Source organism: Zhihengliuella sp., assembly GCF_031178195.1.
Taxonomy (GTDB): domain Bacteria; phylum Actinomycetota; class Actinomycetes; order Actinomycetales; family Micrococcaceae; genus Zhihengliuella.
In genome coordinates, this window is the sequence record NZ_JAPSJL010000003.1 from 1 (window position 1) to 450,742 (window position 450,742).

Below are 450,742 nucleotides of genomic sequence, written 5' to 3' on the forward strand. Positions count from 1 at the left end.
CCGCCCGAAGTCCGTGCCCCGGCCCACGCCCTCGAGCAGGTGCACCAGCCGGGCCGCCGGCCCCGGATCCCACGGACCTTCGCAGACCGCCTCGGCCGTCTCCGCGAGAAGCTCCCGGACCACCACACCCAAGGCCTCCCACCGCTCCACCAGGCCAGAGCGCCCGAGCGTCGAGCCCACGGCCACCGCTGAGGCCCCGGTGGCAGACCCGTCAGGGGAGTCCGAGGCGAGACCAGTCGAAGCCGCCGCCGTGCCGGTTGACGCGGTAGAAACAGGCGCGGCGTCTGCTGCAGCCGCTGCTGCCGCAGACGCTCCGCCCGCCCCATCCGCTCCGGTGAAATCCATGTATTCATCCTCGCCCGCCATCAGGTTGGACGCCCGGACAGCCGGCACCACTGTGCACGGCAACGCCCGGCAACGGACCTGTGGAGGACGAGTCGCTGGGCCCGAGGTTGACGCGCAAGGTCGTCGGCCCGACTCCGGCCGTGTGGTGTTGACCACTCGGCCACCGTCCGCATATCCTGAACGAACGGTCAGTAAATAATCCGACCGCCATCGAACGTACGACGAGTGAGGTCACCATGGCTGAGCACACCAGCACGCAGGCCGGCGACGGCGGGCGCCTGCAGGCGGTCCTGTCGCCCGAGGACGAGGCAGGTCAGGCTCGCTTCGACGAGATCATCGCGCAGGACTCCCGCATCGAACCGCGCGACTGGATGCCGGAGGGCTACCGCAAGACGCTGACCCGCCAGGTGTCCCAGCACGCGCACTCCGAGATCATCGGCATGCAGCCGGAGGCCAACTGGATCACGCGCGCCCCCAGCCTGAAGCGCAAGGCAATTCTCATGGCGAAGGTCCAGGACGAGGCCGGGCACGGGCTCTACCTCTACTCGGCCGCCGAGACCCTCGGCACCCCTCGCCACGTGCTCAACGAGCAGCTGCTGACCGGCCGTGCCAAGTACTCCTCGATCTTCAACTACCCGGCGCGCACCTGGGCCGACATGGGCGCGATCGGCTGGCTGGTCGACGGCGCCGCCATCGCCAACCAGGTGCCCCTCTGCCGTGCCTCCTACGGTCCCTACGGCCGCGCCATGGTGCGCATCTGCAAGGAGGAGTCCTTCCACCAGCGCCAGGGCTTCGAGATCCTCCTCGAGCTCTCCCGTGGCACGGCGGAGCAGAAGAAGATGGCGCAGGACGCCGTGAACCGCTTCTACGAGCCGTCCCTGATGATGTTCGGCCCGCCGGACGCCGACTCCCCGAATTCGAAGCAGTCCATGGCGTGGAACATCAAGCGCTTCTCCAACGACGACCTGCGCCAGCGGTTCGTCGGCATGATCGTGGAGCAGGCGAAGGTCCTCGGCCTCACCCTGCCGGATCCGGACCTGCGCTTCGACGAGGAGTCCGGCAAGTGGATCCACAAGGACTTGAACTGGGACGAGTTCAAGGCGGTCCTCGCCGGCAACGGCCCCTGCAACGCCCAGCGTCTGCAGCGCCGCCGCGAGGCCCACGAGGACGGCGCCTGGGTGCGCGAAGCAGCAGCCGCCTACGCGGCCAAGACCAACGAGAAGGCGGCCTGATCCGATGACCGACACCACTGTCTGGCCCCTCTGGGAGGTCTTCGTCCGCTCCTCGCGCGGGCTGTCCCATGTCCACGCCGGCTCCCTGCACGCCCCGGACCAGGAGATGGCCCTGCGCAACGCGCGCGACCTCTACACGCGCCGCAACGAGGGCGTCTCCATCTGGGTGGTCCGCTCCGAGGACATCGTCGCGTCCGACCCGGGCGCCAAGGACCAGTTCTTCGAGTCGCCCAAGGGCAAGGACTACCGCCACGCCACGTACTACACCAAGAGCGAAGGGGTGAAGCACCTGTGAGCGGCCACGAGACCGCCGATCTGGACGAGTTCCAGAGCTTCGGCGACGTCACCGCCTCGGCCACGCGCGTCACCCCGGGCAACGCCCTGCGCCCGGAGGACATCGCCGTGCAGGGCGAACCGCCGTCGTCCGAGGCCGTCGCCGAGTACGCGCTCTGGCTGGGCGACGACGCACTCATCCTGGCCCAGCGCCTCTCCTGGTGGATCTCCCGCGCGCCGGAGATCGAGGAGGACATCGCGCTCGGCAACATCGCGCTGGACCAGCTCGGCCACGCCCGCTCCTTCCTCACCTACGCCGGCAAGTTCTGGGGCAAGACGGAGGACGACCTGGCCTACTGGCGCGAGGAGGAGGAGTTCCGTTCCTGCCACCTGATGGAGCAGCCCAACGGCGACTTCGGCGTGACCATCGCCCGCCAGCTCTTCGTCTCCGTCTACCAGTATCTGCTCTACACGCGGCTGGCCGAGTCCGCGGACTCGACGATCGCCGCCATCGCGGCCAAGGCCGTCAAGGAGGTCGACTACCACCGCGACCACGCCGCGCAGTGGACGCTGCGCCTCGGCCGCGGCACCGAGGAGTCGGCCGCCCGCATCCGCCGTGCCGTCGAGGACCTGTGGCCGTACGTCGGCGAGCTCTTCGAGGACCAGCCGTACGCGGACCAGAGGATGCACGACGACGTCGTGGCCGCCGGCGTGGGCGTCGCGCCGTCGACGCTGCGCGCCGAGTGGGACGAGCAGATCGCCGCGATTCTGGCCGAGGCCGGACTCGAGGTCCCGCAGGTGCCGTTCGCCATGGGCGGCGGGCGCCGCGGCGAGCACTCCGAGCACCTGGGCTACCTGCTGGCCGAGATGCAGGTGCTGGCCCGCAAGCATCCCGGCGCCAGCTGGTAGCCCGCAGCAGCCGACCGAGAACAGACCAGAGACCACGCAGGAACAGGACGCCAGAGACGAGGTGAACAGGGTGACCACCACCGCGCACCAGATGGACGTGGCGGAGCTGCGGCGCATCGCGGCCCAGGTGACGGATCCGGAGATCCCGGTGCTGAGCATCGAGGACCTGGGCATCCTCCGCGACGTCGCGGTGGACCCGGACGGGACCGTGGCCGTGACCATCACCCCCACGTACTCCGGCTGCCCCGCGATGGAGACCATCCGCGTGGACCTGGAGCAGGTGTTCGCGGCCCACGGGCTCGCGTCGCGGGTCGAGCTGGTGCTCTCCCCGGCCTGGAGCACGGACTGGATGACGGAGGAAGGCAAGGCGAAGCTGGCCGAGTACGGCATCGCCCCGCCCACCGGGACGGGCCACCGCGGCCGCGTCACCGTGGGCCTGACCGTCAAGTGCCCGCGCTGCCACTCGCTGAAGACCAAGGAACTCTCCCGCTTCGGCTCCACCTCCTGCAAGGCGCTCTACCAGTGCCTGGACTGCCTGGAGCCATTCGACTATTTCAAGGTGCTCTCATGACTGAAACCACTGCGGCCGCAGGCGCCGCCACGCCCGCGCCGGACGGCGGGGAACCGGGTCCGACGCCGTCCGGGCAGCCCGGGACGACGCCTCGGCGTCGTGCGGCCTTTCACACGCTGGAGGTCGCCGGCGTACGGCGGCTGACCGCCGACGCCATCGAGGTGACGTTCGCAGTGCCGGCCGAGCTCGAGGGGGAGTTCGACTACCTGCCCGGCCAGTACGTCGCCCTGCGCAAGGAGCTGCCCGACGCCGAGGGGAACGTGCACGAGGTGCGGCGCAGCTACTCGATCTGCGCCGAACCGACGCCGGGGGAGATCCGCGTGGCCATCAAGCGCGACCTCGGCGGCCTCTTCTCCACCTGGGCCAACGAGGAGCTCGCCGCCGGTGACCGGATCGACGTGATGAGCCCGGCGGGTGCTTTCGTCTCCAAGCGGATCACCGGCCTGAACGACCCGGCGTCGATCGACACGGACGCCGAGCACAACTTCGTCGCCGTCGCGGCCGGCTCCGGCATCACGCCCGTCATCGCGATCGCCCGGACCGTGCTGGCCGCCAACGAGAGCACCCGGTTCGACCTGGTCTACGCCAACCGCGCCGCCGCGGACGTCATGTTCCTCGAGGAGCTGGCGGACCTCAAGGACCGGTACCCGTCCCGCTTCGCCCTGCACCACGTGCTCTCCCGGGAGCAGCGCATCTCGCCGCTGCTCTCTGGCCGGATCGATTCCGAGAAGCTGACGCGGCTGCTGGAGAGCGTCATCCGCACCGAGGAGGTGGACGAGTGGTTCCTCTGCGGGCCGTTCGAGCTGGTGCAGCTCGCCCGCGACACCCTCGCGCGCCGAGGCGTGGACGCGGACCGCATCCGGTTCGAGCTGTTCACCACGGGTCAGCCGCAGAAGCCCGAGGGGCACGTCGGCCGGGCGGTCCAGGCGGACGACGACGGCGAGAACTACAGGATCGAGTTCCGCCTCGACGGGCTCGCCGGAGAGATCCAGTCGCCGGTGGCCGCCGGCGAGACGATCCTCAACGCGGCCCTGCGCGCCCGCCCGGACGTCCCGTTCGCGTGCGCCGGCGGCGTGTGCGGCACCTGCCGCGCCAAGCTGACCTCGGGCACCGTGAAGATGGCGGAGAACTACGCGCTGGAGCCGGACGAGATCGACGCCGGCTACGTGCTGACCTGCCAGTCCCGCCCGACCAGCGACGCCGTCGCCGTCGACTTCGACGCCTGACGCGCACCCCGACGCCCGAACCCGCGCACCCGAGGAGCATCATGATCGAACTGAACATCGCCGACGGCGTCGCCGAGGTCCTCCTCGACGCCCCCGAGAAGATGAACGCGCTGGACGAGGCTGCGCTCGCGGAGCTGGCCGACGCCTATGCCGAGGCCGCCACGGCGGTCGAGTCCGGCCGCGTGCGCGCGCTCGTGCTGCGCGGCGAGGGCCGCGGTTTCTGCGCGGGCCGGGACATCTCCGGCGTCGTCCCGGCGGATGACGACGTCATCGGCTACCTCGGCGGCCGTGTCCAGCCGCTGCTGCAGCAGATGAGCGCGTTCCCCGCGCCGACCTTCGCGGCCGTGCAGGGGGCCTGCCTCGGCGTCGGGCTCGGCCTGGCGATCGCCACCGACGTCGTCTACGTCGCGGAGAACGCCAAGATCGGCTCGCCGTTCGCGAACCTCGGGGCCACGCTGGACTCCGGAGGGCACTACCTCTTCACCGAGCGGCTCGGCGCGCACCGCACGCTGGACCTGATCTACACGGCCGAGCTGATCTCCGGCGCGGAGGCCGTCCGCTCCGGGCTGTTCAGCCGTGCCCTGCCCGCCGAGGAGGTCCTGGAGTTCACCCGGACGACGGCGGCCCGGGTCGCCCTGGGCGCCACCGGCGCCTTCCGTGCCTCGAAGGGGCTCGTCGCCCAGATCCGCGACCAGCGGCTCGGGCTCTGGGACTCCATGGCGCGCGAGAACCAGGCGCAGGCGGACCTGTGCGCCTCCGACGACTACGCCGAGGGGTTCCGCGCCTTCCAGGAGAAGCGGAAGCCGGAGTTTCGGGGCGGCTAGCGCTCTCCGCCGGGTCGGGGGGGTCCGCATCGCCCGGGGTCCGCATCGCCCGGGCGCTCAGCCTGGTCTTGGGCGCCCAGGATGGCCCGGGGCGCCCAGGATGGCCCGGGCGCCCCGCACTCCCCGCACCGCCCCGATGGCGCCGGCCGACGGGGCCGACTAGGCGGCCGGCGTGTCCTGCGCGCCCCTCCGCTTCTGCCACGGCCAGCGCCCGGTGATCTCCAGCTCCAGCGAGAAGCTGAGGAACGTGCGGACCAGGACGATGATCGCCAGCACGCCGACGGATTCGTAGGTCGGCTCGATCGCGACGGTGCGGATGATGTCCGCGGCCACCAGCAGCTCCAGCCCGAGCAGGATCGAGCGGCCGAGCCGCCGCCGGTACGCGTGGTAGACGCCGTCGCGCTCGTCCCGACGCAGCAGCGCCCCGACGGCGATCGCCGTGGCGACGACGATGCCGACGATGATCGCGGCGACCCCGGCCGCGTCGACGGCCTTGCCGACGAACTCCATCGTTGCTTGGAACTCCATGGCTTCTCCCTTCCGGGCCGGCCGCGGCGTTGCGTCGCGGCTGGTGCCCGGCTCGGCGGGCGGCGTAGATTCGACGGCGGCAGGCCGGTACGCCGGCGCATCGGATCGTTGAGGTGGTTCTGTGGGCGAGACTAGCCAACGCACCCGGGTCGGCGATACGGCCGAGGACGAGCTCACCGTCGGCCAACTGGCCGAGCGTAGCGGGCTGACGGTCTCCGCACTGCACTTCTACGAGCGCAAGGGCCTCATCCACAGCCGTCGGACGTCGGGGAACCAGCGCCGCTACCCGCGCTCGGTGCTGCGGCGCGTCGCCGTCGTCCGGGCCGCGCACCGGGCCGGCATCCCGCTCGCGACCGTCGCGGCGGCGCTCGAGCACCTGCCCCGCGACGGTGTGCCCAGCCAGGAGGACTGGCAGCGGATGTCCAGCGCCTGGCGGGACGAGATCGAGGACCGGATCGTGCGGCTGACGCATCTGCGCGACCGGCTGGACACGTGCATCGGCTGCGGCTGCCTCTCCCTGACCGCCTGTCGCATGGTCAATCCCGATGACGTCCTCGGCACCGAGGGCCCCGGCGCTCCCGCGCTCGACATCTGATGGTCCACTCGGCGGGCGTCCGGCAGGGCGCCACCGTGCGGGGCGCCACCGTGCAGTGCACTCCTGTGCAGTGCGTCACAGATGCTCCTTCTCCCTTGACCTCAACTAAAGTTGAGGTTCTAGCGTGAGTGGTGTCCGGAAGGATCCGGGCGTACCCCGAGGCATACGCGAAGGCGAGGGCATGACAGTCACCCATCACGAGACGGAAGCGCAGCGCGCGGCGACCGGCGAGCTGTTCCGCCGCGCGTTCCGCTCCCACCCGGCCGGCATCTCCATCGTCACGGCCATGGTGCCCGCGTCCGACGACGGCGCACCCGCCGGTCCCGTCGGGATCACGGCGTCGTCGGTCGCGTCCGTGGCTGTCGATCCGGCCGTGCTCTCGTTCTCCGTCTCGGGCGGACGGTCGGCGCGCCGCCTCCTCGAGGCGGACCACGTCGTCGTGCACCTGGTGGCCGCCGAGCAACTGGACGCGGTCCAGGCCTTCGCGACCCCCGGTGCCGAGCGGTTCGCCGAGGGCGAGTGGTACCGCACGGCCGACGGCGACCCGGTTCTCGCGGGCGTCCCGTGGGCACTACGCTGCCGGATCCTCGAGCGGCTACCGATCGGCGGATCGGTGCTGGTCGCGGCAGAGGTGCTCGAGGTCCTCGAGGGGGCGGGGGAGGGGACCCCGCTCGTCTACCGGGACGGTGCGTTCCACACCGCAACACCACTGTGACTTGCAGTGACAATGTGGCAGTCTGGGACATGGCTACGCGGTCGACGGCGCCTCGATGGCGGCTGGACGATTCCGCAGAGCACGGTCTGAAGTGAAGCCGAGTGCCGGAGTCCTGTTGACGCACCCGTCGCGGTGCGCGCACTGTGGGGCCGAGGCGCGTGAGACGTCACGAGCGTGCATCCTGCACGCGAACCAACGAAAGGAAGTGGCATGACTGCCAAGTACACCCTGCCGGAGTTGAACTACGACTACGCCGCCCTCGAGCCGCACATCTCGGCGCGGATCATGGAGCTGCACCACTCCAAGCACCACAACGCCTACGTCACCGGTGCCAACACCGCGCTGGAGAAGATGGCCGAGGCCCGCAGCAACGGCGATGCAGCCGCGGCCGCGAAGCTCTCCAAGGACCTGCAGTTCAACCTGGGTGGCCACATCAACCACTCGATCTTCTGGAACAACCTGTCCCCGGAGGGCGGCGACAAGCCGACCGGCGAGCTGGCGGCCGCCATCGACGAGTACTTCGGCTCCTTCGACGGCTTCGTCGGCCACTTCACCGGCGCGGCGACCACCATCCAGGGCTCCGGCTGGGCGATCCTCGCCTACGAGCCCATCGGCGGCAACCTGGTGATCGAGCAGATGTACGACCAGCAGAACGGCGTCCCGGTGGCGACCACCCCGCTGCTGATGCTGGACATGTGGGAGCACGCCTTCTACCTCGACTACCAGAACGTCAAGGCCGACTACGTCAAGGCCTTCTGGAACATCGTGAACTGGGCCGACGTCTCGGCCCGCTTCGAGGCCGCCCGCGCGGGTGCCCCGAAGCTCATCACCCCCGGCTCCTAGCCGGGTCGCCCGCCTCGTAGGCTCAAGGCGGGCTCAAACAACACGACGACGCCGCCCGGTTTCCCCGGGCGGCGTCGTCGTGTGCGGCTGACCGCCGGCGAGTGCACAGGTAGAATCCGTCCACGGCCCAGCTCCCGCCGAGGTCCGCTGCCTAGAGTCGGGGCCAGACGCCTCGAGGGCAGCGTCGCCCCGCAGCCGAGCCGCCTCAACGAGGAGGAGTACAGATGAACTCGAACCCGGCCAGTACCGAGCTCACCGCCGAGACGGCTCCGGACGGTGTGCCGCTGCGGCGCGGCGAGGACGCCGACGAGGCCCTGGGCGACCTCGCCGATGGCCCGGCCGTCCCGGCCTACGGGGCGCGCGTCTTCGCCGGGCGGCGGCTGCCCCGCCAGGGCGAGGTCATCGAGGAGCAGGGCCTCGCGTTCGACGTCGACACCCTCCTCCAGCGGCGTGGCCTCCTGAAGACGCTGGGGTTCAGCGCGCTCGCCGTCGGGCTCGCGGCGTGCTCGCCGACCCGGCCGGCGGTCGACGACGGCGTCACCGCCGAGCGGGCCGGCGGCGGCGCCGTGCCGGAGATCCCCGACGAGACGGCCGGCCCGTACCCGGGCAACGGCACCAATGGGCCCGATGCGCTGCACCAGAGCGGCGTGATCCGCTCGGACATCCGCAGCAGCTACGGCGAGGCCTCGGGCACGGCCGAGGGTGTCCTGCTGGACGTCGAGCTGCAGATCGTGGACATCGCCGCCGGGGACGCGCCCTTCGCCGGGGCGGCCGTCTACGTCTGGCAGGCGGACCGGGCAGGGCACTACTCCATGTACTCGGCCGAGGCCGCCGAGCAGAACTACCTGCGCGGGGTGCAGATCGCCGGACCGGACGGCCGCGTCCGCTTCCGGACCATCTTCCCGGGCTGCTACCACGGCCGTTGGCCGCACATCCACTTCGAGGTCTACCCCGATCAGGCCGCGATCGTCTCCGCCGACAACGCGATCGCCGTCAGTCAGATCGCGTTCCCCGAGGACGCCTGCGACGAGGCCTACGCGGTGCCCGGCTACGAGGCGTCGGTGGAGAATCTCGGCCGGCTGCGCCTAGGCACGGACCTCGTCTTCGGCGACGACGGCGGCGAACGCCAGCTCGCCGACGTCGTCCGGCAGGACGGGGGCTTCCAGGCGCGCCTGACCGTGGGCGTGGACACTCGCACCGAGTCGCACGCGGGTTGGGTCATGGGCTCCGGTCCGGGCACCAGCGGGGCGATGCCCGGCCGGCCCGGTCACCCCTGAGGCCCCGCCGTTCCGCGCCCCGGCCCTACTCCGGTACGCGGGTGGCGCGGACGACGACGTCGTGCAGCACCCGCGTCTGCCCGTCCGGCCGCGGGATCTGGCGTGTGTTTTGCCGGGCCGTCTCCACGGTCCAGAGGGCCGGGTCGAGGACCGCGACCATGTCCGCGAGGGTCACCGTGGCCGCCTCGGGCGGCTCGAACCCGTCGTCGTCCCGCGCCGGGATGGCGGACGCCGCCGGCGAGGCGGAGTCCGCAGGCGCGTGCGGGGGATGGTGCGGGTCATGCGGTCCGTGCGCGTCGCCGGGGGACGGGGAGCCCGCGTGCGGCTCGGTGTGCAAGTGGCCGACGATCAGCAGCGTGCCGCCCGGGGAGACCCACCGGGAGAGGCGTCGGTAGAACTCGAGCTGCGGCATGGCCGGATGGGCGTAGTGGGTCGTGACCAGATCCCACCGCTGCTCCGGCTGCCAGGTGCTCAGGTCGGCCTCCAGCCAGCGCACCCGCTCGGCGACCCCGGCCCCCGCGGCCCGCTCGGCGGCCGCCGCCAGCGCCGTGGCGGAGATGTCGGCCCCGGTGACGTCCCACCCGGCGGTGGCGAGGTACACGGCCTCCGCGCCCGTGCCGCAGCCCGCGTCCAGGGCGGTCCCGGGCCGGAGTCCTCGGGTCTCCTCCGCCAGGTACGGGTTGGGCGGGGTGGCGTGCTCGTCGCCGCGGGCACCGGCCTGCTCCCAGTGCTCCTCCCAGTACGCCTGGTCGAAGGCGTGCTCGCCGGTGTGCTCGCCGGTGTGCTCGCCGGTGTGCCCGCCGTGGGGCGCGGCGGTGGGCTCGGTCGCCGGCACACCGTGGGGCGCGGCGGTGGGCTCGGTCGCCGGCCCGTCGAGGTGCCGGTCGGCGCCGGCTGCGTGCTGATGCTCTCGGTTCTCCACGGCTCCAGTCTGCTCCTCGGCGGGCCGCCGCGGAAGCAGGCCGCGCCGGGGGTCCTCAGCGCGTATCGACGTCCTCGAAGATCAGGAAGGTCTGCGTGTCCAGCACGCCCGGCATGGACTGCAGCTGGTCGAAGATGACGTGCCGGAGCTCCGCGTTGTTCTGCGCGCGCACCAGCAGGATGACGTCGAAGTTCCCGCCCACGAGCCCGATGTGGTGGACCTGCTTGATGGCGGTGAGCCGCTCGCGCATCTCCCGCCAGGAGTGCTGGCGGAGCTTCAGGGTCACGTAGGCCGAGGCCTGCAGGCCGGCCTTCACCGGGTCGATCAGCGCGGTGTAGCGGAGGATGACGCCCTCGTCCTGCAGCCGGTTGATCCGCGAGTAGGCGTGCGCGCGGGAGATGTGGCACTTCTGGGCGATCGCGGTGACGGACTGGCGGGCATCGCGCCGGAGCTCGGCCATGATCCTCTCGTCGGTCGCGTCCAGCTGCACGGGCGGATTCTGCACAGCCCATCTCCTCTCCGGGGCGGGCCCGTCCACTCCGCACCCTGTAGTCCACGTCACGGCGACGATTCGTCTTCTAGGATAGGCGATTCGTTCTCACTTTTCTCTCACCTACCGAGAATCGGGATACGGACCGTCGCGCTGCGGCCATACTTGTTCACAACACTGCGAAAACTGTGAGCTGAACCATAAGGGGGCACGATGAGCACGTCGACTGACGGCGAGAGCGCGGTGGCGCTCGACGAGACCGCCCGCCGCTTCGGGATCACGCTGGAGGACTACCTCCTGCCGACGCACGGGTCCATCCGCATCCTCGCCGAGAACGGCGAGATCCGGCCCGTGGAGGAGCAGGGGACCGCCCCCGGACACGAGTACCCGATGCCGGAGCTGGAGGACCTGAAGGACGCGTACGAGGCCCTCGTGGTGGGCCGACGCGTCAACGACCAGAACTCGGCGCTGGTGCGCCAGGGCCGGATGGCGGTCTACCCGTCCAGCCACGGACAGGAGGCCTGCCAGGTCGCCGCGGCCCTGTGCCTGGGCGAGGGCGACTGGATGTTCCCCACCTACCGGGACTCCGTGGCCGTCATGACCAAGGGCGTGGATCCCGTGGAGACCATGACGCTCTTCCGGGGCGACTGGCACGGCGGGTACGACCCCACCGAGTACCGGGTCGGCATCCAGTGCACCCCGCTGACCACGCAGCTGCTGCACGCCGTGGGCGTGGCGCACGCGGCCAAGCTCCGCGGCGAGGACACCGTGGTCCTGGCCATGTGCGGCGACGGCGCCACCAGCGAGGGCGACTTCCACGAGGCCCTGAACTTCGCGGCCGTGTTCAAGCTGCCCGTGGTCTTCTTCGTGCAGAACAACCAGTACGCCATCTCCGTCCCGCTGGCGCACCAGACCGCGGCGCCGTCGCTCGCCCACAAGGCCGTGGGCTACGGCATGGCCGGCGAGCGCGTGGACGGCAACGACCTGGTGGCGCTGCTGGCCGTGCTCCGCCGTGCCGTGCGCCTGGCCCGTGACGGCTCCGGTCCGCTGCTCGTGGAGGCGCACACCTACCGCATGCAGGCGCACACCAACGCCGACGACGCGACCCGCTACCGCCAGGACGCCGAGGTCCAGGAGTGGATGGCCAAGGACCCGGTGACCCGGATGCGCGCCTACCTCGCCGGGCAGGGCGCCCTCGACGACGGCGAGGAGGAGCGCATCGCGGCCTCCGCCGAGGCCGTGGCCGCCGCCCTGCGCGACGGCCTCAACGCGGAGGTCGCCCCGGATCCGCAGGACCTCTTCCGCTACGTCTTCACCGAACCCACCCCGCAACTGCGCGAGCAGTCCGCGCTCCTGGCCGACGAGCTGGCGCGGACCGCCGCCGATTCCTCCGAGGAGGCAGCCCGATGACCGTCACGACCTCCTCGGACGCCAACGGCAACGTCAGCACCGCGACGGCCCAGGCGGTGCGCGAGACCGCCCGGGAGAGCGAGCGCCAGTCGCGCCCCGCCGCGCCCGTCACGCTCGCCAAGGCCCTCAACACGGCCCTCGCCGACGCCATGGAGGCGAGCGGCGACGTCGTGCTCTTCGGCGAGGACATCGGCACACTCGGCGGCGTCTTCCGCATCACCGACGGGCTGACGGCGCGCTTCGGCGAGCACCGCTGCTTCGACACGCCGCTGGCGGAGTCGGGCATCGTGGGCATGGCGGTCGGCATGGCGATGAACGGCATGCGTCCGGTGGTGGAGATGCAGTTCGACGCCTTCGCCTACCCGGCGCTGGAGCAGATCTTCAGCCACGTGGCGAAGATGCACAACCGCACCCGCGGGGCCGTCCGGCTGCCGATGGTCATCCGCATTCCCTACGCCGGCGGCATCGGCGGCGTCGAGCACCACTGCGACTCCTCGGAGAGCTACTACGCGCACACGCCGGGTCTGAAGGTCTACGCGCCGTCGACGGTCGCGGACGCCTACCGGATGCTGCGCGAGGCGATCGACTCCGACGACCCCGTGGTCTTCCTGGAGCCCAAGAAGCTGTACTGGTCCAAGGACGCCGTGGACCTGGACGCGCTGCGCGCGGCGTACGACGGCGGTTCCCGCTCGGGTGCCCCGGGGACGCCCCACGGCGCGGCGCAGCGGGCGGCGCAGCGGACCGAGGGCCGCGCCGTCGTCGCCCGCGAGGGGACCGACGCGACGCTGATCGCCTACGGACCGTCCGTGCCGACGGCACTGGCCGCCGCCGAGGCCGCCGCGGCCGAGGGGCGCAGCCTGGAGGTGGTGGACGTGCGCACCATCGTCCCCCTGGACGACGAGACCCTCTGCGCCTCCGTGCGCAAGACCGGCCGCGCCGTGGTGATCGCCGAGACGCCGGGCTTCGCCTCGGTGGCCAGCGAGATCACCGCCCGCGTGCAGGAGCGCTGCTTCCACTCGCTCGCCGCGCCGGTGCTGCGGGTGACCGGGTTCGACGTCCCCTATCCGGCGCCGAAGCTGGAGGAGTACTTCCTCCCCAGCGTGGACCGCATCCTCGACGCCGTCGACGACCTGCAGTGGGAGGCATAACCGTGGCCGTGAAGACCTTTCTGCTCCCCGACCTGGGGGAGGGCCTGACCGAGGCCGACCTGCTCAGCTGGCACGTCGCGGTCGGCGACACCGTGGTGGTGGACCAGCCGATCGTCGAGGTGGAGACCGCCAAGTCCTCCGTGGAGGTGCCCTGCCCGTTCGCCGGCGTGGTGCGCGAGCTCCACGGCGAGCCCGGCCAGACGCTCGACGTCGGGAAGCCGCTGATCAGCGTGGAGCTCGCCGGCTCCGAGCCGGGCGGCGACGCGGCCGCCGGCTCCGGCGCGCCCCGCGGCGGGTCCGGCACCGCGGACGACGGCGGGGCCAGCGAGGGCGCCCAGCCGTACCTCGAGGAGGAGCTCGCCGGGGTCTCGGCCTCGGCACCCGCGGCGCGGGATGCCGGCGCCGCGGGTGCCGAGGCGGAGGAGTCCGGTTCCGGCAACGTGCTCATCGGCTACGGAACGCCCGGCGGCCAGGGCGCGCGCCGGCGGACCCGGATGCCCAAGGCGTACCGCGGCGGGGACCCCCGGCCGCTGCCGACGGGGCCGGGTCGCCAGTCCACCACTGCGGATCTCCCCGCGGGCGGGCTGGAGGTCCGGGCCGAGATCCAGCCGGTCCCCGAGGCCGGGGCCGACGGCGCCGAGCCCGGACTCGCGCCGCGCGTCGTCAACCCGATCGTGCGCCGGCTCGCCCGCGAGCACGGCCTCGACGTCGCCACGCTCGCCGGGTCCGGGCCCGACGGCCTCATCCTCCGCTCCGATGTGGAGGCGGCCGTCGCGGGACGGGGCCCCGGGGGCGAGTCGTCATCCGGTGCCGGTGCCGCGGATGCCCTGAACCGAACTGAGATGCCCGCAACAGGGATGACCGCACCAGGGATGACCGGAGCCGCGGCGGCTGGAGGGACCCCGGCGGGCACGGCGGCGACGGCCGGCGGGGAGCCGGGGGGCGGCGTCGTCCGCGATGCCCGGACCGGACTGCCGATCGCCGCGCGGACCCCGATCAAGGGCGTGCGCAGGACGATCGCGCAGGCCATGACCCGCTCGCGCACCGAGATCCCCGAGGCGACCGTCTGGGTGGACGTGGACGCGACGGCGCTGGTGGAGCTGCGCGCCTCGCTGAAGTCGACCCCGGGCGGGGCACCCGGACTCCTGGCGCTGATCGCCCGGTTCGCGCTCGCCGGCCTGGCGCGGTTCCCCGAGCTGAACGCCCGCGTGGAACGCACCCAGGACGAGCGCGGTCAGGAGGCCCAGGAGCTCGTCCAGTTCGACGGCGTCAACCTGGGCTTCGCCGCGCAGACGGACCGCGGGCTGGTGGTCCCGAGCATCGAGAGTGCGCACACGCTCAGCGCCCGCCAGCTCGACGCCGAGCTGCGCCGGCTGACCGAGGTGGCGCGCGAGGGGAAGTGTACCCCGGCCGAGCTGACGCGCGGCACGTTCACCCTGAACAACTACGGGGTCTTCGGGGTGGACGGCTCGGCCGCCATCATCAACTACCCGGAGGCCGCGATCCTCGGCGTCGGGCGGATCGTGGACAAGCCGTGGGTGGTGGGCGGCCAGCTCGCCGTCCGCAAGGTCACGGAGCTGACGCTGGCGTTCGACCACCGGGTCTGCGACGGCGGTGTGGCCGGCGGCTTCCTCCGCTACGTCGCGGACGCGATCGAGAACCCGGGCACGGTCCTGGCCGACCTGTAGGGGCCGCCGGCACAGCGCGCTGCGACGGGAGGGAACGGCCCGCGCGCCATGGCAGGTGGCGGGCCGTCACCTGGCCCGCGACCCGTCGGGGCGGGCGGCCCGGGGCCGATGCGCCGATGTTGCATAATGGGGTGTGCGCCGGTTTCTCAAGGCCGCGGCTCTACGGGTGCTGGGAATGCCTCTGCCCCTTGAGATACGCGTCCGTGGAAAGCCGGCCGTTCCTGGACCGGCCCCGACGTTTGGAAGAGACGCATGCCTGAACGCATCACCCCCTTCGCGGTCCTCTCGCCCGAGAGGCCCGGGGAGAAGGCGAAGAAGCGCCGCACCGTGGGCCGCCCGGCGGTCATCGACGCCGAGGCCACGGCCGCCTGCGCGCTGCGTCTCTTCGACGAGCGGGGGTACGACCTCGTGACCATGGACCAGATCTCCAAGGAGGCGGGCATCGGGCGCAAGAGCCTGTACCGCTACTTCACCTCCAAGGCCGACCTGGTGTGGGGCGGCGGCCAGCCGATCGCGGTCGCGAACGACGACAAGCTCGATGCCCGCGGCGTCGAGACCGAGGCGCAGGCGCTGGAGCGGCTCCGCGACTACGCGCGCACCAACGTGGCCGCCGAGGACCGGGACGTCATGCGGATCCGCATGCGCCTGACCGCCAACCACCCCGAGCTCGCCGGCCACGCCTACAAGTACCTGATGGAGCGCAGCTCCGATGTCTCCCGGTTCCTGATGGAGGCCGGGGTGCCGCAGAACCGCGCCGTCTACCTGGCCTCCGCCTTCGTGGCCACTCTGCAGGCGGCCTGGACCACGTGGGCACTCTCCGGCGAGGAGTCCCCCGAGCCCTTCATCGAGGACGCACTCGCCGTCGTCATGAAGTAGCGCTCCGGCGATGCCGCAGGCCGCGCACGCCTCCGCCCCGCTCCCATTCGACCTCGGCCGCATCGGGGCCGGGCTCACCTTCGCCGAGGCGCTGCCCGCCCTCGAGTCGACCATCGCGGTCCCGGGCGCCGCCGCCGTCGTGCAGGCCCCGCCCGGGACGGGCAAGACCACCCTGGTGCCGCCGGCCGTCGCGAACGCAGTGGCCCGTGCCGCCGTCGCGGAGGCGGGCCCGAGGCGCGTCGTCGTCACGCAGCCGCGCCGCGTGGCGGCCCGCGCCGCCGCCCGCCGGCTGGCCCAGCTGACCGGCACGCGCCTGGGCGACCTCGTCGGCTACGCCGTCCGCGGCGAGCGCCGGGCCGGCCCGGACACGCGGGTGGAGTTCGTGACCCCCGGCCTGCTGCTGCGCCGGCTCCTGAAGGACCCCGGACTGGACGCCGTCGCAGCCGTGGTGGTGGACGAGGTCCATGAGCGCGCCCTGGACACGGACCTCCTGCTCGGCCTCCTCGGCGAGGTCCGGATGCTGCGCGAGGACCTCACCCTGGTGGCGATGTCGGCGACCGTCGACGCGCCCCGGTTCGCGGCGCTCCTCGGCGACGGAGGGGCGGACGACGACGGCCCGGCGGGGCCCGGGGGAGTCCCGGCCCCGGTCGTGGACTGCCCGTCCGCGCTCCACCCGCGGCAGACCCGCTGGGCCCCGCCGCCGGGGCCGCGTACCGACGAGCGCGGCGTGACCCGCGAGTTCCTGGAGCACGTGGCCCGCACCGCGGTCGAGGAGCACACCCGGGCGCTCGCGACGGACCCCGGCGTGGACGCCCTGGTCTTCGTGCCCGGCGCACGCGAGGTCGACGCCGTCGTGCGCCGGGCGCGCGAGCTCGTCGCGGGCGCCGGCGCGGCCGTCGAGGTGATGCCGCTGCACGGCCGGATCCCCGCCGAGGAGCAGGACCGTGCGGTCTCCGGGCGGGACCCCGGCGGGCCGGCGCGGATCGTGGTCTCCACGTCGCTGGCCGAGTCCTCGCTGACGGTCCCGGGCGTGCGGCTCGTCGTGGACTCCGGCCTCGCCCGGGAGCCCCGGCGCGATGCCGCCCGCGGCATGACCGGCCTGGTCACAGTGCAGGCCTCCCGAGCCTCCTGCGAGCAGCGCGCCGGCCGCTCCGCCCGCCAGGGCCCCGGCACCGTGGTGCGCTGCTTCGACGAGAAGTCCTTCGCGGCCGCCTCCGCGCACGTGACACCGGAGATCGCCTCCAGCGACCTGACCGGCGCGGCCCTGGTGCTCGCCTGCTGGGGCTCGCCCGGCGGGGAGGGGCTGCGCCTGCCGGACGCCCCGCCCCCGGCGGCGATGACGGACGCGGTGCGCGTGCTCCGCGGCCTCGGCGCGGTCGACGACGCCGGCCACGCCACCCCGCTGGGGCGCCGGCTGGCCGAGGTCCCCGCGGACCCGCGCCTGGCCCGGGCCCTGTACGACGGCGCCGCCGTCCTGGGGGCACGCGCCGCGGCGGAGATCGTGGCCCTGCTCGCCGGGGACACCCGGGCCCCCGGTGCCGACCTGCCGCGGCTGCTGGACCGGATGGAGCGGGACGGCCGCACCGCCGAGGCCCAGCGGTGGCGGCAGGAGACCCGGCGGCTGGAGACGCTGACGGGCACGGGCACGGGCGCCGACGACTCGGGCGCGGCGGCCGACCTCCCGGCCGGATGGCGGGTGGACCGCCACGACCGGGCGGGCTTCGTCGTCGCACTGGCCCACCCGGAATGGGTGGCCCGGCGCGTGGGGCAGACGGGGACCTACCAGTTCGCCTCCGGCACCCGGGCGGCGCTGCCCGGGGATAGTGCCCTCGCGGGCCACGAGTGGCTCGCCGTCGCGGAGGTCTCGCGGGCCGAGGGCCGGGCGGCCGCGGGGACCGGTGCGGTCATCCGGTCCGCGGCGCCGTCGGGCCTCGAGGTCGCCGAGGCCGCGGCGGGCCACCTGCTGACCGACCGGATCGAGGCGGAGTTTCACGCCGACGGGCGGATCCGCGCCCGGCGGCAGCGACGGCTGGGCGCGATCGTCCTGTCCTCCACGCCGGTGGCGCCGCAGCCGGCGGAGGCGCGGGCCGCGGTCGAGCGCGCCCTGGAGGCGCAGGGGCTGGGCGTGATCGGGTTCTCCGCGTCGGCGGAGGCGCTGCGGCGGCGGCTGGCCCTGCTGCACCGGGAGCTCGGCGCCCCGTGGCCGGACGTCTCGGAGACCGCGCTGCTGGGCCGGCTGGAGGAATGGCTCGCCCCGGAGATCGACCGGCTCGCCTCCGGCACCCCGGCCGGACGGGTCGACCTGACGGACCCGCTGCGCCGCCTGCTGCCCTGGCCGGCCGCCGCGCGGTTCGACGAGCTGGCCCCGGAGCGGCTGGAGGTGCCGAGCGGATCGCGCATCCGCATCGAGTACCCGGATCCGGGCGACGGGTCCGGGCGGCCGGTGGTCGCGGTCAAGCTGCAGGAGTGCTTCGGGTGGGCGGAGACGCCGCGGCTGGCGGACGGCCGCGTGCCCGTGCTCTTCCATCTGCTCTCGCCGGCCGGCCGGCCGTTGGCGGTGACGGACGACCTCGCCTCCTTCTGGGCGGGCCCCTACGCCCAGGTCCGGGCCGAGATGCGCGGCCGCTATCCCAAGCACCCCTGGCCCGAGGACCCGTGGACGGCGCCCGCGACGGCCCGGACCAAACACCGGAGGTAGGCGCCGCCGAGGGCGTCATCGACCGCAGCGTTGACACATCTGAGAACGCTCTCATACTCTTTTCCTCAGAACAGGCTTCAGCGGGACGCCCGGCGGGCACCTCCCAGGGACAGGCGGGCGGCATGGCATCGATCATCGGCATGGGCGACAACGTCGTCGACTGCTACGCGGCGCTGGACCAGTACTTCCCCGGCGGGAACTGCGTCAACGTCGCCGTCTTCGCCGCGCGGGCCGGGGCCCGGGCGGCCTATCGGGGGAACGTCGGCCGCGACGCGGCGGGAGCGCGGATCCGCTCGGCGCTGCTCGCCGAGGGCGTCGACGTCGCACCGCTGCGGATGCTGCCCGGGCGGACCGCCAGCTGCCGGATCGCCCTGGTCGACGGCGAGCGGGTCTTCGTGGAGCAGGACCTGGGCGTCTCCCGGTTCACGGTCGGGGCGTACGAGCTACACCTGGCCCGCACCAACGACGCCGTGCACGTCGGCCAGTCCAGCGGTCTGGACGCCGCCCTGCCCACCCTCGCCGCCGCGGGCCGCCTCTCCTACGACTTCTCGCTGCGCTACGACGACGCTCGCATCCGCGGGATCGCACCCCTCTGCTTCCTGGCGACCTTCTCCGGCCGCACCGGTGACGCCGGGGCCGGCCGGGAGCTGGCGCGCCGGGCCGTGGCCGCCGGGGCCGAGTGGGCGCTCGTCACCCTCGGATCCGGCGGCGCCGTGCTGGCGGGGGATCCCGGCCGGGTCGGCGGGGACGGCGCGGTGCATCGGCCGAGCCACCCGGTCGACGTCGTCGACACCCTCGGCGCCGGGGACACGCTGACGGCCAACGTCCTCGTGGGGCTGCTCGACGGCGAGGCGCCGGCGGCGGCGCTCGAGCGCGCCGCGCGGCGGGCCGCCGAGACCTGTGCCCGGCTCGGAGCCTTCGGCCATCCCGCCCACGGGCCCGCCGGCCTCCCTCCGACCAACGACCAGTCGACATCCACACCGAGAACATCATGAGAACGTTCTCTCACACGAAGGAGCAGCAATGACCGACGGAACTTTCGTAGGCCTCCAGCCGGTAGCGGACTTCCCCGCGGACGTCGTCTCGTCCCAGGAGGCGGCGCTCGCCCTCTGGCCGCGCATCCGGGACTGGACGCGCGCCGTCGCCCCGGAGCGGATCTACCTGGTGGGCGCCGGCGGCTCGCGCATGGCGATGGGCCCGGTGAAGTTCCTCCTGGACCGCCACGCCTCGGCGCCGGCCCTCGTGCTCAACTCCGACGAGTTCAACCACCGCGCCCCCGCCGGCGTGGGACCCGGCGCGCTCGTCGTCGTCCTCTCCGGGGCCGGCAGCACCCGCGAGACCGTCCGCGCCGCGGAGTGGGCGCACTCGCGCGGAGCCGCGGTCGCGGCCGTGACGCTGGACGGCTCCAGCCCGCTGGGCCGGTCCGTCCCGGACGTGTTCGTCGCCTCGTCCGGCCACGGCTCCCAGCTGGTGCTGCAGCTCCTCGGCCTCGCCGTCCTCGCGGCCGAGGGCACCGACATCGCGGGCCACCTGGCCGCCTTCACCGCGCTGCCGGCCGCGCTGCTGCACGCGCTGCGGGGCTACGAGGACCGCACCCGCGCCATCGCCGAGCGCCTGCACGGCGAGCCGGTGGTCTACGTGATCGCGTCCGGCTCCCTCGAGGGCGCCGCGGAGACGTTCACCGCCTGCTACCTGCAGGAGATGCAGTGGCGGCAGGCGGCCACGCTCAACGCCAACGAGTTCTTCCAGGGCCCGTTCGAGATCTTCGACCGCTCGACGGCGGCGCTCGTCTACGTGCCGGAGGACGCCACGCGCCCCCTGGCCGACCGGGCGCGGTCCTTCCTGGACGAGCACGGCGGGACCACGCTCTACGTGGACAGCCGCGACTTCGAGCTGCCCGGGATCGCCGCCGAGCAGCGCCCCTACGTCATGGCGCTCGTCTTCCACGGCCTCGCCGCCCGGCTGGCGGCCCACTGGTCCGCGCTCAGCGGCTACGCGCTCGAGGGACGGCGCTACATGTGGCAGTTCGACTACTGAGCCAGACGGCCCGCGGCGCACCGGCGTATAGAGTGCTGGGCGTGACGAACAAGCCAGCCAAGCGCAGCACCATCGCCGATGTGGCGGCGGAGGCCGGCGTCAGCACCGCGACCGCCGGGCGCGTGCTCGGCGGCTACGGGTACGCGAGCCAGGACATCCGCACGCGGGTCCAGCGCGCGGCCCGGAAAGTCGGCTACCGGCCCAACCGGCTGGCCCGGGGTCTCATCACCGGGCGCACGCAGACGCTCGGCGTCGTCGCGGCGGACATCGGCTCCCCGTACTACGCCGCCGCCATGCGCGGCATCTCCGACGTCGCCGAGCGGGCCGGCTTCGGCGCCATCATCACCAACAGCGACGAGGACGCGGACCAGGAGATCGCGGCGGTCGAGCTCCTGCTGGAGAAGCAGGTGGACGGGCTGATCGTCTCCACCGCGGATCCGTCCCGCGACGCGCACCTGCGGGCCGCGATCGACTCCGGCCGCCCGGTGGTCCAGCTCGACCGCGCCGCGGACGCCCTGGCGGCGGACGCCGTCGTGGTCGACGGCGTCGCCGCGGCCCGCTCGGCCGTCGAGCTCCTGCTCGACGCCGGGCACCGGCGGATCGCGTTCGTCGGCGAGCTCGAGCACGGCCGGCATCGCGACGTCGCCGCGTTCGCGGCCGAGGCCCGCGACCGGCGGCTGGACGGCCGGCGGCTCTACCCCAGCTGGCAGCGCCTGCTCGGGTATCTCGAGGCCCACTGGGCCGCCGGCGCGCCGGTGGACCCGCGGCGCGTGCTGCGCGTGGGCGCCTACAGCGCCGCGGCGGCTGCCGCGGCCGTGGGCGCGCTGCTCGCCGAGCCGCCGGCCCGCGGCGGGCGCGAGGACGACGGGGGCCGCGGGGACGACGACGGCGGCGTCACCGCGCTGTTCGCGGCCGACGGCGTGATGTCCACAGGGACGGTCGCGGCGGTCGCCGGTCGCGGACTGGCGATCCCGGGGGACGTCTCGGTGGTCTGCTTCGACGACCTGGACTGGATGGAGTTCACCGGGCCCGGGCTGACCACAGTGGCCCAGCCGGTGCGGCACATGGGCGAGCTCGCCGCGACCACCCTCCTGGCGCGGATCGGCGGCGACGACGGGCCGCCGCGGCGGCAGATCGTGGACACCGAGCTGGTGCTCCGCGGCTCCGTCGGGCCTCCCGCGGCGTAGCTGACCGCCGGACTCAGCGGATCGCCGGGCTCAGCGGACCGCCGGACTCAGCGCACCGCGGTGCCGCCGACCATCGAGGGGGCCTCGTCGACGGCCGCGCGGGCCGGGGCCACCGAGGCCCGGCGGATCATCTCGCCCTCGAGCACGCGCCGGCACGGGGGAGTGCTGGACCCGCGCAGCCGCTCGAGCAGCGCCGTCGCCGCGGCGACGCCCATGTCGTAGGCGGGCTGGGACAGCACCGTGATCGGCGGGTCGACCAGCGGCGACCAGGCCATGTCGTCGAACATCAGGAAGGACACGTCCTCCGGCACGCGCAGCGACCGCTCGCGCAGGACCTTGAGCACCTCGAGCCCCACCATGCTGTCGGAGGCGATGATCGCCGTCGGCGCGTCGTCGAGGTCCAGGAGCGCCTGCGTCGCGGCGCGGATGGTCTCGGGCGCCTTGGCGTTGAGGCGCATCCAGCGCGGGTCCGGCTCGATCCCCGCGCGGGCGTAGGCGTCGAGGATCCCGCCGAGGCGGTCCGCCACGGACGAGTTCGGTAGCGTCATGCCCGGCTCGTAGACGTCGGACGGCGCCTGCACAGCGGAGATGAAGCCGATGCCCCGGTGGCCCAGCTCCAGCAGCTCGGCGGTGGCCTGCCCGGCCAGTCGGCGCAGGTCCACCTCCACCGAGTCGACCTCCATCCCGGGCACGTGGCGGTCCAGGAACACCATGGGGCTGCCGGCGGCCATCGCGGCCGAGAGGTGAGCGGTCGCGTCGGCGTCCGCCGGGGAGGCGATGATCCCGTCCACGCGCTTGTCCAGCATGACCCGGATGGCGTCCTCCTCGGCGTCCGTGCGCTCGTCCGTGTTGGCCAGGACGACGTCGTAGCCGTGCCGGCGCAGCACGTCCGACGCGCCGCGGATGGCCAGGCCGAAGAACGGGTTCTCGACCTCCGCGATCACCACGCCGATGGTCTGCGAGCGGCCCGTGTTCATGCTCCGGGCGAGCGCGTTCGGGCGGTAGTTCAGCTCCTCCGCCGCGTCGAGGACGCGCCGGCGGACCGGCTCGCTGACCGCGCCGTAGCCGCCGAGGGCGCGCGCGGCCTGGGCCTTGGAGACGTTCGCCGCCCTGGCGACGTCCGCGACGGTCGCCGGGCGGGGCGCTGGTGATTCGTTCATGAAGATTCCGTTCCGAGCCCTTGACTGCGTTCTAGATGAGACTGTAGCGTACTTCACACCCCAATGAGACCGGACTCACTCCAGTTCTCGCAAGGGTGAGACCGGACTCAACTCTATCGCTCGGCCCGTGGGCCATCCCTCTCGAAAGATCGGATCGCATCGTGAAGAAGAACCTCATCACCCGCACGCTCGGCGCCGTCGGCGCCGCGGCCCTCGCCGCGTCGTTCCTCGCCGGCTGCTCGTCCTCCGGCGACGCCGAGGCGCAGGAGAACCCGTACGGGCTCATCGAGCCCGGCACCATCCGCGTCGCCAGCGTCGGCGACATCAAGCCCTACGCCTACACCGACTCCAACGGCGAGTTCACCGGCTTCGACGTCGAGCTGTTCACCGACGTGGCGGAGCGGGCCGGCATCGACAACGTCGTCTTCACCGGCCAGGACTTCGCCGCCGTCCTCCCGGGCGTGGCCAACGGCCAGTTCGACGTCGGCGTGGCCGCCATCGGCATCACCGAGGAGCGCGAGCAGACCGTCGACTTCACGGACGGCTACCTGGCCGGGTACCTCACGGTCCTGACCACCGCGGACTCCGGCATCACCACGGTCGAGGAGCTCGCGGGCAAGCGCCTCGGCGTGGTCCAGGGCAGCCTCCAGGAGGCCTACGCGGTGAAGAACTTCACCGAGGCGGACATCGTCCGCTTCCCGGACAACAACACCGGCGTCAGCGGCATGAACAGCGGCGCCATCGACGCGCACTTCCTCGACTACGAGGCCGCGCAGGACTACATCGAGCAGTACGGCCACGTCTCCGCCGGCGACATCCCCTCCTTCGACGCCCCGGCCGGCTTCGCCGTCGCCAAGGGCAACGACGAGCTGCGCGAGGCGCTCAACGAGGGCCTGCACGCGGCCATGGAGGACGGCACCTGGAAGGAGCTCTACCAGAAGTGGTTCCCGGGCTCGCCGATGCCGGAGCAGTACCTGCCGAGCGACGAGCAGACCGGCGCCCCCGCCGAGGGCTCCGAGGCCCCGGCCGAAGAGTCCGCCGACAGCCAGTAGCGACCGCGCGCCCCACCGGCGCCGCGCACCCACAGGGAGCAACCCATGGAATTCCTAGACAATCTGGGCCGGACGTTCTTCGACGTCGAGGCGATGGCCGAGGTCCTGCCGCACCTGCTGCAGACCGGCCTGGTCAACACGCTGGTCCTGTCCATCTCGGCGACCATCATCGGCGTCGTGGTCGGCATGGTCCTGGCCGTGCTCGGCATCTCGCCGGTGCGGTGGGTGCGGGCCCCGGCCCGCATCTACACGGACATCTTCCGCGGCCTGCCGGAGATCCTGACCATCCTGCTGATCGGCCAGGGCTTCTACTGGCTCAGCCAGGACCTGTTCGGCCCGTCGCCGTACCCGCTGGGCATCATCGCGCTGAGCCTGATCTCCAGCGCGTACATCGGCGAGATCTTCCGCTCCGGCATCCAGAGCGTGGAGAAGGGCCAGATGGAGGCCTGCCGCGCGCTCGGCATGAGCTACGGCCGCGCCATGGCCCTGGTGGTGGTGCCGCAGGGCGTCCGCCGCGTGCTGCCGGCGCTGGTCAACCAGTTCATCTCGATCGTCAAGGCCTCCTCGCTGGTCTACTTCCTGGGCCTCATGGTGGGCGAGCGCGAGCTGTTCCGCGTCGGCCAGGACGCCGCCGTGCTGACCGGCAACCTCTCGCCGCTGGTCCTGGCCGGCATCTTCTACCTGATCATCACGGTGCCGCTGACGCACCTGGTCAACTTCATCGACCAGCGCTTCCGCACGGGCCGCCGCAAGCCGACCGGCCCCACCAGCGGACTGAAGGAAGTCACGGAACTCGAGGACAAGAAAGCTGTGGGTACCGCCTCATGAGCACCATCGACAACAAGACGACGACGGCGGCCGACGAGGTCGTGTACGAGGGCTCCAGCCTCGAGCTGGAGGGCGTGACGCTCGCCTACGGCGACGTCGAGGTGGTGCGCAACGTGTCACTGAAGGTCGCCCCGGGCACCACCACCTGCGTGATCGGCCCGTCCGGCTCCGGCAAGTCCACGCTGCTGCGCGGCATCAACCGGCTGCACGAGCCGAAGTCCGGCGACGTCCGGGTGGCCGGGCGCTCGGTGCTCAAGGACAAGCCGGACGAGCTGCGCCGCAGGATCGGCATGGTCTTCCAGCACTTCAATCTGTTCCCGGACCACACGGCCCTGGAGAACGTGGCGCTGGCGCCGTGGAAGGTCAAGGGCCAGTCCAAGGCGCAGGCCCGGCAGGTCGCCGAGGACCGGCTGCGCGAGGTCGGCCTGGGCGAGCGCATGGACCACCGTCCCCGGGACCTCTCCGGCGGGCAGCAGCAGCGCGTGGCGATCGCCCGGGCGCTGGCCATGCACCCGGAGGTCATGCTGTTCGACGAGGCCACGTCCGCCCTGGACCCCGAGCTCGTCAAGGGCGTCCTGCGGCTCATGGCCGACCTGTGCCAGCGGGGGATGACCATGGTGGTCGTGACCCACGAGATGGGCTTCGCCCGCAAGGTGGCGGATCAGGTGGTCTTCATGGACGAGGGCGAGGTGGTGGAGGCCGGCACGCCGGACGACATCTTCGACAACCCGCAGTCCGACCGCCTGCGCACCTTCCTCTCGGAGGTCCTGTGACGGCCGCCGGCGCGGCCGCGCCGATCCGCACCGCGATCCTCGGCTTCGGCGTCTCCGGCCGGATCTTCCACGCCCCGTTCCTCGCCGCGGACCCCCGCTTCGAGGTCTCGGTGATCGCGACGTCGAACGACGAGCGGGCGGCCCAGGCGCGCCAGGAGTACCCGGACGCCCGGATCGTCGGCTCCCCGGGCGAGGCGCTCGGGCTCGTGCCCGACGCCGTCGACCTGGTGGTCATCGGCACCCCGCCGGCCACGCACTTCGACCTCGCGGCCCGCGCGATCGACGCCGGTGCGCACGTGGTGGTGGACAAGCCGTTCGTCACCCGCTCCGCGGAGGGCGAGCAGCTCGTCCGCCGGGCCGACGCCGCGGGCGTGTCCCTGACGGTCTTCCAGAACCGCCGCTGGGACGCGGACCTCCTGACGCTCAAGGGCCTGCTCGACGCCGGCGCGCTCGGGGACCCGCTGGTCTTCGAGTCCCGCTTCGAGTGGTGGAAGCCCGGCGGCATGCGGGACTGGAAGGCCCGCACCGACATCGCCGACGGCGGCGGGATCCTCTACGATCTCGGCCCGCACCTGATCGACCAGGCGCTGCACCTGTTCGGCCCGGTCGAGTCGGCCCACGGGGAGGTCGTCCGGCACCTGCCGACCGCCGACGCGGACGCCGACGACGACGCCTTCGTGCTCCTGCGCCATGCCTCCGGGGTGAGCTCCCGCCTGAGCATGAACTCGATCTCGGCGGCCCCGGCGCCCCGGTTCCACGTGCTCGGCCGCCGCGGGACCTACACCAAGCGCGGTCTCGACCAGCAGGAGCCGCAGCTCCTGGCCGGGCTGCGTCCCGGCGACGACGGGCTCGGGGTGGAGCCCGAGGCCAACTGGGGCGTCCTGACCATCCCGGACGACGCCGCCGCGACCGGCCCCGTGGAGCCCGAGCGCGGCGCCTACGGGGAGTTCTACCGGATCCTGGGCGACCACCTGACCACTGGCGGGCCCGTGCCCGTCGACCCGCGCGACGCGATCGACGCGCTGCAGATTATCGAAAGCATCCACGGCCTGTGAGGGCCGGGGCGAAAGGAAGAAGCATGTCCTCCAAGGTGAACACGGCCGTCGTTCTGGGCGGCGGGATCATCGGCGTCTCCGCCGCGACCCACCTGACCCGCCGCGGCGTGAGCGTGCAGCTGGTCACCGACGCCGAGCCGGCGTCCGGAGCGTCCGGCCGCTCGCTGTCCTGGCTCAACTCCGCGGGCGAGCGGTCCAAGCCGTACCACGAGCTGCGCATGGCCGGCATCGACCGCTACCGCACGCTCTTCGCCGCGGATCCCTCGCGGGAGTGGCTGAGGTTCGACGGCGCCCTGTACTGGCCGACGGCCGACGAGGCGGACGCCGCCGTCGCACGGCACGAGTACGAGGCCCGCCACGGCTACGACTCCCACCTGGTCACGGGCGAGACCGTGAAGGCCCACACGGACGACGTGGACCCGGCCGCGATGGTCGCCGACGGCGTCTTCAACCCGGGCGAGGGCTGGGTGTCCCTGCCGCACCTGATCGACCACCTGCTCGAGGAGTTCGCCGCCGCCGGCGGGACCCTGATCACCGGGGCCGGCAGGTCGGAGGTCGTCGTGGAGGGCGGCCGCGCCGTGGGCGTGCGCACCGCCGACGGGCGCACGGTGACGGGCGACGCCGTCGTCGTGGCCTGCGGCCCGCAGACGCCGAAGGTGGTCGAGCCGCTCGGGGTGACCATCGGCGACGCCTCGCCGGTGTCCATGGTGGTGATCTCGGAGCCGCTGGAGAAGGACGTGACCACGGTGATGAACACGCCGCGCGCGGCGATCCGCCCGAACCCCGGCCGGACGCTGGCGGTGGACCACGACTGGTACGAGGAGTCGATCACGGGCGACGAGTCCGGGTACGACATCCCGGAGGAGGTCATCGACGAGCTCATGGACGAGGCCGCCAAGCTGCTCGACGGCGTCGATTCGCTGCCGAAGGCGTCGTGGAAGATCGGCCGGAAGCCGATCCCGGGCGATGGCGAGCCGGTCTTCGGCGAGCTCGAGCAGGTCCCCGGCTGCTACGCGGCCTTCACGCACTCGGGCGCCACGCTCGGCCTGCTCTCCGGCGAGCTCATCGCCTACGAGCTGACGACCGGCGAGAAGCACCCGATGCTGGAGACGTTCCGCCCGGAGCGTTTCGCCGGGAGCGCCGAGAACGCCGCCTGAGACACGTCCCTGAGGGGACGCGAAGGGGCCCGCCCTGCAGCCGCTGCATCGCCCACCCGGTGCAGCGGCTGCAGGGCGGCCTATTTACACCCCTCCCGTCCCGGCCGTACGCTCGAAGCACACCTCACGCGAGTGAGAGGAGCGATCGATGCCGGTCAGAAGCGTCATGACCGATGTAGAGGACCTGGAGCTCATCATCAGGGCCCAGTTCGATGCTCCTCCTGCGCGCGTCTGGAAGGTCTGGTCCGATCCCCGGCTCCTCGAGCGCTGGTGGGGGCCCCGTGAGTGGCCGGCCACCGTCACCCGCCACGAGTTCCACGCCGGCGGGCGCGTGGGCTACTACATGACTGGGCCCGACGGCGAGCGGGTCCACGGCTGGTGGCAGTTCGAGGACATCGTGGAGCCGCGGCGCCTGGAGTTCAAGGACGGATTCGCGGACGACGACGGCGAGCCCACCGGCGAGCACGGCGTCACCCACAACGTGGTCACCCTGGTCGACGCCCCGGGGGAGAGCACCAGTCACGGGACCCTCATGACCCTCCGGGTCGTCTTCTCGTCCCTGTCCCAGCTCAAGGAGCTCCTGGACATGGAGATGGAGGACGGGCTGCGCGACTCGGTCAACCAGATCGACGCCCTCCTGGGCAGCCGCGGCTGAGGACCAGCGGACCCTACCGTGCGCCGATCCGTTCGGCTTCCCGCTCCCAGAGGGCACGGTCGACCACGCGCCGGTCACGCGCATTGACCAGGGCCCGCAGCGCGGTGGCGAGGAAGGCCCCGATATACCCGCCGGTCGTGTTCGCCACGACGTCGCGCACGCTCGGGTCGCGCAGTTCCAGGAAGGCCGCCTGGCTGAGCTCGATGAACACGGAGTAGCCGGGCAGCAGCGCGATGGCGAGCCACCAGACGCGCCGCGGCAGGATCAGGCCCAGCAGGAACCCGAGCGGGACGAACATCCCGATGTTCGCCGTGAACTCCAGCGCGTCCACGTCGAAGGCCTGCGGGATGCCGACGCGGTGCAGCACGCCGAGGACTCGGTCCGCCGCGCTGCCGAACTGCAGCTCGTCCGGCTTCGGCCACAGCGTCACGACGGCGACGAAGCCCGTGTATCCGGCGAGCAGGACCGAGGCGAGCCACAGTCGCGCACGGCTCCGGGGCGGACGTGGTCCGAGCATCTCTCTCACGCGGACGCTCCTCTCGGGTGGTTGCTCTGGTCATGCTTTGCGGGTCGCTGGCCCTGTCGTCCGGCGGCCTTCGCGCCCTCGGATCTGTCCCGACGATAGCGGTCGATCCTGGAATTTCGGCCCCGATGCGTGGAGCCTCACACCTCCCGGCCGACCTCCGTAGAGTGGACCGCGGGAACCGACGAGCGGAAACACCGTGGTCAGCGGGGAGAGGGGACGAGCCTTTGGGTGCCAGGGATGTATGGGTCTGGCCAGCCTTCATGGGCGTGCTGTTCGGGGTGATCGCCTTCGCGGTCTTCCTGATCCCGATCTTCGCAGTCCAGTACCGGTTGTACGGCCGGTTCACGCCGCTCCGTCTGCTGGGTGCCGCCGCGGTCAGTATCTACGGGGCCGCCCTCCTGGCCTATACGCTGCTGCCCCTGCCGAGCCCCTCCGACCTGCACTGCAGCCCTGGCGTCTCCCTCTGGGAGGGCGTCCAGACCACGCCGCTCCAGTTCGTCTCGGACATCGCCCGCGAAACCGCCGGCCTCGGCGTTCTGACGACCCTGAAGAGCACCGTCGTCCTGCAGGTCGTCTTCAACGTCGTGCTCTTCCTGCCCTGGGGCATGATCGCCAGGAGATTCCTCGGCCGGAACGTCCTCACCGCGACGCTGACCGGCTTCGCCGCGTCGCTCCTCATCGAGACCACGCAGGCGACGGGCGCCTTCGGGGTCTACCCGTGCGCGTACCGCCTCGGCGACGTCGACGACCTCATCGCCAACACCGCCGGCGCGCTCCTCGGTGCCTTGCTCGCCCCGGCGGTTCTCTGGTTCTTCCCCAGACGCCGTGAGTTCGAGGCCACCAGGTCCCAGCCACGGCCCGTCACTGCCCCGCGCCGCTGGCTGGGCATGCTGATCGACCTCACCGCGTTCCACGCGATCGGATTCGTTCTGATCGTGCTCTACCGGGTCGCGGCCACGTACGTGCTCGGGGTCGGCACCTGGTTGCCGCTGGAACTCGTGCTCGCCTACGCGATTCCCGGGTTGCTGGTCTTCTACCTGCCGGCGTTCCAATCCTCGGGCTCCTCGCTCGGTCAGCGCGCCGTGTGGCTGGAGGTCTCCAGCACGCCGCCCGCCGGGGTCTGCTCGGGGAAGGCGGGGTCGAGGAAGGCAGAGCACGACGCCGCCGCGACCGACCGCTCCGAGGTCGCCGAACCGTCGGGACGCCGCGGCGCGGTGCCGCTGGGACGTCGCCTGCTGCGCGCCACCGTGGTGGGCGGGCTTTACGTACTGCTGCAGGCGCTCGCCGAGGCGGGGCGCCATCAGGACTGGGCCGGACTGCCGTCGGCGCTGAGCACGCTGCTGCTCGTCGTCGCCTTCGTCTCGGTCCTGGCGACGCGCACCCGTCGCGGCCTCTCGGGGAAGGCCGCGGGGACGTACTTCGTGGATAGTCGTTCCTGACCCCACGGGATATGACCGACGGGACTGGAGATGTCCTGATCGTCGCCATGATGGCGTGGTGAAAGACTGGGCGAACTACTGGAGGGCGGTGCTCGACATCCCGTCGGGCCCGTGTTGGGAGAAGGCAGGCCTTGAATGTGGTCACTCGACGATGAGTTGGCTCTGCGGCAGTCCGCCATTGAATGGCTGAAGTTCCGAAGCGACGATGGTGCTGAACCGTTGACGCGAGATGAGATTCTCGACTTCGAGTATCGCGGCCAGAAGATCCGTCTGCAGTCGACGCAGACTGGGATCTGGAAGCCTCGATTCCTCCGTGGAGCCTTGTCCTTTCAAACGGTGTTCCGCGCTCCCGGACAGCCGCGTCCGTACGAGGACGAAGTCGGCAAGGACAGCCTCATCCGGTACATGTGGCGCGGAGACAATCCGGATCATCCCGAGAATGCGGGGTTGAGGTTCGCCTTCGCCAATCAACTGCCTCTGATCTGGTTCATCGGGGTGGGCGGTTCACCGAAGAAGTACCAGCCGATCTGCCCCGTGTTCATCGTCGACGAGGAACCGGACCTCAAGCGGTTCGTCGTCGCACCCATGGACGAGGAAGCGTTCTTCCTCCGTGACCGGACACAAGACACGATGATGCAGGCGACGATCAAACGCTACATCTCACGCGAGACGAAAGTTCGCCTGCATCAGCCGGTGTTCAGATCGACGGTTCTGCGCGCCTATGAAGACCGCTGTGCCGTCTGCAATCTGGGGCACCGGCAGCTGCTCGACGCCGCGCATATCGTTCCCGATTCGGATGAGCGTGGCGTCGCATCGGTCGTCAACGGCCTCGCGCTCTGCAAGATCCACCATGCCGCATTCGACTCGTTCATCATGGGCATCAGCCCGGATTACGTCGTGCACATCCGCCCGGATCTGCTCGAGGAGATCGACGGCCCGATGCTTCAGCATGGCCTCAAAGGACTCCACGGCAGCAATCTCATGAAATTGCCGCGGGCACGCGGGGAGCGCCCGCGGCGCGACCTCCTGGAGGTCTCCTTCGACAGATTCCTGAAGGCAGAGGCCTCGTAGGCCCCTGGGGGAGCCACGAACGATGTGGGCTAACCCTCGTAGTTCTTCACGGCTGCACGCAGGTGGTCGGCGTGCCGGTAGATCTCGTGGAGGTTCGCGATGGGATGCCTCGTCTCGACCTTGTTCTCGTCGAAGAGACCGATCTGCTTGTTCCTCCGATTGAAGTGCAGGCGCGCTAGAGGTTTGCGGTTGTTGTCGTCCAGGATGACCGCGAAGTAGGACTTCGCGTCGCGATGGACCACGCGCTCGATCGACACTTCGCTACAGAGGATCGCTCTGATGATATGAAAGCCCTCGAGTTCCTCGATCGTCGTCTCGATCGTGTCTTCAGGGGGCTCGGCGGCGTCCTCTACAGGGACGATCTCTGTGCTCGGCATGGCCGGCAGATGGGAGGCCGACGTGATGGCCCCTTTGAGGCGGTCGTTGACCCGCTCATTGAGGAACTGAGCGCTGGCCTTCTGAACCAACACGGCGAATTGATCCCGTACCTTCTGCGTGATCGGTCGTTCGTAGACCTTGGAGGTCAGGAACTTGACCCATTCGTCAGTCGGTTCGCGGAAGAGCGACCCGAGGAGTCGCTTCAGCATGCCGATGTACTTGAGCTCCTCAGCGGAGTTGATGATCGAGTCGAGGTCGAACTCCGTTTTGGTGAGCTTCTGAAGCTCGGGTACCACTGTGTCGTCCACGTCGTTGAGATCCAGAACGAGGAACGGCTTCGAGTCCATTTTGTTGGGTGCATCGAGATCCGTATAGAACTGGTAGACCTCGCCGTTGGTCAGGATCGCAATGCGAGCGTTGGTGACGGCGAAATAGCGGTAGAGCTGGGAAGCGTGCTCGATGCGCAGCTCGCCGAGGGATTTTTTGCACTCGATCAGGATCTGGATCTCGCCGCCGTGATAGATCGCGTAGTCGACCTTCTCACCCTTCTTCATCCCCACATCGGCCGTGAATTCCGGAACGACTTCTCGAGGATTGAACACGTCGTAGCCCAGGACCTGTGAGATGAACGGCATGATGAGCGCGTTCTTGGTCGCTTCCTCTGTCACCAGGTGCTGCCGCTGCTCGATGGCTTTCGTCGACAGGGCCGCCAATTGCTCAGAGATTTCCATGTTCCCCTCCAACACTCGACATTGAAACGAATGTAACGGATCGGAACCACTATAGGACCGCGAGGAGGGGATCGTTATGGACTTGGGATCGGCAGACGTCGCGACGCTTATGCAGGCCCGTCGCACCCCTGCGAGGAGGGATGTAGCTGTCCGGCGGCTACATCGCGCCGAACAGGCCCATCGCCAGGAGCGGCAGCAGGAAGAGGATCAACAGGATCCAGCCGAGGATCATGATGCTGTTCAACACCAGGCCGGCGATGGCCATGCCGCGGCCGGCTGGCTCCTTGCGCAGGCCCACGATGCCGAAGATGATGCCCGCGATCGGCACCACGAACGTGAAGCCGAACAGAATCGAGCACAGGCCCAGCACCAGCGAGGTGATGCTCGCGCCCTTGGGCTCGGCGGGCGGGGCGTAGTAGGCGTTCGGCATCTGCGACATGTTCAACATGGTAGTCGGGCCATACGATGGACGACGAGGGCATACCTACCCGAGGAGAAGCCGTATGGACAGCATCCAGGGCAAGCAGTCGGCGCTGGTCGCCGTGGGCCTGCAGAACGACGTCGTCGGGCCGGCCTCCATCTTCGGCGACGGCCTGGTCCGGGAGACCGAGCGTCGCGAGACGATTCGGCAGGTCAACCAGCTCGCGGACCGCGTCCGGTCCGCCGGCGGCAAGGTGGTCTGGCTGCGCCTCCTCCTGGATACCGAGGACCCCGAGCCCTACGCCCGCATCCCGCTGCTGACGCGCGCACTTCAGTCGGGTGCACTCGTCGACGGGCAGGAGGGTGCGGAGCTCGCATCGGCTGTGGAAGTGCGGAAGGACGACGTCGTCCTGGACCACTACCGCCCGGATCCGTTCGTGGAGTCCTCCTTGGCCCACGAGCTCGGGGGCGCGGAGAGCGTGATCGTGGCCGGCGTGGCGACGAACGCCACCGTCGAGACGGCCTTCCGGCACCTCTCCGCGTACGACTTCCACGTCATCCTCGCCGAGGACGCCTGCGCCGCGAGCACGCCGCAGGCCCATGACGCGGCCGTGGAGAGCATGAGACTCTTCGGTCAGGTGGAAACCGTCGGAGACCTCACGACGGCGCTTGGCTGACCACAGAGACAGCCCACGACAGATTCAGCGGGACAGAACGGGAGAAACAGTGGAACTGATCGGCAACGTATTCGTAGTGTTCGGCGGCGGCAGCGGGATCGGCCGCGAAGTGGTGCTCCAGCTGCTCCACCGGCGGGCGCGCGTCGCCGCCGTGGACGAGAGCCCCGAGGCGCTCTCCGAGACGTCCCGTCTGGCGCACGCCAACGACCGGCTCTTCATCCACCCCGTGGCCCGCGGCGACCGCGCCGCGCTGCAGGCGCTGCCGCAGAAGGTCCTCGAGGCCCACGGTCGGCTCGACGGCGTCGTCAACCTGTCCGCCGTCGCGCAGGATGTCCGTCCGGCGGCGGAGACGGATTCGACCATGGTGGACGGGGCCATGGACGGCAACCTCCGCGGCGCCGTGGACATCGCCAATGCATTCCTGCCACATCTCCAGTCGCTCCCGACGGCCTCCCTGGTCAACGTGGTGAGCATCGCCGGCGTGGTCCCGTTCCCGGGCCGCTCCGCCTACAGCACGTCGCAGGCAGCGGTGAAGGCCTTCACGGAGGGGCTGATCGCCGAGCACCAGAAGGCGCGGCTGAAGGTCTCGCTGGTCATCGCCGGCGCCGTGGTCCCGGACAGCGACGGCAACGTCAACGGCCAGCTCCGCCCGGAGCCGCTGCCGGTGCGCATCGGCAAGAAGGACGTGGCCCCGGAGTTCACCAGCACCTATGCGGCCGCCGACGAGATCGTCCGCACGCTCGAGACCGGCAAGCCGCGCGTGGTCATCGGCAAGGACGCCAAGAAGATCGACCTGGTGGCGCGGTTGCTCCCGGGCAAGGTCGCGGGCATGGTGGCGACGCAGAGGGCGCCGCTGGTCCGCTAGCCGCTACTGCCCGGCGTCGTCGTCCGCGGGCGTTACTGCTCGTTCTGCGGGGTCGGGTACTGGACCAGGTTGGAGAAGACCACCGGGCCCGACCCCTCGTTGCGGTAGCCGTGGGGCACGTCGGCCGGGTGGGTCGCGGCGTCGCCGGGCCCCAGCACCAGGGTCCGGTCCACCACGTTCAGCGTCAGCTCGCCAGAGCTGACGTGCACCAGTTCCTTGGTCCCGCCCGGGTGCGGGCTGCCCAGGTACTCCTCGCCGGGGGACATCCGGAACTCCCACAGCTCCGTCGTCCCGGGGAGCGAGCCGGCCAGGCGTGCGCTCCCGCCGTCGTTCCCCTCCCAGAGCCGGGCGCCCTCGCCGGCGCGGACCACCTGGACCTGCTCGCGGGCGCCGAGCTCCACGAGGGAGACGAACGCGACCCCCAACGCATCGGCGATGGAGGACAGCACGGCGATCGAGGGATTCGCCTGCCCCTGCTCGATCATCACCAGGGTGCGGCGGCTGACGCCCGAGCGCGCGGCCAGATCGTCCAGCGTCCAGGCACGGGAGGCGCGCAGCCCGCGCACTCGTTGGGCGATGAGCGCGGCGATTTCCTGGTTGTCCGGCACGGTTGTCCTCAGTGATCGGGGCATGGGCTGGATTCAGTGTAGTGGGCTGGCCCCGAGACCTTCCCGACGTGTCGGCCCGCGGCTAGGTTGAGCTCATGACCTTCGCGAACATGGGCCTGCTCGAGGCCACTCCCGGAAACCGCGACGCACTCGTGGAGATCCTGACGCGTCCCTCCGACGAGCTCGCCGCCGCTGGGTGCCTGCTCTACGAGGTGGGCGTGAACGACGACGATCCGGAGGCCGTCTTCGTCGCCGAGCTCTGGACCAGTGCCGACGCCCACGCCGCCTCCCTGCAGCTGCCGGGCGTGCAGGCCGCCATCGGCGAGGCCCGCCCCATCCTCTCGGGCCGGATGGAGGGCATGCGGTTCAACGTGCTGGGATCGCCGCTCCGCACGTAGCCCTGCTCCGTGGCCGCACTCGACCCCGGAGCGGTGTGCCGGCGGGCACTGCGCCGGGTGTTGCACGACATAGTGCATTATACTGCCCGGAGTGGGAGAATGGTTGCTGTGACGACCTATCGCGAACTCTTCCGTGCCTCAGGTGTGTTCCGCATCGTGGTTTCGCAGCTGATCGCGAGATTCCCGGCGGGCATGCTCTCCCTCGCTGTGCTGATCCATGTGGAGGCGCAGCACGACGCCTACACCGCCGCCGGCCTGGTCCTCGCCGCGCTGGCGATCGGGCAGGCGGTCGCCGGCCCGCTGACCAGCCGCATGTTCAACCGGTTCGGTATGTTCCGCGTCCTCGGCATCACGCTGAGCATCGCCGCGGTCGCGACGTTCTCGCTGGCCCTGCCCGACCTCTCGGTGCCGATGTACGCCCTCATCGCGTTCATCGCCGGCGTGGCGACCCCGCCCATCCAGCCCGCCGCCCGGTCGCTCTACCCGTCGCTGGTCGCCCCGGCCCTGCGCACGCGACTGTTCGCCTTCGACGCCTCCGTCCAGGAGGTCATCTGGATCATCGGGCCGGTCATCGTCACCTTCGCCTCGCTGACCATCCACAGCGCGCTCGGCATCCTCATCGCCGGCCTCTTCCTGCTCGCCGGCGGCATCTGGTTCCTCACCACGCCGCAGGTCTGCCGCGCCGTTTCCGAGCCCCCGGCGGGCCGGCTCGGCCAGGTCCTCGCCTCGCACGCCCTGCTGATGGTCTGCGCCGTCGGTTTCGTCATCGCCGCAGCCACCGCCATGCTCGAGGCCGCCCTCGTCGCGATCTTCGGCCACGGCGGAGCCCAGGCCGGCATCATCCTCGCGCTGCTGTGCATCTCCTCGCTCGTCGCCGGCTTCGCCGTCGGCCATGCTGAGCTGACCCGCTGGTCGCTCACGCGCCGGCTCGCGATCCTCGCCGTCGGACTCGGCCTCGCCGCGATGAGCACCAGCTTCTGGTGGATCCTCCTCATGGGTGTCATCGCCGGTGCGGGCGTCGCCCCGGTCATCGCCGCCATCACCCACATGACGTCCACGGCCGTCGCCCCGGGCGACGTCGCCGAGGCCTTCGGCTGGAGCACGACGGCGCAGCTCGTCGGCGTCGCCGTCGGCAGCTCCGGCGCGGGCCTGCTGATCGACGAGTTCGGCGGCCAGATGGCCCTCGCCGGGGCCGCCAGCGTGGCCATCGCCGGCGTCGCGCTCGCGGCTCTGGTCAGCCAGGGCCAGCCGGAGCGGGACAGGCACGACGGCGAATCCGGCCGCCCCCGCCGCGTCTGGCGGGTCCAGCGCCTCAAGGTCTAGCGGTCCGTCCGCGGAGCGCCCTGTTCAGCCCCTGCGCTCCGGCGTAGCGTGAGCCTATGGATGTCATTCTGGTTCCCGGATTCTGGCTTGACGCCGACTCGTGGGGCGAGTCGCTCCGCCCGCTGAAGGACGCGGGGCACCGAGTCCTGCCGCTGACGCTGCCCGGCAAGGAGTCGCCTGCGGCCAGCCGCTCCGGCATCGGCCTGCGCGATCACGTGGACGCCGTCGTCGACGTCGTGGAGTCCGCCGAGGAGCCCGTGGTGCTCGTCGGACACTCCGGCGGCGGGGCGATCATCCACGCCGTGGCCGACGCGCGGCCCGACCGGGTGGCCCACTGCATCTGCGTGGATGCGCTGCCGCTCGGCGACGGCGGCATCATCAACGACGAGTTCCCGTCCGACGGCGACTCGATCCCGCTCCCGGGCTGGGACGCCTTCGAGGAGGGCGATCTCCGCGATCTCACGGACGAGCTGCGGGAGCGTTTCCGCAGCGTCGCCGTGCCGGAACCTGTAGGCGTCGCGACCGAGCAGCAGCAGCTCCAGGACGAGGCGCGCTTCGATGTTCCTGCCACCGTGATCGCCTGCGAGTTCACCGAGAACGAGGTCCAGGAGTTCATTCGGCGCGAGAGCCCCTTCACCGCCGAGCTCGCGCGGGTCAAGACCATGCGCATCCTGGAGCTTCCCACGGGGCACTGGCCGCAGTTCACGCGGCCGGCCGAACTGGGGGAGTTGCTCGCGCGGATCGTCTCCGCGGTGGACGGGGCGGACAGCCCCGCGGAGGCGGACCGGGACATCACCGAGCTGCAGCGCGAGACCTGGGCCGACGAATCGGACACCGCCTACCTGCGCGAGGAGCGGGACTAGACCCCCGCGCCTGCGGCCAGCCAGTCGGCGATGGCCGGAGCAAGGTCTGCCCCGACCTCGTTGGGTTCACGCTTGGTGCCCTTGACCGCGAAGGAGTGGTCGCCGCCGTCGATCCAGACGAGACGGCCCCTGCCGGGCTGCCGCTCCTCGAGCCGGCCGACCACACTCTCCAGCAGGTCGGTCCGGGCGAACGTGTCCCGCGTCCCCTGCAGGAAGAGCTGCGGCACTTCGAGGCCGTACAGGTGCTCGTCGCGCAGCTTCTCCGGCTTCCCGGGCGCGTGCAGCGGATACCCCAGATAGATCAGGCCGGCGGCGTCCATGCCTTCGGCCACGGCCATCGAGGCCATGCGGCCGCCGAAGGATTTCCCGGCCGCCCACAGCGGGCCGTCGGCGTGGTCGGCGGCGAACTCCATCACCGACCGCCAGGTCCCGACGGCGAGCGGCGGGCGATCGGGGAATTTCTTCCCGGCGTCCATGTAGGGGAAGTTGAAGCGCAGGACCCGGACGCCCAGCCGGGCGAGGCCCTCGGCGGCGCCGCGCATGAACGGGTGCTCCATCCCCGCACCGGCGCCGTGGGCCAGGACCACGGTGGGCCGACCGGGGGAGCCCTCCGACGGCGTCGTCCGCGTCTCCTCACCGGAGCCCGGCGGCAGGGTCCAGAGGCCGCTCACCTCCGTCTCGACAGCGCCCTTCGGCGTCTCGGCGCGGACGGGAATGCTGACCGGGGAGTGGGTGAACAATCGACTGCTTTCGAAGGTGGTGTCGTTTCCGGAAGGGCAGGCCAGGGTGAGCCCCCTGCCTCGGTGAATCTACCGGATGTCGTGACCGGGATGGGCGGCATCGTAGGTCGCACGGGCCCTCGCGATCGAGGTCCTGTGCTCGAGCGACCACGATGCCAGCGCCTGCACCAGATGAGTGAGGCTCGCCCCGGTCTCGGTCAGCCGGTAATCGACCTGGGCTGGCACCGTCGGATACACGGTCCGTTCCACCAGGCCGTCGCGCTCGAGCCTGCGGACGGTCAGCGTGAGCATGCGCTGGGATATCCCGGCGACGGCTCGTTGCAGTTCGCGGAACCGGCGCGGGCCGTTGGATAGTTCGACGATCACCAGCACCGTCCATTTGTCGCCGACGCGGTCCAGCACGTCGCGGATGCCGCAGTCGGGGTGTGTCGGCAGCCCGCAGGGTTCCATTTGGGCAGCCTCCACGGCGGATCCCGCCGCAGGTGGGTTGGTTAACTCAGTGTGCGTCGGTGCCATCGAAGTGCCTCCTTGTGGGCCGCTCTGGCCGGGTACAGGATCACGAGTGTAGTTACTGAAGAGAACCGCACGATGGACATGAGGAGACGACGACGGATGATTATGGTGACCGGAGCGAGTGGACAGCTGGGTTCGCAGATTCTGAAGCAGCTGAGCGATCGCGGGGTCGACGCGTTCGGAGGGAGCCGGACTCCGGCTGCCGGCATGCGGTACCTCGATCTCGACCTGACGGAGTCCATCGACTTCTCGGGCGTGCGGACCCTTGTGCTCGTCTCGGCGGGTTACGCCGAGGACGATCAGGTCGTCGATCGGCATGAAGCAGCCGTGCGCGCGGCAGTGCGCGACGGCGTCGAGCACGTCGTCTACACGAGCGTGACGACAGGAGGAGATCACCTCGGCTTCGCTCTGGCGCACCGGGCGACAGAGCGCATGATCCAGACGAGCGGCATGGGGTGGACCATCCTGCGCAACGGTCTCTACGCGGAGCTCTTCGGGGCTTTGATGAGCTGGCGAGGAGAGGGTCTCGAATCACCATTCGGCGCGGGAGCGCTTGCAGCGGTCGCGCGCGATGATCTCGCCGAGGCAGCGGCCATTGTGGCCTCCGCTCCAGAACGGCATGGGGCGAAGATCTACGATCTGGTCGGTCCGTTGATCGACGCCGTGGCGGTGGCCGAGCATCTAGGGGTGAGGCACCGGAGCATCGACCTCGCCGAGTACAGGCGGCGTCTGTTGGGCGATACGGCACTGTTGCCCTTCCAACCATCGCTCCTGGCATCGATCGCAACTGCTGTTCGTCACGGCTTCCTGAACGGCGCCAGTTCCGATCTGCGGAATCTCCTCGGCAGGCCCCTCACGGACGCTGTCGTCATTGCCGGGCGAGCTGCGGCGGTGTCTGTGCCCACACGGTAGCCTTCGTCCTGTGGGCGAGCACGACTGGCACTACCCGGCACCGACTTGTGGCGACGCCACGTGGACGCGGCTGGCCGAACTGGTGGCCGGCGGTGAGTACCTGCTGCACGGGTCGCAGACCCCGGGGCTCGATGTCCTTGAGCCGAACGCGCCGCTGGACTTCAGCCCCGACGCGTTCTCGAAGGCGACGGCCGTCTTCGCGACCGAGGATCCGACGTGGGCGATGGCCTATGCCCTGCGCTCGCCGGCCCGCCGGCGGTTCCTCAATGCGTGCTTCTATCGCGGGGGCTCCGCTGGAGACTGGTCCGAGCGCCGGATCTTCCTCTCCTATGCTGTCGGCGATGACGGACACCCGACGCTCTCGCCCGGCGTGGTGTACGTCCTCGGACGGGACGCCTTCACCCGGATGCCGAGCTATACCGACCCGGCGCTCGGGCTCATCACGGAGTGTCAGTTCGTGAGCACAGCGCCGGTTCGGGTGGTCACCGAGATATCGGTCGGTCCAGCGAACCTGCCCATTGAGCCGCACTTCCACGACGACGACGTCGTCAGCGAGCGATCCGCACGTCGGCCGGACGGCTTCCCCTGGCTGGACTGAGGAGGCGACGCTACTTCGGAGTGACCGAGGTCAGCCAGGCACTCTTCAGCCCGAGCTTGCTGCGCATCTGCGTCCCGGTCATGCTCGCCTTCGCGCCGGAGCTCGAGGTCGCGGTGATCGTGACGACAGCGAGGTCCACACTGCTCTTCGTGTAGGCCACCTTCGCCACGTCCTTGAGGCCGAACGCCGACGCGATCTTCGCCTGGGAGACCGGCTGGGTCCACGCCCTGTTGGGATTGGCAGCTGCGGTGCTCAGGGACCAGGGGTCCTTGTGCGAGCGCAGGTAGGGGACGGCTCCACCGCTGAAGACGGACTCCGAGTTGCGCGTCGCGCCGCCGGAGGAGGAGAAGTACAGGGCCTCGATCAGGCTGCTGCCGTACTTCACCACGGTGCCGGACGTCGGCGTCCCGCTCGAGTTCCGGCTGAGCGTCCGATTCACGGCGTCCTTCCAACGGGCGCCGTAGGTCGCCTCGCCTTCCTTCTTCCAGCCGGTGAACTTCTGCGAGCGCACCTCGTCGTAGACGTTGCACGCGCAGTCGGCCTTCAGCGCGGACATCGCCCGCATCGCGAAAGTGCGCCCGGCGATCGCCTGCGCCTTCAACGCCTCCCGATGCCACGACGACGGCATCTCCGCCAGCCCGTAGAGGTACTCGTCGTTCAGCCGCAGCTCGTTGACCACGTTCAGCTTGGCGTTTAGCGGCTTCACGGTGATCTGCCCGTGCCGGTACACACCGGCCGAGGTTCCGCCGTCGGCCCCCGAGACGGAGACCACCGTGTTCGCCGTGCCGTCCGTCCAGAACCGGGTGTTCTCCCACCGGACGGTCACGGCCGGCGCGGTGGTCACCACGCCGCCGCTGAGCACCACGTTGGAGCCGGAGACCTTCATGGTCACCGCGGAGCGCGTGGTGGAGTAGCTTCCGTTGGCGTAGATGCGCATGCGCCCGTTGGTGGGTGTGATGGTGGTGCTGCCGGCGTGCAGCAGCTGCACCCTGATGTTGCTCGACGCGTAGGACGTGGTGCCCGTGGTGACGGCCGGCGCGTAGTAGTAGTTGAGGATCTGCGCCGCGGTGCGGCCCTCGGCCGCCTGCCCGCGGGCGCCGTACTGGCTCATGCCCACGCCGTGGCCCCACCCGGAGCCGGCGAACGTGAAGCTGGACGGGACTGCGGGCGGCGGGGGCGTCGTCGTGCTGGGCCGGTAGGAGCCGGCCTTGAGGACCGTCCCGTGGATCCACCCGGTGTAGGCGCCGTACTTCACCTGCCACCACGTGCGCGTGGTCTGCAGGACCGTCACCCACGAGTTCGCCGGCACCGCGACGACGATGTTCGCCGACGAGTCCCAGTTCGGCGACGAGCGCAGGTAGGTGTCCTTGATGGTCATCGCCTGCCGCGTGGGGTTCAGGGCGGTGTGCCCGGCGGGGAGCGCGGCCGGGGCGGGCGCAGCGGCCTCTGCCGGCACGACGACGCCGGGCGCCAGTCCCAGACCCACGGCGAGCAGGAGCGCGGCGACCGCCGCGACGAGGCGAGGGGCACGGAGCCCGGACCGTGACGTGCGGTCTGACATGGCGGTTCCTAGCAAGCGATGACAGCGCGGAAGGCGGCCCGCGCCGATGCTCAATTGTACGTCCGGTGCGCTGGAAAGGATCCGGCGCGGGAGGGGATTTCCCCGCCAGCACGCGACGGGCCGGGGCGCTGCCCGCTGCCCCCGGTCGCTGTGCGCCCCACGCTACTCCGCGGCCGCCCGCCGGAGCGCCTGCAGGAACGCGTCGGCCAGCGGGTTGTCGTCGCCCTGCCTCGTCGCGGAGACGATCCTGCGGCGCGGCATGCTCCGGCTGAGCCGGAGGGCTACGATGCCCTCCCCGCCGTGCTGGAGGGAGATCTCCGGGACCATCGCCAGCGCCAGTCCGGCGGCCACGATGCCCTTGACGGTGCCGAGATTGTTGCTGCGGAACGCGATGTCGGGGACGAAGTCATGCTGTCCACAGAGCGCCAGCAGGCACTGGTGCGAGGGCGTCTCCGGCCGGTGGGCGACCCACCGCTCGTCCCTCAGCTCATCGAACCCGACCGAGCCCTTTCCGGCCAGGCGGTGGTTCCTCGGCGCCACGATGTAGAGGTCCTCGATCATCACCTCGTTCAGCTGCAGGTTCGGCGGGAAGTTGGACGCGACGAGGTCGTACTCGAAGCCCAGGGCGATGTCGAGGCTGCCGTCGGAGACACGGGGGAACAGCTCGTACGGCTCGCCCTCGTCCAACGTGATCTTCACATCGCGGCGCCGGACCAGGAATCGGGCGATCGCCCGTCCCAGGATCGGTCCGCCCGCCGAATCGAAGGTGCCCGCCCGCAGCGTCCCGGTCTGGCCGGCGCCGAGGCGGGCCATGTCGATCTCGACCTGATGCAGGAGGTCCACGACCTCCGTGACGCGATGCTGCAGGTAGAGCGCGGCCTCCGTCGGCACGACGCTCCGCGCCTCGCGCTCGAACAGGCGGATGCCGAGGGTCCGCTCGAGCGAGGCCATCTGCTGGGAGACCGCGGACGGGGTGTAGCCCAGCTCCCGGCCGGCGGCGGCGAACGAGCCGCTGGAGACGACCGCGTGGAGGGTCTTGAGGGTTCGGATGTCGACGGCCACCGGGTGAACCTACCCCAGAACCGCCGCGAGCATAAGCATTTCTGTGGGACAGCTCACAGATCTCTGGCCCAACCCCACTGGTCGGGCTGTCCCTGGGTCGGCGAGAGTTGATGCCCAGATCACATCGCCACACCACATGACGGAGTCAGGGAGTTCTGGATGTCCACCTCAGCGGATCCATCAACAGTTATCGTCTTCATCGCCTATCTGATCGCCGTGCTCCTGATCGGTCTCTGGGCCTACCGGAAGAACGCCGGCATGAGTGACTTCGCGATCGGCGGCCGCCGGCTCGGCACGTTCGTCACGGCGGTCAGCGCCAAGGCGACCGACTCGAGCCAGTGGGTCTTCTTCGGCCTGCCGGGCGCGTTCTACGTCTCTGGCATGAGCAACATCTGGCTCATCGTCGGTCTCACGCTCGGCTTCTACCTCAGCTGGCGGATCCTCGCCGGCCGCCTGCGCGAGTACTCGGCCAAGTACAGCGACTGGCGCCGCACCGAGGCGGGCGAGTCGGTGACCCTGCCGGGTTTCTTCGCGAATCGCTTCCACCACAACTCGCTGCGCTGGGTCTCGGCCATCGCGATCATCTTCTTCTACGTGATCTACCTCGGTTCGGCCTTCATCGCCACGGGCGTGATCTTCTCCCAGATCTTCGGCACGTCCACCACCACGGGCACGCTCGTCGGCGCCGCCGTCGTCATGGTGTACTCCTCGCTCGGCGGCTACCTGGCGAGCAGCTATACGGACGTGATCCAGGGCTGCATCATGTTCTTCAGCCTGATGATCCTCTCGGTCGCGGCCATCGCGAAGGTCGGCGGCGTCGGCGGATTCGTCAGCGCCATCCAGGCCCAGAACCCGGACCTGGGATCCGCCTTCGCCGGCGTCGAGCTGGTCGACGGCACCTGGACGACGGCAAGCTCCGTCTCGTTCGTCGCCATCGTCTCGGGTCTCGCCTGGGCCGCCGGCTACTTCGGCTCGCCGCACATCCTCGCCCGGTTCATGGGCATGCGGAGCGCCTCCTCGGCCCGCAACGGCGCACGCCTCGGGGTCTTCCTCTCGATCACGCTGCTCGGCTCCGCCGCCGTCCTCGGATTCTCCGCGATCGCCATCTTCGGCAACGAGCTCGCCAACCCGGAGGACGCCTACATCTCGCTGGTCGCCGAGCTCATGCCCACGTGGATGGCGGGGATCTTCCTGGCCGGCGTCCTCTCGGCGGTGATGAGCACGGCCGACTCGCAGCTGGTGGTCGCCTCCGCGACGCTGACCGAGGACTTCTACCGCACCTTCATCAACCGCGAGGCCCCGGAGAAGCAGCTCATCTGGCTCAGCCGGGTCGCCGTCCTCGTCTGCACCGTCATCGGCGTGATCGTGGCGCTGCAGGGCGGCAAGGTGCTCGACCTGGTCGGGTACGCCTGGGCCGGGTTCGGCGCCAGCTTCGGACCGGCCCTGCTCGCGGCCCTGTACTCCCGGCGGACCACGTGGTTCGGGGCCCTGCTGAGCATCATCGCCGGCGGCGCCACCGTCGCCATCTACCGCCAGGTCGACACGATCGGCCTCTACGAGCTCATCCCGGGCTTCATCGCCGGCCTGCTGGGCCTCTGGATCGGCAACCGGTTCGGACCCAAGCAGACCGACGCCGTCACCGGACGCTTCGACGTCGTGACCCAGAGCCAGCCCGTGACGACGAAGTCCTGACCGGGAACCAGCCCAGACAACCACCATCGGACCCGCGGCGGGACGCCCCGCCGAGAAGGAGAGACACCATGCCCAGCCTCGACGTGACCATCACCGACCGGATCGCGACCCTCACCCTGAACAACCCGGCGGCGCTCAACGCCTGGACCCAGGACATGCAGCGGCAGATGGCCGCCTCGCTGACCGAGCTCGACGCCGACCCGGACGTGGACGCCGTCATCCTCACCGGCCAGGGCGACCGCGCCTTCTGCGCCGGCCAGGACCTCAAGGAGGTGGCCGGTTTCACCGAGGACAGCGTCGAGGAGTGGCTGGACATCTTCCGTCGCGTGTACGACGCGGTGCTCTCCTGCTCGAAGCCGGTGATCGCCGCCCTCAACGGAGTGACGGCCGGTTCCGGCTATCAACTGGCGCTCCTCTGCGATCTGAGGATCGCCCATCCCGGCGTGCGGATCGGCCAGCCCGAGGTGAAGTCCGGGATCCCGAGCATCACCGGGCTCTACCTGACCTGGCAGTCGCTGGGTCACAGCAAGACCACCGAGATGATGCTCACCGGGCGCCTGCTCGACGCCGACGAGGCGCAGCGGCTCGGCCTCATCGCGGAGCTGCACCCCGCCGAGGACGTGCTCCCGCGCAGCATCGAACTGGCGAAGGAGCTCGCCGCGCTACCGAAGCACGCGTTCTCCTCCACGAAGAAGCGCATCCGGGCCACCCTCATGCCGGGGCTCGAGGAGGCCTTCGCCGCCGCACTGGAGATCGATCAGGAGGCCTACGGCGACGGCGAGCCGCAGCGCACCGCCGGAGACTTCGTGTCCAGGAAGGGGGCCTAGCCGCAGTGGAAGGACACCGGACCACCGTCGAGCAGGCCGAGGAGTTCATCCACGGCCCCGGGTTCTCGGAGGCGCTGGGGCGGCTCGCCCGCACCGAGCCGGACCGGGTCTACCTGCGCGACCGGGAACGCTCCCTGACCGCCGCGGAGCTGAACCTCAGAGTCGACGACGCCGCCGCTCGGCTGCGCGAGCTCGGGGTCGGCCCCACGTCCCGGGTCGGGCTGGCCCTGCCGGTAGGAATCGACCACGTGGTGCTCATCTTCGCGTTACTGCGCCTGAGAGCGCTGTGGCTCCCGCTGAACACCCAGCTGAAGGGCGAGCCGCTGCTCCACCAGCTGCGCGACTCGGGTGCGACCGACGTCGTCGCCGAGTCCGCGGGCCCCTTCCTGGAGCAGCTGGCGCGGTCCCGGCCGGCGCAGGAGCCCCGGGCGGCCGCCGACCTGCGGCTGCACGGCACGGGGGGCGGCGTGACGGACGACGCGGCAGGAGACGCTGCGGGCGGCCGCCTGAGCCTGGTCTCCCTGGCCGCTCCGGCCGCTGATCAGGGCGACCGCGGCGACGCTGCCCTCCTGATATACACCTCGGGAACCACGGGCCCGCCGAAGGGCGTGCTGGTCAGCGAGACGATGCTCCGCGCGGCCGTGCTGGGCGCCCTCGAGGTGACCGAGCCCGAGAAGGGAGACGTGTTCTATGTCTGGGAGCCCCTCTTCCACATCGGCGGGGCGCAGGTCGTCTTCATCCCGCTGTATCGCGAGGTCGCGCTCGCACTGGCCCCGAAGTTCAGCGCCTCCCGGTTCTGGCGGGACGTCGTGGACTTCTCCGTCACCCACATCCACTACCTCGGGGGCGTGCTGCAGATCCTCCTCCAACTGCCCGCGACCGACGCCGAACGGGCGAACCGGGTCCGCGTCGCCTGGGGCGCCGGGGCCACCCCGGAGGTCCGCGCGGCCTGCGCCCAGCGCTACGGTTTCGCGCTGCACGAGTGCTACGGCATGACGGAGACCTCCAGCATCGTCACGTTCAACCGGCACGAATCCGACGGCGGCATCGGCCGCCCGTTGCCGTGGGTCGAGATCGCGGTCGAGCCGGATCCGGAGCGAGACTCCGGCGGTCCGGGGGAGGACGCGGACGACGACGGGGCGCGGCCCGGCGAGATCCTCGTCCGGGGCCGCGTCGCCGGGCTGCTGACGGCCGGCTACCTCGGCAATCCTGAGGCGAGCGTGAAAGCCCGCCGGGGGGACTGGTTCCGCACGGGTGACCACGGGCGCTTCGACGCGGACGGCCGGTTGCACTTCCTCGGCCGCGGCAGCGACAGCATCCGCGTCCGCGGCGAGAACGTCTCGGCCTGGCAGGTGGAGAACGTGTTCGCGCTGCACCCGGACGTGGACCGCTGCGCCGTCGTCGGGGTAGACGCGGCGGTGGGCGAGCAGGAGATGCTGCTCGTCGTCACCGCCGCGGAGGGCCGACGCGTTGATCCCGCAGGGTTGCTCCAGTGGGGCGGTGAGCGGCTCGCCAGGTTCCAGCTGCCGCGGTACATCAAGCTCGTGGAGGAGATGCCGCTGACGCCGAGCCAGCGCATCGCCAAGCACCGCCTCCCGGCGGATCTGGAGGGAGCGTTCCACGCCCCCGGGCGATGAGTCTGTGCCGCGGGGTCTTGAGCACTTGGTGGGGCGGGCCTACGCTGGCCCTACCCGGGCCGTCTGGACCCGCGGAGAGGTACCAGCTCAGGCGCCCGCACCCGGGCGCCCCGAGGCGAGGAGATCACCATGGGCACCGATTTCGCCGAGAAGGACTTCGGCTCAAAGGAACTGGAGGAGGAGCACCTGCGGGAGATGGAGCAGGCGCAGGCACTCCAGGAGAAGCGCCACGAGACCGCCGCCGAGACGGGCTTCGACCACCTCGCCGCGGACGACGGCGACTAGCCCGAACCGTCCCTGCCGGCCTGGTCTGCGCGTCTGACCTGACTAGGCTGGTGCGGTGACACAGACCCCCGCGGACCCCGCCACCCTGCCGCCCGTCGATCGCGAGGCCGCGCGCCGGATGTGGCGCGCCTACACGGCTGCGTCCGCCGTCGTGCCCCGAGCCTGCGACGGCGGCTCCCGGGAGGGCGCCGCCGGCGGGGGCCGCGTGGACGACTACACGGTCGAGTACTTCGGCGACTCGCCCGCGCTCGCCGACGCGCTCCTGCGCGAGGTCACCCATGGCGCCAAGCGGGCCACGGCGACGCTCGAACTCGAATTCGCCGAGGAGGGTGAGCCGATGCCCCGCATCGGCTCGCACTGGATCGCTTGCCACGGCACCGGCGCGCCCGCCGTGATCCTGCGGACCACGGAGCTCCGCCTGGCCGCCTTCGACGACGTCGACGCCGCCTTCGCGTTCGACGAGGGCGAGGACGACCGCACGCTCGAGTCCTGGCGACGCGAGCACGAGCGCTACTGGAGGCGCACGCGGGGCGCGGCCGGACACGAGTGGAGCCCCGAGGAGACGGCCCGGCCGGGCCGGGGAATCGTGCTGGAGCGCTTCGCCGTCGTCTGGCCTCCCGACCTGGCGGACTGAACCGCGCTCCGGCGCCGTCGGGGGACCGGCCGTCCCCTGGCGGACTGCAGGAGGGAGCTGCGTGAAGACTCGCTGGATGCCACCTGAGAGTTGGCTCGAACGCCCGTGCATCCATTGCCGAACGTCCCGCCCGGGCATAGCTTGGATTCGGGTGACGGGACGGAAAGTAGGCCGTCACCTCGCCGTTCGCAACGGCGGCAGCCCACGGTGAAGGGAGCCATCATGAGTCACAGGAACGAGCAGTTCGAGCCGGACGAGAACCAGACCGCGGGCGAGCCGGATCAATTCTCCAGCTCCGCCGACTTCCGGCAGGCCGGAGACGCCGAGCCCGGGACCGCTCAGGCCGAGGCCACCCCGGTGGAGGGGGAGCAGTCGGGCCCGGACCAGACGGAGACGGCGCAGTCCCAGTACGGCTCGCCGAAGAGCTCCGCGTCGGAGCAGTTCGAGGGCGAGTCGCAGCCGATCGGCCGGGACGAGCCCCTCTCCGGCGAGGATGCCGGCCAGACCGGCTTCGACGCCTCCGACCCGCGCGGCGACGCCAACGGCGACGTGACCCAGACGGACGGAGGCGGCGGCTCCTACGGGGCCGAGCAGCCGGAGCGTTCGCGTACCGACAGCTCCGAGCGAGGCGGAACGGGCGCCCTCGGCACCTCGACGATCGAGGACCCGATCGCGGGCGAGGGCGGGTCCTACGGCGCGGAGCAGCCCGAGGGGTCGCGTACCGCGAGCTTCGGCGCCGCGGCCGGCGACGAGGTCAGCGGCCAGGAGGCCGCGAAGGGATCCGATACTTCCGACTTTTACAGCAGCGGATCCTACGGAGACGGTGGGCAGCGGCCCGTCCAGAGCTTCGCGCACGATGAGCCGGACACGGCCGAGGAAGGACCGGAACCGCAGCAGGGGCCGGGCGGCGAGGACGACTACGGCATCGGGGACGGCAGCCAGCAGGGCAAGTAGGGGGTGAGCGAGAGTGAAACGCCCCGTACGCGCCGCCGCAGCAGTCCTGATCGCCACCCTCGTGGTGGCGCTGTCGGGGTGCAGCCTGCACGTTCCCACCGATCCCGAGGGGACCCTGGACGCCGTGCAGGGCGGGACCCTCCGCATCGGCGCGACCCCGCACGCTGGCTTCGTCGACGTCGCCGGCCAGGTCGGCCCGGACGGAGCCGTCTCGGACGATCAGGTCTCGGGGAGCGAGATCGATCTGGTGCGCGGCTTCGCCCGCGAGCTCGGGGCCGAGGTCGAGTTCGTCGTCTCCAGCGAGGGCGAACTGGTGCGCCGGCTCGAGGAGGGTTCCCTCGACCTCGCGGTCGGCGGCATCACCAGCAAGTCGCCATGGTCTTCCAAGGTCGGGGTGACCCGCCCCTACACGGAGATCGTCCTGAGCGACGGCAAGAAGCACCGACTGGTCATGCTGGCTCCCATGGGCGAGAACGCGTTCATCAGCGAGCTGGAGCGACACCTCGACCGCGTGACCGGCAAGACGCAGGCGGGGGAGGGGCGATGAGCGCGCTCACCGGACAGCAGCACCAGCTGCCCGAGGAGGTCCGCCACCAGCTCCACCGCGCCGTGAGGCTCGAATGGATCACGCTGGCCTACCTGGTGTTCACGCTGACGTTGGTGGCGTCCGTGATGGGCAACTCCCAGGCGATGAAGACGGCCTGGGTGGAGGACATGCTCTCCGCAGTCCCGCAGATCGCCTTCCTCGTGGCGCTGGTCTACACGCGGCACAAGCGCAAGCCGAAGCACCCGTACGGCTACCACCGCGCCATGGGGGCCGGGCACCTCGTCAGCGGCGTCACGCTCGCGTGCGTCGGCTCGCTGCTGGCCTACGAGTCGGTGGCCGGCCTGGTCAAGGGCGAGCACCCCACCATCGGGACCATCGCCATCCTCGGGCACACCGTCTGGCTCGGCTGGCTGATGATCGGTGCCATGAGCCTGATCGTGGTTCCCGCCGTCATCCTCGGCCGGCTCAAGACCAAAGCGGCCGCGCCCCTGCACAACAAGCTGCTCTACGCCGACGCGGACATGGCGAAGGCGGACTGGACCACCAACGTCGCCTCGATCGTCGGCGTGCTCGGCGTCGGGGTGGGGCTCTGGTGGATGGACTACGCCGCGGCGCTCCTGATCTCCGTGGGCATCCTCCGAGACGGCGTCCGGAACACCAGGAACGCGCTGCTGGGCCTGCTGGACGCCCGCGCCACCACCTACGACGACAAGAAGCCCGACCCGCTGATCGAGGAGGTGACCACGACCGTGAAGGACCTCGCCTGGGTGTCCGACGCGGCCACGCGCATTCGCGACATGGGCATGGTCTTCCACGTGGAGATCTTCGTGGTCCCGCGCGGCGACGAGATCCACCTGGATGAGGTCGAGGAGGTCCTGGGTCGCGTGGAGGAGCTGGACTGGAAGTCGTACGACGTCGTCGTGGCCCCCGTGCGCGAGCTGCCCGAGCATCTGCTGTCTGAGTCTCGACGGGCGACGGGCTGAGAGTCGCCTGCAAGTCTCCAAGGCACCGTTGACCCGGCGGACCCGGGCCTGATTAGGCTGGCCGTACACCACGATCCGGAGGTTCGAATGGCTGAGAAGAAGAAGGACGACACCCCGCAGATCAAGGACGACGAGCTCTACGAGAAGCTGCGCGACGAGGGCAACTCCAAGGAGAAGGCCGCCCGCATCGCGAATGCCGCCGCCCGCGACGGTCGCTCCGAGGTGGGCGAGCGCGGAGGCGAGTCCGGCAGCTACGAGGACTGGACCGTCGACGAGCTCCAGGACCGCGCCAAGGAGCTGGACATCACCGGCTACTCGGACATGAAGAAGGACGAGCTGATCAAGGCTCTCCGCAACCACTGACTCCGCGGCGGCGCCGCCGCCGGCGGGATCACCGATGCCCCGCCCCCTGCACCCGCGGGGCGGCATCCCAGCGGGCACCTGACTTCGAAGGAGGAGCCATGCCAGTCGAACAACCCATGAACGAGGAGCCGGTCCACGGGGACCCGCTCGGCGACGAAGCGCTGAATCAGGACATCGCGCCGGACCGTGCCATCGGCGAGGACGTCGCCGACGCGGACCTGGACACCGACGCGATCGGCACCGAGCCCGTGGACGGCGACCCGGTGGCGGACGAGTCACTGGAGGCCGGGGCCCTCGAAGCGGACAGCGAGGGGGTGACCCCGGTGTCGACGTACGACGCGGCGGGGGAGTTCACCGAACTCGACTCGGAGCATCCGGACGAGAGGCCCATCGGCGACGACCCCGTGATCCCCGATCCGGTGGACGGGCGCGACGCCAGCCCGGTGGAAGAGGGGGACCAGGACCTGCCGTCCACGCTCGACGCCGAGGATCCGCTGCGCGACGCGACGGACCCCATCGACGACCAGACCCTGCCGCCACCGCCGCTGCCCGACGGCGAGCGGTTCACTGCCGAGACGGTGGACCGTCAGGACAACCCGTACGGCGAGCCGGACAGCGCGACCGTCACCCGCGACCCGGACGACCTGCCGGACGGCACCAAGGAAGAGCCCGTGACCGAGGGCGAAGGACCCAACGACGAGGAGAACCGTTTCGATGCAGGATAACCACCACCAGGGAAGCGCCCTGGAGAACCCCGTTACCAAGTACCCCAAGATCTCCCCGCCTAAGCAGGACCAGCCGGAGCCGGGGCTCGACGCGAAGCTCGAGCCGCAGGCGGACCACGGGGAGAAGACCTATCAGGGCAGCGGCCGATTGGAGGGCCGGAAGGCGCTCATCACCGGAGGCGACTCCGGCATCGGCGCGGCCGTGGCGATCGCCTTCGCTCGAGAGGGAGCCGACGTCGCCATCGCCTACCTGCCGGACGAGGCGGAGGACGCCCGCCACGTCATCACGCAGATCGAGGCGACCGGCAAGGTCGGCATCGGACTGCCGGGCGATTTGATGGACGTCAACTATCGCAAGCAGGTAGTCCACGATGCTGCGGAGGCGCTCGGCGGCCTCGACATCCTGGTGAACAACGCCGGCAAGCAGATCGCGATCGAGAAGCTCGAGGAGCTGACGGACGAGCAGGTCCTGGAGACGTTCCAGGTGAACATCCTCGCGATGTTCACGATCACCCGCGAGGCGTTGAAGTACCTGCCGGACGGGGCCAGCGTCATCAACACCACGTCCATCCAGGCGTACGAGCCGTCGCCGGTCCTGCTGGACTACGCGGCGACCAAGGCGGCGATCAACAACTTCACCAAGGGCCTGGCCGAGCAGCTCGGCCCGCGGGGCATCCGTGTCAACGCGGTGGCCCCGGGGCCCATCTGGACGCCGCTCCAGGTCTCCGACGGGCAGCCCAAGGAGAAGCTGCCGAAGTTCGGCCACGACGTGCCTCTCGGGCGCGCCGGACAGCCTGCGGAGCTCGCATCGGCCTACGTGTTCCTGGCGTCCGAGGAGTCCAGCTACGTCCTCGGCGAGACGCTCAACGTCAACGGCGGCAAGCCTTCGCCGTAGACCCGCAGCCGCTCGGCGGCGCCCTGTCGTCAGAGACACCGGTCGGCTCCAGCGTTGGGGATGCCACCAGTGGAGCCGGCCGGACCGACGAGGAGCCGCGTTCCGGGCATCGAGAGGATGCCCGGAACGCGGCTCCTGGCCTGCCCGGCCCTATTCCCCGGCGGTGCCCGACGCGCCGGCGAGCCAGTCCATCAGCTCGTCCGTGCCGAGGACGGGCTGGCGGAGCTCGTCGCTGAGCATGTCCAGCGCCTCCCGGCAGCGCTCCGGATTCTCCGAGCCGATCGCGTCCCGCGCGTAGGCTACCCGGAGGTTCTCCGCGAAGGCGTCCGACCCCGTCCGGTTGATGCAGTTCTGCCCGGAGACGCCCGCGATCGCGATGCGCTCCGCGCCGCCGATCCGCAGCCGCTGCGCCAGCGACGTGCCGAAGAACGCGCTGTCGCGGATCTTCGTGAGCCGGTGGGCGTCGTCCAACTCGAGTCCGGCCAGCGGCGCGGCCTGCTCCGTGCCGACGAAGTTGAAGCCCTGGTCGTCGTCGAGCATGCTCAGCGTCCACGTGGACTTGTCCCGTGCGTGCTCGGTGATGACGTGGTAGATCGCGTAGCCCCGCCCGCGTGCGGCCGCGGCGAGCCGGTTGGCCTGTGCCACGAGCGGTTCCTGGATCCGGGCGAGATCGGGATCCTCGAAGAACCCGTTCTGGAGGTCAATGAATACGACGGCGGCGGTCACCGTATCTCCTTCGTTCCTGGTGTGTAGTGGCTCGGGCGGGGTGGCCTGGCCAGTGGGCCCGGTCAGGCGACGACGGCGCCCCGACCCCGCGCTGCGCGCGGTGGGTCGGGGCGCCGTCTCTCGGTGGCTCGGACGAGGGGCCTGTCAGTGCCCGCGGAAGTCCTGCGGCTGCTTGGGGCCGCCCTCGTCCGGACCGTCGTCGGAGTCGCCCGGTGGCTGCCCGGCCGAGTCGGACCCGTGCCGGTCCTCCGCGGCCTGCTCCTGGGCGAGCTTCTGCTTCGCCTCGGCGGCCGTCTGCTGGATCTGGTCGGTCGCGTTGTCGCCGCGTCCGAACTTGTCCTGTCCGGTCATTCCATCGATTCCCATTGGTGCTCCTCCTGCGTCGCCGGCGAGGCGCCGGGTGTTGCTCGAGGCGTGCGCGGGCCGGCTAGCGGTTGTCGTTGTCGCCGAGGCCGTCCTTGACGTCCTTCGCGGCATCGCCGATCTTCTCACCGGCCTGCTTGGTGTTGGCGGCGGCCTGATCCTTCACGCCCTCCGCCTGGAGGTCGCGGTTGTCGGTGGCGTCGCCGACGGCCTCCTTGGCCTTGCCGGACATCTCCTGGGCCTTGTTGCCGATCTTGTCGTCGAATCCCATGACTTCCTCCTGCATCGTGTTGCGGATCTTCGGTTCCGGGTCCGTGACCGGACCCGTGCTCTGGGGTCGGCCGTCTGCCGGCCTGCCGGCTACGTGGCGTTGAGCTCGCCGGCGTCGTTCTCGAGGTGGGAGCGCATGAACCACTGGAAGAGCTCCAGCTGGCCGGTCTGACCGATCAGCATGTCCTCGGTGATCGGATCGATCTCGCCGACGGCCTCGATCGCCTCGCGGTGGCTGGAGATGATGCCGTTGTAGACCTCGTTGAGCGCCGTCAGGTGCTCGGTGACGGTGCCACGGTGCACGGCGTAGTCGTCCCACCCGCGGGTCTTGACCAGATTGCCGGGCAGGCCGTTGGGCGAGACGCCCAGCGTGGCCATGCGCTCGGCCAGCTCGTCGACGAAGCCGCGCACCAGCTCGATCTGCGGATCCAGCATCTCGTGCACGGAGATGAACCCCCGGCCCACGACGTTCCAGTGTGCGTGCTTGAGCGTCAGCTGGAGATCGTTCAGGGCGTGCAGCCTGGCCTGCAGCGTGTTGGCGACCTGGTGGCCGTCCTCGATCGAGAGACCGGGGACTGTGAACTTCGCGTCGTTCTTAGCTGCCATATCGGGGCCCTCCTTGGGAGCGTTGACTAGCACTAACGGTTTTCACGCTAACTCTCCGCGTGCACCTTGGCTAGCGCGCCGTCCCCACTCCCAGAGACCGCTCAGCTACTTCCTCGCATCTACGGAGGGAGGTCTACCGGGAGGGGGCCTCGGGGGACTACCTTTCTCCCATGGAGGCATCCACGACCCATGACGACGGCGACCGCCACGACGGACGCCAGCTCAGCAACGGTCGGCACGAGACGCCGGATGAGCGCGCCGACCGCAACTGGAACGAGCTCCTCCAGGAGCTCCGAGTGATGCAGACGGGCGCGCAGATCCTAACGGCGTTCCTCATGACGCTGCCGTTCCAGTCACGCTTCACGGAGCTCTCCTCCACGCAGCACGGCGTCTACATCGTGCTGCTGGTTGCGTCCGTCCTCATCACCGGGCTCATCATGACGCCGGTGGCCATTCACCGGCGGATGTTCCGGCGCCACGTGAAGGAGCAGACCGTCGAGTACGGGCACCACCTCGTCCGGGTGGCCCTGGTCGGCATCGGTCTGGTGGTGAGCCTCGCCGTGTTCTTCATCGTGGACATCGTCGTCTCGCTGACGGCCGCCTGGTGGATCGGCGGCGGCGTCCTGGCGGTGACGCTCTTCCTGCTGACCATCCTGCCGGCTGTCCTGCGCTCGCGTCAGAAGCGGGCGCGGCGGAGCGCCTGAGCACCGGCGTGCCACCGGGCCATTGCGCGCCCCGGCGCCGTCGTCGTTCCCGTGGGTCTCCAGGGACCAGCCGAGACGTGCGCAGTGTCGGGAATGCGAGCGCCCACCGCACCGTTATATGCATACGCATGCAATGATGCGGCGGGTCGCAGGGCCCGCACCGACGCAGCACCGACGTAGAGAGGACAGCACCATGGCTAGCAGTGGCAGGACCCGGAGGATCGTCGTCATTTCCGGCGGGCTGGGTGTGCCGTCGACCAGTCGCATGCTCGGCGACCGGATCGCCGAGGCGGCCGCGTCCGAGTTGAGCGCGCGCGGCGTCGACGCACGGGTCGACGTGATCGAGCTGCGCGACTACGCCACGGACGTCGCCACCGCCATGGTCTCCCGCTACAACAGCCCCCGCGTCCAGCAGGTCATCGACCTGGTCACCGACGCCGATGCGATGATCGCGGTCAGCCCGGTCTTCACGGCCAGCGTGTCCGGACTCCTCAAGTCCTTCATCGACCTGCTCGATCCCCGGGCCTTCGAGGCGATGCCCGTGGTCCTCGCGGCGACGGGTGGCTCGGTCCGGCACTCCCTGGTGGTCGACTACGCCATGCGTCCCATCTTCAGCTACCTCCGCGCGGACATCATGCCCACGGGCGTCTTCGCGGCGCCGGAGGACTGGGGTGCCGCAGACCAGGGCGGGTACGCCGGCGGTGCGCTCACCGCGCGGGCTCGCCGGGCCGGGCGGGAGCTCGCCCTGGCGCTCGCCGTCGACGCCGAGGACCTCTCGGCGGACCTGACGACGCGGAGCATCGCCCCGACGACGGCGGAGCTGGAGCGCGAACCACAGGACCGCCGGGAGCGTCGGACGGCGCGCGAGCGCGAGGCGATGACGACGCTCCCGTTCGAGGACCTCCTCGCCAGCGTGAACGGAAACCAGATGTAGGGACCCGGATGCTGCGGCCGAGGCGCCCGGGGCGGAGGCGCCCGGGGCGGAGGTGCCCGCGGCTGAGGTGCAGCGGCCGAGGCGCCCGCGCCGGACGGGGTCCCGCGTCGACACGGTCGCGGGCTCCCCGCCGGTCGGAGGGCTTGCCGCACGGCGCACGATGGTTGGCGCTGCACGCGCCGAAGCACTGCGCGGGGAGTCCGCCGCCCACGGGCCGCGTTAGCATGAGCATTACTGGCGACCGGTGCCCTGCCCCGGTCGCACCCCTGTGACAGCGCGTCGGCCCGCCCGTCGGTCCGGTGCGCTCGCGAAGACGCGGAAGGTGCACGCATGCTCAGTGACGAGGCCATCACCCGGATCGCCGACGAACTCGTCGAGGCCGGCCGGACCAGGACGCCCGTGGAGCGACTCACGGCGCGCTTCCCCGAGATGACGGTCGAGGACTCCTACCGCGTGCAGAACCTCTGGCGGCAGCGCAGCGAGGAGAACGGGCGGCGACTCGCCGGACGCAAGATCGGCCTCACCTCCCGCGCCATGCAGATGGCCACCGGCATCACCGAGCCGGACTACGGCATCATCTTCGACGACATGATCCTCGAGAACGGCTGCGAGGTCGTCTGGGACCGCTACACGCACCCGCGCGTGGAGGTTGAGCTCGCCTTCAAACTCGGCCAGGACATCAGCGGCCCCGGCGCCACGATCTTCGACGTCCTCGACGCCACCGAGTACGTGGTGCCCGCCCTCGAGATCCTGGACTCCCGGGTCCAGATGGAGGGCCGCACCATCGTGGACACCATCTCGGACAACGCGGCGATGGGGGCCATGGTCGTGGGCGGCAACCCGGTCCGACCGCAGGACGTCGACCTGCGCTGGGTCGCCGCGATCCTCTACAAGAACCAGGTGGTGGAGGAGACCGGCGTCGGAGCGGGTGTCCTGAACCACCCGGCCGCCGGCGTCTACTGGCTGGCCAACAAGATTGCCGCCCACGGTGACGGGCTGAAGGCCGGGGAGATCATCCTCGCTGGCTCCTTCACCCGCCCGATGTGGGTGTACCAGGGCGACACCGTGCTCGCCGACTACGGACCGATGGGAACCGTGACATGCCGCTTCGTGTAGACCCGCCCCGCTCGTTCAAGAACCTCTTCGTCGGCGACGCCGCCGTCGGCCGGACGGTCGCCGGGATGTTCGTCTGCTCCGGGGACGCCGGCGCCGCCGAGATCTGCGCCGGGGCGGGACTCGACTATCTGCTGATCGACGGCGAGCACGGTCCCAACGGCCTGGACTCGATCCTCGCGCAGCTCCGCGCGATCGCCGGCTACCCGTGCGTCTCCGTGGTGCGGGTCCCGTTCAACGACCCCGTCCTCATCAAGCAGTACCTGGACCTCGGGGCACAGTCGCTCATCGTCCCGATGGTGGATACGGCCGAGAGCGCCCGTGAGGCCGTCCGCGCGGTCCGGTACGCGCCGCGCGGGATGCGCGGCGTCGGCTCGGCGCTGGCGCGCTCGGCCCGCTGGAACCGCGTGCCCGAGTACCTCCAGCGCGCCGACGACTTCATCTCGCTCATCGTGCAGGTCGAGTCCGCCGAGGCGGTCCGCAACGCGGCGGCCATCGCCGCCGTCGACGGGGTCGACGCCGTCTTCATCGGCCCGTCCGATCTCGCCGCCACCATGGGGCTGCTCGGGCAGCAGGGGCATCCGGAGGTCGTCGCGGCCGTCAAACGCACCATCGCCGATGTGAAGGCCGCCGGCAAGATCGTGGGCGTCAACGCATTCGTCGAGGCCGACGCCCGCGACTACATCGAGGCCGGCGCCGACTTCGTGAACGTCGGCGCCGACGTCGCGCTCCTCGCCCGGGGGAGCGAGGCCCTCGCGGCGAAGTACATCACCGTGGACGAGGGCGGCCGCCCGGCCAGCTACTAACTGCTACGCGTCGGCCCCGGCGAGCACCGCCTCACGATAGTAGGCCAGCAGCTGTTCGCAGAGGACCGGCCACGTCCGCCCCCGGACCGAGGCCTGTGCCGCGGCGGCGAACGCGGCGCGCTTGACGTCGTCGTACACCAGGTCCGTGACGCGCGAGCGAAGGTCCGTCAGGTCGCCGGGGGCGTAGATCCACCCGGTCCGGGAGCTGTCCACCAGGTCCAGGGGTCCGCCGCGTCCGACGGCGACGACGGGGACGGCGCTCGCCATCGCCTCCTGGATGGTCTGGCAGAACGTCTCCGACTCGCCCGGGTGGACGAAGACGTCCAGGCTCGCGACCGTCTCCGCCAGTTCCACGCCGCCGAGGAATCCGGCGAAGTGCGCCTCGGGGAGGCGCTCCCGCAGCACCTGCTTCAGGGGTCCCGAGCCCACGACGACGAGCCGCGTGCCGGGCAGGTCGGCCAGCGCGGCGAGATCTTCCACCTGCTTCTCGGCGGCCAGGCGCCCGACGAAGCCGATCAGCCGCTCGCCGTTCGGCGCCAGCCGGGCGCGCAGCTCCTCCGAGCGCCGTTGGGGGTTGAAGCGCTCCGTGTCCACGCCGCGGCGCCACATCCGCAGGCGCGGCACGCCGGCGTCGGCCAGCTGGCGCATCGAGTAGCTGCTCGGGGCCAGATTGAGCGTGGAGGCCGAGTGCATGGTGCGCACGTGGTTCCACAGCAGCTGCTCGAGCCACGGGGCGCCGTAGCGCTGGGCGTACGCCGGGATCTCCGTCTGATAGACGGACACCGTCGGCAGCCCCAGTTGGTTCGCGGCCTGGATCGCGCGCCACCCGAGCACGAACGGGCTGGCCACGTGCACGACGTCGGGCCGGGCCGCCTCGAGGAGCCGCCGCACCCGGGTCACCGTGCCCGCGGCCACCCGGACGTTGGCGTAGCCGGTCAGGGGCAGTGCCGGCAGTGTGTGGACGGGGAAGCCCTCGGCGAAGTGCGGCGCGGGCTCGGCCGCCCAGGCCGGTCCGGCCCAGCTCGTCGCCGGGGCGATGACGACGGCGGAGTGCCCTTCTGCGCGGAGGTGCTTGAGGAGCTGCAGGACGGAGTTGGTGACGCCGTTCATGTGCGGCAGGAAGGACTCGGCAACCACTGCGATCTTCACCCTCCCATCCTCGGCCGCCGCGGTGGCGGGCCGGTGAACCGACGCGGGGGAGCGGGTGAACTCTCGGGGCGGCCGTCGCGCGGGCGACACGCGCCGCTGCTCGTTGCCGAGGGTAATGATAGGTCGTCCGGCCGATAGGCTTTCCCGCATGGACGTGACGATGCTGCTGATGGTGCTCGGCCTCGTGGTGCTCGGCGCCGTCGCCCAGCGCGTCGCCGGTCTGGGCTTCGCCATGCTGGTCTCACCGTTCCTGGTCCTGCTCCTCGGCCCGCATGTGGGCGTCTTCATGATCAACGTCTGCGGCGTCGTCTCGAGCGCGCTCATCATGCCGCGCGTCTGGAGGGACATCGACTGGTCGATGTTCCGCTGGCTCACCGTCTCCTCGATCGCCGGCTCCGTCCCCGGCGTCATCGCCGCCGCCCTCATGGACTCAGGACCGCTGTCCATTTTCGTCGGCGGGATCGTCCTGATCGCGCTCATCCTGTCGCTCTCGCTCAGCCGCGCCCACGTCGTCGTCACCGGCAAGGCACCCCGCGCCGTCGCCGGCTTCGCCTCCGGCATGACGAACGCCATGGCCGGAGTCGGCGGCCCGGCCGTCAGCGCGTACGCCGTCCTGACCCGGTGGCCGCAGCGCGCGTTCGCGGCCACCCTGCAGCCGTTCTTCACGTGCATGGGTGCGGTCGCGGTGATCACCAAGCTGATCGTCGACCCGAGCCAGGCGCCCCTGCTCGACTGGTGGATGTGGGCCCTCATCGTGGTCGCGATCGTCATCGGGATCTTCGGTGGCGAACGCCTCCAGCGCCACGTCTCGGATCGCAGCGCCCGCATCTTCGTGATCACCATCGCGTTCATCGGGGCCATCATGGCGCTGGTCGAGGGGCTCATTGAGGTTCTCTGAAGCGAGCGCACCGAGTCGTTCGCCGGGCCCCCCGGCGCCGAGTGGCACGATTGAGGAGATGAACAAGCAGTCAGCCCGGGCCCGGGGAGCCGAGCCGAGAACCCGCCTCGCGGACCGCCTGCGCGACGTGCTGCGGGACGGCGTCCCCATGCCCCTGTTCCTGCAGGGCGCGCTCGAGCTGCTCCAGACCGCCGTGATCAGTGCGTTCCTCGTGGTGGTGCCGCTCGTGGCCGTCTGGTTCGCCGGCGGCTTCCTCGACCTCGACGTGGCCTACCTCCTCCGCCTCTGCGGCCAGGCCTGGCTGGTCCTGCACGGCGTGCCGCTGGGGCTGTCCATCCCGGACGACGGCGGGACGATCCTCACGGGCACACTGTCCCTGACGCCGCTGGGCCTGATGCTCGTGCCCTTCCTCCTCGCCTGCTGGTCCGGGCGCCGCATCGCCCGGGCCTCCTACGCCGACAATCTCTGGCAGGGCCTCGTCGGGGCCCTCGGCGCCTACGCCCTGTTCGGGCTCCTGACGGGTTTCGCCGTCCAGACGGACGAGGTCGGCGTGAACCTCGTCGCCGCGGCGCTCGTCCCGCTCTTGGTGGTCGGGATCGGCGTGGTGACCGGCTGCCGACGCGAAGCCGGCTCCTGGGCACGGCTGATCGGCGTCGACCTGGTCGCCTGGATCGCCAGGACCAGCCAGCATGCGCGCTGGGCCGGGTCCTACGTCTGGGCCGTCATCCGGGCCGGCGTCGTCGCCTACTTCACGGCGCTGGCCGCCGCTTCGCTGGTGCTCGCCGTCAACCTCGGCTTCCACTGGGCGGACATGTCCAACGTGTACCAGCAGCTGCGCACCGGCGTCGTCGGCGGGTTCCTGCTGACCTTCGGCCAGCTGGGGCTGGTCCCCAACGCCTCGTTCTGGGCGCTCTCCTGGATCACCGGCGGCGGCTTCAGCATCGGCGCCGGGTCCACGCTCAGCGCGCTGGAGACCACGGTCGGGCCGCTGCCGGCCGTGCCGTTGCTCGCCTCCCTCCCCTCGGGCGAGGCGCTCTCCTCGGCGTGGATGCTCCTGGCGCTGCCGGTCGCCGCCGGGTTCGTCGCGGGGTGGTGGTTCATCCGCGAGGGCGAGGACCACTTCGACGACTGGTGCGCGCTCAAGATGCCGTACCGCTGGCTCTCGCTGACCGTCTCCACGGTGGTGCTGGGCCTGGCCGTCGGCGCGGTGGCCGGGCTCGTCTCGGTGGCCGGGAGCTGGATCTCCATGGGCTCGGTGGGGATCGGCCGCCTGACGGAGGTGGGGCCGGACGTCTGGACGACGGCGCTGATGCTCGCCGGCGAGGTCGGCGTCGGCGCCATGCTCGGGGCCCTGGCGACGCCCATGTTCCTGCACGACCCGGTCCTCGACGACCACTAGGTGCGCCCCAGCGCACGGCCAGACGACCGTGTAAACATGGGCACGAGAAGCATCGACCTGTCGAGGAAGGGGTTGGACCATGGCCACCGACGCGTCAGGTTCCCACCGGCTCGGCGCCGATCCGGGCGACGAGCGGGGGCAGACGCCGCCGCGGCACTCCGGGCCGCAGGGCCGCGGCTCCACGGAGCCGGCCGTTCCGGACCCTGAACCTGCGGGCCAGGAGCGTCCGGGAGCGGAGGCTCCCGGCGCCGGGCGTCCGGACTCCGGCGGCGCCCAGCGCCTGTCCGCCTCTGCGCTCGTCGAGTCGCGGGCCATCCTCTCCGGCGGGATCGCAGCGCTCGTCGCGCTCGTCGTCGGACTCGTCGGGTTCGACGGCTACCGGCCGTCCCTGGCCGGTGAACGGTCCGTCGCCGACCTCGCGGCGGTGACGACGGGCGTCGCCGCCGGAGGCGGTTTCATCGCCGGCTACCTCCAGACGATCCGCGGCACCCACTCATGGCTGTCCGCGCGGCCACTGCTCCGGCAGATCGTCGACGGCGCGGCGCTGGTGGTCGTCCACGCGTCGATCGCCGTCATGTCCTCGCTGGTGGTCTTCCGGATGTTCCAGGACGCCTTCTTCGGCCTCACGGTGGACGCGTACGCCGGCGGCGGGATGCTGGCCATCGCGGCGGGCATCGCCGCCTACGCGGCCTACGACTCCGGCGCGCGCATCGACGCCGCCGCCCTGTCCCTCCTGCTGGCCGGATTCATGGCCTCCGGCATGCTGGTGAGCATGCTCGCGGCCGAGAACCCGCTGTGGTGGCACATCATGTTCAGCGAGCTGGGCACCGGGCAGGCCGGCGCCACCTCGTTCTGGACGTTCAACACCACGATGACCACGTCCGGCGTCATCCTGACCACGCTCTCGTCGTTCGTGACCCGTGACCTGACCCGCTGGGCCGCCCTGCGGGATGCCGACGACGCGGCGGCCGGACGGCCCCGCCGACGCTTCCTCCGGCCGCGTGCCGGGGTGGTGCGTTGGGGTCTCATCGGGGTCGGCCTGTGCATGGTCGGCATCGGCACCGTCACCCTGCACGTCTCCGAGCCCGTCCACACCTTCTTCGTCCGGCTGCTCGCCCTGATCCTGCTCGCGCTGCTCCTCGGCATCCCACTGTGGGCGCCCGGCTACCCGAGGGCCTTCTACGCCTTCACCTACATCGCCGGGGCGCTGCTTGCCGGCGCCGCTTCCCTGTGGTTCCCGCTGCACTACTACAACCTCACGGCGCTCGAGCTGGCGGCCGCGGGCATCGTCTTCAGCTGGCTGGTGGTGTTCATCCGGACGACGACGGCCGTCACCGGCACGGCCGCGGCCCCCGGACGCGGCGGAACCCGCCCCGTCGGCGGGGGAGCCCGCGCCTAGCGGAGCGGGTGGGGTCTAGCGGAGGCCGACGTCGTGCAGGTGATGGGCGACGTCGTGCCAGGCGTACCGGGCGAACGACTCCACCGTGAACTCTGAGCCGTTGCTGCGGATCCCGCGCCGTCCGAGGTCCCGCCCGAGGGTCGAGTCCAGCGCGTCGGCGAACCCGCGCCCGCCGGAGGCCAGCTGGACGGACACCACGCGGGGGTCCTGCTCGTTGTAGCGGTCCTCGATCGCGCTCTGGTCCTGGTCCCAGTCGGGAAAGGTGGGGGCGTCCTCGCGGAGCATCAGGTCTAGCCGGTAGTGCATGACGCGGAAGACGTCGCGGATGTGCGCCGCGTACTCCAGCGGCGACCAGGTGTTCGCCGCCGGGCGGCGGCGCAGCGCCGCCTCGTGGTCCCCGCCGCTGGACTCGATCCCCGTGCGGCCGGTCCCGAAGGCCTCGCCCACCAGGAGGCGCTGCCAGAGCGGGAGCGCCTGGCGGATCCGCGCGGCGATGTCCTGCGGTGACAGGTCGGAGACGTCCTCGCCGCACTCGGCGCAGGCGCGGGTCATGACCCACGTCCAGTCCTTGGTGTCGGGTCGCCAGTCCGTCGTGCCCGGCCGGCCGCCCGCTGCGCCGTGCTGCGGTTCCCCGGGCTCCGCCGTTCGCTCGTTCGGATTGCTGGAACTCATGGGCAGAAGCCTAGCGGCGATAGGCTAGAGCCCATGCGAATTGTGGCTCTTGTGTCCGGGACCGGCTCCAACCTCCAGGCCGTCATCGACGCCGTCGCGGACGGCCGGCTCGACGTGGAGATCGCCGCCGTCGGAGCGGACCGGCCCGGGACCGGCGGGGTCGAGCGGGCGGCCGGGGCCGGGATCGAGACGTTCGTCGTCGATTTCGGGGACTATGCCGACCGAGCCGCGTGGACCCACGCGCTGACGCAGAAGTGCCTCGCCTACGCGCCCGACTACGTCCTCTCCAGCGGCTTCATGCGGATCGTCGGCGAGGAGTTCATCGAGGCCTTCGACGGTACCTACCTCAATACCCACCCGGCGCTGCTGCCGGCGTTCCCCGGGGCGCACGGCGTGCGGGACGCCCTCGCCTACGGCGTCAAGGTGACCGGCTGCACCGTGCACGTCGCGGACGCCGGCGTGGACACCGGCCCCATCCTGGCCCAGCGGGCCGTGGCCGTGCGCGAGGACGACACCGAGGAGACGCTGCACGAGCGCATCAAGATCGAGGAGCGGGCCCTGCTGCTCGAGGTCCTGGCCGGGCTGGCCGCCGGCGCGTAGCCGGGTGGCGGCCCGGTCCGGCCGGGATCGGCCGCCGCGGGGCGCCTACTGGACGGGCGAGTCGGGCGGGTCGAGACGGACCGGCTGTCCCGGAGCCACGGAGGCGACGCCCTCGATCCGCTGCAGGGCGTCGGCGCAGGAGGCGTCTGCCCGGCCGCAGATGATCCCGAGCGCGCTCAGGACCGACTCGACGGCGAGCCCCGCACCCTCGAGCGCCGCCGCGACGTCGTCGACGCGGCCGACGTGCGCGTCGTCGACCGAGACGACCCACTCGACGACGCGCACCTGATGTGAATCCTCCACAGGGTCGAGACTAGTCCTGTGCCGGCGGCGGCGACAGGACCAGTCCCGATCCGACGTCCACGGAGGGCAGCTGGAGCCGCTGCGCCTCCTGGACCAGCTCTGCCCAGAGCTCGCGGCCGCGGAACCCGGTGGCCTCGGCGAGCAGCGCCGCGACGCCGGCGACGTGCGGCGTCGCCATCGACGTGCCGCTGATGGTGTTGTAGCGCTCGGGCATCGGCCAGGACGAGTACACGTCCACGCCCGGGCCGGCCAGGTCGACCTGCCCGCCGCGTCCGTCGAGGGTGCGGGCGGAGAACTCGGCGATGCCGAGGTTCGCGTCCACCGCGCCCACCGCCAGGACGTAGGGGCTGTTCGCGGGGGTGCCGACGAAGCCCGGGTTCCCGCCGGAGCGCCGCGCGTTGTTCCCCGCCGCGGCCACGATCAGGGATCCCTGCTCGAGGGCCCGCCGGCCGGCGGTGACGTACGGCGGGTGCACCTGCTGGACGTCCGCGCCGAGCGACATGGAGACGACCTGGCAGTCGTTCTGCAGGGCCCATTCGATGCCGGCCAGGATGGTGGCGTCCGAGCCGGAGCCGGCGTTGCCGAGCACCTTGCCGGCGTAGATCTCCGCGCCGGACGCGACGCCGTACCCGCGGCCCGAGTCCGGGTCCCGGGGCCCGCAGGCCGTGCCGATGCAGTGGGTGCCGTGGCCGTGGCCGTCCTGCGCGTCCTCGCCGGACACGAAGGACTCGGCCGTGACCTGGCGCCCGGCGAAGTCCGGATGCCCCAGGTCGAAGCCGGTGTCCAGCACGGCCACGCGGATCCCGGCGCCCGTGTAGCCCGACTCGACGGCGCGGACGGCCTGGAGCCCCCAGGTCAGCTCGTCGGTGTCGGCGAACGAGGTCGGAGCCGCCGCGGACGCCGGCCGCAGCGGGTCGGCGCCCGGCGCGGCGAACCCGGGGACGCCCGGCCGGGCGGCAGGGGCGGACTCGGACGCCCCCGCGGCGGCGGGCGCGGGCGGGCAGGCTCCGATGGCGGCCCGGCGGGGCTGGGCCCGCCGCCGACCGCCGTCGAGCACGTGGTAGCTGAGCTCGGGCACGACGGCGACGCTGCGGCGCTGGTCGACGCTCTCGGTCTGGAAGGCCGTCATCCGCCCCGGCTCGCCCTCCACTACCGCGATGCCGAGCCGCGGGAAGTACTGCTCCGTGGAGAAGCCCTGACGGGTCAGGTAGTCGGGGGCGCCCGTCGTGAGGACGTCGGCGTCGTCGGAGTCGAAGACCACCACGAACCGCCCCGGATTGACCGAGACGGAGAAGGGCTCATTCGGCAGGTACACGGGACATTCCTTTCGTCGTCCTCTGCTCCGGGCGGTTGCCCGGCTCGCATCAGGCTCCGGCGCCTAGTGCAGGATCCGCCCCTTGGTCTCAGGTGCGAACCTGGCCATCCAGCCGATCGCCGCCAGCAGCAGGACCCCGGCGATCAGGAACGCGTTGGCGAGGCCGATGACCGGCCACACCGCCACGAACGCCAGCGGTCCCACACCCGCGCCGACCCGGCTGAACGTGGACGCCCAGCCGAAGCCGGACCCCCGCAGTTCAGTGGGGTAGAGCTCTGAGACGTAAGCGTAGAGAACGGGTATGGCAATTTGGATCACGAAGCCGAAGACCAGCAGCCACCCGACGGCGACCGACGGGGTCCCGAGGGTCAGGGCCACCACGAGGAGCACCGCCACCGACAGGGGAGCCGTCACGCCCAGGAGCCATTTCCGACCCACCCGTTCGACCAGCAGCGCGGAGACGACGACGCCGAGCAGACCCACCGCCGCCATGCCGGCGGTGCCGATGAAGGACGCCACCTGGGACAGGCCGGCGTCGGAGAGGATGGTCGGCATCCAGGTCAGCGCCAGGTAGTAGACCAGCAGGACCGTGAAGAAGAGACTCCAGGCGGCGGCCGTGACCTTCCAGTCGTAGCGCCAGATCCCCGCCAGCTGCTCGCCGATGGACCCGGGCGACATCCGCGGCGCATCCTGCGGGTCCGGCAGCGTGTAGGGCTCGGGGGAGCCGCCGGTGCGGGCCACCAGGTCGTCGATGACCTCCGCGGCCCGAGCGCTCTGCCCCTGGCGGATCAGGTACATCGGCGACTCGGGCACCCCGCGGCGGACCCAGAACACCAGCAGCGCCGGCAGGACCATGGTCAGCAGGACCAGCCGCCAGTTGTCCGCGGTGGACTGGATCAGGGCCGTCACGAAGAACGCGAGCGCGGCGCCGACCGGCCACCACCCGTCCATCGCCGTGAGCACCCGGCCGCGCTGGCGGGCCGGCGTGAACTCGCCCACCAGTGCATAGTCGACCGGGATGCAGCCGCCCAGGCCCACGCCGGCGAGGAAGCGGAACAGGACGAACATCTCGAACGACGGCGACAGGGCGCCGGCGACCGTGAACAGCGAGAAGATCAGCAGCGTCCACGTGAACGCCTTCTTGCGGCCCACGCGGTCCGCGATCGTGCCCCAGAGGAAGGCCCCCACCGCCATGCCGATGAGGTTCGCGGTGCTCAGCAGCGCCGCCGTCGTGCGCTCCAGATCCCACTCCTCGGCGACGAGCGGGATGAGGGCTCCGTTCAAGGTGACGTCCCAGGCGTCGAACATGAAGCCGAGGCCGCCGATCAGGAAGATCTTCCCCTGCACCCGCCAGCGCCACGGGAGGTCCTGGACCACCGCCTCACCGGTGGGAAGCCTGCGGAATTCGTTCGTCAACGACCTATCGCCTCGATTCCGTCAGTGGGCACCCTGCCGGGTGCGTCTCGAATGTGGACGGACGCCGTGGGCATCCGTCCCCAGCGTAGCGGGGGCCGTGCCCTAGGGTGGTGTCTGCCGCACGGGACCCTGTGGCCCGGACCACGCCGTCCGGGACGTTCCCGTGCCGGCCGCCGGAGCGCAGGGGAGGGGCGCGACGGCGGCCCGGCCCGCCGTCGTACCCCTCCGTCCGGGGTGGCGCGCGGGGGACACGACTCGACCGACACCAGGAGGACAGCTCCGCATGAGCACTCAATCCCCGGCCGGCCCGCCGAACACGGGCGGCCTGGAGCCACCGAAGAAATGGAAGGTCGTCGGACCCGGCCTGGTGGTCGCCGCCACCGGCGTCGGCGCCGCGGACATGGTGGCCACCCTGGCCGCCGGCTCGCGCTACGGCTACACGCTGCTGTGGGCCGTGGTGCTGGGCATCATCCTCAAAATCATCCTGGTGGAGGGCGCCGCCCGCTACTCCATCACCACGGGCAAGACCATCCTCGAGGGGTGGCGCAGCCTCGGCCGCTGGCCGCTCTGGTACTTCGGCCCCTACATCATCGTCTGGGGCATCGTCTACGGCGCCTCGGCGATGTCCTCGACGGCGCTCCCGCTGGCCGCGCTGTTCCCGGCGGTCCCGCTGTGGGTCTTCGCGATCGCCACGGGCATCGCCGGCTTCGTCCTCGTGTGGTTCAACCGCTACGCCGTCTTCGAGAAGATCACGGCCGTCCTGGTGGGCATCATGTTCGTCACCATCGTCGGCCTGGCCGTGATCGCCGCCCCGAACCTCCCGGAGCTGGTCACGGGCTTCGTCCCGCGCCTGCCGGAGGGTGGCCTCCTGTACACGCTGGCGCTCGCCGGCGGCGTCGGCGGCACCATCACGCTCGCGGCCTACGGCTACTGGCTCCGCGAGAAGGGCTGGTACGCGCCCAAGTTCATGCGCGTCATGCGTCTGGACAACAACATGGCCTACGTCATGACCGGCATCTTCGTGATCTCCATGCTGATCGTCGGCGCCGAGGTCGTCCGGGCCGCGGGCGTCGAGGTCTCCGCCGGCGACGAGGGCATGATCGACCTGATGGCCGTCCTCGAGGAGCGCTACGGCGTGGTCATCGCGAAGATCTTCCTGATCGGCTTCTTCGCGGCGGCCTTCTCCTCCGTGATCGGTGTGTGGAACGGCGTCTCGCTGATGTTCGCCGACTTCTGGGCCAACTTCCGCGGCAAGGGCTCCGACCACCCGGATGCCCGCGCGCACGGCAAGTACTTCCGCTTCTACCTGATCTGGCTGACCTTCCCGCCGATGCTGCTGCTGATGCTGGGCAAGCCGATCGCCCTGGTGCTGCTCTACGGTGCCATGGGCGCGCTGTTCATGCCCTTCCTGGCGATCACGCTCCTGCCGCTGCTCAACGGCACCAGGTGGGGGATCCCGGCCGAGTGGAGGAACCGCTGGTACTCCAACCTGGCGCTCGGGCTCACGGCCGCGCTCTTCGTGTGGCTGGGCCTCGACAACCTCGTCTCCACCATCGTGGAGGCCGTCGCCGGCTGACGCGGCGGGAGGACACGGGACGACGGCGCCGGCAGCGCCGGTGCGCGGGTCCGCCGCGGGGTGCGGCGGGCCCGCGCGGGCGGCTCCCGGCGCCGTCGTCGTTTCGGGAAATCCGCGCGAAATGAGTTCCAAGTCACATCCGTCGGCGGTAGTGTCTGGATATGGAACTTGATTGGAATCTCTTCGAATGCGAGATCCGTTCCGCCGTCGTCCGGATCGCGCGCCAGGTGGTGGCAGACCACCCCAAGCAGTCCTTCTACGGGCTCGCTCTGGAGGCCACGGCCTCCGACGGCACCGACGAGCCGGAGGCGCTGGAGGTTCCTGTCCTCGCGCTGAACTCCGAGGAGGCCCTGGCCCGGGACAAGCGCGAGGAGACGGGCGAGGTGCGGGCCTTCGACGCGGAGGTCCTGCGCGAGCACCGGCTGCGCGAGATGACGCCCGGCCTCGACGACGACGGGCCGCGCCAGGGGGCGGCGGACGCCGGCGAACCCGAGGGCGCCCACCTCGACGGTTCCGGCGCGGGCGAGGCCGGACTGAACGGCTCGGCTCCGCACGGCCCCGGGGACGACGACCCGTCGCGGGGGGCGGGCCGACGGGGTGACGCCGTCCGCGGCGCCGCCGGGGGCGACGACGGCGGAACCGCCGGGGGGCGGGGCGCTGGGGCCCGCCCGGACCCGGCGTCGGAGCCCGGCGCCGATCCGGAGGCCGACCTGGACGCCGAGCTCGAGGCGGAACTCGATGCGGAGCTCGACGGCGTCGCCGCCGACATCGCGCTCCAGGAGGCGGTGGACGAGGACTTCGACGAGGGCAGCGGCTACTACTCGCGTCGCTGGGACCCGACCGACTGGCACTGGTGCTCGATGGACCTCTTCGACGACGGCCACGCCGAGGCGTGGAACGAGCGGCTCGCGGGCGCCGTCGTCGAACTCGGATGGGAGGAGGCGGCCCGGAAGTACTACCGGGTGCTGATCGACGCCGTCGTCGCCGCCCGCGAGGAGCTCGCCCGGAAACGCCTCCCGCTGGTGGCCTTCGTCTCCGACAGCGACCACGCCGACGAGCTGCTGCGCCGGTGCCTGACGCCCGAGCAGCTGGCCCGGCACTTCCCGGACCTCGAGCCGCTGGAGCTCGATGCCGAGACCGTCTGACCCGGCCGGTGAGGCATCTGGCTGGGAGTTCGCTGGGTGTCCCCGCCGCCGGGTATCGACACCCGAGGCGCAGAAGTACCGTCTGAGCTGAGGGCCGGTGGGACTGCCCAGCCTGGACAGCCGCGTCCGGCCCGCACCGAACGGGAGGGGCGAGTCATGGAGACGCGGAACGAGAACAGGAACGGACCCGCCGGGCGGGCGTGGAGGGCGCTGGCCCTCACGGCGGCGGCCGCATTCGTTCTCGCCGGCTGCGGCGAGGGCGGGGACGCCGGCGGTGGCGGCGGTTACGGCGGTGGCGGCGCGAGCGAGCCGGTGGAGACGAGCGAATCCCCCATCGACGACATGGAGGTCGCCCCGGTGGACGGCCTCGAGCTCTCCACCCAGGAGACCGAGCTCGGCACCGTCGTGACGGACGAGGAGGGGATGACGCTCTACGTCTTCACCAACGACACCGAGGGAACCGAGACCAGCGCCTGCACCGGCGACTGCCTCACGGCGTGGCCGATCGCGACGGCGGAGGGTGCCGAGCCCGCGGCGTCGGACGAGATCACCGGGACGGTCGGCACGATCGAGTCGCCCGACGGCGAGCAGCACCTGACGCTGAACGGGATGCCGCTGTACTACTTCGCGCAGGACGAGGCGCCCGGCGACGTCACGGGGCAGGGCGTCAACGACGTCTGGTACGCCGTCTCGCCGGACGGGGAGATGGTGACCGAGTAGCCCGCTCGACACATGGGCGGGGGCCGGAACGGCGCTCGGTAGACTGGTCCGCGACACCGAGCGCCGGCCCCACTGCGCCGCGCCGTCCGCCCCCTCCGACCCCAGGGAGACATCTGTGAGCGTTACCGCCCCCGACCGCGTGGAGATCCGCCGGGCCCTCATTTCCGTGTACGACAAATCGGGGCTGGAGGAGCTGGCCCAGGGGCTCCACGAGGCGGGCGTCGCGATCGTCTCCACCGGGTCGACGGCGTCACGCATCGCCGCCGCGGGCGTGCCCGTCACGGAGGTCTCCGAGATCACCGGCTTCCCCGAGTGCCTCGACGGCCGCGTCAAGACGCTCCACCCGCGCGTGCATGCCGGCATCCTGGCCGACCGCCGCCTGGAGGACCACGTCCGGCAGCTCCAGGAGCTCGAGGTCGAGCCGTTCGACCTCGTGGTCGTGAACCTCTATCCGTTCGTCGACACCGTGAAGTCCGGCGCCGAGCAGGACGCCGTCGTCGAGCAGATCGACATCGGCGGTCCCTCGATGGTCCGCGCCGCCGCCAAGAACCATCCGTCGGTGGGCATCGTCGTCGACCCGGCCAAGTACGGCCGCGTCATCGAGGCCGCCAGGGCCGGCGGCTTCACCCTCGCCGAGCGCCAGCGCCTCGCGGCGGCCGCGTTCGCCCACACGGCCGCCTACGACGCCGCCGTCGCCGCCTGGACCGCCGCCCAGTTCGGCGACGACGCGGGCGAGGACGCGCAGGGCTGGCCGGCGTTCGCCGCGCTGACGCTCGAGCGCGAGCAGGTCCTGCGCTACGGCGAGAACCCGCACCAGCCCGCCGCCCTGTACGTGGACCCGACCGCGCCGGCGGGCATCGCCCAGGCCGAGCAGCTGCACGGCAAGGCCATGAGCTACAACAACTACGTGGACGCCGACGCCGCCGTGCGCGCCGCCTACGACTTCGTCGACCCCGCGGTCGCGATCATCAAGCACGCCAACCCCTGCGGCATCGCGGTCGCGACGCCGGGCGCGACCGACCCGATCGCCGACGCCCACGCCAAGGCGCACGCCACCGACCCGGTCTCCGCCTTCGGCGGGGTGATCGCCGCGAACCGGCCCGTCACGAAAGCCATGGCCGAGACGGTCAAGGGCATCTTCACCGAGGTCGTCGTCGCCCCGGGCTTCGAGCCGGAGGCGGTCGAGATCCTCTCCGCCAAGAAGAACATCCGCCTGCTCCAGCTGCCGGAGGGCTTCGACCGCTACCCGGCCGAGACCCGGCAGATCTCCGGCGGTGCGCTCGTCCAGCAGCGCGACGCGATCGACGCCGACGGCGACGCCCCCGAGCACTGGACGCTGGCCGCCGGGGAGGCTGCCGACGAGGAGACCCTCGCCGACCTGGCCTTCGCGTGGCGCGCGGTGCGTGCCGCGAAGTCCAACGCGGTCCTCGTGGCCAGGGACGGGGCCGCCGTCGGCATCGGCATGGGCCAGGTCAACCGGCTGGACTCCTGCCGTCTGGCCATCACCCGGGCCAACACGCTCGGCGTGTCCGTGGACTCCGGCGCGGACTCCGCCGGCGGAGCGGAGAACGTCGAGGGCACGGCCTCGCCGGAGCGTGCCCGCGGCGCCGTGGCGGCCTCGGACGCGTTCTTCCCGTTCGCCGACGGCCTGCAGATCCTCATCGACGCCGGCGTGAAGGCCGTGGTCCAGCCCGGCGGGTCGGTCCGCGACGACGAGGTGGTCGCCGCCGCGAACGCCGCCGGCATCACGATGTACTTCACCGGCGGGACGCGCCACTTCTTCCACTAGGAGTCGGTGCACCGAGAGGCAGCGCAGCGAACAGTCCGACGGCGGGCGGTCACCCTCGGGTGGCCGCCCGCCGTCGTCGGGCGCGGGGCTGCTAGGAGGCCGTCGCGAACGCGACCTGCGCGCGCAGCGCACTGCCCGGGGCGACGGACGGGAGGGCGGCGGCTCCGTGGAGCGCCGTTCCGCGCGGCTCGCAGATCTCGAGCTCGGGCCACTCGGCCCGCAGGATCTCGGTGACGCCGCGGCGGACCCGCTCCCCGTGCAGCACCCCACCGAGATAGCAGACCGTCGGCGCCGCCCCGCCGTCGGATCCGGCCGGCCCGGACCCAACCCGGTGCAGCCCCGTCGAGACGGACAGGGCGAGCTGCTCGGCGGCCTCGTCGCAGATCCGCGCGGCCACCTCGTCGGTCTCGGAGAGCGCGGCGACCGCGGCGGCGAAACCGGCGGTGCGGCTGACCCGCGCCGGGTCGTTCTGCAGCACGATGTACGCGTGCTCGAGCGCCCCGAGCTCCTCCTCCACCACCGGCGTCAACGCGGTCGCCGGGCCACGGCCGTCGTGGGCCCGCATGACGGCGTCGAGCGCCCGGCTGCCGATCCAGAACCCGCTGCCGGCGTCCCCCATGCTGTAGCCCCAGCCGTCGATCCGCGCGGTGGCCTCGGCGCCGACGGCCAGCGTGACGACTCCGGTGCCGGCCGCCACGACGGCGCCGGTGGTGTCCCCGAGGGCGCCGAGGTAGGAGGTCACGGAGTCGTGCGCGACGACGACGGAGCGGACGCCGAGGTCCCGGACCCCGTCGAGGAGCGACGCGGCGGCGGCGGGGGTGTCGGTGATGCCGCTGAGCCCGGCGGAGACCAGCGCGAGGCTGGAACCCCGAGCGATCCGGTGCACGACGTCGACCACCTGCTCGGCGACGGGGCGGTCCGTGATGAGGCCGGGGAACTCGACGACCTCGGGACGCTCGACGCCGGTGCGCTGCACCTGCGCGCGCACGCCGGTCTGGCCGCCGTCGATCGCGACGTGCTCGATCCCTCCGCGTCCCCCGTCGGCTGTGTCCCTGTCGGCTGTGGCCCTGTCGGGAGTGCCCCCGTTGGCTGTGTCCCTGTCGGCTGCGCCGGTGGCTGGGCCGCTGGTGCTCTGGCGGTGGGGCATCGGATCCGGGCTCCTGATCGGGGGGACGACGACGGGAAGGGGCGGGGAGTCGGCCGGCGCGGGACTCGACGGACTCCGCGGGGGAGCGGCTGGCCGGCGACGGCCGCACGACCCAGCCTAGCGCCGTCGTCGTACTCGAGCCCGGGCCGGGGTGAGACGGGGCGATGAAACCCGGAGCGGGGATCGCGGACGCACTCGGGTAAATTGGGGGTGTTTGATGCAGGGGCGCACGATGCCTGCTGACCGAGAACCCACAGACCCTGAGGGAGATGCCGCGCCAATGGCAAAGATTATCTACACCCACACCGACGAAGCGCCGATGCTCGCGACGTATTCGTTCCTGCCGATCGTCGAGTCGTTCGCCTCGACCGCGGGCGTGGAGGTGGAGACCCGGGACATCTCGCTGGCCGGCCGCATCGTCGCGACGTTCTCCGACTACCTGGAGGAGGGCCAGCGCCAGGCCGACGCACTGGCCGAGCTGGGCGATCTCGCGAAGACGCCCGAGGCGAACATCATCAAGCTCCCGAACATCTCGGCCTCGGTGCCGCAGCTGAAGGCCGCCGTGGCCGAGCTGCAGGCGCAGGGCTTCGCCGTCCCGGATTACCCGGACTCGCCGGCCTCGGACGAGGAGACCGACATCCGCGCCCGCTACGACAAGATCAAGGGCTCCGCCGTGAATCCGGTCCTGCGCGAGGGCAACTCGGACCGCCGCGCCCCGGAGTCGGTGAAGAGCTACGTCCGCCAGAATCCCCACCGCATGGGCGAGTGGTCGGCCGACTCCAAGACCAACGTGGCCACGATGGGCCGGGACGACTTCGCGTCCAACGAGAAGTCCGTGGTCATCGAGGCCGAGGACACGCTCTCCATCCAGCACGTCGCCGCCGACGGCACGGTCAAGGTCCTGAAGAAGGCGCTGCCGGTCATCGCCGGCGAGGTCATCGACGGCACCGTCATGCGCGCCGCCGCACTGGACGAGTTCCTGCAGGAGCAGGTGCGCCGGGCCAAGGAGGAGAACGTGCTGTTCTCCGCACACCTGAAGGCCACCATGATGAAGGTGTCCGACCCGATCATCTTCGGCCACATCGTCAAGGCCTACTTCCCGCAGCTGTTCGAGAAGTACGGCGACGACCTCGCCGCGGCCGGCCTGTCCGAGAACAACGGCCTCGCCGCCATCCTCAACGGGCTCGACGACGTCGCCGAGGACGTGCGCGACGGCATCAAGGCCGAGATCGAGAAGGGCCTGGCCGAGGGGCCGCGCCTGGCGATGGTGAACTCGGACAAGGGCATCACCAACCTGCACGTCCCCTCCGACGTGATCGTCGACGCCTCCATGCCGGCCATGATCCGCACCTCCGGGCACATGTGGGGCCCCGAGGGCGAGGAGGACGACACCCTGGCCGTGCTGCCGGACTCGTCCTACGCCGGCGTCTACCAGGCCGTGATCGACGACTGCCGCGCCAACGGCGCCTTCGACCCGACCACCATGGGCACCGTCCCGAACGTCGGCCTCATGGCGCAGAAGGCCGAGGAGTACGGCTCGCACGACAAGACGTTCGAGATCGCCGAGGCCGGCACGGTCCGGATCCTCGACTCGAAGGACAATGTCCTGATCGAGCACGAGGTCGCCGCCGGCGATATCTGGCGCGCCTGCCAGACCAAGGACGCCCCCATCCAGGACTGGGTGAAGCTGGCCGTGAACCGCGCCCGCGACACCGGCTGGCCGGCCATCTTCTGGCTGAGCGAGGAGCGCGCGCACGACGCGAACCTGATCGCCAAGGTGGAGAAGTACCTGGGCGAGCTCGACACCGAGGGCCTGGACCTCCGCATCATGTCCCCGGTCGAGGCCACCAAGTTCACCATCGAGCGCCTGCGCCGCGGCGAGAACACGATCTCCGTCACGGGCAACGTGCTCCGCGACTACCTGACGGACCTCTTCCCGATCCTCGAGCTGGGCACCTCCGCCAAGATGCTCTCGATCGTCCCGCTGATGGCCGGCGGCGGCCTGTTCGAGACGGGCGCCGGCGGCTCCGCCCCGAAGCACGTCCAGCAGCTCGTCGAGGAGAACTACCTCCGCTGGGACTCGCTCGGCGAGTTCTTCGCGCTGGTGCCGTCGCTGGAGAAGTACGCCGAGCAGGCGGACGCCCCGGCGGCGAAGGTGCTGGCCGCCGCGTTGGACCGCGCGACCGCCACGTTCCTCATGGAGAACCGCTCGCCGGGCCGCGAGCTGGGCACCATCGACAACCGCGGCTCGCACTTCTACCTGGCCATGTACTGGGCGCAGGAACTCGCGAACCAGACCGAGGACGCCGCGCTGGCCGAGACGTTCACGCCGGTCGCCGAGGCCCTCGTGGGCCAGGAGGAGACCATCGTCGCCGAGCTCAACGGCGTCCAGGGCAACCCCGTGGACCTGGGCGGCTACTACCGCCCGGACGACGCCAAGGCGTCCGCCGCCATGCGTCCGTCCGCCACCTTCAACAAGGTGCTGGAGCACCTGGCCGCCAAGTAGCGGCCGGAGCGCTCCCCGGGAGAGCAGTACGACGACGGCGCCCCGCCGTCCGCGACCGAGTCGTGGACGGCGGGGCGCTGCTCGTCGTCGGCATCGGGGCCCGGACGCTCGCTGCGGGGACGCGTCAGCCCTCGAGCGTCGGCGAGGCGGCCAGCAGCTGCCGCGTGTACTCCTGCCGCGGGTCGGCGAAGACATCCTCGGCCGGCCCGGACTCCACGATGCGTCCGCCCTGCATGACCAGGAGGTGGTCGCTGACGTGGCGGACCACGGCCAGATCGTGGGAGATGAACAGATAGCTCAGGCCCAGACGCTCCTGCAGGTCATCGAGCAAATCCAGGATCTGCGCCTGGACTGAGACGTCCAGCGCGGAGACCGGCTCGTCGCAGACGATCACGCGTGGCCCCGGGGCCAGGGCCCGGGCGATGGCCACCCGCTGCCGTTGCCCGCCCGAGAGCGCGCGCGGATGCCGGGCCGCGACGCCCTCCGGCAGGCCGACGACGTCCAGCAGCTCCCGGATCCGCTCGCGATGCCGGCGCGCGTTCCGGCTGCGTCCACCTGTGGCGGCGTCGGCCAGCAGTGCGCCCACGTCGGCGCGCGGGTCGAAGGACGAGAGCGGGTCCTGGTAGACGGCGCCGAGCTGCGCCCGCCGGGGGCGGCGGTCCCGCTCGCGGAGGCCCGGGCCGACCCACCGTTCGCCGAACAGGCTGACCTCCCCGGCGTCCGGCTCGGCGAGGCCGAGCACCAGACGGGCCGTGGTGGTCTTGCCGGAGCCGGACTCGCCGACCAGCCCGACGGTCCGTCCGGCGGGCAGCTCGAACCCCACGCCGTCGACCGCGGCGAAGGGTGCCCCGTCACGGAGGAACGTCTTCGTCAGGCCCCGCGCCGAGAGCGCCGGTGCGGGCGGCATCCTCCCGCTGGACGGCACGGAAGGTGCCGGTGCAGACCGCATCGGAGAGGGTCCAGACGGCGACTGGGGCGCCGGCTCGGTCACCGTGAGCCGGGTGCCGCGCGGCTTCCCGGCCGGTACGGCGGCGAGCAGCAGGCGCGTGTACTCGTGCTGCGGGCTGCCCAGGACCTGCGCCGCGGGTCCCGACTCGACGACCTCCCCGTCGCGCATGACGAGGATCCGGTCCGCCACCGAGGACACCACCGCCAGGTCGTGGCTGATGAGCAGGAGCCCCGTGCCCCCGGGGCGGGTGGCGGACGGGCGTCGCAGCCGGGCGAGGAGGTCCATGACACGGGCGGCCACGGTCGCGTCGAGCGCCGTCGTCGGCTCGTCGGCGATGAGCAGGCCCGGGCCGGCCGCGATGGCCGTCGCGATGAGCGCGCGCTGACGCATGCCGCCCGAGAGCTGCTCGGCGCGCTGATCGGCCGTGGCGGGGGAGAGGCCGACGTCGGCCAGCAGTTCCCGGGCGCGCAGGGCTCGGTTCGCGGGGCCGAGGTCCGTGTGCAGGCGCAGCACGTCGTCCAGGTGCCGGCCGACGGTCCGCAGCGGATCGAGGGAGACGAGCGCGTCCTGCAGGACGAGCCCCACCTCCCCGCCGCGCACGCGGCGCCACTCGGCCGCCGTCGCACCGCGCAGGTCCCGCCCGCGGATCCGGAGCCGGTCCGTGTGGACGCGTGCACGCCCGCCGGGACCGGCCGCGCCACTGTCGGCGAGGCCGAGCAGCGCGCGGGCAGTGACGGACTTGCCGGAGCCCGACTCGCCGACGATCGCCACGCACTCGCCGGCGGCCACGCGCAGGTCCAACCCGCGCACCACCGGCTCCCCGGCGCCGAAGCGCACGGTCAGGCCCGCGACGTCGACCAGCGGCTCCGTCCCCGGGGCGTTCATCGGAGGCCCTCCGTCCGCCGCTGCAGCCAGCGACCAAGCACGGTCGCCGAGGCCGCCACCAGCACGATCGCGAGCCCCGGGAAAACGGTCATCCACCAGGCCAGCTGCAGGTAGGTCCGTCCGGCGGAGAGCATGGCGCCCCACTCCGGGGCGGGAGGCGGCGTGCCGAGGCCCAGGAAGCTCAGCGCCGACGCCCACACCACGGCCTGCCCCACGCCCAGCGTGGCGAGGACCAGCACCGGGCCCAGCGCGTTCGGCAGCAGGTGCCGGAGCAGGATCTGCCCGGGGGAGCGGCCGAGCACGCGGGCGGCCTCGACCATGGCCGAGTCCCGCAGCCGCATGACCTGGCCGCGGATGATGCGCGCGTAGCCGGGCGCGGTGGACAGGCCGACGGCCACCACGGTGGTGACCAGTCCGGGCCCGGCCAGCGCGATGAACACGAGCGCCAGGAGCAGGCCCGGCAGCGCGAAGAGCACCTCCAGCACCCGTCCGATCACGGTGTCCAGCCACCTCGTCCGCCGCGCCCGTCCCGCCGTGAGCCCGGCCGGGAGGCCGAGCAGCAGCGCCAGGGCCAGCCCGATCGCGGTGGCGGCCGCGCCGATCGTCAGTGACTCGCGGGCACCGAAGACCACGCGGGAGTAGAGGTCCCGCCCCGACTCGTCCGTGCCGAGCCAGTGCCCCGGGCCCGGCCCCTGGAAGGCGGCGGCGGGGTCGATCGCCAGCGGGTCCGCGGGCGCGAGCCACTGCGGGGCCGCCACGGCCGCGAGGAGGAACAGCACGACGACGCCGGCCAGCAGCGCGGGCAGCTCGCCCGCCGTGCGGGCCGCGAGACCGCCGAGGCTCCGGCGGGCAGCGAGGCGCTCGGTGGGCCGGCCGCGCTCGTCGGTGGTGGTGGCGGAGAGCTCGGGGATCATGCGGAGATCCTCGGGTCGGCGAGGCGCTCGGCGAGGTCGGCCAGGGCCATGACCACCACGTACGTCAGCGCGGAGACGAGGACCACGCCGGTCACCAGCGGCACGTCGCGGGCCGTGACCGCGTTCAGGAGCGTCCGGCCCAGGCCGGGGCGGGCGAACAGGGACTCGACCACCACGGCCCCGGAGATCAACGAGCCCAGGGCCCAGCCGGAGAGCCCGATGCCGGGCAGGGCCGCGTGGCGGAGCCCGTGGTGGAGCAGCACGCCGGCCTCGGACTCGCCGCGCGCCCGGGCCGCGAGCGCGAAGGGACTCGAGAGGGCCGTGGCGAGCGACTCGCGCATGATCTGGCCCAGGAACCCGGCCAGCGGCAGGGCGAGTGTGAGGACTGGCAGCACCAGTCCGGCGGCGGTGTCGTCGGCGACCGGCGGCAGCCAGCCCAGCGACGTCGCGAAGACGAGCACCAGCACGCTGCCGAGCCAGAAGTGCGGGACCGCGGCCGCGACGATCTCCAGGCCGGAGCCGATCCGATCGGCGACCCGCCGCCACCGCGGCCCGCGGGCCAGCGAGGTGAGGACGGCCAGACCCAGGGCCAGGATCCACGCCAGCACCCAGGACAGCAGGGCCAGCAGCAGCGTCCCGGGCAGCTGCTCGCCGACGACGTCCGCGACCGGGACCCGCAGCGAGTAGCTGGTGCCCAGGTTGCCGCGGAGCAGGTTCCCGAGCATGACCGCGTACTGCACCGGCAGCGGCCGGTCCAGCCCGTACTCGACTCGGGCCGCCTCCAGGGCCTCGGGCGGGGCCTGCGACCCGGGACCGCCCATGATCGCCTCGGCCGGGTCACCGGGGACCAGGCGGATGCCGAGGAAGATCAACGTCGCCACCGCCCAGAGGACCAGCAGGCCCCCGGCGGTCCTGGACAGCAGCCAGCGCGTCATCGGGTCATCGGATCCAGCTCGCGGGCGGGACTACTCGGCCAGCCAGGCGTCGTGGAACGTCGGGGTCGCCACCGCCGTCGTCGCACCCACGCCCTCGAGCGAGCCGGAGTAGAGAAAGTGGTTCTGCTGGTCGTACAGCGGCAGGACGTAGAACCCCTCGAGGATCTTCCGCTGCGCCTTCTCGTACAGATCCGCGCGCTCGGCCTCGTCCTGCGTGGACGCGGCCTGCTCCAGCCAGGCGTCGATCTCCTCGTCCTGGACCATCGCGTGGTTGGCGAAGTAGCCCGACGGTGCGGGCACGGTGGAGTCGGAGTGGAAGAGGATCCGCAGCACGTCCGGGCCCACCTTGGTGTAGGGGGCGGAGACCAGGTCGTACTCGTGGGCTCCGAGCGCCTCGTACCAGCTGCTCAGGTCCTGCAGCTCCAGCGTGACCTCGAAACCCGCCTCCTTGGCGGTGGCCTGCAGCTGCTGGAACAGCGACTGCTCGGCGGGCACCGATTGGTTCGTGGAGACCGGCAGGTGCACGCTCAGGCGCTCGCCGTCCTTGACGCGGTAGCCCTCGGCGTCGCGCTCGTCCCACCCGGCGGCGTCCAGCAGCCGCGAGGCCTCCTCGGGGTCGTACGCGAACAGCGACTCGTCGCTGTAGCCCATCGGCTCCACGGAGGAGAGGACGGAGTAGGAGCGCTCGGCGGTGCCGAAGAAAAGGGACTTCACGGCGGCGTCCACGTTCACCGAGCGGATGAAGGCCTCGCGGACGCGGACGTCATCGAACGGTGCCTTCGAGGCATTCAGCTCGATCCGGTTGGAGGCGCCGGGGCGCGGGGCGTCGAGGTGCTCGATCGCGTCGTCGTCCTCGGCGGCGACAATCGTGTCCGGCTGGGCGTTGTCGATCATGTCCACGGTCCCTGCCTGCAGGGCCGAGTAGCGGGCGGCGGACTCGGGGATGAACCGCCACTCGATGCCCTCGAGGTAGGCCGGCCCGGTGTGCTCGGGGTCGGCGGCGGCCTCCGGGTTCGGGACGGTGTAGTTCTCGTTCCGGCTCAGGGCCACCGACTGCTGCTTGGTCCAGGAGTCCACCACGAAGGGCCCGGTGCCGATGGGTGCCGCGCAGTTCCCCTCCATGCCGCGCTCCAGCCCGGCCGGGGACATCATCGCCACCCACGGCTGGGAGAGCGACTCGAGCAGCGCCGAGTCGGGGGCGGAGAGGTTCAGCTGCAGCGTGTGCTCGTCGAGCGCCTCCATAGTGTCCACCTTGGCCATGGCAAGGTAGCCCGTGGAGGAGAGGGTCTCCGGGTCCTTCACGTGCTCGATGTTCGCCTTCACGGCGGCGGCGTCGAACGGGGCGCCGTCCGTGAACTCGATGCCCTCGCGCAGTTCGAGCGTGACGGTGAGCCCGTCCTCGGAGACCTCGGCGCCGGTGGCGAGCCACGGGACGATCTCGCCGCCGTCGTCCTTGGTGAACAGCGTCTCCAGGAACTGGGAGGCCAGCAGCGCCTGCGGGTAGTTGCCGCCGACGTGCGGGTCCAGACAGGTGGGCTCGGCGTCGCCGGACGCGTAGACCAGCGTGCCCCCGCTGACGGGTTCGCCGCCGCCCTCGGCGGTGCCGCCGGAGGAGCAGGCGCTCAGCGCCAGGGTGGAGGCGAGGACGACGGCGGCCGGTGCGGCCAGCTGCCGGAGGCGCGGTCCGCGAGTGGTGCCGTGCCGGCGTTGCGTAGTCATAGGCGTTGCAGTCTTTCGGGTCCGAGTGAGGGGTCGCCCGTGCCGGACGACGGTCCAAGGGTAGTCCAGACCGCGGTCCGGCACGGACGCGGTCTCCCGCCGCACGTCGGCCCGCCGGTCGGCAGGCCCGCAGACCCCGCCGGGCGGTGCCGGCCGAGCCCAGCGGGGTTCGAGGGCCGGGATGTCACATTGGCGCGCCGCCACGCGCCGGATTCTGTCCAGTGGGCGCGCCCGGGGCAAGGTATGGGGCATGTCCCCATCGCAGCACTCTCGAGAAGACCTCGCGCGCGGCCAGGGAGCGCCGCGCACGCCGGCAGCGGACCGCACCGCCAGGATCGCCGTCACCCTGTTCCCGCTCCTGATCATCGCCGGCGGCGCGGTCGGACTGTTCCTGCCGACGCCATTCGTCGATCTCGCGTTCCTGATCAACCCGCTGCTCATGGTCATCATGTTCGGCATGGGCCTGACCCTGACGTTCCCGGACTTCGCGATGGTGGTGCGCCACCCGCTGCCGGTGCTCCTGGGCGTCGTGGCCCAGTTCGTCGTCATGCCCCTGATCGGCCTGCTCGTCTCCGTGGCGCTCGGCCTGTCCCCGGCGCTCGCGGCGGGCGTGATCCTGGTCGGCTGCGCACCGGGCGGCACGGCATCGAACGTCGTGACCTACCTGGCGCGCGGCAATGTGGCGCTCTCCGTGTCGATGACCAGCGTCTCCACGCTGCTCGCACCGATCTTCACGCCCCTGCTCACGCTCTGGCTGGCCGGGCAGTACCTGCCCGTGGACGCCGGCTCCATGGCGTGGTCGATCGTGCAGATCGTGCTCGTCCCGGTGCTGCTCGGCCTGGTCCTGCGGGCGGTGGTGCCGCGCGCCGTGGACGCCGTCCTGCCGGTCCTGCCGTGGGTCTCCGTGCTCGCGATCTCGTTCGTCGTCGTCGTGGTGGTCGCCCGCAGCGCGGAGGCGATCTTCGCCGCCGGCCTGCTGATCCTGCTCGCCGTGGTGCTGCACAACGGTGCCGGGCTGGCGCTCGGCTACGGCGTCGGGCGCCTGTTCCGCCAGCCGGTCGCCTCGCGCCGGACCATGGCGGTGGAGATCGGCATGCAGAACTCCGGGCTGGCATCCGGCCTCGCTGCGCAGTACTTCGCGCCCGAGTCCGCCCTGCCCGGCGCCGTCTTCTCGGTCTGGCACAACGTCTCCGGCGCTCTCATCGCCGCCTACTGGCGCCGCAGGAGCACGGACTAGCAGTCGCTGTCAGGGCGATCGGTTGAGGCGTGCCCGGACGGAGCCGACCAGCAGCGGCAGGATGCCGGCCATCGCCGACAGGGCGCCGAAGGCGATCAGCCAGCGGAAATCGACGACGTCGAGCAGCGCCGCCGCGAATCCAGCGGCGAGAGCCTGCGTCCCGTTGCCGAGCATGCTCGCCGCCGCGGCGCCGCGTCCCTGCAGGCGGTCCGGGAGCTCCTGCTGGCGGAGCGTCGCGGCCGCGACGATGACGATCGTGATCCCGAACGCGAACGGGACGATCCCGAGCAGGCACACGGCCAGGTGGCCCGAGATCTGCGCCCCGTAGCCGAGGCCGAAGGCCAGCGCCCCGAACCCCAGGGAGCGGGCGAAGCCGAGTCGGTTCAGGATCCGCGACGCGTTGAGTCCCGCGATGATCGAGAAGACGCCCTGCAGCGCGACGGCGACGCTGAGGGCCTCCGGCGGCAGGTCCAGCCCGCGGTCCAGGACGGCGAACGACGTCGAATTGGTCATCCCGCCGCCCACGCACGCCAGCCCCATCACCAGCGTGGCCACGCGCACGCCCCGATGGCGCCAGAGCGCGACGAATCCCGCCGTCGTCTCCGCCAGGAGGTTCGGGGTGCGGTCCTCCCGGACCAGGGCCTGCGCCGGCACGCGGAGCAGCAGCCCCGCACCGACCAGGAAGAACGCGGCGGTGCCGACGATCACCGGGGCCATGCCCCAGATCCCGAACACCGCGGCGCCCGCCAGCGGGGCGACCAGTCGCAGCGACTGGTCGACGCTGGAGAAGAGGCCGTTCGCGGGCGCGAGCAGGTGCGGGGGCACCGTCGCCTTCAACAGGCCCGACTGGGCACTGCCGTTGACGAACCCGCACGCGGCGTAGAGAGCCATCACCGCGTAGACGATCCAGAGCTGTCCCGTGGGCTCCACCAGCAGCAGGGCGAGGACGACGGCGGCCGTGAGCATGTTGTTCGCGATCATCAGGCCCCGCCGCGGCACGCGATCCGCCAGCAGTCCGATCCACGGGGCCGCCAGTGTCGGGATGCCCATGACGAGGAAGACGCTCGCCGCCAGCGTGTCGGAGCCGGTCAGGACCTTCATCCAGATGCCCGCGGTGATGTAGAGGGCCGAGTCGCCCAGGTTGCTCACCGTCCAGGCGGCCAGGAGGCGCCGGTAGGCCGGGACGGCGAGCAGCTCCCGGTTGCCGCCGTGCCGAACGGGGCGAGGCTCCGGCTCCGGTGCGGGGGAGGGCGACGACCCGGGCCCGGGGGCGGTGGGGAGCGCAGGCGCTGCAGCGGTCGCCACCGCCGGGTCGGTCATCGCGTCGCCCCGGAGGCGTCGGCGCTGTCCTCAGCGCCGGCCAGGTCCTCGGCGGGTGCCGCCTCGGCGGGTGCCGCCTCGGCGAGTGGGGTCGCGGCGCGGTCGGCGCCGTGGCGCAGACCGGCGGGGTCGAGCGAGAGCGCACCGAACAGGTGCGCCAGCCGAGCGCCCTCCGGCCGGAGCCCCGGGTCCCGGAACCGTCCGGCGAAGCGCTCGGCGAGGTCGGTCAGGGTGTCCCGCAGCTCGGCGAGCTCCTCGTCGGTGGCGTAGAAGGACGACGTCGTCAGGACGTTCAGGTCGACGTCGTCCGGGTGCATCTCCGGCAGCAGGTCCACGAGGCCGTGGAGCCGGGCGGCCTCCCGGTCCACCGTCAGCGCCGCGATGGCGCCGACGGCGGCGGCGGAGCCCGGCACCTCGGGGTCCACCCGCTGCGAGTGCGAGTCGAATACCTTGCGCCAGGGCTTCTCGCGACCCCGGCGCTCGCCGGGCTCGATGTAGCCGTGCTGCGCCAGCGAGCGCAGGTGGAAGGAGCAACTGGCCACCGATTCGCCGACCGCGGCCGCGCACTCCGTGGCCGTGGCCTGCTCGACCGTGCCGAGGTAGTCCAGCAGGGACAGGCGCGTGGGATGGGCGAGCGCCCGGATCTGGCGCGGGTCGGAGGTGGCCTTCTCGCCGCGCCGAGCGGCAGGCCTCTGGGCTTCCATAGCCCCAACGTAACCATCTAAAGATGTCTTTAGCAAGACTCCTTTAGGATGAGGCCGGGGTGGTTCGTGAGCCGGTGCGGCGCCGGTCCCATGCGGAGCCCGCGCGCCGCAGGTCAGGACGAGCTGCAGGCGTCCCGGTGCTTCTCGGCGAGGACCAGGTACGTCTGGGCGTTCGTGCGCAGTCCGGCCACCTCATCGTCGGTCAGCTCGCGGCGGACCTTCGCCGGGACGCCGGCGACCAGTGAGCGCGGCGGCACCTGGGTCCCCTCCAGCACGAGCGCGCCGGCCGCCACCAGCGACCCGGCGCCGATGACGGACCCGTTCATGACGGTCGCGCTCATGCCGATCAGGCAGTCGTCGCCGATGGTGCACCCGTGCAGGACGGCCGAGTGCCCCACCGAGACGCCCTCGCCCACCGTGCACGGCACCCCGCGGTCCGCGTGCACGACGACGTTGTCCTGCAGGTTGCTCCGCGCACCGATGCGGATGGCGTCCGAGTCGCCGCGGACCGAGACGCCGTAGAACACGCTGGCGCCGTCGCCGATCTTCACGTCCCCGCTGAGCACCGCCGTCGGCGCGACGAAGGCGGTCGGCGCGACGGCCGGGGTCCTGCTGTCGATGGTGATGATGTGAGCCATGCCTCCAGCCTAGTGCGCAGGCCGATGAGGCATCCGCCGCACTCCTAGACTGGACGGATGCAGTGCCATTACTACGACGCCGGACGCTGCCGCTCCTGCATCCTCATGGGACAGCCGCACGCCGAGCAGGTCGCCGGCAAGGAGGCGCACTGCCGGCAGCTCCTGGCGCGGTACCCGGCCGTCGACTGGCTGCCGCCGTACGCGGGTGCGGAGGCCGGCTTCCGCAACAAGGCCAAGATGGTGGTCTCCGGCACCACGCGCCGGCCCGTCGTCGGAATCCTCGACGCCGACGGCCACGGCGTCGACCTGCGCCGTTGCGGCCTGATCGGCCCGGGCCTCCAGGAGGCCCTCCGCGTGCTCTCCAACCTGATCCGCGCCGCCCGCCTGACGCCCTACGACGTCGTCCGGCGCACCGGGGAGCTGAAGTACCTCCTGGTCACGGAGGCGCCCTCGGGCGAGCTCATGGTCCGCTTCGTCCTGCGCAGCGAGGCCCTCGTCCCGGTGCTGCGCGAGCACCTGCCCGGGTTGCTCGAGCGGCTCCCGGGGCTCCGCGTCGTCAGCGCCAACCTCCAGCCGGAGCACAAGGCCGTGCTCGAGGGCGAGACGGAGGTCCCCCTCACCGGGCAGACCTCCCTGACCATGGAGGTCAACGGAATCGGCCTGCACTTGCGCCCGCGCAGCTTCTTCCAGACCAACACCGACGTCGGGGCGGCGCTCTACCGGCAGGGCAGGGCCTGGGTGGACGAGGTCGACCCCGACAGCGTCTGGGACCTCTACTGCGGGGTCGGCGGCTTCGCCCTGCACCTCGCTGGCGGCCGGAACCGCGGGCGACGGGTCACGGGGATCGAGTTGAGTCCCGAGGCCGTCGCGAGCGCCGAGCTCACCCGGGACGAGCTGGGGCTGAGCGGCGTCGACTTCGCCGCGGCCGACGCCACGGAGTTCGCCCTCGGCGCGGACCCGTCCGACGTCCCGGAGCTCGTCGTGGTGAATCCGCCGCGGCGGGGGATCGGCCCCGACCTGGCCGGCTGGCTCGAGGACTCGGCCGTGCAGCACGTCCTCTACTCGAGCTGCAACGCGGTGACCCTGGCGAAGGACCTCGAGCGGATGCCCTCGCTGAAGCCAGTCAAGGCGCGCGTGATGGACATGTTCCCGCAATCAAACCACTATGAGGTCATCACGCTGCTGGCCCGCGCCTAACCGAGGGGGCGGCCTCGGTACCTCACCCGTCGCGAGATGCCGCTCCGGCACCTCACCCATCGCGAGATGCCGCTCCGGCACCGATCATCGGCCCCGACCGGTGCTCATCCGGCATCTCGCGGGGCAAGCGGTGCTCATCCGGCACCTCGGAGAGCAAGTGGTGCTCTTCTGGCCCGTCGCGTGGGCTCTCCCGTCCGAAGGGGTGACGTGAGACGCTGGCTGGACCGGAGCGGGACGGAGGAGTCGACAGTGGGGGAGAGCGGCATGGAGCGGAGGACGGAGCGTCGTCGGGGCGCGGTGCTCACCGCGAGCGTGGGCCTGGTCGCCGTCGCCGGGTATGCGATCGCGGGAGTCCTGCAGACCCTCGTGTGGAATCCGTTGGCGGCAGTGCCCGGAGTGGCCCTCGACGAGATCTACGCCGAGGTCGAGCGCGCGAACGAGTCGATGTCCGTGCCGCTCGTCCTCCTCTGGGCGGTGCTCGGGTGCGCAGCGGCGGCGGCCAACCTGACCGCCGCCCGCCGGCCGGATGCCGGCGCGCGCCGGGTCGCCTTAGTCGGCTTGCTGGTGGTGGCGCTGGCCGGCCCGTCGCACTGGTTCGCCTCGTTCCCGGCGGGTATGGCGATCGCCGACACCTTCCTCACGTCGGGTGGCGACCACGCGGTGTGGGGCGCGGTGCTCTACGGCGTCAGCGCGGCGGCGCTGGTTGCCTTCGCCGCGGTCCGGCTGCGCGGCCGGCCCGGCGCCGCTGCAGCCGGAGTTGCCGACGCCCGAACGCGGCAGGTGCCGGACCTAGTTGAAGACGACGGTCCGCGAGCCGTCGAGCAGGACCCGGTGCTCCGCGTGCCACTGCACGGCCTGGGCCAGGGTGCGTCCCTCTACGTCACGCCCGATCGCGACGAACTGCTCGGGCGTCCGGGCGTGGTTCACGCGGATGACCTCCTGCTCGATGATCGGCCCCTCGTCGAGGTCCGCCGTGACGTAGTGGGCGGTCGCGCCGATGAGCTTCACGCCGCGCGCGTGCGCCTGGTGGTACGGCTTGGCGCCCTTGAACGACGGCAGGAACGAGTGGTGGATGTTGATCGCCCGCCCGGAGAGCTCGCGGCAGAGATCGTCGGAGAGGATCTGCATGTAGCGGGCCAGCACCACCAGGTCGATCCGGTGCTCCGCCACGAGCGCCAGCAGCCTCTCCTCGGCCTCGGCCTTGCTGTCGGCGGTGACGGGAAGGTGCACGAACGGCACTCCGTAGAACTCGGCCAGCGGGCGCAGGTCCTGGTGGTTGGACACGATCAGCGGCACCTCGATCGGCAGCATCCCCGCCCGCTGCTGGAAGAGCAGGTCGTTGAGCGCGTGGCCCGCCTTGGAGCACATGATCAGCGTCCGCGCCGGCCGGGCGGAGTCGAAGACATCCAGCTCCATCTCGAATGCGTCGGCGACGGGCGCCAGGGCGGCCTCGACAGCGGCCTGGCCCGTCGTCGTCGTCACCTGGACGCGCATGAAGAACCGCCCCGTCTCCGGGGAGCCGTACTGCTGGGACTCGGCGATGTTGCACCCGGTCTCCATCAGCGCGCCCGAAACGGCGTGGACGATGCCCGGCTGGTCCGCGCAGGAGAGCGAGACGATGTACTGGTGGGGATTCGGATTCGAGCTCACCGCACTAGGTTAGCCCGCGTGCGGCCCGCCCCGTCGTCGTCCTCGTCCCACCGCCGGGGGCGGGGCGAAGGGCACCGCCGTGGGCCGCGCACCGCTCATGAGGGAGTGTGACGGACCCGCCCCGGAAGGCGAGACGCCGGCGGGTGCCGTTGGGTAGAGTTGGCTCGTCGCGACTGGCGTGAGGTGGAGCACCACCGGGGAGCGGCATTCTTTTTGACCATGGACCGCGCGCCTGGGCCCAGGGTTGGTAGGGGGATCGGAGCTGATCCCTGTCTGACCTGCACAGCCGCACCTACTGCCCGCATCCGAAACACCTAGGAGCACAGATTGAGCACTGACTCGACCGTGACCAACCGCCCGCTGGCCGAACTGGACCCGGAGATCGCCGAGGTCCTGGAGAAGGAGCTGGGCCGCCAGCGCGACACCCTCGAGATGATCGCCTCGGAGAACTTCGCTCCGCGCGCCGTCCTCGAGGCCCAGGGCTCGGTCCTGACGAACAAGTACGCCGAGGGCTACCCGGGCCGCCGCTACTACGGCGGCTGCGAGCACGTCGACGTGGCCGAGAATCTCGCCCGCGACCGTGCCAAGGAGCTGTTCGGCGCCAAGTACGCGAACGTGCAGCCGCACTCGGGCGCCTCCGCGAACGCCGCCGTCCTCGCCTCGCTGATCAACCCCGGCGACAAGATCCTCGGCCTCTCGCTGGCCCACGGCGGCCACCTGACCCACGGCATGAAGTTGAACTTCTCCGGCAAGCTCTACGAGGTCGCCGCCTACGAGGTCGACCCGGAGACGTTCACGGTGGACATGGACAAGCTGCGCGAGCAGGCCATCGCCGAGAAGCCGGACGTCATCATCGCCGGCTGGTCCGCGTACCCCCGCCAGCTGGACTTCGCGAAGTTCCGCGCTATCGCCGACGAGGTCGGCGCCAAGCTCTGGGTCGACATGGCGCACTTCGCGGGCCTCGTCGCCGCGGGCCTGCACCCGAACCCGGTGGAGCACGCCGACGTCGTCTCCTCCACGGTCCACAAGACGCTGGCCGGGCCGCGCTCCGGTCTGATCCTGACCAACGACCTCGAGCTCTACAAGAAGATCAACACCAACGTCTTCCCGGGCCAGCAGGGTGGGCCGCTGATGCACGCCGTCGCCGCCAAGGCCGTGGCCTTCAAGATCGCCGCCTCGGAGGAGTTCGCCGAGCGCCAGGCGCGCACCCTCGAGGGCGCCCGGATCCTCGCCGATCGCCTGACCCAGGACGACGTCGCGAAGGCCGGCGTCTCCGTCCTCACCGGCGGCACCGATGTGCACTTGGTGCTCGTCGACCTGCGCAACTCCGAGCTGGACGGCCAGCAGGCCGAGGATCTGCTCCACGAGATCGGGATCACCGTGAACCGCAACGCCGTGCCGTTCGACCCGCGCCCGCCGATGGTCACCTCCGGTCTGCGCATCGGCACACCGGCGCTCGCCACCCGCGGCTTCGGCGCCGAGCAGTTCTCCGAGGTCGCCGACATCATCGCCACCGCGCTCCTCAAGGGGCAGGAGGCGGACAAGGAGGCCCTGAAGGCGCGCGTCGACGCCCTGGCGCAGGCCTTCCCGCTCTACCCGGGGCACGAGGAATGGTAAGCGGGGCGGGAGCGATGACGGCACAGGTCCTCGACGGCAAGGCCACCGCTGCGGCCATCAAGGCCGAGCTGACCGACCGCGTCGCCGCGCTCAAGGCCCGCGGCGTCACCCCGGGCATCGCCACGGTGCTCGTGGGTGCGGACCCCGGCTCGCAGCTGTACGTCGGGATGAAGCACAAGCAGTCCCAGGCGATCGGCATGAACTCGATCCAGCACGAGCTGCCGGAGGACTCCACCCAGGAGGACGTCGAGGCGCTGATCGACCAGCTCAACGCCGACCCGGAGTGCCACGGCTACATCGTGCAGCTGCCGCTGCCGAAGCACCTGGACACGGACCGGATCCTCGAGCGGATCGACCCGGCCAAGGACGCGGACGGGCTGCACCCGATCAACCTCGGACGCCTGGTCTTGAACGTGAACGGCCCGATCGAGACGCCGCTGCCGTGCACGCCGCGCGGCGTGATCGAGCTCCTGCTGCGGCACGACGTCGACCTGCAGGGCAAGCACGTCGTCGTCGTCGGCCGGGGGGTCACCATCGGCCGCTCGATGGGCCTCCTGCTGACCCGTCGCCAGATCAACGCGACCGTGACTCTCACGCATACCGGCACCGTCGACCGGGGACACCACCTCCGCCAGGCGGACGTGATCGTCGCGGCGGCGGGTGTGAAGCACCTGATCCGCGCCGAGGACGTGAAGCCCGGGGCCGCGGTGCTCGACGTCGGCGTGACCCGGGAGGAGGATCCGGAGACGGGCAAGCAGAAGGTCTACGGCGATGTCCACCCGGACGTGGCCGAGGTCGCCGGGTTCCTCTCGCCCAACCCGGGCGGCGTCGGCCCCATGACGGTCGCGCTGCTCATGACCAACGTGGTCGAGGCCGCCGAGCGACAGGCCGGATTGGCTACCCAGGAGGGCTGACGGCAGGAGCCGGACTCCGCAGGACGACGACGTCCCCGCACCCAGCGCTGATGGGTGCGGGGACGTCGTCGTTCCCGCCGTGTCCCGGTGACCTGCCCGCCGCCGCCGTCCGTGTCAGCGGACGGCAGCAGCGGACGCGCCCCGCCGGCGGTGTCAGCGGGCGGCTGCGGCCTCGGCGGGGGCCTCGGCCTTCGCCAGCGGCCTCGTCACGCTGCGCATGATCAGGACGAAGGCGACCAGCGCCAGTGCGACGACGGCGAGGCCGACCGCGGTGCTGCCGGTGATCGCGAGGGCCACATAGCCGAGCGTCGCGCAGGCCACGGAGCTGAGGACGTAGGGCAGCTGCGTGACCACGTGGGTGATGACGTTGCAGCTGGACCCGGTGGCGGAGAGGATCGTGGTGTCGGAGATCGGCGACGCGTGGTCGCCCGCGACGGACCCGGCGAGCACGGCGCCGAGGACGGGCAGCAGCAACGCCGGCTCGTCCATGCCGTTGACGATGCCGCCCGCGATGGGCAGGAGCAGCCCGAACGAGCCCCAGGACGTGCCGGTCGCGAAGGCCATCGCGGCGGCGGTGAGGAAGACGACCGGCGCGAGCCAGCTCGCGGAGATGTCCGAGGCCTCGACCAGCCGCCCCAGGTAGTCGCCGGTACCGAGCTGTCCGAAGAGATCGCCCAGCATCCAGGCCGGCAGGAGGATCGCGATCGCGGGCAGCATCGACTTGGCGCCCTCGACCCAGCCGCTGACGAAGGTCGAGGCCGTGAACTCGCGGTGGCCTCGCGTGTTCTTCAGGTAGTAGTACACGGCGGAGGCGAGGCCGAGGAGCCCGCCGACCACGAGGGCGGCGCTGGAGTCGGTGGCCGCGAGGATGTCCACGGGGTTCCAGCTGCCACTCGCGGTGTGGCCCGTCCAGACGATCCCGGCGAAGACGCCGGCCACGAGGAGGACGAACGGGACGACGAGCGCCCGCCGGGACCCCGGATCGTGCACGGGGAGGTCGTCCGAGAGCTGGCCGGGTACGGCGTCCGCCGGGTCGAAGGGATGCCCGTCCACGAGGGCGCGGCGCTCCTCCTTCCGCATCGGCCCGAGGTCGAGCCGGAAGACGATGACCAGCCAGACCAGCAGGACGGCCGCGATGGCGTAGAAGTTCGCCACCGCGGCGCCGAGGAACGCCTGGACGCCGCTCATCGACAGGGCGGAGGCCGCGACGATCGGCGCGAAGAGACCCATGATGTAGGCGCCCCAGCTGGAGAACGGCGACAGCACCGAGACCGGGGCGGAGGTGGAGTCGACGATGTACGCCAGCTTGGCGCGCGAGACCCGGTGCTGATCGGTCACGGGGCGTGAGATCTGGCCCACGGCCAGGGCATTGAAGTAGTCGTCGATGAAGATGACGATGCCGAGCACGGCCGGCAGGATCATCGATCCGGGGCGGCGGCGGATCCGGCGCAGGGCCCAGGCGGCGAACGCGGTCGTGCCGCCGGACATCAGGATGAAGGCGGCGAGGACGCCGAGCAGGATCAGGAACGCCAGGATGTAGATCGACCACGTGTTCAGGGCGCCGTCGGCCCAGAAGATTCCCGCGAACGACTGCCAGACGGCCAGCAGGGCGGCGAGCGGGTCGAGGTCGTGGACCAGCAGCGCGGCCGCCACCACGCCGGCGCCGAGGCTGATCAGCACCTTCCTGGTGAGGATGACCAGGGCTAGCGCCAGCACCGGGGGTACCAGTGTGAGGAGCGGGTACGACGTCGTGAGGTCGGTCATGGTGCCTTTCCGCAGTCTCGTCCCCGGCCCGGCCGTCCGGCCGTGGAGGTTTCCGTGGGCGGGGAGGCGGAGCGGGCAGCGAGGAGTGTCGGCCGAGGGATCACCCTTGAACCCTCGGCGGGAGGTGAGTCGTGCGTCACCTCGGCAGATGACGTTAGCAGAGGCGGGCGCCCCGGACGGTCATCGGCCGCGATGAGATCTGGGTCACCAGACAGACGAGTCGTCGAACCACCGTCGAGGGGGGTTCGGTCTTCGAAAAGAGCCGCGGCCCCGCCGACCGTCCAGGTCGGCGGGGCCGCGGCTCCGTCTCTGCCGTGTCGAGCGTCCCGGGTCCGGTCGAGCCGGCGTCGGATCAGAGGGAGGCCGGGCGGGACCTGCGCAGGTACTCGGAGACCTCGCGGCTCAAGGCCAGGACCAACCAGTACGCATTCACCGGCACAGCCACAAGATCGAGGATGAGCGCGAGGTTCCCCAACCCGTCCGTCACGGGAGCGGCCGGAACGTGGAGCAGTCCCCGGACCGTCAGGACGATCGATGCGACGGCGCAGACGACGCCCACGATGCGGGCCCAGTTCCGCCGCCGGACGAGACCGACGACGACCGCGACGTACACGGCGACCGTCAGCAACAGGCTGGTGACGGCCCCAGCGATCGCCATGGCCTGGACGCTGGGGTCTGGCGCCAGCGCGCCGAGTGAGTCGATCTCGGTGATGACCAGCGCCGCGTACACGGCCCCGGGGAGCCCGATGAGGTGGGAGACGGTGTAGAGGACCCCCGAGAGGATCGTCAGCCGCTGGAGGAGAACGAACTTGAAGGGCTGGGACATCGCTCCGTCTCGGGGCTCTTCCGAGGGGGCCGGCCGCGCCGACTGCTCAACCTGCCAGCGCGGCGGGGGTCCGGACTTGTTGCGAGCATCGGTCACGGCGTGATTCCTTTCGGCGGGAGTCGTCGCGTCGATCCTCCCGCCGGTCCCGGTCTGACTCAACCGGTCCCGGAGTCCTGTGGATAGAGTCCGGCCTCCCGTCCCCGCCGGCCGGCCGGACCAGCGGGATCAGAAGGAGGCCGGGCGGGGCTTGCGCAGGTACTCGGCGACCTGCGGGTTGAACGCGAGGACCAGCCAGTAGATGTTCACGACCAGCGCGATGACCCCGAGGACGATGGAGAGCACGCCGACTCCGCCCATCGCCATCACGGCACCCGAGTTGAAGAGGCTCCACACGCCGCCCAGGACCGAGAGAATCGCGAAGACGATGCCGAGGATGCGCGCCCAGTTCTGGCGCTTGTAGAGCCCGATGATCACCAGGGCGTAGAGCGCCAGTCCGACGACGGCGGTGGCGACGGTCGTGCCGATGGCCATGTTCTGCGCCATCTGGAGCATCGACTCGTCCACGGGAGCGCCGGTCGCCTCCATCTGCTCGCGCAGCAGGGTAGTGTCCGTGGCGGCCGGCAGGCCGGCGATGAACGAGATGACGAACAGGACCGCCGAGGCGATCGTGACCTTCTTCAGCAGCCCGAACTTCTTCGGCTCGGCCATGGTGCCGCCGTACTGGTTCGGGTCATAGGCCTCGGTGCCGAACTTGGAGCCCGGCTGCTGGGCCGACGGGTCGGAGGCATCCTGACCGTAGGGGTTCTGGCCGGACTGATTCGGCTGACCGGGCTGGCCGGGCTGGCCGGGCTGGCCCGGCTGGTCGGCGGGGTTGGGGGTGGTGGGATCGTGTGACATGTCTCTACTTCCTCACGGTGGTGGCGGGTAGGTGGTCTTACTCGTAGCGTAGGGCCTCGATCGGATCCTTCTTGGCGGCGCGCAGGGCGGGGAGCGTTCCGGCGAGGAAGGCGATCGCCAGGATCAGCAGGGCGATCAGCAGCAGCCCCAGCGGGTCCACGGCGTACAGGCTCAGCCCCGCGACGTCCTTCAACGGCCCGGTGACCAGGAGCTGGTTGCCCACCACGCCGGTGGCCACCCCGAGCCCGATGCCGATGACCGAGCCCATGAGGCCGATCATCACGGCCTCGGAGGAGAACAGCCCGAAGACCCGGCCGCCGCTCATCCCGAGCGCCTTCATCAGTCCGATCTCCCGGGTCCGCTCCTGGACGGACATGAGCAGCGTGTTGACGATGCCGAAGCTCGCGGCCAGCAGCGCGATGAGCGCGAAGCCGTTCAGGACCCAGGTCACGGCGTTGATGACGCCCTGGATGGCCCCCAGCTGGTCCTCCAGGGTGAGGCCCAGCATCTGGTGCTCCGTCAGCTCCTGCTTGATCCGCTCGCCGTCCGCCGCTAGGTCCTCGACGTCGGCCACGGCCTGGATGTAGCTCTCCGGGCGGTCCACCGCCAGGCCCGAGTTCTGGTACTCGTACAGGTCGTCGTTCAGCGACTGCGACGGCATCGGAGCGCCGCCGGCCCCGCTGACGGCCTGCAGCGAGACGCCGCTGACAGTCGCGGCGAACTCCTCCATCTCGCCCACCGCGTTGGCGATGCCGACGCGCACGTCCAGGCCGACGGCGTCGTCCGCCGAGCCGGCGCCGAGCGCCTCCACCCAGGACTCGGGCACGGTGATCTCGGCGGTGTCCGGAGCGGGGAGCTCGCCCGCGGCGAGTTCGACGGCGGCCGCCTCCGAGGGCATGCCCAGCGAGTCGACCGCGTACTGGTCGCCGTCCGGCGCCTCCAGGTAGCTGGCGTTCACGAAGACCACGGGCTCGACGTCCGTGATCCCGTCGATGGAGGCGATGGTCTCGATGTCCTCGTCCGAGAGCGTGCTGGCGCCCATCATGGAGGCGCCGCCGCCGGACGTCTCCGGGTCGTACTCCACGGGCCCGTCGCCGGTGGGGGCACCGGCGACGGGCGAGGCGGACATGACGTAGAGCTGGTTGGAGTCCCCGAAGCCGGAGACCATCTTGGTCACGTACTGGTTGACGCCGGCGCCGAGTCCCGAGGTCAGGGTCAGCGTGAACGCGCCGATCACGATCGCGACGACGGTCAGGAACGTGCGCAGCTTGGAGCGCAGCGTATTGGAGAGGGCGGTGCCCGCCACATCGATGCTCCTCATGCGCGCTCGGCCTCCCCGCGCGCGCCGGACCGGCGGCGGTCGGCCTCGGCCTCCAGGCGGCGGCGCTCGCGCCGCGAGAGCGGCGGGGCCTCCGGAGCGGGCGGCTCGGCGGGGAACGGCACGGCAGCGTGCCGGCCCGTGGCCGGGGAGGATGGCGTGTGGCGGGCCGGGTGCGGGGCCACGGCGGCGGCCGGTGCGGCGGCGGCGTGCAGTGTGGCGGCGTCGTCGTTCACGATGCGCCCGTCCTGCATGCTCAGTCGGCGCTGGCAGCGGGCGGCGAGGTCGTCGTCGTGGGTGACGATGACCAGGGTGATCCCGCGTTCGCGGTGGAGGCCGAAGAGGATGTCCTCGACCACTCGGCTGGTGGCGGAGTCCAGGTTGCCGGTCGGCTCGTCGGCGAAGATGACGCTGGGGTCGTTGATGAGGGCGCGGGCGATGCAGACGCGCTGCTTCTGGCCGCCCGAGAGGTCGTTGGCCTTGTTCTCCGCCTTGGAGTCCATCTCCAGCTGGCGCAGGACGTCGAGGCCGCGCCGGCGGCGCTCCGATCGCGGCACGCCGGCGATCTTCAGCGGCAGCGTGACGTTCTCCAGGACGGACTGCTGCGCGTTCAGGAAGAACTGCTGGAAGACGAAGCCGAAGGCCTCGTTGCGCAGGTCGGAGACGGCCGCCGGCTTCAGCTGGCTGACGGGGCGGCCGTCGAGCGCCACGACGCCGGCGGTCGGGGCGTCGAGCAGGGCCAGGAGGTGCATGAGCGTCGACTTGCCGGAGCCGGACTTGCCGACGATCGCGACGGACTCGCCGCGGTGGATCTCGAGGGTGAGCCCCTTGAGGGCGTCGAAGCGAGAGGGGCCCCGGCCGTAGATCTTGACGAGGTTCTCCGTCTCCAGGACGGGCGTTGACATCGATCGAGCCCTTTCAGCGTGGGTGCCAGTGGGGGTCGACGCGGGGCCCGGCCGTCAGGACGCCGTCCCCGCAACGGCCCTCTGAGCCGAGTCTTTCAAACGGATCGCCATACGGCGTCCACCCTGAGGAGGATTTCCTGGAGCCCGGGCGACGGCGGGCCGCCGGGCCGCGCCGTCGACCCTCGCCGCCGGGCGCGGCGCGTGGCACGATGCAGACCATGGGTACCGAGACTTCGCTCCTGGAACTGGCCGCCCGGCACGGACTGGAGCTGCGGCCGGAGGGCCTCCGCGTCGACGAGGCGGGACTGGACTACCGCGTGGCCTTCGCGACCGACGCCGCCGGGACGCGGTGGGTCCTGCGCGTCCCGCGCCGCGCGGACGTCTCCGCCAAGGTCGCCGATGAGAAGCGCATCCTCGACTTCCTCGCCCCGGTCGACGGCGAGCGGCGGCTGAGCGTGGAGATCCCGCGCTGGGAGGTCGCGACCCCGGAGCTCGTCGCGTACCGGCTGCTGCGGGGTGCTCCCGGTCTGACCCTCGAGGCCGAGAGCGGCGAGCCCGTCCTCCACTTCGACCCCTCCAGCCCGGCCTATCTGGAGTCGTTCGGCCGGCTCGTCGCCGAGCTCCATGCCATCAGCCCCGAGGACGCGGCCGCCGCCGGACTCGTGGTGGAGACCCCCGGGCAGATCCGCGACGAGTGGCGCCGGCACCTGGCGGAGGTGCGTGCCGAGTTCCGGGTCGCCCCGACGTTCGTCGACGCCTGGACCGCCTGGCTGGACGACGACGCCTTCTGGCCGGAGCGTCCCGCGTTCGGCCACGGCGAGCTCTACCCGGCGCACCTGCTCCTGGACGACGACGGCCGGATCCTCTCCGTCCTCGACTGGACCACGGCGAAGGTCGGGGACCCGGCCCTCGACTTCGCGCTGCACGCCATGATGGCCACCGAGGACCAGTTCGACGCCGTCGTGGGCGCCTACCGCGCCGCCGGCGGTGCCGACCACCCGCACCTCGCGGACCGCTGCGCGGCACTCGCCGCGGCGGGTCCTCTCAACTACGCCGTCTTCGCGCTCGTCTCCGGCGCCGAGGAGCACCGTGCCACGGCCCAGGCCCTGCTGGACCCTCCAGCCGCGTAGCCGGAGCGGACCGCGGACGGCCCGTCCGGGCTGATTGGCTTGTCTCAACCAGTCCGACGGCGTACGCTCAGGATGTGCTTCAGAACACGCCCGGGAGCGAGCCCGGACCCAGCCTGCCGACCGCGCGGGGCGCCCGGCCGACGGTCATCCGTGCCCGCGGGCTGACGAAGCGCTACGGCGACTTCACCGCCGTCGACGGGATCTCCTTCGAGGTCCCCGCGGGGGAGTCGTTCGGGCTGCTCGGGCCCAACGGCGCCGGGAAGTCCACCACCATGCGGATGATCGGCGGCGTCTCCCAGCGCACCTCCGGCGAACTCGAGATCATGGGCCTGGACCCCGAGGCGCAGGGGCCGCTGGTCCGCGCGCACCTCGGCGTCGTCCCGCAGCAGGACAACCTCGACGAGGAGCTCCGCGTCCGCGACAACCTGATCGTCTACGGCCGCTACTTCGGCCTCGACCGCAGGTATCTCCGCGCCAAGGCGGACCAGCTCCTCGACTTCGCGCAGCTGACCGACAAGGCGAACGCCCGCGTCGACGACCTCTCCGGGGGCATGAAGCGCCGCCTGACCATCGCCCGCTCGCTCATCAACGAGCCGCAGATGCTGCTGCTGGACGAGCCGACCACCGGCCTGGACCCGCAGGCCCGCCACGTCCTGTGGGACCGCCTCTTCCGGCTCAAGGAGCAGGGCGTCACCCTGATCCTCACCACGCACTACATGGACGAGGCCGAGCAGCTCTGCGACCGGCTGATCGTGGTGGACCACGGCCGGATCATGGCCGAGGGGTCGCCTGCCGAGCTGATCCGCAGGTACTCCACGCGGGAGGTGCTCGAGGTGCGCTTCGGCACGGACCGCAATGCCGCCGTCGTGCCGCAGCTCGCCGGGATCGGCGAGCGGCACGAGGTCCTGCCGGACCGGATCCTCGTCTATGCGCACGACGGCGAGGCGGCGCTGGAGGCGATCGTCGGCCGGGGGCTGCACCCGCTGACCTCGCTGGTGCGCCGGTCCTCGCTCGAGGACGTGTTCCTCAACCTCACCGGCCGGAGCCTCGTCGAATGACGGGCGACGCCGCCCTGCGCGCGCATCCGCCGGAGGTCTCCGCGGCCAGGGCGCAGCGGTTCGGCACGTGGCTCTACGCCGAGCACGAGCTGCGGGCGATGCGCAGCTACCTCTCGGTCATCGTCGCCTACTCGATCGGGCACCCGCTGCTCTACCTCGTCGCCATGGGCATCGGTCTGGCGTCCCTCGTGGACGCCAACGGCGGTGGGGACTTCGGCGGCGTCGACTATCTGGTCTTCATCGTCCCGGCGCTGCTGGCGTCGGGCGCCTTCCTGGCGGCCTCGGGCGAGTTCGCCTGGCCCGTCATGGACGGTTTCAAGTGGCACCGGCTCTACTACGGGCCGCTGGTGACCCCGCTTCAGCCGTGGCAGATCGCCGCCGGCCACACGCTGGCGGTGAGCATCCGCCTCCTCTCGCAGTCGCTGGTGTACTACCTGATCGTGGCGGCTTTCGGGGCCGTGCCCAGCGGGTTCGGCATCCTCAGCGTGCTGACGGCGACGCTCGCCGGTCTGGCCCTGGGCACCCCGCTCATGGCCTACGCGGCGACCATCAAGGAGGAGAAGGCCCAGTTCGTCATGATCCAGCGATTCCTGGTCATGCCCCTCATGCTCTTCTCCGGGACGTTCTTCCCGCTGACGAATCTGCCGTTGTTCCTGCAGTGGGTGGGCTGGCTGTCGCCGCTCTGGCACGCGACCGAGATCGGCCGTGTCGCCTCCTACGGCTATGCCGAGCCCCTCTGGCTGTCCTTCGTGCATGTCCTCTACCTCGTCGCGCTGGCCGCCGGAGGACTCGCGCTGTCCTTCCGGACCTACCGTCGACGGCTGGTGACCTGACATGACCCAGCAGACCTCGGTCCTGGAGCCCAGTCGGCGGCCGTTCGCGGGCCTCTATGCCGGCAACGTCCGCGCGGTCGTCGAGCGCGGGCTCATGGCGCTGAAGACCAACAACTGGGCGGTCTTCGTCTCGGGTTTCGTGGAGCCCGTGCTGTTCCTGGCAGCGATGGGCATCGGCCTCGGCCCCCTCATCGGCGGCGTCGAGGGGCCGGGCGGTTCCGAGATGAGCTACGGTGCCTACATCGCTCCCGCGTTGCTCGCCGTCTCGGCGATGAACGGCGCCGTGTACGACTCCACCAACAACGTCTTCTTCAAGCTGCGCTTCTCCAAGCTCTACCAGAACATGCTCTACACGTCGCTCGGACCGCTCGACGTGGCCATGGGGGAGATCTACCTGGCCCTGCAGCGGGGATTCCTCTACGCCACCGCGCTCATGGTGGTCATGAGCTCGCTGGGGCTCGTGACCACGCCGGCTGCGCTCCTCATGGTCCCGGCCGCCGTGCTCGTGGCCTTCGGGTTCGCGGCGCTGGGCATGGGCATCACCAGCTTCATGAAGCGCTTCCAGCACCTGGACTGGGTCAACTTCGCCCTGCTGCCGATGTTCCTCTTCTCCGCGACGCTCTACCCGCTCTCCGTCTACCCCACGGGCATCCAGCTCTTCATCCAGGCCCTGCCCCTCTGGCACGGCGTCGAACTCATGCGCTCGCTCTCGGTCGGCTACTTCACTCCCGCCCTGCTGGGCCATGTGTCTTACTACGTGGTGATGGTCCTGGCCGGCGTCGTCCTGACGACCGCGCGGCTGCGCGCGCTCTTCCTGCGCTGAGGCGGGTGCTGCCGCGGTGCGGGGCAGTGCCGCGGTGCCGCGGTGCCGCGGTGCCGCGGCACCGTGGCACCGCGGCCACCCTTTCCACGCCGGACCTGCGGGAGTACCTTGAGGGCACGCCCGCGACGCTCGTCCGCGAGCCCGCGGAGTCCAGATGATGCGTCTGAACTGCACGTGAGAGGGAGGTACCCATGATCGGCACATGGCAGTCTCTGGTGTTCGACTGCGAGGACCCGGATCGGCTGGCGACGTTCTACGAGGAGGTCCTCGGCATGGTCCGCGTCCAGCACGACGACGACGGGAGCTGGATCACGATCGGCGATGCGCCCGACCGCCCCGCAATCGCATTCCAGCAGGTAGACGTGTACGTCCCGCCGGAGTGGCCCGGCCACCTGCATCCGCAGCAGGCCCATCTGGACATCAAGGTCGAGGACCTCGACGTCGCCGAGGCGCAGGTGCTCAGACTGGGCGCCACGTCGATGAACAGCGGGACCGACTCCTTCCGTGTCTACACGGACCCGGCCGGCCATCCGTTCTGCCTCGTGACGAGCCTGGCGGGGGACTCCACCATCTGGTGAGCCGCCCGCGTCGGTGACGCTGTGGAGGTCGACGGCGCAGCGGACGGGAAGGCCGGCCGCCCTCCCCGTCCGCTGCCCGCGTCGGCGTGTTCGCCTCCAGCCCAACCGTTGCAGGACCGCGCGCGGGCACGCTCCGGATTTGCGACAATAAGGCCATGCACAATCTCCCCGGCGGATCGGCCGACTCCAGCGCGGCCGGCAAGAAGTCCCTGCAGGACCGCAAGATCACCCTCAAGGCCAGCACGCTCACGTTCGCCGTCATGGTGACTGTCTTCCTGGTCGCGGTCGTGTTCGCTGCCAACGAGAACGATGTCATCGGCTGGATCGTCGTCATCGTCTCCCTCGGGTGGCTGCTGCTCGCCGCCTTCCTGGCGTTCGGGATCGCGCGGGGCACCAAGAAGATGCAGGAGCAGTTCGCCGGCGTCCGCGCGGACATGGCGCGCAGCGGAGGCGGCTCCACCACGCTGGTCCAGCAGGACACGTCCGCCCGGGACATGAAGCTGGACCACTCCTTCAAGATCGTGGAGGTGCAGGTCGGTGTCGTGAAGGAGTACCTGGACCAGGAGGGCGACGACGCCCGCGGGATGGTGGACCGCGCCCTGGAGACCATCGAGATCACGGCCCACAACGCCCGCGGCATGATGAAGGACGGCAAGAACGGCAAGAACGGCGGCGACCCGCTCTCCGGCGATATCGTCGGCTAGACGTCCGACCGGCCCGCGGAGGGCTGCGGAGGGCTGCGCCCGGCACGGTTCACACGGGCCGAGGGCACGGCACCGACCCGGTAATGTGGTGGCGTGACCGACGCAGAGACAGCACCCGTGGAAACCGCAACGCCGACCGCCGACGAGACCGTCTACCCGGCCAAGACGCCGGGGACCGTCCGGGTGGCCACCGTCAACGTGAACGGCATCCGCGCCGCCTACAAGCGCGGCATGGCCGACTGGCTGGCCGCCCGCGACGTCGACATTCTCACTCTCCAGGAGGTCCGCGCGCCGGACGCCGTCGTCCGCGAGCTGATCGGCGACGGATGGCACATCCTGCACGCCGAGGCGGAGGCCAAGGGGCGCGCCGGCGTCGCCGTCGTCTCCCGGCTGGAGCCGACCGCCACCCGCGGGCATATCGGCGAGGACTACTTCGCCACGGCGGGTCGCTGGGTCGAGGCCGACTTCGAGGTCGGCGGCGAGACCCTCACCGTGGTCAGCGCCTATGTGCACTCCGGCGAGATCGGCACCCCCAAGCAGGACGACAAGTACCGCTTCCTCGACGTCATGGTCCAGCGGATGCCGCAGCTGCGCGCCGAGAAGGACCACGTGCTCATCACCGGCGATCTCAACGTCTGCCACACGGAGCGCGACCTGAAGAACTGGAAGCCCAACCACAACAAGCGGGCGGGCGTGCTGGATGAGGAGATCGTGTACTTCGACCGCTTCTTCGGCGAGGAGATCGGCTACAAGGACGTGGCCCGCGAGCTCTCCGGCGACGTCGACGGTCCCTACAGCTGGTGGTCCTGGCGCGGCAAGGCCTTCGACAACAACGCCGGCTGGCGGATCGACTACCATATGGCCACCCCGGGCCTGCTGGCCCGGGCGGAAAGCGTCGCCGTCGATCGCGCCCCCACCTACGACACCCGGTTCTCCGATCACGCACCGGTCGTCGTCGACTACCAGTTCTAGAAGGAACACCATGAGCACCGAAGCCACCACCCCGGCCCCCGCCGCCGGAGACGCAGCGGCGCGCCCGCGCGTCCTGTCCGGCATGCAGCCCTCGGCCGCCTCGCTGCACCTCGGCAACTACCTCGGCGCGCTGGTCAACTGGGTCAGGACGCAGGACCAGTACGACGCGTTCTTCTTCGTGCCGGACATGCACGCCATCACCGTGCCGCAGGATCCCGTCGAGCTCCGCGAGCACACCCGGCGCACCGCCGCGCAGTTCATCGCCGGCGGCATCGACGTCGACCGCAGCACGCTCTTCGTCCAGTCGCAGGTGCCGGAGCATGCGCAGCTGGCCTGGGTCCTGACCTGCATCACGGGCTTCGGCGAGGCCTCCCGCATGACGCAGTTCAAGGACAAGTCGGCCAAGGGCGGCCTGGAGAACGCGGGCGTCGGCCTCTTCACCTACCCGATGCTGATGGCCGCGGACATCCTGATGTACCAGCCGCAGGGCGTCCCGGTCGGCGACGACCAGCGCCAGCACGTCGAGCTGGCCCGCGATCTGGCGAATCGGTTCAACCACCGGTTCGGTGAGACGTTCGTGGTGCCGGAGGCCTTCATCCCCGAGTCCGGGGCGCGGATCTACGACCTGCAGCACCCGACGCGGAAGATGTCCAAGTCCGCCGAGAGCCCCAACGGGCTGATCAACATCCTCGACGAGCCGAAGGTCATCGCCAAGCGCATCAAGTCGGCCGTGACCGACACCGACACCGTCATCGCCTACGACCGCGAGACGAAGCCGGGGGTGTCCAACCTGCTCGACATCCTCTCCGCCGTCACGGGCCGCAGTGTCGAGCAGCTCGTGGCCGAGTACGACGGCAAGATGTACGGCCACCTGAAGGTCGACGTCGCCGAGGCCGTCGTCTCCGCTCTGCAGCCGGTGCGCGAGCGTACCCTCGAGCTGCTCGACGACCCGGCCGAGCTGGACCGGCTCCTGGCCACGGGCGCGGCGAAGGCACGCGACGTCGCCTCGGAGACGCTCGAGACGGTCTACCGCAACGTGGGCTTCCTGCAGCTCGGCGCGGAGGCGGCCGCCCTGGTGAAGCAGGCGGGTCGGTAGACACACCCCGACGGGCACGGAGGAGAGGCGCCGAGTGGCGGACAGGCAGCACGGGGACGGACCGCGGAATCCTGCGGCGCCCGTCGGACCGACGGCCCCCGAGGGTGCCACGCTCGGGATCGTGATCTCGCTGCCGGAGCCGGCCGCCGGACGGCTCCGGCGCGTGCGCGCCGCGTACGGCGGGCCGGAGAGTACCGTCGAGGCCCCGCACATCACGCTGGTCACGGGCGGTCCCACCGCCGACTGGGAGAGCGCACGCGATCACGTTGCGGCCGTCGCGGCCCGCACCCCTCGGTTCGCGGTCCGCCTGCGGGGGACCGGATCGTTCCGTCCCGTCACGGACGTCGTCTTCGTGCGGGTCGTCGAAGGCTGGGACGCGTGCCGGGAGCTCCATGACGCCCTGTGCGCCGGGCCGCTCGTCCACGGCACGGGCTACGACTACCACCCGCACGTCACGGTCGCCCACGATGCGCCGGAGGAGGGCCTGCAGCGCGCCTTTGCCGAACTCGCCGATTTCGAGGCAGAGTTTGCTGTGGACCGGATCGACTTGTTCGGCATCGACGACGACGGGCGCTGGGCGCTCAGCGAGGAGCTGCGCCTTGGGACGCACACCGGAACGGAGACCGGCCCGCGCCGCGATGCGGGCCTCGGCGAAGCCGGCCCATCGTGACCCCCGGCCGGCGGCCCGCGCCGGCGACGAGACCGACGACGATTCGCTGACGGCGCTGGACCGAGTGCGTCTCCGCCACGACGTCCTCCGCCGGAGCACGGAGCTGCGGCGGGCGTCCCGGGAGGGGCGGCCGGTCCACCAGCGCGCGCTCGCGCTGCTCGGCTGGCTCGTCGCGCACGTCCAGTCCTGGCTGCCCGTGCGGGCCTTCACGGTGTACGGGCAGCGCCGGGGCGGGCTCATGGCCGCCGGCACCGCCTACCTCATGTTCTTCTCCGTCGCCTCGATGCTCGTCGCCGGCTTCGCGATCCTCGGGCTCGTCGCCGCGGGCAACCAGGAGCTGCAGGACCTGGTGGTGCGCACCGTGGACCGCAGCACGCCGGGCCTCATCGGCGCGGAGGAGAATGCACTGGTCACCCGCGAGCAGCTCTTCAACGCGCAGCGCGGCTTCGGGTGGGCGCTCGTGATCTCCACCGCCGTCACGGTCTTCTCCTCCCTGCGCTGGATCGACGGGCTGCGGCAGGGTATGCGCGGCGTGTTCGGGCTGCCCCACGTGGAAGTGAACGTCGCCCTGCTCAAGCTGCGCGACCTCGGCGTGCTGCTGATCCTGGGCGCCAGCCTCATCGTCACCAGCGTCGTCGGCCTGGTCGCCGGCGCCGCGCTGGACTGGACGCTGGAGATGCTCGGCGTCGCCTCGGCGGTGGGCGCGTTCTTCGCCCAGGCGACCACCATCCTCGTCATGCTCCTGCTGGACATCGCGGTGTCCATGATCCTCTTCCGCCTGGCGTCCATGATCTCGATGCCGCGCCGTGCCCTGCTGGAGGCGGCCCTGATCGCCGGCGCCGGTGCGACGGTCCTGCGGCTGTTCTCCTCGGTCCTGCTGGGCGGCCTGGCGGGGAGGCCGATCATCGGCTCCTTCGCGGTGGTCCTGGGACTCTTCGTCTGGTTCTACCTGCTCAGCCAGGTCTACCTGGTCGCCACGGCGTGGGGCGCGGTCGTCACCGCCGACGCCCACGCCGAGCGCGCGGCCAGCACCGGTGTCCGTGCGTTGAGCCTCCGCCAGCGGGCGCAGCTGAAGCGGTCTGCGGACGACGGCGGCCGGCCCGAGGGGGGGGAGGCCAGGGTCTAGGAAGTCCCGGCCTCGGGCCCGGCCTCGGGCCTGGATCCGGAGACCAGGGGCTAGTCGGCCGCCCGGGCGGCCTGCTCCGCGCCGCTGAAGTACTGGTCGGCCCAGGCGGCGATCATGGCGGCGGCGCGTGTTCCGTGGATCCGCCGCGTGAGCAGGTGGTCGGCCCCGTCGAGCGAGAAGAACGACTTGGGGTGCCGTGCCTCGAGGAAGATCTTCCCCGCGTTGTCCAGTCCCACCGTGTTGTCCGTGGGGGAGTGCATCACCAGCAGAGCCGCGTCCAGATCGCGGATATAGCCACGCAGGTCGTGCTCCTCGACGTCCTCGATGAAGGCCCTCGTGATCTCGAGCCGGCGCGGCCCCAGCCTCAGCTCGGCGCTGCCCTGGGCCTCGATGTCCGACATGAGGTGCTCGAAGTTGTGGGTGACGTGGCCCGGATGGAAGGGCGCGCCGATCGTCGCGACGGCGTGCGGGCGGACCTCCGTCGCAGCGGCGAGGACGGCGGCGCCGCCGAGGGAGTGGCCCACCAGCAACTCGGGCTGGTGACCGAGCTCGCGGAGCTTCTCCGCGGCCAGGACGGTGTCCTGGACCTTCAGACTGAATGAGGTGTCGGCGAAGTCGCCGCCGGAGCCGCCGAGGCCGAGGTTGTCGTAGCGGAGCATCCCGACGCCGCGGCGGGCGAGCTCCCGGCAGACCCGTGCCGTCGCGTGCGAGTCCTTGCCCAGGGTGAAGCCGTGCGACATCACGCCCCAGCCGACGGCGGGCCCCTCGGGGACGTCGAGCACGGCCGCCAGCTCGTAGCCGCTGGCGCTGGTGAAGGTCAGGTTCTCGGTAGGCACCCCACCATCCTAGGCGGGAGCCGGCCCGCGTCGCGGTGCGTTAAACGCCCGTGGCGCGAACCGGAGGGTTCGCGCCACGGGCGTGGGGACGGCCGGGCCGTCGTGCGTCCGGATCAGATGCTGCGGGTCAGGACCGCCTGCTTGACCTCGGCGATCGCCTTGGTGACCTGGATGCCGCGCGGGCACGCCTCGGAGCAGTTGAAGGTGGTGCGGCAGCGCCACACGCCTTCCTTGTCGTTGAGGATCTCCAGGCGCATGTCGCCGGCGTCGTCGCGGCTGTCGAAGATGAACCGGTGCGCGTTGACGATCGCGGCCGGGCCGAAGTACTGGCCATCGGTCCAGAAGACCGGGCAGGACGACGTGCACGCGGCGCACAGGATGCACTTGGTCGTGTCGTCGTAGCGCTCGCGATCCTCGGGGGACTGGTAGCGCTCGGCCGACGGCTCGTGGCCCTTGGCGACGAGGAACGGCATGATCTCGCGGTAGGACTGGAAGAACGGCTCCATGTCCACGATCAGGTCCTTCTCGACCGGCAGGCCCTTGATGGCCTCGACGGTGATCGGCTTCGCCGTGTCGAGGTCCTTCAGCAGCGTCTTGCAGGCCAGGCGGTTGCGCCCGTTGATGCGCATGGCATCGGAGCCGCACACGCCGTGCGCGCAGGAGCGGCGGAACGACAGCGAGCCGTCGATCTCCCACTTGACCTTGTGCAGGGCGTCCAGCACACGGTCGGTGCCGTACATGGTGAGCTCGAAGTCCTCCCAGTAGGCCTCCTCGGAGACCTCCGGGTCGTAGCGCCGGACGCGCAGGGTGATGTCGAACTGGGGGATCTCTCCGCTGCCGCTCGCGCCGGGAGCCAGATCCACCTTGGATGCGGGTTCAGATACTTCGGTGCTCATCAGTACTTACGCTCCATCGGCTGGTAACGGGTGAACACGACGGGCTTGGTGTCGAAGCGCAGGCCCTTGAGCCCCTGCATCTCCGCCGTCTCGTCCTTGTACACCATCGAGTGCTTCATGAACCGCTCGTCGTCGCGGTCCGGGAAGTCCTCGCGGAAGTGACCGCCGCGGGACTCCTCGCGGCCCAGGGCCGCAATGGACATGACCTCGGCCAGGTCCAGGAGGAAGCCGAGCTCGACGGCCTCCAGGAGATCCAGGTTGAAGCGTTTGCCCTTGTCCTGGATGCTGACGTTCTTGTAGCGCTCGCGCAGGGCGGCGATGTCGTCGACGGCCTTCCTGATCGTCTCGCCCGTGCGGAACACCTGCATGTTGGCGTCCATCGTGTCCTGCAGGTCCTTGCGGATCGCTGCGATCCGCTCGGTGCCGGTGCCGCTGCGGACGATGTCGAGCATCTCCTCCGTCCCCGCGAGCGGGTTCTCCGGGAGGTCGACGAAGTCGGCGGTCTTGGAGTACTCGGCCGCGTAGATGCCGGCGCGCTTGCCGAAGACGTTGATGTCGAGCAGCGAGTTGGTGCCGAGGCGGTTGGAGCCGTGCACGGACACGCAGGCGACCTCGCCCGCGGCGTAGAGGCCGGGGATCGGCGTCTCGTTGTCCTGGAGGACCTCGCCCTGGATGTTGGTCGGGATGCCGCCCATGACGTAGTGCGCCGTCGGGAAGACGGGGACCGGCTCCGTGTACGGCTCGACGCCCAGGTAGGTCCGGGCGAACTCGGTGATGTCCGGCAGCTTCGCGTCGATGTGCGCCGGCTCGAGGTGGGTCAGGTCGAGCAGGACGTAGTCCTTGTTCGGCCCGCAGCCGCGGCCCTCGCGGACCTCGTTGGCCATCGACCGGGCGACGATGTCGCGCGGTGCCAGGTCCTTGATGGTCGGGGCGTAGCGCTCCATGAAGCGCTCGCCCTCCGAGTTGCGGAGGATGGCGCCCTCGCCGCGGGCCGCCTCGGAGAGCAGGATGCCGAGGCCGGCCAGACCGGTGGGGTGGAACTGCACGAACTCCATGTCCTCGAGCGGGATGCCCTTGCGGAACGCGATGCCCATACCGTCGCCGGTGAGCGTGTGCGCGTTGGAGGTCGTCTTGAAGACCTTGCCGGCACCGCCGGAGGCGAAGACCACGGACTTGGCCTGGAAGACGTGCAGCTCGCCGGTGGCGAGGTCGTAGGAGACGACGCCGGCCACGCGCTTCTGCTTGTACGGGGTCCCGTCCTCGCGGGTCGCGTCCTCCTCGACGGTGAGGAGATCGAGGACGTAGAACTCGTTGTAGAACTCCACGTTGTGCTTGACGCAGTTCTGGTACAGCGTCTGCAGGATCATGTGACCGGTGCGGTCGGCGGCGTAGCAGGCGCGGCGCACGGGGGCCTTGCCGTGGTCGCGGGTGTGCCCGCCGAAGCGGCGCTGGTCGATCTTGCCCTCGGGCGTGCGGTTGAACGGCAGGCCCATCTTCTCCAGGTCGAGGACCGCGTCGATGGCCTCCTTGGCCATCACCTCGGCGGCGTCCTGGTCCACCAGGTAGTCGCCGCCCTTGATCGTGTCGAAGGTGTGCCACTCCCAGTTGTCTTCCTCGACATTGGCGAGTGCCGCGCACATGCCGCCCTGGGCGGCGCCCGTGTGGGAGCGGGTCGGGTAGAGCTTGGTCAGGACGGCGGTGCGCGCGCGCTGACCGGATTCGATCGCGGCGCGCATACCGGCGCCGCCGGCGCCGACGATGACGACGTCGTACTTGTGTACCTGCATTCCGGGTGCTCTCTCTTTTCTAGAAAACTCGGTTCGGCGCGAGCGCCGGACTACTTGCAGATCTCGAGCGGGGAGCCCGGGATGCACGGATCGAACGTGAAGATCACCAGGGTGCCCAGGGTGATGATGACGATCGTCGCGAAGTAGAGGATGCCCTTCAGCCAGAAGCGGGTGCGATCCTTGTCTGCGTAGTCGTTGATGATGGTGCGGACGCCGTTGGTGCCGTGGAGCATGGCCAACCACAGCATCGCGAGGTCCCAGAACTGCCAGAACGGGTCGGCCCACTTGCCGGCGACGAAGCCGAAGTCGAGGCCGTTGATGCCGTCGCCGACGAGCAGGTTGGTGATCAGGTGCCCGAAGATCAGGACGACGAGGAAGACGCCGGAGATGCGCATGAAGAGCCACGCGAGCATCTCGAAGTTGCCCTTGCGGCCGGGGACCCGGTTGTACTTGGCGTCGATGCGGCCGGAGCGCGGCGGGACGAATTCTGTGGTTGCGGCCATGGCCTAGTGACCTCCCAGAGCCAGAGTGAGGTGGCGGGCCGCGAAACCGATGGTCGCGATGGCCCAGATGACGAGGACGCCCCACAGCAGCTGGCGCTGGAACTTGGGCCCCTGCTTCCAGAAGTCCACGAGGATCAGGCGCAGGCCGTTGAAGGCGTGGAAGAGGATCGCGGCGACCAGTGCGGTCTCGCCGAAAGCCATGAGCGGGTTCTGGTAGGTGCCGATGACGGCGTCGTAGGCACCCGGGGACACGCGGACCAGGGATGTGTCCAGGACGTGCACCAGAAGGAAGAAGAAGATGACAACACCGGTGATCCGATGCCCTACCCAGGACCACATGCCTTCGCGGCCGCGGTAGAGGGTGCCTGACGAAGTCTTCGACACTGAAATAACCTCCATGCATCGCAGGGCGCTTGTGCGGCTTTACGCACAATATTTCGACGCCGGTGCGTGAGCGTTCCTGCCCGATCTTAGTCCACGAACTTAATCGCGTTCTCCCATGTTGCCCGCCGGGTGGCGAGGCTCACAGGCGCGCGGTCCGATCCGCGTCAGCACGCGGAAAACTCCCTCCAATTCCGCAACGCCGGCGTGCCCTAAGTCGCGCCCTCTCCTCCCGCGGATCCCCAGCTGCGTCCCTTAGCCTGTTCCTCATGACCACAGACATCTTCGAGCGCTTCTACGGCGTCATCCCGGCCGGCGGCGTCGGGACCCGCCTGTGGCCGCTGTCCCGGGCGGCCGCCCCCAAGTTCCTGCACGATCTGACCGGCTCCGGCAGCACCCTCATCCGGGCGACCTACGACCGGCTGTCGCCGCTGGCGGGGGAGCGGATCATGGTGGTCACCGGGACGGCCCACCGCGCCGCGGTCTGTGAGCAGCTGCCGGAGATCTCGGACACCAATCTGGTGCTCGAGAGCGAGCCGAAGGACTCGGCGGCCGCCATCGGCCTCGCCGCGGCGATCCTGCACCGCCGCGACCCGGGGACGATCATGGGCTCCTTCGCTGCCGATCAGGTTGTGGGCCCCGTCGAGGTCTTCCTGGAGGCCGTGCGCGAGGCCGTGGTCACCGCCGCCACCGGCAAGATCGTCACCATCGGCATCCGTCCCACCCTGCCGTCCACCGGATTCGGGTACATCAGGCAGGGCGACCGGCTCGGCATCGAGGGCGCGCCCAGCGCCACCGACGTCGCCGAGTTCGTGGAGAAGCCGAGCGAGGACGTCGCGCGCCGCTACGTCGCCTCGGGCGACTACCTCTGGAACGCCGGCATGTTCGTGGCCCCCACGTCGCTCATGCTGCAGCACCTGGAGGCCAACGAGCCCCTGCTCTACGCGGGACTCTGCGAGATCGCCGACGCGTGGGACGGGCCGGACCGCGACGAGGTCGCCGCGCGCGTTTGGCCGACCCTGCCGAAGATCGCCATCGACTACGCGGTCGCCGAGCCCGCGGCCGCCGCAGGCGACGTCGCGATGGTGCCGGGGACGTTCACGTGGGACGACGTCGGCGACTTCGCGGCCCTCGGCCGCCTGAACCCGGCGGCGGAGAACAGCAAGCTGAAGGTCATCGGCGAGGGCGCCCGCGTCTACTCGGACAACGCCTCCGGCGTGGTGGTCTCCGACTCCAAGCGGGTGATCGCGCTGATCGGCATCGACGACGTCGTCGTCGTGGACACGCCGGACGCGCTGCTGGTGACCACCCAGGAGCACGCCCAGCAGGTCAAGCAGGCCGTCGAGGCGCTCAAGGCCAGCGGGGCCGTCGACGTCCTCTGACGGGCCGGACGGCGCAGTGGGCGCGACACAATGAGCCGGACAGCGCCGTCGTCCGTATTAAGGTGGCGGATGTGAACACCACAGGAGCGCAGACAACGGTGCGGGACGACAGCCAGGACGACGGCGGGACCTCGGTGCCGCTCGTCGGCCCCTGGGTGGAACCGCTGCTGGACCACCTCGTGGCCTTCCGGCGCGACGTCCACGCGCACCCGGAGCTGTCGTTCCACGAGAAGCGGACCACCGACCGGATCGTCGCCGAGCTGGAGGCCGCCGGGCTGGAGCCGGTGCGGCTCGAGGGCACGGGCGCGCTGGTCGAGATCGGCCGCGGCCCGCTCGCGCTCGCGCTGCGCGCCGACATCGACGCCCTGCCCGTCCTCGAGGAGACCGGGCTGGACTACGCCTCCAAGGTCGAGGGCGTCTGCCACGCCTGCGGCCACGACATCCACACGACCGTGATGGTCGGCGTGTCGATCGTCCTGAAGCGGATGTACGACGACGGCCTGCTGAAGGCGCGCGTGCGCGTCATCTTCCAGCCCGCCGAGGAGCGCATGCCCGGCGGGGCGCTGGAGGTCATCAGGCAGGGCGTGCTCGACGGCGTGCCCCGGATCCTGGCCCTGCACTGCGACCCCCGCGTCGACGCCGGGACGATCGGCACCCGCATCGGCGCCATCACCTCTGCCGCGGACACCATCAAGCTGGAGCTCAGCGGGCGCGGCGGACACACCTCGCGGCCCCACCTGACGGAGGACCTGGTCTACGCGCTGTCCAAGGTCGCCACCGACGTCCCCGCCGTGCTCAGCCGGCGGATCGACGTGCGCAGCGCCGTGTCCGTGGTGTGGGGCCAGATCACGGCGGGCTCGGCGCCCAACGCCATCCCGGCGACAGGATACCTCGCGGGCACCATGCGCTGCCTCGACGCCGAGGCGTGGGAGGCCGCGGGCGACCTCCTCGACGAGGTGGTCCAGCAGGTGGCGCTGCCCTACGGAGTCGACGTGAAGCTGGAGCATCTGCGCGGCGTGCCGCCGGTCGTGAACTCCGCCGCCGAGACGGAGCTCATCGAGTCCGCGGCGCGGGCCGAGATCGGTGCCGCGGGCATCAGCCTGACGCCGCAGTCCATGGGTGGCGAGGACTTCGCCTGGATGACGCACAAGGTGCCCGGCTCCATGTTCCGCCTGGGCACCCGCACGCCCGGGGGCGAGACCTTCGATCTGCACCGCGGCGACTACACCCCGGACGAGCGCGCCATCGGCGTCGGCGTGCGTGTCATGGCCGCCGCCGCCGTCCGCGCCGCGGCGAAGCTCCGAGCGAGTGTCCGCCAGGACGGCCCCGTCGGCGAGTAGGCCGCGGCCTCGCGCGACACCTGGACCGTCCCGCCATCCGCGGCTACTGGCCGGTAACGAATCGCCAACGATCGTCCCGCGGGGCCTCCCGCGAGCTGGCAGGGGGCGTCCACGGCGGTTACCCTGTGTTACACATTGGTTGATCTGGGTCACTTCTGAACCGCCCAGGTGAGTCCGCCCCCACTCGCATCTCCGGCTCCGGCCGGACGTCGGGGCTCATTTTCGACGGAGGAACTTTGAAGAACATTCAGCGCAGCAAGCGCTCCCTGGGCGTCGCCGCAGCCGTACTGGGCGCGTCCGCCCTGGCCCTGAGCGCCTGTGGCGCGGCCCCCGAGGAGGGCGGCGGACAGGCCGCCGAGGAGATCGACTACAAGGCCTGCATGGTCTCGGACGAGGGCGGCTTCGACGACGCCTCCTTCAACCAGGCCTCGCACGAGGGTCTCGTCAAGGCGGAGGAGGAGCTCGGCGTCGAGATCCTGGACGCCGAGTCGACGGCCAGCACGGACATGGGCCCGAACATCGACCAGATGGTCCAGCAGGGCTGCAACATCATCGTGACCGCCGGCTTCATGTTCGAGGACCTGCCGCTGCAGGCCGCCGAGGCGAACCCGGAGACCAAGTTCGTCGTGGTCGACTACGGCTACGAGACCGTGCCGGAGAACATGCGCACGCTGAACTACAACACGGGCGAGGCCGCCTACCTGGCCGGCTACGCGGCCGCCGGCTACTCCAAGAGCGGCAAGGTCGGCACGTACGGCGGTGCCGAGATCACCACGGTCACCGACTTCATGAACGGCTTCGCCAACGGCGTGGCCAAGTACAACGAGGACAAGGGCGCCGACGTGCAGGTCGTCGGAACCGACACGTTCGTCGGTAACTTCTCGGACACGGTGAAGGCGCGCCAGATCGCGGACAACTTCATCGCGGACGGTGTGGACGTGATCATGCCGGTGGCCGGCCCGCTGGGCCAGACGGCGGTGGACGCCGTCAACGAGTCCGGCAGCACGGACGACACCGTGGTGTGGGTCGACACCGACGGCCACGAGTACGCCAACGGCGGCGAGGAGGCCGTCCTGACCTCGGTGATGAAGAAGATGGGCGAGACCACCTTCGAGTCGATCGAGCAGGACGTCAACGGAGAGTGGGAGGGCGGCGCGTACCTCGGCACGCTCGAGAACGGCGGCGTCGGCCTCGCACCCTTCTACGACTTCGAGTCGAAGCTGCCGGAGGGCATGCAGAGCGAGCTCGACGCGCTCAAGGAGCAGATCGTCGCGGGCGAGATCGACCCGCTCGCCTGATCCTCCACGGGCGGACGCGGATGGCCGGGGGCGATAGGATCGCCCCCGGCCATCTCGTCGCCGAAAACGTCCCCCTGAACGGTCCGGAAGGCCCATGAAACTCGAATTGCAAGGCATCACGAAGGCGTTCGGCGACTTCGTGGCCAACGACAGCATCGACCTGGTCGTCGAGCCCGGCACGGTGCACACCCTGCTGGGGGAGAACGGCGCCGGCAAGTCGACCCTCATGAACGTCCTGTTCGGCCTCTACGAGCCCACCGCGGGGCGCATCCTGATCGACGGCGAGCCCGTCGCCTTCCGCGGCCCGGGCGACGCGATGGCGCACGGCATCGGCATGGTGCACCAGCACTTCATGCTCGTCCCCGTCTTCACGGTCGCCGAGAACGTGGCCCTCGGCGACGAGCGGACCCGGGCCGCCGGGATCCTCGACCTCGAGCAGACACGCCGCGCCGTCCGCGAGGTCTCCGAGCGCTACGGCTTCAACGTCGACCCCGACGCCCTCGTCGAGGACCTGCCGGTGGGCGTCCAGCAGCGGGTGGAGATCATCAAGGCGCTGGTCCGCAAGGCGGACCTGCTGATCCTCGACGAGCCGACGGCGGTCCTCACCCCGCGGGAGACGGATGAGCTGATCGACATCATCGGCCAGCTCAAGGCCGCGGGGACCGCCATCATCTTCATCTCCCACAAGCTGCGCGAGGTCAAGGCCGTCTCCGACACGATCACGGTCATCCGCCGCGGCAAGGTCGTCGGCACCGCGGACCCCGGCGCCGACGCCACCGAGCTGGCGTCCCTGATGGTCGGCCGCGCCGTGGACCTCAGCCTCGGCCGCCAGCATTCCGACGGCGGCGACGTCTCCCTCGAGATCCGCGACCTGACCGTCATCGACGAGCTCGGCGTCCCGGTCCTCGACCACGTGGACCTCGACGTGCGCAAGGGCGAGATCCTCGCCGTCGCCGGCGTGCAGGGCAACGGGCAGACCGAGCTGGTCGAGGCCATCATGGGACTGACGGAGCGGACCTCCGGCTCCATCCGGCTCGAGGGGCGGGAGCTGCTCGGCCGGAGCGTCAAGGAGATCATCAACTCGGGTGTCGGCTACGTCCCGGAGGACCGCAGCACCGACGGCGTCATCGGCTCGTTCAGCATCGCCGACAACCTCGTCCTCAACCGCTACGACCGCGCTCCCGTGGCCAAGGGCCTGGCCCTCAAGCCGGCCTTCATCGCCGAGAACGCTGAGGAGAAGGTCCGCGAGTTCGACATCCGGACGCCCTCCGCGCAGAACACGGCCTCCACGCTCTCCGGCGGCAACCAGCAGAAGGTCGTCCTCGCCCGCGAGTTCTCCCGCGACCTGCAGCTCTTCATCGCCGCCCAGCCGACCCGCGGCGTCGACGTCGGATCGATCGAGTTCCTCCACCGCCGGATCCTCGCCGAACGCGACAAGGACATCCCCGTCATCGTCGTCTCTACCGAGCTGGACGAGGTCGCCGAGCTCGGCGACCGCATCGCCGTCCTCTTCCACGGCCGGCTCATGGGCATCGTCCCGGGCAACACCTCACGCGACGTCCTCGGCCTGATGATGGCCGGCTCGACGGCGGAGGAGGCCCTCGCCGAGGCCGGGCGCAGCGGCCGGGCCACCACCGACTCCGACGAACCGCAGCTGCCGGGAGGCATCGCATGAGTTCCCCGACCCGAACACCCCTCCAGCGGCTGCGCCGCTCCGGAGCGCTCGTCTCGGTCCTGGCCATCCTCGCGTCCTTCATCGTCGGCGGTCTGCTGATCGCCTTCACCGACAAGGCGACCACCGCGGCGGCCGGCTACTTCTTCGCCCGTCCCACCGACATGCTCGCCGCCGCCTGGGACGCCGTCGCCGGCGCCTACGCGGCCATGTTCCGCGGGGCGGTCTTCAACTACGACGCGACGTCCTTCGTCGGGATGGTCCACCCCCTGACGGAGACGTTGACGGCGGCGACACCGCTGCTCACCGCGGCGCTCGGCGTCGCGATCGCCTTCCGCGCCGGTCTCTTCAACATCGGTGCCCAGGGCCAGTTGATCCTCGGCGCGATCTTCTCCACCTGGGTCGGGTTCACGCTCGAGCTCGCGTGGCCGCTGCACCTGCTGCTCGTGGTGCTCGGCGCCCTGCTGGGTGGCGCTCTCTGGGGCGGCATCGTCGGCTGGCTCAAGGCGAGGACGGGCGCGCACGAGGTCATCCTCACCATCATGCTCAACTACGTGGCCCTGAACCTGCTGGGCTACCTGCTCAACAACGCGCTGCAGCGCGAGGGGTCGACCAACCCGGTCAGCCCGGTGGTGAACGCGTCGGCCCAGTATCCGCTGCTGCTCGGCTCCGACTTCCGGCTGCACCTGGGCTTCCTGGTCGCGGTCGCCGCGACGGCGTTCGCCTGGTGGCTGATGAACCGCTCGACGCTCGGATTCGAGATCCGGGCCGTCGGCGCCAACCGGGCCGCGGCCCGGACCTCCGGCATCGACACCTTCAAGGTCACCGTGCTCGCGATGGTCATCGCCGGTGCCCTGGCCGGTCTCTCCGGTGCGGCGCAGGTCAACGGCACGGAGAAGTTCCTCAGCGAGTCCATCGCCGCGAGCATCGGATTCGATGCCATCACGGTGGCGCTGCTCGGGCGGTCCAACCCGATCGGGGTCTTCTTCGCGGCGTTGCTCTTCGGCGCCTTCCGCGCCGGTGGTGTCACCATGCAGATCGCCACCGGCACGCCGATCGACATCGTCCTGGTCGTCCAATCGCTGATCGTCCTCTTCATCGCGGCCCCGCCGCTCGTGCGGGCGATGTTCGGTCTCAACGACCGCCGGGAGAAGAAGAGCAAGAAGCCGAAGCGCGCCGCAGGCGCCCCTGCCACCGTCGGAGGCGACCAGTGAGCACCCGGACCCAGACCGCCCCCGCCTCCGCCTCGAACGCGGCGCCCACCGCCGGCGTCGGACGGCGCTCCCTGATCCTCTACTCGGCCGGCGCGCTCATCGCGCTCGTCCTGTTCGCCTTGATGTCACCGGGCGGCACCGCGACCTTCCGCCTCTCGGCGGCGTCGGACGCCTTCCAGATCCCCGCGCTGGCCGTGCCGGTCACGCCGGCCGGCTGGGTGATCGCGCTGCTGCTGGTCGCCGGGACGGCGTACGTGTTCTCCCTCCGGCGCGCCGGCCGCGGCGTGCCCGGCTGGGTCCCGGCCGTCTTCGCGGTGCTCTTCGTCAGCGGGGTGCTGATCTGGATGGTCGCCGAGGCGACGAACCCGTCGATCTCCCTGCTGAGCCTCCTCACCGGCACCCTGGCGCTCGCCCTGCCCATGGTCTACGGATCCATGGGCGGTCTGCTCGCCGAGCGCACCGGCGTCGTCAACATCGCGATCGAGGGCCAGCTCCTCCTCGGCGCGTTCGCCGCGGCCCTCGGCGGCTCGCTCTCCGGCTCCCTGGTCGGGGCCATGGTCTCGGCCGCGGTCGGCGGCGTCGTCGTCTCCTCGCTGCTGACGCTCTTCGCGGTGAAGTACCAGGTCAACCAGATCATCGTCGGTGTGGTCCTCAACGTCCTCGTCTCCGGCCTGACCGGCTTCCTGTTCGGCACGCTGCTCTCCGGCGACGCCGGCCTGAACTCGCCTCCGCGCATGCCGAACCTGCCGATCCCGCTCCTGAGCGAGATCCCGATCCTCGGCCCGCTGCTCTTCAACCAGACCGTCCTCGGCTACCTCATGTTCGTCGTCGTCGCCGTCCTCTGGGTGGGTCTGTACAAGACCCGCTGGGGCCTGCGCGTACGCGCCGTCGGCGAGCACCCGAAGGCCGCGGACACGGTCGGGATCAAGGTCAACCGCACGCGCGTGATGAACGTGCTGCTCGGCGGCGCGGTCGCCGGTCTCGGCGGCTCCTTCTACACGCTCGTCTCCGTCTCGCAGTTCTCCCGCGACATGACCGCCGGCACCGGCTTCATCGCGCTGGCGGCGCTGATCTTCGGGCGCTGGAACCCCATCGGGGCATTCCTCGCCTCGCTGCTGTTCGGCTTCGCGACCAACCTCCAGTACGTGCTCTCGCAGGCCGGCACCGAGGTGCCGAGCCACTTCCTGGCCATGCTGCCGTACGTCATCACCATCCTCGCCGTCGCCGGCCTGGTGGGCGCCTCCCGGGCGCCCGCCGCGTCGGGGCAGCCCTACACGAAGGACTGACGTGAACGATTCCGAGGGGACCGGGCCGGTGACGGAGGCGGAGTGGGAGCGCCTGCGGGAGGCGGCGACCGCGGCGATGCGACGGGCCTACGCGCCGTACTCCAGGTTCCCGGTCGGTGCCGCGGCGCTGACCGAGGACGGACGCCTCGTCAGCGGGTGCAACGTCGAGAACGCGGCCTACGGCGTGGTGCTGTGCGCCGAGTGCACCATGATCGGCGAGCTGCACATGACCGGCGGGGGCCGACTGCGCGCGTTCTACTGCGTCGGCGGCGACGGGGGCGTGCTGATGCCGTGCGGCCGCTGCCGCCAGCTGCTCTTCGAGCACCGCGGCCGGGGCATGGAGCTCATGACCGTCAGCGGTGTCCGGACCATGGACCAGGTGCTGCCGGACGCCTTCGGCCCCGACGACCTGGTGAAGTACTGAAACGCCGTCCTCGACGAGCCGCCAACCCAACGACCCGCACCGAAGCGAGAGGCAGACCATGAGCACCGAGGCCTTCGACGCCGTCGACGTCATCCGCACCAAGCGCGACCGCGGGCGGCTCTCCGACGCGCAGATCGACTGGACGATCGACGCGTACACGCGCGGCGGCATCGCCGACGAGCAGATGGCTGCCCTGAACATGGCGATCCTGCTCAATGGCATGGACCGCGCCGAGATCTCCCGCTGGACGGCGGCCATGATCGCCTCCGGGGAACGGATGGACTTCTCGTCGCTGCGGACCCCGGACGGTGGCGTCAAGCCGACCACGGACAAGCACTCCACCGGCGGGGTCGGGGACAAGATCACGCTGCCGCTCGCCCCGCTGGTCGCCGTCTTCGGCGTGGCGGTGCCGCAGCTCTCCGGGCGCGGGCTCGGGCACACAGGCGGCACGCTGGACAAGCTGGAGGCGATCCCCGGCTGGCGGGCGGACCTGTCCAACGCGGAGATGCTGGACCAGCTCCAGGACGTCGGCGCGGTCATCTGCGCCGCCGGCTCCGGGCTCGCCCCCGCGGACAAGAAGCTGTACGCGCTGCGCGACGTCACCGGGACTGTGGAGGCCATCCCGCTGATCGCGTCCTCCATCATGAGCAAGAAGATCGCCGAGGGGACCGGTGCGCTGGTCCTCGACGTCAAGGTCGGATCCGGCGCCTTCATGAAGGACGAGGCCTCTGCGCGCGAGCTCGCCGAGACGATGGTCGCGCTCGGCACCGACGCCGGGGTGAGAACGGTCGCCCTGCTCACCAACATGCGCACGCCGCTCGGGCTGACCGCCGGCAACGCGATCGAGGTGGAGGAGTCGGTCGAGGTCCTCGCCGGCGGCGGCCCGGCCGACGTCGTCGAGCTCACCGTGCGGCTGGCCGAGGAGATGCTCGCCGCCGCGGGCGTGCACGACGCCGACCCGGCCGCCGCCCTGAGGGACGGCCGGGCCATGGACGTGTGGAACCGGATGATCTCCGCCCAGGGAGGGGACCCGCACGCAGCGTTGCCCGTGGCCAGGGAGTCCGAGGTGGTCTACGCCCAGGCGGACGGCATCCTGACCGAGCTCGACGCGCTCCAGGTGGGGGTGGCCGCCTGGCGGCTCGGCGCCGGGCGGGCCCGCAAGGAGGACCCGGTCCAGGCCGGTGCCGGCGTGCGGATGCACGCCAAGCCCGGAGATCCCGTCCGGCGCGGCCAGCCGCTGCTGACCCTCCTGACCGATACACCGGAGCGGTTCGAGAGGGCGCAGGAGGCCCTCGAGGGCGCCGCCGTGATCGCCCCGGAGGGAGCCCGCCCCGACCAGCGGCTCGTCATCGACCGCATCGCCGAGTAGCCGACGCCGGGAACCATCGGGCCCTGCGATCCGTCAGACTTGTTACGCCGTCGCCGCGCCACCCGCGCCGGGCGGCACGGAAACGGACCAGTGAGGGGAGAGGGCGATCGAAGCGATCAACGGGGCGATCCTGGATGTCAGCGGCCAGTGGTGGGTGCTGCTGATCGTCTTCGCGTTCTGCGCGATCGACGCGTTCTTCCCGATCGTCCCCAGCGAGTCCCTGCTGGTGGGTCTCGCCTCGGTCGCCGTGTCCACGGGCGATCCCGACCTGGTGCTCCTCGGGGTCCTCGGCGCCCTGGGCGCAGTCCTCGGGGACCAGATCGCGTACTGGCTGGGCTCGAGGCTCGGAACGCAGCGTTTCGCATGGATGCGTCGGCCGAGATCGCAACGGGTCCTGCGCTTCGCCCGGCGGGAGCTGGATCGCCGGGGCGGACTCCTGATCTTCACCGCACGGTACATCCCGATCGGTCGCACCGCGGTCAACTTCACCGCCGGGGCCACCGGTTACCCCCGCGGGGTCTTCTCCGCCTTCGACGTCGCGAGCTGCGTCTTCTGGGCCGCCTACTCCGTGACGATCGGCGCGCTCGCCGGGCAGTGGTTCGAGGAGCACAAGGTCCTGGCCATCGTCGTGTCGGTGGCCATCGCGATCGCACTCGGCTACTTCATGGACCGGCTGATCTACTTCGTCCTGCGGCGGCGGCAGGAGCACGCGGACGCCCACGACGCCGTCGACTGATCCGGATCCGCGGCCGGGCCCGGTCAGCGGCTGCGCCGGCCCCCAGCGGACCCGGGCGCATTCGGACGCGGAGTGGTCCCCGGCCGCGGCTACGTCTGCTGCAGCGCGAGGTGCCCGGCCCGGCTCGGGACCACGCACTTGGAGAGGTAGAACGGGGCACCGGCGCGAGCCACCGTCTGCGTCAGGACGAGCACCGGATCCTCCGGCGCCAGGGCGAGCGGCTCGGCGCGGGAGGCACCCGCGGGGGCCGGTGAGATCTGGCACTCGCCCCGCCCGAAACCCGGTCCCAGCACGCCGATGAGGCGACCCAAGAGGGAGGCGGTCCCGTCCTCGGCGCCGTCGGGAGGCAGCACCGCGTCCTTCCCCTCGAGCACCGCGACGGCGACGTGCTCCTGCAGGTGGGCCACGGGCTCGCCCGCGCGGGCGAGCACCGACTCCCACAGGAGGCACTCGGCCCCGTGGGCGACGCCGATCCGGGCGGCGACGAAGTCCGACGCCGGCTGCCGGGTCACCGTCTGCGTCACGAGGTCCACGGCCTGCCCGTCGACGGCGAACACGAGCTCGTAGGGATGGATCCGCTCGATCCCGATGCGCGGCAGCGAGGGCGAGACGAAGCGCCCCACCCCGCGCCGGGCCCGGACCAGTCCGTCCTCCTCGAGGAGCATGAGGGCCTCGCGGACCACCGTGCGCGAGACGTTCAGGAGCTGGCCGAGTTCGCTCTCGGTGGGCAGGAGCGCGCCCGGGGCGAGCCGACCGTCCCGGATGGCGCCCGAGACGCGCGAGTACGCGGCGACCCGCAGGGGGACGCCCGGAGTCGGCTCGACGGGCAGCGCCCACGGGTAGTCGCCGGGAGAGAGCATGGCACCTCGTTCGATCGGTCGCGTGCAGTCGATGCCAGTCTCCCACGGGCGCGGCTGCGCGCCACCGGCGGAAGGCGACTCGTCGTCCGACCGGGGCATTGCACATAGTTGTCATCCGTGGTTGTATAACAACTCGCACCATGGTGGTGTGCATCACGACGACGAGGGAGTGCAGAGCGATGCCAGAACCCATGACCGAACCCGGCGCGATGCCGGTCGCCGAACAGGACCGCGGGTCTGGTACCGCGGTGCCGACGGCGCCCGCGGAGGAGGCGGCGGGGCCGCGCACGCGGCCGGGCGCCGTCGTCCTCGTGACCGCACTGCTGCTGGGCGTGCTCTCCTTCCAGCTCAACGCGTCCATGGTGACGCCCGCCCTGCCGGACATCGCCCGGCACTTCGGCGTCGGGCCCGACTCGGTCGCCCAGGTCCAGTCGCTGTTCTTCCTGGCGGGAGCCATCTCCGGGCCGCTCATGGGCCGCTGGAGCGACTTCATCGGACGGCGCCGCGCCCTCCTGATCGTCATCGGGATCATGGCCGCCGGAACCCTGCTGTGCCTGGCCGCGCCGACGCTCGAGCTCCTCGTCGCCGGACGTTTCCTGCAGGGCTTCTCGAGCGCGATCTTCGCCCTGAGCTACATCGTGATGCAGGAGAACCTGTCGCGTCGCGCGTTCGGCACCGCCGTCGGCGTCCTCGCCTCCGTCAACGGCGGCGTCGCCGGCTTCGACGGTTATCTCGGGGGCCTCATGACGGAGTCCCACGGCTTCCGCTCGATCTTCTGGGTGATCCTCGGCCTGGCCGCCATCGCCGTCGTCGCCGTCGTCAAGGTGGTCCCCGCGCGGCACGCGCAGGCGGCCTCCGGACGCATGGACTGGTGGGGCGCCGTCCTGCTCTCGGCCTTCCTGATCGCTCTGACGTACTTCGTCAACGCCGGCTCCGAGGCCGGCTGGGGCTCGCCGCAGGCGCCCGCGCTCCTGGCGGCCACCGCGATCGCCTTCGCGGCCTTCATCCTCGTCGAGCGCCGCCGCACGTCCCCGCTGATCGCCGTGCACCACCTGCGGTCCCGGCCCGTGTGGACGGTCGTGGCCTGCACCGTGCTCACGCTCGCGGGCATCTTCGCGATCATGAACTTCACCGTCGTGGTCCTCAGCCAGGACGGCGAGCACGGCTTCGGCCTCGCGCCGTCGACCGCGGCCCTGCTCTACCTGACGCCCGCCGCACTGCTCGGTGTCTTCGCGGCACCCCTCGCCGGCTGGTTGACGGCCCGCATCGGCTGGGTCACCACGCTCCGCTTCGGGTCCGGTTTCACGCTGCTGGTCGCCGCGCTCGCCGCCCTCTTCGTCGAGGACCGGTGGATCGTCCTCGCGGCCGTCGCCGCCCTGGGCGTCACCTACAACGGCTTCTTCCTCACCGCCATCAACGGGCTCTCCGCGCTCCTGTCCCCGAAGGAGGCGCCGGGGACGCTGCCCGGGATCAACGGTGCCTCGTTCGGCATCGGTGCGAGCCTCGGCGTCGTCCTGGTGGCCCCCGCCGTGGCCGGTGCCGCGGAGGGCGGCTACGGGCCCGCGCTCTGGATCTCGGTCTCCATCGCGGCGGTCGCGTTCGCCGTCGCACTCCTGATCCCGAGGCCGGCGACGGATGACTGACCGCCCCTCGACCGTGCCGCCGAGCCCCTCTGGAACCGAACCCCTGGAATCGAACCCCTGGAAGCGAACCCCGTGGAAGGACCCCGCATGAGCACGCCCGTCTACTTCGACTGCGACACCGGCATCGACGACGCCCTCGCACTCGCCTACCTCGTGGCCCAGCCGCACGCGGACCTGCGGGGCATCGGCACCGTGAGCGGCAACGTCGACGCCGCTCAGGCCGCTCGCAACACCCTCGACCTGCTCGCCGTCCTCGGGCGCGACGACGTACCCGTCGCCGTCGGCGAGCACGACTTCCTGACCCATCCGTACGACGGCGGAGCCCCGCACGTCCACGGGGCCAACGGCATCGGCGGCGCGCGGCTGGAGGCGGCGGACCGGACCGTCGACGGCCGGTCCGCGGCCCAGCTGCTCGTCGACCTGGCGCACCAGCACCCCGGTGCTCTGCGCGTGGTCGCCGTCGGACCCCTGACGAACCTGGCCCGCGCCCTCGAGCTGGAGCCGCGCCTGCCCGGGCTCGTCGCCTCCGTCACGGTCATGGGCGGCGCGGCGCTGGCACCTGGCAACGTCAGCCCGGTCGCCGAGGCCAACATCGCCAACGACCCGGAGGCCGCGCAGGCGGTCGTCTCCGCCGGCTGGCCCGTGACCCTGGTCCCGCTCGACGTGACCATGGCGCACGTGCTGGAGCAGGCACACCTCGACCGGCTCGCGGCCGCCGGGCAGGAGGCGCCGCGCGTGCTCGCCTCGATGCTCGGGCAGTACTTCGAGTTCTACCGCGACATCTTCGGGCGGGCCTGCTCGGCGATGCACGACCCGCTCGCCGTGGCCGTCGCGCTCGGCACCGCGGTGCCCGACGCCGCCCCGCGGGTCCCGGTCGTCGTCGACACGGGCGACGGTCCCGGGCGCGGGCAGACCATCTGCGACCTGCGCGGCCGCTACCGCGGCCTCGCCGACCACCCGGAGGCGACGTGCCGGGTGGTCCTGAGCCTCGGGACGGACTTCGCCGAGGACCTCACCCGGGCGCTGACGGCTCCCGTGGCGGCCACTGCCGCGGCGGGCGCATGAGGCGCCCGGGGCCGCCGCGACGGAGCGGCGTGGGGGGCCACGAGCGCGGGGACTGCAAATGAGCCGGCTCGCCCCTAGACTCGGAGTTGTGACTGACGAGCTGATCCGCACCGCGTACTCTCCCGACTTCGACTTCCGCACCCTGCCCAAGGTGTCGCTGCACGACCACCTGGACGGCGGGCTCCGCCCCGCCACCATCGTCGAGCTCGCCGCCGCGGCGGGCCACGAGCTGCCCACGACCGACCCGGAGGAGCTGGGCCGCTGGTTCCTGGAGTCCGCGGACTCCGGATCCCTCGAGCGCTACCTCGAGACCTTCGACCACACCACCGCTGTGATGCAGACCCGCGAGGGCCTCCAGCGCGTCGCCCGCGAATTCGTGGAGGACCTCGTCGCCGACGGCGTCGTCTACGGCGAGATCCGCTGGGCACCGGAGCAGCACCTGCGCCAGGGCCTGAGCCTGGACGACGTCGTCGAGGCCGTCCAGGCGGGCCTCGACGAGGCCGTCGCCGCCGCCGAGGCCGAGGGCCGCTTCATCAAGGTCGGCCAGCTGATCAGTGCGATGCGCCAGTCGGACCGCGGCACCGAGATCGCCGAGCTCGCGCTGCGCCACCGCAGCCGCGGCGCCGTCGGCTTCGACATCGCCGGCCCCGAGAACGGCTTCCCGCCGTCGCGGCTCGAGGAGGCGTTCACCCTGCTGGCGAACAACATGTTCCCGGCGACGGTCCACGCGGGCGAGGCGGACGGCGTCGAGTCGATCCGCGAGGCACTCGTGATCGGCCGCGCCCAGCGCCTCGGGCACGGCGTCCGCGTCGCCGAGGACATCCAGATCGAGTTCGGCGGCGTCGACGACGACGGTGAGGAGGTCGACGAGTCGACCGGTCTGGTCACGCTGGGCCCGGTGGCCAACTGGGTCCGCGACCGCGGCATCCCGCTCGAGGTCTGCCCGTCGTCGAACCTTCAGACCGGCGCCGTCGAGGCGTGGGGCGAGAGCATCGAGACGCACCCGATCGACCTGCTGTACCAGACGGGCTTCAACGTCACGATCAACACGGACAACCGGCTGATGTCCGGCGTGAGCCTCTCAGACGAGTTCGAGCTGCTCGTCGAGGCCTTCGACTACGACCTCGACGACTTCCTGGAGCTGACGCTGAACGCCGCCGAGGCCGCGTTCCTGCCGCTCGAGGACCGCGAGTCCCTGGTGGAGTACATCAACGAGGCCTACGCCGAGCTCGGCGCCGGCGAGGGGCCCGACGACGCTGCTTCGGACGGCACTGCTTCCGACGGCGCTGCTTCCGACGGCACCGGGGAGCAGTCCTGACGGTCTCCCCGGACGGCCCGTCCGCGCCGAGCGCCGCCTCCGCCCCCACGGGCGGGGCCGGGGCCGCGCGGACGGGCCGTCGCGTCTCCGCCGTCCTGCGGCTCCTCGGCATCATCGATGCGCTGCGCACCCACTGCGCCTGGACCCGCCGGCTCACGCACGCGTCCCTCGTCGAGTACCTGGTGGAGGAGAGCTACGAGCTGGTCGAGGCCATCGAGGACGCCCGCCCGCCGGAGGAGATCCGCGGTGAGCTCGCCGACGTGCTGCTGCAGGTGGTTCTCCACGCCTCCATCGCCGCCGAGCACGGCAGCTTCGACTTCGCCGATGTCGCGGAGGAGCTCTCGGACAAGATGGTCCGGCGGAACCGGCACATCTTCGCCGCCGACGGCTCCCTGCTCGGCGACTACCCGGACTCGATCGAAGAGATCGTCGCCTCGTGGGACGCGGCCAAGCGGGCCGAGCGCGAAGCACCCGGCACGGCGGAGGGCTCGGCCTTCAACCCGTTGCAGAGCCTGCCCCGGCACCTCCCCGCGCTGTCCCTGGCGGACAAGGCGCTCGGCCGCGCCGCGCGGTGGGAGGCCGCCCGGACCGGGGCGGGCGGCGCCGGGGCTCCCGCCCGGCGCCGCGCCGGCGGCCGCGTCGAGCCGGACGAACCGCAGCTCGCCGACGAGGACCAGCTCGGCGACCACCTGCTCGAGCTGGTGGCCCTGGCCCGTGAGCGCGGCTGGGACGCCGAGCGCGCCCTGCGCGGCGCGGTGACACGCTTTACCGACGATGTGACGCGGGCGCTAGGCTAGGGCTCGTGGCCCACCGGAGTGCCGCGTGATGACGGCCGAATCCGATCCAATTCTGAGGAGTTCCCCTATGGCCCTGATTGATGCCATCCACGCCCGCGAGATTCTCGATTCCCGCGGCAATCCGACCGTCGAGGTCGAGGTGCTGCTGTCCGACGGCTCGCTGGGTCGCGCCGCCGTGCCCTCCGGCGCATCTACCGGCGAGTACGAGGCCGTCGAGCTCCGCGACGGCGACAAGGGCCGCTACCTCGGCAAGGGCGTGCAGAAGGCCGTCGACGCCGTGATCGACACCATCCAGCCCGCTCTGCAGGGGATGGACGCCACCGACCAGCGCGCCGTCGATCAGACGATGATCGACCTGGACGGTACCCCGAACAAGGCCAAGCTCGGCGCCAACGCCATCCTGGGCGTCTCCCTCGCCGTGGCCAACGCCGCCGCCGAGGCCTCCAATCTCCCGCTGTACAAGTACCTGGGCGGCCCGAACGCCCACGTCCTCCCGGTGCCGCTGATGAACATCCTCAACGGCGGGTCCCACGCGGACTCCGACGTCGACATCCAGGAGTTCATGATCGCTCCGATCGGCGCCGAGACGTTCACCGAGGCCGTCCGCTGGGGCGTCGAGGTGTACCACAGCCTCAAGTCCGTGCTGAAGGAGCAGGGCCTGGCCACCGGCCTGGGCGACGAGGGCGGCTTCGCCCCGAACCTGCCCAGCAACCGCGCGGCCCTGGAGCTGATCGTCGACGCCATCGAGAAGGCCGGCTACCAGCCGGGCACCGACATCGCCCTGGCGCTGGACGTCGCTTCCTCGGAGTTCTTCGAGAACGGCGCCTACCAGTTCGAGGGCAAGGCCCTCTCCGCCCAGGAGATGAGCGACTACTACGCCGGCCTCGTCGCCGACTTCCCGCTGGTCTCGATCGAGGACCCGCTGGACGAGAACGACTGGGACGGCTGGAAGACCCTCACCGACGCCATCGGCGACAAGGTCCAGTTGGTCGGCGACGACCTGTTCGTCACCAACCCGGAGCGTCTGGGCGACGGCATCGACCGCGGGACCGCCAACTCCCTCCTCGTGAAGGTCAACCAGATCGGCTCGCTCACGGAGACCCTGGACGCCGTGTCGCTGGCGCAGCGCAGCCGCTACACCACCATCACCTCGCACCGCTCCGGCGAGACCGAGGACACCACGATCGCGGACATCGCCGTGGCCACCAACGCCGGCCAGATCAAGACCGGTGCGCCGGCCCGTTCCGAGCGCGTCGCGAAGTACAACCAGCTGCTCCGCATCGAGGAGGAGCTGGGCGACGCCGCGGTGTACGCGGGTCGCGACGCCTTCCCGCGTTTCAACGGCTGAGCGTAGGGCCCAGCGCGTAGAGTGAGAGGGGAGTCGTCCGCGGACGACTCCCCTCGAACTTCTCGCCGCGCTGCGGCGACCGCCCAGCGCCGAGGCCACAGGAGGACAGCGTGACGACCCGACGCCCCAGGATGCCCCGCGCGGGCAACGGTGCGCCGCGTCCTCCCCGTCCCGCCGAGGCAGCGGGCAACGACGACGCCCAGCGGCAGCGCGACCGGGCGGATCGCCCCCAGGGGCACCCGGCCGCGGGACCCGCCGGGCGGGGCGGATCGGCGCAGGCGCCCCAGGCCTCTCAGCCCGGAGCGACCCGGCCCGGAGCCTCCCAGCCCAGGGCGCCCCGGTCCACGGGATCGCCGGAGGTGCTGCGGCTGCCGAAATCCGAGGCCCGGTTGAAGCAGCGCGCCGAACTGTCCGGCGCGATCCGGTCGGGCCGTCCCGGCCCAGCCGACCGGGGCGGCACCGCGGCCGCGGAGACGGGCTCGCCGGAGGCCGCCCCAGTACCTGCGCGCAGCTTCTCGGGCCGCCTGATCGCACTCGCCGTCGTCCTCGCGGCCGTCACCGCCCTGCTGCTGCCCAGCGCGGGCGTGTACATGGAGCAGCGCAAGGAGCTGACCGCGCTGCAGGAGACCATCGCCTCGCTCGAGGCCGAGCAGGAGCACCTGGAGACGCAGGTCAAACGGTGGGAGGACCCCGCCTACATCAGGCAGCAGGCACGCGAGCGGATAAACTTGGTGATGCCCGGCGAGCGGAAGTACATGGTGGTCGGCGAGCCGCCGGAAGCCGCCGGGGAGCCGCTGCCGGAGAACGCGAGCCCCTCCGAGGTCCCGGCGGATCTGCCCTGGGTCGACGCTCTGTGGGACTCCGTCAAGCGCGCCGCCACCGACTAAGACCGCCATCACCCGCCCCCGAGCAAGGAGACCCGTGCAGTCCACGCCCGGCCCCGAACGCCACGAATCCCTCAGCGCGGAGCAGCGCGTCCCCAGCGAGCAGGACCTCGACACGCTCAGCCGTCAGCTGGGACGGCCGGTGCGCGACGTCGTCGAGATCGGCGCCCGCTGTGTCTGCGGCAATCCCCTCGTGGCCACGACGGCGCCCCGCCTGAGCTCCGGAATCCCGTTCCCCACCACCTTCTACCTGGCCCACCCCGTCATCACCTCCGCGGTGTCCCGGCTGGAGGCGGCCGGGCTGATGCAGGAGATGACCGACCGGCTCGCGGCCGATCCCGGGCTGGCTGCCGCGTACCGGGCAGCGCACGAGGACTACCTCGCCGCACGCGACGCGATCGGCGCCCGCACCGGCGTCGGCCCCGTCCCCGAGATCGCCGGGGTCAGCGCCGGCGGCATGCCCGATCGCGTCAAGTGCCTCCACGTGCTGGCCGGCCACTCGCTGGCCGCGGGCCCGGGCGTGAATCCCCTCGGGGACGAGGCGATCGCCGGCATCGCCGAGTGGTGGACCGCCGACCGCTGCTACTGCGAGGGCGCCTGGGACACCGCGGGCGAGGCCCCGAACCGGGACCGCAGCCGGCACGTGAAGACCCAGGAGATGCAGGACCCGGAGGCCAAGAAGCGCGCCCGCGCCGAGGCCCGCGCCCGCCGCGAGGCGGGGGAGTAGGAGTCACCATGCGCGTTGCAGCGATCGACTGCGGCACCAATTCCATCCGTCTGCTCATCGCCGACTCGGTGGAGCACGACGGCGTCGTCGGGCTCGAGGACGTCGAGCGCGAGATGCGCGTCGTCCGCCTCGGCCAGGGCGTCGACGCGACGGGGCGGTTCGCCGAGGAGGCCCTCGAGCGGACGTTCGACGCGCTCGACGAGTACACGGCCTTGATCCAGCGCCACGGCGTCGCGCCGGGCTCCGTCCGCTTCGTCGCGACCAGCGCCACCCGCGATGCGGCCAACCGGGACGTCTTCATCGCCGGAGTGCGCGAACGCCTCGGCCTCGAGCCCGAGGTGGTCAGCGGCGACGAGGAGGCGGCCCTGAGCTTCGCCGGCGCGGTCTCCGTGCACCCGCCGCACGACGGCGAGCGGGTGCTCGTCGTGGACCTCGGCGGCGGCTCGACCGAGTTCGTCGCCGGGACCGCCGCCGGCGTGGAAGCCGGGCTCAGCACCGACATGGGGTGCGTCCGCTTCACCGAGCGCTTCCTGCGCTCGGACCCGCCGACGGACGAGGAGGTCGACGCCGCGACCGCCGAGGTGCACCGGTTTCTCGGCGAGGTCCAGGCCGCGGTGGACCTGGCCTCCCTCGACCGGGTCATCGGGGTGGCCGGCACCATCACGACCATCACCGCGCACGCCCTGGACCTCGACCAGTACCGACCGGACCGCATCAATGGATCCGTCCTGCCGCTCGGCGTCGTCGCAGCGGCCGCGACCGAGCTCCTCGAGCTGCCCCGGGACCGCCGGGCGTCGCTGCCCTACATGCACCCCGGGCGGGTCGACGTCATCGGAGCCGGAGCGCTCATCTGGCGTACCGTCGTGCAGCACCTCGGGGAGGTCACGCAGGGCCGCGTGAGCGTCGCGGGCACCAGCGAGCACGATATCCTCGACGGCATCGCGCTGAGCGTGGTGGACCGCCTGGTCGCCGAGAGCGCCGCCTCGCTGCCCGAGTGAGCGGGGCCGCCCGCCCGCTGTACCCCGGCCACCGCACCCCGACCCTGACCACTGCACCCTGACCACTGCCCAGCCGCGATCCCCAGGAGGATGGATGGAGACCGCCGCCCGCCCGCAGGCGACGCCGGCCCGCACGGGCCCCGCCGTCGTGCGCGCCCGCCCCTCCGCAGCGCGGGGCCGCTCGGCCGCGGCCGTCGTCGCCGTCCTCGTGGTGGCCGCCGGTGCCCTGCTCGCGGGACCCGCGGCGGTCGCCGACCAGCCGCGTGAGGACCAGTACTGGCTCGAGGACTACGGGATCACCGAGGCCTGGACGGTCAGCCGCGGCGAGGGCGTGAAGGTCGCCGTGATCGACACCGGCATCGACTCCTCGCACCCCGACCTGACGGGCAACGTGGTCGACGGCATGGACGCCTCCGGTTCGGGCGCGCCCGACGGCAGCGAGCCCATCGGCGCACTGCCGGAGCACGGGACGCTCGTGGCCACGATGCTCGCCGGGCACGGCAACAACAAGACCGCCATCGCGAAGGCGAAGGCCGAGGCGGAGAAGCAGAAGACTGCCTACGAGCAGGCCAGGAAGACCGCGGAGGAGGACGGCGCGACGCCCCCTCCGGAGCCCGATCCGATCGAGATCCCGGAGCCAGCGCCCGGCCCGGACGGCATCATCGGCGTCGCGCCCGAGGCCGACCTGCTCACCGCCTCGCTCTGGCTCGGGTCGGAGAACCCCTCCGGCGTGACGGTCGAGCAGCAGATCCCCCGGGCGGTGCGCTGGGCCGTGGACCAGGGCGCGCAGGTCATCAACCTCTCGCTCGGCTCCACGAGCACGTCCTGGCCGCAGAGCTGGGACGACGCGTTCCGCTACGCCGAGGAGCAGGACGTCGTGGTGGTCGCGGCCGCCGGCAACCGCTCCGGTGGGATGATGCAGGTCGGCGCCCCCGCCACCATCCCGGGCGTGCTGACCGTCGCCGGTGTGAACCGTGCCGGCGAGGCCAGCTGGGACGCCTCGACGCGCGGCATCACGATCGGGGTCGCGGCGCCTGCGGATCCGCTCGTCGGCGGGCTCCCCGGCGGCGGGTACGCCAGCTGGTCCGGCTCCTCCGGAGCCGCCCCGCTCGTCTCCGGTGTGGCGGCCCTGATCCGGTCGGCCCACCCCGAGCTCAGCGCCGCGGACGTGGTCAACCGGATCTTGGAGACCGCGGACGACGCCGGCGCGTCCGGCTTCGACAACCTCTACGGCTACGGGATCCTCGACGCCGACGAGGCCCTCACGGCGGACATCCCCTCAGTGGAGCAGAACCCGCTGGGCAGCATCTCCGAGTGGATCCGCGTCCACCGGCGCGCGGACGCCGACCCGAGCCCCGACACCGCCGGCGCCGTCGAGGGGCCGGAGCCGACGAGCGAGCCGGTCGCCGCGGTCGGGCCCGTCCTCCCCGAGCCGCCGGGAACCGTCATCGCGCCCGTGGTGGTCGTCGGATTCGGCGTGCTCGCCCTGGGCGTGATGGTGGCGGGCGGGGTGCACTACGCCCGGGCGCGCCGCGCCGTGCGGGGCGCGCAGAACGCCGACCGCGCGCTGATCGAGGGGCGTTGGACCGTCGGCAGGGACGGGCACGACCCCTTCGACGAGCTTCCCGAGCGCGGTTAGCCCGCCCCCACCTGCGACGCTAGTGAAGATTTTCACAAGAGCGCCGATCCGGGCTATGCTGGGGGTATGCCTAACACTCTCCAGCTCTCGGACCGCCCGCGCATCCTCGTTGTCGGCGGTGGCTACGTCGGCCTCTACGTCGCCATGAACCTGCAGAAGAAGGTCAAGGCTCACGGTGGCATCGTCACCGTCGTCGACCCGCTGCCGTACATGACCTACCAGCCGTTCCTGCCCGAGGTCGCCGGCGGTCAGATCGAGCCCCGCCACGCGATCGTCAGCCATCGCTCGCATCTGCGCGACGCCGAGCTGATCACCGGGCGCGTCACCGCGGTGGACCACGCCCACCGCAAGGCCGTCGTCGCGCCGACCGAGGGCGAGCCCTTCGAGCTCGAGTACCAGGACGTCGTCATGGCGGCGGGTGCCGTCACCCGCACGTTCCCCATCCCGGGCCTGGCGGAGGCCGGCATCGGCCTGAAGACGATCGAGGAGGCCGTTGCGCTGCGCAATCAGGCCCTCGAGCGGGTCGAGACCGCGTCCATGCTGGCCGGCGAGGAGCGCGCCCGCGCACTGACCTTCGTGGTCGTCGGCGGCGGCTTCGCCGGCATCGAGGCGATCACCGAGCTCGAGGACATGGTCCGCAAGGCCGTCGCGAAGAACAGCCGCGTGGCGCAGGACGAGGTGCGCTTCGTGCTCGTCGAGGCTATGGGCCGCATCATGCCCGAGGTCACCGAGGAGCAGGCCGAGTGGGTCGTCGACCACATGCGCTCGCGCGGCATCGAGGTCCTGCTCAACACCTCGCTGGCCAAGGCCGAGGACGGCCGGCTCGAGCTGACCGACATGAAGGACAAGTCCTCCGCCGGCAGCTTCGGCGCCGACACTCTCGTCTGGACCGCCGGCGTCATGGCGAACCCGATGGTCCGCTCCACCGACTTCGTCGTCGAGCAGCGCGGCCGCCTCGTGACCGGACAGGACCTGCGCCTGACCAACGAGGACCGGACCGAGGTCATCGACGGCGCCTGGGCCGCCGGCGACATCGCGGCCGTCCCGGACGTCACGGGCGGCCTGCCGGACGGCACCTGCGTGCCGAACGCGCAGCACGCCGTCCGCCAGGCGAAGCTCCTGGCGAAGAACCTCTACGCGCACCGCTACGGCGTCGGCTCGATCAAGCCGTACAAGCACAAGAACCTCGGTGCCGTCGCCGGGTTCGGCTCCTGGAAGGGCGTCGCCAAGGTCATGGGCGTCAAGCTCAAGGGCGCCCCGGCCTGGGTCGCGCACCGCGGCTACCACGGCATGGCCATGCCGACCTTCGAGCGCAAGTTCCGCGTGGTCGGCGACTGGTTCTGGTCCCTGTTCTTCAACAGCGACACCACGCGCATCGAGGGGCTGCAGGACCCGCGCGCCGCGTTCGTCGAGGCCGCCACGCCCCAGAAGAAGGAAGAGGCCTCCAAGTAGGGGTCTTCCCCGAATCGTGCCGACCGAAGCGACGGAGGGCACGGCCAGGTCCCGCCGTCGCGGGAGCCGGTAAACTGAACGGGCTGCCCCCTTGGCCCAATTGGCAGAGGCAGGAGACTTAAAATCTCTGTGTTGTGGGTTCGAGTCCCACAGGGGGTACCCGAGAACGCCCCAGTCGACGCCCGGTTCGCCCGGGATTGGCTGGGGCGTTCGGCGTTCCACGACGTCGACCGGCGGCGGTGCCAGCTGCTCCCGACGCAACCGTCGGCGCCGGTCGAGGCGGCGGGGAACTCCCGACCGCGCCGCGGTGTTGGAACCGGTAGAGTGATCCGTAGTGACGCGCAGCATGCGCGCCGGCCAATTTCGAGGAGACATCTCATGGCACTCGGGGGTAACCCAGTCTTCAGTTCGCGCAATTTCCGCGAGCAGACAGGCCGCACCGGAACCGGCGCGGCAGTCGACGCCCATCAGGCGCAGGGCATGAGCGTCGACCAGCTCCAGGAGCTCTACAACCGTCCCGCGGCGGGCCCGGCCGAGACCGGCCGCATGACGTACGGCGACGTCATCAACAAGACGATCTTCTGCTTCCTCGGCATCCTCGCCGGCGCGGTGGTCGGCTGGCAGCTGCCGGGCCTGATGCTGATCGGCGTCATCGCCGGCCTCGTGCTGGGCCTGGTGAATGCCTTCAAGAAGGAGCCGTCGCCGGTCCTGATCATGCTCTACGCCCTGGCGGAGGGCCTGTTCCTCGGCGGCCTGACGGGCGTCCTCGAAGCACGTTTCGATGGCATCGCGATCCAGGCCCTCGCGGCCACCCTCTCGGTGTTCGCGGTGACGCTGGTGCTCTACCGCTCTGGCAAGTACCGCGCAACCCCCAAGATGACGCGCATGTTCATGATCGCGATGGGCGCCTACCTGGTGTTCTCGCTCGTGAACCTCGGGCTCATGCTCTTCGGCGTGACCGACGGCATGTTCGGATTGCGCTCCGGCGTCCTCGGCCTGGCGATCGGTGCGCTCGCCGTGCTGCTGGCCACCTACGCGCTGGTGCTGGACTTCACCTCGATCGAGCAGGGCGTCCGCAATGGCGCCCCCGCCAAGTACTCGTGGTCGGCCGCCTTCGGCCTCACGGTCACGATGGTCTGGCTCTACGTCGAGATCCTGCGCATCATCGCCATCCTCCGCGGCGACGAATAGCCACTGCAACGCAGCGGCGCACCCCGCACCGAGCGTTCCCGGCGCCCCTCCGACGGTTTCGAAACCGCTGGTGGGGCGCCGTTTCGCGCCACGCGCATTCCGGGAGTGTCATGTATTCCTCCGGCTCGCCGCGGAACGCTAACGTGGACCCATGAACGACCGCGAATACTCGTCCGGCCGCCTCAGCGGCGAGCAGTTCGTCCTGCGGGCCGGGGGAGCCGAGGCCACGATCGCCGCCCTCGCCGGCTCCCTCCGCTCCTATGAGCGCGACGGCGTCCAGCTCACCGAGACGTTCGACGCGGACGAGGTGCCGCCTCTGGGCTGCGGCATTCTGCTGGCCCCCTGGCCGAATCGCGTCGCCGCGGCGCAGTGGCAGCTCGACGGCCGGACGCAGCAGCTGGACATCACCGAGCCCGCGACCGGCAACGCCATCCACGGACTGCTGCGGAACACCGGCTACACGGCCGAGGAGCAGACGGACGCGGCGGTCACCCTGACCGCCGAGATCTACCCGCAGCACGGCTACGGCTACCGGATGACCCACCGCGCGCGCTACGCCCTGGACGAGGACGGGCAGCTGAGCGTCACGCAGACCCTGGTCCACCATGCTCCGGCGGGGCCCGTCCGGGCCGGCGGCGCCGCCCCGGCAGCGCTCGGTGCCCACCCGTACCTCCGGGTCGGCGACGTCCCCACCGACGAGCTGACGCTGACCACCACGGCCGGGCAGTACCTGCCGGTCGACGGGAGGAAGATCCCCACCGGCGTCGAGCCCGTCGCAGGGGACCTGGATTTCCGGACGGGACGGCGCATCGCCGGGCTGCGCACCGACACTGCCTTCGCCAGGCTGGAGCCCGCCGCCGACGGCCGCCACCACCACCGGCTGGACGCCCCCGACGGCCGCGCCGTCGAGCTGTGGACCGATCCGTCATGCCCGTACGTGCATATCTTCGTGACGGACCAGTACCCGCAGCGCGAGGCCGCGGTGGCCATCGAGCCGATGACCGCGCCGGCCAACGCGTTCAACAGCGGCGACGGCCTGCTCTGGTTGGCCCCCGGCGACGAGCTGACGATCCAGTGGGGCATCACCTCGTGGCTCTAGCCCGCCCGGCGCGCGACGCCGTCGAGTCGGTGCCCTACGGGGTGCGCGTCGCCTCCGCCTGGTCGTGGCGGATCGCCGTCATCGTCGCCACCGCCGGCGTCCTCGTCTGGATGCTCAAGCACGTCTCCCTGCTGGTCATCCCGTTGATGATCGCGGCCCTGCTCTCGGGGCTCCTCGGCCCGCTCGTCGAGCTCCTGCAGCGCGGGCGCGTCCCCCGCGGACTGGCCGTGGGGCTCGTCCTGATCGGGTCGATCACCGCGCTCACCGCCGTCATCTCGCTCGTCGGGAAGACCATCGTCAACGGGTTCGAGCAGCTCTGGGCGCAGGCGGTCGAGGGGCTGGCCGAGGTCGAGCGCTGGATCTTCAGCGGGCCTCTGCCGATCAGCAACGAGGACGTCGCGTCGCTGACCAACGAGGCGCTGGAACAACTGCAGAACAACAGTTCGGAGATCCTCTCCGGCGCCCTGTCCTGGGGCAGCACGCTCGGGCACATCCTCGCCGGCATGCTGCTCACACTTTTCGCGGCGATCTTCTTCCTGCTCGACGGCCGCGGCATCTGGGCGTACCTCGTCCGGCTCATGCCGCGCGCCGCCAGGGTCCCGCTGGACGGGGCGGGCCGGCGCGGCTGGCGCAGCCTCGTGAACTACGTGCGCGTCCAGCTCTTCGTCGCCTTCATCGACGCGGTCGGCATCGGACTCGGGGCGGCGATCCTCGGCGTGCCGCTGGCGCTGCCGCTGGGCGTGCTGGTCTTCCTCGGCTCGTTCATTCCCGTCCTCGGCGCGCTGGTGACGGGGACGGTGGCCGTGCTCCTGGCCCTGGTCGCCAACGGCTGGGTGAACGCCCTGATCATGCTGATCGTGGTGCTGGCCGTCCAGCAAGCCGAGTCCCACATCCTCCAGCCGCTGGTGATGGGCAAGGCCGTGAGTCTCCACCCGCTCGCGGTCGTGCTCGCCGTGGCCGGCGGCTCGATGCTCGCGGGGATCGCCGGCGCGCTCTTCGCCGTGCCGCTCCTGGCGATCGTCAACACGGTCGTGAAGTACCTCGCGGAACGGGCGTGGGAGACCGACCCCACCGTCGCCCCCGCCACCACCGGGCTCGCGGCCGCGCAAGCGCGGTCCACGGCAACGACGTCGTACACCTCCGACGCGCCGGCCCCACCCGACACCGACGGGGAGGAACCGGACGGCTCCCCCGAGGGACCGAACCACGACGGCCCGCACGGGCCCGCAACCAAGTGAAAGACACGATGACCACGAAAACCCTTCCCGTGTCCCTCGCCGACATCGAGTCGGCGGCCGAGCTGCTCGACGGAGTGGTGGACCGGACGCCGATCCAGCACTCGCGCGCGCTCGGGCTGCTCACCGGCAGCGACGTCTTCCTCAAGTGCGAGAACCTGCAACGGGCCGGCTCCTTCAAGGTGCGCGGCGCCTACGTGCGCATGGCCCGCCTGTCCGAGGCGGAGAAAGTGCGCGGCGTCGTCGCGGCCTCGGCCGGCAACCACGCGCAGGGCGTCGCCCAGGCGGCCCGGGCGCTGGGGATCAAGGCGCGGATCTACATGCCGCTCGGCGTCGCGCTGCCGAAGCTGACCGCGACCAAGGACCACGGGGCCGAAGTCGTCCTGCACGGGCACAACGTGGACGAGGCCCTCGCCGAGGCGAAGCGGTACGCCGACAGCAGCGGCGCCGTGTTCGTGCACCCGTTCGACAACGCGGACATCATCGCCGGGCAGGGCACGATCGGTCTCGAGCTGCTCGAGCAGCTCCCCGACGTGGACACGGTCGTGATGGGGGTCGGCGGCGGCGGTCTGCTCGCCGGGGTGGCGACGGCGATCAAGGCGAAGGCCGCCGAACTGGGCCGGGAGATCCGCATCGTGGGCGTCCAGGCCGAGAACGCGGCCGCCTACCCGCCGTCACTCGCCGCGGACGCGCTGGTGCCGCTCGAGAAGGTCTCCACGATCGCGGACGGCATCGCCGTGGGCACACCCGGTCAGCTCCCGTTCCGCATCATCAAGGAGCTCGTCGACGACGTCGTGACGGTCTCCGAGGACTCGCTCGCCCAGGCGCTCGTGTTCCTGCTGGAGCGCTCCAAGCTCGTCGTCGAGCCGGCCGGCGCCGTGGGCGTCGCGGCGCTGCTGGAGGGCAAGCTGGCCGAGGCCGGGATCGAATCCGAGCGCACCGCGGTGATCCTCTCCGGCGGCAACATCGACCCATTGCTGATGCTCAAGGTCATCCAGCGGGGCCTCTCCGTGGCGGGGCGCTACCTGACCGTGCGGATGATGCTCGAGGACCGCGCCGGCGAGCTCGCCACCATCTCGCGCGTGATCGCCGAGTCGGACGCGAATGTCACACGCGTGGACCACACGCGCATCGGCGGCTCGCTGTCCATGGGCGACGTGGCCATCACCATCGACATGGAGACCAAGGGGCATGTCCACTCGGAGACGGTCCTGAACAACCTGCGCGCCGAGGGGTTCCAGCCGGTCGTCGTCAAGCTCTGACCGGGGTCGGCGGCACCGGGGCGGAGACGACGACGGCGCCGCAGCCGTCCCGGTGACCCAGGGGCGGCTGCGACGCCGTCGTGGAGGCGTCGCGTCAGCCGGAGAACGGCTCGGCGGCGACGATCTCCACCGTGATGTCACGGCCGTTCGGGGCCGTGTAGGAGAGCTTGTCGCCGACCTTCTTGCCGTGCACGGCGGCACCGATCGGGGAGCGCTCCGAGTAGACCTCGAGCCCGGAGTCCCCGGCCACCTCGCGGCTGCCGAACAGGAAGGTGGTCTTGTCGCCGGCGATGACGGCCTCGACCAGCATGCCCGGCTCCACGATGCCGTCGTTGGCGGGGGACTCGCCGACGTGCGCCTTCTGCAGCAGATCCTTCAGATAGGCGATCCGGCCCTCGGCCTTGGACTGCTCCTCGCGGGCGGCGTGGTAGCCGCCGTTTTCCTTCAGGTCGCCTTCGGAACGAGCCTGCTCGATACGGTCCACGATCTCCTGTCGGCCCGGGCCCTGCAGGTGCTCGAGCTCGGCGGTGAGGCGGTCGAACGCCTCTTTGGTCAGCCACACGGTGGCTTCGTTGTTCGTAGACACGTCCTTCTCCTTCAAGTCATCGAGTCACGGGGATAACCGTGAGTCATTCGAAGTATCTTAGCCATCGACGGCCGGACACCAAAGTGACGCGGAGCACGGCGTCACGGCTGAAGCCGGCGCGGCGCTCCGCTGAACACGAATACCGTACGCCAGGAACGGCGAGGTACAGGGATTCCGGCCTCCCGCGCGGCTGCGCCGCCGTCCCGCAGGGGGAGGGGACGGCTTCAGCTCTCGGCCACGACCCAGCAGTCGTTGACGCTGGCGGAGACGCCCCTGTACTCGGTGCGCACGTCGACCGTGTGCCGCGAGTCCCGGACCCCGTCCTCCGTGGGGCCGACCCGGACGGTCTCCCAGCCGACGACGGCGTACGTCTCGTCCATGACCTGGACGGAGCACTGGGCAGTATCGGCGGGGTCCTTCTGGACGTCGAAGGTCACCGTCGCCTGGGTCGTCGAATCGATCGAGAAGGCGAGGTCCTTGAAGGTGACCTCCGCGGAATTCTCCATGGCTACCCAGCCGGCGAGGCCGACGGCGACGACCAGCGCCGCGACCGCACCCCACCGCTTGGTGCGCGGCGCCAGCCCGCGCTTGGGGGCGCCGTAGCGATTGGCTAGGCTGGGGGCGGGCTCGCTCGCGTCGGCGCCGGTCGCCGGACCGGCCGGATGCGACGGCGGCTGGGGCTGGGAAGTCATCGGCACCAGTTTACGTTGTCCTGCATGCGGGCGCGTCCGGCGGGATCGTGGCAGGATTCCGGCGACGGTCCGCACGCCCCCGGTTCCGAGCACCATCGGGCCTCGACCAGATCCTCACAGGGAGACGCACACGCGTGGAAGCAATCCGTACCCCCGTACCCAGCTCAGAAGGCCTGCGGCTGCTCGCCGTCCACGCCCACCCCGATGACGAGTCCAGCAAGGGAGCGGCGACCATGGCGGCCTACGTGGCGGCCGGAGCCCGGGTCATGGTGGCCAGCTGCACGGGCGGTGAGCGTGGGGACATCCTCAATGCCGCCGTCGGAGAGCTCGCCCATGCCCACCGTGACCTCGGCGGGGTGCGGCGGATCGAGATGGCCGAGGCCGCCGCCGCCCTCGGGATCGAGCACCGCTGGCTCGGCTACGTCGACTCCGGCCTGCCCGAGGGCGATCCGCTCCCACCGCTGCCCGCGGGATGCTTCGCGCTGCAGCCGGTCGAGCGCGCGGCCGCGCCGCTGGTGAAAGTCATCCGGGAGTTCAAGCCGCAGGTGATGACCACCTACGACGAGAACGGCGGCTACCCGCATCCGGATCACATCCACACCCACAACATCTCGATGTTCGCCTTCGACGCCGCGGCGGACCCGGACTACCGGCCGGAACTCGGGGAGCCGTGGACGGTCTCCAAGATCTACTACGACCGCGGGTTCTCACCCGACAAGTTCATCGGCCTCCACGAGGCCATGGAGGCCGCCGGACTCGAGTCGCCCTACGCCGAGCGCGTGGCGTTCCTGCGGGAGAACCCCGACCACCAGATGTTCACGTGGGTACGGAACCACCCGACGACGACGCGCATCTACAGCTCCGACTACTTCGAGGTGCGCGACGACGCACTGCGGGCGCACCGAACGCAGATCGACCCGGACGGCTTCTTCTTCGCCGTGCCGCGCGAGGTGGCGACCGACGCATACCCGTGGGAGGACTTCACCCTGGCCAGGACCCGGCTCGAGGGCTACGCGCTGGATCCGGAGCGACCCGAGACGGACCTGTTCGCCGGGCTCCGCTGACCCGCGCCGGCTACATCCAGAGGACGCCGTCGTCCTCGTGCTCCCGCAGGCGGTGGCGGATCATGCGTTCGAGCAGCTGGGTGGGCAGCGGCTCCGCGTAGGGAAGCTGGACGGACCCCTTGCCGGTCCTGCGGTCCGCGAGCTCGGGCAGGAACGCCCCGAGCGTGCTCGGCGTGAACACCATGGTGGCATGCGCCCTGTGGCCGGAGAACGTGAAGAGGATGGTGCCGCTCGGATGGAGGTACGCGGGCTGGTTCCAGCGGACCACCTCCGTGGCGTCCGGCGCTGTCGCCCGGCTCAGGGCTCGCAGGTCCGCGAGCCGTTCGGCCGCGGCCCCCTCGAATCCGGTGAGGTACTCGTCCACGCTCTCAATCCTGGCCATGCCTGATTCTCGCGCCGGAACCGCTGCACGTCGAGGGGCCAGGCCGCTCCCGCCCGTGTTCGACGTTCGGTAGAAATTCCCGGGTAGAATGGCCCGGAGCCCGACCGCAGACCGCGGACCCACGTGTCGAGGGAGTGGGCGCCGATTGACCCAGAGAGTGTGAGCACCCGTGAACTTCATGATGGCCCTCGCCGCAGCGGACCCGTCCCTGATGGACGCACCGACCGGTGACGCCGCCCGCGAGGTCGGCCCCGGCTTCGTGGGGTTCGTCGCCACGGCGCTGATGGTCGTCGCCGCGATCTTCCTGATCCGCGACATGGTCCGGCGCATCCGGCGCGTCCGCTACACGGCCGAGACCGAGGACCGTCAGCGAGAGCTCGTCGAGCGCGGCAAGCAGTACCAGACCGAGGACGACGACGCCCCGCAGGGCGACGCCGAACGGACCGTCGACGACGCCGGGCCGACGCGGGCGGAACAGCGGTTCGACGACGAGGGCGGCGCGGACGGGCACGACTCCCGCCCCTGACCGGCGCGGTGGGAGCATCCTGGGCATCGTCCGCAACCCCCTGACGTGCCGTGGCGCGCGTGAGACCATGCGTGCATGAACCGGTTGAAGGACGCCCACTCGGCGTATCTGCGCCAGCACGCGCACCAGGACGTCGACTGGTGGCCGTTCGGCCCGGAGGCGCTGGCCGAGGCGGAGCGCCGGGACGTTCCGCTATTCGTCTCCATCGGCTACGCCGCGTGCCACTGGTGCCACGTGATGGCCGCGGAGAGCTTCGACGATCCCCAGGTCGCCGCGTACCTCAACGAGCACTTCCTCCCGATCAAGGTCGACCGAGAGGAACAGCCCGACGTCGACGAGCTCTACATGGCGGCCACCCAGACCCTCTCCGGCCAGGGCGGCTGGCCGATGAGTGTCTTCGCGCTGCCCGACGGACGCACCTTCCACGCCGGCACCTACTTCCCGCCGCGTCCGGTGCAGGGCCGTCCCTCGTTCCGCATGGTCCTCGAGGGGGTCGACGAGGCCTGGCGCGAGCGCCGGACCCTGTGCGAGGAGCAGGCGAGGCGGCTGTCCGAGCACCTCGGCGGGCTCGCCGACGCGCAGCGCGACCTCCTGGGCCTCGCGCAGGACGGGGCCGGAGGGCAGCGTTCGGGTGCGGACGACGGCGGGGCCGCCGGCCTGCACACCGCCGTCCTGGCCCGGCTCGGGGCCGAGGAGCAGCCCGGGGGAGGGTTCGGGCCGGCCCCCAAGTTCCCGCCGTCGAGCGTCCTCGACTACCTGCTGGAGCTCGCCGCGTCGCCGGCCGACGCCGAGCACCGAGAACTGGCCCTCGGCCTGGCCAGCCGGACGTTCGACGCGATGGGGCACGGAGCCCTGGTGGATCACGTCGGCGGCGGATTCCACCGCTACTGCGTCGACGACGGCTGGCGCGTCCCGCACTTCGAGAAGATGCTGTACGACAACGCGCAGCTGCTCCGCCACGCCGCCCGCTGGTCGGCACTGTGCGGTCTCCGGGCAGCCCGGCAGCACCGGGACCCGCGACAGCCGGACCGGCTGCCGCCGGGGCACCAGCCGGCACCCGACGCCGCCCACGAGGACGTCTGGCAGCGTCGGGCCCGCTTCGGGCGTCGGCTCGCCGAGGGCACGTACGAGTGGCTCGTCGCCGAGCTGCTGCTGCCCGGGCGCGCCGGGCTGGCCTCGTCGCTCGACGCCGACACGGTGGGGCCCGACGGGGTCCACGTCGAGGGCGGGACGTACCTCTTCAGCGACGAGGAGATCCGCGGCGCGGCCGGAGGCGGCTGGGAGCTCCTGGCCGACCGGCTCGACGGGGCGGATCCCGAGGACCTGGCGCCCTCGGGCCGGCGGCGCCGCACCGGGGGCCGGCGGACGGTCGCGTTCGACGGTCCGCTGGACTGCGAGCAGTGGGCCGCCTGGGACCGGGCGCTGCCGGGACTGAGGGCCCTGCGGGCCGAGCGCGCGCAGCCGGCCCGGGACGGCAAGGTCGTGGCCGGCTGGAACGGGCTGGCGGTCCGTGCCCTGGCCGACGCCGGCGTGCTGCTCGAGCGCCGGGACATGGTGGACCTCGCCGCGGAGCTCGCCGAGTACCTGTGGCGGCAGCACTGGGACGCCTCCGAGCGGACGCTGTCCCGCGTGACCTATCGGCCCGGCGGCGCCCTGCTGGAGGACTACGCGGGAGTGGCGCTCGGCTTCCAGGCCGTCGCGGGCGCCACGGGGGAGGCCCGGTGGATCGACCGGGCGCGGGAGCTGGTGGACGCAGCTCGGGCGAACCTCCGCCTCGACGACGCCGAGCACGCCTCGGACACCGCGGTCGACCTCCTGGCGCACGCCCGCGGGGGACGGGCGGCACTCTCCGGGCTGGACGACGCGACTCCGAGCGGTCTCGCCCTCCAGGCGACGGCGCAGATGGTCCAGAGCGGTCTCGACGCCGACCCGGCGCGCGCCCGCCGCGCGGAGACCCTGACGGCGCACGTGCGGCGCGTCGCGGCGAAGGCGCCCCCGCAGTTCGGGACGGCGCTGGCCGCGGCGGTGCGGATCGACGGGGACCGGACGCTCGCCGTCGTCGGGGGCACACCGGCCGAGCGCCGCGCCGCGGTGCGCGCCGCCGTCGTGCACGGGATCACGACGTTCGCCGCGCCGGGCCGGAACGACGACGTGGGGCTGACCGCGCACCGGCCCGCGGCCGAGGGCGGCGGCCTGCGCCTGTACCTGTGCCACGGACAGAGGTGCGACGCACCGATGGGCTCGCTCGAGGAGCTCGAACGGGCGTTGGCCGCCGGTCCGTAGGCGACCGGCGCGGGCTCAGCGCGGGCCGAGCACGGCGAGGGCGATCGCGACGTAGTGGCAGGCGAATCCGACCACCGTGCAGGCGTGGAAGAGCTCGTGGAAGCCGAACCAGTCGGGGTGGAGGTCCGGTCGCTTGAGCGCATAGAACACGGCGCCGACGATGTAGGCGGCGCCGCCGACGCAGACCAGCACAGCGGCCGGGGGACTGGCCGTGTAAAAGTCGCCGATGAAGATCAGGGCGGCCAGACCCAGCAGGATGTAGACCGGCACGTACAGCCAGCGCGGCGCGTTCGTCCAGAGCACTCGGAACGCGATGCCCAGCAGGGCACCCACCCAGACGCCGGCGAGCAGCAGAGTCGCCTTCGACTCCGGCAGGAGGAACGCGGACAGCGGCGTGTAGCTGCCGGCGATGACGAGCATGATGTTGGTGTGGTCCAGCCGCTTGAGCACCATCCGGACCGGCGGCGACCACCGGCCCAGGTGGTAGACGGCCGACACGGCGAAGAGCAGCACGCCCGTGGCGGCGTAGACCGCCGTGGTGAGCTTGCCGAGCTGGCCGGGAGCCAGGGCGATCAGGACGATGCCGGCGGCGAGGGAGAGCGGCACCATGGCTGCGTGGATCCAGCCGCGCAGCCGGGGCTTGAACTCGACGCCCTCCTCGGTCCTGGTCGTGCCCGCGGCCTCCACGGGGTCTACGTCCCCGGTGCTGTTCTGCATGGGGCCACCCTAGCGGACCCGCGGATGACGGATCCGCGCCACCGGGCGTGTGCCGCGGCGCTCGGCGGCAGGTCGCACCCCGGCGCCTCCGACTAGCGGTAGCGTAAGACGAGACGTGCGCCCAGGGAAAGGAGACCGAGGTGAAGCTGCCCCGGGTCGTCTACCGCTTCTACGAGCGTCGGCTGGGCCGCTTCCTGGTCAACGACCTCCCTCCGGACAAGCTGCCGCAGCACATCGGCATGATGGTCGACGGCAACCGGCGCTGGGCCAAGCTGGCCGGTGCCCCCACCGCGCACGGCCATCAGGCCGGCGCGGACAACATCCTGCAGTTCCTGGACTGGTGCGAGGACTTCGGCATCCGCACCGTGACGCTGTACATGCTCTCCACGGACAACATGAACCGCTCCGCCGAGGAACTGTCACAGCTCATGGGGATCATCGCGAATCTCCTGGACCGGCTCGCGGAGAATCCGACGCGGCGGATCCACCCGGTCGGGGCCCTGGAGCTGCTGCCGGAGTACCTGGCCGCCAAGCTCACGGGGCTCGCCGAGCGGACCCACGGCTGCGGCGGTCTGGTGGTGAACATGGCGGTCGGCTACGGCGGGCGCCGCGAGATCGTCGACGCGATCCGCGAGCACCTGCGCACCGAGGCGGTCGCCGGCCGCAGCATCGAGGAGGTCGCCGACCGGCTCGAGATCGACGACATCTCGCGCTTCCTCTACACCCGCGGCCAGCCGGACCCGGACCTGGTCATCCGCACGTCGGGGGAGCAGCGGCTCTCCGGATTCATGACGTGGCAGAGCGCCTACAGCGAGTTCTACTTCTGCGAGGCCCTCTGGCCCGACTTCCGCAAGGTCGACTTCCTGCGCGCCCTGCGCGACTACGCCCGGCGGCAGCGTCGCTTCGGCTCCTGACGGCGACGCGGAGTTAACGCCCTCTTCATGCGGAGATCCCTAGCCGAACTACACGCGTGGGATTAGGTTGGTCACAAGCCGGCGAACCCGCCGGCCCACCGGACGGCCACCTGGAGAGCACGATCATCCGCATCCAGCTCACTTCTCACGGGGAGGCCGGTACAGGCCTCTCGGCCGTGCCGGCGGATCCGAAGCACACCGCTCGGCCGGTGCCCGCGACGGGCGCCACGACCGGGCGGGCGAACGATGGGGAGTCATCATGGGCGCAGGGGTAGAGAGCGTGTACGGCACCACCGCGGGCACGCCGGCGACGGCGGCACGGGGGAGCGCTCCGGAGGGGCCGTTGGCGGCCGCGGCCGAGGCGGCGTCGGTGGCGGCGCGGCAGAGTGTGGGGACGAGGTCCTACGTCCTGGACACCTCCGTGCTGATCTCCGACCCGCGCGCGGTCCTGCGCTTCGCCGAGCACGAGGTCATCGTGCCGATCGTCGTCATCGCCGAGCTGGAGAAGAAGCGTCACGACGGCGAGATCGGCTACTTCGCGCGCCAGGCGCTCCGGCTGCTGGACGAGCTGCGCATCGAGCACGGCGGCCTCGACAAGCCACTGCCCCTCGAGGGCGGCGGGTCGCTGCGCGTCGAGCTGAACCACGTCTCCACCGAGGTCCTGCCGATCGGGTTCCGCGGCACCGACAACGACTCGCGGATCCTCGCCGTCGCCAAGAACTTCGCCGACGAGGGGCGCGACGTCACGGTCGTCTCCAAGGATCTGCCGCTGCGGGTGAAGGCCTCGGCCATGGGCCTGCAGGCGGACGAGTACCGCAACGAGTTCGTCGCCGACTCCGGGTGGACGGGTACCGCGGAGGTCGACGTCGCAGACGAGGACATCGTCGCCCTCTACAACGGGGAGGCGACCCATGTGGCGGCGGCCGCCCACCTGCCGACCAACACCGGGCTCGTCCTCCAGTCCAACCGCGGGTCGGCGCTCGGCCGGGTCGGGGAGGACGGCCTGGTCCGGCTCGTCCGCGGTGATCGGGAGGTCTTTGGGCTCCACGGCCGCTCCGCCGAGCAGCGGCTCGCGCTCGACCTCCTCATGGACCCCTCCGTCGGCATCGTCTCCCTCGGCGGACGCGCGGGCACCGGCAAGTCGGCGCTCGCCCTGTGCGCCGGGCTCGAGGCAGTGCTCGAGCGCCGGGAGCACCGGAAGATCATGGTGTTCCGGCCGCTCTACGCCGTGGGCGGCCAGGAGCTCGGCTACCTGCCCGGCTCCGAGGGGGAGAAGATGAACCCCTGGGCGCAGGCCGTGTTCGACACGCTCGGCGCCCTCGTCAGTGAGAACGTCATGGACGAGGTCATGTCGCGCGGGATGCTGGAGGTCCTCCCGCTGACCCACATCCGCGGTCGCTCCCTGCACGACGCGTTCGTGATCGTCGACGAGGCGCAGTCGCTGGAGAAGAACGTCCTGCTCACGGTCATGAGCCGGATCGGCCAGAACTCCAAGATCGTTCTCACGCACGACGTCGCCCAGCGCGACAACCTCCGGGTCGGACGCCACGACGGGGTTGCCGCCGTCGTCGAGACGCTCAAGGGCCACCCGCTCTTCGGTCACGTCACCCTGACGCGGTCCGAGCGCTCGCCGATCGCGGCGCTGGTCACGGAGCTCCTCGAGGGACAAGTCGGCTAGGGGAGAAGTCTCCCGACGGCGGAGCCCGCTGGCCGGGCGCCGCCGTCGCCCCGCCGCCCCGTGGGCACTCGTGGGCTCGGCGGCGGTCAGCCGCCCACGATCCAGGGGATGTGGTCCCGAACGTCCGTGAGGACCGACTCGTGCTCGACGAACAGGTCGTCGAGCATGTATTCGTCGACCCCGAGGAGGGTGATCGTGCGGCCGGCTCCGGCGTCCTGCCCCTCGAGGCGGCGGACGTGGGTGCAGACCGAGGTCTGCGCGTCGATGCGCACCAGGCTGCGCCCGGCCCCGAGCAAGGGCTGGTCGGGGACGGCCGCGTGGTAGGACGCGTTCGGGCTGACGACCGCCTCCCACACCGCGCGGCCGTCCTCCGTCCCGCCGCGCAGCTCGTGGATCTCGACGACGTTGGAGAAGGGGAGCTCGGTCGGCGCCGGCGCGTTGCCGGCCAGCTCCACGGGATCGAGCATGGCCGCCCAGAGGCCGTCCCCGAAGGCCGGATCGCCGTAGCGGGCCTCGGGACGACGGCGGACGAGGCCGGCGTCGTCGTACACCGGTTGGACGAGCCGCGGCGGCAGGAGCCACGACGCGCGGGTGCCCGCGACGTAGAACGCGTCTCGGGAGTTGTTGATGCCGGTGGTGCTGTAGAGCAGCCGCCCGTCCGGGCGCTCGACGCGCAGGGCGTCCGGCCGGCGCAGCCAGGCCATCACGCGTTCCAGCGGGAACCCGGCCCGGCCGTCCCCGGGAGAGCCCGCCGCGCCCTCTGGACCGGGGCGGGCGGGCCCGCCGGATCCGTCCGGCGCCGCCGAGGCGGGGGAGCCGGACGTCCGCTCGGGACCCTGCCAGGTCACGGCGAAGCGCAGGCTCTCCCAGCGCCACGGCGAGGACCGGCAGAGACGCCGGAAGGCGGAGGCGGCATCGGCGGCGACGGGCTCGGACATATCCACAGCCTACGTCCGGCCGAGCGGCCGCGGCAGGGGTGAAGTAGCGTGAGGCGCATGATCTCCCTGTTCGCCGAGCTCTCGGGGGAGCGCCCCTGGGCCGCGGCCGCACTGGCTGCGGCCCTGGTCGTCTTCGCCGTCAATGGGACGCGCCTGGCCGTGATCGATGCCCGGACGCACCGTCTGCCGAATCGGATCGTCCTGCCCTGGTACCCGGTGGCCGTGGTGCTGCTCGGCGCTGCCGCGCTGCTGGCCGGCGATCCGGGACAGACGCTGCGCATGCTCGCCGGAGGCGCCATCCTCTTCGGGTTCTATCTCCTGCTCCACCTGATCCAGCCGCGGGGGATGGGGATGGGCGACGTCAAACTGGCGGGAGTCCTGGGCCTGCATCTGGCGTTCCCCGCCTGGGAGTACCTGGCGCTCGGCACGCTGCTGACGTTCCTGGCCGGTGGGCTCACCGCCGTCGTCCTGGTCCTGACGAAGCGGATCGACGCCAAGGCCTCAGTCCCGTTCGGACCCTTCATGGTGCTGGGGACCGCCGGTGCACTGCTGATCGGCTGACCGGTGGCAGCGGCCTGCCGCACGGGGCCGGCTGCAAGCGGGCCAGCGACACCGGGCGGCCGCACTGGCCGGACGTGGGGCTCAGGGCCGAGCCCGCTCGCCGCGGCCTAGCGGTTCGGGCCGGTCATGGTGGTGACGTCGAGTGCCTGGTCGAGCTGCTCCTCGGTGAGCTCGCCCCGCTCGACGAAGCCGAGGGACAGGGTCGCCTCCCGGACGGTGATGCCCTCGGCGACGGCCGTCTTGGCGATCCTGGCCGCGTTCTCGTAACCGATGAACTTGTTCAATGGGGTCACGATCGACGGGCTGGCCTCGGCGAGGAAGCGGGCGCGCTCGGTGTTGGCGGTCAGACCGTCGATCATCCGGTCGGCCATGAGACGGCTCGTGTTGGTCAGCAGGCGGATCGACTCGAGCAGATTCGCCGCCATCACCGGGATGCCGACGTTGAGCTCGAACGCGCCGTTGGTCGAGGACAGGGCGATGGTGGTGTCGTTGCCGATCACCTGCGCGGCCACCTGGATCGCCGCCTCGCAGATCACCGGGTTGACCTTCCCGGGCATGATGGACGATCCCGGCTGCAGGTCCGGGATCGCGATCTCGCCGAGACCGGTGTTCGGCCCGGAGCCCATCCAACGTAGGTCGTTGTTGATCTTCATCAGCGAGTAGGCGATGGTGCGCAGCTGGCCCGACGCCTCGATCAGCCCGTCGCGGTTCGCCTGCGCCTCGAAGTGGTTGCGCGCCTCGGTCAGCGGCAGCCCCGTGTCCTCCGCGAGGAGTGAGATGACCTTCTCCGGGAAGCCCTCCGGCGTGTTGATGCCGGTGCCCACGGCGGTCCCGCCCAGCGGGACCTCGGCGACGCGCGGCAGCGAGGCCTCGACCCGTTCGATCCCGTACCGGATCTGTGCGGCGTAGCCGCCGAACTCCTGGCCGAGCGTCACCGGCGTCGCATCCATGAGATGCGTGCGGCCGGACTTCACGACGTCGGCGAACTCCTCCGCCTTGCGCTCCAGGGACGAGGCGAGGTGGTCCAGGGCCGGCAGCAGATCGTTCAGCAGGGCGCTCGTCGCCGCGACGTGCACCGACGTTGGGAACACGTCGTTCGAGGACTGGGAGGCGTTGACATGGTCGTTCGGGTGCACCTTCTTGGTGCTGCCGTGTTCGGCGAGGCGGCGGGACGCGAGCTCGGCCAGCACCTCGTTGGTATTCATGTTCGACGAGGTGCCCGAGCCCGTCTGGAAGACGTCGATGGGGAAGTGGTCGTCGAGCTCGCCGTGCGCCACCCGGTCGGCGGAGTCGACGATCGCGTCGGCGATGTCGCGGTCGATCACGCCGAGGGCCGCGTTCGCCTGGGCGGCGGCCTTCTTCACCCGGGCGAGCGCCTCGATGTGCTTGCGTTCCAGACGCTTGCCCGAGATTGGGAAGTTCTCCACGGCGCGCTGCGTCTGCGCCTTGTAGAGTGCGTCCGCGGGGACGCGGACCTCGCCCATGGTGTCGTGCTCGATGCGGTAGTTCTCGGTCCCAGTCATGGACCCACCGTAGTCCGGCGGCGCGGCGCGGCGCTAGGACGGGCGGCCCGTCCCGGCGCCGCGCCTCAGAGCCGGGTCAGGACTGGACGCTGCCGTGCTCCGAGACCAGCTCCGCGCGGCCCTCGGCGAGGCGGTAGGCCAGTCCGACGACGGCGGTGCGCCCCTCGTCGATGGCCGCCGCGAGGCTGGGCGAGGCCTCGGCGAGGCGGGACGAGGTCTGGCGGACGTGCTCGACGACCGTCTCGTTGACGCTCTCGATCCCGTTGCGGCGCGCGGCGATGACGCTGGGGGTGATGCGCTCGACCAGGCCGCGGATGTAGCCGGGGGGCATCTGGCCGGTCTCGTAGGACTGGCCGGCGGCGGTCACGGCGCCGCAGGAGTCGTGACCGAGCACCACGATCAGCGGCACGTTGAGGACGTCGACGGAGTACTCGAGCGAGCCGAGCACCGTGTCGTCAACGACGTGTCCCGCCGTGCGGACCACGAAGACGTCGCCGAGCCCGACGTCGAAGATGATCTCCGCGGCCAGGCGCGAGTCGGAGCAGCCGAAGATCACGGCGAAGGGATGCTGGGAGTCGATCAGCTCGCCGCGGCGCTCGGCGTTCTGGTTCGGGTGGGCGCTGGTGCCCTCGACGAACCTCGCGTTCCCCGCCCGCAGCTCCTCCCAGGCCTGCTGGGGGGTCAGTGCGCGCGGAATGGATCCGGTGGGTCTCGTGTCAGTCATGGCACCAGATTAACGCCGCGGGACTCAGGCGGGAGCCTCTGTGACGGCCGTGGCGGCGATCTCCAGGAGTTCGTCGCCGGAGTCGCTGTAGAGCATCACCGTGCTCCCCTCCAGCTCGGCGACCAGGGTGACGTGCTCCACGCCGTCGTCGTCCCGGTAGGAGTACTCCTGCCACACCAGGCCCGCGATGTCCCGCTTGCCCGAGGGCGCGACGTCGCCGGCGTGCTGGGCGATCCACGTCGGGTTCGCGTCCGCGGTCTGCCGCAGGCCCACGAAGCCGTCCTCGCCGCGGACGTAGCCGACCTCCCAGAAGTCGACGCCGTCGGCCTGCGATCCCTGCCAGCGCGCGAAGTTCGGGTACCACTCCTCAGGCAGCTCCAGGTCCAGTGGGACGAATCCCGCCGAGTCGCCCACCTGCCGGGCACCGGCCGTGACGTCGACGTCGGGCCGGAAGTTGTTCTCCAGGTTGAACGGGTTCAGCGCGAGCACCGGCAGGACCACGGCGAGGGTGAGCAGCACGGAGATGACCATGCCCTTGAGGGACTGGTTGGCGCGCTTGGCCTGCGACTGGGTCAGGACGGGCTTCGGCAGCTGCTCTTGATCGACGTGCTCGGTATTCACGTAACCATTGTCCCCGATGCGGGCGCAGCCCCACGACCCGCAACCATGGCCGATATGATCGACGGGGAGCGGGGACGACCCGCGGACATGCACTCAACGGTGAGGAACGACGTGACTGAAGACACAAATTTCGCCCAGCTATCGCCCCGCTTGTCGCTGGGGGACGCCGAACCGGACCGTAACCTCGCGCTCGAGCTCGTGCGCGTGACCGAGGCCGCCGCCATCGCCTCCAGCCCCTGGGTTGGCCTGGGCGACAAGAACGCGGCGGACGGCGCCGCGGTGGACGCGATGCGCTCGCTCCTCTCGACGGTGCGGTTCAACGGCGTCGTGGTCATCGGTGAGGGCGAGAAAGACGAGGCCCCCATGCTCTTCAACGGGGAGCGCGTCGGCGACGGCAACGGTCCCGAGGTCGACGTCGCGGTCGACCCGATCGACGGCACGCGGCTGACCGCGCTGGGCATCAACAACGCCCTGTCCGTCCTGGCGGTCGCCGAGCGCGGCTCGATGCTCGACCCGTCCGCCGTGTTCTACATGGAGAAGCTCGTCACCGGCCCCGAGGCCGCCGATCTGGTGGACCTGCGGCTGCCCGTCAAGCAGAACCTGCACCTCATCGCCAAGGCGAAGAACAAGCCGATCAGCCAGGTGACCGTGTGCGTGCTGGACCGCCCGCGCCACCAGGGCCTCATCGAGGACATCCGCTCCGCCGGGGCTCGGACCAAGATCATCCTCGACGGCGATGTCGCCGGGGCCATCGCCGCGACGCGCGAGGACACGGGGGTCGACGCGCTCATGGGCATCGGCGGCACCCCCGAGGGCATCGTCTCCGCGTGCGCCATCCGCGCCCTCGGCGGCGTCATCCAGGGCCGCCTGTGGCCGCAGGACGACGACGAGAAGCAGCGCGCCATCGACGCCGGCCACGACCTGGACCAGGTGCTGACCACCACGGACCTCGTCACCAGCGACAACTGCTACTTCGCGGCCACCGGCATCACCGACGGCGACCTGCTCCGCGGCGTGCGCTACAAGGACAGTGCAATCCGGACCCAGTCCATCGTGATGCGCTCGAAGTCCGGGACCATCCGCTTCGTCGACGGCGAGCACCAGGCCCGCAAGTGGGAGCCCTACCTGCGCTGAGCCGGGAGCATCAGGGGAGCGGGGCGCGCGGCGGGACCGTGACGGCGAAGGCCGTCGCACCGCCGTCGCGTCCCGCGTCTGCGTCTCCGGCGGAGTCCTCCGGGCGGGTGGTCAGCGGGGCCTCGCCGGCGGGCACGAAGGCGGCCTCCCCGGGGCGGAGCACCAGGCTCCCGGCGGACGACTCGAGCCGGACGGCGCCCGCCGTGGCCACGACGACGACGGGCCCGTTCGCCTCGACGGCGAGCGGCGCAGGCGTTCCCGGGCCCGCGGCCCCGGCCGGCCAGTGCAGGTGCTGCAGCTGGAACTCCTCGAACCCGGGACGGTACACCGCCGAGCGGGGCGCGGGGCCGGAGACCCCGGACGTCTGCTCGGGCCGGACGTACGGGACCGGCAGGGGGCGGAAGTCGACGGTGGAGAGCAGCTCGGCGACGTCCACGTGCTTCGGCGTGAGCCCGCCGCGCAGGACGTTGTCCGAACTGGCCATGACCTCCACGCCGAGGCCGTCCAGGTAGGCATGGACGTTCCCCGCCGGCAGGGCGATGGCCTCCCCGGGCTCCAGCGTCACGTGGTTGAGCAGCAGCGAGATCAGGGTGCCCGGGTCGCCGGGGTAGTGGCGGGCGATCGACTCGAGCTCCACCAGTCCGGGGTCCGGGTCGGCTCCGTCGCGGGTCAGGTCGGCGACGGCGGCCGGGGCCTCGCGCACCAGCGCCGCCACGGCGGCGGTCACCTCGCGGCGCTCCCCGCCGAGGAGGGCGGTGAAGGCTCCGGCGATGTCGCCGTCGTGCAGGCGTCCGGCGAGAGCCCGGGCGGCCTCCGCCGCCTCCTCGCCGACGGCCGGTGATCCGGCGAGGACCTCGAACAGTCGCGCCGACGCGCTCGGCTCGCGGAAGCCGCAGAGGGCGCGGAAGGGCGTCAGCGCGAAGAGCAGCTCCGGCTTGTGGTACTCGTCCTTGTAGTTCCGATGCGGTGCGCTCCGGGGGACCCCGGCCCGCTCCTCGGCCGCGAAGCCGGCCCGGGCCCTCTCACGACTCGGATGGACCTGCAGGGACAGGGGGGCGGCCGCCGCAAGGAGCTTGGCCAGGAAGGGCAGACCGCCGAAGCGGCGGGCCGTGTCCTCGCCGAGCAGTTCCGGCGACGCCGAGAGGAGCTCGTCGAGCCCGGGCAGCCCCTCCCGGTCGGCGGCGTCGAGTGCCGTCGCCCCGTCGTAGGACGCCTCGGCGGGCCCCGGAGGGCGCCCGGCGAGGGGCTCGACACGGGACGGTGCCCCGGGGTGGGCCCCGATCCACATCTCCGCCTCCGGTCGCCCGGTCGGCGTGCGTCCCGTCAGCCCGGCCAAGGCCGTGGTGGAGCCCCAGGCGTAGTCCCGGATGGTGTTGTGCAGTCGGAACATCGGCGGCCTCAGGCGGAGCACTCGGCGTTGCTGTCGGCGATGAGCGAGAGGATGTCCTCGCGGCCCATCTCCTCGAGCTCGATCAGGTACTCCTCGGTGATCGGCGAGCCGTCCGGCTGCGTCGTCGGAGCCGAGTCGGTCCATCCCTGGATGCTATTGGACTCCTCCGTCGGCTCTGCCTCCGCGGACGTCTCCTCCGCGGGCTCCGACGAGGCCCCGGCATCGGCGGTGTCCTCGGCCGGCGTCTCCTCAGGGGACTCCTCGGGGGCGGGCGTCTCCTCGGGAGCGTCGTCCGAGGCGGCGAGCAGGAGCTCGTCCACGCGGGAGCGGATCTGGTCGAAGTCCGGGTAGGTCGAGAAGCGGTCGGCGCTGGTGCCGAAATCCGGGGCGCCGAGCGTCAGCCGCTCGAACGGGTGCTGGCGGGCCTTGTCGGCCAGGCCGAGGAAGCTGCTGAGCTGGTCCTGCGGGATGTCCGTGTCGACGAGCTCCTCGCCGGCGGACATGATGGCGCTGAACCGGGTGAGGACGGTCTGGGGGTTGAACTGCTTCATCATGGCCTGCTGCAGGCACTGCTGACGCCGGATGCGGTGGTAGTCGGTGGTGAAGTACCGGGAGCGGGCGAACCACAGGGCCTCCGCGCCGTCGAGCTCGAGCTCGCCCGGCGGGAACCAGCGGGTGCGGACGAACGTGTCGTCCCGCTCCGGCCCGCGGAACGGGACCCAGCCGCCCGAGTCCACCGTCACGCCGCCCATCGCGTCGATCAGCTTCTCGAAGCCCGCCATGTCCACCAGGACGTAGCTCTGGACCTTCACGCCCGTGATGCCCTCTGCGGCGTCCATCATCGCCTCCGCGCCGGGGTCCTCCGACTCCGGGTAGAGGTCGGAGTGGTTGTCCGTGACGTCCTTGTAGAGCGAGTTCATGATGCACTCGTCGCCGCAGTTGTACCCGGTGGGGTAGATCTGCCGCATGGGGGAGTCCTCGGCGAACTGCGCATTCTGGAAGTTGCGCGGGAAGGAGATGACGGCGGTCCGGCCCGAGTCGGCGTCGATGCTGAAGAGCATCATGGTGTCCGGCCGCAGGCCGTCGCGGCCCTCACCGGCGTCGCCGCCCATGACCATGATGTTGTAGCGACCGTCGACCGGGTCGAACGCCGGTCCGGTCGCGAACACGTCGCCGATGGTCTGACGTCCCTCGTTGACCACGAACGAGCCGTAGCCGAGCGCGCCGGACGTCCCGACCAGGGCAGCGATGGTGCAGGCGACGAGGATGCCGCGGGCCCCGGGGGCCAGGAGCTTCGGCCGGATGATGGCCAGGGTGTTGATGAAGAGCAGCAGCCAGCCGACGGCGAGCACCAGCAGGGAGACGGCCAGCACGATCTGCACGGCCGGCCGGGCGACGAGGCCGAGCAGGATGGAGCGGTCCACGAAGTAGACCACGAGGGCGACCAGGACCAGGGCCCAGCACGTCAGCGTGACGGTCAGGGCCCGCCGTCCCAGGGTCCGGTTCCCGGCGACGACCTGCGCTCCGCCCGGGACGAAGATCGTCAGGAGCAGGAGGAAGAAGGCCCGCTTGGTCCGGACCTGCGCGGGCGCATGGTTCGGGTAGCGGACGGGATCGGTCAGGCCGCGGGCGGCTGTGCTGTGGCGCATCGGGTCTCGGATTCAGTCGGCGTCGTTCAGTCGGCGTCGGCTGCGACGGTGGCTCGCAGCGCGGCGCCCTTGTCCACTGCGGTCTGGCGCAGGGAGGCGGAGAAGTCGATCAGCCGGCGCTGGAGTCCGGCCGCGTGCTCGCCCTCTCCGGCGGAGAGGATGCGGGCGGCGAGCAGGCCGGCGTTGCGGGCGCCGCCGATGGAGACGGTGGCCACGGGCACGCCGGCGGGCATCTGCACGATCGACAGGAGGGAGTCCATGCCGTCGAGGGTTTTGAGCGGCACGGGGACGCCGATGACGGGCAGCGGGGTGACGGAGGCGAGCATCCCGGGCAGGTGCGCGGCACCGCCGGCCCCGGCGATGATGACCTTGATTCCGCGCTCGTGGGCCTCGCGCCCGTAGGCGATCATGTCCTCCGGCATCCGGTGCGCGGAGACGACGTCGGCCTCGAACGGGATGTCGAACTCCGTCAGCGCCTCGGTCGCGAGCTTCATGACCGGCCAGTCGGAGTCGGATCCCATCACGACGCCGACGAGCGGTCTCGCGTTGCTGTTGCTCATGTCGCCTTTACTCTCCATCGCGGATCAGTGCGGCCACGTGGTCGGCCCGGGCGCGCAGGGAGTCGACGCTCTCCCCCCGCTCGGCGACGACGTTGACGTGCCCGATCTTACGGCCCGGGCGCACGGACTTGCCGTAGGCGTGGACCTTGGCGCGCGGCTCGGCCGCCAGCGCGGCCGGGAACATGGAGTAGAGATCCGCGTTGGCGCCGCCCAGGTAGTTCTTCATGACCACCCGTTCTCCCAGCGGCGACGTGTCGCCCAGCGGCAGGTCCAGGACGGCCCGGAGGTGCTGCTCGAACTGGCTGGTCACCGCGCCGTCCATGGTCCAGTGACCGGTGTTGTGCGGGCGCATGGCGAGCTCGTTGATGACGAAGCCGACCCCTTCGCCGGGGGTCTCGAACAGCTCGGCGGCCATGACGCCCGTGACGCCGAAGGCCTCGGCGATCCGCAGGGCCGTGTCGCGCGCGGCGGCGGCAACCGCCGGGTCCAGGTCCGGGGCCGGTGCGATCACCTCGTCGCACACGCCGTCGACCTGGATGGTGTGCACCACGGGCCAGGCGCGGGCCTCGCCGCCGGGCGTGCGCGCCACGAGGGCGGAGAGCTCCCGGGAGAACTCGACCTTGTCCTCGGCCAGCAGGGACCGGCCGGTGCCGTCGGCGGTGGTGAACCAGTCGGCGCAGTCGGCGGACTCGGCCGGGGAGGCGACGATCCGCACGCCCTTGCCGTCGTAGCCGCCGCGCGGCGTCTTCAGCACGATCGGCCAGCCGATCTCCTCGCCGAACGCCGTCAGCTCCTCCACGGTGGCGACCTCGCGCCAGCGCGGGTTCGGCAGGCCGAGGCGCTCGACGGCGCGGCGCATGACCAGCTTGTCCTGGGCGTGGACCAGGGCATCGGGGCGCGGCTGGACGTTCACGCCCTCGGCGATGAGCGTCTGCAGGTGCTCGGTGGGGACGTGCTCGTGGTCGAAGGTCACCACGTCCTTGCCCCGGGCGAAGGCCCGCAGGGCCTCCAGGTCCCGGTAGTCGCCCACGGGCGCCTGGGACACGGCGGGCACCGCCGAGACGTCCGGCCCCTCCGCCAGCACGTGGAGCTCGAATCCGAGATGCACCGCCTGGGGCGCCATCATCCGGGCCAGCTGGCCCCCGCCTACTACACCAATCACAGGAAAAGTCACCCGCCCAGCCTACCGAAGCCGTGCCGCCGGGCGGGCGCGGTGACCCAACGCACGCGCCCGGGCGGCCCTGTTCCCAGAGAATCTGCAGGGCGCGGACGTAAAATGAGAGGCTGTACGCCGTCCGCCCCCGTGGCCGACGCGCCCCAAACATCCTGGAGGGATATGTTCAGCGCACTCACCCAGCGCGTTCGTGGTCTCGTCTCGCTGCTCTGGCGCGAGGTCATGAAGTTCGGAACAGTCGGTGCGGCGGCCTTCGTCGTCGACACCGGCATCTTCGTCTGGCTGATGTCCGGGCACATGGCCGGCTCCGAGGTCAAGGCCAAGATCGTCGCAGGCGCCGTGGCGACCATCTTCTCCTGGGTGGCCAACCGCTACTGGACGTTCCGCCACCGCCGCCAGGCCAACGTGGCGCGTGAGCTGGTGATGTTCGTGGTGATGAACGCGATCGGCCTCGGCATCGCCGCTGCGTGCGTCTGGGTCACCAAGTACATCCTCCAGCTGACGGACACCACCAGCCTCTTCATCGCCGGCTCCGTGGTCGGCCTGATCCTCGGCACGATCTTCCGCTTCTTCGCCTACCGGTTCTGGGTCTTCACGGCGGAGCTGGACGCCGAGCCCGAGTTCGCGCACGACCACGAGCTCGCCCACCTCGGCCGCGAGGCCCACGGCCGGCACGCGGCGGACGACGACGTCGACGACTCGACCGGTCAGACCAGGACCGTCGCGCCCTCCTGATCCAGCAGCCGCTGCGACGCCTCGACGCCCGCTCCCGTCCGGTCCCGGCCGAACAGGACCAGGGCGTCGTTCCGTCGGAAGAGGGCGACGGCGACGCGCAGCGCCCGCTCGAGCGACTCGGTCGCGAGCGCGGCCGTGCCCCCGCCCGCCGGGAGCCGCTCCTCGAGTCCGTCTCCCGCGCCGCCGGAGGGGGCTGTGCCGCGGAAGAGCTCGTCGTAGGTGACCTCGGCGCCGTCGGCGGTCTGCAGGGACGGGCCCGCCGGAAGGGTGGACTCCGGCTCGCAGAGATCGCCGTAGCCGCGAACCTCGGCCGCGAAGTCGACCGCGCCCGGCGGCAGGTCGCCGTCGTACGCCGGGGCCAGGGATCCCAGCGCGACGGCGAGGACCTCGCCCCCGGACGCCCCGGCGTCCGCCCGCAGTCCCAGCAGCTCGGTGGGCCGGTCGGTCACCAGGAGGTCGCCGGGAGCCGACGGGTCCACGCGCACCTCGGCGCCACGCTGCCAGGCGGCGAACGCCAGCGCGAGCGACTTCCAGTGCGGGGGCAGGTCCAGGACGACGGCGGTGCCCGGCTCGACGTCGTACTCCTCGGCCAGGAGGTTCGCCGACTTGGCGACCCAGTTGTCGAAGACGCGGCCGGAGAGCTCGACGCGCTCCCCGCCGGCCCCGTGCCACACGAGCAGCGGGGCCGCCGAGGCCCGGAGCGGACGCAGCACGTCCTCGGCGCCGGTGAACGGGGTGTGATCCGATGATGAAGATTTTCCGGTCATGCTCGCTCCTCGAGTTGCTGTGAAAACCCTGACAATCCGCGGATGTCGTGTTCTGGCCGGACTGGCGCGGAATCCACTCGGCGTGGCGTGCCGGGACACGCCGGTCCGGAGTCTCTAAAATCCCCCAGCCCGCTTGACGGGGTGGAGTTACACAAGTGTAATTATGGCGGCGGCACGGCCCGCTTCCCTCTCAAGGTAGCCGACCGCCCGAACCATGCAATCGCGCGCAAGACGAGAGTCATCCGCCGGAACCACCACCTGGACAGTCGAAGGGCTCAACAATGGGGACACCCGAACGCATTCATGAGCACAACTCTGCCGCCGCGCAGGCCTCCAAGCACTACGGTTCGCGCGGTGTTCCGGCGGACTGGTTCCTCGACCCGGCCGACGACGCCGCGGCGGAGCGGTTCCGCGAATCCTCCCTGAAGCTCGAGGACCAGGCCACGGCGTTCCTGGCGGCCCACGAGGCGGCCGGCCTCGGCTCCGAGGCCCCCGGCGGGGACCGGCTCGGGGCGGTCCAGGAGCTGTACGCGGACGGTCCCCACCGCGACGGCGAGGCGCTCCAGGGCTCCGGCGAGCGACCCGCCGAGGCGCGGCCGGCCGAGCGGAACCTCTGGCTCGGCCTGATCGGCGACGCCGAGGACGAGGGCGAGCTCGGCTGGCAGACCGAGGCGCTGTGCGCGCAGACCGATCCCGAGGCCTTCTTCCCCGAGAAGGGCGGCTCCACCCGCGATGCCAAGAAGGTCTGCGGCGCGTGCAACGTCCGCGCCGAGTGCCTCGAGTACGCGCTCTCGAACGACGAGCGCTTCGGGATCTGGGGCGGGCTGTCGGAACGCGAGCGCCGCCGGCTGCGGAAGCGAGCGGTCTGATTTCCGAGCACGTCCGGGTCACCGCCGTCGTCGCGACGCACAACGGTGCCGCCTTCCTTCCCCGAACCCTCGAGGCCCTCGCCGCCCAGACCCGACCCGTGGATGCCTGCATCGGCGTCGACGCGTCCTCGCGGGACGGCTCCGCAGACCTGCTGGAGGAGCTCCTGCCCGACGGCGCCACGGTGGTCCGAACCGTCCCCCGCGGGTTCGGCCACTCGGTGGCCGAGGGGCTGCGCGGTCGACTGCCCGAGGCCCAGGCCGACCTCCAGGACTGGATCTGGCTGATCCACGACGACTCGGCGCCGGCCCACGACGCGCTGGAGCACCTGCTCCGTGCCGTGGAGACCAGCCCGTCGGTCACCATCGCCGGCTGCAAGCAGCTCGACGCCGACCGGCCCCGCCGCCTGCTCGACGTGGGCCTGTCCATGAGCCGCGCCGGCGAGCGGCTCACGATGATCGAGGCGGACGAGCTCGACCAGGGCCAGTACGACAACCGCTCGGACGCCTTCGCCGTGAACTCCGCCGGCCTGCTGATCCGGCGCGACGCGTGGGAACTGCTCGACGGCTTCGATCCCGCCCTGCCGGGCATCGGCGACGACCTCGACCTCGCGTGGCGGAACCGGCTCGCGGGACATCGCGTCGTCGTCGTCCCCCGTGCCCGGATGTACCACGTGGCCGACGCGGTCAAGAGCATCTCCGGGCCGCTCGCCGCGCGGCGCTCGCAGGTCTACCTGCGCCTGAAGCACGCACCAGCGCTGGCCGTGCCGTTCATCGCGATCGGGGCGCTGCTCGGGGGCCTCGGCCGCTTCCTCGCCGGCCTGGTCGCCAAGGACCCGGGTTACGGCGCGGGTCAGCTGGCCGCCTCCTTCCTCGCCGTGTTCAGCCCCGTCGGCCTGGTCCGCTCCCGCCGACGCGCGGCGCGGACGAGGCGCCAGCGACGGTCCGCCGTGAAACCGCTGATGACCGACCGACGCGACGTTCGGGAGCACCGGCGGCACCAGCTCACCGGCGCCCACCACGACGGCGTGGTCGGCGACGGCGCCGGCAGCTCGCTCGAGGCGTCGAACCCCTCCGGCGACGCGAACGACGACTTCGCCGCGATCGCCACGCCGCACCGCACCAGCTCGATCGTCAGCGCCATCCTGGCCACCGGCGCCGCGCTCGTGCTCTCGCTCGTCGGCCTGCGCCACGTGATCGGCGCCGCGGCCGTGTCCGGCGGCTCGGCGCTCCCGGTGACCGCCGACCTCTCCGACCTCTGGACCAGCGCCACCACCTGGTGGCAGTCCACGGGCGCGGGCATCGGCGGCCCGCCCGATCCCTTCGACCTCGTCCTCGTGATGCTCGGCGGCCTGGGCCTCGGCCACACGAACGCCGCGGTCACGGTCTTCGCGCTCGCCGCGATGCCGCTGGCGGCGGTGTTCGCCTGGCTGGCGCTCGGCGCCGTCACCGGCTCCCGAGCGATCCGCCTGATCGGAGCGCTCCTCTGGGCGCTCGCCCCCGCGCTGCAGGCGGCCCTCGCCGGCGGGCGCCTGGGCGCCGTCGTCGTTCACGTGCTCCTCCCGCTGGTCGCGCTCGGCATGGTCCGCAGCATCGGCGGAGCCCGCCGCCGCGGGCAGGACGGCCTCAACGAGTACGACGACGCCGGTGCGCCCGAGCGCCCGGGCGTCGGCGGCGTCCCCTCATGGACCGCCGCCGCGGGGGCCGCGCTCGCGCTGGCCGCCGTCGTCTCGGCGGCACCAGCGCTGCTGGTGCCCGCGATCGCCGCGACGGTCGCCCTGGCGCTGGCCACCGGCCGCCGCGCCCGGACCCTCTGGTGGGTCCCGGTACCGGCGTTGGCGGCCACGGCCGGGCTCATCGCCGGGGCCTTCGAGAATCCGCGCGTGCTCTTCGCCGATCCAGGGCTGCCGCAGGCCTTCACCGCCGCACCGCTCTGGCAGCGACTGCTCGGCTTCCCGGAGGTACTGAGTGCCCCGGCGGAGACGCCGTCGTGGCTCCCGGCGCCCTGGGCGGGTGCCGACCTGCTCCCGTGGATCCTAGTGGGGGCGGCGCTCGTCGCGCTGCCGGTGCTGGCCTTCGCGATCGTCGGCGCACTGCTACCGGCCCGCGCCGGATGGGCCGCCCGCGCCGGATGGACGGTCGCCGTCGTCGGCCTCGCCGCATCCCTGGGCGCACAGCTGATCGCCACGGGGCTGGACCAGGGCGTCGCCGTCACTCCCTACACGGGTAGCTTCGTCTCCGTCGCCCTGATCGGCCTCCTGATCGCCGCCGCCATCGGCGCGACGCAGGCCCGCCAGCCGGACGCCGTGCGCGACGGTCGCCCTGCGCTCAGTGGCGGGCGCCGCGGGCTTGTGAACGCCGGCGCCGTCCTGGCCGTGCTCGCCCTGGTGCTCACCGCCGGGGGCTGGCTCGCCGCCGGCTCGCTCCACGGGCCGGGGATGCGCCTCGAGGCCGCGCCCGAGCGCACCCTGCCCGCCACGGCCGCCGACCGCGGCACCGGCGAGTACCAGACCCGGACCCTCGTGATCGACCAGCGCGAGGCCGGCGTCATCCAGGCGTCGCTCGTCAGCGGCGGCGGTGCCACGCTGGACGCCTCCGCGGTGGTCGCCCAGACCCATGAGTTCTACGGCTCCCTGCTGGAGCAGCAGCGCCGGGAGGACGACGCCGCCACCACGGCCCTGCGGGCGACCGTGGCGGCGATCGTCTCCGGCCAGGGCATCGACCCGCGCGAGGACCTGCGCGACCTCGGCGTGGCGTTCGTCGTGCTGGACGACACGAGCGCCGGCGGCGAGTTCCTCGCTTCCCAGATCAACGTGGTGCCCGGCCTGGCCAGCGTCGGCAGGACCGGCGCCGGCTGGCTCTGGCGCGTCCACGACGCTGCCGGCGAGGCGGAGGGCACCGGCGACTTCGCGGCGCGGGTGCGCATCGAGAACGACGGCGTGGTGCAGCACCTCGTGGAGAACGACCGCGGGCGCGTGGCGGACGAGTCCGTCCCGGCCGGGTCGACGGGGCGGGTGGTCGTGCTCGCCGAGCGCGCCGACACCGGCTGGCACGCGACGTTCAACGGCCGGCCCCTGCACGGGACCACCGCGGGGTGGGCCCAGGCCTTCGAGCTGCCGCCGGTGGCGGGCGAGCTACGGGTGTGGCACGTCAGCCCGCTGCGGCTGCCGATCGCGATCCTGCAGGTGGCGGTCCTGATCCTCACCGTCCTGCTCGTGCTCCCGTTCCGGGCGCGCCGGCGGGCGGCCGTCGCGCAGCCGCGCTGGCGGCACGAGGGCCATGCCGAGGAGGATGAGACCGGCCTCGACGCCGCGGACGAGCCGATGGAGAAGGAAGCCCGATGAGCCAGCAGGAGCGCCAGAACCAGGATCCCGAGCGCGAGAACCCGCTGGGCCGCGCCGGGGACCCGGAGCCCAGCGGTCTGCCGCAGCCGGTCGCAGCCGCGTCGGTGACCGGGGCGGGAGATCCCCGTTCGACGGACGACGCCGCCGATGATCATCGGCGCGACCTGGAGGAGGCGTTGGCCGCCCTCGGCGACCACGACGACGCCCCCGAGCGCGCCGAGGCCTCCGAGCCCACCGCGGCCTCCGAGCGCGCCGTAGCCCGCGAAGACGACGACGCGTCCGAAGCCGTTGCGGCCCCCGGGGCCTCCGCCGGCCCGGATCCGACGGCTGACCCGGCCCCGCAGACCAGCACCACGGACGAGGTGGCAGCGGACGTTCCAGAGGCCCGCGGCGAGCCCGGACATCGGCCCGAGACCGAGACCGAGACCGAGACCGAGACCGAGACCGAGACCGAAACCGAAACCGGGGCACGCCCAGCCGTCGCCGACGCGGGACCTGGGAGCGGGAGCGCGGAGGCCTCCGCCACGACCTCCGAGCCGGGAATCGCGTCCAAGGCCGCGCCCGCCGCCGCGGCCGCGGCGCCGGAGGGCGCGGGGCAGAACGAGGCCGCCACCCAGGACGGGGCGGGCCAGAACGAGGCCGCCGCCCAGGACGGAGCCACGGGCGCCCCCGGCGCGTCGGCGGGTGCCCCGGCCGACGCAGCCGAGGATGCCGGCGCGGCGCGTGCGAGCGCTCCGGCGGCCGACGCGCCGAGCCGTTCCGCCGCGGTGGCGGGAACCGCAGCCGCTGGCAGCCGTCGCGCGCAGCGTGAGAAGCGCCGTCGTACCCGCCGGCTGCTCGCCGCGGCCGTCGGCGCCGGCCTGGTGGTCGTCGCCGGCGGCGGCGCGACCGCCGCGAGCCTGCTCCCCCTGCCCAACGCGGCCGTCGACCTCGGCGTCACGCAGGCGACGGTGCCGGCCGGGGACGCGGTGCTCTCCTGTGCGCCGGAGCCGCGCATCGTGGAGGGCACGACGGCCGAGGGGAGCGACCCGGAGTTCGCCCCGGAGTCGGAGACGGCCTCCTCGCCCATCCGCGCGACCGTGGTCAGCGACGCGGCCCAGCGCCTGCCTGGCGCCGAGATCTCCGCGCTCGGCGGCGACGTGCTGCAGCGGCTGGTCGAGCGCATCCCCGAGGACGAGGCCGCCGAGTCCTCGGGCTCCAGCGCCGAGGGCTACACCGGCCAGACGGCCGAGACGGCCAGCAGCGTCGACCACCCGGGATGGGCCGTGCTCCGCGCCCAGCCCCTCGGCGGGTTGAAGTCCCTGGCCGGCATGTCCCGCAGCTTCAACGCGAACGACGGCGATCTGGCCGGCTACGCGGCGACCACGTGCCAGGCGCCGTCGAACGACCAGTGGATCACCGGTGTCTCCACGCAGGTCGGCCGCACGGGTCTGCTCATGCTGGCCAACCCGTCAGAGTCCGCCGCGACGGTGGACCTCGAGCTGGTCGGGACCACGGGACGGGCCGACGCGGCGAACCTGCGCGGGATCGTGCTGGCGCCGGGGGAGTCCCGCAGCATCGTCCTGGCGGGCATGATCCCCGACGACCCGGCCGTGGGCGTCCACGTCACCTCCACCGGCGCGGCCGTGAACGCCGTCGTCCAGCAGTCCGTTCTGCGCGGGCTCACCCCCGGCGGCGTGGACTACCTGCACGCCGGCGCGCCGGCGGCGCGGCAGCAGATGGTCCCCGGCATCGTGGTCCAGGCGCCCGAGGCGAGGCCGGACTCCGACGTCGACTACTCCGATGCCGTGCCGCAGCTCCAGGTCGCCAATCCGAGCACGGTCGACGCCGAGCTGGACCTGCGCGTCTTCGGCCCGTCCGGCGAGGTGGAGATGCCCGGCGGGGCCACGGTGACGGCTGCGGCCGACTCGGTGACCGCGTTCAGCCTGGCCGAGCTGCCCGAGGGGACCTACACGGTCGCCCTCCAGTCGTCCGAGTCCGTCGTGGCGGGAGCCCGCTCCGTACGGGCCGGAACGGGCGACGGCGAGGTGCCGACGGACTTCGCCTGGGCGCCCTCCGCCACGCGGCTGGCCAACCAGCACGTCGTGGTGCCGCCGCAGCTCGGCGACACCGAGCTCCTGATGGCCTCCGCCGGCGGCGAGGCCACGGTGGAGGTGCGTCCCGTCTCGGCCGACGGGACGATCGGCGAGGTCCGGACCGTCGGGATCCAGCCGACGCGGACGCAGGCGCTCGCGTTGAGCGACCTCGGCGAGGGCGTGGCAGCCGTGCTGATCGACGCCGCCGGCGAGCCGGTCTACGCGGCGCAGCGGACGCTGACCGACGGCGGGCACGGCATCTCCGTGCTGCCGGTGCCCCCGCCCAGCGAGGGCCAGCGGAACATCGCCGTCGACATCGTCCACTGAGCACTGGCCACGAGGCGCCAGCGCCGCCACCACGCACTGATCGCGGCGAACGAAACTGATCGGCGAACGAAGGGTCCCGGCGGCGTTCCGCCGGGACCCCTCGCTCCGCCCTCCCGCCGGGGGGCATGCCCCCTGGGCCCGGTCAGTCCCCGGGTGCGGGGGCCGGGGCCGTCTGAATCTGGATGAGGTTGCCGCACGTGTCGTCCAGGACCGCCGTGGTGACCGGACCCATCTCCGTCGGCTCCTGGGTGAAGCGCACGTCGAGGCCCCGGAGCCGCTCGTACTCCGCCCGGACGTCGTCCACCTCGAAGGCGGTGAACGGGATCCCGTCGGCGACGAGCGCCTCCTTGAACGGGCCGGCCGCCGGGTGACCGCTCGGCTCCAGCAGCAGCTCGGTGCCGTCCGGATCCTCGGGGGAGACCACGGTCAGCCAGCGGTCCGCTCCCATCGGGATGTCGTACTTCTTCCGGAAGCCGAGCACGTCCGTGTAGAAGCGCTCGGCCTTCTCCTGATCGTCGACCAGGACGCTCGTCAGGTGGATCCTCACTGTTCTGCCTCTCCTCGAATCGGTTGCCGCCTGCTGGGGCTCGGCCCTCCAGTGCTACTGGGGCCCGCGCAGAGTACTGCGACCATACGCCGGGTCCACGTCGTACGGGTCCATGTCCAGGAGCTCGCCGACCAGTTCCACCAGGACGTCGTGCACCAGGTCGGGGAGGTCGCCCGGCGACAGGCAGAGTTCCTCGACCGGCTTGCGGTACACCACGATCTCCTCGCGGGGCCCCTTCTTCGCGGCCCCGCCCTCGCCGGGAGCATCCGCCGGGGTGGCCTTGTAGCGGACGCTTCGCCCCAGCGGCACGCTCGCGTTGCGTGCCTCCGCCCGGTCCAACGCCGCCTTCTCCGGCGCGAAGGAGACCAGGAACTGCACGGCCGAGAGCCGGTGCGGATGGAGCTGCTCGAGCCGGAGCTCCGACTCCGCCACCAGCTCCTCGAAGCGCTCCTGGCGGGTGCGGGAGCCGGGCAGCTGGGGCAGCAGCAGGGGCCCGCGCAGTCCGCGGCCGTGGCGATTGCGACGGCGGCGCCAGAACCCGCGTGCGTTCGGCGGCCCGTCGACGGAGCCGGAATCGAACGTGAAGCTACCCATGAAACGAGCTTAGCCTCCACCGTCCCGTGGCCGCCTGCGGGTAGGGTGGTTCCTCGTGGGATCCATTCGACTGTGTTCGCGCTCGGCCTGTCAGGAACCGGCCATCGCCACCCTGACATACGTCTATGCCGAGTCCACGGCCGTGCTGGGGCCGCTCGCCACCTTCGCCGAGCCGCACTGCTACGACCTCTGCGTCACGCACGCCAACCGCATGACGGTACCGCGCGGCTGGAATGTCATGCGCCTGCAGATCCCCGATGCGCCCCGGCTGGCCCCCGACGAGCTCTCCGCGTTGGCCGACGCCGTCAGCGAGACCCCGAGCTCGGCCACTGCGGACGGGGGCGACCACGACGGCCCGACGCAGAACGACCAGCCCCAGCGCAGCCGCGAGCCGCTGACGCCACCGGCGGACTCGGGCATCGACGGGGTCCCGCACCCGGGCGACCGGCCCAACCTGCGGATGCTCCGCGAGCCGAACGAGTAGGGCTTCGCCGGCGGTCCCCGGTCGGGCGTCTCGCGGCGTCACCGGGGATCGCCGGGGCGCCCCGGACACCGCCTAGACTGGGGCAATGGCCCATATCTCTGTGCAGCTCCTCGCCGATCTCCGCTGCCCCGCGACCGGCTCGGCCCTCGCCCTCGACGGCGACTACCTCGTCTCCGTGGACGCCGCCGCCGACGGCGAACGCCTCCGTTACCCGATCGTCGACGGGATCCCCGTGCTCCTGCCCCCGGAGACGGCCGCACCCGCCTCCTGAGGCACGCCTTCCGATCCCCGCCCCGCCAGACCGCCCCGCCCCACCCGACGGAGAGAACCCGGATGACTTTCGACTACAAGATCGCCGACATCGGCCTCCACGAGGCCGGCCGCCACCAGATCCGCCTCGCCGAGCACGAGATGCCCGGGCTGATGGCGCTGCGCGCCGAGTACGGAGAGGCTCAGCCGCTCAAGGGCGCCCGCATCGCCGGGTCGCTGCACATGACCGTGCAGACCGCGGTGCTCATCGAGACGCTCGTGGCGCTCGGCGCCGAGGTCCGCTGGGCCAGCTGCAACATCTTCTCCACGCAGGACGAGGCCGCGGCCGCCGTCGTCGTCGGGACGGACGGGACCCCCGAGGACCCGCAGGGCGTCCCCGTGTTCGCCTGGAAGAACGAGTCCCTCGAGGAGTACTGGTGGACCGCCGAGCAGATCCTCACCTGGCCGGGCGCCGCCGAGGACCCGGACCTCGGGCCCAACATGATCCTCGACGACGGCGGCGACGCCACGCTCCTGCTCCACAAGGGCGTCGAGTTCGAGGCCGCCGGAGCGGTCCCGGAGACCACGGACGCCGACTCGCACGAGTACACGATCATCCTCGACCGGCTGCGCCAGTCGCTGGCCGCGGACCCGCAGAAATTCACGCGTCTCGCCGCGGGGATCCTCGGCGTCACCGAGGAGACGACCACGGGCGTCATGCGGCTGTACCAGCTCGCCGAGGCCGGGCAGCTGCTGTTCCCCGCGATCAACGTCAACGACTCCGTCACCAAGTCCAAGTTCGACAACAAGTACGGTATCCGGCACTCCCTGCCGGACGGCATCATGCGCGCCACGGACGTGCTGATCGGCGGCAAGGTCGCCGTCGTCTGCGGCTACGGAGACGTCGGCAAGGGCGCTGCCGAGGCGCTGCGCGGCCAGGGAGCGCGCGTCGTCGTCACGGAGATCGATCCGATCTGCGCGCTGCAGGCCGCCATGGACGGCTACCAGGTCGCCCGTCTGGACTCCGTGGTGGAGCAGGGCGACATCTTCGTCACCACCACGGGCGGCAAGGACATCATCATGGCGGCGGACATGCTGCGCATGAAGGACAAGGCGATCGTCGGCAACGTGGGGCATTTCGACAACGAGATCGACATGGCCGGGCTCGCCGCCGTCGACGGTGTGCGCAAGGTCGAGATCAAGCCGCAGGTCCACGAGTGGGTGTTCGACGCCGGGACGGACCGCGAGCGCTCCATCATCGTCCTCTCCGAGGGGCGCCTGCTGAATCTCGGCAACGCCACGGGTCACCCGAGCTTCGTCATGTCGAACTCGTTCGCCAACCAGACCATCGGCCAGATCGAGCTCTTCACCAAGGCCGGCACGGGCGAGTACGGGAAGCAGGTCTACGTTCTCCCGAAGCTCCTCGACGAGAAGGTGGCACGCCTGCACCTGGACGCGCTCGGGGTGGAGCTGACCGAGCTCTCCGCCGACCAGGCGGACTACCTCGGCGTCCCGGTCGGGGGCCCGTTCAAGGCCGACCACTACCGGTACTGACCTCGGCCCCGGCGCGCAGCGGCCTGGAGCGGGCGCGGAGCCACCCCGGCAGGCAGCCCGCTCCGCCGTGTTCGCCGTGACGGAGGCCCGGCGCCGCCCCTCCGGGGGAGGGGCCGGGCCTCCGGCCGTTCCGCGCCCTTCCGGGGCTGCCGGGCGCCTGCCCACTAGGGTGGACGTAGACCCCCGCTTGAAAGGAACTGGATGAGCGAGAAGGACGCGGCCACGACGAAGACGGCCGCCGTCGCAGGCCGCGACGGTGCGTCGACCGATCTGAAGCCCAGGACCGATCCGAAGCCCGGGACCGCCGCGAAGCCCGAGGCCGATCCGCAGCCGGGGACCGACGCGAAGGCTGCGAGCGATCCGACGCCGGCGACGAACCCGACGCCGAAGGTGGCGCCGGCGGCCGCCGGGACGTCGCGACCAGCAGCCGGGGTCGACCCGGGCGCTGCGTCCGGGCCGGGGCCCGGTTCCGAGGCGGCTCCGGTGACGCGCGCGCAGCTGCGCGCGTCGCGGCCGGCGCCTGCCCCCTCATCCGCCCCGGTTCAGGACGGTGAGGATCCCCTGCTGAGCGCGGCGCGGGCCAGCGCCCCCTCGGGTGCGCCCCGCTCGCGCGTCCTGCGCAACGCGGAGGAGGTCGCGCAGCGATCCACTCCCGCCCCGGTCTCGGCGCCGGTCTCCGATGCGGAGGGTCGCCGTCGGCGGGGAGAGGCCCGCGAGGCGGCCCTGCGCGCCAAGCCGGTCATGCCGCGCATCGTGCAGGCCCTGCTGGCGGTCCTCTACCCGTTCCTGCTCGTCGTCGGCGCGCTCAAGGCCGTGGCCAGCCCCTGGTTCCTCTGGGTCGAGTACCACCGTCCCGGCTTCCCCGCGGACCAGTTCGGCTGGGACACGGAGACGCGCCTGACCTACGGCTCGTACGGCGTGGACTACCTGAACAACGCGGCCGGGCCCGACTTCCTGGCCGGCCTCCGCGACGGCGGCGGCGACCCGCTGCTGCTGGCCTCGGAGGTCGCCCACATGGCGGACGTGAAGGCGGTGCTGGGCACGGCGTTCGCCGCGGGGCTCGTCCTGCTCGGCCTCACCCTGGTGGGCCTCTGGTATCTCGCCCTTCGCTATCCGGGCGGGCCGCGCCGCGCGCTCTTCTCGGGGGCGGTGGCCACCGTGGTCCTCGCCGCGGTGATCGCGCTGGCCGCGGTGATCAACTGGGGCGCCTTCTTCACGACCGTCCACTCCGTGCTCTTCGCGGACGGGACCTGGACCTTCCGCTACTCGGATGCGCTGATCCGCCTCTATCCGGAGCAGTTCTGGGTCGACTCGGCCATCGCCGTCGGGGCGCTCGTCCTCGTCGCCGTGGTGGTCACGCTCATCGCCACCTGGCCGACGGCCGGCCGGCGCCAGCGCTCGCGCGCCCTGGTCTTCGGCCGCCGGTCCTGATCGGGCGCACTGGACGGTCGCGTCCTGTCCGCGCCCTCCTCGCTCACCTCTGGTAGAGCGCCTCGATGTCCGCGGCGCAGGTGTCCACCACGGCGGCCCGCTTGAGCTTGAGCGACGGCGTCAGATGCCCGGACTCCTCTGTGAACTCGTGGTCGATCACGGCGAATTTCTTGACGCCCTCGGCCTGCGAGACAGTCCGGTTCGCCTCGTCGATCGCGCGCTGGAGCTCGGCGAGGACCTCGGGATGCTCCGCCGCCTTCCGGACCGTCATCTGCGGCAGCCCGCGCCCGGAGAGGAACGCGGAGAGCTCGTCGCGGTCCAGGGAGACGAGCGCCCCGATGAACGGCCGCCCGTCTCCGACCACCACGGCCTGGTCCACGATCCGGCTCGCACGGACGAGCTCCTCCAGTGGGCCCGGGGAGACGTTCTTGCCGCCGGCGGTGACGAGGAGGTCATTCTTGCGGCCGGTGATGGTCAGGAACCCGTCGTCGTCGAGCGCGCCGAGGTCCCCGGTGCGGAAGAAGCCGTCCTCGGTGAAGGCCTCGGCGGAGGCCTCCTCGTTGTTGCGGTAGCCCGCGAACACGCCCACGCCGCGCAGCAGCACCTCGCCGTCGTCCGCGATCCGCACGGTGGTACCCGGGATGGGGATGCCCACGGTGCCCATGCGCACGTAGTGCGGCTGGTTCACCGTCGCCGGGGCCGTGGTCTCGGTCAGCCCGTACCCCTCGAGGAGCTGGACGCCGGCACCGCGGAAGAAGTGGCCGAGCTCGTCGTTCAGGGCGCTTGCGCCCGAGATCGCGAAGCGGGCCCGGCCGCCCAGGACGCCACGCAGCTTCGGGTAGAGGATCCGGTCGAAGAGCAGGTGCTGGACGCGGGTGCGCACCGGCAGTCGCGCCGCCTCGCCCCGGGCCACGGCGTCGCGGTGCCGGGACACCGCGATCGCGACCTGCTCCGCGCGCACGAACAGCGCGCCCTTCCCGGCGGCCTCGGCCTTGGCGAGCGCCCCGGTGCGGATCTTCTCGAACACCCGCGGCACGGCGAGCAGGAACGTCGGCTGGAACGAGGCCAGGTCCTCCATCAGTGTCGCCATCGACGGCGAGTGGGCCACCGTGGTGCCGGAGTGCACGCAGCACTGCTGCACGGCGCGGGCGAGGACGTGCGCCAGGGGCAGGAACATGAGCGTCCGCGACCCCTCGTGGACCACCTGGCGCATGTGCGGGACCAGGTTCACGGCGACGCCGGCGAAGTTCCCGTGGGTCATCCGGCAGGCCTTGGGCCGCCCCGTGGTCCCGGACGTGTAGACGAGGGTCGCCACGTCGTCGTACCCCGCGGACGTGCGGGCGGACTCCACCTGCTCGTCCGTGACGGGCGAGCGCTCGCCGGCGGCGAGGAGGAGTGCCAGATCGCTGCCCGAGGTCACGCCGAGCGGCGCCCGGCCGCCCGTGGCGCCTCCGGCGACGGCCCCGCCGGCGACGGAGTGGGCGGCGTCGAAGCAGAAGGTCTGCACCGGTTCGCCGAGCCCCTCGACAGCCGTGGCGACGGTGGCGGCGCGCTCGGCGTTCTCCGCGAAGACGTGGCGGGCCCCCGAGTCGCGCAGGATCCACTCGATCTGGTAGGCGGAGCTGGTCTCGTAGATTGGCACGGAGACGGCCCCGGCGAACCAGATCGCCTGCTCCACCAGAGCCCATTCGTAACGGGTCCGGGACATGATCGCCACGGCCGAGCCGGGTGTGACGCCGACGCCGAGGAGGGCCCTCGCGAGCCGGCGGACCAAGTCCACGTACTCCCGCGTCGCGACGTCGGCCCAGCGGCCGGAGGCGTCGCGGACCCGGTAGATCGGGGGAGTCCCCTCGCGCTCGAGCCGGTCCAGCAGCAGCTGCGTGACGTTGTAGGACTTCGGTAGTTCGACGAGCAGATCGGTCCTGGCTTCGCGCACGGGGGTTCTCCCTGGTGAGGTGGTCATCCAGCCGACAGTCTAGCGACGCCGGGCGTCCCCGCCGCCGGTGGGCGGCCCGGCCCGGGGCTCAGCCCCAGGAGGGCAGCCACAGACGCAGATGCCACCCGTCGGGCCCCATCGGCTGCCCGGTCCACACCGGGAGGAAGAACGCCGACACGGCGAGGACCACCGCCAGGTACACCCCGACGACGGCGACGCCCACCCGCCGCTGCTCGAGCTCGCCCGGGCGCGGGAGGACAACCCCGGGGGCGGTCCGTCCGGGGGCGGAGGACCGGCTGGCCGCCGGGTTCAGCACGAGCCCGATGACATAGGAGACCGCCAGCATCAGGAACGGGTGGAAGGCGATCGTGTAGAAGAAGAACATGGTGCGGTCCGGGAAGAACCACCAGGGAACGAAGCCGGCGGCGACGCCGGCGAGCACGGCGCCGGCCCGCCAGTCGCGGCGCCCGGCCCAGGAGAAGAGGACTACCAGCAGCGCCAGCGCGGCCGACCACCACAGCACCGGGTTGGGCAGGTCGGTGATGGCGTAGGTGCAGCTCTCCCAGGCGCAGGACCCCTGGCCGCCCTCGACGGTCTCGAAGTGGAACAGCACCGGCCGTCCCGCGAGGAGCCACGTCTCCGGGCCGGACTCCCACGAGTGGTCCGAGTCGAGCCCGCCGTGGAACTCGAAGGCGCTGCGGTGGTACTCGAACAGCGAGCGGACCGCGTCCGGCACCAGCGGCCACGCCTGCTCCGGGTGCTCGGCGGCCCACTGCCGGTCGTAGCCGCCCGGCGCGGCCAGCCAGCCGGACCAGGACGCCAGATACGCCGCTGCGGCCGCGGGGACGAGCGTGAGGAAGGCGGGGATCCCCTCGCGGAGCAGACCGGCGGCCATCCAGTGCCGGACGCCGGCGGCGCGGCGCGCCGCGACATCCCAGAGCACGGTCAGCAGGCCGAAGACGGCCACGAAGGCCAGCGCGGACCACTTCACGCCGACCGCGGCGCCGAGCAGGAGGCCGGCCCCGAGCCGCCACGGGCGCCACAGCAGCCACGGCCCGTAGAGGAACGGTGGCTCGGAGGGCGGGCGCCCCGCCCTCCCGGTGCGCGCGGATCGGCCGGGGGAGCCGGCGTGCGAGAGCGCGGCGGCCAGACGCCGGCGCCCGTCCTCCCGGTCCCGGAGCAGCGCATAGAAGGCGGCGAGGACGAAGAGCATGAGGAAGATGTCCAGCAGCGCCGTACGGGACATGACGAGGTGGTGGCCGTCCACCGCCGTCAGGAGCGCCGCGACGGAGGCCAGCGCGGCGGAGCCCAGCAGGCGCCGGCCCACGAGGTAGACCAGGGGGACCGAGAGGGTCCCGGCGAGGGCGGACGCGAAGCGCCAGCCGAGGCCGTTGTCCGTGCCGAACACGAGCATGCCGAGCCCGATCAGCCACTTCCCGAGGGGCGGATGCACCACGTAGGACGGTTCGCCGAGGGGGTGCGGCTCCCCGGCGAGGAACTGCTCGTCGGCGCCCTCGTCCGGCCACTGCCGCTCGTAGCCCGACTGCAGGAGCGTGAACGCGTCCTTGACGTAGTACGTCTCGTCGAAGGTGAGATCGTGCGGCTGGTCCAGCTGCGACAGCCGCAGCCAGGCGGCCAGTGCAGTGATGAGGACGGGCAGCAGCCAGGCGGCGTGGTGCATCAGCCAGGGGCTCAACCGTGCCGAGGCGGTCCGCACGCGTCCGGCGGACGACAGGGCCCGCGGTCGCCGCCCGCGCGGCAGACGCCGGGGGCCTGTTCCGGGCGTGGGACGTCCCAGCAGTCGCCGCTGCAGGGCCTCGGCCGAGGCCTTGTCCTCCGGGGGTGCGATCCAGCTCCTCACGCAATCACCCTAGCGGGGCCCGCCCCTGATCTAGCGCTTCGCGGCCCGGCTCCGCGGTTCCACACCGCCGTTTGGCGGCGCCGATGCCCGCAGGCGTTTTCCGGGGGCGGCCCGCGGGGGCGGCGCGGTAGGCTGACCCGGTGGCCGACCCGACGAACTCCTCCGACGACATCATCGACCCCTCCGGCGGCACGCCCGCCGGGATCGATCCCGCGGACACCGAACCGGCGGATACCGAACCGCTGGACCACGTCGCAGACGATGCCCCCGCCGTCGCGGGCGACGGCGGGGGCCGGATCGTGCTCGCGGCGACGCCGATCGGCAATCTCTCGGACGCGTCCCCGCGCCTGATCGAGTACATGACGACGGCGGACGTGGTCGCCGCCGAGGACACCCGGCGCCTCCTCCATCTGGCCAACGCGCTCGGCGTCCGGGTTCCCGGCCGGCTGATCAGCTACCACGAGCACAACGAGTCCCACCGGATCGCGGACCTGCTGCGCCTCGTCGAGGACGGAGCCACGCTGCTGGTGGTCTCCGACGCCGGGATGCCCGCGGTCTCCGACCCGGGCTTCCGCCTGGTCGAGGCGGCCGTCGAGGCCGGGGTCACGGTCACCGCCGCCCCGGGGCCCTCCGCCGTCCTCACTGCCCTGGCCCTCTCCGGCCTGCCGACGGACCGGTTCACCTTCGAGGGCTTCCTGCCCCGCAAGCCGGGGGACCGCTCCTCCCGCCTCGCCGATCTGGCCGGCGAGCGGCGCACCATGGTCTTCTTCGAGGCGCCCCACCGGCTCGAGGCGATGCTCCGCGCGCTCGCCGAGGCCTTCGGCCCGGCCCGCCGCGCGGCCGTCGCCCGCGAGCTCACCAAGCTCCACGAGGAGGTCCGGCGCGGTGCCCTGGACGAGCTCGCGGACTGGGCCTCCGACGGCGTCCGCGGCGAGATCGCCGTCGTCGTCGCCGGGAGCACCGCCGAGGAGGAGACGGACGACGTCGACCACGTCGCCGCGGTCGAGCAGCTCATGTCCTCCGGCATGCGCCTGAAGGACGCGGTCGCCGCCGTGGCCGAGCGGGACCGCGTCTCCAAGCGCGAGCTCTACGCGGCAGTGGTGGCCGCGCGCGGGAAGTAGCGCGGCGGAAGCGGCGCGAGCGGGTTCACGCGGTTTCCGGTTGTCCGGCGCGTACCGTAAATTTGGTGACACGCATTCATTTACGACCTCCGGGAGTTACCAATGACGATTAGCCCCGAGCGCGAGGCTGCCCTGCTGGCTTCGGTCCCCACCGGACTGCTCATCGACGGCGAGTGGCGCGACGCGTCCGACGGCGGCACGTTCGACGTGCATGATCCGGCTACCGGGAAGGTCATCGCCACGCTCGCGTCCGCGACGAGCGAGGACGCCAAGGCGGCGCTCGACGCCGCCGACGCCGCCCAGGCCGACTGGGCCCGCACGCCGGCGCGGGTCCGCTCCGACATTCTGCGCCGCGCGTTCGAGCTCATCAACGAGCGCGCCGAGGACTTCGCGCTGCTGATGACGCTGGAGATGGGCAAGCCGCTGGCCGAGGCCCGGGGCGAGGTCGCCTACGGCAACGAGTTCCTGCGCTGGTTCTCCGAGGAGGCCGTGCGCGACTACGGGCGCTACCTCACCACCCCCGAGGGCAAGAACAAGATCCTCGTGCAGAACAAGCCGGTCGGCCCCTGCCTGCTGATCACCCCCTGGAACTTCCCGCTGGCCATGGCCACCCGCAAGGTCGGCCCGGCCGTCGCCGCCGGCTGCACCATGGTGCTGAAGCCGGCCAAGCTGACGCCGCTGACCAGCCAGCTCTTCGCGGCCGTCATGCTCGAGGCGGGCCTGCCGGCCGGCGTCCTCAACGTGGTCTCCGGCAACAGCGCCTCGGCGATCTCCGGCCCCATCATGAAGGACCGCCGCCTGCGCAAGGTGTCCTTCACGGGCTCGACGCCGGTCGGCCGCCAGCTGCTCAAGGACGCCGCGGACAACGTGCTGCGCACGTCGATGGAGCTGGGCGGCAACGCGCCGTTCATCGTCTTCGAGGACGCCGATCTGGACAAGGCCGTCGAGGGCGCCATGGCGGCCAAGATGCGCAACATGGGCGAGGCCTGCACCGCGGCCAACCGCTTCCTGGTCCAGGACACGATCGCCGAGGAGTTCACCCGCAAGTTCGCCGAGGCCATGGGCCGCCTGAAGCCGGGCCGCGGCACCGAGGACTCGTCCACGGTCGGCCCGCTGATCGACGGCGGCGCGCGCGACGACGTGCACCAGCTCGTCTCGGCGGCCGTCTCGGCCGGAGCCGAGGCGGTCTGCGGCGGCGAGCCGATCGACGGGGACGGCTACTTCTACGCCCCGACCGTGCTCGGCAACGTCCCGAACGACGCGGCCATCCTGAACGAGGAGATCTTCGGCCCGGTCGCCCCCGTGACCACGTTCGAGACGGAGGAGCAGGCTATCCGGCTGGCGAACGCCAGCGAGTACGGCCTCGCCTCCTACCTCTTCACCCAGGACTACGCCCGCATGTTCCGTGTCGCGGAGCAGATCGAGTTCGGCATGGTCGGCTTCAACGCCGGCGTCATCTCCAATGCGGCGGCCCCATTCGGCGGCGTCAAGCAGTCCGGCCTGGGCCGCGAGGGCGGCGCCGAGGGCATCGCCGAGTACAGCACCGTCCAGTACATCGGCATCGCCGACCCGTACGCCGAGTAGCCGGCCGGCGGCCGGCCGAGAGGCCGGTCGTCACGACTCGAGCGGGACTCGCTCATCGCAGAGGCGGCGGGGCGAGCGGACAGCGATCCGCACGCCCCGCCGCCTCTGTCGTGCCCGCCTCCTCCGGACGGCCGACGCGCGACCGGCGCCGCACGCCGGGCCTCCGGCCGCCCCCGCTAGGATGGACGGCGTGTCTGATGGTGCAGTGAATCCCGGGTCCGTTCCGACCGCCTACGCGCCCCCGGAGGGCGAACCGGTGGACAAGCGCAAGAACTACCCGCCGGCCCCGGAGCCGCTCCCGGTCGCGGTACCGGACAACCACACGCACCTGGACTTCCGCGGTGGCTGGGTGACCGTTGGCATCCGGGACGCCCTCGACGCCGCGGAGGCCGTCGGGGTCCCCGGTGCCGTGCAGGTGGGGTGCGACGTCCAGTCCTCCCGGTTCGCCGTCGAGGCCGCCGCGGCGGACCGCCGCCTGCTCGCCGCCGTCGCCCTCCACCCGAACGACGTCCCCGCGCTCGCCGAGCGCGGGGAGCTCGCCGGGGCGATCGCCGAGATCGACGAACTGGCCGGGCACGAGCGCGTTCGCGCGGTGGGGGAGACCGGACTGGACTACTTCCGCACCGGCCCCGAGGGCCGAGCCGTGCAGCGGGAGTCGTTCCTCGCCCACCTCGAGATCGCCGCACGGCGCGGCAAGGCGCTGCAGATCCACGACCGCGACGCGCACGCCGACGTCGTGGACGTCCTCACGAGCGGCGTGCAGCTGCCGGACCGCGTGGTCTTCCACTGCTTCTCCGGCGACGCCGAACTCGCCCGCATCTGCAACGAGCACGGCTGGTTCATGTCCTTCTCCGGGACCGTCACGTTCAAGAACTCCACCGACCTGCAGGACGCCCTGCTGGTAGCGGACCCGAGCCTGGTCCTGGTGGAGACCGACGCCCCGTACCTGACGCCCCACCCGTACCGCGGGCGCCCGAACGCCGCTTACATGATCCCCTACACGGTGCGCTTCATGGCCCGGCATCTGGACCGGGACCTGGCCGAGTGGTGCACCATCCTCGCCGACACCACGCGCCGGGTGTACGGGGAGTTCTAGCGACCGGAGTCGACCGGCGCCGCGGACGCCGGGGCGATGGAGCCCGTGATGACGTCGGCGAGGCCGGAGATGTACTCCGGGCCCGTGGTCGGCCCGGCCGCGATCGAGGCGTCCGGGGCCACCAGCAGCGCCGACGGCGTGTAGCGGACGCCGAGGAGCCGCTGGATCGCCCGGCTGGGGTCCTCCAGGACCAGCGGCCGGAGGTCCGGATGCTCCTCGAGGAACCGCTCGGGGTCGCGGGAGACCAGGAGTCGGACGTCCACCCGGTCGCCCCACGCGGAGCGCCATCCCTCGAGCTCGGCGAGCACCTGGTTGCACGCTTGGCAGGCAGGACGCACCAGGACCAGCAGCATCGCCCGGCGCGGGGCCACCTGGCGGAGGCCGACGAGTGCCTCTCCGTCGATCGGGCGGACCATCACGTCCGGGAGCGGGACCCCGGTCAGGTCCTCCGGCTGGGCCTCCTCCATCGACGTCGGGGGCGACTGGTCGGACAGCAGCCAGCGCACGTGCTGGACGGCCTCCGCGGCCGGGGCGTCCTCCGCTCCGTCCGTCTCGGGCACGGCCAGGGCCCCCTCCGACGTCCCGGGTTCCTGCTCGGTGCCGCCGGCAGGCCCGGGGCGGGTCTCGGCAGCGACGGTGGGGGCCTGGGGTGCGTCCTGGGCCTGCCGCTCGCGCCCGCGATCCGCGGAGACGCGCCAGGCCAGCGGGACCGCGACCGCCAGCAGCACCGCCGCGAACCACCACCAGTCCGATGGGCCGAATGCGCCCAGATCGGCCGGGACCGACCGGCCGAGGGCGGCCCACAGGACCGCGAGGGCGCCCAGCGCCACCAGGCCGATGTTGCGCACCAGGTCCCGGCGGCCCACCGGGCCGCGGGAGAGCGCCCCGAAGCAGGCGCACTCCTGGGGCTCGTCGGCGCGTACCAGCTTCGCCACCAGCCACGTGTAGAAGCCGCACAGGAGCAGGGCCAGGACGGCCGCGGCCAGGTTGCCCGGCCACGGGGCGAGGAGGGCCAGGCCGAGCAGGACCTCCAGCCAGGGGTGCAGTCGACGGACCCACGGCGCGTTCACCACCGACGGCAGGCCCGGGGCCGATAACAGCTCGGTTGCGGCCTCCCGGCGAGATTTCGTCATGACTTTCGCCACGCCGGCGACAATCAGGACGACGGCGAGGACCAGGGGCGGCGTGACTAGCGCGAATGGCGTCATGCGGCCATTGTCCCACTGAGCCGCGGGGAGCCTTCAACCTCAAGATTCGGCCCGAGGGGAGACTCCAGCGATTGTGACTTGATAACGGAAAGGTTACGGTTAACCTCAAATAGCCGGGATCGGGGAAGGTCTCGGGTGTTCATCGCTCGTGCGAGACAACCACATAGCAATCCTGCTTGGACGCTCCGTTCGTGTGTCCAAGCGCGGTGGCCTCCGCGAGGGCGACCCCGCGCCGGCCCCCGGGGGCGACGCTTGGTCCGGCCCTCGGGGCACCGCGTGCGGGTCCGGCTGTGTCGCTGCGATCGATGGAGACGTCGGCCAGGCCGGCAGGTCCGCACGTGAGACTCGTTGCGGAGGAGCCCTGCCGCGCTGTTTCCCCGTAGCCGGGCAGAACCGAAGTTGGGAAACCCTTGAAGAACATGTTCCGTAATCGCTGGGCCAAGGTCGCGGCCCAGGCCGTCGTCCTCACGGCGCTGATCCTCGGCGTCGTCGCCTACGTGGGCGCCTCCAAGACCATCGACGTCACGGTCGACGGCGAGACCCAGAGCGTCACGACCTTCGGCGGGACCGTGGCCGACGCGCTCGAGGCCTCCGAGATCGAGCTCGCCGCGAACGACGAGGTCGCCCCCGCCCTCGACGCGGCGATCGACGACGGCAGCACCGTGACCGTCAACCGCCACAAGACGGTCGAGGTCATGATCGACGGCGAGAAGCGGACGGTCGGCACCACCGGCCTCACGGTCGCCGACGTCATGAAGCAGCTCGGCGTCAACGACGAGGCGGAGATCTCCCTCGGCTCCGGCATGGAGCTCGCCTCGCTGAGCACCCCGATCGAGGTGCAGACCCCCAAGAGCGTGACCCTGACGGTCGGCGGCGAGGAGCAGACGCTCCAGACCACCGGCCTCACCATCGCCGATGCGCTCGCGGACGCCGAGATCGAGGTCGGCGAGGCCGACATCGTCGAGCCGGCCGACACGGCGACGGCCCTCGAGGACGGCACCGCCATCACCGTCGTCCGCGTCACCACCGAGACCCGCACCGCCACCGAGGCGATCCCGCACGAGACCGAGAAGGTCGAGGACTCCTCGATGGACCGTGGCGACACCGAGGTCGAGACCGAGGGCGTCGACGGCGTCCGCGAGATCACCAGCCAGGTCACGCTGCACGACGGCGAGGTCGAGAGCACCGAGGTCGTCGACACGAAGGTCGCCGAGAAGCCGGTCACCGAGGTCATCAAGGTCGGCACCAAGCGCGAGGAGCCCAAGCCCGAGCCGAAGTCGTCCTCCTCCTCGTCCTCCTCCTCGTCCGGCGGCACCACCGCGTCCGGCCCGTCCTCCGGCGCCTGGGCCGCGCTCGCCAAGTGCGAGTCCGGCGGCAACTGGTCCATCAACACCGGCAACGGCTACTACGGCGGCCTGCAGTTCAGCGCCTCCAGCTGGGCCGCCGCGGGCGGCACCCAGTACGCGCCGCTGCCGCACCAGGCCAGCCCGTCCGAGCAGATCGCCACCGCCGAGCGCCTGCGCGCCAACGGCGGCTGGGGCCACTGGCCGCACTGCTCCGCCAAGCTCGGCCTGCGCTGATCCCCCAGCAGCAGTCCTGCCGCGGGTGACCGCAGAGGCACCTGCACGCACCGCGCCCGTCCCACCGCCCCGAGGCGGCGGGGCGGGCGCGGTCGCGTTTCCGCTTTGCCGTCCCGCGGCGGAGCCCAACGACTAGGATGGACCCCGTGACTTCCGACGCCGACACGACCCCGCCCGCCGGCGAGACCGCCGCCGCACCGCTCCTCGGCGCCACCGAGATCCGCCGCCTGGCCGACGAGCTCGGCGTGCGGCCCACCAAGACGCTCGGGCAGAACTTCGTGATCGACGGCAACACCATCCGCCGGATCGTCGCCGCCGCGCACCTCGGACCGGCGGAGACGGTGCTGGAGGTCGGCCCCGGACTCGGGTCGCTGACACTGGGCCTGCTCGACGCCGCCGAGCGCGTCGTCGCCGTCGAGATCGATCCCAAGCTGGCGGCCCGTCTGCCGCGGACGGTCCAGGAGCTGCGCCCGGCGAGGGCCGACGCGCTCGACGTCGTCCTCGCCGACGCCATGCGCGTCACCGAGCTGCCCCACGAGCCCACCGCCCTGGTCGCGAACCTGCCCTACAACGTCGCCGTTCCCGTGGTGCTGCACCTGCTGGAGCACTTCCCGACCCTGCGCCGCGGTCTGGTCATGGTCCAGGACGAGGTCGCCGATCGGCTCGCGGCGAAGCCGGGCAGCAAGATCTACGGCGTGCCCAGTGTCAAGGCCACCTGGTACGCGGACATGCGCAAGGCCGGGGTCATCGGCATGAACGTCTTCTGGCCCGCCCCCAAGATCCACTCGGGCCTCGTCGGCTTCGAGCGGCACGAGCCGCCCGTCACGACGGCGTCCCGCGAGGAGGTCTTCGCCGTCATCGACGCCGCCTTCGCCCAGCGGCGGAAGACCCTGCGCGCGGCCCTGTCCGGCTGGGCCGGCGGCGGCGCCGCGGCCGAGGCGGCGCTCCGGGCCGCCGGGGTCGATCCGCAGGCGCGCGGGGAGAAGCTCGGCATCGAGGAGTTCGCCGCGATCGCTGCCCACCGGGGCGCCGCCCCCGCTGCCGGCGACGCAGCCGCTGACGCGGGAGGGGAGGGCCCGTGAGGGAGACCGTCACCGCCCGCGCGCCGGGCAAGATCAACGTCCACCTCCGCGTGGGGCCGCCCCGCCCGGACGGTTACCACGACGTCGCCAGCCTCTACCTGGCCGTGAGCCTCTACGAGGACGTCGAGGCGACCGCACGCGAGGACGACGGCATCACCGTCCGCCTCGGCGAGGAGTCCACCGCGGTGCGCGACCCCGAGGACTTCCCCCTCGGCCCCGACAACCTGGTGATCCGCGCGGCGACCCTGCTCGCCCGGCACACCGGCATCGAGCGCGGCGTGGACCTGACGGTCACCAAGCGCGTTCCCATCGCCGGCGGGATGGGCGGGGGATCCGCGGACGCGGCGGCCACGCTGGTGGCCTGCAACGCGCTCTGGGAGACCGGCCTGAACCGGGAGCAGCTCTGCGAGCTCGGCTCCCGGCTGGGTGCCGACGTGCCGTTCGCGATCACGGGCGGCGCCGCCGTCGGACTCGGCGTCGGGGACCGGCTCTCGCCCCTGCTGGCGCGCGAGCGCACCCACTGGGTGGTCCTGCCCGCCTCCTACGGCCTGTCGACGCCCCAGGTGTTCGCCCAGCTCGACGCGCTCCGGGCGGACGACGACGTCGCCACGCCCACCGAGGTCGACTCCGCCGTCGTCCACGCGCTCGTCCACGGCCACACCGACGAGCTGGCCCGACTGGCCGCCAACGACCTGGCGCCCGCCGCGCTGTCCCTGGCGCCGGAACTCGGCGACGTCCTCGCCGAGGCGCTGACGGCCGGGGCCCTCGCGGCCCTCGTCTCCGGCTCGGGCCCGACGGCGGCGCTGCTGGCGGCCGATCCCGTGCACGCCGACGAGCTGGCGCTCCAGCTGGCCGACGCGCCGGGCGTCGCCGCCTACCCGGTCCACGGGCCGGTCCGCGGCGCGGCGCTGATCTAGCCCACCGACACCCACACCGCAAAGGACACCACTTGGCACACCTGCTCGGCGCGCAGAACCTGCGCATCTCCTTCGGCACGCGCACCGTCCTGGACGGCCTCACCGTCGGCGTGGACGACGGCGACCGGATCGGCATGGTCGGGCGCAACGGCGACGGCAAGTCCACGCTGATGCGCCTCCTGGCGCGCCAGCAGACGCCGGACGAGGGTCAGGTCACCCACCGCAGCGGTCTGCGCGTCGGCTACCTGAACCAGCTGGACGTGCTCGACGGCGACCTGCCGGTCGGCGAGGCGATCGTGGGCGATGCCGCGGACCATGAGTGGGCGTCGAACCCCCGCGTGCGCGACGTCATGGGCGGGCTCGTCGCCGAGGTCGACTGGCACGCCACCGTCTCGTCCCTCTCCGGCGGACAGCGCCGCCGCGTGGCCCTGGCGAAGCTGCTCATCGGCGACCACGACATCATCATGCTCGACGAGCCCACCAACCACCTCGACGTCGAGGGCGTCGCCTGGCTGGCGAAGCACCTCCAGCAGCGCTGGCGCCCCAATCAGGGTGGCCTGCTGGTGGTCACCCACGACCGCTGGTTCCTCGACGAGGTCAGCACCCGCACGTGGGAGGTGCACGACGGCGTCGTCGACGGGTTCGACGGCGGATACGCCGCGTACGTGCTCGCCCGCGCCGAACGGGACCGCATGGCCGCCGTCGTCGAGAACAAACGCCAGCAGCTGGTCAAGAAGGAGCTCGCCTGGTTGCGCCGCGGCGCGCCCGCGCGGACCTCGAAGCCCAAGTTCCGCATCGACGCGGCCAACGAGCTCATCTCCGATGTCCCGGAGCCGCGCGACTCGATGCAGCTGGCCAAGATGGCCACGGCCCGGCTGGGCAAGGACGTGATCGACCTGGAGGACGTGTCCCTCAGTTTCGGGAACGACGGCGGCCGCCCCCTCTTCGACGACATCACCCTCCGCCTGGCGCCGGGGGAGCGCGTCGGGATCGTCGGCGTCAACGGTGCCGGAAAGTCCACGCTGCTGCGGTTGCTCAACGGCGAGATCGAGCCGACGTCCGGCCGCATGAAGCGCGGCAAGACCGTGAAGACCGCCGTGCTGACCCAGGAGGTCCGCGAGCTCGAGGAGCTGGGGGAGCAGCGCGTGATCGAGCTGATCCAACGCGAGCGCAACCACTTCCAGGTGGACGGCAAGGAGATCTCGGCCGGGCAGCTGGTGGAGCAGCTCGGATTCTCCCAGCAGAAGCAGTGGACCCGGATCAAGGAGCTCTCCGGCGGCGAGCGGCGCCGGCTGCAGCTGCTGCGCCTGCTGATCGGGGAGCCGAACGTCCTGATGCTGGACGAACCGACCAACGACCTGGACACGGACACGCTCGCCGCGATCGAGGACCTGCTGGACGGCTGGCCGGGCACACTGGTGGTCGTCAGCCACGACCGCTATCTGCTCGAGCGCGTCACCGACTACCAGCTGGCCCTGCTCGGCGACGGGAGGATCCGCTTCCTGCCCGGCGGCGTGGAGCAGTACCTGCAGCTGCGGGCGGAGGCCGAGTCGGCCGGGGGCATCGGCTCCAACACCACGACACCCGCGTCCTCCGGCGGATCGGCGGCCACGGCGTCGTACGCTGAGGCGGACAAGCGCGAGGCGCGCAAGACACTGAACCGCCTCGACAAGCAGATGGCCAGGCTCGGGGCGTCCATCGAGGCGCTCGAGGTGGAGATGGCCCAGGCCTCCGAGGCCTTGGAGTTCGAGCGGCTGACGGCGTTGACCAAGCAGGTGGGCGAGCTCAAGGACCAGCGCGAGGAACTCGAGTTGGAGTGGCTCGAGGCCGCGGAGATCGCGGAGGGCTAGCGGGGAACGGCCGGGAGCCTGGAGAGCAGGGGGATCGAATGGGCGTGGCGGAGATGAGGCAGCGGACCGTGCGGCGCCGGCGCATCGTGTTCACGGCGGACAGCGTGACCGTCGGCGGCGTCGTGAGCCGGATCGGGGAGCGCGGCGCCTTCGGGTTGGTCGCGCCCCGGCAGCCGAGCTGGGGTGCCACGGTGGACCGCCTGGACATCGGCGCCGTGAACATCCTCCGAGCCGTGGTGCGCGCGGGGCAGGGCCGGCTCGAGCCAGTGGACGACGACCGGCAGCTGGTCTTCGCGCGCGTCGAGTCCGGACGGCTCGACGTCGTCCCGGAGGACGGGCCGGCGTTCTCCGTCGAGGGCGGGGAGATGTTCCTCTACCGGTCCACGGAGCCCTACGGGCTGACCTGGCACGGATCAGTTGAGCTCCTGATGGTCGGCGTGCCCCTGGAACTGGCGGACGAGTTCGGGATTCGGCAGGAGTCCGTCGACGGCCGGCTGCGCAACGATTCGGCGCTCCGTGCGCCGGTCCTGGCGTTCCTCGAGGCCATGGCGGGCATCGAGGGGGCGGTCGGGCCGCTGGACGCCTACTTCCTGGAGAAGCTGGTGCAGGAGATGGCCGCGGCAGTGCTGCTGTCCAACCGGAGGGTCGGCGCGGCAGCGCAGGAGAGCCAGCCCGGGATCTACGACCGGGCGCTCTCCCTGATGACCGCGCTGCGGGGGGACCACGATCTGACTCCGGAGCGGGTCGCCGGCGAGCTCAATGTCTCCCTGCGAAACCTGCAGCGGGAGTTCTGCCGGAACGGGACCTCCGTGGCCGCGACGCTGCGACGGCTACGCGCCGAGCTCGCCGTCCAGCTGCTCACCGACTCGCAGTACGACGTCCTGACGATTCCGCAGGTGGCCTACTACGCCGGGTTCGGCTCGGCGCCGTTGATGCGCCGCGCGCTCACGGCCTTGGGCTGGGGGACGCCGGCAGCGATCCGCCAGCGGCGCTCCGGGGACGATCGGTGACCGCGCCCACTGGCGGCCCGGCTCCCGGCAGGGAAGAATCGCAGCCATGACCCAGACCAGCAGCGGTTCGACGTCGGCACGCGCGCGGGGCCACGGGGCATTCTCCGCCTCGACGCCGCCGGGCGCGCGCGTCTCCGCGCTCGACCTCGCCCGTGGCGTGGCGATCCTCGGCATGTTCTTCGCCCACGCCGCACCGGTCGGCCCGGAGAGCTCCCTGGCGCTCAAAGCAATGGCGGCCGCCGCGCAGGTGACGGCCCCGCTCTTCGTCATGCTGGCCGGCGTCTCCCTCGGTCTCATGACGGGCGGGGGCAATCCGGCCGGGGGCGCCCGCTGGAGCCTGCGCTGGCAGATCCTCCGCCGGGGCCTGGTGCTCGTCGTGCTGGGACTGGCACTGTGGCAGGTCAATTCCGGCATCGCTGTCGTCATCGACTACATCGGCATCGTGATCGTGCTGTTGGTGCCGCTGCTGTTCGCCCCACGCTGGGTGCTGGGCGTGCTCGCGACCGCCGCCCTGATCGCCTCGCCCCTGCTGAAGGGCTGGGCCGAACGGGAGGGCTTGATGGTGTGGGCGGCGGACGACCCCGTGCTGGTGAGGCTCGTCTCCTGGTTCGTCCTCGGCCCGCACTACTGGGCGGCCCTGTTCCTGTTCTTCGCGCTCGCCGGCCTGATTATCGCGCGGTCGGACGTGCGCGGTACCAGGACGCCGCTCCGGCTGGTCCTGACCGGAGGGGTACTCGGTGTCGTCGGGCTGGGCGCGGCCCTCGCGACGGGGTCGTGGCCGCACCCGGGCTCGGCCGAACCCGCCGGAAACCTCGTGGCGCTCGGGTGCGCCGTCGGCCTGGTCGGGGCACTCCTGCTGCTGGAGCGGCACGCGGCGGGCCGTGGCGTGCTGCGCGTGCTCGCTCCCCTCGAGTGGGCTGGACGGATGCCGCTGACGATCTACACGCTGCAGATCGTCCTGTTCGGCCTCGTGCGTGCTGCGACCGGCTCCATCTCCTCGTGGTTGCTGCTCCTGGGGGCGACAGGACTCTCGCTTCTTTTCGCATGGGCGTGGACCCGCTGGATCTCCGGGCAGGGGCCGCTCGAGGCCGCAGTCGCCTGGGCCTCGGGCCGTCCCGTCCGCCTCACCCAGTGACGGCTGACGCCCCACGGTTCGTGCGGTGGATGGAGCAGAACCACTGAGAAAGTACGATTCACGCCAAGAATGCTGGTGATTTACGCCAAACTGGGCAATTCATGACAATTTGGGCGGAGCTTGAGGTTTGACTGGGTGCGGTTCACCACAACGGGGGGATTGCTGGGCCGGCACGGCGCGGCATGGGTCTCTTCCACATCGACTTCAAGGAGCGACACCGCATGTCCAACGAAGAATTCACCACGTCCGGCCTCAGCCGCCGTTCCGTCACCAAGGCCGCCGCCTGGTCCATGCCCGTCATCGCCGCGGCCGTCGCCGCCCCGATGGCCTCGGCTTCGCCGGCCACCACGTTCGACGTCACTGTTGCCGGCTCCTGCGTCGGCGGCATCACCATTCCGCTCACGGACATCACCGCCTTTGGCGACCCGACGTTCACGATCACGGCTACCACGGGTGCGATCCCGGCCGGCACGATCTTCAACCTCTCCACTGGTTCGCTGCTGAGCCTCGGCGTCATCAGCTCCTCCGATCTCCTGACGGCGAGCCTCCTGGACGACGGTTCGATCCAGCTGGTCACCACGGGCGAGATCGCGGAAGGGTCCTCTGTCACGGTCTCCGTCCCGGTCTCCGATGCCGCTATCAACGCGGACCTGCTGGGCAACTACACGCTCTCGTACGTCTCCGCTCCCGCCGGGTTCACCGAGGCGGGCCCGGGTGCGAACTCGGACTCCGTCAGCAACACGCAGGCTACGGTGCTTGGTCAGACCGTCAGCATCTGCGCCGCCTAGTCGGCTATCGGCCCGCTCCGGCGGGCCACTCGACGGCCCCGCTTCCTCTTCGGAGGGCGGGGCCGTTTCGATTGGCCGGTCATCCCTGCCGGTAGCTGTACCTCTTGCTGATCCCCTTTCTGTCACAGCCAATATGGCAGAATGGTTGATCGTGCCCAGCCCCGCACGGGGTGAATCACGGTCCGCCCTGGTGTAATGGCAGCACGCCGGCCTTTGGAGCCGTGCAGTCTAGGTTCGAATCCTAGGGGCGGAACCACGCCGGAAGGGCGCGGACGATCAACCGTTAGACTGGGGACGCTCGGCGCAGGCTGGGCCATGCAGTCGATCGCAGGGAGTAGAACTTGAGCGTGGAAGCCACCGCACCGGCAGCCGTCATCGTCCTCGCAGCCGGGGCTGGCACCCGGATGAAGTCCGCGAAGCCGAAGATCCTGCACGAGATCGGCGGGAAGTCCATGGTCGGCCACGCCATCGCCGCCGCACGCGGCCTCGCCCCGGAACGCCTCGTCGCCGTCGTCCGCCACGAGCGCGACCGCGTCGCCGCGCACCTCCTCGAGGTCGACCCCAGCCTCATCATCGCCGACCAGGACGAGATCCCCGGCACGGGCCGCGCCGTCCAGGTCGGCCTCGAGGCGCTGCCCGCGGACCTCGAGGGCACCGTCGTGGTCACCTACGGCGACGTCCCCCTCCTCACCGGCGAACTCCTCACCGAACTCGTCGCCGAGCACGACGCCGGCGGCAACGCCGCGACCGTCCTCTCGGCCCGTCTCGAGGACCCCACCGGCTACGGCCGCATCATCCGCGACACCGACGGCTCGGTCGCCGGCATCGTCGAGCACAAGGACGCCAGCGAGGACCAGCGCGCCATCGACGAGGTCAACTCGGGGATCTACGCGTTCGACGCCGCCGTTCTGCGCGCCGCGCTCCAGCAGGTGACCACGGAGAACGCCCAGGGCGAGATGTACCTGACGGATGTCCTCTCCATCGCGCGGAACGACGGCGGCCGCGTCGCCGCCGTCGTGACCGAGGACCCCTGGCAGGTCGAGGGCGCCAACGATCGCGTCCAGCTCGCTGCGCTCGGCAAGGAGCTCAACCGCCGCACGCTCACGAAGTGGATGCGCGCCGGCGTCACGATCGTCGACCCGGACTCCACGTGGATCGACGTCCAGGTCGCCCTGAGCAACGACGTCACGATCAAGCCGGGCACCCAGCTCCACGGCCACACGGCGGTCGGCACCGACGCCGTCGTCGGACCGGACACCACGCTCACCGACGTCCAGGTCGGCTCGGGCGCCACCGTCACCCGGACCGACGCCAGGGATTCGGTCATCGGCGCCAACGCCAAGGTCGGGCCGTTCGCCTACCTCCGCCCCAAGACGGACCTGGGCGAGGACGGCAAGATCGGCGCCTTCTACGAGACCAAGAACGCCCGCATCGGCAAGGGATCCAAGCTGAGCCACCTGGGCTACTCCGGCGACTCCGTCATCGGCGAGTACACCAACATCGGCTGCGGCAACATCACCGCCAACTACGACGGCGAGAAGAAGCACCAGACCGTCATCGGTTCGCACGTGCGGACGTCGTCGAACACCGTCTTCATCGCACCCGTCACCGTCGGCGACGGCGCCTACACCGGCGCCGGGGCCATCGTCCGCAAGGACGTCCCGGCCGGCGCGCTCGCACTGTCCGTCGCACCGCAGCGCAACACCGAGGGCTGGACCGAGGCGAAGCGCCCGGGCTCCGACTCGGCGCGCGCCGCCGCGCAGGCCGCCGGCCAGCCCGCGAGCAATTCCTAGAACCCCCTCTCAAGCCCCGCCCCGTTTCAAGGAAGAGGATCGATGAGCGAACTCCGCCGCACAGAAGACAAGAAGATGGTGGTGGCCACAGGCCGCGCCCATCCTGAGCTCGCGGAGGAAGTCGCGAAGCACTTGGGCATCGACCTGCTGCCCATGAGCGCGTACGACTTCGCCAACGGTGAGATCTACGTCCGCTCGGGAGAGTCGGTCCGCGGCAAGGATGTCTTCCTCATGCAGTCGCATCCGGCGCCGCTGAACAACTGGCTCATGGAGCAGTTGATCATGATCGACTCCATGAAGCGCGCCTCCGCCCGCCGCATCACTGTGGTCGCCCCGTGCTACCCGTATGCGCGGCAGGACAAGAAGGGCCGTGGCCGCGAGCCGATCTCGGCGCGCCTGGTCGCCGACCTCTACAAGACCGCCGGCGCCGACCGTGTGATCAGCGTGGACCTGCACACCGCGCAGATCCAGGGCTTCTTCGACGGCCCCGTGGACCACCTGGTGGCCATCCCGCTGCTGGCCGACTACATCCGCGGCCGCGTCGGCTCGGACAGCGTCACCGTCGTCTCGCCGGACACCGGCCGCGTCCGCGTCGCCGAGCAGTGGGCCGAGCGCCTCGGCGGCGTCCCGCTGGCCTTCGTGCACAAGACCCGCGACCTGACGGTCCCGAACCAGGCGCTGTCCAAGACCGTGGTCGGCGACATCGAGGGCCGCACCTGCGTCCTGATCGACGACATGATCGACACCGGCGGCACCATCTCCGGCGCGGTCCGCGTCCTGAAGGAGGCCGGCGCCAAGGACGTCATCATCGCCGCGACGCACGCGGTCTTCTCCGAGCCCGCCGCCCAGCGGCTCGCCGAGTCCGGTGCGCGCGAGGTCGTCGTCACGAACACCCTGCCGATCCCGAGCTCGAAGCGCTTCGAGCAGCTGACGGTCCTCTCGATCGCACCGCTGCTGGCCCGCGCGATCAAGGAGGTCTTCGAGGACGGCTCGATCACCAGCCTGTTCGACGGCGTCACCCACTGACGCACGACGTCGACGAGTCCTGACGAAAGGCCCGGACGCGCACGCTCATCGAGCGTCGCCGTCCGGGCCTTCCGGCGTCTGTCGGAGGAGCGGACCTCGCTAGTTGACGGCGTGCCGGCGTGCGGGGAGGCGCTCGGCCAGGCCGGCGTCGGCGAGCTGCTCCAGGAACTGCTCCACGTCGGACTCGATCTCCACCGGCTCGACGCCAAACTCGGCCGCCGTGGTGCGGGCGACCGTGGCCGCCGTGGCGCCCTCGTCCGGCATTCTGCCGAGCACCTCCCAGATGGCGGAGGCGGACCCGGTGAGCACGAGCGGCTGCGGAGCGTCGCGCGGCGGACGTCCGTCCATGTCGAACAAGGGCAGGAGTGCATGCCGGTCCTCGGCCGGGGAGCGGACCTCGGCGACCTCGCCGGCACGGCGGTAGTGGACCGGTGCCGAAGTCCGGGAGGCGCCGTCCTCGGGGCGGGCGGAAGTGCTGGGAGCCATGAAGCCATCGTAGTGGGGATGCTCACGCCGCGGGCACGCCGCGTGGCTGGTAGGATGGCCTGCGAATGCCCAGGCGAGGGAATGGCTCAATAGCTGATTCCGTGATCGACGAGGCTAGCGACACCACAGGTGTGTCCCTAGATTTCTCGGCCGGCCTACGCACTGCGACGTAGCCGGCCGTTCTGCTGATCGGCTCCCGGGCGTGCACGACCCGCATCGAAGATGGAGAAACCATGTCTGATCAGTACAAGCTCCCGGTAGAGCTCCGCACCGAGTTCGGCAAGGGCTACGCCCGCCGCGCCCGTGCCAACGGCCAGGTCCCCGCGGTCATCTACGGCCACGGCACCGACCCGATCCACGTGCTGCTCCCGGCCCAGGAGGCGTCGCTGGCCCTCCGCCACTCGAACGCCCTGCTCGACCTCCAGATCGACGGCAAGTCCCAGCTGGCTCTGGCCAAGGACATCCAGCGCGAGGCCATCCGCGGCTTCCTGGTCCACGTCGACCTGCTGGTCGTCAACCGCGGCGAGAAGGTCACGGTCGACGTCAACGTCCACACCGAGGGCGAGACCGCGCCGGGCAGCATGCTCGAGCAGGAGCTCTTCACCGTGTCCGTCGAGGCCGACGCCACGCAGCTGCCGGAGTACGTCTCCCTCGACGTCCAGGGCAAGGAGGTCGGCGACGTGCTGCACGCCTCCGATCTGGTCCTCCCGGCCGGCACCACCCTGCTGACCGAGGCCGACGCCGTCGTCGCCACCGTGCACGCACCGCGCGGCGCCGAGACCCCGGACGAGGCCGCCGAGACCGAGGCCTCCGCAGAGTCCGCCGAGTAATCTCGGGCTCCATGTCTCAGGACACCTGGCTGGTAGCCGGGCTCGGCAATCCCGGGCCCGGCTACACGCATCATCGGCACAATATCGGCCAGAAGGTCGTCGACGAGCTCGCCGTGCGCCTCGGCGCGAACTTCAAGGCCCACAAGGCCCGCGCCCAGGTCGCCGAGGGGCGCCTCGGCATCGGAGGCCCGCGGCTCGTCCTGGCCAAGCCGTTGACGTACATGAACCTCAGCGGCGGCCCGGTCGCCGCCCTCGCCAAGTTCTACTCCGTCGATCCCGCGCACGTCATCGCCGTGCACGACGAGATCGACGTCGATTTCGGCCGCGTGCGCGTCAAACTCGGCGGCAGCGAGAACGGCCACAACGGCCTGCGCGACATCTCCAAGGCCATCGCGACCAAGGCCTACCCTCGCGTCCGGGTCGGCGTCGGCCGGCCCCCGGGCCGGATGGAGGCCGCCGCGTTCGTGCTCCGCGACTTCTCTACCGCCGAGAAGAAGGAGCTGCCGTTCCTCATCGACGACGCCGCGGACGCCGTCGAGCTGCTCGTCACCAGCGGCCTCGAGGCAGCGCAGGAGCGCTTCGCCGGATAGCACCGTGCCGGACTCTGGCCCCCAGGGTAGGTAAGGCATCGCTGGGGTGTGCTCGGCACGCCGAAGTGGGATGATTCGGATACAGACACGTAGCGAAATTGCGGTCCGGCGGTGTCCGGGCTGCGTGCGAGAAAAGGACTCCGCGTGGATTCAACTCCGACCCCAGCCGTCGCCTCCCCGGAGATTGGCCTGACCCCCGCCGAGGTCGGCCGGCTCCGCGCCGATTTCCCCCTGCTCACGCAGACGCCGGGGCTCGTCTACCTCGACTCGGGGGCCACCAGTCAGAAGCCGCGCTGCGTCTTCGAGGCCGAGCAGCACTACTACGAGCGCGCGAACGCCGCCGTGCACCGCGGCGCCCACTCCCTCGCCGTCGAGGCGACGGACCAGTACGAGGCGGCCCGCACCGCCGTCGCACGCTTCATCGGCGCGGACGACGACGAGCTCGTCTGGACCTCCAACGCCACCGAGGCCCTGAACCTCGTCGCGTACTCCTGCTCCAACGCGAGCGCCGGCCGCGGCGACGAGGCCGCCGAGCGGTTCAGGCTCGGCCCGGGCGACGAGATCGTCGTGACCGAGCTGGAGCACCACGCCAACCTGATTCCGTGGCAGGAGCTCGCCTACCGCACCGGTGCCACGCTCGCCTACATCCCCGTCGCCGCCGATGGCTCGCTGGAGCTGGACCGGCTCGACGACGTCGTCACCGAGCGCACGCGGATCCTGGCCTTCACACACGTCTCCAACGTGCTCGGCACCATCACCGACGTCGCGGCGTTCGTCGCCCGCGCGAAGGCCGTTGGGGCACTCACCGTCCTGGACGGCTGCCAGTCCGTCCCGCACCTGCCGGTGGACGTGAAGGCGCTCGACGTCGACTTCATGGCATTCTCCGGGCACAAGATGCTCGGCCCCACCGGCATCGGTGCGCTCTACGGGCGGCGCGAGCTGCTCAACGCCATGCCGCCGTTCCTCACGGGCGGCTCCATGATCACCACGGTCACCATGGAGCGCGCCGAGTTCCTGCCGTCGCCGAACCGCTTCGAGGCCGGCACGCAGCGGATCGCGCAGACCATCGGGCTCGCCGCCGCCGTCGGCTACCTCGACGAGGTCGGCATGGACCGCGTCGCCGCCTGGGAGGAGCACCTCGGGGCGCGGATGGCCGCCGGACTGACCGAGATCGACGGGGTCCGCCTCATCGGCCCGGGGTCCGTGGAGCGGATCGGCACCGCCACCTTCGCCGTCGACGGGGTCCACCCGCACGACGTCGGACAGTTCCTGGACAGCCGCGGCGTCGCCGTGCGCGTGGGGCACCACTGCGCCCAGCCGCTGCACCGCGCGCTCGGCGTGACGGCGACCACCCGCGCCAGCACCTACCTGTACAACACCGAGGACGACGTCGACGCGCTGCTCAGCGCCGTCGCCGACGTCCGTGGATTCTTTGGAGTGACATCGTGAGCGGGCTCGAACAGCTCTACCAGCAGATCATCCTGGACCATGCCAAACGCCGGGTCGGCGAGCCGCTGGCGGAGCCGGAGGCCGGGCACCCGGCGGGGGAGTCCCACCAGCACAACCCGATCTGCGGCGACGAGATCCGGCTCCGCGTCGAGCTCGACGGGACCACGGACGCGAGCACCATCGAGCGCGTCAGTTGGGAGGGCAACGGCTGCTCCATCTCCATGGCGGCGGCCTCCGTCCTCAGCGAGATGGCCGCGGGGACGACGCGCGGGGAGCTCCTCGAGCTGATCGACGAGTTCCGCGAGATGATGCGGTCCCGCGGGACGGCCGAACCGGACGAGGAACGGCTCGGCGACGGCGCCGCATTCGCCGGGGTCTCCAAGTTCCCCGCGCGGGTCAAGTGCGCCATGCTGTCCTGGGTCGCGGCGGAGAACGCCCTGCTCGACGCCGCGAAGGCCTAGCCGTGGCCGAGGAGAACCCGGACGGCCGGGTCGGGGAAACCGCCGAGGGCCGGACCGGCGCCGCGACGCGGACCGGGCGCCGCCAATGGCCCGTCTGGCTGAGCTTCGTCGTGAACCTGCTCATCGCCCTGGTGGTCGTCGCGCTGGTCCAGGCCTTCGTCGTGAAGATCTTCACGGTGCCCAGCGGCTCCATGGAGCCCACGCTGAACGTGGGCGACCGGATCGTCGCCAACCGGCTGCCGTACCCGGAGACGACGCCCGAGCGAGGAGATGTCGTCGTATTCGCCGCAGACGGCGTGTGGGAGCGCGAAGTGCCGGAGCCAGGCCCGCTCATGAGCGCCGCGCAGTGGTTCGGGGACCTGACGGGCATCGGCCCCTCGAGCGAGCACTACCTGGTCAAGCGTGTCATCGGAGTGCCGGGCGACACCGTGGAGTGCTGCGACGACGGCGGGCGGCTCCTCGTCAACGGCGAGGCGCAGGAGGAGCCCTACCGCGGCAACACCTATCCGTTCGAGCCGGGCCTCCTCGACTGCGCCACCGAGAATCGCTCGCAGCGCTGCTTCGGCCCCCTCACCGTGGGGGAGGGCGAACTGCTCGTCATGGGCGACCACCGCAGCAACTCGGCCGACTCCGTCATCGGCTGCCGGACGGCGCTCGTGCCGGCGGAGGGCGACGCGGCCGCCGGCCAGGACTGCTTCCGGCCGGTCGAGACGAACGACGTCGTCGGCAAGGTGGTTCAGAAGCTGATCCCCTGGGGCCGCGACGGCCTCTGAGGCACTGCGGGAGCTGAGGTACTGCAGGCGCTGAGGCACCGCGGGCGCTGGAGGGCGAGCCCCGTCCGGGGGAGGGGGTCAGCCGCGCAGGAGCACGCCGTGCTCGACCAGCGTGTCCAGCTGCTCCGCCAGCAGCCGCGCCCCGTGCGGGTGGTCGCCGGCTACGGCGACGACGCCTTTGAGGAGGTCCTCCGCGGTGCGCGGCACGGCGGCCAGCTCCCAGAGGAGGGGGCCGAGGCCCCGGAGGACCAGCAGCCGCTCTCCGGCGAGGACGGCGAGGCTGTGCCCGCGCGCATCGTCGACCGAGATCGCGTCGTCCGTCGGCGCGCGCCGGAACCGCACCGTCCCCCCGGCGCCCGGGGCCTCGACCCGCGTGACCGGCGCTTCCGGCCCGAGCGGCACGGGGGACCATTCACGGTGACCGTCGGCCGGAGGCCCGGCGTCGTGCCCGGCACCGGAGAGCAGATCGCGCACCAGCGGCACGAGTGTCTCGGCCTCGGTGTAGGTCAGGCGCAATGCCCCGCCGCACGCGTCGAGCAGCTCGGCTAGCCGGCACAGCCCGCGGGGCAGCTGCGAGAGCGACGACGTCTGGGGGGCCAGGTGCTCCAGAGCCTCGGAGAGCGGCAGCCGGGCGGCCGTCGGCGCGGGCGGGCTACCGTCGGCGAGGACTCGGCCCCGGGCGGGGCCGGTGGTGCTGTCCTCATCCGCCGCGACGGCAATGGGCAGATCATCGGGCAGATCACCGGGCGAGGGCTCCTGCCGGTCCAGCACGGCGATCCGGCGCAGCACGGGCGCCGCGGGAGCCGGCAGCAGACCGAGCTCGTCCGGGCCCGCCTGGCGCTTCGGACGCCGGCCCGAGGGCGGCAGCAGCGACAGGGGCTTCGGGAAGGGCACGATCCCGGCGTCGCTCCTCACCACCACGGTCTCGTCGGTGAGGTAGCCGAAGTGCCGGCCGAGCACCCGGGTGGCGGTCGTCTTGCCGACGCCACTGGCCGCGACGAGCGCGACCGCCGCACCGGTCTCCGGCAGCGCGAGCGCGGCCCCGTGCAGCATCACGGCGTCGCCGCGTCCCGACTCGATAGCAGCACCGGTCGCCGTGTAGACCAGACGCTCGTGGAACCCCTCCCAGTCGTGGCCGGGGTGCTTCAGGAGAGCGTCGTCCGCGTCACCGGCGTCGACGACGGGCCGGCAGCGGCTCCACGCCGTCTCGAGGGTTCGGGCGTCGGCCTCGTCGAGGCCGGCCGCGGCGAATGTCCCCGCGGCGGCCCGGGCGCGGAAACGCCACCCGCCGGGACGTTCGGGATTGGAGGAGTCAGGCACGAGCTGGCCGGTCAGGAGCGGGCGCTGAGCCAGGCCTGGGCCTCCTTGGCCTGCAGGTTGAGCGCCTTCCCGAGGAACGGCTCGGCGGCCGAGGCGATCTTGCCGCCGAGGAACGGCACACTGGACTTCACCTCGCCGGAGAGCTCGACGACGGTCTCCCCGCCGCGGGCGACCAGGCGCTGGACGGCCTTCACGTCCACGGGCGCGCCCGCGACGTCGACGGCGATGTCCACGGTGCGGCTGCCGTCGGCCGCCGGGGCGGACCAGTTCTCCCGCTGCGTGACCGTCATGGTGGCGCCGACGAACTTGCGGGCCAGATCCGGCAGGCGGTCGGTGGGCACCGCGCGGACGGCGGTCAGCGTGAAGGCCCCCGTGACCGGTCCGGTGACGTCGAAGTCCGTCAGCGTGCCGCCGGCCTTGGCGCTCACGTGCTGCACGAACTCGCGGTCGGCGAAGACCTCGGCGATCCTCTCCGCGGGGTAGGGCAGGGTGGTGGTGGCGTTCAGGGCCATGGAGGTGCTCCTTCGTCGGTGACGTCCGTCTCCCGCCTACTCTATGCGAGCCCCGGCGTCCCCGACGGCACCGCGTTGCCGGACGCGGTCCGGCTCCGGTCGGGACGCGGCCCCGTCCACAGGTCGGTCGGCGTCGCGGCGCCGCGGGCGGGGCGAGGGGGTAATCTGGTACAGCTCCCGGTATTCCCGTCCTCGGTGGATCCCGGGTCTTCGTGTTGCCCTCCCCACGGACCTCCGAAAGGGAAAACCATGGCTCTCTCCGGCCTGCGCGCTGCGCTCTCCGAGGACCGCACCTTCGCCCAGATCCGCGCCTACGCGTCCAAGCCCTACGAGGCGCGCAGCCGGGATCTCGCCGTCTCCGCGCCGGCCGGCCTGCGGGCCCCGCTCGTCGCCGAGGTGCTCGACGGACTGGCCGCCGCCGGGGCGGAGGGCCGCGACGCCGTCGTACTGGCCGTGACCGCGACCGGCCGGGAGGCCGAGGACCTGACCGCCGGGCTCGCCGCCTACCTGCCCCCGGAGTCGGTGGCGCTGTTCCCCAGCTGGGAGACGCTCCCGCACGAGCGGCTCTCGCCCCGCTCGGACACGGTCGGCCAGCGTCTCGCCGTGCTCCGCCGGCTGCGCCACCCGGACGGGCGGCTGAAGGTCGTCGTCGCCCCCGTCCGTGCCGTGGTGCAGCCGCTCGTCGACGGTCTCGGCGACCTGTCGCCGGTGCACCTGAAGGTCGGCGAGGAACGAGACTTCGAGGACGTGGTTCGCGAGCTCTCCGCCGCGGCCTACGCCCGCGTGGACATGGTGACCCACCGTGGCGAGTTCGCGGTCCGCGGCGGCATCCTGGACGTCTTCCCGCCCACCGAGGACCACCCGCTGCGCATCGAGTTCTTCGGCGACGAGGTGGACCAGATGCGCTGGTTCTCGATCGCCGACCAGCGCTCGCTGTCCGCCAGCGACGGGGCCGTGCCCACGGAGCTGTACGCGCCGCCGTGCCGCGAGCTGCTGATCACCCCGGCCGTGCAGTCGCGGGCCGCGAAGCTCACGTCGGCCATGCCCGCCGCCGCGGACATGCTGGAGAAGATCGCCGGCGGGATCGCCGTGGAGGGGATGGAGTCCCTCGCCCCGCTGCTCGTGGACCGCATGGTCCCGTTCGTGGGCCAGCTCCCGGAGCAGTCCATCGCCGTCGTCATGGAGCCCGAGCGCGTGCGGTCCCGCTCCCACGACCTGGTGGAGACGAACCAGGAGTTCCTCGCCGCGGCGTGGTCCACCGCGTCCGACGGCGGCGCGGCCCCGGTGGACCTGGCGCAGGCCCAGGGAGTGGCCGAGTCCCTGGACGCCGGCAACTTCCGCACCCTCGGCGACACGCTGCGCGACGCCGAGGAGCACCGGGTGTCGTGGTGGTCCATGACGTCGTTGACGCAGGACGAGGAGACCGTCCCCGACGTCGACACGCTCGCCCTGAACGCGCGCGAGCCGCGAGGCTACCGCGGCGACGTCGCGGAGATGCTCGAGTTCATCGGCTCGCGCGTGCGGGACGACTGGCGGCTGGTGGTCGCCACCGACGGCCCCGGCCCGGCCCAGCGCATCGCCGAGCTCCTGCACGACGCCGGGATCCCCTGCCACCGGGTCGGATCCCTGGAGGAGCCGCCGACGCCGGGGCTCATCGAGATCACGACGGCGGTCGCCGGCCGCGGGTTCGTCTTCGACGGGCTCAAGCTCGGCCTGCTGACGGAGGCCGACCTGCTCGGCCGGTCCAGCGCCTACGCGCCCGGCAAGAGCGGGCGGAAGCTCGCGGCCAAGCGGCGCAACGCCGTCGACCCGCTGCAGCTCACCGAGGGCGACGTGGTGGTGCACGAGCAGCACGGCATCGGCCGGTTCGTCGAGCTGATCCAGCGCCGGGTCGGCGGCGGCCAGGACGCGGCCATGCGCGAGTACCTGGTGCTGGAGTACGCGCCGACGAAGCGCGGCGCGCCGGGGGACCGGCTGTTCGTGCCGATGGACCAGCTCGACCAGGTCACCCGCTATGTCGGCGGCGACGCGCCGGCCCTGTCGAAGATGGGCGGCTCGGACTGGGCGAGCACCAAGTCCAAGGCCAAGAAGGCGGTCAAGGAGATCGCCGGCCAGCTGATCCGCCTGTACTCGGCGCGCATGGCCAGCCGCGGTCACGCGTTCGCGCAGGACACGCCGTGGCAGCACGAGCTGGAGGAGGCGTTCCCCTACACGGAGACCCCGGACCAGCTAACCACCATCAACGAGGTCAAGGCCGACATGGAGAAGGACATCCCCATGGACCGCCTGGTCTCCGGCGACGTCGGCTTCGGCAAGACCGAGGTCGCGGTCCGCGCCGCGTTCAAGGCCGTCCAGGACGGCAAGCAGGTCGCCGTGCTCGTGCCGACCACCCTGCTCGCCCGGCAGCACAGCGAGACGTTCTCCGAGCGGTTCGCCGGTTTCCCCGTCCGGGTGGCGGCGCTCTCGCGCTTCCAGACCGCCAAGGAGGCCAAGGACATTCTCGCCGGGCTGGAGGACGGAAGCATCGACGTCGTCGTCGGCACCCACCGCCTGCTCGGAAAGGGCGTGGAGTTCAAGGACCTCGGCCTGGTCATCGTCGACGAGGAGCAGCGCTTCGGCGTCGAGCACAAGGAGGCGCTCAAGACGCTGCGCACGAACGTCGACGTGCTCTCGATGTCAGCGACGCCGATCCCGCGCACCCTGGAGATGAGCCTGACCGGCATTCGCGAGACGTCGACCCTGGCGACCGCGCCCGAGGAGCGCCACCCGGTCCTCACGTACGTCGGTGCCTACACTGACAGGCAGGTCACGGCCGCGATCCGGCGCGAGCTGATGCGCGACGGGCAGGTCTTCTTCGTCCACAACCGCGTGTCCTCGATCGACCGGATCGCTGCGCAGCTGCGCGAGCTCGTGCCCGAGGCGCGCGTGGAGGTCGCCCACGGGAAGATGAGCGAGGCGCAGCTGGAGCGCATCATGGTGGACTTCTGGGAGCGCAAGTTCGATGTGCTGGTGTCCACGACGATCATCGAGACCGGTCTGGACATCTCCAACGCCAACACCCTGATCGTGGACCGGGCCGATGCCTACGGTCTGAGCCAGCTGCACCAGCTGCGCGGTCGCGTGGGACGCGGACGCGAGCGCGCCTACGCCTACTTCCTCTGGAACGCGGAGAAGCCCCTCGGCGAGGTGGCGCTCGAACGGCTCAAGGCCGTGGCGGCGCACAACGAGCTCGGCGCCGGCTTCCAGCTGGCGATGAAGGACCTCGAGATCCGCGGTGCGGGAAACCTGCTCGGCGGCGAGCAGTCCGGCCACATCGCGGGCGTGGGCTTCGACCTCTACCTGCGGCTCGTCGGCGAGGCCGTCGCCGACTTCCGCGGCGACGCCGAGGAGAAGCCGACCGAGATGAAGATCGAACTGCCCATCAACGCGCATCTGCCGCACGACTACGTGCCGGGCGAACGCCTGCGGCTGGAGGCCTACCGGAAGCTCGCGGCCGCGAACGAGGACGCCGCGATCGACGAGGTGGTCGAGGAGCTGTTGGACCGCTACGGCGATCTGCCGGAGCCCGCCCGTCTGCTCGTCGACGTCGCGCGGTTCCGAGTCCGGGCCCGCGCTGCCGGGCTGACCGACGTGGCGCTGCAGGGGAACTTCGTGAAGTTCGCCCCGGCCGAGCTCCCCGAGTCCCGGCAGCTGCGGCTGGAGCGCATGTACAAGGGGGCGCAGATCAAGCCGGCCCTGAACAACGCGATTCTCATCCCCAAGCCGAGGACGAGCCCGGTCGGCGGCCGCGACTACACCGACCAGGAGATGCTCGAGTGGGTCAACGGCGTCGTGCGGGCCCTCTTCGAGGAGTAGACCGCCCGGGGGAGGGCGTCAGTCCTCGACGGTCTCGACGCCGTCCTTGCCGCCCCACTCGGCGAGGAACTCCTCGCGCGTGAGCGTCTCCAGGTCCCGGCGGACCAGGGCGAGGAGTCCCTCGGCCTCGTCGATGTTGTTGCCGGTGATCCGCAGGATCTCGGCGTCGTTGTCGATCCGCCGCACGACGACGGTCGCGCCCAGGGCGTCGGAACCGTCGCCGCCCAGCAGGGCGTCGGCGAGACCGGCGACCCAGCGGCCGGCGGCTTTGAAGGGGCCGTCGCTGGCCCGCTCGTACGAGGCGTCGTAGTCCTCCGACGCGTGGTGCTGCTCCGCGGCATGACGGCCGTGCGCGGGGCGCTCCTCGTCGAAGGTGTGGTGCTCTCCGGACGGTGCAGACGATGTCACGGTGTTCCCCTTCCTCGTGCGGCCAAGGCTTCCGGGCCTGCCCCCAGTGTAGAGCCGGAGTGCCGGACGCGGCGATGGGCCCCGGCGAGCTGGTCGCCGGGGCCCATCGGGGCTTTCACAAACGCGCTGGTGTCAGCGGCTCTCGCCGGAGGTCGGAGGCGGCGTCGGCAGGTCCTCCGCCGGCGTGCCGGCGACGTTGCTGGAGCCATGGTACGACTGCGGGCGGCTGGAAGAGCCACCCGACGACGCGTTGCCCGTGTCGCCGTCGGACTCCGGGTGGTGCTTGCCGAGCTTGTCGGTGACGCTGTCCTTGGTCTCCTTCACCTTGTCGGCGACCTCGGGCGACTTCTCCTTGATGAAGTTGGCGACGCCCGGGGCCTTCTCCTTGACGGCGTTGGTGACCTGATCGACCTTCGCCTTAGTGTCGGGGTCGTCCCAGATCTCGGACGCCTTGGTCCGGATGGCCTCGTACTTCTCGCGCCCGGCGCGTGCACCCAGCACGTATCCGATCGCGGCGCCGGCTAGCAGGGTAAGAATCCGCATGGTTGTCTCCCTCGGTACCGTTGGTCTCGTCGACGGCTCCGCTTCGGGAGCGCTGCCGTCGTGTGCCCCTACCGTAGGCACAGCGCTACCCCAACGACAATCGGGAGGCCCTGTTAAGGACCTCCCGATTGTCTGAACGGACTCCGAACGCACTCCGGAGACTGCATGGCCAGCTGCTGGCAGGCTCAGATCTCGCGCTTGGCGTGCTCCTGCGCGTGGATGTCCGAACGGCCCAGCAGGTGCTGCGGGATGACGAAGGCCAGCGCGCACAGGGTCAGGCAGGCCAGACCCGGCAGCCAGGCGTTCTCGAGGGTCCAGAAGCTCAGCGCGTAGAGGCCGCCGAAGAAGAGCACCAGCATCACCGCGAAGATGACCAGGTTGGACGCCAGCTGCCCCTGGCCGGAGTAGGCCTTGTTCTTGCCGTTCGAGTACACCGCTACGCTCCTTGGTTCGCGCCCCGCCCTGCGGTCCGCCGGCGCGGGAGGCGGCGGCGTGACGGGGCGGAAATGACTTGCGTTCCGCCTAGTAGGCGGACGACGATTCTGCTCCCTCTACAATAGCAACTCCGGAGCTGGCGCCCAGTCGCGTGGCGCCGGCCGCGATCATCGCCTCGGCATCGGCCAGCGAGCGCACGCCGCCCGAGGCCTTCACGCCGATGTCCGGCCCGACCGTCGCGCGCATCAGCCTCACGTCCTCGACGGTCGCGCCGCCGCCGCCGAAGCCCGTCGACGTCTTCACGAAGTCCGTGCCCGCCGTCACCGCGGCCCGGCACGCCAGGACCTTCTGCTCGTCGTCCAGCATGGCCGTCTCGATGATCACCTTGAGGATCGCGCCGCCATCGTGCACGGCCTCGGCGACGGCGCGGATGTCCTCCACCAGCGCGTCCTCGTCGCCGCGCCTGGCGGCCGCGATGTCGATCACCATGTCGATCTCGTCGGCGCCGGCCGCAACGGCCTGGGCGGCCTCGAATGCCTTGACGGACGTGAGCGTCGCCCCGAACGGGAAGCCGATGACGGAGCACGTCAGCACCCCCGAGCCCGCCAGCTCCGCGGCGACCAGCGGAACCCAGACGGGGTTCACGCAGACGGACTTGAAGCCGTACTTCTTCGCCTCCTCCACCACGGTCAGGATGTCCTCCCGCGGGGCGTCCTGCTTCAGCAGGGTGTGGTCGATGTAGCTGGCGATATCGCTCATGGTTCCTCCGGGGAAAATCGTGGAGAGCTGTCGATGGTGGTGGTTGGGTGCCGGCGGGTCGCGCCCACCGGAGAGGGTGGGCCTAGCGCTGCTCCGCGACGCCCAGGGCGGCTGCGACGTCGGCCCGGACCCGGGCGAGCCGTTCCGCGGCTCGGTCGCGGGCGTCGGCGAGGCCGTCCGCGGCGGGCACGGCCTCGACGACCTCGAGGTAGCACTTCAGCTTCGGCTCCGTGCCGCTCGGGCGGACGATCGCGCGCGTGTCGTCCGCGGTGAGGTAGAGCAGGGCGTCGGTCGGGGGCAGGGCGGCGGACCCGGTCCGCAGGTCCAGCGAGGTGAGGACCTCCGAGCCGGCGAGGCCGCGCGGCGGCTCCGCCCGGAGCCGGCGCATCATGGCCCCGAGCTCGTCCAGGGAGGCGACGCGGACCGAGAGCTGGTCCGTCGCGTAGACGCCGTGCTCGACGGCGAGCCGGTCCAACTCCCCGGGCAGCGAGCTGCCGGCCGCTTTGAGGCCGGCGGCGAGGTCGGCCAGCAGGAGGGCCGCCGAGATCCCGTCCTTGTCGCGGACCAGGTCCGGGGTGACGCAGTACCCGAGCGCCTCCTCGTAGCCGTAAGCCAGCCCGGGGACACGGGCGATCCACTTGAAGCCGGTCAGCGTCTCGCGGTGCGCGATCCCGTGCCGGGCCGCGATCCGTCCGAGCAGTCGGGAGGAGACGATCGAGTTCGCGAAGACCGGCTCCTCCTGGTCCGTCCCCCGGTCTGCCGTCCCGGTGCCGTCCCGCCGGGGGGCTCGCTCCGCCGCACCGACGAGCCGGGCAGCCAGGGACTCCCCGAGGAGTGCCCCGACCTCGTCGCCGCGGAGCATGCGCCAGAGGACGGCGCCGTCGTCGTCGAGGGCGGGGACCGCCGCTGCGCAGCGGTCGGCGTCGGGATCGTTCGCGATCACGAGGTCGGCACCGACCTCGGCGGCGCGTGCGAGGGCGAGGTCCATGGCGCCGGGTTCCTCCGGGTTCGGGAACGCGACGGTGGGGAAGTCCGGGTCCGGGGCGGCCTGCTCGGCCACCGGGGTCACCCGGGTGAAGCCGGCCCCGGCGAGGACGCGCTGCATGGTCTCGCCGCCGACGCCGTGCAGGGAGGTCAGGACGATGCCGAGGCCGGCGCGCTCGCCCCGGTTGGCATCGGTAACGGGGGAGAGCCCGACGACGTCGCGGACGTACTGGTCCACGATCTCCTCGTCGAGCACCTCCCAGCCCGATGCGGCGAGCGGGATCGAATCGAGGGCGCCGTCGTACCGGATCTCCGCGGCGATGGCCGCGTCCAGTGGGGCGACGATCTGGGAGCCGCGGCCGTCGGCGTCCACGGCCCGGCCGCCGAGGTAGACCTTGTAGCCGTTGTCCTGCGGGGGATTGTGGCTGGCGGTCACCATGACGCCGGCCTCGGCATCGAGCGCTCGGACGGCCCGCGCCAGGACCGGCGTCGGCAGGGTCCGCGGGAGGAGCGACGCCTCGATCCCCGCGGCGGTGAGGATGGCCGCCGTCTCCTCCGCGAAGACGTCCGAGTCGTAGCGGCCGTCGAACCCGACGACGGCGCGCGGGGTGTACTGGCCATCGGCCGTCTTCAGGAGGAAGGCCGCGAGACCGGCGGCGGTTCGGCGCACCACCTGGCGGTTCATCCGGTTCGGCCCCGCGGCGAGGGCCGCGCGCAGCCCGGCGGTGCCGAACTCGAGGGTCGTGCTGAAACGGCCCTCCAGTTCCGCGCGGGCGGAGGCGTCGCCGGACTCCACCGCCGCGACGAGCCGGGTGAGCTCCTCGGCGGTGGCAGGGTCCGGATCCTCCGTGATCCAGCGGCGGGCCTCGGCCAGCAGATCGGCGGGCGGGTACGGGCGGGCGTCCTCGGGGATGCTCATGGGCGGGGCCTCAGATCCGGTCGACGATCTCGGCGAGCAGCTGGGAGATGCGCGGTCCGGCGGCCCGGCCGGCCTCGATGACCTCCTCGTGGCTGAGCGGCTCGTCGCTGATGCCCGCCGCGAGGTTGGTGACCAGTGACATGCCGAAGACCTCCATCCCGGCGTGGCGGGCCGCGATGGCCTCGAGCGCGGTGGACATGCCGACCAGGTCCGCACCGATGCGCTGGGCGTACTGGACCTCGGCCGGGGTCTCGTAGTGGGGGCCGGTGAACTGGGCGTAGACGCCCTCGTCCAGCGAGGGGTCCACGCTCCGGGCCAGCTCGCGCAGGCGGGGGGAGTAGAGGTCCGTGAGGTCCACGAACGTGGCGCCCTCCAGCGGCGACGAGGCGGTGAGATTGATGTGGTCGCTGATGAGGACCGGGGTTCCGGGCGTCCAGGCCGGGTTCAGGCCGCCGCAGCCGTTGGTCAGCACGACGGTGCGGCAGCCGGCGGCTGCGGCGGTCCGGACGCCGTGGACGACGGCGCGCACGCCCCGGCCCTCGTAGAAGTGCGTGCGGGCTCCGAGCACCAGGATCCGGCGGCCGGACGGGGTGAGGACCGAGCGCACCGTGCCGACGTGACCGGCGACGGCGGGCGCGTGGAACCCGGGCAGTTGGTCGGCCGGGATGGTGTGCGTCGTCTCGCCGAGCAGATCGGCTGCGCCGCCCCACCCGGAGCCGAGCACGAGCGCGACGTCGTGGGAGTCCACGCCCGTGGCCTCGGAGATGGCGGCGGCGGCCTCTGCGGCCAGGTCGAAGGGTTCGTTCACATGGTGGCTCACGGGCACTAACTTACCGGTTGTCCCGGCTCGCGTCCGGGCCGGATCCCGGACGCGGCCTCCGGGCCGTGATCCCCGGCGCACCGCCGCGGGATGCGACGCGGGGACATCTGATAGACAATGGGCGCGTGACCTCTACTCATGCGCTGAAGAACATCCGTCTCGTCATCATCGGCGGTGGCCCCGGCGGCTACGAGGCCGCGATGGTCGCCACCCACCTCGGAGCCGACGTCACCCTCGTCGAGCGACAGGGGCTGGGCGGCTCGACCGTCCTGACCGACGTCGTGCCCTCCAAGACCCTCATCGCCACGGCCGATGCCATGCGCCGCGTGAGCAGCGCCGTGCACTTCGGCGTCCAGGTGGGCGCCGAGGAGGCGACGGCAGACCTCGGGATCGTGAACCAGCGGCTGCTGGCGCTCGCCAAGGACCAGTCCAGCGACATCCACGCCGGCCTCGAGCGCGCCGGCGTGCGGATCGTCCTCGGCGAGGGCCGCCTCGAGGACACGAGGACCGTCGCCGTGAAGTGCCTCGACGGCAGCGAGGAGCGGCTCGAGGCCGACGCCGTGCTCCTGGCCGTCGGCGCCAAGGCCCGCGAGCTGCCCACGGCCAAGCCGGACGGCGAGCGGATCTTCAACTGGACGCAGATCTACAACCTGCAGGAGATCCCGGAGCATCTGATCGTCGTCGGCTCCGGTGTGACCGGTGCCGAGTTCGCCTCGGCCTACAACCTCCTGGGCACCAAGGTCACATTGGTGTCCTCCCGCGACCACGTCCTCCCCGGCGAGGACGCGGACGCGGCGAAGGTGCTGGAGACGGCATTCGAGCGCAACGGCATCACGGTCAAGAGCAAGGTCCGCGCCGAGGCCGTCGAGCGCGAGGGCGACACCGTGAAGGTGACGCTGAACTCCGGCGAGGTCGTCGAGGGCAGCCACTGCCTGGTCGCCGTCGGCGGCATCCCCAACACGGCCGACCTCGGCCTGGAGGAGGCCGGCGTCGAGGTCGGCGACTCCGGGCACATCAAGGTCGACGGCGTCTCCCGCACCACGGCGAGCGGGATCTATGCCGCCGGCGACTGCACGGGCGTCTTCGCGCTCGCCTCCGTCGCGGCCATGCAGGGCCGCATCGCGATCGCGCACCTGATGGGCGACGCCGTGAAGCCGCTGAAGCTGACCGAGGTCTCGGCGAACATCTTCACCAGCCCCGAGATCGCCACCGTCGGCGTGACCGAGCAGGAGGTCGCCGACGGGAAGTACCAGGCGGACATCATCAAACTCGATCTGCAGACGAACGCCCGCGCCAAGATGATGAACGTCTCCGAGGGGTTCGTGAAGATCCTCGCCCGCAAGGGCTCCGGCACGGTGGTCGGCGGCGTCGTGGTGGCTCCCCGCGCCTCCGAGCTGATCTTCCCGATCGGTCTGGCGGTCCGCAAGCGACTGCACGTCGACGACCTGGCGGAGACCTTCACCGTGTATCCGTCGCTGGCCGGCTCGATCTCCGAGGCGGCGCGCAGGCTGCACGTCCACCTGTAGCGGCCTGGCAGCGGGCGGGGCGGCCTGGCGGCGGGCGGGGCGGCCTGCCGGAGCGGGCGCCCCGCCCCGGGGTGGGGCCCGATCCGGCACGCTGCCGCCCGCCCCGGCTGACATGGACGCATACTGTTCACATTCTGGACATAACGTCCACAATATGGCGAGCGCTTCCTAGGATGAGAGACCATCACATCCATCCGAGTGAGAAGGAAGTACCGTGACTGCCCCAGTCCCCACCGCCCCGTCGGCGGGCGGCACGCGTCCCGCCGCCAACACGCGCGGCCGCGTCATCTTCGCCAGCTTGATCGGCACCACGATCGAGTTCTACGACTTCTACATCTACGCCACCGCGTCGGTGCTCGTCTTCCCGGCCCTGTTCTTCCCGAACGCCACGGAGATCAACGCCATCCTCAGCGCCTTCGCCATCTTCGGCGTCGCCTTCGTGGCACGCCCGCTGGGCTCCATCCTGTTCGGGCACTTCGGCGACAAGATCGGCCGCAAGGGCACGCTGGTCGCCTCCCTGCTCACCATGGGCATCGCGACATTCCTGATCGGCTTCCTGCCCGCCGCTCAGGGCAGCTTCGTGGTGCTCGCGCCCGTGATGCTGGTGCTGCTGCGCTTCGCCCAGGGCCTCGCCCTCGGCGGCGAGTGGTCCGGTGCCGCGCTGCTGGCCACGGAGAACGCGCCGCCCGGCAAGCGCGCCGTCTATGGAACGTTCCCGCAGCTCGGAGCGCCGATCGGCTTCATCGTCGCCAACCTGCTCTTCGTGGCCCTGCAGCTGATGCTGTCGCCTGAGCAGTTCCAGGCCTGGGGCTGGCGCGTCCCGTTCGTCCTCTCCGCGGTCATGGTCGCAGTCGGCCTGTACGTCCGGCTGAAGCTCGTCGAGTCGGTCGCCTTCACCAACGTGCTGGAGCAGAAGAAGGTGGCGAAGTCGCCGCTGGCCGCCACGTTCAAGCACCACTGGCGCCCGGTCCTCGCCGGCACGTTCATCATGCTGGCCACCTACGTGCTCTTCTACCTCATGACCTCCTTCACGCTGACGTACGGGACCGCGAAGACCGAGGAGCAGGCCCGGGCGGCCGCTGCCGAGACCGGGGAGGCGTTCGATCCGGCGGCCTTCGTGCCGGGTCTGGGCATCGACCGGCCCCTGTTCCTGACGATGCTCATCATCGGCGTCGTGTTCTTCGGCATTTTCACGGTCGTCTCCGGGCCGCTGGCCGAGAAGTTCGGCCGCCGCAAGTTCCTGCTCTGGGTGACCTCCGGGATCCTGGTCTTCGGTGCGGCCTGGTCGCTGTTCTTCGGTCCGGGCACCGGCGCCGCCATGGCCGGCCTGATCGTCGGATTCACGCTCATGGGCCTGACGTTCGGGCCGATGGCGGCCGTCCTGCCCGAACTCTTCCCGGCGAACGTCCGCTACACGGGCTCGGCCGTGGCCTACAACCTCTCCTCGGTCATCGGTGCCGCGCCGGCCTCCTTCGTGGCCATCGCCCTGTGGCAGGCCGGAGGCGGCAACACGGTCCTGGTCGGCGTCTACCTGGCGCTCGCCGCAGTACTGACGTTCGTGGCCCTCTGGCTGACCCGCGAGACGCGCGACGTGGACTACGACAACAACGTCGGCTGAGCGCACCCTCCGCGAACGACGACGGGGTCCGGCACCATCGGTGCCGGACCCCGTCGTCTCTGACGCTTGCGGGGGCGCTACTGGCGGAGCCAGGCCGTCGACTCGCCCGGCAGCGCGCTGCCCGTGACCTCCGTGCTGGCGACGAGCACGTCGCCCTCGGGCAGCGGGAACGGCTCGATGCCGAAGTTCGTGACCGTCAGCCACCCGCCCGGCCGGCGGAACGCCAGCACGTCCTCGCGCCCGGTCTCGACCCACTCGAGGCGCTCCTCCGTCTGGAGCTCGCGCCGGAGGCGGAGCGCCGTCCGGTACAGCTCGAGAGTCGAGCCCTCGACGCCGGACTCCGCCTCGACCGAGTAGTCGCCGAACCAGGCCGGCTGCGGCAGGTGCGCGTCGCCGTCGCCGAACCCGAAGGACGAGCCCGCGCGCGTCCACGGCAGCGGGACGCGGCAGCCGTCGCGGCCCTTCTCGACGCCGCGGTTGCGGAAGAAGGCCGGGTCCTGGCGGGCCTCGTCGGGGATGTCCCCGACCTCGTGCAGCCCCAGCTCCTCGCCCTGGTAGAGGTAGGCCGAACCGGGCAGCCCCAGCTCGAACAGCGAGGCGGCGCGAGCCCGGCGCTCCCCGCGGGTGCGGTCCAGCTGGTCCTCCGGCGCCCCGGCGAGAATCCAGGCCGCGCCCTGCTTCAGGTCCTGCTCGGTGCTGCCGACGGCGGCGGACAGCGGCGGCAGGCCGTACCGGGTGGCGTGCCGGACGACGTCGTGGTTGGAGAGGACCCACGTCGACGACGAGCCGGACTCGGCGGCCAGCGCGAGGCTGTCGACCACGACCTCCTTGAACGCGGCGGCGTCGAACTCCTGCGTCAGCAGGTCGAACTCGAACGCCTGGCCGAGCCCGTCGGCGCTGGCGTACCGCGGGCGGCGGTGGCGCTCGACCCAGGCCTCCGCGACGGCGGTCCGGGGCGGGTCGTAGGCGTCGAAGACCTTCCGCCACTCGGCGTAGATCTCGTGCACGTCGTCGCGGTCCCAGATCGGGTGCTGGCCGCCGCCGCGCGGGATGGCGTCCAGCTCCGCCTTCGACGGCAGCGGATCGGTCAGGTCCTTGGTCAGCGCGTGGGCCACGTCGATGCGGTATCCGTCGACGCCGCGGTCGGACCAGAAGCGCAGGGTCTCCAGGAAGTCGGCGCGCACCTCCGGGTTGGCCCAGTTGAAGTCGGGCTGCTCGGAGGCGAAGAGGTGCAGGTACCACTGCCCGTCCTCCACCCGGGTCCAGGCCGGTCCGCCGAAGATGCTCTGCCAGTCCGTCGGCGGCTCGGAGCCGTCCGGGCCCTGGCCGTCGCGGAAGATGTAGCGCTCCCGCTCCGGGCTCCCGGGACCGGCGGCGAGGGCCTCCTGGAACCACGCGTGGTCGTTCGAGGAGTGGTTCGGCACGATGTCCACCACCACCTTGATGCCCTCGGCGTGGAGGGCGGCGACCATCTCGTCGAACTCCTCGAGCGTGCCGATGCGCGGGTCGACGTCGCGGTAGTCCGCGACGTCGTATCCGCCGTCGGCCAGCGCGGAGGGGTAGAACGGGCTCAGCCAGACGGCGTCGATGCCGAGCTCGGCGAGGTACGGGACCCGGGAGATGATGCCCTTCAGGTCCCCGATGCCGTCGCCGTTGGCGTCGGCGAAGCTGCGCGGGTAGATCTGGTACACCGCCGCCTGGCGCCACCAGGTGGCGGTGGAGTCCGTCGGGGCGACGACGGCGCCCGTGACGTCGGCCTGCTCGGCGCCGTTCTGCTGGGCGTCGTTCTGCTGGGCGTCGTTCTGCTGGGTCAGGGTCATGGGGACTTCCTTTCGGTCCGTGAATGAGTCGGTAGGGGACTGAGTCGTCGGGTGTGGTCGGTGTGCCGGCCCGTCCGTCGGGCCGGCGCCGTCGGACGGGGGACTACTTCACGGCGCCCTGGGTCACTCCGGAGAGGACCCAGCGCTGCGTGAAGACGAAGGCGACGATCGCCGGGGCCATCGCCATGAGATAGGACGCGAAGGACACGTGGTAGTTGCTGCTGAACTGGCTCTGGAAGAGCTGGTTCACCACCGGCAGCGTCTGCAGGCTCGGATCCGAGATGATCATGGAGGGCATCATGAAGTCGTTCCAGGAGAAGAGGAACGCGAAGATCCCCACCGTCGCGGCCATCGGGGAGAGCACCGGGAAGATGATCCGCCAGAACGTCTGCCCGGTCGAGGCGCCGTCCATGCGGGCGGCCTCCTCCAGTTCGCCGGGCATGTTCCGGAGGAACGTGGTCAGCAGCAGGACGTTGAACCCCAGCATGAACATGACATGCAGGATGCCCACGCCGAGCGGGGTGTCGAGCCCGACGAGTCCGCTGAGCTTGATCTGCGAGAGAGCGAGCACGGGGAACGGCAGGAACATCGCGGCCAGGAGGTAGAAGAACGCGAACCTGAAGAAGCGGCGCTCCCAGTTGGCGTGGATCGCGTAGGCCGCCATGCTGCTGATCAGGACGGCCCCCGCGACGGCGATGGCGGAGACGAGGACGGAGAGGCCGAAGGAGACCGGGAAGTCGGTCAGCCGCCAGGCCTCCACGAAGCCCTCCACGCTGATCGGGTTCGGCAACGCGAACGCCTCGCCCTGGACGGCCTGGGCACCGGTCTTGAACGCCATGGACACGGTGACGAACAAGGGGACGAGCACCGCGAGGGTGCACACGGCGAGGCCGAGGGTCAGCGGCAGGTTGTACTTGTCCCGGCCGAGCCGCGCCCTGGAGCGGTTGGTGGGGACCCTGCGGGTGGTCCCGATCGATTCGATGGTCCGCGTTGACATGGTCACTGGTCCTTTCGGCGCATCAGGCGCAGCTGCACGACGGCGATGGCCAGGGTGATCAGGAAGAAGATCGTGGCGGTGGCCATCTGGTAGGCGTAGTCACCGGTCTCGAAGCCGGAGAAGATCGTCATGGCCACCGAACGGGTCGAGGTTCCCGGGCCGCCGTCGGTCAGGCCCACGATGATGTCGTAGGCGTTGAGGAAGTTCTTGAAGGTGATGATCACGTTGATGCCGATGTAGCCGGCCATGAGGGGGATGGTGATCATCTTCATCTGCTTCCACGGGCCGGCGCCGTCGAGGGCGGAGGCCTCGTAGAGGTCGGCCGGGATGGCGAGGAGGCCCGCGATGAAGATGAGCAGGGCCTGGGGCACGGCCTGCCACGCGGTGACGATCACGATCGACAGCCATGCGAGGTCCGGATTCGCGAGGATGCTCTCCTCGAGCGGGCCGAAGCCCACGGCCTGTGCCGCCGTCGGAAGCGTCTTGGCGAAGAGGAAGTGGAAGACGAACGCGATGATGATGGGGGAGACGACCATCGGGATCACGAAGATCGCCCGCAGGGGCACGCGGGCACGGATCTGCGCCGTCAGTCCCACCGCGAGGAGGAACGCGACGACGTTGGTGGCTACGACGGTCACGGCCGAGAACCAGAGCGTGAACCAGAACGAGGCCATGATCGCCGGGTCGGTGAACATGAGCTGGTAGTTCGCCAGCCCCACGAAGTCCCACTCGCCGTAGCCGACCGAGTTGGTGAAGCTGAAGAAGACGCCCATGACGGCCGGAAGGGCGATGCACAGTGTGAAGGCGATGAGCGTGGGCAGGAGGAAGAACAGGTGTGTGGCGTCGGGCCGGCGTTTCGGGGTCGGCCTCAGTCCGGCCGGCGCGGTGGCCGTCGGCGCCTCAGTTGACGTGAGGGTCATGATGCTCCTTGAGTGATCCGCCGGTCAGGCGCGCTTGGCGAGACGGGCCCAGTCGGCGTCGAGCGTGGCGAGCATCCGCTCGAGATCCGCTCCGAAGACGACGTCCTGGCAGTAGTTGTAGAAGGGGATGTTCGTCGGGATGCCCTGGGAGACTCCCTGGTAGACGGCTCCGCGGTCCACGTAGGGCTGCATCGGCGCGATCCGCGGGTCCCTGACCGGAGGGGCATCCGTGCGGACGCCGAAGCCGAGCGCGAACTCGTTGTAGGCGTCCTGGATCTCGGGCCGGGCCAGGAACCGGAGCAGTTCGCGGGCCTCGTCCCGGTGCTTCGCGTGCTCCGGGATCCACAGCGCGAGGTCGAGATTGACGCGGACCTTGTTGTCGGCGGGGTCCTCGGTCATCGGCAGTGGGAACGTGCCGACCTGCGCGTCCGGGTTGATCTTCCCGATCTCCACGAGGGCCCACGGGCCCTGCAGGTACATGGCCGCCTGACCGTTGGCGAAGGCGTTGTTGCCGTCGCCGTAGTTGCGTCCGTTGGCGTCCCCCTGGTGGTAGGGCAGCAGGGCGAGCATCTTCTCCAGCGGCTCGCGCAGGACCTTGCTGAAGGAGACGCGGGAGTCGGGCCCGACGTCCGGCCCGAGGTCGCGGAGCTGCTGGAAGAGGTTGATGACGTCGACCATTCCGCCGACCGTGTAGTCGACGAGGCCCTGGGCGATGGTCCAGGGGTCCGCCCACGTGCCATAGATCGGCGTCACCCCGGCGTCCTGGAACGTCTCGCAGGCGGCGATGAACTCGCTGTGCGTGGTGGGGACCTCGACGTCGTGCTGGGCGAAGATCTCCTGGTTGTAGACCACCGCCGCGGACATCATCGAGTAGGGCAGCACGGAGAGGCGCCCCGGGTAGGTCGGGTAGAGCTCGAGCTGCTCCTTCACCGAGTCGGTGATCATCGCGGCCTCGGGGAGATCCGAGAGATCGCTCAGCTCCCCGCGCTCCTGGAAGCGCGCCATCTCGTAGTTGTAGAGCTGGAGGGCCAGATCCGGCGGCGAGCTGCGCACGAACTGACCGTTGAGGGTTCCCTCGCTGGTGTCGTGGATCGGTCGGATCCCCGGATGCTCGGAGCGGAACTGCTCGAGCAGGTCGCCGATGTACGGGATGACCTCGCGCTTGGTCTGGTAGAAGCGGATCTCGGTCGCCTCGGCGGCGTCCGCGGAGCATCCGGCGAGGCCGAGGCTGGCGAGCCCCGCGGCCCCGGCGAGGAAGCGCCGCCGGGACACGGTCGGAGGTTGCGGTGTAGCCATACTCGTCTCCTTTGTGGAGTAGAGGAAGACCCGGGCGTCGGGCCCCTGTGATGAGCACCACATGATTGCGGGATTAAATTTATCATCCAAATCAAAGCCTGCCTATACTCGTGGAGTGAAATATGTCGCAGTCGATCGGACGGTGCAGGGGTCGGGGGGAGAACCCCCGGTCCCGGCGGCTTCGCCACTGAGGGCGTCTGCGGTCTCCGCCGCGGACCTTTCCGGCCCTTCCGCGTCCGCGCCCGCGTCGGCGGCCCCGTCCCCGCGCACGGAGAACGCCCGCAGGCTCCTCGAGGCCGCCTGGTCCCGGGGTCCGCTCACTGCGTCGGACCTGATGGCGCTGACGGGGCTCACCCGTGCGACAGTGCTCGGTCTCTGCAAGGACCTCGAGCGCGCCGGCTGGCTGAAGCAGGCCAGCGACTCGCGCGCGGCCGGGGTGACCGCCAAGGGGCGGCCGGCCCTCCGCTACTCATTCAACCCCGCGAGCACCCACGTCGTCGGCGTCGACGCCGGGCAGCACACGATGACGGCGGTGCTCGCCGACCTGCGCGGCGCCGAGGTGCACCGGTGCCGCTGCAGCCCCGATCCCGAGGCGAGTGGAGCCGTGCGGCGCAGGAAGCTGGAGCAGCTCGTGGAAGACCTCCTGGCGGACGCCGGGCTCGGCGACGACGACGTCTCGGCGGTGACCCTCGGGGTCCCCGCGCCGGTGGACGCGGAGGGCCGCTCCCCATCCGACGTGCTCGACAACTTCTGGCCGCGCATGAACCCGGACCTCGTCACCGTCTTCGCCGAGCGCCCGTGGCAGACGATCGCCGACAACGACGCGAATCTCGCCGCGGTGGCCGAGTCATCGGTCGGGGTGAATGCGGGAGTGCGCACCTATGCCACGCTGCTCTCCGGTGAGCGCTTCGGCGCCGGGATCGTGATCGACGGCCACCTGCTGCGCGGTCGCCGCGGCGGCGTCGGCGAGATGCGGGTGCTGGACCTCGTCACCGGTGTCGGCCATCCGCACGGAATGACCTACCGCGCCCGGCAGGAGGTCGCGCGCGCCGGAGCCGACGGACGGCTCGCGGGGAGCTCGCTCGCCGCCCTGCCCTCCGACGGGGTGCGCGCAGAACACGTCTTCGCGGCCGCGCGCGAGGGCGACGCGCTGGCCGCCTCGATCGTCGAGGAGCTGGCTCAGACGCTGGCCCAGGTCGCCATGCTCCTCTCTGGCCTCCTGGACCTGGACCGGATCATCGTCGCCGGTGCCGTCGCCGCTTCGGCGCAGCCCGTGCTGGAACGGGCGCGGGAGATCATGGGGCACGAGTCGACCATGTCCTGGGCCGAACTGGTCGCCTCCGACCTCGGCGAGGACGTGGTGCTGCGCGGTGCCGTCGAGTCCGCCGTCCGGCTCGTTCGCGCCTCGGCTCTCACCGGCAGCTCCTGACCGCCGGAGCCGGTCCATCCGCGGCGGCGGCTCTTGCGCGCCGCCCGAACGACGACGGCGCCGCCCACCGAGGGGTGGGCGGCGCCGTCGTCACTGAGCGGGGAGCGTCAGTCGGCGATGGTGGCGATGACCGCGCCGGCGTTCACCGTGTCCCCGACCTTCGCCTCCAGGCCCTCCAGGATGCCGCCCTTGTGGGCGGTGAGCGGCTGCTCCATCTTCATGGCCTCGAGGACCACGATCAGGTCGCCCTCGGCCACCTCGTCGCCGGCCTGCGCGGCGACCTTGACGATCGTGCCCTGCATGGGGCTGGTGAGGTCGTCGCCGGAGACCGTTGCGGCGGAGCTGGTCCGCGCCGACCGCTTGCGCTTGGGTTTGCCGTTGGAACGGGCCGCGACCGAGCCGAGCCCGGCCGGCAGGACCACCTCGAGACGTTTGCCGCCGACCTCCACCGTGATGGCCTGACGCTCGCCGTCGTCCTCGGCCGCCTGGGCGGACTGCGCCGCATCGAACGGGGCGATCTCGTTCTGGAACTCCGTCTCGATCCAGCGCGTGTGGACGCTGAACGGCCCCTCGGCCGGCACGAACGCCTGGTCGGCCATGACGGCCTCGTGGAACGGGAGGACCGTGGGCATGCCTTCGATCATGAACTCACGGAGGGCGCGGCGGGCACGCTGGGCGGCCTGCGCGCGGGTGGAGCCGGTGACGATCAGCTTGGCGATCATCGAGTCGAAACTGCCCGAGACGGTCTCGCCCTCCTCGACGCCCGAGTCGACGCGCACGCCGGGGCCGGTGGGGAGCTTCAGCGTGGAGATGGTGCCGGGGGCCGGCATGAAGTTCCGGCCCGCGTCCTCGCCGTTGATGCGGAACTCGAAGGAGTGGCCGCGGATCTCCGGGTCGGCGTAGCCGAGCTCTTCGCCGCGGGCCAGGCGGAACTGCTCGCGCACCAGGTCGAGGCCGGTGACCTCCTCGGAGACGGGATGCTCTACCTGGAGCCGCGTGTTGACCTCGAGGAAGGAGATCACACCGTCCTGGCCGACGAGGAACTCGCAGGTGCCGGCGCCGACGTAGCCGGCCTCCTGGAGGATCGCCTTCGAGGCCTCGTAGAGGCGGGCGTTCTGCTCGTCGGAGAGGAAGGGCGCGGGGGCTTCCTCCACGAGCTTCTGGTTCCGGCGCTGCAGAGAGCAGTCGCGCGTGGAGACGACGACGACGTTGCCGTGGACGTCCGCGAGGCACTGGGTCTCCACGTGCCGGGGAGCGTCGAGGAAGCGCTCGATGAAGCACTCGCCACGGCCGAACGCAGCGGTCGCCTCGCGCACGGCGGAGTCGTAGAGTTCGGGGATCTCCTCGCGCCGCCGGGCGACCTTGATCCCGCGGCCGCCGCCGCCGTAAGCGGCCTTGATGGCCAGGGGCAGGCCGTGGGCATCGGCGAAGTCGAGGACCTCTTGGGTCGACTCGACCGGATCCTTGGTGCCCGGGACCAGCGGGGCACCGACTTTCTCGGCGATGTGGCGGGCCTGGACCTTGTCGCCGAGCTTGGAGATCGCGTCCGGGGACGGGCCGATCCAGGTCAGGCCGGCGTCGATGACCTTCTGCGCGAAGTCGGCGTTCTCGGAGAGGAAGCCGTACCCGGGGTGGACGGCGTCGGCGCCGGAACGGCGCGCCACGTCGAGGAGCCTGTCCATGTCCAGGTAGGAGTCGGCGGCGGTCGCGCCGCCGAGGGCGAACGCCTCGTCGGCGAGACGGACGTGCAGGGCGTCGCGGTCCGGGTCGGCGTAGACGGCGACGGAGGTGATTCCCTCGTCACGGGCGGCGCGGATGACGCGGACAGCGATTTCGCCGCGGTTGGCGATGAGGACCTTGGACAGCTTGGCCATGCGCAGGAGTTCTCCTTCTCTTGGACAGGAAGGAGCCTACTCCCTTTGTCGGTTCCCGACCGCTGTCGCGGGCTCCTGCCGCACGCCGCGTCCGTGTTTTTGTAGGGAGCCTACAAACGAGACGGCCCGTGGAAGGGCATCCTGGAGTGGTCCGCTCCGGCGTGGCGGCCCGCTACTCCCAGAGGTCCGTGATGGCGAGGTTCGCCGGTTCGAGCAGGGCGCGCAGCGTCGAGACGGAGAGCCCCACCACCGTGTGCGGGTCGCCCTCGATGCGTTCGATGAAGGCGGCGCCGCGGCCGTCGATCGTGAAGGCGCCCGCGCAGGGAAGCGGCTCGCCGGTGGCGACGTAGGCAGCGATCTCGTCGTCGTCGGCGTGCGCGAAGGTGACGGACGCGGACGTGACCGTTCCGAGCGTCGCGCCGGTGCCGCCGTCGTCGTCCTGGTCCTCACGGGAGGACGGGTCGGCGTCGAGGACCTCGTCCCCGGCGCGGTTGTCGATCAGCCAGTGGCCGGTATGCAGGACGCCGGTCCTCCCGCGCATCTGCTTCCACCGTTCCGTCGCGACGTCGGCGGTGTACGGCTTGCCGTAAGCGACGCCGTCCAGCTCGAACACCGAGTCGCAGCCGAGGACCACGGCGCCGTCGGCGGCATCGAGCGCCGCGACGGCCTCGGCTTTGGCCCGGGCCAACAGCAGCGCCGTGTCCGCGGCGGAGTGCTCTCCGTACTTCGCCTCGGCCTCGGCGACGACCGCGTCCTCGTCGACCTCGGAGACGATCGCCTCGAAGGCGATGCCGGCCTCGCGCAGGACGCGGGCCCGGCCAGGGGACTGCGAGGCGAGCACGAGCAGGGGCAGTTCCTCGGCGGAGTCGGACGGGGTGGGATCGGGCGCGGCCGCATTCTCGGTCATGCCACCACCGTATACGCTGCCCTGCGCCGTGGGGGCTTTGCGCCGTGGGGACCCTGCGCCGTGGGGGATTTGCGCCGTGGGGGCTTTGCGCCGTGGGGACCCTGCGACCGTTGGACCCTGCGCTCGGTTCCCGCCGGCAGATCCCGGTCAGCTCCCTACCCCCGCGTGCTGGGCATCGGCAGCTCGCTCGTTGTGCGCGATGCCGGCGTCCGCTCGTAGAAGCCGCCGGGGCCGAAGGCCTCGTCGACTCCGAGCGCGCCGTCGTCGGACGGTCCGTGCGGCGCGGCCCCCGGCTGCAGCCTGGCGCCCTCGACGTCGACATCCGGCAGGATCCGGTCCAGCCAGCGCGGCAGGTACCAGGCGTGGCGGCCGAGCAGGTGCATGACCGCCGGGGTGAGCGTCATGCGGACCACGAACGCGTCGAACAGGACGCCGACGGCGAGCGAGAACCCGATGGCCCGGATCATCGTCATGTGGCTGAAGACGAACCCGGCGAACACGCTCGCCATGATCAGCGCGGCCGCGGTGACCACGGGCGCGGCGTGGCGGAAGCCGGACGTGACGGCCGAGCGCGGGTCCCCGCCGTGGGCATAGGCCTCCCGCATCCCGGAGACCAGGAACACCTGGTAGTCCATGGCCAGGCCGAACAGGATGCCGGTGAGCAGGATCGGCAGGAAGCTCATGATCGGTCCGGGCGCGCTGACATCGAATACGCCACCGAGCCAGCCCCACTGGTACACCGCCACGGTGGCGCCGAAGGCCGCGAAGAGCGAGAGCAGGAATCCGGCGGTCGCCAGGAACGGGACGACGATCGACCGGAACACCAGCAGGAGCAGGATCAGCGAGAGCCCGACGACGATGGCCAGGTAGACCGGCAGCGCCTCGGCGAGCTTCTCCGAGACGTCGATCTGGCCCACCACCTGCCCGGTCACGGAGACCGTCGAGCCGGTGGCGTCCTGGATCGCGCCCTGCTGGGCCCGCAGCTCGTGGACGAGCTGCTCGGTCCGCTCGTCCGCCGGCCCCGTCTCCGGGACGATCTGGAGGACGCCGACGGTGTTCTCGGCGTTCGTCGCCACGGGAACGGCGGCGACGACGCCGTCCAGACCCCGCAGGTGACCGGCCACGTCGAGGTTCGCGTCGAGCGCCGCGTCGGCGCCCAGCGGCGAGCCGTCGGCAGCCCGGGGGAGGTCGACGACGGCCATGAGCGGCCCGTTGTAGCCGGCGCCGAATCGGTCGCTCACCTCGTCGTACGCGATCCGCGCACTGGAGCCCTCGGGCTCCGCGCCGCCGTCGGGCAGAGCGGTCCGCAGGTCGAGCGCGGGCAGGGCGAGGATCCCGAGTATCGCGACCGAGACGACGGCGGTCAGCCACGGGCGGCGGGTGGCGATGGCGCCCCAGCCGCGCGGCGATGCCGGACCGGCCGTGCCGGAGGTTCCCGTCCACTCCGGAGCGTCGCCGCCGGCGGGTGGCCCCGGGGAGGGGGACGGCCCGGCCAGCGAGTCCCGTGCCACGGCGGCCGAGGTCCGGGCTCTGCGCGAGAGCAGCCGCTCGCCGAGGGCGGCGAGGATCGCCGGCGTCAGCGTGACCGCCATGACGACGGCGACGGCGACGGTGAACGCCGCGGAGAGGCCGAGGATGGAGAGGAACGGGAGGCCGGGCACCACCAGGGCCGCCAGCGCGATGACCACGGTCAGGCCCGCGAAGACGACCGCGTTGCCGCTGGTGCCGGTCGCGCGGCCGATGGACTCTTCCATCCCCATGCCCTCGAGCAGCTGTCGCCGGTGCCGGTGGACGATGAAGAGGGAGTAGTCGATGCCGACGGCGAGGCCGAGCATCAGGGCGAGGGCGGGGGTGATCGAGGCCATCTCGATCACGCTCGAGAGAGCCATGGTCGAGCCGACGCCCACCGCGACGCCGAGGACGGCGACGAGCAGCGGGAGCCCGGCGGCGACGACGGTCCCGAGCATGACGAAGAGGACGACCGCGGCGATGACGATGCCGACGATCTCGGCGGCGCCGAAGACCTCGCTGAGGTCCTGGATGATCTCCTTGGAGTAGTGGACGTCGACGCCCTCGCCCGCGACGGCGCCGGCGACGCGCTGGATCCGCTCGCGCTGCTCCGGCGTCAGCGCGTCGGACGATCCGACCAGCTGGATGGCGGCGGCCGCCGTCGTGCCGTCCTCGGAGACGAAGCGGAGTCCCTCGCTGGCGGCGGCCTGGCGGGCACCGAGGCCGATCTGCTCCTCGGCCTCGGCGAGTTCCTGCTCGGCGTCGGCGAGCTCGGCCTCGGCCGCGGGGAGGCGGGCGGACTCGGACTCCAACTTCTCCTCCGCCTCGATGAGGCGCTGCTCGTTGGCCGCGATCTCGGCCTCGCCGGCCTCGATCTCCGCCTGCCCGGCCGCGAACCGGCGCTCGCCGGCGGCCAGTTGCTCCTCGCCCTCGGCGAGCTGCGCCGCGGCCGCATCCAGTTCTGCCTGGCCCTCGGCGAGCTGCTGCTTCGCCCGGTCCAGCTCGGTCTGGCCCTCCTCGAGCTCCTTCTGGGCGGCATCGAGCTGTTGCTTGAAGTCGGCCAGTTCGGTCTCGCCGGCGGCGAGCTCCCGTCGCTTGGACTCGAGGGTGGCGCGGCCCCGGTCGAGTTCGGCCTGGCCGGCCTCGAGCTGTTGGGCGGTCCGCTGCAGCTCGGCGACGCCGGCCCGGGCCTGGTCGATCTGCGCCTGCGTGGCCGCCACATCGTCCTCCGGCAGACCGGACTCGGCGGCAGCGTCCAACTGCGCCTGCTGGGCATCGAGCGCCTGAGGGGCCTCGGCGAGCGACTCGACGCGGAGCTGGGAGGTCAGCTGCGCCACGCCGGCCCGATGCTGCGCGCGCCCGGCGTCCGCGTCCGCCTGTCCGGCGGCGAGTTCCTGCTCGGCGACTGAGAGCTGCTGCTGGCCGGATTCGATCCGGTTCAGGCCCTGCTGGTACTCCTCCATCCCGGATTCGTACTCGGCCCGGCCCGCGGCGAGCCTGTCCCGTCCCGTCTGGTACTCCTCCCGGCCGGCCTGGAGCTTCTCCTGACCGGCGCGGTATTCGGCACGGCCTGCTTCGAGCTGGGCCCGTGCCTGCTCGAGCTCGGGGCGGGAGGCCTCGAGCTCCGCCCTGCCCTCGGCGAGCTCCTGCTGGCCGGCCTTCAATTGCTCCCAGCCGGAGGCGACTTCGGTGCGCCCGTCCTCGAGCTGCTGCTTGCCGTCGGCGAGCTCTCGTCGACCGTCCTCCAGCTCGGCGCGGCCGTCCTCGAGCTGGGAGCGCGCCTCGTCCAGTTCGGCAACGGCGTCGTCGAGCTGCTGCTGCGTCGCGAACGGGTCGCGGGCCTCGCGGATCGAGTCCAGCGTCTCGAGCTCGGCGAGGGCCGAGGAGGCGGCATCGCGCTGGGCCGCCGTGAACGGCTCGCCGTCGGCCGTCTGGAAGACGATGGTGCCGCTGCCACCGGCCGCCTCGGGCAGCTCCTGCTTCAGCCGGTCGAGGGTCCGCTGGGTCTCGGTCCCGGGGATGCTGAACTGGTTGGTCAGCGTCCCCATGAAGAGCCCGGCGCAGAGGGCGACGAGCGTCAGCACGGCCGCCCAGGCGGTGATGAACCACCACCGTCGCCGGTAGGCGGCGCGGCCGACGCGGTACAGGAAGGAAGCCATGGGAGGCCTTTCGAGGACTGAGTTCTTGCGTCGAGCGACGACTGCGTGGGGCGCCGAGCGCTCCCGACGCCGCGGCGTCGTCGTCCGGTTAGCGCGGGGCGTGCACGAAGGCGGGGAAGCCGTCGCGGAGCTGGCCGAGCGCCTCGGTGATGCACTGCTTGAGCTCGGCGAGGGAAGCAGGGGAGAGATCGCCGTTCAGGGCCGACCGCCAGTAGAGGAAGGCCGCACGGCCCGTGCCCAGGAGGGCATGCGAGAACGCTGCGGTGATCAACTCGGGCGCGTCCGAGACCTCACGCATGATCGACAGGACCCGCTCCGCGCAGTCGTTCCAGGAGGACAGCTGCAGGCGCTCGAGCTGCGGGTTGTCGATGGAGAGCAGGAAGAGCTCTGCGACGGGCCGAAGCGCTTCATCGTCGACCGACTCGCGCATGGCGCGGAGCGCGGCGTCGGCCACCGGGACACCGGCGGGCAGGCGGGCCATGTGGGCGAGGGCGTCGTTGAGGAAGTCCTCCATCGGGACGTTCAGCGCTGACTCGAGCGTGGGGAAGTAGTTGAAGAAGGTCCGGCGGGAGACGCCCGCGGCCTCGGCGACGCGCTCTGCGGTGAGCGCGTCCGCCCCGCCCGTGCGCAGCAGGTCCAGCGCGGCGTCGGCGATGGCCTGGCGGGTGAGTGCCTTGTTCTGTTCGCGCCGGTTCATCTCCGGCGGTTGTTCGGACGCCTCGGGCGATGCTCCTGCCGATGGTTCGTGCATGGAAACTTACACTACGTGCAAGTTGCACTCTGTGCAAAGTTGGTCGGACGGCCCGCCTGCGCCGGCCCTGTGGCCCGCACCGGCACGCGGCCGCCCACGGGGATGCCTCGCCGAAGGCTGGTCCGGGTGTCGCGATTCCTCGACGCCGAGAAGAACGACGACGCAGAAGACGCCTGGAACGACGACGGCCGGCGACTCCCGGTGGGGAGTCGCCGGCCGGTGAGCCGGGCCGTCGGTTCGGCGGCGGACTGGGGCGCAACCTCTCGGGTGCAGTACCCGTTAGGAGGGGCGGCCCGCGGTGGCGGGTTCCGCGCCGTGCACCTGCTCGTCGTCGCGCTCCGTGCCGACCTCGAGCGTGGTCGCGGCGTCGTCCTCCTGGAAGGGGTCGAGGGGGTTGGCGGCGTTGTATGTCGCGTGGTCGAGGATGCCCTCGCGCTTGGCGACGAGCGTCGGCACGAGGATCTGGCCCGCGACGTTGACCGCAGTGCGGCCCATGTCGACGATCGGATCGACGGCGAGCAGCAGGGCGACGCCCTCGAGCGGGAGGCCGACCGTGGTGAGCGTCAGCGTGAGCATCACGGTCGCGCCGGTGGTTCCGGCGGTCGCGGCCGAGCCGATGACGGAGACCAGGACGATCAGCAGGTACTGCATGATCGAGAGATCTACGCCGAAGAACTGGGCGACGAAGATCGCCGAGATCGCCGGGTAGATGGCCGCGCAGCCGTCCATCTTGGTGGTTGCTCCGAGCGGGACGGCGAACGAGGCGTATCCGGCCGGCACGCCCAGGTTGCGCTCGGTCACGCGCTGGCTGAGCGGCAGCGTGCCGATCGAGGAGCGCGAAACGAAGGCCAGCTGGATCGCGGGCCACGCCCCGGCGAAGTACTTCCGCACGGAGAGGCCGTTGAGCTTGAGCAGAGTCGGGTACACCGCGAAGAGCACGAGCAGCAGGCCGACATAGATGGCGGCCGTGAACTTGCCGAGGGCGCCGATGGTGTCCCAGCCGTAGGTGGCCGTGGCGTTGCCGAGGAGACCGATGGTGCCGAGCGGGGCCAGCCGGATGATCCACCAGAGGACCTTCTGGATGACCGCGAGGATCGAGCGGGAGAAGTTCAGGAACGGCTCGGCGGCCTTGCCGACCTTGAGCGCTGCGATGCCGATCGCGATCGCAATCACGAGGATCTGCAGGACGTTGAAGCTCACCCGGTTGGAGACCGAGCCGGCCTCCGCGTCGAACTTGCCGGAGACCTCGAGGCCCAGGAAGTTGGCGGGGATGAGCCCCTCGATGAAGGCGAGCCAGCTGCCGGTGTTGCCGTCGTAGCCCTCCGGTGCCGTCTGGCCGGTACCACTGCCCGGCTGGAAGACCGTTCCGAGCACGATGCCGATGACGACGGCGATCAGCGCGGTGATGGCGAACCAGAGGAGGGTCTTCCATGCGAGGCGTGCCGCATTGGTCACCTGTGCCAGGTTGGCGATCGACGCGATGATGGCGAAGAAGATCAGGGGGATGACGGCGGTGCGCAGGAGGCTCACGTAGGAGGAGCCGATGATCTGCAGGGTCTGGCCGAGGGCGTTGGGCTCGTCGGCAGTGCTGCCGGTCGCCTTGGCGACGAGGCCGAGGACGATGCCGAGGATGAGGCCGGCAATGATCTGGGGACCGAAGGCGGTCATCCAGCGCGGCAGCTGCCGCTTGCGCGTTTCGAAGGTTTGAGTGCTCACGCCTAGCCACGCTAGGAGTACGGTCACAAAAGATGAAGCGCCGATGACGCGGCGTGACTCGCGGGTGATAGGGGTCACGCGGGCATCCCTCCGCGGCGCTGTGCTCGGGTGATCGACGTCCGGTTGTCCCTCCCGTCGGCGAGCCGGTTCCACGGAGGCTCCTTGCGGCCTCGTGGCCCGCTGTGTCCTCGTTCAGAAAGGTGCGGGTTCGAGGTACTCCAGGAGGTCGCGCATGAGGTCCGCGGTGAGGTGTTCGAGGAAGTTCTCGTAGTCCTCGTTCGGCCGGCCGGTGGTGCTGTCGTCGTGGTGCTCGGGGACGACGGGTTCGGGCCGGGTCCAGCCGAGAGGATCGGCCACGTCGGCGGCGTCGATTTTGGGCAGCCCCCAGAGGGGCAACGGAGTACCGATGCCGGGCTCGACGACGAGGTCGGCGGTGTCCCAGTCGACGCCGGTCTCGTCCTTGCGGGTCGGATCCGGCATCCGCTGATGGTCCGGGGTCCAGGGGCGTGGTGAAGCCTTGATGTACCCGGCCAGACGGGCCGGTACCGGGAACCGGTTCGCCCGAACCGTCGTCTGTTCCTCCGCCGCAGCCGCGGAGACGGCCGCCTCCGCGGCGACGGTCCCGCCCTCTGAGCCGTCGGTGGTCGGTTCCGTCTCGCTCGCGATCTCCCCCTCTGTGTCGTTCGCGATCGGCCCGGTGGTCGGGGCGCTGGTGGGTCCGTCGACGGCCCAGGTGGCATCGGGGTAGGTGGTCGTGGGCGTTCCGAGGTGGGTGGTGACGGTCAGGGTCCCGCCGGGGGTCATCTCGCAGGTGATCAGGCCCCAGGACTTCAGCCGGTGACAGCGCTTGCACAGGGACACGAGGTTCTCCATGCGGGTCCTGCCCCCGTGCTGCCACTCGAGGATGTGGTCCGGCTCGCACGCGGTGGCCCGGCGCCCGCACCCCGGGACCCGGCAAGTGCGGTCCCGCAGGGCCAGGGCGCGCCGTACCGCGGCGGGGGGCCGGTAGGCCTCCGGATCGAAGGCGCGGATCGCCCCGGTCCATGGATCGGTCACGATCCGCGTCCACGTCGGCGCCGCACCGAGGACCTGCCGCAGCGAGTGCGGGTCCACCGGTCCGAGCCGCTCGACCTCCGCCACCGGCACCGGCCGGGAGCACCGGCCCGAGGCGTTCCCCGCCTCAGACGGGACCACCGTCGGAGGCTCCGCCGTCGGCGGCGACGAGCCGGACGGAACGACCGCGGCAGGATCATCGGTGAGACCATCGGCGCACTGATCGCCGGCGGAGGCTCCGGGACCGGAGCCCGCTGGGCCATAGGAGCCAACCAACGCGTTCGCGCTCTCCGACCCGTACGGCCGGTCCGACCCGTTCGCCCACCCCCGTCCGGCGCCCTCCCGTGGTCCCGCGGCAACGTCGGAGCCTTCTGCTGCCAAGCCGGCGTCCGCCGTTGCGGAGGCGCCTGCCGTGTCCTGGCCGGTCGTGTCCTCGCTGGTCGTTTCGGGGGCGGTGGTGCCGAGGCTGGGGAACAGCTCGGCCGGGACGGTCAGGACCACGTGCGGGACGACGTTCTCCAGCCCGGCTCCGGCCGGCCCGTTGAGCAGCACGTCCACGAGGGCGTCCGCCATCAGCTGCGAGAGCGTCCGCGGCTCCGGCTCCTCGCCGTCGGCGTCCTCGTCGCCCGCAGCGCCGGAGGACGCACTGCCTGCAGCCGTGCGATCGGCGCTCCGGACCGAGCTGTGATCGCCGCTCTGGGCGGCCGTGCGATCGGCGTCGGGTGTCGTCTCATGGCGCGCGGGGGTCTGCTGCTGGAGGCGGGCATAGTCCTCGAGCCGGCGCATGATCGCCTCCCCGGCCAGCGTCGGCAGATAGGCCGAGAGGTAGCACATGCCGTCGTCCTCCGGATGCAGCTCGACCCGTCGGCCCTTCCGCGCGCTGCGGTGCCGGGCCGCGAACGGCTCCCCGAGCTCCCGCTCCAGACGCCGCTTCCCGAATCCCTCGACCTGTCCCGGCGTCTTGCCCCCGGACCGCTGGAGTACATCCGCGCAGAAGACCTGTCGACGCTGACGCTGGACTCGTCCGGCCTCGGCCCGCTGCCGCGCCGCCTCCTCGAGGGCGGCCGGATCCTTCGAGACCGGTACGGGCACGTCCGCTGCCGGGATCCTCGCCGCCAGATCCACGATGTTCCGTGCATGCAGGGCGCCCAGACGACCGGACGCGAGGGCCTCGAACGGCTCCGGCAGATCCGTGCACAGCAACCGGGCCCGCTCCACGTCGCGGGCCGCACCGTACCGGGAGACATCCCGAACCTGGGCGATCTGCTGCGCCAACGCCTCGTCCGGGGCCCGCTCGATGAGCCGGCCCGTCCCCAGGGAGGCAGCCATCCCCTCCGACGAGCGCCTCAGATCGGCCAGATCCGCCCGGATCACCTCCGCGTCCCGAGCATCCAGATCCGCGACCGCCTGAAGCATCAGCGCCTCCCCGAACCGCTTCAACGCCTCCGAGAACTCCAGCAGCCGCTCCGGAGTGAACCGACCCGCCAACCCCGCCACCGCATCCGAACCCGAGAGGGCAGCGGCCTTCTGCGACCCAGCGTTCCGCGCATCATTGACGGGTGCGGGACCAGGGATCGACGCAGCACTCGACGTGTCGGCGGGACCCGCGGGCACGACCGAGGCGCCCTCACCGATGGTGACGACGAGATCCCCGATGCCCAGTACGAGCGGATCCGAAACTGCCATACCACTATTTTAGTAGACAGTTTCGAGAAGATCCATGCAGATTCGAAAGTTTCTTCGAGTGGCGGGGTGTAGGCGACGGGGTGTAAGTGACGGGGTGCAGAGGGGCCGGCGCCAGGTCCAGCCGACTGCGAGGGGGCCATGGCACCAGACGCCGACGGCGGGGCACGGAATCATCCGTACCCCGCCGTAGCGTTGTCCCACGACCCCGAGCCATGGCGGGTGAACGCGTTCGCTGTCCTCGCGTCCGGTCCGATGCCGGGCCGGCCGGACGTCAGTCGGTGGGCAGCAACGCGCGGCGTAGCGTGTCCAGGCCGACCGAGCCCACCGCGAGCGCCTCGGTGTGGAACGCCTTGAGGTCGAACGCCTCGCCCTCGCGCTCGCGCCGGGTGTCGCGGATCTCCTCCCACAGGCGCTGACCCACCTTGTAGGAAGGAGCCTGACCGGGCCACCCGAGGTATCGCGTGAATTCGAACTTCAGCTGCCCCTCGGAGATGGCCAGGTGCCTCTGGAGGAACTCGTAGCCGACCTCCGGCGTCCAGGTGGTGGCGCCGCCGTCGGGCAGCAACTCCTCGCGCCACTGCTCCGGGATCTCGAGGCCCAGGTGCACGCCGATGTCGAAGACGACTCGGGCGGCCCGCATCCGCTGCATGTCCAGCATGCCCATGTGGTCGCCGGGATCGGCGAGGTGGCCGAGGTCCAGCATGAGCCGCTCGGCGTAGAGTGCCCAGCCCTCGGCCTGCCCGGAGGTGAAGCAGGCGTGGCGACGCCAATTGTTGAGGAGGCCCTTCAACCGCGTCTGCGTGGCGATCTGCAGGTGATGGCCCGGGACGCCCTCGTGGTAGACCGTCGTCGTCTCCGCCCACGTGGTGAACTGGTCCTCGCCAGCGGGCACGGACCACCACATCCGCCCGGGGCGGGAGAAGTCGTCGGAGGGGCCGGTGTAGTACACCCCGCCCTCCTGCGTGGGGGCGATCATGCACTCGAGCCGGTCCATCGGCTCGGGGATCTCGAAGTGACTGTCTTTCAGCGCCGCGATGGCGGCGTCGGACTTCTCCTGCATCCAGTCCCGGAGCGCATCGGTGCCCTGGAGCTGGCGTGCGGGATCGGCGTCGAGCAGCTCCTTGGCTTCCTCGATCGAGGCTCCCGGCTTGATCGTCTCGGCCACCTCCCGCTGCTCCGCGATCAGGCGCTCGAGCTCCTGGACGCCCCAGGCGTAGGTCTCCTCCAGATCGATCTCGGCCCCGAGGAACCGGCGGGACATCAACGCGTAGTACTCGCGGCCCACCGCGTCCTCCCCGGGTGCCTCCGGCAGCAGCTCGACTTCGAGGAAGTCCGCGAAGCCGTCGTAGGCCTCGGCGGCGACGCGGGCATTCCGGGTCAGCTCCACGCGCAGTTCGGCCGGCAGCTCGCCGTCCACGACGACGGCGTCCTGCGCCAGTCGCTCGAAGTAGCCGTCGTCCTTGGCGTAGTCGCGCGTCTGCTCGATGACGGTCGCGACCTGGCGCCGGGCCGGCACCTGGCCGCGGCTCTGGGCGTCGCGGAGCGACTCGACGTAGCCGTCGAGGGCCTGCGGGAGATTCGCGAGCCGGCCGGAGATGTGCTCCCAGTGCTCTGCGGTCTCCTGCGGCATGAGGTCGAGGATGCTCCGGATCGACTGCGCGGCGGAGGCCAGATTGTTCAGCTCCACGACGCCGGTCTCGTGGATCTCGAGTTCGAGGCCGAGCCGCTCGCGCAGGGCGTCCAGGGTGACGGCGTCGACCTCGTCGACCGGTTCCAGTCCGTCGAGCGCGGCGAGGGTCTCACGGGCTGCTGCGGCCTCGGCCTCGCGCCCGGCGGGGGAGTAGTCGCCGTACTCGGTCTCCCGGCCGGGGAGGCCGAGGGTGGTGGCGAAGTCGGGATTGCGCTCGATCAGGCCGTCGAAGTAGGCGTTGGCCACCCCGTCGATCGCCGTGGTTGCACGGTTCGTCGCGGTCGAAATAGTGCTCTGGGTCATACCGCAACCCTATCGTGAACGATTCAGTGAACAATGGCCCGCCCGGCGGAATTCAGCTGAGGGCTGCGGCGGTCCGGCCCGGGACGGACCGCGGGATTGCGGCCCCGGCTAGAACCGTCCGCTGCGCCAGGCGCCCGGCATCGAGAGGAGCCGGCGGGTGTGGCGCACCCGCTTCCGCAGCGTCTGGCGACGCGTGGACCGCTCCTCGGACGCCGCCGTCGTACTCCCTCCCAGGGAGAGCACGACGGCGGTCAGCGCCGCGAGCTCCTCGGCCGTCGGGTTGCCGCGGACCACCTGGACCACGGGGGCCGTCTCGGCCGTGCTGGTCTCGCCTGTCATGATGATGCTCCGTCCTCGGTCGCCTCGCGGGGCGTCACAGCGGGATGTTGCCGTGCTTCTTGGCCGGCAGGGATGCGTGCTTGTCGCGCAGGGCACGCAGGCCGCGGACCACCTGGAGGCGCGTCTCGCTCGGCGCGATCACCGCGTCCACGTACCCGAGCTCGGCGGCCTGGTACGGATTGAGCAGCTCGGCCTCGTACCCCTCGATGATCTCGGTGCGCTTGGCCTCCACGTCGCCGCCCTCGGCAGCGACTGCCGCGAGATCGCGCCGGTAGAGGATGTTGACCGCGCCCTGTGCGCCCATCACGCCGATCTGCGCCGTCGGCCAGGCGAGGTTGATGTCCGCGCCGAGCTTCTTGGAGCCCATGACGATGTACGCCCCGCCGTAGGCCTTGCGCGTGATGACCGTCAGCTTCGGCACCGTGGCCTCGGCGTACGCGTAGAGCAGCTTGGCGCCGCGGCGGATGATGCCCTGGAACTCCTGGTCCTTGCCGGGCAGGAAGCCGGGGACGTCGACCAGGGTGAGGATCGGCAGGCCGAACGCGTCGCAGTTGCGGACGAACCGGGCCGCCTTCTCGCTCGCCGCGATGTCCAGGGTGCCGGCGAACTGCAGGGGCTGGTTCGCCACGATGCCGATCGAGCGGCCCTCCACGCGGGCGTAGCCGATCAGCACGTTGGGCGCGTAGAGCGACTGCATCTCCAGGAATTCGCCGTCGTCGACGATGTGTTCGATCACCGTCCGCATGTCGTAGGGCTGGTTCGCGGAGTCCGGGATGAGCGTGTCGAGATCCAGATCGGCCTCGTTCAACTCCAGCTCCTCGTCGAACTCGAGGTGCGGCGCCTCGGCGAGGTTGTTGGACGGGAGGTAGTCGAGGAGCTCGCGGACGAAGTCGAAGGCGTCGGACTCGTCGGAGGCGAGGTACGTGGCCGTGCCGGTGGTGGCATTGTGCTGGCGGGCCCCGCCGAGCGTCTCCATGTCCACCTCCTCGCCGGTGACGGTCTTGATGACATCGGGGCCGGTGATGAACATGTGACTGGACTTGTCCACCATGACTACATAGTCGGTCAGCGCGGGGGAGTACGCGGCGCCGCCAGCGCACGGGCCCATGATCACGGATATCTGGGGCACGACGCCGGAGGAGTGCACGTTGTTGCGGAAGATGTCCGCGAACATCGCCAGGGAGGCGACGCCCTCCTGGATGCGGGCCCCGCCGCCGTCGTTGATGCCGACGACCGGGCAGCCGTTGCGCAGGGCGAACTCCTGGACCTTGACGATCTTCTCGCCGTTGACCTGGCTCAGGGAGCCGCCGTACACGGTGAAGTCCTGCGAGTAGACCGCGACGAGGCGGCCGTCCACGGTGCCGTAGCCGGAGACGACGCCGTCGCCGACGGGCCGCTTCCGGTCCATGCCGAAGGCGCTGGTGCGGTGGACCGCCAGGGCGTCGAACTCGACGAACGAGCCCTCGTCCAGCAGGGCGTGGACGCGCTCGCGGGCCGTGCCCTTGCCGCGCGCATGTTGCTTCTCGATGGCCTCCGGGCCCGACGGCTGCAGGGAGAGGGCCTGTCGGCGGCGGAACTCCGCGATCTTGCCGGCCGTGGTGTTCAGGTCGATCTCGACCGTGCTCTCAGCGTCACTCATCGTGGTGAAGGCTCCTTCGGTTGTCCTGCGGTTCGCGGCCGTTCGGGCGTCGGGCCGACCCGTCGCCTCGGCCGGACCCTGTAGGAAGGGCACAATCCACCGGCCTACCCACGTCAGTCTAGTGAGGGCGGTGATGGGGCCCGCTGTAGGAAAGCTACAAAATGCTACCCCGGCAGCTGGCCCTCCCGCCCCGGGTGGCAGGGCGTCTCGACGACCGACCCCGCCGCTGCGGGGCGGGAAACAGAGGGGTTACCCGCCGGTAACATTATGCTGTGATCTCAGTTACGCTGGCCTCATGCAGTGGAAATCGCGCACCCTTCTCATGAGCGGCGGAAGCCGCGGAATCGGCCTCTCGATCGCCCTCGCCGCGGCCTCGCGCGGCGCCAACGTCGCCCTCCTCGCCAAGACCGCCGAACCCCACCCGAAGCTCGAGGGCACGGTGCATACTGCGGCTGCGGAGATCGAGGCGGCCGGTGGCCGCGCCCTCCCGATCGTCGGGGACGTCCGGAACGACGACGACGTCGCCCGCGCCGTCGAGGCGGCCCGCGAGGCCTTCGGCGGGATCGACGTCGTCGTCAACAACGCCTCGGCCATCGACCTGTCGAAGACCGACGACGTGGAGATGAGGCGCTACGACCTCATGCAGGACATCAACGTGCGCGGCACGTTCCTCCTCTCCAAACTGGCGCTGTCGGCGTTGCGCGAATCCGCGCGCAGCGGACGCGATCCGCACATCCTGACCCTGTCGCCGCCGCTGAATCTGGATCCGAAGTGGGCCGGCGAGCATCTGGCGTACACGATGGCGAAGTACGGGATGAGCCTGACGACGCTCGGCCTCGCCGAGGAGCTGAAGGACGAGGGCATCGCGGTGGACTCGCTCTGGCCGGCGACGCTGATCGACACCGCGGCCATCCGCGCCATGCCGGACGGCGAGCGGATCGTCCAGGCCGCCCGCTCGCCCCGCATCGTCGCCGACGCCGCGATGGCCGTGCTCTCGCGCCCGGCCGCCGACGGCACCGGGAGGTTCCTCACGGACGAGCAGGTGCTGCGTGAGGCCGGCGTCACCGATCTGAGCGAGTACAGCCTGGGTGCCCCCGAGGACCGGCTGGTACCGGACATCTTCCTCTGAGCGCGGCCCCCGCCGGCACTGCGACGTCTCCGTGGTGACCCGCGGACCGGCATCGACGGTGCCCTGAGCGGGGTCTCGTTCACTAGGGTTGGCTCCATGGACGAAGTGACTCCGAAGACGACGGCGGGGCAGGCGACGCCGCAGGCGGTTGCGGCGGACCGGGCCTCCGCCGGTGCCGCGATGGACCCCGCGCCCCTGGAGAGCCTGCCGCTGGACCGCACGCCCCTGGACCGCACGCCCCTGGACCGGGCCCGCGTCGAGGCGCTGGCCGGGCCGACGGGGCCGCTGGGCAGCGTGACCGTCCTGGACTCGACGGGCTCCACCAACGACGACCTCGCCGCGGCGGCCGGCGGCTCCGCGGATCTGAGCGTGATCGCGAGCGAGCACCAGGTCTCCGGCCGCGGCCGGCTCGGTCGCGACTGGGGCGCTCCGCCCCGGAGCTCGCTCGCGGTCTCCGTGCTGTTCAAGCCCGCCGTCTTCCCGCCGGAGGCCTTCGGCTGGCTGTCCATGCTGTGCGCGCTGAGCCTCGTGGAGGCCCTCGAGTCGCTGGGGGCGACCGCGCGGATCAAATGGCCGAACGACGTGCTGCTCTATCGGGCCGACGCCGGGAGCGAGGCGAGCCTCGCCGGGCGCGGTCCGCGGAAGCTGGCCGGCCTCCTGGCGCAGTTCGTCCCCGGCGGGGGACCGGAGGACCGGCCCGGGGTCGTCGTCGGAGCGGGGATCAACGTCGACCTGACCGCCGGGGAGCTGCCCGTGCCGACCGCCACGAGCCTGCGTCACGCGGGCTACGACATCGGCGGCACGGAGGTCCTCGTCGCCTACCTGGAGCATCTCGCGGCCCGCTACCGGGATTTCCTGGAGGGGTCCCGGCCGGGGGGTGCCGGGTCCGGCGTCGCCGGGCTTCGGAACGCCGTCGCGGACCGCATGGCCACCCTCGGCTGCGAGGTTCGGGCGGAGCTGCCCGACGGCTCGAGCTTCGAGGGCGTGGCCCGCGAGCTCGGGTTGGACGGCGGGCTGGGCGTCGAGACTCCCGGCGGAGCGCGCCGAACCGTCCACGCGGCGGACGTTCTGCACCTGCGCCGAGCGGATGGACGGTACGCCTGACTAGACTGGATCCGTGCCGGCCGGCTGCCGCGCGCGGACCAGTGAGCAGGACACCCGAGCGGTGGAAGGAGGGGCGGCATGCGGCTCAAGTTGGGCGACGCCGAGCGAGTCATCGTGAAGACGCGGCAGCATCCACGCGTCCTCGTCCGCCCGGTGGTCCTCATGCTGCTGGTGATTGCGGCGACCGGCTTCGGGCTGGGCTATCTGACCCGGGAGGATCTGCCGGACTGGCTCGTCGACCTGGTGCCGATCCTCCAGCCGGGGATCGCCGGCCTGGGCCTGCTCCTCGTCCTTGCGTGGACCGTGACGCCCTACGTGCGCTGGATCCGGACCCGCTACTGCCTCACCAATCGGCGGATCATCATCCGCGTCGGCGGCGCGGCGCGCGCGCAGCGGGAACTCCCGCTCATCCTGATTCGTGAACTGGTCGTGAGGCAGTCCGTCATGCAGCGCGGCAGCGGTGCAGGGCACCTCGTGCTGATGACCTCGAACGGAGGAACGGTCCTGAAGAACACGCCCAGTGTGCATCGCATGCGCGAGCTGACGCTCGAAGCGATCGAGGCACTTCCGCGCCGGGTCGGATTCCAGGGAGACGAGGGCTCGTCCGAAGGCCGCATGGACTGGGCCATGAACGGCGATGTGCGCGACGGCGTCCCCGGGCACGGCCGCGCGCGTGACATCGGCGCGGAGCGAAGGATGGAGATGCGTCATGCCTGAGCAGGACCCGCCCACCCCCGAGTGGTTCTCCGCCGTGGCGCCGACCGACGACGCAGCGGGGTCCGGCGAATCTCAAAGCGGTACCGACACGGCGGCTCACGCAGACTCCGTCCAGGGGCCGGCGGGCGATGACCACGCCGGCAACCACCGGACCGGTCTCCGCGACGACGAGGAGGTCCAGGCGGAGACCGCCTACTCGGCCGGCGAGGATCCCGATCCACCGACCCTCCAGATGCGGATCGTCGAGGCGCCCGGCGGCCACCGCGGCCGTCACGTCGCCGAGCCCGACGACGCCGACGAGAAGATCCGGACCACGACGGATCACGGCAGCGCAACGGATCGGGGCGCGCCGGATCCGACAGGATCCGCGGACCGGTCGATGGCCGCGGATCAGCCGCCGGGGACGGCGGGGACGCCAGTTCTCGCCGAGCCGGAAGGATCCGGAGAGGAGGGGCCGGCACCGACCGGCACCTCCGAGCTGGATGTCCGCCCCATCGCCGCCAAGGACGCCACGGCCGCCACGCCGGACATGGCGGACTTCGATCTCGCGTTCCCGGCGACGTCCCGCTACTCGGAGCGTTCGCGCCGTGATGTCGACTTGGCCGCGGCCGACCCGTTCGCGGAGCTGAAGGAGTCCCTGCCCTCGGACCCCGGTCCCATCACGCGGGATCTCCCGCTGATCGAGGCCATCCGCCGGCAGCAGGTGAAGGCCAGCACGCGCAGCCTCGAGGCCCGGCTGCTCGGCGGCGAGCGCACCATGAAGCGTCGCGACGTCGCCGTGAAGGCCGGGATCTCGCTGCACAGCGCCCGCAAGCTCTGGCGCGCCCTCGGCTTCCCGAACCACGGGGACGACGACGTCGCGTTCACCCGGCGCGACCTCGAGGCGCTCGCGACGATCGTCGATTCCGTCCGCAGCGAGCGGCTCACGGAGGAGACCGCCATCTCGATCACCCGTTCGGTCGGGCAGATGACCGACCGCATGGCGGTCTGGCAGATCGAGGCCCTGGTCGAGGACATGGTCCAGAACCAGGGGATGAGTGACTTCGAGGCGCGCCGCACCATGGTGGAGCTGCTGCCCGACCTCATCGAGCCCATCGAGAAGCTCCTCGTCTACTCGTGGCGGCGCAACCTGAACGCCGCCATCCAGCGGCTCGGAGCCCGTACGCCGGAGGCCCCCTCCGTGGCGGACGACGACGATGCGCCGCTGCCGCTCGCGCGTGCCGTCGGCTTCGCGGACCTGGTCTCCTACACGTCGCTGTCGCGCCGCATGAACGAGCGGACCCTGGCCCAGCTGGTCCAGCGGTTCGAAAACAAGTCGGCGGAGATCATCTCGGTCGGCGGCGGCCGCCTGGTGAAGACGATCGGCGACGAGGTGCTGTTCGTGGCCGAGACCCCGCAGGCCGGCGCGCAGATCGGGCTCACCCTGGCGCAGGAGCTCAACGCCGACGAGGCGCTGCCCGACGCCCGCGTCTCCGTGGTGTGGGGGCGGGTCCTCTCCCGGCTGGGAGATATCTACGGGCCCACCGTGAATCTCGCGGCCCGGTTGACGTCGCTGGCGGAACCGGGGCAGATCCTCACGGACGCGCTGACGGCCTCCAGCCTCAAGGACGACCCACGCTTCGTGCTGACGCAGCTGGAGTCCACGTCAGTCCGTGGTTTCGGCGATATCGAGCCCTATGACATGAAACTCGGCGAGGGCGGCTCCCTGGTCGTCGACTGACCGCCGACACGGCGTGCCGTGGCTGCTGCCCCGCCGTATGGTGACTTCTCCCCATGGCGCGGGTTTTTATTCCGTCGTTAGAATGAGTGCCCGGAGACGTCGTCTCCACTCTGCTGCTGCGCGTGGGGGCGCGCCGCCAGCGGTCACCGCACTCGTCTCGACACCTGAGGAAGTATCCCGACATGTCCCCGAAGAAACCCGGCGCGTCTCTGGCCACCACGGCGAAGAGCACCGGTTTCAAGGCGACGGCTGTCGGGGCCGCCGTGGCGCTCACCGTCACCGGGGCCGTCCTCTACCCGGGGTTCGAGACGGCGGACGTGGACCTCAACGACGGCGGCGTCTGGGTGGTCAACAAGTCGATCGGCAAGATCGGGCACGTCAACTACCAGTCCAAGGTCCTGGACGGTGGTCTCGTCACGCCGCTGTCCAACTTCGACCTCGCCCAGGACGGCGACCGGGTGCTGGTCCGCAACCTCGAGCAGGCCTCCGTCACCACGATCGACCCGGCGATGGTCCAGTTCGCCGGCGACAACAACCTCCCCGCCAACTCCTCGTTCTCCTTCGGCGGCGGCGTGGTCGCCGTGACCGACGACGAGCGCGGCGTCGTCCGCGCCGCGACGGCCGACCGGCTCTCGGAGTTCGCCTCCCAGGACGCCGACCCGCTGCTCGAGTCCGAGGGCGACGTCGGCGCCGTCGTCAGCGTCCAGGACGTCGTCTGGACCGCCGACTACGAGACGGGCGAGCTGGCCAGCTTCGCCTTCGATGACGAGGGGGTCGCCCAGCCCGGCGAGGCACGCACCATCCCGGAGCTCGCCGAGCTCACGGAACCGCAGCTGACCACGGTCGGCGACGTCGCCGTCGTCTTCGACGCACCCACCGGCAGCGTCTACACCTCCGCCGGCGGCGACGCGGTCGTCGAGAACGCCGCCAACGCCCGGATCCAGGCCCCGGGCCCGGAGGACGACGCCGTCGCCGTCGCGACCGGCAACACGCTCGCCATGGTCGGCCTCGACGGGCGCGACATCGACTACAAGCAGCTCGAGACCGCGGGCACGCCGATCGAGCCCGTCCGCGTGGGCACCTGCACCTACGCCGCCTGGCAGACGAGCGGCGAGTACCTGCGCGACTGCGACGACGACGCCCAGGACCAGTCGGCGCTGATCCCCGACATGGTCGACGGCGCGGAGCTCGTCTTCCGCGTGAACCGCGACGTGGTGGTCCTCAACGACATCGCGAACGGCCAGGTCTGGCTGCCCAACGAGGGCATGGAGATCGTCAGCAACTGGAGCGATCTGGAGCCGCCCGCCGGTGAGGGCGAGTCGACCGAGGAGGAGACCAAGGAAGTCACCGACGCGATCGAGCTGCCCAACCGGACCGAGGAGAACCAGGAGCCGCTCGCCGAGCCGGACCGGTTCAGCGTCCGGCCCGGCCGCACCACGGTCCTGCCCGTGCTCTACAACGACGTCGATCCCGACGGCGACCTGCTGACCGCCTCCCTCGAGGGGGAGCCGCCTGCCATCGGCGACCTGCAGCCCATCCACGACGGCACCGGGTACCAGATCGTGGTCCCCGAGGACGCGAGCGGAACGGCGTCGTTCACGTACCGGGCCGACGACGGGCGCGGCGGCACCGACGTCGCGCAGGTGACGCTCACCGTGGTGGATCAGGAGACCAACGAGCCGCCGAAGCAGGAGCGCGTCACCACGCTCCGCGTGGGCCAGGGCGAGTCCGTGACCCAGAACGTCCTGACGGACTGGTCCGATCCGGAGGGGGACCACCTCCAGCTGCTCGGCGGCACCAGCGAGGGCGACGACATCATCCGCGTCCGCCCGGACGGGACCATGAGCTTCCAGGACGACGGCAAGCGCGTGGGCCAGAAGGAGGTCGCCCTCCAGGTCTCCGACGGTGAGGAGAGCACCCAGGGCCGCGTCCTGATCGAGGTCCTCGCCGAGTCGACGGTCCCGCCGATCACCGCGACGGACCACGTGGTCGCCGAGGTCGGCGAGCAGGCGACCTTCACCCCGCTGGACAACGACCGCGACCCGACCGGCGAGGGGCTCCGCCTGGCGGCCGTGGACGAGGTGCAGGGTCTGGAGATCTCCACGAACTCGGAGACCGGGGCCGTGACCGTCGCCGGCGAGCGAGCCGGGACCTACTACGCCAAGTACGTCGCCACGAACGGTCCGGCCAGCGCGCCCGGGCTCGTCCGCATCGACATCCGGGAGCCGGCGGAGAACCCCGAGCCTCCCGTCGCGGTCCGCGACGTGGCGCTGCTGCCCGCGGGTCAGGACGTCCTGGTCAACGTGCTCGGCAATGACACGGACCCGGCAGGCGGCGTGCTCGTCGTGACCGGAGTCGAGGCGGACGGCGAGGCGCCGTTCTCCACGAGCATCGAGCGCAACGCCTTCGTCCGCATCACGGACGTGCGCGGGACGACCGCGCCCGCGACCATCCATTACACGGTGTCCAACGGCTCGCAGGAGGCCACCGGCGAGATCACCGTGACGCCCATCCCGGCACCCCCGAGCATGGACCCGCCGCAGGCCAACGGCGACACCGCCGTCGTCCGGGCCGGTGATGTGGTGACCGTCAACGTGCTCGAGAACGACGTGCACCCGAACGGGGCCGAGCTGACGCTCCTGCCCGAGCTGAGCGAGACCGACGACCTCGGCGAGGGTTCCCTCATCTCCGTCGCCGACGACTCGATCCGCTTCCGCGCCGGCGACTTCGGCGGCAGGTCCCAGCAGGTCTCCGCGGTCTACACCGTCGCCGGGCCCGACGGCCAGGAGGCCAGTGCGCAGGTCACGTTCAACGTCCAGCCCGCGGCCGACGCCACCTCGCTCGCGAACAATGAGCCGCCCAACGCCGCACCCGTGCAGGGCCGCGTGTTCGCCGGCAGCAGCACCAATGTGCAGATCCCGATCGACGGGATCGACCCGGACGGCGATTCGGTCTCGCTCGTGCAGTTCGGCGAGTCACCGAGCCTGGGCACGGCGAAGATCCGCGGCAACTCGATCGACTACACGGCGCACGAGAACGCGACCGGCACCGACGAGTTCACCTACGTGGTCGAGGACCGGCTCGGTGCCCGGTCGACCGGCACCATCAAGGTCGGAGTCGCCCCGCTCGCCGAGTCCAATAACGCGCCCGTCGCGATCAACGACTTCATCACGGTCCGGCCGGACCGTCCCGTCGCCGTCGATGTCATGAACAACGACACCGACCCCGACGGCGACGCGATCGCCCTCATGGGGGAGGTCGAGTCCGCCACCAGCACGGACGCAGAGGTGATCGAAGGGCGCGTCGCGCTCACGTCCCGTCCGGATGACGGGACGACCTCGGTGCGGTACTCCGTCACGGACGGCCGCGGCGGCACCGCCTCGGCGACGCTCACCGTGCAGTCGGACCCGGAGGCCAAGCTGCTCGCGCCGATCGCGCGCGACGACAGCGTGGGACTCGACGAGGCCATCGGCGAGGAGGAGGTCGTGGTCGACATCCTCCGCAACGACGAGGACCCGGATGGTCGGTCCGACCAGCTCGAGGTCGGGCTGCCCGACGATCCGGAGTCGGCCCGCGTGACCGACGAGGGGCTGCGCGTCCGGGTGCTCGAGGAGGCACAGGTCATCGCCTACACGGTCACGGACCCGGACGGCCTCTCCTCGACGGCCTTCGTGTACGTCCCGGGTGTGGGGGCGGCGCGACCGATCCTGCGCACCGACCTGAACCTGGAGGTCAAGGCGGGGGAGACCCTCCCGCTGAACCTGGAGGACCTGGTGCTGGTGCGCGACGGCCGCTCGCCGCGCCTGACCACAGACGACAAGGTGAGCTCCGCGCCGGCCAGCGACGGCACACTGGTCCAGTCGGCCACCGAGCTGGAGTTCACTCCGCCGGCGGACTTCGCGGGCCCCGGCTCGGTGACCTTCGAGGTCACGGACGGCTCCGGCCCCGACGACCCCGAGGGCCTGACCTCGGTGCTGACGGCACCTGTGAACGTACTGCCCGCGGAGGGGCCCGCCGATCCGGACAGCCAGAACCCCGAGACCGAGTCCGACGAGGAGGAGCCGGAGGAGGAGACCGAGGAGCCGGACCCCGAGAACTTCCCGCCGACGCTGCAGGCGAACGCCCTCAACGTCGGCCAGGGCGAGGAACCGACCCGGATCGACCTGCGGCTGGCGGCGAACGACCAGAACGAGGAGGACGTGCCGAACCTGCAGTTCGCCGTCGAGTCGGTCGACATCGCCGGCGTCCAGGCCGAGATCGTGGACGGACACCTGCTTAGCGTCAGCGCGCCGCCGAACACCGAGCGCGGGACCCGCGGGACCATCACGGTCTCCGTCACCGACGGTGTCAACGCGCCCGTCACCGCCGCGATGGCCGTGACGGTGACCGGATCCACGCGCGAGCTGCCCGTGGCTGTCGCCGACCGGGTGGACGACGCCCATCAGGGCCGGACCGAGGTCGTCGATGTCCTCGCGAACGACCACAACCCCTATGAGGGGGAGGGCCCGCTGCGTCTCATCAGCGCACGGGTGACCGGTGGCTCGGCGATCGCTACCACCGACTTCCAAGGGGCGGCGCACCAGTCCGGGACGGCGGATGTGCGGGGCGACAGGGTCGCCATCACGCCGAACGACGGGTTCGTCGGCACCATGCGCGTCGAGTACACGATCGGCGATATCACCGAGGATCCGCAGCGCAATGTCTCCGGCACGGTCACCCTGAACGTCAAGGGCGCGCCGGCCGCCCCGGGCGTGCCGCGCATCGAGTCGGTCGGCGATCAGCAGGCGGTCCTCACCTGGGACGCGCCGGCCAACAACGGATCGGAGATCACCCACTACACCGTCGCTGGCGGAGGCCACACGCAGCAGTGCGCCACCACGACGTGCACCATCCGGCCCTTGACCAACAACCAGACCTACAACTTCACCGTCACGGCCACGAACGCCGTCGGGGAGTCCCGCCCGTCGGCGGCCTCGGCCGACGCGCGCCCGGACGTCGAGCCCGAGCGGCCGGTTGCCCCGGTCGCGACGAGCGGGGACCAGCAGATCGGCGTCAACTGGACCGCGCCGATCAGCCGCGGGTCACCCATCCGCAGCTACACGCTGGAGATCTCGCCGGCCCCGGCCAGCGGTGTCGCGCAGGTCACCGGCGTCACCGGGACGTCGTACGTCTTCAAGGGGCTGAAGAACGGTACCGCTTATCAGGTCCGCGTCCGCGCGGTGAACGACGCCGAGCGGCCGTCCGAGTGGAGCCCCTACTCCGCCTCGACCGTCCCGGCCGGCAAGCCGTTCAAGCCGGGTGCGCCGACGGCCTCTCGCGCAGAATCGGCCGTCGACGGCGGCGTGGTCAACGTGGCGTGGAAGGCGCCCGGGGCCAATGGCGCCGCGATCCAGGGATATACGCTGCGCGTCTACAGCGGCGGATCGGTGGTCCGCACTATCGAGAAGATCCCCGCCAACCAGCTGAGCCAGACGGTCACCGGGCTGAGCACCAATAAGTCGTACTCGTTCACGATCTCGGCCCACAACAAGGTCGGGGACTCGGGCCAGAGCGCCCAGTCCGTTGCCGTGACCCCGTACGGTCGGCCCAAAGCCGTTCAGAGCGTCACCGCCAAGCCCACCGGCCAGAACCGGCGGATCGAGCTCAATTTCAGCGCGCCGGCAGCCAACGGATCCACGATCACGGGTTACCAGTACTCCACCGACGGGGGTGCCTGGAAGTCCTTCGCCGGACCCGGCGCGGTCATCGACGTCGGCAGCAACGGCGATCCGCACACGTGGCGGGTGCGTGCCCTGAACGCGGCCGGTGCCGGTCAGCCCAGCCCGCCGAGCAACAACACCAGTGCCTACGGGCCGCTGCGGGACAACGCCAACATCAGCAAGTCGCACGGTGACCACTGGGTGGAGTTCCGCTGGAACACAGGGGCTGGAACGTACAACGGTCGAAAAGTCGATCTCCAAGTCACGATCGGTGGCAACGCCACGGCGAACGACGGCGTCCAGCGGGTGAACAACCTCGGGTACAGCACGTCGCGCACGATCAGGATCGTCGCGACCGACGCGGAGGGCCAGCGGAGGAGCTGGGAGGCCACGGAGAAGACGAACCCGAAGCCGCAGCGGAAGGTCTCGCTCGCGAAGGGAGACCTGAACAACTCCTACGATGGCTGCGGCACGAGGTGCTACACGTTCCACGTCAGCATCGAGAACTTCAACCCGGGCACGTACCGGGTCGACTGCTACAACCAGAACGGGAAGTTCAACACCTATCCGCACACGATGTCCGCCGGAGGCGACGGCCGGGGTTTCAAGAACGTCCAGTGCGTGAACCAGGAGGGCTACGCCATGCCGGTCTACGTCATCGTCGACGGAACGAGATCCAACGATGCGCGATGGTAGCGCCGTGAACTGCCGACGGGTCGGGGTTGGGCCGCCGGGCGCGACAGGCTTCCGCACCCCGACCGCCAGACCAGCCACGACCACACCGCATTGTGCGTCCGGCGCTCCGCGCGCCGTGATGATTTTCGACTCCGAGGAGACCCCCGCATGACCATGACCGCTGAGCAGGCCACCTGGTTCGCCGAGACGTTCGACAAGCTCGTGGCCAACGTCGGCACCGCCGTCCTCGGCAAGGACGAGGTGGTGCGGCTGGTCCTGACCTCCATGCTGGCCGAGGGGCACATCCTCCTCGAGGACGCACCGGGCACGGGCAAGACCATGCTCGCCCGCACGCTGGCCGCGACGGTCAAGGGCACCAACTCGCGCATCCAGTTCACTCCGGACCTGCTGCCGTCCGATGTCACCGGCATCACCATCTACGACCAGGCGACGCAGAAGTTCGAGTTCCACCGCGGGCCCATCTTCGCCAACCTCGTCCTGGCCGACGAGATCAACCGTGCCTCGCCGAAGACCCAGTCCGCGCTCCTCGAGGTCATGGAGGAGGGCCGCGTGACCGTCGACGGCGTGACCCACGGCCAGTACCGTCCCTTCATGGTGATCGCCACCCAGAACCCGATCGAGCAGGCCGGCACCTACCGGCTGCCCGAGGCCCAACTGGACCGCTTCCTCATGAAGACGTCCCTCGGCTACCCGGGCCGCGCGGCGACGGTCGAGGTGCTCTCCGGCAGCGCGGCCCGCGACCGCTCCGCCGCCGTGCACCCCGTCATCACCACCGAGGCCGTCGCCGACATGGCCGACCTGGCGACCACCGTCCACGCCGAGGACTCCGTCCTGGACTACATCGCGCAGCTCTGCGAGGCCACTCGCGAGGCGGCCGAGACTCGCCTGGGCGTCTCCGTCCGCGGCGCCATCGCCATGGTCCGCGCGGCCAAGGTGTGGGCCGCGGCGGACGGCCGCCACTACCTCATCCCCGACGACGTGAAGGCCCTGGCGCCCTACGTCTGGACGCACCGACTGGTGCTCGACCCGGAGGCCGAGTTCACCGGGGCGACCGCCGAGGGCGTCATCTCCGCCGTGGTGCAGAAGGTGCCCGCCCCGACCCGTCGTGGGGTGCCCGGCACGACGTCGGAGGCGACCACCGATCGGCTCTCCGGGGCCGCGCCGGCCAGCAGGGCGGAGGCGCGCGCGCAGACCGCCGGTGCAGGGGCCGCCGCCGGGACCGGTGCCGCCGCCGACGCGGGCCGGGGCGCGGGCGAGGCATGACCGCACCCCTGAAGGGGCGCTGGCCGACGTTCCGACCGCGTCGCCCGGGGGCGCCTGACACCGGACCGGGCGGCACGGGCGGCGGGAGCGACGGCGGGGCCCGCCGGGGAAGGCAGGCGGCGGCCCGCGAGCGGGCCCGCGCCGCCCGCGGCGCGCTCCGCCAGGCCCACACCCGCTCGGTGTCCGCCCTCAAGGAGGGCAACGACGTCGTCCGCGACTACGCGCACCCGTACGTCGAGCGCTATGCGCCCCGCGTTCGGCGCGTCGTCGAGCCGCTGCGGGATCTCGTCTCGCCGCTCGGCGCCGTCGTGGCCGCCACCGCCGTCCTCCTGTGGGCTCTCGGCGTGGTCTTCGGCTGGTTCGAGGCCGTCCTCGGCGGCGTCATGGCCGTGCTCCTCCTGCTGCTGGCCGTGGCCTTCATCCTCGGCCGCGCCGAGTTCCGCGTGGTGCTCGACGTCGCCCGCACCCGCGTGGCCGTCGGCGACCGCGCCGTCGGTGCCATGACGGTGGCCAACGCCGGCCGGACCGGCTCCAGCCCCGTCTCGATGGAGATGCCCGTGGGCCGCTCCGTCGCCGAGTTCGCCATCCCGCGGCTCGCCCCGGGGGCGGAGCACGAGGAGCTGTTCACGATTCCGACGCGGCGCCGCGCGGTCCTGCCTCTCGGACCGGTGCGGTCGGTGCGGGAGGACCCCTTCGGGCTCCTGCGCCGCCAGGTCCGCTGGACCGAGGAGCGCGAGCTGTTCGTCCACCCGCGGACGGTCAAGCTCGACGGCGCCAGCGCCGGCTTCATCCGCGACCTGGAGGGCATGCCGACCAAGGACCTCTCGCCGTCGGACGTCTCCTTCCACGCGCTGCGCGAGTACGCCCCCGGGGACGACCTGCGCCACGTCCACTGGCGCTCGACGGCACGGGCCGGCAAGCTCATGGTCCGCCAGTTCGAGGAGACCCGCCGCTCGCACGTGGCGATCGCCCTGTCCCTGCACCTCGACGAGTACGGACGCGACGCGGACGCCGCCGCCGAGGACTTCGAGCTCGCGGTCGCCGTCGCCGCGTCGATCGGGCTGCAGACCAAGGCCGACGAGCGCAAGCTCTCCGTCATGACCCAGGAGGGCCCGGTGCGCACCGAGACCGCCCGCCAGCTCCTCGACGGGCTGACCCGCATCGAGTCTCGGGCCACCGGGCGGCGTGGGATCGTCGAGGTCTCGCGTGCCACCGCCGACGCGGTGCCGAACGCGTCCATCATGTTCGTGGTCACCGGCGCCGCCGCCACCGCGCGGCAGCTGCGCCAGGCCAGCATGCACGTGCCGGCCGGCGTGCGCGCCATCGCCCTGCGCTGCGGCCTGGGCCTGGAGCCGGCCCGCAACACGATCGGGGAGCTCACCGTCCTGACCATCGGCTCCCTCGACGAGCTCGGACTCGTGCTGCGGAAGGCGATGGCATGAGCGGATACCCCGAATCGATGTCCGGCAGGCGCTACGCCATCGACGCGGCCTGCATCGGCGCCGCCCTGGCCCTGGGGCTCCTCGGCCTGTTCGACGCCTACGGCGGGAGCGCCCAGTTCCTGCTCGCCGCGTTCGGAGGCCTGGCCGCCGGCCTCGGCCTGGCCTGGGCCAACCGCCACTACCGGCTCGGCTTCTGGACCACCGCCGCCCTGCTGCTGCTGAGCTACCTGGTCCTCGGCACGCCGCTGGCCACGCCACGGGAGGCGTTCGCCGGCGCGCTGCCGACGCTGGACTCCCTGCGGACCCTCGTCACGGGCGTCGCGCTGTCCTGGAAGGACATGCTCACGGTCGCGCCGCCGGTCGGCGCACTCGGGGGCGTCCTGATCGTCGCGTTCCTCTCCGCGCTGCTGTCCTCCTTTTCCGCCGGCCTGCTGGCGTGGCGTCGGATCTCGCCCTTCTGGACCCTGATCCCGCTGCTGGCGATGTACGTGGTCGGCATCGTCTTCGGCACGCAGGGCGTCCCGCTGCCGCTGCTGCGCGGCCTGGCGTTCACGGCGATCGTCGTCGGCTGGCTCGCCTGGCGCCGACGCCTGAACCGCGTCAGCGCCGGCCGTCTGGCCGGCGGCGACGCGCACGGCGAGACGGGCAGCACGACCACGGGCCGCTGGGGCACCGTGGCGGGCAGCGCCGTCGTCCGTCGGGTGGTGGGCGGCGCGGCGGTCCTCGCCGTCGCCGGCGGGCTGACCGCGGTCGCCGCTCCCTGGTTGGCGGGGGAGAACCCCCGCCAGGTGCTGCGCGACGCCGTCGATCCTCCCGTGGACCTCTACGACTACCCGAGCCCCCTGACGAGCTTCCGCCGCTACGTGAAGGACATGGCGGAGGAGCCGCTGTTCACGGTGGAGGGGCTGCCCGAGGGCCGGCGCGTGCGCCTGGCCGCGCTGGGCTCCTACAACGGCATGGTGCTCAACGTGGACCCGTCCTCGGGCGGTAACTTCGCGCCCGTCGGCGACACCACGGACATCCGCTCCGGCACGACGGCCGCGGGCCGTGAGGGCGGCACGCTCGAGATCCGGATCGAGGCGTACGACGGCGTGTGGCTGCCGGGCGGCGGCAAGCTCGCCGGGCTGGAGGTCTCCGGCGACGGATCCGAGCGGCTCTCGCGCTCGCTGTTCTACAACGACGAGCTGGAGACGGCGCTGAGCACCACCGGGTTGCGCGAGGGCGATGTCTACACCGCCCAGGTGCTCTTCCCCGCCCGTCCCTCCGACGAGGAGCTGGCCGAGGCGCGCTTCAGCGAGGAACGGATGCCGGACCTGCTGAATGTCCCACCCGCGGTGACGGCCAAGGCCCCGGACTTCGTGGGGACGGCGGCGGACGACTTCGGCCGGGCCCGGAACCTCGAGGCCGCCCTGAAGACGGGCGGCTACTTCTCCAACGGGACCGAGGGGCAGGTCCCCTCCCTCTCCGGCCACGGCGCCGGGCGGCTGAGCCAGCTCCTCGACGCCGAGGACATGATCGGCGACGACGAGCAGTACGCCGTCGCGATGGCCCTCATGGCACGCGAGCAGGGGATGCCCGCCCGTGTGGTCATGGGCTTCTACCCGGAGGAGTACGCCCCCGGGGAGCCCGTGGCGATCACGGGGTCCGACGTGCACGCGTGGGTCGAGATCGCGTTCGAGGAGCATGGCTGGGTGGCGTTCGACCCCACCCCGGACGAGGACCAGCAGCCGACCCCGCCCGAGCAGGAGCCGAAGTCCGTGCCGCAGCCCCAGGTGCTGCAGCCGCCGCCCCCCGCCCAGGACGAGGCGGACCTCCCGCCGGAGACGGCCCCCGAGCCGCAGGACCTGGAGAACGAGCCGCTGACGTTCTGGGAGCGCTGGGGCACCGTGATCCTGGTGGTGGGGATCTCGCTCGGCACGCTGCTGCTGCTCATGGCGCCGCTGCTGTTGATCGCGGCGCTCAAGCTCCGGCGGCGTCGGCGCCGGTTCACGACCGGGACCCGCTCCGAGCGTCTCGGCGGCGGCTGGCACGAGGTCCTCAGCCAGGCGGCCGACCTCGGCGTGGTCCCCGCCGTCGGGGCGACCCGGCGGGAGTCCGCCACCGCGCTGACGGCCGGCTTCCCCGCGGCCGGCCTGTCCGTCGCCGCCCTGGCCGCGCGCGCCGACCGGGCCACGTTCGGCGCCGAGGAGCCGACGGAGGAGGAGATCGCCCGCTACTGGGACGACGTCGACGGGCAGCTGCGCTCCATGACGGAGCCGCTGGGGTTCTGGCAGCGCCAGCGGGCGAAGTACTCGCCGCGCTCCCTCCTGCACGACGCCGCCACCCGGCTGGCCGAGCGCCGCGCGGCCGCCCGGTCCGCGGCGGGCGGCCCGGTCGCCGAACGGCTCGGCGAGTGGTGGCGGCGCGCCGCCGACGCGGTGCCCGTCCCCGGCCCCAACCGGCCCCCGCGTGGTGGAAACCGCACCGGGGTCCGTAAAGTAAACGCAGACGCACCGAAGGAGTAGTGAGTGTCGAAAGCGATGCACCTGGTCAACGCTTCAGCAGCCCAGCGTTTGGGGGCGTGGCTGCTGGACGCGGCGCCCGTCGCCGTCGTCGGCGGCGCCTTCGGTGCTGCCCTCGCGCCGCAGCTGCGGCATGCGGTGGCGGCACCCGAGACGCTCGGGCAGGTGTCCGGCCAGCTCGCGCTCGCCAGCCTCCTCTGCCTGGCCTACGGGCTCTTCCAGTGGTGGTGGGAGGCCACCCGGGGCAAGACCGTCGGAAATCTCCTCCTGGGGCTGCGGACCACGGACGAGGACGGCTTCGCCCCCGGGTGGGGCAAGACGTTCGTGCGGCGGCTGATCATCGGGCTCGCCGGGATCGTGCCCCTGATCGGGCCGATCCTGATCGTCGTGTCCAACCTCTGGGATCCGAACCACCAGCGGCAGGGCTGGCACGACAAGGTGGCCCGCACCCTGGTGATGGACGTCCGCGCCGGTCGCGACCCGCTGACCACCGGGGGTCTCTTCGGTCCCGAGGCCTTCGCTCCGCTGGGGATGCCCGTCGCGAACGCGCCCCTGCCGGACGAGTCCGTCCGCGACTTCTCCGAACTCATCAGCGAGGTCCCGGGGCGCCCCGCCGCCGCGCGCACCGAGAGCGCTCCCGCGGCCGAGGCGCCCGCCTACGCCGACGCACCCGCCTACGCCGACGCGCGATCCCGGGGCGGAGCCGACGCCTCCCTCGACGCGCGCCCTGCCGCGGGCGTCCCCGCCGAGGCTCCCGTGGCCGGTGCTCCGGCCGCACCTGCCCCGGTGGCCGAGCCCGCGGCACCCGTCGCCTGGAGCCCGACGACCGGCTCGAACGCGACGTCCGAACCGGCGGCTCCGGCGCCGTCGTCGTCGACCGGGGCGGTCGCCACGGGCCCGGCGACCGCCGAGCACCCCGACGACGCCGTGCAGCAGACGCAGTTCCGGCGTCCGGAGCCCTCGGCCACGCGGCTGGTGTTCGACGATGGCCAGACCGCCGTCATCGAGGCGTCCCTCCTCATCGGCCGCAACCCGTCCGCCGCGGCGGGCGAGGAGGTCGCCGACCTGTTCAGCCTGGCCGACATCGGCCGCTCCGTCTCCAAGACGCACCTGCTGGTGCAGGCCGCCGCCAACGGCGTGTGGGTGACCGACCGCGGCTCCACCAACGGCTCCGCGGTGTCCGATGCCGGCGGGGAGCGTCGCGTCCTCGAGGCCGGCCAGCCGGTGAAGGCCGCCGTCGGCGACACCGTCTGGCTCGGCGACCGCTACTTCAAGGTCGAGCGCGCGTGACTCCCGCAGCATCCGCCGCCGACGGCGCAGACGCGAGGGGTGCCGGCGAGCCAGAGGCGGCTGGCGCCGACGGCGCTCCGGCGACCGAGCCCCTCGACACGGCCGCCGTCGCCGGCGAACCCCGGGCAGACGACCCGGGCGGGGGCTCCGCTGCGACGCCGATCCGGTTCGTCCACGGGTTCGCCACCGACCGGGGCCTGCGACGCGAGCTCAACGAGGACTCCGTCCTGGCTGCCGAGACCCTGTTCGCCGTCGCCGACGGCATGGGCGGTCACGAGGCGGGCGAGGTGGCCAGCCGCGTCTGCGTGGAGACCCTCGCCGCCGGCTATCGGGCGGCCGACGGCCGGCTCGAGCCCGAGGACATCCACCAGCTGATGGGACAGGCGGACCGCGCCATCCGGGAGGCCGCCTGCGAGCGTGCCGGCACCACGCTGGCCGGGGCGGCCGTGGTCGAGCACGAGGGCGCACCGCACTGGCTGGTCTTCAACGTGGGCGACTCCCGCACGTACCGCTACTCGCACGCCCGGCTCGCGCAGGTCAGCGTGGACCACTCCGAGGTCCAGATGCTCGTGGACAGCGGCGAGATCAGCCTGGAGCAGGCGATCGTGCACCCGCGCCGGAACGTCATCACGCGCGCCCTCGGCGCCGGGGACGACCCGCGCCCCGAGTTCTGGATGATGCCGGTGGAGATCGGCGACCGGCTCCTCATCTGCTCGGACGGACTCAGCGGAGAGGTCCGCGACGCCGACATCCAGAGCATCCTCGAACGCTTCCCGTCCGCGCAGGACGCGGTGGACGAGCTCGTCCAGGCCGCGCTGCGCAACGGGGGGCGGGACAACGTCTCCGTCGTCGTCGTCGACGCGGTGGCCGGACACCCCGACGACCCGTTGGCCGATACGCGGCCGCGCCGGCATCCGGAGGCGGACAGCACGACGACGGAGCCCGGGGTGGGTCTCTTCGGCGCTGGCCGGCCCGGGCGCGGCCCGACCGAACGCGGCGCGCGCCAGAGTCCGCACCGCGGATCCGACGACCGGGGGACTGCCTGATGGAACTCGAGTACACACCCGGCGACCTGTACGCCCTGATCCGGACGAGCCACGTGGTGCTGCTGCCCGCCGACGTCGACCGCGCCCAGGTTCAGCTGCTCTGGGCCGTCGCGGGGCGGCCGGACGCAACGGTCGGTTCGCTGCTGTCGACGCTCATGGGCGCCGCGGACCTGCAGATCGACCGGATGCCGCCGTTCGCCGTCGTCTCCCGCGAGCGGGCGCCGCACGTGGTGGTCCGCGGCGGCTTCCGGCTGCACGCGGTGTCGCGCAGCGCGGCGGGCGAGGCGACGGAGGATGCCAGCGGTGAGGACGTGGCGACCTGGCAGGAACGGCGCTTCCGCCCGGCCGACGGATGGACCCTGGCGCGGACGCCGGGCGAGGTCGATGCCGCGTCGGACGCGGCGGCTGCCGACTGGTGGCCGATCTCCGAGGGCATCGTGCGCGTCGGCGGCCTGCGGACCGCGGACGCGGGATCGGAGGTCCCCGCGGGCAGCGCTGCCTCGGCCGAGGCGGGGCCGACGGTGACCGAGGCCGAGCCGACCGTCAGCGAGGCGGAGCCGACCCCTGCGGAAACGGCGGCGCCGGAACCGACGGCGGCTCCGGAACCGACAGCGGCTCCGGTGTCGGAGCCGACCCCTGAGCCGCAGCCTGCCGACGCCGAGGACGATGCGGCCGCCGCCGACTCGGCGCCCCAGACCGACTCGGCGCCCCAGACCGACCCTGCGCCCCAGACCGAACCTGCACCGCGGTCCGACCCTGCGCCGGGATCCGGCGCCGCGGCCTCGGCAGCGGTCGCCGAGGCCGCGGCGGCGGACGCCGACCACGACGACACGATCCTCTCGCCCGGCTCGGCCGGAGGGGCGGGAACAACCGCAGCCGGCGGCGCCAGCGCACCCTCGATTCCACCGCCGTCGACGCCCTCGGGTCCGCCCTCGACGCCGCCGTGGGCGGGTGCGCAGCAGGCCGCGCCGGGTCCCGCCCCGACGCGGGGCCAGCCCGCTCGGCCGGCGTCGAAGAGCTCCGAGAGCGGCCTGATCGATTCGGTGCCCTGGCGCACCGGACCGCAGCCGACCGCTCCGGCCCCGGAGTCCGCGGCGAGGAACGCCTCGGCCCAGCCGACGTCGGCCCAGTCGACGTCGACCCGGCCCCCGGAGCCGACCCCGGGCCCCGCTCCAGCCGAGGAGCCCGATCACGACGGCGAGACCATCATGCGCAGCTCGCTCGTCGACGAGGGCGGGACCGCGTCGCCGTCCTCGTCCTCGGGCTCGTCGCCCGCCGCGGACGACGGCCTCACGCTCACCAGCCACGGCACGGTCACCGGTGCCAACGCCGGCCAGTTCGTCCTCGGCCGCGCGTGCCCGGAAGGCCATGCCAACCCGCCGACGTCGTCGTCCTGCTACATCTGCGGCGCGCAGCTGACCGGCGACGCCCACCAGGTCCTCCGGCCCGCCCTGGGCCGGGTGACCGTGAACGACGGCGCCCGCGAGTCGGTGCACGAGCTCACCCGTTCCGTCGTCGTCGGACGCCAGCCCTCCTACCGCGGCACGGCGGAACCGCAGCCACGGCTGATGCAGGTGAACAGTCCCGGTGGGGACATCTCCCGCTCCCACGTGCAGGTCCGGGTGGAGGGCTGGCACGTCGAGCTCGTCGACCTGGCCGCCACCAACGGCACCGTCCTGGTGCGCGCGGGCCACCCGCCGCGCCGGCTCGGGCGCCACGAGAGCGTCCTGCTGCTCAGCGGGGACATCGCCGACCTGGGCGACGGGGTGAGCCTCAGGTTCGAGGAGCTGCCATGACCGGCAAGCGCCCGCCGTCGCCCCCGCCGCAGATCCCCGGCTTCAGCTACGTGCGCCAGCTGGGCTCGGGCGGCTTCTCGGACGTCTACCTCTTCGAGCAGGAGCGTCCACGCCGCACGGTGGCCATCAAGGTCCTGTTCGGCGACGTCACCACGGAGGAGTCGCGGCGGAACTTCGAGTCCGAGGCGAACCTCATGGCGCAGCTCTCGTCGCACCCGAATATCGTCACCATCTACCAGGCCGACGTCACCGCCGACGGTCGCTCATACCTGGTGATGGAGTATTGCCCGCGCGCGAGCCTCGACGTGCGCTACCGGCAGGGCCCGCTGCGCGTGGACGAGACGCTCTCACTCGGCATCCACATCGCGTCCGCCGTGGAGACGGCGCACCGCGCGGGGATCGTCCACCGGGACATTAAGCCCGCCAACATCCTCACCACGGCCTACAATCGGCCGGCGCTGACGGACTTCGGCATCTCCGGGAACATCGGGGCCGCCTCGGACGAGGTCGGCATGTCCATCCCGTGGTCCGCTCCGGAGGCCTTCGCCGGGCCGAACGCGGACGGAGTGCTGCTGGACGTGTACGCGCTCGGGGCGACGGTTTACACGCTGCTGGCCGGGCATTCGCCGTTCGTCCGCCCGGGGGCGGACAACACGCAGAACAAGCTCATCCACCGGATCACCAACTCGCGGCTGGAGCCGCTGACCCGCAACGACGTGCCGGAGTCGTTGAACCAGGCGCTCGCCGTGGCGATGGCGAAGTCGCCGACCTCCCGCTTCGGCGCGGCCGCTGACTTCGCACGGTCCCTGCAGCGCATCCAGGCGGAGCTCGGCCTGGCCGTCACCCCGATCGAGGTGCTCGACGACAGCGCCGACCACGGCGGCTGGAACGGCGAGGAGGACGACGACGCCCCGGCCACCCGGGTGCGCAGCGTCCGGTCGATCGACCCCGGGCAGGCGACGCCCGGCACCACCCCGGCGGTGCGGGACCAGTCCGACGGCGGGAGGCGGCCGGGCGGCCCCGCGGCAGAGCGCGGCGCCGGGCACGGGGCTGCGCAGGGAACCGCGCAGGGGGCCGGTCCGGACGGCCGGGATGCGGAGCACGGTCGCCGCGCAGACCAGCGGCTCGCGGCCCATGGGCAGCAGGACGGTCCTGCGCCGAACGGTCCCGGACAGCACGGTCCTGATCAGCACGGCACCCGCTACGACCCGCCGTCCGCGCCGGGCGGGACCGGGGCTGACGGGCCGCGGCAGCGCTTCCCGGTCCTGCTCGTCGCCGCGGTCGTCGTCGCAATGATCGTCGCGGCCGCCGTCGTGATGAACCTCCTCGGCGGGACGCAGGAGGAGCCGCAGGGGCTGGAGGGCCTGTCCCAGGGGCCGGTCGACGCCGTGGATCCCGGCGCGTCGGTGCCTGCCGTGATCGGCTTCAAGCACTCGACCGTCGGCGAGAACGTGACCTTCACCTGGCGGAACCCGGAGCCCCAGGACGGCGACTTCTACCTGTGGTCGACCGTGACGGCCACCGAGGAGAGCCCCGAGCAGCGCACGCAGCCGGCCAGCGCGACGGTCGAACGGCGCACCGACGGGCCTACCTGCATCCAGGTGATCATGGTGCGCGACGACGGCCGCACGTCCGATCCGGCCCGCTACTGCACGCCGGACAGCGGAGGAGGAGACTCATGAGTATCCGTTCCACGGGCGGGGAGCCGGCCGAGGCCCCGACGCGGGCGACCCCTGGGGCGGCGTCGCCTGCGGGTGCCTCCGACGGCGCAGAGGTGCACGTCGACTTCTGCGGCGAGTGGTACCCGGTGGAGGCCGGGACGGTCTTCACGATCGGCCGCGAGGGCGATCTCGAGATCGACGACAACCCCTACCTGCACCGCCGATTCCTCACGATCGCCAGCCACGACGGCATCTGGTGGCTGACCAACGTGGGCTCGCGGCTCAGCGCCACCATCGCCGACAAGACCGGCGGGCTGCAGGCCTGGCTCGGCCCCGGCGCGCGCCTGCCCGTGGTCTTCGGCCAGACGAACATCGTCTTCACGGCCGGGCCCACCACCTACGAGTTCTCCGTCCACCACCGGCAGCCGGCCTTCCGGCAGGAGTGGAGCGCCGATGACCCCGACGGTGCGACGACGATCGGCCCCGTCACGCTGACCGAGTCCCAGCGTGCCCTGGTCCTGGCGCTCGCCGAGCCGATGCTCAAGCGTGACGGCATGGGCCTGAGCTCGATCCCGTCCTCCGCGAAGGCCGCCGCGCGGCTGGGGTGGTCCATCACCAAGTTCAACCGGAAGCTGGACAACGTCTGCGACAAGCTGGACCGAGCCGGTATCTCCGGGCTGCGCGGCGGGGCGGGCCGGCTGGCGAGCAACCGCAAGGCGCGGCTCGTCGAGCACGCGGTGACGACCCATCTCGTCACCGCCCGCGACCTGCCGCTGCTGGACCGGGTCCGGGACGAGCCCAGCGCCGACGCCGACTGACGCTCGCCGGCGCACCTGCCGCGACCAGGGCCCGGCACCGATGAGGCAGGATAGAGACGTGAACGATTCAGTGCGTGAGGAATACGAACAGCTCGTCGAGGACGTCCGGAAGTACCGTTTCGCGTACTACAACGAGGACCAGCCGCTGGTCTCCGACGCGGAGTTCGACCGTCTGTTCCACCGACTGCAGGAGATCGAGCAGCTCCATCCCGAGCTGGTCTCCAACGATTCGCCCACGCAGGAGGTCGGCGGCGACGTCTCCTCCGCGTTCGCCCCGGTGGAGCACCTCAGCCGCATGTACTCCCTCGAGGACCTCTTCTCCACCGGCGAGCTGGAGTCCTGGCTCACCCGGACCTCGGCCAACGCCGCCGAGCGCGCCCACGGGCAGGCGCTCCGGTGGCTGTGCGAGGTCAAGATCGACGGCCTGGCCGTGAACCTCCTCTACCGGGACGGCAGGCTCGTCCGGGCGGCGACCCGCGGAGACGGCACCACCGGCGAGGACGTCACGCACAACGTCCTGACCATCGGCACCATCCCGCAGCAGCTCTCCGGCAGCGGCTGGCCCGCCGAGGTCGAGGTCCGCGGCGAGGTCTTCATCAGCTCGGAGGAGTTCGCCGCGTTCAACGAGGCGCTGATCGAGCAGGGCAAGGCACCGCTGGCGAACCCGCGCAACGCCGCCGCCGGCTCCCTGCGCCAGAAGGACCCGGAGGAGACGGCCAAGCGGCCGCTGCGGATGTACGTCCACGGCATCGGCGTGCGCGAGGGTCTCGACGCCGTCAGCCAGTCGGACACGTACCGCCTCCTGGAGGAGTGGGGCCTGCCCGTCTCCCCGTACTCGCAGGTGGTCGACCGCGAGGCCGACGTCCTCGCCTATATCGAGGAGTACGGGCGGAAGCGGCACGATCTGATCCACGAGATCGACGGCATCGTCGTCAAGACCGACTCCTTCGCGATCCAGCGCGCCCTCGGCTACACATCCCGCGTCCCGCGCTGGGCCGCCGCGTACAAGTACCCCCCGGAGGAGGTCCACACCCGGCTGTTGGACATCCGCGTCAACGTCGGGCGGACCGGGCGCGTCACCCCCTACGGTGTGATGGAGCCGGTCAAGGTCGCCGGCTCCACGGTGGAGATGGCCACGCTGCACAACCCCGACGTCGTCAAGGCGAAGAACGTGCTCATCGGCGACACGGTCATCCTGCGCAAGGCCGGCGACGTCATCCCGGAGATCGTCGGCCCCGTCCTGCCCCTGCGTGAGGGACGCGAGGACGAGCTGCACGAGTTCGTCATGCCCAGCCACTGCCCGTCCTGCGGCACCGAGCTCAAGCCGGCGAAGGAGGGCGACGTCGACATCCGCTGCCCCAACGCCGAGACCTGCCCGGCGCAGCTGACCGAGCGCATCGCCCACCTCGGCGGCCGCGGTGCCTTCGACGTCGAGGCACTGGGCGACGAGGCCGCCATGGCGCTGACCACCGGCCCCGGTCCCGACCCGGCCGAGAACGACGGCGTCGTCCGCCCCTCCGGTCCCGGCGTGATCACCAACGAGGCCCAGATCTTCGACCTCGCCGCCGGCAACCCGGACGGCTCCCTCCGCGAGTCGCTGGCCGACGTGCGCGTGTGGCGGGAGAAGCGCACCAAGGGCGAGGGCACGGGCCAGTGGGAACTGGTCCCGTACTTCTATACCAAGGGCACCCCCAAGAAGCCGTCCGCGCCGAGCGCCAACACGCGGAAGCTGTTCGACGAGCTGGAGAAGGCGAAGGCCCAGCCGCTGTGGCGGGTGCTCGTGGCCCTGTCCATCCGGCACGTCGGCCCGCACGCGTCGCGCGCGCTCGCCACGCGCTACGGCTCCATGGAGGCGATCGAGCAGGCCGTGGCCGCCGAGACCGCGCGCGAGGACCTCGCCGAGGTCGACGGCGTCGGCTCAATCATCGCCAACGCGCTGGTCGACTGGTTCAACGTCGACTGGCACCGGGAGATCGTCCGCCGCTGGCGGGCGGCGGGCGTGCGGATGGAGGACGAGCAGGACGCGTCCACGCCCAAGACCATCGAGGGGCTGACCGTCGTCGTCACGGGCTCGCTGCCGAACTTCAGCCGCGACGAGGCCAAGGAGGCCATCATCGCCCGCGGCGGCAAGGCCTCCGGGTCCGTCTCGAAGAAGACCGACTATGTGGTCGCCGGCGAGGCGGCCGGAACCAAGCTGGACAAGGCGCTCTCCCTCGGAGTGCCCGTCCTGACGGAGGACGGGTTCCGCGCCCTCCTCGAGTCCGGCCCCGACGGGGTCCGCGACGAACACCTCCAGAACGACGACGCCGCGGCCCCGGCCGCCGAAGGAAGCGACTCCTAGTGCCTACCTCCAACGAACTCCTCGACACCGCCCGCCGTGCCGCCGCCGCCGGTGCGGCGGTCCTCGCCGAGCGCGGCCGCAGCCGGCCGCGGACCGACACCAAGAGCGGCGGCGGGGACTGGGTGACCGACTTCGACCGCCGAGCCGAGGAGGCCGTGCGCGACGTGATCGTGGCGGCCCGGCCGCAGGACACGATCACCGGCGAGGAGTACGGGACGACGACCCCGGACGAGCCCACCGGCACCGAGTGGTCCATCGACCCGCTCGACGGCACCACCAATTTCGTCCGCGGGATCGTCTACTACGCCACGTCCGTGGCTGTGCGCGACGCCGACGGCGTCTGGCAGGCCGGAGCCGTCAACGCCCCGGCGCTCGGGGTCGAGTACTACGCCGCCCGCGGCGCCGGCGCCTGGCGCGTGCACACCGCCGCCGTCGAGGGCGGGGAAGCGGCCCCGGAGCGCCTCATGGGGCCCGACGCCGAGACGGACGGGCCGCTGCTGGCCACCGGATTCGGGTACACGCTGAAGCGGCACGTCCCGCAGGTCGCTGCGCTCGGCGCCCTGATGCCGGGCTTCGCGAACATGCGGCGCCTCGGCGCGGCCGCCCTGGACGTGTGCCTCGTCGCCGACGGCACCCTGGACGCCTACGCGGAGTTCGGCACCCACGTGCACGACTGGTCCGCCGCCCTGCTGATCGCCGAGGAGGCCGGTGTGCCCGTGCTGCGTCCCGAGGGGTATCCTGACTGGGTCGCCGCGGGCCGCATCAACTTCGAGCGGGTCCGCAGCCAGCACGTCGGCTGACCTCGCGGCGGGGCGCTCGCCCTGCCGGTCGCCGTCGCACCCCACCGCCGCTGCACCCCACCGCCGTCGACTCTGCGCCGTCGAACTCTGCGCCGTCGTCCCGACGCCGGCTCCCGCACGCCCGGTCGACGCCGGGCACCACCACGCAGGCGCCGCCTTGCGCCGAAGCCACCACGAGCACTGAAACGAGCAGCACGATCAGCACCGGAGTCACCATCAACGTCCCCCATCACACCAGCACCGACCGGGGCGCCGCCGGCTCCGGCGAGTCCGACGGCGTCCGCACCACCGCGGTCCGGACCGCGACGGAGGCCGACCACGCCGAGATCTCCCGCATCACCGTGGACTCCTACCGGGCTACCGGCTACTTCGAGCCGGACTCGACCTACTTCGACTTCATCGCCGACACCGCCGACCGGGCCCGCCACGCCGAGCTGCTGGTCGCCGAGCGTGCCGGCCGGATCGTCGCCAGCGTGACCCTGATCCGCGCCGGCACCCGCTACGCCGACATCTGCCGCGAGGACGAGCTGGAGATGCGCATGCTCGCGGTGGACCCCGCGGTGCAGCGCACCGGCGCCGGCCGGCTGCTGGTCCGCGCCGCCGTCGAACGCGCCCGGGAGCTGGGCCTGGCCCGCGTGGCCCTGACCACGGGCGCCGGATGGACGGCGCCTCGCGGCCTGTACGAGTCGCTGGGCTTCGCCCACGTCCCGGAGCGCGACTGGTTCGTGCCGAGCAACGGTGCACCCCTGGTGGTCTATACGTACGACGTCGGCTGACCCCGGCGGCCGACCGAACACGCGGCGGACTCATCCCGCGGGTGGAGTCCCCGCGCGCAGGATTCAGCCGCCCGGGCGACGCACGCGGACCCCGCCCCGCGGGATCGTGGAACCATGACCGCACCCGCACGCCCCACCGCACCCGCACGCCCCACCGCACCCGCACTCCTCACCGCCCAGGGCCTCAGCCACACCTACCCCGACTCCAGCACCCCCGCCCTGCGCGGCGTCGACCTCCGGATCGACGTGGGCGAGTCCGTCGCCATCATGGGCGCCTCCGGCTCCGGCAAGTCCACGCTCCTGCACGCGCTCGCCGGCATCATCGCCCCGAGCGCAGGTTCCATCGTGCTGAACACCCCGGCCGGGCCGATCCGGATGGAGGAGCTCAACGAGAACCAGCGGGCCTCCGTCCGCCGGCGCGATCTCGGCTTCGTCTTCCAGCAGGGCCTGCTGCTCCACGAGCTCAGCGCCCTGGAGAACGTCGCCGTCGCCCTCATGCTCGGCGGGACACCGCGCCCCGAGGCCGAGCTCGCCGCCGCCCAGTGGCTCGCCCGGCTGGGCCTCGCCGGCCTCGAGCAGCGCCGCCTCGGCGAGCTCTCGGGCGGGCAGGCGCAGCGCGTCGCCATCGCCCGCGCCCAGGTCACCGGCGCGCGCCTGATCTTCGCCGACGAGCCCACCGGGGCGCTGGACTCGACGACGTCGGCCGAGGTCCTCGACCTCCTGCTGGACTCGGTCGAGCCCTCCGACGCGCGCTCGGGCGGCCGCAGCCTCGTGGTCGTCACCCACGACCGCGCCGTCGCGGAACGCTGCGCGCGCCTCGTCACGCTCAGCGACGGCCGGATCGTCTCCGACGAGGTCGGCCGCGGCGCCGACCGCACGGCCGATGCCGCGGCAGGCGCCCAGACGGCGGGGGAGCGGGCATGAGCGCCGTCGGCACGGCCCTGCGCCTCGCCCCGCTCTTCCGCCAGTCGCCACTGCGGCGTGGTCCCGCGGACACGGCGGGGAGTGCCGCGGGGCGCGACGGCGCGGCCGCCGCCCTACCCGTTGTCTCCTTCGCCGTCGTCACCACGCTGGCGCTGCTCGTCGTCGCCGGGGCCCGGGTGTTCTTCTCGTGGGACGACGAGCTCGGGCTGACCTACCGGATGCTCGCGAAGATCGCCCTGGCGCTCCTCCTCGTCCCGCTCGGCTCGGTCGGGGCCTCGGCGGCGAGGACGGCGGCCCGTCGCCGCGACGACCGGCTCGCCTCGCTCCGGCTGCTCGGTGCCACCAGCGGCACCCTCACAGTGCTCACCGTGCTCGAGGCCGCGGCGATGGCCGTCGTCGGCGCGCTCGCCGGCTCGGTGCTGTACCTGGCGCTCGCGCCGGTCGTCGGCCTGCTCCACTTCCGCGGCGCGGCGCTGGGCGCCCAGATGTGGATGCCGTGGTGGTGGATCCCGCTCATCGCGGCCGCCGTCGTCCTCCTCGGCGCCGTGAGCGCCCTCGCCGGCCTGCGCGCCGTGGCCGTCACGCCACTGGGCGTGCGCACCAGGCAGCGCCCGGCGAGGACCCACTGGGCCCGGATCGCGGCGGCCGTCGGGCTGGCGGCGGGGGCCGTCGTCGTCCTCCAGATCCTCCCGGCCTTCGCGGAGCTGGGCGGGGTCCTCGTCATGATCGCGGTCCTCGGCGCCGCGTTCGGCGCCGGGCTCCTGGCCCTGGACCTGATCGGCCCGTGGGTGCTGCGCGTCGCCGCGGGCATCAAGCACCGCAGGGCCCGGGATGTCACGCGGCTCATCGCCGCCCGGACCATTCTGGACGACCCGAAGGCTGCCTGGCGGCAGGTGGGCGGTCTGGCCGTGACGAGCTTCGTCGGGGTCTTCGCCGCCGGCGGCCTGGCGTTCTCCCGCCTGGCCGCCTCCGACGACCTGGACTCGGCCGAGCAGTACCTGCTGCAGGACATCGCCACGGGCGTCCTGGTCACACTCGCCGGCTCGTTCGTCATGGTGGCGTGCTCCATCGGCCTGAACCAGGCGGCCGCGACCCTGGACCGGGCCGAGGTGCTGGTCTCGATGGACCGGCTCGGCATGCCGCGCCGGACGATGACCGACGCCGCCCGTACCGCCGTCATGTCGGCACTGTGGGTCGTCTCCGGCGGGTCCGCGCTCTGCGCCGTGCTCCTGCTGGCCCCGCTGCTCGGAATCGCGCTCTTCGTCCAGCCGCTCGCGATCGTGACGGTCGCCGCGGTCTTCGCCGCCGGGTTCCTCCTGGTCCGCGGGGCGCTGCTCCTGGCGTCCCGGCTCGTGCCCGGCATCCTGGCCCGCCCCGAGCGCGTGCTCTGAGCGGCGCCGCTAGGGTGGGAGCATGCGACGGCTCACCGCTCATCCCGCCCTGCTGCCGGGCTTCACGCTGCTGCTCGCCGCAGCCGTCCTGATCGCCGGTCTGATCGACGGTCTGGAGCCCCTCGACGCGGTCATCGTCCTGGCGCTGCTCGCCTTCACCGTGTTCGCCGGGATCGCACTGACCGTGCGCAGCGGACCGGCATCCGGCGCGGAGCAGCGGGTCGCGGCCGGCGGCGTGGCCGTCTACTGGCGCCCCGGATGCGTCTACTGCCTCAAGCTCATGTGGGCGCTGCGCTCGCGGCTCGGCGACGCGTACTGGGTCAATATCTGGGAGGACGACGACGGCGCCGCGGCCGTCCGCGCCGTCAACGGCGGCAACGAGACGGTGCCGACGCTCGTCGGCCCCGACGGCGCGTTCGTCGCGACCGACCGCGCTGCGGCCGTCGCCGAGGTCGACCGCCGCAGGCGCCACTGACCTGTCCAGGGAAGCCGCGCGGGGCACCGCCGGGGCTCCCGCGCCTCCGGCGACGCGGGCACGGACCGCCGTCACGGCGTCGTAGTCCTCTCCAATAGAATGAGGGGCGAACCGGAAACCAACCCAACACCTGGGAGATACATGTCTGCCATCAGCCGCGAGGACGTCGCCCATCTGGCACGGCTTGCGCACATCGAAATGAGCGGTGCGGAGCTGGAGAGGATGACCGGCGAGCTCGACGCGATCGTCGACGCCATTGCCTCCGTCAGCGAGGCCGCCGGGGACGACGTCCCGGCCACGAGCCACCCGATCCCGCTACACAACGTCATGCGCGAAGACGTCGTGGGAGCGACGCTGACCCCCGAGCAGGCGCTGCAGAACGCGCCCGACGCCGAGGACAACCGCTTCAAGGTTCCGGCCATTCTGGATGGGGAGTAGGACATGAGCGAGATCATCAAGCTGTCGGCCACCGAGCTGGCCAAGAAGCTCCGCGCCGGAGAGGTCACGGCCGTCGAGGCCGTGCAGGCGCACCTGGACCGCATCGCCGAGATCGACGGCGGGGACCGCGGCCTGAACGCGTTCCTGCACGTCAACGCCGACGAGGCGCTCGCCGTCGCCGCCGAGGTGGACGAGATCCGCGCCGCGGGCGGCACTGAGGCCGAGGCCCTGCACCCGCTGGCCGGTGTCCCGATCGCGATCAAGGACCTGATCGTCACCGTCGGCCAGCCCACCACCGCCGCCTCGAAGATGCTCGAGGGCTGGATGAGTCCCTACGACGCGACCGTGATCGAGAAGATCCGCGCCGCCAGGATGCCGATGCTCGGCAAGACCAACCTGGACGAGTTCGCCATGGGCTCCTCCACCGAGCACTCGGCCTACGGCATCACGCGCAACCCGTGGGACCTGGGGCGTATCCCGGGCGGCTCCGGGGGCGGCTCGGCCGCTGCGGTGGCCGGCTTCGAGGCGCCGCTGGCCCTCGGCACGGACACCGGCGGCTCCATCCGCCAGCCCGGAGCCGTCACCGGCACGGTCGGCGTGAAGCCGACCTACGGCGGCGTCTCCCGCTACGGCGCGATCGCCATGGCCTCCTCGCTGGACCAGATCGGCCCGGTGACGCGCACCGTCCTCGACGCCGCCTACCTCCACGAGCTGATCGGCGGCCACGACCCCAAGGACTCGACGTCCCTCAACGAGCCCGTCCCGGCCCTGGTGGATGCGGCCAAGCAGGGGCTCACCGGCGACCTGTCCGGCGTGCGCGTCGGCATCGTCAAGGAGCTCACGGGCGAGGGCTACCAGGCCGGCGTCCAGGAGCGCTTCAACGAGTCGGTCGAGGTCCTCAAGGCCGCCGGCGCGGAGATCGTCGAGGTCTCCTGCCCGAACTTCAAGTACGCGCTCGGCGCCTACTACCTGATCATGCCGAGCGAGGTCTCCTCCAACCTCGCCAAGTTCGACGGCGTCCGCTACGGCCAGCGCGTCCTCCCGGAGGAGGGCCCGCTGACCATCGAGCGCGTCATGGGCGCCACCCGCGCCGCCGGGTTCGGCGACGAAGTCAAGCGACGCATCATCCTGGGCACCTACGCCCTCTCGGCCGGCTACTACGACGCCTACTACGGGTCGGCGCAGAAGGTCCGCACCCTGATCCAGCGCGACTTCGACGCCGCGTTCGAGCAGGCCGACGTGCTGGTCTCCCCGACGAGCCCGAACGTCGCCTTCGAGTTCGGCGCCAAGTCGGACGACCCGCTGGCGATGTACCTCAACGACGTCGCGACGATCCCGGCCAACATGGCCGGCATCCCGGGCATCTCCGTCCCCGGCGGCCTGTCCGAGGGCCTGCCGGTGGGGATCCAGTTCCTGGCCCCGGCCCGCGAGGACGCCCGCCTGTACCGGGTCGGGGCCGCGCTCGAGAAGCTCCTCGAGGACTCCTGGGGCGGACCGCTGATCGACCAGGCGCCAGAACTGGCCGCCGCAACCACGGGAGGTGCCGCCTAGATGGCCGCATACACCGCCGACCTCGTCGACTTCGACGAGGCCCTGGAGCGCTACGACCCGGTCCTCGGCTTCGAGGTCCACGTCGAGCTGAACACCCGGACCAAGATGTTCTCCGACGCCCCGAACGCGTTCGGCGACGTCCCGAACTCCAATGTCACCCCGGTGGACCTCGGCCTGCCGGGCGTGCTGCCCGTCGTCAACAAGACCGCGGTGGAGTACTCGATCATGCTCGGCCTGGCGCTGAACTGCCAGATCGCCGAGTCCTGCCGCTTCGCCCGGAAGAACTACTTCTACCCGGACACCCCGAAGAACTTCCAGACCTCGCAGTACGACGAGCCGATCGCCCACGACGGCTACCTCGACATCGAGCTGGCGGACGGGGAGGTCTTCCGCGTGGAGATCGAGCGCGCCCACATGGAGGAGGACGCCGGCAAGCTGACCCACATGGGCGGCGCCGCCGGCCGCATCCAGGGCGCCGACTTCTCGCTCGTCGACTACAACCGTGCCGGCGTGCCGCTGGTCGAGATCGTCACCAAGCCGATCACCGGCGCCGGCAAGCGGGCCCCCGAGCTCGCCAAGGCGTACGTCGGGGCGATCCGTGAGATCGTCAAGGCGCTCGGCATCTCCGACGCGCGCATGGAGCGCGGCAACGTCCGCTGCGACGCCAATGTCTCCCTCATGCCGAAGGGCGCCACGAAGTTCGGCACCCGCTCCGAGACCAAGAACGTGAACTCGCTGCGCGCCGTCGAGCACGCGGTCCGCCACGAGATCCAGCGCCACGCCGCGGTGCTGGACTCCGGCGAGGCGATCGTCCAGGAGACCCGCCACTGGCACGAGGACACGCGCACGACGACGTCGGGCCGTCCGAAGTCCGACGCCGACGACTACCGCTACTTCCCCGAGCCGGACCTGCTGCCGATCGTCACCAACGAGGCGTGGATCGAGGAGATCCGTGCCCGCCTGCCCGAGCCGCCGGCCGAGCGCCGCAAGCGTCTGCAGGCGGACTGGGGCTACTCCGACGCCGAGTTCCGCGACGTCGTGAACGCGGGCCTCATGGACGCCATCGAGGAGACCATCGCCGCCGGGGCAACCCCGGCTGTGGCCCGCAAGTGGTGGATGGGCGAGATCTCGCGTCTGGCCAAGAACGCCGACGTCGAGCCGACCGATCTCGGCGCGACCCCGGCCACCATCATCGAGTTGGACTCGCTGATCCAGGGCAAAAAGATCAACGACAAGATCGCCCGCCAGGTCCTCGAGCACGTCATCGCCGGCGAGGGCACCCCGGGCGAGATCGTCGAGAAGCGCGGCCTCGCCGTCGTCAACGACGACTCGGCGCTCGGCGAGGCCATCGACGCCGCCATGGCCGAGATGCCTGGTGTGGTCGAGAAGATCAAGGGCGGCAAGCTGCAGGCCGTCGGCGCCCTCATCGGGCCGGTCATGAAGGCCACCCGCGGCCAGGCCGACGCGGCCCGCGTGCGCGAGCTGGTGCTCGAGAAACTGGGCATCGAGGGCTGACCCGCGTCCGACTCCGGTGGTGGCCGGGCTCGCCCAGGCGGCGGGTCCGGCCACCGCTGTGAGACGGGGCGGACGGCCAGCAGACGAGAACGGACAAGTAGCGCATACTGATGGACATGAACTCCACGCCTCCCGGTCCGCAGGGGGAAAGGCACGCTGGCGACCCCGGCGTGCCCGCGGAGGGTGCGCGCGACGGTGGAGCCTCCGGCTCCGAGACGCCGGACCCGACGGGGTCGCGGGAGGCCGATGGCGCCGCCGGGTGGCAGCCGCTGGGGCTCGTGGTCGGTGTCGTCGCCATCGCGATCGTCCTCGTCGTCGCCCTGATGTGGGCCCTGCGGCCGGGACCGTCCGGCATGGCCCCCGCGACGACCGGATCCGCGGACTCCTCGCTCGACGTGACGCCGGTCGACCCCGGCGAGCCGTCCCCGACCGGCGGCGCACCCACCGGAGGCCCCGGGGCAGCCGGACCGCCCGTGTCCTCGTCGCTGTCCGGTGACGCGACCGAGCCCGCGCTGCCGAGCCCCCTGGTCCCGGCCACCCCGGGGGAGCCGGCCCCGGCCGATTGGGTCGAGGAGGACCGGATCCGCGTGATCACCCACGGCAGTTCCAGCTGCCCCGCCCGTCTGGTGGAGACGGTGGTGCTCGAGCCGGACCAGCTGCTCGTGCGCTTCGACTCGCGGTACGACCGTCCCTGCACCATGGACTATGTCCCGACGGAGCACGTGGTGGAGGTGCCGGCCGAGGCGACCGGGCGGCCGCTCGTGGTCCGCATCGAGATCCTCGGCCAGTCCGGCGAACCGGTCCGCTAGGCCCCGTGGGGATCCCGGAGCACGACGTCGAGGTCGACGCATCGCTGGTCGCCGGCCTCCTGGCCGACCAGCACCCGGATCTGGCCGGACTGCCGCTGACCCGGGCTGCCGAGGGTTGGGACAACGTGCTCTTCCGGCTCGGCGACGCCCTGGCGGTCCGCCTGCCCCGCCGGCGGAGCGCCGAGGCGCTGCTGGCCGCGGAGACCGAGTGGCTTCCCGGACTCGCCGCGGGACTGCCGCTGCCGGTGCCCGTGCCGCTCCGGTCGGGCCGGCCCGGGCGGGGCTACCCCTACCGGTGGAGCATCGTGCCGTGGAGGTCCGGGACCAGCGCGGCACTGTTGCCGCCGGAGGAGCGCGACGCGTACGCGCCCGACCTCGGGGCCTTCCTCGCCGCCCTCCACCGCCCCGCCCCGGCAGACGCGCCGTCGAACCCGTACCGCGGCGTCCCGCTCGAGGCCCGCAGGGTGGCCGTCGGGGCACGGCTCGCCGAGGCCGGCGGGGACGGCAGCCACGGGAGCGGCTCAGCCGGTGGGGCGATCCTCCCACCGGCGGCCGTCGGGACCCTGCGGGACATCCTCGACGAGGCGGCCTCGGCGCCCGCGTTCACCGGCCCGCCGCTCTGGCTCCACGGGGACCCGCACCCGCACAACCTCGTCGTCGAGACCGCAGCGCCGACGGTCGCTTCCCCCGGCGAGCCCCCGGCCGCCCGCCCGGCGGCAGCGCCGACCGTGCGGTTGGCCGCCGTCGTCGACTTCGGGGACCTGACGGCCGGCGACCCCGCCAGCGATCTCGGCGCAGCGTGGATGCACTTCACCCCGGCAGGCCTGGAGCGGTTCCGCGCGGCCGCCCGGGCCGGCGGGGCGACGTACGACGCCGACGTCTGGCGCCGCGCCCGCGGGTGGGCCGTCGCGTACGGACTCATCGCCGCCCTGCACCCTCCGGCCGAGCCGCTGCACGCCGTCGGACTGCACACGCTCGCCGGCCTCCTCGGGACAGCCGGCTGAGGCCGGAACTGGGCCTCCGCAGGCGAGGAACCGGCGAGCCGACGGGGAGCGCAGCATGGCCACGGAGCCGGACCGTCCGCGCCTTCGAGGTGCCGGCCCTGTCCGGCGCTATCCGGTGACCTCCTCGGTTGCGTCGATGAGCTCGGCCATGGCCTCGCGGAAGGCGTCCGCGACGATCCGCACGCTGCGCCGCTCGAACGCCTCCGGACGGGCCAGCAGGTCGATGCACCGCCGGGTCCGCAGCCCGCGCAGGGGGCGCAGCACGATGTCGTCGCGCAGCCCCAGGGCTGCCCGCCCGGTGTAACGGGGGAGGAGCCCGAGCACGCCGCCGTCCGCCACCAGGGCGGCGACGGTCGAGTAGTCGTTGATGCGGTGCACGATCCGCGGCGGCGTCCGGGCGACCGTCGCGATCGCGCCGAGCACGTCGTCGGGCGAGTAGCCGGGGCGGCTCGTCACCCACGGCTCCCGGGCGACGTCGGACGCCTCGAGCTCCGCCAGCGGTGCTAGCCGATGTCCGGCCGGCAGCGCGACGTCCAGCGGCTCCCGGGCCAGCTCCAGCACAGCGACCCGGCCCGTCGGCCACGGCGGACTGTGCTCCATGCGGTGCGCCAGCACCAGGTCGTACCGCGCGGTCAGGGCCGGGAACTCCTGCTGCGCCACGTCCTCGTCCGTGAACTTGGCGATCGGCCCGCCGCCGTCGTCGGCGCCCAGCCGGCGCGCCAGGGGAGCGAACAGCGCCTGCCCGGCCGAGTGGAAGCCGCTCACCGACACCTGGCCGTCCGCGGCCCGGTGGAAGGCGTCGATCGCGGCGTGCGCCCGGGCCATGGCCGCTACGACGCCGGCCCCGGCCTCGGCGAGCACCTCGCCCGCCTCCGTGAGGACCAGGTTCCGGCCCTCCTTGCGGGTCAGCGGGACCCCGACGCCGCGCTGGAGCTGCGCCAGATGCTGGGACACGGCGCTCGGCGTGACCAGCAGGTTGTCGGCGACGGCTTTCACGCTGCCGAGCTCGCCGAGCTCGCGCAGGATCTTCAGCTGGTGGACGTCCATGGCACGAGCGTAGAGCCGAGGAATGATTAAGCGCCAGCTCAATCGTCGCTTGAGAGACTCCGCCTTGTTCTTATGCGTTGTTCGGCCTTGAATAGTCCCCATGAAGGCTCTCTACAAGTCCGGCCCGCACGCCGGCTTCGACTTCGTCGACCGGCCCGAGCCCGTCACCGGTGCCCACGATGTGAAGATCCGCGTCCTGACCACCGGCATCTGCGGCACGGATCTGCACATCCAGGCCTACGACGACGCGGCCGCGGCGATGATCCAGGCGCCCATGATCCCCGGCCACGAGTTCTACGGGGAGGTCGTGGAGGTCGGCGACCTGACGACGCACGTGGAGGTCGGCGACCGCGTCTCCGGCGAGGGGCACGTGGTCTGCGGGATGTGCCGCAACTGCCGTGCCGGCCGCCGCCAGATGTGCATCAACACCTCCTCGGTGGGCGTCCAGCGCGACGGCGCCTTCGCCGAGTACGTGGTGATCCCGGAGACCAACGTCTGGGTCCACAAGTCGGACGCGATCACCCCGGAGCTCGGTGCGGTGTTCGACCCCTTCGGCAACGCCGTCCACACCACGCTGTCCTTCCCCTTGGTCGGCGAGGACGTGCTGGTCACCGGCGCCGGGCCGATCGGCCTCATGACCATCGGCGTCGCCAAGCACGCCGGCGCCCGCCGCGTGGTCATCACGGACGTCTCCGAGCCGCGGCTCGAACTGGCCCGCGGGCTCGGCGCCGACCTGGCGATCGACGTCTCGCGGACCCGCATCGCCGACGCCCAGCAGGAGCTCGGCCTCGTCGAGGGGTTCGACGTCGGGCTGGAGACCTCGGGCAGCCCCTCGGCACTGCCGGAGATGATCGACAACATGAACCACGGTGGCAAGATCGCGCTCCTCGGCCTGCCCAGCGCCGCGATCGACATCGACTGGGGCAAGGTCGTCACCCACATGCTCACGCTCAAGGGGATCTACGGCCGCGAGATGTACGAGACCTGGTACGCGATGAGCGCCATGCTCGACTCGAACCCCGGCCTGCGCCGGAATATCGCCGAGGTCGTCACCGACGTCCTGCCCGCCGCCGAATGGGAGCGCGGGTTCGAGCTCGCCCGGGCGGGGCGCGGCGGCAAGGTCGTCCTCGACTGGAGCTCCATCTAGCGGCCCCGGCCGCTCAACCGCCTCCCCGCACCGCACCACCGGCACCCAGAAGGAAGACCCGCACCATGTACACCACCCTCAAGGACCAACTGGCCGCCGAGCTCGCCGAGCTGGAGTCCTCCGGCCTCTACAAGCACGAGCGGCACATCGACTCGCCCCAGTCCGCGCGCATCAAGGCGGGCCCGCTCGGTGGCCCGGCGGCCGACGTCGTGAACTTCTGCGCCAACAACTACCTGGGCCTGGCCGACCACCCGGAGATCATCGCGGCCGCCAAGGCGGCGCTGGACGAGCGCGGCTTCGGCATGGCCTCGGTGCGCTTCATCTGCGGCGCGCAGGACCTGCACTTCGAGCTCGAACGCCGCGTCTCCGGGTTCCTCGGCACGGAGGACACCATCCTGTTCTCGAGCTGCTTCGACGCCAACGGCGGCGTCTTCGAGTCCCTGTTCGGCCCCCAGGACGCCATCGTCTCCGACGCCCTGAACCACGCCTCGATCATCGACGGCATCCGACTCTCCAAGGCCGCCCGGTTCCGCTACCGCAACCAGGATCTCGCGGATCTGGAGACCCAGCTGCAGGCCGCTGCTGAGATGAACGACGGCGCCGGTCCGCGCCGGACGATCGTGGTCACCGACGGGGTCTTCTCCATGGACGGCTACCTGGCGCCGCTGGAGGGCATCTGCGACCTCGCCGAGCAGTACGGGGCGCTGGTGATGGTGGACGACTCCCACGCCGTCGGCTTCATGGGGGAGACCGGCGCCGGGACGCCCGAGCGCGCCGGCGTCTCCGACCGGGTGGACCTCTACACGGGGACCTTCGGCAAGGCCCTCGGCGGCGCGTCCGGCGGCTACGTCTCCGGCCGTGGCGAGATCGTCGCGATGCTGCGCCAGAAGGCGCGCCCGTATCTGTTCTCCAACTCGCTGGCCCCGTCCATCGTCGCCGCGACGCTGAAGGCGCTCGAGTTGGTGGAGCAGTCCGGCGAGCTGCGCGAGCGGCTCTTCGACAACGCCGCCTACTTCCGTCGCCGCATGGCCGAGGCCGGGTTCGACCTGCTCGACGGCGAGCACGCGATCGTGCCCGTCATGTTCGGCGACGCCGTGGTAGCCGGCCGGATCGCCGCCGAGATGCTCGAGCGCGGCGTCTACGTGACCGCGTTCAGCTTCCCGGTGGTGCCGAAGGACACCGCGCGCATCCGCGTGCAGCTCTCGGCCGCGCACTCGCACGAGGACATCGACGTCGCGGTCGAGGCGTTCGTCGCCTCGCGTCGAGCCGTGCTGGGCGGCTAGGCTCACACGCAGCCCACGCGCCGCCGGCGATTCGTCTGCGCGCCCAGATCTCGGGGGACGGCATGGATCAAGCGTACGGCGCGTCGCGCCTGGCGCGCAGGGCCCTGCGGCTCGGAAGCGGTTCGCCCGCGGCGACCAGATCGATCAGCGCCGTCTCCGGCTCGCGCGGGCGCTGGCCGCGGCGGCGCTCCTGCCGCCCCTCGAACAGCCGATAGAGCACCGGCACCAGGATCAGCGTCAGAGCGGTGGAGGACACCAGCCCGCCGATCACGACGATCGCCAGGTCCTGGGAGATGAACCCGCTGGACCCGGTGACCCCGAGGGCCATGGGCGTCAGCGCGCAGATGGTCGCCAGCGCGGTCATGAGGATGGGCCGCAGCCGCTGGCGCGCGCCGTTCTCCACCGCGTCGTGCAGGTCCTGGCCCTGCGCCCGGTACTGGTTCACCAGGTCGATCAGGACGATCGCGTTGGTGACCACGATCCCGATGAGCATGAGCATGCCGATCAGCGATGCCACGGCCAGCGGACGGCCGGTGACGAGCAGGAGCAGCAGGGCTCCGGTCGCCGCGAACGGCACCGAGACCAGTAGGATGAGCGGCTGCACGAGCGACCTGAAGGTCGCCACCAGCAGGACGTAGACGATCGCGACCGCCGCGAGCATCGCCAGGCCGAGCTGCTCGAACGCCTCGGTCTGGTCCGCCGTCGCGCCGCCGATTCCGTACGTCGCGCCGTCCGGCAGATCGATCCCGGCCAGCCGTCCGGCGACGGCGTCGGAGACCTCGCCGAGTCGGCCCTCCTCCGGGGTCAGCGCCACGGTCGCCACCAGGTCCTCGCCGGAGCGCGTGACGGAGTCCCGCACCTCGGTCTCGACGACGTCGGCGACGTCGTCGAGCACCAGCGACCCCGTCGGCGAGGGGAGCGGCAGCGTGCGCAGCTCCTCCTCGGCCTCGTAGGAGTTCCCGCCGAGGACGACGACGTCGAGGTTCTCGCCGGCGAGGCGCACCTGCCCGATCGGACGCTCGTTCCCGGCCGCGGCGACCAGGGAGGCGACCTGAAGCTCCGTCAGGCCTGCCTCCGCGGCAGCCGGACGGTCCACACGGACCTGGAGCGAGGCCTGCGTGGAGCCCAGGTCGGACACCGGCTCGTCCGCGTGCTCGATCCCCGCCAGCGCCTCCACCACCCGGGCGGAGGCGGCGGCCAGTGCCTCGGCGTCGTTCGCGCTGAGCTCGACCTCCACCGTGCCGGACCCAACGGCGGAGGCCTCGCCCAGTCCGATGTCCTCGCCGGCCTCGAGCGCGGCGACGGCCGTCTCGATCTCGTCCCGGATCCGCGCCTGGTCGGCGCCGGCGTCCGCGGTGACCATGAACGTGCCGGTCGAGGTGTCGCGGGCGAAGCCGTCGCCGCCAACGGTCAGCAGGACGGACTCGACGCCGTCGATGCCGAGGAGCGCCTCCTCGGTGGACTCGGCGGTCTCCGAGATGCTCTCCAGGGACGCCGCGGCGTCGAACTCCTGGGTGACCCGGTACGTGTTGGAGCCGGCGCTGCCGAGGAAGTCGACCTTCAGCAGCGGGACCACCGCCGCGGTCCCGGCGAGCAGCACCACGGCGGCGAGCAGTGTCGCGAGGGGCCGGCGCTGCGTCCGGCGCAGCAGCGGCAGGTACGCGCGCTGCAGGCGCGCGGACGCCTCCTTCCCCTCGGCGGCCCGGCGCACGGCGTCCGGATCCACGTCGTCGGCCGGCGGCCGCATGAACCAGTAGGCCAGGACCGGCACGATCGTCAGCGCCACCAGCAGCGAGGAGAGCATCGCGATGGTGACCGTGAGCGAGAAGGGCCGGAAGAGCTCGCCCACCATGTCGGAGACGAAGACGATCGGCAGGAACACCACCACGGTCGCCACCGTCGACGACGTGATGGCCCCGGCGACCTCGCGCACGGCGGTGAAGATCGCCACCGACTTCGGCTCGCCGTAGGAGAGGTGTCGCTTGATGTTCTCGATGACCACGATCGAGTCGTCCACCACGCGGCCGATCGAGATGGTCAGTGCCCCGAGCGTGAGCATGTTCAGCGAGTAGCCGGAGGCGTGCAGCGCCGCGAAGGTGACGAGCACGGAGAGCGGGATGGAGACCGCTGTGACGATCGTCGCCCGCAGCGAGAAGAGGAACAGCAGGATCACCACGACGGCGAAGAGCAGACCCAGCGCACCCTCGAGGGCGAGATGCCGGATGGACTCCTCGATGAACGGCGCCTGGTCGAAGATGGTGGTCACCTCGGCGTCGACGCTCAGCGCGTCGGTGGCCGCCGGCAGGGCCGCAGCGACGGCGTGGGAGAGGCGGACGACGTCGGCGTCGGGCAGTTTGGTGATGGTCACCGAGACGCTCGGCTCGCCGTTGGTCCGGGTGATCGAGTCCGCCGGCTCGGCGGCGAGCTCCACGGCGGCCACGTCGCCGAGCGGAACGGGATCCGCCGGCGGGATCGGCGCGCCGGGCGCCTCCGTGCCGGGCAGGCCGGGACCGGCCTCCGCGTCGGCGCCCCCGCCTGGTCCTGCCCCCGGATCAGGTCGCGCGCCCGAGCCTGCGCCCGCCCCTGCGCCGGTGTCGGAGCCGGGCAGCAGGGGAAGCTCCCGCAGGGCGTCGATCGTCTCGAGGGCCTGCCCGGCCTGGACGGTGACGTTCTGCCCGTCCACCGGCACGGAGCCGGCGGGGAGCGTCTCGCCGTTGGCCTCGAGCGCCGACTGGAACGCCTGCGGCGTCAGACCGGCGGCTGACAGGGCCTCCTCGTCGGGGGTGATCGTGACGCGCTGCGTGGTCCCGCCGGCCAGCGTGACGTCGCGGACGCCGTCGATCCCCCGGAGCGCGGGGACGAAGTCCTCCCGCAGCGTGCCGGCGAGTTCCTCGGCCGGTGCCGTCGAGGAGACCGTGAGCATGACGGCCGGGATGTCGGAGAGGGAGCCGGCGACGATCTCCGGCTCGGCGCCCTCGGGCAGCTCGTCGGCGACCCCGTCGAGTGCGGAACGGAGCCCGGACTCGACCTCGCCCCGGTCCGCGTCGAAGTCCGAGCCGACGGTGATGACGGAGACCGACTGCTGCGACTCGCTGGAGACGGACTCCACGCCGTCGACCGTCTCCAGCGCGCGGCTCAGGGGGAGCCCCACCTGCTCGTCGACGACCTCCGGGCTGGCCCCGGGCAGCGCCGTCACCACCGTGGTTCGCGGGAACTCGATGTCCGGGATGAGCTCCTGCTTCAGGGAGGCCATGGAGTAAAGGCCGGCGGCGGCGATGGCGAGCGTCAGGAGCGCGACGACGGCCCGGTTCTTCAAGCTCAGTCGGGCGAGGAACTGCACGGTCGGCCCTCCGGCTACGGCGTGAAGTCGACGACGGCCACGAAGCCGCGGCCGGTGAGCACGGGAGCCTCCTCCGAGCCGCGGACGGCGTCGAACACCTCCACGTCGGCGGTGGCGCCCTCGACGGGGTGGCCGGAGCCGTCGCCCGGGTGAGCGACGGCGCGGCCCTCGAGGAGCACGCCGAACTGGGCGCCGCCCTCGGTCCCGAAGAGCGGCAGGGAGCGCGTCTTGGACAGCTCCATGATCGTCACCCGGACACCGAGCGGCTCGCCGGGCTGGCGCGCCCCGGTGTCCCGTGCCCCGGTCTCGGCCTGGAGGAGGACGCCGGGACCGGTCGGGAGGGAGATCTCGGCGGGCGTACCGCCGTCGTACGGGAACGGCCGGTACCGCTCGAGCGCGTGCTCGACCTGCGGGGTGCCCACGCGGAGCGCGACGAGCTCGCCGTCGACGAGCGTCGCGACGCGCTCGCCCGGGCCGGGGGCGGGGAGCGCGCCGGCTCGGTCGACCATCGTGAGGGCCAGGCGCCAGCCGTCGCCCGCGGCGATCTCGCGGGTCTTGCCGCAGGCGCTGCCCGCGTCGCCGTCCGCGCCGCTGCCGTCCCCGCTCCAGGGGGTGGGCCGGAGGTCGGCGAGACGGATGATCCGGCGCGTGCTCTGCTCAGGGGATGCCATGTCAGAAGACTACGCGGAGAGTGGCCCGGCCGCCGGGGCGTGATAGACAGGAGTCATGACTGACATCACTTTGCAGGGATCCCCCGTCTCGACCGTGGGCGAGCTGCCCGCCGTGGGCTCGCAGGCGCCGGAGTTCACCCTCGTCGGCACCGACCTCTCCGAGGTCTCCTCCGCCGACTTCGCGGGCCAGCGCGTCCTGCTCAACATCTTCCCGAGCCTGGACACCGACGTCTGCGCCGCGAGCGTGCGCACGTTCAACCAGCGTGCCGCCGAGCTGGAGAACACCGCCGTCGTGTGCGTCTCCGCCGACCTGCCGTTCGCCCTGGGCCGCTTCTGCGGCGACGAGGGCATCGAGAACGTCGTCGCCGCGTCCTCCTTCCGCTCCAGCTTCGCCCAGGACTTCGGCACCGAGGTCGCGGACGGCCCGCTGGCCGGCCTCAACTCGCGCGCCATCGTCCTGATCGACGCCGACGGCAAGGTTTCCTACACCCAGCAGGTCCCCGAGATCACCGACGAGCCGGACTACGACGCCGCCGTCGCAGCCATCTCCTAACAAGCACCGCAGCCGTCCCGGACAGGTCTCGGGGCGGTTCCGACCCGCATCACGAAGGACCCCCGGCGGGGATCGACTGCGATCCTCCGTCGGGGGTCCTCTGCGTCCGGCGGGCGGGCTCTCCGCGCTCAGCGGGCCGCGAGCGCCGCTGCCTCGATCCGCGGCAGCGTCTTGCGGTAGAGCCTGGCCCAGTTCGGGCGGTCCGAGCGCAGGCTCGCGTTGTAGACGGCCTCCAGCGCCATCGCGCCGTCCCAGACGGCGGCCCGCCGCGCCTCGTCCCGGTCCGCGGCGATCAGCGGCACCAGCTCCTTGCCGTGCCACATGCCCAGGTAGGCCGCATTGAGCGCCGGATCCCAGTCCGCGGCGAGGTCCCAGTCGAGGATCCCGAGCAGCCGGTCCCCGTCCCAGTGCATGTTGTGCCCGGCGAGGTCGCCGTGCACGAGGCCGCCCGGCACGTCGGCGAACGCCTCGATGCGCGCGAGCACCGCCTCCGCCGACGGGGCCGCCGCCTCCGGGAGGGCCGCCACGGCTGCCGCCCGCTTCCGGGCCGTCCAGGGGCCGCGGTAGGCGAAGGGGCGCGCGAGCAGGGGCCGCAGCGGCTCCACGTCGATGCCGGCGAGGCATTCGACGACGTCCCGCAGGGCGGCCGGGTCCCCGCGGTGCGGCTCGTGCGCACGGCCGGGCACGAACTCCTGCACGACGGCGGCCGGCACCGGGGGCGTCGACGCCGGACGGGACGCCCCGGGGCGCGCGGAGACCGCGGCGCCGGGGTCCGCGACGTGCCGATCCTCCGCCTGCCACACGGGCGTCAGCGACCTCGGGACACGGTAGGGCAGCAGCGGCGCCAGGGCGTCGGCCAGGGCGGTGCGTCGCGGCAGCTCGGCGGCGGCCGCCGCGTTGCGGGCCATCCGCAGCACGGCCTCCCCGTCGGCCACGAGGACCAGGTGGAACTGCCCGCCCTCCTCGACCACGCCGTCGTGCCAGGCGGGGCCCGGGAGGAGCCCCTCGGCGAGCTGGATCTCGGCCGGGGTCGGTGCACGCATACCATCGATCCTATGAGCTCCCGGTCCATGCCGTCCCGGCCCACGCCCTCGCGTCCGGAACAGTCCCGCCCCTCGCGTGCGAGGACGGACGCGCCCGACGCGGCGGCGCGCGGGCGGCTGCGCTGGGAGCTCGCGCTGGTGCTGGGCCTCTCGCTCGGCCGGTCCGCGGTCTACTCGGTGGTCGAGCTGGCCGACAAAGTGACGCGCGGACCGCTGGGGGAGCAGACCACCAGCATGAACACCCCGCTGGACGAGCGGCCGGTCTTCGACCTCCTCTACCAGCTCCTGGACATCTTCTTCTCCCTCGTCCCCGTGGCGCTGGCTCTGTACTTCCTGGCCGCGCCGCTGCGGAGGGGACTGCGGATCCTGGGGTTCGACCTCCGTCGGCCGGGACGGGACGCGGCCCTGGGCGTCGGGCTCCTCGTCGCCATCGGCGTCGGCACGCTCGGCGTCTACGCCGCGGGGCGTGCCCTCGGGATCACCACGGCGATCGTGCCGGCCGCGCTCGACGACCACTGGTGGACGATCCCCGTCTTGGTGCTCTCGGCGATCCGGCACGGGATCCTCGAGGAGGTGATCGTCGTCGGATTCCTCTTCCACCACCTGCGCCGCCTGGGCTGGGGCGGGGGTCCGGCGGGGATCTGGGGCGTGATCGCGGTCAGCGCGCTGCTACGGGGCAGCTACCACCTCTACCAGGGCGTCGGCCCCTTCGTCGGGAACGTCGTCATGGGCGTCGTCTTCGGCTGGATCTACGCGCGCTATGGACGCGTGATGCCGCTCGTCGTCGCGCACGCGCTGCTCGACATCGCCGGGTTCGTCGGGTACGCGCTGCTGGGCTCGGCGACCGGTTTCGGGGTCTGAGCGTCAGCCCAGTATCTCGACCCAGACGTTGTCGCTGACGCGGGTCAGCCCCTCGTCCGCCGGAGGCGTGTAGCCGTCCGCGACCAGATGGGCGACGCGCTCCGGCGTCGTGCTGGCCCGGACGAGCGCGAACGTCTCGTGCTCCAGCGGAGCGCAGCCGCCGGAGAACTCGTAGGTCCGCTGCGGCGAGAAGATCGCCACGCAGACCTCGTCCGCCTGGTCGGAGCGGCCGAGGTAGTACTCGATGCGGTCGTCGTCGGCCCCGGCGAAGCGGATGGACTCGGCCTCCATGAAGTCCGCCTCGATGATCTGCGCGGGGATCTCGCGACTCGACTCCGGGGTGTCCAACAGGGCGAGGGTGGGCGGAGGCGGCGACGCGCACGCACTGGCTCCGAGCAGGAGAGCGGGGAGCAGGAGCGCGCCGAGCACGACGGCCCCGACGGACCGACTCGCCCACGGGGCGCGTCGACCACGTGGCGCCCCGCCGGGCCCTTCGCGGGGCGGGCCTCCGGCGGCGCCCGGCGGCCGCGGACCCGCGTCCGCCGCCGAGTCGCGCCGAGCGCGGTCCGAACCTGTTCTCCGCATGTGCCTACGCCCCCCATGATGCGCCTGCCGTGATGTCGTTGCGCCGAATCTAGTCCGCGCGGTCCCTCCGTGCCAGTGCCGGTGCGGCCGGCTAGAGCGTGACCAGACCGTGCGGCGTCATGAAGGAGACGGAGAGGATGCCGGGCGCGCCGTTCGGCGCCTGCCAGTCCACCGTCACCTCGCCCAGCGGGGACTTCTCCGGGCGGCCGAGCCAGTCCCGGACGCGGTCGCGTGAGCCGGCGATGCAGATCTGCGCGATCTGCCCCTCCGGGCTCTCCACGGCCTGGGACGGGTGGAGCTTCTCGGTGCCGTGGTCCCACTGGATCATGTAGGGCACCTGCGGGTCGGCGAGCAGGCCCTTGATGCCGATCTGCTGCCAGGTCAGCTCCTGCCCGTCGGGGAACTTGCGATTGCCGGGCACACGGCTGCGGCCCAGGCGTTCCTCGAAGGGGGTCAGGTCGTCCACTGCGACGACCCATCCCATCCAGCCCCCGCCCATCTCCGAGCGGGCGCGGACGGCCTGGCCGAAAGGCGCCTTGTCGCTCGCCGGGTGGGCCAGGACCTCGACGACCTCGAGGTACTGGTTGTTGCGCAGCGGGAAGATGACGTTCCGGGTTCCGAAGCGAGGATGGACTCCTCCCTTGACGGATTCGATGCCGAGTTCGTCAGCGATCCGGTCGGCCGTGGCGGTCAGGCCGTCGGGGCCGCAAGCATAGGAAACATGGTCCAACCTCATCATGTCCTCATGATGGCACTATGTGATGGACGTCTCGAAATTAGGCTGCCCTTACTTGCAGTCCGGGCCCGGCTCGACGGCTCCCGGGGGCGGGACCGAGTGTGTGTCCGGCTGTTGAGAGCGGGCTTGCACGGCGGCGGCTCTTCGTCGAAACTTGGGAACCAAGGTCATGAGTGCCAGCGCGAAACCCCGGTTTGCTGGCCGGCAACCCTCACACTCGCGGTGGGGTGCCCCGGGTGAAGACCCGGCTCCGCTCGAAAACGATGCGGGGCAAGCGCGGGAACGCCTTCCCACCTGCCGTACCCGTCGGACCGCTGCCGTCCGACGGCCCTCGCCCTCCGGCGTCGGCACGGCTCGGCACGAGGGCTGGCGGTCCCCGGAATCCAGAGGGGAACAGCATGTCAGAGCAGAACACCAACCCGACCGCACAGCCCGGAGCGTGGGCCTTCGAGACCCGTCAGATCCACGCGGGCCAGACCCCCGACGCGGCGACCGGCGCCCGGGCCCTGCCGATCTACCAGACGACGTCGTTCGTCTTCCCGAGTGCCGAGAGCGCCGCCGCGCGCTTCGCGCTCGCCGAGCTCGAGCCGATCTACACGCGCATCGGCAACCCGACGCAGGACGCCGTCGAGCAGCGCATCGCCGACCTGGAAGGCGGCGTCGGCGCGCTGCTGCTGGCCTCCGGCCAGGCGGCGACCACGTACGCGCTCCTCAACATCGCCGAGGCCGGGGACCACATCGTCGCCAGCCCGAGCCTCTACGGGGGAACGCAGAACCTGTTCAAGCACACGCTGAAGAAGTTCGGGCTCGAGGTCACCTTCGTGACCGATCCGGACGATCTCGACGCGTGGCGGGCCGCGGTCCGCCCGAACACCAAGGCGTTCTTCGCCGAGGTCGTCTCCAACCCGCGCCAGGACGTGCTGGACATCGAGGGGGTCTCGGCCATCGCCCACGGTGCCGGCGTCCCCCTCATCGTGGACAACACGCTCGCCACCCCGTACCTGATCCGCCCGCTCGAGTGGGGCGCCGACGTCGTGGTGCACTCGGCCACGAAGTACCTCGGCGGGCACGGCACCGCGATCGCCGGCGTGATCGTCGACGGCGGCACGTTCGACTACGCCGCCGACCCGGAGCGGTTCCCGGGCTTCAACACCCCGGACGAGTCCTACAACGGGCTCGTCTTCGCCCGGGACCTCGGCGTCGGCGGCGCGCTCGGCGCCAACCTCGCGTACATCCTCAAGGCGCGCGTGCAGCTGCTGCGCGACCTCGGGTCCTCCGTGGCGCCGCTGAACGCCTTCCTGATCGCCCAGGGCCTCGAGACGCTGAGCCTGCGCGTGGAGCGCCACGTGGCCAACGCGCAGCGCGTCGCCGAGTGGCTCGAAGGGCGCGACGACGTCCTCTCGGTCGCGTACGCGGGACTGCCGTCCAGCCCCTGGTACGAGCGCGGCCGCAAGTACGGGCCACGCGGCACGGGCGCCGTCGTCGCGTTCGAGCTGGCCAGTGGAGCCGAGGCGGGGCAGGCCTTCGTCGACGGGCTCACCCTGCATTCGCATGTGGCCAACATCGGCGACGTCCGCTCGCTCGTCATCCACCCGGCGTCCACCACGCACGCGCAGCTCACCGAGGAGGAGCAGCGGGCCGCCGGCGTCACGCCGGGCCTGGTCCGGGTGGCGGTCGGCATCGAGCACGTGGACGACATCCTCGCGGACCTCGAGGCGGGCTTCCGCGCCGCCGCCGAGGTCGCGGGGGCGTCCTCCGGTGCGGTCTCCGGCGGGACGGCTGAGGCCCCGGCCGGCGTCGAAGCCCCGGTGAAGTGACCAGCGGCATCGAGACGATCAACGAGCTCCGGGGGCGTCAGACCGACGCCCCCGGGGCCTCCCCGCGCGCCGTGGAGGCACCGGCGCCGTCGGTGGCCCCGCAGCCGCCGGCCGGGACGCGTCCGGACGGGGACCACCGGGACGGCGTCCTGCAGACGCTGCGCACCGGCGGCTTCGAGTTCGAGACCGGCGGCGTCCTGCCCTCCGTCGACATCGCCTACGAGACCTGGGGCACGCTCGACGCGGACGGCTCCAACGCCGTGCTCGTCCTGCACGCCCTGACCGGCGACACCCACGTCTCCCGCGGCGCCACGGAGCTCCCCGGCTGGTGGGACGACTTCGTGGGGCCGGGCCGGACCGTGGACACGGACCGGTTCTTCGTCGTGGCGCCGGCCGTCCTGGGCGGCTGCGCCGGCACCACCGGACCGTCCAGCCCGGATCCCGACGGACGGCCGTGGGGCTCGCGCTTCCCGTTCACGACCCTGCGGGACACGGTGCGGCTCGAGGCCCGGCTCGCCGACGCCCTCGGGATCGACGCCTGGCGGGCGGTCCTCGGCGGCTCCATGGGCGGGGCACGTGCCCTGGAATGGGCCGCGACGTTCCCGGACCGCGTACGCGGCTGCGCGGTGCTGGCCGCCACCGCGGCCTCCTCCGCCGAGCAGATCGCGTTCGCGCAGATCCAGACGCGCGCCATCCGGCTGGACCCCGCGTTCGCCGGCGGCGACTACTACAGCGCCCCGGGCACGCTGGGGGAGGGGCCGGTCGAGGGGCTGGGCATCGCGCGCCGCCTGGCCCACATCACCTACCGCTCCGACACGGAGTTCGCTGCCCGGTTCGACCGGCTGCCGCAGGGGGACGAGAACCCCCTCGGTGCCGTGACCGGGCCGCGCGGCCGGTTCCAGATCGAGAGCTACCTGGACCACCAGGCGCGGAAGCTGGCCGGCCGGTTCGACGCCAACGCGTACCTCAGCATCACCGAGGCGTTGATGAGCCACGACGTCGGCCGGGGGCGGGGCGGCGTCGCGGCCGCCCTGGCCGGCCTGGGGCACATCCGCTTCCTCGTGGCCGCCGTGGACAGCGACCGGCTGTACTGGCCGTCCCAGTCGGAGGAGCTGGCCCGCCTGCTGCCCGGGTGCGGCCCGGTGGAGTACATCACCTCGCCGATCGGGCACGACGCCTTCCTGACGGACGCGCCGCAGCTCTCCGCGGCGCTGCGGGCCACGATCCTCGCCTGACCGCGACGACCTGATTGAATGGCGCCATGACGACCTCTACCTGGAACCCGACCGTCGTGTGGAATCGGCCGGACGAGCAGCGGGCGGACACCCCGCTGCTCGTCCTGTTCCACGGCTACCTCTCGCACGAGCGCGACCTGATCGGCCTCGCCCCGATGCTGCCGGAGGAGTTCACCCTCGCCTCGGTCCGCGCGCCCCACGCCCTCGGCCCCGGATTCACCTGGTTCCCGCTCCTCAACGAGCCCGACTACTCCTTCGACCGGGTCGCCCGTGCGGTCGACGACGTGATCGGATGGCTCGAGGGCGTCCGCGCCCAGCACAGCTCCGTGACGCTCCTGGGCTTCTCCATGGGGATGGCGGTGGCCACGTCGGTGCTCCGCCGGCGCCCGGACCTGGCCGACGCCGTCGTGGGCCTCTCCGGCTTCGCGATCCCCGCGGAGGGCGACTACTTCGACGACGCGACCCTGCAGGAGCAGCGGCCCCCGCTGTTCTGGGGCCGCGGCGACAGCGACCAGATCATCGCCGAGCCGCTGATCGAGTACACGAACGGCTGGGCGCAGGAGCACACGACGCCGACGAAGATGCTCTACACGGGCCTGGCCCACAGCATCAATCCACCGGAGATGGGCCACGTCGGCGAGTTCCTGCGCCACCACGTCCTCGCGGCGGGCGAACGCGGCTGAGCCGACTACTCGGCGGCGTCGGAGTCCGCGGCGACGACGATCCGCTGGCCGGCGACGTCCACCGTGTCCCCGGGGCGGACCTGGCGGCCCCGGCGGGTCTCGACTTCGCCGTTGACCAGGACGTGCCCGTCCTCGATCACGCTCTTGGCCTCCACCCCGTCCTCGACGAGGCTGGCGAGCTTGAGCAGCTGCCCCAGGCGGATGGATTCGTCGCGGAGGGAGATCACTGCGGGCTCGTTGTCGGTCATGGCTATACAGTGTAGGCGTGCCGAACGAACCGAGACCGACCGTCCGTGCACTGCCGCTGCCCCTCGGGGTCGCCGCCGCCCTCGTCGCCGGTGCGGCCATGCCCGTCCAGGGCCGCGTCAACGGCGCGCTGGCCACCGAGATCGGCAGCGGGCTGGGCGCCGCCGTCGTCTCCTTCGGCACCGGACTGATCGTCCTCGCCGTGGTGGTGGCCTCGACCCGGCTGGGGCGCCGCGGGCTCCGGGACATGCCCGGCCACGTGCGCAACGGCGACTTCCCCTGGTGGTACATGCTCGCCGGCCTCGGCGGCGCCTACTTCGTCCTCGGCCAGGGCCTCGCGGTCACGCTGCTCGGCGTCGCGCTCTTCACCGTCGCGAACGTCGCGGGCCAGATCCTCTCCGGCATCGTCGCCGACCGGATCGGCTTCGGTCCCGGCGGCCCGCGCCCCGTGAGCAGCGAGCGCTTCGTCGGCGCGATGCTCGCACTCGCCGGAGTGGTCTGGGCGGTCTGGCCCACGCTGAGCGGCGCCGGCGTCTCGTGGGCGACCGTCGGTCCGATGCTGCTGCCGCTGAGCGCGGGCGTCCTGACCGGATTCCAGCAGGCCATGAACGGCACGCAGACGCGCTACTACGGCAACCCGCTGCCGGCGACCTTCTTCAACTTCGCGGTCGGGTCCGCGGCGCTGGGGGCGGCATTCCTCGCCGCGCTGCCGTTCACCGGTGCCCCGGCGCCGCTCCCTTCCGACTGGTGGATGTACACGGGCGGACTGCTCGGCATCGTGTTCATCGCCGCCGGAGCCGTGCTGGTGCGCTGGTTCGGGGTGCTCGTCACCAGCCTGGGCCTGATCGCCGGCCAGCTCGCGGGGTCGCTGGCGATGGACCTCGTCGCGCCCGTCGCCGGGGCCCGGATGGACCTCGCGACCGTGCTCGGGACGGCACTGGCCCTGATCGCCGTCGTCGTCGCCTCCGCGCCCAGGGCGGGACTGCGTTTCCGCTAGGGTGGTCTCTCGTATTGTTCCCATCGCGGACCGCAACCAGCGGCCACGCAGGTAATGGAGTTGAAGAATGGCACCGCAGTCCAAGCTCGATCAGGTCATCTCCCTCGCCAAGCGGCGCGGCTTCGTCTTCCAGGCCGGTGAGATCTACGGGGGCTCCCGCTCCGCCTGGGACTACGGGCCCCTCGGCACCGAGCTGAAGGACAACATCAAGCGCGAGTGGTGGCAGCACTTCGTCCGCGGCCGCGAGGACATGGTGGGCCTGGACTCCTCGATCATCCTGCCCAAGGCCGTCTGGGAGGCCTCCGGCCACGTCGCGACCTTCACCGACCCCCTGGTCGAGTGCACGCAGTGCCACAAGCGCCACCGCGAGGACCACCTGATCGAGGCCTTCGTGGAGAAAAAGGGACGCCAGCCGAAGGACGGCATGAGCGAGATCGCCTGCCCCGACTGCGGCACCAAGGGCCAGTTCACCGAGCCCCAGCTGTTCTCCGGCCTCGTCAAAACCTATCTCGGCCCGGTGGACAGCGAGACCGGCCTGCACTTCATGCGCCCGGAGACCGCCCAGGGCATCTTCGTGAACTTCAACAACGTGGTCAACGCGGCCCGCAAGAAGCCGCCGTTCGGCATCGGCCAGATCGGCAAGGCGTTCCGCAACGAGATCACCCCGGGCAACTTCATCTTCCGGACCCGCGAGTTCGAGCAGATGGAGATCGAGTTCTTCACCGCACCCGAGGACGCGGACCACTGGTTCAAGGACTGGGTGGAGACCTGCTGGGACTGGTTCATCGACCTGGGCATCGACCCGGAGAACATGCGCCGCTTCGACGTCCCCGAGGACGAGCGCGCCCACTACTCCGCCGGGACCATCGACTTCGAGTACCGCTTCGGCTTCCAGGGCTCCGAGTGGGGCGAGCTGATGGGCGTCGCGAACCGGACCGACTACGACCTGTCCTCCCACAAGGAGGCCTCCGGCGTCGACCTCTCCTACTTCAACCAGGCCACGGGGGAGCGCTACGTCCCCTACGTGATCGAGCCGTCCTTCGGCCTCACGCGCTCGATGATGGCCTTCCTCGTGGACGCCTACACCGAGGACGAGGCCCCCAACTCCAAGGGCGGCGTCGACAAGCGCACGGTCCTGAAGCTGGACCCGCGCCTGGCCCCGGTGAAGGCCGCCGTCCTGCCGCTGTCCCGCAACGAGCAGCTCTCGCCGAAAGCGCGCGAGCTCGCCGCCGAGCTGCGCAGGAACTGGAACATCGACTTCGACGACGCCGGGGCGATCGGCCGCCGCTACCGCCGCCAGGACGAGATCGGCACGCCGTTCTGCATCACCGTGGACTTCGACACCCTCGAGGACCAGGCCGTCACGATCCGCGAGCGCGACACGATGGCCCAGGAGCGCGTCGCCCTCGACCAGGTGAGGACCTACCTGGCCGCCCGTCTGCTGGGAGCCTGATCATGACCGCGCCGACCGAGTACACGTTCCGGCCCTGGCAGGAGGGCGACGACCTGGCCCTGCTGCAGGTCTGGGGCGACCCGTCCACACCGCAGGCGCACCTGGACCGCACGATGCTGCGCGCCAACAGCGACAAGCCGTGGGCGCGCACGCTCGTCGCCGAGGACCAGGGCGTCCCGGTGGCGGCCGCCACCGTCTTCGAGTCCTCGCTGCACCCCGACCGGCTGTGGCTCTACGTGGAGGTCGCGCGGGACCACCGGGGCCGCGGTCTGGCCACCGAGCTGGTGCGCCGCCTGCGCGAGGAGCAGGCGCCGTCGGGCGTGACCGCGCTGAAGACCCGCTACACCGTGGAGGGCGCCGACGCCGACGCGTCCTCCGGCTTCGCCGCCTCGATCGGGCAGGAGCGCATCATGCGCTCGCGCGCCGTCGTCGTCGAGCCGGGGGTCCTCAAGCTGCCCCAGTTCGAGGAGGACGGGCTCACGCTCGAGGAGGCGGCGACCGGCTCCGTCGAGCTGACCCAGGTGGTCGCCGCGTTCTACAACGCGGTCCACGACTGGGACCGCTCCGAGATGACCCTCGGGCGGGCGCAGACCATGCTGCTCAACGACGCGACGGGCGCCAAGGGCGCCGTCGTCCTCCGGGACAGGCCGCAGAGCGCCGGGGGGAGGATCCTCTCCTTCGCGATCAGCTACGAGCCGGACCGGGTGGACGCCCCCGCCGACGTGCTCATGGGCTGGGACCCGGAGCTGGATCCCGCCCACGCCAAGGAGTCGGTCTTCGGGCTTCTGGCCATGCTGGCCCACCAGTACCCGGTGAAGATCGAGGTCGACGACGCCATGGAGCCGCTCAGCGAGATCGTCGACGGGCTCATCGCCGCGGGCCACGCGACCGTCGTGACCACCACCCACATCGTCGCCACCGACTAGCCGGGGCACCGGCACACCGCAGAAGACGAGCCGAGGAGACCAAGTGGGCCACTCCCACGACCACGACACCCCGGTCCTGACCGATCCGGTGCGGCGCCGCCGCGCGCGCATCATCCTCACCGCGATCCTCGTGCCGCTCGCGCTCCTGACCCTGGTCGGCGCCTGGTTCCTGTGGCCCGACGGCACGGCCGAGAAGATCGAGCTGAACGACCCGTACTCGGCCGCCGCCGGCGTCTCCTTCGAGTCCGGCACGGTGACCGACCTCCGCGAGGAGACCTGCCCGTCGTCGGGAGACACGGAGGCGGCCGGCGGCGAGGCGCAGCTCTGCCAGGTGGCCTACGTGGCCCCGGCCGCCGGCGGCAGCCCGGTGCCCGTGGAGGTCCCGCCGGAGATCATCACGGCCGCCGGCGTCGATCCCGGCGACCGCATCAAGTACCTGAACCTGACGGAGGCCGTGAGCGGCTCGGCGGCCCCGTACATCTTCGTGGACTTCGTGCGCACGGCCCCCATCCTGCTGCTCGCGGCGCTCTACGCGTTCGTCGTGGTCGCCGTGGCACGCTGGCGCGGCGCCCGCGCGCTGCTGGGCCTCGTGGGCGCCTACGGCGTCCTGTCCACCTTCATGATCCCGGCACTCGTGGAGGGCAAGCCCGCGCTGCTCGTGGGCCTGGTCGGCTCGGCGCTGATCATGATCGCGGTGCTGTACTTCGCGCACGGGTTCACCGCCAGGACCACGACGGCGTTGCTCGGCACGATCTTCGGGCTCGCCGTCACCACGGGACTGGCGGCCTGGGCGACCGGGGCGGTGCACCTCACCGGCGTCGGGGACGACGCCAAGTACACGCTCGTGAACCAGGTGCCGGAGCTGAGCCTGTCCGGCATCATCCTCTGCGGCCTCCTGGTGGCGGGACTCGGCGTGCTCAACGACGTGACGATCACGCAGTCCTCGGCCGTCTGGGAGCTCGCCGAGGCCATGCCGCACCGCTCCGCGCGCGACCTCTTCACCTCGGCGATGCGGATCGGCCGCGACCACATCGCCTCGACCGTCTACACCATCGCCTTCGCCTACGCGGGCGCCGTCCTGCCGATGCTGATCCTCGTCAGTCTCTACGACCGGGCCCTGCTGGACACCTTCACCTCCGGCGAGCTGGCCGAGGAGGTCGTGCGCACGCTCGTCGGCTCCATCGGTCTGGTGCTCGCCATCCCCGTGACGACGGCGATCGCCGTCGCCGTCGTCAAGGCCGTCGGCCCGGGGGACCGGTCCCCGGCCGCCACCCGCGCCCCGGCGGCCTCAGGCCGTCGTCGTGCCGGGAACGTGCCCGACGGCGGGGCACCGACCGCCGTCGAGCCCGCACCGAGGGCGTAGGGGCCGGCGGAGGCCCCGGGGGTGCTGGCGGAGCTCGCCCGGGTGCTCCGGCCCGGCGGCGGGCTGCTGCTCGGCCTCTTCGAGGGGACGCCCGGCGAGTCCTTCGAGCACGCGGTCGCCACGGCGTACTGGTGGGACGCGGAGGCGGCGGGGGCTGCCCTGGACGAGGCGGGCCTCGACGTCCTCGGAGTCGAGCGGCGGACGGAGCCGGGTGCGAGGCCGCATCTGGCGGTCGAGGCCCGCCGGCGGGTGCACGGCCTGTCCCCACAGGGAGAGGAGGGGCGGGCGACGATTTGCCCGGGCTTGCGATAATGGGCTAGTGACCGTGACAGCTTCCCCCACCCAGACCGCGCAGACGACGCCCACCCACGCAGCAGCCCCGGCGACCGGGGCCGCACCGGCGGGGGACGCCGCCGTGCCCACCCGACTGGAACTGCCGCCGCTGCAGCTGGGCAGGCTGACGGTGGACGTGCCCGTGGTGCTGGCGCCGATGGCCGGCATCACCAACAAGGCCTTCCGTCGGCTCTGCCGCGAGTACGGCGGGGGCCTCTACGTCACCGAGATGGTGACGTCGCGCGCCCTGGTCGAGCGCAACGAGAAGTCGATGCGGATCATCTCCCACGATCCCGACGAGGACGTCCGCTCCGTCCAGCTCTACGGGGTCGAGCCCCAGACCGTCGGCGCGGCCGTGCGCCTGCTCGTCGAGGAGGACCGCGCGGACCACATCGACCTGAACTTCGGCTGCCCGGTCCCCAAGGTGACCCGCAAGGGCGGCGGCTCGGCCCTGCCCTGGAAGACGGACCTCTTCCGCGCCATCATCAAGTCCGCGACGGACGAGGCCGCCAAGGGTGGCATCCCGCTGACCATCAAGATGCGCAAGGGCGTCACCGAGGACCACCTGACCGCCCTCGACGCCGGGCGGATCGCCCGCGACCACGGGGTGGCCGCCGTGACCCTGCACGGCCGGACCACCGGCCAGTTCTACTCCGGCCAGGCCGACTGGGCCGCCATCAAGGAGCTGCGCGACGCGCTCCCGGACGTGCCGGTGCTGGGCAACGGCGACATCTGGACGGCCGAGGACGCGATCCGCATGGTCCGCGAGACCGGGGTCGACGGCGTCGTCATCGGGCGCGGCTGCCAGGGCCGTCCGTGGCTGTTCGGCGACCTGCAGGCCGCGTTCGAGGGCAGCGACAAGCGCTACCGGCCGACGCTGGGCGAGGTCGGCGCGACGTTCTACCGCCACGCCGAGCTGCTGATCGACTACTTCGGCAACGAGGAGCAGGCGCTGCGCGACATCCGCAAGCACGTCGCCTGGTACTTCAAGGGCTACCAGGTCGGCGGGGAGCTCCGCGCGGCGATGGCGACCGTCGGGACGCTCGAGCAGCTCCGGGAGCTGCTGGACCGGCTCGACCCCGAGGCGGGGTACCCGGGGGCCGACGCCGAGGGCCCGCGTGGTCGCGCCGGAACGCCGAAGCGGCCGGCGCTGCCCGACGGCTGGCTCGACTCGCGGGAGCTCTCGCCGCTGCACCAGTCGATGATCGCCGCCGCCGAGTCCGATGTCTCGGGCGGCTGAGCCATGGCAGACCCGCACCAGCGCCCCGTCCCCGGCTACGAGCCGTACGACCAGGAACGGTGGGTCCCCGAGCCGCCGAAGAAGTCCTACCGGACGAGCTTCGAGCGGGACCGGGCCCGCGTCCTGCACTCCTCGGCGCTCCGCCGGCTCGGCGCCAAGACCCAGGTGGTCGCCCCCTACTCCGACGACTTCGTCCGGACGCGCCTGACGCACTCGCTCGAGGTGGCGCAGGTCGGTCGCGAGCTGGGCGCCACGCTGGGCTGCGACCCCGACGTCGTCGACACCGCCTGCCTCGCCCACGACCTCGGGCACCCTCCGTTCGGGCACAACGGGGAGAAGGAGCTCGACCGGCTCGCCGCCGGCATCGGTGGGTTCGAGGGCAACGCCCAGACGCTGCGCCTGCTGACCCGGCTCGAGACCAAGACGTTCCGCCACAACGGGGGCTCCGCCGGGTTGAACCTGACCCGCGCGTCGCTCGACGCCGCCTGCAAGTACCCGTGGACGCGCGAGGACGCGCCGATGCGGAACGGGAAGAAGACCCGGAAGTTCGGGGTCTATGCCGAGGATCTTCCCGTCTTCGAGTGGCTGCGCGCCGGCGGAGAGGACGAGAACCTCCGGCCCGGCCCTGGTCAGACCTGCATCGAGGCGCAGGTCATGGACCTCGCGGACGACATCTCCTATTCCGTGCACGACGTCGAGGACGCGATCGTCGCCGGTCGCTTCCAGCTGCGCTGGATCCAGGGTCGCGACCACCGCGACCGCGTCATCGAGTACACGCGGCGCTGGTACCTCCCGGGCGTCGACGACGCCACCATCGACGCGGCGCTGCGCCGGCTCGAGGCGACGGAGGAGTGGGTGCCGGTCGCCAACGGATCCCGGCGCTCCATGGCGGCCCTGAAGGACATGACCAGCCAGTTCATCGGGCGCTTCTGCCAGGCCGCGCTGGATGCCACGCGCGCCGAGTACGGCACGGACCCCCTCACCCGGTTCAACGGCCGGCTGATCGTGCCCGAGGAGACCGAGCACGAGATCGCGGCGATGAAGGGCCTGGCCACCGCCTACGTCATGACGAGCGACGAGCGGCAGCCGGTCTACGCGCGCCAGCGGGAGGTCCTCTCCGATCTGGTGGCGCTGCTCACGGAGACCGGCGACCAGTACCTGGAGCCCATGTTCGCCTCGGACTGGAACGACGCACGCGACGACGCGGGCCGTCTGCGGGCCGTCATCGACCAGGTCGCATCCTTGACGGACTCGTCCGCGATCGAGTGGCACCGCACCCTCGTGCAGGGGGAGTCCTTCCGCGCCGAGCTCGTGCTCTGAGGGCCTGTGGACGAGTGAGGCCCGGCCCGTCGCCGGGCACTATCCTGTAGGCATGGCCGGCCTGATCAAACGCGAAGACATCGACGAGGTGCGCGCCCGGACCGACCTCAAGGAAGTCGTCGAGGGGTACGTGACCCTGCGCAGCGCCGGCGTCGGCTCCTTCAAGGGACTCTGCCCCTTCCACGACGAGCGCAGCCCGTCCTTCCACGTCCGGCCCCAGGTGGGCACCTTCCACTGCTTCGGCTGCGGGGAGTCCGGCGACGTCATCTCCTTCATCCAGAAGATGGACCACACGACGTTCACGGAGACCGTCGAGCAGCTCGCCGCCCGCATCGGCTTCGAGCTCCACTACGAGGACGGCGGGCACGGCCCGAGCCGTCAGGAGGTCGGACGGCGCCAGCGGCTGCTGGACGCGCACAAGATCGCCGAGGAGTTCTTCCGGCACCAGCTCGGCAGCCCGGAGGCGCAGATCGCCCGCGACTTCCTGACCGGGCGCGGCTTCGACCAGGCGGCCGCGGAGAAGTTCGGCGTCGGGTACGCGCCCCAAGGGTGGGACGCGCTCCTGAAACACCTGCGCGCCAAGGGATTCCGCGACGACGAGCTGAACCTCACGGGCATGTTCTCCGAGGGACAGCGCGGCATCTACGACCGGTTCCGCGGGCGCCTCATCTGGCCGATCCGGGACCTCACGTCCGCCACGATCGGGTTCGGCGCCCGCAAGCTGTACGAGGACGACAAGGGTCCGAAGTACCTGAACACGCCGGAGACCCAGCTCTACAAGAAGTCGCAGGTGCTCTACGGCGTCGACCTGGCCAAGCGCGAGATCACGCGGAACCGCCAGCTCGTCGTCGTCGAGGGCTACACGGACGTCATGGCGTGCCACCTCTCCGGCGTGGGCACCGCCGTCGCGACCTGCGGCACGGCGTTCGGGGCGGACCACATCAAGATCGCCCGCCGGCTCCTGCAGGACGACGGCACCGGCGGCGAGGTCGTCTTCACGTTCGACGGCGACGAGGCCGGCCAGAAGGCCGCGCTGCGCGCCTTCGACGAGGACCAGCGGTTCATCGCCCAGACCTACGTGTCGGTCGAGCCGACCGGCGCGGACCCGTGCGACCTCCGCCAGCAGCGCGGCCCCGAGGCCGTGCGCGAGCTCATCGCCTCCAAGCGACCCCTCTTCGAGTTCGCGATCCGGGCGAGCCTGAAGAAGTACGACCTCGATACCGTGGAGGGGCGCGTGCAGGCGCTGCGCGCGACCGCTCCGATCGTGGCCGAGATCCGCGATCCGGCCATGCGGCCCGCCTACGCCCGCGAGCTCTCCGGGTGGCTCGGCATGGACATCGACGACGTGACCCGCTCCGTGGCCGCCGCCGGCAAGCGGTCCCGTGCGGGGGGTCGCGGCGGGGCCGGAGACGCCACGTCGACGCGCGGCGGCCGCGACCGGTCCGACTCCGACCGCACCCACCCGGACCGCGGGGGCCAGGGGTACGGTCCGGCGTCGCAGGAACGACCCGGCCAGCAGCAGGGCCGACACGCGGCCCGGCAGGGCTACGCGGCGCAGGACGAGCAGTACGCCGACGGGAGTGGAGCGGAGCCGGGTCCCCGGTACGAGATGCCTGATCCGCGCGATCCCGTGACACGGATGGAGCGCGAATCCCTCGAGGTCGTGCTCCAGCAGCCGGCCATGCTCACGCCGGACCAATGGCAGGCCTTCTACGAGGCCCGCTTCCTCGCGCCCGCGCATGCGGCCATCCATGCCGCGATCCGCGCGGCCGGTGCCTCCGGGGTCTCGCCCTCGCAGTGGGTCGAGGCGGTCCGGCAGGAGGTTCCCGAGCCGCTGCGGCCGCTCGTGTCCGAGCTGGCCGTCATCCCCCTGCCCGCGCACTCGGCCGAGGCCCTCGCCCGGTACTGCCGCGACATCATGAACCGGCTCTTCGAGCTGCAGATCACCCACCTGAAGGCCGAGAAGATCGGCCAGTTGCAGCGGATGGACCCCGCCTCCGCGCCGGAGGAGTTCCAGCGGATCAACCGAGAGCTCATGGAGCTCGAGCTGCAGCGGCGCGCCCTGCGCGAGGACTGATGCCGCGAGCCGGGTGGGCTCCGCCACCCTGGACGCCGTGGATTTTCTCCGGCTCGCTCCATCTTGTATAGTCTTATCCGTTGCTTTCCCCCGTAGCTCAATTGGCAGAGCATTCGACTGTTAATCGAAGGGTTACTGGTTCGAGTCCAGTCGGGGGAGCCACGCAACGCAATTGAACATTCCCCCGTAGCTCAATTGGCAGAGCATTCGACTGTTAATCGAAGGGTTACTGGTTCGAGTCCAGTCGGGGGAGCGCACTGAAGCAGAGGCCCCGGGTGACGACCCGGGGCCTCTGTCGTACCCCGGCTCAACGGGCCCCCAGGCCGCGGCAGGAGCTTGCCTGGGCACGGTGCCGGGACGGTGGATTCTCATCCCGTCGGAGGATGTTCCCTGAGGGAACCCTGATGAGGCCCTGATTTTCGCGGTGCGGACGCTGGATCGACGCTGCCTTTTGATAGTTTGGGAGCGAACCGGGCCCTTGTGGCCGGACGACGTCGAAGGATTCACTCATGCCATACACACAGACCACTGGCCGGGGGACCTCACCGCTGAACGCCGCCAAGGATCTAGGCCGCTTGGTCCCCAAGCAGGTCAACGACGAGATCCAGCTGGCGATCGCCCAGTTGAAGGCCAAAGGCATCAGCGTCGGCGTCGCCGCCGGCCTGGCGGTGGCGGCTCTGCTGTTCCTGTCGGCCATGCTGATCTCCCTTCTCGTCGCCGGCATCATGGGCCTCGCCGAGGTGATGCCCGCCTGGCTCGCCGCGCTCGCCGTCGCCGGCTTCTTCCTGCTGCTGATCCTCATCCTCGCGGCGATCGCCGTGCCGAAGGCGAAGAAGGCCATGCCGTTGGTCCCGGAGGACGCGATCCGCGGTCTCAAGCACGACCTCGGGGTGCTCAAGGAGGGCAGCTCCTTCGACGTCCGGACCCTCGACGAGCCCAAGCAGAAGACCGAGGAGGAGCTCGCGGAGGAGCGGCGCAAGGCGGAGGAGAAGGCCGCGGCCAAGGAGCCGAAGCCGAGCTACGACGATCTCCAGGCCCGCACCCGGGCTCGCCGGGCCCACCTCGCCGAGCTGCGCGACCAGCTCACCAAGGACAAGGTCGCCCGCGCCGCCGGCAAGGACATGGTCAAGGAGCGCCTCTCGAACCTGCGTCCCGGCCGGCACAAGGCCGACGCTGCGGGCCGTGAGCCGCGTCGATCGGAGGGCGAGAGTCCCGTCCTCTAGGACGGATCATCGAGCGATTCGTGCCGCCGCTCATCGCGGCGGCCTCGCTGGCCGCCCTCGGGGCGTGCATCGTGCGGTTGCTCAGACGGCGGCCGTGACCAGGAGGGGGAGCCATGCGGCTATTCGGGGCGGGAACGCGCGACGACGTTGAGTACCGCGTCCTCGACACCTTCTGGACGTGGCCCAACATCATCACCGTGGCCCGGTTCCTCCTCATCCCCGTCTTCATGTGGCTGGTCGCCGTCCACGAGTTCGGCTGGGCCACGGCGTCCCTGGTCCTCCTCGGGGCGACGGACTGGATCGACGGATACGTCGCCCGCCGGCTGAACCAGGTCTCCACGGTGGGCATGTGGCTCGATCCGCTGGCGGACCGGCTCGCGCTCATCCTCGTCGTCGTCACCTTCGTGGTCGCCGGGATCGCGCCGGCGTGGGCGGTCTACGCGATCGTGGTGCCCGATGTCGTCCTGCTCGTGAATTCGCTGCTCCTGTTCCGGGGCGTGCCCGACCTGCCGGTGAGCCGGGTGGGGAAGGTCCGCACCGCAGTGCTGCTCGTCGGCGCGCCGCTCGTCCTCCTCGCCCATGTCGAGTCGCTCGCGAGCGCCGGCCTCCAGGCGGTGGCCACCACGGTGCTGGCGCTCGGCTGCGCGCTCCACGTCATCGCGGCCATCGGCTACCTCGTCGCGGGGCACGCCAAGGCGAAGCGCGAGCGCAGCGGCATCTACTCGCCTCGTACGGGCGGCCCATGGTCTGGATAGCGGTCGGCTGTGCTGTCGCCGCGGCCTTCTTCCTCGCGTTCGGCGCGCAGCGCCAGGGCGGCGCCGTACGCTCCATGACCGGCGGCCTGAGCGTCGGGCATCGAGGAGTCCTCCGCCTGCTCCTCAACCCGCGCTGGGTCTTCGGCCTCGTCCTCATGGGGATCGGCATGGTCCTCAACGTGTACGCACTGGCGTCGGCACCGCTCACCGTCGTCCAGCCCATCGGCGCCATCGCCCTCGGGATCACCACCGTGGTCCACGCCCGGGAGATCGGCATCCGGATCAACCGGCCGACGTTCCTGGCCATCATCGCGTGCGTCGGCGGGAGCATCGGGTTCGTCCTCCTCGCCATTCAGGTCACGGAGCCGCACCCGCGGATCTCCGCCCGGGAGGAACTGATCGTCGTCATGCTCCTCGCGGTCGCCGTGACCGTCCTCGGCTCCCTCGCGGTCTTCTTCCACCGGAGGCAGAACGCGTTCTTCTACATCGTGGGCGCCGGAGTGGTGTTCGGCTTCGTCGCCGTCCTGGTCCGCACGCTGGCGATCAGCCTCATGCAGACCGAGGGGAACCTCTTCGCCAACGTATCGTGGCTGGTCGTGATCGCCGTCGTCGTGGCGAGCCTGCTCGGCACGTACTTCGTGCAGAATGCCTACTCGTCCGGTCCTCCGGACCTGGTGATCGCCGGTCTGACCGTCATCGACCCCATGGTCGGCATCGCGATCGGCATCGGAGTCCTCGGCGAGCTGCAGGCCGAGCTCCATCCCATCACGGCAATGACGATGGTCGCCTGCGCGATCATCGCCGTCGTCGGCGTCATAGCCCTGTCGCGTCACCACCCCGACGCGCACCACCGCAGAGTTGAACAACAACAGTCCAAGGAGTCCTGACCACCGTGCCAGGTAGTGAACCACTGAGAATCCTCATCGCCGCAGACACCTACCCGCCGGATGTGAACGGGGCCGCGGTCTTCTGCTTCCGCCTCGCCTCCGCCATGCACGAGCGCGGGCACGAGGTCCACATCGCGGCGGCCGGCTACGAAGACGGGCCCAGCAGCGTCGAGCAGCGACCCGAGGCGCGGGTCCACCGGGTCGCCTCCCACGGCGTGCCGACCCACCAGAGCATGCGCATCTGCCTGCCCTGGCGGGCCTCCCGGGACCTGGCGCGGATCATCGACGAGGTCCGACCCGACGTCGTGCACGCGCAGTGCCACTACATGATCGGGCAGGCCGCCATCAACCAGGCCAAGAAGCGCGGCATCCGCATCGTGGCGACCAATCACTTCATGCCGGAGAACCTGGACCCGTTCCTGCCGTTCCCGCGCTGGTTCAAGCGAATCGTCGCCCGCAACTCCTGGCGGGACATGGGCAAGATCATGGGCAAGGCCGACGTGGTGACGACCCCGACGCCGCTCGCCGCGAAGGCCATGCGAGAGCACGCCAGGCTGGACGAGGTCCTGGCCCTCTCGAACGGCATCGACTCGGCCCAGTACGAGCTCGGCCCCGGCGAGACGGTGCCCCGGCGCGACGCCCCGACGGTGCTCTTCGTCGGCCGGCTCGCCGTGGAGAAGAACATCGATGTCCTGATCGATGCCCTCGCACGGATGCGGACGACGCCGGAGGCCCACCTCGAGGTGGTGGGCGGTGGCGAGCAGCGGCCGATCCTGGAGAAGCGGGCCGAGGAGCGCGGTGTGGCGCACCGGGTCCACTTCCGCGGCCACATCTCCGACGAGGAGCTGCGCGCCAGCTATCTCGCCGCCGACGTCTTCTGCCAGCCGGGCACCGCCGAGCTGCAGTCGCTGGTGACCCTCGAGGCGCTCTCCGCCTCCCGTCCGGTGGTCCTGGCGAATGCGATGGCCCTCCCGCACCTCGTCGACGACGGTGTGAACGGCTACCTCTTCGAGCCCGGGAGCGCCGACGACCTCGCCGCCAAGCTCGACGCCGTCCTCGGCGCGACCGAGGAGGAGCGGGCAGCGATGGGCGCCGCGGGCCACGAGAAAGCGGTCAAGCACAGCAAGGAGAAGACCATGTCGACCTTCGAGGCGATCTACCGCGGCTCCGAGTACGCCGAGCTCGCGCCCAGCTAGGGGGGCCGTGGACGCGTCCGTACTAGGATGGACAGCGTTGTCGGCGCTCCGGCGCCGAGCACGGGGCGGTAGCTCAGTTGGTCAGAGCAGAGGACTCATAATCCTTGGGTCGTGGGTTCAAGCCCCACTCGCCCTACGAGGAACGCCCCAGTCAGAGCCGATTCACTCGGGCTGGCTGGGGCGTTTCTCGCGTTTCTGACCGGAGTTTGACCGGAGTTGTCATGCTGGGGTAGCGCCATGGACCGCGACGAGCGGCGTGGCCGCGCGGGGAATGGACACCCGCGCGTTAGAGTTGGCGTATACAACTGGAGACGGGGAAGGAGGAATCGTGCTCGTAAAGGAAGCCGCGAAGCTTGACGCTGAACAGGTGCTGAATACTTACTGGGACGGCAACTTCCCCGTCGACGTCAACGGTATCGCCAAGAAGATGGGCGTCGAGGTCTTCGACTCGATTCTCGCCTCCGACATCTCCGGCTACATCGTGAAGCGCCCCGGTGAGCCTGCCGAGATCCACGTAGCGACGGACCATGTCCCGACCAGGAAACGGTTCACGGTCGCGCACGAGCTGGGCCACTTCGTTGAGCGGACCACTCGCGCGGGAGACGACGATTTCGGCTACGTGGAGAAGCGAGGCGGCAAGCGCACGCTCCAGGAGTTCTACGCCGATGAGTTCGCGGGGCACGTCCTCATGCCTCAGAAGGACGTCGACAAGATGGGGCGTGAGGGAAAGAAGCCGTTTGAGATGGCCAAGGCCTTCGGAGTGAGCCTGGATGCCATGATGGTCCGGTTGCGCCGGCTCCACGCTGATGCCTGAACCTGCAGGGAGTTCAAGCTGGCTCGAAGAGCTGCTCCGAGACGTGGAGGCTAGGTCAGCTGGCCAGCCGGACCCCCTAGAAAAAGAGTTTGCCGACGAGGTCGCCGACGACCTCGACGGAGCTGAAGCGTCGTCCTCCTCAGACGTCGACAAGGAACTGAAGGCCGCTAAAGCCAACGAGGCCCACGATAAGAATGATCTGCGTCAAAAGTTCTTCCGCTGGACCATGTGGCTCATCACGGGAGCCCTGACGGTCAACGCCGTGGGCATGTTCCTCTACCTGATCTCGCAGTGGGGGCGACTCTCGGACACCGTAATGGTCGGGTGGTTCGCGACGACACTCGTTGAGGTCCTCGGCCTCGGGTATGTCATTGCCAACTACCTATTCGACGGCAGACGGGCCGCCGGAAGTTAGGCGCCGGAGCGGCGCCGGAACGCCTCCAGGGAGAGCACGTTGGAGTCCTCTGGGCTCGGTTCGGCGGGCGCCGGATCCGCCCACAGCGCGCTCGTCATCTTCGCCGCGGCCGCGTGCTTCATCTCATCGATCACGTGCTGGTACCGGGTGAGCATGCTCGCCTGCGACCAGCCCATCATGTCCATCACCACCCGCCCGTCGACCCCCATCAGCAGCAGCAGCGTCGCGGCCGTGTGCCGAGCGTCGTGCAGCCGGACGTCCGGGACGCCGGCCGCCCGGATGAACGAGTACCAGGCGGCATTGTCCCGGCTCGGGTCGAACGGGTGGCCGTTCCGCTGCCGGAACACCAGATCCACCTGGACGTCGTTCTGAGACGTCCAGACCGGCGTGCCCCCATCCTGCACCGCGGCGATGCCCTGCGCTCGCCGTAGGGCCCGTAGCAGGTCTACCAGGGGGCCGGGGAGGACGCCGCTGCGGGTGCCCGCGTCCGACTTCGGCTCGCCGATGTGGAGCCCGCCGCCGTGGCGGTCGGGGCATGAGCGGTTGTGGCGGCCGCAGGTCGGCTGCTCGGGCTGCTCGGGGGAGCATCCGTGCTGCCAGGGCAGGCGGTAGAGCGCGCGCGTGATCCGGTACGTGCCGGCGTCGAGGTCGAGGTTGTCCCAGCCGAGGGCTAGGGCCTCGCCCTGGCGGGCGCCGATGCTCAGGCCGAGGAGCCATCGGGCCCCGCCGCCGTCCGGGATCCGTTCGGCCGCGGCCCGCACTTTGCGGGCGTCGTCGAGGCTGAAGACGTCGGGCGTGAAGCTGGTCGGCGTCGGGGCGTCCAGCTCCGTCGCTGGATTCTTGGTGATGAGGCCGCGCTGCCCGGCGTCCTTGAGGGCCTTGGCGATGATCCGGTGGAGCTGGAGCAGGGTGGTCTCCCCGAGGGGGCCCTTGCGTCCCGAGGCGTCGTGCTTGGTGGGGGCGCGACGAAGCAGCGTGTACAGCCGGTCGAGGTCGGTCACGCTGAGCTTGTTCAGCCGCACCCGGGAGATGCCGTTGGACAGGATGTAGACCCGCACCTTGGACTCGTAGGAGGGCAGCGTGCTGGGTCGCACCCGGGTGGGGGCGATGTGTTCGAGCCAGTGTTGCATCCACTGGCCGAAGGTGGGCGACTTGCCGACCGTGACGCCGGTGGTGCGGTGCTGCGTGATCAGATCCGCCAGGTTGTCGGCGCACTCCTTGCGGGTGGCGCCGTAGACATACCGGCGCTGGCGCTTGCCGTCGGCGGTCCATCCCACGAGGAGGTCGGCCACCCAGCGGCCGTCCTTCCGTTGACGGGGCGCGCTGCCCTCGCCGTTGTTCCTTCGTGTTCCCATCGGGGTCTCCGGATCTAGTAGGGCTGGAGCTCGAGCTGGTCGAGCGCCCGACGCTCGTGCGGCCAGAGGCCGGCGAGCCGGTCCAGGAGCACCTGCTCGGTGACCCAGAGCGACTCGGCGAGCTCGGCCGGGTGGCGCGTCCAGGGCATGTGCGACGCGAGGTCCTCGAGGCGGATCAGCCGGCGCGCCGTCTGGAGCCGGACGGCCCGCTCGACGGCGGCCGGCTGGCATCCGCGGTGTCGCTCCTCCACGTGGACGAGCTCGTGCGCCAGGAGGCACCGTCGCTCGGTCTGCGTCGCGGCTGGGTCTATCCAGATGCGTTGCCCGTCGGTCGCTGCGGGTGCGAGTGGGTGCGGTCGACGCCACTCGATGGTGATGTGTCGGAGCTGCTTGAGCTCCCCCCATGGATCAAACATTCCTCGAACATACGTTCGAATAGTTGAAGATGGCAACGAATGTTGCCGAACCGAGACCGGGGCCCCGGCGTGCCGCTCACGCCACGCCGGGACGAGGAGTCAGAAGCCCCAGGCCGAGATCTCCTCCGTCAGGTCCTCCACCGATTCCTCGGCCGAGTCGGCCATGGCCGGGCAGTCGCCTCTCGGGTCCGCGCATGCAGCTTCCCATCGCTCCATCGCCCGCGAGGTGAGGAAGATTTTGCCCGCTGGGCCAAGCCCGGCATACTCGGGGGCCCAGCTGGCGACGGCCTCCACAGCGCCGTGCAGGTCCTCGAGGAGCGGCCGTCCCTCCGCGAACTGGTCGAAGCACCCCGGGTCGGCGGCGTCGCAGCCGTCGGCTTTGAAGCCCTCCCACCAGGTGAGCAGTTCCGTGCGTTCCGGCTCGATTCGCTCCAGCCATGGATCTCCCTCCACGACCGACCGAGACGTCGGGCTCGCGCTCGCCGGACTGCTCGCCGCGCCCTCACTCGGTGTCGGCGACGCCGCCGGCTCCGGCTCTGCGGAGCAGGCGCCGAGCCCGCCGACCAGGATGAGGGCCGCCGCAGCGGCCCCGAAGCGCTTCGTATTCATGATTCCCCCAACTCGTAGTTGCTAGTCCGGATCCGGACCGATCTGTGATTCCTCGCCGGCGCCACCGTGCTCGCGCTCGAAGCGCTCCCGCTCCAACTCCATTGGCGGGTGCGCCGCCAGGTCGAACTGATCCGCCGGCCAGGCCGCCGGCGCCGCGGTCTTCTGTCCCTCGCCAGCATCACCGCCACCGGCTGGCTGCTCGCCCTCGCCGGTCGATTCCTGTGCTGCCGTGTTGGTGCTGCCCGCATTGCCATGTCCTTCGAGTTCGACGAGAACCCGCACCATGTCGACGACGGCCTTCCGCGACTTCGGGCTGAGGTAGTCCGATCCGGGAGGAAGTTCTTCGCCGAGGGGCGGGCCCGGGACGGGCTGTCCCGCTGCCGTGAACGCGACCTCGTCGCTGACGCCGGCCAGCCAGGCGACCGCACGAATGGTCTCGTGCGACGGCGTTGACTTGTAGGAACCGCTGCGAATTTGATTCAGCGTGGTGTCCACGACGCGAAAGCCCTGCTTCTTCGCCATGAAGCTCAGCTGGCGCACGGAGGTGTCATGCCGCTCGACGGCGGCCTCCACCAGCGCTCGCAGGCTGCGGTACCGAGGTTCGTTCACGAGGGTGACTCTTCCCGAAGTTGTTCTAGTTGTGCGACGGACGCACAGGCGGCAAGTACAAGTAACAAGTTCATCTTGCCAGCAAGCGCGGGACCATTTTCGCTTGTGGGCTTTACAAGCTGGTGGAAAGTAGTTCATGCTTGACTTGTAACAGCCACTCGGAGGGGGTAGAACTAATGCCACGGACACACCGTTCGCACTTGAATCTCGTCAGGAAGGAGACCTGGATGCGCGTCAAGGATCCGGCGATGCTCCGCCGGAAGCGCCAGAATCGCCGGTTCTCACAGACCGAGCTGGGTTACCTGGTGCGAAAGACGCAGCAGACCATCAGCCTCCTGGAGTCGGGGCGGATGAAGACCTTGTCGGAGGAGTTGGCCATCGCTATTGCGGCGCGCCTCGACTGCGACTGGGAGGACCTCTTCCTACTCGAGGAGGGTGAAGCGATGCCCGTCGTTAGAAGTGATTCACGAACTGTTTCGGAGAAGGTTGCGTCATGAGCCCGTTCATGAAGGTCGACCGCGGCGATGCCCCGCGGAAGCGCGAGACCACGACTGTCGAGGAACGTCGCATCCTCCAAGAGGTCCGACAGCGAGACGAGGACCGGTGCGTGTTCTGCGGCCGGAAGGTGAACTTCCGGGACCGTTTCGGCAAGCCCACGGCGGGCACGTACTGGATCCTGCGCTGGAACGCGCCCGCCGAGGAGCTGTCAGCCGACGGCGTCGCTGTCTGCTGCCAGGGTTGCCTCACCGTCGTCCGCGGCCTCTTCGTCCGGAAGCCCCTGGCGCGTAAACGTCAGGACGCCGTAGACAGCGACCTCCCGCATGCACCGGTCGAAGAGGTCCTCGACGACCTCGGGTCTGAACGCTCTCTCCGAGAAGGACGCGTAGAGGTCGCTGGTCGGCGAGACCCACACAACCTCGGCGCCCCGCTCTCCGTGGAGACCGTCGTACGCGAGCCACAGGCCGCGCCCCTGGTCGAACTGGTGCTGGAGCGCGGCCAGGATCGCGCGCAGGTGGTCGCCCCAGTGGTGATCGACATCGAAGTCAAGCTTGTCGGCGCCAGTGCCGACGAACAGCGTGCATTTCATGATCAGGATTCCCCCTCGGTAGGTGCGTCGGATGACGCGACGGTTGGCACCTCAGAGCCTACCGAGGGGGACCTCGCGGCCAAGGCCGCGACGTTCAAGCACGGTGACCGGGTCGAGGACGTCACCCGACCTGGCCGGATCTATCGGGTCGCCGAGGAACAGCCGGAAGCCGTCGCAGAGGGGTTCGTCCCGTACGTCGTCTTCGTGGACCCGACGCCGGGCTGGCGCAACCGAGTGGGGGAGCGCGGCATGATCCGCGCCGACCTGATCAAGCACACGTCATGACCGCCGGCGCTCGCCGGTCGGATACAAGAAATGCCCCCAGCCGCGGCAACGGCTGAGGGCGGAGATTCCTGGAAGGAAATCAGATGTCAATCGTAGCAACGGCGGGCGAGACCCGCATCGAGACGCTGGAGGTCCCGCGCCTGTACAAGGTGCAGGAGGTCGCGGAGCTCTTGCAGGTGGGCCACACCTACGTGTACGAGGAGATCAGCCAGGGTCGCCTGAAAACCATCGACCTGGCCAACGGCGAGAAGCGGGAGAAGCTCCGCGTCGCGGCCGACGACCTGCAGGCGTTCCTCGACAGCCGGCGGGTGCGGTAGCCATGGCGCCCTGGGATCACACCGAGGAAGCCGCCCGCCAGCGGGCCGCCTCCATGGGGTCGGAGCGTGCGCTCCTGCCGCAGTTCGTCTGCATGTCGTGCGGCTGGGACCAGCCGGAGGCCGAAGTCATCGCCTCCGCCGAAGTCGTCGCCCAGGCGCAGCGCCGCCGGACCGCGCTGATCGACGATCACAAGCTGATCCACGACCGTGCCCGTCGGCTGGCCAAGCGGCGCGCCGAGACGCTGGCTGACGACAAGGGCCAGCCGGAGGCCGACGAGCCCGACGAGCCGACGCTGGCGGACGTCATGGCCCGCGTCGAGCGACTGAGCGGCCAGGTCGCGGAGTGCCTGGAGCTTCTGCAGGGGCTCGCGGCACCGATCCGCATCATCAATCCCGGCTTGGCCCCGGACGCGGACCTGCTGACGAGCCAACGGATATGGGTCAGGCCCGAGCCGGGGGAGTGCCGCCTCTCCGCTGCCATGCACACGGCCGACGAGGACCAACGGGCCGAGTCGGACTGCGCCGAACGGGAGTCGGGGCTGTGAGCCGGCGTCCGTACCGCGCCGAGTCCCCGGTGACGTTGAAACCGCAGAACGGGCACCTGGTCCAGGGCTGGGCGACCGTGTCGTACCGGAACACGGGAGAGCTGAAGGCGCAGCTGCTGCGTCGGGCTCGCGCGCATTGGCCGGGCCAGCGGGTCGACGTCGAGCTGCCGGCCAAGGGCCACGGCGGGGAGGCCACTGGCCGGATCCTCGTGGGCGGTCAGTCCTCGGCGATGTTCTGGCTCGTCAATGGGGGACACCGATGAGGCGCCCGACTCCGGCCGTGGCCGCGTTCCGCCGCCGCCTGCTGCTGTGGGCCCCGCTCGCCCTGGCCGCCGCCGTCGTCTACGTGCTGACGTTCCCGCTGATGAACGGGGCCACGGTCCTCGCGGGCCTGGTCCTCGTGGCCGCGGCGTTCGCGGCCGTCGTCGACGACGGGGAGGACCGGGCCGCATGAGCACCACCGAAGCCGAGTTCCTCGGCAACGTCACCGACCTGGACGCGGTCAAGCGCCGCCACCCGGCGGGCAAGTCCGCACCTGCGGAGCGCCGCGAGATGGCGCTCCAGTCCGCTGCGGACCTGAAGCTCGCCGCCGAGACCCACCTGACGAAGGCGCGCCAGACCATCGAGCACGCCGGCAGCACCACCGATGCCCTGGCCCTCGCGGCCGCAGCCACCACCCGCCTCGCTGAGGCACTCACCTACGAATGCGCGGCCGCCGAGGCCGCCGCCGAGACCTGGGGGACCAGATGACCATGAAGCTCGAAGAGATCGAGATCGAGAAGATCCGCCCGAACCCGGCCAACGTCCGGATGGACGCGGAGAACGACCCGACGCTCGAGCGCCTGGCCGACGAGATCGGCACGATGGGCGTCGTCACGCCGATCCTGGTGTACCCGCACCCGGACATCGACGGCGACTACATGGTGCAGGAGGGCCACCGCCGCCGCCTCGCCGCACTCCGTGCCGGCCTGTCGACCATGCCGTGCCTGGTCCTCGACGCCCCGGCTCGCGGCGAGCTCGCAGACCTCGAGGTCATGATGACGACGGGCCGGAACCACAAGCCCCTCAACGTCCTCGAGGAGGCCCACGGTTTCCAGCGGATGCTCGACCTCGGCCTGTCCGAGTCGACGATCGGCAAGAAGTTCAAGAAGCCGAAGTCGGAGATCCTCACGAAGGCCCGGCTGACGAAGGCTCCCGAGCCGATCCAGGACGCCTACAGCTTCGGCCGCCTGGACCTGCTCGACGTGAAGAAGCTGCAGGACCTCGAGGACCAGGGCGCGACCGGCATCGTGGACCGGGTCGTCGAGGAGATCGCCCGGAACGAGAAGATGAAGTACCGGACGAACGTCGCCCACAAGATCGCCGACGCCGAGCGGAGGCAGCGGGGCGAGACGAATCAGCAGCGCCTGGACGAGGCAGGCGCCAAGCAGGCCCCGAATGACGCCTCGTACAACGGCAAGTTCGCGCGAGCCACGGACCTCGACAGCGACGCCGAGCACATCTCGGCCGGCCACCTCTACATGATCGACTTCGACGGCGAGACCACCTGGTGGGCGCCGCTGAAGAAGGCAGTGGAGGTCTCCGAGGAGGAGAAAGCCGAGAAGCAGCGCATTCGTGCCCTCAACGGGGGCCTCGGGATCAGCTTCCGGGTGCGCGAGCAGTTTCTCGTCGACCAGGTCCGGAAGAAAGACGGCGGCGTCAGCGAGAAGCAGGACACCGCACTCCTGCTCGACGCCCTCTGGTCCGACATCCGAAGACTGGACGATCACCTCCTCGGCGACGTCGTCGGCATCATGCCGCCCGACGGTGACATGTGGACGGAGGCGTACACCGACTGGACGGAACGGTGCCGCAAGAAGCTCGCGGCCTTCACCTGGCGGCAGCTAGCCCGCCTGGCCGCCGTTGCCAAGCACCGCGACCTCGACAAGAAGCTCCGCACCACGGGCGGCTTCGACCGTGTCGGCCGTTCCGAGTACGGATCGAACGAGGGCGTGTGGCGGCACCGAGCTGACTGGTACCGGCTCCTCCAGGACGGATTCGGGTACCGGCTCGACCAGTCCGAGCAGGACGCGCTCGCCTGGGCGATCGACAAAGCCGGCGAGAGCAGAGACCTCGCCAATGACGTCGAGGTCCGCGATGCAGACCACTAGCCCCCGGCGCTCGCCGGCACCGATTCGGGTGATCAACACGCAGTGGATGGGCCGTGCGTCGTCGGTGGGTCCGGCTCTGGGGCCGATGGTGAAGCGGCCCGAGGATGTCGAGAAGCCCTGGGTGATCCTCGACGAGCGCGGCCGGCGGCCGCGGGCCATCGCGTTCCGGACGTTCGAGGAGCTCTGGTCGCAGCTGACGGAGTGGTTGGCCGACCCGTGCCTCTGGCGGCGGCTGGCTGAGCTCGTCGCCGCGGCCGGCGCCGTTGAGCGGGGTGGTTCTCGTGGCTGAGCTCCGCACGGCCCGCCTCTCGAACGTAGGCGCACCGACGTTGGTCCCGTCGCTGGTCAAGGACGCGCTGGCGGACATCCAGTCAACGAGCGCGCGCGCGGCGTGCCGGATCCCGGGCAAGGAGGACGTGATCGACGCGATTTTCTTCCCCCACGCTGCCGTCGGGGCCCAACCGTCTGGGTGGATCGAGGCGCGGAGGATCTGCGGTCGCTGCCCGCTGGCCGATAGGTGCCTGGAGATGGCCCTGTCGATGGAGGGAGGCCGCGCTGCAGCCCAGCGGTTCGGGATGTTCGGCGGGAAGACGCCGACCGAGCGCTACAACATCTACAAGGCCGCGTACAAAGAGCGCCGCGCTGCCGAGCAGGGCGAGTGACATGGGCCGGGAGACGAAGCCGATCGGCCAGCAGGGCGTCACGTTCATGGAGTTCGTGTGGCCCGTGACCGGCGAGCACGGCTGGGTGAGGCCGACCGACGAGGAAGCCCAGGGCCTGTGTGCTCTGGCCAACCTGGAGCTTCCGGAGCATGCCCGCCGACTGGGTGTCGTCATCGATGGGCGGCCGGTGCTCCGGGTCATCCGGACCAACGACCACCACCGGGCACGGACCCACCCGGAGGCCGGCGGCTGCACGTACTCGGTCCTCGCCCTGGTGCAGGTCCGCAAGCCGGGGGAGGGGAAGGCATGACGTTCCAGCAGGAGCCGTACTACTGGCTCGTCTGCGACGGCCGGGCCGGTGAGCAGCCGTGCACGGCCCGGTCGATGGACTTCCTCGAGATCGCCGGCTGGTCCACCCGGGCCCTGGCCGAGAACGACGCCGTCCACAACGGCGGCTGGCTCGCCGTCGACGGCAAGCATTACTGCCCGGACTGCCAGGAGGCCTTCCGGTGCACGACCTGCCACCGCACCACGGCCGAGTGCCGTGGCCACGCCGACCCCGAGCCGCCCCGGCTCGGCTGGATCCCCCTCAAATCCGAGACCACCTGAGACCGGCTCCCCGTTCTTCCCCCGAGGCGGGGAGCCCCCGGCCCGCATAGGCAAGCCACCACCGTCGAAATTCCCCCCAACGAGTGTCCGACGGCGGCGCTCGGTTCGAATCCGGGGCGGGCCCCTGAAACCGCATTCCACCCTTCCCACTCACGAGAGCAGGTACCGACATGGCAAGACACGTCAAGCCCGAGGAGCCGCTGGAGAAGCTCGACCGGCTCCGGGCCGAGCTCCTGGCCCCAGCCCCGCCGGTCGAGCACACCGGCCGCCGCAACGCCGTCGCCCAGGCCGAGCTCGACATGGTCCGGTCGATCCTGGCTCAGGACGCGATCAACGCGCTCCTGTCCCGCCTCGAAGTCAGCCGCGCGATGGGCATCGCCGTCGCCTGGCTCGACCGCAAGCCGGCCGGGGCGACCCCGTGACCGGAATCGAACTGGCCGGCGCGGTCCTGATCGTCCTGGCCGTCGGTGCCCTCGCGGTGATCGCTCCGCTGTCCCTCCTGACCATCCTCGTCCTGGCCGTGATCGGCCGGGCATCCAACAAGCCCCGGAAGAAGGCGACTCGCAATGGCTGACACGGGCTACGGCCGGGGCTACGAGGCCGGCTACACGGCTGGCTGGGACGAAGCCCAAGCCGACTACGAGGAGAGCCTCGGCGCGGCAGGCGACAGGACCGCGACCGCCCTCCGCAACCTGATCGCCGGCCTCCTCGAGGTCATCACCCCGACTCGGAAAGGCAGCCATGAGTGACCACGTCCCGGCCCACGAGATCGAGAGCATCGTCCGGATGCCGCGCTCGCCGGAGGCCCACTTCGCGCGGGCCGTGTCGGCCGAGCAGCGGGTGTACATCCTGCACTCGCGCGAGTGCCTGGCCACGCACGCGGATCTGCGGGACTGCCCCCACAGCCTCGCCCTGGACCAGGGCATCGACCCGGAGGCCTGGCCGGAGGACGTGCCCGTCCGTGTCGCGGTCGTCGACGGCCGCCTGGCGCCGCACACCATCCACCGGGGCCCGGACTGCCTGGTCGACAAGCACCGGGCCTGCGACGGCCGCGCCTTCGACCCGGATGCCGACGACGTCGTCCCGTGCGACTGCTCGTGCCACGCCGCCGAGGCCGCACCGGCCGAGGAGGCGGCATGACCTACCGGGCAGTCGTCTCCACGACGAGGACCACCACCAACCACGACCCGGCCGCGACTCCCGAGGCGGGCTACAAGTTCCGCAAAAAGCAGCTGCGGGACCGCCGCCGCCCGTTCACCAGCCGCGACGAGACGTTGGAGCTCTGGTACGAGGAGCACGGCGACCAGGTCCACGTCAGATACGAGGAGAAGTCATGACCACTACACCTAAGATCCCCGACGAGCTGGTCGATGCGGGGGCGCGAGCGATCAACGCCGTAGCCGTGTCCTATGGCGCGGTCGATGCTCCGGACACATGGACCGAAGAGTCCCGCGCCGCCCTCACCGCCGCGTGGGCGCACCTGCACCCGGCGCCCGCCCTTGGCGACGTCCACGCCGAACGGCTGCGTCAGGATGCCAAGTGGGGCGAGCAGAACCACCCCGACGGCACCGGGTCGAGTTCGAAACCGCTCGCCGCGATGGCGGCCTCCGGCGTGACGGCAGACTGGCTTGCCGACTCGGCCACTCTCGCCACAGACACTGCGGCCGAGCGCGGAGTGGTTACCTGGCGGCACATCCTCCTCGAGGAGGTATTCGAGGCCCTCGCCGAGTCCGATCCGGCAAAGCTCCGCACCGAGCTGATCCAAGTCGCTGCCGTCGCGACCCAGTGGGCCGAGGCCATCGACCGCCGGGGTGATGCCCAGTGAGCGGGGCCCTGTGTCGGATCGGCATCCACCGCTACCGGTGGAGATTCGTCGGCACGAACTGGCACCCGGACCTGGAAGTCCTGGCGTGCACCCGATGCGGAATCGAGAGGAAGTCATGAGCGAGGACCTGGACCTGGACGCGCTGCGGAAGATCGCGGTGGCGGCGCCACAAAGCGACTGGGAGGCGTACTCCGTGCCCGGCAGGAATCGGAACGCCGCGGGGTACTCAGCGGTCGAGGTGGGTGACCACGAGGTCCGGGTGACAGCGCCCGAAGGTTGCTTCCGGATCGTCGCCCACATGGCCGCGTTCGACCCGCCGACCGTCCTCGCGATCCTCGACCGGCTCGCAACCGCCGAGCGGGATCGGGACGCATCCGAGGAGAAGGCCGGTCACTTCATGGGCTGCGCCAACGCCGCCGAGCGCGAGGAAAGGCGGCTTCGTCTGGCTCACCAGGAGGCATACGCCCGCGCCAATACCGCCGAGGCCAACGTGCTGCGCTTGGAAGAGCTGGCCACCGACATAGAACAAGCCCGCTCGGATAGCGGCCTCAGCATCCGGGTGGCCGAGGAACTTCGCCACCGCCTCAAGGAGGACCACTAGTCATGACCAAGCGCATCACCGACAGAGACCACTACCTCCAGGAAGCCAACGAAGCCGCCGCCCAGGCCATCGCCCGCGAACTCGGCCACGACTGGACCACCCTCCCCATCGCCACCCAGTCAGAGCTGGCGCTCGCCGGCCGAGCCGCCGTCGACGCCGCGTCGCCCTGGGTCGAGCTGACCGTGCTCCGGCGCTGGCGGATGAAGGTCGGACGGACGTCGATCCAGTTCCGTGACTGGCTGGACCGGGAGTTCTTCCTGCGCTGCAGGCAGGTCGAGTCGGCCATGAGGCGGCACGGGTGAGCGCCCCGCCTGACCCGTGGCAGTGCCAGACCTGCCACCGCGTCTACGTGGTCCGCTCGCTGGCCCGGGACTGCGAGACCCAACACGAGAACGAAACCCGGCCGATGGCCGATGAGAAGGAAGGAGGCGCGGCGTGATCATCACCGTCAACACGAAGGACCTGCGCCAGGCGCTCGCGTCCGTCATCCCGCACGCCCACGAGGACCCTGACACGAAGCTCAACCGGCTTCGGTGCACGGCGACGGGCGACATGCTCTACGTCCAGGCCACGAACACCGTCACGGCCGGTCTCGCCGCCGTGTCGGTGTGGGACGCCGACGACATCTCGGGGAGCCCGGACGACGACGTCTTCGACCTGACCGTGTCGACGGCGAAGAAAATTCTCGCGATCTTCAAGGCGAGCAAGAAGCAGCCCGAGGACGAGCTGGGCGAGGCCATGACGATCACGGTCTCGGACAGCGAGCTGACCTTTGTGGACACCGGCGGACTGTTCCCGGGGGAGAGCTTCTCCCAGCCCACGGGCGAGGTCGACGGCGCGTTCCCGAACCTCCCCCGGCTCTTCGCCGAGTCCCTCACCGACGCGAAGCAGGTACCCGACCGGCTCGTGGCCAACGGCATGCTCTTGCGGAAGTTCGCGACCGCGGCCACGACGTACGGCGACCTGCTGGTCATCGAGCCCACGGGCGACAGCTCCCGCATCCTGATCAGCTGCGGCGAGTCCTTCATCGGAGCACTCATGCCGATGCGTGTCGAGGCCGGCGGCGAACTCGCGGCCGATCTGAAGGACGCCCACGAGGGTTGGATGAATCGGCTCCCGGCGCTCGCCGCGGCGATCGCGTCGACGAGAGGCTGAGGCATGCCATGGCTGAGGATCGGTGATACGGCAGCCAATCACCCGACGGTCCTCGCGGTCCTTGAGTTCGACGAGGAGGACTTCGACGACAGGCTGATCAACGAGACCTTCGGCTTCGTGGTCAGGTGCGCCGCCCAGTCGACGGCGCACCTGACGGACTACGTCATCAACCGCGGCACCGCCCTGTCCATCGCCGGGCTGTCCCGGGCCGACAAGCTGCTCCAGGTCGCCATCTACGCCGGCTACCTCACGAAGGAGAAGCGCGACCTGGACGACGGCCAGGGCCTCCGCACCGTCTACAAGCTGGTCGACGACGACCCTGACTTCATCCACATGCGGACGAAGGAGGAGATCGAGTGGGAGCGCCAGCGCAAGGCAGACAACCAGGACCCGGCACTCGTCATCCCCGTGCGCCTACGCGACGGCGACGCCTGCCGGTACTGCGGGCTCGTCGTCAACTGGGCCGCCCGCAAGGGCCGGCTCCGGGGCACCTACGATCACCGGCAGCCGGGCCAGGGCGCCCGGACCGTCGAGGACAGCGTCGTCGCGTGTGGCGCCTGCAACTCGTCCCGCAAGGACGACCCCGCGGCGGACAGCCGTCTGCCGCTGCTGCCGGTCCCTACGAAGCCCTACTTCCACCCGAACACCATCGAATGGATCGCGAACCACGACTGGGCGCAGCGCAACGGCTACAAGGCTCCCAAGCCTCCGGCGCAGACGCTCAGAGCGGGAGAGCACTCCGGCAACGGCACCACCGGCCGGACGAGCCAGGGCAACGGACGCTCCGGCCCTCAGAGCGAGGGCAACGGCACCACCGGCCCTCAGCGCCCCGCAGAGGCGACGGAACGGGTCGAGTCCACGACTCCCCGCCCGGCCATGCGCGCGGCCGCCAGCGGTCCACGTGCGGCTTCCAGTGGGAATCTGCCGGATCAGGCAGATCCAGCAGAACGCCTTCCTACAGGATCCGGAATTCCCGGGACGGGTAGGGACGGGACGGGACGGGCAGGTACGGGAAGGGGCGGTACGGGAGCCAGCTCCCAGCCCCCGCCCTCCGGTAAGAAGCGTGGCAATCCGAGGAAGAGACCAAGGAAGAGAAGGTGACCCCGTGAGGACAAATCCTTTGCAGGAAGTGGTGCTCGGCTGGTCTGAGGAGAAGTTCCAGCAGGAGGTGCTGGCGCTGGCGAAGGCCACGGGCTGGGGTCTCCGCTATCACACGCACGACTCGAGGCGCTCTGCCGCCGGCTTCCCGGACCTGGTGCTCGTCGACCCGGTCCGCGGCCGCGTGCTGTTCCGGGAGTTGAAGCGGGAGAAGGGCAAGCTGACGCCCGATCAGGTCCAGTGGGTGACCGGGCTCCGGGCCGCCGGCGTGGATGCGGGGACGTGGCGGCCGAGCGACTGGGTGTCCGGTCGGATCGCCGAGGAGCTGACGCGCCGTGCCTGAGTGCAAGTACCCCGGGCCGTGCACGTGCCACGGCTGCTTCAGCCGGTGGCTGGACGAGCAATGCGATCGCGAGAGGGAAGTGGATGCCGAAGACTGAGCAGGACCTGGACAGACTCGCGAGCAGGCTGCTCCGGGAGACCATCGAGGGCGGTATGTACCGGGACAACGACGGGGTGGAGGCGTGGCACACCTACCGTGAGCAGCCGCTGCTCGCGCTCCTCCGGGAGTCGGCCTACCCGGGCATGGGATCGGCTGGCGGCGGAGGCTCGCGGACCGCGGGCTCGCCGGCGACGATCAGCGTCGAGGCGGTGGACCTGTTCATCGCCATCGATAGGGAAGCGCTGGACACGATGTGGCTGGACGAGCGGATCCGCGCGCAGCTGCGCGGCCGGCTCGATGCCCAGCTGGAGGACCGGGTGCGGATCTGGGTGGAGCAGTGGCGCCCGGACCCGGCGAAGCGGCAGCAGCTGTGGCGGACCCTGAGCAAGTGGGTGACCCAGATCGAGTCGCTGCTCGACCCGGCCAAGGTCGTGAAGCTCCGTGGGTCGGCGTGCCCGGCCTGCAGCAACACGGTGGCCATGGTCGAGGAGTGCGGCGAGCTGGTGCGAACGCCGGCCCTGGCTGTCGCCGTCGGGTCGACGGGAGTCCTGGCCACCTGCCGGGCGTGCGGTATGCAGTGGCCGGCGGAGTCCATCAACGACCTGGCGGCGGTGGTGAATCCGGAGGGGTTTGCGGTCGCGGGGATCAGGCCCTAAGCTGTAGCCAATAGCCCGACGTGTATCCAAAACCAGGTCGGTTGGAGGGCCCCGCAGATCTAATCTCTGCGGGGCCTTTGTCATGTCCGGAGGTAGTGGCCGTGCCCCGACTCCGAGTGTGCGCCGAGCCTGGTTGCCCGGTCCTCTCGCCCAACAGTCGGTGCGCCGAGCACGAGCGAGAGCAGTCCCGAGCCCGAGGCCGGACCGCTGCCCGCGACTACGGCGCCAAGCACCAGCGCCAGCGCCGCGACATCGAGCGCCGCGGCATCGAGAACTACCGCTGCGCCAAGTGCGGCGAGCAGTTCGAGCCCGGCGAGCCGTTCCACCTCGGCCACACCAACGACCGCCGCGCCTGGTCCGGCCCCGAGCACGTCCGATGCAACCTCGGTGCCGCCGGCCGTGCCGCTCACGCCGTCTTCGACCGGGCCGACGGCCGCCGCGACGGCGCCGTCCGCGCCCGAGCCGAGGGGGTGGGGGGCACCCCCGGCCGGCCCTCGCCCGACTGACCGCCGGGGAGCTCTCTGTCTGTTCTGTCAGGTTCAGAGAATTCTAAAGCGCCTAGTCAGGTTCAATATTCTGGCCGGGAAAATTTGAGGGTGACCCTCGGAGTCCCCCTTTATGGGCCCGTTGTGTTGAAACTCTTTCGGCCCTTGAAGCGGGGCTGCCACACAGCCTGGAGCCGGTGCGACGCCGGCCCCGAGTCGCCGCGCGATGCGGCCGTGAAAGCAGGTGGATTCGATGCCCCGAGGCGGTGCCAGGGTAAACAGCGGGCCAGCGCGCGACCCGAACGCGCTGCGCCGTGAGCGCAAGGACGACCAGCAGCAGTGGACGCTCCTGCCGTCGAAGGGCCGCCCGGGCAACGCACCGGGCTGGCCCCTGGAGAAGTGGCGGGAGCTGGAGAAAGCCCGCCCCGTCGAGGAGCGCAACGACGCCGGCGCTCGAACGCTCGACAAGCGGGAGCTGGAGATCTGGCGCGAGATCTGGAAGACCCCGCAGGCGACCGCCTGGGACCGTCTCGGCTGGCGCCACGACGTCGCCCTGTACGTGCGACTGCTCGTCCAGGGCGAGCGCGGCAACCTCAAAGCCGCAGGCGAGGCCCGCCAGTGGTCCGACCGGCTCGGCCTGAACCAGACCGCGATGCTCCGCAACCGGTGGAAGATCGCCGCCGACGAGCTCGGCGCACGCCGCGAGGAGAACAGCAAGCAGACAGCCGGCGCTCGCCGGCCGTCCTCGCGTGATCGTTTCAGTGTGGTGCCCGATGGCACCGGCGGTTGAGCAGTACGTCGTAGACTTCCCGACCCTCGGGTTCCTGGCTGCGGACTGGATCGAGGCTCACTGCCCCGTCCCGACCGGGTTCCAGCGCGGCCAGCCGTTCGTGCAGAGCGACTGGCAGCTGTGGTGCACGGTCAACCACTACCAGGTGAAGAGGCGGGCTAGGTGGGTCCCGGAGCGGCCGATCCTCGCGCCGGCGTTCCACAATCGCCGTTCGCAGGTCATCGCTCCGCAGAAGACGGGCAAGGGGCCGTGGCTCGCCGGCGTCACGCTCAACGAGGCGCGCGGCCCGGCGCTCTTCGCCGGGTGGGCTCACGACGGAGAGGCGTACGAGTGCAGCGACTGGCAGTGCGACTGCGGGTTCGTCTACGAGTACCGCGAGGGCGAGCCCAAGGGGATGCCGTGGCCGACGCCGCACATCCAGCTCTTCGCCTCCTCGTTCGAGCAGGTCGACAACACCTACGGCCCGCTGAAGGAGATGGTCCGGCTCGGCCCGCTCTCCGACAGCATCCGGGTCGGCGAGGAGTTCTCGCGGATCGGCACGGACGGGAAGATCGAGGCGGTCACGTCCTCGGCGCTGTCCCGCCTGGGCGCGCCGATCACCTTCGGCGGCTTCGACGAGACCGGGACGTGGACGGAGTCGAACAAGCTCAAGGGCGTCGGCCGCACCGCCCGCCGAGGCCTGGCCGGCATCGGTGGCCGCTCGATCGAGACGACGAACGTCTACGACCCGTCCATGAACTCGACGGCTCAGGAGACAGCCGAGAGCCGCGCCCATGACATCTTCCGGTTCTACCGGCGCCCGCCGGAGCACCTGAAGTTCAAGAGCAGCGCTGATCGGCGCAAGATCCTCGAATTCGTCTATGCCGGCTCGCCGTGGGTCGACCTGGACGCCGTCGAGGCGGAAGCCGTCGAGCTGATGGAGAAGGACCCGCAGGAAGCCGAGCGCTTCTACGGGAACATCCTGGTCCAGGGCAAGGGCGCGTGGATGCCCGACGATCTGTGGGCGGCGACCGAGTCGATGCCCGAGGACGCCTAGGAGGAGTCGTGAGGATCTGCCTTGGATTCGACGGCTCGGACAAGAACGACTTCACCTGCATCCGGGCGGAGACGGTCGGCGGCTGGCAGTTCACCCCGACCTACGGTCCGGACAAGCGGCCCACGATCTGGGATCCGGCCGAGTACGGCGGCCGGATCCCGCGGGCCGAGGTAGACGCCGCTGTCGAGGAGCTCTTCGAGGTCCACGACGTGGAGCGCATGTACTGCGATCCGCCGCTGTGGAAGACCGAGGTCGAGGGCTGGGCGCTCAAGTACGGCGAGGAGCGCGTCATCCAGTGGGAGACGTACCGGCTCAAGCCGATGCATGCCGCCCTGGAGCGTTTCATCGTCGATCTCAACTCCGGCTCGCTGACGCACGACGACTGCGCCGTGACGGCGCTGCACGTCTCCAACGCCAAGATGTTCGCCCGCACCGGGCAGAAGTACATCGTCCTCAAACCGTCCGAGCACCAGAAGATCGATGCCGCAGTGACGTCGGTGCTGGCCCATGAGGCAGCCTGCGACGCCCGGGCGGCCGGGTGGTCCACGGCGTACCAGGCCCCGAAGGGCATCTCGACCGCCGCATACGGATTCAACTAGGAGGCACAGTGGACGTCGCACAGGCCCGCGAGTACCTCCGCACCGGGGAGCAGGAACTGTCCGACCAGCAGAAGCGCTGGGACCGCGTCGAGAACTACATCAACGGTGAGCAGGATCTGCCCTACGCACCGGAGGGCGTAAACGCTGAGTACCAGCAGCTCCGCGAGATGTCGATCGCCAACTGGATGGCGATCGCCGTCTTCGCTCCGACGCAGCGACTCCAGGTCGATGGCTTTCGCACCGGGCGTGACCCGGAGGCCGACAAGACCGCCTGGCAGGAGATCTGGCAGCCCAACAAGCTCGACTCACGCCAGGGCATCGTTTTCCGCGATATGTACGCCCACGGCCGCGGCGTCATGTCGGTGACCAAGGACCCGGCGCGGCCGGACCGTCCGAAGATCCGTCCGGAGAACGCCCGTCGGGTGTGGATCGGCAGCAGCCCGGAGGACCCGTTCACGCACACCTGGGCGGTCAAGATCGTCACGGTTGCCGAGCGCCGGCAGACGTCCCTTGCCCTGCCGAGCGGCGTCACTCTGGGCACGAAGACGAAGCACGCCTACGTCTACGACGACACCTCGTGGGCGCACTTCGTGGCCACCGACAACGGCTTCGGCGGCTCCTGGGAGCTCGAGGGGCAGGGAGACCACGGGCTCGGGGCGCTGCCGTTCGTCGCGTTCGACTACAACACCGACAGCAACGGCAAACCCCGCTCGGCCGTCGAGGCCCTGATGCCGCAGCAGGACGCGATCAACACCATCCGCTTCAACACGCTCCTGGCAATGCAGTTCTCGGCCTACCGGCAGCGGATCATCACCGCCTACGACCCCGTCGTCCGCGACGGCAAGGGCAACGCCATGGTCAAGGTGGACGACGACGGCAAGCCCATCCTCGACGGCAACGGGCTGCAGATCCCGCTGACCCGCTCGCCGGGACGCTTCGGCGTCGACCGCGCCCTGGTCTTCCCGGGCGAGGCGACGAAGGTCTACGACCTGCCCGAGTCGAACCTGGACAACTACATCAAGGTGCTCCAGGAGTTCCTCACCGACTTCTTCGCCACCGGCCAGATCCCTCCCCAGTACATGCTCTCCCGCATGGCCAACCTCTCCGGCGATGCGCTCGCCGGCGCGGAGTCCACGCTGCAGTCACTGGTGAAGGATCTGAAGCGGGCAGCAGGGGAGTCGCTCGAGGACGTCATGCGCCTGGCCAACCGGGCCCGCGGCGAGAACCACGAGGACAACAGTTCCGAGGTCATCTGGGCCGACACCGAGCCGCGCAGCTTCGCCCAGATCGTCGACGCGATCCAGAAGCTCATCACCACCGGCATGTCCCGCAAGGACGCCTGGGCCATGCTGCCCGGGTCGACGCCGCCGAAGGTCGAGGAGTGGGTCAACAACTCGGACGCGGACCGGCGCGCCGATGACGAAGCCCTGCACGAGATGGCCGGCAAGCTCGCCGGAGCGGAGGTGTAGACGTGCCGGCCGTACCCGAGTACCCGGCAGCGGCCGCCACCTACGACCACGGCATGCGGGCACTGAGCCTGCTGGCGCTCCGCCTCGGCCGGCACGCCTGGCGCGGCCTCGCACTCGCGGACCTGGACGCCAGCTGGACCGCCGTCGCCCCGACGCTCATCACTGGGATGACAGCGCTCCAGCTACGGGCCGCGACGGCCGGCGCCGCCTACGGAGCCTCCACGATCGCCGAGCAGGGCTTCTACGAGCCCCCGCAAGCATTCGTCGACCCCCGAGGCTTCGCCGGCACGGCCCCCGACGGGCGCTCGCTCGACGAGCTCATGCGCTCGCCGGTGACGCAGGTGAAGACGGCGATCGGGGCGGGCGTCGCCGAGGCGGCCGCCTTGCGGTTCGGGGCCAGGCGGCTGGACCGCATCGTCCAGACCGTCGTCTCCGACACGGGGCGGGTCGCCGCCGGCGTCGACGTGACGGCGCGGCGGAACGTCTACTTCGTACGGATGCTCGAGCCGCCGTCGTGCCCGAGATGCGTGGTCCTCGCCGGCCGGGTCTACCGGTGGAACGAGGGCTTCCTGCGGCACCCGAAGTGCGATTGCCGGCACATCCCGGCCCGTGAGGATACCGCCGGCGATCGGCGGACCGACCCCTACGCCTACTTCGAATCGCTCAGCGAGGCGGAGCAGGCCAAAGCGTTCGGGAAAGCCAACGCCCAGGCGATCCGCGACGGCGCCGATGTCTCCCAGGTGGTCAACACCCAGCGCGGCCTCTCCTACGCGGGGATCTCCTCAGACGGCACCAGGCGCGGCCAGCGGGCCGGAGCGATGACCACCGAGGGAACGACCCGCCGGGGCGCTTTCGGGCGCTCGGCGGAGGCCCAGCGGACCCGCGGCCGGCGCATGACGCCGGAGGCGATCTACCGGCTCAACGGTGGGGACCGCGCGGCAGCCCTCCGGGACCTTGAGCGGTACGGGTACATCCTCCCGGGCGGCCAGAAGCCGCTCGGCTCCATCGTGGGCCAGCGCCAGGGATACGGGCAGCTCGGCCACGGCGGCGCCTACAGCGCCGCGCGGAAGCGGATCGAGGACGCGATCGCCAACGGTCGCGACCCGGCCGTCCGGGCGACCATGACGGCCGCCGAGCGGCGGCTGTTCGACGCGAAGGCTCGATGGGAGCTCGTCCAGCAGGGCGTGAATCCCTTCGGAAACCCTGCGCTGTCACCGCGGGAGGCCGCCTCGGCCGGCCCGCTGACACCGCAGATCGCAGCGGGAGTGGAGAACCACTACCGGAAGATGCTCGCCAGCGGCGGGCAGATCTTCACCCGCTGACCCAACTGACCAGCCGCGGGGCGCGACGCCCTGGGCCCAACCTCTGCGATAGGGGAAACGAAATGCACAAGTCCAAGGACCTCGTCCACGGCATCGACATCACCGCACCGGGCGGGATCGCGAAGCTCCTGGCCTTCCACCACAAGACCTTCGGCGACGCCGTGATGCAGGAAGGCGCGGGCACTGGCGGCGACGGCGGCAACGCCGGTGGCACTGGTGCCGGCGGCACGCCCCCGGCGGGCGGTCAGCAGCCCCCGGCGGGTGGAGCTGGCGGCCAGCAGCCTCCCGCGGCCGGCGCCGGGGATGGTGCGCCGCCCGCAGGTGGCGACGGCGACGGCGACGAGGCTCTCAACGAGCCTGGCAAGAAGGCGCTGATCGCTGAGCGGCAGGCGAAGAAGCAGCTCCAGCAGGACCTGGCCGCGCGCGACGCGCGGATCAAGCAGCTGGAGGACGCCGGCAAGACGGACGAGCAGCGGCGCGAACAGGAGCTCGAGAACCTCCGCTCCAGCGACAAGCAGAAGGACGCCACGATCTCCGAGCAGGCGCGGACCCTCCTCGCCTACCGGGTCGCGGCGAAGAAGGGGCTCGACCTCGAAGCGGCGGAGCGACTCCGCGGCGACACCGAGGAAGCCCTCGGCGCTGACGCGGACGAGTGGATCCGCAAGTGGGGCTCGTCCAAGGGCAACGGCGTCGTCCCCGGCGCCGGTGCCGGCGACGCGGGCCAGGTCAACGTGCAACCCGGACTCAGCCGGATCCGCACGGCGTACGAAACGAAGAAGTAGCAACCCCGTAGGGAACAGCCCTCGGGTCATTCGAACACCACGAAAGGAAAGCCGACATGGCTGTCACCCTTGCTGAGGCAGCGCTGCTGTCCCAGAACGAGCTCCAGCGGGGCGTCATCGAGACGTTCGTGCAGAGCTCCCCGCTCCTCGACCGTCTTCCCCTCATGCCGATCCAGGGCAACGCCTACGCGTACAACGCCGAGGCGACCCTCCCGAACGTCGCGTTCCGTGCCGTGAACGAGGGCTACACGGAGTCCACGGGCACCGTGGTCCAGCGGACCGAGACCCTGTCGATCCTCGGTGGCGACGCCGACGTCGACCGGTTCATCCAGCAGACCCGCGGCAACATCAACGACCAGCGCGCCGTGCAGACGGCGATGAAGGTCAAGGCCGCGTCCTACAAGTTCCAGGACACGTTCTTCAACGGTGACGTGTCCGTCGACTCGAAGGGGTTCGACGGGCTCCGCAAGCGCCTCGTTGGCGCCCAGGTCATCGACGCCGACACGAACGGCATGCCCGTGCTCGGCGCCGGGCACGACTTCCTGGACGCCCTCGACGGCCTGATCGGCGCCGTGCCGGGCATCAACTCCACCAACGGCGCGATCTACGCCAACTCGAAGATCATCGCGAAGCTGCAGTCGTCCCTGCGCCGGCTCGGCGGTGCCGACTTCATCAAGGAGGACCTGACCCAGAAGCGGGTCCTCACCTACAACGGGATCCCCGTGCTCGACCCGGAGCAGAACCTCGCCGGGGCCGACATCCTGGCGCAGAACGAGACGCAGGGCACCGCGACCGACGCGTCCTCGATCTACGCCGTGAAGTTCGGCCAGGACGAGGGCGACCAGGCCGTGACGGGCCTGACCAACGGCGGCGTCATGGTCGACGACCTCGGCCAGCTCCAGGAGAAGCCAGCCTTCCGTACCCGCATCGAGTTCTACTGCGGCGTCGCGACGTTCGGCGGCCGTGCAGCGGCCCGCCTGCGCGGCGTCCTGAACGCCTAGGCCAGGAAGGAGAACACCCATGGCCACCACGCAGAAGAAGACCACGCCGGAGAAGACGACGCTCGACTCCGACGTCACCAAGCCCTCGACCACCGCGCCCGGGGACGGGCCGGCCGACACGACCGACTCGACCGAGCGCGCCCAGTCGGTCCCGCCGCAGCCGGACGAGGAGGCACGCAAGGTCGGGACGGTGAACGCGGTCAAGCCGGCGCCCAAGCCGGCCGCGTCGACCCGCTCGCGCCGCAAGGAGCGGATCGAGACCTACACCGCCGTCCGCCCGGACGGCACCGAGGTGAAGGTCAAGCACAACCTCGAGACCGGCAAGACCGAGATCGAGAGCTGACACGCAGCGATCAGAGAGGAGGGCGCCATGCCCGTCAGCATCACGGCACCGGACATCACCGGGGTGTGGCGCCCCCTCTCCGATCGGGAGGCCGGCATCGTGCCGGGCCTCTCCACACAGGCGTGGGTGCGCCTGCTGGACAAGCGACCCGACCTGGAGGGACTCATCGCCGCGGGAACCATCACCGTCGACTCGGTGAAGTCGGCCATGGTCTCCATGGTCATCCGCGTCCTGAAGAACATCGACAGCGTCCGCACGATCAGCAACTCCTACGACGACTGGTCCGAGTCCCAGACGCTGGACTCGTCGATCTCCACCGGCGAGCTGTACGTCAACGACCACGAACTCGGCCTCGTCACGCCGGCCTCCACCGTCCCCGAGTACGGCGCCTACTCCGTCTCCCTCTGGGGCGACGGATGAGGCCGTACAACCCCGACGCGATCGCCAAGGGGCAGGCGGCCGCCCTGGAGTCCATGCGGGAGTCCTGCACGATCGCCCGGCTCACAGGGAACACCGTCACGGACCCGGAGACGTGGAAGGACGTCCCCGAGACCACGCCGGTCCCGTCCCTCGGCCGCTGCCGCGTCAAGACGCAGACAGCACTCGTCAGCGACGACAACGACGGCGGCGAGCACGCCTTCACCGTCTCCAAGCCGGAGCTCGTGCTCCCACTGCCGGACCCGGCCACCGGCAAGGACATGTTCCAGCCCGGCGACCTCGTCACCATCACCACGCCGCCCCCCGCCGACGGGCGCTGGGGCGTCCTACCGGGCACCGTCTACCGGCTCACCGAGCCCACCGACGGCACCTTCGTCACCGCCCAACGATGGAAGGCCAGGAGGGTGATCGCATGACCATCGACGTCTCCGAGCTCACCGCCCTGCGGCGCGACCTCGGCCAGGTCGGCATGAAGGGCCTCGAACAGGTCAGCCCCGCCATGAAACGCGCCGGAGTCCAGATGAAGAAGGCGATGCAGGCCGACCTGCGGTCCTCCCGCCACTTCCGCTCCGTCGCCCGCTCCATCACCTTCGACCTTCGCGCGGTCACAGCTTTCGGCGTCCGCAACTACGCCATCGAAGTGGGACCCGACGCAGCCCGGGCAGGATCAGCGGCGCTCGCCGGTATCGCGTACTTCGGCGGTTCGCGCGGGGGCGGCGGGACCGTTCCTGATCCCATCCGTCACGCCGAGACGGAAGCGGACAAGGTCGTCGAGGCCGTCCTCGCCGCCGTCGGGAAAGTGCTGTGAAGGCGTTCTACGACGCCGTCGTGGCGCTGCTCCCGGCCCAGTCCAGCCCGCAGCTGTTCACCGCGGAGCTGTCCAGCCCCCCGGTCGGGGAGGACTACCCCTACACGGTGGTGTGGGGGACGGCTCCGACCGAGTTCAGCGGTGAGTCGTTCGACGATCCGTCGCTGAGCGGCGACCCGGACGCGGTGAGCCTGGAGATGCGGCTCACCTACGCAGCCCTGTCCGTCACTTCTCTGGACCACCTCATCAAGGGCGTGCACGAGGCCCTGGTCCGGGCGAAGCCGACCGTGGCCGGGTACGCGTGCGGGCCCATCAACCTCCGTTCCCTGCTACCGATCCAGCCCGACCGCGACCTCCACGTAGGCGGGCGCAACCCCTTCTATGCCGTGGACGAGTTCACGCTCACGGCGACCCGACTCTAGGAGATCGACATGCCCCGCAAAGGATTCGTCCTCGCCTACGACCCCAACGGGGTCCGCCGTGAGGTGCCCGAGCACTACCTCGACCAGTTCGGCTACCGGCGCACGAAGCCGCCGGTGAACGACGCCGCAAAGTCCGAAGACGCGCCAGCAGACACAGCTGCCGGCGCTGGAAAGAAAGGGAAGTAGCCATGCCGAAGACACTGGCCGATGGCAAGACCAAGTTCACGCTCCTCACCACGAAGCCGGCTGACCCGGCGGCGCCGACGGAGACCGAGCTCAACGCCGGCATCGACGCCTCGCACAAGGTCCTCAAGTCGGATTTCGCGTGGACCAACACCGCTTCGGAGGTCATCTCCGAGCCGGCGCTGGACGACGAGGGCAACACCTCGGCGCCGGGCGCCTCGAACTACGACCTGGGCGCCACGTTCTGGCGGTACTTCCTCGAGACCGGGGCAGCCGACACCGCTGGTGACGACGCTGCGTTCCAGGCCGTCAAGGAGAAGGGCACCCAGCTCTGGGGGTACGCCCGCGAGACGTCCAAGGACTCCGGTGAGCCGTGGGCCGCGACCGACGAGATCTACCTGGGCGGCGAGATCATGACCGACTCGGCGACGAAGGTCGACGCCACCGGCTACGTGAAGCGCCGCGTCGCGTTCATGCCGCAGCGCATGCACGAGAACATCGTCGTCGCCTCGGGCATCTAGCCCGAGTCCAGAGACCCCGTGCGGGCGCGTTGGTCAGGCTCCGCGCCCGCACGGTTCCACTCTCCCGAGCCTGACTACCCCTCAAGAAAATGGAGCCTGCCACCATGACCGAACAGATCCCTGAACAGCTGGACCCAGTGTCGTTCAGCATCGACGACTGGCTGACCGACGCCGCCCTGCCCGAGGAGTCGGTGGACGTGTACAAGCGCGCGGACGTCATCTCGGAGTTGACCGAGATCGAACGCCGCGTCGAGGACCTCGATAAGGCCGAAGACGTGGACGCCGGCGAGGAGTCGATAGGGGAGGCCTCGCCCCGGCAGAAGCTCCTGCGCCGGTACGAGCAGCTGCTCCAGGAGTTCGCCGACTCCCGGCTGACGATCTACGTCCGGGCCATCCCCAAGGAGAAGTTGGACAGCCTCAATGAGCTGTACCAGGCCGAGTGTGGCGCCTCGATCGCCGGCTCGCCGCAGCGAGTCCTGGCGCAGGCGAACCACGGGGCAAGGGTCCTTTGCCACGCCATCGCCGGTGTCAAGGCGGCCGACGGGAAGCGCTACGACGTGCACTGGACTCCCGACCAGCTCCGCAAGATCGCGCGGATGATCGGCGAGGTCCAGTTGCAGCAGATCGCGGAGGCGCACCGCCTCGCCCAGAACGCAGTGCCCGAGGTCAACGCGGATTTTTTGCGCAATGCCTCTGGCACCAGCAAGGAGCCAGACGAGGCCTGATCAGCGTCCTCGAGACAGCGGAGGCACACCGGAGGCCCCCGAGCACTTGGCTCGGGGGCCTCGACGGTTTCTGGGGCGAGAAGGACCAGCTCCTCACGCTCGCGTACACGAAGTACAAGGACGGTCTCTGTGCGTGCGGGAAGCCCGTCTCGATCGCCCACCACTGGGACAACGAGGGCTGGTACGAAGCCGGTTCCACGAAGTGCCACGCCTGCGCTGCCGTGGAGCAGCAGACCCGCGAGAAGGGCTACAAGCCCGAGCCGGGGGAGCGCCTCTACAGCACCTACACCCGAGCCCCGGGGGACCGGCTACCTGCGCTCGGCGGCGGCCAGCAGGCGGACGGCGAAGCCGATCCCGGCCAGTAGCAGTCCGATCAGCAGGATCCACGGGACGGTGAATGCCCCGTTCTGCACCTGGGCGTAGATCGCGATCAGCAGTCCGACGAACGCCGTGACGATGCCGACGTTGATGAGTGCTGTTCCTGGCTTCTTCTGAGTTCCCCCGCTTGTCATGTGCGGATTCTCGCACACCATCGCGTTTTTCGAGGAGGCCTTCATGGCGGATCGTCGCGTCAAAGTCATCCTCGACGCGCAGGTGGACCGGTACCGCAGCGCCATGGCGACCGCCGCCCGGTCGACTGAAGAGCTGGAGAAGGCGGCCAAGGAGACCGGCAGCACGACGGCCAAGCAGACGCTGGCCATGCGTCAGCTGGCGCCCGCGGTCACGACCGCGGGCGTCGCGACGCTCTCCGGGTTCGCACTGGCGGCCAAGGGCGCCGCCGACTTCGACAAGGCGATGTCGAGCGTGCAGGCGGCGACGCACGAGTCAACGGGCAACATGGACCTCCTCCGTGAGGCCGCAGTCCGGACCGGCGCCGACACAGCGTTCTCTGCCGTGGAAGCGGCCCAGGGCATCGAGGAGCTGGCGAAGGCCGGCGTCTCGACGACGGACGTCCTCAACGGCGGCCTGGACGGCGCGCTTGCCCTCGCTGCCGCGGGCGGGCTCGGCGTGGCGGAGGCCTCCGAGATCGCCGCCAGCGCCCTGACCCAGTTCAAGCTCGAAGGTGAGCAGGTCCCGCACGTCGCGGACCTCCTCGCCGCCGGCGCCGGCAAGGCACAGGGCTCCGTCCAGGACATGGGCGCCGCACTGAATCAGTCCGGCCTCGTCGCCTCCCAGCTGGGGCTGACGATCGAGGAGACCACCGGCGGCCTGGCGGCTTTTGCCTCGGCCGGCCTCGTGGGATCCGACGCCGGCACCAGCTTCAAGTCAATGCTCCAGCGGCTCACCCCGCAGTCCAAAGAGGCAGCGAACCTCATGGACGACCTGGGCCTGTCCGCATTCGATTCCCAGGGCAAGTTCATCGGCCTGTCGGAGTACGCCGGCGAGCTGCGGACCGCGCTCGCCGGGATGACCGACGAGCAGCGCAACTCGACCCTGGCGACGCTGTTCGGGTCGGACGCCGTTCGCGCGGCCGCCGTGCTGTACGAGAACGGCGCGGAGGGTGTCCAGAAGTGGGAGGACGCCGTCAACGACGCGGGTTACGCGGCGGAGACAGCGGCCCTGTTGCAAGACAACCTGGCGGGTGACCTGGAGAAGCTGGGCGGTGCGTTCGACACCGTCCTGATCCAGTCGGGCTCGGGCGCGAACGAGGCCCTCCGCGGGCTCGTGCAGGGGCTCGAAAGCTTCGTGGACCTGGTCGGGCAGATCCCTGCCCCGGTTCTCTCCATCGGCGGCGTCATCACGGGCGTTGCCGGCGGGGCAGCTGTACTCGCCGGCGGCTTGATCACGGTGATTCCGAAGGTCAAGGAGACAAGGGACGCGCTGCGGGATCTCGCCGCAGACGGGTCGAAGGTCCCCGGGCGTCTCCGGGCCATCGGCAAGGCGGCTGGATTCCTCACGGGTCTGGCGACATTCGCGACCATCGGCGGGCAGATTCAGGCCGCCGGGTACCTGAAGGACATCCCGGAGGGTACGGGCCACATCGCGGACGCCCTTGCCCGTGTCGCTAACGAGGCGCCGGGTGCGGCCGACGCCCTGGAGTCCGTGTTCCTCGGTTCCAACGGTGAGGGCCTGTCGCCGACGATCACGGACATGGACGCCGCGATCAACGAACTCTTCGGAGACGGAATCGAGGAGAAGGCCGAACGCTGGGTCCAGGGGATCATCACCCCGCTGACCGGCATCAAGGGCTCCGTCCAGATCGCGAAGGACGCCTTCGCGGGCATGGACGCCGAACTCGCCAATATGGTGTCCTCGGGTAACGCCGAGGACGCCGAGCAGGCGATGGAGCAGATCCGGAAGAAGCTGGAGGACTCCGGCGTCGAGGCCGACGAGGCCGCCGCACTGTTCCCGGCATACGCCGACGCGGTAGCCCGCGCCGGCGCCGAAGCCGAGACGAGTGCCGGTGGCATCGAAGAGATCAAGGACCCGCTGCAGGAGTCCGCAGAGGCAGCCCAAGAGGGGGCCGACGCGCTCAGCGAGTACTTCGACATGCTCGTGAAGACCGGGCAGATCGCGATCTCCGAGCAGCAGGCGTTCATCGACCTCGAGAAGGCCATCTCAGGTTCGACGGAGACGATCAAGGAGAACGGCAAGTCGATCGACATCTCGACCGAGAAGGGCCAGCAGAACGTTGAGTCCCTCCTCGGCATCAGCAACGCGACCCTCGGCGTCATCTCAGCGATGCACGCCAAGGGCCGGACCGCTGGAGAGATGGCCGTCGAGGTCCAGAAAGGGCGAGACGCGTTCGTTGCAGCGGCGCTCGCCGCCGGCTACGAAGCCGACGAGGCCAATCGCCTGGCGGACGAGCAGGGACTGATACCGGCGAACGTCTTCACCGAGTACCAGTCGAACGCCGAAGGCGAGATCCAGAAGATCACCGATCTGCACACCTGGATCCAGTCGACTCCGGACAAGACGATCACGATCAGCGACAATTCGCCGGTCACGATCGCCGCGCTCCGGGAGCTGGGGTACATCGTGACGGAGCTGCCCGATGGGCGGATCCAGGTCTCCGAGACAGGCACCACGGAGACCGGCGAGAAGATCGACGCGACCGCAGGCAAGGAACGGACCTCGAAGATCGACGCAGTCGCGATCACCGGGGCCGCAGAGACCGCACTCAACCAGGCTGCCCGCGATCGCACGTCCCACATCACGCAGCGGATCTCGACGACCATCCACACCAACTACACCCAGACCGGGCAGCGCGCGGCCGAGCGCAAGAACTACGGCCAGTCGCGACAGCAGCACGGCGGCCGAGTCCGCCGGCGCTACTCGACCGGCGGTCGGCTCCCGGCCACCGGGCTCGGCGTCGACAAGATCCTCGGCATAGACGAGCACGGCAATCCGACAGCGTGGGTAGACGACCTCGAGTGGGTCATCAATCGGCGCTCGTCGGACAAGCACGACCGCCTGCTCAGGATGATCAACGCCGACGACCCCCGCGTCGACCAGATGAAGAACGCCATCGGCCTCGCCGGCGGCGGCCGACCCGGCGCCCTTCTCTCCGGCCGCGATCTCGTCGCACCACCGGCCTTCGCCGGTCGGCCGGCGGTCTCGGTGCAGGTGCCGGAGATTGCGGATCAGGTTGCATCTGCGGTGACGGCAGCGATTCGGGAGTCTTTCCCGGACACGCTGCAGGCCGATTTTGGTGCCGGTTCCCAGCGGGTGCTGGCGGACATCGTCGACACGCAGGTGCATCAGGCCACGTTCGGGAGCGGCTCGATCTACAACAAGAGGTAGGAGGCGCCCTGTGGCGATGTATCTGGGCACGCCCGGTCGGATGGTGGAACTCAAGTCGGCGGCAGCCCAGCGGAGGACGCGCGCGGAGCGGGTCGCATTCGAGGAGACGGCCGAGGGGAACGTGTTCGGCCAGACCCGGCCGGTCGGCCGGCGGACGTGGGACGTGACCCTGCCGGCGGCGACGACGCCTTACGAGCTCGCCCAGATCGAGGCCTTTGTCGACGGGGACTGGGGGATCGGCCCGTGGGCGTTCCTGCCGGTGGATGCCCTGGTGACGAACACCCTGACGCCGGACACCGCTGCGTGCCGTGCGGGGACGATCGTGAAGGGCACTGGCCTCTCCACGGTCGCCCCGGGCGGTTCGATGGTCCTCCCGGACGGCCGGCGGTCTCCCCGCTCGTGGTCCAAGACGCAGGACGGCGCGCTGTACTTCGGGCTCAACGCCTCCCCGGTCCTGCCGGGGAAGGTCGTGACCGCGTCGGCGTACGTCCAGGGTGCCGCCGGTGCCGCCGGCGTCATCTTCTACGACGCGCTCGGTGGCACGGTGAAGTCGATCGAGTCGGCCGTGATGTCCTCGGCGGCGGTGCCGGTCCGCTCGTTCCTGACGACGACGGTCCCAGCCGGCGCGGTCAGCGCCCGGGTGTTCGTGAACGCGGCCGCCACACTGACGACCTGGCCGGCGCTGACTTGGACGGGTTCCCTCCTCGAGTACGGGGCGGGGCGCGGCTGCGACTACGCGCAGCTGACGGGCTTCTCCGACGACTTGCTGATGGCGATCGCCAATCCGAAGTTCGGCAGGTACTCCAGTGCGTCATTCATGATCCGGGAGGTGGGCTAGTTGCTTCCTGGTGGTCTCGACACGTCCGTGGTCCGCGAGTTCACGAAGAAGATCCTCGTCAACGGCATTGAGCGGCGCGGCCGCTGGTCGACGTCGAGTGAGCTGCAGGGCGATCTACCGGTCGAGGTCGCCTCGGCGAACGGTATCTCGCAGATCCGTGGCTCGATCACGTGGGATCAGCAGGAGGATATGGCGGATGGCCCGTCGCACCCGTTCCGGGACGGGGCTGGCTGGGTCCCGCAGGACGGGGACAAGGTCCAGATCTACGAGAGCGACGGGCTGACGAGTTTCCCGCGGTTCACGGGGAAGATCCTCACCACCGCCGGATCGCTCAAGTCGCGTGCGGTCTCGACGCTGATCGACGACAGTGACCGGCTGACGACGGCGTTCAACTACCCGCCGGTCATCCGGACCATGCCGCCTCTGACCGATGGCGGCGCGTGGCGCCGGGTCGCGACGTCGCCGGTCCAGGTCATCACCGCGGCCGCGGCGCAGGCGGGCTACCGCTCGGTTCATCCGCCGATCGGTACCGTCCTGGTCGACGCGCCGCTGCAGGGGTCGGCGTGGCCTCTCGCTGGACGGTGCGTCAGCGCGAGCAACATCGCCAACGATGGCGGCTTCCCCAATCTGCGGACGACCGCGTCGTTCGGGTGGGGCATGCATGACCTGCGGGCCCGGTACACGCCCCAGTATTCCGCGACCGGGGACCAGCCGCTGCAGCTCATGGTGAGCGTCGGAGCCGACCACAGCGGCGCGGCCAGCATCTTCGCCCACTATGGGGCGTCGAACGTCAGGCTGAGGGTCTCGGCTTCCCGGGTCGCCGAGGCCTGGGTGGGGAGCACGAACCTGGGCGGCCGGTCGCTGGGCTCGGGGGTCCACGCCACCCTCCACGTCTCGGGCACCACGTACACCCTGAAGACGGCCTCCGGGACGTCGGTCCTCACCGGGGCCGCTCGCCCCACGACCGCCCTGGATTCCATCGAGGTCGTGGCAGCGGTCGGTGCCAACATCGCCGGCGTCTCGGCGGCCCGGACATGGACGCTGCCGACGAACTGGTCACCCGACCTGGTGCTCGACGTCTCGTACGAGCACATGCCCGTCAACCCCGTGATCCGCGCGATCGAGTCCTCGACCGTCGCGGACACGCTCGACGAGATCTCCCGGGCGCTGCTCCTGGCGATCCACTTCGACGAGCTCGGACGCCTCGTCGTCCGATCCGCCGACCGGATCGCCAAGGGCCCCGTGGTCCGAGACACCACGACGGCGAAGGACGTCGTCGACATCGAGTGGGAGACAAACCTCCTCTCGCGCCGCAAGGACGTCACCGTCACCGGCCTCAGCCACGTCTACGCCAACACGCAGCGGCGCAACGTCGAGGCCTACCGGGGCTCCGGAGACCAGATGGAGGAGGGAGAGTCCAGGCAGGACTTCGTCAACGTCCCCGCCGACGAGGAGTGGCTCCTCGAGTGGGACGACGTCCCCGCGTTCACCGCCGACGTCGGCGCCCCCGGCTTCAACACCGGCCGGGGAAGCTTCGTCGGCGGATCGATCAGCCAGGACGGCGAGGTCTGGTCCTGGGCCAACGACTACCTGACCGTCGACTACGAGCGCGTGTCGTACCGGACGCTCCGCTTCACACACACCGTCTCGGGTCTGCCGGCAGGGTGGCGGCTCGCGCTGCAGACCGCCGTCAACTCCTCGACGGCCCTGTGGCCGAAGTACCAGGGCTTCAACCTGCCGGTGATCCGCTGCCCGAAGGTGACGTTCGCGGAGGCGAAGACCACCACGGTGCCCGCCGCCACCGACGGTCCCTCGCTCGAGCATCCCGTCGGGCACTGGGCCGGTTGGGAGTCCGGCAACTGGAGTCACCCCGACTACCTGAGGGACTTCATCGCCGCCCTGGTGACGGCCCCGTACCCGGTCATCCAGCGGATGCCGATCGCCCCGGACCCGCGCCTGCAGAAGGGCGACGTGATCCGCGTCCACTCCACGAAGTACCTCGGCGTCATCATCACCGCCGTGATCATCGGGATCGACGAGGACCACGACGACGTCTACCGGCAGGTCCTCAAACTCCGGGTGACCGGCATCGAGACCACGATCAGGTCCTACGACGAGTGGAACGCCACGGCCGCGACCCCGCTGTCCTACGAGCAGTGGGATGCGCTCGCCGTCCAGAACTACGACGGCTTCACCAACACGACAGGAGATCCCCAGTGACCGACTCTCCCCGCGGCTACCCGCTGCCCGACGGGACCGACCCGATGCGCGGTGACACCGACGACAACCTACGGACGGACATCGTCAATCTCGGGATGGCCATCGACGGGGACGTCTCCCAGCTCGAGCAGGAGACCGCGACCAGCCTTCAGGAGATCCAGGACACCTCGGCGCTCTCGCACCGCATCGCCACCGCCGGCTACGAGGGCGCCCTCGGCGACCAGGACGGCCGCCCCAGCTGGGTCCAGTTCGACGGCCAGGGACTGCCCACCCAGGGCGCCGTCGACGGGCTCGCGGCCGCCGGCGTCCCGCACGTGGAGCCGGACGGGCAGGACGGCTTCCGGATCTCCGACACGGACGGCAACCCGTCCTGGCTGTCGGCGGGCGCGGACGGCGGTCCGGACCTGGTCGCGACGATGGCGATCGCGAACGCGATTCACCTCTACGCCGGCCCTGAGGCCCCGTACGTCAACCCCGGCAACTGGATCATCTGGACGCAGACGGACGCCACCGGGCAGCCGCTGAACACCTACATCGGAAGGAACTGACCTTGACTGTCTGGTCCTCGCTCTCCTCGGGCGACAGCATCATCGAGCGCTTCGCCGCGCAGGACATCCTCGCCCACGAGGGCGGCAAGGTCCGCCGGCGGGGCAAGGTCGTCATGGCGGAGAACTTCGCGAACGGGTACGGATCGTTCAACCCGGTCTTCAACATGGGCGGCAACCCCGCCTGTGTGCCCCTGTCGATCGTGTCGCTGCCCGGCCTGGGCAAGGCGCTGCGGATCGGGACGGGCCCCGGCTCCAACGCCGCGTCCGGGCCGCAGGGCAACGCCGCGACGGCCATCGCCCGTCTGAACCGCCCGCGCCGGTCGGGCATCGCGTCCCTGAGCTTCATGTACGGGCTCAGCACCGAGTACCACTACAACGCCCCGGCGGATCTCAACGCACCGGGAGCCTTCCAGATCGGCTTCGGGCTCGACACGCAGGACACCAAGAACGAGAACCGGCAGTTCTTCGAGCTTCTCGGCCGGCCGACCTACCCGGGAGCGGCCACGTCCGCGGAGAACCGGGAGATCGGTTCCCGGTGGCTGCTGCGCACGCACCGCCTGGAGTCGGGCACCCCGACCGCGACGGCCGTCGCCTCGCTCGGCGGGACGATGATCGGCGAGAACGAGAACAAAACCAACCTCGCATACGGCCGCCTCACCTTCGAGTACGGGGCGACCCCGCGCTACATCGAGGCGCAGATGGGCTCCGAGGTCCACGACCTCACGAACCTCGCTCTGCCGGCGATCACCGAGCCGCTGCAGTACTCCGACACGGACCCGTGGGCCGACTTCCGCGGCGGCTTCAACCCCCATTTCGGGATCCAGGCCCGCACGGACCAGCCCGACCTCCGGTCGGCGGGCCTGCTGCTCACGAACATCCTGCTCACCTACGGAGACGAGGTCTAGACCGTGCCCACCATGACGCACATCCTGCTTTCGGCCGGGTACCCGCAGACCCTCCGCGCGGACGGCGGCGGCGGCATCTCCCTGGCGCAGCCGCCGAACAACCACCGGCAGACCGACGTCGCCGCTGTGTCGTTCACGGGCCTGATCACCACCGTCGTCGGCGCGCCGACGACCTGGTCGCTGGGCGCCCGCCTCGCGTTCCTGCAGCCGCACACCAGCGGCTACCAGTACACGCGGCCCGAGTGGATCGAGACGACGCCCGAGTACCTCGGCGCCCGGGTCACCGGTGCGACGGTCCAGGCCGACGGGCTGATCCAGATCGCGGACCAGGCCGCGCCGCTCGGCCACGGGTTCGGCATCTCGATCCCGGAGCTCCTCGTGGACTCGGTCCGCATCCACTTCAAGCCGACCTTCTCGGGCGGCACCACTCCCGGCCTGCGCCTGGCCCTGACCATGACGGAGAAGTGACCATGTCCCCAGCCGTACTCCGACTGCCCGGCACCACCATCGCCGGCGTCCCGATCCCGCCGGCGGACAACCGCCTCACCAGCGGGTCGCTGCTCCTGGTCGATCCGACTCACCCCACCGACCCGTACAGCGGGCCGGTCACCCACGGCGAACAGATCCCCAACATCGCCAAGACCCAGGCGACCGCCCTCGGCATCGCCGCGGACACCGTCGAGATCTTCAACACCGCGACCTCGACGGCCCGCGCGAAAATCGAGCGCACGGCCAGCGGCTCGCTCCATTTCACGTCCTCCGCCACCCAGTCCGTCCTCGAGGAGCGCGTCGGCCTGGCTATCCCCGCCGGCCTCCGCACCTACCTGGCCGCCAACAAAACGCACCGGTTCTTCCTCGGCCTGCAGATCAAGGTCACCCGCCCCGACGACGGCGGCGCCACCGTCGGCTACATGGCCGGCGTCTTCTCCGGCACCAACTGGGGAGTCGGCGCCCAGATCGCCCTCGGCACCCTCGCGAACGGCACGCTCGCCGGATACCCAGCGTCGTCGGACGCGACCCGGCTGGGCTTCACGGCGACCTCGGGGACGAACGCCAACCAGCTCGGCGCGATCTCCTCGAACGGGCTCAACAACAACCTCGTCGAGACCAGCTCGTACGTCGTCAGCTCCGGCCCGTACAACGCGGCCAGCGTCAACAACTCGCCGAGCTTCATCCTCCGCTCCATCTACCTGGAGGACCTGACCGTGTCCGGCCGCTCCCACGCGGCCGTCGCCGAGCTCGAGCAGGCAGCGTTCCAGGCCGGCGCGTCCGGCCGCTGGTCCGCCGACACCGCCACCGCGCTCGCGTAGGAGGCCGCATGGAGTACCTCATCTACTGGGGCAGCGCGGCCGCGGCACTGGCGGCGATCATCGCGGTCGCACGCAAGCCGGTCAAGCGACTGCTGCAGCTGCTCAAAGAGCTCCAGGAGTTCCTCGACGACTGGCGCGGACACCCGCCCCGCACCGACGCATCAGGGGCCATCATCCAGGAAGCGGAGCCGGGCGCCATGGCTCGGCTCCGCGCCGCAGAGCACGAGCTCCAGCACAACGGCGGCGGCTCCGTGAAAGACGCCGTCGCCCGCATCGAGACGTCCGTGAAGAACCTGTCCAAGCAGCAAGGCGAGACGGACTCGAAACTCGACGAGCACATCGCCATCGCCAAGAGATCCGACGCGGACCAGGCGGTCGACTCCGCCCTACTGCACCGCCTCGCCAGCAGATACCTGCCGGACGAACCGAACGAATCCTAGCCCCGCCCCGGCGGGGCTTTCTCATGCCCAGGAGGCACCCATGACCCGAGACCCCGACCCGCTCGAAGCGATCACCGAACCCGCCGACGACCCGTCACCCGAACCCATCACCGACCCCGCCCACCCCGACTACGTCCCGCCAGCACGAGGCATCCGCGCTCGCCGGCGCCGGACGGAGGCGGACCAGTGAGCATCTACAACGGCTACGTCGGAGCGAAGTCCTGCACGAAGGGCCCGACCACCGGCGCCCGCGGCGTGCTGGCCTGGCTGCTGGCGAAGTACGCCGACGACGGCGCCCTGAACGCCGGCATCTACAACTGCCGGCCGGTCCGTGGCGGCCGCACGACGTCGCTGCACGGCGAGGGCCGCGCCGTCGACCTGGCGATCCGTCCCTACTCGGCCCAGTACGGCACGGACCTGGCGGACCTGATCCGCCGTCACTCGGCCGAGCTCGGCATCCAGTGCGTCATCTGGAACCGCAAGATCTGGTCCGGCTACTACAACGTCTGGCGGGACTACGACGGGCTGAACCCGCACGTCGACCACCTCCACATCGAGCTGTCCTGGCCGGCCGCCCACCGCAGCGCCGACGACACCGTCGACCTGTGGGAGCGCGTCCTCGGCGACCTGGTCGACGACGACGACGGCCCCGCCTTCGTCCCCGCCGGCCAGGTCGCGAAGCCGGCCCAGGGGAGCGCGGCAGTCGCGGCCGCACCGACCGACTACCCGGAGCTCGTCGTCGACGGCGATTTCGGGCCGGTCTCGGTCCGGGCTTTCCAGATCCTGATGCACGCCATCGACCAGTACGAGCACGCGGTCGACGGCGTCTTCGGACGCATGACCGTCCGGGCGATGCAGCGCTGGCTCGCCGGCCTCGGACTGTACGACCGGGCGATCGACGGCCGCCTCGGCGAGTACACCGTCCTCGGCCTCCAGGAGTTCCTGAAGTCGAAGGGGCTCTACCGGGGGCTGCTCGACGGCCAGTTCGGGCCGCTCACGATCAAGGGCCTGCAGGCCTACCTCAACACGCAGAACGACTACTAGGAGAAGCTCATGCTCACCTCGATACTTCGCACCGTGGTGCCCTCCCTGTGGGGCGGCATCGTCGGGTGGCTGCTCGGCCTGATCCCGGCGCTCGAACCGCTGCGAGCGGACCTGCTCGCCTACGGCGATCTCATGGTGCCGTTCCTCGGGGCGCTGCTCGTCGGTCTCTGGTACGCCTTCTGGCGCTGGCTCGAACCCCGACTGCCGGCCTGGCTCGTGCGCCTCGTGCTCGGCTCCGTGAAGACCCCCACGTACGAGCCGTCCGTCCGCGTCGGCATCGACCTGCAGAACCGCGTCTACGACACGCGCGAGCGATCCGAGCCGGACGACGACGGATACGACCCGAAGCACCTCGCCAGTTAGATCGACATGGCGAACGTACGCTTCTTCGTGACACGGCCGGCGGCCGGCGGCACCAACGAGCCCGCCGCCGGCGTCATCACCTGCACACCCACCCGCCGACGCATCATCACCGGAACACCGGATGAACTCGTCCTGCCCACCGGGTTCAGCGTCGAAGTCCTCCGCGTGACCGCGGACGACGAGACGATCGACGACGCGATCCAGAAGCTCGGCTACGCGGACATCGCGCTCGCCGAGACGGGCCCCGACTGGTGCTGGCAGATCACCTTCCAGATGATCGGGGTCGCGTCCTGGTCGACGTTCGTCCAGGTCGGCCCGGCGGCTGAGTACGACTTCCCGGATCTGCCGGTGGTGGACCCGGAGACGTTGGACCCTGCTGCGGAGCCGGAGGCCGCGTGGTGGGCGATGGCCGACTCGACGGTCGTCGACGGCGCCGTCGTCGGTGACGACCTGGTCCTGACCCGATACGACGGGGGCACGGTCAACGCGGGCAACGTCCGCGGGCCCGTCGGCCCGGTTTCCGGGGACACCGTTGTGGGCGGGCAGGTCGTCGGGGATGACCTGATCCTGACGCAGCAGGACGGCGACGAGCTCAACGCGGGCAACGTCCGCGGCCCCGTCGGCCCGGTTTCCGGGGACACCGTTGTGGGCGGGCAGGTCGTCGGGGATGACCTGATCCTGACGCAGCAGGACGGCGACGAGCTCAACGCGGGCAACGTCCGCGGCCCCGTCGGCCCGGTTTCCGGGGACACCGTTGTGGGCGGGCAGGTCGTCGGGGATGACCTGATCCTGACGCAGCAGGACGGCGACGAGCTCAACGCGGGCAACGTCCGCGGCCCCGTCGGCCCGGTCTCCGGGGACACCGTCGTGGGCGGGCAGGTGGTTGGGGATGACCTGGTCCTGACGCAGCAGGACGGCGACGAGGTCAACGCCGGCAACGTCCGGGGCCCGAAGGGCGACCAGGGCGCGCCCGGCAACGCGACCATGCGCGTCGACACGAGCGTCGGCACCCGCATCTACATCACCGACGGCGTCGCCGAACGAATGGTCTCGGGCGACACCGGATGGAAGATCATCAGCTACTGGGGCGCCGACGGCGTGGTCATGGGCGAACCGTTACCCCCAGGGCTGGAGCCCACGGCGAACCAGTCCGGACGCATTCGGCTGAAGCGGGTCAACAACAGGGTTGCGTGGGATTTTCGGGGGCTGACATTCACTTCGGCCACGCCTAGCATCCCCACGCCGATCGGCTATCGACCGGGCCTGCTCTACTCGATTCGGTCAATCTGGCTCGGTAGCAATCACAGGCGCGTGTCGGTCGGGAGCGATCGCATCTACTTCATCGCCGGTATAGGCGATAAGGCGGATCAAACGTTCTCGACGGTTCTCGAGTACGACACCGACGCAGACTGGCCCACTGCCTGACCTCGAAGCGTCCCGCTCGCACCGGGATGTCGCGCCGTAGCGACTGGACTACGGCACCGCTGGACCCCCGGAGCCTGCAGCACCCCGGGGGCCTGGCACCACGTCGAAGCGCCCCACCCTCCTCGCGAGGGTGGGGCGCTATTCGTGGTTAACCCTGCTTGGCCATGTCGTAGATGCGGGCGCGGGAGACGCCGAGTGCCCGGGCGAGGTTCGTTGCGCCGGCGCCGCCGTCAATGGCCGCCTTCACCGCTGCGGCGCGGAGGGCGACTCGGTCGCGTACCTCCTGCTCGGCCTCGGCGACGCGCTCGTGGGCGGTGAGGACGTCGTCGACGAGCTGGTCGGCGTTCACGCGTCGGCCTTCGCGTGCTTCGCGACGAGCTCCCAGAAGCCGTCGGTGTCGACGAGCTGGGCGAACCCGCCGAGCTCGGCGCTGTACTCGTAGGCCTCGTCGACGATGGCGTCGACGTCGTACTCGGTCTCGGCGTCCTGGACTCCGCCGCCGGCCTCGATGGCGCGGATGGTGGCGGCGTGGGCTTCGTTGCGGGTGCTGTACATGGTGTGCTCCTCCGGGTCGGGCTGATAGATCCAGTGTAGGCACGTCTACCTACAGTGTCAACACGTGTACCTACGTTTTTCCCGCTGGCTTGGACGCCTAGACTCGACGCATGCTTGATCCGCATTTCGATCCCCGGGAGCGCGGCGGGCAGATCCAGCGCTGGGTGCCGGCCGACCGTCCCTTCGTCCGGATCGACACACCGGAGGGCGAGGTCCACCACGGCCGCGCCACCGCCTGGTGCGGGTCCTGGGTTCAGGTCTACCTCAGCGGCCCCACCGTCTTCGATGGCCGGGGCTACTGGGTGACTCGCGAGTGGGTGACCCGCGAGCCGGGCCGGCTCCCCGAGTACCGGGTCTACTGGAGCACCGGCGACTCGCTGGCCGTCCGGTGGGAGCCGAGCACCTGCCCCTGGCCGCGGCCCGATGCCGGCAGGGGATTCTGACCGGAGTTTTGACCGGAGTTTTCGCCCACGACGACGGATGACCCCGGAGTGGGGTAGCCTCGTTAGCGGCTTGTTTCCGGGGTTGAGAGTCACCCCGGACTTGGGCGCAGACTCAAGGCTGAGACTCATAATCCTTGGGTCGTGGGTTCAAGCCCCACCCGCCCTACCGAACGGCCCCCGGCCGGACTCCACCGTCGCGTCCGGGGGCTCCGCCGCGTCTGCGGCGGAAGCCCGGCACGAGCGGCTCGCACAGGAGAGGTTGCCATGACGGATTCGCCCCAGGGGAAGCGGACCGGCCCGCTGCACATCGCCGTCTTCGTCGACCAGCACCCGCACACCCTCGGCGGGATGCAGACCTCGGTGCTGCTGCAGCAGAAGTTCCTGGAGCGCCTCGGCCATCGCGTCACGATCGTCGGTCCCGGGACCCGAGGCGCGGCTGGGTCCCGTGCTCCGGTCCCCGCCTGGCGGGCGGCGGCGCGCGCGGATGTGGCGGCGGCGGTCCGCAGGGTCTGTGCTGAAACCGCCGACCACCGCGGGACCGAGCAGGGCCACCATGTCGTCGGCCTGCCCGGCCTGCCGCTGGGGCGGGGCGAGTACTCGCTCAACGTGCCCAGCCGTCGTCTGGACCGTCGGCTCGACGAGGCCATGGCGGGTCTGCCGCCCGTCGACGTCGTCCACGTCCAGGGCGACTTCTGGGGGGCCGTCCTGGCCTACCGGTACGCCCGCCGGCACGGCGCGCCCGTGGTCCACACCATGCACAACCGGCTCGATGTCGGCCTCGCGGCCACGGTGCCCTTCCCCCGGATCGTCCAGGGCGCCTTCGGCGCCGGTCAGAAACTCTTCCTGCGCCTGCCGGGCCCCGTGCCGGCCGACGCCTGGTCCTACCTGCGCGGCTTCACCGACGCCGCCGCCGCGGTGACTGCCCCGTCCACGCATTTCGCCGACCTCCTGGAGCGGGAGAACGTGTTCTCGCGGATCGACGTGGTCCCCACGGGGCTGGACGACGACGTGGCGGCGTCCCTGATGACCCCCGGTCGTGCAGCCGGAGCGGAGCCGGCGGGCGCCGGGGCGGGGGCCGCGGGCACGGGATCTGTCGGCGCGCCTGAGGCCGGGAGCCCTCGGCCTCGCCTGCGGCTCGTGTGGACCGGCAGGTTCAGCCCCGAGAAGCGGCTTCTCCCGTTCCTCGAGGCCGTCCTCGCCGCCGGCGAGGACGTGGACGTGGACATCTTCGGCGACGGCGCCCAGCGGGGACGCGCAGAGGCCATGGTCGCGGGGCAGCCGGGCCGGGACACCCCGTCGACCGGCGGCGGGCCGCGCTTCCGTTTCCGGGGCCGGGTCCCCTACGAGCAGATGCTCGCCGAGCTGGCCTCGGCCGACGTGCTGGTGCAGACGTCCGTGGGCTTCGAGACCCAGGGGATGACCGTCTTCGAGGCTGCCGCGCTCGGCACCCCGACGGTGCTGAGCGACCACCGGATCGCCGCCGATCTCCCCGACGGCAGCTACTGGCTCACCCCCGACTCCACGGTCCACGGGCTCGCCGAGTCCATCCGCTCCGCCGTCGCGCAGCTGCGCAGCGGCCTGCGCTGGGAGGCGACCGAGGCCGACCAGCTCCTGCAGAGCCGGCAGACCACGAAGATGCTCGAGATCTACCGCCGCGTCCTCGCCTGATCCGTCGGGCACGGACTCCCGTTCCGGAGCCGTCTCACGGCACCGGCAGCAGGATCGAGGGGCGGGTGTCCCGGACGGTCGGCAGCGGATCGGCATAGACGCCGTCGATCCGGAGTCCCCAGTGCAGGCAGGAAGCGGCGCAGTGACCGCCGTCCGCCACCGTGCCGATCACCTGGCCTGCCGCGACTCGGGAGTCGACGGCGAGATCGCTCGCCAGCGGCTCGTAGCTCGTCAGCACCCCGTCTCCGTGGTCGATCGTGAGGACCGGACGGTCGACGACGACGCCGACGAACGCCACTCTGCCGTCGGCCGGGGAGCGGACCTCCTGTCCGGCGGCCGCCGCCAGATCCGCACCGCGGTGGCCGGGGCCCCACCGCGTCTCGGGGGCGTCGAAGGGAGCCGAGACCACCGGGGGAACGGCATGGCTCCCCACCGGCCACGACCAGGCACCGGGGTGGACGGACCCTGCCCGGAAGAGCACCGGCTCGAACGGGGCAGGCTGAACGGAACCGGGCTGCACGGAACCGGGCCGAACGGTAGCGGACGGTGCGGTAGCAGGCTGAACGGAGACGGGCAGGGCGGCGGACGCGGCCAGTGAGACGACGGCGGTGAGGGCGACCAGGTGCTTCGGCATGGGACGAGCCTCGCAGCACGGATCGGAGCCGACGGCGGGACGCCGGCCGCCTGTGCGCATCCCCTCGCGTATGGGGACCTGTGGAGGAGGAGTGCCCGGGGATGCGACCGGCGGCGGGGCCGCCTCGGGGCAGAAACCGGTGTGCCGGTGGGCTTCCGGCGCGCGGGAACGGGTCCTGCGCTGTAGTACACTGGTCACGCAGTTGTGTCTGCCTCGATGCCGCGCGCCCGCACCGCCACTTCCGTCCGCGGAAGGCCACGCGAGTTCGCGGCGCCTCGACCCGCCATCATCCGCCCGGCCCCTCACGGGGAGGCGTGTGCCGCGGTTCGGGCGGGGGAGCGCAATTGACTTCGCGTGAAAGGCACCCGTGACCCCCTCGGTGACGGGCAGCGCGGCCAACGGTCCGGATTCGTCCGGTCGGCCGCGGTGGACCACCCGGCGGCCTTTCGCCAGGAGCGTGTCAGCCCGGAGAACCCGGGACGGCGCCAGCTATCAACCGAAATCAACGAGGGCAGTTACCGCGGCCAGCAGGCCGGTCCGCCACTGCCGGAAGGAGTGACGACATGCCAGTCGTTACCATGCGCCAGCTGCTCGACAGCGGCGTTCACTTTGGCCACCAGACCCGTCGCTGGAACCCGAAGATGAAGCGCTTCATCTTCACCGAGCGCAACGGCATCTACATCATCGATCTCCAGCAGTCGCTGTCCTACATCGACCGCGCCTACGAGACCGTCAAGCAGACCGTCGCCCACGGCGGCACCGTCCTGTTCGTCGGCACCAAGAAGCAGGCCCAGGAAGCGATCGCCGAGCAGGCGAACCGCGTGAACCAGCCGTACGTCAACCACCGTTGGCTCGGCGGCATGCTGACCAACTTCTCGACCGTCTCCAAGCGCGTCCAGCGCATGAAGGAGCTCGAGGAGATCAACTTCGACGACGTCGCCGGTTCGGGCCACACCAAGAAGGAGCTCCTGCTCCTCAGCCGTGAGCTCACCAAGCTGCAGTCGAACCTGGGCGGCATCCGCAACCTCACCAAGACGCCGTCGCTGCTCTGGGTCGTCGACACCAAGAAGGAGCACCTGGCCGTCGACGAGGCGAAGAAGCTGGGCATCCCGGTGGTCGCCATCCTCGACACCAACTGCGATCCGGACGAAGTCGCCTACCCGATCCCGGGCAACGACGACGCCATCCGCTCCGTCAACCTGCTGACCCGCGTGATCGCCGACGCCGTGGCCGAGGGCCTCATCGCCCGCAACAACAAGGCCGCCGGCAACACCGAGGCCGCGGCCGAGCCGATGGCCGAGTGGGAGCGCGAGCTCCTCGAAGGTGCGGAGAAGCCGGCCGAGGAGGCCGCCGAGGCCCCCGCCGCCGACGCTGCCGAGACCCCCGCTTCCGAGGCTCCCGCCGAGGACGCCAAGTAAGCATCGCTGTCAGAGCCGGGGGGGCCCCCCGCCCGCCGGCGCAGCCCACTGGCCGGATCCCACCGGATCCAGCCCGGACACACTTCGACTAACCACAACGAATTGGGGTTGCACATGGCAAACTACACCGCCGCTGACATCAAGGCCCTGCGCGAGCGCACGGGCGCCGGCATGATGGACGTCAAGAAGGCTCTGGACGAGGCCAACGGGGATGCCGACAAGGCGATGGAGATCATCCGCGTCAAGGGCCTGAAGGGCGCCACCAAGCGCGAGGGCCGCTCGGCCGCCGAGGGCCTGGTCGCCGCGAAGGTCGTCGACGGCACCGTCGGCGTCATGGTCGAGATCAACTGCGAGACCGACTTCGTCGCCAAGTCCGACAAGTTCATCGCCCTGGCCGACAAGGTCCTCGAGACGGCCGTCGCCTCCGGCGCCGCAGACGCCGAGAGCCTGCTGACCACCGACGTCGAGGGCAAGAGCCTCGCCGACTACGTCACCGAGGAGGCCGCAACGCTGGGCGAGAAGGTCGTCGTCCGCCGCGTCGCCCGCGTCGAGGGCGCCACGGTGGACGCCTACCTGCACAAGACCTCCAAGGATCTCCCGGCCCAGGTCGGCGTCCTCCTGGCCGTCGACGGCACCGGTGAGGCAGCCGCCACGGTGGCCCACGATGTCGCCGTGCACACCGCCGCCATGGCCCCGACCTACCTCAGCCGCGACGAGGTCCCGGCCGAGACGGTCGAGAACGAGCGCCGCGTCGCCGACGAGACCGCTCGCGCCGAGGGCAAGCCCGAGGCCGCGCTGACCAAGATCGTCGAAGGCCGCCTGACCGGCTACTTCAAGGAGGTCGCACTCCTGGACCAGTCGTTCGCCAAGGACGCCAAGAAGTCGGTCGGCAAGGTGCTCGAGGAGGCCGGCGTCAACGCCACGGCCTTCGCGCGCTTCCGCGTCGGATCCTGATTCCGCGCGGCGGCCGAGTACCGCCCGCGACCAGGTGTCAGGGGGTGGCCACCCGAGGTGGCCACCCCCTTTCCCTGCCCGCACCCGCTCACCGGGCACGGCCCCGGCGGGCCATAGACTGAATTCAGAAGACGACGGCGCAGCGCCCCGATCCGGCGGCGCACGAAGGAGGGCCACATGGACAGCTTCGAGCAGAACCAGGACGCGAACGGGGCCGGGACGTCGGCAGGCAGGCGCCGCCGCGTCCTGCTGAAGCTCTCCGGCGAGGTCTTCGGCGGCGGCAAGCTCGGCGTCGACCCGGTCACCGTGCAGGCCATGGCCGAGCAGATCGCCGCGACGGTGGGCCAGGTCGAGACCGCGATCGTGGTCGGCGGCGGCAACTTCTTCCGCGGCGCGGAACTCTCCCAGTCCGGGATGGACCGCTCGCGCGCGGACTACATGGGCATGCTCGGAACCGTCATGAACTGCCTGGCGCTCCAGGACTTCCTCGAGCAGGCCGGCGTCGAGACGCGGGTGCAGTCCGCCATCTCGATGGCCCAGGTCGCCGAGGCCTACATCCCCCGCCGCGCCATCCGGCACCTGGAGAAGGACCGCGTGGTCATCTTCGGCGCCGGCGCCGGCCTGCCCTACTTCTCGACCGACACGGTCGCCGCGCAGCGTGCGCTCGAGGTGCGCGCCGACGTCGTCCTCATGGCCAAGAGCGGAGTCGACGGCGTCTACAACGCCGACCCGAAGAAGGACCCCGACGCCGTCATGTACGAGACGCTCACGTACGACGAGGCGCTGCTGAACAACATCCGCGTCATGGACCAGACCGCCATGACGATGTGCAAGGACAACGGACTCGAGATGCGGGTCTTCGGCATGGAGGGCGAAGGCAACGTCACCCGGGCCATTCTCGGCGAACCGCTGGGCACGCGCGTCACCGTCTAGGACGTTCTGGCATAGGATGACAGGCGGGTTCACCCGCACATTTCCGTGCCCGCGGGCACGCGAGCAGAAGGAGTAACGACGTGATCGACGAAGCGCTCAACGACGCCGGCGAGAAGATGGATCGGACGGTGGAGGCCGCCAAGGAGGACTTCGCCACCATCCGCACCGGGCGCGCCAACCCGGGACTGTACGCGAAGGTCATGGTCGACTACTACGGCTCCATGACGCCGTTGCAGCAGCTCGCGTCCTTCCAGGTCACTGACGCGCGGACCATCCTCATCACGCCCTACGACGTCTCCGCGCTGCGCGAGATCGAGAAGGCGCTCTCCGACTCCGAGATCGGCGCGAACCCCTCCAACGACGGCAAGTCGATCCGCGTGGTCCTGCCCGAGCTCACCATGGAGCGCCGCAAGGAGTACGTGAAGGTGGTCCGTGGCAAGGGCGAGGACGCCAAGGTCGCCCTGCGCAACCACCGCCGCAAGACCAAGGACGCGATCGACAAGCTCGTCAAGGACGGCGAGGTCGGAGAGGACGACGGCGCCCGCGGCGAGAAGGAGCTCGACGCGTTGACCAAGAAGCACGTCGAGCTGATCGACGAGCTGCTCAAGCGCAAGGAAACCGAGCTGCTGGACGTCTGATGACGACGCCTGCGGAGCCGGCCACCAGGCGCGCACGGCGCGCAGCCCAAGCGAAACCCTCCCGGGCGGGACGGGATCTCCCGGCGGCCATCGCCGTCGGACTGGTCCTGCTCGCGGTGGTTCTGCTTGGGCTGCTGCTGTTCCCGCTCGCCTTCGTGATCACCGTCGCCGTCTTCGGCGGCATCGGCTGCTGGGAGGTGGCGCGCGCATTCGGCGTGGCGGACATCGACGTGCCGCTGGTACCCCTGGCGGTCGGAGCGGTCGCGATGCCCTTCGCGGCGTACTACGGAGGGCCGGAGGCCCTCGGGTTCGCCCTCACCGCCTCGCTGCTGCTGGCGGCACTCTGGACGCTGATCGACGGCGGCCGGGACCTGGCGCGGACCATCATGTCCTCGGTGGGCATCCTGCTGTGGGTCCCACTGCTGATGAGCTTCGCCGTGCTGCTGTTCGGGCTGGAGAACGGCCCGTTCATGGTCGCCACCATGCTGCTGCTCACGGTCGCCAACGACACGTTCGGCTACCTGGTGGGCGTCTTCCTCGGCAAGCACCCGATGGCGCCGAAGATCAGCCCCAAGAAGTCCTGGGAGGGCTTCGCCGGCTCGGTGGTCGGTGCCTCCATCGTGGCCATCGCGGCCGCCGTGCTGCTCCTGGACCTGCAGTGGTGGATGGGCATCCCGCTGGCGGTGGCGACCGTCGCCGCCGCGACCGCCGGCGATCTCTCCGAGTCGATGGTCAAGCGCGAGCTGCAGATCAAGGACATGAGCAACCTGCTGCCGGGGCACGGCGGCGTCATGGACCGCCTCGACTCCATTGTGTTCGCCGCGCCGGCCGCCTACACGATGGCCGTGCTCCTCGGTCCGCTGAGCGCCTAGCGGCCGCCCGGCCGCACGCCGGCCGGGATCGGTACTATATTCAGGAAGGTTCCGGGACTCTTCCGGCACCCCAACGACCAACCTTCAACCAGTGGACCCGGCACCGCCGGAGCTAGAGGACTATTCGTGAGCCAGTCAGAGACGCGTCAGCCCGGACTACCGTTCAGCACGGTGGCACCCACGGAGTACGGATACAGCATCGAGCAGGTCGACGAGTTCCTCGCCCGTGCCCGTGCCACCTTCAACGGGACCGGCTCCGACGACGAGGTCGTGACCAGTCACCTGGTGCGCCGGGTGTCCTTCGACCCCGAGAAGGGCGGCTACGAGGCCCGGCCCGTCGACGCCGCCCTGGACCGGCTCGAGGACGTCTTCGCCAAGCGGGAGCGGGAGGCGCTCGTCGAGGCCGAGGGCGAGGAAGCGTGGCTCCAGCAGGTGGGGCGGCTCTCCACGATCCTCCGCGGTCGTCTCCACCGCGAGCCGGGGGAGCGCTTCCGCCGCCCGAGCCGCCGCAACGCCCCCAGCTACAACATCCAGGACGTGGACGCGCTCTGCGACAAGCTCCTCGAGTACTTCGAGAAGGACGTCCCCATGAGCGTCGACACCATCCGGCGCGCCACGTTCCGCCAGGCCCGAGGCCAGGAGGGCTACGAGGAGAGCCAGGTTGACGCGTTCCTCGACCGCGTGGTCGAGCTCATGGCCTCCATCGACTGATCTCCTCCGGGAGCCCGTCGAGGCCGTCCGCGTCCTCGGGCGCGTGCAGCCGCGCCATGACCTGGGCGGCGCGTCGCCCGCCGGGCGCCGACGACGCCTTCGAGACGCCGACCGTCACCAGGAACGCCAGCGGCACCGTGATCGCCGCCGGCTGCTGCAGGATCCCGACGACGGCGAGTCCCGCCACGGTGTAGCCGGCCGGCAGCAGCTGCGCCGCCGCCAGTGCGCCACCGCAGGAGACCGCGCCCGTGAGCATGCCGGCGACCGCGCCCCGTCCGGTCAGCCCGCGCCACCAGATGCCGAGCAGCAGCAGCGGGCAGATGGTCGACGCCGTGAAGGCGAACACCGCGCCGATGGCCCCGGCCAGCGCCGCCGTTCCGGTCAGGAGGGCGATGCCGAGGGGCACAGCGCACGCCAGCAGGGCTGCGATCCGGAAGCCGCGCACGGTGCCGCCGAAGAGCTCCTGGCTCATGACCCCGGCCAGGGAGACCACCAGCCCGGAGGACGTCGAGAGGAACGCGGCGAACGCGCCCCCGGCCACGAGGGCGGTCAGCAGGTCCCCGGCCACCCCTCCCACCAGGGCGCCGGGCAGCAGCAGCACCGTCGCGTCCGCGTCCGCGCTCGCGACCAGCCCGGGCAGGTGCGCGCGCCCGATCACGCCCAGGACGGTCGGGAAGAGGTAGAACACGGCCAGCAGACCCAGGACGATCGCGGTGGTCCGCCGCGCGCTGGGCCCGTCGGGGTTGGTGTAGAAGCGGACCAGCACGTGCGGCAGTCCGAGCGTCCCGAACAGCAGCGCCAGGATCAGCGACACGGTCTGGTACAGGGTCAGGTCGCCCGTCGGGACGCCCAGAGCCGCGGAGCCGGCCTCCTGCGCCGGCAACCGGTCGAACGCCGCGCCGCCGGCCGTCACCGACTCCCCGGTGGCACCCAGGTGGAGCAGCAGGAAGATCGTCGGCACCGCCAGCGCGGCCAGCTTCAGCCAGTACTGGAACGCCTGCACGAAGGTGATCGAGCGCATGCCGCCGGCGAGCACGGTCAGGCACACGATGCCCGTCACGGCGACGGGCCCCGCCCAGCGGGGCAGCGCCGTCGTGATCCCCAGCGTGAGTGCCGCCCCGTGGAGCTGCGGGACGATGTAGAGCCAGCCTACGGCCACCACCAGGGCGCTGGTCACCAGCCGGGGCAGCCGGCCGCCCAGGCGCATCTGCGCGAAGTCCGGCAGCGTGTAGGCGCCGGAGCGGCGCAGGGGAGCGGCGACGAATAGCAGCAGCATCAGGTATCCGGCCGTGTAGCCGATCGGAAACCAGAGCCCCTCCTCCCCGGAGACCACGATCAGTCCCGCCACGCCGAGGAAGCTCGCCGCGGAGAGGTACTCGCCGCCGATCGCCGACGCGTTCCACCACGGCTTCACCGTGCGGGAGGCGACGTAGAAGTCGCTCGTGGTCCGGGAGAGACGGAGGCCGTTGACGGCGATCAGGACGGTCGCGGCCGTCACCAGTACGACGGCGGCGAGTGCGGCGGCCGTGTTCGCCCCGGCGAGTACAGGGGTGCTCATGGTCGCGAGGCCAGGTCGCGGTAGCGCCGCTCGTTGCGCGTGCACGCCCGGTTGTAGAGGGCCGCGGCGGCCAGGATGATCGGGTAGATGCCCGCGCCGAGCAGCAGCCAGGCGATGGGGACGGTGCCCACGCGGATCTCGTGGATCTGGGGCCAGAACGCGATCAGCACGGCGATGACCAGGAGCAGCACGGTGAAGCCCGCCGCCACGGAGAGCGAGAGGCGCAGCTGCGAGCGGATGAGCGAGCGCAGGTAGAAGTCCTCCGGGGTGCCGGGCTGCAGCGTCGGCCCGGGGACCGGCGGCGCGTCCCGCGGCGCGGTCACCCGTACGCGGGCCGGTGACTCCCCGGGGGTCGCCCCGGGGTTCACGACGGGCGCACCCGGTGCGACCGGAGCCGCTCCCGGAGCCACGGCAGGGAGCGCCGGCTGACGGGCAGCTCGGTGCCGCCGACGGAGACGCCGGCCCGGCCGGACTGGAGCTTGACCCGCTCGATGTGGTCCATCGCGACCAGGTAGCTGCGGTGGATCCGGACGAACGACTGGGACCACTGCTCCTCCAGGTCGCTGAGCGGGATGCGGATGAGGTAGCTGCCCTCGGCCGTGTGCAGTCGGGCGTAGTCGCCGTGGGCCTGCACGTACGTGATGTCCGAGCGCCGGATCATCCGCGTGACGCCGCCCTGGTCGACGGTCACCAGGTCCGAGTCCGCCGTCGGGCCCTCGACCGTCTCGCAGACCCTGCGCACGGACTCGGCCAGCCGCTCGGGCCGGATGGGCTTGAGGACGTAGTCCACCGCGGCGAGCTCGAAGGCCTCCAGGGCTTGTGCCTCGTCGGCGGTGACGAACACGACGGCCGGCGGCCGCTCGTGCCGTGCGAGGGCCCGGGCGATGTCCAGGCCCGAGAGCGCGGGCATGTGGATGTCGAGGAAGAGCGCGTCGACGTCGTGCTCCTGGAGCGCCCGGAGGGCCTGCGCGCCCGAGAGTGCGCGGTGGACCGCGCCGACGCGGGGGTCCTGCGCCAGCAGGTACGCGAGCTCCTCGACCGCGGGGAGCTCGTCGTCGGCGACGACTACGTTGATCATGGGTCAAGTCTAGGAGGCTGGAACTTCGGGACGCGGACGGTGATCAAGGTGCCGGCCCCCGGCGCGGTGTCGATGACGAGCCCGTGGTCGGGCCCGTACAGCTGGCGCAGCCGCACGTCGACGTTGCGCAGGCCGACATGGACCCCCTCCGCCGTGCCGGCCAGGACGCCGCGCAGGCTCTCCGGGTCCATGCCGGCGCCGTCGTCCTCGACCGTGATGACGGCGTGCTGCCCGGCGTCGCCCGCCGAGATGGTGATGAGTCCGCCCTCCGGCTTGCCCTCGAGCCCATGCCGGACGGCGTTCTCCACGAGCGGCTGCAGGCTCAGGAACGGGATCACGGTGTTCAGGACCTCGGGGGCGATCTCCAGCCGGACGCCGATCCGCTCGCCGAACCGCGCCTTCTCCAGCAGCAGGTAGCGGTCGATCGCCTGCAGCTCCTCGGCCAGCGTGGTGAAGTCGCCGTGCCGCCGGAAGGTATAGCGGGTGAAGTCGGCGAACTCCACCACCAGCTTCCGGGCCCGTTGGGGGTCCGTGTTGATGAACGAGGCGATCGCCCCGAGCGAGTTGTAGATGAAGTGCGGACTGATCTGGGCGCGGAGAGCCTTCACCTCGGCCTCGGCCAGGCGTGCCCGGGACTCGTCCAGCTCGGCCAGCGCCACCTGGGCGGCGACCCAGGCCGCGACCTCCGTGCCGGCGCGCACGAGCCCGGAGTCCGCCTTCGAGGCGGCCGCGACGACGGTCCCGACCATCCTGGACTGGACCGCCACCGGCGCGCAGACGATGTCCCACCCGTCGAGGTGGAGCACCTGCGTGCGGCCCTGCGCCATGGCCTGGCGGGCCGGGTCGAGCAGGTCCGCCGCCGGGAGCGTGCCGTCCTCGGCGAGCACCGCCGTCGTATCCGTCAGGGCCAGGCCCTGGCAGCCGAGCAATCCGCGCAGGTGACGTGCGGCCCTCGCCGCTCCGTCGGCCGTCAGGCCGCGCGCGAAGTGCGGGGCCGCGAGCGACACCGTGTGCAGGGTCTGGTAGGTCGCCCGGTCCGCGTCGGTGCCGAGGTCCCGCGACGCAGTGAACAGCTTGTAGCCGACGAAGACGACGGCCGCGACGGCGAGGACGACGATGCCGGCGATCAACGTGGTCTCGGCGGCCGGGCTCAGCATGCACTCAGCGTAGCGGGCCGCCCCGTCGTCGTCCGGCGAGCGGCGTTGGACGACCGTTCGTCGCAGGGATCGCGCCGCTGGGCACCCTGCGCCCGTGCGACAGTTCACACGGTGCCCGGCGCCGCGTCAGAGTGATGACGGTCACACACCGCCGCGAGCCGTCGGACGACGGCGCGGCCGAAGGACAACATCCAGGAGGAACCCATGGGTCACCAACCCGCAGCGGGGGAGGGCGTCGCCGTCGACGTCGACTTCCGCGACATCCAAGGCACGGAGCGCTTCCGCAGGCTCCGCCGCACCCACCGCAGCTTCGTCTTCCCGATGGCCGTCTTCTTCATCGTCTGGTACTTCCTCTACGTGCTGCTGGCGGCCTACGCACCGGAGTTCATGTCCATCAAGGTCTTCGGGAACGTCAACATCGGCGTCCTGATGGGGCTGCTGCAGTTCGTGTCCACCTTCGTCATCACGGCGGCCTACGTGTCCTTCGCCAACAAGAGGCTGGATCCGCAGGCTGAGGCCATCCGCGACGAACTCGAGGCCGAGATCCAAGGAGCAGCCAAGTGAACACGCCCGCATCCCTGCCGCTGGCCGTCGCCGCGGAGACCACCACCGTCGGCAACCCGTGGGTCAACATCCTGATCTTCGGCCTGTTCGTCGCGGTGACGCTCGTCGTCGTGCTGCGCGCCAGCAAGAACAACAAGACCGCCGCCGACTACTACGCGGGCGGCCGCTCCTTCACCGGCGGGCAGAACGGCACCGCCATCGCCGGCGACTACCTCTCGGCGGCCTCCTTCCTCGGGATCGTCGGGGCCATCGCCGTGAACGGCTACGACGGCTTCCTGTACTCGATCGGCTTCCTGGTCGCGTGGCTGGTGGCGCTGCTGCTCGTCGCCGAGCTGCTGCGCAACACCGGCAAGTTCACGATGGCCGACGTGCTCTCCTTCCGCCTGCGGCAGCGCCCGGTCCGCATCGCCGCGGCGATCACCACGCTGGCCGTCTGCCTGTTCTACCTCCTGGCCCAGATGGCCGGCGCCGGCGCGCTCGTGTCGCTGCTGCTCGGCATCAGCGACCGGATGGGCCAGTCGCTCGTCATCGTCGTGGTCGGCGCCCTGATGATCCTCTACGTGCTGGTCGGCGGCATGAAGGGCACCACGTGGGTGCAGATCATCAAGGCCTGCCTGCTCATCGCCGGCGCGTTCATCATGACCGTCTGGGTGCTCGCCATGTACGGCTTCAATCTCTCGCAGCTGCTGGGCGACGCCGTCGCGACCGCCGGCGGCAACGAGGCCCTGCTGAACCCGGGCCTGAAGTACGGCGTCTCCGACACGAGCAAGCTGGACTTCATCTCGCTGGCGCTCGCGCTAGTCCTCGGCACGGCGGGCCTGCCGCACGTGCTGATGCGCTTCTACACGGTGCCGACCGCCAAGGAGGCCCGCCGCTCGGTGGTCTGGGCGATCTGGCTCATCGGCGCGTTCTACCTCTTCACCCTCGTCCTCGGCTACGGCGCCGGCGCCCTGATCGGCCCGGAGCGCATCGCCAGCGCCCCCGGCGGCGTGAACTCGGCCGCCCCGCTGCTGGCGTTCGAGCTCGGCGGGTCGCTGCTGCTCGGCATCATCTCCGCGGTCGCCTTCGCGACCATCCTCGCGGTGGTGGCCGGCCTGACGATCACGGCCGCGGCGTCGTTCTCCCACGACATCTACGCCAACGTGATCGCCAAGGGGAAGACCACGCCGGAGAAGGAGGTCAAGGTGGCCCGCCGGACCGTGCTGGTCATCGGCGTCCTCGCCATCCTCGGCGGCATCGGCGCCCAGGGGCAGAACGTCGCCTTCCTCGTGGCCCTCGCCTTCGCCGTGGCGGCCTCGGCCAACCTGCCGACCATCCTCTTCTCGCTCTTCTGGAAGCGCTTCACCACCCAGGGGGCGGTGTGGTCGATGTACGGCGGTCTCGGCGCGGCGCTGCTGCTCATCGTGTTCTCGCCCGTCATGTCCGGGGCGGAGACCTCGATGATCCCCACCGCGGACTTCTCCTGGTTCCCGCTCTCCAATCCGGGTCTGGTCTCCATCCCGCTGGCCTTCCTCCTCGGCTGGCTCGGGACGGTGCTGGACAAGGGCCGCGAGGACACGCGGATCCAGGCGGAGATGGAGGTCCGCTCGCTCACCGGCGTCGGTGCCGAGAAGGCGACCAGTCACTAGACCCGCCCACCCGGCGGAGCGGACCGGCAGGGGTCCCGTGCGGCAGTGCCGCGCGGGGCCCCTGCGGCGTTGAAGGGACGCCGCCGTTCGGGCCGGAGCCCGGACTCGGCGCCAGCCGCCCCTGCGTTGCCCCCCGCGCGGACTGTGAGTATCGTCACAGATAGATGCGGTGACCATCGCATCGTCCGTTCACGTCACCCGGCCACAAGCCGGAGCGCGAGGCGGACAGTGAGAAGAGGGAGACATCATGTCCCGAAACGTGCTATCGGACCCGGCCACGGAGGCCGCGGACCCCATCCAACTGGTGGCCCCGGACGGCAGCCGCCACCACCACCCCGACCTCGACGCCGTGCTCACGGACGTCAACGACGACGCCCTCGCCGAGCTCTACACCGACATGGTGGTCGCCCGGCGCATCGACACTGAGGCCACCGCCCTGCAGCGCCAGGGCGAACTGGCCCTCTGGCCGCCGCTCCTCGGGCAGGAGGCGGCCCAGATCGGCTCGGCTCGGGCCCTCCGCCCGGACGACTTCGTCTTCTCCTCCTACCGGGAGAACGGCGTCGCCTACTGCCGCGGAGTGGATCTGGACGATCTCCTGACCGTCTGGCGCGGCAACGCCTCCAGCGGCTGGGACCCCTTCGCCATCAACATGGCGACCCCGCAGATCATCATCGGCGCGCAGACCCTCCACGCCGTCGGCTACGCCATGGGCGTGAAGTTCGACGGCGGCGATCAGGCCTCGATCGCCTACTTCGGCGACGGGGCCGTCACTCAGGGGGACGTGAACGAGGCACTGGCCTTCGCGGCCAGCTACCAGGCGCCCGTCGTCTTCTTCTGCCAGAACAACCACTGGGCCATCTCGGAGCCCGTGAGCCTGCAGACCCGCGTGCCGATCGCCCAGCGCGCCTCCGGCTTCGGCATCCCCGCCCTGCGCATCGACGGCAACGACGTCCTCGCCGCGCTGGCGGCCACTCGCATCGCCCTCGAGCGCGCCCGCGCCGGGGACGGCCCCACGTTCATCGAGGCGGTCACCTACCGGATGGGCCCGCACACGACGGCGGACGACCCGACCCGCTATCGCGACCGCGCCGAGCTCGACGCGTGGGCGGAGAAGGATCCGCTGATCCGCGTCGAGCGCTTCCTCGCCACACGCGGCATGGCCGTGGACGGCTTCCGCGAGGCGGCCGAGCACCGTGCCGACGACGTCGCCGAGGCGCTGCGCCAGGGCCTCATCGCGAAGACGGACCCCGACGTGGAGGACGTCTTCGGGGAGGTCTACGCCGAGGAGCACCCGTGGCTCGCACGGCAGCAGGAGCACTACCGCCGCTACCTCGCGTCCCTGGACGATTCCGGGGACCGGACCCCACCGACCGGGGAGGGGGACCGATGAGCACCGAGACCGCCCAGCGCGAGGACGCGCGCGGCACGCAGACCCTGACCTTCGGCAAGGCCATCAACGCCGGCCTGCGCCGGGCCCTCTCGGACGACCCCAAGGTGCTCGTCATGGGCGAGGACGTCGGCAGGCTCGGGGGCGTCTTCCGCATCACCGACGGGCTCCAGGCCGAGTTCGGGCCCGAGCGGGTCCTGGACTCGCCGCTGGCCGAGTCGGGCATCGTGGGCACGGCCGTCGGGCTGGCGTACCGCGGCTTCCGCCCCGTCATCGAGATCCAGTTCGACGGGTTCGTGTACCCGGCGTTCGACCAGATCGTCAGCCAGGTCGCCAAGCTCCGGTACCGCACCCGCGGCCGACTGAAGATGCCGCTGACCATCCGCATCCCCTTCGGCGGGGGCATCGGCTCGCCCGAGCACCACTCCGAGTCGCCCGAGGCCTACTTCGCCCACACGGCCGGACTGCGCGTGGTCTCGCCGTCGAACCCGCAGGATGCCTTCACGATGATCCGCCAGGCCATCGCGAGCGACGATCCGGTCGTGTACTTCGAGCCGAAGCGGCGCTACCACGAGAAGGCGGAGGTGGACCTCGGGGCCGATCTCTCCGCGATGCCGCTGGGGGCAGCCCGCGTTGCCTCCCCGGGGACGGACGTCACGCTCATCGCCTACGGGCCGCTGGTCAAGACCGCGCTCGACGCCGCCCAGGCGGCGGCCGACGAGGACGTCTCCGTCGAGGTCATCGACCTCCGCTCGCTCTCGCCGATCGACTTCGGGCCGGTCGAGGCGTCGGTCCGCAAGACGGGCCGTGCGGTCATCACGCACGAGGCCGGGCAGTTCGCCGGGCTCGGAGCGGAGATCGCCGCCAGCATCACCGAGCGGTGCTTCTACCACCTGGAGCACGCGCCGGTCCGCGTGACCGGATTCGACATCCCGTATCCGCCCTCGAAGCTGGAACACCATCACCTGCCCGACCTGGACCGGATCCTCGACGGCGTCGACCGGGCGATGGACCGGCCCAACTCGCTCACTGGTCTCGTGGAAGGCGGCGCCTGATGCTCAGGATCTTCAACCTCCCCGACCTCGGCGAGGGACTGACCGAGTCCGAGATCGTGGCCTGGAAGGTCGCCGAGGGCGACCGCGTCCGGTTGAACCAGATCATCGCCGACGTCGAGACCGCCAAGGCGGTCGTCGAGCTGCCGTCCCCGTACGACGGCGTGGTGAAGGAGATCTTCGCGCCTCCCGGAACGGTGGTCGAGGTGGGCAAGCCCATGATCGCCTTCGAGACCGGTGACGCGGTCTCCCCGGCCGCGCCCGACTCGAGCTCCGGCGCGGACCCGTCCGCGGCCGGGGACGAGCCGGCGCCCCCGAGGCGCGAGCCGAACCTGGTGGGCTACGGGGCCACGGTGGAGAGCGGACGGCCGGTCCGACGACGCCGGGCGGCGGCCTCCGGTGGCCGCGCCCTCGCCGACCTCCCCGCCGGCGAGGCGGCATCCGCGTCGGTCGCCGTCAAGGAGCGGCCGCGGTCCACCCCGCCCGTGCGGAAGCTGGCCCGAGATCTCGGCGTCGACCTCGAGACGCTGATCGGCACGGGGCCGGAGGGACTGATCACCCGGCACGATGTCGAATCCGCAGCGGACGGTGGCCCGGAGAACGGTGCGGACCCCGCCGCCGTCTCCCCGGGCAGCGCACCGACCGGCCGCGCCCAGCCTGCCGATGAGTCCCGGAGCGCGTCGCCGGGGGAGGAGCGCCTCCGCGTCGGAGGCGTCCAGCGCCTCATGGCGGACGCCATGGTGCGCAGCGCTTTCACCGCGCCGCACGCCACGGAGTTCCTGACGCTGGATGTCACCGCCAGCGTCGAGCTGCTGGAGCGCCTCCGGGCGCGCAAGGACTTCGAGGACGTCAAGCTCACGCCCTTCACGCTCGTGGCCAAGGCCGTCTGCGTGGCGCTGCGGCGCTCGCCGGAGCTTAACTCCCGGTGGGACGGGGAGACCGGCGAGATCGTCCGGTACGCGCACGTCAATCTCGGATTCGCCGCCGCGACGGAGCGGGGCCTGATGGTGCCGAACGTCAAGCACGCCGAGGCCCTGGACCTGCACGGCCTCGCCGCCGAGCTGGGACGCCTCACCCGCGCGGCACGCGAGGGCAAGGCGTCGCCGTCGGACCTGAGCGGTGGCACGTTCTCCATCACCAACATCGGGGTCTTCGGCATCGACGCCGGCACCCCGATCATCAACCCGCCGGAGGCCGGGATCCTGGCCGTGGGGCAGATCCGGCGCCAGCCCTGGGAGCACCGCGGCGGGATCGAGCTGCGCGACGTCGTGACCCTCAGCCTGAGCTTCGACCACCGCCTGGCGGACGGCGCCCAGGCGTCGCGCTTCCTGGCCGAGGTGGGCTCGATCATGGCCGATCCGGCGACGCTCATCACGCTCGTGTGATTTGCATCATTTGTTTCAAGTTCATAAATTATCTTCCTATCCCCTCGATCCGGCGCAGATGCTATGCGCCGAGGGGGTAGGCTCCCTGAGGCGCGACCGTGAGGTCGGACTCAAGGCGGCATGACGTCGCTCACCGCGACCCTGCAGCCTCATCCACAACAAGGAGATTTCTCGTATGCATATGAAGCGCTTGCTTCAAGGCGTGTCCGTGACGGCCGCCCTCGCCCTGGGCCTGACCGCCTGCGGCGGCGGGGACGGCGACACGGCTGCGGCGGCGGACGGCAGCTACGTCGTCACCGCTCACAACACCGAGCCACAGAACGGCCTGATCCCGACCAACACCAACGAGGTCGGCGGCGGCCGCGTCGTCGACCTGCTCTACACGGGTCTGTACTCGTACGCCGAGGACGGCAGCCTCCAGCCGGAGCTGGCCGAGTCGGTGGAGTCCGAGGACAACATCACCTGGACGGTCAAGATCAAGCCGGGCACCACCTTCAGCAACGGCGAGGAGGTCACCGCGCAGTCGTTCGTGGACGCCTGGAACTACGGTGCCGACTCGGACAACGCCCAGAAGAGCCAGTACTTCTTCGAGACGATCAAGGGCTACGAGGAGTCCGACGCCAACGGCGCCGACACGCTCTCCGGCCTGACGGTGGTCGACGACCACACGTTCACCGTCGAGCTTCAGGGCCCGGAGTCGGACTTCCCGATGCGCCTGGGCTACTCGGCCTACATGCCGCTGCCGACCGTGGCGTTCGAGGACATGCAGGCGTTCGGCGAGGCGCCCGTGACCAACGGCCCGTACACGCTGGCCGAGAACGGCTGGCAGCACAACGTCCAGATCGAGCTGGTGCCGAACGAGGACTACGAGGGCCCCCGCGAGCCGGCCAACGGCGGCATCACCTTCAAGATCTACGACAGCTTCGAGTCCGCCTACGCCGACCTGCAGTCGGGCAATCTGGACGTCCTCGGCGAGATGCCGCCGAACGCGCTGCAGAACTACCAGGACGATTTCCCGGAGCGCAACACCAGCCGCGCCTACGCCGGCAACGCGACCATGGTGATCCCGGGCTACCTCGAGGAGTTCCAGGGCGAGGCGGGACAGCTGCGCCGCAAGGCGATCTCCATGGCGATCGACCGCCAGCAGATCATCGACCAGATCTTCTTCGGCACTAAGGAGGTGGCGACGGAGTTCACCGCCCCGGTCATCGAGGGCTACAACCCGGACATCCCGGGCTCCGAGGTCCTCGAGCACAACCCCGAGGAGGCCAAGAAGCTCTGGGAGCAGGCCAACGAGATCTCCCCGTGGCCCGAGGGCAAGGTGCTGAAGTACACGTCCAACATCGACGGCGCCGGCAACAAGGAGTACATCACCGCGATCGTGAACCAGCTTCGCAGCAACCTCGGCATCGAGGCCGAGCTGGACGCCGTCACGACCTTCAAGGAGATGCGCGACAAGGTCGGGCAGGACGCCCTCGAGGGACTCTCCCGCGCCGGCTGGCAGGGCGACTACCCGTCGCTGTACAACTTCCTCGGCCCGCTGTACGCCACCGGCGCGTCCTCCAACGACGGCCGCTACTCCAACCCGGAGTTCGACGCCAAGCTGCTGGAGGGCCTCGAGGCCGGCAGCGTCGAGGAAGGCGCCGCGATCTTCAACGAGGCGCAGGAGATCCTGTTCCAGGACCTCCCGGTCGTCCCGCTCTGGTACCAGGCGGCACAGGCGGCCTGGAGCGAGAACGTCGACGACGTCGTCCTCGGCTGGGACGGCAAGCCGCTCTACCACCAGATCACCGGCAAGTAACCAACCGCTGCCGGACGCCATCGACGTCCCGCAGCAGGCGAGGGCAGCGAGGAACCGCCTCGCTGCCCTCGCCCCGCGTTGAGAGGGCCGCCGGCACACCGGTCGGCCCCGCCTCACAAAGGACTCCCTTCATATGCTGATGTACATGCTCAGGAGACTCCTGCAGATGCTCCCCGTGTTCTTCGGGGCCACGCTGCTGGTGTACTTCCTGGTCTTCGCGACCCCCGGCGACCCGATCGCCGCGCTCTCGGGCGGCAAGCCCATGTCCCCGAACGTCGAGGCCGCGCTCCGCGCCCAGTACAACCTCGACCAGCCGTTCTGGATCCAGTACGGCCTCTACCTCAAGAACCTCCTGACCCTCGATCTCGGCGTCTCCTTCTCGGGGCAGCCGGTCGCCGACGAACTCGCCCGTGCCTTCCCGGTCACGGCCCGCCTGGCCGTCCTGGCGCTGGTCTTCGAGACCGTCTTCGGCGTGCTCTTCGGACTCATCGCCGGCCTGCGCCGCGGCCGCTTCTTCGACTCCAGCGTCCTCGTGCTGTCGCTGGTCGTCATCGCCGTCCCGACCTTCGTCCTCGGCTTCATCTTCCAGTACGTCTTCGGCGTGGAGCTCGGCTGGGCCCGGCCCACCGTCGGCTCCGGCGCACCGTGGGGCGACCTGATCATGCCGGGCGTCGTCCTCGGACTCGTCTCCTTTGCCTACGTGCTGCGGCTGACCCGTACCTCGGTCGCCGAGAACATGAACGCCGACTTCGTCCGCACCGCCACCGCCAAGGGCCTCAGCCGCTCCCGCGTGGTCCGCGTCCACATCCTGCGCAACTCGCTCATCCCGGTCGTGACCTTCCTCGGCGCCGACCTCGGCATGCTGATGGGCGGCGCGATCGTGACCGAGGGCGTCTTCAACATCCCAGGCGTCGGCAGCCTGCTCTTCGACGCCATCCTCAAGGGCGAGACGCCCACCGTGGTCGCCGTCGTCAGCGTCCTCGTCCTCGTCTTCGTCCTGGCCAACCTGCTCGTGGACCTGCTCTACGCACTGCTCGACCCGAGGATCCGATATGCCTGATACCCAGCACACCACCGTGCCCGGCGCGTCCGAGGCCCCGTCGACCCCGCGCACGGGGAAGATCTCGAAGCGCCGCATCGAGCACTTCGTGGCCCCGCTGGAGGAGACGCCGCTGCAGGCGGTCGACTCCGTCCGCGAGGACAGCGAACCCCTCGGCTTCTGGGCCGAATCGTGGCGGAACCTGCGCCGGCAGCCGCTCTTCATCGTGTCGTCGGTCCTGATCGTCCTCGTGATCCTCGTCGCCGCGTTCCCGCAGTGGTTCACCAGCGTCGACCCGCGCTCGTGCCCGCTCGAGTTCGCGCGCATGGGACCGCAGCCGGGCCATCCCCTCGGCTTCACCTACCAGGGCTGCGACATCTTCGCGCGCGTCATCTACGGGGCGCAGTCGTCCGTCGTCGTCGGCCTGTTCACGACGATCGGCGTCGTCCTGATCGGCGGCGTTATGGGCGCGCTGGCCGGCTACTACGGTGGTTGGCTCGACGCGGTGCTCGCCCGCCTCGGCGACATCTTCTTCGCGCTGCCGCTGATCCTGGGCGCGATCGTCATCATGCAGCTGCCGGCGTTCCGCGAGAGCCGCAGCGTGTGGACCGTGGTCATGACGCTGGTGATCTTCGGCTGGCCGCAGGTCGCTCGCATCACGCGCGGGGCCGTCATCGAGGCCCGGAACGCGGACTACGTGACGGCCGCCCGGTCGCTGGGCCTGTCCAAGTTCGGCGCGCTGGTCCGCCACGTCCTGCCGAACTCGCTGGCCCCGGTCATCGTCGTCGCCTCGATCTCGCTCGGCACGTACATCGTGGCCGAGGCGACGCTGTCCTTCCTGGGCATCGGCCTGCCGGCATCGGTCGTGAGCTGGGGCAACGACATCTCCTCGGCCCAGATCTCGGTGCGCAACGACCCGCACATCCTGTTCTGGCCCGCGCTGGCCCTGTCCATCACGGTGCTCAGCTTCATCATGCTCGGCGACGCCCTGCGTGATGCGCTGGACCCCAAGTCCCGGAAGGCGTAACCGTGGAGACACTCACCAACACCGCACCGGCCGCTCCCGCCACCGAGGAGCGCCCCCTGCTGGACATGCGGGACGTGGAGATCACGTTCCAGGGCTCCAACGGCCCCGTCAAGGCCGTCCGCGGCGCCAACCTCACCGTGATGCCCGGCGAGACCGTCGCCATCGTCGGCGAGTCGGGCTCGGGCAAGTCGACCATGGCGCTCGCGGCCATGGGGCTGCTGGCCAAGAACGGCAAGGTCACCTCCGGGCAGATCCTGTTCGACGGCCGGGACCTCGCCCAGGCCACCGAGAAGGAGTACCAGGCCGTCCGCGGGGACCAGATCGGCATGGTCCCGCAGGACCCGATGTCCAACCTGAACCCCGTCTGGAAGATCGGCTTCCAGGTCAAGGAGACGCTGCGGGCCAACGGCCTCGGCGGCAAGGACATCGACGGGAAGGTCGCCGAGGTTCTCACCGAGGCCGGGCTCCCGGACGCCGAGCGGCGCGCCAAGCAGTACCCGCACGAGTTCTCGGGCGGCATGCGCCAGCGCGCTCTCATCTCGATCGGCCTGGCCTGCCGCCCGCGCCTGCTCATCGCCGACGAGCCGACCTCCGCCCTCGACGTGACGGTCCAGCGGCAGATCCTCGACCACCTCGACGGCATGACGGCGGAGCTCGGCACCGCTGTCCTCTTCATCACGCACGATCTCGGCCTCGCCGCCGAGCGCGCCGAGAAGGTCGTGGTCATGTACAAGGGGCAGGTCGTCGAGTCCGGGCCCGCCCTGGAGCTGCTGCGCAACCCGCAGCATCCGTACACCCAGCGGCTCATCGCCTCCGCGCCGTCCCTGTCCTCGCGGCGGCTCGCCGGCGGGACGACCGGGGAGACCGTCGCCGCGGACGACAACGTGATCGAGGTCGAGCACCTCACCAAGGTCTTCAAGATCCGCGACAAGGGGTTCCGCAAGACCGAGTTCACCGCGGTGGACGACCTCTCCTTCGCCGTCAAGCGCGGCACGACGACGGCGATCGTCGGCGAGTCCGGCTCGGGCAAGTCGACCGTGGCCAAGATGGTGCTGAACCTGCTGGAGCCGACGAGCGGCACCATCCGCTTCGACGGCGAGGACATGGGCCGACTCAGCGAGAAGGAGCTCTTCCGGTTCCGCCGGCGGGTCCAGCCGATCTTCCAGGACCCGTACGGATCGCTCGACCCGATGTACAGCATCTTCCGCACCATCGAGCAGCCGCTGAAGGTCCACGGGATCGGCGACGCCAAGTCCCGGCAGAACCGGGTCCGGGAGCTGCTGGAGCAGGTCTCCATGCCCGCCTCGACGATGCACCGATTCCCGAACGAGCTCTCCGGCGGACAGCGGCAGCGCATCGCGATCGCCCGCGCTCTCGCGCTCGAGCCCGAGGTCATCATCTGCGACGAGGCGGTCTCCGCCCTCGACGTGCTGGTGCAGGCCCAGGTCCTGAACCTGCTCAACGAACTGCAGGAGAACCTGGGGCTGACGTACCTCTTCATCACGCATGACCTCGCCGTCGTCCGGCAGATCGCGGACAACGTGGTGGTCATGCAGAACGGGCAGCTGATCGAGTCCGGGACCACGGACCAGATCTTCGCCGCCCCGGAGTCGGCGTACACGGCGAACCTCCTGGACTCCATCCCGGGAGGCCAGCTGCTCGTGTAGCGCGCCTCGACGGCCCGGCCCGCTCGGTGCGGGCCGCCACGGAGCGGCCGCCGTCGTCCCCCGCCCGGGGACGACGGCGGCCGTTTCCTTTTCGTGTCCGGGGCCTCGAGTAGATCACGATCCCGTCGCCGGCCACTGTGACCCTTGACACTCGCGACGGCCGGAAGATACATTTATCGCCGAACCTGACACGTGTTAGGAAAGGGACCATGACAGATCACATCGGCGGGGCCACCGCCAGAACACTGACCCGGCGGGGTGCCCTCGCGCTGGGCGGCCTCGGGCTCGCGGGCCTCGCGGTCGGGTCGTGGCCGCGGCTGACCGCCCAGGACATCCCGGGACGCGGCGACGACTCCATGACGATCGCCATCCTGGGCACCCGGGCCGACGCCGAGGCCCGCCAGGCGCTCGTCGACGCCTTCCGCGCCGAGTACCCGGGCATCAAGGTGCGCATCCAGCCCGTCCAGGGCACCGACTGGAAGGACTTCTTCGCGAAGATTCTGACGATGGTCGCCGCGGGCGACCCGCCCGACGTCGTCTACGTGGCGACCGAGGGCGCCCAGCTGTTCGCCGACAAGCTCGCGGAGCCGCTCGACGACTACATCCGGCGCGACGCCGCGGAGCTGCAGGACTACTTCGACGACGTCCACCCCAGCCTGCTCGAGGCGTTCATGTACCAGGGCAGCCTGTACCAGCTCCCGCTGGACTGGAACGCGGCGAACATGTACCTCAACATGAGCACGCTCGAGGAGGCCGGGCTCTCGCTGCCCGCGGCGGACTGGACGCACGACGACTTCGCGTCGGTCATGCGGCAGATGAAGAGCGCCCAGGGCTCCGGCTTCACGCCGTACTACTGGACCAACCGCCTGTTCGGGGGCGTGGTGCCGTGGCTCTACACGAACGACACCTCCTTCCTCACCGAGGAGAAGGCGCCCGGCGGCGACTGGTTCTGGGATCGGTTCTATCCCGGCGACCCCGCCCGCGCGACGCGCGGCGGCGGCTATGTCTGGGACGGGGCGAACGCCACCGACGAACGCGTCTTCGAGACCTTCGACTTCCTCCGAGAGCTCGTCGCCGAGGGCCTGGGCGTCCGCCCCGAGGGCGGCGGCGGCGAGTCGCTGGTCGGCCTCTTCGCGAACGGCCGCATCGGCGCGGCACCGGCGGGCGGCTACTGGGTCCAGGGCCTGCACGAGGCCGGGATGGCCGAGGACGGGTTCAACGTCCAGTTCTTCCCGCGCAATCGGACCCAGCGGCACCAGTTCGGCGCGGCCGGGTACGCCATCATGAGCACCGCGAGGAACAAGGACGCCGCCTGGGAGTGGGTCAAGTTCTGCAGCCGCCGTGAGTCCATGGAGCTGGCCTTCCCGACGCCGAACACCACCCCGACCCGCCGTTCCATGGTGAACGCGGCGTTCTACTCCGAGACCGGGCCCAAGAACTGGCAGGTCTTCTACGACACGCTGGACAAGTTCCCGACCTCCGGGCCCATCCCGGCGCCGCCGGCCCAGGCCGCCGTGGAGACCGCGCTGATGAAGCACGTGCCGAACGCCGTCAGCGGATCCTCCCGGCAGACCCGCGCCACCCTGGCCAACCTCCAGAGCGATCTGGAACGAGTTCTCAGGAGCGAGCAATGAGCAACGCGACGACCAATGCGAGCGCCGGCGCCCCGGCGCGCCTCGAGCACACGGAGCTGCCGCGGAAGGAGTCCAACGGGCCGCTGCGCAAGCAGCTGTTCGCCTGGATCCTCCTGGCCCCGACCGTGATCGGGATGGGCGTCTTCACGGTGATTCCGATCATCGGTTCGGTGGTCCTGGCGTTCTTCCGCTGGGACATCATCTCCGCGCCCGAGTTCGTCGGGTTCGAGAACTTCGTCTCCGTGGTCACCAATCCCACGGTCCGCGTGAGCTTCCTGAACACGATCGTCTTCGTGGTCATCGCGGTCACCCTGCAGCTGGGCATCGCGCTGGTCCTCGCGGCCATGGTCGCGGAGCGGCTGCCGAACTGGCTGCGGGTCTTCTTCCGCTCGACGTTCTTCTTCCCGCTGATCCTCTCCGCGGCCTCGGTCTCGATCTTCATGGGGTACCTGTTCAACGAGCAGTTCGGCGCGGTGAACTGGCTGCTCGGCCTCATCGGGATCGCACCCGTGCCGTGGCTGACGACGCCGACCGGTGCGGCCGCCGTCGTCATCATCGTCTACGTGTGGCAGAACTTCGGGTTCTCCTTCCTGCTCTTCGTGGGCGGGCTCGGCTCCATCCCGAAGGAGATCTACGAGGCCGCCGAGATCGACGGCGCCTCGGGCGTCAAGAAGTTCTTCAACGTCACGATGCCGCTGCTCAGCCCCACCACACTCGTCGCCTCCGTCATGGCCGTGATCAGCGCGCTGCAGGTCTTCGACCAGCCGTACGTCCTGACCCGCGGCGGACCCGGCGACTCGACCCGGACGGCCGTCATGGTCATCTTCGAATCCGGCTTCCAGCAGCTCGAGTTCGGCCGCGCCTCCGCGATCGGCCTGCTGCTGATGATCCTCATCATGGCGGTCACGTACGTGCAGTTCCGGCTCAGCCGCCGATTCGTTTTCTACCAGTGAGACTGAGATGACTACACAAACTCTGGAAGCACCCGCCGCCCCGAAGCGCGCGCGCCGACGCCCCGGCATGAACTGGTCGCTCCTGGGACGCCTGGCCGTCCTGCTCGTGGCCGCCGTCCTGACCCTCGGGCCCGTGATGTGGACGCTGTCCACGTCGCTGCGGCCGCCGTCGGAATCCTTCTCCCTGCCGCCCCGGTTCCTGCCCTGGGACCCGGACTTCACCTCCTACGCCGGGGTGTTCGAGCAGATCGACATGATCCGACTGGTCGTGAACTCGGCGCTGACCACCGGCCTGATCGCCGCGGGCCAGATGATCACGGCGGCCATGGCCGGCTACGCCTTCGCCCGCATCAAGTTCAAGGGCCGCACGGCGCTCTTCGGGATCGTCCTGGCCACCATGATGATCCCCGTGCAGGTCACGATCGTCCCGGTCTTCATGATCATCCGCGGCATGGACCTGGCCGACACGCTCCTGGCCCTGATCATCCCCGCGGTCCCGACGGCCTTCGGCACCTTCCTCATGCGGCAGTACTTCATGGGGATCCCGCTGGAGCTGGCCGAGGCCGCCGAGATCGACGGCGCCAGCCAGTGGCGGATCTTCCGCTCCATCTATCTGCCGCTGGCCACGCCGGGCATGGCGATCGTCGGAATCCTCGCGTTCAACTACCACTGGAACGAGTTCTTCCGACCGCTCATCCTGACGATCTCCGAGGGCAACTTCACGCTCCCGCTGGGACTGGTGTCCCTGCAAGGGAACATGGGCACCGGCAGTATCTCCGTGGTCCTCGCCGGCGTGATCCTGTCCATGATCCCCGCCCTGATCGTCTTCTTCTTCGGGCAGCGCAGCCTCCGCGCCGGTCTCACCGCCGGCATCGGCAAGTAGCGCTCCCGCATACCTCGAAAGGACCCTCTGTGACTGTCCAGTCCGACAGCCCCGACGCGACCAGCCAGCCGACCACCGGAGGCGGCGTCCACCAGCCACAGCCGGCGGGCGAGCGGCCGGCCATCCACCCCCGGCCGCTGGCCGGATGGCTCAACGACCCCAACGGGATCCTCCGCCACGATGGCCGGTACCACGTCTTCTGCCAGTACAACCCCGACTCCGCCCGGCACAGCAGCATCGCCTGGGCGCACCTGAGCTCGCCGGACCTGCTGTCCTGGCACGAGCACCCGGTCGCCATCGCCCCGACCGCCGGAGGAGACGACGCGTTCGGGTGCTGGTCCGGCGTCGGGACCGTCGACGACGGCGTGCCCACCCTCGTGTACACCGGCATCCGTGACGGGGGAGGGCCCTCCACGGTCCTCCTCGCGCGCAGCGGCGACGCAGCGCTGGACGCCTGGGCCAAGGACGCTGTGCCGGCGACCGGGATGCCCGAGGGGGAGCAGTTCACGGACGTCCGGGACCCGTTCCTCTTCACGCTCGACGGGCGCCGCTACGGACTGCAGGGCGCCGGCACGCCCGGAGGCGATCCGGCCGTGCTCCTCTACGACGCGACCGACCTCGCCGACTGGAAGTACCTGGGCCGCCTGCTGGACACCAGGGATCCGCTCGCTGGCGAGCTCGCGGCGGCCGACATCTGGGAGTGCCCGCAGCTGTTCCGCTCCGGTGGGAGCTGGGTCCTGCTCCTCTCGCTCTGGCGCTGGGTCGACGGGGCGCACCAGCTGAACTCCGTGGCGTACCTGGCTGGGGACCTGGTCACGGGTGAGGAAGGCGTGCCGCTGCGGTTCGCCGTCCGCGCCGGTGGACGGGCCGACACCGGACCCGACTTCTACGCGCCGCAGGTGCTCGCCGAGACCGACCGCACCCTGGCCTGGGGCTGGTCCTGGGAAGGCCGCGCGGAGGAGTTCGCCGACGCCGACGGGTGGGCCGGTCTGCTGACCCTGCCCCGCGAGCTCGGCCTCGACGGTGACGCGCTGGTCATGCGGCCCGCCGCCGAGCTCGAGGGCCTGCGCGGCGAGGCCGTGGAACTGACGGCCGGGGCCGTCAGCGTGCTGCCGGACCCCGCCGAGGTCGTCGTCGAGCCCGTGACCGGCGACGGCGCGGACGGGACCGCGAGCGCCGACACCGTGAGCGCTGACGTCGAGCTCCTCCTGGTGGCGGTCGGATCCGACGGCGCCGCCGACTCCGCAGCGGAGGACGACGGCGGCCGCGGGGTGCTCCGGCTCCCCGTCGGCGACGGGCTGCGGATCTACGTGGACCGGACGATCGTCGAGGTCTTCCGCTCCGGGGCAGCCCCGCACACCCAGCGCTTCTACCCGGCGCCGGGAGAGCAGCTCGCCCTCAGCCTGCCCGCGGGCGTGCGGGCCTCGGGCTGGGCGCTGGAGCCCATGGGGCTCGAGTACCGTGCGGAGGCCGGCGCGCAGGAGTAGGAGCACCGGCTCGGCGGAGACGCCCGAGGAACGCGAAGGACACAGCGACACCGGAGGCCGGCGGGGAGACCCGCCGGCCTCCGGTGTCGTCTGCCCGCCGCCGTGAGCCGCCGCGGCGGATTGGCGGGGGAGCCGGCGGCCAGGCGTCCGGGAGGCGGGGGAGCCGGCGGTCAGGCGCCCGGGAGGCGGGGGCCCGTGGTGCCCCGGACGACGAGCCGGCACTGCAGCAGGACGGCCTGCGGGGCCGCACCGGCCGGCACGCTCGGGCCGCCGCCCTCGATCCGGTCGACGACCCGGTTGGCGGCGACCCGGCCGATTTCCTCGTGCGGCAGCGCCATCGTGGTCAGTCCCGGCACGGTCGCCTCGGCGAGGTGGCGCTGGTCGTCGTACCCCATGATGGACACGTCCCCGGGGACGGCGAGGCCCGCGGTGCGGGCGGCGAGCAGGGCGCCGGCCGCCACGCGGTCGTTGGCGCAGAAGACCGCGTCCGGCCGGCGGTCGGGACCGGCGGAGAAGAGCGGCAGGGCCGCGGTGAAGCCGTCGTTGATGTCCCACCCGGCGGGGACCACCTCGCCCGGCGGGAGGCCGGCGGCGGAGAGGGCCTGCTGGAACCCGCGGATGCGCAGCGGCCGGGCGTCGACGTCGTCGCCGCCGCCGATCCACGTGATGCGGCGGTGTCCCAGCGAGACCAGGTGCTCGGTGGCCTCGCGGCCGCCGCGGTACTCGTCCGGCATGATCGCGTCAAGGCTCAGCGGCTCGTCATGGCAGTTCGCCAGGACGGACGGGAGCAGCCGCAGGCCCTCGGGCGCACGGAGGGTGCGCAGCGATGTCGTGGCCAGGATCAGCCCGTCCACCCGGCGCCGGCGCAGCTCCTCGATGTAGTGCGAGGTGTCCTCGCCGGGGCCGCCGGCGTCGGCGATCACGGTGAGGTAGCCGCGGTCGGAGGCCGCCTGCGAGGCGCCGGAGAGCATCCGGCCGGCGAACGGGCTGGAGGCGGCCTCGTCGGTGACGAGCCCGATCATCTCGCTGCGCTGACGGCGCAGACCGGCCGCGATCGGGTGCGGCGTGTAGTCCAGCGCGGCGGCCGCGCGGCGGATGCGCTCCTGCGTCTCCGGGGCGACGTTGCCGTCGGCGGTCCCGTTCATCACCATCGAGACGGCGCTGCGGGACGCGCCGGCCAGCTTGGCGACGTCCTGGGCCGTCGGCCGACGTGGGGGCATGACCGGCTCCGCTCTAGGAGAGCTCCATGATGTATTCCTTGACCACGGCGGCCCGCGCGTTGGCGAAGCCCTCCGCCTCGCCGACCACGGTGAAGCCGCGGCGCTCGAGCACCTTCTGGGATCCGATGTTGTCCGTGACCACGCGGGCACGGACCGGGCGCTGGGTGAACTCCTGCAGGAACGCGTCCACGGCCGACGTGGTGACGCCGCGGCCCCAGTAGGCCTTGTCCGTCCAGAAGCTGATCTCCGGGTAGCCCTCGTTCGGGTAGGCCATGACGGAGCCGACGACCTTGCCGTCGTGCTCGATGGTGCGGACGGTGACCTCCGGGTCGTTCAGGATCGACTCCCAGTGGTGGTTGAACACGCCGCGGTCCGAGGGGTTCTTGGCGGTGAAGCCCGCCATGATGTTCGCCTCCGGATCCTGCTGGTGCTCGAAAAACCAGTCGAGGTCGGCTGGCTCCACGGGGCGTAGATTCACGGGGGTTCCTCTTTCCTGCGTACGACGTCGTTGCCTGGGCGGAAGGCCCACGGCCTCAAAGTCCTAGGGTACCCGGGCCGAGACCGCGGCCCAGGCCATCGCGACCAGACGTGACCTCTGACCGGGCGTGCGTCCGCGCCCGCCCGAGTGCGGCGTCGAGTTCAGCAGCCCGAACGCGGCGTGCGCGCGCTGCCGGGCCGCGGCCGCGTCCTCCTCCGGGTGCAGCCGCCGCAGCTGCGCGGCCCAGAGTGCCACGTAGTCCCGCTGGAGGCGGCGCACGAGCTGGGAGTCGCCGTCGTCCAGGCTCGCCAGATCGCGGTCCTGGACGCGGATGACGTCCCGGTTGTCCAGGGAGAAGTCCGCCTGGAACTCGATCAGGCGCTGCAGGGCGGTCGCCGGACCATCGGCGTCCTCGACGACGGCGCGCGATCCCTCCAGCAGCGACTCGCTGACGCCGACCAGCAGGGCCGCGAGGACCGCCTGCTTGCCGCGGAAGTACCGGTACACCGCCGGTCCGCTGACGCCGCACGCGGCGCCGAGGTCCTCGATGGACACGCCGCGGTAGCCGCGCTCGGCGAACAGCCGGGCCGCGGCGGCGAGGTACTCCTGCCGGCGCTCGTCCCGCGCGGCGTCGCGCGCGGAGGCCGGCCCGCCGTCGTCGGGGTCGACGCGCGCCGTGCGGTCCTCGCTCATCGCGGCCCTCCCGGTCGGAATGGGGCGCCTCCTGTAGACACCCCGGTTAATCAACACTAACCTGAAGTCGTGAGTTAGCGATCCTTAACGGGGCGCGGATCACACCCGGGGGACCGCCCGACGGAACAACCACGGAAGGCCGACGGAGACACCGATGGAGAGACTCCACACGCGGATCGACACGGGCTCGGCGCAGCACGCGGCCAACGCCGACGGGCAGCGCGAGCTCGTCGCGGACCTGCGCGCACGGTTGCGGCGCGCGGCGCTCGGCGGCCCCGAGACGTCGCGCCAGCGCCACGTGGGCCGCGGCAAGCTGCTCCCGCGGGAGCGCGTGGACCGGCTGCTGGACGAGGGGTCGCCCTTCCTGGAGGTCGCCCCGTTGGCCGCGGAGGGGATGTACGACGGCGAGGTACCGGCGGCCGGCGTCATCGCCGGCATCGGCCTGGTCCACGGACGCCACGTGATGGTGGTCTGCAACGACGCCACGGTGAAGGGCGGCACGTACCTGCCGATGACCGTGAAGAAGCACCTGCGGGCGCAGGAGATCGCGCTGGAGAACCGCCTGCCCTGCATCTACCTGGTCGACTCCGGGGGAGCGTTCCTGCCCAAGCAGGACGAGGTCTTCCCCGACCGCGAGCACTTCGGCCGGATCTTCTACAACCAGGCCCGCATGTCCGCGGCGAAGATCCCGCAGATCGCCTCCGTCATGGGCTCCTGCACGGCCGGCGGCGCCTACGTGCCGGCCATGAGCGACGAGACGGTGATCGTCCGGAACCAAGGCACCATCTTCCTCGGCGGGCCCCCGCTGGTGAAGGCGGCCACGGGCGAGGTCGTCACGGCGGAGGAGCTCGGCGGCGGCGCGCTGCACGCGAAGACCTCCGGCGTCGCCGACCACCTGGCGGAGAACGACGCGCACGCGCTGCAGATCGTCCGCGACATCGTCGAGACGCTCCCCGCTCCTGCCGGGCCCGCCTGGCCGGTCCGAGCCGGCCGGGACCCCGCCGTCGCACCGGAGGAGCTCTACGGCGTGGTGCCCGTGGACGTGAACGCGCAGTACGACGTCCGCGAGGTGATCGCCCGGATCGTCGACGCCAGCGAGTTCCACGAGTTCAAGGCCGGCTACGGGAGCACGCTGGTCACCGGCTTCGCGCACGTGCACGGCCACCCGGTGGGGATCGTCGCGAACAACGGCATCCTCTTCGCCGAGTCGGCGCAGAAGGGCGCCCACTTCATCGAGCTGTGCGATCAGCGCGGCGTCCCGCTGCTGTTCCTGCAGAACATCTCCGGCTTCATGGTCGGCCGCGACTACGAGGCCGCCGGCATCGCCAAGCACGGGGCCAAGATGGTCACCGCCGTCGCCACGACCCGCGTGCCGAAGCTGACCGTGGTCATCGGCGGCTCGTTCGGCGCCGGCAACTACTCCATGTGCGGCCGCGCCTACTCGCCCCGGTTCCTGTGGATGTGGCCGGGCGCGCGGATCTCCGTCATGGGCGGGAACCAGGCCGCCAACGTGCTCGCGACCGTCAAGCGGGACGGGATCGAGTCCCGCGGCGAGACCTGGGACCCCGAGGCCGAGGAGGAGTTCAAGCGCCCCATCCGCGAGCAGTTCGAGTCGCAGGGCAACCCCTACTACTCGACGGCGCGGCTGTGGGACGACGGCGTGATCGACCCCGCCGACACCCGCCGCGTCGTCGGGCTCGCCCTCGATGTCTGCTCGCGCACCCCACTGCCCGATACCGGCTTCGGCCTCTTCCGGATGTAGGCGGCACCATGACCCACGACTTCCCCTTCACCACCGTCCTCATCGCCAACCGCGGCGAGATCGCCGTCCGCATCGCCCGCAGCGTCCAGCGGATGGGCCTGCGCGCCGCGGCGGTCTACGCCCCGCAGGACGCGGACGCCCTGCACGTCCGCGTCGCCGACGTCGCCGTCCGGCTCCCCGGTACGCGGGGGAGCACGGACAGACGGGCGACGGCGGCGACCACCTACCTGGACATCGGCGAGATCCTGCGCGCCTGCCGGGAGACGGGGGCCGAGGCCGTCCACCCCGGCTACGGCTTCCTCTCCGAGAACGTCGAGTTCGCCCGCGCCCTGGAGGAGGAGGGGATCGCGTTCATCGGCCCGCCCAGCTCGGCGATCAATCTGATGGGCGACAAGATCCGGTCCAAGAACCACGTGGCCGGCCACGGCGTCCCCGTGGTCCCCGGCGTCAGCGACCCCGGACTGGACGACGCCGCCCTGATCGAGGCGGCGGACCGGGTCGGCTTCCCCCTGCTCATCAAGCCGTCCGCCGGCGGGGGCGGCAAGGGCATGTTCGCCGTCCGGAGCGCCGAGGAGCTCCCCGCCGCGCTCGCCTCGGCACGGCGCACGGCCGCCGGCGCGTTCGGCGACGACACGCTGCTGCTCGAGCGGCTCGTCACCCGGCCGCGGCACATCGAGGTCCAGGTCCTCGCCGACGGCCACGGCCGCACCGTCCACCTCGGCGAGCGGGAGTGCTCGCTGCAGCGTCGGCACCAGAAAGTCGTCGAGGAGGCGCCCGCGCCGCTGCTCGCCGGGCTGGGCGCCGACGGCGAGCGCATCCGCGCCGAGCTCGGCGCCGCCGCCGTCCGGGCTGCCGAGTCGGTCGGCTACATCGGCGCCGGCACCGTCGAGTTCCTCGTCTCCGACGACGCACCGGGCGAGTTCTTCTTCATGGAGATGAACACGCGGCTGCAGGTCGAGCACCCGGTCACCGAGGAGGTGGTCCGGATCGCCGGCGGAGGGGGCGGCGCCGGCGGTGAGGAGAGGCCGATCGACCTGGTCGAATGGCAGGTGCGGATCGCGGCGGGGGAGCGGCTCCCGTTCGTCCAGGACGACGTCGTACTGCGCGGCCACGCGATCGAGGCGCGCATCTACGCCGAGGACCCCGCCGAGGGATTCCTGCCCTCCAGCGGCGAGGCCTTCCGGGTGGAGCTGCCGGGCGGCGACGGCGTGCGGGTGGACTCGGCGATCGAGGGCTCCGGCACGGTCGGCTCCGAGTTCGACCCCCTGATCGCCAAGGTGATCGCCCACGGGCCCACCCGGGACGAGGCGCTCGAGCGGCTGCAGCGGGCCCTCGCCGCCACGACGATCGTGGGCGTGCGAACCAACGTGGCCTTCCTGCGCGCGCTGCTCGCCCATCCCGAGGTGGCCGCCGGCCGCCTGGATACCAACCTGATCGGGCGGTGGACCGAGGAGCAGGGCGGGCGCTTCGTGCCGGAGCGGCCGACCCGGCAGGACCTCGTATTCGCTGTGCGCGGCCAGCAGGCCTGGGAGAGGGAGTTTCAGCCGGCTGCGGGGTCCACCGGCGGTCCGATCGGCGGGCCTGGACAGGGTCCCTGGCAGCTGCTGGACGGCTGGCGCCTCGGCGAGCCGGCCCGCCCGACGTACTGGCTGGACGTCGACGGCGAGACCGTCGAGGTGGTGCCCGAAGCGAACGATTCCGACGACGCCGGCGACCCGGTTACCGCGGCCGACCGGGGCGATGCGGTCGACCCGGACGGCGGACGCGTCCTCGACTCCTTCGGCGACTTCGCCGCGACGGATCCGGTCTCCGGCGCGCGCGTCCTCCGCGACCCCGCGGGCGGGATGTGGCTGGTCCGCGCGGGGACGACGAACCGGCTCCGGCTCCTGGACCGGCGCGAGGTCCTCCACCGCCAGCTGGCGGTGCTCGAGCGGGAGGAGGCCGGCGGCGAGCCGAACGTGACGGCGCCCATGCCGGGCGCCGTCGTCGCCCTGGACGTCGAGTCCGGCGCGCACGTGGCGGCCGGGGACCGGATCGGCGCCGTGGAGGCGATGAAGATGGAGCACCCGCTGCACGCCTGGATCTCCGGCACCGTCACACTGCACGTCCGCCTCGGCGAGCAGGTCGGCAAGGACCAGGTGATCGCCGTCGTGCACGCCGACCCCCGGCCCGATGCCGGATCGGACTCGACCCCACCCGGGTCCAACGAAAGCTGACATCCACGAAACCTGACCTCAACGAAGCCTGCCCAGCGACCCCCGGCCCGGGGAGAACCGGGCGCCCCGCGACATCCGCACCAGTGGCGAAGGAGCCTCACATGCCGAACTTCGAACTCGAGGACGAGTACCAGGATCTCGTCGACACCGTCCGCGCCTTCGCCGACGAGGTGATCGCGCCCGTCTCAGCGCAGCACGACGAGGAGCACAGCTTCCCCTACGAGATCGTCGCCCAGATGGGCGAGATGGGCCTGTTCGGCCTGCCGTTCCCCGAGGAGTACGGGGGCATGGGCGGCGACTACTTCGCGCTCGCGCTGGCGCTGGAGGAGATCGCCCGGGTGGACCAGTCCGTCGCGATCACGCTGGAGGCCGGCGTCTCGCTCGGGGCCATGCCGGTCTACCGGTTCGGCACCGAGGAGCAGAAGCAGAAGTGGCTGCCGGCGCTGGCCGCCGGCGAGAGGCTCGCGGGCTTCGGCCTGACGGAGTCGGAGGCGGGATCCGACGCCGGCGGCACCCGGACCAAGGCGGAGCTGGTCGACGGCGAGTGGGTCATCAACGGCACCAAGGAGTTCATCACCAACTCCGGCACCGACATCACCCAGCACGTGACGGTGACGGCCGTGACGGGGACCAGCGAGCACGAGGACGGGAACGTCAAGAAGGAGATCTCCACGATCATCGTTCCCTCCGGTACGCCCGGATTCACCGCCGAGGCGGCCTACAGCAAGGTCGGCTGGAACGCCTCGGACACGCACCCCCTGACCCTGAAGAACGTCCGCGTGCCCGAGGAGAACCTGCTCGGCGTCCGCGGCCGCGGCTACGCCAACTTCCTCTCGATCCTGGACGAGGGGCGGATCGCCATCGCCGCGCTCGCCACCGGCGCCGCCCAGGGCTGCGTCGAGGAGTCCGTGCGCTACGCCAAGGAGCGCCACCAGTTCGGGAAGAACATCGGCTCCTACCAAGCCATCCAGTTCAAGATCGCCCGCATGCAGGCCCGCGCCCACACCGCCCGGCTCGCCTACTACAAGGCGGCCTCCAAGATGCTGGCGGGCCAGCCGTTCAAGTCGGAGGCCGCGATCGCCAAGATGGTCGCCGGCGAGGCCGCGATGGACAATGCCCGGGATGCCACCCAGGTGTTCGGCGGCTACGGTTTCATGAACGAGTTCAGGGTCTCGCGGCACTACCGCGACTCGAAGATCCTCGAGGTCGGCGAGGGCACCACCGAGGTGCAGCTGATGCTCATCGCCCGCGAACTGGGACTGTAGGAGGACGGATGGAACGGATCGTGCAGCGGGGCCTGTACTTCGACGAGCTCGTGCCCGGGACCCTCTACGACCACCGTCCAGGCCGGACCCTCACCGAGGCGGACAACGTCCTCTTCACCACCCTGACCATGAACACGCAGTCCCTCCACCTGGACGCGGCCTGGAGCCGCACCCAGCCGTTCGGGCAGCCCCTAGTCAACTCGATGCTCACCCTGTCCACGCTCGTCGGGCTCTCCGTGGCGCAGCTGACACAGGGGACCATCATCGGCCAGCTGGGCCTGACGGACATCCGCTTCCCGCACCCGGTGTTCCACGGGGACACGCTCTACGCCGAGACCGAGATCGTCGAGGCCCGGCCGTCGTCGTCCCGGCCGGGCCAGGGCGTGGTGACGATGAGGCACACCGGCCGCAACCAGGACGACGTCGTCGTCGCCGAGGCGACCCGCACCTGCCTGATGTGGACGCGGGAGGCGCACGAGCAGCACGGGACGGAGTCGTGACGGGCCGGCACGAGGACCGGTTCGACCTCGGACCGGCGATCCTCTTCTGCCCGGCGGACCGCCCGGAGCGCTATCCCAAGGCGGCCGGGCGCGCCGACGCCGTCATCCTCGACCTGGAGGACGCCGTGCTGCCGGCGGACCGCGCCGACGCCCGCTGGGCACTGCTGGCGAACCCGCAGGATCCGGCTCGCACCATCGTCCGGGTGAACCCCGTGGGCACGGAGGACTTCGCCCGGGACCTGGCCTGCCTGGCCGAGTCCGAGTACCGGTACGTCATGCTGGCCAAGACCGAGGCGCCGGAGCAGGTGCGGGCGCTCGCCGACTACCGAGTGGTCGCGCTCTGCGAGACCGCGCTCGGCGTCGTCAACGCGCCGGCCCTCGCCGCCGAGGCGAACGTCGTCGCACTGATGTGGGGCGCGGAGGATCTCGTCGCCTCCCTCGGCGGGACGGCCAGCCGGCACGACGCCGCCACGGGCGCCACGGGGCTGGGCCCCTACCGTTCCGTGCCCCTGCAGGCTCGGGCGCAGGTGCGGCTCGCGGCCGCCGCATACGGCAAGGCGGCAATCGACTCGGTGTATCTGGACCTCCAGGACACCGCCGGCCTGACCGCTGAGGTGAGCGACGCCGTCGCGCAGGGCTTCACCGCCACCGCCTGCATCCACCCCGGGCAGGTGACGGTCATCCGCGACGGCTACGCGCCCACCCCGGAGCAGCTCCAGTGGGCGCGGGGGCTGCTCGCCGAGGCCGAGACACAGACCGGCGCGTTCCGCTACGAGGGACAGATGGTCGACGAGGTAGTGCTCAAGAAGGCCCGCCTCCTGGCCGCGCGCGGGAGACTGGACCCATGAAATCAGTAGTCGGTGCGGCGCTCGGCGCCGTCCTCGCCCTCGGGGCGTTTCCCTTCCTCTACAAGATGTGGTCCGACGACCTGCGGTTCAGGGCCCTCCGGGGCGACGCCGGATTCCCGGAGATCATCCTGCTGGAGGCCGTTCCGGGCCTCGTCCTGGCACTGAGTCTGCTGCTGGTCTACGTCTGGGGCAGGCCCAGCCGCTGGGCCGGCGGGGTCGGGCTGGTCGTCGGCGCGGCGGCAGTCGCCGTCACCTGGCTCGTGATGGGTCGGCTCCAGTACTGGTCGGTCGGGCTGGAATCCCAGTTGCTCATGGGCTCCGGACTGGCGCTCGGCTATCTGGCGGCGCTGATCGTCGGCGGCCGTAGGCCTCAGTCGGAGAGTTCGTAGCGGCGCTCGGGCCGACCGATCGTCCCGTACTTCAGATTGACCCTCGCCCTTCCGGACTCGACGAGGAACTCCAAGTACCGGCGGATCGTGACGCGTGCCGCGCCGAGCGCCTCCGCCGTCTCGGCCGCGGACACGTCGCCGTCGACCTCGGCCAGGAACGATTCGACCAAGTCGAGCGTCTCCCGGCTGTAGCCCTTGGGGGGCCGGCTGGGGCCCGCGCCCGCCCCGAACAGCCGGTCCAGGTCGGACTGAGCCGTCGTCCGGCCTGCACTGAGACTGCCCGAGACCCGCCGGTAGTGCTCGAGTTTGTCGCGCAGGTCCGTCGCCTTGAAGGGCTTGATGAGGTAGTGCACGATCCCGCCCCGCATCGCACGGCGCACCGTGTCGGCCTCACGTGCCGCGGACACCACGATGACATCGGTTGCGTCGGAGATCTCCCGGATCCGCGGGAGCAGGTCCAGCCCGAAGACATCCGGGAGATAGATGTCGAGCAGGACCAGATCCGGCAGGAGGCGGCGCACCGCCGTCAGTGCGTCCGCCCCGGTGTGCGCCGTACCCACCACCTCGAAACCCGGAGTCCCCGCCACGAATCCGGCGTGGACGCGGGCGACCATGAAGTCGTCGTCGACGATCAGTACTCGACTCATCGGCCCTCCCGCCTGAACTCAGCAGTGAAGACGGCCCCGCCCCGGTTCTCGACGCGCACGTCTCCACCGTGCCGCCGGCAGAGTGCTCGGACGATCGCCAGGCCGTAGCCACGCTCGGACCGCGGCCCCGTCTTGGTGCTGAATCCCCGGCGGAAGATCGAGGGCAGGTCGGTGTCGGAGATCCCCGGCCCGGAATCGGCGACGACGCACCGCAGCAGGTTGGGGAGGTCCATGAGCTCCACGTGCACGCGCGGATCCGGCGTCCGGGCGCAGGCGTCGATGGCGTTGTCGGCCAGATTGCCGACGACGGCGGCGACGTCCCGGGAGAGCTCGTCGCCGATCCGGCCGAGCGACGATCCGTCCGATACCGACAGGCGCACGCCACGTTCGGCGGCCAGGCTCGACTTCGCGATGAGGACTGCTGCGACCGTTGGATCGCCGACCCGTTCGGTGACCCCGTCGCGGAACGCCGTCCGGTCCTGCTCCAGCCCATCGATGTAGTGGATGACCTCGTCGTACTCGCGCAGCTGGACCAACCCCGAGATCGTATGGAGCTGGTTGGCGAACTCGTGAGTCTGCGCGCGGAGCATCTCCGTGGTCGCACGCGTCGTCCCGAGTTCGCGTTCGAGTGTCTCCAGTTCGGTCCGGTCCCGCAGCGTGGTGACCCGGCCCTCGACCCGATTGCCGCTGACGATCGGCCGCCGGTTGACCACGATGAGCCGGCTCCCGGCCAGGACCAGCTCGTCGGTGACGCTCTCATCCGAGGTCAGCGCGTCGACGACCTCGTCAGGGAGTCCGAGACTGCCGATGGGCTGAGAGACCGCGTCCGGGGAAAGGTCGAGCAGCTGCGCCGCGGGGCCGTTCAGGACCGTGATGCGCTGCTCGGAATCGACGGCGACCACACCTTCCTTGATGCCGTGCAGGACGGCGGAACGGTGCTCGGCGAGAGCCGCGATCTCGCGGGGCTCCAGCCCGAAGGTCTGCCGCTTGACCCGCCGCGCCAGCAGCAGCGAACCCGAGATGCCGAGGGCGAGGGAGAGCCCCATGTAGACGGCGAGGTTGGGCACCGCGGCCGCAGCCAGCTGCAGCACATGGGGCCGGTCACGGGCGACGACCGCGGTGCCGACCACCTGGCCAGCGTCGTTGAGGACGGGGACGAAAGCGGCGGCGGTGTCCTGTCCGGCCAGCGGCGCGCGGCCGGTCCAGGAACGTCCCGCTGGAGCGGACCGGGGACGGTCCAGCCGTGTCCCCAGCAGCGCCGGCGAGGTGGAGGCAACGACCTCCTGCTCCGGACTGGCGAGCAGAGCCAGGCTGGCCCCGGAGATCGCACGTACCGACTCCGTGACGCTCGGCAGGGCGGCGCCCATCCGCGGGGCCGACCCTGGGAGCTGGGCCCGGACGAGCGGCATCGCCGCGAGCGTCTCCGCCGCAGAGAGCGCGCGCCGTCCTTCGGTCCGCTCGAAGCTCTTGGCCGACTGGGCCATCGAGATGGCGAGGACGCCCGCGAGCATGACGACGACGATCACCAGCTGCAGTGCGAGCAGCTGGCCTGCAAGGGACATGCGTTTGCGATGCTGTGGGCCGGCAACGGGTGCCATGCGGGGTTCCTCGTGCGACGACGGCGGGAGTGATGTACCGGAGAACTGTACCGGCGGGCCGGGTGTCCTCGAAATGTGGCCCGGACCACAAAGATCACAATGTCCACTGCGACCAGAAGAGTGACGCCGGTCACCGGTCTTCGTAGCGTTGCTTCCATTCCGGCGCCCGCCGCTGGGACGTCGAAACCATCTACTGACTCGCACAATCCTCTAGGAGCCTCCATGGGAAAGCGCACATCCGGCGGTCTGGCCGCCCTGTCCATCGCCGCAGTCCTCGCCGCCACTGGTTGTGGCGTGACCTCCGATTCCGGTGCCGACGCCGAGGGCTCGGCGAGCGCGGACGGGCCGCTGACCGATCTGCGGATCATGGTCCCGAACTCGGCGGGCGGCGGCTACGACACCACGGCGCGCGTGGCGGCCCAGACCATGGAGTCGGAAGGCATCGCAGAGTCCATCGAGGTCTTCAACCTCCCGGGCGCCGGCGGCACCGTAGGGCTGGCCCGCCTCATCAACGAGGAGGGCAACGGCGACCTGGCGATGCTCATGGGACTGGGCGTGGTCGGCGCCAGCCACACCAACGACACCGACGCACGGTTGACCGACACCGAGCCGATTGCGCGTCTGGTCGAAGAGCCGGGCGCCATCGTGGTGCCCAAGGACTCCCCGTACGAGACGATCGACGATTTCGTCGAGGCATGGAAGGCTGATCCCGCTCTGCTGGCCGTCGGCGGAGGGTCTTCCCCGGGCGGACCCGACCACCTGCTGCCGATGCAGCTGGCCGAGACGGTGGGCATCGATCCGACGACGGTCAACTATGTCTCGTACGACGGCGGCGGTGACCTCCTGCCGGCCTTGCTCGGCAGCAAGATCGCCGCGGCCGCCTCCGGGATCGGCGAGTTCAAGCAGCAGGTTGAGAACGGGGACATCCGCGTCCTCGCGGTCAGCAGTGAGGAGCGGCTCGAGGGGATCGACGCCCCGACGCTGGTGGAATCGGACATCGACCTGGTGTTCTCCAACTGGCGCGGCATCGTCGCCCCTCCGGGGACCTCCGAGGAGGACCAGCAGGAGCTGACCGACGCCCTGACGGAGATGCACGGGACCGACGCGTGGAAGGACGCCCTGGAGACGAACCAGTGGACCGACGCCTTCCTGACGGGCGAGGAGTTCGAGGCCTTCCTCGGCGAGCAGGACGACCGGGTGTCCAACACGCTGGAGCAGCTGGGACTCGGATGACTTCGCTGAGCCTCTGGTGGAAGAACTATTCCGAGCTGGGTGTCGCCGCCCTGCTCGGGGTGGCCGGCTTCCTCGTTCTGTGGGACGCCTCGACCATCACCGCCCCATACTCGATGGGCGACCCGGTGGGCCCGAAGGCCGTTCCTCGTATCGTCGGGGTGATGCTCCTGGTCTGCGCGGCCGGTCTGGTCGTCCAGGTGCTGCGCGGCCGGTCCGCGCCGGCGGAGGAGGGCGAGGACATCGAACCCGGGACGCCGACGGACTGGAAGACAGTCCTGCCCCTGATCGCCTTGCTCGTCATCACGTCGTCGATCGTCGATGCCGCGGGCTGGGTCATCGCCGGATTCGTCCTTTTCTGGGGTGCGGCGGCGACCCTCGGCAGCCGTCACTGGGTCCGTGACCCGATCATCGCCCTCGTGCTCTCGACGACGTCTTTCTACGGCTTCTACCTGGGTCTGGGGATCCGGCTCCCGGCCGGCCTGCTGGAAGGAGTGCTGTAGATGGAGACGTTCAATCTCCTCATGGAGGGCTTCGCCGCCGCGGCGACCCCGATCAATCTGCTCTACGCGCTCGTCGGGGTCCTCCTCGGGACCGCAGTGGGCGTGCTCCCTGGCATCGGCCCCGCCATGGCGGTCGCGCTGCTGCTCCCTGTCACCTACGGCCTCGGCGCCGACGCGGCGCTGATCATGTTCGCCGGTATCTACTACGGCGGCATGTACGGAGGGTCGACGACCTCGATCCTGCTGAACACGCCCGGCGAGTCCTCGACCGTCATCACGGCAATCGAGGGCCACAAGATGGCCAAGGCGGGCCGGGCCGCGCAGGCCCTGGCGACAGCCGCGATCGGCTCGTTCGTCGCGGGCACGATCGGCACCGTTCTCCTCGTGACGATCGCACCTCTCGTGGTCAAGTTCGCCGTCAGTCTCGGTGCGCCGAGCTATCTGGCGATCATGCTGCTCGCGCTGGTCGCCGTGACCGCCGTACTGGGCCAGTCAAAGGTTCGAGGCTTCGCGGCGCTGGCCCTCGGCCTCGGCATCGGCCTCATCGGAGCGGACCCCGTCACCGGGCAGCGCCGCCTCACCTTCGGCCAGCCGCTGCTCGTGGACGGGGTTGACATCGTCGTCGTCGCGGTCGCGATCTTCGCGATCGGCGAGGCCTTCTGGATCGCCGCGCACCTGCGGCGACGGCCGGTCGAGACGATCCCCGTGGGGCGGCCCTGGATGGGCCGGGAGGACTGGAAACGTTCCTGGAAGCCGTGGCTTCGGGGGACCGCCTTCGGCTTCCCCTTCGGGGCCCTGCCAGCCGGCGGCGCGGAGGTGCCCACGTTCCTCTCCTACGTGACGGAGAAGCGGCTCTCGAAGCACCGGCACGAATTCGGGCACGGCGCCATCGAAGGCGTGGCCGGCCCCGAGGCAGCCAACAACGCCTCCGCCGCCGGCACGCTGACGCCCATGCTCGCGCTGGGGCTGCCGACCAACGCGACGGCGGCAATCATGCTGATCGCGCTGACCCAGTACGGAATCCAGCCGGGACCGCTGCTCTTCGAGAGTCATCCGGCACTGGTATGGGCGATGATCGCGAGCCTCTTCATCGGCAACACGCTGCTGCTGCTCATCAACCTTCCCCTGGCACCGGTCTGGGCGAAGCTCCTGCAGATCCCGCGCCCGTACCTCTACGCGGGGATCCTCTTCTTCGCCACGCTGGGTGCCTACGCCGTCAACCTGCAGACCTTCGACCTGTTCCTGTTGCTGGTCCTGGGGCTGCTCGGCTTCCTCATGCGGCGGTACGGCCTCCCGATCCTGCCGCTGATCCTCGGCGTCATCCTGGGCCCCCGGGTCGAGGAGGAACTGCGGCAGGCCCTGCAGATCTCTGCAGGGGATCCGGCCGGCCTGGTCTCGGAGCCCATCGCGGTGTGGGTCTACGCAATCATCGTCACGCTGCTCCTGGCTCCCCTGGTCGTGAAGGCTGTGCGGGCCCGGCGGACACCCTCGAGTGGTTCGAGCCCAGAGGATCCGCAGGTGGAGGAGACGCGGGAAGATCGGAGCAATCTGGGAGGTCGGTGAGTAGTCGCCGCGGACGGTTCACAGAGCGTGCTCCGCGGTGATTGGCTGACGGGTGTCAGCATTCCGACCGGAAGGGGAACATTGTGAACGAGCTCTACACCACCGAGGCACTCGCCACCGGGGCCGGGCGCAACGGCCACGTGGCCACCCGGGACGGCCGCGTCGAGTTCGATCTCGCCGCTCCCGAGTCGATGGGCGGCAGCGGCGACGGCGCGAACCCCGAGCAGCTCTTCGCCGCCGGCTACTCGGCCTGCTTCCACGGCGCCCTCCAGCTCGTGGCCAAGAAGGAGAACGTGGAGATCCAGGACTCCAGTGTCGGCGGGAGGGTCACGCTCGGGAAGGACGACGAGGGCAACCTCCAGCTCGCCGTGGTCCTCGAGGTCGTGCTGCCGGGCGTGGAGCGGGACGTCGCCCAGGACCTCGCCGACAAGGCCCATCAGGTCTGCCCCTACTCCCGCGCCACCCGTGGCAACATCGAGGTCGACGTCCGCGTCTCCGAGGACTAGACGACGCCGTCCACACTGGCCCGGTCGCGGCCCCGAACGGGGTCACGGCCGGGCCGCTCGTGTCTGTGCACGCGCGGTCCCGCCCCCGGGGCGACGGCCCGTGCCTGCATCCGGCTGGCCTGCGGGCCGGGGAGCCGATCCGGCGGAGGCGTCTGGAACAATGTGGCGGGTGAGCTCACCGCAGAACCCCCCGCCGAAACCGTTCGCCGCGCCGCCGCAGGACAGGGCCCGCCGGATCGCCCTCATCGGCTCCACCGGCTCGATCGGCACCCAGGGGCTCGACGTCGTCGCCCGCGCCGGGGGTTCCGACGGCGGGCGCCGGTTCACGGTCGTGGCGCTCGCCGGCGGCTCGAACGTCGAGCTCCTGGCGCGCCAGGCCGTCGAGCACCGGGCCGAGGCCGTCGGCGCGGCCGGGACGTCGCCGGAGGCCCTGGCCGCCGCGATCACCGAGGCCGCCGGGCAGGCGGGGTGCCCCGCCTACCGGCCCGAGCTCTTCGCCGGGCCGGACGCCGCCGCCGCCATCGCCGGCTGGGCGAGCGCCGACGTCGTGCTCAACGGCATCACCGGATCCATCGGCCTGGCCCCCACGCTCGCCGCGCTCCGCGCCGGGCACCTGCTGGCGCTGGCGAACAAGGAGTCGTTGATCGTCGGCGGCGCGCTGGTCAAGGACGCCGCCGCCGCCGGGCAGATCGTGCCCGTGGACTCCGAGCACTCGGCCCTGGCCCAGGCCCTCCGCGCCGGCGACCCGGACGAGGTCTCCCGGCTCGTCGTCACCGCCTCCGGCGGCCCGTTCCGTGGCCGCACCCGCGCCGAGCTGGCCGACGTCACGCCCGAGCAGGCCCTGGCGCATCCCACGTGGGACATGGGCCGCGTGGTCACCACCAACTCCGCCACGCTGGTCAACAAGGCGCTCGAGGTCATCGAGGCGCACCTGCTCTTCGACATCCCGCTGGAGCGGATCGAGCCAGTGGTCCACCCGCAGTCCATCGTCCACTCCATGGTGGAGTTCGTCGACGGCTCCGTCATCGCGCAGGCCTCCCCGCCGGACATGCGCCTGCCGATCGCGCTGGGCCTCGCGTGGCCGCGCCGCGTCCCCGGCGCCGCCGCGGCCTGCGACTTCAGCCGCGCCGCCGAGTGGACGTTCGAGCCGCTGGACCAGGCCACCTTCGGGGCGATCGAGCTCGCCAAGCGGGCGGCCGCCGCCTCCAGCACCCACATGGCCGTCTACAACGCGGCCAACGAGGAGGCCGTCGAGGCCTTCCACGCCGGCCGGATCGGCTTCCTGCAGATCGTCGACACGGTCGCCGAGATCGTCGAGGAGTACGACGCCGGCGCGATCGTCGGCGACGAGCTCACGGTCGAGTCGGTGCTCGCCGCCGAGGACTGGGCACGAAACCGCACCCACGAGCGTTGGGGACTCCTGTGACCGTTCTTCTGTTCATCGCCGGCGTCGTCCTCGTCCTGATCGGGGTCGGCGCCTCCATCGCCCTCCACGAGATCGGGCACCTGGTCCCGGCCAAGCTCTTCGGGGTGCGCACGCCGAAGTACATGATCGGTTTCGGCCCCACCCTCTGGTCCACGCGCCGCGGCGAGACCGAGTACGGCGTCAAGGCGATCCCGCTGGGCGGATACGTCTCCATGATCGGGATGTTCCCGCCGGCGAAGGGCGGGGACGGCGTCGGGCGGACGGACCTCGGCCGCCCTGCCTCGAGGGCGCAGGAGCCCGCCGCCGCGGAGGGCACGGCCGGGCGGGAACCGGCCGTCGACGCCTCGGCGACCGGCGTCGAGCCCGGGCCGGTGCCGACGACCCGGCGCTCCAGCACGGGCATCTTCCAGCAGCTGGCCGACGACGCCCGCCAGGCCTCCGCCGAGGAGCTCCGGCCCGGCGACGAGAACCGGTTGTTCTACAAGCTGCCGGTCCACAAACGCATCATCATCATGCTCGGCGGGCCGGTGATGAACCTGCTCATCGGGTTCATCCTGCTCGCACTCCTGGTCAGCGGCGTGGGCACGTACCAGAACACCACTCGTGTCTCCACCGTCAACGAGTGCGTGCTCAGCTCCGCCGAGCAGGCCGAGCGCGCCGCGGCCGGTGAGGACTCCTGCCGCCCCGGGGACCCGGAGGCCCCCGCCTCCGCGGCCGGCCTGAGGCCGGGCGACCAGGTGGTGGAGTACGACGGCGTGCGGGTCGCCGAGTGGGACTGGCAGCGACTCACGGAGCTGATCCGCTCCACGGCCGGGGAGACCGTCGAGCTCGCCTACGTCCGCGACGGCGTCGAGCACACCACCCGCATCGAGCCGCTGCTGACCGAGCGCCCGCGACTGGACGCCATCGGCCGGCCCATGACCAATGCCGCGGGCGAGGTCGAGACCGTGCAGGTCGGGTTCGTGGGCATGGGATCGGACACCCGGCACATGACCCTGCCCATCACCGAGGTCCCCGAGAAGGTGGGGGAGAACATCCGGGCCGTCGCCGACGTCGTGCTGGACCTGCCCGCGCGCATGGCGGCCGTCGCGCGTGCCGCGTTCACCGACGCGCCGCGGGACATCAACGGGCCGATCTCCGTGGTCGGCGTCGGACGGATCGCCGGGGAGGTCTCCGCGATGGAGGAGGTCCCGCTGCGGGACCGGGCCTCCACCCTGGTGGGCCTGGTGGCGAGCCTGAACATCGCGCTGTTCGTGTTCAACCTGATCCCGCTGCTGCCACTGGACGGCGGTCACGTGGCGGGGGCGCTGTGGGAGGCGATCCGCCGCGGCTTCGCGAAACTGTTCCGGCGCCGCGACCCGGGACCGGTGGACATCGCCAGACTGCTGCCGGTGACCTACGTGGTGGCCGGGCTGCTGCTGGTCATGGGCGTGCTCCTGATCTACGCGGACATCGTCAAGCCGGTCCAGCTCTTCTGACCTGCGGTCAGGCGCGTTCCCCGGGATAGACCACGCCCAGCTGCCGCCGGATCTCGTCGAGCGTGCCCATGATGCCCACGGAGTCGTCCAGGGTGAGGAGATCGCCCTCGAGGCGGCCCTCGGCGACGTAACGCTCCGCGGCGAGCGCCTGGTACTGCATGCCCCGGCCCGGGATCTCGGAGGCATACTGCTCCACCACCCCGCCGTCGACGCCGTAGACGGTGAAGTCCGCGGCCGTGTACCAGACGCGGTGGATGTCGATCCGACCCTTCGAGCCGATGATGTGGGCGCTGTTCGGCCCTGCGGCGCGGGATGAGGACAGCGAGGTGGACAGGGCCCCGCCGGCGTGGGTGCAGACGGTCGCCACCTCGGTGTCGGCCCCGGTCTCCCCGAGGCGTCCCGAGGCCTTGACCGATGTCGGCTCACCCAGGAGGTCCCACGCGAGGGAGATCGGGTAGATGCCCAGGTCGAGCAGCGCCCCGCCGCCGAGCTCGAGCGCGTTCAGGCGGTGCGCCGGGTCGGCGGGCAGCGACTGCGTGTGGTCCGCCGCGACGGCCCGGATCTCGCCGAGCGCCTCCGCGGCGATGAGCTCGCGGATCCGGATCATGTGCGGCAGGTACCGCGTCCACATGGCCTCCATGACCAGGAGGCCGCGCGACCGGGCCAGGTCCCGGAGCGACTCCGCCTCGCGCCGGTTGAGCGTGAACGGCTTCTCGACCAGCGCGTGCTTCCCGTGCTCCAGAAGCATCCGGGCCGCCGCGCAGTGGTGTGGGTGCGGCGTCGCGACATACACGATGTCGACCTGGGGATCGGCCGCGAGCGCCTCGTAGGAGCCGTAGGCGCGGGCGATGCCGTGCTCCTCGGCGAAGGCGCGGGCAGCGGCCTCGGAACGCGATCCGACGGCGGCGACCTCGAGCCCGGCGAGCCGGGCGTCGCGGGTGAACATGCGGGCGATCGAGCCGGTGGCGAGGACGCCCCAACGCAGCGTGGTCATGGCGAGGAATCTACCAGCGGAGCCTCGTGAGCAGCGGCCGCGCTGTCCGGCCCCGACGACGCACGCAGCCCCCGTGGGACAGGCCCGCCCCGGGGGCCTTGCCGTGGAGCGTCCGTCCGGGTAGACAACGGAGGGAGTGGAACCCCCGCCGACGAGAGGACCGACCCGTGCCCGCACCCGAGACGTCAGCATCCGACCACGAGGACACCGGCCGCCCCGACCCTGGAGACCACGGGTCGGACGGGACCGCCTCCACCGTGCCGACCGCCTCCCCGGCCGGTCACCTGGCGCACCGTCGGTTCCCGGACGAGTTCCTGTTCGGCGCCGCGACCGCCGCCTACCAGATCGAGGGTGCGGCGTTCGAGGACGGCCGGACCGCATCCATCTGGGACCATTTCGCGCGCCAGCCCGGCGCGGTCATCAACGGCGACACCGGCGATGTCGCGTGCGACCACTACCACCGCTACCGGGACGACGTCGCGCTCATGGAGGAGCTGGGTCTGCAGGCCTACCGCTTCTCCACGTCCTGGTCCCGGGTCCGGCCGGACGGCGGGCCCGTGAACGAGCAGGGCCTGGACTTCTACCGCCGGCTCGTCGACGAACTGCTCGAGGTGGGCATCAAGCCCTGGCTGACTCTCTACCACTGGGACCTGCCGCAGGCGCTTGAGGAGAAGGGCGGCTGGACGAGCCGGGAGACCGTGGACCGGTTCCTCGAGTACGCGCTCTCGGTGCACGACGCGCTCGGGGACCGCGTGGAGACCTGGACGACGCTCAACGAGCCGTGGTGCTCCTCCTTCCTCAGCTACACCGCCGGGATCCACGCCCCGGGCCGGCAGTCCGTGACGGACGGGCTGCTCTCCGCCCACCACCTGCTGCTCGCCCACGGCCGCACGGTGCAGGAGCTGCGCCGCCGTGACGGCGAACTCGAGCTCGGGCTGACCCTGAACCTGACGGTCGCCGAGCCCGCCGATCCGGAGGACGAGGCGGACCGGGACGCCGCCCGCCGGATCGACGGCCAGTTCAACCGCTGGTTCCTGGACCCCCTCTTCCGCGGGGAGTATCCGCAGGACATCGCCCTGGACCTCCACGAGGTGGACCCGGCCGCGCTCGCGGCGCTCGAGGACGCCGACCAGGCCGGCGACCTGGCGGCCATCTCCACGCCCCTCGACGCGCTCGGCGTGAACTACTACCACGGCGAGTACGTCGGCGGAGCCCCTCCGGCCGAGGAGCCCCCGGCAGGCGACGCGCCCACCGACCGGGCGACGTCGTCCCCGTTCCCCGCGCACACGAACCTGTTCTGGCACGAGCGCGGCCTGCCGCGCACGGCGATGGGCTGGGAGGTGCAGCCGGCGGGGCTGACGGACCTCCTGCTGCGCGTGGACCGCGAGTACGCGCGCCCGGCCGGGACGGCGCTCTACGTGACGGAGAACGGCGCCGCGTTCGACGACGTCGTCACCGACGGCGGCGACGGCGCCACGCGGGTGGCCGACGCCGAGCGGGCCGAGTTCCTCCGCGCCCACCTCGGCGCCACACTGGAGGCCCGCGAGGCCGGCGTCGACGTCCGCGGCTACTTCTACTGGTCGCTCCTGGACAACTACGAGTGGGCGCGGGGCTATGAGAAGCGGTTCGGGATCGTGCGGGTGGACTACGACACCCAGGAGCGGCTCATCAAGGACAGCGGCCGCGAGTACCGGCACATCATCGCGGAGCGCGCGATCTGACCCGAGGCCACGGTGGGGCGAACGACCGGCCCGAGTCAGTACACTGTGGCGCATGAGTCTGTTTGCCGTCGAATACGTGTACGCCCCGGACACCGAGGAGGCCCGCGCCGAGCACCGGGCCCAGCACCGCGAGCTGCTGGCCGGCCTGCAGGACCCGCAGGCCGTGAAGCTCGTGGCCTCCGGACCGTTCGGGGACGGGTCCGGCGCCCTGCTGATCTTCGCCGCGGCCGGCGAGGAGGCCGTGAACGACGTCCTGAAGCAGGACCCGTTCGTGGCGCAGGGCCTGGTCGCCAACGCCAAGGTGACGGAGTGGAACCCGGTCACCGGGGAGCTCGCCGCCTACGCGTCCTGACGGCGCCGGCCGCACTCCGGACCGCGTCCGCCGTGAGCTGAACCTCCGGTTGCGGCGGTCACACGGGCCGGACCGCGACGGGACGGGCGGCGTAGGATGGATGCAGCGGACCGGCGCGACCGCGCCGTCCGCCCGCTCGACCGACTTCATCTTGGAGGATCCGTGACCGCCGTCTCCCTCGGCATGCCGTCCGCCCCGCCGCCCGTGCTCGCGCCGCGGCGCCGGACCCGTCAGTTCAACGTGGGCAAGGTCGGCATCGGATCGGACTCGCCGATCAGCGTCCAGTCGATGACGACCACCAAGACGCACGACATCAACTCCACCCTCCAGCAGATCGCCGAGCTCACCGCCGCCGGCTGCGACATCGTCCGCGTGGCCTGCCCCACGGACAAGGATGCCGAGGCGCTGCCGATCATCGCCCGGAAGTCCCAGATCCCGGTCATCGCGGACATCCACTTCCAGCCGAAGTACGTCTTCGCCGCCATCGAAGCCGGGTGCGGCGCGGTCCGCGTGAACCCGGGCAACATCCGCAAGTTCGACGACCAGGTCAAGGAGATCGCCGCGGCCGCCAAGGACCACGGGACCTCCATCCGCATCGGCGTCAACGCCGGCTCGCTGGACCCGCGGCTGCTGCAGAAGTACGGCAAGGCCACCCCGGAGGCGCTCGTCGAGTCCGCCATCTGGGAGGCATCGCTGTTCGAGGAGCACGGCTTCCGCGACTTCAAGATCTCCGTCAAGCACAACGACCCCGTGGTCATGGTGCGCGCCTACGAGCTGCTCGCCGAGGCCGGCGACTGGCCCCTGCACCTGGGCGTGACCGAGGCCGGCCCCGCCTTCCAGGGCACCATCAAGTCCGCCACGGCGTTCGGGGCGCTCCTGTCCCAGGGCATCGGTGACACCATCCGCGTCTCCCTCTCGGCCCCGCCGGTCGAGGAGGTCAAGGTCGGCAGCCAGATCCTCGAGGCGCTGAACCTGCGCCCGCGCAAACTCGAGATCGTCTCCTGCCCGTCCTGCGGACGCGCGCAGGTGGACGTCTACACGCTGGCGGACGAGGTCACGGCCGGGCTCGAGGGCATGGAGGTCCCGCTGCGCGTGGCCGTCATGGGCTGCGTGGTCAACGGGCCGGGCGAGGCCCGCGACGCCGACCTGGGCGTCGCGTCCGGCAACGGCAAGGGCCAGATCTTCGTCAAGGGCGAGGTCATCAAGACCGTCCCCGAGAGCGAGATCGTCGAGACCCTGATCGAGGAAGCCATGCGCATCGCCGAGGAGATGGAACCGGTTGAGGGCGGCTCCCCTTCCGTCAGCGTCTCCTAGCGCTCCCGCCGTCGCAGCTGGGCCGGGCGACCGGCTCAGCCGTCACGTGCGCGTCCTGACGGACGAGCACACCGCGGCGCTGCAGGACCTGACCGTCCTGGACCCCGTCGCGCACATCTTCATCCAGTCCCAGTTGGACGGATACGGCACCGCCGAGCCCGCCGCCGCGAGCTCCGGCGGTGCGCTGTTTCTCGGGTACTTCGACGACGACGAGCTGCTCAGCGCCTGCTGGGTGGGCTCCAACGTGGTGCCGCTGACGGCCACGGAGCACCAGGGCCAGCGCTTCGGCGAGGCCATCCGCCGCCTCGACCGGCACTTCTCCTCCGTCTTCGGTCCCTCCGATGCCGTCCGCGGGATCTGGGAGGCCCTCCGCCACGGCCGCCAGCGGGCCTTCAGCGTGCGCGAGAGCCAGCCGCTGCTGGCGACGGCGACCCCCTCGTCGGTCGCCCCCGCCGCCACGCTGCGCCGGGCGCGGCCGGAGGAGTACGACGTCGTCCTGCCGGCCAGCGCGGCCATGTTCGAGGAGGAGTTGGGCTACTCCGCGCTCGCCACGGGCGGGGACTACTACCGCCGGCGGGTTCGCTCGCTGATCGTCCGGGGGCACTGCCTGGTGGACATCGAGCCGGCCGGGGGAGTGAAGTTCAAGGCGGACCTGGGGACCGTGACGCCCGCTGCGGCGCAGATCCAGGGCGTCTGGCTGGCGCCGGAGCTGCGCGGCCGGGGCCTGTCGACCAGCTACATGTCCGCGATGCTGAACTACACGCTCGACGCGGCACCGATCGCGAGCCTCTACGTCAACGACTACAACGACGCGGCGCTGGCCGCGTACCGCCGCGTCGGCTTCGAACGGGTCGGCGAGTTCGCGACGGTGCTGTTCTAGGTTCGAGGACGCTCGTCCTGCAGTCGGTGCCGACGCAAATGTCGCCGCTGAACCTCCTAGCATTGCGTGTGCCTAGACGCATGTCCGGGCAGATCCAATTCGTCGCTGACGTCCATCGTGTCCAACGTGGCCTTCCGAAGGCCTTCCCGGCACCGGCAACGCAGAGCGAGGACCTCGGTGGTCACCAGCCGGCAGTGCGAACCGGCCATGGATCGAAAAGAAATCGATTCTGCAAGTAAGCAGGTTGATTTCCTTAGACGAGTCGAGTTGACTGCTGATGAAACCGGACGAGATTATGCTCGAATCTCAGCCTCGTCGCGCCATTGAAGGAGGGCCTTAATGACGGAACCACTGACCGGCGACGGGATTCCGAAATGGCATGAGTTTATGCACCCCGTTCTCGAGGTCATGAGCGACGGTGAAGCAAAAGAGCGGCGCACGTTGCTCGACGAAGTGTTGACTAGTGTTGGGATTACCGCAAGCCAGCGGGCCATTACATTGTCGATGGGCGATTCCAAAGCGGAGAACCGTGTGGGCTGGGCGATGTCGGAACTCTTTACGGCTGGCCTGTTGCGTCGTCCGGCGCGGGCCATCTATGAGATCACGCCGGATGGCCAAGCTTGGCTTGCCGAGAACATGGGTCCGCTGACGACGGGCCACCTTCGGCATATCCCGCAGTGGATCGAACGCAAAGAAGGGGTACAGCAGGGCAGCCTGGGCTCCGACGCCGGATCGACGAGGCGTGCAGATGACTTGGAGGACCCCGATCCCCTTGAGCAGATTCAGACTGGCATCGACCGATTGCACACTGAAGTCGGGGAACAGCTTCTCGTCCGACTCAGGGACAGTCACCCAGACTTCTTTGAGGAAGCCGTCGTCAAGCTTCTCTTGGGCATGGGCTACGGAGGAGCTGAGCAGCGCGGTATGCGAGTCGGTGGGAGTGGTGACGGGGGAGTGGATGGACTGATCGACCAAGATCCGCTCGGTCTGGATCGCCTCTACGTGCAGGCCAAGCGCTATGGGTCCGGAAATACTGTTGGCCGCGAACAGATCCAGGCGTTTATCGGTGCGCTTCACGGCTTAGGGGCCGCGAAGGGAGTCTTTATCACCACCAGTGCATTCACCAAGCAGGCGCGCGACTATGCTGCGGCCATTCCGACTCGCATCATCCTCATTGACGGTCAGCGCCTCATCAGTCTTATGATCAAGTACCGCGTCGGAGTCCAAGCAGCCCGGACCTATCAGGTGGTCGGTATCGACGAGGACTTCTTCGAGTAGGAAATTTAGAAGGACGTGACGCTGTTGGATTGGCTCCCCTGGATCCTGGTATTACTCCTCGCCGGCGCGGCTGTCGGCCTAATGGTCCTCTGGCGGCGCCAGGTGGCCCTCGTCAGGGCGAAGCACCATGCGCAGGTCACTGAACTGGCGGAGGCCCACCAAGCGAAGGCGGAGCAGGAGGCGACGCTCCATCGGCGAGCCCTGGAGGAGACGCAAACAGCACTCGAAGACCTCGAACGGCGAGCGTCGGACGCCGCTGCTGAAGCTGCTGTGCGGGAAGAACAGTTGCATCGGTTCCTGGCCAGTGCACTTGACTATGATCTGGGCTCCCGAATGGCGCTTCTGGCTGCGTGTGCGAAAGTACCGCTTGACGGCGCCCTAATGTCCAACGTCGTCTTCCTGCGGCGGGGTTCGGAAGGAAATGCAGCCTACCGGCGACAAATCGACCATCTCATCGTCACGCGGTCAAAAGTCTTCCTGATTGAGAACAAGGGATGGAAGGGTTTGGTTTTCGATGGAGTACGGCCCTCAGTTCTCCACCGTGACTTGGGCGCCGTGGTCGATGAGCGCGAACTCGGTGAGCACTTCGCCGTCCACATCGGCGGGAACGGGGCCAAGATTCGGACCGAGACGGAAGGGCCGGAGGGCGGTCGGCGCGTTCCCGTGATCCAGGCGGGACGTCAAGTAGCCGACCTCAAGGACATATTCGCAGAGAAAGGTCTCGGCCTTCCATGGATCGAAGCATGCGTCTTCTACTCCCACGCGGACGTGCGCCTGAGGGCGCACGATCAACAGACAACGTGGAAGGTGCGGGTCTTCGACCGGAGCGGCTTGGACGCGGTCCTGAAGTCAGGGAGCGGAAACGGCGGGATCGACGTCGAGCGCATGGTCGAAGCGCTCGAACCACATTCCGGCGACATCGTCGGCTTCGGACGTTTCAGAGCCGCTTGGCCCGCGCGGTTCTGAGGGCGGGCTTCTCGACGAAGCCCCGGCTGCGGGCCGGGTTCTTCGCCCACCGCGATCCGCGGCCTTCTCTACCCGCGCCGCGCCATCGAGCAGCTCCTCGAATGGGGTGCGGCACCGTCCCTGGACGAACGGGTCTACTTGTCTTCGCGCGGCGCTGGTCTGACCGTCAGGAGCAGGAACCCGCCCGCGATCAGACCCCAGAACGCGGAGCCGACACCGGCGATGGTGGTTCCCGAGGCGACCACGAGGAACGTTCCGAGCGCCACGAGCCGGTGGTCCGGTCGCTCGAAGGCCGTGCCGACGGCATTGATCATCGCCCCCATCAGGGCGAGTCCTGCCGCCGCCTGGATGAGCGAGGGCGGCGCCGACTCCACCAGGAGCGTCGCCAGCGGCGCGGCCAGCCCGAGGACCAGATAGGTCGCCCCGCCGGCGAAGGCGGCGATCCAGCGCCGCCCCGTGTCCGCGTGGGCGTCCGGACCGGCCATGATGGCGGCCGAGAGCGCAGCCAGGTTCATCGGCGGGGCGGCGGCCAGGGCGCCGAGACCGCTCGCGGCCCCCGTGCCCAGCAGGACCGAGCGGCTGATGTCGCGGCGGTAGCCGAACGTCGTCAGGACGGCGAAGCCGGGAATGTTCTGGCCCGCCATCGTGACGATGTACAGGGGCACGCCGAGGGCGACCATGACGGCCGGGTCCCAGACCGGTGCCACGAGGTCGAAGGCCGGCCAGCCGGGCTGCCTGCCGGTCGACGGCTCCGCGACGAGGAAGACTCCGACGGCGGTGGCGACCATGGCGGCGGGAACGGCCCAGCGCGGCGCGAACCGCTGCAGCACCAGCCAGACCAGGATGATCGGCAGTGCCACGAATGGGAGCTCGACGGCCGCCGTCACGGGGGAGAGGCAGATCGGGAAGAGGATGCCCGCCAGCATGGCGGCCGCGATCGACGGCGGGATACGGTTGATCAGGCGCCCCAGCACGGGCCAGCATCCCGTGAGGACGATGAGCAAGCCGCACAGGACGAAGCCGCCGACCGCCGCGGCGAAATCGTCGGTGACGGCCCCGGCCGTGACGAGCAGGGCCGCACCCGGCGTCGACCAGGCGAACGAGACCGGGATCCGGTACCGCCAGCTGAACAGCATCGCCAGTCCGCCCTGCGCCAGGCAGAGCACGAGCAGCGCGGACGACAACTGCGCCGACGTGGCGCCGACGGCCGTCAGGCCGGCGAGGACGATCGCGAACGACGACGCGAAGCCGGTGACCGCGCCGACGATTCCGGCCGAGACCGGCTGGGAGAGATCCGAGATGGTGGACACGGAGGTCCACTCTATTGACCGGCGGACCGCGGTGTCGCGACGGCGGTTCCCGATGACGCGTTCCGCCGCGTCGTCACGCTACAGTGGGGGTTCAACACCGCCCTGTGCGGGAGTGAGGATTTGTACTGAGAAGTTCGTAGATCGGAACGCTAGTGGCCCTTCGCCTGTCCAACCTGTTCTTGCGCACGCTCCGCGACAACCCCGCGGATGCGGAGGTCGCCAGCCATCAGCTGCTCGTCCGCGCCGGCTATATCCGGCGCGCGGCCCCGGGAATCTACACCTGGCTGCCGATGGGACTGAAGGTACTGGGCAAGGTGGAGCAGATCATCCGCGAGGAGATGAACGCCATCGGCGGCCAGGAGGTCTCCTTCCCCTCCCTGCTGCCGCGCGAGCCCTACGAGGCCACCGGGCGCTGGACCGAGTACGGCGACGCCCTCTTCCGTCTCCAGGACCGCAAGGAGGCCGACTACCTGCTGGCCCCCACGCACGAGGAGATGTTCACCCTCCTGGTGAAGGACCTGTACAACTCGTACAAGGACCTGCCGGTGTACCTCTACCAGGTCCAGCAGAAGTACCGGGACGAGGCCCGCCCCCGCGCCGGCCTGCTGCGCGGGCGCGAGTTCATCATGAAGGACTCCTACTCCTTCACGATCGACGACGAGGGCCTCGAGGAGGCCTACCAGAAGCACCGCGCCGCCTACCTCAAGATCTTCGAGCGCCTGGGCCTCGAGGTCGTCCCCGTGGCCGCGACCGCCGGCGCGATGGGCGGCTCCAAGTCGGAGGAGTTCCTGCACCCGACCCCCATCGGCGAGGACACGTTCGTCCGTTCGGCCAGCGGCTATGCGGCGAACGTCGAGGCTGTCACCACGGTGGTCCCCGAGGACATCCCGTACGACGACGCCCCGCCCTTCCAGGTGCGCCACACCCCGAACACGCCCACCATCGACACGCTCGTCGAGGCCGCCAACGAGCTCGCCCCGCGCGAGGATCGCGCCTGGACCGCCGCGGACACCCTGAAGAATGTCGTCCTGGCGGCGACGCTGCCGACGGGCGAGCGCGAGCTCGTGGTCATCGGGGTCCCCGGCGACCGGGCCGTCGACCTCAAGCGCGTGCAGGCCAACCTCGCGAGCCACCTCGACGTCGGCGGCGAGGTCGCCGTGGAGCAGGCCACCGAGGAGGACCTCAAGATCCAGCCGCTGCTCGTCAAGGGCTACGTCGGCCCGGGCCTCGGCCACGAGCACCAGGTCCTCGGCCGCGACGCCGCCTCCGGGATCCTGTTCCTGGTGGACCCGCGCATCGTCGCCGGCACCACCTGGATCACCGGCGCCAACGTCCGCGGCCAGCACGTCTTCGGCCTCGTCGCCGGACGCGACTTCACCTGGGACGGCACCATCGAGGCCGTCGAGGTCCGCGAGGGCGATCCGGCACCGGACGGCTCCGGCCCGCTGGAGACCGCGCGCGGCATCGAGCTCGGCCACATCTTCCAGCTCGGCCGCAAGTACGCCGAGTCGCTGCACCTCAAGGTCCTCGACGCCAACGGCAAGCAGGCCACCGTGACGATGGGCTCCTACGGCATCGGGGTCACCCGCGCCGTCGCCGCCATCGCCGAGGCCTACCACGACGACAAGGGACTGGTTTGGCCGCGCGTCGTCGCGCCGGCCGACGTCCACGTCATGGTCACGGGCAAGGGCGAGGAGCTCGTGCAGGCCGCCGAGGACCTGGTCGCGGAGCTCGAGGGCCGCGGCGTCGAGGTCCTCTTCGACGACCGGCCCAAGGTCTCCGCCGGCGTGAAGTTCGGCGACGCCGAGCTGATCGGCGTCCCGACGGTCGCCGTCATCGGCCGCGGCTACGCCGAGGGCCTCGTGGAGGTGAAGGACCGCGCGAGCGGCGAGCGGGAGAACGTCCCGACCGCCGAGGTCGTGGACTACATCGTCCAGGCCGTCCGCGGCCAGCAGTAGCCGGCCCGGCGTCACCGGTCCCGGACGTGGAGCTCTTCACCGGCGCTGAGTTCGGCTTCCTGAGTGGTTCCGGCCTGGACGGCATCCAGGCCGGAACGCTGGCCCTGATCGTCGTCATCGGATTCGCCGCCGGGTGGATCGACGCCGTCGTCGGCGGGGGCGGGCTGCTTCAGTTGCCCGCCCTCTTGCTCGTCCCCGGGGTCTCCCCGGTGCAGGCGCTGGCGACCAACAAGATGGGCTCCATCTTCGGAACCACCACGAGCGCCGTCACCTACTACCGACGGGTCCACCCGGATCTGCGGACCGCCATCCCCATGGCGCTGATAGCCCTCGCCGGCAGCTTCGGCGGGGCAGTGGTGGCCACGCTCCTGCCCCCGTCCGTGTTCAAGCCGATCATCGTCGCCGCGCTCGTCGCCGTCGCGGTCTTCACCGCGGTCAAGCCGACCGTGGGGGAGCTGACGCAGCTGCGGCACCAGGGCGTCCGGCACTACGTCGCCGCCGGCACGATCGGCGCGCTCATCGGCTTCTACGATGGTTTGATCGGCCCCGGGACCGGATCGTTCCTGATCATCGCCATGGTCGTGGCGATGGGCTACAACTTCCTGGACGCCTCGGCCAAGGCGAAGATGGTGAACATGGCGACCAACTTCGGCTCGTTGGTCTTCTTCATCCCCAGTGGCCACGTCCTCTGGGGGCTCGGACTGGCCCTCGGCGTGGCCAACATGCTCGGCGGCTACACAGGCGCGCGGATGGCGGTCTCCCGGGGGAGCAGGTTCATCCGGGTCGTGTTCCTCGTCGTCGTCTCGGTGCTGATCCTCCGCCTCGGATACGACGTCGTCGTCGAGAACTTCTAGCCGACGCCTGCCCTCCGCGGCCCCGGAGGGCTTCCCCTGGTGGATTCCGCTAGTCCTCGGCAGCGGGCGCCGTGAGCGTGAGCCACGGATCCTCCGTGGCGCGGGCGGACCCGGCCAGGGCCTCGGCGAGGAGCCAGCCGCGCTGCGAGACCGGGGCGGCCGCGGCCGCATCGCGCAGCGCCAGGGCGAGCTGCACCTCGCCCTGCGCGAGGGCATCGGGCAGCTCGGGATCCGCGGGCGCCGCGTAGGCGGGCTCCCGGACCGCCACGCAGCCCTGCGGCAGCAGATCGGCCAACCGGTCTCCGAGCGCCTCGCGGCGCTCGGCGGTGGGCCACCAGGCCGCCGGATCCGCCAGCGGAGACGTGGCGAGAGGCTCGTCCAGGCCCGGGCCTGCGCCGGGCGGAGCCGCAGCGCCCTCCGCGGCCGTCCCCGCTCCGGCGGACTCGGCGGGCGTTGCCGGGACGATGCCGCCGTCCGGCCACGCGACCCCGGACCGGACGGCGGTGTACTCGTACAGGTAGGCCGTCCGGTACGCCGCGTCGGCGGCCGCCACCACCGGCGCGCAGTGCGCCGTGGCCACCTGCTCCGGCACCGGGGCGGAGCGCGAAGGCGTCGGCGAGCCGCTCTCGGAGGCGGTACGGCCCGACGTCGGGTCGCTGGACTCGGAACTCCCGGACTCGGGATTCTGGGGCTCGGGACTCCGGGACTCCGCACTCTGGGACCCCGGACCCGCCGACTCCTCCGCGGGGGAGCCGGACTCCGGACTTGCCGGTGCATCGGGTCCACTGGAGATGGGGCTCGCCGACGGCGGGGCCGCGGAGGACATCGCCGTCGAGCCGAGCTCGGCGCGCAGCGCGTGGGCCCGGTCGGCGTCGAGGAGCTCCAGCGCCTGGACCTGCTCCAGGGCCACGGCCACCAGGGTGCGCAGGCGCTCCGGCGGCACGGATGCGGGGTCACGGGCGTCCTCCGAGGACGGGTCGAGGCGCGCCGCGAGCGCGGCCCCGACGACGGCCCGGGCGGAGGCCTCCAGCTGGTCGGCGAACACCGCGACGTCTCCGGCCGGCGGGATCACCGGCTCCCGCGGCTCGCTCTCGGGCAGCCAGGGGAACAGCGGCTCCACCGTCTGCGGCGGGCCGACCAGATCGCTCTGCCGGGACACCGCCTCACGGACGGCAGCGGGGAGCTCGTCGCCCAGTGCGGCACCGCCGGCCGCCAGCGCGGCGACGTGTTGTTCGACACTCGGATCGGCGAGCGTCTCGGGATCGCGGGGACCGCCGGTGACGGCCGTGGTGCCCAGGGCGACGATGATCAGGGCCAGGATCGCGAAGACCGCCAGCTGGCGCAGCCCCCGGGCCAGGCGGCCCGGCCGGGACGGTCGGGAACCGCCGTCGTGCTCCGCTCCTCGGCCGGAGGGTGCGGATCTCGGGGGACTGGGGCGCTGGCTCATCGCCTCCGATCATCCCACGGGGCCGGTGGCACCGGGGCGATCCCGGACGGTGTCGCCGGCCCGCGTCCCGGCGAACCTCCCTGAGTGGAGCCGCGCCTGGCGCCCCGCGTGCCGCCGCGGGCGCGTGACCGTCGTCCCACGGCGGCAGGCGGCGGGCGCCGCGGGTGCGGCCGGCTCCAGCGCGAGCCGACGAAAGTCGATAGTCTGGTGCGCACAACATCGAATATGTGGGAGGAACAATGTCCGGGAAGCCGGAAGAGACCCAAGCCGAGGCCGCCCGCCTCGCGGACTACCTGAGGCCCACCGTCGCCGCCCACGGACTCGTTCTGGAAGATGTTGAGATCCGCAACTCGGCGGCCCACCGCGCCCTCCACGTGGTCGTGGACCGCGAAGAGGGCACCGAGGGCGTCGATCTGGACACGATCGCGGAGGTCTCGCAGTCGGTGTCCGCGGCACTCGACGCCGACCCCCACGACACGGACGCCCCGTACGATCTCGAGGTCTCGTCCTTCGGGGTGAGCCGCCCGCTGACGGAGCCGCGCCACTGGCGCCGCAACCTCGGCCGGCTGGTCACGGCCAACATCGCCGGCGACGAGAACATCACCGGGCGCCTGGCGGAGGTCACGGACGACGGCGTCGTCCTCGTCCCGCAGCTCCCGGTCAAGAAGGGCATGAAGCCCAAGACGGGAGAGCCCGTCCGGGTCCCGTTCGACCAGATCCGCCGCGGCAGGGTGGAGGTCGAATTCAACCGACCCGCCGGCGACGGCACAGAAGACTTCGTCGACCTCCAGGTCGACGGGCAGGCAGAGGAGGCCTAGATGGACATCGATATGGGAGCACTGCGCCTCCTGGTCAGCGAGCGCGGCATCTCGCTCGAGAAGATCATCCCGACGATCGAGCAGGCGCTGCTCGCCGCATACCACAAGACGCCCGGCGCGTTCACGGCGGCCCGGGCGGAGATGGACCAGCGGACCGGGCACGTGACCATCTGGGCCAAGGAGATCGAGCACAACGGCGAGGTCGTCGGCGAGTTCGACGATACCCCCGAGGGCTTCGGGCGGATCGCCGCCTCGACCGCCCGCCAGGTGATCATGCAGCGCCTGCGCGATGCCGAGGACGACAACATCCTCGGGCGGTTCAAGGGCAAGGAGGGCGAGCTGATCTCCGGCCAGATCCAGCAGGGCAGCAACCCCCACATGGTCCAGGTCGACCTCGGCGAGGTCGAGGGGCTCCTCCCGCCGCCCGAGCAGGTCCCCGGCGAGGACTACTCCCACGGCAAGCGCATCCGCGCCTACGTGACCGGCGTGAACAAGGGCCTCAAGGGCCCCTCGATCACGCTCTCGCGCTCGCACCCGAACCTGGTCCGCCGGCTCTTCGAGTTCGAAGTCCCGGAGATCTCCGACGGCACGGTCGAGATCGTGGCCCTGGCCCGCGAGGCCGGCCACCGCACCAAGATGGCCGTGCACGCGCGCAAGCCCGGAATCAACGCCAAGGGCGCGTGCATCGGCGAGATGGGCACCCGCGTGCGGGCGGTCATGAGCGACCTCAACGACGAGAAGATCGACATCGTCGACTACAACGAGGATCCGGCCAAGTTCATCGCGGCGGCGCTGTCCCCGTCCAAGGTCAGCTCGGTCACGATCGTCGACGAGGCGGCCCGGCAGGCCCGCGTGGTGGTCCCCGACTACCAGCTGTCGCTCGCGATCGGCAAGGAGGGCCAGAACGCGCGCCTCGCCGCCAAGCTGACCGGCTGGCGCATCGACATCGTCTCCGACGCCAAGGCGGCCGAGTAGCGCCTGCCGGCGTCCGGGCCGGGAGGACCCGCCCCGCCCGCAGCAGGGTGGGGCGACGAGGCGGCTCCCGGCGCGGTAGACTGGACTGCGGTTCAGGTGCGGGCCCGCATTGTTATGCGGTCCGCCGAGAGCCGGAGTGTTGGCAAGTACCCGCAGGAATGCGGGGCAGGCAGGAGATGACGGCGTTACGTGAGCGAGCAGCAGAGCCCGCGGCGGACGTGCATCGGATGCCGGCAGACCGCCGACCAGACTCAGTTGATGCGTTGGGTGAGGGAGAAGAGCGAGGGCGGCCAGGCCGCCGTCGTGCCGGATCTCCGCCGACGCATGTCCGGCCGGGGTGCATGGTTGCACCCGGATCCGGCGTGTGCTGCAGCAGCCGTCAGGAAACGGGCATTCAACCGGGCCTTCAGGGCCCAGGTGCGCATGCCCGACGAGGCGCGGCTGACCGCGGCCATCGACGCGTTCCACTCCATGGGGCGCGCCGACGTAACCGTCCAACCTGAAAGCGGGTCAGAAATCTGATGGAAACCCGATGAGCGGCAAGCGATGAGCGCCTAGCTATGACATACGAGTTATGCGCCGCAACCGGTGTGCCGCGCCAGCGTGGCCCCCGGACGAGTAGGAAAACGACGGTTCACCTCTAGTTGCTTTCGAGTGCAGGGGCGGACCGAGACAGGAGAAATGTGGCCAAGGTCCGCGTACACGAGCTCGCGAAAGAGCTCGGAATTCCTTCCAAGGAAGCACTCGCAAAGTTGCAGGACATGGGCGAGTTCGTTCGCTCGGCGTCCTCGACGATCGAGCCCCCAGTAGTCAAGAAGCTCCGCGACGCCTATCCCGGCGCCGGAGCGCAGAAGGCGGACAAGCCCGCCGGTGGCCAGGCCCCGAAGCCGGGTTCGGCCCCCAAGCCGGGCTCCGCCCCCAAGCCGGGCTCCACCCCGAAGCCCGGGACGGCCCCTGCGCCCAAGCCGGCCGCCGCCGCGCCCGAACCGGCCGCCGAGAAGCCGAGCGCGGGCGCGCCCCAGCCCGGCACCGCCCCGACGCCGCCGGCCGCGCAGCCCGAGGCCCCGGCCCCGGAGCAGAACCCCGCCCCCAAGGCGTCCGGCCCCAAGCCGGGCGCTCCGCGTCCGGCCTCCAAGCCGACGTCCGCCCGCCCGGGCAACAACCCGTTCGCGCCGACCCAGGGCATGCGCGGCAGCGACGAGCGCGGCGGCCCCCGCCCGGGTCCGCGCCCGGCCGCGCCGCGTCCCGGCAACAACCCGTACGCCACCCAGCAGGGCATGCGCCCGGGCGGCGCAGGCGGACAGCGTCCAGGCGGCCCCCGCCCGGGCGCCCCGCGTCCCGCCGGCGGCGGCGCGGCAGGTCCGCGTCCGGCCGGCGGCCGTCAGGGCGCCCCCGGCACCGGTGGCCCCCGTCCGGCGGCCCCGCGTCCCGCGGGCGCCCCGCAGGGCGGCGGCGCTCGTCCGAACCCGGCCATGATGCCGCAGCAGCGCCCCAAGCCGGCGGCTGGCGGCGGCCGTCCCGGTGGCGGCCCCGGCCGCCCCGGTGCACCCGGACGTCCGGGCGGCGCGCCCGGCGGCGGTGGCGGATTCCGTCCCGGCGGCGGCGGAGGCCGCGGTCGCGGCGGCACGGCCGGTGCCTTCGGCAAGGGTGGATCGCGCAGCAAGCAGCGCAAGTCGAAGCGCGCGAAGCGTCAGGAATTCGAGCAGCAGAACGAGCGCAGCTTCGGCGGCGTCAGCGTCCCGAAGGGCGACGGCCAGACGGTCGTCCGCCTGCGCCGCGGCTCCTCGGTGGCTGACTTCGCCGAGAAGATCAACGCCAACCCGGCAGCGCTCGTGACGGTGCTCATGACCCTCGGCGAGATGGCGACGGCGACGCAGTCGCTCGACGAGGCGACCTTCGAGCTCCTCGGCGAGGAGCTGGGCTACAAGGTCCAGGTCGTCTCGCCCGAGGACGAGGAGCGCGAGCTCTTCGAGTCCTTCGACATCAACCTCGAGGACGAGCGCGAGGCAGAGACCGACGAGATGCTGGAGCCGCGTCCGCCGGTGGTCACCGTCATGGGTCACGTCGACCACGGCAAGACCCGCCTGCTGGACTCGATCCGCAAGGCGAACGTCATCGAGGGCGAGGCCGGCGGCATCACCCAGCACATCGGTGCCTACCAGATCGAGACGCACCACGAGGGCGAGGAGCGCGCGCTCACGTTCATCGATACCCCGGGCCACGAGGCGTTCACCGCCATGCGTGCCCGTGGTGCCAAGGTGACCGACATCGCCGTGCTCGTGGTCGCCGCGGACGACGGCGTCATGCCGCAGACGATCGAGGCGCTCAACCACGCCCAGGCGGCCGAAGTGCCGATCGTCGTCGCGGTCAACAAGGTCGACAAGGAGGGCGCGAACCCGGACAAGGTCAAGGGCCAGCTCGCCGAGTACGGCCTGGTCCCGGAGGAGTACGGTGGCGACACCATGTTCATCCCGGTCTCCGCGCTGAAGAAGGAGGGCCTGGACGAGCTGGTCGAGGCGATCCTGCTCACCGCGGACGCCGCGCTGGACCTGCGCGCCAACCCGGACAAGAACGCCCGTGGCGTCGCGATCGAGGCCAACCTGGACAAGGGCCGCGGCGCCGTCGCGACCGTCCTCGTCCAGTCCGGCACGCTCGCCGTCGGCGACACGATCGTCGCCGGCCGTGCGCACGGACGCGTCCGCGCCATGTTCAACGAGAACGGCGAGAACCTCGACGTCGCACTGCCGTCCCGCCCGGTCCAGGTCCTCGGCCTGTCTTCCGTGCCGCGGGCAGGCGACACCTTCCTGGTGACCAACGACGAGCGCACCGCCCGTCAGATCGCCGAGAAGCGCGAGGCCGCCGACCGCAACGCGGCGCTGGCCAAGCGTCGCAAGCGCATCACCCTGGAGGACTTCGACCAGGCTGTGGCCGAGGGCAAGATCGACACCCTCAACCTCATCCTCAAGGGCGACGTCTCCGGTGCGGTCGAGGCGCTCGAGGACTCGCTGCTCAAGATCGACGTGGGCGAGGACGTGCAGCTGCGCGTCATCCACCGCGGCGTGGGCGCGATCACGCAGAACGACGTCAACCTCGCGACCGTGGACAACGCCATCATCATCGGCTTCAACGTCCGACCGGCCGAGCGCGTCGCCGAACTGGCCGACAAGGAGGGCGTCGACATGCGCTTCTACTCGGTCATCTACTCGGCGATCGACGACATCGAGGCTGCGCTGAAGGGCATGCTCAAGCCGGAGTACGAGGAGGTCCAGCTCGGCTCGGCGGAGGTCCGCGAGGTCTTCCGCTCGTCCAAGTGGGGCAACATCGCCGGCTCGATCGTCCGCTCGGGCATCATCCGCCGCAACACCAAGGCCCGCCTGGTGCGCGACGGCAACGTGGTCGCCGACCGGCTGACCATCGAGTCGCTCAAGCGGTTCAAGGACGACGCCACCGAGGTCCGCGAGGGCTACGAGTGCGGTATCGGCCTCGGCTCCTTCAACGACATCAAGGAAGGCGACGTGATCGAGACCTTCGAGATGCAGGAGAAGCCGCGCGTCTGATCCGCGCACCGCGCACAGGGACGGCGGGCTCGCACAGCGGGCCCGCCGTCGCGCGCGTTCATTGATAAGTTTTCTCTACCAGAGATCGCTCCGAAGGAGGTCAGCATGGCTGATCAGGCACGCGCGGCACGGCTCGCGCAGCGAATCAAGGTCGTCGTGGCCCAGGCCCTGGGCAAGGTCGTGAAGGATCCCCGCGTCGACGCCATCACCGTGACGGACGCCCGGGTCACGAGCGATCTGCAGCAGGCGACCATCTACTACACGGTCTTCGGCGACGAGACCGCCAAGGAGGACGCCGCCAAAGCCCTCGAGAAGGCCAAGGGCGTGCTCCGCAAGGAGGTCGGCCGGAACCTCACGATCCGGCTGACGCCGTCGCTCGAGTTCGTGGCCGACGAGATCCCCGTCAACGCGTCCCACCTCGAGGACCTGCTCCGCCAGGCCAAGGAGCGCGACGCCGAGGTGGCCGCCCTGGCCCAGCAGGCGAAGCCGGCCGGCGACGCCGACCCGTACAGGACCTCCGAGTCGGACCTCGAGGACGACGACGAGGCAGGGGAAGCGCGAGCGTGACCGCAGGGGGCACCAGGGAACCGGAGGCCGGGGGACAGGGTCGGAAGCGGCCGCAGAACACCGCCTCCGGCCTGGTCATCGTGGACAAGCCGAAGGGCTGGACCAGCCACGACGTCGTCGGCCGGATGCGACGCCTCGCCGGCACCCGGAAGGTCGGCCACGCCGGGACCCTGGACCCCATGGCCACCGGAGTGCTCGTCGTCGGCGTCAACAAGGCCACCCGACTCCTGACGTACATCGTCGGCACCGGCAAGACCTACACCGCGACCATCCGCCTCGGGCAGAGCACGGTGACGGACGACGCCGAGGGCGAGATCGTGCAGGAGCGCATCGCCGCGGCGGTGACCGAGGCGGCCGTGCTCGACGCCGTCGCCCGGCTCACCGGTGACATCATGCAGGTGCCCTCCTCCGTCAGCGCCATCAAGGTCGACGGTCAGCGGTCCTACGCCCGCGTCCGCAAGGGCGAGGACGTGGAGCTGCCGGCGCGGCCGGTCACGGTCAGCCGATTCGACGTCCACGAGGTGCGCCGTCTCCAGGGCGGCCGCATCGTCGACGTGGACGCGACCGTCGAGTGCTCCTCCGGCACCTACATTCGTGCCCTCGCCCGGGATCTGGGGGAGGCGCTCGACGTCGGCGGGCACCTCACGGTCCTGCGGCGCACCCGGGTGGGCCCGTACTCGATCGACATGGCCCGCACCATGGACGAGCTCGCCGATGCGTTCGGGATGCTCGATCTGGACGCCGCCGCCCGCGCCCTCTTCCCCGAGCGCATGCTCACCGCCGAGGAAGCGATCGAGCTGAGCTTCGGGCGCCGGATCCCGCCTACCGGTGCCGACGGGCCCGTCGCCGCCGTCGCGCCCGACGGCACGGTCGTGGCGCTCCTGGTGGACAGGGACGACGTCGCCCGGCCGGAACTCGTGTTCGCCGCCTCCTAGCGGCCCCAGGAACCACCCGGGCCGTCAGGCCTGGAACCCAGAAAGGCAGAACAACCCCGTGCTCGCTTCCGGTTTCTTCATCGCCGGCGCCGTCGTGTGCGCAGTGTCGGTGATCGTCGCCGTCGTCGCGACCTTCGCCCGGGACTACCCGGACGACATCGCGATCCTCGGCGTCGCCGCCGTCGAGCTCTTCCTCATCGTCTACGGCGTCGCCGCCGGCATCCGGCAGGCGGGCGGGGACCCCGTCTCCGGCGAGCTGTGGGAGTTCTGGGGCTACCTGCTGACGGCCCTGCTCATCCCCGTCCTGGCCTTCTGGTGGGCCGTGACGGACAAGACCCGATGGTCCAATCTGGTGCTCGCCGCCGTCGGCGCCACCGTGTTCGTCATGCTGTTCCGCATGGAGCAGATCTGGCACGGGGGAGTGCTCGCGTGAGGCGCCAGGAGCGGCAGACCGGACTGGGCCGCATCATCATCGCCGTGTACGGCATCTTCGCCCTCGCGGCCACCGCGCGGGCCGGCTACCAGATCGCAACGGAGTTCTCCGAGGCCCCCGTGGCGTACCTGCTCAGCGCGTTGGCCGCGGTCGTCTACATCGTCGCCACCGTCGCCCTGGCCTCCCGCAGGCCGGGGAGCTGGCGGCTCTCGCTGGCCGCCGTCGGGTTCGAGTTCCTGGGCGTGGTCGTCGTCGGCGTGCTGAGCTTCGCCGTGCCGCACCTCTTCGCCCATCCCGCCGTCTGGTCCCACTTCGGCAGCGGCTACGGCTACGTCCCCCTCGTCCTGCCCCTGGTGGGTCTCTGGTGGCTCGTCCGCCACCGCGACCCCGCCGAGGTCCGGACGGCCGCCACCTAGCCCGGGGGCCGGAGGCGGTCCGCGCGAGCGCGCGGGCCCCGGCCGTACTAGAGTCGACTCGGATCGGGCCGCCCGTGGCGGAGCGGACGAGCGGACACCACGCAGAGAAGGAGCAACGTGCAGCACTGGACAGGCCTGGAGGCCGTGCCAGCCGGGTTCGGACCCGCCGTGGTGACCATCGGGAACTTCGACGGCGTCCACCGGGGCCACTGCGCCGTGCTCCGCCAGCTCGTCGGCGAGGCCGAGCGGCGCCAGGCGTCCGCCGTCGCCATCACGTTCGACCCGCACCCGCGCCGGGTGCACCAGCCGGACCAGGCTCCGCCGCTCATCATGGGCCTCGAGGACCGGACCGAGCTCGTCGCCGAGTGCGGCGTCGACGCGCTGCTGACCCTGCACTACACCCTCGACTTCGCCCAGGCCACCGCCCAGGAGTTCGTCCAGAGCGTCATCGTCGACGCCCTGGGCGCCTGCGCCGTCGTCATCGGGCACGACGTGCGGTTCGGCTGCGGCAACCACGGCGACTTCCAGACCATGGTCGAGCTCGGCCGGCGGTACGGGTTCGACGTCGTGGGGATCGACGACGTCGGCAGCGGCCGCCGCTGGTCCTCCACCTGGATCCGCGAGTCCCTCGCCGCCGGCGATGTCGCCACGGCGGCCGAGGTGCTCGGCCGACCGCACCGGATGCGCGGCGAGGTGGTCCACGGCGCAGCCCGCGGCCGCGAGCTCGGCTTCCCGACCGCCAACCTGGCGCCCACGGCGGACGGCATCATCCCGGCCGACGGCGTCTACGCCGGATGGCTGGTCGACGAGGCCGGAACGCGCTGGCCGGCGGCCATCTCGGTCGGCTCCAATCCCACGTTCGAGGGCGTCGGGCGGCAGGTCGAGGCGCACGTGATCGACCGCCCGGACGAGCCCGTGGAGAGCTTCGACCTCTACGGGCAGCGGGTCGTCGTGGAATTCGTGGAGCGGCTCCGCCCGATGGTCGCCTACCGCGGGGTCGAGGCACTGATCGAGCAGATGGACGACGACGTCGTCCAGGCCCGCGCGGTCCTCCGGGCGGGCGGGGTGCGCGGCAACGCCTCCGGGCCCGGGACCGCGGGCGAGCGGCCGGCCGACGAGACGGCGTCGGCCTCCCGGGCCGAGTAGGGTTGTGAGCGACCAGCCCGCCCCGGTGCCCAACCTGCCCCGGCGGGCGCCGCGCATCCGCGCCGAGATCGGCGAGGCCTTCACCGAGGGCGCCGACCACTACGACGCCGTGCGGCCCGCCTACCCGGCGGCTGCCGTCGACTTCCTCCTCGGTGCCGGAGGCGGGGCTCCTGTGCGGGAGGCCCCCGGGACCACCGGGCCCACGGACCCCGGCGGCTCCGGAGCGGACGTTCTGGATGTCGGGGCCGGAACCGGCATCCTGACGGCCCAGCTCGTCGAGCGCGGGGCGCACGTCACGGCGCTGGACCCCTCCGCCGACATGCTCCGCGCGCTGGCTGCCAAACTGCCCGGCGTCCGCTGCGTCGAGGCACCGGCCGAGGCGACGGGGCTCGCGGAGGCGGCGTTCGACGTCGTCGTCTGCGCCCAGGCCTGGCACTGGGTGGACCCGGCGCGTGCGACGGCGGAGGCGGCCCGGTTGCTGCGCCCGGCCGGCGCCCTGGGCCTGGTCTGGAACCAGTTGGACGTCACCGTGCCATGGGTGCACCGGCTGGCACGGATCATGCACGCCGGCGACGTGCACCGCCCCGAATTCGAACCGGCGAAGGGACCGGGCTTCGGCCCCTGGCGGGCGCACCACGAGCACTGGCGGGAGCCCGTGACCCCGGAGTTCCTGCGCGAGCTCGCGAAGTCGCGCGCCTACTACCTGCGCGCCGCGGAGTCGACCCGGGCGAAAGTCATGGCGAATCTGGACTGGTACCTCTACGAGCACCTCGGCCACGCCCCGGGGGAGCGGCTCGAACTGCCCTACTACACCCACGCCTGGCGCGCCGTCCGCGACTGACGGACGCGCGCGGAGGCACGCCCGGCCCATGCCGGGAACGCGGCACAGTGGCGCGCTGGCCCGCGAGCACCGGGCGGACCGGCGCGCCGCGGGGAGGCGCCGGGCTGATAGACTGGACGACGGTGCCCGCTGCAGTCCGCGGTGGAGGGCGCCGGCGTCCTGCGGGGCGTGCATCTGTTCGCGGTACAACTCTAGGAGTTACTGTGGCCCTTGACGCCGCTGTGAAGACCGAGATCATCAAGGAATACGCAACGCACGAGGGCGACACCGGTTCGCCCGAGGTGCAGGTTGCAGTGATGACCCGTCGCATCTCGGACCTGACCGAGCACCTGAAGTCGCACAAGCACGACCACCACACCCGCCGCGGCCTGATGGCCCTGGTCGGTCGTCGTCGTCGCATGCTCGACTACCTGAAGCGCGTCGACATCGTGCGCTACCGCGCATTGATCGAGCGCCTCGGCCTGCGCAAGTAGGCTCGTTGACTTCAGGCGGCGATCCGGTGGAGGTTTTCTCCCCGGGGTCGCCGCCTTTAGTCTGTGTACTGGGCGCGCCACGCGCCCGCACAACTGAAGAGCACGTCCAACACCAACGGAGCGCAGCCCATCATCGGCATTCGCGGTCCTCGGTAGTGGTCTACGGGGCGCCCCCGGTCGGTCTGACCGCCGGCAGGAGCGCCGTGGACCTCGATCGAAGACCGGGTGCATCCTCGCCTCCGCCCGGGCACACCCGGGCCGAGCGAAGCGATGAGGCCGCCCTCCTCCGCACCACAGATACGGAGAAGACACTTTGTCTGACGTCCAATTCGCCGAAGCCGTGATCGACAACGGCCGCTTCGGCACCCGCACCATCCGCTTCGAGACCGGCCGCCTCGCCAAGCAGGCCGCCGGCTCCGCCCTCGTCCTCATCGACGAGGACACCTCCATGCTCTCGGCCACCACGGCCGGCAAGCACCCGCGCGAAGGCTTCGACTTCTTCCCGCTGACCGTGGACGTCGAGGAGCGCATGTACGCTGCCGGCCGCATCCCGGGCAGCTTCTTCCGCCGCGAGGGCCGCCCCTCGACGGAGGCCATCCTGGCCTGCCGCCTCATGGACCGCCCGCTGCGTCCGGCCTTCGTCAAGGGCCTGCGCAACGAGGTCCAGGTCGTCGTGACCGTCCTGTCCATCAACCCGGACGACCTGTACGACGTCGTGGCGATCAACGCCTCCTCGATGTCCACCCAGCTCTCCGGTCTGCCGTTCTCCGGCCCGATCGGCGGCGTCCGCGTCGCCCTGGTGGACGACGGCAACGGCGCCCAGTGGGTCGCCTTCCCGAAGCACTCGCAGCTGCAGGACGCCGTCTTCTCCATGGTGGTCGCCGGCCGCCAGACCGAGGACGACATCGCCATCATGATGGTCGAGGCCGAGGCGACCGACAACTCCTGGAACCTCATCAAGGAGCGCGGCGCCACCGCCCCGACCGAGGACGTCGTCGCCGAGGGCCTCGAGGCCGCGAAGCCGTTCATCAAGGTCCTCTGCGAGGCGCAGGCCGACCTCGCATCGCGTGCCGCCAAGCCGGCCGTCGAGTTCCCCGTCTTCCGCGACTACGAGGACGACGTCTTCGCTGCCGTCGAGGAGAAGGCCACCGCCCGCCTGACCGAGATCTTCTCGATCGCGGACAAGCAGGAGCGCGACAACGCCTCCGGCGAGTACCGCGATGAGGTCGTCGAGGCGCTGGCCGGCGAGGGCCAGCAGTTCGAGGGTCGCGCCGGCGAGGTCTCCAAGGCCTTCGGCGCGCTCACCAAGAAGGTCGTGCGTCAGCGCATCCTCACCGAGCAGGTCCGCATCGACGGCCGTGGCCTGACCGACATCCGTCAGCTGACGGCCGAGGTCGAGGTTCTGCCGCGCGTGCACGGCTCGGCGATCTTCGAGCGCGGCGAGACCCAGATCATGGGTGTCACCACGCTGAACATGCTCAAGATGGAGCAGCAGATCGACTCCCTGTCGCCGGTGACGCGCAAGCGCTACATGCACAACTACAACTTCCCGCCGTACTCCACCGGAGAGACCGGCCGCGTCGGCTCCCCGAAGCGCCGCGAGATCGGCCACGGCGCCCTGGCCGAGCGTGCCATCGTGCCGGTGCTGCCGTCGCGCGAGGAGTTCCCGTACGCCATCCGCCAGGTGTCCGAGGCCCTCGGCTCCAACGGCTCGACGTCGATGGGCTCCGTCTGCGCCTCCACGCTGTCGCTGCTCAACGCCGGCGTGCCCCTGCGCGCACCGGTCGCCGGCATCGCCATGGGCCTGGTCTCCGACCAGGTCGACGGCGAGACCCGCTACGCCGCGCTGACCGACATCCTCGGCGCCGAGGACGCGTTCGGCGACATGGACTTCAAGGTCGCCGGCACCGCCGAGTTCGTCACCGCCATCCAGCTGGACACCAAGCTGGACGGCATCCCCGCCTCGGTCTTGGCCGCAGCGCTGAAGCAGGCCCGCGAGGCCCGCCTGCACATCCTCGATGTGCTCAACGCCGCGATCGACGCCCCGGACGAGATGAGCGAGTTCGCACCGCGCATCATCTCCGTGAAGATCCCCGTGGACAAGATCGGCGAGGTCATCGGCCCGAAGGGCAAGATGATCAACCAGATCCAGGAGGACACCGGCGCCGACATCTCCATCGAGGACGACGGCACGGTTCTGATCGGCGCCACCGACGGCGAGTCCGCCGAGGCCGCCCGCTCCGCCATCAATGCCATCGCGAACCCGCAGGTTCCCGAGGTCGGCGAGCGCTACCTGGGCACGGTCGTCAAGCTGACGACCTTCGGCGCGTTCGTCTCGCTGATGCCGGGCAAGGACGGACTGCTGCACATCTCCGAGCTGCGCAAGCTCGCCGGGGGCAAGCGCGTCGACGACGTCGAGGACGTCCTCTCCGTGGGGCAGAAGCTCCAGGTCGAGCTCACCAAGGTCGACGATCGCGGCAAGCTCTCCCTGGCCCCGGTCGTCGCGGAGGACGCCTCCGAGACCGCCGAGCAGCCGGCAGAGTAGGGACGCGACCCACTCGATGGCTCTGGTACCCCTCGACGGGTCCGCATCCAGCATCCTGCACGGGGAGGCCGGCGGCGCAGTAGTGCGCCGCTCGGTCCTCCCCGGCGGGGTCCGGGTCCTGACCGAAGCGATGCCCGGACAGCGTTCGGCGACCATCGGCTTCTGGGTCGGCGTCGGATCCCGCGACGAGGGCGACGGGATGCACGGATCGACCCACTTCCTCGAGCACTTGCTGTTCAAGGGAACCTCTCGCCGCAGCGCCCTCGACATTGCCTCGGCATTCGACGAGGTCGGCGGCGAGTCCAACGCGGCCACGGCGAAGGAGCACACCTGCTACTACGCCCGAGTCCTCGACTCGGACCTGCCGCTGGCGATCGACGTGATCGCCGACATGGTCACCTCACCGGTCCTCGACCCGGAGGACCTGGAGCAGGAACGCGACGTCATCCTGGAGGAGATCGCCATGGACAATGACGATCCCGGCGACGTCGCCCACGAGAACTTCGTCTCCGCCGTGCTCGGCGAGCACCCGCTCGGACGGCCCATCGGAGGCACCCCCGAGGCGATCCAGGGGATCCAGCGCGACGCCGTGCTGGAGCACTACCGGCGCTACTACGCGCCGCAGGAGATCGTCATCACCGCGGCCGGGTCGCTGGACCACGACGACGTCTGCCGCCAGGTGCTCGAGGCCCTCGCCCGGGCCGGGTGGGAGCTCGAGCCGGGCGCGGAGCCCGTCAAGCGCCGCGCCAGCACCCCCGCAGTGATCGAGGGCCAGCACACCGTGGACGTCATCCGTCGTCCGGTGGAGCAGGCCAACATCATCATGGGCTGCCCCGGCATCATCGCGACCGACGAGCGTCGGCAGACGATGAGCGTGCTCAACACGATCCTCGGCGGCGGCATGTCCTCGCGGCTCTTCCAGGAGATCCGCGAGAACCGCGGCCTCGTGTACTCGACGTACTCGTTCTCCGCCGCCTACTCGGACGCCGGCTACTTCGGCATGTACGCCGGGTGCTCGCCGGCGAAGACGGGCCAGGTCATCCAGCTGCTGGCCGCCGAGCTGGAGCGCCTGGCCGCCGACGGCGTCACGGAGCAGGAGATCGCCAAGGCCGTCGGCCAGATCTCCGGTGGACTGGTCCTCGCCCTCGAGGACCCGGGGTCCCGCATGTCCCGGCTGGGCCGGGCCGAACTCGTCACGGGGCACTTCCAGGACATCGACACGACCCTGGAGAAGATCCGCGCGGTGACGGCCGGCGATGTGCAGGCGCTCGCCCGCGAGCTCGCCGGCCGCCGACGCACCGTCACGGTCGTGGGCCCCTTCGACACGGCGGCCGACTTCGGGCTCTGACCCGGCACCCGGCCGCCGGCGCCGCCCCAGCGGGCGCAGTGGCGGCGGGCCGTCGAGGCACTGAAGACAGCGGGGACCGCCGGTTCGCACCGGCGGCCCCCGCTGTCTTCGCGTTCGGCCGCCGCAGGATCAATGCTTCGCGACGCCCGGCACCGGCTATCCGCCGGCGAACGGCGGCAGGACGTCGACGACGTCGTCCTCGCCTAGTGGGTGCCCCCGGTCCCGCACACTCACCTCGTTGACCAGGAAGCTCGAGCGCGCGATCACCCGTGCCAGGGACGGCGTCCTGCGGAGCGGGGCCGCGCCGTGGCCGGGGCCCCCGGCGCCGACCGCGACCGGCTCCGGGCGGCGGTCTCCGGCGGGGTGGAGCTCCGCGACATGCTCCAGGAGCGCGCCGAGCGTCGGCTCGGGCAGGGAGGAGACGGGGAGGTCCTGCTGCTGGCGTCCCGCCGCGGCGGCCGCGGCCGCGAAGTAGCGGATTCTCATGTTGGTTCCTCGGTGGTGAGTTGAGTCTGGTGGTGCTGGCGGTCTCCGGGGCGGCCCGGGCGGTGCGGGCCGGATCAGCCGCCGATGGCGCTCATGCTCCGGTCCGGCTGGACGAAGTCGTCGTCGCCCAGGCCCGGGTGGCCCATGCCGTGCGCGCGCGGCTTGCCCCACATGGCCTCCCGCCAGCGGTCCGCGACGTCGTCGTCGGTCGCCCCGGAACGGAGCAGCTCGGAGAGGTCCGTCTCCTCGCGGGAGAAGAGGCACGCCATGACCTTGCCCTCGGCCGTGATGCGCGTGCGCCGGCAGTCGGAGCAGAACGGCTCCGTCACGGAGGCGATGATGCCGACCGTGCCGACGATCCGCCCGGGGTCGGACACAGGAGCGACCTGGAAGCGCTCGGCCGGCGCGCCGTCGCGCTCCCGCGGGTCGGCGGAGAGCACGAAGCGCTCGGCGAGCCGCTCGCGGATCTCGGTGGAGGTGACCATGTTGTCCTTGCGCCAGCCGTGGTCCGCGTCCAGCGGCATCTGCTCGATGAACCGCAGTTCGAAACCGCGCTCGACGGCCCATGCGAGCAGGTCGGCGGCCTCGTGGTCGTTGACGCCGCGCATGAGCACCGTGTTGATCTTCAGGGGCGCGCCCAGGCCGGCCTCGACGGCGGCGTCGATCCCGTCCAGGGTCGCCTGCAGGTGGTTGCGGCGGGCCAGCTCCTGGAACGTGCCCGCGTGCAGGGTGTCCAGAGAGACGTTGATGCGGCTGAGCCCGGCCTCGGCGAGCGGCCGGGCCTTCTTGGCCAGCCCCACGGCGTTGGTCGTGAGCGAGATCGGCAGCTCGGGGTGATCGGCCCGTACGCCGGCGACGATGTCCACGAGGTCCACGCGCACGAGGGGCTCGCCGCCGGTGAGCCGCAGCTCGCGGACACCGAGGTCGCGCACACCGATGGTGACGAGGCGGCGGACCTCCTCGCCCGTCAGCAGCCGGCTCTTGGGCAGCCAGGCCATGCCGTCGGCGGGCATGCAATAGGTGCAGCGCAGATTGCACTTGTCGATGAGGGAGATGCGCAGGTCGCTGGCCACGCGCCCGAACCGGTCCACGAGTGGACGCTCGACGGCGTCCTGCTGCTCGCCGGCCTGCGGGTCGCCGGCCGTCCGGCCGCTGCCCGCCGAGGCGCTGGGAGCCGGAAGCGGGGCGCGCGCGGGCCCGCCGGGAACGCGCTGGCCCTCCGACCCCGGCCGGGTCGTCTGGAGGTCGACGCGGGTGATGCTCATCCATCGAGCGTAGACCACTGCGGAGCCCAACTCCATGCCGCGACGACTAGACTCCAGACCATGCCACAGCCAGCGCACGAGCCCGGGCCCTCCCGCCCCCGCCCGGTGCCGGAGGTCCACCGGAATGCGTGCACGGACGTGCGGCGGATGACGCTGTGTGAAGGCGCCCCGGCGGTAGGCGGCGGAGCCCCCGGGCGGCCCCGGGGACGCAGGCCGCGCGGCGCCAGGACCAGGCTCCTCCCGCTGCTCGCGCTGGCCGGACTGATGGTGCAGCTCGCCGGTTGCGCCGCCGGCCCGACGGATGGCTCGCCGGCCGGCGGAGAGCCCGAGGTCCTGTGGTTCGCACCGTCGTCGTTCGCCGATGTGGCCGGGCCGTTGGCCGCGGCCTACGAGGACGCCGCGCGTGCGGCCGGAGCCCCCGTGGAGGTGACCGTGAACCTCGGGTCCTCGGCGCAGCTCGTCCAGCAGGTCAACTCCGGGGCCGCACCGGACGTCCTGGTCACCGCCGACGACCAGGCGCCCGGCGCGCTGCAGCGTCCCGAGGCCTACCGGCGGATCGGCACCGCCGCGGAGAACGGGCTCGTCCTCGTCGTCGGGCCGGACACGCCCCTCGCCGCGAGCGCCGGGGCAGAGGCGCCCGCGGCCCCGCCGACGACGGAGCTGCTCGACTGGCTCGCCGAGGCCCGGGTGGCCCTCTGCGCACCCGAGGTCCCGTGCGGGCGCGCAGCCCAGTCCTGGACGGATCGGCAGCCCGTGGAGATCGCCGCCGACGCCACGCAGGAGTCGAACGTCCGCGCCGTCCTGGCCAAGGTCGCCTCGGGGCAGGCCGACGCCGGCTTCGTCTACACGACCGACGCCGCCGCGGCCGGCGACGCGGTGGCCGCGCTGCCGCTCGACGCGCCGCCCAACCGGTACCCCGTGCTGGTGCGCTCCGGCGAGGGGGAGGACGACGACGGCGGTTCCGGCGACCACGCCCGGGAGGCCTTCGCCCGATGGCTCCTCGACGAACAGGCGCAGTCCATCCTGACCGACGCCGGCTTCGAGCCGGGCGGGCCCGGCGGGGTGGCCGGATGAGCCGGGGCGGTCTCGGCCGGAGCACCCGGGACCGGGCCCATCGGCGCGCCACGACGCCGCGTTGGATCTGGGTCCCCACGACGATCGCGGTCCTCGCGCTGGCGGGCCCGATCCTCGCGCTCGGCGCGGCCGCGGAGCCCGGTACGCTCGTCGCGGCCGTGACCAGTCCCGAGGCGAGCAGCGCCGTCGTGCTGTCCCTGAGCACGTCGGTGGCAGCCACGGTCCTCTGTGTGCTGCTCGGCGTGCCCCTCGCCCTGGCCGTGCACCGTGCCCACGGAGCGCTCCGGGCACTGCTCCAGCTGGTCCTGATCGTGCCCCTGGTGCTCTCGCCGGTGGTCTCCGGGCTCGCCCTGCTGTACTTCTGGGGCCGGCAGGGGATCGCCGGGGAGTCGCTGGCCGCGCTGGGGCTCGGCGTCGCCTACACGCCGGCGGCCGTGGTGCTGGTGCAGGTCTTCGTCGCCCTGCCCTTCGTGACGGTCGCCGCGCTGAGCAGCCTGGAGGCCGTGGACCCGGACCTGGAGCTGGCCGGGGCCAACGCCGGTGCCGGCCCGACGCAGATCCTGCGCCACATCACCCTGCCACTGGCTGCGCCGGGCATCGCCGCCGGGACCCTGCTGGCGTTCGCGCGCGCGCTGGGGGAGTACGGTGCGACGATCACGTTCGCCGGGTCGGTCGCCGGTCAGACGCGGACCATCCCGCTGCAGATCGAGCTGGCCTTCAACTCGGCGGACCCGGGGGCGGCCGTGGGCCTTGCGCTGATGCTGATCGGGTTCTACCTGCTGGTGCTCGGCGCCGTGGCCCTGCTGTTCGTCCTGCCCGGCCGCGCGGAGGCCCCCGTCCGCGAGGCCGGCGAGGGACGTGCGGCGCCGGGTATCCAACGCGGGGGAGTGCGGCTCTAGGATGGCTGGCATGGGCGCCGACACAGGCCGGGGGATCTCCGGCACCGATTCGAGACGAGGCACCGACCCAGGGCCCGGCACCGACCCAGGAGCCGGCATCGAGCCGGGACGGGGTGCCGACCGAGGGCACTCCGGCGGGCGGGGACACTCCGGGGAGCCCTTCCGCCGCAGCGTCGAGGAGCACGCCGGCGAGGTCCGCCGGCTCCTCGGGCGCGTCGCGGCGGGCGTCGCCGCGCGCACCGAGGAAGTGCCGCTGCGCGCCGCCCGGGGATGTCTCCTCGCCGCGGACCTCGAGGCCCCGCACAGCCTTCCTCCCTTCGACAACTCCCAGATGGACGGCTTCGCCGTCCGAACCGCCGACCTGCGGCGGGACGGGGCCGGCGGACCCGCCGTGCTGCGCGCGGTCGCACCGATCCCCGCCGGCCCCGCCCGGCCGGGCGGGGACGGGTGCAGCCACGGGGCCGGGACGGCGGCCCCCATCATGACCGGCGCACCGCTGCCCGCCGGTGCGGACGCCGTCGTGCCCGTCGAAGCGGCCGACCCCCCGCGCTTCCCGTCCTCGGGCGGCACCGTCGGGCTCCCGGTCGACGTCGAACCGGGACAGTACGTCCGCCGCGCCGGCAGCGACATCGCGGCCGGGGACGTCGCGCTCCGCGCCGGGACGCGGCTGACCGTCCGGCACCTCGGGCTCGCCGCAGCGCTCGGCTTCGCGACGCTGAGGGTGCGCGCCCGCCCCCGCGCGCTCGTCGTGGCGACCGGCGACGAGATCGTGTCCCCGGGGCGCCCGCTCGCCCCGGGCCAGATCCACGATGCGAACTCCACCCTGGTGGCGGCCGCCCTCGACGCCGACGGCTGGGAGGCCGTCGTCGAGACCATCTCCAGCGACACGCCCACCGAGTTCCTCTCCCGCCTGCGCGCCGCCGCCGCGGAGCAGGGGGCGGACCTGATCCTCACCAGCGGCGGCATCAGCCAGGGCGCCTACGAGGTGGTCAAGCTCGCGCTCGCCGAACGCGGCGTGGGCTTCGGCTCCGTCGCCATGCAGCCGGGCGGCCCCCAGGGCCTCGGCGTCCTGCGCTGGGACGACGGCACCGGGACTCCGATGCTCGCGTTCCCGGGCAATCCGGTCAGCACCTACGTCAGTTACGAGATGTTCCTGCGCCCGGCATCGGCCGAGCTCCTGGGCACGGCGCCCCGGCGGGAGCTCGAGGCAGCGCTCGCCGCGCCGACGGACAGCCCGCCCGGGAAGTTGCAGGTCCGCCGCGCCCGCCTGCTCGATGCCGGCGGAGAGACCCGGGTGGAGCTGGTCGGGGGACCCGGCTCGCACCTGCTGCACGCGCTCGCCGAGTCGGACGCCCTGGCCCTCGTCCCGCCGGAGGCGACGCACCTGCCAGCCGGGAGCCCTGTCCGGGTCCTCGTTCTATAGGATGCAGGACCGCAGCCGAACCGACCCACCACCCGAGAGACCCGAGGAAGCAATGCCCCAGACCGATCCGCAACCCTCCGGGCTGACGCACGTCCGCGCCGACGGGACCGCCCACATGGTCGACGTCTCCGCGAAGCCGGAGACTACCCGCCAGGCGACCGCCGTGGCCACGATCCGTACCCGTGACGACGTCGTGGCGATGCTCGCCGACGGATCCCTGCCGAAGGGGGACGCGCTCGCGGTCGCCCGGGTGGCCGGGATCATGGCCGCCAAGAAGACCCCGGAGCTGGTGCCGCTCTGCCACCCGCTGCCCCTCTCCAAGGTCACCGTGGACTTCACGCCCGGAGACGGGGCCATCGTCATCGAGGCGATGGTCAAGACCCGCGGTGTGACGGGGGTGGAGATGGAGGCGCTCACGGCCGCGACCGTCGCGGGCCTGACGGTGTACGACATGATCAAGGCGGTCGACCACCACGCCGTCATGACCGACGTCCAGGTGCTCGCCAAGTCCGGCGGCAAGAGCGGCGACTGGGACGTCCGGTCCGCCGCGGACGCCGGCGACGGGCCCCGGGCGGACCGGTGAGCACGGCCCGAACCGGCGGCATCCTGATCGCCTCCACCCGCGCCGCCGCCGGCGTCTACGAGGATCAGACCGCGCCCATCGTCGCCGACTGGCTCGCCGGGCACGGGTTCACCGTGCTCGAGCCCGTGATCGTGCCGGACGGCGAGGCGGTCGGCTCGGCGCTGAAGGCACTCCTGACCCTCGGCCCGTCCGTCGTCGTCACCAGCGGCGGCACCGGGCTCAGCCCGGACGACACCACGCCGGAGACGACGGCTCCCCTGCTGGACCGCCAGATCCCGGGCATCCAGGAGGCCATCCGCGCCGCCGGACTGGTGAAGACCCCGCACGCCGCGCTCTCGCGCGGACTGGCCGGGGCGGCGGGCAGCACGTTCGTCGTCAACCTGCCCGGCTCCCCGCGGGGCGTCCGGGACGCGCTCGGCGTGCTGGACCCGATGATCGACCACATCTGCCGTCAACTGGAGGGCCATCGTGACCACTGAGCAGCACCCGGAGGAGGGCGCACCCCGCACGGGGACGCCGGGCGAGGTCGTCTTCGCCGGCGTCAGCGCCGAGCCGATCGACCAGAGCACCGCCTGGGACGCCGTCGAGACGGACGCGACCGGCGCCGTCGTGACCTTCGGCGGCGTGGTCCGCAACCACGACGGCGGCCGGGACGTCACCCGGCTCGCCTACAGCGGCCATCCCACCGCCTCGGCGCGCATCCGCGAGCTGGCCGAGGAAGTTGCCGCCCGTCATCCCGGCACCAGGCTCTGGGCCGCCCACCGCGTCGGCGACCTGGACGTCGGCGACGCCGCCCTCGTCGCCGCCGCGGCCAGCGCGCACCGCGGCGAGGCCTTCGAGGCGTGCCGCGACCTCGTCGAGGCCGTGAAGTACGGCGCGCCCATCTGGAAGGAGCAGCACTTCGCCGACGGCGACGTCGAATGGGTGGGACTGTAGCCGCGACGATAGGCTGGAGCACATGACCAACCGCATCGCCGTCGCCGTCCTCGGCGCCAATGGCCGCATGGGCTCCGAGGCAGTCGCAGCGGTGGAGAACGCCGCCGACCTGGACCTCGTCGCCGCCCTGGGCCGTCGGGACCCGCTGGAGAAGATCCTCGACGCCGGGGCCACCCACGTCGTGGACCTCACCGTCCCGGACCAGACCGAGACCAACGTCCGCTTCGCCGTCGAGCACGGACTCCACGCCGTCGTCGGGACCACCGGGTGGACCGAGGCGCGGCGTGCAGGGCTGTCCGAACTGCTTGCCAGTCACCCGGGGACCGGCGTCCTGATCGCCCCCAACTTCGCGCTCGGCTCCGTCCTGGCCAGCGCGTTCGCCGCCCAGGCCGCCAGGTACTTCGAGTCCGTCGAGATCGTCGAGCTGCACCACCCGGACAAGGTGGACGCACCCTCCGGCACGGCCGTGCGCACCGCCGAGCTGATCGCCGCCGAACGCGCCGCCGCAGGCGTCCCGGCGAGCCCCGATGCCACTGAGAAGTCCCTGGACGGGGCCCGCGGGGCCGATGTCGACGGGGTGCGCGTGCACGCGGTGCGGCTCCGCGGGCTCGTCGCCCACCAGGAGGTCCTCCTCGGCGGGCCCGGAGAGCAGCTCACACTGCGCCACGACTCGTACGACCGCGCCTCCTTCATGCCCGGCGTGCTGCTGGGCCTGCGCCAGGTGGCGAGCCGGCCCGGGCTGACGTACGGGCTGGACGGCTACCTGGACCTGGGCCGCTGACGCGTGAAGACCAAACTCTGGGTCGGGCTCATCATCGCCCTCTTCGTGTTCTACCTGGTCGCCTCCTTCGGCTCGGCCGTCCGCTTCATCGGCGCGGAGGAGCCGATCGCCAAGGTCATCGGCGTCGCGGCCCTCGTCCTCCCCCTCATCGGCGTCTGGATCCTCATCCGCGAGGTCCTCTTCGGTCTGCGCACCCAGCGCATGGCCAGGACGCTCGAGGCCGAGGGCCTGCTCCCGCCGGACGACCTGCCGCGCATGCCGTCGGGACGGATCGTCAAGGAGGCCGCGGACGAGGCCTTCGTCGCCTACCGCGAGGAGGCCGAGGCGGACCCCGGGTCCTGGCGGAGCCTGCACCGCCTGGCGCTCGCCTACGATGCCGCCGGCGACCGCAGCAACGCCCGCGCCGTGATGCGCCGCGCCGTCGGCCTCTACCTGGAGGACCAGCGCTGACATGACGACGGGAAGGGACGGCAGCGGGACGGCGTTTGCGCCGGGGGCGCCCGCGCACGGAATCGACCCGGACGGCTTCGTCCGGGTCCGCGGCGCCCGCGAGAACAACCTGCGCGACGTCGACGTCGACGTGCCGCGCGACGCTGTCGTCGCCTTCACGGGCGTCTCCGGGTCCGGGAAGTCCTCGCTGGCCTTCGGGACCATCTACGCGGAGGCGCAGCGGCGCTACTTCGAGTCCGTGGCCCCCTACGCGCGTCGGCTGATCCAGCAGGGCCACAATCCCCGGGTCGAGCACATCGGCGGGCTGCCCCCGGCGGTCGCGCTGCAGCAGCGCCGGGGGACGGCGACGGCCCGTTCGACGGTCGGGACCGTCACCACGCTGTCCAACTCGCTGCGGATCCTGCTCTCCCGGGCCGGCACCTACCCGGACGGCGCGGAGCCGCTGGACTCCGATGTCTTCTCGCCGAACACCGCGGCCGGCGCGTGTCCCGAGTGCCACGGCCTCGGCGAGGCCCACACGGTCGACGTCGACTCCCTGGTGCCGGACCCGTCGCTGAGCATCCGCGACGGCGCCATCGCGGCCTGGCCCGGCGCCTGGCAGGGCAAGAGTCTGCGCGACATCCTGATCCACCTCGGGTACGACGTCGACGTCCCCTGGCGGGAGCTGCCGCGCGAGGACCGCGACTGGATCCTCCTCACCGAGGAGCGCCCGGTGGTGGAGGTCGTCCCGTTGCGAGAGCACAACGCCCGGCCCTACAAGGGCCGGTTCATCAGCGCCCGCAGCCACGTGCTGCACATCCTCAACGACTCCAAGAGCGAGCCGGCCCGCCGGAGGGCCCTCGGCTTCATGCGGACGGGCCCCTGCCCGCACTGCGACGGCACGGGCCTGACCCGCCGGGCGCTGGACGTGACGTTCGCCGGCCGGACCATTGCCCAGCTCGGAGCCGTGTCCCTGACGGAGCTGGCCGAGATCATCCGGCCCACCACGGAGCTCGAGGCGCCCGAGTCCGCGACCCGCCGTCACACCTCGGGCGAGACCAACGAGGTCGCCGTCGCCGTCACCCGGGACCTGCTCGCGCGCATCGAGGTCCTGCTCGGGCTCGGACTCGGCTACCTGGGCCTGGCCCGCGGCACCACGACCCTCTCGCCCGGCGAGCTGCAGCGGCTCCGCATTGCGACGCAGCTGCGCTCCGGGCTGTTCGGCGTCGTCTACGTGATGGACGAGCCCTCCGCGGGTCTGCACCCCGCCGACGCCGAACCGCTGCTCGAACTGCTGCAGGAGCTCAAGACCTCCGGCAACTCCGTCTTCGTCGTCGAGCACAACCTCGACATCGTCCGTGCGGCGGACTGGATCGTCGACGTCGGCCCGCGCGCGGGCGACGACGGCGGCCGCGTCCTCTACAGCGGACCGGTCGCCGGGCTCGCCGACGTCGAGGGCTCCGTGACCCGCCCCTACCTGTTCCCGGCCGCGCGCTCGGGCGACGACGTCGACCCGGCCGCGCCCGCCCCGGCCCCGCCGCGGAGCCCCGACGACGGCGGGAGGGTCCCGCGCGAACCGGCCGGACGGCTCCGCCTCGAGGGCGTGACCCGGCACAACCTGCGCGGCCTGGACGTCGACATCCCGCTGGGCGTCCTCACCGCGGTCACGGGCGTGTCCGGATCCGGGAAGTCGACCCTGGTGGGCCAGGCGCTCGCCGGAGGGGTCGCCGAGCACCTGCGCGTCCGCTCGGGTGCGGACGACGACGCCGCAGGGGACGGCGCCGGTGCCGACGCCCCGGCGCGGATCCACGGGGTCGAGCAGCTGGACCGCATCGTCACCGTGGACCAGAAACCGATCGGCCGGACGCCCCGGTCCAACCTGGCGACCTACACGGGCCTGTTCGACGCCGTCCGCAAGGAGTTCGCGGCGCTGCCGGCGGCCCGGGAGCGCGGCTTCGGACCGGGCCGGTTCTCCTTCAACGTCCCGGGCGGACGCTGCGAGACCTGCCAAGGGGAGGGGTTCGTCGCGGTCGAGCTCGTGTTCCTCCCGGGCAGTTACGGGCCGTGTCCGGACTGCGACGGCGCCCGCTTCGAACCGCAGACGCTCGAGGTCGCCTACCGGGGGAAGAGCATCGCCGAGGTCCTGGCGCTCTCGGTCGACGACGCCGCCGACTTCCTGGCGGACATCCCCGCCGCCGCCCGCAGCCTGGACACCCTCCGGAACGTCGGTCTCGGGTACCTCCGGCTCGGTCAGCCGGCCACCGAGCTGTCCGGAGGCGAGGCGCAGCGGATCAAGCTCGCCACGGAGCTGCAGCGCGTGCGCCGGGGACGCACCCTCTACGTGCTGGACGAGCCGACCACCGGTCTGCATCCCGACGACGTCCGGGTGCTCATGGCGCAGCTGAATCGGCTCGTCGACGGCGGGGACACCGTCGTCGTCGTGGAGCACGAGATGGACGTCGTGGCGGCCGCCGACTGGGTGATCGATCTGGGGCCCGGCGGCGGCGACGCCGGCGGCCGGGTCGTCGCCGCCGGGACGCCGTCGATCGTCGCCGCCGCCGAGGCGAGCCGGACGGCACCGTACCTCGCCCGGCGCCTCTGAGACGTCCTGCGGGACCCTAGCGCCTCCCGGCCCGCGCGGCGCCGCGCGGGCTCCCCGCGAGCTGACGGACGAGGGCCTCGAGCGGTCCGCGGGCGCCGGTCAGCCGCAGGGCCGCGCCGATCACCAGGGCGGCGAGCGCGTACCAGGCGTAGACCCGCTCCGCGGCCACCGCCTCCGTGGCGCCGGAGAGCAGGTCGAGTGCGACCAGATGCCCCACGTACAGCGTCAGCGTCGCCGAGCCGGCCCCCGTCAAGGGGGAGAGCACGATGTCGCCGAAGCGCCGCAGCACCGCCGTCAGGCCCAGCGCCACGAGCTGGCAGGCGCCGAGGGCCGCGAGTGCCGAACCGGTGACGTGCAGCAGGTCCAGGGGTGCCGACGTGTGCGGGGCGGCGAGCGCGAACCACCACGGGGTCGGCTCCGTCGCGTCGAAGTAGTAGCCCGTCCCCAACGCCAGTTCGAGCTGCGCCGCGTCGACGCCCAGAGCCTGCGCGAGCGCGGGCCGCGCCCCGGGCAGGCCGAGCAGCCAACCGCTCAGCAGGCGCGCCGCGACCGCGAGGACGCCGCCGCCGAACGTCAGGAGCAGGGCGACCGGCGGGTGCTGGAGCCGCAGCCGGCCCGCCCAGAGTCCCACGAGCACGAACGAGACCCACACGACCACCGGGTAGTACCCGGTGAGGAGCAGGTTCCCGGCCAGCGCCGCCGGGGAGCCGAGGTCGGTGAACGTCGGCGCCGCGCCGCCGCCGGGCAGCTCCAGCGCCGGACCCAGCGGCGAGCCCGCCAGCCAGAGCCCGGCGGCGTAGAGCACCACCGGGGAGACCAGGATCCAGCCGACGGCCCACAGCAGGAGGGTCCGCGGCCGCGCGCCGAGGAAGGGGACGGCGGCCAGGAACAGGAGGCCGTAGTGGACGAGGATGACGGCGACGTTCGTGCTGAGCATCCCGCAGGCCAGGCCGATGGCGGCGATCACGAGGGCGCGGACGACGACGGAGCGGCGCGCCCCGGCGAGCCGCGCCGCCGTCGGTCCGGCCGAGCCGCCGGTCAGCAGCGCCAGCCCGACGCCGGCCAACACGGCGAACAGGGCCGACGCGCGCCCGGCGAACCACTCGGCCGCCCACGTGGTGGCGAACCCGCCGTCGGCCGTGGAGGCGGCCAGGGGCACGAGGTGCGTGGCCATCATCCCCAGCAGCGCGATCCCGCGCGCCGCGTCGACGCCGGCCACACGGGCGCTGGCGGGGGAGGAGTGGCTCATGGGGGACAGCCTATGGCCGCGCCCGCCCGACGTGCGCGCCGGACGCGTCGGCGGACCGGAACGCGGCGTCTCCGACGCGACGCGCGGTCCGCCCAGACGGTAACGTGGGGGCCATGTCTGACACCGCCGCCGCCCCCGCAGTCGCTGCCGCCCGCCCGGACCTCCCGTTCGGCACGCTCTCCGTCGCCATGGCCACCCCGTTCACCCGCGACGGCGGCGTCGACTACGAGCAGGCGGCCGCCCTGGCGACCAAGCTCGTCGACGAGGGCTGCGACTCGCTGGTCGTCACCGGCACCACGGGTGAGACCTCCACCCTGACGGACGAGGAGAACCTGGGCATGTTCCGGGCCGTGGTCGAGGCCGTGGGCGGCCGCGCCAAGGTCATCGCCGGCTCGACGACGAATGACACCCGCCACTCGATCCACCTCACCACCGAGGCCGCCGAGCTCGGGGTCGACGGCGTGCTGGTCACCGCCCCGTACTACAACAAGCCCAGCCAGGCCGGCGTCATCGCCCACGTCGAGGCCATCGCCGCGGCCACCGAGCTGCCGATCATGCTCTACGACATCCCGGGCCGCTCCGGCATCGCGCTGTCCACCGAGACGATCATCCGCCTGGCCGACCACCCGCGCGTGATCGCGCTCAAGGACGCCAAGGCCGACTACCAGGCGACCACGCGCGTCCTGGCGAACACCGACCTGCACGTCTACTCGGGCGACGACGGTCTCACGCTGCCGCTGATGGCCGCCGGCGCCGTCGGCGTCGTCTCCGTGACGGCCCACGTGGCCGCACCGCTGTTCCGCGAGCTCGTCGACGCGGTACACGCCGGCGATCTGGCCGCGGCCCGCCGGGCCCACTTCGCGATCGACCCGATCCAGCGCGCCGTGATGACCCACGCGCAGGGCGCCGTCGCGGCCAAGGCCGTCCTCCACTGGCAGGGCGTCCTGCCGAACCCGGCCGTCCGCCTGCCCCTCGTCGAGCCGTCCGAGTCCGAGGCCGCGGCGATCCGCGCGGACCTCGCGGAGGCCGGCTGGGACCTGTAGGGGGAGCCCCGTGAGCGCGACCTCCGTGGCCCTGGCCGACGACGCCCGCCTGAACCAGCCGCCGGAACTCCAGCCCGGGACGCTCCGGGTGGTGCCGCTCGGCGGCATCGGCGAGATCGGCCGCAACATGACCGTCTTCGAACTGGACGGCAAGCTGCTGGTCGTCGACTGCGGCGTCCTCTTCCCCGAGGAGACCCAGCCCGGTGTGGATCTGATCCTCCCGGACTTCTCCTACCTCCGGGACCGGCTGGACGACGTCGTCGGCGTGGTCCTCACGCACGGGCACGAGGACCACATCGGGGCGGTCCCGTACCTGCTCCGGCTCAAAGCCGATCTCCCGCTCATCGGCTCCCGGCTGACCCTCGCCCTCGTCGAGGCCAAGCTGGCCGAGCACCGCATCAAGCCGTTCACGCTCGTGGTCGCCGAGGGCCAGCGCGAGCGGCTGGGCCCCTTCGACTGCGAGTTCATCGCCGTCAACCACTCCATCCCCGACGCGCTGGCCGTGTTCGTCCGCACCACCGCCGGGACCGTGCTGCACACGGGCGACTTCAAGATGGACCAGCTGCCCATCGACGGCCGGATCACGGATCTGCGCGCCTTCGCCCGCGTCGGCGAGGAGGGCGTGGATCTGTTCCTCCCCGACTCCACGAACGCCGACGTCCCCGGCTTCACGACGGCGGAGCAGGAGATCGGCCCCGTCCTCAGCCGGCTCATGGCTGCAGCCCCGAAGCGCGTCATCGTCGCCTCCTTCTCCTCGCACGTCCACCGCGTCCAGCAGGTCCTCGACGCCGCTCGCGAGCACGGGCGCAAGGTCGCCTTCGTCGGCCGCTCGATGGTGCGCAACATGGGCATCGCCGCCCAGCTCGGCTACCTCGACGTCCCGGAGGGGATCCTCGTGGACCTGAAGCGGATCGACGAGGTCCCGGAGGACCGCCAGGTCCTGATGTCCACCGGATCCCAGGGCGAGCCCATGGCCGCGCTCTCGCGCATGGCGAACGGCGACCACGCGGTCCGCGTCGGAGCCGGCGACACCGTCGTCCTGGCCTCCTCGCTCATCCCCGGCAACGAGAACGCCGTCTTCCGGGTGATCAACGGGCTGATGCGCCTGGGCGCGGAGGTGGTCCACAAGGGCACGGCCCGCGTCCACGTCTCCGGCCACGCTTCCGCCGGCGAGCTGCTCTACTGCTACAACATCATCAAGCCCCGGAACGTCATGCCCGTGCATGGGGAGACCCGGCACCTGATCGCCAACGGCCGCCTCGCCGAGGCCACGGGGGTTCCCGCGGAGAGCGTCCTGCTGACCGAGGACGGGTCCGTCGTGGACCTGCGCGACGGCGTCGCACGCCAGGTCGGCCAGATCGAGTGCGGCTACGTGTACGTCGACGGGTCCAGGGTCGGCGCGGTCACCGATGACGACCTCAAGGACCGGCGGACCCTCGGCGAGGAGGGGTTCGTCTCCGTGATCTCCGTGGTCAACCGCCAGGACGGCACCATCGTGTCCGGCCCGGACATCCACGCCCGCGGCGTCGCCGAGGACGACGCCGTGTTCGAGGAGATCCGGCCCCGCATCGCGGAGGCCCTCGCCGAGGCCGTCCGGAACAATCCCACACACACCACGCACCAGCTCCAGCAGGTGGTGCGACGGGTCATCGGCGCGTGGATCGGGCGCAAGCTGCGGCGCCGTCCGATGATCGTGCCGGTGGTCCTCGAGGCCTAGCGCCGACCGTGTAAATCCGGGGCGAGCGCGGCCCCAGGCGGTACGGTGGGCCCATGGCCACCCGCACCGCACCCCGCCGGCCCAGTTCCAACGCGCGTTCCCAGTCGACGCGCTCCTCCGGCGCGCGCGGGTCCGGATCGACCGGCAAGGCCAAGGGCGGGGCGAAGAACGCCCCGGTCCAGCACGACTTCCCGTGGCCCGTCCGGGCCGTCCGCGGCGCCTGGATGGGCATCGCCCGCATGGTGGGCGGCGCCTTCCGCCAGATCGGCAGCACGGTTCGTCCCGAACTCGAGGTGCGCCGCGACGGGACCGGGCTCTTCCTCGTCGTCGTGGCGCTCGTCGTCGCCGTCGTCGAGTGGTGGGGGCTGCGCGACGTCGGCGGATTCGGCACCTGGGTGCACAACATCGCCGCCGGTTCCATCGGGTACATGGCCGTTCTGCTGCCGCTGGTCCTGCTGATCGGCGCGCTCCGACTCTTCCGCTACCCGGAGGACGACGCCACCAACAACCGCGTCGGCATCGGCTTCGCCGTCGGCATCGCCGGCGGTGCGGGCATCGCCCACTGCGTCGCCGGGATCCCGACCGTGAACGACGCCTTCGAGCAGCTCTGGGCCGGCGGCGGCGTCCTCGGCTACCTGCTCACGTCGCCGCTGGCGGGCCTGCTCTCGCGCTGGGGCGCTCTGGCCGTCATGGCGCTGCTGGTCCTCCTGTCCCTGATGATCACGACGGCGACGCCCCTGAAGCGCATCCCCGAGCGCGTGCGGACCGGGTACCGCTGGCTCGTCGGCCAGGACGCGGAGTCGGACGCGCAGTGGGAGCGCGAGAAGCGCCAGCGGCAGGAGGAGCACGACCAGAGCTACCTGTACGAGCGGGACAAGGCCGGTGCGGCGGGCGGGAAGCCGCCCAAGGAGAAGCGCAAGTCGCTCTTCTCCCGCGACCGGAAGGGCCAGGACGAGGTCTTCGACGCCGAGGACGAGGGCTTCACCGGCGACGCGGCCTACGAGCAGGCCGTCATCGCCGAGTCCGACGACGACGCCGGCGAGGCGAAGACCGAGGCCATCGACCTGGCGGCCGCACCCTCCGTGCCGCCGGGCGTCCGCCGTCCGACGGCGGCCGAGAAGGCCATGGCCCGGATGAAGGAGCAGATCGGGCTCGGCGGGCCCGAGGCCGACCCGGCGGCCGCGACGCCGTCGTCCGCCTCCAGCGCGGGCACCCCCGCCGAGCCGGCCACCGAGGCCCTGGACGCGGACGCGGTCAACCAGGCGCTCGCCCCCGAGAACGCGACCCGGCCCATCGCCAAGGCGCCGCTGCCGCCGATCCCGCAGCGCACCGAGCAGCTCCAGCTGGCCGGCGACGTCGCCTATACCCTGCCGCCCTCGGAGTTCCTCCCGCCGGGCCCGCCCGCCAAGGAGCGCTCCGAGGCGAACGACGCCGTCGTCGAGGCCCTCACACAGACCCTCGACCAGTTCAAGGTCGACGCGCAGGTCACCGGGTTCAGCCGCGGGCCGACGGTCACCCGCTACGAGATCGAGCTGTCGCCGGGCACCAAGGTGGAGAAGGTCACCGCGCTCTCCAAGAACATCTCCTACGCGGTCGCGTCCTCGGACGTGCGCATCCTCTCGCCGATCCCGGGCAAGAGCGCCATCGGCATCGAGATCCCGAACGCCGACAAGGAGGTCGTCGTCCTCGGCGACGTGCTCCGCTCCAACGCCGCCCGCAAGACCGACCACCCGATGGTCATGGGCGTCGGCAAGGACGTCGAGGGCGGGTTCGTCGTCGCGAACCTGGCCAAGATGCCGCACATGCTCGTCGCCGGCGCCACCGGCGCGGGCAAGTCCTCGTTCGTGAACTCGATGATCACCTCCATCCTCATGCGGGCCACGCCGGACGAGGTGCGCATGGTGATGGTCGACCCCAAGCGGGTGGAGCTCACCGCCTACGAGGGCGTGCCGCACCTGATCACGCCCATCATCACGAACCCGAAGAAGGCCGCCGAGGCGCTCCAGTGGGTCGTCAAGGAGATGGACACCCGGTACGACGACCTCGCCAACTTCGGCTTCAAGCATCTGGACGACTTCAACAAGGCGGTCCGCGCCGGTAAGGTCACCCCGCCCCCGGGCAGCGAGCGCGTCCTGCGCCCCTACCCGTACCTGCTGGTGATCGTGGACGAGCTCGCGGACCTGATGATGGTCGCCCCGCGCGACGTCGAGGACTCGATCGTCCGCATCACCCAGCTCGCCCGCGCCGCCGGCATCCACCTGGTCCTCGCCACCCAGCGCCCCTCGGTCGACGTCGTGACCGGCCTCATCAAGGCCAATGTCCCCTCGCGCATGGCGTTCGCGACGAGCTCGGTCACCGACTCCCGCGTCGTCCTCGACCAGCCCGGCGCCGAGAAGCTCCTCGGCCAGGGCGACGCCCTGTTCCTGCCCATGGGCGCCTCGAAGCCCATGCGCGTCCAGGGTGCCTGGGTGACGGAGTCGGAGATCCACCGGGTCGTCGAGCACGTCAAGAGCCAGCTCTCGGCCGTCTACCGGGAGGACGTCGCCGTCGAGGCGCCGAAGAAGCAGATCGACGAGGAGATCGGCGACGACCTGGAGGTGCTCCTCCAAGCCACCGAGCTCGTCGTCACCACCCAGTTCGGCTCCACCTCGATGCTCCAGCGCAAGCTGCGCGTCGGATTCGCCAAGGCCGGCCGGCTCATGGACCTGCTCGAGTCCCGCGGCGTCGTCGGGCCGTCGGAGGGCTCGAAGGCCCGCGACGTCCTCGTGAAGCCGGACGACCTCCCCGGGGTGCTCGCCGCGATCAGGGGCGACACGCCCCCGGCCGGCGCCTCCGACGTCTCCGCCGCCGACGCCGCGCTCGTGGACAACGCCAACGCCAACCACACTGAGGAGACGCGCGAGTACGCCAGTGCCCAGCAGTACTCCAACGACGTGCTGGCGGACCAGGAGGCCGGCGTCCCGGAAGCCGTCGACTACTACGACGGCGACGACGACAGTGGCGACGACGACGCCTGGCAGCTGACCGGCAGGTAGCCTGAAACCGTGACAGAACCCCGCTCGAACCCCGCCCCGGTGCCCACGCTGAACATCGCCAACGTGCTGACCGTCCTGCGCATCGTCATGGTGCCGCTGTTCGCCTGGCTCTTCGTCCTGGACGCCCCCGGCGGAGAACCGCAGTACGCCGGATGGCGCTGGGCCGCGGCCGGCGTGTTCGCCCTGGCGATGTACACGGACAAGCTCGACGGCGACCTCGCGCGCAGCCGCGGCCTCATCACGGACTTCGGCAAGATCGCGGACCCCATCGCCGACAAGCTCCTCACCGGTGCGGCGCTGGTGCTCTTCTCCCTCTACGGCGAGCTGTCCTGGTGGGCCACCGGCATCATCCTCGTGCGCGAGTGGGGCATCACCGTCATGCGATTCGTGGTGATCCGCTACGGGGTCATGCCCGCCTCGAAGGGCGGCAAGCTCAAGACCGTCACGCAGGCGCTCGGGATCTTCCTCCTGCTGCTGCCGATCGCCCATACCATCGCGTGGCTGGGAGTGGTTGCCCTGGCGATCATGTGGCTCGCCGTGGCACTCACGCTGTACACCGGCATCGTCTACGTCGTCGACGCCATCCGGCTCCGCGCTGCCGCCACCTCGGGGCGCGAGGCCGACGGAGGCGAGCGTTCGTGAGCGGCTCGAGTCGTGGCCGCCGTGCGGCGCCCGGCGCCGTGCCGTCCGGTGAGGGGGCGGAGCTCGCCGCGGCGATCGTGGCGAGTGGGACGGAACAGGGTCTGACCGTCGCGACGGCCGAGTCGCTGACGGCCGGCCTCGTCGCTGCCGCCCTTGCCGACGTCCCCGGATCGTCGGCGGTTCTGCGCGGGGGAGTGGTGAGCTACCACAACGCGGTCAAGTCCGGGCTGCTGGGGGTCCCGGAGGAGCTCCTCGCCGAGCGCGGGAGCGTCGATCCGGAGGTGGCGCGGAGCATGGCCGCCGGAGCGCGGGCGGCCTGCGGCGCCGACATCGCGGTCTCGACGACCGGCGTGGCGGGGCCCTCGGCCCACGACGGCAAGCCGGTCGGCACCGTGTACATCGGGTGGGCCGATGCGGAGGGGACGGGCGTCGTCGAACTGGATGCGGCGGGGACGCGGGTGCAGATCCGGCACGCGGCGCGGGACGCCGCACTCGCAGCGTTGGCCGATCGGATCGTCGAGCGTCCGGTCGCCTGACCGCAAGCTCAGCATTCCCCACATGTGACGTGCGTCTACTGGTGATCCCCGCCGCGCTGCGGCTAGGGTGAGGGCATCGGGAACAAAAACCCCGGCGGCACCGTTGGACAGGATGAAGGGCTTCAGCGAACAGCGAGCCCCTTACATCGCACACGGCGGTGTTTTCTATGAAGGAGAACGGCAATACCAATGGTCAAGCAGCCCATCACCATCAACGGCGTCGTCCGTTGGCGTGACGTGGGCACGGCAGAAGAAGATCGTCGAGACCACAAGGAGCGCAGCATGGTTGTCCTACGCCACGAGATCGGCGAGGTCCTCCGGGACTTCCGTCAGCGTCAGGGTCGCACCCTCCGCGAGGTGTCGCACAACGCCCGCGTCTCCCTGGGCTACCTGTCCGAGGTTGAACGGGGCCAGAAGGAAGCATCGTCCGAGCTCCTGTCGTCCATCTGCGGGGCGCTGGACGTTCCGCTCGCGCTCATGCTCCGCGAAGTCAGCGATCGCGTCGCCCTCGCCGAGGGGGTCGGCGTGCCGGACACCGTCCCGAGCGAGCTGACGAACGAGTTCGGCAAGAACCTCACTCCGGAATGGCCGAAGTCGCCGCAGCCCATGGCCTCCTAGGCCCCACGACCAGTCGATGACGGCGGCCCTCCTGCTCGGCGCAGGAGGGCCGTCCGTGTTTCCAGGGAGGAGCCAGCGCCATGGACGTGCTGTGTACCGTCGCCGGGTTGGGGCTCGTGCTCTTCGGGGCGGTGGACATGTTCCAGACCCTGCTCCGCCCGACGGGCCAGGGGAGGACCAGCCGCTTCGTGCTGCGGGGGGTGTGGCGGATCTCGAAGGGGCTCGGCCACCGCCTCGGATCCGCCGTGGGGCCTGTCGCGATGGTCCTCGTCATCTGCCTCTGGGTCATGCTCATCGCCCTGGGCTGGGCGCTGGTGTACCTCCCCCACCTGCCGGAGGGCTTCGTCGTCGGGAGCGGGCTCGACCCGAGCGACTACTCGGGCCTCGCCGACGCCCTGTACGTCTCCGTCGTCGCGCTCTCCACGCTGGGCTACGGCGACGTCGTCCCCGTCGACCCGTGGCTGCAGGTCGTCGCGCCGCTCGAGGCCCTCAGCGGGTTCGCCGTGCTGACGGCCGCGCTGACCTGGTTCACGCAGATCTATCCGCCGCTCTCGCGTCGACGCTCCCTCGCGGTGAAGCTCTCCGGCCTGGACAGGACGGGAGCCGCCGAGACGATCCCCCGCCTCGAGGCGGACGGCCTGGCGCGCCTGCTCGAGGGGCTCGCCGACGAGATCGGGCGCGTGCGGGTCGACTTCGCCCAGCATCCGGAGGCCTTCTACTTCCAGGAGGCCAGCAGCGACCTGTCCCTGGCCGGCGTGCTGCCGTGCGCCCTGGGCATCCGCGACGCCGCGAGTCCGCGTCCGGAACCCTCCGTGCAGCTCGCCGCACGCCAGCTCGACTTCACGCTCGAGCAGCTGGCAGAGATTCTGCGCCGCGAGTTCTTCCAGTCGGCCGAGACGACCGAGGAGGTCTTCGCCGCCTACGCCGAGAGCACGGCCCTCGGCTGAGGACACGGCAGGCGAGGAGCACGCGGTCCCGTCCGGATCCGCGTCAGAGCTGGTCCTTCTGGTAGGTCCGGTTCAGCTTGCCGAGGAGGCCCGCGAGTTCGGCGAGTTCCTCGTCCTGCCAGTCCTCCAGCAGGGTGTGGAAGACCCGACGGCGGGCGGTCTGGGCCGCTGCCAGCTGCTCGGCCCCCGCCGGAGTGAGGGAGATGGTCTGCGCACGCCCGTCGCTGGGGTCGACCTCCTTGCTGACGACGCCGATGGACTCGAGCATCGAGACCTGCCGGCTGACCGTCGGCTTGCCGACGCCGATCTCTGCCGCGAGCTCCGTCAGGCGCATCGCGCCGCAGCGCTGCAGCGTGCGGAGCAGACCGTAGGCGCCCGGCTCCATGTCCGGGTGGACGCTGCGGGCGACCTTGTTGCCGATGGCCCGGGACCGCCGCCAGAGCAGGCTCAGCTGCTCCTCCATGGCATTGATGGCCTCTTGGCGCTCGGCATCGGACGGGACCTCGTGCGAACTCATGGCTCAATCCTAGAGCGCCCGCCCTCCACGGGAGGGGTTGTGCTGCGCGGGCCGCAACGTGGGCCGATGCCTCCGCCGCGGCGCCGCATGCCACAATGGCCGCGTGCGAAACAGCGATTTCTGGCGGCTCATGGAGGACGAGTTCGGGACCGGCTACGCCCACGTCCTGGCCGAGGACCTGGTGCTCCCGGGCTTCGGCGGTCGGACCGCCGTCCGTGCACTGAGGGACGGCAGCGATCCCCGCGACATCTGGCTGGCCATCTGCGAGATGCAGGAGGTGCCGGAGGCCAGAAGGCTCGGGCGCGACGTGAAACCGCCGCGGTGAGGCCGGCGGCCCCGCGGCCGCACGCCGGCCGGCCGTCCGGGCGCGGATCCTCGCCGTGCCCTGTTTCGAATCGTGTGGGCATCGCTCGACCGCCGGTTCGAACACGGGGGACGACACGCCGCAGCCTGCATTCGAAAATGTGTTCGGTCGGCGGTAGGCTGGGGTCCAGTGAACTTCCCAGTCCACGGTGCGGCTTTTTCCACAGAAGGCAGCCGCCGGATCCATACTGTGGGTGACGGCGTCTAGCGTGGGGATCAATGGAAAACGCCGCGCAGGCCAGAACAACTTGAGGTGAATCATGGCACCAGCAATGGATCGCGAGAAGGCGCTTGAGTCCGCTCTCGCGCAGATCGACAAGCAGTACGGTAAGGGTTCGATCATGCGCTTGGGCGACGACGTCCGCGCACCGATCGAGACCATCTCGACCGGCTCCATCGCGCTGGACGTGGCGCTGGGCATCGGCGGTCTGCCGCGGGGCCGAGTCGTCGAGATCTATGGGCCGGAGTCCTCGGGCAAGACGACGGTCGCGCTCCATGCGGTCGCCAACGCGCAGCGGAACGGCGGCATCGCCGCGTTCATCGATGCGGAGCACGCCCTCGATCCCGAGTACGCCAAGAAGCTCGGGGTCGACACGGACGCCCTCCTGGTCTCCCAGCCGGACACCGGCGAGCAGGCACTGGAGATCATGGACATGCTCGTCGGTTCCGGCTCCCTCGACATCGTGGTCATCGACTCGGTCGCCGCGCTTGTGCCGCGCGCCGAGATCGAGGGCGAGATGGGTGACAGCCACGTCGGCCTCCAGGCCCGCCTGATGAGCCAGGCCCTGCGCAAGATTGCCGGCCGACTCAGCCAAACCAAGACCACGGCCATCTTCATCAACCAGCTCCGTGAGAAGATCGGCGTCTTCTTCGGCAGCCCGGAGACGACCACGGGCGGCAAGGCCCTGAAGTTCTACGCGTCGGTACGCATCGACATCCGTCGGATCGAGACCCTCAAGGAGGGCACCAACCCGGTCGGCAACCGCACCCGGGCCAAGATCGTCAAGAACAAGATGGCCCCGCCCTTCCGGCAGGCCGAGTTCGACATCCTGTACGGCGTGGGTATCTCGCGCGAGGGCAGCCTGATCGACATGGGCGTCGAGCACGGCATCGTCAAGAAGTCGGGCGCTTGGTTCACCTGCGACGGCGACCAGCTCGGCCAGGGCAAGGAGAACGCGCGCCGATTCCTGCGCGACAACCCGGACCTGGCGGTCGAGATCGAACGCCGCATCAAGGAGAAGCTCGGCGTCGGCGTTGTCGCGGAGCCCGAGGAGGAGACGACTCTCCGGGCCGTCGGCGACGACGACTAGAGTCGGCCAAGCGCAGCGGGAACCACGGTCCCCGCTGCGCTTCGTCGTCTCCACCGGCACCCGTCCGAGCCGACCGAAAGGCCACCATGTTGCCATCAGGATCCCCGCCGGACTGGTCCGGCCTGACCGACGCAGGCGACGGGACCGCCGGGCCCCGTGCCCGGGCCGGGACGCCGGGCGCACGCAGCCGCGGAGCCGACCACCGCGACCCCGCCGCCGGGCGGCGCTCCCGGAAGGCCGGACCGGCGACGGCCAGCCCGGCGGGCGGATCCTCGACGCGACGAAGGAAGGGTGGGGCCGCCCCGACTGAAGGCGAGGACGCCACGGCGGACACCCCCGCGTGGGTCCTCGAGGCCACGCAGGGCCTCGAGCCACCGGACTGGTTCGCCGCCGCGGCCGTCCAGTCCGCGAGCAGCGAGCCGTCCGGGGACACCGCCGGCTCGGCAGCCTCCGGCCCCGAACCCCGGGATCCATCCTCCACGGGCGCTCCCCCCTGGGGCGTTCCGGCCGGGGCGGACGCGGCGGATCCCTTCGCTGCGGGCGAGGCTCGGCCTGGACGGAAGCGGGCCAACGGCGGACGCGGAGGCGGGGAGAGCGATGACCTCGAGCTGACCCCGGAGGAAGCCGAGGCCAAGGCCCGCGCCATCATCCTGCGCCAGCTCTCGATGGTCGCCCGGACGCGCCAGCAGCTCGCCGAGAAGCTGGCCGCCGGCGAGGTCCCGCAGGACACCGCCGACGCCCTCCTCGACCGGTTCGAGGAGCTCGGACTGGTCGACGACCGGGCCTTCGCCATGATGTGGGTCCGCACCCGGTCCACTACGCGCCGGCTCGCCGCCAGCGCGCTGAGGCGCGAACTGCTCCAGCGGGGAGTAGATCCGGAGTACATCGCCGAGGCGCTCGAGCAGCTGAGCGATGACGACCAGCGTGCGGCGGCCCGCGAGCTCGTCGACAAGAAGCTCCGCGTCCGCAGGCCGGGGGAGCCCCGGGACAAGACGGTCCGTCGGCTCGTCTCGATGCTGGTCCGCAAGGGCTATGGGGGCGGCATGGCCTTCGGAGTCGTCAACGAGGCCCTCGCGGCCGCCGGCGAGGACGGCGACCCGGACGAGTTCGATACCCTAGACGGGTGAGTCTGACAACCCCCGCGATCGCAGCCCCCGGCGCAAGCACCCCGGACGCCGCCGAAACGCGCACCTACGAGGTGCGGACCTTCGGATGCCAAATGAACGTCCACGACTCCGAGCGCCTCTCCGGCCTGCTCGAGGGCGCGGGGCTCGTCCGGGCCGAGAGCGGGGCGGAGCCCGCCGATGTCGTGGTCTTCAACACGTGCGCTGTGCGCGAGAACGCGGACAACAAGCTCTACGGCAACCTCGGCATCCTGGCGCCGGTGAAGGAGAAGCGGCCCGGCATGCAGATCGCCGTCGGCGGCTGCCTCGCCCAGAAGGACCGCGAGACGATCCTGGAGAAGGCGCCCTGGGTCGACGTCGTCTTCGGCACGCACAACGTCGGTTCCCTCCCGGCGCTCCTCGAGCGGGCCCGCCACAACGACGAGGCGCAGCTGGAGATCCTCGAGTCGCTCGAGGTCTTCCCCTCGACGCTGCCGACCAAGCGCGACAACGTGTACTCCGGCTGGGTCTCCATCTCCGTCGGCTGCAACAACACGTGCACCTTCTGCATCGTCCCCGCGCTCCGCGGCAAGGAGCGCGACCGCCGCCCGGGCGACATCCTCGCCGAGATCGAGGCCCTCGTCGCGGACGGTGCCGTCGAGGTGACGCTGCTCGGGCAGAATGTGAACACCTACGGTGTCGAGTTCGGCGACCGTCTCGCCTTCGGCAAGCTGCTGCGCGCGTGCGGCGGGATCGAGGGCCTCGAGCGCGTCCGCTTCACCAGTCCGCACCCCGCGTCCTTCACCGACGACGTCATCGACGCGATGGCGGAGACCCCCAACGTGATGCCGCAACTGCACATGCCGCTGCAGTCGGGCTCCGACAAGGTCCTCAAGGACATGAGGCGCTCCTACCGGTCCAAGAAGTTCCTCGGCATCCTCGAGAAGGTGCGGGAGCGCATGCCCGACGCCGCCGTGACCACCGACATCATCGTGGGCTTCCCCGGCGAGACGGAGGAGGACTTCCAGGCCACACTCGACGTTGTCGAGCAGTCCCGCTTCTCCAGCGCCTTCACCTTCCAGTACTCGAAGCGGCCCGGCACACCCGCCGCCGAGCTCGCCGACCAGCTGCCCAAGGCCGTGGTGCAGGAACGCTACGAACGGCTCATCGCGCTGCAGGACCGGATCAGCGCTGAGGAGAACCGCAGGCAGGTCGGCAAGACCCTCGAACTGCTGGTCACCGCCCAGTCGGGACGCAAGTCCAGCGAAACGCACCGGCTCTCCGGGCGGGCACCGGATCAGCGGCTCGTGCACTTCTCCGTACCGAAGGGCGCCGAGGCCCCGCGGCCCGGCGACTTCGTGACCGTCCCCGTCACTGCGGCCGCCCCCTTCCACCTGCTCGCGGACCCGGCGGGACCGGAGCAGTACCGCCTGCGGCGCTCCCGCGCCGGCGACGCGTGGGACCGGGCCCAGGCCGAGTCCTGCGGGGCCCCGGCGCAGGCACCCGCCGCCGGCGGCAAGGGCGTCTCGCTGGGCATGCCGACGATCCCCGGCCGTGCCGGCAACTGATCCCGCCGACGCCCGGCCGGTCGTCGCCGTCGTCGGACCGACGGGCACCGGGAAGTCGGACCTCGCGGTCGGTCTGGCCGAGCAGCTCGGAGGCGAGGTCGTCAACGCTGACGCGCTCCAGTTCTACCGCGGCATGGACATCGGCACGGCCAAGCTGCCCGTCTCCGAGCGTCGGGGCATCCCGCACCATCTCCTAGACATCATGGAGGTGACGGAGGAGGCCAGCGTCGCGCGATTCCAGCGGGACGCGCGGGCCGCGTTCGACGACATCGCCTCGCGCGGTCTGCACCCGATCCTCGTCGGCGGGTCCGGGCTGTACGTCCGTGCCGCCCTCGACGCCCTCGAGTTCCCGCCCACCGACCCGGCCGTCCGCCATCGACTCGAGGGGGAGCTGCGCAGCGCCGGCGAAGCCGTCCTCCGCCGGCGTCTGGCCGCCGTCGACCCGGAGTCGGCCGAGCGCGTCGGCGACGCGCGCCGCCTCGTCCGCGCCCTCGAGGTCCACGCGCTGACCGGCAGACCGTTCAGTTCCTTCATGCCCCAGCGACGCTACGTCCGCCCGACGGTCCAGATCGGGCTCGACCTGGACCGACCCGAACTCCACGCCCGGCTCGCCCGACGCGTGGACGCGATGGTGGCCGGAGGCCTGCTCGGCGAGGTGCGGCGGTTGGAGGCGGCCGGGCTCCGTGAGGGCCGGACCGCCTCGAGAGCGATCGGGTACGCCCAGTTCCTCAGCGTCCTCGACGGGCGGCTCGACGAGGCAGGGGCCGCCGAGGCCACCGTCGTCGCGACCCGGCAGTTCGCCCGGCGCCAGGTGACGTGGTTCCGCGCGGACCCGCGCGTCACCTGGCTGGACCCCCGGAGCCCCGGCCTGATGGCCGAAGCGCTCGACGCCGTCGTCCGCGCACCGACTACGCTGGAACCATGACTTCCGCCGCCGCATCCCTGACCGACCTCGCCGGCCTGCCGTTCGCCAAGGGCCACGGGACCGGCAACGACTTCGTCCTCGTCGCCGACCCGGAGTCGCGCCACGACGTCAGCGCCGCCCACGTGGCCGCGCTCTGCGACCGGCACCAGGGGATCGGCGGCGACGGCTTCATCCGCGCCGTCCGGACCCGCGACCTTCCCGAGGCGGCCGACCTCGCCGCCGCCCACCCCGAGGCCGAATGGTTCATGGACTACCGCAACTCGGACGGCTCGATCGCCGAGATGTGCGGCAACGGGGTCCGGGTCTTCGTGCACTTCCTGCTGGACCAGGGACTGACCGAGCTGAACGACGGCGACGTCCTGCCCGTCGGAACCCGGGCCGGGCTGAAGCTCGTCACCCGCAGCGACAACGGCTACGCCGTCGACATGGGCACCTGGCGCTTCACGTTCCCCGGCAAGGCGGCCGAGCGGGCCCTTGACTCCCTCGTGGAGACCGGCGGGATCGAGGCGGGACGCCCCGGCCTCAGCGTGGACATGGGCAACCCGCACACCGTCGTCGCGCTGTCGGACGCCGGGGAGCTCGAGCGCGCGCGGCTCCACGACATACCCGTGGTCGAGCCACTGCCGCCGCACGGGACCAACGTCGAGTACGTGCTGCCCGCGGAGCCCTTGGTCCAGGACGGCGTGGGGCGGATCAGGATCCGCATCCACGAGCGCGGAGTCGGCGAGACGCAGTCCTGCGGTACCGGGGCGTGCGCTGCCGTCGTCGCGACCAGGCACTGGAGCGGAGGCGTCCCCGCGGAGCGCTGGGACGTGGAGGTGCCCGGCGGCGTGGTGACCGTCAAGTTCCTGACCGGGACCGAGGGCGAGGAACGCGTCGAGCTCTCCGGGCCAGCGGTCATCGTCGCGCACGGCGTGCTCGGCTGAGCAGCGTCGCGCGAGGCCGGTCGAACCGCGTCGACCTGTGTCAGTCGTCCATCGGGCGGGCGACGCGGAGGATGCGGAAGGACTTGGCCGTCGAGACCCGTTCGACGTCCCAGTCCGCCGGCATGCTCCGCCGGAGCCAGGCCAGCAGCGAGTCGGCGCCGAGGTTCTTCTGCACCACCAGCCAGGCGGATCCGCCCGGTGCGAGCCGGGGAAGCCACGTCAGCAGCAGCTCGTGGAGGGCGTCCTTGCCGATCCGGATGGGCGGGTTGGACCAGATGGTGCCGAACGTCAGGTCTGCCGGCACGGATGCGGGCAGACCCGCCACAACATTGTCCAGACCCAGCGCGGCCGCGTTGTCCCGGGTGAGCCCCAGCGAGCGCTCGTTGACGTCGACGGCGTGCACCGTCGCCTCCGGTGAAGCCAGAGCCATGGTGAGCGCGATCGGGCCCCAGCCGCACCCGATGTCCAGGAGATGGCCCGTCGCCGCCGGAGCCGGGACCTCCGAGAGGAGAACGGCCGTGCCCTTGTCTATCCCGTCCGGGCTGAAGATGCCTCCGGCTGTCTGGACGCGACGCTCGGAGCCGCCCAGGTGGACGCTGATGGTCTTGCGCTTCTCCGGGGTTGCCGGCTGCGCGCTGAAATAATGCTCCGAACCCATGGGTGGAAGATTATTCTCTGCCGGCGCACCCGGGCGAATCCACGAGTGATAGAGTTTTCTCTATGACTTTCCTCCCTGCCTGACGAGCCCCCGGGGGACACCCGCTCGGGTCGCCCGAGCAGAGGGCGGCACTGCCAGGCCGTGCCCCGCAACCCTGGCCCGACGGTCGGCCACGCGTCGTTGCCGACTCACCTCGCCGAGCCGGCGTCCGGTCGGAACCTGTCCGGAGCGTGCGGTCGAACCCGTCCCGAGGACCCCGGCTCGCCGTCACGGGGCTCACCCCGTCCTCCGGTGCTGCCGAGCCGGGACGGATTCGCCCTCGGCTGAGGCGCTGAGCTCCAATTCGTCGGTGGCGGCGACTATTCTTGATGTACCAGTCATTGCAAAGGAAATATGACCAACCAAAAGCACCCCGATTCGTCCTCCAGCTCGCCGAGGCCTCCCGGCTCCGAGAACACGGCGGAGCCGGCCGCGGACCCCGGCAGCACTGAGGACCACGGCCATGGCTTCAGCGAGCCGACGGCCGCCGAGCGAGCGGACGCGGAGATCAAGTCCGTCATCGACCGAATTCTCAGTACCGAGGCCGGCCCGGCGGCGTCGCCCGCCCCCAGCCGGAGGGGACTCGACGGCCGCGCCCGCGAACTCTCCGACCTCGAGGCCGAGCACAGCGAGCACGACGGCGAGCAGCAGGATCTTGCGGATCGTCGCGCGCTCCGGCGCGTGGCTGGTCTGTCGACAGAGCTCGAGGACGTCACCGAGGTCGAGTACCGGCAGTTGCGCCTCGAGCGCGTCGTGCTCGCGGGCGTGTGGTCGGAGGGCACGGCCGAGGATGCGGAGAACTCGCTGCGCGAGCTCGCCGCCCTGGCCGAGACCGCCGGTTCCGAGGTCCTCGACGGCGTCATCCAGCGCCGGCTCAAGCCCGATCCCGGGACGTTCCTCGGCTCCGGCAAGGCCGCCGAGCTCCGGGACATCGTCGCGGCGACCGGCGCCGACACCGTGGTCGTCGACTCCGAGCTCGCGCCGTCCCAGCGCCGCGGACTCGAGGACATCGTCAAGGTCAAGGTCATCGACCGCACCGCCTTGATCCTGGACATCTTCGCCCAGCACGCCAAGAGCCGCGAGGGCAAGGCCCAGGTCGAGCTCGCGCAGCTCGAGTACCTGCTGCCGCGTCTGCGCGGCTGGGGCGAGTCGATGTCCCGGCAGGCCGGCGGCCGCGTCGGCGCCGCAGGCGGCGGCATCGGCTCCCGCGGGCCCGGCGAGACGAAGATCGAGCTGGATCGTCGGCGCATCCGCAGCCGGATGTCCAAGCTGCGCCGCGAGATCGCCGCCATGAAACCCGCCCGTGAGGCGAAGCGCGCCAACCGCAAGCGGAACACCGTGCCGGCGGTTGCGATCGCGGGCTACACCAACGCCGGCAAGTCCTCGCTGCTGAACCGCCTGACCAACGCCGGGGTCCTCGTGGAGAACGCGCTCTTTGCGACGCTCGACCCGACCGTGCGCAAGGCGCAGACCCCGGATGGGGTCGGCTTCACTCTTGCGGACACCGTGGGCTTCGTCCGCTCCCTGCCCACGCAGCTGGTCGAGGCCTTCCGGTCCACGCTCGAGGAGGTCGCCGACTCGGACCTCATCCTGCACGTGGTCGACGGCTCCCACCCGGACCCGGAGAGCCAGATCCGTGCCGTGCGCGAAGTCCTCCGCGAGGTCGACGCCCATCTCGTGCCGGAGGTCATCGTCCTGAACAAGGCCGATGCAGCCGACCCGTTCGTCATCGAGCGGGTGCGTCAGCGCGAGCCGAGCACGGTGGTGGTCTCGGCCCGCACCGGCGCCGGCATCGACGAGCTGATCGAGGTGATCTCGCAGCGGATCCCGCGGCCCAACGTGCTCCTGGAGCTCCTCGTCCCGTACAGCCACGGCGAGGTCGTCAACCGGCTCCACGCCAATGACGCGGAGATCCTCTCCACCGAGCACGAGGAGACCGGTACGCGCCTGCGCGTCAAGGTCCGCGAGTCGCTCGCACCAGAGCTCGAGCCTTATCGGGTCGACCGCGCCGACGACGACGCCGCGGCCCAGTAGCCGATGTCGCAGGAGGTACTCGACCTACTGGAGACAGCGGTCGCCAAGATGGGCGGCACCAGCCGGACCGGACAGCAGGAGATGGCCAAGCACGTCGCCGAGTCCCTCGGCACGGGCAGGCACCTCCTCGTGCAGGCCGGCACAGGCACCGGCAAATCGCTGGCCTATCTCGTCCCCGCGCTGCTCCATGCGGTCGATGCGGACAAGCCGGTCATCGTGTCGACGGCAACGCTCGCGCTGCAGGCGCAGATCGTGGGCCGGGATGTGCCCCGGCTGCTGTCGCATCTGAAGGACGAGCTGCCGCGCCCGATGGAGGTTGCGATCGCCAAGGGGCGGGGCAACTACGTCTGCAAGTACAAGCTCGGTGGCGGGTACCCGGACGACGACGACGGCGCGCTCTTCGCCCTGACGGAGGACGGGGCCTCGAGACAGCAGGCCAACGCCGGGCCCTCGACGCAGCTCGGCCGCGAGGTCGTGCGGCTCCGTGAGTGGGCCGAGGAGACCGAGACGGGCGATCGCGACGATCTCGTCCCCGGCGTTCCCGACCAGGCGTGGCGTCAGGTCTCCGTCTCGGCGCGCGACTGCCTGGGCGCGCAGCGGTGCCCCATGGCGGAGGAGTGTTTCAGCGAGCTGGCCCGGGCCCGGGCCGCCGAGGCGGATCTGGTCATCACCAACCACGCGATGCTCGCCATCTCGGCGTTCGACGGGCTCGCCGTCCTGCCGGACTTCGACACCGTCGTCATCGACGAGGCGCATGAGCTGCAGGACCGAGTGACGGGTTCCGTGACGCGCGAGCTCTCCGGCAGCATGGTCCTCACGGCCGCAAGCGCGGCCCGCAAGCACTGCCGTGTCAGCGTGGACGCGCTGACGCAGGCGGCCAAGGCCCTGGAGAAGTCGGTGACGGGCCTGCCGGCCGGACTGCTGCCGAAGGGCATCACCGAGGAGCAGTCGGCCGCCGTGGAGCAGGTCGCCGACGCCGCGCGCGTGGCGCTCTCGGACTCGAAGCCCGAGCCCAATGAGCAGGCCGACGGCGCCAAGCAGATGGCCCGCGCCCAGCTCTCCTATCTCGTCGAGATCGGGGACCGGCTGCTGAACTCGCACGAGAGTCGCGAGGTCGTCTGGGCTTCTCGTCCCGGCGGCTACGTCCCCGGGCAGGGATACGTGCAGCCGGACGAGTCGACGCCGGCGACCCTCTACATCGCACCGCTCTCCGTGGCGGGCAAGCTGCGCGAGGGCCTCTTCGACGGTCGGACGATCGTCCTCACCTCGGCGACGCTCGCCGTCGGGGCCGCCTTCGACCATGTCGCTGGCGACCTCGGGCTCATGGGGGAGGGCGCTCCCAGCTGGGAGGGCATCGACGTCGGGAGCCCCTTCGACTACCCGAAGCAGGGCGTGCTCTACGTGGCCAAGCACCTGCCCAAGCCCGGCCGCCAGGTCTCCCGCGAGGCGCTCGACGAGATCGCCGACCTGATCCACGCCTCCGGTGGCGGCGCGCTCGTCCTCTTCTCGTCCAAGCGCGCCGCCGAGGAAGCCGCGGAGGTCCTGCGGGAGCGGGTGAGCGAGACGATCCTCTGCCAGGGCGAGTCCGGGATGTCCGCGCTGGTCCAGCAGTTCGCGGACGAGCCGGACACCTGCCTCTTCGGAACCATGACGCTCTGGCAGGGCGTCGACGTCCCGGGGCCGTCGTGCCGACTGGTCGTCATCGACCGGATCCCCTTCCCGCGCCCCGACGACCCGCTCTCGACCGCGCGCAGCCGTGACGTCGCCCAGCGCGGGGGCAACGGCTTCATGGCGGTCTCGGCGACGCATGCGGCCGTCCGACTCGCCCAGGGGGCCGGGCGTCTGATCCGCTCCGCGGACGACCGGGGCGTGGTGGCCGTGCTGGACTCGCGTCTCGCCACCGAGCGGTACGGTGCCTTCCTGCGGTCGTCGCTGCCACCCATGTGGCCGACCGTCGACAAGCCGACGGTCCTCGGGGCATTGCGCCGGCTCTCCGAGACAGCGGCCTCCACGGCATAGCTCGCCCGGGAGGCGCTCCCGACGGCGCAGTCGGGGAGGGCCGGGGACACAGCAGGAGCGGCGCGGGCCCGAAGGCCCGCGCCGCTCCTGGATCCAGTCGCCGGCGCGGTCAGAGAGAGCGCAGGACCGAGACGACCTTGCCCATGATGGTCGCATGGTCGCCGAGGATGGGCTCGTACTGCCGGTTCTGCGGCAGCAGCCACGTGTGCCCGTCGCGCTGGCGGAACGTCTTGACCGTGGCCTCCTCGTCCAGGAGGGCGGCGACGATGTCGCCGTTGTCGGCCGAGCTCTGGCGGCGCACGACGACCCAGTCCCCGTCGCAGATGGCCGCGTCGACCATCGAGTCGCCGCTGACCTTCAGCATGAACAGCTCGCCCTGCCCCACGAGCTGGCGTGGCAGCGGGACCACGTCCTCCACCGTCTGCTCCGCCAGGATCGGTCCGCCGGCGGCGATCCGTCCGACCAGCGGCACCATCGCCGTGTCCACAGCGCTCGTCAGCTCGGAGACCGAAAGACCGCCCACGGCGGTCAGGCCCGGCCCGTCGGCGGACTCCGGGGCAGCCTCGGAGAGCGTCAGCGGCTGCAGGATCTCCATGGCCCGCGGGCGCCTCGGGTCGCGACGGAGGTAGCCGAGCTTCTCCAGCTGCGAGAGCTGGTGGGTGACGCTCGAGAGGCTGGCCAGTCCCACGGTGTCGCCGATCTCTCGCATGGAGGGCGGGTAGCCGTGTGCCGCGATCGAGCGCTGGATGGTCTCGAGGATCTTGCGCTGCCGCAGTGTCAGGCTCTTCCGATCCCGGTGTGGCTTGGAGGTTTCCGTCGCGGCCATCTGTACATCCTTGCTGTTCTCGGTGCCCGCTGCGATGTTTCGCGGGGCCCCGCGTCTCTAATCTGTGGGACCTGACTGGTGCAGTAGCTCTACGAACCACCTGCTTCAACCCTAGTGGCGCACGGCGCGGATTCAAAGGTTTGTTCGAACGTGTCTCGACAACCATCGCTCAAGGGTGCTAAACATGGACCAGCAGAGTTCGAAGACATGTTCGAGTCTCAGTTTCGAATCGAACACCGATACCGCAGAAAACAGTCGGCCCCGGCGCGGGGCCGTCCACGGGAGGTACACCATGACCACGATGGCTCTGGCCGATCAGGCCGTCACCGAGGCGCCGCTCCGGCTGACCCGCCGAGGACGCTTCGTCCTCATCGGACTGCCCCTCATGCTCGTCGCAGCAGGAGGGCTGATGCTCCTCGGGCTCTGGACCTCTCCGGTCAGCGCCGCAGGGAGCAGCGACGCGGCCGCGATCCAGTACGAGTCGGTGACCGCGCTGGAGGGCGACACGCTGTGGAGCCTCGCCCTCGAGTTCGTCCCCGAGGCCGACCCGCGGATCGTCGTCGACGAGATCGTGGAGCTCAACGACCTCCCCGGCAACACCGTGCACGTCGGCCAGGAGATCTACCTGCCCGTCTCCGAGTAGTGGTGGCCCGCTGGCGGGTGCCCGCGGTGAGCTTTGTTACCTCGCGACGCAGTCTATTCAGTACCGGCCCGGCCGGGTTCTAGACTGTCGCGGTGAGTGATGTCCTAGCGCGCATGAACCAGCTCCCCCTTCGAGAGAACCTCCGCGGCCTGCAGCCCTACGGTGCGCCGCAACTCGATGTGGCCATCCAGCTGAACGTCAACGAGAACACCCATCCCATGCCGGCCGAGGTCGCGCGCGCCATCACCGACGAGGTCTTCGCCGCCGCGCAGAGCCTGAACCGGTACCCCGACCGCGAGTTCGTGGAGCTGCGCCAGCGTCTCGCCGGCTTCCTCGGGCACGGGGTCACCGCTGATCAGGTGTGGGCCGCCAATGGCTCCAACGAGGTCCTCCAGCAGATCCTGCAGGCGTTCGGTGGCCCGGGGAGGTCCCTCCTCAGCTTCCCGCCCACCTACTCCATGTACCCGCTCCTCGCGAGCGGCACGGACACCGCGTACATCGCCGGCGAACGGGAGGCCGGATTCGCGCTGAGCGCCGAGTCCGCCGCACGACAGGTCCGCGAGCAGGCCCCGAGCGTCGTATTCCTCTGCTCCCCGAACAACCCCACCGGGACCGCACTCGGGCTCGATGTGGTCGAGGCGGTCTACGCAGCGGGCGAGGCCAGCCAGACGATGGTCGTCGTGGACGAGGCGTACGCCGAGTTCCGGCACGAGGGGACGCCGTCCGCCCTGGAACTGCTCCCGGGGCGGCCGCGCCTGATCGTCAGCCGCACCATGAGCAAGGCCTTCGCCCTGGCCGGTGCCCGGCTCGGCTACCTCGCCGCCGCGCAGGAGGTGACCGCCGCCCTGCGCCTGGTCCGGCTCCCGTACCACCTCTCCGCCGTGACGCAGGCGACAGCCATCGCCGCCCTGAAGCACGTCGATGCGCTGCTGGCCAACGTGGAGGACATCAAGCGCCAACGCGACCGGATCGTCACGGAGCTGACCCGGCTCGGGCTCGAGCCCGCTGCGAGCGATTCGAACTTCGTGTTCTTCGGCGGTCTCGACGACGCCCCCGGCCTCTGGCGCCGGCTCGTCGACCGCGGGGTCCTGATCCGCGACGTCGGCATCCCGGGGCACCTGCGCGTCACCGCGGGGACCGAGGCGGAGACGACCGCCTTCCTGTCCGAGCTCGAGGACCTGCTCTCCGCGTGATCCGTCGCGTGCCCGCGTCATCCGTCCGGGCCTCGCGGGCCCGACCGGCCGTGCACCGATAGACTTGACCGCGAGCCGACGGCACCGCCCCAGCGGTCCGGCGTCCCGCGGCGCTCCACCGGGCGGTTCGATCACCAGCCGTCCGACCCCGAGCCCCCGCACCGAGGGGCTGGGATCGGCTCCACCCGCCGCGGCCTCGGCCGCGGTCCCGATACGCAAGGAACCTGATGTCTGCTGAACTGATCTCCGGCCGCCGCGCACGCATGGAGCGCAAGACCAGCGAGTCGTCCGTCTATGTCGAGCTCGATCTGGACGGGACGGGCGCGGCCCGCATCGAGACGACAGTTCCCTTCTACGACCACATGCTGACCGCGCTCGCCCGGCACTCGATGATCGACCTGACCGTCGAGGCCACCGGCGACACCCACATCGACGTGCACCACACCGTCGAGGACGTCGCCATCACCATCGGCGAAGTGCTCCGCACCGCCCTGGGCAACAAGGCCGGCATCCGCCGGTTCGGCGAGGCGACCATCCCCCTGGACGAGGCCCTCGCGCACGCCGTCGTCGACATCTCCGGGCGTCCCTACCTGGTCCATGACGGCGAGCCCGCCGGCCAGGAGTACCACCTCATCGGGGGGCACTTCACGGGCTCGCTCACCCGACACGTGTTCGAGGCCCTGACCCTGCACGCCCAGATCTGCATGCACATGCGGGTGCTCGGCGGGCGGGATCCGCACCACATCGTCGAGGCGCAGTTCAAGGCGTTCGCCCGCGCGCTGCGCGAGGCCGTCGAGCCGGACGCCCGACTCGGCGGCGAGATCCCCTCCACGAAGGGGGCGCTGTAACCATGGCGGCCTCTCGCGTCACGGTCCTGGACTACGGGTCCGGGAACATCCGGTCGGCGGTCCGCGCGCTCGAGCACGTCGGCGCGGACGTCACCCTCAGCAGCGATCCCAGGGACGTCTCCGAGGCGGACGGGCTCCTGGTCCCCGGCGTCGGCGCCTTCGCCGCCGTGATGGAGGCGCTCAGGAAGGTCGGCGGACTGCAGAAGATCGGCCGCCGGGTAGCCGGCGGCCGTCCCGTGCTCGGCATCTGCGTCGGGCACCAGATCTTCTTCGACGAGGGCGTCGAGCACGGCGTCCGGACCGCCGGCATGGGCGAGTGGCCCGGGACCGTGGAGCGGCTGCAGGCCGACGTCGTGCCCCACATGGGCTGGAACACCGTGGAGGCACCGGAGGGCACGGTGCTCTTCGACGGCATCCAGGACGAGCGGTTCTACTTCGTCCACTCCTACGGCGTGCAGAAGTGGGAATTCGACGTCACTCAGCCGAAGATGAAGCCGCCGCAGGTCACCTGGTCCACGCATGGCACGCGGTTCGTCGCTGGAGTGGAGAACGGCCCGCTCTCGGCCGTCCAGTTCCACCCGGAGAAGTCCGGCGACGCCGGGCTGCAGCTCCTGAAGAACTGGCTCGGGACCCTCTGATGTACTCCATCCTCCTCATGGCGCTCGGCGGCATCCTCGCCGGCGGGGCCATCTCGCTGCGCCAGCAGAAGGCGCACAGGTCCTGGATCATCACCTGCTGGGTGCTCGCCGGGCTCGCGCTGCTCGCCGCATACGTCCTGACCCTCGACCTCTCCAGCTGACGCACGACTCCACCGATCGAAGAGGAAACCACGAATGAGCAACGACATCCTTGAGCTCCTGCCGGCCGTCGACGTCGCCGGGGGCCAGGCGGTCCGCCTGGTCCAGGGCGAGGCCGGCAGCGAGACCGGCTACGGAGACCCCCTCGAGGCCGCACTGGCCTGGCAGAACGACGGCGCCGAGTGGATCCACCTGGTGGACCTCGATGCCGCGTTCGGCCGCGGGCACAACACCGAGATCCTTCGCCGCGTCGCCGACGAGCTGAGCATCAAGGTGGAGCTCTCCGGCGGGATCCGCGACGACGAGTCGCTGGAACGGGCGCTGGAGTTCGGCGCCACCCGCGTCAATCTCGGCACGGCGGCACTGGAGAACCCGGAGTGGACGGCCCGGGTCATCGAGCGCCACGGCGACCAGATCGCCGTCGGGCTGGACGTGCGCGGCACCACGCTCGCCGCCCGCGGCTGGACCCAGGAGGGCGGGGACCTCTGGGAGGTCCTGCAGCGGCTCGAGGACGCTGGCTGCGCCCGCTACGTGGTCACGGACGTGACCAAGGACGGGACCCTGCGCGGGCCGAACGTCGAGCTGCTGCAGCAGATGTGCGAGCGCACCGACAAGCCGGTCGTCGCCTCCGGCGGGATCTCCAGCCTCGACGATCTGCGGGCGCTGCGCGACCTGGTGCCGCTCGGCGTCGAGGGCGCCATCATGGGCAAGGCCCTCTACGCCGGCAAGTTCACGCTGCCGGAGGCCCTCGACGTCGCCGGCCGCCGCTCCGCCTGACCCGGAGACCGAGCGACGCCGGGTCCGTCTGAGATCCCGGAGACCCGCCGCGGCTCCGGCCGTGTCCCGGGCCCGCCGGCGCGGTTAGATGGTTCCATGAGCACATCAGACTTCGCATCCCCGCACTGGGCCGGCCGCACCGACGGCGACGGCCCCGAGCACCGGCGGTGGCACCAGGCCGTGAGCAGCGCCGCAGCCCCCGGCGAGAACGCTCCCGCCGCCGCGCGGGCAGCCCTGATCGGCTTCGCCTGCGACGCGGGCGTCGCCCGGAACCGCGGCCGGGTCGGCGCCGCCGGGGCCCCTGCGGCGCTGCGCACCGCCCTGGGCTCGCTCGCCTTCCGGGCGGACGCCGGCTCGGTGCACGACGCCGGCGACGTGGTCGTCCACGGCGACGACCTGGAGGCCGGGCAGCAGCGCCTCGGCGAGACGGTCGCCGCGCATCTGGGCGAGGGCCGGTTCGTCACCGTCCTCGGCGGCGGTCACGAGACCGCCTACGGTACCTACCTCGGCCTCTCCGGTTCCGGCGCACTCGACGCCGATGGCGCGCCCCGGCTCGGCATCCTCAACCTCGACGCGCACTTCGACCTGCGCGAGGACCCCCGCCCGAGCTCCGGCACCCCGTTCCTGCAGATCGCCGGCGACGAGTCCGCGGCCGGCCGCGACTTCCAGTACGGAGTCGTCGGCATCAGCCGGTCGAACAACACGACGACCCTCTTCAAGACCGCCGAGCGGCTCGGCGTGCAGTATCTGCTGGACGAGGACAGTCAGGAACGTGCCCGCGTCCAGGCATGGGTGGAGGACTTCGCCGCCGACGTCGACGTCCTCTACCTGACCATCGATCTCGACGTGCTCCCGGCGGCCGTCGCACCGGGTGTCAGCGCGCCGGCCGGCTACGGCGTCCCGTTCGACGTGATCCGGGCCGCCGCCCTCGCCGCGGCCCGCACCGGCAAGCTGGCGGTCTTCGACGTCGTCGAGCTCAATCCGGAGTACGACGTCGACGCACGCACCGCGCGCTCGGCCGCCCGGCTGATCGACGACGTCGTCCACGCGGTTCTGGCCGGGGCGTAGGCGCGACGACGGGACGCCATCGCAGGAACTGTCCGGGCACGGACGGACCCGGCACGGACGGACCCGGCACGGACGAACTGGGCAGAGACGGGAGGAGCCCTGCGACCCATCGGGTCGCAGGGCTCCTCCCGTCTCACGTCCAGCTCCTCCCGGAGAGGGGGCCGCGGGACGATGCGGTCAGGCGGCGGGCAGGCTGCCGCCCAGCGGGCCGGTCGCCGTCTCGGCGCTGGCGCGGACGCCGCCCTCGGCCACGAGCTGCTCGGCGGCGAGCAGGTCGGGGGAGAGGAAGCGGTCCGGGCCCGGACCGGCGACCCGCTCGCGCAGGGCGGCCAGGACGGCACCGGTGGCCGGGCCGGGCGTCAGCGGCGAGCGCAGGTCGAGCCCGCGGGCCGAGGCGACCAGTTCGATGGCCAGGACGCGGCGCAGGTTGTCCACCGAGGTGCGCAGCTTGCGGGCCGCGTGCCAGCCGAGCGAGACGTGGTCCTCCTGCATGGCCGAGGACGGGATGGAGTCCACGGAGGCCGGGACGGCGAGCCGCTTGTTCTCCGCCACCAGGGCGGCCTGCGTGTACTGGGCGATCATCAGGCCGGAGTCCACGCCCGGGTCGTCCGCCAGGAAGGGCGGCAGGCCATGGGAGCGGGCCGGGTCCAGCAGGCGGTCGGTGCGGCGCTCCGCGATGGACGCGACGTCGGCCGAGACCACGGAGAGGAAGTCCAGCACATAGGCGACCGGAGCGCCGTGGAAGTTGCCGTTGGAAGTGACGGTGCCGTCCGGCAGGACCACGGGGTTGTCGATCGCCGCGGCGAGCTCGCGCTCGGCGACCAGGGCGGCGTGGGCGACGGTATCGCGGGCGCCGCCGGCGACCTGCGGGGAGCAGCGCAGCGAGTACGCGTCCTGCACGCGGGTGTCGCCCTCGCGGTGGCTCGCCACGATCGGGGAGTCGGCGAGCACGCGGAACATGTTGGAGGCGCTGGCGGCCTGGCCCGGGTGCGGACGCAGCGGCAGGTGCAACTCCGGGCGGAACACCTGGTCGGTGCCCAGCAGGGCCTCCACCGACATGGAGGCGGTGATGTCCGCCGCCGTCAGCAGCTCCTCGAGGTCCTCGATGGCCAGGATCAGCTGGCCGAGCATGCCGTCGGTGCCGTTGATGAGGGCCAGGCCCTCCTTCTCCTCCAGGGTGACCGGCGTGAGGCCGGCCTCGGCGAAGAGCTCGGGGACGGGGCGCTGGACGCCGTCGCGGTCCGTGGCCTCACCCTCGCCCATCAGGACCAGGGCGCAGTGGGAGAGCGGGGCCAGGTCGCCGGAGCAGCCGAGCGAGCCGTACTCGCGCACGATCGGGGTGATGCCGGCGTTGAGCAGGCCCACCATGGTTTCCAGGACCACGGGGCGCACGCCGGTGCGGCCGGAGGCGAGGGTCTTGGCGCGCAGGAACATCAGCGCGCGGACGACCTCGCGCTCGACCGGCTCGCCGCTGCCGGCGGCATGCGAGCGGACCAGGGACTTCTGCAGCTGCACGCGCTGGTCGGTGGGGATGTGACGCGTGGCGAGGGCGCCGAAACCGGTCGAGATGCCGTAGACGGGCGTCTCGGCGTGGGCCAGGTTCTCGATGTGGGCGCGCACGCTGGCGACCTCGGCGAGGGCCTCGGGGGCGATCTCGATGCGCGCGTCGCGGCGGGCGACGGCGACGACGTCGGCGCGCGTGGCGCCGTGCGTCGAGAGGATGACGGTGGGGTTCTCGGTCATGGTGTCCTTCAGTGGTGGTCGGAAGTCTGGTGGAGGGTGGTCACCGGGCGCGCACGCCGGCGCGCCAGACCGCGTGGGTCAGGGGCATGCCGGGCCGGTAGGCCAGGTGGATCGCGGCGGGGGCGTCCAGCACATGGAGATCGGCCCGGTGCCCGACGGCGACGCGGCCGATCGGCGCTTCGCCGGCGACGGGCCGGGGCCGGGTGCCGGCCGCGAGGGACTCGGCGTCGCGGCGCAGGGCGCGCGCCCCGCCGAGCGTCGCGGCCCGGATCGCCTCCTCGAGGCTGAGGTGCATCTGGAGGACGGCGGTGCCGACGCAGAAGTTCATCGACGATGTGTAGGACGTTCCGGGGTTGCAGTTCGAGGCCAGTGCCACGGTGGCACCGGCGTCGAGCAGCCTCCGCGCCGGCGCCAGCGGCGCCCGCGTGGAGAGGTCGCAGGCCGGCAGGACGGTCGCGACCGTCTCGTGGCCCGGACGACGGCGCCCGGCGGCGTCGGTGCCCGAGGCCGCCAGGGCGGCGACGTCGTCGTCGGAGAGGAAGTTCAGGTGGTCCACCGAGGCGGCGCCGAACTCGACGGCCAGCGCCGCGCCGGCCCCCTGCTCGAGCTGGTTGCCGTGCAGGCGCAGGCCCAGGCCGGCGGCCCGGCAGGCCTCCAGCACGCGCCGCGTCTGCTCGGGTGTGAAGGCCCCGCGGTCGCAGAACACATCCGCCCAGCGCACGTGCGGCCCGACGGCGTCGAGCATCGCGCCGCACACCAGCTCGGTGTACTCCTCGGCGTCCGCGCCAGCCGGCACCAGGTGCGCGCCCAGGTATGTGACCTCGTCGGCGGACTCACCGGCGATCCGGGCGCTGCGCTCCTCGTCGGGCACGGTCAGGCCGTACCCGGTCTTCGTCTCCAGGTAGGTGGTGCCGCCGGCGACGGCCTCGGCCACGCGGCCCGCGACGAGGCCGCGGAGGCGCTCGTCGTCGGCCGCGCGGGTGGCCGAGGTGGTGACGCCGATGCCGCCGGCCGCGTAGGCCTGGCCCGCCATCCGGGCCTCGAACTCGGCGGCACGGTCGCCGTCGAACACGAGGTGGCTGTGGGAGTCGACCCAGCCGGGCAGGGCGGCGCGGCCGCCGAGGTCCACGACGTCGTCGCAGGCCGGGGCCTCCGCGGCCGGGCCCACCCACGCGAAGAGGCCGTCCTCGATGACGACGGCGGCGTCGCGCAGGGTGCCCAGCGCGTCGTCGACCGTCGTCAGCTCGGAGAGGCCGGTCAGCAGGGTGGAGCGGCTCATCGCGTCTCGCGCATCGGGATCCGGACGCCGCGCTCGGCGGCGACCTCGACGGCGCGGTCGTAGCCGGCGTCGACGTGGCGGATGACGCCCATACCCGGGTCGTTGGTCAGCAGCGCGGTCAGCTTGGCCGCGGCCAGCTCGGTGCCGTCGGCGACGCCGACCTGACCGGCGTGGATGGAGCGGCCGATGCCCACACCGCCGCCGTGGTGAATCGAGACCCAGGTGGCGCCGGAGGAGGTCGCCGTCAGGGCGTTGAGCAGCGGCCAGTCCGCGATCGCGTCGGAGCCGTCCTTCATGGCCTCGGTCTCGCGGTACGGCGAGGCGACGGAGCCGGAGTCCAGGTGGTCGCGGCCGATGACGATCGGCGCGGAGACCTTGCCCTCGGCGACCAGCTGGTTGAACAGCAGGCCGGCCTGGTGGCGCTCGCCGTAGCCGAGCCAGCAGATGCGCGCCGGCAGGCCCTCGAACTCCACGTGCTCCTGGGCGGCGTCGATCCACCGGTGCAGGTGCTCGTTCTCGGGGAAGAGCTCCTTGATGGCCTCGTCGGTGACGCGGATGTCCTCCGGGTCGCCGGAGAGCGCGACCCAGCGGAACGGGCCGAGGCCCTCGCAGAAGAGCGGGCGGATGTAGGCCGGGACGAAGCCCGGGAACTCGAAGGCCCGCTCGTAGCCGGCGTGGCGCGCCTCGTCGCGGATCGAGTTGCCGTAGTCGAAGACCTCGGCGCCCTCGTCCTGGAACTCGACCATCGCGCGGACCTGGGCCGCCATGGCCTCGCGGGACTTCTTGGTGAAGCCCTCGGCGTCGGCGTCGGCCTCGCGCTGCCACTCGTCGACCGTGTACTCGGTCGGCAGGTAGGACAGCGGATCGTGGGCGGAGGTCTGGTCAGTCACGATGTCGACGGCGATCTCGCCGGCGCGGTGGCGGCGCAGGAGCTCGCCGAAGACCTCGGCGGCGTTGCCGACGTAGCCGACGGAGAGGGCGCGGCGCTCGTTCTTCGCGGCGGTCACCTTGGCGAGCGCGGCGTCGAGGTCCGTCTCGACGTCGTCGAGGTAGCGCTTGGCCTGGCGGCGGCGCAGGCGGGTCTCGTCGACGTCGACGATCAGGCAGGCGCCGCCGTTGAGCGTCACGGCCAGCGGCTGGGCGCCGCCCATGCCGCCGCAGCCGCCGGTCAGGGTCAGGGTGCCGGCGAGGGTCGGCTCGG

General features: G+C 71.4%; 430 protein-coding genes, 6 tRNA genes and 2 riboswitches (1 of these 438 cut by a window edge). Of the genes, 318 read left to right on the forward strand and 118 right to left on the reverse strand.

All coding sequences use genetic code 11. From position 1 onward, the window contains the following. On the reverse strand, positions 1-186 hold a 186-nt coding region (locus tag RIN46_RS05020; RefSeq protein WP_309109440.1), incomplete at its 3' end, for a hypothetical protein. Between the two features lie 395 nt (positions 187-581). Between RIN46_RS05020 and paaA the strand changes: the two genes are divergently transcribed. From paaA to RIN46_RS05050, 6 genes are all read left to right on the forward strand, one after another. Continuing rightward, positions 582-1,577, forward strand: a complete 996-nt coding sequence (gene paaA, locus RIN46_RS05025; protein ID WP_309082245.1) for a 1,2-phenylacetyl-CoA epoxidase subunit PaaA — start codon at positions 582-584, stop codon at positions 1,575-1,577. Positions 1,578-1,581: 4 nt separating this feature from the next. Further along, complete coding sequence (gene paaB, locus RIN46_RS05030) at positions 1,582-1,872, forward strand: 1,2-phenylacetyl-CoA epoxidase subunit PaaB (RefSeq protein WP_309082246.1); 291 nt, start codon at positions 1,582-1,584, stop codon at positions 1,870-1,872. After that, positions 1,869-2,759, forward strand: coding sequence for a 1,2-phenylacetyl-CoA epoxidase subunit PaaC (gene paaC / locus RIN46_RS05035; RefSeq protein WP_309082247.1), 891 nt, complete (start codon positions 1,869-1,871; stop codon positions 2,757-2,759). Before paaB ends, paaC begins: the two co-directional genes overlap by 4 nt. Before the next feature lie 91 nt (positions 2,760-2,850). Then, on the forward strand, positions 2,851-3,330 hold the full coding sequence (gene paaD, locus RIN46_RS05040) for a 1,2-phenylacetyl-CoA epoxidase subunit PaaD (protein ID WP_309082297.1): 480 nt from the start codon (positions 2,851-2,853) through the stop codon (positions 3,328-3,330). Next, positions 3,327-4,556, forward strand: coding sequence for a 1,2-phenylacetyl-CoA epoxidase subunit PaaE (paaE, locus tag RIN46_RS05045; RefSeq protein WP_309082248.1), 1,230 nt, complete (start codon positions 3,327-3,329; stop codon positions 4,554-4,556). Before paaD ends, paaE begins: the two co-directional genes overlap by 4 nt. Before the next feature lie 41 nt (positions 4,557-4,597). Beyond that, on the forward strand, positions 4,598-5,380 hold the full coding sequence (locus RIN46_RS05050) for an enoyl-CoA hydratase-related protein (RefSeq protein WP_309082249.1): 783 nt from the start codon (positions 4,598-4,600) through the stop codon (positions 5,378-5,380). Positions 5,381-5,539: 159 nt separating this feature from the next. Here the strand turns inward: RIN46_RS05050 and RIN46_RS05055 are convergent, their stop codons facing one another. Next, complete coding sequence (locus tag RIN46_RS05055; protein ID WP_309082250.1) at positions 5,540-5,908, reverse strand: DUF1622 domain-containing protein; 369 nt, start codon at positions 5,906-5,908, stop codon at positions 5,540-5,542. 121 nt (positions 5,909-6,029) lie between these two features. Here RIN46_RS05055 and soxR point away from each other — a divergent pair, with 121 nt between their 5' ends. The 4 genes from soxR to RIN46_RS05075 all read left to right on the forward strand — a co-directional run bounded on the left by soxR (position 6,030) and on the right by RIN46_RS05075 (position 9,338). Beyond that, positions 6,030-6,503 carry a redox-sensitive transcriptional activator SoxR gene (soxR, locus tag RIN46_RS05060; RefSeq protein WP_309082251.1) on the forward strand — a complete coding sequence of 158 codons (474 nt, stop codon included), beginning with the start codon at positions 6,030-6,032 and terminating at the stop codon, positions 6,501-6,503. 181 nt (positions 6,504-6,684) lie between these two features. Beyond that, complete coding sequence (locus RIN46_RS05065) at positions 6,685-7,218, forward strand: flavin reductase family protein (RefSeq protein ID WP_309082252.1); 534 nt, start codon at positions 6,685-6,687, stop codon at positions 7,216-7,218. A gap of 210 nt (positions 7,219-7,428) precedes the next feature. Next, complete coding sequence (locus tag RIN46_RS05070) at positions 7,429-8,061, forward strand: superoxide dismutase (protein ID WP_309082253.1); 633 nt, start codon at positions 7,429-7,431, stop codon at positions 8,059-8,061. Between the two features lie 224 nt (positions 8,062-8,285). Continuing rightward, positions 8,286-9,338, forward strand: coding sequence for a 3,4-dioxygenase subunit beta (locus RIN46_RS05075; protein ID WP_309082254.1), 1,053 nt, complete (start codon positions 8,286-8,288; stop codon positions 9,336-9,338). A 25-nt stretch (positions 9,339-9,363) separates the two neighbouring features. Here the strand turns inward: RIN46_RS05075 and RIN46_RS05080 are convergent, their stop codons facing one another. Then, positions 9,364-10,260: a class I SAM-dependent methyltransferase gene (locus RIN46_RS05080; protein WP_309082255.1), complete on the reverse strand. Its 897-nt coding sequence runs from the start codon at positions 10,258-10,260 to the stop codon at positions 9,364-9,366. A 55-nt stretch (positions 10,261-10,315) separates the two neighbouring features. Then, on the reverse strand, positions 10,316-10,765 hold the full coding sequence (locus tag RIN46_RS05085; protein WP_309082256.1) for an Lrp/AsnC family transcriptional regulator: 450 nt from the start codon (positions 10,763-10,765) through the stop codon (positions 10,316-10,318). A 198-nt stretch (positions 10,766-10,963) separates the two neighbouring features. Between RIN46_RS05085 and pdhA (RIN46_RS05090) the strand changes: the two genes are divergently transcribed. From pdhA (RIN46_RS05090) to RIN46_RS05125, 8 genes are all read left to right on the forward strand, one after another. Next, positions 10,964-12,160 (forward strand): pyruvate dehydrogenase (acetyl-transferring) E1 component subunit alpha, encoded by a 1,197-nt coding sequence (pdhA, locus tag RIN46_RS05090; protein WP_309082257.1) that lies wholly within the window; start codon positions 10,964-10,966, stop codon positions 12,158-12,160. Further along, a complete protein-coding gene (locus RIN46_RS05095) occupies positions 12,157-13,308 on the forward strand; it encodes a transketolase C-terminal domain-containing protein (protein WP_309082258.1) in 1,152 nt (383 codons plus the stop codon). Before pdhA (RIN46_RS05090) ends, RIN46_RS05095 begins: the two co-directional genes overlap by 4 nt. A gap of 2 nt (positions 13,309-13,310) precedes the next feature. Continuing rightward, a complete protein-coding gene (locus RIN46_RS05100; protein ID WP_309082259.1) occupies positions 13,311-14,996 on the forward strand; it encodes a dihydrolipoamide acetyltransferase family protein in 1,686 nt (561 codons plus the stop codon). A 252-nt stretch (positions 14,997-15,248) separates the two neighbouring features. After that, a complete protein-coding gene (locus RIN46_RS05105; RefSeq protein ID WP_309082260.1) occupies positions 15,249-15,872 on the forward strand; it encodes a TetR family transcriptional regulator in 624 nt (207 codons plus the stop codon). A 10-nt stretch (positions 15,873-15,882) separates the two neighbouring features. After that, positions 15,883-18,570 carry an ATP-dependent helicase HrpB gene (gene hrpB / locus RIN46_RS05110; RefSeq protein ID WP_309082261.1) on the forward strand — a complete coding sequence of 896 codons (2,688 nt, stop codon included), beginning with the start codon at positions 15,883-15,885 and terminating at the stop codon, positions 18,568-18,570. 122 nt (positions 18,571-18,692) lie between these two features. Continuing rightward, a complete protein-coding gene (locus RIN46_RS05115) occupies positions 18,693-19,565 on the forward strand; it encodes a PfkB family carbohydrate kinase (protein ID WP_309082262.1) in 873 nt (290 codons plus the stop codon). 28 nt (positions 19,566-19,593) lie between these two features. Beyond that, positions 19,594-20,607: an SIS domain-containing protein gene (locus tag RIN46_RS05120; RefSeq protein ID WP_309082263.1), complete on the forward strand. Its 1,014-nt coding sequence runs from the start codon at positions 19,594-19,596 to the stop codon at positions 20,605-20,607. Positions 20,608-20,648: 41 nt separating this feature from the next. Then, a complete protein-coding gene (locus tag RIN46_RS05125; protein WP_309082264.1) occupies positions 20,649-21,794 on the forward strand; it encodes a LacI family DNA-binding transcriptional regulator in 1,146 nt (381 codons plus the stop codon). 47 nt (positions 21,795-21,841) lie between these two features. Here the strand turns inward: RIN46_RS05125 and RIN46_RS05130 are convergent, their stop codons facing one another. After that, a complete protein-coding gene (locus tag RIN46_RS05130; RefSeq protein ID WP_309082265.1) occupies positions 21,842-22,954 on the reverse strand; it encodes a LacI family DNA-binding transcriptional regulator in 1,113 nt (370 codons plus the stop codon). A gap of 158 nt (positions 22,955-23,112) precedes the next feature. Between RIN46_RS05130 and RIN46_RS05135 the strand changes: the two genes are divergently transcribed. The 6 genes from RIN46_RS05135 to RIN46_RS05160 all read left to right on the forward strand — a co-directional run bounded on the left by RIN46_RS05135 (position 23,113) and on the right by RIN46_RS05160 (position 28,474). Beyond that, positions 23,113-24,006, forward strand: coding sequence for an ABC transporter substrate-binding protein (locus tag RIN46_RS05135; protein ID WP_375141896.1), 894 nt, complete (start codon positions 23,113-23,115; stop codon positions 24,004-24,006). A 45-nt stretch (positions 24,007-24,051) separates the two neighbouring features. Continuing rightward, positions 24,052-24,834, forward strand: a complete 783-nt coding sequence (locus RIN46_RS05140; RefSeq protein WP_309082266.1) for an amino acid ABC transporter permease — start codon at positions 24,052-24,054, stop codon at positions 24,832-24,834. After that, a complete protein-coding gene (locus RIN46_RS05145) occupies positions 24,831-25,607 on the forward strand; it encodes an amino acid ABC transporter ATP-binding protein (RefSeq protein WP_309082267.1) in 777 nt (258 codons plus the stop codon). The genes RIN46_RS05140 and RIN46_RS05145 overlap by 4 nt, the downstream gene beginning before the upstream one ends. Next, positions 25,604-26,662, forward strand: a complete 1,059-nt coding sequence (locus RIN46_RS05150; RefSeq protein ID WP_309082268.1) for a Gfo/Idh/MocA family oxidoreductase — start codon at positions 25,604-25,606, stop codon at positions 26,660-26,662. Before RIN46_RS05145 ends, RIN46_RS05150 begins: the two co-directional genes overlap by 4 nt. A gap of 23 nt (positions 26,663-26,685) precedes the next feature. Continuing rightward, positions 26,686-27,819 carry an FAD-binding oxidoreductase gene (locus RIN46_RS05155; protein ID WP_309082269.1) on the forward strand — a complete coding sequence of 378 codons (1,134 nt, stop codon included), beginning with the start codon at positions 26,686-26,688 and terminating at the stop codon, positions 27,817-27,819. Between the two features lie 166 nt (positions 27,820-27,985). Next, positions 27,986-28,474 carry an SRPBCC domain-containing protein gene (locus RIN46_RS05160; protein WP_309082270.1) on the forward strand — a complete coding sequence of 163 codons (489 nt, stop codon included), beginning with the start codon at positions 27,986-27,988 and terminating at the stop codon, positions 28,472-28,474. 13 nt (positions 28,475-28,487) lie between these two features. Here the strand turns inward: RIN46_RS05160 and RIN46_RS05165 are convergent, their stop codons facing one another. Next, on the reverse strand, positions 28,488-28,991 hold the full coding sequence (locus RIN46_RS05165; protein ID WP_309082299.1) for a VanZ family protein: 504 nt from the start codon (positions 28,989-28,991) through the stop codon (positions 28,488-28,490). Positions 28,992-29,260: 269 nt separating this feature from the next. Between RIN46_RS05165 and RIN46_RS05170 the strand changes: the two genes are divergently transcribed. After that, positions 29,261-30,439 (forward strand): VanZ family protein, encoded by a 1,179-nt coding sequence (locus RIN46_RS05170; RefSeq protein WP_309082271.1) that lies wholly within the window; start codon positions 29,261-29,263, stop codon positions 30,437-30,439. A 135-nt stretch (positions 30,440-30,574) separates the two neighbouring features. After that, complete coding sequence (locus RIN46_RS05175) at positions 30,575-31,510, forward strand: HNH endonuclease (RefSeq protein ID WP_309082272.1); 936 nt, start codon at positions 30,575-30,577, stop codon at positions 31,508-31,510. 29 nt (positions 31,511-31,539) lie between these two features. Here the strand turns inward: RIN46_RS05175 and RIN46_RS05180 are convergent, their stop codons facing one another. Both RIN46_RS05180 and RIN46_RS05185 read right to left on the reverse strand, forming a co-directional pair. Further along, complete coding sequence (locus RIN46_RS05180) at positions 31,540-32,619, reverse strand: type I restriction endonuclease (RefSeq protein WP_309082273.1); 1,080 nt, start codon at positions 32,617-32,619, stop codon at positions 31,540-31,542. A 157-nt stretch (positions 32,620-32,776) separates the two neighbouring features. Continuing rightward, positions 32,777-33,058, reverse strand: a complete 282-nt coding sequence (locus RIN46_RS05185; protein WP_309082274.1) for a DUF4190 domain-containing protein — start codon at positions 33,056-33,058, stop codon at positions 32,777-32,779. A gap of 64 nt (positions 33,059-33,122) precedes the next feature. Between RIN46_RS05185 and RIN46_RS05190 the strand changes: the two genes are divergently transcribed. Together RIN46_RS05190 and RIN46_RS05195 are read left to right on the forward strand one after the other, a co-directional pair. Next, positions 33,123-33,716 (forward strand): cysteine hydrolase, encoded by a 594-nt coding sequence (locus RIN46_RS05190; protein ID WP_309082275.1) that lies wholly within the window; start codon positions 33,123-33,125, stop codon positions 33,714-33,716. A 49-nt stretch (positions 33,717-33,765) separates the two neighbouring features. Then, a complete protein-coding gene (locus RIN46_RS05195) occupies positions 33,766-34,581 on the forward strand; it encodes an SDR family NAD(P)-dependent oxidoreductase (protein WP_309082276.1) in 816 nt (271 codons plus the stop codon). A 32-nt stretch (positions 34,582-34,613) separates the two neighbouring features. Here RIN46_RS05195 and RIN46_RS05200 read toward each other — a convergent pair whose 3' ends face one another. After that, entirely contained in the window at positions 34,614-35,213 is a 600-nt protein-coding gene (locus tag RIN46_RS05200) for an XRE family transcriptional regulator (RefSeq protein WP_309082277.1), read from the reverse strand. A 71-nt stretch (positions 35,214-35,284) separates the two neighbouring features. Between RIN46_RS05200 and RIN46_RS05205 the strand changes: the two genes are divergently transcribed. The 3 genes from RIN46_RS05205 (at position 35,285) to RIN46_RS05215 (ending at position 37,773) form a co-directional block, all read left to right on the forward strand. Then, positions 35,285-35,587 carry a putative quinol monooxygenase gene (locus RIN46_RS05205; RefSeq protein ID WP_309082278.1) on the forward strand — a complete coding sequence of 101 codons (303 nt, stop codon included), beginning with the start codon at positions 35,285-35,287 and terminating at the stop codon, positions 35,585-35,587. A gap of 108 nt (positions 35,588-35,695) precedes the next feature. Beyond that, positions 35,696-36,910 (forward strand): MFS transporter, encoded by a 1,215-nt coding sequence (locus RIN46_RS05210; RefSeq protein WP_309082279.1) that lies wholly within the window; start codon positions 35,696-35,698, stop codon positions 36,908-36,910. A 56-nt stretch (positions 36,911-36,966) separates the two neighbouring features. Next, positions 36,967-37,773 (forward strand): alpha/beta hydrolase, encoded by an 807-nt coding sequence (locus tag RIN46_RS05215; RefSeq protein WP_309082280.1) that lies wholly within the window; start codon positions 36,967-36,969, stop codon positions 37,771-37,773. On the opposite strand, the gene RIN46_RS05220 is transcribed toward RIN46_RS05215, so the two are convergent. Both RIN46_RS05220 and RIN46_RS05225 read right to left on the reverse strand, forming a co-directional pair. Continuing rightward, positions 37,770-38,426 carry an alpha/beta family hydrolase gene (locus tag RIN46_RS05220; protein WP_309082300.1) on the reverse strand — a complete coding sequence of 219 codons (657 nt, stop codon included), beginning with the start codon at positions 38,424-38,426 and terminating at the stop codon, positions 37,770-37,772. The two genes, RIN46_RS05215 and RIN46_RS05220, sit on opposite strands and share 4 nt — an antisense overlap. Before the next feature lie 156 nt (positions 38,427-38,582). Next, entirely contained in the window at positions 38,583-39,029 is a 447-nt protein-coding gene (locus RIN46_RS05225; RefSeq protein ID WP_309082281.1) for a helix-turn-helix domain-containing protein, read from the reverse strand. Between the two features lie 96 nt (positions 39,030-39,125). Here RIN46_RS05225 and RIN46_RS05230 point away from each other — a divergent pair, with 96 nt between their 5' ends. Further along, complete coding sequence (locus RIN46_RS05230) at positions 39,126-39,938, forward strand: NAD(P)H-binding protein (protein ID WP_309082282.1); 813 nt, start codon at positions 39,126-39,128, stop codon at positions 39,936-39,938. Positions 39,939-39,948: 10 nt separating this feature from the next. After that, entirely contained in the window at positions 39,949-40,536 is a 588-nt protein-coding gene (locus tag RIN46_RS05235) for a hypothetical protein (protein WP_309082283.1), read from the forward strand. A gap of 10 nt (positions 40,537-40,546) precedes the next feature. Here RIN46_RS05235 and RIN46_RS05240 read toward each other — a convergent pair whose 3' ends face one another. Both RIN46_RS05240 and RIN46_RS05245 read right to left on the reverse strand, forming a co-directional pair. Continuing rightward, complete coding sequence (locus RIN46_RS05240) at positions 40,547-42,097, reverse strand: SpoIID/LytB domain-containing protein (RefSeq protein WP_309082284.1); 1,551 nt, start codon at positions 42,095-42,097, stop codon at positions 40,547-40,549. Between the two features lie 162 nt (positions 42,098-42,259). Then, positions 42,260-43,159, reverse strand: a complete 900-nt coding sequence (locus RIN46_RS05245; protein WP_309082285.1) for a LysR family transcriptional regulator — start codon at positions 43,157-43,159, stop codon at positions 42,260-42,262. 159 nt (positions 43,160-43,318) lie between these two features. Here RIN46_RS05245 and RIN46_RS05250 point away from each other — a divergent pair, with 159 nt between their 5' ends. From RIN46_RS05250 to RIN46_RS05300, 11 genes are all read left to right on the forward strand, one after another. Continuing rightward, a complete protein-coding gene (locus tag RIN46_RS05250) occupies positions 43,319-44,851 on the forward strand; it encodes a sodium/proline symporter (RefSeq protein WP_309082286.1) in 1,533 nt (510 codons plus the stop codon). A gap of 68 nt (positions 44,852-44,919) precedes the next feature. Continuing rightward, positions 44,920-45,678 carry an enoyl-CoA hydratase/isomerase family protein gene (locus RIN46_RS05255; protein WP_309082287.1) on the forward strand — a complete coding sequence of 253 codons (759 nt, stop codon included), beginning with the start codon at positions 44,920-44,922 and terminating at the stop codon, positions 45,676-45,678. Positions 45,679-45,683: 5 nt separating this feature from the next. After that, complete coding sequence (locus RIN46_RS05260) at positions 45,684-47,315, forward strand: AMP-binding protein (RefSeq protein WP_309082288.1); 1,632 nt, start codon at positions 45,684-45,686, stop codon at positions 47,313-47,315. A gap of 129 nt (positions 47,316-47,444) precedes the next feature. Further along, complete coding sequence (locus RIN46_RS05265) at positions 47,445-47,600, forward strand: hypothetical protein (RefSeq protein ID WP_309082289.1); 156 nt, start codon at positions 47,445-47,447, stop codon at positions 47,598-47,600. Between the two features lie 118 nt (positions 47,601-47,718). Further along, positions 47,719-48,234, forward strand: a complete 516-nt coding sequence (locus RIN46_RS05270) for an ASCH domain-containing protein (RefSeq protein ID WP_309082301.1) — start codon at positions 47,719-47,721, stop codon at positions 48,232-48,234. A 222-nt stretch (positions 48,235-48,456) separates the two neighbouring features. After that, on the forward strand, positions 48,457-49,188 hold the full coding sequence (locus RIN46_RS05275) for a hypothetical protein (protein ID WP_309082290.1): 732 nt from the start codon (positions 48,457-48,459) through the stop codon (positions 49,186-49,188). A 13-nt stretch (positions 49,189-49,201) separates the two neighbouring features. Continuing rightward, positions 49,202-49,735 carry a transporter substrate-binding domain-containing protein gene (locus RIN46_RS05280; protein ID WP_309082291.1) on the forward strand — a complete coding sequence of 178 codons (534 nt, stop codon included), beginning with the start codon at positions 49,202-49,204 and terminating at the stop codon, positions 49,733-49,735. Further along, positions 49,732-50,718, forward strand: a complete 987-nt coding sequence (locus RIN46_RS05285; protein ID WP_309082292.1) for a cation transporter — start codon at positions 49,732-49,734, stop codon at positions 50,716-50,718. The genes RIN46_RS05280 and RIN46_RS05285 overlap by 4 nt, the downstream gene beginning before the upstream one ends. Before the next feature lie 87 nt (positions 50,719-50,805). After that, complete coding sequence (locus tag RIN46_RS05290) at positions 50,806-51,081, forward strand: Rho termination factor N-terminal domain-containing protein (protein WP_309082293.1); 276 nt, start codon at positions 50,806-50,808, stop codon at positions 51,079-51,081. Positions 51,082-51,179: 98 nt separating this feature from the next. After that, positions 51,180-51,806, forward strand: coding sequence for a hypothetical protein (locus RIN46_RS05295; RefSeq protein ID WP_309082294.1), 627 nt, complete (start codon positions 51,180-51,182; stop codon positions 51,804-51,806). After that, on the forward strand, positions 51,796-52,701 hold the full coding sequence (locus RIN46_RS05300) for an SDR family oxidoreductase (RefSeq protein WP_309082295.1): 906 nt from the start codon (positions 51,796-51,798) through the stop codon (positions 52,699-52,701). Before RIN46_RS05295 ends, RIN46_RS05300 begins: the two co-directional genes overlap by 11 nt. A gap of 150 nt (positions 52,702-52,851) precedes the next feature. Here RIN46_RS05300 and RIN46_RS05305 read toward each other — a convergent pair whose 3' ends face one another. From RIN46_RS05305 to RIN46_RS05320, 4 genes are all read right to left on the reverse strand, one after another. Further along, a complete protein-coding gene (locus RIN46_RS05305) occupies positions 52,852-53,427 on the reverse strand; it encodes an isochorismatase family protein (protein ID WP_309080505.1) in 576 nt (191 codons plus the stop codon). A gap of 144 nt (positions 53,428-53,571) precedes the next feature. Next, on the reverse strand, positions 53,572-53,793 hold the full coding sequence (locus RIN46_RS05310; RefSeq protein WP_309080504.1) for a hypothetical protein: 222 nt from the start codon (positions 53,791-53,793) through the stop codon (positions 53,572-53,574). A gap of 61 nt (positions 53,794-53,854) precedes the next feature. Continuing rightward, on the reverse strand, positions 53,855-54,061 hold the full coding sequence (locus RIN46_RS05315) for a CsbD family protein (RefSeq protein WP_309080503.1): 207 nt from the start codon (positions 54,059-54,061) through the stop codon (positions 53,855-53,857). 89 nt (positions 54,062-54,150) lie between these two features. Further along, positions 54,151-54,666, reverse strand: a complete 516-nt coding sequence (locus RIN46_RS05320; protein ID WP_309080502.1) for a DNA starvation/stationary phase protection protein — start codon at positions 54,664-54,666, stop codon at positions 54,151-54,153. A 170-nt stretch (positions 54,667-54,836) separates the two neighbouring features. Here RIN46_RS05320 and RIN46_RS05325 point away from each other — a divergent pair, with 170 nt between their 5' ends. The 4 genes from RIN46_RS05325 to RIN46_RS05340 all read left to right on the forward strand — a co-directional run bounded on the left by RIN46_RS05325 (position 54,837) and on the right by RIN46_RS05340 (position 58,223). Continuing rightward, entirely contained in the window at positions 54,837-55,370 is a 534-nt protein-coding gene (locus tag RIN46_RS05325) for a DUF6328 family protein (protein ID WP_309080501.1), read from the forward strand. A gap of 193 nt (positions 55,371-55,563) precedes the next feature. Further along, positions 55,564-56,304: a CE1759 family FMN reductase gene (locus RIN46_RS05330; protein ID WP_309080500.1), complete on the forward strand. Its 741-nt coding sequence runs from the start codon at positions 55,564-55,566 to the stop codon at positions 56,302-56,304. A 330-nt stretch (positions 56,305-56,634) separates the two neighbouring features. After that, on the forward strand, positions 56,635-57,420 hold the full coding sequence (gene hpaH / locus RIN46_RS05335; protein ID WP_309080499.1) for a 2-oxo-hept-4-ene-1,7-dioate hydratase: 786 nt from the start codon (positions 56,635-56,637) through the stop codon (positions 57,418-57,420). Beyond that, on the forward strand, positions 57,405-58,223 hold the full coding sequence (locus tag RIN46_RS05340; protein WP_309080498.1) for an aldolase/citrate lyase family protein: 819 nt from the start codon (positions 57,405-57,407) through the stop codon (positions 58,221-58,223). The genes hpaH and RIN46_RS05340 overlap by 16 nt, the downstream gene beginning before the upstream one ends. Positions 58,224-58,226: 3 nt before the next feature. On the opposite strand, the gene RIN46_RS05345 is transcribed toward RIN46_RS05340, so the two are convergent. After that, entirely contained in the window at positions 58,227-59,372 is a 1,146-nt protein-coding gene (locus tag RIN46_RS05345) for a glycosyltransferase family 1 protein (RefSeq protein ID WP_309080497.1), read from the reverse strand. A gap of 148 nt (positions 59,373-59,520) precedes the next feature. Between RIN46_RS05345 and RIN46_RS05350 the strand changes: the two genes are divergently transcribed. The 3 genes from RIN46_RS05350 (at position 59,521) to RIN46_RS05360 (ending at position 63,068) form a co-directional block, all read left to right on the forward strand. Further along, the gene (locus tag RIN46_RS05350; RefSeq protein ID WP_309080496.1) at positions 59,521-60,270 is read left to right on the forward strand and encodes a sulfite exporter TauE/SafE family protein; all 750 of its coding nucleotides are present in this window, start codon (positions 59,521-59,523) and stop codon (positions 60,268-60,270) included. A gap of 58 nt (positions 60,271-60,328) precedes the next feature. Continuing rightward, on the forward strand, positions 60,329-61,669 hold the full coding sequence (locus tag RIN46_RS05355; RefSeq protein WP_309080495.1) for a DUF6350 family protein: 1,341 nt from the start codon (positions 60,329-60,331) through the stop codon (positions 61,667-61,669). A 79-nt stretch (positions 61,670-61,748) separates the two neighbouring features. Further along, positions 61,749-63,068, forward strand: a complete 1,320-nt coding sequence (locus RIN46_RS05360) for a hypothetical protein (RefSeq protein ID WP_309080494.1) — start codon at positions 61,749-61,751, stop codon at positions 63,066-63,068. A 15-nt stretch (positions 63,069-63,083) separates the two neighbouring features. Here the strand turns inward: RIN46_RS05360 and RIN46_RS05365 are convergent, their stop codons facing one another. Then, positions 63,084-63,740 (reverse strand): DinB family protein, encoded by a 657-nt coding sequence (locus RIN46_RS05365; protein ID WP_309080493.1) that lies wholly within the window; start codon positions 63,738-63,740, stop codon positions 63,084-63,086. A gap of 33 nt (positions 63,741-63,773) precedes the next feature. On the opposite strand from RIN46_RS05365, the gene purN reads away from it, so the two are divergent. Continuing rightward, positions 63,774-64,340 carry a phosphoribosylglycinamide formyltransferase gene (gene purN, locus RIN46_RS05370; protein WP_309080492.1) on the forward strand — a complete coding sequence of 189 codons (567 nt, stop codon included), beginning with the start codon at positions 63,774-63,776 and terminating at the stop codon, positions 64,338-64,340. Positions 64,341-64,385: 45 nt separating this feature from the next. Here the strand turns inward: purN and RIN46_RS05375 are convergent, their stop codons facing one another. The 3 genes from RIN46_RS05375 to RIN46_RS05385 all read right to left on the reverse strand — a co-directional run bounded on the left by RIN46_RS05375 (position 64,386) and on the right by RIN46_RS05385 (position 67,374). After that, complete coding sequence (locus RIN46_RS05375) at positions 64,386-64,643, reverse strand: hypothetical protein (RefSeq protein WP_309080491.1); 258 nt, start codon at positions 64,641-64,643, stop codon at positions 64,386-64,388. Between the two features lie 10 nt (positions 64,644-64,653). Continuing rightward, on the reverse strand, positions 64,654-65,958 hold the full coding sequence (locus tag RIN46_RS05380) for a S8 family serine peptidase (RefSeq protein ID WP_309080490.1): 1,305 nt from the start codon (positions 65,956-65,958) through the stop codon (positions 64,654-64,656). Between the two features lie 63 nt (positions 65,959-66,021). Continuing rightward, positions 66,022-67,374, reverse strand: a complete 1,353-nt coding sequence (locus tag RIN46_RS05385; RefSeq protein ID WP_309080489.1) for an MFS transporter — start codon at positions 67,372-67,374, stop codon at positions 66,022-66,024. Between the two features lie 283 nt (positions 67,375-67,657). On the opposite strand from RIN46_RS05385, the gene RIN46_RS05390 reads away from it, so the two are divergent. The 4 genes from RIN46_RS05390 to purH all read left to right on the forward strand — a co-directional run bounded on the left by RIN46_RS05390 (position 67,658) and on the right by purH (position 72,604). Further along, entirely contained in the window at positions 67,658-68,950 is a 1,293-nt protein-coding gene (locus RIN46_RS05390; protein WP_309080488.1) for an Nramp family divalent metal transporter, read from the forward strand. Positions 68,951-69,111: 161 nt separating this feature from the next. Beyond that, complete coding sequence (locus RIN46_RS05395; RefSeq protein ID WP_309080487.1) at positions 69,112-70,095, forward strand: DUF4303 domain-containing protein; 984 nt, start codon at positions 69,112-69,114, stop codon at positions 70,093-70,095. Positions 70,096-70,251: 156 nt separating this feature from the next. Continuing rightward, positions 70,252-70,815 carry a hypothetical protein gene (locus RIN46_RS05400; protein ID WP_309080486.1) on the forward strand — a complete coding sequence of 188 codons (564 nt, stop codon included), beginning with the start codon at positions 70,252-70,254 and terminating at the stop codon, positions 70,813-70,815. A 115-nt stretch (positions 70,816-70,930) separates the two neighbouring features. After that, entirely contained in the window at positions 70,931-72,604 is a 1,674-nt protein-coding gene (purH, locus tag RIN46_RS05405) for a bifunctional phosphoribosylaminoimidazolecarboxamide formyltransferase/IMP cyclohydrolase (RefSeq protein ID WP_309080485.1), read from the forward strand. Between the two features lie 91 nt (positions 72,605-72,695). Here the strand turns inward: purH and RIN46_RS05410 are convergent, their stop codons facing one another. Continuing rightward, positions 72,696-73,751 carry a BadF/BadG/BcrA/BcrD ATPase family protein gene (locus tag RIN46_RS05410; protein WP_309080484.1) on the reverse strand — a complete coding sequence of 352 codons (1,056 nt, stop codon included), beginning with the start codon at positions 73,749-73,751 and terminating at the stop codon, positions 72,696-72,698. Between the two features lie 280 nt (positions 73,752-74,031). On the opposite strand from RIN46_RS05410, the gene RIN46_RS05415 reads away from it, so the two are divergent. Then, the gene (locus tag RIN46_RS05415) at positions 74,032-76,257 is read left to right on the forward strand and encodes an NADP-dependent isocitrate dehydrogenase (protein WP_309080483.1); all 2,226 of its coding nucleotides are present in this window, start codon (positions 74,032-74,034) and stop codon (positions 76,255-76,257) included. Positions 76,258-76,381: 124 nt separating this feature from the next. On the opposite strand, the gene RIN46_RS05420 is transcribed toward RIN46_RS05415, so the two are convergent. From RIN46_RS05420 to RIN46_RS05435, 4 genes are read right to left on the reverse strand one after another with little or no spacing between them, the layout of a single operon-like run. After that, a complete protein-coding gene (locus RIN46_RS05420; protein WP_309080482.1) occupies positions 76,382-78,091 on the reverse strand; it encodes an ABC transporter ATP-binding protein in 1,710 nt (569 codons plus the stop codon). After that, positions 78,088-79,005 carry an ABC transporter permease gene (locus tag RIN46_RS05425; protein WP_309080481.1) on the reverse strand — a complete coding sequence of 306 codons (918 nt, stop codon included), beginning with the start codon at positions 79,003-79,005 and terminating at the stop codon, positions 78,088-78,090. The genes RIN46_RS05420 and RIN46_RS05425 overlap by 4 nt, the downstream gene beginning before the upstream one ends. Continuing rightward, positions 79,002-79,940 (reverse strand): ABC transporter permease, encoded by a 939-nt coding sequence (locus tag RIN46_RS05430; protein WP_309080480.1) that lies wholly within the window; start codon positions 79,938-79,940, stop codon positions 79,002-79,004. Before RIN46_RS05430 ends, RIN46_RS05425 begins: the two co-directional genes overlap by 4 nt. Positions 79,941-79,970: 30 nt before the next feature. Beyond that, positions 79,971-81,659 (reverse strand): ABC transporter substrate-binding protein, encoded by a 1,689-nt coding sequence (locus tag RIN46_RS05435; RefSeq protein ID WP_309080479.1) that lies wholly within the window; start codon positions 81,657-81,659, stop codon positions 79,971-79,973. A gap of 250 nt (positions 81,660-81,909) precedes the next feature. Between RIN46_RS05435 and RIN46_RS05440 the strand changes: the two genes are divergently transcribed. After that, complete coding sequence (locus RIN46_RS05440) at positions 81,910-82,896, forward strand: bile acid:sodium symporter family protein (RefSeq protein WP_309080478.1); 987 nt, start codon at positions 81,910-81,912, stop codon at positions 82,894-82,896. 9 nt (positions 82,897-82,905) lie between these two features. Here RIN46_RS05440 and RIN46_RS05445 read toward each other — a convergent pair whose 3' ends face one another. The 3 genes from RIN46_RS05445 to RIN46_RS05455 all read right to left on the reverse strand — a co-directional run bounded on the left by RIN46_RS05445 (position 82,906) and on the right by RIN46_RS05455 (position 85,558). Continuing rightward, on the reverse strand, positions 82,906-84,216 hold the full coding sequence (locus RIN46_RS05445; RefSeq protein WP_309080477.1) for an MFS transporter: 1,311 nt from the start codon (positions 84,214-84,216) through the stop codon (positions 82,906-82,908). After that, entirely contained in the window at positions 84,213-84,920 is a 708-nt protein-coding gene (locus RIN46_RS05450; protein ID WP_309080476.1) for a helix-turn-helix domain-containing protein, read from the reverse strand. Before RIN46_RS05450 ends, RIN46_RS05445 begins: the two co-directional genes overlap by 4 nt. 113 nt (positions 84,921-85,033) lie before the next feature. Next, positions 85,034-85,558 (reverse strand): gamma carbonic anhydrase family protein, encoded by a 525-nt coding sequence (locus RIN46_RS05455; RefSeq protein WP_309080475.1) that lies wholly within the window; start codon positions 85,556-85,558, stop codon positions 85,034-85,036. A 57-nt stretch (positions 85,559-85,615) separates the two neighbouring features. Between RIN46_RS05455 and rlmC the strand changes: the two genes are divergently transcribed. Further along, positions 85,616-86,755 (forward strand): 23S rRNA (uracil(747)-C(5))-methyltransferase RlmC, encoded by a 1,140-nt coding sequence (gene rlmC / locus RIN46_RS05460; protein WP_309080474.1) that lies wholly within the window; start codon positions 85,616-85,618, stop codon positions 86,753-86,755. Between the two features lie 789 nt (positions 86,756-87,544). On the opposite strand, the gene purU is transcribed toward rlmC, so the two are convergent. Further along, a complete protein-coding gene (gene purU / locus RIN46_RS05465; protein ID WP_309080473.1) occupies positions 87,545-88,405 on the reverse strand; it encodes a formyltetrahydrofolate deformylase in 861 nt (286 codons plus the stop codon). A 159-nt stretch (positions 88,406-88,564) separates the two neighbouring features. Continuing rightward, positions 88,565-88,650, forward strand: a riboswitch (ZMP/ZTP riboswitch). Between the two features lie 82 nt (positions 88,651-88,732). On the opposite strand from purU, the gene glyA reads away from it, so the two are divergent. Both glyA and RIN46_RS05475 read left to right on the forward strand, forming a co-directional pair. Continuing rightward, positions 88,733-90,022: a serine hydroxymethyltransferase gene (gene glyA, locus RIN46_RS05470; protein ID WP_309080472.1), complete on the forward strand. Its 1,290-nt coding sequence runs from the start codon at positions 88,733-88,735 to the stop codon at positions 90,020-90,022. Between the two features lie 14 nt (positions 90,023-90,036). After that, positions 90,037-90,936: a bifunctional methylenetetrahydrofolate dehydrogenase/methenyltetrahydrofolate cyclohydrolase gene (locus RIN46_RS05475; protein ID WP_309080471.1), complete on the forward strand. Its 900-nt coding sequence runs from the start codon at positions 90,037-90,039 to the stop codon at positions 90,934-90,936. A 153-nt stretch (positions 90,937-91,089) separates the two neighbouring features. Here the strand turns inward: RIN46_RS05475 and RIN46_RS05480 are convergent, their stop codons facing one another. The 5 genes from RIN46_RS05480 to RIN46_RS05500 form a co-directional block, all read right to left on the reverse strand. Continuing rightward, on the reverse strand, positions 91,090-92,700 hold the full coding sequence (locus tag RIN46_RS05480) for a Na+/H+ antiporter NhaC family protein (protein WP_309080470.1): 1,611 nt from the start codon (positions 92,698-92,700) through the stop codon (positions 91,090-91,092). Between the two features lie 352 nt (positions 92,701-93,052). Continuing rightward, positions 93,053-93,526, reverse strand: coding sequence for a hypothetical protein (locus RIN46_RS05485; protein WP_309080469.1), 474 nt, complete (start codon positions 93,524-93,526; stop codon positions 93,053-93,055). 225 nt (positions 93,527-93,751) lie between these two features. Further along, positions 93,752-94,423: a hypothetical protein gene (locus RIN46_RS05490; RefSeq protein ID WP_309080468.1), complete on the reverse strand. Its 672-nt coding sequence runs from the start codon at positions 94,421-94,423 to the stop codon at positions 93,752-93,754. Between the two features lie 37 nt (positions 94,424-94,460). Then, positions 94,461-95,744 (reverse strand): ABC transporter permease, encoded by a 1,284-nt coding sequence (locus RIN46_RS05495; protein WP_309080467.1) that lies wholly within the window; start codon positions 95,742-95,744, stop codon positions 94,461-94,463. Next, positions 95,741-96,646, reverse strand: coding sequence for an ABC transporter ATP-binding protein (locus tag RIN46_RS05500; RefSeq protein WP_309080466.1), 906 nt, complete (start codon positions 96,644-96,646; stop codon positions 95,741-95,743). The genes RIN46_RS05495 and RIN46_RS05500 overlap by 4 nt, the downstream gene beginning before the upstream one ends. Positions 96,647-96,864: 218 nt before the next feature. On the opposite strand from RIN46_RS05500, the gene RIN46_RS05505 reads away from it, so the two are divergent. The 10 genes from RIN46_RS05505 (at position 96,865) to RIN46_RS05550 (ending at position 105,636) form a co-directional block, all read left to right on the forward strand. Continuing rightward, on the forward strand, positions 96,865-97,776 hold the full coding sequence (locus tag RIN46_RS05505; RefSeq protein ID WP_309080465.1) for a macrolide 2'-phosphotransferase: 912 nt from the start codon (positions 96,865-96,867) through the stop codon (positions 97,774-97,776). Between the two features lie 113 nt (positions 97,777-97,889). Then, positions 97,890-98,834 (forward strand): ABC transporter ATP-binding protein, encoded by a 945-nt coding sequence (locus RIN46_RS05510; RefSeq protein ID WP_309080537.1) that lies wholly within the window; start codon positions 97,890-97,892, stop codon positions 98,832-98,834. Next, complete coding sequence (locus RIN46_RS05515; protein WP_309080464.1) at positions 98,831-99,667, forward strand: ABC transporter permease; 837 nt, start codon at positions 98,831-98,833, stop codon at positions 99,665-99,667. Before RIN46_RS05510 ends, RIN46_RS05515 begins: the two co-directional genes overlap by 4 nt. 1 nt (position 99,668) lies before the next feature. Next, the gene (locus RIN46_RS05520) at positions 99,669-100,490 is read left to right on the forward strand and encodes an ABC transporter permease (RefSeq protein ID WP_309080463.1); all 822 of its coding nucleotides are present in this window, start codon (positions 99,669-99,671) and stop codon (positions 100,488-100,490) included. A gap of 191 nt (positions 100,491-100,681) precedes the next feature. Further along, positions 100,682-101,068: a VOC family protein gene (locus RIN46_RS05525; RefSeq protein ID WP_309080462.1), complete on the forward strand. Its 387-nt coding sequence runs from the start codon at positions 100,682-100,684 to the stop codon at positions 101,066-101,068. Between the two features lie 155 nt (positions 101,069-101,223). After that, entirely contained in the window at positions 101,224-101,772 is a 549-nt protein-coding gene (locus RIN46_RS05530) for a hypothetical protein (RefSeq protein WP_309080461.1), read from the forward strand. 117 nt (positions 101,773-101,889) lie between these two features. Further along, positions 101,890-102,744, forward strand: coding sequence for an exodeoxyribonuclease III (locus RIN46_RS05535; protein ID WP_309080536.1), 855 nt, complete (start codon positions 101,890-101,892; stop codon positions 102,742-102,744). Positions 102,745-102,754: 10 nt separating this feature from the next. After that, positions 102,755-103,840: a tryptophan--tRNA ligase gene (trpS, locus tag RIN46_RS05540; protein WP_309080460.1), complete on the forward strand. Its 1,086-nt coding sequence runs from the start codon at positions 102,755-102,757 to the stop codon at positions 103,838-103,840. A gap of 34 nt (positions 103,841-103,874) precedes the next feature. After that, entirely contained in the window at positions 103,875-104,510 is a 636-nt protein-coding gene (locus RIN46_RS05545; RefSeq protein WP_309080459.1) for a 2'-5' RNA ligase family protein, read from the forward strand. Beyond that, on the forward strand, positions 104,440-105,636 hold the full coding sequence (locus RIN46_RS05550; protein WP_309080458.1) for a YihY/virulence factor BrkB family protein: 1,197 nt from the start codon (positions 104,440-104,442) through the stop codon (positions 105,634-105,636). The genes RIN46_RS05545 and RIN46_RS05550 overlap by 71 nt, the downstream gene beginning before the upstream one ends. A gap of 50 nt (positions 105,637-105,686) precedes the next feature. On the opposite strand, the gene RIN46_RS05555 is transcribed toward RIN46_RS05550, so the two are convergent. The 5 genes from RIN46_RS05555 to sdhC all read right to left on the reverse strand — a co-directional run bounded on the left by RIN46_RS05555 (position 105,687) and on the right by sdhC (position 110,057). Next, positions 105,687-106,472 (reverse strand): alpha/beta hydrolase, encoded by a 786-nt coding sequence (locus tag RIN46_RS05555; RefSeq protein WP_309080457.1) that lies wholly within the window; start codon positions 106,470-106,472, stop codon positions 105,687-105,689. A gap of 113 nt (positions 106,473-106,585) precedes the next feature. Then, a complete protein-coding gene (locus tag RIN46_RS05560) occupies positions 106,586-107,368 on the reverse strand; it encodes a succinate dehydrogenase iron-sulfur subunit (RefSeq protein WP_309080456.1) in 783 nt (260 codons plus the stop codon). After that, complete coding sequence (sdhA, locus tag RIN46_RS05565; protein WP_309080455.1) at positions 107,368-109,155, reverse strand: succinate dehydrogenase flavoprotein subunit; 1,788 nt, start codon at positions 109,153-109,155, stop codon at positions 107,368-107,370. The genes RIN46_RS05560 and sdhA overlap by 1 nt, the downstream gene beginning before the upstream one ends. A gap of 50 nt (positions 109,156-109,205) precedes the next feature. Next, positions 109,206-109,658, reverse strand: coding sequence for a succinate dehydrogenase hydrophobic membrane anchor subunit (locus RIN46_RS05570; RefSeq protein ID WP_309080454.1), 453 nt, complete (start codon positions 109,656-109,658; stop codon positions 109,206-109,208). Positions 109,659-109,661: 3 nt separating this feature from the next. After that, positions 109,662-110,057, reverse strand: coding sequence for a succinate dehydrogenase, cytochrome b556 subunit (gene sdhC / locus RIN46_RS05575; protein WP_309080453.1), 396 nt, complete (start codon positions 110,055-110,057; stop codon positions 109,662-109,664). A 251-nt stretch (positions 110,058-110,308) separates the two neighbouring features. Between sdhC and RIN46_RS05580 the strand changes: the two genes are divergently transcribed. The 9 genes from RIN46_RS05580 to RIN46_RS05620 all read left to right on the forward strand — a co-directional run bounded on the left by RIN46_RS05580 (position 110,309) and on the right by RIN46_RS05620 (position 120,760). Further along, positions 110,309-111,421, forward strand: a complete 1,113-nt coding sequence (locus RIN46_RS05580) for a mannose-1-phosphate guanylyltransferase (RefSeq protein ID WP_309080452.1) — start codon at positions 110,309-110,311, stop codon at positions 111,419-111,421. Positions 111,422-111,555: 134 nt separating this feature from the next. Then, positions 111,556-112,761, forward strand: coding sequence for an amidohydrolase (locus tag RIN46_RS05585; RefSeq protein WP_375141853.1), 1,206 nt, complete (start codon positions 111,556-111,558; stop codon positions 112,759-112,761). A gap of 236 nt (positions 112,762-112,997) precedes the next feature. Beyond that, positions 112,998-114,059, forward strand: a complete 1,062-nt coding sequence (locus tag RIN46_RS05590; RefSeq protein ID WP_309080451.1) for a BMP family ABC transporter substrate-binding protein — start codon at positions 112,998-113,000, stop codon at positions 114,057-114,059. A gap of 94 nt (positions 114,060-114,153) precedes the next feature. Continuing rightward, positions 114,154-115,734 (forward strand): ABC transporter ATP-binding protein, encoded by a 1,581-nt coding sequence (locus RIN46_RS05595; RefSeq protein WP_309080450.1) that lies wholly within the window; start codon positions 114,154-114,156, stop codon positions 115,732-115,734. Then, positions 115,731-116,945, forward strand: a complete 1,215-nt coding sequence (locus tag RIN46_RS05600; protein WP_309080449.1) for an ABC transporter permease — start codon at positions 115,731-115,733, stop codon at positions 116,943-116,945. The genes RIN46_RS05595 and RIN46_RS05600 overlap by 4 nt, the downstream gene beginning before the upstream one ends. Then, complete coding sequence (locus tag RIN46_RS05605; protein ID WP_309080448.1) at positions 116,942-118,231, forward strand: ABC transporter permease; 1,290 nt, start codon at positions 116,942-116,944, stop codon at positions 118,229-118,231. The genes RIN46_RS05600 and RIN46_RS05605 overlap by 4 nt, the downstream gene beginning before the upstream one ends. Position 118,232: 1 nt before the next feature. Next, the gene (locus RIN46_RS05610) at positions 118,233-118,655 is read left to right on the forward strand and encodes a cytidine deaminase (RefSeq protein ID WP_375141849.1); all 423 of its coding nucleotides are present in this window, start codon (positions 118,233-118,235) and stop codon (positions 118,653-118,655) included. A gap of 58 nt (positions 118,656-118,713) precedes the next feature. Continuing rightward, positions 118,714-120,024: a thymidine phosphorylase gene (locus RIN46_RS05615; protein ID WP_309080447.1), complete on the forward strand. Its 1,311-nt coding sequence runs from the start codon at positions 118,714-118,716 to the stop codon at positions 120,022-120,024. A 154-nt stretch (positions 120,025-120,178) separates the two neighbouring features. Next, positions 120,179-120,760, forward strand: a complete 582-nt coding sequence (locus tag RIN46_RS05620; RefSeq protein WP_309080446.1) for a DedA family protein — start codon at positions 120,179-120,181, stop codon at positions 120,758-120,760. An 89-nt stretch (positions 120,761-120,849) separates the two neighbouring features. Here RIN46_RS05620 and RIN46_RS05625 read toward each other — a convergent pair whose 3' ends face one another. Then, on the reverse strand, positions 120,850-121,620 hold the full coding sequence (locus tag RIN46_RS05625) for a GntR family transcriptional regulator (protein ID WP_309080445.1): 771 nt from the start codon (positions 121,618-121,620) through the stop codon (positions 120,850-120,852). Between the two features lie 191 nt (positions 121,621-121,811). Between RIN46_RS05625 and RIN46_RS05630 the strand changes: the two genes are divergently transcribed. The 15 genes from RIN46_RS05630 (at position 121,812) to ilvA (ending at position 138,278) form a co-directional block, all read left to right on the forward strand. Beyond that, positions 121,812-123,263 carry an MFS transporter gene (locus tag RIN46_RS05630; RefSeq protein ID WP_309080444.1) on the forward strand — a complete coding sequence of 484 codons (1,452 nt, stop codon included), beginning with the start codon at positions 121,812-121,814 and terminating at the stop codon, positions 123,261-123,263. A gap of 87 nt (positions 123,264-123,350) precedes the next feature. Further along, positions 123,351-124,328: a nucleoside hydrolase gene (locus RIN46_RS05635; protein WP_309080443.1), complete on the forward strand. Its 978-nt coding sequence runs from the start codon at positions 123,351-123,353 to the stop codon at positions 124,326-124,328. An 88-nt stretch (positions 124,329-124,416) separates the two neighbouring features. Then, positions 124,417-125,646 carry an adenosine deaminase gene (locus RIN46_RS05640; protein ID WP_309080442.1) on the forward strand — a complete coding sequence of 410 codons (1,230 nt, stop codon included), beginning with the start codon at positions 124,417-124,419 and terminating at the stop codon, positions 125,644-125,646. 122 nt (positions 125,647-125,768) lie between these two features. Next, on the forward strand, positions 125,769-126,443 hold the full coding sequence (locus RIN46_RS05645; protein ID WP_309109446.1) for a MazG nucleotide pyrophosphohydrolase domain-containing protein: 675 nt from the start codon (positions 125,769-125,771) through the stop codon (positions 126,441-126,443). A gap of 67 nt (positions 126,444-126,510) precedes the next feature. After that, positions 126,511-127,791: a phosphopyruvate hydratase gene (gene eno, locus RIN46_RS05650; protein ID WP_309080441.1), complete on the forward strand. Its 1,281-nt coding sequence runs from the start codon at positions 126,511-126,513 to the stop codon at positions 127,789-127,791. A gap of 110 nt (positions 127,792-127,901) precedes the next feature. Further along, complete coding sequence (locus RIN46_RS05655) at positions 127,902-128,678, forward strand: septum formation initiator family protein (protein WP_309080440.1); 777 nt, start codon at positions 127,902-127,904, stop codon at positions 128,676-128,678. Positions 128,679-128,712: 34 nt separating this feature from the next. Next, positions 128,713-129,402 (forward strand): DUF501 domain-containing protein, encoded by a 690-nt coding sequence (locus tag RIN46_RS05660; RefSeq protein ID WP_309080439.1) that lies wholly within the window; start codon positions 128,713-128,715, stop codon positions 129,400-129,402. Between the two features lie 8 nt (positions 129,403-129,410). Then, positions 129,411-130,400, forward strand: coding sequence for a Ppx/GppA phosphatase family protein (locus RIN46_RS05665; protein ID WP_309080438.1), 990 nt, complete (start codon positions 129,411-129,413; stop codon positions 130,398-130,400). A gap of 94 nt (positions 130,401-130,494) precedes the next feature. Then, entirely contained in the window at positions 130,495-132,039 is a 1,545-nt protein-coding gene (locus RIN46_RS05670; protein WP_309080437.1) for a S8 family serine peptidase, read from the forward strand. 66 nt (positions 132,040-132,105) lie between these two features. Beyond that, positions 132,106-133,491, forward strand: coding sequence for an NAD(P)/FAD-dependent oxidoreductase (locus RIN46_RS05675; protein WP_309080436.1), 1,386 nt, complete (start codon positions 132,106-132,108; stop codon positions 133,489-133,491). An 85-nt stretch (positions 133,492-133,576) separates the two neighbouring features. Then, positions 133,577-133,650 (forward strand) — tRNA-Leu (locus tag RIN46_RS05680). A gap of 219 nt (positions 133,651-133,869) precedes the next feature. Beyond that, entirely contained in the window at positions 133,870-134,682 is an 813-nt protein-coding gene (locus tag RIN46_RS05685; RefSeq protein WP_309080435.1) for a Bax inhibitor-1/YccA family protein, read from the forward strand. Between the two features lie 151 nt (positions 134,683-134,833). Further along, positions 134,834-135,781, forward strand: a complete 948-nt coding sequence (locus RIN46_RS05690; protein WP_309080434.1) for an aldose 1-epimerase family protein — start codon at positions 134,834-134,836, stop codon at positions 135,779-135,781. Continuing rightward, complete coding sequence (locus tag RIN46_RS05695) at positions 135,772-137,019, forward strand: AI-2E family transporter (RefSeq protein ID WP_309080433.1); 1,248 nt, start codon at positions 135,772-135,774, stop codon at positions 137,017-137,019. Before RIN46_RS05690 ends, RIN46_RS05695 begins: the two co-directional genes overlap by 10 nt. 8 nt (positions 137,020-137,027) lie before the next feature. Continuing rightward, positions 137,028-138,278, forward strand: a complete 1,251-nt coding sequence (gene ilvA / locus RIN46_RS05700; protein ID WP_309080432.1) for a threonine ammonia-lyase — start codon at positions 137,028-137,030, stop codon at positions 138,276-138,278. 94 nt (positions 138,279-138,372) lie between these two features. On the opposite strand, the gene greA is transcribed toward ilvA, so the two are convergent. Both greA and RIN46_RS05710 read right to left on the reverse strand, forming a co-directional pair. Next, positions 138,373-138,864, reverse strand: a complete 492-nt coding sequence (gene greA, locus RIN46_RS05705; RefSeq protein WP_309080431.1) for a transcription elongation factor GreA — start codon at positions 138,862-138,864, stop codon at positions 138,373-138,375. 224 nt (positions 138,865-139,088) lie between these two features. After that, positions 139,089-139,556, reverse strand: a complete 468-nt coding sequence (locus tag RIN46_RS05710) for a DUF4307 domain-containing protein (RefSeq protein WP_309080430.1) — start codon at positions 139,554-139,556, stop codon at positions 139,089-139,091. Positions 139,557-139,699: 143 nt separating this feature from the next. On the opposite strand from RIN46_RS05710, the gene mca reads away from it, so the two are divergent. Next, the gene (gene mca, locus RIN46_RS05715) at positions 139,700-140,620 is read left to right on the forward strand and encodes a mycothiol conjugate amidase Mca (protein WP_309080532.1); all 921 of its coding nucleotides are present in this window, start codon (positions 139,700-139,702) and stop codon (positions 140,618-140,620) included. A gap of 10 nt (positions 140,621-140,630) precedes the next feature. On the opposite strand, the gene RIN46_RS05720 is transcribed toward mca, so the two are convergent. Continuing rightward, positions 140,631-141,002, reverse strand: coding sequence for a DUF1801 domain-containing protein (locus RIN46_RS05720; protein WP_309080429.1), 372 nt, complete (start codon positions 141,000-141,002; stop codon positions 140,631-140,633). Between the two features lie 178 nt (positions 141,003-141,180). Here RIN46_RS05720 and RIN46_RS05725 point away from each other — a divergent pair, with 178 nt between their 5' ends. Both RIN46_RS05725 and RIN46_RS05730 read left to right on the forward strand, forming a co-directional pair. Next, a complete protein-coding gene (locus RIN46_RS05725; protein WP_309080531.1) occupies positions 141,181-141,528 on the forward strand; it encodes a hypothetical protein in 348 nt (115 codons plus the stop codon). A gap of 75 nt (positions 141,529-141,603) precedes the next feature. Then, complete coding sequence (locus RIN46_RS05730; protein ID WP_309080428.1) at positions 141,604-143,811, forward strand: DUF255 domain-containing protein; 2,208 nt, start codon at positions 141,604-141,606, stop codon at positions 143,809-143,811. Between the two features lie 15 nt (positions 143,812-143,826). On the opposite strand, the gene RIN46_RS05735 is transcribed toward RIN46_RS05730, so the two are convergent. Beyond that, complete coding sequence (locus RIN46_RS05735) at positions 143,827-144,528, reverse strand: hemolysin III family protein (RefSeq protein WP_309080427.1); 702 nt, start codon at positions 144,526-144,528, stop codon at positions 143,827-143,829. Positions 144,529-144,668: 140 nt separating this feature from the next. On the opposite strand from RIN46_RS05735, the gene RIN46_RS05740 reads away from it, so the two are divergent. Together RIN46_RS05740 and RIN46_RS05745 are read left to right on the forward strand one after the other, a co-directional pair. Continuing rightward, a complete protein-coding gene (locus RIN46_RS05740; protein ID WP_309080426.1) occupies positions 144,669-145,442 on the forward strand; it encodes an isoprenyl transferase in 774 nt (257 codons plus the stop codon). A 259-nt stretch (positions 145,443-145,701) separates the two neighbouring features. Next, entirely contained in the window at positions 145,702-147,120 is a 1,419-nt protein-coding gene (locus tag RIN46_RS05745; RefSeq protein WP_309080425.1) for a PhoH family protein, read from the forward strand. A gap of 86 nt (positions 147,121-147,206) precedes the next feature. Here the strand turns inward: RIN46_RS05745 and RIN46_RS05750 are convergent, their stop codons facing one another. Then, positions 147,207-148,058 carry a hypothetical protein gene (locus RIN46_RS05750; RefSeq protein ID WP_309080424.1) on the reverse strand — a complete coding sequence of 284 codons (852 nt, stop codon included), beginning with the start codon at positions 148,056-148,058 and terminating at the stop codon, positions 147,207-147,209. A 57-nt stretch (positions 148,059-148,115) separates the two neighbouring features. Here RIN46_RS05750 and RIN46_RS05755 point away from each other — a divergent pair, with 57 nt between their 5' ends. Beyond that, positions 148,116-148,619: an A24 family peptidase gene (locus tag RIN46_RS05755; RefSeq protein WP_309080423.1), complete on the forward strand. Its 504-nt coding sequence runs from the start codon at positions 148,116-148,118 to the stop codon at positions 148,617-148,619. Positions 148,620-148,726: 107 nt separating this feature from the next. Here RIN46_RS05755 and RIN46_RS05760 read toward each other — a convergent pair whose 3' ends face one another. The 3 genes from RIN46_RS05760 to RIN46_RS05770 form a co-directional block, all read right to left on the reverse strand. Next, positions 148,727-150,142: a class II fumarate hydratase gene (locus RIN46_RS05760; protein ID WP_309080422.1), complete on the reverse strand. Its 1,416-nt coding sequence runs from the start codon at positions 150,140-150,142 to the stop codon at positions 148,727-148,729. A 76-nt stretch (positions 150,143-150,218) separates the two neighbouring features. Next, positions 150,219-150,839, reverse strand: a complete 621-nt coding sequence (locus tag RIN46_RS05765; protein ID WP_309080530.1) for a carbonic anhydrase — start codon at positions 150,837-150,839, stop codon at positions 150,219-150,221. Positions 150,840-150,890: 51 nt separating this feature from the next. Beyond that, positions 150,891-151,487: a DUF4245 domain-containing protein gene (locus tag RIN46_RS05770; RefSeq protein ID WP_309080421.1), complete on the reverse strand. Its 597-nt coding sequence runs from the start codon at positions 151,485-151,487 to the stop codon at positions 150,891-150,893. An 87-nt stretch (positions 151,488-151,574) separates the two neighbouring features. Here RIN46_RS05770 and glpX point away from each other — a divergent pair, with 87 nt between their 5' ends. Beyond that, positions 151,575-152,621 (forward strand): class II fructose-bisphosphatase, encoded by a 1,047-nt coding sequence (gene glpX / locus RIN46_RS05775; protein WP_309080420.1) that lies wholly within the window; start codon positions 151,575-151,577, stop codon positions 152,619-152,621. A gap of 10 nt (positions 152,622-152,631) precedes the next feature. Here glpX and manA read toward each other — a convergent pair whose 3' ends face one another. Genes manA through RIN46_RS05795 form a run of 4 tightly spaced genes read right to left on the reverse strand, consistent with a single transcriptional unit; the run spans position 152,632 to position 157,394 of the window. Beyond that, positions 152,632-154,011 (reverse strand): mannose-6-phosphate isomerase, class I, encoded by a 1,380-nt coding sequence (gene manA / locus RIN46_RS05780; RefSeq protein WP_309080419.1) that lies wholly within the window; start codon positions 154,009-154,011, stop codon positions 152,632-152,634. Positions 154,012-154,019: 8 nt separating this feature from the next. After that, positions 154,020-155,660: an LCP family protein gene (locus RIN46_RS05785; protein ID WP_309080418.1), complete on the reverse strand. Its 1,641-nt coding sequence runs from the start codon at positions 155,658-155,660 to the stop codon at positions 154,020-154,022. A 26-nt stretch (positions 155,661-155,686) separates the two neighbouring features. After that, positions 155,687-156,220, reverse strand: coding sequence for a 5-(carboxyamino)imidazole ribonucleotide mutase (gene purE, locus RIN46_RS05790; protein ID WP_309080417.1), 534 nt, complete (start codon positions 156,218-156,220; stop codon positions 155,687-155,689). Between the two features lie 7 nt (positions 156,221-156,227). Next, positions 156,228-157,394, reverse strand: a complete 1,167-nt coding sequence (locus RIN46_RS05795) for a 5-(carboxyamino)imidazole ribonucleotide synthase (protein WP_309080416.1) — start codon at positions 157,392-157,394, stop codon at positions 156,228-156,230. A gap of 162 nt (positions 157,395-157,556) precedes the next feature. Here RIN46_RS05795 and RIN46_RS05800 point away from each other — a divergent pair, with 162 nt between their 5' ends. Beyond that, entirely contained in the window at positions 157,557-158,129 is a 573-nt protein-coding gene (locus RIN46_RS05800; protein WP_309080415.1) for a GtrA family protein, read from the forward strand. Here RIN46_RS05800 and RIN46_RS05805 read toward each other — a convergent pair. Further along, positions 158,102-158,896: a TIGR03089 family protein gene (locus RIN46_RS05805; RefSeq protein ID WP_309080414.1), complete on the reverse strand. Its 795-nt coding sequence runs from the start codon at positions 158,894-158,896 to the stop codon at positions 158,102-158,104. The two genes, RIN46_RS05800 and RIN46_RS05805, sit on opposite strands and share 28 nt — an antisense overlap. 281 nt (positions 158,897-159,177) lie before the next feature. On the opposite strand from RIN46_RS05805, the gene RIN46_RS05810 reads away from it, so the two are divergent. The 3 genes from RIN46_RS05810 to RIN46_RS05820 are packed head-to-tail and all read left to right on the forward strand — an operon-like array spanning position 159,178 to position 165,508. After that, complete coding sequence (locus RIN46_RS05810; protein WP_309080413.1) at positions 159,178-159,765, forward strand: WhiB family transcriptional regulator; 588 nt, start codon at positions 159,178-159,180, stop codon at positions 159,763-159,765. Continuing rightward, the gene (locus tag RIN46_RS05815) at positions 159,669-163,106 is read left to right on the forward strand and encodes a glycosyltransferase family 2 protein (protein ID WP_309109441.1); all 3,438 of its coding nucleotides are present in this window, start codon (positions 159,669-159,671) and stop codon (positions 163,104-163,106) included. The genes RIN46_RS05810 and RIN46_RS05815 overlap by 97 nt, the downstream gene beginning before the upstream one ends. Then, the gene (locus tag RIN46_RS05820; protein WP_309080411.1) at positions 163,103-165,508 is read left to right on the forward strand and encodes a DUF5719 family protein; all 2,406 of its coding nucleotides are present in this window, start codon (positions 163,103-163,105) and stop codon (positions 165,506-165,508) included. The genes RIN46_RS05815 and RIN46_RS05820 overlap by 4 nt, the downstream gene beginning before the upstream one ends. 142 nt (positions 165,509-165,650) lie before the next feature. Here the strand turns inward: RIN46_RS05820 and RIN46_RS05825 are convergent, their stop codons facing one another. Both RIN46_RS05825 and RIN46_RS05830 read right to left on the reverse strand, forming a co-directional pair. Then, a complete protein-coding gene (locus RIN46_RS05825) occupies positions 165,651-166,055 on the reverse strand; it encodes a VOC family protein (protein WP_309080410.1) in 405 nt (134 codons plus the stop codon). Positions 166,056-166,109: 54 nt separating this feature from the next. Next, on the reverse strand, positions 166,110-166,649 hold the full coding sequence (locus RIN46_RS05830; RefSeq protein WP_309080409.1) for a metallopeptidase family protein: 540 nt from the start codon (positions 166,647-166,649) through the stop codon (positions 166,110-166,112). Between the two features lie 55 nt (positions 166,650-166,704). Between RIN46_RS05830 and RIN46_RS05835 the strand changes: the two genes are divergently transcribed. The 4 genes from RIN46_RS05835 to RIN46_RS05850 all read left to right on the forward strand — a co-directional run bounded on the left by RIN46_RS05835 (position 166,705) and on the right by RIN46_RS05850 (position 170,367). After that, complete coding sequence (locus tag RIN46_RS05835) at positions 166,705-167,133, forward strand: DUF3499 domain-containing protein (protein WP_309080408.1); 429 nt, start codon at positions 166,705-166,707, stop codon at positions 167,131-167,133. Between the two features lie 85 nt (positions 167,134-167,218). Next, positions 167,219-167,404 carry a hypothetical protein gene (locus RIN46_RS05840; protein WP_309080407.1) on the forward strand — a complete coding sequence of 62 codons (186 nt, stop codon included), beginning with the start codon at positions 167,219-167,221 and terminating at the stop codon, positions 167,402-167,404. A gap of 62 nt (positions 167,405-167,466) precedes the next feature. Then, on the forward strand, positions 167,467-168,936 hold the full coding sequence (gene ahcY, locus RIN46_RS05845; RefSeq protein ID WP_309080406.1) for an adenosylhomocysteinase: 1,470 nt from the start codon (positions 167,467-167,469) through the stop codon (positions 168,934-168,936). A gap of 201 nt (positions 168,937-169,137) precedes the next feature. Next, complete coding sequence (locus tag RIN46_RS05850) at positions 169,138-170,367, forward strand: DUF1461 domain-containing protein (RefSeq protein ID WP_309080405.1); 1,230 nt, start codon at positions 169,138-169,140, stop codon at positions 170,365-170,367. Positions 170,368-170,410: 43 nt separating this feature from the next. Here the strand turns inward: RIN46_RS05850 and RIN46_RS05855 are convergent, their stop codons facing one another. After that, on the reverse strand, positions 170,411-172,330 hold the full coding sequence (locus RIN46_RS05855) for an AMP-dependent synthetase/ligase (protein ID WP_309080404.1): 1,920 nt from the start codon (positions 172,328-172,330) through the stop codon (positions 170,411-170,413). 61 nt (positions 172,331-172,391) lie between these two features. Continuing rightward, on the reverse strand, positions 172,392-174,164 hold the full coding sequence (locus RIN46_RS05860; RefSeq protein WP_309080403.1) for a phospholipid carrier-dependent glycosyltransferase: 1,773 nt from the start codon (positions 174,162-174,164) through the stop codon (positions 172,392-172,394). Positions 174,165-174,406: 242 nt separating this feature from the next. On the opposite strand from RIN46_RS05860, the gene rsmI reads away from it, so the two are divergent. The 3 genes from rsmI (at position 174,407) to RIN46_RS05875 (ending at position 177,965) form a co-directional block, all read left to right on the forward strand. Further along, complete coding sequence (gene rsmI / locus RIN46_RS05865) at positions 174,407-175,285, forward strand: 16S rRNA (cytidine(1402)-2'-O)-methyltransferase (RefSeq protein ID WP_309080529.1); 879 nt, start codon at positions 174,407-174,409, stop codon at positions 175,283-175,285. A gap of 102 nt (positions 175,286-175,387) precedes the next feature. Next, complete coding sequence (locus tag RIN46_RS05870; protein WP_309080402.1) at positions 175,388-176,869, forward strand: NAD-dependent succinate-semialdehyde dehydrogenase; 1,482 nt, start codon at positions 175,388-175,390, stop codon at positions 176,867-176,869. A 181-nt stretch (positions 176,870-177,050) separates the two neighbouring features. After that, positions 177,051-177,965: a TatD family hydrolase gene (locus RIN46_RS05875; protein ID WP_375141848.1), complete on the forward strand. Its 915-nt coding sequence runs from the start codon at positions 177,051-177,053 to the stop codon at positions 177,963-177,965. Here RIN46_RS05875 and RIN46_RS05880 read toward each other — a convergent pair. After that, positions 177,962-179,173, reverse strand: a complete 1,212-nt coding sequence (locus tag RIN46_RS05880) for a MauE/DoxX family redox-associated membrane protein (RefSeq protein ID WP_309080401.1) — start codon at positions 179,171-179,173, stop codon at positions 177,962-177,964. The genes RIN46_RS05875 and RIN46_RS05880 overlap by 4 nt on opposite strands. Positions 179,174-179,592: 419 nt before the next feature. Here RIN46_RS05880 and RIN46_RS05885 point away from each other — a divergent pair, with 419 nt between their 5' ends. From RIN46_RS05885 to RIN46_RS05930, 10 genes are all read left to right on the forward strand, one after another. Continuing rightward, complete coding sequence (locus RIN46_RS05885; protein ID WP_309080527.1) at positions 179,593-180,753, forward strand: transglycosylase family protein; 1,161 nt, start codon at positions 179,593-179,595, stop codon at positions 180,751-180,753. A 137-nt stretch (positions 180,754-180,890) separates the two neighbouring features. After that, complete coding sequence (gene rsmA / locus RIN46_RS05890) at positions 180,891-181,835, forward strand: 16S rRNA (adenine(1518)-N(6)/adenine(1519)-N(6))-dimethyltransferase RsmA (RefSeq protein ID WP_375141847.1); 945 nt, start codon at positions 180,891-180,893, stop codon at positions 181,833-181,835. After that, on the forward strand, positions 181,832-182,752 hold the full coding sequence (locus RIN46_RS05895; RefSeq protein WP_309080399.1) for a 4-(cytidine 5'-diphospho)-2-C-methyl-D-erythritol kinase: 921 nt from the start codon (positions 181,832-181,834) through the stop codon (positions 182,750-182,752). The genes rsmA and RIN46_RS05895 overlap by 4 nt, the downstream gene beginning before the upstream one ends. 32 nt (positions 182,753-182,784) lie before the next feature. Continuing rightward, positions 182,785-184,602 carry an ABC-F family ATP-binding cassette domain-containing protein gene (locus RIN46_RS05900; RefSeq protein WP_309080398.1) on the forward strand — a complete coding sequence of 606 codons (1,818 nt, stop codon included), beginning with the start codon at positions 182,785-182,787 and terminating at the stop codon, positions 184,600-184,602. Positions 184,603-184,655: 53 nt separating this feature from the next. After that, the gene (locus RIN46_RS05905) at positions 184,656-185,612 is read left to right on the forward strand and encodes a helix-turn-helix domain-containing protein (protein WP_309080526.1); all 957 of its coding nucleotides are present in this window, start codon (positions 184,656-184,658) and stop codon (positions 185,610-185,612) included. Positions 185,613-185,658: 46 nt separating this feature from the next. Next, a complete protein-coding gene (locus RIN46_RS05910) occupies positions 185,659-186,747 on the forward strand; it encodes a heparan-alpha-glucosaminide N-acetyltransferase domain-containing protein (protein ID WP_309080397.1) in 1,089 nt (362 codons plus the stop codon). A 221-nt stretch (positions 186,748-186,968) separates the two neighbouring features. Further along, positions 186,969-187,535 (forward strand): hypothetical protein, encoded by a 567-nt coding sequence (locus tag RIN46_RS05915; protein ID WP_309080396.1) that lies wholly within the window; start codon positions 186,969-186,971, stop codon positions 187,533-187,535. 181 nt (positions 187,536-187,716) lie between these two features. After that, positions 187,717-187,791 (forward strand) — tRNA-Gln (locus tag RIN46_RS05920). Between the two features lie 85 nt (positions 187,792-187,876). Further along, the gene (gene glmU / locus RIN46_RS05925; protein WP_309080395.1) at positions 187,877-189,328 is read left to right on the forward strand and encodes a bifunctional UDP-N-acetylglucosamine diphosphorylase/glucosamine-1-phosphate N-acetyltransferase GlmU; all 1,452 of its coding nucleotides are present in this window, start codon (positions 187,877-187,879) and stop codon (positions 189,326-189,328) included. 42 nt (positions 189,329-189,370) lie between these two features. Continuing rightward, positions 189,371-190,354, forward strand: a complete 984-nt coding sequence (locus RIN46_RS05930) for a ribose-phosphate diphosphokinase (protein ID WP_309080394.1) — start codon at positions 189,371-189,373, stop codon at positions 190,352-190,354. A 99-nt stretch (positions 190,355-190,453) separates the two neighbouring features. Here the strand turns inward: RIN46_RS05930 and RIN46_RS05935 are convergent, their stop codons facing one another. Next, a complete protein-coding gene (locus RIN46_RS05935) occupies positions 190,454-190,840 on the reverse strand; it encodes a PqqD family protein (protein WP_309080393.1) in 387 nt (128 codons plus the stop codon). A gap of 233 nt (positions 190,841-191,073) precedes the next feature. Here RIN46_RS05935 and RIN46_RS05940 point away from each other — a divergent pair, with 233 nt between their 5' ends. The 5 genes from RIN46_RS05940 to lepB all read left to right on the forward strand — a co-directional run bounded on the left by RIN46_RS05940 (position 191,074) and on the right by lepB (position 194,943). After that, positions 191,074-191,670, forward strand: a complete 597-nt coding sequence (locus RIN46_RS05940; protein ID WP_309080392.1) for a 50S ribosomal protein L25/general stress protein Ctc — start codon at positions 191,074-191,076, stop codon at positions 191,668-191,670. An 11-nt stretch (positions 191,671-191,681) separates the two neighbouring features. After that, positions 191,682-192,260, forward strand: coding sequence for an aminoacyl-tRNA hydrolase (gene pth / locus RIN46_RS05945; protein WP_309080391.1), 579 nt, complete (start codon positions 191,682-191,684; stop codon positions 192,258-192,260). 144 nt (positions 192,261-192,404) lie between these two features. Further along, complete coding sequence (locus RIN46_RS05950) at positions 192,405-193,709, forward strand: SufS family cysteine desulfurase (protein ID WP_309080390.1); 1,305 nt, start codon at positions 192,405-192,407, stop codon at positions 193,707-193,709. Then, complete coding sequence (sufU, locus tag RIN46_RS05955) at positions 193,706-194,170, forward strand: Fe-S cluster assembly sulfur transfer protein SufU (protein ID WP_309080389.1); 465 nt, start codon at positions 193,706-193,708, stop codon at positions 194,168-194,170. The genes RIN46_RS05950 and sufU overlap by 4 nt, the downstream gene beginning before the upstream one ends. 2 nt (positions 194,171-194,172) lie before the next feature. Then, positions 194,173-194,943: a signal peptidase I gene (gene lepB / locus RIN46_RS05960; protein WP_309080388.1), complete on the forward strand. Its 771-nt coding sequence runs from the start codon at positions 194,173-194,175 to the stop codon at positions 194,941-194,943. Between the two features lie 78 nt (positions 194,944-195,021). Here lepB and RIN46_RS05965 read toward each other — a convergent pair whose 3' ends face one another. After that, positions 195,022-196,263 carry a hypothetical protein gene (locus tag RIN46_RS05965; protein WP_309080387.1) on the reverse strand — a complete coding sequence of 414 codons (1,242 nt, stop codon included), beginning with the start codon at positions 196,261-196,263 and terminating at the stop codon, positions 195,022-195,024. Positions 196,264-196,274: 11 nt separating this feature from the next. After that, entirely contained in the window at positions 196,275-196,775 is a 501-nt protein-coding gene (locus RIN46_RS05970; RefSeq protein ID WP_309080386.1) for a DUF2505 domain-containing protein, read from the reverse strand. Between the two features lie 249 nt (positions 196,776-197,024). On the opposite strand from RIN46_RS05970, the gene mfd reads away from it, so the two are divergent. Then, positions 197,025-200,630 (forward strand): transcription-repair coupling factor, encoded by a 3,606-nt coding sequence (mfd, locus tag RIN46_RS05975; RefSeq protein ID WP_309080385.1) that lies wholly within the window; start codon positions 197,025-197,027, stop codon positions 200,628-200,630. An 18-nt stretch (positions 200,631-200,648) separates the two neighbouring features. On the opposite strand, the gene RIN46_RS05980 is transcribed toward mfd, so the two are convergent. From RIN46_RS05980 to RIN46_RS06005, 6 genes are all read right to left on the reverse strand, one after another. Next, positions 200,649-201,038 carry a hypothetical protein gene (locus tag RIN46_RS05980; RefSeq protein ID WP_309080384.1) on the reverse strand — a complete coding sequence of 130 codons (390 nt, stop codon included), beginning with the start codon at positions 201,036-201,038 and terminating at the stop codon, positions 200,649-200,651. 132 nt (positions 201,039-201,170) lie between these two features. Then, entirely contained in the window at positions 201,171-201,581 is a 411-nt protein-coding gene (locus RIN46_RS05985) for a YtxH domain-containing protein (RefSeq protein ID WP_309080383.1), read from the reverse strand. Between the two features lie 185 nt (positions 201,582-201,766). After that, positions 201,767-202,015: a hypothetical protein gene (locus tag RIN46_RS05990; RefSeq protein ID WP_309080382.1), complete on the reverse strand. Its 249-nt coding sequence runs from the start codon at positions 202,013-202,015 to the stop codon at positions 201,767-201,769. Positions 202,016-202,103: 88 nt separating this feature from the next. Further along, a complete protein-coding gene (gene deoC / locus RIN46_RS05995) occupies positions 202,104-202,775 on the reverse strand; it encodes a deoxyribose-phosphate aldolase (protein WP_309080381.1) in 672 nt (223 codons plus the stop codon). A gap of 82 nt (positions 202,776-202,857) precedes the next feature. Continuing rightward, positions 202,858-204,678, reverse strand: coding sequence for a phospho-sugar mutase (locus RIN46_RS06000; RefSeq protein ID WP_309080380.1), 1,821 nt, complete (start codon positions 204,676-204,678; stop codon positions 202,858-202,860). A gap of 10 nt (positions 204,679-204,688) precedes the next feature. Further along, positions 204,689-205,498, reverse strand: coding sequence for a purine-nucleoside phosphorylase (locus tag RIN46_RS06005; protein WP_375141846.1), 810 nt, complete (start codon positions 205,496-205,498; stop codon positions 204,689-204,691). A 125-nt stretch (positions 205,499-205,623) separates the two neighbouring features. Between RIN46_RS06005 and RIN46_RS06010 the strand changes: the two genes are divergently transcribed. After that, positions 205,624-207,024 carry an NAD(P)H-quinone dehydrogenase gene (locus RIN46_RS06010; protein WP_309080379.1) on the forward strand — a complete coding sequence of 467 codons (1,401 nt, stop codon included), beginning with the start codon at positions 205,624-205,626 and terminating at the stop codon, positions 207,022-207,024. 214 nt (positions 207,025-207,238) lie between these two features. After that, positions 207,239-208,642: an MFS transporter gene (locus RIN46_RS06015; protein ID WP_309080378.1), complete on the forward strand. Its 1,404-nt coding sequence runs from the start codon at positions 207,239-207,241 to the stop codon at positions 208,640-208,642. Between the two features lie 77 nt (positions 208,643-208,719). Here RIN46_RS06015 and RIN46_RS06020 read toward each other — a convergent pair whose 3' ends face one another. From RIN46_RS06020 to RIN46_RS06035, 4 genes are all read right to left on the reverse strand, one after another. Then, entirely contained in the window at positions 208,720-210,462 is a 1,743-nt protein-coding gene (locus tag RIN46_RS06020; protein WP_309080377.1) for a glycoside hydrolase family 13 protein, read from the reverse strand. A 103-nt stretch (positions 210,463-210,565) separates the two neighbouring features. Then, entirely contained in the window at positions 210,566-211,459 is an 894-nt protein-coding gene (locus RIN46_RS06025) for a carbohydrate ABC transporter permease (RefSeq protein WP_309080376.1), read from the reverse strand. Between the two features lie 2 nt (positions 211,460-211,461). Then, positions 211,462-212,379 (reverse strand): sugar ABC transporter permease, encoded by a 918-nt coding sequence (locus RIN46_RS06030; RefSeq protein ID WP_309080375.1) that lies wholly within the window; start codon positions 212,377-212,379, stop codon positions 211,462-211,464. Positions 212,380-212,403: 24 nt separating this feature from the next. After that, positions 212,404-213,675 carry an extracellular solute-binding protein gene (locus RIN46_RS06035; protein ID WP_309080374.1) on the reverse strand — a complete coding sequence of 424 codons (1,272 nt, stop codon included), beginning with the start codon at positions 213,673-213,675 and terminating at the stop codon, positions 212,404-212,406. Positions 213,676-213,862: 187 nt separating this feature from the next. Between RIN46_RS06035 and RIN46_RS06040 the strand changes: the two genes are divergently transcribed. Next, positions 213,863-215,104 (forward strand): ROK family protein, encoded by a 1,242-nt coding sequence (locus tag RIN46_RS06040; RefSeq protein WP_375141852.1) that lies wholly within the window; start codon positions 213,863-213,865, stop codon positions 215,102-215,104. Between the two features lie 107 nt (positions 215,105-215,211). Here the strand turns inward: RIN46_RS06040 and RIN46_RS06045 are convergent, their stop codons facing one another. The 9 genes from RIN46_RS06045 to RIN46_RS06085 form a co-directional block, all read right to left on the reverse strand. Beyond that, entirely contained in the window at positions 215,212-216,978 is a 1,767-nt protein-coding gene (locus tag RIN46_RS06045) for a biotin carboxylase N-terminal domain-containing protein (RefSeq protein ID WP_309080372.1), read from the reverse strand. Between the two features lie 172 nt (positions 216,979-217,150). After that, on the reverse strand, positions 217,151-217,831 hold the full coding sequence (locus RIN46_RS06050; protein WP_309080524.1) for a Maf family protein: 681 nt from the start codon (positions 217,829-217,831) through the stop codon (positions 217,151-217,153). A 209-nt stretch (positions 217,832-218,040) separates the two neighbouring features. Next, positions 218,041-221,553, reverse strand: coding sequence for an MMPL family transporter (locus RIN46_RS06055; protein ID WP_309080371.1), 3,513 nt, complete (start codon positions 221,551-221,553; stop codon positions 218,041-218,043). Positions 221,554-221,641: 88 nt separating this feature from the next. Continuing rightward, the gene (locus RIN46_RS06060) at positions 221,642-222,304 is read right to left on the reverse strand and encodes a TetR family transcriptional regulator (protein ID WP_309080370.1); all 663 of its coding nucleotides are present in this window, start codon (positions 222,302-222,304) and stop codon (positions 221,642-221,644) included. A gap of 279 nt (positions 222,305-222,583) precedes the next feature. Next, positions 222,584-223,972 (reverse strand): dicarboxylate/amino acid:cation symporter, encoded by a 1,389-nt coding sequence (locus tag RIN46_RS06065; RefSeq protein ID WP_309080523.1) that lies wholly within the window; start codon positions 223,970-223,972, stop codon positions 222,584-222,586. A gap of 240 nt (positions 223,973-224,212) precedes the next feature. Continuing rightward, the gene (locus RIN46_RS06070) at positions 224,213-226,759 is read right to left on the reverse strand and encodes a DUF222 domain-containing protein (protein WP_309080369.1); all 2,547 of its coding nucleotides are present in this window, start codon (positions 226,757-226,759) and stop codon (positions 224,213-224,215) included. A 271-nt stretch (positions 226,760-227,030) separates the two neighbouring features. Then, on the reverse strand, positions 227,031-228,752 hold the full coding sequence (locus RIN46_RS06075) for a DUF885 domain-containing protein (protein ID WP_309080368.1): 1,722 nt from the start codon (positions 228,750-228,752) through the stop codon (positions 227,031-227,033). Positions 228,753-228,860: 108 nt separating this feature from the next. Continuing rightward, on the reverse strand, positions 228,861-229,091 hold the full coding sequence (locus tag RIN46_RS06080) for an acyl-CoA carboxylase subunit epsilon (protein ID WP_309080367.1): 231 nt from the start codon (positions 229,089-229,091) through the stop codon (positions 228,861-228,863). 34 nt (positions 229,092-229,125) lie between these two features. Next, positions 229,126-230,730: an acyl-CoA carboxylase subunit beta gene (locus tag RIN46_RS06085; RefSeq protein WP_309080366.1), complete on the reverse strand. Its 1,605-nt coding sequence runs from the start codon at positions 230,728-230,730 to the stop codon at positions 229,126-229,128. Between the two features lie 295 nt (positions 230,731-231,025). On the opposite strand from RIN46_RS06085, the gene RIN46_RS06090 reads away from it, so the two are divergent. From RIN46_RS06090 to RIN46_RS06205, 24 genes are all read left to right on the forward strand, one after another. Continuing rightward, entirely contained in the window at positions 231,026-231,859 is an 834-nt protein-coding gene (locus tag RIN46_RS06090) for an SDR family oxidoreductase (protein ID WP_309080365.1), read from the forward strand. A gap of 96 nt (positions 231,860-231,955) precedes the next feature. After that, positions 231,956-232,963 (forward strand): biotin--[acetyl-CoA-carboxylase] ligase, encoded by a 1,008-nt coding sequence (locus tag RIN46_RS06095; protein ID WP_309080364.1) that lies wholly within the window; start codon positions 231,956-231,958, stop codon positions 232,961-232,963. A gap of 78 nt (positions 232,964-233,041) precedes the next feature. Beyond that, the gene (locus tag RIN46_RS06100) at positions 233,042-233,680 is read left to right on the forward strand and encodes a PH domain-containing protein (protein WP_309080363.1); all 639 of its coding nucleotides are present in this window, start codon (positions 233,042-233,044) and stop codon (positions 233,678-233,680) included. A gap of 529 nt (positions 233,681-234,209) precedes the next feature. Beyond that, entirely contained in the window at positions 234,210-235,400 is a 1,191-nt protein-coding gene (locus tag RIN46_RS06105; RefSeq protein WP_309080522.1) for an adenylate/guanylate cyclase domain-containing protein, read from the forward strand. A 182-nt stretch (positions 235,401-235,582) separates the two neighbouring features. Beyond that, positions 235,583-241,795 carry an Ig-like domain-containing protein gene (locus RIN46_RS06110; protein ID WP_309080362.1) on the forward strand — a complete coding sequence of 2,071 codons (6,213 nt, stop codon included), beginning with the start codon at positions 235,583-235,585 and terminating at the stop codon, positions 241,793-241,795. Positions 241,796-241,942: 147 nt separating this feature from the next. Continuing rightward, entirely contained in the window at positions 241,943-243,058 is a 1,116-nt protein-coding gene (locus tag RIN46_RS06115) for a MoxR family ATPase (protein ID WP_309080361.1), read from the forward strand. Continuing rightward, positions 243,055-244,500 (forward strand): DUF58 domain-containing protein, encoded by a 1,446-nt coding sequence (locus RIN46_RS06120; protein ID WP_309080360.1) that lies wholly within the window; start codon positions 243,055-243,057, stop codon positions 244,498-244,500. Before RIN46_RS06115 ends, RIN46_RS06120 begins: the two co-directional genes overlap by 4 nt. Next, complete coding sequence (locus RIN46_RS06125) at positions 244,497-247,004, forward strand: transglutaminase domain-containing protein (protein WP_309080359.1); 2,508 nt, start codon at positions 244,497-244,499, stop codon at positions 247,002-247,004. Before RIN46_RS06120 ends, RIN46_RS06125 begins: the two co-directional genes overlap by 4 nt. 3 nt (positions 247,005-247,007) lie before the next feature. After that, on the forward strand, positions 247,008-248,291 hold the full coding sequence (locus tag RIN46_RS06130) for an RDD family protein (protein ID WP_309080358.1): 1,284 nt from the start codon (positions 247,008-247,010) through the stop codon (positions 248,289-248,291). Next, positions 248,288-249,337, forward strand: coding sequence for a PP2C family protein-serine/threonine phosphatase (locus tag RIN46_RS06135; RefSeq protein ID WP_375141845.1), 1,050 nt, complete (start codon positions 248,288-248,290; stop codon positions 249,335-249,337). Before RIN46_RS06130 ends, RIN46_RS06135 begins: the two co-directional genes overlap by 4 nt. After that, positions 249,337-251,133, forward strand: coding sequence for an FHA domain-containing protein (locus tag RIN46_RS06140; RefSeq protein WP_309109442.1), 1,797 nt, complete (start codon positions 249,337-249,339; stop codon positions 251,131-251,133). Before RIN46_RS06135 ends, RIN46_RS06140 begins: the two co-directional genes overlap by 1 nt. Then, entirely contained in the window at positions 251,130-252,815 is a 1,686-nt protein-coding gene (locus RIN46_RS06145) for a protein kinase (RefSeq protein WP_309080356.1), read from the forward strand. Before RIN46_RS06140 ends, RIN46_RS06145 begins: the two co-directional genes overlap by 4 nt. Continuing rightward, on the forward strand, positions 252,812-253,612 hold the full coding sequence (locus tag RIN46_RS06150; RefSeq protein WP_309080355.1) for a hypothetical protein: 801 nt from the start codon (positions 252,812-252,814) through the stop codon (positions 253,610-253,612). Before RIN46_RS06145 ends, RIN46_RS06150 begins: the two co-directional genes overlap by 4 nt. Positions 253,613-253,652: 40 nt before the next feature. Continuing rightward, positions 253,653-255,953 (forward strand): NAD-dependent DNA ligase LigA, encoded by a 2,301-nt coding sequence (gene ligA, locus RIN46_RS06155; RefSeq protein ID WP_309080354.1) that lies wholly within the window; start codon positions 253,653-253,655, stop codon positions 255,951-255,953. After that, positions 255,953-256,753 (forward strand): inositol monophosphatase family protein, encoded by an 801-nt coding sequence (locus RIN46_RS06160; protein ID WP_309080353.1) that lies wholly within the window; start codon positions 255,953-255,955, stop codon positions 256,751-256,753. The genes ligA and RIN46_RS06160 overlap by 1 nt, the downstream gene beginning before the upstream one ends. A 326-nt stretch (positions 256,754-257,079) precedes the next feature. Continuing rightward, on the forward strand, positions 257,080-257,529 hold the full coding sequence (locus RIN46_RS06165) for a GNAT family N-acetyltransferase (RefSeq protein ID WP_309080520.1): 450 nt from the start codon (positions 257,080-257,082) through the stop codon (positions 257,527-257,529). Between the two features lie 114 nt (positions 257,530-257,643). Then, positions 257,644-258,453: an ABC transporter ATP-binding protein gene (locus RIN46_RS06170; protein WP_309080352.1), complete on the forward strand. Its 810-nt coding sequence runs from the start codon at positions 257,644-257,646 to the stop codon at positions 258,451-258,453. Beyond that, the gene (locus RIN46_RS06175) at positions 258,450-259,844 is read left to right on the forward strand and encodes an FtsX-like permease family protein (protein ID WP_309080351.1); all 1,395 of its coding nucleotides are present in this window, start codon (positions 258,450-258,452) and stop codon (positions 259,842-259,844) included. The genes RIN46_RS06170 and RIN46_RS06175 overlap by 4 nt, the downstream gene beginning before the upstream one ends. A gap of 22 nt (positions 259,845-259,866) precedes the next feature. Continuing rightward, positions 259,867-260,319 carry a glutaredoxin domain-containing protein gene (locus tag RIN46_RS06180; RefSeq protein ID WP_309080350.1) on the forward strand — a complete coding sequence of 151 codons (453 nt, stop codon included), beginning with the start codon at positions 259,867-259,869 and terminating at the stop codon, positions 260,317-260,319. Between the two features lie 141 nt (positions 260,320-260,460). Then, positions 260,461-260,757, forward strand: coding sequence for an Asp-tRNA(Asn)/Glu-tRNA(Gln) amidotransferase subunit GatC (gene gatC / locus RIN46_RS06185; RefSeq protein ID WP_309080349.1), 297 nt, complete (start codon positions 260,461-260,463; stop codon positions 260,755-260,757). Positions 260,758-260,760: 3 nt separating this feature from the next. Next, on the forward strand, positions 260,761-262,308 hold the full coding sequence (gatA, locus tag RIN46_RS06190; RefSeq protein WP_309080348.1) for an Asp-tRNA(Asn)/Glu-tRNA(Gln) amidotransferase subunit GatA: 1,548 nt from the start codon (positions 260,761-260,763) through the stop codon (positions 262,306-262,308). Beyond that, a complete protein-coding gene (gene gatB / locus RIN46_RS06195) occupies positions 262,309-263,823 on the forward strand; it encodes an Asp-tRNA(Asn)/Glu-tRNA(Gln) amidotransferase subunit GatB (RefSeq protein ID WP_309080347.1) in 1,515 nt (504 codons plus the stop codon). A 116-nt stretch (positions 263,824-263,939) separates the two neighbouring features. Then, on the forward strand, positions 263,940-264,632 hold the full coding sequence (locus RIN46_RS06200; protein WP_309080346.1) for a hypothetical protein: 693 nt from the start codon (positions 263,940-263,942) through the stop codon (positions 264,630-264,632). A 5-nt stretch (positions 264,633-264,637) separates the two neighbouring features. Continuing rightward, on the forward strand, positions 264,638-265,636 hold the full coding sequence (locus RIN46_RS06205; protein ID WP_309080345.1) for an aminoglycoside phosphotransferase family protein: 999 nt from the start codon (positions 264,638-264,640) through the stop codon (positions 265,634-265,636). Between the two features lie 108 nt (positions 265,637-265,744). Here the strand turns inward: RIN46_RS06205 and RIN46_RS06210 are convergent, their stop codons facing one another. Further along, a complete protein-coding gene (locus tag RIN46_RS06210; RefSeq protein ID WP_309080344.1) occupies positions 265,745-266,683 on the reverse strand; it encodes a LysR family transcriptional regulator in 939 nt (312 codons plus the stop codon). Between the two features lie 100 nt (positions 266,684-266,783). Here RIN46_RS06210 and tdh point away from each other — a divergent pair, with 100 nt between their 5' ends. After that, positions 266,784-267,830 (forward strand): L-threonine 3-dehydrogenase, encoded by a 1,047-nt coding sequence (gene tdh / locus RIN46_RS06215; RefSeq protein ID WP_309080343.1) that lies wholly within the window; start codon positions 266,784-266,786, stop codon positions 267,828-267,830. A gap of 65 nt (positions 267,831-267,895) precedes the next feature. Continuing rightward, positions 267,896-269,113 (forward strand): glycine C-acetyltransferase, encoded by a 1,218-nt coding sequence (locus tag RIN46_RS06220; protein ID WP_309080342.1) that lies wholly within the window; start codon positions 267,896-267,898, stop codon positions 269,111-269,113. Positions 269,114-269,180: 67 nt separating this feature from the next. Here RIN46_RS06220 and RIN46_RS06225 read toward each other — a convergent pair whose 3' ends face one another. Together RIN46_RS06225 and RIN46_RS06230 are read right to left on the reverse strand one after the other, a co-directional pair. Then, positions 269,181-272,453 carry an efflux RND transporter permease subunit gene (locus RIN46_RS06225; protein ID WP_309080341.1) on the reverse strand — a complete coding sequence of 1,091 codons (3,273 nt, stop codon included), beginning with the start codon at positions 272,451-272,453 and terminating at the stop codon, positions 269,181-269,183. Positions 272,454-272,467: 14 nt separating this feature from the next. After that, positions 272,468-273,124: a hypothetical protein gene (locus RIN46_RS06230; RefSeq protein WP_309080340.1), complete on the reverse strand. Its 657-nt coding sequence runs from the start codon at positions 273,122-273,124 to the stop codon at positions 272,468-272,470. Between the two features lie 55 nt (positions 273,125-273,179). On the opposite strand from RIN46_RS06230, the gene tpx reads away from it, so the two are divergent. After that, positions 273,180-273,677: a thiol peroxidase gene (tpx, locus tag RIN46_RS06235; protein ID WP_309080339.1), complete on the forward strand. Its 498-nt coding sequence runs from the start codon at positions 273,180-273,182 to the stop codon at positions 273,675-273,677. 128 nt (positions 273,678-273,805) lie between these two features. Here the strand turns inward: tpx and RIN46_RS06240 are convergent, their stop codons facing one another. After that, positions 273,806-274,720, reverse strand: a complete 915-nt coding sequence (locus RIN46_RS06240) for a phosphotransferase (RefSeq protein ID WP_309080338.1) — start codon at positions 274,718-274,720, stop codon at positions 273,806-273,808. A 12-nt stretch (positions 274,721-274,732) separates the two neighbouring features. On the opposite strand from RIN46_RS06240, the gene RIN46_RS06245 reads away from it, so the two are divergent. Beyond that, positions 274,733-275,581: a CPBP family intramembrane glutamic endopeptidase gene (locus tag RIN46_RS06245; RefSeq protein ID WP_309080337.1), complete on the forward strand. Its 849-nt coding sequence runs from the start codon at positions 274,733-274,735 to the stop codon at positions 275,579-275,581. 3 nt (positions 275,582-275,584) lie between these two features. Here RIN46_RS06245 and RIN46_RS06250 read toward each other — a convergent pair whose 3' ends face one another. Then, entirely contained in the window at positions 275,585-275,929 is a 345-nt protein-coding gene (locus RIN46_RS06250) for a hypothetical protein (protein WP_309080336.1), read from the reverse strand. A 328-nt stretch (positions 275,930-276,257) separates the two neighbouring features. After that, entirely contained in the window at positions 276,258-276,905 is a 648-nt protein-coding gene (locus tag RIN46_RS06255) for a VOC family protein (RefSeq protein WP_309080335.1), read from the reverse strand. A 162-nt stretch (positions 276,906-277,067) separates the two neighbouring features. Beyond that, a riboswitch (SAM riboswitch) is annotated at positions 277,068-277,185 on the forward strand. A gap of 115 nt (positions 277,186-277,300) precedes the next feature. Here RIN46_RS06255 and RIN46_RS06260 point away from each other — a divergent pair. The 3 genes from RIN46_RS06260 to RIN46_RS06270 all read left to right on the forward strand — a co-directional run bounded on the left by RIN46_RS06260 (position 277,301) and on the right by RIN46_RS06270 (position 280,637). Then, a complete protein-coding gene (locus RIN46_RS06260; protein WP_309080334.1) occupies positions 277,301-278,719 on the forward strand; it encodes a bifunctional o-acetylhomoserine/o-acetylserine sulfhydrylase in 1,419 nt (472 codons plus the stop codon). Between the two features lie 92 nt (positions 278,720-278,811). Next, positions 278,812-279,954 (forward strand): homoserine O-acetyltransferase, encoded by a 1,143-nt coding sequence (locus RIN46_RS06265; protein WP_375141851.1) that lies wholly within the window; start codon positions 278,812-278,814, stop codon positions 279,952-279,954. Between the two features lie 26 nt (positions 279,955-279,980). After that, positions 279,981-280,637 (forward strand): alpha/beta fold hydrolase, encoded by a 657-nt coding sequence (locus RIN46_RS06270; protein ID WP_309080333.1) that lies wholly within the window; start codon positions 279,981-279,983, stop codon positions 280,635-280,637. A gap of 5 nt (positions 280,638-280,642) precedes the next feature. Here RIN46_RS06270 and RIN46_RS06275 read toward each other — a convergent pair whose 3' ends face one another. After that, positions 280,643-280,885 (reverse strand): RNA-binding S4 domain-containing protein, encoded by a 243-nt coding sequence (locus RIN46_RS06275; protein ID WP_309080332.1) that lies wholly within the window; start codon positions 280,883-280,885, stop codon positions 280,643-280,645. 17 nt (positions 280,886-280,902) lie between these two features. On the opposite strand from RIN46_RS06275, the gene RIN46_RS06280 reads away from it, so the two are divergent. The 17 genes from RIN46_RS06280 to RIN46_RS06360 all read left to right on the forward strand — a co-directional run bounded on the left by RIN46_RS06280 (position 280,903) and on the right by RIN46_RS06360 (position 295,882). Next, positions 280,903-281,880, forward strand: coding sequence for a DMT family transporter (locus tag RIN46_RS06280; RefSeq protein ID WP_309080331.1), 978 nt, complete (start codon positions 280,903-280,905; stop codon positions 281,878-281,880). Positions 281,881-281,947: 67 nt separating this feature from the next. Continuing rightward, complete coding sequence (locus RIN46_RS06285; protein WP_309080330.1) at positions 281,948-283,333, forward strand: glycine--tRNA ligase; 1,386 nt, start codon at positions 281,948-281,950, stop codon at positions 283,331-283,333. Positions 283,334-283,335: 2 nt separating this feature from the next. Then, entirely contained in the window at positions 283,336-284,259 is a 924-nt protein-coding gene (locus tag RIN46_RS06290) for a GNAT family N-acetyltransferase (protein WP_309080329.1), read from the forward strand. Positions 284,260-284,302: 43 nt separating this feature from the next. Further along, positions 284,303-285,622 (forward strand): YibE/F family protein, encoded by a 1,320-nt coding sequence (locus RIN46_RS06295; RefSeq protein ID WP_309080328.1) that lies wholly within the window; start codon positions 284,303-284,305, stop codon positions 285,620-285,622. A gap of 21 nt (positions 285,623-285,643) precedes the next feature. Next, a complete protein-coding gene (locus RIN46_RS06300; RefSeq protein ID WP_309080327.1) occupies positions 285,644-285,934 on the forward strand; it encodes a hypothetical protein in 291 nt (96 codons plus the stop codon). Positions 285,935-286,037: 103 nt separating this feature from the next. Beyond that, on the forward strand, positions 286,038-287,195 hold the full coding sequence (gene dusB, locus RIN46_RS06305; protein ID WP_309080518.1) for a tRNA dihydrouridine synthase DusB: 1,158 nt from the start codon (positions 286,038-286,040) through the stop codon (positions 287,193-287,195). A gap of 3 nt (positions 287,196-287,198) precedes the next feature. Continuing rightward, complete coding sequence (locus tag RIN46_RS06310; RefSeq protein ID WP_309080326.1) at positions 287,199-288,515, forward strand: deoxyguanosinetriphosphate triphosphohydrolase; 1,317 nt, start codon at positions 287,199-287,201, stop codon at positions 288,513-288,515. Positions 288,516-288,567: 52 nt separating this feature from the next. Further along, on the forward strand, positions 288,568-290,592 hold the full coding sequence (dnaG, locus tag RIN46_RS06315) for a DNA primase (protein ID WP_309080325.1): 2,025 nt from the start codon (positions 288,568-288,570) through the stop codon (positions 290,590-290,592). 86 nt (positions 290,593-290,678) lie between these two features. Then, positions 290,679-290,754: transfer RNA gene (locus tag RIN46_RS06320), tRNA-Asn, on the forward strand. 18 nt (positions 290,755-290,772) lie between these two features. Further along, a tRNA-Asn gene (locus RIN46_RS06325) sits at positions 290,773-290,845 on the forward strand. 256 nt (positions 290,846-291,101) lie between these two features. After that, positions 291,102-291,815, forward strand: coding sequence for a phage holin family protein (locus tag RIN46_RS06330; RefSeq protein ID WP_309080324.1), 714 nt, complete (start codon positions 291,102-291,104; stop codon positions 291,813-291,815). A gap of 113 nt (positions 291,816-291,928) precedes the next feature. Continuing rightward, positions 291,929-292,570: a CDP-alcohol phosphatidyltransferase family protein gene (locus RIN46_RS06335; RefSeq protein ID WP_309080323.1), complete on the forward strand. Its 642-nt coding sequence runs from the start codon at positions 291,929-291,931 to the stop codon at positions 292,568-292,570. After that, positions 292,558-293,457, forward strand: coding sequence for a DMT family transporter (locus RIN46_RS06340; protein ID WP_309080322.1), 900 nt, complete (start codon positions 292,558-292,560; stop codon positions 293,455-293,457). The genes RIN46_RS06335 and RIN46_RS06340 overlap by 13 nt, the downstream gene beginning before the upstream one ends. A gap of 5 nt (positions 293,458-293,462) precedes the next feature. Next, positions 293,463-294,653, forward strand: coding sequence for a glycosyltransferase (locus tag RIN46_RS06345; protein WP_309080321.1), 1,191 nt, complete (start codon positions 293,463-293,465; stop codon positions 294,651-294,653). A gap of 62 nt (positions 294,654-294,715) precedes the next feature. After that, positions 294,716-294,789: transfer RNA gene (locus RIN46_RS06350), tRNA-Met, on the forward strand. Positions 294,790-294,981: 192 nt separating this feature from the next. Further along, positions 294,982-295,467, forward strand: coding sequence for an ImmA/IrrE family metallo-endopeptidase (locus tag RIN46_RS06355; protein WP_309080320.1), 486 nt, complete (start codon positions 294,982-294,984; stop codon positions 295,465-295,467). Next, entirely contained in the window at positions 295,460-295,882 is a 423-nt protein-coding gene (locus RIN46_RS06360) for a hypothetical protein (protein WP_309080319.1), read from the forward strand. The genes RIN46_RS06355 and RIN46_RS06360 overlap by 8 nt, the downstream gene beginning before the upstream one ends. Here the strand turns inward: RIN46_RS06360 and RIN46_RS06365 are convergent. The 4 genes from RIN46_RS06365 to RIN46_RS06380 form a co-directional block, all read right to left on the reverse strand. Continuing rightward, entirely contained in the window at positions 295,879-297,237 is a 1,359-nt protein-coding gene (locus tag RIN46_RS06365) for a site-specific integrase (protein WP_309080318.1), read from the reverse strand. The two genes, RIN46_RS06360 and RIN46_RS06365, sit on opposite strands and share 4 nt — an antisense overlap. Positions 297,238-297,251: 14 nt before the next feature. Continuing rightward, positions 297,252-297,653, reverse strand: a complete 402-nt coding sequence (locus RIN46_RS06370; RefSeq protein ID WP_309080317.1) for an ImmA/IrrE family metallo-endopeptidase — start codon at positions 297,651-297,653, stop codon at positions 297,252-297,254. A gap of 99 nt (positions 297,654-297,752) precedes the next feature. Then, on the reverse strand, positions 297,753-298,262 hold the full coding sequence (locus tag RIN46_RS06375) for a hypothetical protein (RefSeq protein ID WP_309080316.1): 510 nt from the start codon (positions 298,260-298,262) through the stop codon (positions 297,753-297,755). Between the two features lie 21 nt (positions 298,263-298,283). Next, positions 298,284-298,835: a hypothetical protein gene (locus tag RIN46_RS06380; protein ID WP_309080315.1), complete on the reverse strand. Its 552-nt coding sequence runs from the start codon at positions 298,833-298,835 to the stop codon at positions 298,284-298,286. Between the two features lie 263 nt (positions 298,836-299,098). On the opposite strand from RIN46_RS06380, the gene RIN46_RS06385 reads away from it, so the two are divergent. The 40 genes from RIN46_RS06385 (at position 299,099) to RIN46_RS06580 (ending at position 321,227) form a co-directional block, all read left to right on the forward strand. Beyond that, positions 299,099-299,368: a helix-turn-helix domain-containing protein gene (locus tag RIN46_RS06385; RefSeq protein ID WP_309080314.1), complete on the forward strand. Its 270-nt coding sequence runs from the start codon at positions 299,099-299,101 to the stop codon at positions 299,366-299,368. Next, positions 299,365-300,243 carry a hypothetical protein gene (locus RIN46_RS06390; protein ID WP_309080313.1) on the forward strand — a complete coding sequence of 293 codons (879 nt, stop codon included), beginning with the start codon at positions 299,365-299,367 and terminating at the stop codon, positions 300,241-300,243. The genes RIN46_RS06385 and RIN46_RS06390 overlap by 4 nt, the downstream gene beginning before the upstream one ends. Before the next feature lie 83 nt (positions 300,244-300,326). Next, positions 300,327-300,560 carry a helix-turn-helix domain-containing protein gene (locus RIN46_RS06395; protein WP_309080312.1) on the forward strand — a complete coding sequence of 78 codons (234 nt, stop codon included), beginning with the start codon at positions 300,327-300,329 and terminating at the stop codon, positions 300,558-300,560. A 2-nt stretch (positions 300,561-300,562) separates the two neighbouring features. Continuing rightward, on the forward strand, positions 300,563-301,105 hold the full coding sequence (locus RIN46_RS06400; RefSeq protein ID WP_309080311.1) for a hypothetical protein: 543 nt from the start codon (positions 300,563-300,565) through the stop codon (positions 301,103-301,105). Next, positions 301,102-301,368 (forward strand): hypothetical protein, encoded by a 267-nt coding sequence (locus RIN46_RS06405; protein ID WP_309080310.1) that lies wholly within the window; start codon positions 301,102-301,104, stop codon positions 301,366-301,368. The genes RIN46_RS06400 and RIN46_RS06405 overlap by 4 nt, the downstream gene beginning before the upstream one ends. Beyond that, positions 301,365-301,559, forward strand: a complete 195-nt coding sequence (locus RIN46_RS06410; protein ID WP_309080309.1) for a hypothetical protein — start codon at positions 301,365-301,367, stop codon at positions 301,557-301,559. The genes RIN46_RS06405 and RIN46_RS06410 overlap by 4 nt, the downstream gene beginning before the upstream one ends. Further along, on the forward strand, positions 301,556-301,855 hold the full coding sequence (locus tag RIN46_RS06415) for a hypothetical protein (RefSeq protein ID WP_309080308.1): 300 nt from the start codon (positions 301,556-301,558) through the stop codon (positions 301,853-301,855). Before RIN46_RS06410 ends, RIN46_RS06415 begins: the two co-directional genes overlap by 4 nt. A 2-nt stretch (positions 301,856-301,857) precedes the next feature. Beyond that, positions 301,858-303,255, forward strand: coding sequence for a ParB/RepB/Spo0J family partition protein (locus tag RIN46_RS06420; RefSeq protein ID WP_309080307.1), 1,398 nt, complete (start codon positions 301,858-301,860; stop codon positions 303,253-303,255). After that, positions 303,242-303,544 (forward strand): hypothetical protein, encoded by a 303-nt coding sequence (locus RIN46_RS06425; protein ID WP_309080306.1) that lies wholly within the window; start codon positions 303,242-303,244, stop codon positions 303,542-303,544. Before RIN46_RS06420 ends, RIN46_RS06425 begins: the two co-directional genes overlap by 14 nt. Continuing rightward, entirely contained in the window at positions 303,537-303,917 is a 381-nt protein-coding gene (locus RIN46_RS06430) for a WhiB family transcriptional regulator (protein ID WP_309080305.1), read from the forward strand. The genes RIN46_RS06425 and RIN46_RS06430 overlap by 8 nt, the downstream gene beginning before the upstream one ends. Before the next feature lies 1 nt (position 303,918). Continuing rightward, a complete protein-coding gene (locus tag RIN46_RS06435) occupies positions 303,919-304,227 on the forward strand; it encodes a hypothetical protein (RefSeq protein WP_309080304.1) in 309 nt (102 codons plus the stop codon). Continuing rightward, positions 304,224-304,526, forward strand: coding sequence for a hypothetical protein (locus RIN46_RS06440; protein ID WP_309080303.1), 303 nt, complete (start codon positions 304,224-304,226; stop codon positions 304,524-304,526). The genes RIN46_RS06435 and RIN46_RS06440 overlap by 4 nt, the downstream gene beginning before the upstream one ends. A 170-nt stretch (positions 304,527-304,696) precedes the next feature. Continuing rightward, positions 304,697-304,948, forward strand: a complete 252-nt coding sequence (locus tag RIN46_RS06445; protein ID WP_309080302.1) for a hypothetical protein — start codon at positions 304,697-304,699, stop codon at positions 304,946-304,948. Continuing rightward, positions 304,945-305,100, forward strand: coding sequence for a hypothetical protein (locus tag RIN46_RS06450; protein ID WP_309080301.1), 156 nt, complete (start codon positions 304,945-304,947; stop codon positions 305,098-305,100). The genes RIN46_RS06445 and RIN46_RS06450 overlap by 4 nt, the downstream gene beginning before the upstream one ends. Beyond that, on the forward strand, positions 305,093-305,275 hold the full coding sequence (locus tag RIN46_RS06455) for a hypothetical protein (RefSeq protein WP_309080300.1): 183 nt from the start codon (positions 305,093-305,095) through the stop codon (positions 305,273-305,275). The genes RIN46_RS06450 and RIN46_RS06455 overlap by 8 nt, the downstream gene beginning before the upstream one ends. Continuing rightward, a complete protein-coding gene (locus RIN46_RS06460) occupies positions 305,268-305,666 on the forward strand; it encodes a hypothetical protein (RefSeq protein WP_309080299.1) in 399 nt (132 codons plus the stop codon). Before RIN46_RS06455 ends, RIN46_RS06460 begins: the two co-directional genes overlap by 8 nt. Then, on the forward strand, positions 305,663-305,863 hold the full coding sequence (locus RIN46_RS06465; RefSeq protein WP_309080298.1) for a hypothetical protein: 201 nt from the start codon (positions 305,663-305,665) through the stop codon (positions 305,861-305,863). Before RIN46_RS06460 ends, RIN46_RS06465 begins: the two co-directional genes overlap by 4 nt. After that, positions 305,860-306,351, forward strand: a complete 492-nt coding sequence (locus RIN46_RS06470; RefSeq protein WP_309080297.1) for a hypothetical protein — start codon at positions 305,860-305,862, stop codon at positions 306,349-306,351. The genes RIN46_RS06465 and RIN46_RS06470 overlap by 4 nt, the downstream gene beginning before the upstream one ends. A gap of 115 nt (positions 306,352-306,466) precedes the next feature. Beyond that, entirely contained in the window at positions 306,467-306,952 is a 486-nt protein-coding gene (locus RIN46_RS06475) for an ead/Ea22-like family protein (protein ID WP_309080296.1), read from the forward strand. Between the two features lie 2 nt (positions 306,953-306,954). Next, on the forward strand, positions 306,955-307,254 hold the full coding sequence (locus RIN46_RS06480) for a hypothetical protein (RefSeq protein WP_309080295.1): 300 nt from the start codon (positions 306,955-306,957) through the stop codon (positions 307,252-307,254). 133 nt (positions 307,255-307,387) lie between these two features. Continuing rightward, on the forward strand, positions 307,388-308,107 hold the full coding sequence (locus RIN46_RS06485; protein WP_309080294.1) for a hypothetical protein: 720 nt from the start codon (positions 307,388-307,390) through the stop codon (positions 308,105-308,107). A 3-nt stretch (positions 308,108-308,110) separates the two neighbouring features. After that, positions 308,111-309,208 (forward strand): hypothetical protein, encoded by a 1,098-nt coding sequence (locus RIN46_RS06490; protein WP_309080293.1) that lies wholly within the window; start codon positions 308,111-308,113, stop codon positions 309,206-309,208. A 4-nt stretch (positions 309,209-309,212) separates the two neighbouring features. Further along, complete coding sequence (locus RIN46_RS06495; protein ID WP_309109443.1) at positions 309,213-309,548, forward strand: VRR-NUC domain-containing protein; 336 nt, start codon at positions 309,213-309,215, stop codon at positions 309,546-309,548. Between the two features lie 83 nt (positions 309,549-309,631). Next, positions 309,632-310,303 (forward strand): hypothetical protein, encoded by a 672-nt coding sequence (locus tag RIN46_RS06500; protein ID WP_309080291.1) that lies wholly within the window; start codon positions 309,632-309,634, stop codon positions 310,301-310,303. Positions 310,304-310,404: 101 nt separating this feature from the next. Further along, positions 310,405-310,809, forward strand: a complete 405-nt coding sequence (locus RIN46_RS06505; RefSeq protein WP_309080290.1) for a hypothetical protein — start codon at positions 310,405-310,407, stop codon at positions 310,807-310,809. A gap of 232 nt (positions 310,810-311,041) precedes the next feature. Beyond that, positions 311,042-311,578, forward strand: a complete 537-nt coding sequence (locus RIN46_RS06510) for a hypothetical protein (protein ID WP_309080289.1) — start codon at positions 311,042-311,044, stop codon at positions 311,576-311,578. Beyond that, positions 311,562-312,614 (forward strand): terminase, encoded by a 1,053-nt coding sequence (locus tag RIN46_RS06515; protein ID WP_309080288.1) that lies wholly within the window; start codon positions 311,562-311,564, stop codon positions 312,612-312,614. The genes RIN46_RS06510 and RIN46_RS06515 overlap by 17 nt, the downstream gene beginning before the upstream one ends. 8 nt (positions 312,615-312,622) lie before the next feature. Then, positions 312,623-313,213, forward strand: coding sequence for a terminase (locus tag RIN46_RS06520; protein WP_309080287.1), 591 nt, complete (start codon positions 312,623-312,625; stop codon positions 313,211-313,213). Positions 313,214-313,221: 8 nt separating this feature from the next. Then, the gene (locus RIN46_RS06525) at positions 313,222-314,682 is read left to right on the forward strand and encodes a phage portal protein (RefSeq protein WP_309080286.1); all 1,461 of its coding nucleotides are present in this window, start codon (positions 313,222-313,224) and stop codon (positions 314,680-314,682) included. Positions 314,683-314,684: 2 nt separating this feature from the next. Beyond that, positions 314,685-316,004 (forward strand): hypothetical protein, encoded by a 1,320-nt coding sequence (locus tag RIN46_RS06530; protein WP_309080285.1) that lies wholly within the window; start codon positions 314,685-314,687, stop codon positions 316,002-316,004. A gap of 62 nt (positions 316,005-316,066) precedes the next feature. Further along, positions 316,067-316,786: a hypothetical protein gene (locus RIN46_RS06535; protein WP_309080284.1), complete on the forward strand. Its 720-nt coding sequence runs from the start codon at positions 316,067-316,069 to the stop codon at positions 316,784-316,786. 56 nt (positions 316,787-316,842) lie between these two features. Further along, positions 316,843-317,787, forward strand: a complete 945-nt coding sequence (locus tag RIN46_RS06540; RefSeq protein WP_309080283.1) for a major capsid protein — start codon at positions 316,843-316,845, stop codon at positions 317,785-317,787. Between the two features lie 19 nt (positions 317,788-317,806). Next, entirely contained in the window at positions 317,807-318,130 is a 324-nt protein-coding gene (locus RIN46_RS06545; RefSeq protein WP_309080282.1) for a hypothetical protein, read from the forward strand. Between the two features lie 27 nt (positions 318,131-318,157). Further along, positions 318,158-318,550, forward strand: a complete 393-nt coding sequence (locus tag RIN46_RS06550; protein ID WP_309080281.1) for a hypothetical protein — start codon at positions 318,158-318,160, stop codon at positions 318,548-318,550. Further along, on the forward strand, positions 318,547-318,984 hold the full coding sequence (locus tag RIN46_RS06555; protein WP_309080280.1) for a DUF6093 family protein: 438 nt from the start codon (positions 318,547-318,549) through the stop codon (positions 318,982-318,984). Before RIN46_RS06550 ends, RIN46_RS06555 begins: the two co-directional genes overlap by 4 nt. Continuing rightward, on the forward strand, positions 318,981-319,376 hold the full coding sequence (locus RIN46_RS06560; protein ID WP_309080279.1) for a hypothetical protein: 396 nt from the start codon (positions 318,981-318,983) through the stop codon (positions 319,374-319,376). The genes RIN46_RS06555 and RIN46_RS06560 overlap by 4 nt, the downstream gene beginning before the upstream one ends. Beyond that, positions 319,373-319,798, forward strand: a complete 426-nt coding sequence (locus RIN46_RS06565) for a hypothetical protein (RefSeq protein WP_309080278.1) — start codon at positions 319,373-319,375, stop codon at positions 319,796-319,798. Before RIN46_RS06560 ends, RIN46_RS06565 begins: the two co-directional genes overlap by 4 nt. Positions 319,799-319,807: 9 nt before the next feature. Then, positions 319,808-319,984, forward strand: a complete 177-nt coding sequence (locus RIN46_RS06570) for a hypothetical protein (RefSeq protein ID WP_309080277.1) — start codon at positions 319,808-319,810, stop codon at positions 319,982-319,984. Positions 319,985-319,986: 2 nt separating this feature from the next. Beyond that, the gene (locus RIN46_RS06575; RefSeq protein WP_309080276.1) at positions 319,987-320,502 is read left to right on the forward strand and encodes a hypothetical protein; all 516 of its coding nucleotides are present in this window, start codon (positions 319,987-319,989) and stop codon (positions 320,500-320,502) included. 104 nt (positions 320,503-320,606) lie between these two features. After that, positions 320,607-321,227: a hypothetical protein gene (locus RIN46_RS06580; protein ID WP_309080275.1), complete on the forward strand. Its 621-nt coding sequence runs from the start codon at positions 320,607-320,609 to the stop codon at positions 321,225-321,227. A gap of 308 nt (positions 321,228-321,535) precedes the next feature. Here RIN46_RS06580 and RIN46_RS06585 read toward each other — a convergent pair whose 3' ends face one another. Next, positions 321,536-321,739 (reverse strand): hypothetical protein, encoded by a 204-nt coding sequence (locus RIN46_RS06585; RefSeq protein WP_309080274.1) that lies wholly within the window; start codon positions 321,737-321,739, stop codon positions 321,536-321,538. Positions 321,740-321,782: 43 nt separating this feature from the next. Here RIN46_RS06585 and RIN46_RS06590 point away from each other — a divergent pair, with 43 nt between their 5' ends. Genes RIN46_RS06590 through RIN46_RS06645 form a run of 12 tightly spaced genes read left to right on the forward strand, consistent with a single transcriptional unit; the run spans position 321,783 to position 334,064 of the window. After that, positions 321,783-324,971, forward strand: coding sequence for a phage tail tape measure protein (locus tag RIN46_RS06590; RefSeq protein ID WP_309080273.1), 3,189 nt, complete (start codon positions 321,783-321,785; stop codon positions 324,969-324,971). A gap of 10 nt (positions 324,972-324,981) precedes the next feature. Then, positions 324,982-325,809 carry a hypothetical protein gene (locus RIN46_RS06595; RefSeq protein WP_309080272.1) on the forward strand — a complete coding sequence of 276 codons (828 nt, stop codon included), beginning with the start codon at positions 324,982-324,984 and terminating at the stop codon, positions 325,807-325,809. Next, positions 325,810-328,029, forward strand: coding sequence for a hypothetical protein (locus RIN46_RS06600; RefSeq protein ID WP_309080271.1), 2,220 nt, complete (start codon positions 325,810-325,812; stop codon positions 328,027-328,029). Continuing rightward, complete coding sequence (locus RIN46_RS06605) at positions 328,026-328,577, forward strand: hypothetical protein (RefSeq protein WP_309080270.1); 552 nt, start codon at positions 328,026-328,028, stop codon at positions 328,575-328,577. The genes RIN46_RS06600 and RIN46_RS06605 overlap by 4 nt, the downstream gene beginning before the upstream one ends. Before the next feature lie 2 nt (positions 328,578-328,579). Continuing rightward, a complete protein-coding gene (locus RIN46_RS06610; protein WP_309080269.1) occupies positions 328,580-329,482 on the forward strand; it encodes a hypothetical protein in 903 nt (300 codons plus the stop codon). A 12-nt stretch (positions 329,483-329,494) separates the two neighbouring features. Then, a complete protein-coding gene (locus RIN46_RS06615; protein WP_309080268.1) occupies positions 329,495-329,950 on the forward strand; it encodes a hypothetical protein in 456 nt (151 codons plus the stop codon). A gap of 2 nt (positions 329,951-329,952) precedes the next feature. After that, positions 329,953-330,792 (forward strand): hypothetical protein, encoded by an 840-nt coding sequence (locus RIN46_RS06620; protein WP_309080267.1) that lies wholly within the window; start codon positions 329,953-329,955, stop codon positions 330,790-330,792. An 8-nt stretch (positions 330,793-330,800) separates the two neighbouring features. Continuing rightward, positions 330,801-331,232, forward strand: coding sequence for a hypothetical protein (locus RIN46_RS06625; RefSeq protein ID WP_309080266.1), 432 nt, complete (start codon positions 330,801-330,803; stop codon positions 331,230-331,232). Between the two features lie 40 nt (positions 331,233-331,272). Next, positions 331,273-331,422 (forward strand): hypothetical protein, encoded by a 150-nt coding sequence (locus RIN46_RS06630; protein WP_309080265.1) that lies wholly within the window; start codon positions 331,273-331,275, stop codon positions 331,420-331,422. Further along, entirely contained in the window at positions 331,419-332,276 is an 858-nt protein-coding gene (locus RIN46_RS06635; RefSeq protein WP_309080264.1) for a peptidoglycan-binding domain-containing protein, read from the forward strand. Before RIN46_RS06630 ends, RIN46_RS06635 begins: the two co-directional genes overlap by 4 nt. Before the next feature lie 9 nt (positions 332,277-332,285). Continuing rightward, positions 332,286-332,639, forward strand: coding sequence for a hypothetical protein (locus RIN46_RS06640; RefSeq protein ID WP_309080263.1), 354 nt, complete (start codon positions 332,286-332,288; stop codon positions 332,637-332,639). A gap of 6 nt (positions 332,640-332,645) precedes the next feature. Beyond that, complete coding sequence (locus RIN46_RS06645) at positions 332,646-334,064, forward strand: hypothetical protein (protein WP_309080262.1); 1,419 nt, start codon at positions 332,646-332,648, stop codon at positions 334,062-334,064. 148 nt (positions 334,065-334,212) lie between these two features. Here the strand turns inward: RIN46_RS06645 and RIN46_RS06650 are convergent, their stop codons facing one another. Both RIN46_RS06650 and RIN46_RS06655 read right to left on the reverse strand, forming a co-directional pair. Next, on the reverse strand, positions 334,213-334,413 hold the full coding sequence (locus RIN46_RS06650) for a hypothetical protein (RefSeq protein WP_309080261.1): 201 nt from the start codon (positions 334,411-334,413) through the stop codon (positions 334,213-334,215). Further along, entirely contained in the window at positions 334,410-334,619 is a 210-nt protein-coding gene (locus tag RIN46_RS06655; RefSeq protein WP_309080260.1) for a hypothetical protein, read from the reverse strand. Before RIN46_RS06655 ends, RIN46_RS06650 begins: the two co-directional genes overlap by 4 nt. Positions 334,620-334,729: 110 nt before the next feature. Between RIN46_RS06655 and RIN46_RS06660 the strand changes: the two genes are divergently transcribed. The 3 genes from RIN46_RS06660 to RIN46_RS06670 all read left to right on the forward strand — a co-directional run bounded on the left by RIN46_RS06660 (position 334,730) and on the right by RIN46_RS06670 (position 336,730). Continuing rightward, complete coding sequence (locus RIN46_RS06660; protein ID WP_309080259.1) at positions 334,730-335,062, forward strand: hypothetical protein; 333 nt, start codon at positions 334,730-334,732, stop codon at positions 335,060-335,062. Positions 335,063-335,140: 78 nt separating this feature from the next. Next, a tRNA-Met gene (locus RIN46_RS06665) sits at positions 335,141-335,228 on the forward strand. 98 nt (positions 335,229-335,326) lie between these two features. Next, complete coding sequence (locus RIN46_RS06670) at positions 335,327-336,730, forward strand: glycosyltransferase (protein WP_309080258.1); 1,404 nt, start codon at positions 335,327-335,329, stop codon at positions 336,728-336,730. Positions 336,731-336,764: 34 nt separating this feature from the next. Here RIN46_RS06670 and RIN46_RS06675 read toward each other — a convergent pair whose 3' ends face one another. Next, a complete protein-coding gene (locus RIN46_RS06675; protein ID WP_309080257.1) occupies positions 336,765-337,364 on the reverse strand; it encodes a M23 family metallopeptidase in 600 nt (199 codons plus the stop codon). Positions 337,365-337,927: 563 nt separating this feature from the next. Between RIN46_RS06675 and rpsB the strand changes: the two genes are divergently transcribed. From rpsB to RIN46_RS06705, 6 genes are all read left to right on the forward strand, one after another. After that, positions 337,928-338,782 (forward strand): 30S ribosomal protein S2, encoded by an 855-nt coding sequence (gene rpsB, locus RIN46_RS06680; RefSeq protein WP_309109444.1) that lies wholly within the window; start codon positions 337,928-337,930, stop codon positions 338,780-338,782. Positions 338,783-338,896: 114 nt separating this feature from the next. Further along, positions 338,897-339,736, forward strand: a complete 840-nt coding sequence (tsf, locus tag RIN46_RS06685; RefSeq protein ID WP_309080255.1) for a translation elongation factor Ts — start codon at positions 338,897-338,899, stop codon at positions 339,734-339,736. Positions 339,737-339,913: 177 nt separating this feature from the next. Beyond that, a complete protein-coding gene (gene pyrH / locus RIN46_RS06690; RefSeq protein ID WP_309080254.1) occupies positions 339,914-340,669 on the forward strand; it encodes a UMP kinase in 756 nt (251 codons plus the stop codon). 116 nt (positions 340,670-340,785) lie between these two features. Further along, on the forward strand, positions 340,786-341,307 hold the full coding sequence (gene frr, locus RIN46_RS06695; protein ID WP_375141850.1) for a ribosome recycling factor: 522 nt from the start codon (positions 340,786-340,788) through the stop codon (positions 341,305-341,307). Continuing rightward, the gene (locus RIN46_RS06700; RefSeq protein ID WP_309080252.1) at positions 341,307-342,179 is read left to right on the forward strand and encodes a phosphatidate cytidylyltransferase; all 873 of its coding nucleotides are present in this window, start codon (positions 341,307-341,309) and stop codon (positions 342,177-342,179) included. Before frr ends, RIN46_RS06700 begins: the two co-directional genes overlap by 1 nt. 126 nt (positions 342,180-342,305) lie before the next feature. After that, positions 342,306-342,890: a DivIVA domain-containing protein gene (locus RIN46_RS06705; RefSeq protein WP_309080251.1), complete on the forward strand. Its 585-nt coding sequence runs from the start codon at positions 342,306-342,308 to the stop codon at positions 342,888-342,890. Here RIN46_RS06705 and RIN46_RS06710 read toward each other — a convergent pair. From RIN46_RS06710 to RIN46_RS06725, 4 genes are read right to left on the reverse strand one after another with little or no spacing between them, the layout of a single operon-like run. After that, complete coding sequence (locus RIN46_RS06710; RefSeq protein ID WP_309080250.1) at positions 342,871-344,448, reverse strand: cation acetate symporter; 1,578 nt, start codon at positions 344,446-344,448, stop codon at positions 342,871-342,873. The two genes, RIN46_RS06705 and RIN46_RS06710, sit on opposite strands and share 20 nt — an antisense overlap. Continuing rightward, entirely contained in the window at positions 344,445-344,816 is a 372-nt protein-coding gene (locus tag RIN46_RS06715) for a hypothetical protein (protein ID WP_309109445.1), read from the reverse strand. The genes RIN46_RS06710 and RIN46_RS06715 overlap by 4 nt, the downstream gene beginning before the upstream one ends. After that, a complete protein-coding gene (locus tag RIN46_RS06720; protein WP_309080248.1) occupies positions 344,813-345,526 on the reverse strand; it encodes a LytTR family DNA-binding domain-containing protein in 714 nt (237 codons plus the stop codon). Before RIN46_RS06720 ends, RIN46_RS06715 begins: the two co-directional genes overlap by 4 nt. Next, on the reverse strand, positions 345,523-346,683 hold the full coding sequence (locus RIN46_RS06725; protein WP_309080247.1) for a sensor histidine kinase: 1,161 nt from the start codon (positions 346,681-346,683) through the stop codon (positions 345,523-345,525). The genes RIN46_RS06720 and RIN46_RS06725 overlap by 4 nt, the downstream gene beginning before the upstream one ends. Positions 346,684-346,887: 204 nt before the next feature. Between RIN46_RS06725 and RIN46_RS06730 the strand changes: the two genes are divergently transcribed. From RIN46_RS06730 to RIN46_RS06790, 13 genes are all read left to right on the forward strand, one after another. Next, entirely contained in the window at positions 346,888-347,247 is a 360-nt protein-coding gene (locus RIN46_RS06730; protein WP_309080246.1) for a DUF485 domain-containing protein, read from the forward strand. Continuing rightward, entirely contained in the window at positions 347,244-348,875 is a 1,632-nt protein-coding gene (locus RIN46_RS06735) for a cation acetate symporter (protein ID WP_375141844.1), read from the forward strand. Before RIN46_RS06730 ends, RIN46_RS06735 begins: the two co-directional genes overlap by 4 nt. A gap of 247 nt (positions 348,876-349,122) precedes the next feature. Next, positions 349,123-350,265, forward strand: coding sequence for a pyruvate dehydrogenase (acetyl-transferring) E1 component subunit alpha (pdhA, locus tag RIN46_RS06740; RefSeq protein ID WP_309080245.1), 1,143 nt, complete (start codon positions 349,123-349,125; stop codon positions 350,263-350,265). Then, positions 350,262-351,317, forward strand: a complete 1,056-nt coding sequence (locus tag RIN46_RS06745) for an alpha-ketoacid dehydrogenase subunit beta (protein ID WP_309080244.1) — start codon at positions 350,262-350,264, stop codon at positions 351,315-351,317. Before pdhA (RIN46_RS06740) ends, RIN46_RS06745 begins: the two co-directional genes overlap by 4 nt. Then, a complete protein-coding gene (locus RIN46_RS06750; RefSeq protein ID WP_309080243.1) occupies positions 351,317-352,699 on the forward strand; it encodes a dihydrolipoamide acetyltransferase family protein in 1,383 nt (460 codons plus the stop codon). Before RIN46_RS06745 ends, RIN46_RS06750 begins: the two co-directional genes overlap by 1 nt. 175 nt (positions 352,700-352,874) lie before the next feature. Beyond that, the gene (locus RIN46_RS06755) at positions 352,875-354,500 is read left to right on the forward strand and encodes an ABC transporter substrate-binding protein (RefSeq protein ID WP_309080242.1); all 1,626 of its coding nucleotides are present in this window, start codon (positions 352,875-352,877) and stop codon (positions 354,498-354,500) included. A 133-nt stretch (positions 354,501-354,633) separates the two neighbouring features. After that, entirely contained in the window at positions 354,634-355,560 is a 927-nt protein-coding gene (locus RIN46_RS06760; protein WP_309080241.1) for an ABC transporter permease, read from the forward strand. After that, positions 355,553-356,566, forward strand: a complete 1,014-nt coding sequence (locus RIN46_RS06765; RefSeq protein WP_309080240.1) for an ABC transporter permease — start codon at positions 355,553-355,555, stop codon at positions 356,564-356,566. Before RIN46_RS06760 ends, RIN46_RS06765 begins: the two co-directional genes overlap by 8 nt. A gap of 65 nt (positions 356,567-356,631) precedes the next feature. Further along, positions 356,632-358,233: an ABC transporter ATP-binding protein gene (locus RIN46_RS06770; RefSeq protein ID WP_309080516.1), complete on the forward strand. Its 1,602-nt coding sequence runs from the start codon at positions 356,632-356,634 to the stop codon at positions 358,231-358,233. A gap of 209 nt (positions 358,234-358,442) precedes the next feature. After that, positions 358,443-359,867, forward strand: a complete 1,425-nt coding sequence (locus RIN46_RS06775) for an extracellular solute-binding protein (RefSeq protein ID WP_309080239.1) — start codon at positions 358,443-358,445, stop codon at positions 359,865-359,867. Further along, the gene (locus tag RIN46_RS06780) at positions 359,864-360,820 is read left to right on the forward strand and encodes a sugar ABC transporter permease (RefSeq protein WP_309080238.1); all 957 of its coding nucleotides are present in this window, start codon (positions 359,864-359,866) and stop codon (positions 360,818-360,820) included. The genes RIN46_RS06775 and RIN46_RS06780 overlap by 4 nt, the downstream gene beginning before the upstream one ends. 67 nt (positions 360,821-360,887) lie before the next feature. After that, positions 360,888-361,703: a carbohydrate ABC transporter permease gene (locus tag RIN46_RS06785; RefSeq protein WP_309080515.1), complete on the forward strand. Its 816-nt coding sequence runs from the start codon at positions 360,888-360,890 to the stop codon at positions 361,701-361,703. 29 nt (positions 361,704-361,732) lie between these two features. Then, positions 361,733-363,190 carry a glycoside hydrolase family 32 protein gene (locus RIN46_RS06790; protein WP_309080237.1) on the forward strand — a complete coding sequence of 486 codons (1,458 nt, stop codon included), beginning with the start codon at positions 361,733-361,735 and terminating at the stop codon, positions 363,188-363,190. Between the two features lie 170 nt (positions 363,191-363,360). Here the strand turns inward: RIN46_RS06790 and RIN46_RS06795 are convergent, their stop codons facing one another. The 3 genes from RIN46_RS06795 to RIN46_RS06805 form a co-directional block, all read right to left on the reverse strand. Continuing rightward, positions 363,361-364,410: a LacI family DNA-binding transcriptional regulator gene (locus tag RIN46_RS06795; RefSeq protein WP_309080236.1), complete on the reverse strand. Its 1,050-nt coding sequence runs from the start codon at positions 364,408-364,410 to the stop codon at positions 363,361-363,363. 13 nt (positions 364,411-364,423) lie between these two features. Continuing rightward, positions 364,424-364,888, reverse strand: coding sequence for a GNAT family N-acetyltransferase (locus RIN46_RS06800; protein WP_309080235.1), 465 nt, complete (start codon positions 364,886-364,888; stop codon positions 364,424-364,426). A 63-nt stretch (positions 364,889-364,951) separates the two neighbouring features. Further along, on the reverse strand, positions 364,952-365,581 hold the full coding sequence (locus tag RIN46_RS06805) for a helix-turn-helix domain-containing protein (RefSeq protein ID WP_309080234.1): 630 nt from the start codon (positions 365,579-365,581) through the stop codon (positions 364,952-364,954). Positions 365,582-365,735: 154 nt separating this feature from the next. On the opposite strand from RIN46_RS06805, the gene RIN46_RS06810 reads away from it, so the two are divergent. From RIN46_RS06810 to RIN46_RS06835, 6 genes are all read left to right on the forward strand, one after another. After that, on the forward strand, positions 365,736-367,343 hold the full coding sequence (locus RIN46_RS06810) for a carboxyl transferase domain-containing protein (protein WP_309080233.1): 1,608 nt from the start codon (positions 365,736-365,738) through the stop codon (positions 367,341-367,343). A gap of 8 nt (positions 367,344-367,351) precedes the next feature. Further along, entirely contained in the window at positions 367,352-369,559 is a 2,208-nt protein-coding gene (locus RIN46_RS06815; RefSeq protein ID WP_309080232.1) for a biotin carboxylase N-terminal domain-containing protein, read from the forward strand. A 101-nt stretch (positions 369,560-369,660) separates the two neighbouring features. Beyond that, positions 369,661-370,824 carry an acyl-CoA dehydrogenase family protein gene (locus RIN46_RS06820; protein ID WP_309080231.1) on the forward strand — a complete coding sequence of 388 codons (1,164 nt, stop codon included), beginning with the start codon at positions 369,661-369,663 and terminating at the stop codon, positions 370,822-370,824. 8 nt (positions 370,825-370,832) lie between these two features. Beyond that, positions 370,833-371,324 (forward strand): MaoC family dehydratase, encoded by a 492-nt coding sequence (locus RIN46_RS06825; RefSeq protein WP_309080230.1) that lies wholly within the window; start codon positions 370,833-370,835, stop codon positions 371,322-371,324. Next, positions 371,321-372,172, forward strand: a complete 852-nt coding sequence (locus tag RIN46_RS06830; RefSeq protein WP_309080229.1) for a CoA ester lyase — start codon at positions 371,321-371,323, stop codon at positions 372,170-372,172. Before RIN46_RS06825 ends, RIN46_RS06830 begins: the two co-directional genes overlap by 4 nt. Continuing rightward, positions 372,169-372,561 (forward strand): hypothetical protein, encoded by a 393-nt coding sequence (locus RIN46_RS06835; RefSeq protein WP_309080228.1) that lies wholly within the window; start codon positions 372,169-372,171, stop codon positions 372,559-372,561. The genes RIN46_RS06830 and RIN46_RS06835 overlap by 4 nt, the downstream gene beginning before the upstream one ends. On the opposite strand, the gene RIN46_RS06840 is transcribed toward RIN46_RS06835, so the two are convergent. Continuing rightward, positions 372,543-373,208 carry a response regulator gene (locus RIN46_RS06840; protein ID WP_309080227.1) on the reverse strand — a complete coding sequence of 222 codons (666 nt, stop codon included), beginning with the start codon at positions 373,206-373,208 and terminating at the stop codon, positions 372,543-372,545. The two genes, RIN46_RS06835 and RIN46_RS06840, sit on opposite strands and share 19 nt — an antisense overlap. Next, positions 373,205-374,770: a sensor histidine kinase gene (locus RIN46_RS06845; RefSeq protein WP_309080226.1), complete on the reverse strand. Its 1,566-nt coding sequence runs from the start codon at positions 374,768-374,770 to the stop codon at positions 373,205-373,207. Before RIN46_RS06845 ends, RIN46_RS06840 begins: the two co-directional genes overlap by 4 nt. 258 nt (positions 374,771-375,028) lie before the next feature. Between RIN46_RS06845 and RIN46_RS06850 the strand changes: the two genes are divergently transcribed. The 6 genes from RIN46_RS06850 to RIN46_RS06875 all read left to right on the forward strand — a co-directional run bounded on the left by RIN46_RS06850 (position 375,029) and on the right by RIN46_RS06875 (position 381,512). Next, complete coding sequence (locus RIN46_RS06850; RefSeq protein WP_309080225.1) at positions 375,029-376,039, forward strand: tripartite tricarboxylate transporter substrate-binding protein; 1,011 nt, start codon at positions 375,029-375,031, stop codon at positions 376,037-376,039. Continuing rightward, positions 376,036-376,539: a tripartite tricarboxylate transporter TctB family protein gene (locus RIN46_RS06855; RefSeq protein WP_309080224.1), complete on the forward strand. Its 504-nt coding sequence runs from the start codon at positions 376,036-376,038 to the stop codon at positions 376,537-376,539. Before RIN46_RS06850 ends, RIN46_RS06855 begins: the two co-directional genes overlap by 4 nt. Further along, the gene (locus RIN46_RS06860) at positions 376,540-378,102 is read left to right on the forward strand and encodes a tripartite tricarboxylate transporter permease (protein WP_309080223.1); all 1,563 of its coding nucleotides are present in this window, start codon (positions 376,540-376,542) and stop codon (positions 378,100-378,102) included. An 83-nt stretch (positions 378,103-378,185) separates the two neighbouring features. Then, a complete protein-coding gene (locus tag RIN46_RS06865; protein ID WP_309080222.1) occupies positions 378,186-378,608 on the forward strand; it encodes an organic hydroperoxide resistance protein in 423 nt (140 codons plus the stop codon). Positions 378,609-378,768: 160 nt separating this feature from the next. Further along, on the forward strand, positions 378,769-380,034 hold the full coding sequence (gene dxr / locus RIN46_RS06870) for a 1-deoxy-D-xylulose-5-phosphate reductoisomerase (RefSeq protein WP_309080221.1): 1,266 nt from the start codon (positions 378,769-378,771) through the stop codon (positions 380,032-380,034). Beyond that, entirely contained in the window at positions 380,031-381,512 is a 1,482-nt protein-coding gene (locus tag RIN46_RS06875) for a site-2 protease family protein (RefSeq protein ID WP_309080220.1), read from the forward strand. Before dxr ends, RIN46_RS06875 begins: the two co-directional genes overlap by 4 nt. Before the next feature lie 7 nt (positions 381,513-381,519). Here the strand turns inward: RIN46_RS06875 and RIN46_RS06880 are convergent, their stop codons facing one another. Next, on the reverse strand, positions 381,520-382,506 hold the full coding sequence (locus RIN46_RS06880; protein WP_309080219.1) for a Gfo/Idh/MocA family oxidoreductase: 987 nt from the start codon (positions 382,504-382,506) through the stop codon (positions 381,520-381,522). 257 nt (positions 382,507-382,763) lie between these two features. Between RIN46_RS06880 and RIN46_RS06885 the strand changes: the two genes are divergently transcribed. From RIN46_RS06885 to RIN46_RS06910, 6 genes are all read left to right on the forward strand, one after another. Then, a complete protein-coding gene (locus RIN46_RS06885; protein WP_309080514.1) occupies positions 382,764-384,227 on the forward strand; it encodes a GH1 family beta-glucosidase in 1,464 nt (487 codons plus the stop codon). Positions 384,228-384,279: 52 nt separating this feature from the next. Further along, the gene (locus RIN46_RS06890) at positions 384,280-384,579 is read left to right on the forward strand and encodes a YciI family protein (RefSeq protein WP_309080218.1); all 300 of its coding nucleotides are present in this window, start codon (positions 384,280-384,282) and stop codon (positions 384,577-384,579) included. 162 nt (positions 384,580-384,741) lie between these two features. Then, positions 384,742-385,893 carry a flavodoxin-dependent (E)-4-hydroxy-3-methylbut-2-enyl-diphosphate synthase gene (gene ispG / locus RIN46_RS06895; protein ID WP_309080217.1) on the forward strand — a complete coding sequence of 384 codons (1,152 nt, stop codon included), beginning with the start codon at positions 384,742-384,744 and terminating at the stop codon, positions 385,891-385,893. Positions 385,894-385,939: 46 nt separating this feature from the next. Next, on the forward strand, positions 385,940-386,773 hold the full coding sequence (locus tag RIN46_RS06900; protein ID WP_309080216.1) for a GNAT family N-acetyltransferase: 834 nt from the start codon (positions 385,940-385,942) through the stop codon (positions 386,771-386,773). A gap of 339 nt (positions 386,774-387,112) precedes the next feature. After that, a complete protein-coding gene (locus RIN46_RS06905; RefSeq protein WP_309080215.1) occupies positions 387,113-388,051 on the forward strand; it encodes a restriction endonuclease in 939 nt (312 codons plus the stop codon). A gap of 15 nt (positions 388,052-388,066) precedes the next feature. Then, positions 388,067-389,017, forward strand: coding sequence for a nuclease-related domain-containing protein (locus RIN46_RS06910; RefSeq protein ID WP_309080214.1), 951 nt, complete (start codon positions 388,067-388,069; stop codon positions 389,015-389,017). A gap of 134 nt (positions 389,018-389,151) precedes the next feature. Here the strand turns inward: RIN46_RS06910 and RIN46_RS06915 are convergent, their stop codons facing one another. Further along, complete coding sequence (locus tag RIN46_RS06915; protein WP_309080213.1) at positions 389,152-390,327, reverse strand: benzoate/H(+) symporter BenE family transporter; 1,176 nt, start codon at positions 390,325-390,327, stop codon at positions 389,152-389,154. 152 nt (positions 390,328-390,479) lie between these two features. On the opposite strand from RIN46_RS06915, the gene RIN46_RS06920 reads away from it, so the two are divergent. Continuing rightward, the gene (locus RIN46_RS06920) at positions 390,480-392,285 is read left to right on the forward strand and encodes a proline--tRNA ligase (RefSeq protein WP_309080212.1); all 1,806 of its coding nucleotides are present in this window, start codon (positions 390,480-390,482) and stop codon (positions 392,283-392,285) included. A 26-nt stretch (positions 392,286-392,311) separates the two neighbouring features. Then, positions 392,312-393,139: a sulfite exporter TauE/SafE family protein gene (locus tag RIN46_RS06925; RefSeq protein ID WP_375141843.1), complete on the forward strand. Its 828-nt coding sequence runs from the start codon at positions 392,312-392,314 to the stop codon at positions 393,137-393,139. 49 nt (positions 393,140-393,188) lie between these two features. On the opposite strand, the gene RIN46_RS06930 is transcribed toward RIN46_RS06925, so the two are convergent. Further along, positions 393,189-394,586, reverse strand: a complete 1,398-nt coding sequence (locus tag RIN46_RS06930) for a hypothetical protein (RefSeq protein ID WP_309080211.1) — start codon at positions 394,584-394,586, stop codon at positions 393,189-393,191. Between the two features lie 239 nt (positions 394,587-394,825). On the opposite strand from RIN46_RS06930, the gene rimP reads away from it, so the two are divergent. From rimP to RIN46_RS06995, 13 genes are all read left to right on the forward strand, one after another. Next, positions 394,826-395,404 carry a ribosome maturation factor RimP gene (rimP, locus tag RIN46_RS06935; protein ID WP_309080210.1) on the forward strand — a complete coding sequence of 193 codons (579 nt, stop codon included), beginning with the start codon at positions 394,826-394,828 and terminating at the stop codon, positions 395,402-395,404. Then, complete coding sequence (nusA, locus tag RIN46_RS06940; protein WP_309080209.1) at positions 395,405-396,379, forward strand: transcription termination factor NusA; 975 nt, start codon at positions 395,405-395,407, stop codon at positions 396,377-396,379. It abuts the gene before it with no gap. A 189-nt stretch (positions 396,380-396,568) separates the two neighbouring features. Next, complete coding sequence (locus tag RIN46_RS06945) at positions 396,569-396,901, forward strand: YlxR family protein (RefSeq protein ID WP_309080208.1); 333 nt, start codon at positions 396,569-396,571, stop codon at positions 396,899-396,901. A 161-nt stretch (positions 396,902-397,062) separates the two neighbouring features. Continuing rightward, positions 397,063-399,936 (forward strand): translation initiation factor IF-2, encoded by a 2,874-nt coding sequence (gene infB, locus RIN46_RS06950; protein ID WP_309080207.1) that lies wholly within the window; start codon positions 397,063-397,065, stop codon positions 399,934-399,936. 105 nt (positions 399,937-400,041) lie between these two features. Beyond that, positions 400,042-400,503, forward strand: a complete 462-nt coding sequence (rbfA, locus tag RIN46_RS06955) for a 30S ribosome-binding factor RbfA (protein ID WP_309080206.1) — start codon at positions 400,042-400,044, stop codon at positions 400,501-400,503. Positions 400,504-400,574: 71 nt separating this feature from the next. Continuing rightward, a complete protein-coding gene (gene truB, locus RIN46_RS06960) occupies positions 400,575-401,438 on the forward strand; it encodes a tRNA pseudouridine(55) synthase TruB (protein ID WP_309080512.1) in 864 nt (287 codons plus the stop codon). Between the two features lie 58 nt (positions 401,439-401,496). Next, a complete protein-coding gene (locus tag RIN46_RS06965) occupies positions 401,497-401,871 on the forward strand; it encodes a hypothetical protein (RefSeq protein WP_309080205.1) in 375 nt (124 codons plus the stop codon). Beyond that, the gene (locus RIN46_RS06970; RefSeq protein WP_309080204.1) at positions 401,868-402,287 is read left to right on the forward strand and encodes a hypothetical protein; all 420 of its coding nucleotides are present in this window, start codon (positions 401,868-401,870) and stop codon (positions 402,285-402,287) included. The genes RIN46_RS06965 and RIN46_RS06970 overlap by 4 nt, the downstream gene beginning before the upstream one ends. 117 nt (positions 402,288-402,404) lie before the next feature. After that, entirely contained in the window at positions 402,405-403,433 is a 1,029-nt protein-coding gene (locus tag RIN46_RS06975; RefSeq protein WP_309080203.1) for a bifunctional riboflavin kinase/FAD synthetase, read from the forward strand. A gap of 4 nt (positions 403,434-403,437) precedes the next feature. After that, positions 403,438-404,274 (forward strand): class I SAM-dependent methyltransferase, encoded by an 837-nt coding sequence (locus tag RIN46_RS06980; RefSeq protein ID WP_309080202.1) that lies wholly within the window; start codon positions 403,438-403,440, stop codon positions 404,272-404,274. A 203-nt stretch (positions 404,275-404,477) separates the two neighbouring features. Beyond that, complete coding sequence (rpsO, locus tag RIN46_RS06985) at positions 404,478-404,747, forward strand: 30S ribosomal protein S15 (RefSeq protein WP_309080201.1); 270 nt, start codon at positions 404,478-404,480, stop codon at positions 404,745-404,747. Positions 404,748-405,060: 313 nt separating this feature from the next. Continuing rightward, positions 405,061-407,292, forward strand: a complete 2,232-nt coding sequence (locus RIN46_RS06990; protein WP_309080200.1) for a polyribonucleotide nucleotidyltransferase — start codon at positions 405,061-405,063, stop codon at positions 407,290-407,292. Positions 407,293-407,308: 16 nt separating this feature from the next. Next, positions 407,309-408,640, forward strand: coding sequence for a pitrilysin family protein (locus RIN46_RS06995; protein WP_309080199.1), 1,332 nt, complete (start codon positions 407,309-407,311; stop codon positions 408,638-408,640). A 156-nt stretch (positions 408,641-408,796) separates the two neighbouring features. Here the strand turns inward: RIN46_RS06995 and RIN46_RS07000 are convergent, their stop codons facing one another. Then, entirely contained in the window at positions 408,797-409,126 is a 330-nt protein-coding gene (locus tag RIN46_RS07000) for a MoaD/ThiS family protein (protein WP_309080198.1), read from the reverse strand. Between the two features lie 74 nt (positions 409,127-409,200). Then, on the reverse strand, positions 409,201-410,391 hold the full coding sequence (moaA, locus tag RIN46_RS07005) for a GTP 3',8-cyclase MoaA (RefSeq protein WP_309080197.1): 1,191 nt from the start codon (positions 410,389-410,391) through the stop codon (positions 409,201-409,203). Positions 410,392-410,451: 60 nt separating this feature from the next. Between moaA and modA the strand changes: the two genes are divergently transcribed. From modA to RIN46_RS07050, 9 genes are read left to right on the forward strand one after another with little or no spacing between them, the layout of a single operon-like run. After that, positions 410,452-411,465, forward strand: coding sequence for a molybdate ABC transporter substrate-binding protein (gene modA / locus RIN46_RS07010; RefSeq protein ID WP_309080196.1), 1,014 nt, complete (start codon positions 410,452-410,454; stop codon positions 411,463-411,465). Then, a complete protein-coding gene (locus RIN46_RS07015; RefSeq protein ID WP_309080195.1) occupies positions 411,462-412,364 on the forward strand; it encodes an ABC transporter permease subunit in 903 nt (300 codons plus the stop codon). The genes modA and RIN46_RS07015 overlap by 4 nt, the downstream gene beginning before the upstream one ends. Positions 412,365-412,374: 10 nt before the next feature. Further along, on the forward strand, positions 412,375-413,787 hold the full coding sequence (gene glp, locus RIN46_RS07020) for a gephyrin-like molybdotransferase Glp (protein WP_309080194.1): 1,413 nt from the start codon (positions 412,375-412,377) through the stop codon (positions 413,785-413,787). A 52-nt stretch (positions 413,788-413,839) separates the two neighbouring features. After that, entirely contained in the window at positions 413,840-414,370 is a 531-nt protein-coding gene (moaC, locus tag RIN46_RS07025; RefSeq protein ID WP_309080193.1) for a cyclic pyranopterin monophosphate synthase MoaC, read from the forward strand. Beyond that, complete coding sequence (locus tag RIN46_RS07030) at positions 414,367-414,849, forward strand: MogA/MoaB family molybdenum cofactor biosynthesis protein (protein ID WP_309080192.1); 483 nt, start codon at positions 414,367-414,369, stop codon at positions 414,847-414,849. The genes moaC and RIN46_RS07030 overlap by 4 nt, the downstream gene beginning before the upstream one ends. Beyond that, positions 414,839-415,306, forward strand: coding sequence for a molybdenum cofactor biosynthesis protein MoaE (locus RIN46_RS07035; RefSeq protein ID WP_309080191.1), 468 nt, complete (start codon positions 414,839-414,841; stop codon positions 415,304-415,306). The genes RIN46_RS07030 and RIN46_RS07035 overlap by 11 nt, the downstream gene beginning before the upstream one ends. Positions 415,307-415,328: 22 nt before the next feature. Continuing rightward, positions 415,329-416,087 (forward strand): 4-hydroxy-tetrahydrodipicolinate reductase, encoded by a 759-nt coding sequence (dapB, locus tag RIN46_RS07040; protein ID WP_309080190.1) that lies wholly within the window; start codon positions 415,329-415,331, stop codon positions 416,085-416,087. Between the two features lie 3 nt (positions 416,088-416,090). Next, positions 416,091-416,537, forward strand: coding sequence for a hypothetical protein (locus RIN46_RS07045; protein WP_309080189.1), 447 nt, complete (start codon positions 416,091-416,093; stop codon positions 416,535-416,537). 1 nt (position 416,538) lies between these two features. Beyond that, entirely contained in the window at positions 416,539-419,118 is a 2,580-nt protein-coding gene (locus tag RIN46_RS07050; RefSeq protein WP_309080188.1) for an excinuclease ABC subunit UvrA, read from the forward strand. A gap of 16 nt (positions 419,119-419,134) precedes the next feature. Here the strand turns inward: RIN46_RS07050 and RIN46_RS07055 are convergent, their stop codons facing one another. Beyond that, a complete protein-coding gene (locus RIN46_RS07055) occupies positions 419,135-420,367 on the reverse strand; it encodes a heparan-alpha-glucosaminide N-acetyltransferase domain-containing protein (protein ID WP_309080187.1) in 1,233 nt (410 codons plus the stop codon). Between the two features lie 113 nt (positions 420,368-420,480). Between RIN46_RS07055 and dapA the strand changes: the two genes are divergently transcribed. From dapA to RIN46_RS07090, 7 genes are all read left to right on the forward strand, one after another. Then, on the forward strand, positions 420,481-421,410 hold the full coding sequence (gene dapA / locus RIN46_RS07060; RefSeq protein WP_309080186.1) for a 4-hydroxy-tetrahydrodipicolinate synthase: 930 nt from the start codon (positions 420,481-420,483) through the stop codon (positions 421,408-421,410). A gap of 10 nt (positions 421,411-421,420) precedes the next feature. Next, positions 421,421-423,127, forward strand: a complete 1,707-nt coding sequence (locus tag RIN46_RS07065) for a ribonuclease J (protein WP_375141842.1) — start codon at positions 421,421-421,423, stop codon at positions 423,125-423,127. Positions 423,128-423,180: 53 nt separating this feature from the next. Then, positions 423,181-426,162 (forward strand): DNA translocase FtsK 4TM domain-containing protein, encoded by a 2,982-nt coding sequence (locus RIN46_RS07070; RefSeq protein WP_309080185.1) that lies wholly within the window; start codon positions 423,181-423,183, stop codon positions 426,160-426,162. Positions 426,163-426,171: 9 nt separating this feature from the next. Next, entirely contained in the window at positions 426,172-426,804 is a 633-nt protein-coding gene (pgsA, locus tag RIN46_RS07075; protein WP_309080184.1) for a CDP-diacylglycerol--glycerol-3-phosphate 3-phosphatidyltransferase, read from the forward strand. Then, a complete protein-coding gene (locus RIN46_RS07080; protein ID WP_375141841.1) occupies positions 426,801-427,340 on the forward strand; it encodes a CinA family protein in 540 nt (179 codons plus the stop codon). Before pgsA ends, RIN46_RS07080 begins: the two co-directional genes overlap by 4 nt. A 189-nt stretch (positions 427,341-427,529) precedes the next feature. Then, entirely contained in the window at positions 427,530-427,958 is a 429-nt protein-coding gene (locus RIN46_RS07085; protein WP_309080183.1) for a helix-turn-helix transcriptional regulator, read from the forward strand. 80 nt (positions 427,959-428,038) lie between these two features. Next, positions 428,039-428,905: an ion channel gene (locus RIN46_RS07090; RefSeq protein WP_309080182.1), complete on the forward strand. Its 867-nt coding sequence runs from the start codon at positions 428,039-428,041 to the stop codon at positions 428,903-428,905. 43 nt (positions 428,906-428,948) lie between these two features. Here RIN46_RS07090 and RIN46_RS07095 read toward each other — a convergent pair whose 3' ends face one another. Then, complete coding sequence (locus RIN46_RS07095; protein ID WP_309080181.1) at positions 428,949-429,422, reverse strand: MarR family winged helix-turn-helix transcriptional regulator; 474 nt, start codon at positions 429,420-429,422, stop codon at positions 428,949-428,951. 103 nt (positions 429,423-429,525) lie between these two features. Between RIN46_RS07095 and RIN46_RS07100 the strand changes: the two genes are divergently transcribed. The 6 genes from RIN46_RS07100 (at position 429,526) to dapF (ending at position 435,617) form a co-directional block, all read left to right on the forward strand. Continuing rightward, entirely contained in the window at positions 429,526-429,747 is a 222-nt protein-coding gene (locus RIN46_RS07100) for a DUF3046 domain-containing protein (protein ID WP_309080180.1), read from the forward strand. Positions 429,748-430,045: 298 nt separating this feature from the next. Beyond that, the gene (gene recA, locus RIN46_RS07105; protein ID WP_309080179.1) at positions 430,046-431,095 is read left to right on the forward strand and encodes a recombinase RecA; all 1,050 of its coding nucleotides are present in this window, start codon (positions 430,046-430,048) and stop codon (positions 431,093-431,095) included. Between the two features lie 86 nt (positions 431,096-431,181). Next, positions 431,182-432,222, forward strand: coding sequence for a RecX family transcriptional regulator (locus RIN46_RS07110; RefSeq protein WP_309080178.1), 1,041 nt, complete (start codon positions 431,182-431,184; stop codon positions 432,220-432,222). After that, positions 432,219-433,766: a tRNA (N6-isopentenyl adenosine(37)-C2)-methylthiotransferase MiaB gene (gene miaB / locus RIN46_RS07115; RefSeq protein WP_375141840.1), complete on the forward strand. Its 1,548-nt coding sequence runs from the start codon at positions 432,219-432,221 to the stop codon at positions 433,764-433,766. Before RIN46_RS07110 ends, miaB begins: the two co-directional genes overlap by 4 nt. After that, positions 433,753-434,691: a tRNA (adenosine(37)-N6)-dimethylallyltransferase MiaA gene (gene miaA / locus RIN46_RS07120; protein WP_309080177.1), complete on the forward strand. Its 939-nt coding sequence runs from the start codon at positions 433,753-433,755 to the stop codon at positions 434,689-434,691. The genes miaB and miaA overlap by 14 nt, the downstream gene beginning before the upstream one ends. Further along, entirely contained in the window at positions 434,688-435,617 is a 930-nt protein-coding gene (dapF, locus tag RIN46_RS07125; protein ID WP_309080176.1) for a diaminopimelate epimerase, read from the forward strand. The genes miaA and dapF overlap by 4 nt, the downstream gene beginning before the upstream one ends. 40 nt (positions 435,618-435,657) lie before the next feature. Here the strand turns inward: dapF and RIN46_RS07130 are convergent, their stop codons facing one another. After that, positions 435,658-436,275: a methyltransferase gene (locus RIN46_RS07130; RefSeq protein ID WP_309080175.1), complete on the reverse strand. Its 618-nt coding sequence runs from the start codon at positions 436,273-436,275 to the stop codon at positions 435,658-435,660. 393 nt (positions 436,276-436,668) lie between these two features. On the opposite strand from RIN46_RS07130, the gene hflX reads away from it, so the two are divergent. Together hflX and RIN46_RS07140 are read left to right on the forward strand one after the other, a co-directional pair. Beyond that, the gene (hflX, locus tag RIN46_RS07135; protein WP_309080174.1) at positions 436,669-438,348 is read left to right on the forward strand and encodes a GTPase HflX; all 1,680 of its coding nucleotides are present in this window, start codon (positions 436,669-436,671) and stop codon (positions 438,346-438,348) included. A 3-nt stretch (positions 438,349-438,351) separates the two neighbouring features. Continuing rightward, positions 438,352-440,367, forward strand: a complete 2,016-nt coding sequence (locus RIN46_RS07140; RefSeq protein ID WP_309080173.1) for an ATP-dependent DNA helicase — start codon at positions 438,352-438,354, stop codon at positions 440,365-440,367. 109 nt (positions 440,368-440,476) lie between these two features. Here RIN46_RS07140 and lexA read toward each other — a convergent pair whose 3' ends face one another. Then, positions 440,477-441,193 (reverse strand): transcriptional repressor LexA, encoded by a 717-nt coding sequence (gene lexA / locus RIN46_RS07145; RefSeq protein WP_309080172.1) that lies wholly within the window; start codon positions 441,191-441,193, stop codon positions 440,477-440,479. A gap of 292 nt (positions 441,194-441,485) precedes the next feature. Here lexA and RIN46_RS07150 point away from each other — a divergent pair, with 292 nt between their 5' ends. The 7 genes from RIN46_RS07150 to hutG all read left to right on the forward strand — a co-directional run bounded on the left by RIN46_RS07150 (position 441,486) and on the right by hutG (position 446,519). After that, positions 441,486-441,836, forward strand: a complete 351-nt coding sequence (locus RIN46_RS07150; RefSeq protein WP_309080171.1) for a LysM peptidoglycan-binding domain-containing protein — start codon at positions 441,486-441,488, stop codon at positions 441,834-441,836. Positions 441,837-441,928: 92 nt separating this feature from the next. Further along, entirely contained in the window at positions 441,929-443,029 is a 1,101-nt protein-coding gene (locus RIN46_RS07155; RefSeq protein WP_309080170.1) for a histidinol-phosphate transaminase, read from the forward strand. A gap of 227 nt (positions 443,030-443,256) precedes the next feature. After that, entirely contained in the window at positions 443,257-443,877 is a 621-nt protein-coding gene (gene hisB / locus RIN46_RS07160) for an imidazoleglycerol-phosphate dehydratase HisB (protein ID WP_309080169.1), read from the forward strand. 2 nt (positions 443,878-443,879) lie between these two features. Then, positions 443,880-444,515: an imidazole glycerol phosphate synthase subunit HisH gene (gene hisH / locus RIN46_RS07165; protein WP_309080168.1), complete on the forward strand. Its 636-nt coding sequence runs from the start codon at positions 443,880-443,882 to the stop codon at positions 444,513-444,515. After that, complete coding sequence (locus RIN46_RS07170) at positions 444,515-444,676, forward strand: hypothetical protein (protein WP_309080167.1); 162 nt, start codon at positions 444,515-444,517, stop codon at positions 444,674-444,676. The genes hisH and RIN46_RS07170 overlap by 1 nt, the downstream gene beginning before the upstream one ends. A gap of 34 nt (positions 444,677-444,710) precedes the next feature. Continuing rightward, positions 444,711-445,451 carry a bifunctional 1-(5-phosphoribosyl)-5-((5-phosphoribosylamino)methylideneamino)imidazole-4-carboxamide isomerase/phosphoribosylanthranilate isomerase PriA gene (priA, locus tag RIN46_RS07175; protein ID WP_309080166.1) on the forward strand — a complete coding sequence of 247 codons (741 nt, stop codon included), beginning with the start codon at positions 444,711-444,713 and terminating at the stop codon, positions 445,449-445,451. A 96-nt stretch (positions 445,452-445,547) separates the two neighbouring features. After that, positions 445,548-446,519, forward strand: coding sequence for a formimidoylglutamase (gene hutG / locus RIN46_RS07180; protein WP_309080165.1), 972 nt, complete (start codon positions 445,548-445,550; stop codon positions 446,517-446,519). Between the two features lie 177 nt (positions 446,520-446,696). Here hutG and hutH read toward each other — a convergent pair whose 3' ends face one another. The 3 genes in view from hutH to hutU are tightly spaced (at most 40 nt apart) and all read right to left on the reverse strand, a layout consistent with a single transcriptional unit that may run on beyond the window. Continuing rightward, positions 446,697-448,262 (reverse strand): histidine ammonia-lyase, encoded by a 1,566-nt coding sequence (hutH, locus tag RIN46_RS07185; protein ID WP_309080164.1) that lies wholly within the window; start codon positions 448,260-448,262, stop codon positions 446,697-446,699. 40 nt (positions 448,263-448,302) lie between these two features. Then, on the reverse strand, positions 448,303-449,541 hold the full coding sequence (locus RIN46_RS07190; protein ID WP_309080163.1) for an amidohydrolase family protein: 1,239 nt from the start codon (positions 449,539-449,541) through the stop codon (positions 448,303-448,305). Beyond that, positions 449,538-450,742 carry the 3' portion of a urocanate hydratase gene (gene hutU / locus RIN46_RS07195; RefSeq protein WP_309080162.1) on the reverse strand. It continues 490 nt past the right edge of the window, so the window shows 1,205 of its 1,695 coding nt (coding positions 491-1,695); the start codon falls outside the window, past its right edge; it ends in the stop codon at positions 449,538-449,540. Before hutU ends, RIN46_RS07190 begins: the two co-directional genes overlap by 4 nt.

Excerpts from the sequence above, each read along its gene's own strand:
- paaA (WP_309082245.1), top strand. The coding sequence starts at position 582 with ATGGCTGAGCACACCAGCACGCAGGCCGGCGACGGCGGGCGCCTGCAG.
- paaB (WP_309082246.1), top strand. The coding sequence starts at position 1,582 with ATGACCGACACCACTGTCTGGCCCCTCTGGGAGGTCTTCGTCCGCTCC.
- paaD (WP_309082297.1), top strand. The coding sequence starts at position 2,851 with ATGGACGTGGCGGAGCTGCGGCGCATCGCGGCCCAGGTGACGGATCCG.
- paaE (WP_309082248.1), top strand. The coding sequence starts at position 3,327 with ATGACTGAAACCACTGCGGCCGCAGGCGCCGCCACGCCCGCGCCGGAC.
- RIN46_RS05050 (WP_309082249.1), top strand. The coding sequence starts at position 4,598 with ATGATCGAACTGAACATCGCCGACGGCGTCGCCGAGGTCCTCCTCGAC.
- RIN46_RS05055 (WP_309082250.1), bottom strand. The coding sequence starts at position 5,908 with ATGGAGTTCCAAGCAACGATGGAGTTCGTCGGCAAGGCCGTCGACGCG.
- RIN46_RS05065 (WP_309082252.1), top strand. The coding sequence starts at position 6,685 with ATGACAGTCACCCATCACGAGACGGAAGCGCAGCGCGCGGCGACCGGC.
- RIN46_RS05070 (WP_309082253.1), top strand. The coding sequence starts at position 7,429 with ATGACTGCCAAGTACACCCTGCCGGAGTTGAACTACGACTACGCCGCC.
- RIN46_RS05075 (WP_309082254.1), top strand. The coding sequence starts at position 8,286 with ATGAACTCGAACCCGGCCAGTACCGAGCTCACCGCCGAGACGGCTCCG.
- pdhA (WP_309082257.1), top strand. The coding sequence starts at position 10,964 with ATGAGCACGTCGACTGACGGCGAGAGCGCGGTGGCGCTCGACGAGACC.
- RIN46_RS05095 (WP_309082258.1), top strand. The coding sequence starts at position 12,157 with ATGACCGTCACGACCTCCTCGGACGCCAACGGCAACGTCAGCACCGCG.
- RIN46_RS05105 (WP_309082260.1), top strand. The coding sequence starts at position 15,249 with ATGCCTGAACGCATCACCCCCTTCGCGGTCCTCTCGCCCGAGAGGCCC.
- hrpB (WP_309082261.1), top strand. The coding sequence starts at position 15,883 with ATGCCGCAGGCCGCGCACGCCTCCGCCCCGCTCCCATTCGACCTCGGC.
- RIN46_RS05115 (WP_309082262.1), top strand. The coding sequence starts at position 18,693 with ATGGCATCGATCATCGGCATGGGCGACAACGTCGTCGACTGCTACGCG.
- RIN46_RS05120 (WP_309082263.1), top strand. The coding sequence starts at position 19,594 with ATGACCGACGGAACTTTCGTAGGCCTCCAGCCGGTAGCGGACTTCCCC.
- RIN46_RS05130 (WP_309082265.1), bottom strand. The coding sequence starts at position 22,954 with ATGAACGAATCACCAGCGCCCCGCCCGGCGACCGTCGCGGACGTCGCC.
- RIN46_RS05140 (WP_309082266.1), top strand. The coding sequence starts at position 24,052 with ATGGAATTCCTAGACAATCTGGGCCGGACGTTCTTCGACGTCGAGGCG.
- RIN46_RS05145 (WP_309082267.1), top strand. The coding sequence starts at position 24,831 with ATGAGCACCATCGACAACAAGACGACGACGGCGGCCGACGAGGTCGTG.
- RIN46_RS05155 (WP_309082269.1), top strand. The coding sequence starts at position 26,686 with ATGTCCTCCAAGGTGAACACGGCCGTCGTTCTGGGCGGCGGGATCATC.
- RIN46_RS05160 (WP_309082270.1), top strand. The coding sequence starts at position 27,986 with ATGACCGATGTAGAGGACCTGGAGCTCATCATCAGGGCCCAGTTCGAT.
- RIN46_RS05165 (WP_309082299.1), bottom strand. The coding sequence starts at position 28,991 with ATGCTCGGACCACGTCCGCCCCGGAGCCGTGCGCGACTGTGGCTCGCC.
- RIN46_RS05170 (WP_309082271.1), top strand. The coding sequence starts at position 29,261 with ATGGGCGTGCTGTTCGGGGTGATCGCCTTCGCGGTCTTCCTGATCCCG.
- RIN46_RS05175 (WP_309082272.1), top strand. The coding sequence starts at position 30,575 with ATGTGGTCACTCGACGATGAGTTGGCTCTGCGGCAGTCCGCCATTGAA.
- RIN46_RS05180 (WP_309082273.1), bottom strand. The coding sequence starts at position 32,619 with ATGGAAATCTCTGAGCAATTGGCGGCCCTGTCGACGAAAGCCATCGAG.
- RIN46_RS05185 (WP_309082274.1), bottom strand. The coding sequence starts at position 33,058 with ATGTCGCAGATGCCGAACGCCTACTACGCCCCGCCCGCCGAGCCCAAG.
- RIN46_RS05190 (WP_309082275.1), top strand. The coding sequence starts at position 33,123 with ATGGACAGCATCCAGGGCAAGCAGTCGGCGCTGGTCGCCGTGGGCCTG.
- RIN46_RS05200 (WP_309082277.1), bottom strand. The coding sequence starts at position 35,213 with ATGCCCCGATCACTGAGGACAACCGTGCCGGACAACCAGGAAATCGCC.
- RIN46_RS05205 (WP_309082278.1), top strand. The coding sequence starts at position 35,285 with ATGACCTTCGCGAACATGGGCCTGCTCGAGGCCACTCCCGGAAACCGC.
- RIN46_RS05215 (WP_309082280.1), top strand. The coding sequence starts at position 36,967 with ATGGATGTCATTCTGGTTCCCGGATTCTGGCTTGACGCCGACTCGTGG.
- RIN46_RS05225 (WP_309082281.1), bottom strand. The coding sequence starts at position 39,029 with ATGGCACCGACGCACACTGAGTTAACCAACCCACCTGCGGCGGGATCC.
- RIN46_RS05230 (WP_309082282.1), top strand. The coding sequence starts at position 39,126 with ATGATTATGGTGACCGGAGCGAGTGGACAGCTGGGTTCGCAGATTCTG.
- RIN46_RS05240 (WP_309082284.1), bottom strand. The coding sequence starts at position 42,097 with ATGTCAGACCGCACGTCACGGTCCGGGCTCCGTGCCCCTCGCCTCGTC.
- RIN46_RS05250 (WP_309082286.1), top strand. The coding sequence starts at position 43,319 with ATGTCCACCTCAGCGGATCCATCAACAGTTATCGTCTTCATCGCCTAT.
- RIN46_RS05255 (WP_309082287.1), top strand. The coding sequence starts at position 44,920 with ATGCCCAGCCTCGACGTGACCATCACCGACCGGATCGCGACCCTCACC.
- RIN46_RS05265 (WP_309082289.1), top strand. The coding sequence starts at position 47,445 with ATGGGCACCGATTTCGCCGAGAAGGACTTCGGCTCAAAGGAACTGGAG.
- RIN46_RS05270 (WP_309082301.1), top strand. The coding sequence starts at position 47,719 with ATGTGGCGCGCCTACACGGCTGCGTCCGCCGTCGTGCCCCGAGCCTGC.
- RIN46_RS05275 (WP_309082290.1), top strand. The coding sequence starts at position 48,457 with ATGAGTCACAGGAACGAGCAGTTCGAGCCGGACGAGAACCAGACCGCG.
- RIN46_RS05285 (WP_309082292.1), top strand. The coding sequence starts at position 49,732 with ATGAGCGCGCTCACCGGACAGCAGCACCAGCTGCCCGAGGAGGTCCGC.
- RIN46_RS05290 (WP_309082293.1), top strand. The coding sequence starts at position 50,806 with ATGGCTGAGAAGAAGAAGGACGACACCCCGCAGATCAAGGACGACGAG.
- RIN46_RS05295 (WP_309082294.1), top strand. The coding sequence starts at position 51,180 with ATGCCAGTCGAACAACCCATGAACGAGGAGCCGGTCCACGGGGACCCG.
- RIN46_RS05300 (WP_309082295.1), top strand. The coding sequence starts at position 51,796 with ATGCAGGATAACCACCACCAGGGAAGCGCCCTGGAGAACCCCGTTACC.
- RIN46_RS05310 (WP_309080504.1), bottom strand. The coding sequence starts at position 53,793 with ATGGGAATCGATGGAATGACCGGACAGGACAAGTTCGGACGCGGCGAC.
- RIN46_RS05315 (WP_309080503.1), bottom strand. The coding sequence starts at position 54,061 with ATGGGATTCGACGACAAGATCGGCAACAAGGCCCAGGAGATGTCCGGC.
- RIN46_RS05320 (WP_309080502.1), bottom strand. The coding sequence starts at position 54,666 with ATGGCAGCTAAGAACGACGCGAAGTTCACAGTCCCCGGTCTCTCGATC.
- RIN46_RS05325 (WP_309080501.1), top strand. The coding sequence starts at position 54,837 with ATGGAGGCATCCACGACCCATGACGACGGCGACCGCCACGACGGACGC.
- RIN46_RS05330 (WP_309080500.1), top strand. The coding sequence starts at position 55,564 with ATGGCTAGCAGTGGCAGGACCCGGAGGATCGTCGTCATTTCCGGCGGG.
- hpaH (WP_309080499.1), top strand. The coding sequence starts at position 56,635 with ATGCTCAGTGACGAGGCCATCACCCGGATCGCCGACGAACTCGTCGAG.
- RIN46_RS05340 (WP_309080498.1), top strand. The coding sequence starts at position 57,405 with ATGCCGCTTCGTGTAGACCCGCCCCGCTCGTTCAAGAACCTCTTCGTC.
- RIN46_RS05350 (WP_309080496.1), top strand. The coding sequence starts at position 59,521 with ATGGACGTGACGATGCTGCTGATGGTGCTCGGCCTCGTGGTGCTCGGC.
- RIN46_RS05355 (WP_309080495.1), top strand. The coding sequence starts at position 60,329 with ATGAACAAGCAGTCAGCCCGGGCCCGGGGAGCCGAGCCGAGAACCCGC.
- RIN46_RS05360 (WP_309080494.1), top strand. The coding sequence starts at position 61,749 with ATGGCCACCGACGCGTCAGGTTCCCACCGGCTCGGCGCCGATCCGGGC.
- RIN46_RS05365 (WP_309080493.1), bottom strand. The coding sequence starts at position 63,740 with ATGAGTTCCAGCAATCCGAACGAGCGAACGGCGGAGCCCGGGGAACCG.
- purN (WP_309080492.1), top strand. The coding sequence starts at position 63,774 with ATGCGAATTGTGGCTCTTGTGTCCGGGACCGGCTCCAACCTCCAGGCC.
- RIN46_RS05390 (WP_309080488.1), top strand. The coding sequence starts at position 67,658 with ATGAGCACTCAATCCCCGGCCGGCCCGCCGAACACGGGCGGCCTGGAG.
- RIN46_RS05395 (WP_309080487.1), top strand. The coding sequence starts at position 69,112 with ATGGAACTTGATTGGAATCTCTTCGAATGCGAGATCCGTTCCGCCGTC.
- RIN46_RS05400 (WP_309080486.1), top strand. The coding sequence starts at position 70,252 with ATGGAGACGCGGAACGAGAACAGGAACGGACCCGCCGGGCGGGCGTGG.
- RIN46_RS05410 (WP_309080484.1), bottom strand. The coding sequence starts at position 73,751 with ATGCCCCACCGCCAGAGCACCAGCGGCCCAGCCACCGGCGCAGCCGAC.
- RIN46_RS05415 (WP_309080483.1), top strand. The coding sequence starts at position 74,032 with ATGGCAAAGATTATCTACACCCACACCGACGAAGCGCCGATGCTCGCG.
- RIN46_RS05420 (WP_309080482.1), bottom strand. The coding sequence starts at position 78,091 with ATGAACGCCCCGGGGACGGAGCCGCTGGTCGACGTCGCGGGCCTGACC.
- RIN46_RS05425 (WP_309080481.1), bottom strand. The coding sequence starts at position 79,005 with ATGATCCCCGAGCTCTCCGCCACCACCACCGACGAGCGCGGCCGGCCC.
- RIN46_RS05430 (WP_309080480.1), bottom strand. The coding sequence starts at position 79,940 with ATGACGCGCTGGCTGCTGTCCAGGACCGCCGGGGGCCTGCTGGTCCTC.
- RIN46_RS05435 (WP_309080479.1), bottom strand. The coding sequence starts at position 81,659 with ATGACTACGCAACGCCGGCACGGCACCACTCGCGGACCGCGCCTCCGG.
- RIN46_RS05440 (WP_309080478.1), top strand. The coding sequence starts at position 81,910 with ATGTCCCCATCGCAGCACTCTCGAGAAGACCTCGCGCGCGGCCAGGGA.
- RIN46_RS05445 (WP_309080477.1), bottom strand. The coding sequence starts at position 84,216 with ATGACCGACCCGGCGGTGGCGACCGCTGCAGCGCCTGCGCTCCCCACC.
- RIN46_RS05450 (WP_309080476.1), bottom strand. The coding sequence starts at position 84,920 with ATGGAAGCCCAGAGGCCTGCCGCTCGGCGCGGCGAGAAGGCCACCTCC.
- RIN46_RS05455 (WP_309080475.1), bottom strand. The coding sequence starts at position 85,558 with ATGGCTCACATCATCACCATCGACAGCAGGACCCCGGCCGTCGCGCCG.
- rlmC (WP_309080474.1), top strand. The coding sequence starts at position 85,616 with ATGCAGTGCCATTACTACGACGCCGGACGCTGCCGCTCCTGCATCCTC.
- RIN46_RS05475 (WP_309080471.1), top strand. The coding sequence starts at position 90,037 with ATGACGGCACAGGTCCTCGACGGCAAGGCCACCGCTGCGGCCATCAAG.
- RIN46_RS05480 (WP_309080470.1), bottom strand. The coding sequence starts at position 92,700 with ATGACCGACCTCACGACGTCGTACCCGCTCCTCACACTGGTACCCCCG.
- RIN46_RS05485 (WP_309080469.1), bottom strand. The coding sequence starts at position 93,526 with ATGTCCCAGCCCTTCAAGTTCGTTCTCCTCCAGCGGCTGACGATCCTC.
- RIN46_RS05490 (WP_309080468.1), bottom strand. The coding sequence starts at position 94,423 with ATGTCACACGATCCCACCACCCCCAACCCCGCCGACCAGCCGGGCCAG.
- RIN46_RS05495 (WP_309080467.1), bottom strand. The coding sequence starts at position 95,744 with ATGAGGAGCATCGATGTGGCGGGCACCGCCCTCTCCAATACGCTGCGC.
- RIN46_RS05500 (WP_309080466.1), bottom strand. The coding sequence starts at position 96,646 with ATGTCAACGCCCGTCCTGGAGACGGAGAACCTCGTCAAGATCTACGGC.
- RIN46_RS05505 (WP_309080465.1), top strand. The coding sequence starts at position 96,865 with ATGGGTACCGAGACTTCGCTCCTGGAACTGGCCGCCCGGCACGGACTG.
- RIN46_RS05515 (WP_309080464.1), top strand. The coding sequence starts at position 98,831 with ATGACGGGCGACGCCGCCCTGCGCGCGCATCCGCCGGAGGTCTCCGCG.
- RIN46_RS05520 (WP_309080463.1), top strand. The coding sequence starts at position 99,669 with ATGACCCAGCAGACCTCGGTCCTGGAGCCCAGTCGGCGGCCGTTCGCG.
- RIN46_RS05525 (WP_309080462.1), top strand. The coding sequence starts at position 100,682 with ATGATCGGCACATGGCAGTCTCTGGTGTTCGACTGCGAGGACCCGGAT.
- RIN46_RS05530 (WP_309080461.1), top strand. The coding sequence starts at position 101,224 with ATGCACAATCTCCCCGGCGGATCGGCCGACTCCAGCGCGGCCGGCAAG.
- trpS (WP_309080460.1), top strand. The coding sequence starts at position 102,755 with ATGAGCACCGAAGCCACCACCCCGGCCCCCGCCGCCGGAGACGCAGCG.
- RIN46_RS05560 (WP_309080456.1), bottom strand. The coding sequence starts at position 107,368 with ATGAGCACCGAAGTATCTGAACCCGCATCCAAGGTGGATCTGGCTCCC.
- sdhA (WP_309080455.1), bottom strand. The coding sequence starts at position 109,155 with ATGCAGGTACACAAGTACGACGTCGTCATCGTCGGCGCCGGCGGCGCC.
- RIN46_RS05570 (WP_309080454.1), bottom strand. The coding sequence starts at position 109,658 with ATGGCCGCAACCACAGAATTCGTCCCGCCGCGCTCCGGCCGCATCGAC.
- sdhC (WP_309080453.1), bottom strand. The coding sequence starts at position 110,057 with ATGGAGGTTATTTCAGTGTCGAAGACTTCGTCAGGCACCCTCTACCGC.
- RIN46_RS05580 (WP_309080452.1), top strand. The coding sequence starts at position 110,309 with ATGACCACAGACATCTTCGAGCGCTTCTACGGCGTCATCCCGGCCGGC.
- RIN46_RS05595 (WP_309080450.1), top strand. The coding sequence starts at position 114,154 with ATGAAACTCGAATTGCAAGGCATCACGAAGGCGTTCGGCGACTTCGTG.
- RIN46_RS05600 (WP_309080449.1), top strand. The coding sequence starts at position 115,731 with ATGAGTTCCCCGACCCGAACACCCCTCCAGCGGCTGCGCCGCTCCGGA.
- RIN46_RS05615 (WP_309080447.1), top strand. The coding sequence starts at position 118,714 with ATGAGCACCGAGGCCTTCGACGCCGTCGACGTCATCCGCACCAAGCGC.
- RIN46_RS05625 (WP_309080445.1), bottom strand. The coding sequence starts at position 121,620 with ATGCTCTCTCCCGGCGACTACCCGTGGGCGCTGCCCGTCGAGCCGACT.
- RIN46_RS05630 (WP_309080444.1), top strand. The coding sequence starts at position 121,812 with ATGACCGAACCCGGCGCGATGCCGGTCGCCGAACAGGACCGCGGGTCT.
- RIN46_RS05635 (WP_309080443.1), top strand. The coding sequence starts at position 123,351 with ATGAGCACGCCCGTCTACTTCGACTGCGACACCGGCATCGACGACGCC.
- eno (WP_309080441.1), top strand. The coding sequence starts at position 126,511 with ATGGCCCTGATTGATGCCATCCACGCCCGCGAGATTCTCGATTCCCGC.
- RIN46_RS05665 (WP_309080438.1), top strand. The coding sequence starts at position 129,411 with ATGCGCGTTGCAGCGATCGACTGCGGCACCAATTCCATCCGTCTGCTC.
- RIN46_RS05670 (WP_309080437.1), top strand. The coding sequence starts at position 130,495 with ATGGAGACCGCCGCCCGCCCGCAGGCGACGCCGGCCCGCACGGGCCCC.
- RIN46_RS05675 (WP_309080436.1), top strand. The coding sequence starts at position 132,106 with ATGCCTAACACTCTCCAGCTCTCGGACCGCCCGCGCATCCTCGTTGTC.
- RIN46_RS05685 (WP_309080435.1), top strand. The coding sequence starts at position 133,870 with ATGGCACTCGGGGGTAACCCAGTCTTCAGTTCGCGCAATTTCCGCGAG.
- RIN46_RS05690 (WP_309080434.1), top strand. The coding sequence starts at position 134,834 with ATGAACGACCGCGAATACTCGTCCGGCCGCCTCAGCGGCGAGCAGTTC.
- ilvA (WP_309080432.1), top strand. The coding sequence starts at position 137,028 with ATGACCACGAAAACCCTTCCCGTGTCCCTCGCCGACATCGAGTCGGCG.
- RIN46_RS05710 (WP_309080430.1), bottom strand. The coding sequence starts at position 139,556 with ATGACTTCCCAGCCCCAGCCGCCGTCGCATCCGGCCGGTCCGGCGACC.
- RIN46_RS05720 (WP_309080429.1), bottom strand. The coding sequence starts at position 141,002 with ATGGCCAGGATTGAGAGCGTGGACGAGTACCTCACCGGATTCGAGGGG.
- RIN46_RS05725 (WP_309080531.1), top strand. The coding sequence starts at position 141,181 with ATGATGGCCCTCGCCGCAGCGGACCCGTCCCTGATGGACGCACCGACC.
- RIN46_RS05730 (WP_309080428.1), top strand. The coding sequence starts at position 141,604 with ATGAACCGGTTGAAGGACGCCCACTCGGCGTATCTGCGCCAGCACGCG.
- RIN46_RS05735 (WP_309080427.1), bottom strand. The coding sequence starts at position 144,528 with ATGCAGAACAGCACCGGGGACGTAGACCCCGTGGAGGCCGCGGGCACG.
- RIN46_RS05745 (WP_309080425.1), top strand. The coding sequence starts at position 145,702 with ATGGGCGCAGGGGTAGAGAGCGTGTACGGCACCACCGCGGGCACGCCG.
- RIN46_RS05750 (WP_309080424.1), bottom strand. The coding sequence starts at position 148,058 with ATGTCCGAGCCCGTCGCCGCCGATGCCGCCTCCGCCTTCCGGCGTCTC.
- RIN46_RS05755 (WP_309080423.1), top strand. The coding sequence starts at position 148,116 with ATGATCTCCCTGTTCGCCGAGCTCTCGGGGGAGCGCCCCTGGGCCGCG.
- RIN46_RS05760 (WP_309080422.1), bottom strand. The coding sequence starts at position 150,142 with ATGACTGGGACCGAGAACTACCGCATCGAGCACGACACCATGGGCGAG.
- glpX (WP_309080420.1), top strand. The coding sequence starts at position 151,575 with ATGCACTCAACGGTGAGGAACGACGTGACTGAAGACACAAATTTCGCC.
- manA (WP_309080419.1), bottom strand. The coding sequence starts at position 154,011 with ATGTTCCGACTGCACAACACCATCCGGGACTACGCCTGGGGCTCCACC.
- RIN46_RS05785 (WP_309080418.1), bottom strand. The coding sequence starts at position 155,660 with ATGCGCCACAGCACAGCCGCCCGCGGCCTGACCGATCCCGTCCGCTAC.
- purE (WP_309080417.1), bottom strand. The coding sequence starts at position 156,220 with ATGAGCAACAGCAACGCGAGACCGCTCGTCGGCGTCGTGATGGGATCC.
- RIN46_RS05800 (WP_309080415.1), top strand. The coding sequence starts at position 157,557 with ATGTTCAGCGCACTCACCCAGCGCGTTCGTGGTCTCGTCTCGCTGCTC.
- RIN46_RS05805 (WP_309080414.1), bottom strand. The coding sequence starts at position 158,896 with ATGACCGGAAAATCTTCATCATCGGATCACACCCCGTTCACCGGCGCC.
- RIN46_RS05810 (WP_309080413.1), top strand. The coding sequence starts at position 159,178 with ATGGGGACACCCGAACGCATTCATGAGCACAACTCTGCCGCCGCGCAG.
- RIN46_RS05820 (WP_309080411.1), top strand. The coding sequence starts at position 163,103 with ATGAGCCAGCAGGAGCGCCAGAACCAGGATCCCGAGCGCGAGAACCCG.
- RIN46_RS05830 (WP_309080409.1), bottom strand. The coding sequence starts at position 166,649 with ATGGGTAGCTTCACGTTCGATTCCGGCTCCGTCGACGGGCCGCCGAAC.
- RIN46_RS05840 (WP_309080407.1), top strand. The coding sequence starts at position 167,219 with ATGGCCCATATCTCTGTGCAGCTCCTCGCCGATCTCCGCTGCCCCGCG.
- ahcY (WP_309080406.1), top strand. The coding sequence starts at position 167,467 with ATGACTTTCGACTACAAGATCGCCGACATCGGCCTCCACGAGGCCGGC.
- RIN46_RS05850 (WP_309080405.1), top strand. The coding sequence starts at position 169,138 with ATGAGCGAGAAGGACGCGGCCACGACGAAGACGGCCGCCGTCGCAGGC.
- RIN46_RS05855 (WP_309080404.1), bottom strand. The coding sequence starts at position 172,330 with ATGACCACCTCACCAGGGAGAACCCCCGTGCGCGAAGCCAGGACCGAT.
- RIN46_RS05870 (WP_309080402.1), top strand. The coding sequence starts at position 175,388 with ATGACGATTAGCCCCGAGCGCGAGGCTGCCCTGCTGGCTTCGGTCCCC.
- RIN46_RS05875 (WP_375141848.1), top strand. The coding sequence starts at position 177,051 with ATGGACGGCGTGTCTGATGGTGCAGTGAATCCCGGGTCCGTTCCGACC.
- RIN46_RS05880 (WP_309080401.1), bottom strand. The coding sequence starts at position 179,173 with ATGACGCCATTCGCGCTAGTCACGCCGCCCCTGGTCCTCGCCGTCGTC.
- RIN46_RS05885 (WP_309080527.1), top strand. The coding sequence starts at position 179,593 with ATGTTCCGTAATCGCTGGGCCAAGGTCGCGGCCCAGGCCGTCGTCCTC.
- rsmA (WP_375141847.1), top strand. The coding sequence starts at position 180,891 with ATGGACCCCGTGACTTCCGACGCCGACACGACCCCGCCCGCCGGCGAG.
- RIN46_RS05905 (WP_309080526.1), top strand. The coding sequence starts at position 184,656 with ATGAGGCAGCGGACCGTGCGGCGCCGGCGCATCGTGTTCACGGCGGAC.
- RIN46_RS05910 (WP_309080397.1), top strand. The coding sequence starts at position 185,659 with ATGACCCAGACCAGCAGCGGTTCGACGTCGGCACGCGCGCGGGGCCAC.
- RIN46_RS05915 (WP_309080396.1), top strand. The coding sequence starts at position 186,969 with ATGTCCAACGAAGAATTCACCACGTCCGGCCTCAGCCGCCGTTCCGTC.
- RIN46_RS05930 (WP_309080394.1), top strand. The coding sequence starts at position 189,371 with ATGAGCGAACTCCGCCGCACAGAAGACAAGAAGATGGTGGTGGCCACA.
- RIN46_RS05935 (WP_309080393.1), bottom strand. The coding sequence starts at position 190,840 with ATGGCTCCCAGCACTTCCGCCCGCCCCGAGGACGGCGCCTCCCGGACT.
- RIN46_RS05940 (WP_309080392.1), top strand. The coding sequence starts at position 191,074 with ATGTCTGATCAGTACAAGCTCCCGGTAGAGCTCCGCACCGAGTTCGGC.
- pth (WP_309080391.1), top strand. The coding sequence starts at position 191,682 with ATGTCTCAGGACACCTGGCTGGTAGCCGGGCTCGGCAATCCCGGGCCC.
- RIN46_RS05970 (WP_309080386.1), bottom strand. The coding sequence starts at position 196,775 with ATGGCCCTGAACGCCACCACCACCCTGCCCTACCCCGCGGAGAGGATC.
- mfd (WP_309080385.1), top strand. The coding sequence starts at position 197,025 with ATGGCTCTCTCCGGCCTGCGCGCTGCGCTCTCCGAGGACCGCACCTTC.
- RIN46_RS05985 (WP_309080383.1), bottom strand. The coding sequence starts at position 201,581 with ATGCGGATTCTTACCCTGCTAGCCGGCGCCGCGATCGGATACGTGCTG.
- deoC (WP_309080381.1), bottom strand. The coding sequence starts at position 202,775 with ATGAGCGATATCGCCAGCTACATCGACCACACCCTGCTGAAGCAGGAC.
- RIN46_RS06000 (WP_309080380.1), bottom strand. The coding sequence starts at position 204,678 with ATGAGCATCCCCGAGGACGCCCGCCCGTACCCGCCCGCCGATCTGCTG.
- RIN46_RS06020 (WP_309080377.1), bottom strand. The coding sequence starts at position 210,462 with ATGACCCTGACCCAGCAGAACGACGCCCAGCAGAACGACGCCCAGCAG.
- RIN46_RS06025 (WP_309080376.1), bottom strand. The coding sequence starts at position 211,459 with ATGTCAACGCGGACCATCGAATCGATCGGGACCACCCGCAGGGTCCCC.
- RIN46_RS06030 (WP_309080375.1), bottom strand. The coding sequence starts at position 212,379 with ATGACCCTCACGTCAACTGAGGCGCCGACGGCCACCGCGCCGGCCGGA.
- RIN46_RS06035 (WP_309080374.1), bottom strand. The coding sequence starts at position 213,675 with ATGGCTACACCGCAACCTCCGACCGTGTCCCGGCGGCGCTTCCTCGCC.
- RIN46_RS06045 (WP_309080372.1), bottom strand. The coding sequence starts at position 216,978 with ATGGCCAAGCTGTCCAAGGTCCTCATCGCCAACCGCGGCGAAATCGCT.
- RIN46_RS06055 (WP_309080371.1), bottom strand. The coding sequence starts at position 221,553 with ATGGCTTCCTTCCTGTACCGCGTCGGCCGCGCCGCCTACCGGCGACGG.
- RIN46_RS06060 (WP_309080370.1), bottom strand. The coding sequence starts at position 222,304 with ATGCACGAACCATCGGCAGGAGCATCGCCCGAGGCGTCCGAACAACCG.
- RIN46_RS06065 (WP_309080523.1), bottom strand. The coding sequence starts at position 223,972 with ATGACCGCCTTCGGTCCCCAGATCATTGCCGGCCTCATCCTCGGCATC.
- RIN46_RS06070 (WP_309080369.1), bottom strand. The coding sequence starts at position 226,759 with ATGGCAGTTTCGGATCCGCTCGTACTGGGCATCGGGGATCTCGTCGTC.
- RIN46_RS06075 (WP_309080368.1), bottom strand. The coding sequence starts at position 228,752 with ATGACCCAGAGCACTATTTCGACCGCGACGAACCGTGCAACCACGGCG.
- RIN46_RS06080 (WP_309080367.1), bottom strand. The coding sequence starts at position 229,091 with ATGACAGGCGAGACCAGCACGGCCGAGACGGCCCCCGTGGTCCAGGTG.
- RIN46_RS06085 (WP_309080366.1), bottom strand. The coding sequence starts at position 230,730 with ATGAGTGACGCTGAGAGCACGGTCGAGATCGACCTGAACACCACGGCC.
- RIN46_RS06090 (WP_309080365.1), top strand. The coding sequence starts at position 231,026 with ATGCAGTGGAAATCGCGCACCCTTCTCATGAGCGGCGGAAGCCGCGGA.
- RIN46_RS06095 (WP_309080364.1), top strand. The coding sequence starts at position 231,956 with ATGGACGAAGTGACTCCGAAGACGACGGCGGGGCAGGCGACGCCGCAG.
- RIN46_RS06100 (WP_309080363.1), top strand. The coding sequence starts at position 233,042 with ATGCGGCTCAAGTTGGGCGACGCCGAGCGAGTCATCGTGAAGACGCGG.
- RIN46_RS06105 (WP_309080522.1), top strand. The coding sequence starts at position 234,210 with ATGGCGGACTTCGATCTCGCGTTCCCGGCGACGTCCCGCTACTCGGAG.
- RIN46_RS06110 (WP_309080362.1), top strand. The coding sequence starts at position 235,583 with ATGTCCCCGAAGAAACCCGGCGCGTCTCTGGCCACCACGGCGAAGAGC.
- RIN46_RS06115 (WP_309080361.1), top strand. The coding sequence starts at position 241,943 with ATGACCATGACCGCTGAGCAGGCCACCTGGTTCGCCGAGACGTTCGAC.
- RIN46_RS06120 (WP_309080360.1), top strand. The coding sequence starts at position 243,055 with ATGACCGCACCCCTGAAGGGGCGCTGGCCGACGTTCCGACCGCGTCGC.
- RIN46_RS06125 (WP_309080359.1), top strand. The coding sequence starts at position 244,497 with ATGAGCGGATACCCCGAATCGATGTCCGGCAGGCGCTACGCCATCGAC.
- RIN46_RS06140 (WP_309109442.1), top strand. The coding sequence starts at position 249,337 with ATGGAACTCGAGTACACACCCGGCGACCTGTACGCCCTGATCCGGACG.
- RIN46_RS06145 (WP_309080356.1), top strand. The coding sequence starts at position 251,130 with ATGACCGGCAAGCGCCCGCCGTCGCCCCCGCCGCAGATCCCCGGCTTC.
- RIN46_RS06150 (WP_309080355.1), top strand. The coding sequence starts at position 252,812 with ATGAGTATCCGTTCCACGGGCGGGGAGCCGGCCGAGGCCCCGACGCGG.
- ligA (WP_309080354.1), top strand. The coding sequence starts at position 253,653 with ATGAGGCAGGATAGAGACGTGAACGATTCAGTGCGTGAGGAATACGAA.
- RIN46_RS06170 (WP_309080352.1), top strand. The coding sequence starts at position 257,644 with ATGACCGCACCCGCACGCCCCACCGCACCCGCACGCCCCACCGCACCC.
- RIN46_RS06175 (WP_309080351.1), top strand. The coding sequence starts at position 258,450 with ATGAGCGCCGTCGGCACGGCCCTGCGCCTCGCCCCGCTCTTCCGCCAG.
- RIN46_RS06180 (WP_309080350.1), top strand. The coding sequence starts at position 259,867 with ATGCGACGGCTCACCGCTCATCCCGCCCTGCTGCCGGGCTTCACGCTG.
- gatC (WP_309080349.1), top strand. The coding sequence starts at position 260,461 with ATGTCTGCCATCAGCCGCGAGGACGTCGCCCATCTGGCACGGCTTGCG.
- gatA (WP_309080348.1), top strand. The coding sequence starts at position 260,761 with ATGAGCGAGATCATCAAGCTGTCGGCCACCGAGCTGGCCAAGAAGCTC.
- gatB (WP_309080347.1), top strand. The coding sequence starts at position 262,309 with ATGGCCGCATACACCGCCGACCTCGTCGACTTCGACGAGGCCCTGGAG.
- RIN46_RS06200 (WP_309080346.1), top strand. The coding sequence starts at position 263,940 with ATGAACTCCACGCCTCCCGGTCCGCAGGGGGAAAGGCACGCTGGCGAC.
- RIN46_RS06210 (WP_309080344.1), bottom strand. The coding sequence starts at position 266,683 with ATGGACGTCCACCAGCTGAAGATCCTGCGCGAGCTCGGCGAGCTCGGC.
- tdh (WP_309080343.1), top strand. The coding sequence starts at position 266,784 with ATGAAGGCTCTCTACAAGTCCGGCCCGCACGCCGGCTTCGACTTCGTC.
- RIN46_RS06220 (WP_309080342.1), top strand. The coding sequence starts at position 267,896 with ATGTACACCACCCTCAAGGACCAACTGGCCGCCGAGCTCGCCGAGCTG.
- RIN46_RS06230 (WP_309080340.1), bottom strand. The coding sequence starts at position 273,124 with ATGGCATCCCCTGAGCAGAGCACGCGCCGGATCATCCGTCTCGCCGAC.
- tpx (WP_309080339.1), top strand. The coding sequence starts at position 273,180 with ATGACTGACATCACTTTGCAGGGATCCCCCGTCTCGACCGTGGGCGAG.
- RIN46_RS06240 (WP_309080338.1), bottom strand. The coding sequence starts at position 274,720 with ATGCGTGCACCGACCCCGGCCGAGATCCAGCTCGCCGAGGGGCTCCTC.
- RIN46_RS06245 (WP_309080337.1), top strand. The coding sequence starts at position 274,733 with ATGAGCTCCCGGTCCATGCCGTCCCGGCCCACGCCCTCGCGTCCGGAA.
- RIN46_RS06255 (WP_309080335.1), bottom strand. The coding sequence starts at position 276,905 with ATGATGAGGTTGGACCATGTTTCCTATGCTTGCGGCCCCGACGGCCTG.
- RIN46_RS06260 (WP_309080334.1), top strand. The coding sequence starts at position 277,301 with ATGTCAGAGCAGAACACCAACCCGACCGCACAGCCCGGAGCGTGGGCC.
- RIN46_RS06270 (WP_309080333.1), top strand. The coding sequence starts at position 279,981 with ATGACGACCTCTACCTGGAACCCGACCGTCGTGTGGAATCGGCCGGAC.
- RIN46_RS06275 (WP_309080332.1), bottom strand. The coding sequence starts at position 280,885 with ATGACCGACAACGAGCCCGCAGTGATCTCCCTCCGCGACGAATCCATC.
- RIN46_RS06285 (WP_309080330.1), top strand. The coding sequence starts at position 281,948 with ATGGCACCGCAGTCCAAGCTCGATCAGGTCATCTCCCTCGCCAAGCGG.
- RIN46_RS06290 (WP_309080329.1), top strand. The coding sequence starts at position 283,336 with ATGACCGCGCCGACCGAGTACACGTTCCGGCCCTGGCAGGAGGGCGAC.
- RIN46_RS06310 (WP_309080326.1), top strand. The coding sequence starts at position 287,199 with ATGGCAGACCCGCACCAGCGCCCCGTCCCCGGCTACGAGCCGTACGAC.
- dnaG (WP_309080325.1), top strand. The coding sequence starts at position 288,568 with ATGGCCGGCCTGATCAAACGCGAAGACATCGACGAGGTGCGCGCCCGG.
- RIN46_RS06330 (WP_309080324.1), top strand. The coding sequence starts at position 291,102 with ATGCCATACACACAGACCACTGGCCGGGGGACCTCACCGCTGAACGCC.
- RIN46_RS06335 (WP_309080323.1), top strand. The coding sequence starts at position 291,929 with ATGCGGCTATTCGGGGCGGGAACGCGCGACGACGTTGAGTACCGCGTC.
- RIN46_RS06340 (WP_309080322.1), top strand. The coding sequence starts at position 292,558 with ATGGTCTGGATAGCGGTCGGCTGTGCTGTCGCCGCGGCCTTCTTCCTC.
- RIN46_RS06360 (WP_309080319.1), top strand. The coding sequence starts at position 295,460 with ATGCCTGAACCTGCAGGGAGTTCAAGCTGGCTCGAAGAGCTGCTCCGA.
- RIN46_RS06365 (WP_309080318.1), bottom strand. The coding sequence starts at position 297,237 with ATGGGAACACGAAGGAACAACGGCGAGGGCAGCGCGCCCCGTCAACGG.
- RIN46_RS06370 (WP_309080317.1), bottom strand. The coding sequence starts at position 297,653 with ATGTTTGATCCATGGGGGGAGCTCAAGCAGCTCCGACACATCACCATC.
- RIN46_RS06375 (WP_309080316.1), bottom strand. The coding sequence starts at position 298,262 with ATGAATACGAAGCGCTTCGGGGCCGCTGCGGCGGCCCTCATCCTGGTC.
- RIN46_RS06385 (WP_309080314.1), top strand. The coding sequence starts at position 299,099 with ATGCGCGTCAAGGATCCGGCGATGCTCCGCCGGAAGCGCCAGAATCGC.
- RIN46_RS06390 (WP_309080313.1), top strand. The coding sequence starts at position 299,365 with ATGAGCCCGTTCATGAAGGTCGACCGCGGCGATGCCCCGCGGAAGCGC.
- RIN46_RS06395 (WP_309080312.1), top strand. The coding sequence starts at position 300,327 with ATGTCAATCGTAGCAACGGCGGGCGAGACCCGCATCGAGACGCTGGAG.
- RIN46_RS06400 (WP_309080311.1), top strand. The coding sequence starts at position 300,563 with ATGGCGCCCTGGGATCACACCGAGGAAGCCGCCCGCCAGCGGGCCGCC.
- RIN46_RS06410 (WP_309080309.1), top strand. The coding sequence starts at position 301,365 with ATGAGGCGCCCGACTCCGGCCGTGGCCGCGTTCCGCCGCCGCCTGCTG.
- RIN46_RS06415 (WP_309080308.1), top strand. The coding sequence starts at position 301,556 with ATGAGCACCACCGAAGCCGAGTTCCTCGGCAACGTCACCGACCTGGAC.
- RIN46_RS06420 (WP_309080307.1), top strand. The coding sequence starts at position 301,858 with ATGAAGCTCGAAGAGATCGAGATCGAGAAGATCCGCCCGAACCCGGCC.
- RIN46_RS06425 (WP_309080306.1), top strand. The coding sequence starts at position 303,242 with ATGCAGACCACTAGCCCCCGGCGCTCGCCGGCACCGATTCGGGTGATC.
- RIN46_RS06435 (WP_309080304.1), top strand. The coding sequence starts at position 303,919 with ATGGGCCGGGAGACGAAGCCGATCGGCCAGCAGGGCGTCACGTTCATG.
- RIN46_RS06440 (WP_309080303.1), top strand. The coding sequence starts at position 304,224 with ATGACGTTCCAGCAGGAGCCGTACTACTGGCTCGTCTGCGACGGCCGG.
- RIN46_RS06445 (WP_309080302.1), top strand. The coding sequence starts at position 304,697 with ATGGCAAGACACGTCAAGCCCGAGGAGCCGCTGGAGAAGCTCGACCGG.
- RIN46_RS06455 (WP_309080300.1), top strand. The coding sequence starts at position 305,093 with ATGGCTGACACGGGCTACGGCCGGGGCTACGAGGCCGGCTACACGGCT.
- RIN46_RS06460 (WP_309080299.1), top strand. The coding sequence starts at position 305,268 with ATGAGTGACCACGTCCCGGCCCACGAGATCGAGAGCATCGTCCGGATG.
- RIN46_RS06465 (WP_309080298.1), top strand. The coding sequence starts at position 305,663 with ATGACCTACCGGGCAGTCGTCTCCACGACGAGGACCACCACCAACCAC.
- RIN46_RS06470 (WP_309080297.1), top strand. The coding sequence starts at position 305,860 with ATGACCACTACACCTAAGATCCCCGACGAGCTGGTCGATGCGGGGGCG.
- RIN46_RS06475 (WP_309080296.1), top strand. The coding sequence starts at position 306,467 with ATGAGCGAGGACCTGGACCTGGACGCGCTGCGGAAGATCGCGGTGGCG.
- RIN46_RS06480 (WP_309080295.1), top strand. The coding sequence starts at position 306,955 with ATGACCAAGCGCATCACCGACAGAGACCACTACCTCCAGGAAGCCAAC.
- RIN46_RS06490 (WP_309080293.1), top strand. The coding sequence starts at position 308,111 with ATGCCATGGCTGAGGATCGGTGATACGGCAGCCAATCACCCGACGGTC.
- RIN46_RS06500 (WP_309080291.1), top strand. The coding sequence starts at position 309,632 with ATGCCGAAGACTGAGCAGGACCTGGACAGACTCGCGAGCAGGCTGCTC.
- RIN46_RS06510 (WP_309080289.1), top strand. The coding sequence starts at position 311,042 with ATGCCCCGAGGCGGTGCCAGGGTAAACAGCGGGCCAGCGCGCGACCCG.
- RIN46_RS06515 (WP_309080288.1), top strand. The coding sequence starts at position 311,562 with ATGGCACCGGCGGTTGAGCAGTACGTCGTAGACTTCCCGACCCTCGGG.
- RIN46_RS06535 (WP_309080284.1), top strand. The coding sequence starts at position 316,067 with ATGCACAAGTCCAAGGACCTCGTCCACGGCATCGACATCACCGCACCG.
- RIN46_RS06540 (WP_309080283.1), top strand. The coding sequence starts at position 316,843 with ATGGCTGTCACCCTTGCTGAGGCAGCGCTGCTGTCCCAGAACGAGCTC.
- RIN46_RS06545 (WP_309080282.1), top strand. The coding sequence starts at position 317,807 with ATGGCCACCACGCAGAAGAAGACCACGCCGGAGAAGACGACGCTCGAC.
- RIN46_RS06550 (WP_309080281.1), top strand. The coding sequence starts at position 318,158 with ATGCCCGTCAGCATCACGGCACCGGACATCACCGGGGTGTGGCGCCCC.
- RIN46_RS06555 (WP_309080280.1), top strand. The coding sequence starts at position 318,547 with ATGAGGCCGTACAACCCCGACGCGATCGCCAAGGGGCAGGCGGCCGCC.
- RIN46_RS06560 (WP_309080279.1), top strand. The coding sequence starts at position 318,981 with ATGACCATCGACGTCTCCGAGCTCACCGCCCTGCGGCGCGACCTCGGC.
- RIN46_RS06570 (WP_309080277.1), top strand. The coding sequence starts at position 319,808 with ATGCCCCGCAAAGGATTCGTCCTCGCCTACGACCCCAACGGGGTCCGC.
- RIN46_RS06575 (WP_309080276.1), top strand. The coding sequence starts at position 319,987 with ATGCCGAAGACACTGGCCGATGGCAAGACCAAGTTCACGCTCCTCACC.
- RIN46_RS06580 (WP_309080275.1), top strand. The coding sequence starts at position 320,607 with ATGACCGAACAGATCCCTGAACAGCTGGACCCAGTGTCGTTCAGCATC.
- RIN46_RS06585 (WP_309080274.1), bottom strand. The coding sequence starts at position 321,739 with ATGACAAGCGGGGGAACTCAGAAGAAGCCAGGAACAGCACTCATCAAC.
- RIN46_RS06590 (WP_309080273.1), top strand. The coding sequence starts at position 321,783 with ATGGCGGATCGTCGCGTCAAAGTCATCCTCGACGCGCAGGTGGACCGG.
- RIN46_RS06615 (WP_309080268.1), top strand. The coding sequence starts at position 329,495 with ATGACGCACATCCTGCTTTCGGCCGGGTACCCGCAGACCCTCCGCGCG.
- RIN46_RS06620 (WP_309080267.1), top strand. The coding sequence starts at position 329,953 with ATGTCCCCAGCCGTACTCCGACTGCCCGGCACCACCATCGCCGGCGTC.
- RIN46_RS06625 (WP_309080266.1), top strand. The coding sequence starts at position 330,801 with ATGGAGTACCTCATCTACTGGGGCAGCGCGGCCGCGGCACTGGCGGCG.
- RIN46_RS06630 (WP_309080265.1), top strand. The coding sequence starts at position 331,273 with ATGACCCGAGACCCCGACCCGCTCGAAGCGATCACCGAACCCGCCGAC.
- RIN46_RS06640 (WP_309080263.1), top strand. The coding sequence starts at position 332,286 with ATGCTCACCTCGATACTTCGCACCGTGGTGCCCTCCCTGTGGGGCGGC.
- RIN46_RS06645 (WP_309080262.1), top strand. The coding sequence starts at position 332,646 with ATGGCGAACGTACGCTTCTTCGTGACACGGCCGGCGGCCGGCGGCACC.
- RIN46_RS06655 (WP_309080260.1), bottom strand. The coding sequence starts at position 334,619 with ATGTACAGCACCCGCAACGAAGCCCACGCCGCCACCATCCGCGCCATC.
- RIN46_RS06660 (WP_309080259.1), top strand. The coding sequence starts at position 334,730 with ATGCTTGATCCGCATTTCGATCCCCGGGAGCGCGGCGGGCAGATCCAG.
- RIN46_RS06670 (WP_309080258.1), top strand. The coding sequence starts at position 335,327 with ATGACGGATTCGCCCCAGGGGAAGCGGACCGGCCCGCTGCACATCGCC.
- RIN46_RS06675 (WP_309080257.1), bottom strand. The coding sequence starts at position 337,364 with ATGCCGAAGCACCTGGTCGCCCTCACCGCCGTCGTCTCACTGGCCGCG.
- rpsB (WP_309109444.1), top strand. The coding sequence starts at position 337,928 with ATGCCAGTCGTTACCATGCGCCAGCTGCTCGACAGCGGCGTTCACTTT.
- tsf (WP_309080255.1), top strand. The coding sequence starts at position 338,897 with ATGGCAAACTACACCGCCGCTGACATCAAGGCCCTGCGCGAGCGCACG.
- pyrH (WP_309080254.1), top strand. The coding sequence starts at position 339,914 with ATGGACAGCTTCGAGCAGAACCAGGACGCGAACGGGGCCGGGACGTCG.
- frr (WP_375141850.1), top strand. The coding sequence starts at position 340,786 with ATGGATCGGACGGTGGAGGCCGCCAAGGAGGACTTCGCCACCATCCGC.
- RIN46_RS06700 (WP_309080252.1), top strand. The coding sequence starts at position 341,307 with ATGACGACGCCTGCGGAGCCGGCCACCAGGCGCGCACGGCGCGCAGCC.
- RIN46_RS06710 (WP_309080250.1), bottom strand. The coding sequence starts at position 344,448 with ATGAGCACCCCTGTACTCGCCGGGGCGAACACGGCCGCCGCACTCGCC.
- RIN46_RS06720 (WP_309080248.1), bottom strand. The coding sequence starts at position 345,526 with ATGATCAACGTAGTCGTCGCCGACGACGAGCTCCCCGCGGTCGAGGAG.
- RIN46_RS06725 (WP_309080247.1), bottom strand. The coding sequence starts at position 346,683 with ATGCTGAGCCCGGCCGCCGAGACCACGTTGATCGCCGGCATCGTCGTC.
- RIN46_RS06730 (WP_309080246.1), top strand. The coding sequence starts at position 346,888 with ATGGGTCACCAACCCGCAGCGGGGGAGGGCGTCGCCGTCGACGTCGAC.
- pdhA (WP_309080245.1), top strand. The coding sequence starts at position 349,123 with ATGTCCCGAAACGTGCTATCGGACCCGGCCACGGAGGCCGCGGACCCC.
- RIN46_RS06745 (WP_309080244.1), top strand. The coding sequence starts at position 350,262 with ATGAGCACCGAGACCGCCCAGCGCGAGGACGCGCGCGGCACGCAGACC.
- RIN46_RS06750 (WP_309080243.1), top strand. The coding sequence starts at position 351,317 with ATGCTCAGGATCTTCAACCTCCCCGACCTCGGCGAGGGACTGACCGAG.
- RIN46_RS06755 (WP_309080242.1), top strand. The coding sequence starts at position 352,875 with ATGCATATGAAGCGCTTGCTTCAAGGCGTGTCCGTGACGGCCGCCCTC.
- RIN46_RS06760 (WP_309080241.1), top strand. The coding sequence starts at position 354,634 with ATGCTGATGTACATGCTCAGGAGACTCCTGCAGATGCTCCCCGTGTTC.
- RIN46_RS06765 (WP_309080240.1), top strand. The coding sequence starts at position 355,553 with ATGCCTGATACCCAGCACACCACCGTGCCCGGCGCGTCCGAGGCCCCG.
- RIN46_RS06770 (WP_309080516.1), top strand. The coding sequence starts at position 356,632 with ATGCGGGACGTGGAGATCACGTTCCAGGGCTCCAACGGCCCCGTCAAG.
- RIN46_RS06775 (WP_309080239.1), top strand. The coding sequence starts at position 358,443 with ATGACAGATCACATCGGCGGGGCCACCGCCAGAACACTGACCCGGCGG.
- RIN46_RS06780 (WP_309080238.1), top strand. The coding sequence starts at position 359,864 with ATGAGCAACGCGACGACCAATGCGAGCGCCGGCGCCCCGGCGCGCCTC.
- RIN46_RS06785 (WP_309080515.1), top strand. The coding sequence starts at position 360,888 with ATGAACTGGTCGCTCCTGGGACGCCTGGCCGTCCTGCTCGTGGCCGCC.
- RIN46_RS06795 (WP_309080236.1), bottom strand. The coding sequence starts at position 364,410 with ATGCCCCCACGTCGGCCGACGGCCCAGGACGTCGCCAAGCTGGCCGGC.
- RIN46_RS06805 (WP_309080234.1), bottom strand. The coding sequence starts at position 365,581 with ATGAGCGAGGACCGCACGGCGCGCGTCGACCCCGACGACGGCGGGCCG.
- RIN46_RS06810 (WP_309080233.1), top strand. The coding sequence starts at position 365,736 with ATGGAGAGACTCCACACGCGGATCGACACGGGCTCGGCGCAGCACGCG.
- RIN46_RS06815 (WP_309080232.1), top strand. The coding sequence starts at position 367,352 with ATGACCCACGACTTCCCCTTCACCACCGTCCTCATCGCCAACCGCGGC.
- RIN46_RS06820 (WP_309080231.1), top strand. The coding sequence starts at position 369,661 with ATGCCGAACTTCGAACTCGAGGACGAGTACCAGGATCTCGTCGACACC.
- RIN46_RS06825 (WP_309080230.1), top strand. The coding sequence starts at position 370,833 with ATGGAACGGATCGTGCAGCGGGGCCTGTACTTCGACGAGCTCGTGCCC.
- RIN46_RS06835 (WP_309080228.1), top strand. The coding sequence starts at position 372,169 with ATGAAATCAGTAGTCGGTGCGGCGCTCGGCGCCGTCCTCGCCCTCGGG.
- RIN46_RS06840 (WP_309080227.1), bottom strand. The coding sequence starts at position 373,208 with ATGAGTCGAGTACTGATCGTCGACGACGACTTCATGGTCGCCCGCGTC.
- RIN46_RS06845 (WP_309080226.1), bottom strand. The coding sequence starts at position 374,770 with ATGTCCCTTGCAGGCCAGCTGCTCGCACTGCAGCTGGTGATCGTCGTC.
- RIN46_RS06850 (WP_309080225.1), top strand. The coding sequence starts at position 375,029 with ATGGGAAAGCGCACATCCGGCGGTCTGGCCGCCCTGTCCATCGCCGCA.
- RIN46_RS06855 (WP_309080224.1), top strand. The coding sequence starts at position 376,036 with ATGACTTCGCTGAGCCTCTGGTGGAAGAACTATTCCGAGCTGGGTGTC.
- RIN46_RS06860 (WP_309080223.1), top strand. The coding sequence starts at position 376,540 with ATGGAGACGTTCAATCTCCTCATGGAGGGCTTCGCCGCCGCGGCGACC.
- dxr (WP_309080221.1), top strand. The coding sequence starts at position 378,769 with ATGTGGCGGGTGAGCTCACCGCAGAACCCCCCGCCGAAACCGTTCGCC.
- RIN46_RS06880 (WP_309080219.1), bottom strand. The coding sequence starts at position 382,506 with ATGACCACGCTGCGTTGGGGCGTCCTCGCCACCGGCTCGATCGCCCGC.
- RIN46_RS06890 (WP_309080218.1), top strand. The coding sequence starts at position 384,280 with ATGAGTCTGTTTGCCGTCGAATACGTGTACGCCCCGGACACCGAGGAG.
- RIN46_RS06905 (WP_309080215.1), top strand. The coding sequence starts at position 387,113 with ATGACGGAACCACTGACCGGCGACGGGATTCCGAAATGGCATGAGTTT.
- RIN46_RS06930 (WP_309080211.1), bottom strand. The coding sequence starts at position 394,586 with ATGAGCCAGCGCCCCAGTCCCCCGAGATCCGCACCCTCCGGCCGAGGA.
- rimP (WP_309080210.1), top strand. The coding sequence starts at position 394,826 with ATGTCCGGGAAGCCGGAAGAGACCCAAGCCGAGGCCGCCCGCCTCGCG.
- nusA (WP_309080209.1), top strand. The coding sequence starts at position 395,405 with ATGGACATCGATATGGGAGCACTGCGCCTCCTGGTCAGCGAGCGCGGC.
- rbfA (WP_309080206.1), top strand. The coding sequence starts at position 400,042 with ATGGCTGATCAGGCACGCGCGGCACGGCTCGCGCAGCGAATCAAGGTC.
- RIN46_RS06995 (WP_309080199.1), top strand. The coding sequence starts at position 407,309 with ATGGCTCTGGTACCCCTCGACGGGTCCGCATCCAGCATCCTGCACGGG.
- RIN46_RS07000 (WP_309080198.1), bottom strand. The coding sequence starts at position 409,126 with ATGAGAATCCGCTACTTCGCGGCCGCGGCCGCCGCGGCGGGACGCCAG.
- moaA (WP_309080197.1), bottom strand. The coding sequence starts at position 410,391 with ATGAGCATCACCCGCGTCGACCTCCAGACGACCCGGCCGGGGTCGGAG.
- modA (WP_309080196.1), top strand. The coding sequence starts at position 410,452 with ATGCCACAGCCAGCGCACGAGCCCGGGCCCTCCCGCCCCCGCCCGGTG.
- RIN46_RS07015 (WP_309080195.1), top strand. The coding sequence starts at position 411,462 with ATGAGCCGGGGCGGTCTCGGCCGGAGCACCCGGGACCGGGCCCATCGG.
- glp (WP_309080194.1), top strand. The coding sequence starts at position 412,375 with ATGGGCGCCGACACAGGCCGGGGGATCTCCGGCACCGATTCGAGACGA.
- moaC (WP_309080193.1), top strand. The coding sequence starts at position 413,840 with ATGCCCCAGACCGATCCGCAACCCTCCGGGCTGACGCACGTCCGCGCC.
- dapB (WP_309080190.1), top strand. The coding sequence starts at position 415,329 with ATGACCAACCGCATCGCCGTCGCCGTCCTCGGCGCCAATGGCCGCATG.
- RIN46_RS07050 (WP_309080188.1), top strand. The coding sequence starts at position 416,539 with ATGACGACGGGAAGGGACGGCAGCGGGACGGCGTTTGCGCCGGGGGCG.
- RIN46_RS07055 (WP_309080187.1), bottom strand. The coding sequence starts at position 420,367 with ATGAGCCACTCCTCCCCCGCCAGCGCCCGTGTGGCCGGCGTCGACGCG.
- dapA (WP_309080186.1), top strand. The coding sequence starts at position 420,481 with ATGTCTGACACCGCCGCCGCCCCCGCAGTCGCTGCCGCCCGCCCGGAC.
- RIN46_RS07070 (WP_309080185.1), top strand. The coding sequence starts at position 423,181 with ATGGCCACCCGCACCGCACCCCGCCGGCCCAGTTCCAACGCGCGTTCC.
- RIN46_RS07085 (WP_309080183.1), top strand. The coding sequence starts at position 427,530 with ATGGTCAAGCAGCCCATCACCATCAACGGCGTCGTCCGTTGGCGTGAC.
- RIN46_RS07090 (WP_309080182.1), top strand. The coding sequence starts at position 428,039 with ATGGACGTGCTGTGTACCGTCGCCGGGTTGGGGCTCGTGCTCTTCGGG.
- RIN46_RS07095 (WP_309080181.1), bottom strand. The coding sequence starts at position 429,422 with ATGAGTTCGCACGAGGTCCCGTCCGATGCCGAGCGCCAAGAGGCCATC.
- recA (WP_309080179.1), top strand. The coding sequence starts at position 430,046 with ATGGCACCAGCAATGGATCGCGAGAAGGCGCTTGAGTCCGCTCTCGCG.
- RIN46_RS07110 (WP_309080178.1), top strand. The coding sequence starts at position 431,182 with ATGTTGCCATCAGGATCCCCGCCGGACTGGTCCGGCCTGACCGACGCA.
- dapF (WP_309080176.1), top strand. The coding sequence starts at position 434,688 with ATGACTTCCGCCGCCGCATCCCTGACCGACCTCGCCGGCCTGCCGTTC.
- RIN46_RS07130 (WP_309080175.1), bottom strand. The coding sequence starts at position 436,275 with ATGGGTTCGGAGCATTATTTCAGCGCGCAGCCGGCAACCCCGGAGAAG.
- hflX (WP_309080174.1), top strand. The coding sequence starts at position 436,669 with ATGACCAACCAAAAGCACCCCGATTCGTCCTCCAGCTCGCCGAGGCCT.
- RIN46_RS07140 (WP_309080173.1), top strand. The coding sequence starts at position 438,352 with ATGTCGCAGGAGGTACTCGACCTACTGGAGACAGCGGTCGCCAAGATG.
- lexA (WP_309080172.1), bottom strand. The coding sequence starts at position 441,193 with ATGGCCGCGACGGAAACCTCCAAGCCACACCGGGATCGGAAGAGCCTG.
- RIN46_RS07150 (WP_309080171.1), top strand. The coding sequence starts at position 441,486 with ATGACCACGATGGCTCTGGCCGATCAGGCCGTCACCGAGGCGCCGCTC.
- hisB (WP_309080169.1), top strand. The coding sequence starts at position 443,257 with ATGTCTGCTGAACTGATCTCCGGCCGCCGCGCACGCATGGAGCGCAAG.
- hisH (WP_309080168.1), top strand. The coding sequence starts at position 443,880 with ATGGCGGCCTCTCGCGTCACGGTCCTGGACTACGGGTCCGGGAACATC.
- RIN46_RS07170 (WP_309080167.1), top strand. The coding sequence starts at position 444,515 with ATGTACTCCATCCTCCTCATGGCGCTCGGCGGCATCCTCGCCGGCGGG.
- priA (WP_309080166.1), top strand. The coding sequence starts at position 444,711 with ATGAGCAACGACATCCTTGAGCTCCTGCCGGCCGTCGACGTCGCCGGG.
- hutG (WP_309080165.1), top strand. The coding sequence starts at position 445,548 with ATGAGCACATCAGACTTCGCATCCCCGCACTGGGCCGGCCGCACCGAC.
- hutH (WP_309080164.1), bottom strand. The coding sequence starts at position 448,262 with ATGACCGAGAACCCCACCGTCATCCTCTCGACGCACGGCGCCACGCGC.
- RIN46_RS07190 (WP_309080163.1), bottom strand. The coding sequence starts at position 449,541 with ATGAGCCGCTCCACCCTGCTGACCGGCCTCTCCGAGCTGACGACGGTC.